The organism is Marinobacter sp. KMM 10035 (assembly GCF_046537445.1).
GTDB classification, from domain to species: Bacteria; Pseudomonadota; Gammaproteobacteria; order Pseudomonadales; family Oleiphilaceae; genus Marinobacter; species Marinobacter sediminicola.
In genome coordinates, this window is the sequence record NZ_JBBVMG010000001.1 from 749,607 (window position 1) to 1,210,979 (window position 461,373).

At 55.0% G+C, this 461,373-nt stretch carries 414 protein-coding genes, 1 tRNA gene and 2 other RNA genes (1 of these 417 cut by a window edge); 209 read left to right on the forward strand and 208 right to left on the reverse strand.

Translation table 11 applies throughout. From position 1 onward, the window contains the following. Positions 1-180 precede the first annotated feature (180 nt). A complete protein-coding gene (locus AADB16_RS03290) occupies positions 181-1,263 on the forward strand; it encodes a patatin-like phospholipase family protein (protein ID WP_410801371.1) in 1,083 nt (360 codons plus the stop codon). Positions 1,264-1,282: 19 nt separating this feature from the next. Here AADB16_RS03290 and AADB16_RS03295 read toward each other — a convergent pair whose 3' ends face one another. The 11 genes from AADB16_RS03295 to pilG all read right to left on the reverse strand — a co-directional run bounded on the left by AADB16_RS03295 (position 1,283) and on the right by pilG (position 16,901). Continuing rightward, a complete protein-coding gene (locus tag AADB16_RS03295) occupies positions 1,283-2,107 on the reverse strand; it encodes a metal ABC transporter permease (RefSeq protein ID WP_309045492.1) in 825 nt (274 codons plus the stop codon). Continuing rightward, the gene (gene znuC, locus AADB16_RS03300; protein ID WP_309045491.1) at positions 2,094-2,882 is read right to left on the reverse strand and encodes a zinc ABC transporter ATP-binding protein ZnuC; all 789 of its coding nucleotides are present in this window, start codon (positions 2,880-2,882) and stop codon (positions 2,094-2,096) included. Before znuC ends, AADB16_RS03295 begins: the two co-directional genes overlap by 14 nt. Further along, positions 2,875-3,366, reverse strand: coding sequence for a Fur family transcriptional regulator (locus AADB16_RS03305; protein ID WP_309045490.1), 492 nt, complete (start codon positions 3,364-3,366; stop codon positions 2,875-2,877). Before AADB16_RS03305 ends, znuC begins: the two co-directional genes overlap by 8 nt. Before the next feature lie 76 nt (positions 3,367-3,442). Next, complete coding sequence (locus AADB16_RS03310; protein WP_298451952.1) at positions 3,443-3,904, reverse strand: chemotaxis protein CheW; 462 nt, start codon at positions 3,902-3,904, stop codon at positions 3,443-3,445. Positions 3,905-3,915: 11 nt separating this feature from the next. Continuing rightward, positions 3,916-4,968, reverse strand: coding sequence for a chemotaxis protein CheB (locus AADB16_RS03315; RefSeq protein WP_410801373.1), 1,053 nt, complete (start codon positions 4,966-4,968; stop codon positions 3,916-3,918). Continuing rightward, entirely contained in the window at positions 4,968-12,440 is a 7,473-nt protein-coding gene (locus AADB16_RS03320) for an Hpt domain-containing protein (protein ID WP_410801375.1), read from the reverse strand. The genes AADB16_RS03315 and AADB16_RS03320 overlap by 1 nt, the downstream gene beginning before the upstream one ends. Positions 12,441-12,451: 11 nt before the next feature. Beyond that, positions 12,452-13,351: a CheR family methyltransferase gene (locus AADB16_RS03325; protein ID WP_309045487.1), complete on the reverse strand. Its 900-nt coding sequence runs from the start codon at positions 13,349-13,351 to the stop codon at positions 12,452-12,454. Between the two features lie 27 nt (positions 13,352-13,378). Next, positions 13,379-15,454 carry a methyl-accepting chemotaxis protein gene (locus AADB16_RS03330; protein WP_309045486.1) on the reverse strand — a complete coding sequence of 692 codons (2,076 nt, stop codon included), beginning with the start codon at positions 15,452-15,454 and terminating at the stop codon, positions 13,379-13,381. A 91-nt stretch (positions 15,455-15,545) separates the two neighbouring features. Next, positions 15,546-16,091, reverse strand: a complete 546-nt coding sequence (locus AADB16_RS03335) for a chemotaxis protein CheW (RefSeq protein WP_410801377.1) — start codon at positions 16,089-16,091, stop codon at positions 15,546-15,548. Between the two features lie 19 nt (positions 16,092-16,110). Continuing rightward, complete coding sequence (gene pilH / locus AADB16_RS03340) at positions 16,111-16,473, reverse strand: twitching motility response regulator PilH (RefSeq protein WP_298451969.1); 363 nt, start codon at positions 16,471-16,473, stop codon at positions 16,111-16,113. A 35-nt stretch (positions 16,474-16,508) separates the two neighbouring features. Continuing rightward, a complete protein-coding gene (gene pilG, locus AADB16_RS03345; RefSeq protein ID WP_100637866.1) occupies positions 16,509-16,901 on the reverse strand; it encodes a twitching motility response regulator PilG in 393 nt (130 codons plus the stop codon). Between the two features lie 299 nt (positions 16,902-17,200). Between pilG and gshB the strand changes: the two genes are divergently transcribed. From gshB to AADB16_RS03385, 8 genes are all read left to right on the forward strand, one after another. Beyond that, entirely contained in the window at positions 17,201-18,154 is a 954-nt protein-coding gene (gshB, locus tag AADB16_RS03350; RefSeq protein ID WP_410801379.1) for a glutathione synthase, read from the forward strand. Positions 18,155-18,193: 39 nt separating this feature from the next. After that, a complete protein-coding gene (locus AADB16_RS03355; RefSeq protein WP_309045484.1) occupies positions 18,194-19,060 on the forward strand; it encodes an energy transducer TonB in 867 nt (288 codons plus the stop codon). Next, positions 19,057-19,623, forward strand: coding sequence for a YqgE/AlgH family protein (locus AADB16_RS03360; RefSeq protein ID WP_309045483.1), 567 nt, complete (start codon positions 19,057-19,059; stop codon positions 19,621-19,623). Before AADB16_RS03355 ends, AADB16_RS03360 begins: the two co-directional genes overlap by 4 nt. Continuing rightward, entirely contained in the window at positions 19,616-20,047 is a 432-nt protein-coding gene (gene ruvX / locus AADB16_RS03365; RefSeq protein ID WP_309045482.1) for a Holliday junction resolvase RuvX, read from the forward strand. The genes AADB16_RS03360 and ruvX overlap by 8 nt, the downstream gene beginning before the upstream one ends. Positions 20,048-20,062: 15 nt before the next feature. After that, positions 20,063-20,572 carry a bifunctional pyr operon transcriptional regulator/uracil phosphoribosyltransferase PyrR gene (pyrR, locus tag AADB16_RS03370; RefSeq protein ID WP_309045481.1) on the forward strand — a complete coding sequence of 170 codons (510 nt, stop codon included), beginning with the start codon at positions 20,063-20,065 and terminating at the stop codon, positions 20,570-20,572. Positions 20,573-20,599: 27 nt separating this feature from the next. Then, positions 20,600-21,622: an aspartate carbamoyltransferase catalytic subunit gene (locus tag AADB16_RS03375; RefSeq protein ID WP_410801381.1), complete on the forward strand. Its 1,023-nt coding sequence runs from the start codon at positions 20,600-20,602 to the stop codon at positions 21,620-21,622. Beyond that, entirely contained in the window at positions 21,619-22,920 is a 1,302-nt protein-coding gene (locus tag AADB16_RS03380) for a dihydroorotase (RefSeq protein ID WP_410801382.1), read from the forward strand. Before AADB16_RS03375 ends, AADB16_RS03380 begins: the two co-directional genes overlap by 4 nt. Before the next feature lie 219 nt (positions 22,921-23,139). Continuing rightward, positions 23,140-24,177: a putative solute-binding protein gene (locus AADB16_RS03385; RefSeq protein ID WP_410801384.1), complete on the forward strand. Its 1,038-nt coding sequence runs from the start codon at positions 23,140-23,142 to the stop codon at positions 24,175-24,177. Between the two features lie 77 nt (positions 24,178-24,254). Here the strand turns inward: AADB16_RS03385 and AADB16_RS03390 are convergent, their stop codons facing one another. After that, positions 24,255-24,533 (reverse strand): HU family DNA-binding protein, encoded by a 279-nt coding sequence (locus AADB16_RS03390; RefSeq protein ID WP_410801386.1) that lies wholly within the window; start codon positions 24,531-24,533, stop codon positions 24,255-24,257. A 232-nt stretch (positions 24,534-24,765) separates the two neighbouring features. Between AADB16_RS03390 and AADB16_RS03395 the strand changes: the two genes are divergently transcribed. Then, positions 24,766-25,875 carry a hypothetical protein gene (locus AADB16_RS03395; protein ID WP_410801388.1) on the forward strand — a complete coding sequence of 370 codons (1,110 nt, stop codon included), beginning with the start codon at positions 24,766-24,768 and terminating at the stop codon, positions 25,873-25,875. 27 nt (positions 25,876-25,902) lie between these two features. Next, a complete protein-coding gene (locus AADB16_RS03400; RefSeq protein WP_410801390.1) occupies positions 25,903-27,966 on the forward strand; it encodes a TRAP transporter large permease subunit in 2,064 nt (687 codons plus the stop codon). Positions 27,967-28,065: 99 nt separating this feature from the next. Here AADB16_RS03400 and AADB16_RS03405 read toward each other — a convergent pair whose 3' ends face one another. The 5 genes from AADB16_RS03405 to mutM all read right to left on the reverse strand — a co-directional run bounded on the left by AADB16_RS03405 (position 28,066) and on the right by mutM (position 32,757). Further along, a complete protein-coding gene (locus tag AADB16_RS03405) occupies positions 28,066-29,598 on the reverse strand; it encodes a phosphoenolpyruvate carboxykinase (RefSeq protein ID WP_309045475.1) in 1,533 nt (510 codons plus the stop codon). A 175-nt stretch (positions 29,599-29,773) separates the two neighbouring features. Then, positions 29,774-30,628, reverse strand: a complete 855-nt coding sequence (gene hslO / locus AADB16_RS03410) for an Hsp33 family molecular chaperone HslO (protein ID WP_309045474.1) — start codon at positions 30,626-30,628, stop codon at positions 29,774-29,776. A 58-nt stretch (positions 30,629-30,686) separates the two neighbouring features. Beyond that, positions 30,687-31,094, reverse strand: coding sequence for a ribosome-associated heat shock protein Hsp15 (gene hslR / locus AADB16_RS03415; protein WP_410801392.1), 408 nt, complete (start codon positions 31,092-31,094; stop codon positions 30,687-30,689). 41 nt (positions 31,095-31,135) lie between these two features. Then, entirely contained in the window at positions 31,136-31,843 is a 708-nt protein-coding gene (gene yrfG, locus AADB16_RS03420) for a GMP/IMP nucleotidase (RefSeq protein WP_309045472.1), read from the reverse strand. Between the two features lie 101 nt (positions 31,844-31,944). Continuing rightward, positions 31,945-32,757 (reverse strand): bifunctional DNA-formamidopyrimidine glycosylase/DNA-(apurinic or apyrimidinic site) lyase, encoded by an 813-nt coding sequence (gene mutM, locus AADB16_RS03425; RefSeq protein ID WP_410801394.1) that lies wholly within the window; start codon positions 32,755-32,757, stop codon positions 31,945-31,947. Positions 32,758-32,917: 160 nt separating this feature from the next. Between mutM and AADB16_RS03430 the strand changes: the two genes are divergently transcribed. Beyond that, positions 32,918-34,096 (forward strand): fatty acid desaturase, encoded by a 1,179-nt coding sequence (locus AADB16_RS03430; RefSeq protein WP_410801396.1) that lies wholly within the window; start codon positions 32,918-32,920, stop codon positions 34,094-34,096. Here AADB16_RS03430 and rsmD read toward each other — a convergent pair. Next, positions 34,072-34,719, reverse strand: a complete 648-nt coding sequence (gene rsmD, locus AADB16_RS03435; protein WP_410801398.1) for a 16S rRNA (guanine(966)-N(2))-methyltransferase RsmD — start codon at positions 34,717-34,719, stop codon at positions 34,072-34,074. The genes AADB16_RS03430 and rsmD overlap by 25 nt on opposite strands. Positions 34,720-34,878: 159 nt before the next feature. Between rsmD and ftsY the strand changes: the two genes are divergently transcribed. The 8 genes from ftsY to AADB16_RS03475 all read left to right on the forward strand — a co-directional run bounded on the left by ftsY (position 34,879) and on the right by AADB16_RS03475 (position 43,060). Next, entirely contained in the window at positions 34,879-36,084 is a 1,206-nt protein-coding gene (gene ftsY, locus AADB16_RS03440; protein ID WP_410801399.1) for a signal recognition particle-docking protein FtsY, read from the forward strand. Between the two features lie 39 nt (positions 36,085-36,123). Beyond that, on the forward strand, positions 36,124-36,813 hold the full coding sequence (gene ftsE / locus AADB16_RS03445) for a cell division ATP-binding protein FtsE (RefSeq protein WP_309045467.1): 690 nt from the start codon (positions 36,124-36,126) through the stop codon (positions 36,811-36,813). Further along, complete coding sequence (ftsX, locus tag AADB16_RS03450) at positions 36,803-37,816, forward strand: permease-like cell division protein FtsX (RefSeq protein ID WP_309045466.1); 1,014 nt, start codon at positions 36,803-36,805, stop codon at positions 37,814-37,816. The genes ftsE and ftsX overlap by 11 nt, the downstream gene beginning before the upstream one ends. Positions 37,817-38,012: 196 nt before the next feature. Beyond that, positions 38,013-38,876 (forward strand): RNA polymerase sigma factor RpoH, encoded by an 864-nt coding sequence (rpoH, locus tag AADB16_RS03455; protein WP_298452034.1) that lies wholly within the window; start codon positions 38,013-38,015, stop codon positions 38,874-38,876. Positions 38,877-39,112: 236 nt separating this feature from the next. Then, positions 39,113-40,024 (forward strand): NAD(P)-dependent oxidoreductase, encoded by a 912-nt coding sequence (locus AADB16_RS03460; RefSeq protein ID WP_410801400.1) that lies wholly within the window; start codon positions 39,113-39,115, stop codon positions 40,022-40,024. Between the two features lie 5 nt (positions 40,025-40,029). Further along, a complete protein-coding gene (hyi, locus tag AADB16_RS03465) occupies positions 40,030-40,803 on the forward strand; it encodes a hydroxypyruvate isomerase (protein WP_410801402.1) in 774 nt (257 codons plus the stop codon). 108 nt (positions 40,804-40,911) lie between these two features. After that, positions 40,912-41,592 (forward strand): response regulator transcription factor, encoded by a 681-nt coding sequence (locus AADB16_RS03470; RefSeq protein WP_100637889.1) that lies wholly within the window; start codon positions 40,912-40,914, stop codon positions 41,590-41,592. After that, complete coding sequence (locus AADB16_RS03475; protein WP_309045463.1) at positions 41,579-43,060, forward strand: HAMP domain-containing sensor histidine kinase; 1,482 nt, start codon at positions 41,579-41,581, stop codon at positions 43,058-43,060. Before AADB16_RS03470 ends, AADB16_RS03475 begins: the two co-directional genes overlap by 14 nt. 3 nt (positions 43,061-43,063) lie before the next feature. Here the strand turns inward: AADB16_RS03475 and AADB16_RS03480 are convergent, their stop codons facing one another. Beyond that, a complete protein-coding gene (locus tag AADB16_RS03480) occupies positions 43,064-43,345 on the reverse strand; it encodes a hypothetical protein (RefSeq protein WP_309045462.1) in 282 nt (93 codons plus the stop codon). Between the two features lie 297 nt (positions 43,346-43,642). After that, positions 43,643-44,116: a transcription elongation factor GreB gene (gene greB, locus AADB16_RS03485; protein WP_309045461.1), complete on the reverse strand. Its 474-nt coding sequence runs from the start codon at positions 44,114-44,116 to the stop codon at positions 43,643-43,645. A gap of 167 nt (positions 44,117-44,283) precedes the next feature. Here greB and AADB16_RS03490 point away from each other — a divergent pair, with 167 nt between their 5' ends. Next, entirely contained in the window at positions 44,284-44,742 is a 459-nt protein-coding gene (locus AADB16_RS03490) for a hypothetical protein (protein ID WP_309045460.1), read from the forward strand. 86 nt (positions 44,743-44,828) lie between these two features. On the opposite strand, the gene AADB16_RS03495 is transcribed toward AADB16_RS03490, so the two are convergent. Then, positions 44,829-45,089 (reverse strand): acyl-CoA-binding protein, encoded by a 261-nt coding sequence (locus tag AADB16_RS03495; RefSeq protein ID WP_298452054.1) that lies wholly within the window; start codon positions 45,087-45,089, stop codon positions 44,829-44,831. 305 nt (positions 45,090-45,394) lie between these two features. On the opposite strand from AADB16_RS03495, the gene tssB reads away from it, so the two are divergent. The 19 genes from tssB (at position 45,395) to AADB16_RS03590 (ending at position 68,925) form a co-directional block, all read left to right on the forward strand. Continuing rightward, positions 45,395-45,889 (forward strand): type VI secretion system contractile sheath small subunit, encoded by a 495-nt coding sequence (gene tssB / locus AADB16_RS03500; protein WP_309045459.1) that lies wholly within the window; start codon positions 45,395-45,397, stop codon positions 45,887-45,889. A gap of 65 nt (positions 45,890-45,954) precedes the next feature. Continuing rightward, on the forward strand, positions 45,955-47,436 hold the full coding sequence (gene tssC / locus AADB16_RS03505) for a type VI secretion system contractile sheath large subunit (protein ID WP_309045458.1): 1,482 nt from the start codon (positions 45,955-45,957) through the stop codon (positions 47,434-47,436). Between the two features lie 27 nt (positions 47,437-47,463). After that, positions 47,464-47,868: a type VI secretion system baseplate subunit TssE gene (gene tssE / locus AADB16_RS03510; protein ID WP_410803569.1), complete on the forward strand. Its 405-nt coding sequence runs from the start codon at positions 47,464-47,466 to the stop codon at positions 47,866-47,868. 145 nt (positions 47,869-48,013) lie between these two features. Next, positions 48,014-49,786, forward strand: a complete 1,773-nt coding sequence (tssF, locus tag AADB16_RS03515; protein WP_410801404.1) for a type VI secretion system baseplate subunit TssF — start codon at positions 48,014-48,016, stop codon at positions 49,784-49,786. Then, positions 49,750-50,766 carry a type VI secretion system baseplate subunit TssG gene (gene tssG, locus AADB16_RS03520; RefSeq protein ID WP_410801406.1) on the forward strand — a complete coding sequence of 339 codons (1,017 nt, stop codon included), beginning with the start codon at positions 49,750-49,752 and terminating at the stop codon, positions 50,764-50,766. Before tssF ends, tssG begins: the two co-directional genes overlap by 37 nt. 19 nt (positions 50,767-50,785) lie before the next feature. Continuing rightward, positions 50,786-52,135, forward strand: a complete 1,350-nt coding sequence (tagH, locus tag AADB16_RS03525; protein ID WP_410801408.1) for a type VI secretion system-associated FHA domain protein TagH — start codon at positions 50,786-50,788, stop codon at positions 52,133-52,135. Then, positions 52,132-52,671 (forward strand): type VI secretion system lipoprotein TssJ, encoded by a 540-nt coding sequence (tssJ, locus tag AADB16_RS03530; RefSeq protein ID WP_309045454.1) that lies wholly within the window; start codon positions 52,132-52,134, stop codon positions 52,669-52,671. Before tagH ends, tssJ begins: the two co-directional genes overlap by 4 nt. Beyond that, positions 52,671-54,005 (forward strand): type VI secretion system baseplate subunit TssK, encoded by a 1,335-nt coding sequence (tssK, locus tag AADB16_RS03535; RefSeq protein ID WP_410801410.1) that lies wholly within the window; start codon positions 52,671-52,673, stop codon positions 54,003-54,005. The genes tssJ and tssK overlap by 1 nt, the downstream gene beginning before the upstream one ends. 3 nt (positions 54,006-54,008) lie before the next feature. Continuing rightward, on the forward strand, positions 54,009-54,836 hold the full coding sequence (icmH, locus tag AADB16_RS03540) for a type IVB secretion system protein IcmH/DotU (protein WP_309045452.1): 828 nt from the start codon (positions 54,009-54,011) through the stop codon (positions 54,834-54,836). Next, on the forward strand, positions 54,802-57,501 hold the full coding sequence (gene tssH, locus AADB16_RS03545) for a type VI secretion system ATPase TssH (RefSeq protein ID WP_410801412.1): 2,700 nt from the start codon (positions 54,802-54,804) through the stop codon (positions 57,499-57,501). Before icmH ends, tssH begins: the two co-directional genes overlap by 35 nt. 242 nt (positions 57,502-57,743) lie before the next feature. Further along, positions 57,744-59,315 carry a sigma 54-interacting transcriptional regulator gene (locus tag AADB16_RS03550; protein WP_410803571.1) on the forward strand — a complete coding sequence of 524 codons (1,572 nt, stop codon included), beginning with the start codon at positions 57,744-57,746 and terminating at the stop codon, positions 59,313-59,315. Beyond that, positions 59,312-60,025: a type VI secretion system-associated protein VasI gene (gene vasI / locus AADB16_RS03555; protein ID WP_410801414.1), complete on the forward strand. Its 714-nt coding sequence runs from the start codon at positions 59,312-59,314 to the stop codon at positions 60,023-60,025. The genes AADB16_RS03550 and vasI overlap by 4 nt, the downstream gene beginning before the upstream one ends. 45 nt (positions 60,026-60,070) lie before the next feature. Beyond that, a complete protein-coding gene (gene tssA / locus AADB16_RS03560) occupies positions 60,071-61,525 on the forward strand; it encodes a type VI secretion system protein TssA (RefSeq protein WP_410801416.1) in 1,455 nt (484 codons plus the stop codon). 47 nt (positions 61,526-61,572) lie between these two features. Next, positions 61,573-65,163 carry a type VI secretion system membrane subunit TssM gene (gene tssM, locus AADB16_RS03565; protein ID WP_410801418.1) on the forward strand — a complete coding sequence of 1,197 codons (3,591 nt, stop codon included), beginning with the start codon at positions 61,573-61,575 and terminating at the stop codon, positions 65,161-65,163. Between the two features lie 39 nt (positions 65,164-65,202). Then, positions 65,203-66,120: a DNA ligase gene (locus AADB16_RS03570; protein WP_410801420.1), complete on the forward strand. Its 918-nt coding sequence runs from the start codon at positions 65,203-65,205 to the stop codon at positions 66,118-66,120. Between the two features lie 149 nt (positions 66,121-66,269). Then, complete coding sequence (locus AADB16_RS03575; RefSeq protein ID WP_298452093.1) at positions 66,270-66,593, forward strand: YqjD family protein; 324 nt, start codon at positions 66,270-66,272, stop codon at positions 66,591-66,593. After that, complete coding sequence (locus AADB16_RS03580) at positions 66,593-67,105, forward strand: hypothetical protein (protein WP_309044588.1); 513 nt, start codon at positions 66,593-66,595, stop codon at positions 67,103-67,105. Before AADB16_RS03575 ends, AADB16_RS03580 begins: the two co-directional genes overlap by 1 nt. A gap of 290 nt (positions 67,106-67,395) precedes the next feature. After that, positions 67,396-67,974 (forward strand): porin family protein, encoded by a 579-nt coding sequence (locus tag AADB16_RS03585; RefSeq protein WP_298452100.1) that lies wholly within the window; start codon positions 67,396-67,398, stop codon positions 67,972-67,974. 168 nt (positions 67,975-68,142) lie between these two features. Further along, positions 68,143-68,925, forward strand: a complete 783-nt coding sequence (locus AADB16_RS03590) for an ATP-binding protein (protein ID WP_410801422.1) — start codon at positions 68,143-68,145, stop codon at positions 68,923-68,925. Positions 68,926-68,931: 6 nt separating this feature from the next. Here AADB16_RS03590 and AADB16_RS03595 read toward each other — a convergent pair whose 3' ends face one another. The 3 genes from AADB16_RS03595 to pdsR are packed head-to-tail and all read right to left on the reverse strand — an operon-like array spanning position 68,932 to position 73,028. Continuing rightward, on the reverse strand, positions 68,932-70,239 hold the full coding sequence (locus AADB16_RS03595) for a DUF3422 family protein (RefSeq protein WP_410801424.1): 1,308 nt from the start codon (positions 70,237-70,239) through the stop codon (positions 68,932-68,934). Then, on the reverse strand, positions 70,236-72,323 hold the full coding sequence (locus AADB16_RS03600) for an ATP-binding protein (RefSeq protein WP_410801426.1): 2,088 nt from the start codon (positions 72,321-72,323) through the stop codon (positions 70,236-70,238). Before AADB16_RS03600 ends, AADB16_RS03595 begins: the two co-directional genes overlap by 4 nt. A gap of 3 nt (positions 72,324-72,326) precedes the next feature. After that, positions 72,327-73,028: a proteobacterial dedicated sortase system response regulator gene (gene pdsR, locus AADB16_RS03605; protein ID WP_309044593.1), complete on the reverse strand. Its 702-nt coding sequence runs from the start codon at positions 73,026-73,028 to the stop codon at positions 72,327-72,329. 321 nt (positions 73,029-73,349) lie between these two features. Between pdsR and AADB16_RS03610 the strand changes: the two genes are divergently transcribed. Genes AADB16_RS03610 through AADB16_RS03630 form a run of 5 tightly spaced genes read left to right on the forward strand, consistent with a single transcriptional unit; the run spans position 73,350 to position 77,586 of the window. After that, the gene (locus AADB16_RS03610) at positions 73,350-75,491 is read left to right on the forward strand and encodes a marine proteobacterial sortase target protein (protein WP_410801428.1); all 2,142 of its coding nucleotides are present in this window, start codon (positions 73,350-73,352) and stop codon (positions 75,489-75,491) included. Further along, entirely contained in the window at positions 75,488-76,132 is a 645-nt protein-coding gene (locus AADB16_RS03615; protein WP_309044595.1) for a class GN sortase, read from the forward strand. Before AADB16_RS03610 ends, AADB16_RS03615 begins: the two co-directional genes overlap by 4 nt. A 47-nt stretch (positions 76,133-76,179) precedes the next feature. Beyond that, positions 76,180-76,887 (forward strand): lysophospholipid acyltransferase family protein, encoded by a 708-nt coding sequence (locus AADB16_RS03620; RefSeq protein ID WP_309044596.1) that lies wholly within the window; start codon positions 76,180-76,182, stop codon positions 76,885-76,887. A 52-nt stretch (positions 76,888-76,939) separates the two neighbouring features. Beyond that, the gene (locus AADB16_RS03625; RefSeq protein WP_309044597.1) at positions 76,940-77,182 is read left to right on the forward strand and encodes a GlsB/YeaQ/YmgE family stress response membrane protein; all 243 of its coding nucleotides are present in this window, start codon (positions 76,940-76,942) and stop codon (positions 77,180-77,182) included. Positions 77,183-77,184: 2 nt separating this feature from the next. Then, the gene (locus AADB16_RS03630) at positions 77,185-77,586 is read left to right on the forward strand and encodes an MAPEG family protein (protein ID WP_309044598.1); all 402 of its coding nucleotides are present in this window, start codon (positions 77,185-77,187) and stop codon (positions 77,584-77,586) included. 58 nt (positions 77,587-77,644) lie between these two features. Here AADB16_RS03630 and AADB16_RS03635 read toward each other — a convergent pair whose 3' ends face one another. Beyond that, a complete protein-coding gene (locus tag AADB16_RS03635) occupies positions 77,645-78,085 on the reverse strand; it encodes an OmpA family protein (protein WP_410801430.1) in 441 nt (146 codons plus the stop codon). Between the two features lie 193 nt (positions 78,086-78,278). Between AADB16_RS03635 and AADB16_RS03640 the strand changes: the two genes are divergently transcribed. Beyond that, positions 78,279-79,727 (forward strand): rhomboid family intramembrane serine protease, encoded by a 1,449-nt coding sequence (locus tag AADB16_RS03640; protein ID WP_410801432.1) that lies wholly within the window; start codon positions 78,279-78,281, stop codon positions 79,725-79,727. A gap of 124 nt (positions 79,728-79,851) precedes the next feature. Here AADB16_RS03640 and AADB16_RS03645 read toward each other — a convergent pair whose 3' ends face one another. The 3 genes from AADB16_RS03645 to AADB16_RS03655 are packed head-to-tail and all read right to left on the reverse strand — an operon-like array spanning position 79,852 to position 85,182. Continuing rightward, positions 79,852-81,306: a tetratricopeptide repeat protein gene (locus AADB16_RS03645; RefSeq protein ID WP_309044601.1), complete on the reverse strand. Its 1,455-nt coding sequence runs from the start codon at positions 81,304-81,306 to the stop codon at positions 79,852-79,854. Position 81,307: 1 nt separating this feature from the next. Beyond that, on the reverse strand, positions 81,308-82,294 hold the full coding sequence (locus AADB16_RS03650) for an HD domain-containing phosphohydrolase (RefSeq protein ID WP_410801434.1): 987 nt from the start codon (positions 82,292-82,294) through the stop codon (positions 81,308-81,310). Continuing rightward, on the reverse strand, positions 82,294-85,182 hold the full coding sequence (locus tag AADB16_RS03655; RefSeq protein WP_410801435.1) for an MHYT domain-containing protein: 2,889 nt from the start codon (positions 85,180-85,182) through the stop codon (positions 82,294-82,296). Before AADB16_RS03655 ends, AADB16_RS03650 begins: the two co-directional genes overlap by 1 nt. 271 nt (positions 85,183-85,453) lie before the next feature. On the opposite strand from AADB16_RS03655, the gene acnA reads away from it, so the two are divergent. Next, positions 85,454-88,222, forward strand: coding sequence for an aconitate hydratase AcnA (gene acnA / locus AADB16_RS03660; protein ID WP_410801437.1), 2,769 nt, complete (start codon positions 85,454-85,456; stop codon positions 88,220-88,222). 58 nt (positions 88,223-88,280) lie between these two features. Here the strand turns inward: acnA and AADB16_RS03665 are convergent, their stop codons facing one another. Together AADB16_RS03665 and AADB16_RS03670 are read right to left on the reverse strand one after the other, a co-directional pair. Then, positions 88,281-90,278, reverse strand: a complete 1,998-nt coding sequence (locus AADB16_RS03665) for an ATP-binding protein (protein ID WP_410801439.1) — start codon at positions 90,276-90,278, stop codon at positions 88,281-88,283. Continuing rightward, positions 90,275-92,062, reverse strand: a complete 1,788-nt coding sequence (locus AADB16_RS03670; RefSeq protein ID WP_410801441.1) for an ATP-binding protein — start codon at positions 92,060-92,062, stop codon at positions 90,275-90,277. Before AADB16_RS03670 ends, AADB16_RS03665 begins: the two co-directional genes overlap by 4 nt. A 102-nt stretch (positions 92,063-92,164) precedes the next feature. Here AADB16_RS03670 and AADB16_RS03675 point away from each other — a divergent pair, with 102 nt between their 5' ends. The 5 genes from AADB16_RS03675 to AADB16_RS03695 are packed head-to-tail and all read left to right on the forward strand — an operon-like array spanning position 92,165 to position 96,672. Beyond that, entirely contained in the window at positions 92,165-93,823 is a 1,659-nt protein-coding gene (locus tag AADB16_RS03675) for a diguanylate cyclase (protein WP_410801443.1), read from the forward strand. Continuing rightward, entirely contained in the window at positions 93,820-95,001 is a 1,182-nt protein-coding gene (locus AADB16_RS03680; RefSeq protein WP_410801444.1) for a response regulator, read from the forward strand. Before AADB16_RS03675 ends, AADB16_RS03680 begins: the two co-directional genes overlap by 4 nt. Further along, positions 94,991-95,389: a response regulator gene (locus AADB16_RS03685; RefSeq protein ID WP_309044609.1), complete on the forward strand. Its 399-nt coding sequence runs from the start codon at positions 94,991-94,993 to the stop codon at positions 95,387-95,389. The genes AADB16_RS03680 and AADB16_RS03685 overlap by 11 nt, the downstream gene beginning before the upstream one ends. Positions 95,390-95,431: 42 nt before the next feature. Then, positions 95,432-95,761 carry a DUF2288 domain-containing protein gene (locus AADB16_RS03690; protein ID WP_410801446.1) on the forward strand — a complete coding sequence of 110 codons (330 nt, stop codon included), beginning with the start codon at positions 95,432-95,434 and terminating at the stop codon, positions 95,759-95,761. Beyond that, entirely contained in the window at positions 95,761-96,672 is a 912-nt protein-coding gene (locus tag AADB16_RS03695; RefSeq protein WP_410801448.1) for a lysine exporter LysO family protein, read from the forward strand. The genes AADB16_RS03690 and AADB16_RS03695 overlap by 1 nt, the downstream gene beginning before the upstream one ends. Before the next feature lie 22 nt (positions 96,673-96,694). On the opposite strand, the gene AADB16_RS03700 is transcribed toward AADB16_RS03695, so the two are convergent. Together AADB16_RS03700 and AADB16_RS03705 are read right to left on the reverse strand one after the other, a co-directional pair. Continuing rightward, positions 96,695-97,903: an HD-GYP domain-containing protein gene (locus AADB16_RS03700; RefSeq protein WP_410801450.1), complete on the reverse strand. Its 1,209-nt coding sequence runs from the start codon at positions 97,901-97,903 to the stop codon at positions 96,695-96,697. Beyond that, a complete protein-coding gene (locus AADB16_RS03705; protein ID WP_410801452.1) occupies positions 97,900-98,709 on the reverse strand; it encodes a TatD family hydrolase in 810 nt (269 codons plus the stop codon). The genes AADB16_RS03700 and AADB16_RS03705 overlap by 4 nt, the downstream gene beginning before the upstream one ends. A 139-nt stretch (positions 98,710-98,848) precedes the next feature. Here AADB16_RS03705 and AADB16_RS03710 point away from each other — a divergent pair, with 139 nt between their 5' ends. Further along, positions 98,849-100,141, forward strand: coding sequence for a D-amino acid dehydrogenase (locus tag AADB16_RS03710; protein WP_410801453.1), 1,293 nt, complete (start codon positions 98,849-98,851; stop codon positions 100,139-100,141). Further along, complete coding sequence (locus AADB16_RS03715; protein WP_410801455.1) at positions 100,138-101,370, forward strand: methyltransferase; 1,233 nt, start codon at positions 100,138-100,140, stop codon at positions 101,368-101,370. The genes AADB16_RS03710 and AADB16_RS03715 overlap by 4 nt, the downstream gene beginning before the upstream one ends. Positions 101,371-101,416: 46 nt before the next feature. Here AADB16_RS03715 and AADB16_RS03720 read toward each other — a convergent pair whose 3' ends face one another. Together AADB16_RS03720 and AADB16_RS03725 are read right to left on the reverse strand one after the other, a co-directional pair. Further along, complete coding sequence (locus AADB16_RS03720) at positions 101,417-102,631, reverse strand: OmpA family protein (RefSeq protein WP_410801457.1); 1,215 nt, start codon at positions 102,629-102,631, stop codon at positions 101,417-101,419. 164 nt (positions 102,632-102,795) lie between these two features. After that, positions 102,796-105,075 (reverse strand): ATP-dependent helicase, encoded by a 2,280-nt coding sequence (locus tag AADB16_RS03725; RefSeq protein WP_410801459.1) that lies wholly within the window; start codon positions 105,073-105,075, stop codon positions 102,796-102,798. Positions 105,076-105,300: 225 nt separating this feature from the next. On the opposite strand from AADB16_RS03725, the gene AADB16_RS03730 reads away from it, so the two are divergent. The 3 genes from AADB16_RS03730 to AADB16_RS03740 all read left to right on the forward strand — a co-directional run bounded on the left by AADB16_RS03730 (position 105,301) and on the right by AADB16_RS03740 (position 108,612). Further along, on the forward strand, positions 105,301-105,678 hold the full coding sequence (locus tag AADB16_RS03730) for a DUF2237 family protein (protein WP_410801461.1): 378 nt from the start codon (positions 105,301-105,303) through the stop codon (positions 105,676-105,678). Then, positions 105,678-107,834: a tRNA(Met) cytidine acetyltransferase TmcA gene (locus tag AADB16_RS03735; RefSeq protein WP_410801463.1), complete on the forward strand. Its 2,157-nt coding sequence runs from the start codon at positions 105,678-105,680 to the stop codon at positions 107,832-107,834. Before AADB16_RS03730 ends, AADB16_RS03735 begins: the two co-directional genes overlap by 1 nt. Before the next feature lie 70 nt (positions 107,835-107,904). Then, complete coding sequence (locus AADB16_RS03740) at positions 107,905-108,612, forward strand: ankyrin repeat domain-containing protein (protein WP_410801465.1); 708 nt, start codon at positions 107,905-107,907, stop codon at positions 108,610-108,612. A 21-nt stretch (positions 108,613-108,633) separates the two neighbouring features. On the opposite strand, the gene AADB16_RS03745 is transcribed toward AADB16_RS03740, so the two are convergent. After that, on the reverse strand, positions 108,634-109,737 hold the full coding sequence (locus tag AADB16_RS03745) for an enoyl-CoA hydratase/isomerase family protein (protein ID WP_410801467.1): 1,104 nt from the start codon (positions 109,735-109,737) through the stop codon (positions 108,634-108,636). A gap of 220 nt (positions 109,738-109,957) precedes the next feature. Between AADB16_RS03745 and AADB16_RS03750 the strand changes: the two genes are divergently transcribed. Next, positions 109,958-110,293 (forward strand): c-type cytochrome, encoded by a 336-nt coding sequence (locus tag AADB16_RS03750; RefSeq protein WP_298452171.1) that lies wholly within the window; start codon positions 109,958-109,960, stop codon positions 110,291-110,293. 24 nt (positions 110,294-110,317) lie between these two features. On the opposite strand, the gene ppnN is transcribed toward AADB16_RS03750, so the two are convergent. Next, positions 110,318-111,700, reverse strand: coding sequence for a nucleotide 5'-monophosphate nucleosidase PpnN (ppnN, locus tag AADB16_RS03755; RefSeq protein ID WP_410801469.1), 1,383 nt, complete (start codon positions 111,698-111,700; stop codon positions 110,318-110,320). 110 nt (positions 111,701-111,810) lie between these two features. Between ppnN and thiI the strand changes: the two genes are divergently transcribed. Continuing rightward, positions 111,811-113,265 carry a tRNA uracil 4-sulfurtransferase ThiI gene (gene thiI, locus AADB16_RS03760; protein WP_410801471.1) on the forward strand — a complete coding sequence of 485 codons (1,455 nt, stop codon included), beginning with the start codon at positions 111,811-111,813 and terminating at the stop codon, positions 113,263-113,265. A gap of 4 nt (positions 113,266-113,269) precedes the next feature. Here thiI and AADB16_RS03765 read toward each other — a convergent pair whose 3' ends face one another. Further along, positions 113,270-114,283, reverse strand: coding sequence for a histone deacetylase family protein (locus AADB16_RS03765; RefSeq protein ID WP_309044624.1), 1,014 nt, complete (start codon positions 114,281-114,283; stop codon positions 113,270-113,272). Between the two features lie 224 nt (positions 114,284-114,507). On the opposite strand from AADB16_RS03765, the gene AADB16_RS03770 reads away from it, so the two are divergent. Beyond that, on the forward strand, positions 114,508-115,962 hold the full coding sequence (locus AADB16_RS03770) for an NAD-dependent succinate-semialdehyde dehydrogenase (protein ID WP_410801473.1): 1,455 nt from the start codon (positions 114,508-114,510) through the stop codon (positions 115,960-115,962). A gap of 68 nt (positions 115,963-116,030) precedes the next feature. Here AADB16_RS03770 and AADB16_RS03775 read toward each other — a convergent pair whose 3' ends face one another. The 3 genes from AADB16_RS03775 to AADB16_RS03785 are packed head-to-tail and all read right to left on the reverse strand — an operon-like array spanning position 116,031 to position 119,311. Continuing rightward, complete coding sequence (locus AADB16_RS03775) at positions 116,031-116,444, reverse strand: phosphate ABC transporter substrate-binding protein (RefSeq protein ID WP_410801475.1); 414 nt, start codon at positions 116,442-116,444, stop codon at positions 116,031-116,033. A gap of 11 nt (positions 116,445-116,455) precedes the next feature. Next, positions 116,456-117,664 (reverse strand): hypothetical protein, encoded by a 1,209-nt coding sequence (locus tag AADB16_RS03780; protein WP_410801477.1) that lies wholly within the window; start codon positions 117,662-117,664, stop codon positions 116,456-116,458. A 33-nt stretch (positions 117,665-117,697) separates the two neighbouring features. Next, positions 117,698-119,311, reverse strand: a complete 1,614-nt coding sequence (locus tag AADB16_RS03785; protein ID WP_410801479.1) for a methyl-accepting chemotaxis protein — start codon at positions 119,309-119,311, stop codon at positions 117,698-117,700. Positions 119,312-119,549: 238 nt separating this feature from the next. Between AADB16_RS03785 and uvrD the strand changes: the two genes are divergently transcribed. Continuing rightward, on the forward strand, positions 119,550-121,715 hold the full coding sequence (gene uvrD, locus AADB16_RS03790) for a DNA helicase II (protein WP_410801481.1): 2,166 nt from the start codon (positions 119,550-119,552) through the stop codon (positions 121,713-121,715). Between the two features lie 164 nt (positions 121,716-121,879). Here the strand turns inward: uvrD and AADB16_RS03795 are convergent, their stop codons facing one another. The 3 genes from AADB16_RS03795 to arsH all read right to left on the reverse strand — a co-directional run bounded on the left by AADB16_RS03795 (position 121,880) and on the right by arsH (position 124,622). Next, positions 121,880-122,677 carry an undecaprenyl-diphosphate phosphatase gene (locus AADB16_RS03795; RefSeq protein WP_298452194.1) on the reverse strand — a complete coding sequence of 266 codons (798 nt, stop codon included), beginning with the start codon at positions 122,675-122,677 and terminating at the stop codon, positions 121,880-121,882. 154 nt (positions 122,678-122,831) lie between these two features. Next, the gene (gene arsB / locus AADB16_RS03800; RefSeq protein ID WP_410801483.1) at positions 122,832-123,896 is read right to left on the reverse strand and encodes an ACR3 family arsenite efflux transporter; all 1,065 of its coding nucleotides are present in this window, start codon (positions 123,894-123,896) and stop codon (positions 122,832-122,834) included. A gap of 9 nt (positions 123,897-123,905) precedes the next feature. Continuing rightward, positions 123,906-124,622 carry an arsenical resistance protein ArsH gene (gene arsH, locus AADB16_RS03805; protein WP_410801485.1) on the reverse strand — a complete coding sequence of 239 codons (717 nt, stop codon included), beginning with the start codon at positions 124,620-124,622 and terminating at the stop codon, positions 123,906-123,908. Between the two features lie 120 nt (positions 124,623-124,742). Between arsH and AADB16_RS03810 the strand changes: the two genes are divergently transcribed. The 3 genes from AADB16_RS03810 to arsJ are packed head-to-tail and all read left to right on the forward strand — an operon-like array spanning position 124,743 to position 127,377. Then, positions 124,743-125,132, forward strand: coding sequence for an ArsR/SmtB family transcription factor (locus tag AADB16_RS03810; RefSeq protein ID WP_309044632.1), 390 nt, complete (start codon positions 124,743-124,745; stop codon positions 125,130-125,132). Positions 125,133-125,177: 45 nt separating this feature from the next. Next, on the forward strand, positions 125,178-126,182 hold the full coding sequence (locus AADB16_RS03815; RefSeq protein WP_410801487.1) for an ArsJ-associated glyceraldehyde-3-phosphate dehydrogenase: 1,005 nt from the start codon (positions 125,178-125,180) through the stop codon (positions 126,180-126,182). A gap of 1 nt (position 126,183) precedes the next feature. Next, positions 126,184-127,377, forward strand: a complete 1,194-nt coding sequence (gene arsJ, locus AADB16_RS03820) for an organoarsenical effux MFS transporter ArsJ (RefSeq protein ID WP_410801489.1) — start codon at positions 126,184-126,186, stop codon at positions 127,375-127,377. Between the two features lie 12 nt (positions 127,378-127,389). Here the strand turns inward: arsJ and AADB16_RS03825 are convergent, their stop codons facing one another. Both AADB16_RS03825 and AADB16_RS03830 read right to left on the reverse strand, forming a co-directional pair. Beyond that, positions 127,390-128,016 carry a hypothetical protein gene (locus AADB16_RS03825; protein ID WP_410801491.1) on the reverse strand — a complete coding sequence of 209 codons (627 nt, stop codon included), beginning with the start codon at positions 128,014-128,016 and terminating at the stop codon, positions 127,390-127,392. A gap of 113 nt (positions 128,017-128,129) precedes the next feature. Continuing rightward, a complete protein-coding gene (locus tag AADB16_RS03830; RefSeq protein ID WP_298452218.1) occupies positions 128,130-128,534 on the reverse strand; it encodes an acyl-CoA thioesterase in 405 nt (134 codons plus the stop codon). Positions 128,535-128,728: 194 nt separating this feature from the next. Here AADB16_RS03830 and AADB16_RS03835 point away from each other — a divergent pair, with 194 nt between their 5' ends. The 5 genes from AADB16_RS03835 to phoU are packed head-to-tail and all read left to right on the forward strand — an operon-like array spanning position 128,729 to position 134,052. Continuing rightward, entirely contained in the window at positions 128,729-129,778 is a 1,050-nt protein-coding gene (locus AADB16_RS03835; RefSeq protein WP_410801493.1) for a substrate-binding domain-containing protein, read from the forward strand. Continuing rightward, a complete protein-coding gene (gene pstC, locus AADB16_RS03840; RefSeq protein ID WP_309044635.1) occupies positions 129,778-131,166 on the forward strand; it encodes a phosphate ABC transporter permease subunit PstC in 1,389 nt (462 codons plus the stop codon). Before AADB16_RS03835 ends, pstC begins: the two co-directional genes overlap by 1 nt. Next, positions 131,159-132,457 carry a phosphate ABC transporter permease PstA gene (pstA, locus tag AADB16_RS03845; RefSeq protein ID WP_410801495.1) on the forward strand — a complete coding sequence of 433 codons (1,299 nt, stop codon included), beginning with the start codon at positions 131,159-131,161 and terminating at the stop codon, positions 132,455-132,457. The genes pstC and pstA overlap by 8 nt, the downstream gene beginning before the upstream one ends. A gap of 13 nt (positions 132,458-132,470) precedes the next feature. Then, positions 132,471-133,298: a phosphate ABC transporter ATP-binding protein PstB gene (pstB, locus tag AADB16_RS03850; RefSeq protein ID WP_200202302.1), complete on the forward strand. Its 828-nt coding sequence runs from the start codon at positions 132,471-132,473 to the stop codon at positions 133,296-133,298. Between the two features lie 31 nt (positions 133,299-133,329). Beyond that, complete coding sequence (gene phoU / locus AADB16_RS03855) at positions 133,330-134,052, forward strand: phosphate signaling complex protein PhoU (protein WP_309044638.1); 723 nt, start codon at positions 133,330-133,332, stop codon at positions 134,050-134,052. A 27-nt stretch (positions 134,053-134,079) separates the two neighbouring features. Here the strand turns inward: phoU and AADB16_RS03860 are convergent, their stop codons facing one another. The 6 genes from AADB16_RS03860 to AADB16_RS03885 all read right to left on the reverse strand — a co-directional run bounded on the left by AADB16_RS03860 (position 134,080) and on the right by AADB16_RS03885 (position 139,562). Next, the gene (locus AADB16_RS03860) at positions 134,080-134,445 is read right to left on the reverse strand and encodes a histidine triad nucleotide-binding protein (RefSeq protein WP_410801497.1); all 366 of its coding nucleotides are present in this window, start codon (positions 134,443-134,445) and stop codon (positions 134,080-134,082) included. Positions 134,446-134,500: 55 nt separating this feature from the next. Further along, positions 134,501-135,796 (reverse strand): FAD-dependent monooxygenase, encoded by a 1,296-nt coding sequence (locus AADB16_RS03865; RefSeq protein ID WP_410801499.1) that lies wholly within the window; start codon positions 135,794-135,796, stop codon positions 134,501-134,503. 86 nt (positions 135,797-135,882) lie between these two features. Further along, positions 135,883-136,437 (reverse strand): aminoacyl-tRNA deacylase, encoded by a 555-nt coding sequence (locus AADB16_RS03870; RefSeq protein ID WP_410801501.1) that lies wholly within the window; start codon positions 136,435-136,437, stop codon positions 135,883-135,885. Positions 136,438-136,605: 168 nt separating this feature from the next. Continuing rightward, entirely contained in the window at positions 136,606-137,439 is an 834-nt protein-coding gene (locus AADB16_RS03875; protein ID WP_410801503.1) for a mechanosensitive ion channel family protein, read from the reverse strand. Positions 137,440-137,580: 141 nt separating this feature from the next. Then, on the reverse strand, positions 137,581-138,684 hold the full coding sequence (gene mnmH, locus AADB16_RS03880; RefSeq protein ID WP_410801505.1) for a tRNA 2-selenouridine(34) synthase MnmH: 1,104 nt from the start codon (positions 138,682-138,684) through the stop codon (positions 137,581-137,583). A 473-nt stretch (positions 138,685-139,157) separates the two neighbouring features. Next, complete coding sequence (locus AADB16_RS03885) at positions 139,158-139,562, reverse strand: VanZ family protein (protein WP_410801507.1); 405 nt, start codon at positions 139,560-139,562, stop codon at positions 139,158-139,160. 97 nt (positions 139,563-139,659) lie between these two features. On the opposite strand from AADB16_RS03885, the gene cysZ reads away from it, so the two are divergent. From cysZ to AADB16_RS03920, 7 genes are all read left to right on the forward strand, one after another. Continuing rightward, a complete protein-coding gene (cysZ, locus tag AADB16_RS03890; protein ID WP_410801509.1) occupies positions 139,660-140,409 on the forward strand; it encodes a sulfate transporter CysZ in 750 nt (249 codons plus the stop codon). A 16-nt stretch (positions 140,410-140,425) separates the two neighbouring features. Beyond that, positions 140,426-143,311, forward strand: coding sequence for an RNA polymerase-associated protein RapA (rapA, locus tag AADB16_RS03895; RefSeq protein WP_410801511.1), 2,886 nt, complete (start codon positions 140,426-140,428; stop codon positions 143,309-143,311). A gap of 67 nt (positions 143,312-143,378) precedes the next feature. Then, positions 143,379-145,829 (forward strand): acyl-CoA dehydrogenase, encoded by a 2,451-nt coding sequence (locus tag AADB16_RS03900; protein WP_410801513.1) that lies wholly within the window; start codon positions 143,379-143,381, stop codon positions 145,827-145,829. A 17-nt stretch (positions 145,830-145,846) separates the two neighbouring features. Continuing rightward, complete coding sequence (gene crcB, locus AADB16_RS03905) at positions 145,847-146,227, forward strand: fluoride efflux transporter CrcB (RefSeq protein WP_309044646.1); 381 nt, start codon at positions 145,847-145,849, stop codon at positions 146,225-146,227. Between the two features lie 236 nt (positions 146,228-146,463). Continuing rightward, the gene (locus AADB16_RS03910; protein WP_200202291.1) at positions 146,464-146,670 is read left to right on the forward strand and encodes a cold-shock protein; all 207 of its coding nucleotides are present in this window, start codon (positions 146,464-146,466) and stop codon (positions 146,668-146,670) included. A 206-nt stretch (positions 146,671-146,876) separates the two neighbouring features. Then, positions 146,877-147,452 carry a glutathione S-transferase family protein gene (locus AADB16_RS03915; protein WP_309044647.1) on the forward strand — a complete coding sequence of 192 codons (576 nt, stop codon included), beginning with the start codon at positions 146,877-146,879 and terminating at the stop codon, positions 147,450-147,452. A gap of 260 nt (positions 147,453-147,712) precedes the next feature. Beyond that, positions 147,713-149,455 (forward strand): alkaline phosphatase D family protein, encoded by a 1,743-nt coding sequence (locus AADB16_RS03920; RefSeq protein ID WP_410801515.1) that lies wholly within the window; start codon positions 147,713-147,715, stop codon positions 149,453-149,455. A gap of 3 nt (positions 149,456-149,458) precedes the next feature. Here AADB16_RS03920 and AADB16_RS03925 read toward each other — a convergent pair whose 3' ends face one another. Next, positions 149,459-151,858 carry a xylulose 5-phosphate 3-epimerase gene (locus AADB16_RS03925; RefSeq protein WP_410801517.1) on the reverse strand — a complete coding sequence of 800 codons (2,400 nt, stop codon included), beginning with the start codon at positions 151,856-151,858 and terminating at the stop codon, positions 149,459-149,461. Between the two features lie 131 nt (positions 151,859-151,989). On the opposite strand from AADB16_RS03925, the gene ilvD reads away from it, so the two are divergent. From ilvD to AADB16_RS03940, 3 genes are read left to right on the forward strand one after another with little or no spacing between them, the layout of a single operon-like run. After that, positions 151,990-153,666, forward strand: a complete 1,677-nt coding sequence (gene ilvD / locus AADB16_RS03930; protein WP_410801519.1) for a dihydroxy-acid dehydratase — start codon at positions 151,990-151,992, stop codon at positions 153,664-153,666. A 30-nt stretch (positions 153,667-153,696) separates the two neighbouring features. Further along, positions 153,697-154,635 carry a D-alanyl-D-alanine endopeptidase gene (gene pbpG / locus AADB16_RS03935; protein WP_410801521.1) on the forward strand — a complete coding sequence of 313 codons (939 nt, stop codon included), beginning with the start codon at positions 153,697-153,699 and terminating at the stop codon, positions 154,633-154,635. Positions 154,636-154,680: 45 nt separating this feature from the next. Continuing rightward, complete coding sequence (locus tag AADB16_RS03940) at positions 154,681-155,160, forward strand: asparaginase domain-containing protein (protein WP_410801522.1); 480 nt, start codon at positions 154,681-154,683, stop codon at positions 155,158-155,160. Positions 155,161-155,162: 2 nt separating this feature from the next. On the opposite strand, the gene rsuA is transcribed toward AADB16_RS03940, so the two are convergent. From rsuA to AADB16_RS03960, 4 genes are all read right to left on the reverse strand, one after another. Then, on the reverse strand, positions 155,163-155,855 hold the full coding sequence (gene rsuA, locus AADB16_RS03945; RefSeq protein ID WP_410801524.1) for a 16S rRNA pseudouridine(516) synthase RsuA: 693 nt from the start codon (positions 155,853-155,855) through the stop codon (positions 155,163-155,165). Between the two features lie 5 nt (positions 155,856-155,860). Further along, positions 155,861-156,889 carry a metal-dependent hydrolase gene (locus tag AADB16_RS03950; RefSeq protein WP_410801526.1) on the reverse strand — a complete coding sequence of 343 codons (1,029 nt, stop codon included), beginning with the start codon at positions 156,887-156,889 and terminating at the stop codon, positions 155,861-155,863. Positions 156,890-157,080: 191 nt separating this feature from the next. Further along, on the reverse strand, positions 157,081-157,827 hold the full coding sequence (locus AADB16_RS03955; protein WP_309044655.1) for a THxN family PEP-CTERM protein: 747 nt from the start codon (positions 157,825-157,827) through the stop codon (positions 157,081-157,083). A 157-nt stretch (positions 157,828-157,984) separates the two neighbouring features. Beyond that, complete coding sequence (locus tag AADB16_RS03960) at positions 157,985-159,241, reverse strand: lytic murein transglycosylase (RefSeq protein WP_410801528.1); 1,257 nt, start codon at positions 159,239-159,241, stop codon at positions 157,985-157,987. A gap of 245 nt (positions 159,242-159,486) precedes the next feature. Here AADB16_RS03960 and AADB16_RS03965 point away from each other — a divergent pair, with 245 nt between their 5' ends. Then, positions 159,487-160,368: a response regulator gene (locus AADB16_RS03965; RefSeq protein ID WP_410801530.1), complete on the forward strand. Its 882-nt coding sequence runs from the start codon at positions 159,487-159,489 to the stop codon at positions 160,366-160,368. Between the two features lies 1 nt (position 160,369). Here AADB16_RS03965 and phoR read toward each other — a convergent pair whose 3' ends face one another. From phoR to AADB16_RS03990, 5 genes are all read right to left on the reverse strand, one after another. Beyond that, positions 160,370-161,677, reverse strand: coding sequence for a phosphate regulon sensor histidine kinase PhoR (phoR, locus tag AADB16_RS03970; protein ID WP_410801532.1), 1,308 nt, complete (start codon positions 161,675-161,677; stop codon positions 160,370-160,372). A 44-nt stretch (positions 161,678-161,721) separates the two neighbouring features. Next, positions 161,722-162,414, reverse strand: coding sequence for a phosphate regulon transcriptional regulator PhoB (gene phoB, locus AADB16_RS03975; RefSeq protein WP_410801534.1), 693 nt, complete (start codon positions 162,412-162,414; stop codon positions 161,722-161,724). Positions 162,415-162,533: 119 nt separating this feature from the next. Further along, complete coding sequence (gene ubiA, locus AADB16_RS03980) at positions 162,534-163,421, reverse strand: 4-hydroxybenzoate octaprenyltransferase (protein ID WP_410801536.1); 888 nt, start codon at positions 163,419-163,421, stop codon at positions 162,534-162,536. Positions 163,422-163,528: 107 nt separating this feature from the next. After that, the gene (locus AADB16_RS03985; RefSeq protein ID WP_410801538.1) at positions 163,529-164,122 is read right to left on the reverse strand and encodes a chorismate--pyruvate lyase family protein; all 594 of its coding nucleotides are present in this window, start codon (positions 164,120-164,122) and stop codon (positions 163,529-163,531) included. Beyond that, positions 164,103-164,660: a hypoxanthine-guanine phosphoribosyltransferase gene (locus AADB16_RS03990; RefSeq protein WP_309044661.1), complete on the reverse strand. Its 558-nt coding sequence runs from the start codon at positions 164,658-164,660 to the stop codon at positions 164,103-164,105. Before AADB16_RS03990 ends, AADB16_RS03985 begins: the two co-directional genes overlap by 20 nt. Before the next feature lie 183 nt (positions 164,661-164,843). Here AADB16_RS03990 and rd point away from each other — a divergent pair, with 183 nt between their 5' ends. The 3 genes from rd (at position 164,844) to tesB (ending at position 167,132) form a co-directional block, all read left to right on the forward strand. Next, complete coding sequence (gene rd / locus AADB16_RS03995) at positions 164,844-165,011, forward strand: rubredoxin (protein ID WP_072795848.1); 168 nt, start codon at positions 164,844-164,846, stop codon at positions 165,009-165,011. Positions 165,012-165,030: 19 nt separating this feature from the next. Further along, positions 165,031-166,185 (forward strand): NAD(P)/FAD-dependent oxidoreductase, encoded by a 1,155-nt coding sequence (locus tag AADB16_RS04000; protein ID WP_410801540.1) that lies wholly within the window; start codon positions 165,031-165,033, stop codon positions 166,183-166,185. A gap of 92 nt (positions 166,186-166,277) precedes the next feature. Continuing rightward, the gene (tesB, locus tag AADB16_RS04005; protein ID WP_309044663.1) at positions 166,278-167,132 is read left to right on the forward strand and encodes an acyl-CoA thioesterase II; all 855 of its coding nucleotides are present in this window, start codon (positions 166,278-166,280) and stop codon (positions 167,130-167,132) included. A 13-nt stretch (positions 167,133-167,145) separates the two neighbouring features. On the opposite strand, the gene AADB16_RS04010 is transcribed toward tesB, so the two are convergent. From AADB16_RS04010 to AADB16_RS04020, 3 genes are all read right to left on the reverse strand, one after another. Then, positions 167,146-169,707, reverse strand: a complete 2,562-nt coding sequence (locus tag AADB16_RS04010) for an EAL domain-containing protein (RefSeq protein ID WP_410801542.1) — start codon at positions 169,705-169,707, stop codon at positions 167,146-167,148. 69 nt (positions 169,708-169,776) lie between these two features. After that, complete coding sequence (locus tag AADB16_RS04015) at positions 169,777-170,229, reverse strand: flavodoxin (protein WP_410801544.1); 453 nt, start codon at positions 170,227-170,229, stop codon at positions 169,777-169,779. Between the two features lie 76 nt (positions 170,230-170,305). Beyond that, entirely contained in the window at positions 170,306-171,409 is a 1,104-nt protein-coding gene (locus tag AADB16_RS04020) for a GGDEF domain-containing protein (RefSeq protein ID WP_410801545.1), read from the reverse strand. Between the two features lie 214 nt (positions 171,410-171,623). Here AADB16_RS04020 and AADB16_RS04025 point away from each other — a divergent pair, with 214 nt between their 5' ends. Both AADB16_RS04025 and AADB16_RS04030 read left to right on the forward strand, forming a co-directional pair. Further along, positions 171,624-173,183: an inorganic phosphate transporter gene (locus tag AADB16_RS04025; RefSeq protein ID WP_309044667.1), complete on the forward strand. Its 1,560-nt coding sequence runs from the start codon at positions 171,624-171,626 to the stop codon at positions 173,181-173,183. 99 nt (positions 173,184-173,282) lie between these two features. Next, a complete protein-coding gene (locus AADB16_RS04030; RefSeq protein ID WP_298452326.1) occupies positions 173,283-173,552 on the forward strand; it encodes a hypothetical protein in 270 nt (89 codons plus the stop codon). Between the two features lie 177 nt (positions 173,553-173,729). On the opposite strand, the gene panP is transcribed toward AADB16_RS04030, so the two are convergent. The 4 genes from panP to AADB16_RS04050 form a co-directional block, all read right to left on the reverse strand. Beyond that, positions 173,730-175,406, reverse strand: coding sequence for a pyridoxal-dependent aspartate 1-decarboxylase PanP (panP, locus tag AADB16_RS04035; RefSeq protein WP_410801547.1), 1,677 nt, complete (start codon positions 175,404-175,406; stop codon positions 173,730-173,732). A 172-nt stretch (positions 175,407-175,578) separates the two neighbouring features. Next, positions 175,579-175,926: a DUF503 domain-containing protein gene (locus AADB16_RS04040; protein ID WP_410801549.1), complete on the reverse strand. Its 348-nt coding sequence runs from the start codon at positions 175,924-175,926 to the stop codon at positions 175,579-175,581. A 196-nt stretch (positions 175,927-176,122) separates the two neighbouring features. Next, a complete protein-coding gene (locus AADB16_RS04045; protein ID WP_410801551.1) occupies positions 176,123-177,823 on the reverse strand; it encodes an isovaleryl-CoA dehydrogenase in 1,701 nt (566 codons plus the stop codon). A 2-nt stretch (positions 177,824-177,825) separates the two neighbouring features. Then, positions 177,826-178,458, reverse strand: coding sequence for a TetR/AcrR family transcriptional regulator (locus tag AADB16_RS04050; RefSeq protein WP_410801553.1), 633 nt, complete (start codon positions 178,456-178,458; stop codon positions 177,826-177,828). A gap of 269 nt (positions 178,459-178,727) precedes the next feature. Between AADB16_RS04050 and AADB16_RS04055 the strand changes: the two genes are divergently transcribed. From AADB16_RS04055 to AADB16_RS04075, 5 genes are all read left to right on the forward strand, one after another. Next, entirely contained in the window at positions 178,728-178,958 is a 231-nt protein-coding gene (locus AADB16_RS04055) for a hypothetical protein (RefSeq protein WP_298452343.1), read from the forward strand. 157 nt (positions 178,959-179,115) lie between these two features. Next, positions 179,116-180,147 carry a lipase secretion chaperone gene (locus AADB16_RS04060; protein ID WP_410801555.1) on the forward strand — a complete coding sequence of 344 codons (1,032 nt, stop codon included), beginning with the start codon at positions 179,116-179,118 and terminating at the stop codon, positions 180,145-180,147. Positions 180,148-180,332: 185 nt separating this feature from the next. After that, positions 180,333-181,349 carry a porphobilinogen synthase gene (gene hemB / locus AADB16_RS04065; RefSeq protein WP_309044674.1) on the forward strand — a complete coding sequence of 339 codons (1,017 nt, stop codon included), beginning with the start codon at positions 180,333-180,335 and terminating at the stop codon, positions 181,347-181,349. Between the two features lie 66 nt (positions 181,350-181,415). Continuing rightward, positions 181,416-183,557: a polyphosphate kinase 1 gene (gene ppk1 / locus AADB16_RS04070; protein ID WP_309044675.1), complete on the forward strand. Its 2,142-nt coding sequence runs from the start codon at positions 181,416-181,418 to the stop codon at positions 183,555-183,557. Positions 183,558-183,580: 23 nt separating this feature from the next. Next, positions 183,581-184,867 (forward strand): DUF945 family protein, encoded by a 1,287-nt coding sequence (locus AADB16_RS04075; protein WP_410801557.1) that lies wholly within the window; start codon positions 183,581-183,583, stop codon positions 184,865-184,867. 61 nt (positions 184,868-184,928) lie between these two features. Here the strand turns inward: AADB16_RS04075 and coaD are convergent, their stop codons facing one another. The 4 genes from coaD to AADB16_RS04095 form a co-directional block, all read right to left on the reverse strand. Continuing rightward, entirely contained in the window at positions 184,929-185,411 is a 483-nt protein-coding gene (gene coaD / locus AADB16_RS04080; RefSeq protein WP_309044677.1) for a pantetheine-phosphate adenylyltransferase, read from the reverse strand. 99 nt (positions 185,412-185,510) lie between these two features. Then, complete coding sequence (locus AADB16_RS04085) at positions 185,511-187,103, reverse strand: GMC family oxidoreductase N-terminal domain-containing protein (RefSeq protein ID WP_410801559.1); 1,593 nt, start codon at positions 187,101-187,103, stop codon at positions 185,511-185,513. Between the two features lie 40 nt (positions 187,104-187,143). Then, on the reverse strand, positions 187,144-187,779 hold the full coding sequence (locus tag AADB16_RS04090; RefSeq protein ID WP_410801561.1) for a hypothetical protein: 636 nt from the start codon (positions 187,777-187,779) through the stop codon (positions 187,144-187,146). Positions 187,780-187,848: 69 nt separating this feature from the next. Next, on the reverse strand, positions 187,849-189,294 hold the full coding sequence (locus AADB16_RS04095) for a coniferyl aldehyde dehydrogenase (protein ID WP_309044680.1): 1,446 nt from the start codon (positions 189,292-189,294) through the stop codon (positions 187,849-187,851). 177 nt (positions 189,295-189,471) lie between these two features. On the opposite strand from AADB16_RS04095, the gene AADB16_RS04100 reads away from it, so the two are divergent. Continuing rightward, positions 189,472-190,152, forward strand: a complete 681-nt coding sequence (locus AADB16_RS04100; protein WP_309044681.1) for a TetR/AcrR family transcriptional regulator — start codon at positions 189,472-189,474, stop codon at positions 190,150-190,152. 165 nt (positions 190,153-190,317) lie between these two features. Here the strand turns inward: AADB16_RS04100 and yihA are convergent, their stop codons facing one another. Continuing rightward, positions 190,318-190,956, reverse strand: a complete 639-nt coding sequence (gene yihA, locus AADB16_RS04105) for a ribosome biogenesis GTP-binding protein YihA/YsxC (RefSeq protein ID WP_309044682.1) — start codon at positions 190,954-190,956, stop codon at positions 190,318-190,320. 173 nt (positions 190,957-191,129) lie between these two features. On the opposite strand from yihA, the gene AADB16_RS04110 reads away from it, so the two are divergent. From AADB16_RS04110 to AADB16_RS04120, 3 genes are all read left to right on the forward strand, one after another. Next, the gene (locus AADB16_RS04110; protein ID WP_298452370.1) at positions 191,130-191,738 is read left to right on the forward strand and encodes a c-type cytochrome; all 609 of its coding nucleotides are present in this window, start codon (positions 191,130-191,132) and stop codon (positions 191,736-191,738) included. Positions 191,739-191,884: 146 nt separating this feature from the next. Beyond that, complete coding sequence (locus tag AADB16_RS04115) at positions 191,885-192,520, forward strand: thiol:disulfide interchange protein DsbA/DsbL (protein ID WP_410801563.1); 636 nt, start codon at positions 191,885-191,887, stop codon at positions 192,518-192,520. 64 nt (positions 192,521-192,584) lie between these two features. Next, positions 192,585-193,445, forward strand: a complete 861-nt coding sequence (locus tag AADB16_RS04120) for an endonuclease/exonuclease/phosphatase family protein (protein WP_410801565.1) — start codon at positions 192,585-192,587, stop codon at positions 193,443-193,445. 74 nt (positions 193,446-193,519) lie between these two features. On the opposite strand, the gene rpmG is transcribed toward AADB16_RS04120, so the two are convergent. The 3 genes from rpmG to radC all read right to left on the reverse strand — a co-directional run bounded on the left by rpmG (position 193,520) and on the right by radC (position 194,816). After that, positions 193,520-193,675, reverse strand: a complete 156-nt coding sequence (gene rpmG / locus AADB16_RS04125; RefSeq protein WP_071263342.1) for a 50S ribosomal protein L33 — start codon at positions 193,673-193,675, stop codon at positions 193,520-193,522. A gap of 11 nt (positions 193,676-193,686) precedes the next feature. Beyond that, positions 193,687-193,923 carry a 50S ribosomal protein L28 gene (rpmB, locus tag AADB16_RS04130; RefSeq protein ID WP_200202252.1) on the reverse strand — a complete coding sequence of 79 codons (237 nt, stop codon included), beginning with the start codon at positions 193,921-193,923 and terminating at the stop codon, positions 193,687-193,689. 218 nt (positions 193,924-194,141) lie between these two features. Beyond that, on the reverse strand, positions 194,142-194,816 hold the full coding sequence (gene radC, locus AADB16_RS04135; RefSeq protein WP_410801567.1) for a RadC family protein: 675 nt from the start codon (positions 194,814-194,816) through the stop codon (positions 194,142-194,144). A 186-nt stretch (positions 194,817-195,002) separates the two neighbouring features. On the opposite strand from radC, the gene coaBC reads away from it, so the two are divergent. The 7 genes from coaBC to argA all read left to right on the forward strand — a co-directional run bounded on the left by coaBC (position 195,003) and on the right by argA (position 204,238). Next, the gene (gene coaBC, locus AADB16_RS04140) at positions 195,003-196,202 is read left to right on the forward strand and encodes a bifunctional phosphopantothenoylcysteine decarboxylase/phosphopantothenate--cysteine ligase CoaBC (RefSeq protein ID WP_410801569.1); all 1,200 of its coding nucleotides are present in this window, start codon (positions 195,003-195,005) and stop codon (positions 196,200-196,202) included. A 1-nt stretch (position 196,203) separates the two neighbouring features. Then, the gene (gene dut, locus AADB16_RS04145; protein WP_309044688.1) at positions 196,204-196,665 is read left to right on the forward strand and encodes a dUTP diphosphatase; all 462 of its coding nucleotides are present in this window, start codon (positions 196,204-196,206) and stop codon (positions 196,663-196,665) included. A gap of 85 nt (positions 196,666-196,750) precedes the next feature. Then, positions 196,751-199,405, forward strand: coding sequence for a phosphomannomutase/phosphoglucomutase (locus AADB16_RS04150; RefSeq protein ID WP_410801570.1), 2,655 nt, complete (start codon positions 196,751-196,753; stop codon positions 199,403-199,405). A gap of 51 nt (positions 199,406-199,456) precedes the next feature. Continuing rightward, entirely contained in the window at positions 199,457-200,353 is an 897-nt protein-coding gene (gene argB, locus AADB16_RS04155; protein WP_200202247.1) for an acetylglutamate kinase, read from the forward strand. A 40-nt stretch (positions 200,354-200,393) separates the two neighbouring features. Further along, positions 200,394-201,647, forward strand: a complete 1,254-nt coding sequence (locus AADB16_RS04160; RefSeq protein WP_410801572.1) for an acetylornithine deacetylase — start codon at positions 200,394-200,396, stop codon at positions 201,645-201,647. A gap of 26 nt (positions 201,648-201,673) precedes the next feature. Continuing rightward, positions 201,674-202,870: an acetylornithine deacetylase gene (gene argE, locus AADB16_RS04165; RefSeq protein WP_309044691.1), complete on the forward strand. Its 1,197-nt coding sequence runs from the start codon at positions 201,674-201,676 to the stop codon at positions 202,868-202,870. A 60-nt stretch (positions 202,871-202,930) separates the two neighbouring features. Then, a complete protein-coding gene (argA, locus tag AADB16_RS04170) occupies positions 202,931-204,238 on the forward strand; it encodes an amino-acid N-acetyltransferase (protein ID WP_410801574.1) in 1,308 nt (435 codons plus the stop codon). On the opposite strand, the gene AADB16_RS04175 is transcribed toward argA, so the two are convergent. Then, positions 204,212-205,285: an aminopeptidase gene (locus AADB16_RS04175; RefSeq protein ID WP_410801576.1), complete on the reverse strand. Its 1,074-nt coding sequence runs from the start codon at positions 205,283-205,285 to the stop codon at positions 204,212-204,214. The genes argA and AADB16_RS04175 overlap by 27 nt on opposite strands. A 187-nt stretch (positions 205,286-205,472) precedes the next feature. Here AADB16_RS04175 and AADB16_RS04180 point away from each other — a divergent pair, with 187 nt between their 5' ends. Next, a complete protein-coding gene (locus tag AADB16_RS04180) occupies positions 205,473-209,258 on the forward strand; it encodes a DUF1631 family protein (protein WP_410801577.1) in 3,786 nt (1,261 codons plus the stop codon). A 63-nt stretch (positions 209,259-209,321) separates the two neighbouring features. Beyond that, positions 209,322-210,188, forward strand: coding sequence for a phosphoribulokinase (locus tag AADB16_RS04185; protein ID WP_298452410.1), 867 nt, complete (start codon positions 209,322-209,324; stop codon positions 210,186-210,188). A gap of 42 nt (positions 210,189-210,230) precedes the next feature. Here the strand turns inward: AADB16_RS04185 and speD are convergent, their stop codons facing one another. Both speD and AADB16_RS04195 read right to left on the reverse strand, forming a co-directional pair. Continuing rightward, a complete protein-coding gene (gene speD, locus AADB16_RS04190) occupies positions 210,231-211,025 on the reverse strand; it encodes an adenosylmethionine decarboxylase (protein WP_298452412.1) in 795 nt (264 codons plus the stop codon). A 164-nt stretch (positions 211,026-211,189) separates the two neighbouring features. Then, on the reverse strand, positions 211,190-211,618 hold the full coding sequence (locus AADB16_RS04195; protein WP_410801579.1) for an OsmC family protein: 429 nt from the start codon (positions 211,616-211,618) through the stop codon (positions 211,190-211,192). A 263-nt stretch (positions 211,619-211,881) separates the two neighbouring features. On the opposite strand from AADB16_RS04195, the gene crp reads away from it, so the two are divergent. After that, positions 211,882-212,523, forward strand: coding sequence for a cAMP-activated global transcriptional regulator CRP (gene crp, locus AADB16_RS04200; protein ID WP_100638015.1), 642 nt, complete (start codon positions 211,882-211,884; stop codon positions 212,521-212,523). Here crp and AADB16_RS04205 read toward each other — a convergent pair. The 7 genes from AADB16_RS04205 to AADB16_RS04235 form a co-directional block, all read right to left on the reverse strand. Beyond that, complete coding sequence (locus AADB16_RS04205; RefSeq protein WP_410801581.1) at positions 212,520-213,392, reverse strand: alpha/beta fold hydrolase; 873 nt, start codon at positions 213,390-213,392, stop codon at positions 212,520-212,522. The genes crp and AADB16_RS04205 overlap by 4 nt on opposite strands. Before the next feature lie 101 nt (positions 213,393-213,493). Further along, on the reverse strand, positions 213,494-214,576 hold the full coding sequence (modC, locus tag AADB16_RS04210; protein WP_410801583.1) for a molybdenum ABC transporter ATP-binding protein: 1,083 nt from the start codon (positions 214,574-214,576) through the stop codon (positions 213,494-213,496). Then, positions 214,573-215,250, reverse strand: coding sequence for a molybdate ABC transporter permease subunit (gene modB / locus AADB16_RS04215; protein WP_410801585.1), 678 nt, complete (start codon positions 215,248-215,250; stop codon positions 214,573-214,575). Before modB ends, modC begins: the two co-directional genes overlap by 4 nt. A 20-nt stretch (positions 215,251-215,270) precedes the next feature. Then, positions 215,271-216,032: a molybdate ABC transporter substrate-binding protein gene (modA, locus tag AADB16_RS04220; RefSeq protein WP_410801587.1), complete on the reverse strand. Its 762-nt coding sequence runs from the start codon at positions 216,030-216,032 to the stop codon at positions 215,271-215,273. Positions 216,033-216,108: 76 nt separating this feature from the next. Next, positions 216,109-217,023, reverse strand: a complete 915-nt coding sequence (locus AADB16_RS04225) for an alpha/beta hydrolase (protein WP_410801589.1) — start codon at positions 217,021-217,023, stop codon at positions 216,109-216,111. Then, positions 216,986-217,963 carry a sterol desaturase family protein gene (locus AADB16_RS04230; protein ID WP_410801591.1) on the reverse strand — a complete coding sequence of 326 codons (978 nt, stop codon included), beginning with the start codon at positions 217,961-217,963 and terminating at the stop codon, positions 216,986-216,988. The genes AADB16_RS04225 and AADB16_RS04230 overlap by 38 nt, the downstream gene beginning before the upstream one ends. 100 nt (positions 217,964-218,063) lie before the next feature. After that, positions 218,064-218,804 (reverse strand): glutathione S-transferase family protein, encoded by a 741-nt coding sequence (locus tag AADB16_RS04235; RefSeq protein WP_410801592.1) that lies wholly within the window; start codon positions 218,802-218,804, stop codon positions 218,064-218,066. 176 nt (positions 218,805-218,980) lie between these two features. Here AADB16_RS04235 and AADB16_RS04240 point away from each other — a divergent pair, with 176 nt between their 5' ends. Continuing rightward, positions 218,981-219,958, forward strand: a complete 978-nt coding sequence (locus AADB16_RS04240) for an META domain-containing protein (protein WP_410801594.1) — start codon at positions 218,981-218,983, stop codon at positions 219,956-219,958. Here the strand turns inward: AADB16_RS04240 and AADB16_RS04245 are convergent. The 4 genes from AADB16_RS04245 to AADB16_RS04260 form a co-directional block, all read right to left on the reverse strand. Continuing rightward, entirely contained in the window at positions 219,928-220,767 is an 840-nt protein-coding gene (locus AADB16_RS04245) for a substrate-binding periplasmic protein (protein ID WP_410801596.1), read from the reverse strand. The genes AADB16_RS04240 and AADB16_RS04245 overlap by 31 nt on opposite strands. 106 nt (positions 220,768-220,873) lie before the next feature. Further along, positions 220,874-221,905 carry a betaine/proline/choline family ABC transporter ATP-binding protein gene (locus AADB16_RS04250; RefSeq protein ID WP_410801598.1) on the reverse strand — a complete coding sequence of 344 codons (1,032 nt, stop codon included), beginning with the start codon at positions 221,903-221,905 and terminating at the stop codon, positions 220,874-220,876. Between the two features lie 9 nt (positions 221,906-221,914). After that, on the reverse strand, positions 221,915-222,949 hold the full coding sequence (locus AADB16_RS04255; RefSeq protein WP_410801600.1) for an ABC transporter permease: 1,035 nt from the start codon (positions 222,947-222,949) through the stop codon (positions 221,915-221,917). A gap of 122 nt (positions 222,950-223,071) precedes the next feature. Further along, on the reverse strand, positions 223,072-224,040 hold the full coding sequence (locus AADB16_RS04260; protein ID WP_410801602.1) for an ABC transporter substrate-binding protein: 969 nt from the start codon (positions 224,038-224,040) through the stop codon (positions 223,072-223,074). 343 nt (positions 224,041-224,383) lie between these two features. Between AADB16_RS04260 and AADB16_RS04265 the strand changes: the two genes are divergently transcribed. After that, positions 224,384-225,001, forward strand: a complete 618-nt coding sequence (locus AADB16_RS04265; protein ID WP_309044707.1) for a glutathione S-transferase family protein — start codon at positions 224,384-224,386, stop codon at positions 224,999-225,001. Here the strand turns inward: AADB16_RS04265 and AADB16_RS04270 are convergent. Then, positions 224,973-226,208, reverse strand: a complete 1,236-nt coding sequence (locus tag AADB16_RS04270) for a GGDEF domain-containing protein (protein WP_410801604.1) — start codon at positions 226,206-226,208, stop codon at positions 224,973-224,975. The two genes, AADB16_RS04265 and AADB16_RS04270, sit on opposite strands and share 29 nt — an antisense overlap. Before the next feature lie 63 nt (positions 226,209-226,271). Between AADB16_RS04270 and AADB16_RS04275 the strand changes: the two genes are divergently transcribed. The 7 genes from AADB16_RS04275 (at position 226,272) to AADB16_RS04305 (ending at position 233,095) form a co-directional block, all read left to right on the forward strand. Continuing rightward, complete coding sequence (locus AADB16_RS04275) at positions 226,272-226,886, forward strand: DUF4202 domain-containing protein (RefSeq protein WP_410801606.1); 615 nt, start codon at positions 226,272-226,274, stop codon at positions 226,884-226,886. A gap of 70 nt (positions 226,887-226,956) precedes the next feature. Continuing rightward, positions 226,957-227,661: a response regulator transcription factor gene (locus AADB16_RS04280; protein WP_410801607.1), complete on the forward strand. Its 705-nt coding sequence runs from the start codon at positions 226,957-226,959 to the stop codon at positions 227,659-227,661. A 123-nt stretch (positions 227,662-227,784) separates the two neighbouring features. Continuing rightward, a complete protein-coding gene (locus AADB16_RS04285) occupies positions 227,785-229,758 on the forward strand; it encodes a TonB-dependent receptor domain-containing protein (RefSeq protein WP_410801609.1) in 1,974 nt (657 codons plus the stop codon). A gap of 8 nt (positions 229,759-229,766) precedes the next feature. Continuing rightward, complete coding sequence (locus tag AADB16_RS04290; RefSeq protein WP_410801611.1) at positions 229,767-230,915, forward strand: ABC transporter substrate-binding protein; 1,149 nt, start codon at positions 229,767-229,769, stop codon at positions 230,913-230,915. After that, entirely contained in the window at positions 230,912-232,006 is a 1,095-nt protein-coding gene (locus AADB16_RS04295; protein ID WP_410801613.1) for a FecCD family ABC transporter permease, read from the forward strand. The genes AADB16_RS04290 and AADB16_RS04295 overlap by 4 nt, the downstream gene beginning before the upstream one ends. Further along, positions 232,003-232,788 carry an ABC transporter ATP-binding protein gene (locus AADB16_RS04300; RefSeq protein ID WP_410801615.1) on the forward strand — a complete coding sequence of 262 codons (786 nt, stop codon included), beginning with the start codon at positions 232,003-232,005 and terminating at the stop codon, positions 232,786-232,788. The genes AADB16_RS04295 and AADB16_RS04300 overlap by 4 nt, the downstream gene beginning before the upstream one ends. A 16-nt stretch (positions 232,789-232,804) precedes the next feature. After that, the gene (locus AADB16_RS04305) at positions 232,805-233,095 is read left to right on the forward strand and encodes a DUF2218 domain-containing protein (RefSeq protein ID WP_410801617.1); all 291 of its coding nucleotides are present in this window, start codon (positions 232,805-232,807) and stop codon (positions 233,093-233,095) included. Here AADB16_RS04305 and AADB16_RS04310 read toward each other — a convergent pair. The 13 genes from AADB16_RS04310 to rpe all read right to left on the reverse strand — a co-directional run bounded on the left by AADB16_RS04310 (position 233,071) and on the right by rpe (position 247,205). After that, positions 233,071-233,937 (reverse strand): sugar phosphate isomerase/epimerase family protein, encoded by an 867-nt coding sequence (locus tag AADB16_RS04310; protein ID WP_410801619.1) that lies wholly within the window; start codon positions 233,935-233,937, stop codon positions 233,071-233,073. The genes AADB16_RS04305 and AADB16_RS04310 overlap by 25 nt on opposite strands. Beyond that, positions 233,937-234,950, reverse strand: coding sequence for a DUF6005 family protein (locus tag AADB16_RS04315; RefSeq protein ID WP_410801621.1), 1,014 nt, complete (start codon positions 234,948-234,950; stop codon positions 233,937-233,939). The genes AADB16_RS04310 and AADB16_RS04315 overlap by 1 nt, the downstream gene beginning before the upstream one ends. After that, the gene (locus AADB16_RS04320) at positions 234,947-235,210 is read right to left on the reverse strand and encodes a phosphopantetheine-binding protein (protein ID WP_309044717.1); all 264 of its coding nucleotides are present in this window, start codon (positions 235,208-235,210) and stop codon (positions 234,947-234,949) included. Before AADB16_RS04320 ends, AADB16_RS04315 begins: the two co-directional genes overlap by 4 nt. Beyond that, positions 235,207-236,514: an AMP-binding protein gene (locus AADB16_RS04325; RefSeq protein WP_410801623.1), complete on the reverse strand. Its 1,308-nt coding sequence runs from the start codon at positions 236,512-236,514 to the stop codon at positions 235,207-235,209. The genes AADB16_RS04320 and AADB16_RS04325 overlap by 4 nt, the downstream gene beginning before the upstream one ends. After that, positions 236,511-238,337: an IucA/IucC family protein gene (locus AADB16_RS04330; protein WP_410801625.1), complete on the reverse strand. Its 1,827-nt coding sequence runs from the start codon at positions 238,335-238,337 to the stop codon at positions 236,511-236,513. The genes AADB16_RS04325 and AADB16_RS04330 overlap by 4 nt, the downstream gene beginning before the upstream one ends. Beyond that, the gene (locus AADB16_RS04335) at positions 238,324-240,141 is read right to left on the reverse strand and encodes an IucA/IucC family protein (RefSeq protein ID WP_410801627.1); all 1,818 of its coding nucleotides are present in this window, start codon (positions 240,139-240,141) and stop codon (positions 238,324-238,326) included. The genes AADB16_RS04330 and AADB16_RS04335 overlap by 14 nt, the downstream gene beginning before the upstream one ends. Positions 240,142-240,227: 86 nt before the next feature. After that, positions 240,228-241,595: an MATE family efflux transporter gene (locus AADB16_RS04340; RefSeq protein WP_410801629.1), complete on the reverse strand. Its 1,368-nt coding sequence runs from the start codon at positions 241,593-241,595 to the stop codon at positions 240,228-240,230. A 22-nt stretch (positions 241,596-241,617) separates the two neighbouring features. After that, positions 241,618-242,427 (reverse strand): indole-3-glycerol phosphate synthase TrpC, encoded by an 810-nt coding sequence (gene trpC, locus AADB16_RS04345; RefSeq protein WP_410801631.1) that lies wholly within the window; start codon positions 242,425-242,427, stop codon positions 241,618-241,620. A 15-nt stretch (positions 242,428-242,442) separates the two neighbouring features. Continuing rightward, a complete protein-coding gene (gene trpD, locus AADB16_RS04350) occupies positions 242,443-243,471 on the reverse strand; it encodes an anthranilate phosphoribosyltransferase (protein ID WP_410801633.1) in 1,029 nt (342 codons plus the stop codon). A 14-nt stretch (positions 243,472-243,485) separates the two neighbouring features. Continuing rightward, a complete protein-coding gene (locus AADB16_RS04355) occupies positions 243,486-244,067 on the reverse strand; it encodes an anthranilate synthase component II (protein ID WP_410801635.1) in 582 nt (193 codons plus the stop codon). 15 nt (positions 244,068-244,082) lie between these two features. After that, entirely contained in the window at positions 244,083-245,570 is a 1,488-nt protein-coding gene (gene trpE, locus AADB16_RS04360; RefSeq protein WP_410801637.1) for an anthranilate synthase component I, read from the reverse strand. A gap of 247 nt (positions 245,571-245,817) precedes the next feature. After that, a complete protein-coding gene (locus tag AADB16_RS04365; RefSeq protein ID WP_410801639.1) occupies positions 245,818-246,507 on the reverse strand; it encodes a phosphoglycolate phosphatase in 690 nt (229 codons plus the stop codon). Further along, a complete protein-coding gene (gene rpe / locus AADB16_RS04370; protein WP_410801641.1) occupies positions 246,504-247,205 on the reverse strand; it encodes a ribulose-phosphate 3-epimerase in 702 nt (233 codons plus the stop codon). The genes AADB16_RS04365 and rpe overlap by 4 nt, the downstream gene beginning before the upstream one ends. A gap of 90 nt (positions 247,206-247,295) precedes the next feature. Between rpe and AADB16_RS04375 the strand changes: the two genes are divergently transcribed. Then, complete coding sequence (locus AADB16_RS04375; RefSeq protein WP_410801643.1) at positions 247,296-248,243, forward strand: DUF3530 family protein; 948 nt, start codon at positions 247,296-247,298, stop codon at positions 248,241-248,243. 14 nt (positions 248,244-248,257) lie between these two features. Here the strand turns inward: AADB16_RS04375 and AADB16_RS04380 are convergent, their stop codons facing one another. The 3 genes from AADB16_RS04380 to AADB16_RS04390 are packed head-to-tail and all read right to left on the reverse strand — an operon-like array spanning position 248,258 to position 250,759. Then, a complete protein-coding gene (locus tag AADB16_RS04380) occupies positions 248,258-249,007 on the reverse strand; it encodes a molecular chaperone DjlA (RefSeq protein ID WP_410801645.1) in 750 nt (249 codons plus the stop codon). Between the two features lie 4 nt (positions 249,008-249,011). Continuing rightward, positions 249,012-249,719, reverse strand: a complete 708-nt coding sequence (murU, locus tag AADB16_RS04385) for an N-acetylmuramate alpha-1-phosphate uridylyltransferase MurU (protein ID WP_410801647.1) — start codon at positions 249,717-249,719, stop codon at positions 249,012-249,014. Then, on the reverse strand, positions 249,716-250,759 hold the full coding sequence (locus AADB16_RS04390) for an aminoglycoside phosphotransferase family protein (RefSeq protein WP_410801649.1): 1,044 nt from the start codon (positions 250,757-250,759) through the stop codon (positions 249,716-249,718). Before AADB16_RS04390 ends, murU begins: the two co-directional genes overlap by 4 nt. A 353-nt stretch (positions 250,760-251,112) precedes the next feature. On the opposite strand from AADB16_RS04390, the gene AADB16_RS04395 reads away from it, so the two are divergent. From AADB16_RS04395 to slmA, 9 genes are all read left to right on the forward strand, one after another. Continuing rightward, entirely contained in the window at positions 251,113-253,413 is a 2,301-nt protein-coding gene (locus AADB16_RS04395; RefSeq protein ID WP_410803572.1) for an LPS-assembly protein LptD, read from the forward strand. A gap of 75 nt (positions 253,414-253,488) precedes the next feature. Continuing rightward, the gene (locus AADB16_RS04400) at positions 253,489-254,844 is read left to right on the forward strand and encodes a peptidylprolyl isomerase (protein WP_410801651.1); all 1,356 of its coding nucleotides are present in this window, start codon (positions 253,489-253,491) and stop codon (positions 254,842-254,844) included. Further along, complete coding sequence (pdxA, locus tag AADB16_RS04405) at positions 254,844-255,869, forward strand: 4-hydroxythreonine-4-phosphate dehydrogenase PdxA (RefSeq protein ID WP_410801653.1); 1,026 nt, start codon at positions 254,844-254,846, stop codon at positions 255,867-255,869. The genes AADB16_RS04400 and pdxA overlap by 1 nt, the downstream gene beginning before the upstream one ends. Then, positions 255,866-256,729 carry a 16S rRNA (adenine(1518)-N(6)/adenine(1519)-N(6))-dimethyltransferase RsmA gene (gene rsmA / locus AADB16_RS04410; protein WP_410801655.1) on the forward strand — a complete coding sequence of 288 codons (864 nt, stop codon included), beginning with the start codon at positions 255,866-255,868 and terminating at the stop codon, positions 256,727-256,729. The genes pdxA and rsmA overlap by 4 nt, the downstream gene beginning before the upstream one ends. Continuing rightward, a complete protein-coding gene (locus tag AADB16_RS04415) occupies positions 256,722-257,522 on the forward strand; it encodes a symmetrical bis(5'-nucleosyl)-tetraphosphatase (protein ID WP_410801657.1) in 801 nt (266 codons plus the stop codon). The genes rsmA and AADB16_RS04415 overlap by 8 nt, the downstream gene beginning before the upstream one ends. A 43-nt stretch (positions 257,523-257,565) precedes the next feature. After that, positions 257,566-257,940: a DUF423 domain-containing protein gene (locus AADB16_RS04420; protein WP_410803574.1), complete on the forward strand. Its 375-nt coding sequence runs from the start codon at positions 257,566-257,568 to the stop codon at positions 257,938-257,940. Between the two features lie 7 nt (positions 257,941-257,947). Next, the gene (gene thiS / locus AADB16_RS04425; RefSeq protein WP_309044740.1) at positions 257,948-258,148 is read left to right on the forward strand and encodes a sulfur carrier protein ThiS; all 201 of its coding nucleotides are present in this window, start codon (positions 257,948-257,950) and stop codon (positions 258,146-258,148) included. Positions 258,149-258,232: 84 nt separating this feature from the next. Beyond that, positions 258,233-259,042, forward strand: a complete 810-nt coding sequence (locus AADB16_RS04430; RefSeq protein ID WP_410801659.1) for a thiazole synthase — start codon at positions 258,233-258,235, stop codon at positions 259,040-259,042. 34 nt (positions 259,043-259,076) lie between these two features. Beyond that, positions 259,077-259,667 carry a nucleoid occlusion factor SlmA gene (gene slmA, locus AADB16_RS04435; protein WP_410803576.1) on the forward strand — a complete coding sequence of 197 codons (591 nt, stop codon included), beginning with the start codon at positions 259,077-259,079 and terminating at the stop codon, positions 259,665-259,667. A gap of 3 nt (positions 259,668-259,670) precedes the next feature. Here slmA and AADB16_RS04440 read toward each other — a convergent pair whose 3' ends face one another. From AADB16_RS04440 to AADB16_RS04455, 4 genes are all read right to left on the reverse strand, one after another. Next, the gene (locus AADB16_RS04440) at positions 259,671-260,495 is read right to left on the reverse strand and encodes an inositol monophosphatase family protein (protein ID WP_410801661.1); all 825 of its coding nucleotides are present in this window, start codon (positions 260,493-260,495) and stop codon (positions 259,671-259,673) included. 56 nt (positions 260,496-260,551) lie between these two features. Continuing rightward, a complete protein-coding gene (locus AADB16_RS04445; RefSeq protein WP_309044744.1) occupies positions 260,552-261,847 on the reverse strand; it encodes a pyridoxal phosphate-dependent aminotransferase in 1,296 nt (431 codons plus the stop codon). A gap of 100 nt (positions 261,848-261,947) precedes the next feature. Continuing rightward, positions 261,948-263,288 carry a substrate-binding domain-containing protein gene (locus tag AADB16_RS04450; protein WP_410801663.1) on the reverse strand — a complete coding sequence of 447 codons (1,341 nt, stop codon included), beginning with the start codon at positions 263,286-263,288 and terminating at the stop codon, positions 261,948-261,950. Positions 263,289-263,404: 116 nt separating this feature from the next. Further along, positions 263,405-263,719 (reverse strand): DUF3301 domain-containing protein, encoded by a 315-nt coding sequence (locus tag AADB16_RS04455; protein WP_298452559.1) that lies wholly within the window; start codon positions 263,717-263,719, stop codon positions 263,405-263,407. A 191-nt stretch (positions 263,720-263,910) separates the two neighbouring features. Here AADB16_RS04455 and AADB16_RS04460 point away from each other — a divergent pair, with 191 nt between their 5' ends. After that, on the forward strand, positions 263,911-265,599 hold the full coding sequence (locus AADB16_RS04460) for a putative bifunctional diguanylate cyclase/phosphodiesterase (RefSeq protein ID WP_410801665.1): 1,689 nt from the start codon (positions 263,911-263,913) through the stop codon (positions 265,597-265,599). 110 nt (positions 265,600-265,709) lie between these two features. Here AADB16_RS04460 and AADB16_RS04465 read toward each other — a convergent pair whose 3' ends face one another. Both AADB16_RS04465 and AADB16_RS04470 read right to left on the reverse strand, forming a co-directional pair. Next, positions 265,710-268,787: an efflux RND transporter permease subunit gene (locus tag AADB16_RS04465; protein WP_410801667.1), complete on the reverse strand. Its 3,078-nt coding sequence runs from the start codon at positions 268,785-268,787 to the stop codon at positions 265,710-265,712. After that, positions 268,787-269,902 (reverse strand): efflux RND transporter periplasmic adaptor subunit, encoded by a 1,116-nt coding sequence (locus tag AADB16_RS04470; RefSeq protein WP_410801669.1) that lies wholly within the window; start codon positions 269,900-269,902, stop codon positions 268,787-268,789. The genes AADB16_RS04465 and AADB16_RS04470 overlap by 1 nt, the downstream gene beginning before the upstream one ends. Before the next feature lie 172 nt (positions 269,903-270,074). Between AADB16_RS04470 and AADB16_RS04475 the strand changes: the two genes are divergently transcribed. After that, positions 270,075-270,578, forward strand: a complete 504-nt coding sequence (locus AADB16_RS04475) for a molecular chaperone DnaJ (protein WP_410801670.1) — start codon at positions 270,075-270,077, stop codon at positions 270,576-270,578. Positions 270,579-270,581: 3 nt separating this feature from the next. Here AADB16_RS04475 and AADB16_RS04480 read toward each other — a convergent pair whose 3' ends face one another. Next, the gene (locus AADB16_RS04480; protein ID WP_309044750.1) at positions 270,582-271,370 is read right to left on the reverse strand and encodes a secretin N-terminal domain-containing protein; all 789 of its coding nucleotides are present in this window, start codon (positions 271,368-271,370) and stop codon (positions 270,582-270,584) included. 361 nt (positions 271,371-271,731) lie between these two features. Here AADB16_RS04480 and AADB16_RS04485 point away from each other — a divergent pair, with 361 nt between their 5' ends. After that, entirely contained in the window at positions 271,732-272,793 is a 1,062-nt protein-coding gene (locus tag AADB16_RS04485; protein WP_309044751.1) for a 3-deoxy-7-phosphoheptulonate synthase, read from the forward strand. Here the strand turns inward: AADB16_RS04485 and AADB16_RS04490 are convergent. After that, on the reverse strand, positions 272,738-273,409 hold the full coding sequence (locus AADB16_RS04490; RefSeq protein WP_410801672.1) for a LysE family transporter: 672 nt from the start codon (positions 273,407-273,409) through the stop codon (positions 272,738-272,740). The two genes, AADB16_RS04485 and AADB16_RS04490, sit on opposite strands and share 56 nt — an antisense overlap. Positions 273,410-273,620: 211 nt before the next feature. Here AADB16_RS04490 and AADB16_RS04495 point away from each other — a divergent pair, with 211 nt between their 5' ends. Then, the gene (locus AADB16_RS04495) at positions 273,621-275,063 is read left to right on the forward strand and encodes a dihydrolipoyl dehydrogenase (RefSeq protein WP_410801674.1); all 1,443 of its coding nucleotides are present in this window, start codon (positions 273,621-273,623) and stop codon (positions 275,061-275,063) included. A gap of 123 nt (positions 275,064-275,186) precedes the next feature. Then, a complete protein-coding gene (locus AADB16_RS04500; protein ID WP_309044754.1) occupies positions 275,187-275,660 on the forward strand; it encodes a Dps family protein in 474 nt (157 codons plus the stop codon). An 80-nt stretch (positions 275,661-275,740) separates the two neighbouring features. Here AADB16_RS04500 and AADB16_RS04505 read toward each other — a convergent pair whose 3' ends face one another. The 7 genes from AADB16_RS04505 to AADB16_RS04535 all read right to left on the reverse strand — a co-directional run bounded on the left by AADB16_RS04505 (position 275,741) and on the right by AADB16_RS04535 (position 283,123). Then, positions 275,741-276,865 (reverse strand): NAD(P)/FAD-dependent oxidoreductase, encoded by a 1,125-nt coding sequence (locus AADB16_RS04505; RefSeq protein WP_410801675.1) that lies wholly within the window; start codon positions 276,863-276,865, stop codon positions 275,741-275,743. Between the two features lie 11 nt (positions 276,866-276,876). Then, positions 276,877-278,187 carry a class I SAM-dependent methyltransferase gene (locus AADB16_RS04510; protein ID WP_410803577.1) on the reverse strand — a complete coding sequence of 437 codons (1,311 nt, stop codon included), beginning with the start codon at positions 278,185-278,187 and terminating at the stop codon, positions 276,877-276,879. Positions 278,188-278,395: 208 nt separating this feature from the next. Beyond that, positions 278,396-279,691 (reverse strand): TRAP transporter large permease, encoded by a 1,296-nt coding sequence (locus AADB16_RS04515; protein WP_410801677.1) that lies wholly within the window; start codon positions 279,689-279,691, stop codon positions 278,396-278,398. After that, complete coding sequence (locus tag AADB16_RS04520; RefSeq protein ID WP_410801679.1) at positions 279,688-280,233, reverse strand: TRAP transporter small permease subunit; 546 nt, start codon at positions 280,231-280,233, stop codon at positions 279,688-279,690. The genes AADB16_RS04515 and AADB16_RS04520 overlap by 4 nt, the downstream gene beginning before the upstream one ends. Positions 280,234-280,333: 100 nt before the next feature. Then, the gene (locus tag AADB16_RS04525; protein WP_309044757.1) at positions 280,334-281,410 is read right to left on the reverse strand and encodes a TRAP transporter substrate-binding protein; all 1,077 of its coding nucleotides are present in this window, start codon (positions 281,408-281,410) and stop codon (positions 280,334-280,336) included. Positions 281,411-281,550: 140 nt separating this feature from the next. Further along, complete coding sequence (locus AADB16_RS04530; protein ID WP_309044758.1) at positions 281,551-282,009, reverse strand: ATPase; 459 nt, start codon at positions 282,007-282,009, stop codon at positions 281,551-281,553. A gap of 52 nt (positions 282,010-282,061) precedes the next feature. Then, positions 282,062-283,123, reverse strand: a complete 1,062-nt coding sequence (locus AADB16_RS04535; RefSeq protein WP_410801681.1) for an acyltransferase family protein — start codon at positions 283,121-283,123, stop codon at positions 282,062-282,064. 127 nt (positions 283,124-283,250) lie between these two features. Here AADB16_RS04535 and AADB16_RS04540 point away from each other — a divergent pair, with 127 nt between their 5' ends. Together AADB16_RS04540 and AADB16_RS04545 are read left to right on the forward strand one after the other, a co-directional pair. Continuing rightward, the gene (locus AADB16_RS04540; RefSeq protein WP_410801683.1) at positions 283,251-284,318 is read left to right on the forward strand and encodes a beta-N-acetylglucosaminidase domain-containing protein; all 1,068 of its coding nucleotides are present in this window, start codon (positions 283,251-283,253) and stop codon (positions 284,316-284,318) included. 153 nt (positions 284,319-284,471) lie between these two features. Next, a complete protein-coding gene (locus tag AADB16_RS04545; protein WP_410801685.1) occupies positions 284,472-285,278 on the forward strand; it encodes a hypothetical protein in 807 nt (268 codons plus the stop codon). Between the two features lie 72 nt (positions 285,279-285,350). Here the strand turns inward: AADB16_RS04545 and AADB16_RS04550 are convergent, their stop codons facing one another. The 6 genes from AADB16_RS04550 to AADB16_RS04575 form a co-directional block, all read right to left on the reverse strand. Then, positions 285,351-285,752 (reverse strand): GFA family protein, encoded by a 402-nt coding sequence (locus tag AADB16_RS04550; RefSeq protein ID WP_309044762.1) that lies wholly within the window; start codon positions 285,750-285,752, stop codon positions 285,351-285,353. Positions 285,753-285,829: 77 nt separating this feature from the next. After that, positions 285,830-286,381, reverse strand: coding sequence for a hypothetical protein (locus AADB16_RS04555; RefSeq protein WP_309044763.1), 552 nt, complete (start codon positions 286,379-286,381; stop codon positions 285,830-285,832). A gap of 93 nt (positions 286,382-286,474) precedes the next feature. Further along, on the reverse strand, positions 286,475-286,789 hold the full coding sequence (locus AADB16_RS04560) for a HigA family addiction module antitoxin (RefSeq protein WP_410801687.1): 315 nt from the start codon (positions 286,787-286,789) through the stop codon (positions 286,475-286,477). A 14-nt stretch (positions 286,790-286,803) separates the two neighbouring features. Then, the gene (locus AADB16_RS04565; protein ID WP_410801689.1) at positions 286,804-287,085 is read right to left on the reverse strand and encodes a type II toxin-antitoxin system RelE/ParE family toxin; all 282 of its coding nucleotides are present in this window, start codon (positions 287,083-287,085) and stop codon (positions 286,804-286,806) included. A 754-nt stretch (positions 287,086-287,839) separates the two neighbouring features. Then, positions 287,840-288,550, reverse strand: a complete 711-nt coding sequence (locus tag AADB16_RS04570; RefSeq protein WP_309043890.1) for an SIMPL domain-containing protein — start codon at positions 288,548-288,550, stop codon at positions 287,840-287,842. Next, entirely contained in the window at positions 288,547-289,566 is a 1,020-nt protein-coding gene (locus tag AADB16_RS04575; RefSeq protein WP_410801691.1) for a ChaN family lipoprotein, read from the reverse strand. The genes AADB16_RS04570 and AADB16_RS04575 overlap by 4 nt, the downstream gene beginning before the upstream one ends. A gap of 62 nt (positions 289,567-289,628) precedes the next feature. Here AADB16_RS04575 and dauA point away from each other — a divergent pair, with 62 nt between their 5' ends. The 5 genes from dauA to senA all read left to right on the forward strand — a co-directional run bounded on the left by dauA (position 289,629) and on the right by senA (position 298,517). Next, on the forward strand, positions 289,629-291,392 hold the full coding sequence (gene dauA / locus AADB16_RS04580) for a C4-dicarboxylic acid transporter DauA (protein ID WP_410801693.1): 1,764 nt from the start codon (positions 289,629-289,631) through the stop codon (positions 291,390-291,392). 11 nt (positions 291,393-291,403) lie between these two features. Beyond that, complete coding sequence (locus tag AADB16_RS04585; protein ID WP_410803578.1) at positions 291,404-293,350, forward strand: CASTOR/POLLUX-related putative ion channel; 1,947 nt, start codon at positions 291,404-291,406, stop codon at positions 293,348-293,350. Between the two features lie 181 nt (positions 293,351-293,531). After that, positions 293,532-295,124, forward strand: coding sequence for an isocitrate lyase (locus AADB16_RS04590; protein WP_410801694.1), 1,593 nt, complete (start codon positions 293,532-293,534; stop codon positions 295,122-295,124). A 142-nt stretch (positions 295,125-295,266) separates the two neighbouring features. After that, the gene (locus tag AADB16_RS04595; protein ID WP_309043886.1) at positions 295,267-297,132 is read left to right on the forward strand and encodes an SLC13 family permease; all 1,866 of its coding nucleotides are present in this window, start codon (positions 295,267-295,269) and stop codon (positions 297,130-297,132) included. A gap of 35 nt (positions 297,133-297,167) precedes the next feature. Beyond that, positions 297,168-298,517 carry a selenoneine synthase SenA gene (gene senA / locus AADB16_RS04600; RefSeq protein ID WP_309043885.1) on the forward strand — a complete coding sequence of 450 codons (1,350 nt, stop codon included), beginning with the start codon at positions 297,168-297,170 and terminating at the stop codon, positions 298,515-298,517. Positions 298,518-298,525: 8 nt separating this feature from the next. Here the strand turns inward: senA and AADB16_RS04605 are convergent, their stop codons facing one another. The 12 genes from AADB16_RS04605 to AADB16_RS04660 all read right to left on the reverse strand — a co-directional run bounded on the left by AADB16_RS04605 (position 298,526) and on the right by AADB16_RS04660 (position 312,199). Continuing rightward, on the reverse strand, positions 298,526-300,106 hold the full coding sequence (locus tag AADB16_RS04605) for a cation:proton antiporter (protein WP_309043884.1): 1,581 nt from the start codon (positions 300,104-300,106) through the stop codon (positions 298,526-298,528). Positions 300,107-300,203: 97 nt separating this feature from the next. Then, positions 300,204-301,151, reverse strand: a complete 948-nt coding sequence (locus AADB16_RS04610) for an alpha/beta fold hydrolase (protein ID WP_309043883.1) — start codon at positions 301,149-301,151, stop codon at positions 300,204-300,206. Between the two features lie 108 nt (positions 301,152-301,259). After that, positions 301,260-302,552, reverse strand: a complete 1,293-nt coding sequence (purD, locus tag AADB16_RS04615) for a phosphoribosylamine--glycine ligase (RefSeq protein ID WP_309043882.1) — start codon at positions 302,550-302,552, stop codon at positions 301,260-301,262. 48 nt (positions 302,553-302,600) lie between these two features. Beyond that, positions 302,601-304,181 (reverse strand): bifunctional phosphoribosylaminoimidazolecarboxamide formyltransferase/IMP cyclohydrolase, encoded by a 1,581-nt coding sequence (gene purH, locus AADB16_RS04620; RefSeq protein WP_309043881.1) that lies wholly within the window; start codon positions 304,179-304,181, stop codon positions 302,601-302,603. An 86-nt stretch (positions 304,182-304,267) separates the two neighbouring features. Beyond that, on the reverse strand, positions 304,268-304,585 hold the full coding sequence (gene fis, locus AADB16_RS04625; protein ID WP_410801697.1) for a DNA-binding transcriptional regulator Fis: 318 nt from the start codon (positions 304,583-304,585) through the stop codon (positions 304,268-304,270). Further along, the gene (gene dusB, locus AADB16_RS04630; RefSeq protein ID WP_309043910.1) at positions 304,582-305,577 is read right to left on the reverse strand and encodes a tRNA dihydrouridine synthase DusB; all 996 of its coding nucleotides are present in this window, start codon (positions 305,575-305,577) and stop codon (positions 304,582-304,584) included. The genes fis and dusB overlap by 4 nt, the downstream gene beginning before the upstream one ends. A gap of 227 nt (positions 305,578-305,804) precedes the next feature. Then, positions 305,805-307,025 (reverse strand): DUF3426 domain-containing protein, encoded by a 1,221-nt coding sequence (locus tag AADB16_RS04635; protein ID WP_410801699.1) that lies wholly within the window; start codon positions 307,023-307,025, stop codon positions 305,805-305,807. 73 nt (positions 307,026-307,098) lie between these two features. Continuing rightward, the gene (gene prmA, locus AADB16_RS04640) at positions 307,099-307,995 is read right to left on the reverse strand and encodes a 50S ribosomal protein L11 methyltransferase (protein WP_309043879.1); all 897 of its coding nucleotides are present in this window, start codon (positions 307,993-307,995) and stop codon (positions 307,099-307,101) included. Between the two features lie 28 nt (positions 307,996-308,023). Next, positions 308,024-309,370, reverse strand: coding sequence for an acetyl-CoA carboxylase biotin carboxylase subunit (accC, locus tag AADB16_RS04645; RefSeq protein ID WP_410801700.1), 1,347 nt, complete (start codon positions 309,368-309,370; stop codon positions 308,024-308,026). An 18-nt stretch (positions 309,371-309,388) separates the two neighbouring features. Further along, the gene (gene accB, locus AADB16_RS04650) at positions 309,389-309,850 is read right to left on the reverse strand and encodes an acetyl-CoA carboxylase biotin carboxyl carrier protein (RefSeq protein ID WP_298449413.1); all 462 of its coding nucleotides are present in this window, start codon (positions 309,848-309,850) and stop codon (positions 309,389-309,391) included. 21 nt (positions 309,851-309,871) lie between these two features. Next, on the reverse strand, positions 309,872-310,318 hold the full coding sequence (aroQ, locus tag AADB16_RS04655; protein WP_309043877.1) for a type II 3-dehydroquinate dehydratase: 447 nt from the start codon (positions 310,316-310,318) through the stop codon (positions 309,872-309,874). Positions 310,319-310,585: 267 nt separating this feature from the next. Next, the gene (locus AADB16_RS04660; protein WP_410801701.1) at positions 310,586-312,199 is read right to left on the reverse strand and encodes a diguanylate cyclase; all 1,614 of its coding nucleotides are present in this window, start codon (positions 312,197-312,199) and stop codon (positions 310,586-310,588) included. Positions 312,200-312,422: 223 nt separating this feature from the next. On the opposite strand from AADB16_RS04660, the gene AADB16_RS04665 reads away from it, so the two are divergent. Beyond that, on the forward strand, positions 312,423-313,475 hold the full coding sequence (locus AADB16_RS04665) for a DUF2333 family protein (protein WP_410801703.1): 1,053 nt from the start codon (positions 312,423-312,425) through the stop codon (positions 313,473-313,475). A gap of 63 nt (positions 313,476-313,538) precedes the next feature. On the opposite strand, the gene ppa is transcribed toward AADB16_RS04665, so the two are convergent. The 3 genes from ppa to rpiA form a co-directional block, all read right to left on the reverse strand. Further along, positions 313,539-314,066, reverse strand: coding sequence for an inorganic diphosphatase (ppa, locus tag AADB16_RS04670; protein WP_298449409.1), 528 nt, complete (start codon positions 314,064-314,066; stop codon positions 313,539-313,541). Between the two features lie 268 nt (positions 314,067-314,334). Beyond that, positions 314,335-315,474 (reverse strand): acyl-CoA dehydrogenase family protein, encoded by a 1,140-nt coding sequence (locus tag AADB16_RS04675; RefSeq protein WP_410801705.1) that lies wholly within the window; start codon positions 315,472-315,474, stop codon positions 314,335-314,337. Between the two features lie 147 nt (positions 315,475-315,621). Continuing rightward, entirely contained in the window at positions 315,622-316,302 is a 681-nt protein-coding gene (gene rpiA / locus AADB16_RS04680) for a ribose-5-phosphate isomerase RpiA (protein WP_298449407.1), read from the reverse strand. Positions 316,303-316,442: 140 nt separating this feature from the next. On the opposite strand from rpiA, the gene ilvA reads away from it, so the two are divergent. Both ilvA and AADB16_RS04690 read left to right on the forward strand, forming a co-directional pair. Further along, positions 316,443-317,978 (forward strand): threonine ammonia-lyase, biosynthetic, encoded by a 1,536-nt coding sequence (gene ilvA / locus AADB16_RS04685; RefSeq protein WP_410801707.1) that lies wholly within the window; start codon positions 316,443-316,445, stop codon positions 317,976-317,978. Positions 317,979-318,180: 202 nt separating this feature from the next. Continuing rightward, entirely contained in the window at positions 318,181-318,354 is a 174-nt protein-coding gene (locus tag AADB16_RS04690) for a hypothetical protein (RefSeq protein ID WP_309043871.1), read from the forward strand. A gap of 19 nt (positions 318,355-318,373) precedes the next feature. Here the strand turns inward: AADB16_RS04690 and AADB16_RS04695 are convergent, their stop codons facing one another. The 6 genes from AADB16_RS04695 to AADB16_RS04720 all read right to left on the reverse strand — a co-directional run bounded on the left by AADB16_RS04695 (position 318,374) and on the right by AADB16_RS04720 (position 321,872). Then, positions 318,374-319,015: a 5-formyltetrahydrofolate cyclo-ligase gene (locus tag AADB16_RS04695; protein WP_410803581.1), complete on the reverse strand. Its 642-nt coding sequence runs from the start codon at positions 319,013-319,015 to the stop codon at positions 318,374-318,376. 1 nt (position 319,016) lies between these two features. Continuing rightward, positions 319,017-319,196, reverse strand: a non-coding RNA gene (gene ssrS / locus AADB16_RS04700) — 6S RNA. Positions 319,197-319,257: 61 nt separating this feature from the next. Beyond that, a complete protein-coding gene (locus AADB16_RS04705) occupies positions 319,258-319,554 on the reverse strand; it encodes a cell division protein ZapA (protein ID WP_309043869.1) in 297 nt (98 codons plus the stop codon). Next, positions 319,554-319,760, reverse strand: a complete 207-nt coding sequence (locus AADB16_RS04710) for a TIGR02449 family protein (RefSeq protein WP_309043868.1) — start codon at positions 319,758-319,760, stop codon at positions 319,554-319,556. Before AADB16_RS04710 ends, AADB16_RS04705 begins: the two co-directional genes overlap by 1 nt. Positions 319,761-319,884: 124 nt before the next feature. After that, complete coding sequence (locus AADB16_RS04715; protein WP_410801709.1) at positions 319,885-321,159, reverse strand: ABC transporter permease; 1,275 nt, start codon at positions 321,157-321,159, stop codon at positions 319,885-319,887. After that, positions 321,156-321,872, reverse strand: coding sequence for an ABC transporter ATP-binding protein (locus AADB16_RS04720; protein ID WP_410801711.1), 717 nt, complete (start codon positions 321,870-321,872; stop codon positions 321,156-321,158). The genes AADB16_RS04715 and AADB16_RS04720 overlap by 4 nt, the downstream gene beginning before the upstream one ends. A 158-nt stretch (positions 321,873-322,030) precedes the next feature. Here AADB16_RS04720 and AADB16_RS04725 point away from each other — a divergent pair, with 158 nt between their 5' ends. Then, entirely contained in the window at positions 322,031-322,477 is a 447-nt protein-coding gene (locus AADB16_RS04725; RefSeq protein WP_410803583.1) for a DUF3299 domain-containing protein, read from the forward strand. 2 nt (positions 322,478-322,479) lie between these two features. Here the strand turns inward: AADB16_RS04725 and AADB16_RS04730 are convergent, their stop codons facing one another. Beyond that, on the reverse strand, positions 322,480-323,022 hold the full coding sequence (locus AADB16_RS04730) for a ZrgA family zinc uptake protein (protein WP_410801713.1): 543 nt from the start codon (positions 323,020-323,022) through the stop codon (positions 322,480-322,482). Between the two features lie 138 nt (positions 323,023-323,160). Here AADB16_RS04730 and AADB16_RS04735 point away from each other — a divergent pair, with 138 nt between their 5' ends. From AADB16_RS04735 to AADB16_RS04755, 5 genes are read left to right on the forward strand one after another with little or no spacing between them, the layout of a single operon-like run. Next, positions 323,161-323,760 carry a UPF0149 family protein gene (locus AADB16_RS04735; RefSeq protein WP_410801715.1) on the forward strand — a complete coding sequence of 200 codons (600 nt, stop codon included), beginning with the start codon at positions 323,161-323,163 and terminating at the stop codon, positions 323,758-323,760. A gap of 26 nt (positions 323,761-323,786) precedes the next feature. Next, positions 323,787-325,106 (forward strand): Xaa-Pro aminopeptidase, encoded by a 1,320-nt coding sequence (gene pepP, locus AADB16_RS04740; protein ID WP_410801717.1) that lies wholly within the window; start codon positions 323,787-323,789, stop codon positions 325,104-325,106. A 4-nt stretch (positions 325,107-325,110) separates the two neighbouring features. Next, positions 325,111-326,376: a 2-octaprenyl-6-methoxyphenyl hydroxylase gene (gene ubiH, locus AADB16_RS04745; RefSeq protein ID WP_410801718.1), complete on the forward strand. Its 1,266-nt coding sequence runs from the start codon at positions 325,111-325,113 to the stop codon at positions 326,374-326,376. A 10-nt stretch (positions 326,377-326,386) separates the two neighbouring features. Continuing rightward, complete coding sequence (locus tag AADB16_RS04750) at positions 326,387-327,610, forward strand: UbiH/UbiF/VisC/COQ6 family ubiquinone biosynthesis hydroxylase (protein WP_309043860.1); 1,224 nt, start codon at positions 326,387-326,389, stop codon at positions 327,608-327,610. A 29-nt stretch (positions 327,611-327,639) separates the two neighbouring features. Further along, positions 327,640-328,566, forward strand: coding sequence for a DUF808 domain-containing protein (locus AADB16_RS04755; RefSeq protein WP_410801719.1), 927 nt, complete (start codon positions 327,640-327,642; stop codon positions 328,564-328,566). Here the strand turns inward: AADB16_RS04755 and AADB16_RS04760 are convergent. The 8 genes from AADB16_RS04760 to AADB16_RS04795 all read right to left on the reverse strand — a co-directional run bounded on the left by AADB16_RS04760 (position 328,546) and on the right by AADB16_RS04795 (position 332,577). Further along, complete coding sequence (locus tag AADB16_RS04760) at positions 328,546-329,265, reverse strand: 16S rRNA (uracil(1498)-N(3))-methyltransferase (protein WP_410801721.1); 720 nt, start codon at positions 329,263-329,265, stop codon at positions 328,546-328,548. The two genes, AADB16_RS04755 and AADB16_RS04760, sit on opposite strands and share 21 nt — an antisense overlap. After that, complete coding sequence (gene tatC, locus AADB16_RS04765; RefSeq protein ID WP_298449378.1) at positions 329,262-330,056, reverse strand: twin-arginine translocase subunit TatC; 795 nt, start codon at positions 330,054-330,056, stop codon at positions 329,262-329,264. The genes AADB16_RS04760 and tatC overlap by 4 nt, the downstream gene beginning before the upstream one ends. After that, positions 330,053-330,424 carry a Sec-independent protein translocase protein TatB gene (gene tatB / locus AADB16_RS04770; RefSeq protein ID WP_309043857.1) on the reverse strand — a complete coding sequence of 124 codons (372 nt, stop codon included), beginning with the start codon at positions 330,422-330,424 and terminating at the stop codon, positions 330,053-330,055. Before tatB ends, tatC begins: the two co-directional genes overlap by 4 nt. Positions 330,425-330,435: 11 nt before the next feature. Then, complete coding sequence (tatA, locus tag AADB16_RS04775; RefSeq protein WP_309043856.1) at positions 330,436-330,669, reverse strand: Sec-independent protein translocase subunit TatA; 234 nt, start codon at positions 330,667-330,669, stop codon at positions 330,436-330,438. 91 nt (positions 330,670-330,760) lie between these two features. After that, positions 330,761-331,090, reverse strand: coding sequence for a phosphoribosyl-ATP diphosphatase (locus AADB16_RS04780; RefSeq protein ID WP_309043855.1), 330 nt, complete (start codon positions 331,088-331,090; stop codon positions 330,761-330,763). Between the two features lie 12 nt (positions 331,091-331,102). Further along, positions 331,103-331,519, reverse strand: a complete 417-nt coding sequence (hisI, locus tag AADB16_RS04785; RefSeq protein ID WP_309043854.1) for a phosphoribosyl-AMP cyclohydrolase — start codon at positions 331,517-331,519, stop codon at positions 331,103-331,105. A 2-nt stretch (positions 331,520-331,521) separates the two neighbouring features. Continuing rightward, a complete protein-coding gene (locus AADB16_RS04790; RefSeq protein WP_410801723.1) occupies positions 331,522-331,929 on the reverse strand; it encodes a DUF3592 domain-containing protein in 408 nt (135 codons plus the stop codon). A 21-nt stretch (positions 331,930-331,950) separates the two neighbouring features. Beyond that, positions 331,951-332,577 (reverse strand): LysE family translocator, encoded by a 627-nt coding sequence (locus AADB16_RS04795; protein ID WP_410801725.1) that lies wholly within the window; start codon positions 332,575-332,577, stop codon positions 331,951-331,953. Between the two features lie 200 nt (positions 332,578-332,777). On the opposite strand from AADB16_RS04795, the gene rlmF reads away from it, so the two are divergent. Then, entirely contained in the window at positions 332,778-333,737 is a 960-nt protein-coding gene (gene rlmF, locus AADB16_RS04800) for a 23S rRNA (adenine(1618)-N(6))-methyltransferase RlmF (protein WP_410801727.1), read from the forward strand. A gap of 1 nt (position 333,738) precedes the next feature. Here the strand turns inward: rlmF and AADB16_RS04805 are convergent, their stop codons facing one another. Both AADB16_RS04805 and AADB16_RS04810 read right to left on the reverse strand, forming a co-directional pair. After that, positions 333,739-334,095: a potassium channel family protein gene (locus AADB16_RS04805; RefSeq protein ID WP_309043850.1), complete on the reverse strand. Its 357-nt coding sequence runs from the start codon at positions 334,093-334,095 to the stop codon at positions 333,739-333,741. Between the two features lie 37 nt (positions 334,096-334,132). Then, on the reverse strand, positions 334,133-334,594 hold the full coding sequence (locus tag AADB16_RS04810; protein WP_309043849.1) for a methyltransferase family protein: 462 nt from the start codon (positions 334,592-334,594) through the stop codon (positions 334,133-334,135). An 87-nt stretch (positions 334,595-334,681) separates the two neighbouring features. Between AADB16_RS04810 and AADB16_RS04815 the strand changes: the two genes are divergently transcribed. Beyond that, positions 334,682-335,698 (forward strand): zinc-binding dehydrogenase, encoded by a 1,017-nt coding sequence (locus tag AADB16_RS04815; RefSeq protein ID WP_410801730.1) that lies wholly within the window; start codon positions 334,682-334,684, stop codon positions 335,696-335,698. A 52-nt stretch (positions 335,699-335,750) separates the two neighbouring features. Here the strand turns inward: AADB16_RS04815 and AADB16_RS04820 are convergent, their stop codons facing one another. From AADB16_RS04820 to ubiE, 5 genes are read right to left on the reverse strand one after another with little or no spacing between them, the layout of a single operon-like run. Beyond that, entirely contained in the window at positions 335,751-336,371 is a 621-nt protein-coding gene (locus tag AADB16_RS04820; protein WP_410801732.1) for a hypothetical protein, read from the reverse strand. A gap of 28 nt (positions 336,372-336,399) precedes the next feature. Then, positions 336,400-336,729, reverse strand: a complete 330-nt coding sequence (locus tag AADB16_RS04825) for a hypothetical protein (RefSeq protein WP_309043846.1) — start codon at positions 336,727-336,729, stop codon at positions 336,400-336,402. Between the two features lie 8 nt (positions 336,730-336,737). Beyond that, positions 336,738-338,381: a ubiquinone biosynthesis regulatory protein kinase UbiB gene (gene ubiB / locus AADB16_RS04830; RefSeq protein WP_309043845.1), complete on the reverse strand. Its 1,644-nt coding sequence runs from the start codon at positions 338,379-338,381 to the stop codon at positions 336,738-336,740. Then, entirely contained in the window at positions 338,378-339,019 is a 642-nt protein-coding gene (locus AADB16_RS04835) for an SCP2 domain-containing protein (RefSeq protein WP_410801734.1), read from the reverse strand. Before AADB16_RS04835 ends, ubiB begins: the two co-directional genes overlap by 4 nt. Next, on the reverse strand, positions 339,019-339,801 hold the full coding sequence (ubiE, locus tag AADB16_RS04840; RefSeq protein ID WP_309043843.1) for a bifunctional demethylmenaquinone methyltransferase/2-methoxy-6-polyprenyl-1,4-benzoquinol methylase UbiE: 783 nt from the start codon (positions 339,799-339,801) through the stop codon (positions 339,019-339,021). Before ubiE ends, AADB16_RS04835 begins: the two co-directional genes overlap by 1 nt. A gap of 126 nt (positions 339,802-339,927) precedes the next feature. On the opposite strand from ubiE, the gene AADB16_RS04845 reads away from it, so the two are divergent. Further along, positions 339,928-340,206 (forward strand): polyhydroxyalkanoic acid system family protein, encoded by a 279-nt coding sequence (locus AADB16_RS04845; RefSeq protein WP_298449351.1) that lies wholly within the window; start codon positions 339,928-339,930, stop codon positions 340,204-340,206. A gap of 4 nt (positions 340,207-340,210) precedes the next feature. On the opposite strand, the gene AADB16_RS04850 is transcribed toward AADB16_RS04845, so the two are convergent. Further along, the gene (locus AADB16_RS04850) at positions 340,211-340,960 is read right to left on the reverse strand and encodes an FFLEELY motif protein (protein WP_410801736.1); all 750 of its coding nucleotides are present in this window, start codon (positions 340,958-340,960) and stop codon (positions 340,211-340,213) included. A gap of 110 nt (positions 340,961-341,070) precedes the next feature. Further along, positions 341,071-341,994 carry an alpha/beta hydrolase gene (locus AADB16_RS04855; protein ID WP_410801738.1) on the reverse strand — a complete coding sequence of 308 codons (924 nt, stop codon included), beginning with the start codon at positions 341,992-341,994 and terminating at the stop codon, positions 341,071-341,073. 331 nt (positions 341,995-342,325) lie between these two features. Here AADB16_RS04855 and AADB16_RS04860 point away from each other — a divergent pair, with 331 nt between their 5' ends. The 6 genes from AADB16_RS04860 (at position 342,326) to AADB16_RS04885 (ending at position 349,724) form a co-directional block, all read left to right on the forward strand. Beyond that, complete coding sequence (locus AADB16_RS04860; RefSeq protein WP_410801740.1) at positions 342,326-343,741, forward strand: WS/DGAT domain-containing protein; 1,416 nt, start codon at positions 342,326-342,328, stop codon at positions 343,739-343,741. A 69-nt stretch (positions 343,742-343,810) separates the two neighbouring features. Then, on the forward strand, positions 343,811-345,331 hold the full coding sequence (locus AADB16_RS04865) for an aldehyde dehydrogenase family protein (protein ID WP_410801742.1): 1,521 nt from the start codon (positions 343,811-343,813) through the stop codon (positions 345,329-345,331). Positions 345,332-345,505: 174 nt separating this feature from the next. Continuing rightward, positions 345,506-347,287 carry a CotH kinase family protein gene (locus AADB16_RS04870; RefSeq protein ID WP_410801744.1) on the forward strand — a complete coding sequence of 594 codons (1,782 nt, stop codon included), beginning with the start codon at positions 345,506-345,508 and terminating at the stop codon, positions 347,285-347,287. A 2-nt stretch (positions 347,288-347,289) separates the two neighbouring features. Then, positions 347,290-348,042, forward strand: coding sequence for a polyphosphate polymerase domain-containing protein (locus tag AADB16_RS04875; RefSeq protein WP_410801746.1), 753 nt, complete (start codon positions 347,290-347,292; stop codon positions 348,040-348,042). Next, complete coding sequence (locus tag AADB16_RS04880; protein WP_410801748.1) at positions 348,026-348,610, forward strand: DUF4956 domain-containing protein; 585 nt, start codon at positions 348,026-348,028, stop codon at positions 348,608-348,610. The genes AADB16_RS04875 and AADB16_RS04880 overlap by 17 nt, the downstream gene beginning before the upstream one ends. Further along, a complete protein-coding gene (locus AADB16_RS04885; protein WP_410801750.1) occupies positions 348,600-349,724 on the forward strand; it encodes an OprO/OprP family phosphate-selective porin in 1,125 nt (374 codons plus the stop codon). Before AADB16_RS04880 ends, AADB16_RS04885 begins: the two co-directional genes overlap by 11 nt. Here the strand turns inward: AADB16_RS04885 and AADB16_RS04890 are convergent. The 3 genes from AADB16_RS04890 to AADB16_RS04900 are packed head-to-tail and all read right to left on the reverse strand — an operon-like array spanning position 349,721 to position 353,213. Next, positions 349,721-351,079, reverse strand: coding sequence for a sensor histidine kinase (locus AADB16_RS04890; RefSeq protein WP_410801752.1), 1,359 nt, complete (start codon positions 351,077-351,079; stop codon positions 349,721-349,723). The two genes, AADB16_RS04885 and AADB16_RS04890, sit on opposite strands and share 4 nt — an antisense overlap. Then, positions 351,076-351,723 carry a LuxR C-terminal-related transcriptional regulator gene (locus AADB16_RS04895; protein WP_410801754.1) on the reverse strand — a complete coding sequence of 216 codons (648 nt, stop codon included), beginning with the start codon at positions 351,721-351,723 and terminating at the stop codon, positions 351,076-351,078. Before AADB16_RS04895 ends, AADB16_RS04890 begins: the two co-directional genes overlap by 4 nt. Continuing rightward, complete coding sequence (locus AADB16_RS04900) at positions 351,723-353,213, reverse strand: response regulator (protein WP_410801756.1); 1,491 nt, start codon at positions 353,211-353,213, stop codon at positions 351,723-351,725. The genes AADB16_RS04895 and AADB16_RS04900 overlap by 1 nt, the downstream gene beginning before the upstream one ends. 229 nt (positions 353,214-353,442) lie before the next feature. Between AADB16_RS04900 and AADB16_RS04905 the strand changes: the two genes are divergently transcribed. The 3 genes from AADB16_RS04905 to msrB all read left to right on the forward strand — a co-directional run bounded on the left by AADB16_RS04905 (position 353,443) and on the right by msrB (position 355,991). Next, positions 353,443-354,822, forward strand: coding sequence for a class II fumarate hydratase (locus tag AADB16_RS04905; protein WP_410801758.1), 1,380 nt, complete (start codon positions 353,443-353,445; stop codon positions 354,820-354,822). An 81-nt stretch (positions 354,823-354,903) separates the two neighbouring features. Then, positions 354,904-355,554: a peptide-methionine (S)-S-oxide reductase MsrA gene (msrA, locus tag AADB16_RS04910; RefSeq protein WP_410801759.1), complete on the forward strand. Its 651-nt coding sequence runs from the start codon at positions 354,904-354,906 to the stop codon at positions 355,552-355,554. 11 nt (positions 355,555-355,565) lie between these two features. Continuing rightward, positions 355,566-355,991, forward strand: a complete 426-nt coding sequence (gene msrB, locus AADB16_RS04915; RefSeq protein WP_309043829.1) for a peptide-methionine (R)-S-oxide reductase MsrB — start codon at positions 355,566-355,568, stop codon at positions 355,989-355,991. A 35-nt stretch (positions 355,992-356,026) separates the two neighbouring features. On the opposite strand, the gene AADB16_RS04920 is transcribed toward msrB, so the two are convergent. The 3 genes from AADB16_RS04920 to AADB16_RS04930 all read right to left on the reverse strand — a co-directional run bounded on the left by AADB16_RS04920 (position 356,027) and on the right by AADB16_RS04930 (position 358,731). Continuing rightward, a complete protein-coding gene (locus AADB16_RS04920) occupies positions 356,027-356,347 on the reverse strand; it encodes a c-type cytochrome (protein WP_410801761.1) in 321 nt (106 codons plus the stop codon). Between the two features lie 66 nt (positions 356,348-356,413). Continuing rightward, on the reverse strand, positions 356,414-357,640 hold the full coding sequence (locus AADB16_RS04925; RefSeq protein ID WP_309043827.1) for a sulfite oxidase: 1,227 nt from the start codon (positions 357,638-357,640) through the stop codon (positions 356,414-356,416). A 107-nt stretch (positions 357,641-357,747) separates the two neighbouring features. Further along, the gene (locus tag AADB16_RS04930; RefSeq protein ID WP_410801763.1) at positions 357,748-358,731 is read right to left on the reverse strand and encodes a calcium/sodium antiporter; all 984 of its coding nucleotides are present in this window, start codon (positions 358,729-358,731) and stop codon (positions 357,748-357,750) included. A gap of 438 nt (positions 358,732-359,169) precedes the next feature. Here AADB16_RS04930 and mqo point away from each other — a divergent pair, with 438 nt between their 5' ends. Next, positions 359,170-360,654, forward strand: a complete 1,485-nt coding sequence (mqo, locus tag AADB16_RS04935; protein WP_410801765.1) for a malate dehydrogenase (quinone) — start codon at positions 359,170-359,172, stop codon at positions 360,652-360,654. A gap of 129 nt (positions 360,655-360,783) precedes the next feature. Further along, complete coding sequence (locus AADB16_RS04940; RefSeq protein ID WP_410803584.1) at positions 360,784-362,772, forward strand: hypothetical protein; 1,989 nt, start codon at positions 360,784-360,786, stop codon at positions 362,770-362,772. A gap of 13 nt (positions 362,773-362,785) precedes the next feature. Here the strand turns inward: AADB16_RS04940 and AADB16_RS04945 are convergent, their stop codons facing one another. The 7 genes from AADB16_RS04945 to AADB16_RS04975 form a co-directional block, all read right to left on the reverse strand. Next, positions 362,786-363,673, reverse strand: coding sequence for a chemotaxis protein (locus AADB16_RS04945; RefSeq protein WP_410801767.1), 888 nt, complete (start codon positions 363,671-363,673; stop codon positions 362,786-362,788). Between the two features lie 145 nt (positions 363,674-363,818). Beyond that, positions 363,819-364,196 (reverse strand): RidA family protein, encoded by a 378-nt coding sequence (locus tag AADB16_RS04950; RefSeq protein ID WP_410801769.1) that lies wholly within the window; start codon positions 364,194-364,196, stop codon positions 363,819-363,821. A gap of 10 nt (positions 364,197-364,206) precedes the next feature. Beyond that, positions 364,207-364,974: a DUF3726 domain-containing protein gene (locus AADB16_RS04955; protein ID WP_309043822.1), complete on the reverse strand. Its 768-nt coding sequence runs from the start codon at positions 364,972-364,974 to the stop codon at positions 364,207-364,209. Further along, positions 364,971-366,725 (reverse strand): hypothetical protein, encoded by a 1,755-nt coding sequence (locus AADB16_RS04960; protein WP_410801770.1) that lies wholly within the window; start codon positions 366,723-366,725, stop codon positions 364,971-364,973. The genes AADB16_RS04955 and AADB16_RS04960 overlap by 4 nt, the downstream gene beginning before the upstream one ends. Positions 366,726-366,776: 51 nt before the next feature. Continuing rightward, a complete protein-coding gene (locus AADB16_RS04965) occupies positions 366,777-368,333 on the reverse strand; it encodes a BCCT family transporter (protein ID WP_410801771.1) in 1,557 nt (518 codons plus the stop codon). 79 nt (positions 368,334-368,412) lie between these two features. After that, the gene (locus AADB16_RS04970) at positions 368,413-369,396 is read right to left on the reverse strand and encodes a dipeptidase (protein ID WP_227714709.1); all 984 of its coding nucleotides are present in this window, start codon (positions 369,394-369,396) and stop codon (positions 368,413-368,415) included. A gap of 7 nt (positions 369,397-369,403) precedes the next feature. Next, positions 369,404-370,843 carry an aldehyde dehydrogenase family protein gene (locus AADB16_RS04975; RefSeq protein ID WP_410801773.1) on the reverse strand — a complete coding sequence of 480 codons (1,440 nt, stop codon included), beginning with the start codon at positions 370,841-370,843 and terminating at the stop codon, positions 369,404-369,406. Between the two features lie 104 nt (positions 370,844-370,947). On the opposite strand from AADB16_RS04975, the gene AADB16_RS04980 reads away from it, so the two are divergent. Further along, entirely contained in the window at positions 370,948-371,832 is an 885-nt protein-coding gene (locus AADB16_RS04980) for a LysR family transcriptional regulator (RefSeq protein WP_410803586.1), read from the forward strand. Between the two features lie 115 nt (positions 371,833-371,947). Here AADB16_RS04980 and AADB16_RS04985 read toward each other — a convergent pair whose 3' ends face one another. From AADB16_RS04985 to AADB16_RS05000, 4 genes are all read right to left on the reverse strand, one after another. Next, on the reverse strand, positions 371,948-373,507 hold the full coding sequence (locus AADB16_RS04985; protein ID WP_410801775.1) for a BCCT family transporter: 1,560 nt from the start codon (positions 373,505-373,507) through the stop codon (positions 371,948-371,950). A gap of 100 nt (positions 373,508-373,607) precedes the next feature. Further along, positions 373,608-374,066, reverse strand: coding sequence for an SRPBCC family protein (locus AADB16_RS04990; protein WP_410801777.1), 459 nt, complete (start codon positions 374,064-374,066; stop codon positions 373,608-373,610). Positions 374,067-374,123: 57 nt separating this feature from the next. Further along, positions 374,124-375,197, reverse strand: coding sequence for a hypothetical protein (locus AADB16_RS04995; RefSeq protein WP_410801778.1), 1,074 nt, complete (start codon positions 375,195-375,197; stop codon positions 374,124-374,126). A gap of 19 nt (positions 375,198-375,216) precedes the next feature. Beyond that, entirely contained in the window at positions 375,217-376,014 is a 798-nt protein-coding gene (locus AADB16_RS05000; RefSeq protein WP_410801780.1) for an SDR family NAD(P)-dependent oxidoreductase, read from the reverse strand. A gap of 140 nt (positions 376,015-376,154) precedes the next feature. Between AADB16_RS05000 and AADB16_RS05005 the strand changes: the two genes are divergently transcribed. Beyond that, positions 376,155-377,207: an AraC family transcriptional regulator gene (locus AADB16_RS05005; RefSeq protein WP_410801782.1), complete on the forward strand. Its 1,053-nt coding sequence runs from the start codon at positions 376,155-376,157 to the stop codon at positions 377,205-377,207. Here the strand turns inward: AADB16_RS05005 and AADB16_RS05010 are convergent. Together AADB16_RS05010 and AADB16_RS05015 are read right to left on the reverse strand one after the other, a co-directional pair. After that, positions 377,157-378,491, reverse strand: a complete 1,335-nt coding sequence (locus AADB16_RS05010) for a sensor histidine kinase (RefSeq protein WP_410801783.1) — start codon at positions 378,489-378,491, stop codon at positions 377,157-377,159. The two genes, AADB16_RS05005 and AADB16_RS05010, sit on opposite strands and share 51 nt — an antisense overlap. Next, on the reverse strand, positions 378,478-379,143 hold the full coding sequence (locus tag AADB16_RS05015; RefSeq protein WP_410801785.1) for a response regulator transcription factor: 666 nt from the start codon (positions 379,141-379,143) through the stop codon (positions 378,478-378,480). The genes AADB16_RS05010 and AADB16_RS05015 overlap by 14 nt, the downstream gene beginning before the upstream one ends. A gap of 204 nt (positions 379,144-379,347) precedes the next feature. Here AADB16_RS05015 and AADB16_RS05020 point away from each other — a divergent pair, with 204 nt between their 5' ends. The 4 genes from AADB16_RS05020 to AADB16_RS05035 all read left to right on the forward strand — a co-directional run bounded on the left by AADB16_RS05020 (position 379,348) and on the right by AADB16_RS05035 (position 382,920). Then, positions 379,348-379,881 carry a cupredoxin domain-containing protein gene (locus tag AADB16_RS05020; protein WP_200203022.1) on the forward strand — a complete coding sequence of 178 codons (534 nt, stop codon included), beginning with the start codon at positions 379,348-379,350 and terminating at the stop codon, positions 379,879-379,881. 94 nt (positions 379,882-379,975) lie between these two features. Then, positions 379,976-381,691 carry a copper resistance system multicopper oxidase gene (locus AADB16_RS05025; protein WP_410801787.1) on the forward strand — a complete coding sequence of 572 codons (1,716 nt, stop codon included), beginning with the start codon at positions 379,976-379,978 and terminating at the stop codon, positions 381,689-381,691. Beyond that, complete coding sequence (locus tag AADB16_RS05030; RefSeq protein WP_410801789.1) at positions 381,688-382,437, forward strand: copper resistance protein B; 750 nt, start codon at positions 381,688-381,690, stop codon at positions 382,435-382,437. The genes AADB16_RS05025 and AADB16_RS05030 overlap by 4 nt, the downstream gene beginning before the upstream one ends. Positions 382,438-382,500: 63 nt before the next feature. Next, complete coding sequence (locus tag AADB16_RS05035; RefSeq protein WP_410801791.1) at positions 382,501-382,920, forward strand: c-type cytochrome; 420 nt, start codon at positions 382,501-382,503, stop codon at positions 382,918-382,920. A gap of 106 nt (positions 382,921-383,026) precedes the next feature. Here the strand turns inward: AADB16_RS05035 and ssrA are convergent. Both ssrA and smpB read right to left on the reverse strand, forming a co-directional pair. Beyond that, positions 383,027-383,389: a transfer-messenger RNA gene (ssrA, locus tag AADB16_RS05040) on the reverse strand. Positions 383,390-383,452: 63 nt separating this feature from the next. Then, the gene (smpB, locus tag AADB16_RS05045) at positions 383,453-383,932 is read right to left on the reverse strand and encodes an SsrA-binding protein SmpB (protein WP_298449287.1); all 480 of its coding nucleotides are present in this window, start codon (positions 383,930-383,932) and stop codon (positions 383,453-383,455) included. A 178-nt stretch (positions 383,933-384,110) separates the two neighbouring features. Here smpB and AADB16_RS05050 point away from each other — a divergent pair, with 178 nt between their 5' ends. The 3 genes from AADB16_RS05050 (at position 384,111) to AADB16_RS05060 (ending at position 386,532) form a co-directional block, all read left to right on the forward strand. After that, a complete protein-coding gene (locus AADB16_RS05050) occupies positions 384,111-385,724 on the forward strand; it encodes a sodium-dependent transporter (RefSeq protein WP_410801792.1) in 1,614 nt (537 codons plus the stop codon). A 74-nt stretch (positions 385,725-385,798) separates the two neighbouring features. Beyond that, the gene (locus AADB16_RS05055; protein WP_309043812.1) at positions 385,799-386,242 is read left to right on the forward strand and encodes a type II toxin-antitoxin system RatA family toxin; all 444 of its coding nucleotides are present in this window, start codon (positions 385,799-385,801) and stop codon (positions 386,240-386,242) included. Continuing rightward, the gene (locus AADB16_RS05060; protein ID WP_410801793.1) at positions 386,242-386,532 is read left to right on the forward strand and encodes an RnfH family protein; all 291 of its coding nucleotides are present in this window, start codon (positions 386,242-386,244) and stop codon (positions 386,530-386,532) included. Before AADB16_RS05055 ends, AADB16_RS05060 begins: the two co-directional genes overlap by 1 nt. Here the strand turns inward: AADB16_RS05060 and AADB16_RS05065 are convergent. Beyond that, on the reverse strand, positions 386,529-386,855 hold the full coding sequence (locus tag AADB16_RS05065; protein WP_298449280.1) for an outer membrane protein assembly factor BamE: 327 nt from the start codon (positions 386,853-386,855) through the stop codon (positions 386,529-386,531). The two genes, AADB16_RS05060 and AADB16_RS05065, sit on opposite strands and share 4 nt — an antisense overlap. A gap of 122 nt (positions 386,856-386,977) precedes the next feature. Between AADB16_RS05065 and fur the strand changes: the two genes are divergently transcribed. Further along, positions 386,978-387,385, forward strand: coding sequence for a ferric iron uptake transcriptional regulator (gene fur, locus AADB16_RS05070; protein ID WP_298449279.1), 408 nt, complete (start codon positions 386,978-386,980; stop codon positions 387,383-387,385). Between the two features lie 96 nt (positions 387,386-387,481). Here fur and recN read toward each other — a convergent pair whose 3' ends face one another. Further along, positions 387,482-389,161 carry a DNA repair protein RecN gene (gene recN, locus AADB16_RS05075; RefSeq protein WP_410801795.1) on the reverse strand — a complete coding sequence of 560 codons (1,680 nt, stop codon included), beginning with the start codon at positions 389,159-389,161 and terminating at the stop codon, positions 387,482-387,484. A 246-nt stretch (positions 389,162-389,407) separates the two neighbouring features. On the opposite strand from recN, the gene grpE reads away from it, so the two are divergent. The 7 genes from grpE (at position 389,408) to greA (ending at position 399,349) form a co-directional block, all read left to right on the forward strand. Beyond that, positions 389,408-390,010, forward strand: coding sequence for a nucleotide exchange factor GrpE (gene grpE / locus AADB16_RS05080; protein WP_298449275.1), 603 nt, complete (start codon positions 389,408-389,410; stop codon positions 390,008-390,010). Positions 390,011-390,113: 103 nt separating this feature from the next. Beyond that, a complete protein-coding gene (gene dnaK / locus AADB16_RS05085; protein WP_410801797.1) occupies positions 390,114-392,033 on the forward strand; it encodes a molecular chaperone DnaK in 1,920 nt (639 codons plus the stop codon). 81 nt (positions 392,034-392,114) lie between these two features. After that, the gene (gene dnaJ, locus AADB16_RS05090) at positions 392,115-393,242 is read left to right on the forward strand and encodes a molecular chaperone DnaJ (RefSeq protein WP_298449272.1); all 1,128 of its coding nucleotides are present in this window, start codon (positions 392,115-392,117) and stop codon (positions 393,240-393,242) included. A 24-nt stretch (positions 393,243-393,266) separates the two neighbouring features. Further along, positions 393,267-394,067: a 4-hydroxy-tetrahydrodipicolinate reductase gene (gene dapB / locus AADB16_RS05095; protein ID WP_309043805.1), complete on the forward strand. Its 801-nt coding sequence runs from the start codon at positions 393,267-393,269 to the stop codon at positions 394,065-394,067. 359 nt (positions 394,068-394,426) lie between these two features. Further along, positions 394,427-395,557: a glutamine-hydrolyzing carbamoyl-phosphate synthase small subunit gene (gene carA, locus AADB16_RS05100; protein WP_309043804.1), complete on the forward strand. Its 1,131-nt coding sequence runs from the start codon at positions 394,427-394,429 to the stop codon at positions 395,555-395,557. Positions 395,558-395,646: 89 nt separating this feature from the next. After that, complete coding sequence (gene carB / locus AADB16_RS05105; RefSeq protein ID WP_410801799.1) at positions 395,647-398,865, forward strand: carbamoyl-phosphate synthase large subunit; 3,219 nt, start codon at positions 395,647-395,649, stop codon at positions 398,863-398,865. 4 nt (positions 398,866-398,869) lie between these two features. After that, the gene (gene greA / locus AADB16_RS05110) at positions 398,870-399,349 is read left to right on the forward strand and encodes a transcription elongation factor GreA (RefSeq protein WP_298449264.1); all 480 of its coding nucleotides are present in this window, start codon (positions 398,870-398,872) and stop codon (positions 399,347-399,349) included. A gap of 85 nt (positions 399,350-399,434) precedes the next feature. On the opposite strand, the gene yhbY is transcribed toward greA, so the two are convergent. Further along, the gene (gene yhbY, locus AADB16_RS05115) at positions 399,435-399,746 is read right to left on the reverse strand and encodes a ribosome assembly RNA-binding protein YhbY (RefSeq protein WP_309043802.1); all 312 of its coding nucleotides are present in this window, start codon (positions 399,744-399,746) and stop codon (positions 399,435-399,437) included. A 321-nt stretch (positions 399,747-400,067) separates the two neighbouring features. Here yhbY and ftsH point away from each other — a divergent pair, with 321 nt between their 5' ends. The 13 genes from ftsH (at position 400,068) to pnp (ending at position 414,672) form a co-directional block, all read left to right on the forward strand. Then, complete coding sequence (gene ftsH / locus AADB16_RS05120) at positions 400,068-402,011, forward strand: ATP-dependent zinc metalloprotease FtsH (protein ID WP_309043801.1); 1,944 nt, start codon at positions 400,068-400,070, stop codon at positions 402,009-402,011. Positions 402,012-402,126: 115 nt separating this feature from the next. After that, entirely contained in the window at positions 402,127-402,957 is an 831-nt protein-coding gene (gene folP / locus AADB16_RS05125) for a dihydropteroate synthase (protein WP_410801801.1), read from the forward strand. Next, complete coding sequence (gene glmM, locus AADB16_RS05130) at positions 402,957-404,300, forward strand: phosphoglucosamine mutase (protein WP_410801803.1); 1,344 nt, start codon at positions 402,957-402,959, stop codon at positions 404,298-404,300. Before folP ends, glmM begins: the two co-directional genes overlap by 1 nt. A 76-nt stretch (positions 404,301-404,376) precedes the next feature. Further along, positions 404,377-405,147, forward strand: a complete 771-nt coding sequence (gene tpiA / locus AADB16_RS05135; RefSeq protein ID WP_410801805.1) for a triose-phosphate isomerase — start codon at positions 404,377-404,379, stop codon at positions 405,145-405,147. A 24-nt stretch (positions 405,148-405,171) separates the two neighbouring features. After that, positions 405,172-405,531: a preprotein translocase subunit SecG gene (secG, locus tag AADB16_RS05140; RefSeq protein WP_410801807.1), complete on the forward strand. Its 360-nt coding sequence runs from the start codon at positions 405,172-405,174 to the stop codon at positions 405,529-405,531. Positions 405,532-405,536: 5 nt separating this feature from the next. Beyond that, positions 405,537-405,621: transfer RNA gene (locus AADB16_RS05145), tRNA-Leu, on the forward strand. Between the two features lie 318 nt (positions 405,622-405,939). Then, positions 405,940-406,401, forward strand: a complete 462-nt coding sequence (rimP, locus tag AADB16_RS05150) for a ribosome maturation factor RimP (RefSeq protein WP_200202964.1) — start codon at positions 405,940-405,942, stop codon at positions 406,399-406,401. A 54-nt stretch (positions 406,402-406,455) separates the two neighbouring features. Continuing rightward, the gene (gene nusA / locus AADB16_RS05155; protein WP_298449248.1) at positions 406,456-407,949 is read left to right on the forward strand and encodes a transcription termination factor NusA; all 1,494 of its coding nucleotides are present in this window, start codon (positions 406,456-406,458) and stop codon (positions 407,947-407,949) included. Between the two features lie 17 nt (positions 407,950-407,966). Further along, positions 407,967-410,528 (forward strand): translation initiation factor IF-2, encoded by a 2,562-nt coding sequence (gene infB / locus AADB16_RS05160; RefSeq protein ID WP_410801809.1) that lies wholly within the window; start codon positions 407,967-407,969, stop codon positions 410,526-410,528. Continuing rightward, entirely contained in the window at positions 410,528-410,974 is a 447-nt protein-coding gene (rbfA, locus tag AADB16_RS05165) for a 30S ribosome-binding factor RbfA (RefSeq protein ID WP_298449244.1), read from the forward strand. Before infB ends, rbfA begins: the two co-directional genes overlap by 1 nt. Beyond that, on the forward strand, positions 410,971-411,900 hold the full coding sequence (gene truB, locus AADB16_RS05170) for a tRNA pseudouridine(55) synthase TruB (RefSeq protein WP_410801811.1): 930 nt from the start codon (positions 410,971-410,973) through the stop codon (positions 411,898-411,900). The genes rbfA and truB overlap by 4 nt, the downstream gene beginning before the upstream one ends. Before the next feature lie 78 nt (positions 411,901-411,978). After that, positions 411,979-412,248 carry a 30S ribosomal protein S15 gene (gene rpsO / locus AADB16_RS05175; RefSeq protein ID WP_298449240.1) on the forward strand — a complete coding sequence of 90 codons (270 nt, stop codon included), beginning with the start codon at positions 411,979-411,981 and terminating at the stop codon, positions 412,246-412,248. A 309-nt stretch (positions 412,249-412,557) separates the two neighbouring features. Further along, positions 412,558-414,672 carry a polyribonucleotide nucleotidyltransferase gene (gene pnp, locus AADB16_RS05180; protein ID WP_410803587.1) on the forward strand — a complete coding sequence of 705 codons (2,115 nt, stop codon included), beginning with the start codon at positions 412,558-412,560 and terminating at the stop codon, positions 414,670-414,672. A gap of 200 nt (positions 414,673-414,872) precedes the next feature. On the opposite strand, the gene AADB16_RS05185 is transcribed toward pnp, so the two are convergent. The 8 genes from AADB16_RS05185 to AADB16_RS05220 all read right to left on the reverse strand — a co-directional run bounded on the left by AADB16_RS05185 (position 414,873) and on the right by AADB16_RS05220 (position 423,344). Continuing rightward, complete coding sequence (locus AADB16_RS05185) at positions 414,873-415,751, reverse strand: alpha/beta hydrolase (protein WP_410801813.1); 879 nt, start codon at positions 415,749-415,751, stop codon at positions 414,873-414,875. Next, entirely contained in the window at positions 415,721-417,586 is a 1,866-nt protein-coding gene (locus AADB16_RS05190; RefSeq protein ID WP_410801815.1) for a DUF4105 domain-containing protein, read from the reverse strand. The genes AADB16_RS05185 and AADB16_RS05190 overlap by 31 nt, the downstream gene beginning before the upstream one ends. An 85-nt stretch (positions 417,587-417,671) precedes the next feature. After that, entirely contained in the window at positions 417,672-418,136 is a 465-nt protein-coding gene (locus tag AADB16_RS05195) for a DUF3015 domain-containing protein (RefSeq protein WP_410801817.1), read from the reverse strand. Positions 418,137-418,405: 269 nt separating this feature from the next. After that, complete coding sequence (locus AADB16_RS05200) at positions 418,406-419,107, reverse strand: ABC transporter ATP-binding protein (RefSeq protein WP_298449580.1); 702 nt, start codon at positions 419,105-419,107, stop codon at positions 418,406-418,408. An 8-nt stretch (positions 419,108-419,115) separates the two neighbouring features. Continuing rightward, positions 419,116-419,871 (reverse strand): high-affinity branched-chain amino acid ABC transporter ATP-binding protein LivG, encoded by a 756-nt coding sequence (gene livG / locus AADB16_RS05205; protein WP_298449228.1) that lies wholly within the window; start codon positions 419,869-419,871, stop codon positions 419,116-419,118. Positions 419,872-419,877: 6 nt separating this feature from the next. Continuing rightward, on the reverse strand, positions 419,878-421,149 hold the full coding sequence (livM, locus tag AADB16_RS05210; RefSeq protein ID WP_309043790.1) for a high-affinity branched-chain amino acid ABC transporter permease LivM: 1,272 nt from the start codon (positions 421,147-421,149) through the stop codon (positions 419,878-419,880). Further along, positions 421,149-422,072: a high-affinity branched-chain amino acid ABC transporter permease LivH gene (livH, locus tag AADB16_RS05215; protein ID WP_200202951.1), complete on the reverse strand. Its 924-nt coding sequence runs from the start codon at positions 422,070-422,072 to the stop codon at positions 421,149-421,151. Before livH ends, livM begins: the two co-directional genes overlap by 1 nt. A 159-nt stretch (positions 422,073-422,231) precedes the next feature. Further along, positions 422,232-423,344, reverse strand: coding sequence for a branched-chain amino acid ABC transporter substrate-binding protein (locus AADB16_RS05220; protein ID WP_410801818.1), 1,113 nt, complete (start codon positions 423,342-423,344; stop codon positions 422,232-422,234). A 334-nt stretch (positions 423,345-423,678) separates the two neighbouring features. On the opposite strand from AADB16_RS05220, the gene AADB16_RS05225 reads away from it, so the two are divergent. Then, positions 423,679-424,173, forward strand: a complete 495-nt coding sequence (locus AADB16_RS05225; protein WP_309043788.1) for a MarR family winged helix-turn-helix transcriptional regulator — start codon at positions 423,679-423,681, stop codon at positions 424,171-424,173. 19 nt (positions 424,174-424,192) lie between these two features. Here AADB16_RS05225 and lon read toward each other — a convergent pair whose 3' ends face one another. Continuing rightward, positions 424,193-426,643 (reverse strand): endopeptidase La, encoded by a 2,451-nt coding sequence (gene lon, locus AADB16_RS05230; RefSeq protein WP_410801820.1) that lies wholly within the window; start codon positions 426,641-426,643, stop codon positions 424,193-424,195. Between the two features lie 164 nt (positions 426,644-426,807). Between lon and trxA the strand changes: the two genes are divergently transcribed. The 3 genes from trxA (at position 426,808) to AADB16_RS05245 (ending at position 430,867) form a co-directional block, all read left to right on the forward strand. Continuing rightward, on the forward strand, positions 426,808-427,671 hold the full coding sequence (gene trxA / locus AADB16_RS05235) for a thioredoxin (RefSeq protein ID WP_410801822.1): 864 nt from the start codon (positions 426,808-426,810) through the stop codon (positions 427,669-427,671). 135 nt (positions 427,672-427,806) lie between these two features. After that, complete coding sequence (locus AADB16_RS05240) at positions 427,807-428,949, forward strand: helix-turn-helix transcriptional regulator (RefSeq protein ID WP_410801823.1); 1,143 nt, start codon at positions 427,807-427,809, stop codon at positions 428,947-428,949. Between the two features lie 190 nt (positions 428,950-429,139). Next, positions 429,140-430,867 carry a hypothetical protein gene (locus tag AADB16_RS05245; RefSeq protein ID WP_410801825.1) on the forward strand — a complete coding sequence of 576 codons (1,728 nt, stop codon included), beginning with the start codon at positions 429,140-429,142 and terminating at the stop codon, positions 430,865-430,867. Positions 430,868-430,912: 45 nt separating this feature from the next. Here AADB16_RS05245 and AADB16_RS05250 read toward each other — a convergent pair whose 3' ends face one another. Further along, positions 430,913-432,277 carry a KamA family radical SAM protein gene (locus AADB16_RS05250; RefSeq protein ID WP_410801827.1) on the reverse strand — a complete coding sequence of 455 codons (1,365 nt, stop codon included), beginning with the start codon at positions 432,275-432,277 and terminating at the stop codon, positions 430,913-430,915. A gap of 653 nt (positions 432,278-432,930) precedes the next feature. Here AADB16_RS05250 and aceE point away from each other — a divergent pair. The 8 genes from aceE (at position 432,931) to astB (ending at position 444,313) form a co-directional block, all read left to right on the forward strand. Then, positions 432,931-435,594: a pyruvate dehydrogenase (acetyl-transferring), homodimeric type gene (gene aceE / locus AADB16_RS05255; RefSeq protein WP_309043782.1), complete on the forward strand. Its 2,664-nt coding sequence runs from the start codon at positions 432,931-432,933 to the stop codon at positions 435,592-435,594. Positions 435,595-435,604: 10 nt separating this feature from the next. Then, positions 435,605-437,263, forward strand: coding sequence for a dihydrolipoyllysine-residue acetyltransferase (gene aceF / locus AADB16_RS05260; protein WP_410801829.1), 1,659 nt, complete (start codon positions 435,605-435,607; stop codon positions 437,261-437,263). A 177-nt stretch (positions 437,264-437,440) separates the two neighbouring features. Then, positions 437,441-437,962: a DUF2478 domain-containing protein gene (locus tag AADB16_RS05265; RefSeq protein ID WP_410801830.1), complete on the forward strand. Its 522-nt coding sequence runs from the start codon at positions 437,441-437,443 to the stop codon at positions 437,960-437,962. A gap of 122 nt (positions 437,963-438,084) precedes the next feature. Continuing rightward, on the forward strand, positions 438,085-439,299 hold the full coding sequence (locus tag AADB16_RS05270; protein WP_410801832.1) for an aspartate aminotransferase family protein: 1,215 nt from the start codon (positions 438,085-438,087) through the stop codon (positions 439,297-439,299). Between the two features lie 8 nt (positions 439,300-439,307). After that, positions 439,308-440,348 carry an arginine N-succinyltransferase gene (locus tag AADB16_RS05275; RefSeq protein WP_410801833.1) on the forward strand — a complete coding sequence of 347 codons (1,041 nt, stop codon included), beginning with the start codon at positions 439,308-439,310 and terminating at the stop codon, positions 440,346-440,348. Next, a complete protein-coding gene (astA, locus tag AADB16_RS05280) occupies positions 440,342-441,406 on the forward strand; it encodes an arginine N-succinyltransferase (protein ID WP_298449193.1) in 1,065 nt (354 codons plus the stop codon). The genes AADB16_RS05275 and astA overlap by 7 nt, the downstream gene beginning before the upstream one ends. A gap of 35 nt (positions 441,407-441,441) precedes the next feature. Next, entirely contained in the window at positions 441,442-442,920 is a 1,479-nt protein-coding gene (gene astD / locus AADB16_RS05285; protein ID WP_410801834.1) for a succinylglutamate-semialdehyde dehydrogenase, read from the forward strand. Between the two features lie 52 nt (positions 442,921-442,972). Continuing rightward, positions 442,973-444,313 (forward strand): N-succinylarginine dihydrolase, encoded by a 1,341-nt coding sequence (gene astB, locus AADB16_RS05290; protein WP_309043777.1) that lies wholly within the window; start codon positions 442,973-442,975, stop codon positions 444,311-444,313. A 30-nt stretch (positions 444,314-444,343) separates the two neighbouring features. Here astB and AADB16_RS05295 read toward each other — a convergent pair whose 3' ends face one another. Further along, on the reverse strand, positions 444,344-444,982 hold the full coding sequence (locus tag AADB16_RS05295) for a TetR/AcrR family transcriptional regulator (RefSeq protein WP_410801836.1): 639 nt from the start codon (positions 444,980-444,982) through the stop codon (positions 444,344-444,346). Between the two features lie 165 nt (positions 444,983-445,147). Here AADB16_RS05295 and AADB16_RS05300 point away from each other — a divergent pair, with 165 nt between their 5' ends. Together AADB16_RS05300 and AADB16_RS05305 are read left to right on the forward strand one after the other, a co-directional pair. Beyond that, positions 445,148-446,227, forward strand: a complete 1,080-nt coding sequence (locus AADB16_RS05300; RefSeq protein ID WP_298449185.1) for an efflux RND transporter periplasmic adaptor subunit — start codon at positions 445,148-445,150, stop codon at positions 446,225-446,227. Next, on the forward strand, positions 446,227-449,253 hold the full coding sequence (locus AADB16_RS05305) for an efflux RND transporter permease subunit (RefSeq protein WP_410801838.1): 3,027 nt from the start codon (positions 446,227-446,229) through the stop codon (positions 449,251-449,253). Before AADB16_RS05300 ends, AADB16_RS05305 begins: the two co-directional genes overlap by 1 nt. Before the next feature lie 17 nt (positions 449,254-449,270). Here the strand turns inward: AADB16_RS05305 and AADB16_RS05310 are convergent, their stop codons facing one another. From AADB16_RS05310 to AADB16_RS05335, 6 genes are all read right to left on the reverse strand, one after another. After that, positions 449,271-450,302, reverse strand: coding sequence for a succinylglutamate desuccinylase (locus AADB16_RS05310; protein ID WP_410801840.1), 1,032 nt, complete (start codon positions 450,300-450,302; stop codon positions 449,271-449,273). Between the two features lie 16 nt (positions 450,303-450,318). Continuing rightward, on the reverse strand, positions 450,319-451,044 hold the full coding sequence (locus tag AADB16_RS05315) for an ABC transporter permease (RefSeq protein WP_298449178.1): 726 nt from the start codon (positions 451,042-451,044) through the stop codon (positions 450,319-450,321). Positions 451,045-451,046: 2 nt separating this feature from the next. Further along, positions 451,047-451,751 (reverse strand): ABC transporter permease, encoded by a 705-nt coding sequence (locus AADB16_RS05320; protein WP_200202930.1) that lies wholly within the window; start codon positions 451,749-451,751, stop codon positions 451,047-451,049. Positions 451,752-451,820: 69 nt separating this feature from the next. Beyond that, positions 451,821-452,573: a transporter substrate-binding domain-containing protein gene (locus tag AADB16_RS05325; protein WP_309043775.1), complete on the reverse strand. Its 753-nt coding sequence runs from the start codon at positions 452,571-452,573 to the stop codon at positions 451,821-451,823. Positions 452,574-452,657: 84 nt separating this feature from the next. Then, a complete protein-coding gene (locus AADB16_RS05330) occupies positions 452,658-453,428 on the reverse strand; it encodes an ABC transporter ATP-binding protein (RefSeq protein WP_410801843.1) in 771 nt (256 codons plus the stop codon). A 158-nt stretch (positions 453,429-453,586) separates the two neighbouring features. Beyond that, positions 453,587-454,345 (reverse strand): FCD domain-containing protein, encoded by a 759-nt coding sequence (locus tag AADB16_RS05335; RefSeq protein WP_410803589.1) that lies wholly within the window; start codon positions 454,343-454,345, stop codon positions 453,587-453,589. Positions 454,346-454,616: 271 nt separating this feature from the next. Between AADB16_RS05335 and dctP the strand changes: the two genes are divergently transcribed. The 7 genes from dctP to glcF form a co-directional block, all read left to right on the forward strand. Further along, positions 454,617-455,753: a TRAP transporter substrate-binding protein DctP gene (dctP, locus tag AADB16_RS05340; protein WP_410801845.1), complete on the forward strand. Its 1,137-nt coding sequence runs from the start codon at positions 454,617-454,619 to the stop codon at positions 455,751-455,753. A 104-nt stretch (positions 455,754-455,857) separates the two neighbouring features. Further along, positions 455,858-456,562, forward strand: a complete 705-nt coding sequence (locus AADB16_RS05345; protein WP_309043773.1) for a TRAP transporter small permease subunit — start codon at positions 455,858-455,860, stop codon at positions 456,560-456,562. Beyond that, the gene (locus AADB16_RS05350) at positions 456,559-458,094 is read left to right on the forward strand and encodes a TRAP transporter large permease subunit (RefSeq protein ID WP_309043772.1); all 1,536 of its coding nucleotides are present in this window, start codon (positions 456,559-456,561) and stop codon (positions 458,092-458,094) included. Before AADB16_RS05345 ends, AADB16_RS05350 begins: the two co-directional genes overlap by 4 nt. A gap of 21 nt (positions 458,095-458,115) precedes the next feature. Next, positions 458,116-458,541: a GlcG/HbpS family heme-binding protein gene (locus tag AADB16_RS05355; RefSeq protein ID WP_410801847.1), complete on the forward strand. Its 426-nt coding sequence runs from the start codon at positions 458,116-458,118 to the stop codon at positions 458,539-458,541. Positions 458,542-458,565: 24 nt separating this feature from the next. Further along, positions 458,566-460,041 (forward strand): FAD-linked oxidase C-terminal domain-containing protein, encoded by a 1,476-nt coding sequence (locus AADB16_RS05360; RefSeq protein ID WP_410801848.1) that lies wholly within the window; start codon positions 458,566-458,568, stop codon positions 460,039-460,041. Further along, a complete protein-coding gene (glcE, locus tag AADB16_RS05365) occupies positions 460,034-461,101 on the forward strand; it encodes a glycolate oxidase subunit GlcE (protein ID WP_410801850.1) in 1,068 nt (355 codons plus the stop codon). Before AADB16_RS05360 ends, glcE begins: the two co-directional genes overlap by 8 nt. A gap of 161 nt (positions 461,102-461,262) precedes the next feature. Further along, on the forward strand, positions 461,263-461,373 hold the 5' portion of the coding sequence (gene glcF / locus AADB16_RS05370; RefSeq protein WP_410801852.1) for a glycolate oxidase subunit GlcF. 1,098 nt of this gene lie beyond the right edge of the window; 111 of the gene's 1,209 nt are visible here — the first part of the coding sequence; it begins with the start codon at positions 461,263-461,265; its stop codon lies beyond the right edge, outside the window.

Here is a 461,373-nt window from a genome sequence, read left to right on the forward strand (position 1 = left end):
CCAGCTGCTGAAAACGGGCGTGTGTTCAAGTCTAGCATGGGTGTTCTCCAGTGGAGCTGAAGTATCTGAGTATCGATAGTATTAGTTTTGTTATGTTGGCCCATAGTGACCACTTCGTTAAAATCCACACCTCGTCTGAACCTATTATTATTCATACTGAACGCTGACAGGAACGCCGCCATGATCGCCATCCATACCCGTGCCCCAGCACTGACTATCCGGGCAGGCCGTCGAACCCTGCAGCGGTTGCAGGAAAAACCCCTGACGCCGGATGATGTGCACGTTATTCCCGGTGCTGCCGGCGGCCCCAAAGCCCTTGGGCTCAGCGGTCTGGATAAAGCCATTTTTGGGGACTGGCTGCTCCGGGTTGAACAAGAGCGCTCCCTGATTGGCTCCTCCATCGGCAGCTGGCGGTTTGCTGCAATTGCTTCCTCGGACAACCCACGGGCACAGCTTACCCGGCTGGCGGAGCTATACACTGCCCAGCGCTTCGAAAAAGGGGTCAGTGCGGCTGAGGTTACGCGCCAAAGTGTTAAATTCCTCGAAGAACTGATTGGCGGACGTGAGGACTATATTCTTGAACACCCTTGGTATCGCCTGAATGTGATGGTGGTTCGCAGCTTGGGCATGCTCGAACCAGACACCAAAGCGCGCCTGAGCCTCGGGTTGATGAGCGCCATAAGTGCTAATGCCGTTGGCCGACGACACCTTGGGCGTTTCATGGAGCGGGGTATTCTTCACGATGCCAGATTGAAGGCGCCATTGTCGCCGTTGGCGGATTTTTCAAGCCATGAAGTGCCTTTGAGCCGCGACAACTTGCACTCTGCATTGTTAGCCTCTGCATCCATACCTATGGTGATGTCCGGTGTCCGGAATATTCCCGGCGCCCCGGAGGGTATCTACAGAGATGGTGGGCTTTTGGATTACCACCTCGATCTGCCCTATGAACAGCCGGGTGTGGTTTTGTATCCGCACTTCACCGATCGAATTGTGCCTGGCTGGTTTGACAAGACCCTGCCATGGCGTCGCGGCGACGGAACTCGTCTGCAGGATGTGCTCCTGGTGGCGCCCTCTAAGGATTTTCTGGAGCACTTACCGGATCGCAAGCTGCCAGACCGTAAGGATTTCGAAACCTATCTGGGCAATGACAAAGGCCGTGAGCGCTCATGGCAGAAAGCAGTTGCCGAAAGCGAACGCCTGGGAGACGAGTTTCTTGAGCTACTTGAAACCGGCCGTTTGATGGACGTTATCCAGCCTTTGTGATGCATGGCGACCTGCTTGCTCAGGCAGGACGGCTTGCAGAGAACCGGCCAGCGCCGCCGTAAACAACCAGAAATGTTGCAAAAGCCGTTACCACCACGGATGGGCCTGCGGGCGTGTCCAGGTGCCACGACATACTCAGGCCGCCCGCTACCGCAACAAACCCGAATCCAACCGCCAGCGCTGCCATCTGTTCCGGGGTGCTGGCCAGCCTGCGCGCGGTGGCGGCGGGAATGATCAACATAGCAGTAATAAGCAATACGCCCACCATCTTCATGGCAACGGCAATCACCAGCGCAAACATTAACATCAGCAGCAGGCGCAGGCGCTCAACCGGCACCCCTTCCACCCTCGCCAGCTCTTCGTGAATGGTGCTCATCAGCAAGCCGCGCCAAAGCACGGCTAAGAGTGTCAGGATCACAACAGCGCCGCCATAAATCCACAGCAGGTCGTGTCGGTTCATGGCTAGCAGATCGCCGAACAACAGGCCGGTCAGGTCAATCCGTACATCCGGCATAAAGCTTAGCGCGACCAGGCCAATGGCCAGGGCGCTGTGGGCAAGAATTCCCAGCAAAGTGTCTGTCGCCAAGGTTTTGTTGCGGGAAAACAGCAACAGCGCCATGGCGAGAACAACGCTGGTGATGAGGACGCCAAGGTTCAGTGGAAGACTGAACAGAAAGCTCAGCGCTATGCCCAGCAGCGCCGAATGCGCGAGCGTGTCGCCGAAATAAGCCATCCTCCGCCATACCACAAAACAGCCCAGCGGCCCGGCAATCAAGGCAACGCCCAAACCACCAATGAGGGCGCGCCAGAAGAAGTCGTTCAGCACTGTATCAATGATGCTCATGGTTGCACTCCCCATGTTCGTTCGCTGAACCCGAATGACCTGTGCCAACCACGTTGCCGCTCAGGTCGTGGCTGTGGTTATGGTTGTGGTGATACACCGCCAGAGACTCCGCAACCGGCCGGCCGAAGGTTTCAATAAACGCAGGGTCGTGTGAGATATCGGCAGGATGCCCGCTGCAGCACACGTGCTGGTTCAGGCAGATCACCTTGTCGGTTGCGGCCATAACCAAATGCAAATCGTGAGAAATCATGATGACGCCGCAGTTGAGTTCATCTCTAAGCTGACGAATCAGATCATAAAGCGCCGCCTGGCCATTGATATCGACACCTTGTGCCGGTTCATCAAGCACCAGGAGATCCGGTTTCCGGACCAGTGCCCTGGCCAGTAAAAGGCGTTGCTGCTCTCCACCTGACAAATGGTGGACAGATGCCTTCAGCAGATGGCTGACACCGGTTCGCTCCAGCGCAGCGACGCAGGCTGCAAGAGGTTGGCCGCTGAGCAACATGAAGCGCTCTACGCTCAGGGGAAGCGTTGATTCAAGGCTTAGATGTTGGGGCACATACCCGATCACCAAGCCCTTTGCGCGCAGGATACGGCCGCTTGTGGCGGCCTGTATGCCCAGAACCGCCTTGATCAGGGTGGTTTTGCCGGCGCCGTTTGGGCCAATGATGGTAATGATATCGCCCCGGTGCAGCGCCAGGCTGACCCGATCAACAACCGGGCGATCATCAAACCGGACGGTAAGGTTTTCGATGGCAACCAGCGGTTCATCCATTGGGTTGCTCTCCCTGACAGCTGGGGCACAGGCCTGCTATTTCAAGAGTTATGGCTTCGGTAACGAATGCTTCGGCGCCGGCCGCTTCGTGTATGGCTTTGGAGACGGTTGTGTCTGTTAGCTCCAGAGCATTGCCGCAAGAGCGGCAGATGAGAAACATCCCTGTGTGATGCTCGCCAGCATGGGCACAGCCGATAAAGGCATTCAGGGAGGCTATACGGTGCACCAACCCGTACTGTTGCAGGAAGTCGAGTGCCCGGTAGACCGTCGGAGGCGCAGCACTGTGGCCTTCTGATGCCAGTTTCGCCAGTACATCGTAGGCGCCGAGTGGTTTGTGGGATTCCCAGATAAGCTCAAGAACTCGCTCACGGGTGGGCGTCAGGCGGGCATGCTGCTCTTGGCAGATGGCTCTGGCTTCAGCCAAAGCCTGGCTGACACAGTCATCGTGGTTGTGAGGGCGGTAAGGTAGCGCGCGAGCGGACATGATCGGAATCCTGCAGAATTTGTAACATTATAACATCCGCAGGAGCCCGACTGCCAAGGGTAAGAATCGAGACGGCTTATACCAGGGAATCGCTGGCGAGAGATTCAAGGTAATCCAGGTTAGGAATCCAGGCCGTTTCGCCGTCAACGTCAACGAGCATAAGATCAGCAGGCCCGTTTTCTGCCTCCATTTTCTTGATCTGCTCTTCTGTAATGCGAACCTGGCTTGGAATGCCCTGAGTAATCAGTGCCAAGAAACGCAGCTTTTTGTTGTTGTCGGTGATGCTATTGAGCACCACGATTCGGCCCCGATTTTCACCAGGCACTGACAAGGTTCCGCCATTGGCTGCATCGTAGGAAATAACAGGCAGGTTAAGGCCTCGCCATTCCAGGCGGCCAGCAAGCCAGTCAGGTGCCCCGACACCGGCCTCACTGCTGGCGTAGTCCACCACTTCGGCAATGGATACGTTGGGCAGTAAAAGTTGCCGCCCGCTCACGGGAATCATGACGCAGGAGAGGGTTTGGCTGTTGTCATTCATTGCTTATGTCCTCAGGCGGAGCCCCGTTTCTGCCGGCCTTTCAGCAGGCAGGATTTTTCGATGGTTTTGACCAGTTCCCGGGCCAGTTGCTCTGGTGTGCCGGTAAAGCTGGAGCAGCCGGTGGCAGCCACGGAATCCGGCATTGAGCTATTGCCGCAGCTGGAGCTCTCCTGAACCCAGATTCGGCTACCATAGGCTTTGAGCAGAGGTGCTGCAATTGCGCCGTCATTGCCCATACCGGAAAACAGAACGGCATGGCAATGGGAGCCGTAGTGGTCTGCAGTATTGAGCAACACCTGGTCAATCGACGGGCTATAAGGCCCGGGCCAAGGTGTATCCAGCTCAGTCAGAGCGCCAGTGGCAGAGAATCTCCACTCATGCTCAACCGGCATCAGTACCACATCGCCGTTTTTAACCCGGTAATTCTCTTCGGCATGCTGCAGCTTGTAATGCGCATGGCGGCCAAGCACCCGTGTGAGCACTTCGGCGAAATTCCCGTCAATATGCTGGGCATAAACGAAGCCCACTGGCAGACCCGGTGGAAGGCAGTCCAGAAACGCTTTCACGGCCGCCGGACCACCCAGCGATGCGCACAACACCCAAATCTCTTCTGCTACGGAACCCGGTGCCGCAGGGGTTAGCCACTGCGGAAGCTCCGACGATTCCAGGCATAGTGGGGCTTCTGCTTCAAGCTCTTCGATACTGTCTTTGGAATCCAGCTGTGACAGGTCTCCCAGCTCTTGTTCCAGCTTGCCCAGCAATCGCCGTTCCCAGCGAAAATATTCTGTGCTCCCAGCCCCGGGTGCCTGATCCAACCCGAACAGAACCGGAGCCTCAGTGTTATCCAGAAGGTAATCAAACAAGGCAGGATGATCTGCCTCGTCTTCCAGTGTCACCAGCCAGAGCCCGGCTTCCGGGAACTCACGATGGCTCTGCAGGCGCTCCGGATCACCTGAGAAGCACACCTCAAGGCCGAATTTGGCGGCCGCCGCCTGCAGTCTGTGTCGCTGCAGGACAACGTCCGAAACGATGCCGACCTGAGCCCGACCGGTTTGGCCGGCCATCACTGCTTACCGGTTAGCCGTGCAATGGTCTTCAGGAGTTCCGTCTCCTGGAACGGCTTGCCCAGGTACTCGTTTACGCCGATGGCCAATGCCCGCTCACGGTGTTTTTCGCCGGTTCGGGATGTGATCATGCAGATCGGCATATCACGCAGGTTATCATCGTGCCTTACGAAGCTGGCTACCTCAAAGCCATCCATACGTGGCATTTCAATATCGAGCAGCATGATGTCCGGCTTATGATCCTGCAGCTGCGCTACCGCATCCAAGCCATCTTTTGCAGTGATGACCTCCATGCCATTACGCTCGAGTAGGCGCGAGGTAACCTTGCGCACGGTAACCGAGTCGTCCACCACCATGACAACCGTGGCGCGCTCTTCGTAGCGGGTAGACTCTCTTGTCTTGTCCAGGTTGGCCAGCCGCTGGCGTTCAGACAATATGTCGGAACGAATCATGGCGGGCAGGTCGAGAATCACCACCACGTTGCCATCACCAAGAATGGTGGCACCGGACACACCGCGAACGGTGCCGAATTGCGGCCCCAGCGACTTAACCACGATTTCACGGCTGCCCATCAGGTTATCTACCTGCAGAGCCATAGGTTGCTCGGCACCGCGTACCAGAATTACCGGAAGCGGCAGGGCCTGGCCCTGAAGTTTCGGATGGTGATCACTGTTCAGCAGGCTGCCAAGGTACTGCAGGCGGTATTCCTGGCCAGCATATTCGTACATGGGCGCATCCGGCTTGTAGTATTCCTCAAGCTCGTAAGTGCTGACCCGCACGATACCCTCAATGGTGTTGAGCGGGATGGCGTAGAAATCTTCGCCCGTGGATACCATGAGGGCCCTGTTTACCGAAACGGTAAAGGGTAACCTGACGGTGAACACGGTGCCGCGACCGACCTGCGATTCAATGTCCAGGCTGCCGCCCAGCTGTTTGATCTCACTGGCGACCACGTCCATACCAACGCCACGACCGGAAATCTGGGTAATGTTCTGTGCGGTTGAGAACCCGGGCTGCACGATAAACTGCAGAATCTCGCGTTCGGAGAGTTCTTCATCCTCCCGCAACAACCCTTGGCGAATGGCCTTTTCCCGGATGACATTTGAAGGGATACCAGCACCGTCGTCTACCATGCGCAGAACCACGTCGCCACCTTCGCGAGCCAGCGACAGGGTGACTGCACCTGCCTCCGCTTTGCCGCTCTTCTTCCGGTCAGCCGGCATTTCAATGCCGTGGTCAATGGCGTTACGCAGCATGTGTTCGAGCGGCGCAATCATTCGCTCGAGTATGGTGCGGTCCATTTCGCCTTCGGCGTTGCGTACATCAAACTCAACTTTCTTGCCCAGCTCACCGCTGATCTGGCGAACAATCCGGCGCAGGCGCGGCACCATGGAAGAGAACGGAATCATTCGGGTCTTCATCAGACCTTCCTGAAGTTCCGTGTTAATACGGGACTGCTGAACCAGCAGGGTTTCTGTATCCCGCACCCGGTCGGCAAGAGTTTCGCGAAGATCTGCGAGGTCTGAAGACGATTCCGTCAGAGCCCGCGACAACTGCTGAATGGAGGAATACCTGTCCATTTCCAACGGATCGAAATCGTCCCCGTAATCTGGACCATGCTCTTTCTCGGCACTGAACAGAATCTGTGCTTCGGTTTCGATTTCCATCCGGCGCAACTGTTCCCGCAGACGCTCGATGGTGGCAGCCATTTCATCCAGCGTATGGCTGAAGTCGCTGCTTTGCTGTTCCAGTCGACCACGGGTAATACTGGTTTCACCGGCCAGGTTAACCAGATCATCCAGCAAGGGAGCAGATACCCGAATGGTTTCCTGTGCTGCACGCTGTGCATCAACAACGCGCTTGGAGGTCTTGGCCCTGGCAGGCGCAGGCTTTGGTGTGGGCTCTGCTGGGGCCTCTGGCGCTTCGGGTACTTGTACCTCCGGTGCGGCTTCGGCCACAGGTGCGGCCGCCACTGCGCCAGACTCGTAGCGTTCGCGTATGTCAGCAACCAGGGCAATGATACCGTCGTGATCTTCGGTAATGGCTTGCCACTGGGTGTCATCAGGTGACTTGCCTGCCAGGTCAATCAAGCGTGTTTCAAAATTGTGGGCCTTATCACCCAGCAGCGTGAGCTGGGATAAACGGGCACCGCCCTTCAAGGTATGCAGTGCGCGCTGAGCTTCCTGATTGAAGTGTTTGCTGGCAGGATCCTTGCGCCAATCTGCAAGAAGGTGCTCCAGCTGGTCCATGATCTCGCCAGCCTCTTCCAGGAAGATCTCCAGAATCTCTGGATCAATCGCTTCCTGATCAGCGGTGGCCGTTTCTTCTGGTGACGCCTCAAAATTGCCTGACTCCAGAGTTTGGGCACTGCTGAAGGACATCAGAAGATCCGGGTCTGCCGCTGGCTCTGTACCAAACGCCAGCTCACCGAGCATGGACTTCAGGTTATCAAGTCCACGGGTGCTCAGGGCTAATAGCAGTCGCTGGTTCCCAGGGATCGATGTCACCGCTTCGAGGGCGCCAGCCCAAACTTCCGCCAGTTCAGCGATGGGGTCGACATCGGATAGTCGAGCGCCACCTTTGAGTGTGTGCAGCTCTTGCTGAAGCTGTGGAACGCCATGCATTGCCTGGGGGTCTTCACGCCATTGGTCGAGGCACTCGCTGATGGCGTCGTGGATCTCATGGCCTTCATCCAGGAAAATATTGGCAATGTCGTCGTCATGGCTTGTGTCAGCTTGCGTGATTTCCGAAAGTGGTGCCGGAGTATCAATGTCTGCTGACTCAACCTCAGTCTCAACAACTGTCTCTATGGGCGACGATTCGCCACGGAGAATCGCTTCAACCTGATCCACCAGATCGTTGGCGGGCGGGCAAGGCTTCTGGGTAGCAACCTGTTCAACCATCTGCGCCAGTCGGTCGTGGCATGCAAACAGCAGGCCGTTCATTGCACTGCTGGAAGCAAGCTGGCCTTCGGCTACCTTTTCAAACAGGTCTTCGAGCACGTGGGTCAGATCGCCAATGGCGTCAACCCCCGCCATGCGGGCGCCGCCTTTCAGCGTATGAACGTCGCGTTGCAGTTCTGCTGCCACGGACCGGTTCGACGGGTCTTCACTCCAGGCATGCAGGGCACTGCCTGTGGAGTTGATCAGGTCGTAAGCTTCCTCAAGGAAAATGCCGGTAAGTTCCGGGTCCATGTGCGAGAGATCGGTGCCGACGTCGGCAGCTTCCGGCTCATCAACACCCTCAAGCTCAGGCAACGGCGGCAGATCATCTGCGGAATCAGGGCTTTCCGGCTCAACCGGTGCTGCCACATCTGTAACCGGTCGTGAACGGGTCGTGTTGTCCATGTAGGCATGGATTTCGCTGATCAGATCAGGTGCCGGGCGAGGTGATTCCTTGGCTTCCAGGTTGTCCACCATGCCGGCGAGACGGTCATGGCAGCGGAACAAAAGGTCAGACAGCTCGTCGTTTACGGAGAGTTTCTTATCTGTCAGGCCCTCGAACAGGGTTTCTAGCTCATGGGCCAGATCACCTACAGCAACAATTTCGGCAAGGCGTGCACCACCCTTAAGGGTGTGAAGATCCCTTTGCAGCAGGCGCAAAATGTCGAGGTTGCCGGTGTCTTCGCTCCAGTTTTGCAGAGCCTCTGCGGTGCTGTCGATGAGCTCGCGAGCTTCTTCAAGGAAGATCTCCGCGAGTTCGTCATCCATGTCACTGTCGGATGCCTCAACGCCTTCATCAGTTTCAGGCAGTGGCAGGTCGCTGGTTGTAGTGGCTTCCAGCTCTTCCATATCGAAGCTGAGGTCTATTTCCTCCAGGTCTTCGGTGAATTCCTGGTCGAATGCACTTGTGGTCTCGGTTTCGGCACCGGGCAGGGACTGGGTGAGCGCTTCAAGCTCAGCCACCAGCTCGTCACCGGACTCAGTGGCCAACCCTGCGGCAATCTGATCCATCATGTTGATCAGGTGCTCGTGGGCATTGCGAACGGATAAGAAGAACCAATCCTCTGGTGCCTCACTCTGGTTTGCGGCGGCTACATAAACTTCGTGGAGAGCCTCTGACAAAGCGGCGACATCGGCCAGCCCGGCGTCGGATGCTGCATCGGTAAGCTGCGCCAATTCTGCAGTCAGGCGTTGGAGCGGGCCTCGGTCTTCAGGGGTTTCCGCCCACTGGGCAAGGATAAGGTCAGCATCCAGAACGACATCGAGCCCTTCACTGAGGAACAGTTGCACCAGCTGGGACGGCGCTGGTTGTGTGCCGTCGTGGCTGATCTCTTCGCTGTAGGTGCGAAGCCGGTCATTGGATATGCGTTCCAGCTTTTCCAGGAACGCTTCAGTGCTTGGCAACGACGCCTGAGGCTCATTGCGTATCTGCGCCAAACCCTGTGTCAGGAAGTCGCAGGCCGCCTCAATCAGTGACAGCACGTCGCGGTCTGCGCGCAGGTTCTGGGCGCGGGATTCTTTTATGAAACGTTCAAGCGGGGCAATGATTGCCGCAATCGGCGCGATACCTGCAGTGTGGGCACTGCCTTTGAGAGTGTGCAGAGCGCGTGACAGGTCGTCTGTATAAGATACGGTTACCTTGTCGCCTGCAGCAGCCAAAAATTCTCTGAGGGTTTGCAGATGGGTTTCTGTTTCACTCTCGAAGATATCCAGTAACACTGGATCAACGTCGCGATCATCATCCGTATCGTAATCGGATTCCGTTAGCTCTATAGCGGTACTGGCGAAGGCGCTGTCATCTTCAGCTGAGGGCATCGTACTTGCGTCAGGGATATCCCCATTCGCAAGAGCCTTGGCGCGGGCTTCCAGGTTGGAAGGGTCCATTGACGGCGGTTGTTTGTTCTCAAAATCACTGACCAGAGATGGTAGAACGCCCGTAGCCTCATCCAGCAGGCTGGCAATGTCGTCATTCATGAAGGTGCTGCCGTCGATTACGCGGTTCAGCATGTTTTCTATAGACCAGGCCAGCTCACCTACCACCATTGCACCAACCATGCGTCCACTGCCCTTGAGCGTGTGGAATGCACGGCGCACTTCGGAAAGCGCGCTGCGGTCATCGTGTTGACGCAACAGCATGGGGAGGTATTCCCGGATGGTTTCCAGAACCTCACCGGCTTCCTCGACAAAGATTTCGAGGATTTCGTCGTCTATCAGGTCGTCTTGCTGCTCGCTATCGCCAGTCAATTCCGGTGTAGGAGCACTTTCAACCACTGCTTCCGGCTCAGTGACTTCGGCAGTTTCCGCGGCGGCCACTTGTTCATTGTCGCTGCGACGGGTTGTTGCCATGGCTTCCCCGCGCGCAACCAAATCTGCGACATCGTCGGCGGCTTGGCCGTCACGGAATGCATGAATCAGGGCGGGAATGCGGGCATTTGCTTCATCAATAAACGAGAACAGTTCGTCGGTCGGTTTGATGCTCTGATCAATTACCCGGTTCAGTAGATTTTCCACTGACCAAGCCAGGTCTCCAAGGCTTCTGGCACCAACCAGTCGGCCGCTACCTTTAAGTGTGTGGTAAGCGCGGCGGACTTCGGTCAGTGCCGGGCGGTCGTCGTGGTTCTGGTGCAAGCGCGGGTAGAATTCGTGGATAGTTTCCAGAACCTCTTCCGCTTCTTCCACAAAGATGCCGAGGATCTCGTCGTCCAGAAGCTCCTCATCCGAAGCTTTGGAGGCGGTACTGCCGCTATGCGCCGCAGCATCTTCTGACGCCATGGGCTCTACAACGGGCACATCATCCTGTGCCAATTCAGTGCCCCAAGTGGGCTCTTCGCCTACCGGGAATCCGAGGCCTGCAAGGCTTTCTTCAGCAATCCGAAGAATGTCTGCATTGTCGCTTATGCCTTCAGCCAGTCGCTCAAGGTAATACTCAATACTGGTAATGGCATCTGCGAGGGTATCCAACTGCCTCCAATCGGGAACATGCTTGTCGCTGAGGAGAACATCAGAAATATAACGCTCGGCAGACGCCAGCATGCTGGCTACACGCTCTAGCGGCACCAGGCTCAGGCCGCCACGGATGCTGTGGAGCAGGCCGGGGACGTGTTCGATTTCACGGGTGTCCCACTGGGACGCAATAAAGTTGATAACCGCTGACTTTACTTGCTCCAGCGTATTGCGGGACTCTCTCAGAAGGGCACTGCTGGCTTCCCCAAGCTCGCGGGAACCCTGGTTGGCAGGAAGGCTGTCGACGTTTCTCGAGGAAGGCTCAGGCTGCCGTTCGCTATCCAGGCCTGCAAGGCTGGCTTCCACGTAAAGCAGAGCTCCGGCAATATCCATCAGAGTGCCGTCGTCAACCAGTTCGCTTTGGGCTCCCAGCTTTTCAATCAGCTCAACTTGTTCGGTAATAACTTTCCGAGGAATACCCAGGCCAAGCACCGCTAGCGTATTACCCACCTGCACCAGGCCCGGAAGAAGATCTTCAAGCTCGCTGTTTTTTCGCAGCTCTGAACGTACAAAAAGGTCCAGTTGGTCTTTCAGCTTGGCCAGTTCTTCATTCAGTGCACTGACAACGGAGTGGATGGCTTCACGGCCGGGGCCGGAGACGCGATTTCGGGCCGCATCCACATCGTCTTCTGAAGGCAGTGCCTCTGTAAGCTGGTAGCGGCTACGCAGATCCCTTACATTTTCGGAATCCAGATCCCGCGCCCGTGCTACGTAATAAAGCAGGTGCTTGAGCAGCGCATCGGGTGCTGGTTGAGCGAGGATATCTCCATGCTCGTCGGTGAGGCGGCGGATTTCGCTATCGAGCTCCCGAAGCAGGGACTTGACCGCTGCGTTGACCGGGTTCGCCTTTGCCTGAAGTGTTTCTACAAAGGCAGCCGCAGCTTTCCAGAGTTCGCCACGGGGCGTTTTCTGGCAAAGGCGGGTGAGCCGGTGAATAACCTTTTGCAGGTAGACGAACTGGGCATCGAGGTCTTCTTCGCGAATGATCCCGGCAAGGGCAAACTGGTACATCTGCCGCAGTTTGCGGATGTGGCCGAGTACTTTGGGATCTTGCAGGCGCTGCGACACATTGTCTGCAACCTGCATTCGTGATGGAGCGAGATCTGGCTTGAACAGAGAGGTGTCAGACAGCAGGGAGTCGCCCCGCGCAGCCCGCAGGTCGTTCAGCAGAGGCAGCAGTACCATGGGGAAATCATCCTGGCTGCTGGCCAGGTGTTCCAGATACTGAGGAAGCTGAAGTATGGCTTCCATCAGAACATTAACGGCTTCGTCCACACTGACGACGCTGTTATCCAACACCGCCTGGGTGAGCTTTTCCATTTCCTCGGTCAGCAGGGCTGCGCCGTATAGTTCAACCATCTGCAGGGTGCCATGCACCTGATGGAGATAATTCAGGCAGAAACGCAGGCGTGCTGTATCGTCACGATTTTCAACGTACGCTTCCAGCGCATGCTGACCTTGGGTCAGCGTGTCCTGTATCTCGCCCCGAACCCAGTCGAGGGCGATGTTGTCATGGTGGTTGCCCATAACCTCTCCGGTTATTCTTCGTCAGTCTGGCGCTTGATCCACGCCAGTACATGTTCCGAGGGTACTTTTTGTAGGCCTGGGGGCTGCCAGTCGGTCAGCTCTCCCTGGCCCAGAACCAGTAGTCCCCCGGGCGCCAGCCGCTCTGCAAGACGCCTGACAATGTCCCGTCTGCGCCAGCGACGGAAATAAATCAGCAAATTCTGGCAGAAGATAATATTCATTCCGTGCATGGGCGCTTTATCCAGATCCAACACATTCAGTCTGGTAAAGCAGACCCGCTCCCGGATGCTTTCGACAATTTCAACGGTGTTCCGCTCGGCCGGGCGGAAATACCGGGTTTTCATGTCTTCGTCCATGCCCAGCAATTTGCGGGCGTTGAACTGGCCTGTCCGGGCCTTCTCGATAACCGGTGTGCTGATGTCCGAACCAGTAACGCCATAGAGCGGCTGCAGTCCCAGCTGAGTCATACACTCGTTCAGCACCATGGCTAAGGTGTAAGGCTCTTCACCGGACGAGCAACCGACGCTCCATGCCTCAATTGGCCGTTTTCGGAACTGTTCCCTAGGTCGTGTGAGAACGTAATCGGCGACCAGTCGAAAGGCATCAGGGTCCCTGAAAAAACGGGTTTCCTGCACCGTAAGCCGGTCCACCAGCGTTGACCACTCCCGAATGGCATCCGGCCCCGAGATAATCGTTTCGTAGTAGGCCTGATAGCTACTGCAGCCTATTTCCCGCATCCGGATGGCCAGATTGGTTTCCAGAAACGAGCGGCGCTCTGCAGGCAGTGTCATGCCAGTACGGTGTTCCAGTAGGGTCTGCCACTGGCTGAACTGCGCCTCATCCATTTCCGGAAGACGGCGCAGACACCAGGAACTTTCGGCAGTTGACGGATTGTTATGAAATTCAGACATAAACCGCCATTAGCCCCGGGCTGTAAATCAGCCCACCACCGGAACGTTGCTGTCTTCCTCTTCGTCGTGGCCTGCCATATCTTCCTCGGGCAGCGTAAAGCCGGCAACGGAGGACCGCAGCTCGGAAGCCATTTCCGCCAGGTTCCCGATAGACTTCGCGGTCGCGTTGGTACCGGACGAGGTCTGGGAGGTGATTTCCTGGATAACGTTCATCGTGTTGGAAATGTGTGCCGCAGAAGACGACTGCTGGCGTGCCGCGTTGGAGATGTTCTGGATCAGTTCTGCAAGGCTCATGGATACGTTCTCGATTTCTTCGAGAGCAATACCCGCGTCCTGTGCCAGGCGTGCACCACGTACCACTTCGGCGGTGGTGTGTTCCATGGAAATAACGGCTTCGTTGGTGTCAGACTGGATTGTCTTAACCAGCGCTTCAATCTGCTTGGTTGCAGCAGAGGAACGTTCCGCAAGGCGCTGAACTTCGTCCGCAACTACCGCAAAGCCTCGACCCGCGTCACCGGCCATAGAGGCCTGGATAGCAGCGTTCAGAGACAGGATGTTGGTTTGGTCGGCAATGTCGTTGATCAGGGATACGATGTCACCGATTTCCTGGGAAGACTCACCCAGACGCTTGATCCGCTTGGAGGTTTCCTGGATCTGCTCACGGATGTTGTCCATGCCGCGAATGGTGTTCTGTACCACTTCTGCGCCTTTCTTGGCGATGGCAACCGAGCGCTCCGCAACCGCAGAAGATTCCGCCGCGTTGGAAGATACCTGGTCGATAGAGACAGCCATTTCGTTAACAGCAGCAGATGCACCGGCAATTTCCTGGGCCTGGTGCTCGGAAGCATCGGCCAGGTGCATGGCGGTAGACTGGGTTTCCTGGGCCGCTGAGGCCACTCGAACCGCAGTACCACGAATTGCTTGTACCAGTCCGCGCATCTGGTCGATCGCGTAGTTGATGGAGTCAGCGATGGCACCGGTGAAGTCCTCGGTTACCGTGGCCTCCGTGGTCAAGTCACCATCAGCCAGATCGGCCAGTTCGTCCAGCAGTCGCAGGATCGCATTCTGGTTTTGCTCGTTCTGCTCCTGGGTAGTGGATAGCCGCGTTTGGGCTTCCCGGTACAGGGCGAGGCCGATGAACACAACCATGGCGACCATGGCGGCCAGGATAATAAAGGCCAGAGTTGGGCTTACCAGCCGTGAGCCACTCTGGGCGCGGAAGCTTTCGGCAAGAACAGACAGTTCAGACAGCAGAATCTCGGAGTTCTGGAAGATGTCGCTGGCAGAGTTACGTACCTTGAAGAGGTCGGGAGAGGCTTCAAGGATAGCGTCTACGTTCTGGGCGACAAATTCGAACAGCTCATCAACTGCCTCAAGGCCGTAGATCGCGTCTTCATCATCAACCTTGGTAGTGCCCATCGCCGGGTTGCCGTTTAGCTGCCCGTCGAGTACGCGGCCAAACAGGCTCGCGTCGCGACCAAAGCGGTCAGCGGCAATGACGGCGTCTTCGTCACCGGAGAGTACGTTGTTTACCGAGCGCACAATACGCTCTGCAAGCAATGACTGGCGCTGAGCCAGTGCAATCTGTTCGGCTGGTGCACCGCTATCCAGCAAGATTTGTACGATATCGTCGTACTCCACCTGAAGCTGGGGGATGGTTTCGTTCAGGGTGCGTGCCACTTCGTGCAGACCAAGAACGGCGTCCCGGGTGGATAGAATGCTGTCTGCGTTCTCGCGTACCGAGTTCCAATGCTGCTGAACACCACTTTCGCGGGCCAATTCACTGGGAGGCAGGCCGGTTTCGGGGTTGCCTTCGGTCACGTTAGACCAGAGCTGCTGGAACTCATCGCGGGAACGGCGCAACTGGTTGAACGCCTCGGCGGTACCGCCGGCGGCTTCAGTCGCGTTTTTCGCGATTTCCTGCGACAACACCCTGAGTTCAGCTGCGTTGGCAATGTATTCCTGGTCGTTCTGGCTGTCCCTGTTGATGATAAACAGGACCACAACGAGCAGGACAGTGAGTGCGATCAGCGAGGTAATCAGGCCGGCAACAAGTTTGTTGCCCCCCTGACCCGTACCGATTCTTCCGGCTCTGTTTTTCATTTTCTGGCTCCCGGCCTCTTCTGGAATTTGGCAAGTTGTTTTAATGAGGTTTCAGGCAGTCAGGGTGTTTTTCCTGCCACTGTCATCACCCTTACCACTGCGCGACGTCAAGAAAGCGTTCGTCTTCGAGCAGGTCGACTGCGGAAAACACTTTCCAGACTTCTTCGTTTCGTTCATATCCGCCTGCGACAAACGGTTGAACGCTTTCAGGCACACCCGGGGGTGCTGCCTTGAAACTATCGGTTGCAAAGTACTGCATGCCCAACACGGAATCGACCACCAGGCCACTGAAGATGTCGCCTTGCTCAATCACAAGCACCCGCCGTTCTCGCTGACTGCGGGATGAGCGGGGGATGTCAAAGAAGCCGGCTAGATCAACCAGGGGGAGGAGGCGACCGCGCACGTTGGCAGCGCCCATCAGAAACGGCCGTACGCCCGGGATATGTGTAAACCGGGGAACGTGCAGTATTTCAGTGACCTCACCCATGGGAGCCACATAGCGCTCGCCTGCAAGAACAAAGCCGATGCCGTTCCAAAGTTCAACGGCTTCTTGCTGTTCGGGCAGACCGGCGGCCATGGATCGGCTGCGTCGGGCGATATCCGTCAGTACGGCAAAGGGGGCGGCCTGTGCGGACATGCTTTCTCCGAAGTTGGGATCAGCCAATCAAACTGTTGATTGTGTTGATCAGGTCGTCTTCGTTTACCGGCTTGACCAGGTAGCCTTTGGCGCCCTGACGGGTACCCCAAACACGGTCAGTTTCCTGATCCTTCGTGGTGACAATAATCACCGGAATGGAAGCCGTTTCGGGAGCCCGGGTAAGCTGGCGGGTTGCCTGAAAGCCATTGAGGCCAGGCATAACCACATCCATGAGTACCAGATCCGGGGTTTCGGCACGGGCCTTGGCAACACCATCTGCGCCGTTATCGGCAGTAAGCACTTCGTGCTTGTGCTTTTCCAGAATGGTGGAGATTTTTTTAACCTCGGTAGGAGAATCGTCAACAATCAGAATGCGAGCCATTGGTTCCTCGATGGTTCTTTATATGTCAGCAGGGTTTACTGTGGTGCCACAGGTACATAGTGGCGAATGGTATTGAGCAGCTCATCCTTGCTGAACGGTTTGGTCAGGTACTGGTCAGAGCCGACGATGCGACCCTTGGCCTTGTCAAAAAGCCCGTCTTTGCTTGATAGCATGATGACCGGCGTCTTCTTGAATGAGGAATTATTTTTGATGAGCGCGCAGGTCTGGTAGCCGTCCAGGCGGGGCATCATGATATCCACAAAGATGATATCGGGTTGTGAGTCGGCAATTTTAGCCAAAGCGTCAAAACCGTCTGTCGCGGTGATAACCTCACAGCCTACCTTCTTCAGGAGGGTTTCTGCGGTGCGACGGATGGTTTTGCTATCGTCGATCACCATGATCTTCAAGTTCTCGAAGTTGTCATCCATTGTCCAGGTGCCTTGCGCTCAGCGACTGTCATTGTTTTAAACGGGGGCTTTTTAGCATAAACCTTAAGGTTCTTCTATAAACCCTGTTCATTTATAGATTATCAGTGGCCTGATAAAAAGTATTACTTTGTGTCCAAATGTACTTTTGCCTGCAACATCACGTAATTTACCCAGGATTTCTCCGGATGCATTCAAGGCTCGGGTACAATACCATCTGATTTCTCAGCATAGCACTTATTACCCGGTTTACTCTGCATACCGGTTCGTGTTTTTCACCCCTCAGGAGCGCCAGAGACACTATGACCGTTCGACTTGGAATTGTGATGGATCCCATCGAGGATATCCATTTCAAAAAAGACAGTTCATTGGCGATGTTGCTGGCTGCGCAAAACCGCGGCTGGGAAATCGAATACATGGAGCTACCTGACCTTTATCTGGATGGTGGCAAGGCCATGGCCCAAATGCGCAGCCTGACGGTGCGCAAGGATCCCGAAGACTGGTTCAGCTATGGCCCTGCGCGGGATCTGCCCCTGGGGGATCTTGATGTGATCCTGATGCGCAAAGATCCGCCGGTCGATGATGAATTCCTGATGGCTACCTATATTCTTGGGTCCGCCGAGCAACAAGGCGCGCTGGTGGTTAATCCGGCTGCCACCTTGCGGGACTGCAATGAGAAGCTGTTTGCTACACAGTTTGAAGATCTTACGCCGCCTCTGCTGGTCAGCCGGTCGTCGAAGCGTTTCCGGGAATTTTATGCGCAGCACGGCGACATTATTATGAAGCCGGTGAACGGTATGGGTGGCCATTCCATTTTCCGCATTAAGGAAAACGACTTTAACCTGGGTGTGATTATTGAAACCCTGACCAATTATGGTGCGCGCCAGGCTATGGCCCAGAAGTTCATTCCTGAAATCAGCAACGGCGATAAGCGCATTCTGATGATTGAAGGTGAGGCGGTGCCATACTCCCTTGCACGAATTCCATCGCAAGGTGAAAATCGCGGAAATCTTGCGGCCGGTGGTCGGGGCGAGGGTCGTGAGCTAACGGACCGTGACCGTGAGATCTGTGCGCGGGTGGCGCCGGTAATCAAAGAAAAAGGTTTGATGTTTGTAGGCCTGGATGTGATCGGTGATTACCTTACCGAAATCAACGTCACCAGCCCCACCTGCATCCGGGAGCTGGATGACACCTTCGGGACAGATATTGGCGGAATGTTGATTGATGCCATTGCGAAGCGTCTTAACCGGGGCTGACGTGAGTATTATGGGTCAACTACGGGAACGGGTTTAGTCATGGCGGTGCAGGTAAGCGATTTTGACAGGTTTTCCTTCACGCTGTTTATGGCGCTGGTGGTGCATGCAGTTGTGGTGTTGGGAATTACCTTTGCCCCGGAGTCTCCGCGCTCTTCTGCCCAGACAATGGAAATCACCCTGTCGCAGTTTGATGATGAGCAGGCGCCGGAAAAGGCAGATTTTTTGGCGCAGACCAACCAGCAGGGCAGTGGCACGGAAGATGAGCCCAGGGAGATGACCTCGCCGCAACCTGCGGAAATCAGCCAGCCGGAAGTGGCTCAGGTGCAGCCGGAACCCCTGGCCCAGGTGGAGCCTGTTCGCCGACAGGAGCGCGCGGTAGTGCAAACGGAGGGGCGATCGACTCAGCAGGTTCAGCAGCCTGAGCAGCGCGCTGAGCCAGAAGACGAGCCGTTGCCGGTTAAAGAAAAGAAAAGCCTGATGGAGCGTAGTCTGGAGATTGCCAGTCTGGAAGCCCGCTTTGATGCCCAGCAGCAGGCCTATGCCCGCAAACCCAGAGTGATGCGGGTGACCGCAGCTTCTACTCTGAAGTCCAGCAACGCATGGTACGTGCAGAACTGGGTAAGCAAGGTTACGCGGGTTGGCAATATCAACTATCCCACCGAAGCCCGGCGCGCCGGCGTTTATGGCACCCTGCGAATGCTGGTATCCATGCAGAAAGATGGCACAATCAAGGAAGTGGCTATTCTGCAATCGTCGGGCAGTACACTGTTGGATGATGCAGCCATTCGTATCGTCAGGATGGCCGCGCCCTTCGCGCCTTTTCCTGACGATATGCGAAAAGACGTGGATGAACTGGAAATCATACGCACCTGGTCTTTCCAGCAAAGGGGGCTGACATCTGGATGACGGCATCTAAGCATTCTCCTCACAGCTTGCGACATCACTTTCTGGTGGCATCGCCCTATCTTGCGGATCCTCGCTTTCACGGCGCTGTTATCTACCTTTGCGAGCACTCCAGTGACGGCGCCTTGGGGTTGATGGTCAACCAGCCTCTGGATATTCATTTGGGGGAGATTCTCGAACAGCTTGATCTTCAGGGTGGCGAGCTTGATTTGCCTGTGTTCAGCGGGGGGCCGGTGGAGCAAGAGCGAGGATTCGTGCTGCACTCCCCCGGAGCAGACTGGCAGAGTACCGCCAAGGTCGCCGACGACGTGATGCTGACAACCTCCCGCGATATACTGGCCGGCATTGGACTCAACGAAGGTCCGGAAGAGTTTTTGATGGCTCTCGGTTACTCAGGATGGGGCGAAGGACAACTGGAGGAGGAGTTGGGCAGCAATTCCTGGCTAACCTGCCCTGCCACCACCGATATTCTGTTCAGGACACCGTGGGCTGACCGCTATAAGGCTGTTCTTGCCCTGATAGGGATAGATATTAATCAGCTCAGTGAGACGGTGGGGCATGCCTGAACGCGGACAGCGCAGTGTGATGGCATTCGATTTTGGTCTCCGCCGTATTGGCGTGGCTATGGGGCAGGAGATGATCGGTACAGGCCAGCCCCTGACCATGATCCCTGCCGACAACGGAACCCCGGATTGGGCTCAGCTCGAAAAGCTGTTGGTGGAGTGGCAGCCGGATCTGGTGCTGGTGGGCCTGCCCCTGAACATGGATGGCAGCGAAAATGACATGTGTGGCCGCGCCCGAAAGTTTGGTAAACGCCTGCACGGGCGCTTCCATGTTCCGATAGAAATGGTCGATGAACGCCTGACCAGTTACGAAGCGAAAGGTCAGGTAATGGCTGCCGGTGGTAGTCGGGATTATGGTCGTCACGGTGTAGACGATCGCGCAGCGGTGCTGATACTGGAAACCTGGTGTCGGCTGCAAACAGAATAATAAAGTGAGGATTTAATGAGCGCATTGCTTGATGTAGACCAGCTTCTGGACAAGTTGGAGGCGGGGCTGCGTAATCTGCTTGAAGAGCGAGGTATCAAGTCGCCAGTACTCATTGGCATCCGTACCGGCGGCGTATGGGTGGCCGATATCATTGGCAAGCGCCTGGGAATCGAAGAGCCGTTCGGTGAGCTGGATATTTCATTCTACCGGGATGACTTCAGCCGGATTGGGCTGAATCCCAAGGTCACACCCTCAAGCCTGCCGTTTGATACCGAAGATCGGGATATTATATTGATCGACGACGTTATTATGAGTGGCCGCACAATACGTGCGGCGATGAATGAACTGTTCGATTATGGCCGCCCAGCCAGTATCATACTCGCCACGCTGATTGATCTCGGTGCCCGTGAACTGCCCATCCAGCCCGATGTGGCCGGGCAATCGCTGACGCTGGATGCGACCCAGCGCATAAAACTTCGAGGCCCGGATCCACTCCGGATAGAAATTCAAGCAGCCGAACAGTAAACCCCCGAACCCGATAGCAGGCACTCCATGACCGCAAACGCAGCTTCCCCCAACCACTTGCAGCTCACCCGGGATGGCCAGTTGCGGCATTTTCTGACTCTGGACGGGCTGAACAGGGAGCTGCTGACCGATATTCTGGATACGGCAGATTCTTTTATCGAAGTGGGTGAGCGAAGCATCAAAAAAGTGCCTCTTCTGCGAGGCCGAACTGTGGTCAACCTGTTCTTTGAGGCTAGCACCCGCACTCGTAGTACCTTTGAGCTTGCTGCCAAACGGCTTTCTGCCGACGTACTCAACCTCGACATAAACACCTCCGCAACGTCCAAGGGCGAGTCGCTTTCAGACACGCTTCTCAACCTTGAGGCCATGGCCAGCGATATGTTTGTTGTGCGCCATGCCCAAAGCGGAGCGCCGCACTTTATTGCTGAAAGTGTGACTCCCGGCGTCGCCATCATCAACGCTGGCGACGGTCGCCACGCACACCCAACCCAAGCCATGCTCGATATGCTGACCATTCGTCAGCACAAAGGCCGTTTTGAGGGTCTTAAAGTGGCCATAGTGGGTGACATTCTGCACTCGCGGGTAGCGCGCTCCCAAATCCGTGCGCTGAACGAGCTGGGCGCCGAGCAGATACGGGTTATTGCCCCTGGAACCCTGTTGCCAAAAGATGTGGAAAGCCTCGGCTGCAAAGTGGAATACGACATGGCCAAGGGCATGAAGGATCTGGACGTGGTGATCATGCTGCGCCTTCAGAAAGAACGAATGGAAGGCGCTTTGCTGCCCAGCGAGCGTGAGTTTTACCGGCTCTACGGCTTGAGTCAGGAGAAGCTGGCGATGGCGCATCCCGAGTGCATTGTCATGCACCCAGGCCCGATTAATCGTGGCGTCGAAATTGAATCCTCGGTGGCGGATGGCCCGCAGTCGGTCATTCTTAACCAGGTTACCAATGGAATCGCCATCCGCATGGCTGTTATGTCCATGGCTATGGGTGGGCAGATGGCTGAACGACAGCAGAAACTGAACGAAATGAATGAGAGAGGCCTGGCATGAGCGGAAACGACCAACTCTCCGGTGCCAGCCTGAAAATTACTGGCGGCCGACTGCTGGATGGCCATGGCGGTGAAACACCAAATTCTGCCCTGTTGATCCGGAACGGGCGCATTGCGGCCATTGGCGAAGCGGCCGAAAAAGCCGACGCAGACCAATTATTTGATGCCAAAGGCTGCGTGATTTCACCGGGCTTTGTTGATCTGTACTGCAACCTGCGTGAGCCGGGCAATGGCCAGAAAGGCAACATGGTGTCCGAGACCCGTGCCGCGGCACGGGGCGGCTTCACCACCGTATACGTGTCTCCCGAAACGTCCCCGGTTAACGACTCCCGGGCCGTGACTCACCTGATTCGGGATGGCGCTTATGTCAGCTCGCCGATTCGGGTGTTGCCTGTGGGCGCTCTGACCCGTGGGCTTGATGGGGAAATGCTCAGCGATATGTCGGGCCTGACCGCCGCTGGCTGTATTGCGGTGGGTAACGGTTCCCGCGGTGTGCGCAATGCCCGGGTGCTGCGCCGCTGCATGGCCTATGCCCAGACTTTTGGTTTGATTGTGATGTTGCGCCCGGAGAATCAGTCCCTGGCCGCAGATGGCTACGCCCATGATGGTCTGGTGTCAGCTCGTTTGGGCTTGCTGGGTATTCCGGAAGTGGCTGAAACCGCATCCGTAATGGAAATGCTTTTATTGGCTGAAGAAACCGGCGTAAGGCTGCACTTGAGCCAGCTCTCATGCGGCCGCAGCGTTGAAATGGTTGCCGACGCACGCCGCCGGGGTATTGCCGTCACCGCTGATGTAGCCATGCATCAGCTTGTGTTTACGGAAGAGGCGCTGTCGAGCTTTGATAGCCGTTTCCATTTGCGCCCGCCGCTGCGTTCAGAAGCGGACCGAAAAGCGCTGGTTGCCGGCGTTCGCGAAGGCGTAATTGATGCCATCGTCAGTCAGCATCTGCCCCATGAAAGCGCTGCCAAGCAGGCGCCGCTGCCAGACACTGAGCCTGGTCTTTCCAGCATAGAAAGTCTGCTCTCCCTCGGGCTTGAACTGGTGCAGCGAGGTGAGTTAACCCTTACCGAGCTGATTCGTGGACTTACCTCGGGTCCGGCCTCGGTGGCCGGGCTCAATGCTACGATTGGCCAGGATGATGTAGCGGATCTGTGTGTATTTGATCCTGATGCGCATTGGACTCCGAGCAAGCAGACCCTGATTTCGGCCGGTCACCACGCGCCCGTGCTCGATCGGCCGTTGCCGGGCGTTGTTCGGTTTACGCTGGTAGAAGGGCGAGAGGCCTGGCGTAGCGCCTGAAGTCTCTGGATGGGTATGAAAAGAGTGCCCGGGTTTGCGCCAATCTTTGTCGACGCCATCACATAATCCAAAATGTTGCTTAAAAACCCTTGAGAAGGGGCGCCTGTGCCAACGTATTCTTATGCCTTTCGGCATAATGTCGACTTCAATAAAATGCGCAGCGTGTCAGTTCAGATAGCAAGCACTGCTGCCGGACAATAATGATTCAGGAGTCATCCCGTGACGTCAGTATTCTTCCCGCAAAAGGTGGCCTTGGCGGCTGCCCTGTGTGCCAGCTTTTTGCTCCCCTCAGTGGGTAATGCCCAAACCAGCCCGAAAGCAGCCGATGAAATCATTGAGCGAAGCTTTTGTGTATTTGATCCGGTTGGCGCCAACGGCCCACTTTTCACCATTACCAAAACCTTTCAGCCTATTGCTCTTCAGAACGGTATCAAGCTGAACCTGAGTGCTTACACCGACGAGAAAGTTGCTGCAGAAGATTTCAAGGCTGGTCAGTGTGATGCAGTGTTCCTTACCGGAACCCGCGCACGTGAGTTCAACAAATTCACTGGCAGCCTGGAGGCCATGGGTGCTGTGCCGGGCCAAGAAGAAATGCGCTTGTTGTACAACACGCTCAGTCAGCCCAACGCGCGCCCATTGCTGATAGATGGCCCCTATGAAGTGGCGGGAGTGTTCCCGGCTGGTGCGATTTACCTCCACACCCGTGATCGCAGCATTGATTCCGTAGAGAAACTTCAGGGCAAGCGTGTTGCAACGCTGGATTTCGATCAGGCGTCGGTTCGCATGGTTCGTCATGTGGGTGCGTCTGTTGTTGGCTCCAACTCCGCCAACTTTGCCGGCAAGTTCAATAATGGCAGTGTTGATATTGCATACGCCCCTGCTGTGGCATATCAGCCACTGGAATTGTACAAGGGCGTTGAGCCAAACGGCGGCGTGCTTAAGTACGCACTGGCCTATATGAACTTCCAGATTATCCTCCACCGCGATCGCTTCCCTGATAGCGCGGGCCAGATGGTGCGTGACGAGGCCGTCAAGCGCATGGGTGAGGCCTATGACATCATTTCCCAGGCAGAAGCCGAAATGCCGGAAAGTGTATGGATGACCTTGCCAAGGGAGGTGACAGCTGAGTACGACAAAATGCTGCGAAAAGTACGTTTGTCACTGGTCGACGATGGTGTGTACGACGAGCGTGCAATCAAGCTGATGAAGGCTATTCGGTGTCGTGTGGACGCCACACGTTCCGAGTGTGCTTCCTGATTTAACGTGCAACCTGAAACAGACCCGCATGATGAAATGCTGGCGGGTCGTTTCAGCTTTGGCAGTCGATATGGTTCTCAGTTTGAGCGAAGCGCATCTTTGAATGCTTTACCTGCTTTGAAACCAACGGTTTTGCTGGCAGGAATACGGATTGTTGCTCCAGTTTGAGGGTTTCTGCCATCCCGTGCCTCACGGGTGCGGATATTAAAGGTGCCAAATCCCGTAAGGGTGGTGTCTTCTCCGCGAGCAGCCGCCGCCGAGATCTGGTCTGTAATAGTGGTAACCACTTCGCCGGCTTTTTCTCGAGTGAGGCCAGTGCGTTCGGCGATAGCTGCAGCAAGTTCAGGTTTGCGCATCGGGAATTCCTTTTTGTTTTTATCTAACGGAGTCACAACTCAACGAGAGTGCGGCTGCCTGAATCTATAGCGGCTTGCGGCATTTTGTGCAAACCCGAGGGGCCATAAAATCTGTGTACATAGGCGTCATTTGCGGTGCCGGTCTCAAAATGAGTGGGCGCTGTGGGCCATAATGCCCGGCTAACGGCGCGTTCAGAATAATAATTTAAAACGTTAAGAAGGTTTAAAAACCATGAAGCAAACCGGGATTCCATTAGCAGCACCCTCCAACCCGAATCATTCCCGCTCGCTATCTGTCGGGCAGTCAATTCGGCATTCGTTCGCCCGCTGCAAGGGCATTGTTGTTGCATTGAGTCTCGGTACACTGCTGTCAGGCTGTGGCGTGATTAACAACATGATGTACAAAACCACTGGCGATGTAATGCAGGGCTTTTCCAGGGAGCACACGATTCCCTACTTGATGGAAAGCGGCGATCTAGCCATGGGTTGCGCCATGAGTGAGGCCACTGCTCCTCTACTGATGTCCTTCGGCCGAGTGACCGATGAGCCCGACCAACTGGCGGTAATGCTTTATCTCTCAGCGGGTGGCTGCGCAGAAGATCAAGGCCGTGAGCATGAACTGGCCGCACTGGCAGCCATGTACGAAAGAAAAGGCAATGCCGCGGAAGACGCTATGATTCGCCAGAAACGGGCCTACACTCTGGCATCCAAACGCTACTTCAAGGCGTGGCAGCATCACAACACCTATTACGGAGAACCCGGGACCGGTGAGTGCCCGGACTTTGACGACGATCTTGATGAGTTTATTTACCTTGCCGGGCTGTTGTCCGGCTTGCAGGCACTTAATGCTGAGATCCAGTCAACGTCTTCTATTGGTGTTCCCAAGAACATTGGGTCAATTGTAGCCAGAGCGTCCAGCTGTCTTGAGAATGATAAGTGGTGGGGTGCGCCAATGGCGCTGAAAGCAACGGTATGGGCCATGATACCGGGCGCACAGCCGGAAGGTGAAGATGCCTTCGAGCGGCTTGCCATAGCAGACCGCAAGGGTGAAGAGGCGGGTGTACGCCTCAGCCACGTTTTCCACGCAATTTCTGCCACCAACAAGGGTGACGAGGCAATGGTGAAGTCCGTGGTACGTCGGCACGCTGAGTCCCTCAAAGAGCAGCCTGCAAATGAAGAGTGGGCCTTCGTGGATGCCATGGCGACCAATATCATCGTCTCAATCTCCGACCGCCTTTGGGTAGAGAACACCGGCCACCGCACCCCCTTGGGCCAGCTTGGCACCTTCTGGGATGACCAGCAGAAAGAAGTTGAAACCATGAGCCTGGATGGCCTGCTGTAACCTGTTAATGTTCCAGAGTGTAGAGTTATGACCAAGGGTAGTTTTCGTCGGAGTGGTCTGGAGTGGTTTTCATCACTACCTGCCTGTCTGCTTTTGTTGTCTGTGGTGCTTTTTTCCACAAGCAGCGATATCCATAACCAGATGCTGCGCGGTGGTGAGCAGCTCTGGAGTGGCTATTACAAACTGCGGATGGACCCGGTTGCGCCAACCTGTAACGCGGATCGGGATATTGATGCGGCAGTGGCGCAAGAGCTTGCTCAAAAGCCAGCCGACGACGACCCCATGGCAATGTTGCTGGGCGCCCAGGAGAAAAACCCTGCGGACGTCCGGCTTGCGATTGAGCGCTCCGTTGCCGATTGCAAAGCTGCCTACCAAAGCTATGACAGTCTGCAGGATAAGCTTACCCCTGGCGTGAAGGCCTACCGGGCAGTGGAGCTGTTTGTTGCTGATTTGATTGCCTTTGGCCTTGAGTCGCAACGCTACATTCTGGTTTTGCTAGTGATGATGTGTGCTGCCACAGCTACACTTACGCGCCACCACATAGCCATGCGGGCTATGGAAACCCGTTTGGACTATACGGTTTCTCTGACGCTCCAAACGATTGCTAACGCTATGTTGCTGGGGTCCAGCCTGATTTTCCGCCAGTCCAGTTTGGGTACAGAAACGGCGGTTTCATCCGACGATCTGCTGCTCCATAACTTTTGGGTCGCAGGATTTGCGTGCCTTACCTTGGCCAGCCTTTACCGACTGGTTCGCGTGCCGGCAGGTCTGGCTCCCGGCGGGCAACCGAACAAAGCATTCCTGGCGGTGCCGCTTTATACGGTGATGTGTCTGATTTCGGGAAGCTACTTTGCGCTGATTGGACACACCTCAGGCATCGGTATCTATCTCGGCAAGATGGTCGAGCTAGCGGACATGTTCCTTAATGTGGGGTTGTATGTTTGGGTTGGCATGATGCTCAAACAAACGCGCCTGGCTACGCTGGTATTCAACTTGTTTCGGCCCTGGCGTATGCCTCCGGAAATGCTGGCGGTGGTTGCTGTTCTTGTCGCCGCTGTTCCTACTGCTTATACCGGTGCATCGGGGATTTTTGTTATTGCTGCGGGCGCGGTTATATACAGTGAGTTGCGAGCGGCCGGTGCCCGTAGGCAACTGGCTCTGGCAGCTACAGCCATGTCGGGCTCTCTGGGGGTTGTGTTGCGCCCCTGCCTGTTGGTTGTTGTGATTGCTTACCTGAACCGGGAAGTGACCACAGACGACCTGTTCGGCTGGGGTATCTGGGTGTTTGTGCTGACCGCTGCGATGTTCAGCGCGGTTGCGCTCACCGTAAACCGGCAGAGTAAATTTAACCTGGCACCTGTTTCCGAAGCCTTGCCAGCCACGCTTAAAGCGCTTCGCTCCTTGATTCCTTACGCACTGGTCATCGTGGGTGTTGTTCTGCTCTACCGTTTTGCACTGGATGTGCGTATGGATGAGTTTTCGGCGCCACGGTTGTTGCCGGTCATTATGCTGTCCATTCTGGTATACGAGCACGTAAGCTTCAAAAACAAGAAGGGCAGTGCGACGGGTGAGATCAACCACCAGGGGCTGGAGCGCAGTGTGCGCGGGGCCACGAATGATACAACGGCGGAAATTGGCGCGTTGCTGCTGTTGTTGGGCCTGTCGGTCAGTATTGGTGGCGTGATCGAGCGTTCTCAGATTATGGAGGCATTCCCTCAGGCGTTCGATAGTGCCTGGTCTGCCATGTTGTTAATGGTTGTGATCCTGGTCATTCTTGGAATGATTATGGATGCCTTTGGTGCGGTCATTCTGGTGACTGCCACCGTAGCGTCCATTGCCTATTCCAGCGGCATTCACCCCATTCACTTCTGGATGGTGACCCTTGTGGCTTTTGAGTTGGGTTACTTGAGCCCGCCGGTGGCGCTTAACCACCTGTTAACACGACAAGTGGTGGGAGAAGCCGAAGTGCTGGCTGCCCAGCAGGAAGGTGGCACCTTCTATCAGCGCCATGAGCGCATCATTATGCCGTTGATTGCTATGGGTATTTCGCTGGTGCTGGTGGCCTTTGTGCCTTTGATGTTCTACGCCTGAATCTAAACCTGAACAACGCAGGATGCAAAATGCTCCAGCCTTGAAACGAAAAAAGCGCCCTGCTTCTCAGTAGGGCGCTTTTTTTTGGGAGGGGCAGGCTTAGAGCTTCGGCCCTGCCTCCACAATGGAATCGGAAACATCAAATTTCTTGAAGTTTTCGACGAACTGACCAATCAGTTCCGCTGCCTTCTTGTCGTAGGCATCTGTACTGGCCCAAGTGTTGCGCGGGTTCAGTAATGCAGAGTCAACGCCGGGTACCTGCTTGGGTACGCTCAGGTTGAGGGTCGGCAGGTGCTCAGTTTCGACATTGTCCAGCTCGCCATTCTGAATACCGCTGATGATCGCGCGGGTGGTCGGTATGCTGAAACGTGTTCCTTCACCATAGGCACCGCCAGTCCAGCCAGTATTCACCAGGAAAACCTTGCTGCCGTACTCATCCATACGCTTCATCAGAAGCTCAGCGTACACGCCTGCCGGACGCGGGAAGAACGGAGCGCCAAAGCAGGTAGAGAAGGTGGATTTCAGTGCGGACGATGAGCCCATTTCGGTGGAGCCAACCAGTGCTGTATAGCCACTCAGGAAGTGATAAGCAGCACCTTCACGGCTCAGAATGGACACAGGTGGCAGTACGCCAGTCATGTCGCAGGTCAGGAACACGATGTGAGTCGGCTCACCGGCACGGTTTTCGAGTACGCGCTTTTCAATGTGCTCGAGCGGGTAGGCACACCGGGAGTTTTCAGTCAGGGAAACGTCGGTGTAGTCTGGCTCGCGGGTTTCCGGATCAATTGTTACGTTTTCAACAATAGCGCCGAAGCGGATCGCGTCCCAGATAATAGGCTCGTTCTTCTTGCTCAGATCGATGCACTTGGCATAGCAGCCGCCTTCAATATTGAAGACAGTGCCTGGGCCCCAGCCGTGCTCGTCGTCACCAATCAGGAAGCGGTGCGGGTCGGCAGAAAGGGTGGTTTTACCAGTGCCGGATAGGCCGAAAAACAAGCAGGTTTCGCCATCTTCGCCAACGTTGGCGGAGCAGTGCATTGGTAGCACGTCTTTTTCCGGCAGCAAGAAGTTCTGCACGGAGAACATCGCCTTTTTCATCTCACCGGCGTAGTGCATGCCTGCCAGAAGCACTCTGCGGCGGGCAAAGTTGATGATGACGCAGCCATCGCTGTTGGTGCCATCGCGCTCAGGTACGCATTCAAAATTGGCAGCGTTGAGAATCTGCCATTCCTGCTTGTCTGCCTGGTTGTAGTTTTCCGGGCGAATGAACAGGTTGCGGCCGAACAGGTTTTGCCAGGCGGTCTCGGTGGTCATTTTCACCGGAAGGTAGTGCTCAGGGTCGGAACCTACGTGCACCAGGGAAACAAAGCTGTCTTTTTCAGCAATGTAGGCCTCTACGCGTTCCCACAGGGCGTCGAATTTATCGGCGTCGAACGGGCGGTTGATCGGCCCCCAGTGGATGTCGTCAGAGGTACTTGGCTCTTCGACGATGTAACGATCCATGGGGGATCGACCGGTGCGATGACCAGTTTCTACGACCAGCGAACCGTTGGATGCCAGCTGGCCTTCATTACGCGCCAGTGCCTGTTCTACCAGTCGTGCTGTACTCAGATCATTATAAGTGTTGCTCACTTCGACCTCGCCCTCGGGATGTCTTAGTGACTGCTCAGGCCGTCTGCCCGGAAATTGACGGAATTCTGAACAATCGGATCAATTCAGGCGCGCTATTATGCCAGAGGCGCCGATAAAAAACGACTACGCCGGAAGTCGCGTTATTGCTGGCTTCCGGGTGATTTCGCAACCACGCCTAGTGTAGCGTATGGCCGGAAAAAAGCTGATCAATATCATTCCTGTCGAAGCGGTAGTGCGCATGGCAGAACTGGCAGTCCATATCTATGGTTCCCTGTTCGTCCAGTATGCTGTAACACTCGTCTTTGCCAATGGCTTCAAGGGCTACAAGGGTTCTGTCTTTGGAGCAGCTGCACTGGAATGCCACGGCTTCGGCGTCAAAGAGCCGCACTGTTTCTTCGTTAAAGAGGCGGTGGAGCAGGGCTTCGCTGTCCAGCTCCAATAATTCGTCAGCTTTAACCGTGCGCGCAAGATGGTTGACGCGCTCCCAGAGTTCGTCGTCCTCTTGCGTAGCGCCAGGCATGCGTTGAAGCATCAAGCCCGCGGCCCCACGGTCGCTGGAAAACAGGAACAAACTGGTGGGTATTTGTTCCGAGCGTTCAAAGTACTCTTCCAGGCATCCTGCAAGGCTGTCACGTTCACGGGGTACAACCCCCTGGTAGCGGTTACCCTGCTGCGGAGTGATGGTTATGGCCATGCGGCCATCACCCAGGAGGTTGTGGAAACTGTCCTCGCTTACCGCATGCTCATCAAATCGCGCCAGACCGCGAATTTTACGGTCATGACTGCACTCAGCCATTAACGTTCGCAGCGGGCCTTCGCCCTGTGCTTGAATCGACAAGGTGCCCTCAAATTTCAGGCTGCTACTCATAACAATGCTGGCTACAAGTGCTTCGCCCAGAAGGCCTCGAACGGATTCGGGGTAGGGTGCCTGGCCGGTGATTTCACGGAAGCTCTCGTCAAGCTGCACCCAGGCTCCGCGCACCTGGCTGTGTTCAAATATAAAACGCTGGAACTGGTCGCGGGATGCCATGCTGGTTCTCCTGGAAGCTGGATGCTTGAATCGGTAGGTGACAACAGAACTGACTGGCTCAGATGCTGTTCTGGTCACGGAATCGTTGAATGTCGCGGCGATCTTTCTTGGAAGGGCGCCTGGCCGGCGGCAACTGTGCTGCCTGCATGGTTTTGCGTTGCCACGAGAGGTCTTCCCGCTTTTTCACGCTGTCTTCGGTTTCGTGGTAAAGCTTTTGGGCTTCGGGTGCACCGCGCCTGCGCTCGCTCACTTCGTCGACAATGACCACTTTTTCCAGATAGCCAAGGCGCAGGGTAAGCGTGGCGCCGGGTTCAACCAGTCGGCCGGGCTTGCAGCGTTGACTGTTGTAGTGGACTTTGCCGCCTTCTACTGCTTCTTTTGCGAGAGCGCGTGTTTTGTAAAAGCGCGCAGCCCAGAGCCATTTGTCGAGTCTTACCTTTTGATCGTCCGAAGCGGATGCCGCCATATCTCCTCACCTGATGGGCGTATATCTGGATTATAGCGCCCTCAGTCACCAGATGGCAGAGCGCTTTTCTGATGAGGGGGTCGTTGTTGATGGATGGCAGTCAGAACTTCATCAAAGTGGTGCACGCAAGGTATTTCGGGATGGCTTTCACTGGCTGCCCGTTTGCTATCCGGGGCCAGAATTCCCAGGCATTGGGCAATTCCGGCGGACCGGGCGCTTTCGAGTACCGGGAAGCTGTCATCCACCATCAGTGTGGAGGCAGCCCGATAGGGCGCGAGTTGTTGCAAATCTCGCCAAAAAGCGGTGTCTTCCTTGGGCTTGCCTAACTGATGGCTGGAAACAATGCCATCCACATAGCGGTCGAGGCCTGTGCGTTGCAGTTTCAACTCCAAAGGATCGGGGTGGCAGTTGGTTACGATGACGGATTGCAGGCCAGCCTTCTTGAGAGATTGAAGAAAGTCCGCCACATGTGGGCGGTAGCCGATGCGATCACCGAGCTCGGATTTGAGCCCGGTGATGTCAAGGGCAAGCTGCTCGCTCCAGTAATCGGTGCAATAGAAGTTGAGCGTGCCTTTCTGGGCCATGATCATGCTGATGATTTTGTCTCTGGCTTTCTCGGGGTGCATGCCGTTAGTCTCAGCGTAACGCCGGGGCAGGTGTTCCAGCCAGAAATGATTGTCGAAGTGCAGATCAAGCAGTGTTCCGTCCATATCCAGGAATACGGTTTCGAGGGACGTCCAGTTGATCATATGCAAAGCCAGCCTTAAATGTTTTCCTCAGGCTGCCGTAGATCCCGGTTTGAGGCAAGCCGGGATATTACGGATGTTGGGCACAGGTCTGCGGCCCAGAGCTACCGCTGGCATCCTGTGCAGTACACGGTAGATCGCCCGTTCATGCGGATTTCCTTCAGCGGTGTTTCGCAGTTCGGGCAGGGCTCTCCGGCGCGGCCATAAACCAGTAATGATTGAGCGAAATAGCCTGGCTTGCCATCGCTGTTCACGAAATCTCGCAGAGTGGTGCCGCCCATCAGGATCGCGGCGCTGAGGATTTCCCGGATAGCTTCAACAAGGCGCTCGTAGCGATCGAGACTGATGCGCCCAGCCTTGCGTTTGGGGTGAATGCCCGCGTGGAACAGTGCTTCATTGGCGTATATGTTGCCGACGCCGACCACCACATGGCTGTCCATGATGAAGGATTTAACCGGGGTGTTTCTAGCGCGGGATAACTGGAACAGCATTCGGCCATTAAACTCTGGCGACAATGGTTCTGGCCCAAGGTTGGCTATCAGCGGGTGCGCCACTGCCGTGTCGGCCCACAACCAGCAGCCAAAGCGACGGGGGTCATTAAATCGCAGAATAACGCCGGAACGCAGCACAAGGTCAATGTGATCGTGTTTCTCTGCCGGTGCGCCATCGGTGATGATGCGAAGACTGCCAGACATTCCGAGATGAACGATCGCTGTGCCATGGTCGAGGTTAAGAAACAGGTATTTCGCTCGCCGCTCCACAGTGCGGATAACCTGGCCGTCCATTTGCGCGGCAATATCGCCGGGCACGGGCCAGCGCAGACGGCCATTTCGTACTTTGATCTGGTCAATGGTTTGACCTTCGCAGTGGGGTGCGATGCCGCGCCTTGTGGTTTCAACTTCGGGTAATTCGGGCATTCAACCAGTCTCCGGTCAAATTTTGAGGTGCAATGTAGTGCAAATGTGAACGGTAGCAAACTTGCCTTTAAAGCTTGTTGTTTTAGCTAACACCTGTACGCTAAACTGCTCCTGACAGGCGCCTGAAAGGTCGCTTCTGGTTTTGATTTGAGGATTAATTATGTGGTTTAACGGTCTCCTTGACCTGTCGGTGATGCAGTTGATTCTGGTTGTTCTGGGCATGACCCACGTCACGATTATCAGTGTAACGCTTTATTTGCATCGCCATTCGGCCCACAACTCGCTTGATCTGCATCCTGCACTGAAGCATTTTTTCCGCTTCTGGTTGTGGTTGACCACAGCGCAGAATACCAAAGAATGGACTGCGATCCATCGTAAGCATCACGCCAAGTGTGAAACCGCTGAAGATCCACATAGTCCGGTGGTACTTGGTATAAAGAAGGTGTTGTTTGAAGGCGCAGAGCTGTATGCCTCAGCAGCGACCGCAGAGAATCTTGAGCGCTATGGTCAGCGAACGCCGGATGATTGGGTAGAGCGCAATATATACAGTCGCCACAGGGCGCTGGGCATTATTCTGATGGCGGCCATTAACCTGGCGCTTTTCGGTGTTAACGGCATCTGGATTTGGGCTGTGCAAATGGTCTGGATACCCTTCTGGGCTGCGGGCGTGGTGAACGGAATCGGTCACTGGATGGGCTACCGGAATTTTGAGTGCGCTGATAACGCGCGCAACATTTCTCCTCTGGGAATTCTGATCGGTGGTGAAGAGTTGCACAATAATCATCACACTTACCCGAATTCTTCCAAGCTCTCACGCCGCTGGTACGAAGTGGATATTGGTTGGGGTTACATTCGCCTGTTCCAGGCGTTTGGTCTTGCTAAGCCCAAAGGCTACCGGCCAATTGCCCATTACGTTCCGGGCAAGCAGGATGTGGATGTAGAAACCGTGCAGGCTATTGCCAACAATCGTTTTGACATCATGCGCCAGTACCGTAAACGTGTGACAGAGCCAGTTTTACGTCAGCAAAAGAGCCTGATGGATGATGAAATCCGGCCCAGGTATCGTAAGCTCAAGCAGCTTCTGTCGCGGGAGGTAACGCTGATAAAACCGCGTGATAAAGAGACGCTGGAGTCGGTTCTCGAAAGCAACGCCGTGTTGCGTCAGATTTATGAAATGAGCAACGAGTTACAGGCACTCTGGCGCCAGCGCGGTCTTAAGCCGCAGGATAAACTGCAGGCGCTGATGGAATGGTGCAAAGATGCTGAGGCCAGCGGCATCCGCTATCTGGAAGAGTTTGCCGCCCATTTGCGGGCTTATTCGCTGCGCCCGGCGGCTTGAGCCACCCGATATAAGCAGTAAGTGACCTGACCTGCGGTTTTTTGCCGGTGCAGTTGCCAGTTGGCGGGTGCAGCCGGTGAAGGCAGGTCACTTTCATGTTCAACGTACACCCAGCCCCCAGGTTTCACCCAGCCCTGAGAATCCAGTAGTGGAATCAGCGTCGTCAGCCAGCCTTGGTGGAACGGCGGGTCCATGAACACAATGTCGAACGGCTGCCGATTGCGCTCGCCCAGGTAGGTGCTCACATCGTCACATACTGCAGTCCCGGATTCGGTGCCCAGCAGCCTCAGATTGCCTCGCAGCGCGGTTGCTAAAGCGGCGTTGTTATCAATCAGCGTGGCCTGGGCTGCACCCCTGGAAAGTGCTTCGAGTCCCAAGGCGCCGGAGCCGGCAAACAAATCCAGACAATCACTTCCCGCGATGTGAAATGATAGCCAGTTAAACAGGGTTTCCCGGGTGCGTGCGGGTGTTGGGCGAACCCCTCCGGCATCCGGGAAGCGTAATTTTCGGCTGCGCCAGTCGCCCCCGATAATGCGCAGCTCGCCCCCGGCACCCTTGCTCTTGGTGGCTCCTTTGGAGGGCTTGTTTGAAAAGCGCGGGCCTGAGGAATTTCTGCGGGTCATATGGTTGGCTCCGGAAGCGGGCTGCAATATTTGTGGCTGGCGTATATTAGCGGAAATCGTGCCTTTCATGATAATCCACAGCGGTCTCACTTCGCTGGGACAGTCTGCTAGAATATGCGCTTTATTTGTCCCGCCCAATCAGACTGATGGTATGACTTTATGATGGCAGAGTGGATTTCGGTCGGCCTACTGGCCCTTCTTGTATGTGTGTTTTTTCTGGACATCGCCAGCAATCGTCGCCGTGTGCCGCGGCCGAAACCCGTGCCCCAGCGCAAGCCCGAGGCGGTCAAAGGCCCTGAGCCGGAAAAGCCGGTTGAGAAGAAGGCTCCTGATGCTGCCCCTGAACCCCTGTCAGAAGAAACCGAGGTGGTACCTGCGGCTGTTGAGCCTGAGTTGGTGCCAGAGCCTATCCCAGAGAAGGTTCCTGAGCCGGAAGCTGCACCACAACTCAGTGTTTTTGAGCGCATCAAGCAAGGCTTGGGTAAAACCCGTGCAAGCCTGACTGGCGGCATGGCCGACCTGTTTTCGGTTGGCAAGAAGATTGATGAAGACCTGCTGGAAGAAATCGAAACCACACTGCTGATGGCGGATGTGGGCGTGACGGCCACCTCTGAAATTATTGAATCCCTTACGGACAAGCTCCAGCGTAACCAGCTTAAAGATGGCGAAGCGTTGCGCAAGGCGTTGCGTGATGAGTTGCATGGCCTGCTAAAAGACGTCACCAAACCGTTGACGATTGATGCAGGAACCAAGCCCTATGTGATCCTGATGGTCGGCGTGAATGGCGTAGGCAAGACCACCACCATTGGCAAACTCACTAAAAAGCTCCAGAGAGAAGGCAAGTCAGTGATGCTGGCGGCTGGTGATACCTTCCGTGCGGCCGCCGTTGAGCAGTTGCAGGTTTGGGGTGAGCGCAACAACGTTCCAGTGGTTGCTCAGCACACGGGTGCCGACAGTGCATCTGTTATTTTTGACGCGATCCAGTCGGGCCAATCACGGGGAGTGGATGTGGTGATCGCCGATACTGCAGGTCGATTGCAGAACAAAGATAACCTGATGGGTGAGTTGGAAAAGGTTGTCCGGGTTATGAAAAAGCTGGATGACACAGCACCCCACGAAGTCATGCTGGTGTTGGACGCTGGTACGGGGCAGAACGCCTTGAGTCAGGCGCAAGTGTTCCAGAAAGCGGTTGGCGTGAGTGGCATTACCCTAACGAAACTGGACGGCACGGCCAAAGGCGGTATCGTGTTCGCCATTGCCCGCCAGTTGCAGCTCCCTATCCGTTTTATCGGGGTTGGTGAGCAGGTTGATGACCTGCGCAGCTTCGATGCTGAAACCTTTGTGGACGCACTGTTTGCAGACTAGTTTGCTAAACAACCCGGATTTTTGGAGCAGTAGCCCGTTATGATTGAATTCCGCCAGGTTACCAAGCGGTATGACAGTGACCATACGGCGTTGCGGCAGGTGAATTTTCACCTGGATCGCGGTGAGTTGGCGTTTCTGACCGGACATTCAGGTGCGGGCAAAAGCACCCTGCTGAAACTGCTTATGGTTATGGAGCGCCCCACTGCCGGTGAAGTGGTGGTTGGTGGCCAAGTGCTTAACCGCCTCCCAAGAAGGCAGATTCCCTACATACGCCGGCACATCGGTGTGGTCTTTCAGAATCACCAGTTACTTTTTGACCGCACAGTGTTTGATAACGTGGCTATGCCCCTGGAAGTTATGGGCGCCTCTCCCCGCGATGTGGGCCGGCGTGTACGTGCAGCGCTGGATAAAGTGGGATTGCTCAGCAAGGAAAAAATGAACCCCCTGCAGTTATCGGGTGGTGAGCAGCAGCGCGTGGGTATCGCCCGGGCTGTGGTGAATAAGCCACCGCTCCTGCTGGCAGATGAGCCTACAGGTAACCTGGACCCTGAGCTGTCCGCAGACATCATGAATCTGTTTGCCCAATTCAGTCAGGTAGGTGTAACGGTGCTGATCGCCAGTCACGATCTTGCCCTGATAAATGAAATGGATAGGCGCACTCTGACTCTCGATCACGGCAACCTGATTGCGGGCGGTACCCCGCTACAAGGAGGTTTCCGTGGCCGTTGATCCTTCAACCAAACCCCGTAAACCGGATGTTGCCAGGGGCGCCAAAACCTCCCGCTCACCCTGGCGCGAGCAGGCGGAATCGTACTTCATTCATCATCGAAAAGTGGCCCGTGACAGTGCTTCGCGCCTCTGGCAAACCCCAGTGGCCAGCTTGATGACCTGGACGGTCATGGGCGTTGCCTTGGCGTTACCCGTTGCGCTCCTGCTTTTGTTGACCAGCCTTCAGGGGGTGAGCGCGGGTTGGGAGAGTGGTGCCCGGGTGACCGCTTATATGAGCCTGGACGCCAGTCTTGAGCAGACCCGCAAACTGGCCAAAGAAATTGGCGCAGATGGTCGTGTAGATGAGATTGAATTGATTGACCGTGATCGCGCACTGGCAGAATTTCGTGCATCGTCGGGGCTTGATGATGCGCTGGATTATCTGGAAGAAAACCCCTTGCCTCATACGCTGTTGATCACGCCTGAGGAGAGTGCGAGGACGGCAGATGGCGTAGCAAGCCTGCTGTTGTTTATTGAAAGCATGGAAGGTGTTGAGCGGGTTCAGGTCGATCTGGGCTGGTTGCAACGGCTCAATGCCATGACAGATCTGCTGGCGCGGGCCGTGTGGGCGCTGGCAATACTGCTGGCGGCAGCGGTGGTGCTGGTGATCGGCAATACGGTAAGGCTGTCCATTGAAAGTCGCCGCGATGAGATCCTGGTGGCTAAGCTTGTCGGGGGAACGGATGGCTTTGTGCGCAGACCCTTCCTCTACACGGGTGCATGGTTTGGTCTGGGCGGTGGTGTTGTTGCCTGGATACTGCTGCAACTCTCTCTTTGGTGGCTTAGTGGCCCCATTGAGCGCCTTGCTGGTTTATACAGTAGCGACTTCTCGCTGAGCGGCCTGAGTTTTGATGGTGCGTTTGCATTGATTATTGCAGCGATGCTGCTAGGCTGGCTGGGCGCCTGGATAGCGGTAAAGCGCCATCTGGACGATATTGAGCCAGGTGAAATTGCTGGCGGTTAGTGATCCGGATTGCGGTAAAAGCGTATTGAATACGGATCGGTTCCGGGGTAGTTTCTAAGTTAGCGAAAGTCAGGGCGAATTCTCCATTTTGTTGATTTAAAACGTTTTACTGGAGAGATTCGGGAACTTTTAAGGTTCTTGGCGGTCCAATCTTTATTCGCTATATTATGCGACCGTCAGGTTCGGAGGTTAAAGCATGGGTACGAGTTTACAGCTTATTGAAAGACTGGTTCCGGGCGCCAATCTCGAGGCATACATTCAGGCCGCGAGCCGCATTCCGGTGCTGACCGTGGATGAAGAGCGAGAGCTGGCCGAGCGCCTTCACTACGATGAAGACGTAGATGCAGCCCGCCAGATGGTTCTGTCGCACCTGCGCTTCGTTATTCACATTGCCCGCAGCTATTCCGGTTATGGTTTGGCGCAGGCTGATCTGATTCAGGAAGGCAACGTCGGCCTTATGAAGGCCGTCAAACGTTTCAACCCGGAGTACGGCGTTCGGCTTGTGTCCTTTGCCGTGCACTGGATCAAGGCTGAAATTCACGAGTTCATTCTGCGCAACTGGCGTATTGTGAAAGTGGCGACGACCAAGTCCCAGCGTAAGCTGTTTTTCAACTTGCGCAGCCAGAAGAAGAAGCTGGCTTGGCTAAGCCATGACGAGCTGCACGCGGTGGCAGACGACTTGGGTGTTGAGCCAAGGGTTGTGCGGGAAATGGAAGGTCGACTGGCCTCCCACGACACAGCCTTTGATGGCCCGATGGACGATGATGACGACAGTGCATACAAGGCGCCGGCGTATTATCTGGAAGACCATCGTAGCGATCCTGCCGTTCAGCTCGAAAAAGCGGATTGGACGGAGGATTCCAACGGTCGTCTGATGGAAGCTCTGGAAATGCTTGATGAACGCAGTCAGGATATTCTGCGGGAGCGCTGGTTGTCCGAGAGCAAGGCAACGCTACATCAGTTGGCAGACAAGTACGGTATTTCAGCTGAGCGTATTCGCCAGTTAGAGAAGAATGCCATGAAGAAAATCCGTACGCAGATGACTGAAGAAGCTGCCTGACCAGGCTGTTGATCTGAAAGTACTTTGAAAACGCCACCACCGGTTCCGGTTGGTGGCGTTTTTGTTTGTGTTCTTTGTGACTTATAGTTTGGTGCACGAAGTAATTGGGCAGGCCCTTCCAAAACACGCTGTGAATACATCCCTGTACGCTCGGCTCCGCCATCCATGGCTCCGCACGGTTTTGGAAGGGCCTGCCCAATTGCTTCTTCCCGATACTTGAAACCGAGACCTCTAAAATGACTGAGAAACTCCCCCGTATCGCATTTCTTGGCATCGGCCTCATGGGTACTCCCATGACCCGTAATCTGCTGGATGCAGGTTTCCCCATGACTTTATGGAATCGTACAGCCAGCAAGTGTGAGTCGTTTACCAGTGAGGCAAGGGTAGCTGAGAGCCCCGCTGATGCAGTGCGAACTGCCGATGTAGTGATCACTATGCTGGAAAACAGCGATGTGGTTGAGCAGGTGTTGGTTGCCAGTGGCGCCATGGCAGCTTTAAAGCCGGGTGCCCTGGTGATTGATATGAGTTCCATTCAGCCATCGGTCGCTCGTCGGCATGCTGCGCTTGCGATGGAGCAGAGCGCTGGCTATGTGGATGCGCCGGTTTCTGGTGGCACGCTGGGTGCTCAGGAAGCGCGGTTAAGTATTATGGCGGGCGGCTCAGAGGAAGATGTTTCCAGAGCTTTGCCCGTGTTTGAGGTGCTGGGTAAGTGCACGAGAATCGGGCCGGCTGGAGCCGGGCAGCTTGCCAAATTGGCTAATCAGGCGATTGTTGGAATTACTATTGGCGCGGTGTCTGAAGCTTTGTTGCTGGCTGCCCAGGGCGGGGCTGATCCGGCCGCGGTGCGGGAGGCACTGATGGGCGGCTTTGCTGGTAGCCGGATTCTGGAATTGCACGGTCAGCGTATGATCGATCGGGATTTTGCGCCCGGTGCGCCGGCACGGATACAGCTGAAGGACATGCGGATGATTCTGGACGAGGCTCGGGCAGAAGGATTAACGCTACCGCTGGCACAACAAGTGCACAACGAATACCTCTCGTTGGTCGCTAATGGCCACAGTGATGCAGACCACAGCGGCCTGCTGCTGGAGTTGGAGCATATTAACCGCACCCGTCTTGGTGCTGCCGGCTCAGGTTCGAAGGAGTAACTGCCATGCCGCGTTTTGCTGCAAACCTTTCGATGTTGTTTACAGAAGTGCCGTTTACCGAGCGTTTTGCCAAAGCGGCGGAGGCCGGGTTTGCGGGTGTGGAGTATCTCTTCCCCTATGAGTGGCCGAAAGAGGAGCTGAGTAAAGCGCTGCAAGATAATGGTTTGACTCAGGTTTTGTTCAATCTACCCCCGGGCGACTGGGCTGCAGGTGAGCGCGGTATTGCTTGCTTGCCAGACAGGGTCGATGAGTTCCGCGCCGGGGTGGACCAGGCCATCGAGTATGCCCTGGCGCTGGGGTGTAAGCAGCTGAACTGTCTGGCTGGGTTGAAGCCGGTGGAGCTGGATGACGGTACGGCCTGGCAAACGCTGGTGGCGAATGTGGCCTGGGCAGCGGATAAGCTGGAGGGCGAGGGTATTACGCTGTGCGTTGAGGCCATAAATTCACGGGTCGATATGCCCCGTTTCTTTCTTGATACGTCCGCCAGAGTCATGGCGCTGATTGAGGAAGTGGATGGCGATAACCTGCGCCTGCAATATGACATCTACCACATGCAAATCATGCAGGGTGACCTGGTGCGATCCATGGAGTGTTTGCTGCCGTGGATCGGGCACATCCAGTTTGCCGATAATCCGGGGCGACATGAGCCGGGAACCGGTGAGATTAACTTTTCGAATGTTTTTTCTGCCATCGATAAAATGGATTATGACGGCTGGGTAAGTGCAGAGTACCTGCCCTCCGGGGCTACGGCAGATAGCTTGCACTGGTTGCGGTCATAGAACCGACCGTCGCCATTGGCGACACCCTCTTACAAGATCGTAACTGGCCGGTGCTCCAAGTTATTCGTACTCTGTTGTTAATGTAATCCGCTATCAGGAGGGGATCCGGTGAAAGCGCTGGTAATCGAAGACGATCAGGACGTAGCAAATTATCTTGTTAAAGGGCTGAAAGAATCAGACTTCGTGGTTGATCATGCTGCCGATGGCAAAGACGGCATGATGATGGCCGCCAGTGAAGAGTACGACATCATGATTGTCGATCGCATGCTTCCAGGCATGGACGGGCTCTCTATTATCAAAACGGTTCGTGCAACTGGAAACCAGGTGCCGGTTCTTATCCTCAGCGCGCTGGGCGATGTAGACGATCGTGTTGAAGGTCTGCGGGGTGGCGGTGATGATTACCTTACCAAGCCTTTCTCTTTTACTGAGCTTCTTGCCCGGATTGAGTCGCTGGTTCGCCGGAACCGCCAGTCGGCGGAAACTGAAACCGTGCTGCGCGTAGCCGATCTGGAAATGGATCTGCTGGCCCGCACAGTGAAGCGCTCCGGTCAGAATATTGATGTGCAGCCCCGGGAATTCCGGTTGCTGGAGTATTTGATGCGCAACGCCGGCCAAGTAGTCACCCGGACCATGCTGCTGGAAAAAGTCTGGGATTATCACTTTGATCCCCAGACCAACGTGATCGACGTGCATATAAGCCGTCTCCGGGCAAAGATTGATAAGGAATTCGAAACACCCTTGCTGCAAACCGTCAGGGGTGCAGGGTACATGTTACGTGAAACTGCTTAGCCAGCTCAGGACATCGTCCTTCCAGCTTGCCCTGCTGTATATGGTGGTGTTTGCCACCTCGGTATTTTTATTACTGGCCTTTATTTACTGGCGTACAGCGGGTTTTATGACCGCTCAGACCGACGAAACCATTGAAGCGGAAATCGCCGGACTGGCGGAGCAATACAGAGGGCGCGGTGTAAACGGCCTGATCACGATTATTCGTGAGCGGGTTGCCCGCGATCCCAATGCAAAAACCATCTACTTGCTGACCACCGAAGACTTCCTCAAACTGGCCGGCAATCTGGAAACCTGGCCAGAGGGCAGTCCCTCAGAGGGTGGTTGGGTTAACTTTACGCTCAGCTCAGCTGTGGGCTGGAAAGGGCCAGAGCGCCTGGCCCGGGCCCGAATATTTGAAGTTCAGGGCGGCTTGCGGCTATTGGTGGGTCGGGATGTTGACGAACTCACCAGCCTCAAAAGAGTAATTGAGACGGCCATTAACTGGGGCATGGGGATCACCCTTGCGCTGGCACTACTCGGTGGCTATTTGATGAGCCGAAATACCATTCGCCGCATAGAGGTCATCAACAATACCTCCCGGCGAATAATGAACGGACACCTCTCCCTGCGTATACCTACCCGTGGCACTGAGGACGATTTCGATCAGCTGGCAGAAAACCTGAATCAGATGTTGGACAGGATTGTTTATCTGATGGAAGGTATCCGCCATGTGTCTGACAGCATTGCCCACGACCTTCGTACGCCTCTCACGCGATTGCGGAACCAGCTTGAAAACACCCTGATGTCCGTCGACAACGATGAGGCCCGTGAGCAGGCAGGCCGCGCTGTTGCAGAGGCAGATCAGCTTCTGGCAACGTTTAATGCACTGCTGCGCATCGCGCGTCTGGAGACGAAAGGTAACTCGTCTGATATGAAGCGTGTGGCTTTGGACGAATTGGTGTCTGATGCCTGTGAGCTCTATGAGGCGGTGGCAGAGGACAAAGATCAGGCATTTGAGCAGTCTCTTGAGCCAGGTGTGGTACTTGAAGGCGACCGGGACCTGTTATTTCAGATGATCAGTAACCTGATCGACAACGCAATAAAATACACGCCTGAGCACGGTGCCATTGGTGTGGCTGTGCGGAGAGAGGGCGATGATGCTGTTTTCGAAGTCAGCGATAGTGGTATCGGTATTCCGGACGATGAGAAAGATCAGGTATTCCAGCGATTTTATCGGGTTGGTAAAAGCCGTTCGCTACCCGGCAATGGCTTGGGGCTAAGCTTGGTAAGTGCCGTAGCGGAAATCCATAAGGGGCGGATTATACTTAGCGATACCGATGAAACTCAGCAACCGCCAGGGCTGACAGTTTCTGTGTACATGCCCGCGCTTACCCGTGTGCGCAAACGCATACGGGCTACTCAAGCGGAGCAGGCACTCGCGTCGACCACCGATGACGCAACGGGCGCCAAAGAGGCCGACCGCGCCTGAGCATCAGTGGCTTGGGCGGAACCGGTTCACTTGCGACATAACCGGTGCGATCAGCGCATCGGTGCGGGTCTCGAATTGCTGGGTGATGCGCTCAAACTGAGAACGGCGAAGGTTTAGGCGCACCTGAATGCTGTCCCACTCACCTTCCAAGTGTTTCTGCTCTGTCATCAGAAACGCCGCAATATTGTGACGGTTAATTTTTCCGGTAATGCCCATTTGGTCGAGGCGAAAGCCCAGTGCATCTACGCCTTCAAGAGCCATGTTCAGCAGCTTCTGTGTGTTCATTTGTGCTATCTCCATAACTGGAAGGGAATCTAAGGTTTGATGCCATAACGCTATCCCCGTCCCCTAGAGTGTACAACCTAATTTTCTGCGCAGAATTGCCGAGCTTACCCTGACCAAAAGGTAATTCATCGGCAAGGGCCAGGTAATACCGGGTGTGGAGAATGGGCATTGTAGATAGAAGCAAGCATTAATAGCCGCTTGCTTCTCCCTCCAGTACAGCGCTAGCCTTACCCCGTTTTTACGGGGTTTTTTTATGTCTGGCGATTAGCGTCAGGCGAGAATATCTACCCGGGCGCGCTACTTATCGTATGCAATAGAGTTGATATGCCAGGTGATTGTGCCGGCATCGGTTCGCACCTCGGCCTCGTCGCCCACTTCTTTTTTTAGCAGGGCCCTGGCCATCGGTGAGTCGATGGAAATGTAGTCATTGCGGTTGAATATCTCATCGTAGCCAACGATTCGGAACTTCAGGGTTTTGCTATCGTCGTTTTCAACTTCTACCCAGGCCCCGAAAAATACTTTTCCTTCCTGATCCGGGTGGTACTCCACTACTTTCAGATTGTCCAGGCAGCGTCTCAGGTAGCGTACTCGGCGATCAATCTCTCTGAGTCGTTTCTTGTTGTACTGATAGTCTGCGTTCTCACTGCGATCGCCAAGGCTGGCCGCCCAAGTAACTTTTTTGGTGACCTCCGGGCGCTCAAATCTCCAGAGTTCGTCGTGTTCTTTTTGCAGATCATCGTAGCCCTGCCGGGTGATAAGTGGCGTCTTCAAGGCTGCTCCTGTTGTTCAAAGAGGGTGCGTAACTGGCGGTCCTATTTAACAGGGCCAGTGAAAGTTGTCACAAAACGGTCAATTAACTGAGAAACACGCCCGGTTTGGCGATAGACTGATCGAAAATTGACACATTAATAAAAAGCGTGTCTTCGAGGGTGAATCTCATGAGTCTCTTGCATCGTTTTATCAGAGCGCCGGAATTGATGCGTTCCGGTTTGGTTTCTGCCGTTTTCCTGCTCATGGTAACAGGATTGGCCAGTGCGCAGACCAGTCCTGGCGAGAGCCAGCTGTTTGAGGTTGAACAACGGTCAACGCTGGAAACTATCCCTTTTCGCTCCATTGCTGAAGATGCGCTGTCGGACACGGTGATAGAGGGCGGTTTGGCTGCGCCAGCTGAGGGTGTCCCTGTGCAACAAGCGGGTGCTGATGACTTCTATCTCGACCCCTTGGCGATACAGCCTGGGGATGGCCGTACGGATCTCGGGCGTTCTCAGATACCGGTAGAGTTTCGCTTCAGCAATCCAAAATCTCTTCCCGGGCAGACACACAGTAATAACTATGTGATTCGTCCGCCAGAAAATCGCACCTACGAAGCCCTTAATGTGAATATGAACGGCCGCTGACAGGTCCGGAAAATATAGGGATGCGTTGAATAAAAGGTGTTGTGATCCCGGCAGTGTTTCTGCCGGGATCGAAAAGCAGCGACGGCTTACTTCAGGGCTTCGAGCTTGTCGATGTACTTCTGCATGGCGTCATCTTTCGACATGCCTTTGCACTTTTCCCAAGCGTCGTACTTGGCGCGGCCAACAAAATCCATCATGCCCGGGCGCTTGCCGGACACATCGCCTTCGGTGCCCTGCTTGTACAGTGCGTAGAACTCCAGCTTCATCTCGTTGGATGGTTTGAAATCGCCTTCGGCGTTTTGAATGTAGTTTACTGCTTCTTCGAAACGGGTTTTCACGTCGCTCATATCAATCTCTTCCTTGGTTATTGTGAAAGTACTTTGAAGCTTTAACTATGGGTTTCAGGAGTATAACTACGACGCCAGGTGCCGTCATTGACCAAGTTTACCAAGGCTATGGCCAGTAGGTCATAAGTACACACATGGGGACAAACACTTTGGCAAAAGTTTGCCCGCGCGCACAGTTTGCGGCATTGCTGGCCAATTTTTGCTTGAGAAACCTGATCCACGTGTGTACAGTTTTGCCGTTGCGTACCAGGATGGTGCGCACGAAGGACTGAACAACTGCAAATGATTTGCACAGGGAGCAAGCCATGTCGTCTAAAGACGGTTCTGTCGCGCCTAAAGAGCGCATCAATATCAAGTATGTCCCCGCCACCGGAGATCAGCAGGCTGAAACCGAACTGCCGCTGAAGATGTTCGTCGTTGGTGATTTTAAAGGACACGCCGAAGAAACCCCCATCGAAGAACGCAAAGCCATTTCCGTCGACAAGAACAACTTCCGTTCTGTCATGAAGGAAGCCGGCCTTACGTTATCCACTACTGTATCCAACCAGCTGGAAGATCAAGCCGACGAACTGCCGGTCAACCTCGAATTCCAGTCCCTGGATGACTTCTCGCCCGATAGCATTGCCCGCCAGGTTCCCGAGATGAAGAAACTCATCGAGCTGCGGGAAGCGCTGGTTGCCTTGAAAGGCCCGTTGGGTAATGTGCCTTCGTTCCGTTCCAAGCTGCAGGAATTGCTGGATAACGACGAAGCTCGTGAAACCCTGTTGTCTGAGCTGGAACTGGCGACAGACGGCGAGTAATCGATGCTGCCGCTTGTACGCGGTACACAACATCAAATATCAATCACGTACTGAAGGGATGTGGTATGTCTGATACTGCTGCGCAGCAATCCGCTGCCTCCGAATCTGTAATGGAAGGCTCGTTGCTCGACCAGGTAATGGCCAATAGCCGTATGGCGCCGGCTGACGAGGGCTATGATGTAGCCCGCAAAGGCGTCGCAACGTTTATTGCCAACCTGCTGAAAAGCGAAGAGAAAGGCCAGCCGGTCAACAAGGCACTGGTTGACCAGATGGTGGTAGAGCTGGATCGCAAGATCAGCGCCCAGATGGATGAAATTCTGCACGCGCCCAAGTTGCAGGAACTGGAGTCCTCCTGGCGCGGCCTCAAGCTGATGGTTGATCGCACTGACTTCCGCGAAAACATCAAAGTGGATATTTTGCACGCCACGAAAACCGAACTTCTCGAAGACTTCGAGTTTGCTCCCGATGTGACTCAGACCGGCTTCTACAAGCATATATATTCCACAGAATACGGCCAGTTCGGCGGCGAGCCTGTCGGTGCGGTTGTTGGTAATTATGCGTTCACACCGTCTACCCCGGATATGAAGCTGCTGCAGTATGTATCGTCTGTTGGTGCTATGGCCCATGCGCCTTTCCTGTCCTCGGTTGCGCCATCATTCTTTGGCGTAGACAGCTACCAGGAATTGCCGGCGATCAAAGAGCTGAAAGCCGTTTTTGAAGGCCCGAAATACGCCAAGTGGCGTTCCCTGCGTGAATCCGAAGACGCCCGCTACCTTGGCCTGGCTTCGCCACGTTTCCTGCTACGGGTGCCTTATGACCCAAGCGAAAACCCGGTACGCAGCTTCAACTACAAGGAAGATGTCTCCGGCGATCACGAGCATTACCTGTGGGGCAATACCGCCTACCTGCTGGCTACGCGATTGACTGAGAGCTTTGCCAAGTACCGTTGGTGCCCGAACATCATCGGCCCACAAAGCGGCGGTGCTGTGGAAGACCTGCCGGTTCACCTGTTCGAATCCTTCGGCCAGCTGGAAGCGAAGATCCCGACCGAAGTACTGATCACCGACCGCCGTGAATACGAAATGGCCGACGAAGGGTTTATCTCCCTCACCATGCGTAAGGGTAGCGATAACGCCGCATTTTTCTCAGCCAACTCCGTACAAAAGCCCAAGCAGTTCCCGAACACCAAGGAAGGCAAAGAAGCGGAAACCAACTACAAGTTGGGCACCCAGCTGCCTTATATGATGATCGTTAACCGCCTTGCTCATTACATCAAGGTGCTGCAGCGTGAGCAGATCGGTTCCTGGAAAGAGCGGCAGGATCTCGAGCGCGAACTGAACACATGGATTCGTCAGTACGTGGCTGACCAGGAAAACCCGCCGGCCGAAGTACGCAGCCGCCGCCCATTGCGCGCAGCTCAGGTAACGGTTTCCGATGTAGAGGGCGATCCGGGCTGGTACCAGGTGTCTCTGGCCGTGCGTCCGCACTTCAAGTATATGGGGGCCAACTTTGAGCTGTCGCTGGTAGGCCGTCTGGACAAGGATTAATCCGTGTTCAGTAGTGACGCGCAAACCATGGGAGGCAGCCTGTTCGAACGATTGGAGCAGGCTGGCTCTCCGGAAGGGCAGAGCATGGGCGAAGAAACCCACGTGGTGCGATCCATCAAGCGCCATCTGGTTCGCCTGCTCAATGCACACCCCGGCAATAGTGCCTGCGCGCCGGAACTGGGACTGCTGGACTTCAACGATGCGACACTGGGTACCCACGATCTGAGTATCCAGATCCGCAGCGCGATTCGGCAGTGTATTGAGAAGTACGAGCCCAGAGTAAAAAGGGTTGATGTGGTTGCTTTGCCTCAGGGGCCGGATCCTTTGCAGTTGCGGTTTCAGGTAACGGTCTACCTGAATGTCGGCTCCAAAGACGACAAGACAACTATAGATTTATTACTGGATGACAAACGTTACTACCGAGTGATGTAACGAAACGATCAGCAAACACCATGGATGGCAGGAGCCGGTGGGGATGCTTTTCTGCAGGGAAAAAAATGTCTGAGCGCAGCGAGTTGTTTTTTCCCGGAAGAAAAGTATACCGACCGGATCATACTCCCAAGGAAGCGGTAGTTGTATGAAGTTAAACCGATTTTACAGGGACGAACTGAGTTTTTTGAGGCTGCAGGGGCGGGAGTTTGCTGAGGCTCACCCGCAGCTTACCCGATTCTTGTCAGAACAAAGCACCGATCCAGATGTTGAGCGTTTATTGGAAGGCTTTGCGTTTCTCACCGGAAAGCTACGTGAAAAAGTCGAGGACGAATTTCCGGAGCTGACGCACTCGCTCTTGAACATGTTGTGGCCGAACTACCTGCGCCCGGTTCCCAGCTGCACGATTATGCGGTTTGATCCGCAGCTACATTCCATCAGTGAACGACAAAGGGTAGAACGGCACACCGAAATCAAGAGTCGTCCTTTGGGAGATTCTACGCGTCAGACTCAGTGCCGGTTTCGTACTTGTCGGGCGGTGGATGTGTTTCCCATCAGTGTTGCGGACGCTCATGCGGAGCATTCACGGGAAGTGTCGTCGATGACCGTGGATCTGGCGCTGCATACTGATCAACCGTTGAATGCCCTGGATCTTGATAGCCTGCGTTTCTATCTGGGTGGTGATAACCACACCGCTGAAACGCTTTATCTTTGGCTGAACCACTATCTCAGCCGCATGGATCTAGTGGTTGGAGATTCCGTTTTCAGTCTGCCGACGTCGTTGTTGAAGCCGGTTGGCTTCGCCAGTGATGAGGCGCTTTTGCCTTATCCGAAGAACGCCTATTCCGGCTACAGGATTCTGCAGGAATACCTGAGCTTTCCCGAGGCGTTCCGGTTTGTAGACATCACCGGTCTTAAAAATCGTTTGCCTGCAGTCCAGGCAGATGAAATTAGCTTACGTTTTCATTTCAGCCGGATCTTGCCGCCGGATGCCCGGGTTCGGGCGGAGAATATGCAACTTTACTGCACGCCGGCGGTGAATCTGTTTACCCATGAGGGTGAGCCGGTGGATCTTAATGGGCGTCAGACCGAGTACCGTATTCTGGCATCGAGTCGCTCGCCGGATCATTTTGAAGTGTTCAGCATTGAGCAGGTGGAAGGCTGGCTGGAAGGCCGTTCGGGGCGCGGTGAGCGTCGGCTTTATACGGCTTTCGAGAGTTTTCAGCACGAAGTTGAGCGGGATCGCGGTCGCACAGCCCTGTATTACCGGGTTCGGGCGAAGGACAGCGTGCGTGGTGATGGCTTTGATCACTATATGTCGTTCGTCCGCGGTGATGAATCCGAGTGTATGGATCGGCAGGAAGCGATTTCCCTGACTCTGACTTGCACCAACCGGCAACTGCCGCAACAGCTGGCGGTTGGGGAAGTTTGCATGGCTACCGAAACCACGCCGGCGTTTGCGTCCTTCAGCAATATCACCCGTCCCACCGCTACCTTGAGGCCGACTCTGGATGGCAGTCTTCTGTGGACGCTGATTTCCAATCTGTCGCTGAACTATCTTTCCATGCTGGATGTGGATGCCCTGCGCACCGTATTGCGTGTGTATGATTTCCGCGCACTGGTGGATCGCCAGGCGGAGCGGGTGTCCCAGAAGCGGTTGGCGGGTATCAGCGCCATTGAAACCAACCCGGTGGACAAGATGATCCGGGGGCTGCCGGTGCGCGGGATTCGTTCGGTAATGAAGCTGGATCAGCAGGCTTTTGCTTCAGAAGGCGATTTGTACCTGTTCGGCACCGTACTCAGCCAGTTCTTTGCACTTTATGCCAGTATCAACGCATTTCACCAACTGGAAGTGGTGAATACAGACAATCAGGAACGGTATACATGGACGTTACAGCAAGGTCAGCAGCCGCTGATGTAGCCGGCCTGCAACCCGTTCTGGGCAATGCGCGGCGCTACAGCTTTTTTCAGCTGGTGGATCTCATTCACCGGCACCACGGTGACGATCTGGAAGGCGGTCGCGACGAGCAACCGCAGCAGGAGCGTATCCGGTTTTCCGCCTCGGCGGGCCTCGGGTTTCCCGGTAGCGATGTGGTTTCCGCTTTGTCGCCGGAGCATGAGCACGGCCCCTACCAGATGGAAGTGAGTTTTCTGGGCCTGCACGGTTCACAGTCGCCGCTGCCGGGTTATTACCTTGAGGATCTGGCCTGGGAGGCGGGTCAGGATTTGGGTATTCGCCGGCATTTTCTGGATTTTTTCAATCACCGGCTGGTTACCCTGTTTCATCGGTCATGGCGCAAATACCGCTACTACGTGCGCTTTCGCCCCGGCGCGTCGGATGGATTTTCCAAACTGATTTATTCCCTGACCGGGCTTGGCGACAGCCGCCTGCGGGAAGCTACACCGGTTAACTGGTCAAAAATGCTGGCCTATTCCGGCCTGATGGCAGGTCGAAGCCGGTCTCCCGAGGTGGTCAGCGGCATCATTGGGCACTGTTTTGATCTGGACGATGTGAGCATCGAACAGTGGGTGTTGCGCAAGGTGGCCATTGGCGAGGATCAGCAAACGCAGCTTGGCAGAAGCAACGCCACCTTGGGGAATGACACCCTGGTGGGCTCTCAGGTTCGTGATCGCAGTGGCAAGTTCATTCTGCGGATTCGCAATCTCAGTCGTCAGCGTTTTGCCGACTTTTTGCCTAACGGGCAGGATCACCAGCGCCTGGTGAAGCTGGTTGAGTTTGCCACCCGCGAGCAACTGGCCTACGACCTGGAGCTGCAGATGCGTGGTCAGGATATCCGACCCATGCAGATGGGAGAGGACATACGGCTGGGCTGGAACTCGTTTGTGACACCTGAGAAATCCGAAACCCGGCCCGCCGTGCGGATTCAGATACGCCGTTAATATGAAAAGGAACGCAATCATGGAAGAGCGGCAGATAACCAGACTGAAGCTGACGGTCACCAACCCCGGTACAACACGAAGTGGGGCAGGCGTTGAGCACAGCTTTGGCCCCAAAGGTGGCTCCATTGGCACCGCCGAAAGTGATACCTGGCAACTGTCGGCGCACCGCACCGGCGCGGTTGCTGGCCATGCTGAGATTCGTCTCTTTGACGGTGGTTACTGTCTTATTGATCGCAGTGGCCGCACCTATATTAACAGTGCAACCCAGCCTGTTGGGCGTGGCCGCCGGGCGCGGTTGAATCAGGGCGACACGGTGAGTATTGGTCGCTACCGCATACGGGCAGAGTTAATAGCAGTGTCATCAGGTTCGTCCACCGAACAGGAACTGGTACTCCACGAGGCGGCGGAAGACAGAAAATTGGTGGATATAGCAGAAGGAGAGTTGGTACGTGGAGCTGGGCGCGATAATGATATACAGGTAGTTGAGCCGATGGAGGGGCTGGCGCCAACAGCTGCTGAAACCCCGAGCGCTGACCCCCTGCAGCACTGGCAGAACGAGCCAGCTCATGTGAATCAGGAAGAGCGCACCTTGATGGCAAGCGAGCGCGCCTGGTTTGCAACTGAAACCGACGTAACGGATGAATACCGGGAGAATCGCGACGTGGCGATGGGTCTTCCGGTAAGAAATGGAGAGAGAGACAGGATGTCAGAAACCCATAACGGCGCATCAAGCCAGAATACTGGTGAGAAAAATGACCGCCAAAGTGATCAGAGCCGCAAACATATCAGTGCCGCCCCGCTGATGCAGGGCATGGAAACGGGGCTCGACTTTGCTGATAGTGATGGGATGCAGTTGTTCCTCGAAGAAGCCGGGCAGACCCTGAAAGCGACCATTGATGGCTTGCTGGCTCTGCACCAGGGCGAAGACAGCCGCCATCAGGCTCTGCGCACGCGGCTGCAGCCCATTGAAGACAACCCCTTGCGCCTTGGCGGGGATTACGAAGAAACCGTACAAACCCTGTTTGCCAGCCAGCGCAGCCCGGTGCACTTGTCGGCGCCGGCCGCTGTACAGGAAAGCCTGCAAAGCCTTAATCACCATCAGCAGGCCACTGGCGCGGCCATCAGCGAAGCGCTGGAAGCCATTCTTCATGCGTTTTCACCAGAAGCTCTGCTGCGCCGCTTCCATGGCTACCGCCGCGGCTTGCAGAAGAACGAGGATGAAGGTCGCTGGGCATGGGATATGTACCAGCACTACTACAAAGAATTGAAATCGAGTCGTCAGCAGGGTTTTGAGCGCCTGTTTCAGGAAGTGTTCGATCAGGCTTACGACCAGCATTTGCGTCAACTACAAAGGGAGAACCTGGTGTGAAAACCTGCAAATGGAAGTTGCTGACGATGGCAGTAGTATTTGTGCTTGCAGGATGCAGCACACCCTATAACGCCGTCACCAAAACCGCGAAAGTACTCTGGGACCCCAGCATTCCTGTGGGCTATCCGGAAGATCTGCCCAGCCGGGTGGATCTGACCATGGTGGCTGAGCCGGGTGTGAACCCGAACGAGTCTCTGGCACCGACACCGATTGCCTTTCAGATCATTGAAATGCGCGACAGCTCCTTGTTGATGGCCGGTGATTTCGACCAGCTTCTGAACAACCTGAAAGACTCCCTTGGTCGGAACTACATCGAGCATAGTGACTACACACTGCTGCCCGGTCAGTTCAAGTTTGTTGAGCCGTTTGAAATCAGCAAAGACACCCGGTTTATCGGTGTGATTGCCTTTTACGCCTACCCGAACCTGTCCCAGTGGAAGAAGGTAGTCAGGGTGGATCCTGTCGGTGGCCGTTACCACCTGCTGGTGAATCTGCGTGACAGGGAAGTCAAACTCAAGCGGTCGGAAGAAACCTGATGGCAGTTACAAATCGAGTGGTCTGGAGTGATGGGCTGTTTATCAAACCCCAGCACTTTCAGCAGCAGCAACGGTATCTGGAACACCAGATCAACGAGCGGTCTCTGGCGGTTTCTGACTACCTGTACGGATTTAGCGATCTGGAGCTGAACGCGGAATACCTCAGTTTCGGGCGTGTAGGTCTGGTGCGGGCCAGCGGCCTGTTCCCTGATGGCACCCGCTTCAACCTGCCCCAGGACGATGTGATGCCAGAGCCTCTGGAAATCACCGATGCATCAGTGGCGAATCAGGTTGTGTACCTGGCTTTGCCTTTGGGCAACGACAGTCTGGCCGAAGTAGAGTGGCCAGATGCGCCTGCCGCCGGGCGATTCCGGGCCCAGAGCACCGAGATCCGCGACTTGCATTCGATCGACGGCGACGCCCACATCATCGACGTGGCTCGGGTCGCGCCGCGCCTGATGCTTGAGCGGGACGACCGCAGCGCATATGCGGCTGTGGCCATTGGCCGGATTCTGGAAAAACGTCCGGATGGCAGCCTGGTGATGGATCCGAATTTTATACCCACCATGCTAAGCGTTCGGTCAGCGCCCAAATTGCAGCGGTTTGTCGGCGAAATGGCAGGCTTGATGCGCGAACGTGCGCGTAACATTGCGGAACGTGTTGGTGCGCCAGGGCAGGGCGGTGTTGCCGATGTGGCGGATTTCATGCTGCTCCAGATGCTCAATCGGGCCCACCCGAGGTTGATGCATCTGGCTCGATTGCGCCAGCTGCACCCGGAGCGTCTGTACGAAGTTCTTCTGGAACTCTGCGGCGAGTTGGTGACATTCACCGACGAAAGCCGGCTGCCACGGGAATATCCCCCCTACGACCACGACCTTCCGGAAGACAGCTTTACGCCACTGATGCAGGTGTTGCGACAATCCCTGAGTACGGTGTTGGAGCCACGGGCTCTGGCTATTCAGCTGCAACAGCGCCAGTACGGCCTGACGGTCGCGCCGGTTCAGGACGGCCAGCTGATTAATGGTGCCGAATTTATTCTGGCGGTGAAAGCCGACATCCCACTGGACGATTTGCGCAAGCAATTCACCCAGCAGTGCAAGGTGGCCTCCGTGGAGAAAATTCGCGATCTCATCAGTCTGCAACTACCGGGCATTCCGCTATCCGCCTTGCCGGTGGCGCCGCGTCAGTTGCCCTATCACGCAGGGTTTGTGTACTTCCGGCTGGACGATCAAAGCCAGGCCTGGCAGATGCTCGACAACGCCAGTGGTTTTGCCTTCCACGTGGCGGGCAGCTTCCCGGGCCTGGAAATGCAGTTCTGGGCAATCAGGAGCTAAATTATGACCAATGCACAGGTAATGGATTTACCCAATGGCAGCAGGCAGTCCGGCGGCAGTGCATTCAGTGATCTGTTGTTTGCCGACGAGCAGCCACAAAACGGCGCTTCCGGCAGCGATTTTGGCAATGACCAGTTCCAGCTCAGAGGGCTGGAAGATAACCGTTTGACGGATGCCGCCACCCCCTTACTCGGGCTGGTTATCCGGATTCGCCGGCTGGCGGATTATCGCGCCGTTGAAAGCCTCTACCAGCAGGTAGTGGATGAAGTGGCCGCCATAGACCGCGAGCTGATCGAGCAGGGCTATGAACGCCCTACCGTGGTGGCCTATCGCTACGTACTTTGCGCCTTCATTGATGAAGCGGTGCTGGGTACGGACTGGGGTGCCCATAGTGTCTGGTCGCAACATTCGTTGCTGTCGCGCTTTCACAACGAAACCTGGGGTGGCGAGAAGGTATTCGCCATCCTTGCGCGCATGGAGCAGGAGCCGGCGCGCTACAAGGACATGCTCGGGTTTATCTACCTGTGTCTGTGCCTGGGTTTTGAAGGCCGGTACAAAGTGATGGAAAACGGCCGCGACGAATACGAACAGATCTTGAGAGGGCTTCATGAGCAGCTGCAATCGCTCCGCGAAAACTCTGACCCCGAGCCTCTGGCAGACGCGCAGATCAACGTAACACCGGCGCGCAACCGGTTACGCAGTGGCCTGCCGATCTGGGTAATTGCCGGGCTGTTCGCAGCAGCCATGGCGGGAATATATAGCTTATACAACATAGCGCTGGAAGAACGCATCAGGGATGTGCTCAGCGTATTGGAACAACTACCGAAATAAGGATATCACTGTGATTCGGGTAGAACTGCCAGCGCTCATCGGGCGCCTCAACGACATTTGCCGCAATGGCCTGGAAGCCTCAGCGGCCCTTTGCATCAGCCGCCAGGGCGCCGAAATAACCCCGGCCCATTTGCTGTTCAAACTGCTGGAAACGCCGTTTTCTGACGTGCGCCAGATTCTGGAGCAAGCCGGCATTAACCATCAGGAATTCCAGCCCATTGTGGGAGAAAGCCTGAACGGCGAGCTGCAAACCGCAGAGCCTTATCCGTCGTTTTCGCCATTGTTGATCGACTTGCTGCAGGACGCCTGGCTACTGGCCTCCACCGAGCTGGGTCATCGGGATTTGCGCTCCGGCGCCATCTTTCTGGCCTTGCTGATGAACGCCGACCGCTACCTCATGCCACAGGTTAGCCAGCACCTCCGGGACATTAACCGCGAACAGCTGCGCCGCCAGTTCGACACCATGACAACAGGCTCCGCCGAGCGCCCGGAAATAGCGCAAGGCGAAGCAGGCGGGGCTCAGGTTGAGGCGGATATGGACCCGCTCAAGCGCTACGCCACCGATTTTACTGCACTGGCCCGTGCCGGAAAGCTGGACCCGGTGGTGTGCCGCGACGCCGAAATCGATCAGATGATCGACATCCTCTGTCGCCGACGCAAGAACAACCCCATCGTAGTAGGGGATGCGGGAGTTGGTAAAAGTGCCATCGTGGAAGGCCTCGCCTTGCGCATCGTCAATGCCGAAGTACCTGAGCGCCTGCAAAAGGTAGAGCTGTGGACTCTCGACATGGGCGCCCTGCAGGCAGGAGCCTCGGTAAAAGGCGAGTTTGAAAAGCGCCTGAAAGGCGTGATTGAAGCGGTAAAAGCCTCAACCACCCCCATCATTCTGTTCATCGACGAAGCCCATACCTTGATTGGTGCTGGGAACAGCGAAGGCGGCTCTGACGCCGCCAACCTGCTCAAGCCTGCACTGGCTCGTGGTGAACTGCGCACCATCGCCGCAACCACTTGGCGCGAATACAAAAAGTACTTCGAAAAAGACCCGGCCCTCAGCCGCCGCTTCCAGCCGGTAGCATTGGACGAACCCAGCCCGGCGCAGGCTGTACACATTCTCCGTGGCCTGCGCACCGTGTATGAAAAAGCCCATCAGGTACTCATCGCCGACAGCGCCCTGAAAGCCGCCTCCGAAATGTCCGCCCGCTACCTGGCAGGCCGACAGCTCCCGGACAAAGCCATCGACGTATTGGACACTGCCTGCGCCCGGGTTAGTCTCAACCTGAGCACGCCACCGCGCAAACTCAGCCACGTGCGCAGCGAATTGCACCAGCTCTCCATGGAACTGGAATTGCTGAACCGTGAGCACACCCTCGGCCAGAGCGTCGACACAGACCGCGAAGCCGAGCTGGAGCAACGCATTGCCGAACTGAACGAGCAGTCCGCTGAACTGGAAGAAAGCTGGAACACCCAGCGCGACATGGTCGCCCGCCTGGTAGACATCCGCGAACAACTGCTCAACCCGGCGGACGTTCAGGAAGCCATTGCAGAAGACGAAGCGGAGACCGCAGTCAGGCCCGAACAGACTGGCCTGGAAGAACACCCCAGCCTGCAAAACGAAGCCGCTGCCCTAGAACAGGAACTGGCAGAACTGCAAGCCGACGAACCTCTGGTGCACGCCCGGGTAGACGCCCGCCAGATTGCCGAAGTCATCGCCGACTGGACCGGCATCCCCGTCAACAGCATGACCACCGACGAACTGGAAAAAATCACCCACTTGCCGACGTACCTGCAAGCCCACATCAAAGGCCAGGACACCGCCATTGATTGCCTGCACCAGCACCTGCTCACCGCCCGCGCCGATCTCCGCCGCCCCGGCCGCCCCATGGGTGCCTTCCTGTTGGTGGGCCCCAGCGGCGTGGGCAAAACCGAAACCGTGGTACAACTGGCCGAACTCCTCTACGGCGGCCGCCAGTTCCTCACCACCATCAACATGTCCGAGTACCAGGAGAAACACACCGTCTCCCGCCTCATCGGCTCACCCCCAGGCTACGTCGGCTATGGCGAAGGCGGCATCCTCACCGAAGCCATCCGCCAGAAACCCTATTCCGTGGTGCTGTTGGACGAAGTCGAAAAAGCCCACCCGGAAGTCCTCAACCTCTTCTACCAGGCCTTCGACAAAGGCGAACTGGCAGACGGCGAAGGCCGGTTGATCGACTGCAAAAACATCGTCTTCTTCCTCACCTCCAACCTCGGCTACCAGACCATCGTCAACCACGCCGAGGAGCCAGAGAAAATCGAAGAAGCCCTGTACCCGGAACTGGCCGACTTCTTCAAACCCGCGTTGCTGGCAAGAATGGAAGTCGTACCTTACCTGCCGCTGGGCGAAGACACCCTCAACCGCATCGTCGGCGACAAACTGGAACGCCTGGCCCAGCAAATCCGCGACCGTTACCACACCGAAGTGGTGATGGAAGAAGGCCTGGTAGAAGCCATCCGCAGCAGAGCAACCAGAAGCGAAAACGGTGCGCGCATGTTGGAGTCGATCATCGAAGGCGAGTTGCTGCCACCGATCTCACTGGCATTGCTGGAGAAGCTGGCGGCGAAAGAGCCGGTTAAGCAGGTAACACTGAGCGTTTCCGAAAACAGATTTTCAGGCACCGTAGCTTAGGCCAACCGAGATCTAGCGCAGCGTGGGGTTCTGCTTTCCGAAACCCTGCGTAGCCCATCGAGGTTGGTGCCGCGCCGAGCCCAAAGTAGTGAAGTAAGCCGTCTGGCTCCCGAAACTGTGCGGAGCCATGGATGGCGGAGCCAAGCGTACAGGGAAGTATTCACAGCGTGTTTCGGGAGCCAGACGGCTTGCTGAACGGTCGCAGGAAAAGAAAAACAGAACAGGGAACCAAAATGGGACGGATGCAGATGGAACTGCACACCGGCATAGAGCTGGCAGTCGCGCTGACACGCCAAGCCACATTGCCGGATTTGCTGAAAACCGCCACAACACAGCTGGAAAATGCCTTCGGCCTGAACCGCTGCTGGGCACTCGAACTCGACCTCAGCGGCCGCACACTGCACTGCAGCGACCTGGCTGAAACTGGCGAATTCGACTGTGGCGACTTCAGCCACCCCTTCGCCCACCTGCTGCAAACCGGCAAAGCCCGCGAACTCACCCGCGCCGCCAGCTACCGCCTCGATCACCCCGGCTTCCAGAGCCTCATCGAGGCCAGCGACCGCCCGAAATCCCTCTGGCTCGAACCCCTAAAAGGCGACGACGGCAGAACCCTGGGTATACTTGTGCTCTGTCGCGACGAAACTGACTGGAGCGGAATAAACGACCAGCCACTATACCGCGGCCTGCTGCAGCTGCTCGCTCACCAATGGATCGCCCAGCTGCAAAGCCGTGATCAGGTATGGCAACGCCGCCTGCTCAAACGCTCGCTGGACAACCTGCACGATGCAGAAACCGTGCGCAAACGCTGCGAAGCCCTGTCCCGCACCCTTGTTGGTCCCTCGGAATCCATGACAGGCCTGCGCGCGCAAATTGTTCGCGCCGCCAGTAGCCAGCTGTCTGTTCTGGTGCAGGGTGAAACCGGTTGCGGCAAAGACGTTGTGGCCAGAGGCATTCATGAGCTATCAGATCGTGCCGACGGTCCCATGGTGGTGGTCAATTGCGCCGCTATTCCGGACAGCCTGCTGGAGAGCGAACTCTTCGGCCACACCAAAGGCGCCTTCTCCGGCGCTGATCAGGCTAAAGAAGGGCTTTTGGCTCAAGCCAATGGCGGCACCCTGTTTCTGGACGAAATCGGCGACATGCCCATGGCGCTGCAATCCAAACTCTTGCGGGTGCTGGAAAGCCGCCAATTTCGCCCCCTTGGTGCGCAAACGGAACAGCACTCCGACTTCCGACTGGTCGCGGCTACCCATCAGCCTCTGCGCCAGAGTATCGAAGACGGTTACTTCCGCCGGGATCTGTTCTACCGCCTGAGCCAGTTCCCGCTGCAGATCATGCCACTGCGTGAACGCCTGGACGACCTTGAAGCGCTCAGCCGCCACTTTATTCGCCTGTATACAGAGCGCGAGGGCGTTGGGCCACTGGGCATCAGTAGCCACGCACTGCGCACTCTTGCAGCCTACGACTTTCCCGGTAATGCCCGGGAGCTACGCAATATTATCGAGCTAGCCTGCCTGCAGACTCCTGCAGGAGACGACATTCAACCGGAAATACTCCGGCTCACCGATATGTTCCCAGATCTGGCAGGCCCGAAAATGCCTGACTTGCTACCAAGCAGTTCCGATGAACACATTGCCTCTGGCACCGAAGATATCCGGGACCTCAAAGCCGCCGCCCAGGCATTTGAAGCTGCGGTTATCCGTGATCGCTTGCGCCAGTACGGCGGTAACCGCGCTCAAGCAGCGGAAAGCTTGGGCCTGCCCAAGCGCACGCTCGCTCACAAATGCCTGAAATATCAGGTTGCCGAATCATGATACACCCGACTGTTTCGGTGTACTCAAGTTTGCGTCCACTCACTGTCGGTGTTGTCGCACTTGGCCTTCTCTGTTTCTGTGCACCGGGTTTTGCGGATCAGAATACGCAAGCACAGGCTGACCTTTTGGAGGAGGCCCGCGGGTGCACCGGCGAAACCCAGCGGCTGAAACGGTTGGCGTGCTTTGACGAAGTTTTTCGCACCCCACTGACGGAAGCCGAACTGGTAACCGGGCCCGATGCCAGAGTGCGCCGTTTGGTCGGCTCCCTTCGCTGGCGAGAGGCTTATGCGCAGGACAGTGCCGAACCTTCTTCTGGCAACCTTAGCTACCGCAATACCGGGCAGGCCGCCGGCCTATTGGTGACCGTGCCCGCGCTGGGAGCAAAGCCGCCTCGCCCTTTGCTTGCCCTCCAGTGCCACAACAACATTACCGAGCTGACCCTGATGTTGCCTGAGCCGCTGGATGCAGAGCGTGTAAACCTTGGGTTTGGCACCACAGAGGCCGCCGGCCAGGGTGCCTGGCGAGTGCGCGATAACGGCTACGTGCTCAGCATTGGGCGCGGCCTGCCAGCTATCCGGGCGGTCAAGGCGATAGAGCAGAAAACTGATATCCGCGTTTATTCCGAAAACAGCCGTATAGACGGCCTGCTATTCGATCTGACCGGTTTTGAAAACGCCATTCGCCCGCTCCGTGAAAGCTGTGGTTGGTAGCCGAGTTGTGAGTGTAAAAATGCAAGGACGCGAGGAGCGCAGGTTATGCAGGTAATAGAGCAGCATCCCTACATTGAGCAGGTCGCCACCCTCCTGGAAGGCGAGCTGCCTGCCGGGCAAGGGCTGGGAGAGGATGCGGCGCTCGGGTTCCTTGAAGACGAAATCATGAAAATCGGCTCCCTTGCCCATACCGATATTGATTGGGGCAAGGTTGAGAGCGAATCCCTGAAAATACTTTCTGCTCGCAGTAAAGATCTTAAAGTTCTTGGTTATCTCCTGATTGCCTTGCAGCAAGGCGCTGATGGAGAGCGCTTTGCACTTTCGCTGTATCTGCTCCAGCGCGTACTGGACAGCTGGTGGGATGAAGGCTGGCCGTATCCGGGGGATAAGGGTAAGCGGGCGCGGAAAATGATGTTCACGCAGATGCTCCAGCGGGCAGCCAAAGCTGTGGCAGGAAGCGCCTTTGATGCCAGTGTGGGCGATGGCCGACTTTTTTGCCTTGAGGTGCTGGCAAAAATAGAGGTGCAGGCGCAACAAAAAGAGCTGCCTGACGATGCGCTGGTGGATCTCAAGCGAGCTGTTGAGAAGTTACCCCAGGCCCAGGAGGTTGGTGGTCCATCCGGGGCGAGCGCAGAGGCGACCTCTGAGCGCTCTAATGCGGCAAGTGATAATGCCAAATCGGGGCCAGCGCCTTCCGCTGCGCCAGCCAGCCCGGCACTTGGTGCCCTGACGCTGGACCCGGGTAATGAGCGGGCCACCCGCCAGAGTTTGCTGAAAGTGGCAGATTTACTGACCGGTACCGAACCCGAACGGCCCCTGGGCTACCAGATTCGCCGGTACGCTATCTGGCAGAGCATTACTGCGGTACCGCCAACCCGGGATGGCAAACGCTCTGACCTGGCCGCCGTGAGCGGGGATCGTGTTGCGGAATACCGTGAAGCCCTTGAAAAAGCCCCCGATCAGGCGCTTTGGCAGCGCATAGAACAAAGCCTGTCGGTCAGCCCCTTTTGGCTCGATGGCCACCGGCTCAGTGCTGGTGTGGCGACGGCCTTGGGATGCGATGCCTGCGCTGAGGCCATTCGTACAGCCGTTAACGAATTCGTGGAAAGACTGCCGCAGCTGGCGGAACTGACGTTTAACGATGGCACGCCGTTTCTATCCCCCGAAGCCCAGGAGTGGCTTTGGTCTGCGCCTACCCATACTCAAGGGCAGTCTGGTGGCAGTGCCAGCCCGTGGGAGCAAGCTTATGACACAGCGCGAGAGCTGATTGCCCAGAAAGGACTGGCGCCGGCGATGCAGCTACTTGAAGACGGGCTTGCGGGCGCCCGCGAGCCACGAGAGCAGTTCTACTGGCGCTTGGCATCGGCACGGCTGATGAAGGAAAGCGGCCTGGTGAGCCTGGCGTCACGGCAAATTCAGGACTTGCGACAACAGATAAGTGGTTTGGTTATCGAAGATTGGGAGCCTGCGCTCCTGAAGCAACTTGAACGGCTGGCCTGAGGGCGTAGTCGGAATACTGTCTAATTAATTACGAATACACAGCAGGAATGGACACCATGTGGAGAAAAGCTTTACTCATCGGGCGCTGGCTTCTGCCATACATTCGAAACGCGGCACCGGTCACCCTGGCCCTTGGCGTGATAGCACTATTGATCGCCACCTGGTGGCTGGGCCCGAAGTGGGAGGTGCGTGGTGAGTTCCCGCTGGCAGCCTGGCAAATGCGGTCGCTGGTTACCCTCGGTGTTGTGCTACTGGTTGTGCTGATCTGGGGCACGGTGCTAGCCCGTCGTCTTGGCAAGGTTAATGCCGCTAAAGCCGAGGAGGAGCAAGAGCAGGAAGATCCGATTCTGCCTATGGAACGCAGACAACAGCGTTTGTTGGATCGCCAGCTTGCCGCCCTGAAGAACAATCTGCCGGGTCGTCGGGGTGTTTATCGCTTGCCCTGGTATTTGGTTATGGGTCTGGAAGGGGCGGGGAAAACCAGCCTCATTCAGCGTTCCGGGCAGACATACACTCTCACCAACGTTACCCGCAATAATCGGGCAGATCGCAATCCGTTCGGATTCGACTGGTGGATTGGCGATAACGGCGTACTGATCGATCCCGATGGCGAGCTGTTGAGTCAGAACCAAAACCAGAGCGCAGCTGGGGAAATACAGCAGCGGCTTTGGACACATTTTATCCAGTGGCTAGAGCGTAATCGCCCGCAACGTCCACTCAACGGCGTGATCCTTGCGATTGATCTGGCGCAGTTGAGCACGGCCAGCGAGGGGCAGCGTGAAGCTCATGCTATTTTGCTACGCACCCGCCTGAGAGAGCTGATGGAGCAGATAGGTTCGCGCCTGCCGGTGTATGTTTCGTTTACCAAAATGGATTTGCTCTATGGTTTTGGGCCCTTTGTTCGCACGCTCGGCAAGCAGGAGAAAGAGCAGGCGCTGGGGTTCACTTTCCGGCTGGAAGGTCAGTTGGATAACGATGAGTGGCTGAATGAGTTTGCCGAGCGTTACAGCGAGATGGTCGCGGGATTGAACATGCGTTTGCCCGACGTACTAGCCAGCACCCGTGACTCTGAAGATCGCACAGCGGCATATTCGTTTACCCGTCAGCTGGCTGGCATGAAGCCCGCGCTTGAAAGCTTCCTCACCAGCCTTTTATCGGCAGATGCATTCTCCACACCCGCATTGGTGCGCGGTACCTACTTCACCTCGGTCGTGCAGGAAGGTGTTCCGGAAGATGCGTTTGTCTCAGCCGCCGCCAACCATTACCAGGTATCTGGCCCGATTCAACCAGCCCAGCGCACGGGCCAGTCTGCAAGCTTGTTCACCCAGACGCTCTTCCCGGGGATTATCTATCCTGAAGCGGGGCTTGCCGGAGATAACCGGCGGATTGTGCGTAGTCGCCAGCGCAGGGTGGCGGTTGCTGCTGTTGTTGCTGTGTGTGCCGGAGCGGGTATAACCGCAGGTTGGCAGCATTTCTTCATTAAGAATGCGGAAGCGGCTGCGTCGGTTGAAGCGCGGGTTAACGGATTCATCGATAACTGGCAACCCGTAGGCTTTGAGCCGGATACCACTGGCCGTAATCTGCTTGAACCCCTGGATCAGCTGCGCCAGGCAACACTGGCGTTTGGGGACCATCGTAAACAGTGGCCGCTCGTCAGCGAAATGGGCCTGTACCAAGGCCACAAGGTAGGCCCGGAAGTGGAAGCCTCTTACCTCGACATGCTGGCATACCAGTATTTGCCAGCGCTCATGTTCGGTGTCATGGGTGAGATGAGCCGCGCGCCAGACAACAGCCCGGAACGGCTTGAGCACCTGCGAGTGCTGCGAATGCTCTACGATGCCAGTGGCCGCCGGAGCGATATAGTCACCACCTACATGACCCAGTACTGGCAGAAAACCTTTCCGGGCCGTCGGGATGTTCAGCAGAGACTGATGGCACACCTCGACTATGCCATGACATACACCGATCTTGCTCAGCAGGCCGAGCACGGAGATGTAACGGCTGATATGGCTTTGGCGCCATTCAAAAGCAGCGTGCAGTGGTCGCAACACGAACTGGGGCGCATGCCGACGCCTGATCGTGTGTACCGGGATCTGGAAGTTGAGGCTGGCCGCGAGTTCAGCCAGCCAAACGATTTGGCCCGCACATCGGGGCCCGCGTTCAGTAATGTTTTTATGCGTGTGGACCAGTTTGGCGAGCCAGGACAACCGTCGGAAGTGACACAGGACCCCTTGAGCATTCCTGCCTTGCTGACCCGGGACGGTCTCGAAAAATGGTTCCTTAGAAAGTCTGCCACGGTAACTGACCTGGCTTTGGTTGACGCTTGGGTACTGGGCCGCAGGGACAATGTGGACTTCAGCAAAGCTGATGAGGCAGAACTATTAGCCAGCTTGCAAAACCTTTATGCGGAACACTATGCCAACGCATGGCGCACGGCCCTGAGCCGGGTCGACATTCAACAATTTGACGACCTCAACCACGGGGTGCGGATACTGGAAAGCCTTACCAGCGGCCACCAGCCCATGGCGCAGTTCCTTGGTCAGGTACGTCGGAACACGCAGCTGATCCCTCCGGCAGAGGGAGATGCCGCCGTGGCACGAGAACTGCTGGAGCAGTCGGCGCACTTCCGCATGTTGCAGAATATCGAACGCCAGTTCACTGATCTGAACCAGGTCACCCGTAAGAATGGAGATCAGCCGAGTGGGCTGGAGCAAATCATGCTTGTGGTTAACGATCTGCACGAATACATGCGCAATATCCAGGAGGCGCCAGATAAGGGCAGGGCAGCACTCAATGCGGCTCGGGCCAGAATGGGACTGCAGGGGGCAGACCCGATTTTCACGCTGCAACGAATGGCAGGGCATCAGCCAGAACCACTGAACAGGCTATTGAACCGGTTAGCCACGGAAAGCTGGCGTGTACTGCTCGACCAAGCAGTGGCGCAGCTGGAGCGGGAGTGGTATCGGGAAGTATACCAGCCCTTCCAGCAGAATCTCGCCAGGCACTACCCATTTAATGCCAGTGCCGGTCGCGATGTGGCCTTGCAGGATTTTGAGCGGTTTTTTGCGCCAGATGGCGTGCTGGACACCTTCTACAAGGACAACCTCAAGCTTTTCCTGGAGGATCATCCGGAGCAAGTAGGGGATGCACGCCGAGCCGGGCTGGTGCGCCGGGATGTACTGGCGTCCTTAGGCAATGCGGATAAAATCCGCAGCGCTTACTTCACACGCAGCGGCACGCTGGATGTGGAGTTTGCCCTTGAGCCCTTGAATCTATCCTCCAACAAGCGCCGCAGTGTTGTGAACCTTGACGGCCAGCTGGTGGAGTTTAGCCACGGCCCGCGCCAGAGCATTCCACTGGTTTGGCCCAACACCCTGAGAGAAGCAGTTGAAAGCAGAATTACACTGGTGCCAGTGCAGGTTAACCGTTCACCTCGCAGCATTTCGGAGAACGGCCCTTGGGCACTGTTCCGCTTGCTGGACAAGGCCGATATCACCGGCGTCAGCAGCAGTGCTGTGGATGTGCGTTTTCAGGTAGATGACGGCGAAATGCGTTACCGCCTGCATGCGGCAAGCAATATAAATCCGTTCACACAGCAGCTTTTATCGGGGTATCGGATACCGCGCAGCTTGTACTGATTCCCGGGCGTGTTTTAACGGGCAATGGAGGTGCCTATAATGAATTTGCGGGAGAAAGCGGGCTGGCAAGGGATGCAGGCCCGCCCAAAAGGGAGTATTTGCAGGCTTTTCCTGTGTGCTTCAGTGCTGGCTCTGGTGGTGTTTGTAAGGGTCAGTGAGGCCAGCCCGCCTCCAGTACCGCTTGCCACTACCTATCAGCAAGGGATTGCACTGGAGAATTACTGGATCAGCGAAAAGCTTGATGGTGTAAGAGCTTACTGGAATGGCCGGGAGTTCTTGTCTCGCAATGGTAACGTCTACAATGCGCCGGACTGGTTTATTGCAGGCTTCCCCAGTGTACCTCTGGACGGGGAGCTATGGATGGGGCGACAGCGCTTTGCAGAACTTTCCGGAGCCGTGCGCAAAGGTGTTCCGGTACCAGGTGAGTGGCGGGGCATCCAGTTTCATGTTTTTGACTTACCGGCCCCCGGGCCGTTTTATGAGCGATATGAACAGCTGGTAGCGCTAATCGGAAAAGCGGATACCCGTTACCTGGCGTTGGTAACGCAAACACCGGCCTCCACTCATGCTGCGCTGATGGCGGACCTGGATAAGATCGTTGCGGAAGGCGGCGAGGGCTTGATGCTGAAGCGTCGCGATAGTCTTTATGAAGCAGGCCGCTCGGATGACCTCATGAAGGTAAAAACCTTCGCGGACGCCGAGGCGGTGGTGGTCGGGCATATACCCGGCAAAGGCCGTCTGCAGAACATGATGGGGGCCTTACAGGTGGAGCTACCGAGCGGTCGTCGCTTCCGCATTGGAACCGGGTTCAGCGATGAGCTGCGCACCCGGCCGCCCGCACCGGGAACGCGCATAACCTTCAAATACTACGGTTTCACTGCTACCGGCTTGCCACGTTTTGCGAGTTTTCTGCGTGTGCGTGACGATGAGCCAAAGGTCACAGGGCTTGAACCCTGACAAGTTGTCTTCTGCGAAGTCTGTGTACAGTTACGAATTCCCGACCCTGTGCTAGAGTGATTTGTGAGCAGTCTTGCGGGCTGAAGGGCAAATAGGCCTGATCCAGCCCGTTGTCGAATGAAATCATGAATCGAATCAGGAGACAGCCCATGGAAAAGCAAACAACCAAAGATGATTACGCCCGCGTGAAAGACGATCTTCAGGTACTGCGTGATGACATTGCATCCCTGACCAAAGCGTTTGCGGACAACCAGAAGACCAGTGCCAATAACCTGAAGGATGAAATCAGCCGTGAGGCCCAATCGGTGTTTGAAAACCTGCGAAAACGCGGCGATGCAGCTCTTACTCGTGCAACAGAAGCGGGCTCACACACTGTAGAGAGTGTGGAGCATAAAATAGAGGAAAGGCCATTTCTCAGTATTATCCTCATGTTTCTGGCGGGTGTCATTGTGGGCAAAATGCTTGATCGCTGATGCTGCCTGATTCCGCAAGTATCCAGGGTATCCTTCGCAAAGCCGTCGCAGCTATTATCGGCATAGTGTTGACTCTGGTGCTACTCACTGCGCTGCTGGTGACCGGCTTTTACCTGCTGGTCAATGCAGCGACCCTGGCCCTGGCACCCCTGGTGGGTAAGCCGGGGGCCATGGCGATCACCGGGTTTGCATGCCTGTGTTTGCTTGCGCTGTTTTTCTATCGCATGACACGCACGCCCAAAACCCGCAGCGGGTCGGAAAGCAACCAGTCTGGCCTTAACTCAACTTCACCCATAGAGATACTGCGCTCGTTGATTGCTCGTAACCCTCTGGAGGCGGCAGCACTGGCTTTTGCCGTTGGCGTAGCCGAGCAGGGTGACCCGAGGCTGAAGAAACTGTTGCTCCAGGGCGGTATGGTTCTGATGCGTCAGTCTTCCGGTTCCGGCACCTCGGGAGCCAGTAACTCCGGAGATAGTGCCGCGCCTTCCGAAGATAACACTCCCACCGATTAATCCTCTGCGCCACGCAGAGCGTCTCGAAATTTACGTTCTTGAATACCTTTCATCTGTGCTTTTCAACAATGAGCATGCGTGGTTTCATATGAGGTAACGTATTGTTTTATTGGTGTTTTTAGTGGAAGTATTAAGAGAGTATGAAGAGATTTTAGTCTGGATGTAACCCAAATTGGCGATCAGGGGCGCTAGGGTAGTGTCACGTGTTTCGGGGGCGATGCATCAATCGACGCAGTCACCCGAGGAACGCTTTGACGAATGGATTTCTTAACTAGCGAGGAAAAAGCATTATGAACTCTAAAGCTCGTATTGCCTGTGCCACGATTTTGTCTGCCAGTGTATTTGCTGCTCCGGTAGCTTTCGCCCAAGGCACTTCTGATCGTGACGCCTCCGGCCCATACATCAAAGGCAGTTATGGTGGATATAAATCCCACGGTGGTGACTTTGACGACTCCAACGATCTTTACGGCGCGGGTCTCGGTTATCAGTTTAACCAGTTTTTTGCTCTGGAAGCGGCTTACATAGACTTTGGCAACTTCGGCAAAGACGATGTTGAGGGCAAACTCAAAGGTGGCTCACTGGTAGCGATTGGTCGTCTGCCTGTGACAAACAGTTTTGGTGTGTACGCCAAGGCAGGTGCTTTCGCAGCGGCACTTGATGTGGATGCGTTCGATGAAAACGAGACCTATGATGAGGTAAGCCCTGTTGTAGGTGCAGGTGTCGACTTCCGCATCACGGAGCACCTGACCACATTCCTGGAGTACAACCGTTACAACGTGGATGTGGATGAAAACGACTTCAATGGTCAGTTGAATAACGACGGCCCCGACTTTGATACCGCTCAGGTCGGCCTTAAGTTCCAGTTCTGATTATCTGTGGTATGCCCCCCAAAAAAGGTGCAGAGGCTTGGCTTCTGCACCTTTTTTCTTGTCTGCCCCTTAATAGCCTGTTTGCAGCTCATACCGATATACTGATACTGCGTTTCCCGGCGTGATCCGGAATGTAAAATGGTAAATAGCGGAACAGGAAAAGTGCTTATGTCTGATAACCAACCCTTCGACTGGTCATCAATACCGGCAGCGGTGTGGCGTCGCCATCGTGCAGGCTTGCGAGCGGTGCGGAGGCTGGACCCGATTCAGTGGGGTTCTCTGACGGGTATTGATCGTCAGCAACAGGCGCTTGCTCGCAATACAGAACGCTTCCTTGCCGGCGAGCCGTCCAACAATGTGCTGCTTTGGGGAGCGCGAGGTACGGGGAAGTCATCGCTGATCAAGGCGTTGCTGAACCGTTACCACGAGCAAGGCTTGAGAATCATTGAAGTGGACAAAGACGATTTGGTGAACCTGCCTGAGATCGTTGATGACATCTGCGATCTTCCATACCGCTTCATCATCTTCTGTGATGACCTGTCCTTTGACGTTGGCGAAACCGGTTACAAGGCTCTGAAAAGCGTGCTCGAAGGGTCACTGGAGCTGCCGCCTGAAAACGTTCGCGTATATGCCACGTCGAATCGCCGCCACCTGATGCCGGAGTTCATGTCTGATAACCTCAAAGGCCATACTCAGGATGGTGAAATTCACCCGGCTGAAGCTATAGAGGAGCAGGTGTCTCTGGCTGACCGTTTTGGCTTGCAGTTGTCCTTTTACGCGTTTCCCCAAGAAGTATATTTGCAGGCAGTGGATGCATTGTTCCCGGAAGTTGCGGATAGAGAGCAGTTGCACCGCGAAGCCATTCGCTTCGCCACCCAAAAAGGCGTGCGCAATGGCCGCACGGCGCAGCAGTTTTACCGCCAGTTTTCGGGTGATGAACACCTTGGTTGAAGCCTGTTACTGCCGTCTTGCCATGCGAATAAAGTGGTGGTGAACAACCCGGATGGATAGATACACCAAGGCAAGCGTGGCGGGAATAGCAATGCCCAGTGCCAGTGTTTTGTTGAAGATGATCCCCGCTTCGTAAACCGAGTCCAGAGCCAGTTTTAGTAAGCCAATCAGGTAGTAGGTAATCGCAACCACGGAAAAGCCTTCAACCGTGTGCTGCATCATCAACTGGATTTTTGAACGCCTGTCCATGGAGCTGAGCAGCTGCTGATTCTGGCTCTGGATAGCCAGCTCTACCCGAGTGCGCATCATGTCGGAGGTGCGATCTACCCGGCGGGAAAGGTCCTCCAGCCGCACACTGACAGCTTCACAGGTTTTGACGGCAGGGGTCAGCCGGCGGGTCATGAACTCAGAGATGGTGAGGTGGCCTGACACTTCGTCTTCTCGCAGTTCTTCAAGGCGTGTCAGCACCAACTGATGGTAGGCTTTGGTGGCGGAAAAACGGAAGGTGGAATGAGCACGAAAGGCTTCAATTTTGGCTGCAATGTGAGTCAGTTTGGCCAAAATGGTTTGCTCGTTCTGCGCTTCGTTATCAGCCAGCGCCTGAGTGATGACGGCCAGTTGCTGGTCCATATCATTGAGGACTGGTGTGATTTCGCGAGCCACGGGCAATGCCAGCAGAGACATCAAGCGATAGGTCTCGATTTCCATCAACCGCTGCACGAGCCGGCCTAGTTGGCTGTCAGACATGCTGTAGTTGAGCACCATGAAACGGCCGAAATTGTCTGAATGCAGCTGAAACGTACCCAGTACCCGCGCCGCCCCTTCCTGTGGGCTGCTGCCTATTAGCCGCATGCCCTCAAAATGTCGGCGCATGAACGCAGGTTCGTTGCGGGCATGTTCCACTGACGGGCTAACGTCAATATGAAAGGCGGCGACTACTATGCCTTCCAATTGTTCGAGCCAGCCATGAGGCAGGGCGCTGATGCCGGTTTCCTCAAACGGCTCAGCATCGGAAGGCGCCAGATTGGTAAAGGTGTAAGCGGTGAATTCCAGATGCACTTCACGGCGAATGCGCAGCTGATCAAAGGTTTGCTCGTAGCAAGTAACCTCTTCCTCTGGCCAGGGTTGCCCCAGCATCCGGTGTAGGCTTTGCAGATGTTTAAACTGGCTGTTGCGCTGCTCTGACGTGGTCAGAACGGCGATATGGCTTACCCTTGCCTGTGATGGTAATACCTGAAAAGGGCGCGAGTGCAGCTCCTGATACAGGTCAGGGCGCAGGGGGTGAAACTCCAGTGCGACGGTCTTGGCGGTCAAGAGTCTGTCCTTGGTTTATCCGTAAGCTTTGGGATGATAACGCGGAAGGATGCGCCGTCAATGCCATTAAAGTGCTGGTTTTGAGCGTCAACCCGGCCACCAAAGAAGTCGGCAATCAAACGCACGATCAACAGCCCCTGGCCCAGATGCCCCTCGGTTTTGCCTTCACGCTGGGACACAAACGCCTCGAAAATGTCCACGCCCGAGCTGGTTGGCAAGCTTGAACCTTCGTTGAACACTTCGATTTGGTAGTGGTCAGTGTGTTGGTCCAGACGTATTTCAATTCTGCCCTTTTGGGGTGTGAAGTCGCGGGCGTTGTCGACCAGTTTGTCCAGCATCTGTACCAGCAGTTCCGGGGAGCCGACAAGGTTGATGCCGGATTCCGGTCCGGTGTAGCTAAGGTGATGATGCGGATCCAGCGTTTGATAGGCCGCGCTTGCCTGGCTAACCACCTCGGCCAGATCGAAGGGTTCTTTGTCTGCATGATCGAAACTCTGTTCCAGCCTCGCGGCCTCGCTCATGCCATTGAGGATTTGCCGCAAACGTTCAGTACCTGCGGTCGCACGCCCGATGTATTGCGAACGTTCATCTTCAGTTTCGGCGTGAGAGAGGTTTTCAAGGGATGAGCGCACCACGGCCACCGGGGTTTTGAGTTCATGGGAAAGCCGCTTTGAAAAGCTTTCCAGATACCGGTTGTAGCCGTGTAGCCGGTCGGCCATTTGCGCGAAATGGTTCTGCAATTGGCCCAGTTCATCCTTGGCCCCTGAGCCGGGCAGGGTACCGATAATCCGCCCATCCTGATCTATGGTGGCGTTGACTGCGCGCTGTAAGCGGGCAATGCGCCAGGATAACCAGCTGGCATAACCCAGCAAAACCAGCGTCAGGCCAATAATAATCAGCGTGCTGCGGGCAATAACGGAACCTAGCGTGGAGCCCGCCAGCGTTAATAACTGGTCCAGGGATTGCTCAAGTATCAGGGTCCGGCCCCCAAAGACGGGTTTGGTTGTCATCAGCCAAACATGGTCGTCTTCATGCCGCACCAGCCCTTCTTCGGGAATGCTACTCACATCCAGTCGGTTGGTATGAATGGAGAGGCGTGCAGGTGAGGGCTGGTAAAACTGCACCAAGGCCCGTAGGGCGTTCAGGCTTATGTGCTCCACAATTTGCAGCGGGCTGAGTTCATCAAACTCCGGGGCTGCCTGCCGGGACGGTGTTGCCTGTTGGGCGATCACCCAGCCCGCCGGCTCGATCAGCCGCGCCATTTGGCCTTTGCTCATTCCGGGCACCAGTTGCCGCTCAAGTTCGGATTGGCGTTCCACCAGAACCGGCAGTGGGGCGGTAGACGTTCCGGCTTGCGCTAATCCGGAACTGTCCTGCCATTTCGCAGCAAAACCGAAATGGCTGCCTTGTGGCGGCTTGGGTAATTTCAGTTCCAGCTGCCAGCCGTTGCCTACACTGTTCCAATGCCCGCTCACCCGGTAATCGGGGTTGTTGCTACGTGCACTGTTTGTTGTATCAATTGTCGTCGCATACACCGTGCCTGGTGGTGAGGCGCGCATGAGCCAGGAGGTGGTTTGGGCATCGGGATTGAGTGCTTTGCTGCCTGCAGGTTCGAGCCATAATAAGAGCTGGTCGTGGGGCTGATTGGGTGCGCCGGGGTTGAAGAATTCGGGCTGGCGGTTGCTGAGACGTATCAGCAGGTACAGGTGGCGTTGATCGGTTGCGGCTTGCCAGTGCAGGGTGGGTTTGTCGGAGCTTTCTGTGGGTTGTTTTGAATAGGCAGAGGGCTGCCAAAGCCGGGATTGTTCGCCCTCATCGTAACCAGGCCAGTCATGGCCGTAGCCGTCGAGATTGATCGGGCTGGTGAGGCTTTCCATGTAAATGGCGGGTGTTTGGGGCTTAACAGCGGGAAGCCCCAGGCTGAGGTCGCCGGCGGTGTTTGCCAGCCGGTCAGCTTGATCTTGCAGTTGTTGCAGCGCCTGCTGCCGAAGTGCCTGATCCAGCTCCAGCACGAACTGCAAGCCGGCCCAGGGGATGAGTAGCATCAGCAAGCTGGCAATAAAGAGCTGGCGTTTGAGTGTCACGGTTTATAGCTCACGGGCGTTCCAGCGATAACCCATGCCGTAGGCGGTCTGGATACTGTCAAAGGCGCTGTCGATCTGCAGGAATTTGCTGCGGATGCGTTTGATGTGGGAGGTGACGGTGTTGTCATCCAGGTGCGTGTTGGCGGCTTCCATCAGTTGATCGCGGCTGCGCACGTGGCCGGGGTGCTGTACGAGTGAGTGCAGCATCCAGAATTCGGTCACGGTGAGGTCTATGGCGTTGTCATCCCAGGCTACGGTCATGCGATCCACGTTCAGGTCGAGGCGACCACGTTTCACGATTTCATCCGGTTTTTGCAGGGCTTCTGCCCAGGCGTCTGCCCGGCGCAGCAGGGCGGTCACTCTTGCCAGCAGGTGTTCTATGCTCATGTCTTTGGTGACGTAGTCGTCCGCGCCCAGGCGCAGGCCGTGTACTGAGTCTATGTCGCTGTCGCGGGCGGTGAGGAAGATGATGGGCAGGGTTGCGGATAGCGAGCGCAGGTCCTGGCACAGGGTGAAGCCGCCTTCGGGTTCGTTGCCCAGGCCTACGTCGATGATGGCGAGGTCCGGGAGGCTTTGGCGCAGGACCTGCCAGGCGGAGGAGCGATCACCGTAAGTGGATACGCGATAGCCGCGGCGTTCGAAGGCGGCGCGGTAGTTGTCGCGGATGGCGGGTTCGTCTTCTATCAGGACGAGGTGTTTTTTCATGATTTTGGCTGTTGTTTGTGGGCGTTGGGGTCTATTTAAACACGGGAGGCGTTTAGAACAAGGGTAGCTTGCGGTGTTGCCATAATTCATCATTTTTTGTTCGTGGAATGTTTGATTCTGCCATGGGGGTGCCTTTTTGGGTTGGTGAAATGGCTGTGTCTGATTTAGTCATGTAGCCAAAGGATTATTGCCATGATGTTTTCTTCTCTGTCCTCTCAGCATAGTGCCTTCCCGTTTTGCTCTAGTCCGCCCACCCGAGCGGCTGAAGCCCCTCCCGAAACACGCTGTGAATACGTCCGTGTACGCTCGGCTGCGCCATCCATGGCTCCGCACGGTTTCGGGAGGGGCTTCAGCCGCTCGCGCGGGCTCAGTGCAGGGCGCGCGATTCGTGTTCGGCGCTTTATGGAAGGGGTTAGTTTGTGGATGGCTATGTTGCTGGTTTTGTTTGTGCAGCCGATTTATGCAGAAGCCAACACCGGCAATGAAGATTCCGCAGGAACGCTGCACTTTGTGGACGGTAAAGGGCAGTGGCAGGAACCCGCTTTGGTGCTGGGGAGTGACTTTGATGTTCGGGTTAGTGGGCTGATTGCAGACAGCAAGCTGGTGCGAACGTTCAAGAACACCAGTGATGACTGGCGAGAAGGGGTGTTTGTTTTTCCGCTGCCGGAGAAGGCCAGTGTTTATGGGCTGACCATGAAGGTGGGGGAGCGCACGATTGTGGGGGAGGTTCAGCCCCGCGAAGAGGCGAAGAAGACTTATGAGGCGGCTCGGGATTCCGGGCGTCATGCGGCGACGGTTGAGCAGCAGCGGCCGAATTTGTTTACCACTCGGGTGGCGAATATTCCTCCGGGGGCTGAGGTGAGTGTGGAGCTCAGTTATCAGCAGTTGGTGAGTTATCGGGATGGGGTGTTTGAGTTGAGTGTGCCGACTACGCTGACGCCCCGGTATATGCCGGGTGAGCCTTTGGCGGTGGCGCCGCAGCAGTGGCAGGGTGGTTGGGCTGTGCCTACTACCGAGGTACTGGATGCGGATGCGATCAGTCCGTTTACGGTGGATGTGGCGGATGTTGCAGCGGACAGTCACAGAGCTTCAGTCAAGTTCACGATTGATGCCGGGCTGCCGTTGGCGCAGGTGTTCAGTCCCAGCCATCAGGTGGCGACTGAGCAGGATGGTCAGGTGGTGACGGTAGAGCCACAAGCCGGGGATATTGTGATGAATCAGGATTTTGTGATTCGTTGGCAGCCTTTTGCGGGGCAGGAGCCGGGCGCGGCTGTGTTCCATCAGCGGTGGGAAGGGGAAGATTATTTGTTGGCGATGCTTGTGCCGGGACGGGCGGGTAAAACCCGGTTGCCACGGGAGCTTACGTTTGTGATCGATACCTCGGGCTCCATGGCTGGGGAATCCATTCGGCAGGCGAGGGAAGCGCTGCAACTGGGGTTGGAGACGCTGGCGCCGGGTGATCGGTTCAATGTAATTCAGTTCAATTCACAGCCCCACGCCTTGTTTATGCAGCCGGAAATGGCCACAGCCAATAATCTGGCTCGAGCGCGGCAGTATGTGAGTGGGTTGAAAGCTGACGGTGGAACGGAAATGGCCTCAGCGCTTACGTTGGCTTTGCAGGGGCAAGGCAAGAGCACAGGTGAACGGCAGGAAGATGCAGTAAGAGTGCGTCAAGTTGTGTTTATGACGGACGGTGCGGTTGGCAATGAGTCGGCGCTGTTCAGCCAGATTCGTCGCCAGTTGGGTGATCACAGGCTGTTTACCGTGGCAATAGGGTCGGCGCCTAATATGCACTTTATGCGTGAGGCCGCGCGCTGGGGGCGTGGCAGTTATACCTCGGTGCAGGATCTGGCCGATATGAGCGGTCCTTTGGCCAGGTTGTTTGCAGCCATGGAAGCGCCGGTGATGACGGATATTCAGGTTACCTGGCCGGGGCAGTCTGCAGCGGCAATGGAAGACAGCTTTCCGCAGCGGCCCGGTGATTTGTTTCAAGGTGAACCCTTGTTGCAGGTTGTGCGTGGAGTAACACCTGCCGGTAAGCTGAGTGTGTCTGGTCGGTTGCCGGGTGGTGGAAGCTGGCAGCAAAGCCTGGAGTTGCAGCAGGCGGCTTCAGGTGCAGGGCTGAATCGTTACTGGGCGCGGGAGAAGATCGACAGCCTTCTGGACGATGCCCGGATAGAGGGGCAGGAGCCGGATAAAGAGAGAATCACCAAGCTGGCGGTTGCCCATAACCTGATGTCGCCCTATACGAGTTTCGTGGCGGTGGATAAAACACCGGTGCGGGCTGCTGAAAGCGCTTTGTTGAAAGATAATCTGCCTACGCTGCTACCTGCAGGAAGTCAGCCGGGCATGGCGCGCTACCCGCAAACCGCAACCTTTGCGCCTCTGATGATTGCCTTGGGTTTGCTTGGTTTGATGCTTTCGCTCGCAATTGCCATGCTTCAAAGACGGGTATACCCATGAGCCGTTCGCTGCTGTTGTTGATCACAAGCTCTGCCTTGTTGCTGGTATTCGGGCTTTGGGTACCGATCAAGGCTGTTGTGGCTCAGGAACTGCTGGAAATTGCCTGGGCTGAGAGCCAGGCCAGGCAAACTGAATCACGGCCCTGGCCCTGGGCAGATACCTGGCCGGTGGCAAAATTGTCGATGCCGGAGCTTGGTGATTCGATGATCGTGCTGGCGGGTGTTCATGGGGAGAGCCTGGCCTTCGGGCCGGGGCAAATGATGGGTGGCAGCGGCTCTGGGAGTGCGGTTGTTATTGCCGGCCACCGCGATACCCACTTTCGGCCTCTCAAACACCTGGAACCTGGCAATGAGCTTCGGTTGCAAGGCCGGGACGGGCGCTGGCAGGGCTACCGGGTGAGTGCAACAAGAATTGTGGATAGCCGTTCGGAATTCATCGATACTCATAAGTTACCTGCGGGCACTCTTTTGCTGGTTACCTGTTATCCCTTCGATAGCATGGATGCGGGCGGTCCCCTACGTTATGTGGTGGAGGCCCATGCAGACGATGCAGCCCGAGTAGCCGGTGTAGAAGGTGCTCATAGCCAAGTCCGGTATAGTCCGGCCGTATTGGATAAAATTGACACTGTTGCAGGCCTATAAACTTGGCGTACACTTGTGCGCCAAAATCCTGAGGCAGAGTTTTTCGTATGGGCTTTATCAGAAATTTTCTGGCTTGGCTGAGTGTTCCAGTGCTTTGCATACTCGCCCTGCCATTTTTTATTGTCCGGCCGTTCAATCCGGACAATAACCGGCTTCTGGCCATCGCATTGGCGCGAACCGGCCGCGCAATACTGGGCATGGAGCGACCGGTGGAAGGTGTGGAGAACATGCCTCAGGATCGCCCTGTGGTGGCAATTTGTAATCACCAATACAACGATGATCTTTTTGTGGTGGGAGACTTGGTGGCGCCGCGCACCGTAACGGTGGGCAAGTCATCACTGGTCTGGGTTCCATTTTTTGGCTGGGCATTTTGGCTGGGGGGGAATGTGATATTGAACCGTGCCCGTTCCCGCAAAGCTGTTGCAGTCATGCAAGCTACCAGCGAGGCAATCACCCGCGAGAATAAGAGCCTGTGGGTTTTCGTGGAAGGTACCCGCAGCAAGGGGCGTGGGCTGCAGAAGTTCAAAAAAGGTGCTTTCTATGCAGCGGTGACGGCCGGGGCGCCAATTGTTATGGTGTGTGCTGCTGAATATCGCAATAAAACGTTTGGTTGGCAGGGTAGGCGCGAGCCTGTGCCTATGCGGATTCTGCCTCCGGTAGAAACCACAGGGCTGACCACCGAGGATGTTCCAGCGCTGATTACACGTTGCCATAAAGAGATGGCAGAGGCGATTGCTGAACTGGGTCGGGCGTAATGGCTCTGATTAACGAACTCCTTAAACAACCCCCCTCAAGGAGGTGCGAACAATGAACCTGATTTTCTTTCTGATTATTGGTGGTTTAGCTGGCTGGCTTGCCGGTGTGATTATGAAAGGCCGCGGTTTTGGCGTATTGGCCAATGTGGGTATTGGTATTGTTGGCTCATTCCTTGGCGGTTTTGTGTTTCGCCTGCTTGGCCTGGCAGCCCAAGGCGCTATTGGAGAGCTGGTAACTGCGACAGTAGGTGCGGTATTACTATTGGCGATTGTCAGTCAAATAAGGAAGAGCTGAGCATGTTGTTACCAGTTACCGGAGTGTTTGCTGCTGTACTCGGTATATTGATGTTGGTGCTTTCAGGATACGTTGTGAAGTTTCGCCTGAAGTATAAAAAAGGCATAGGCGTTACTGATGACGCTGATTTTCAGGCGGCGGTTCGCGCCCACGGAAATCTGGTGGAGTACGCTCCCATCGGGCTGATTATGCTTGGTATTGCGGAAATGAACGGTGTGGCGAGCGGTCTTATTTACTGGACAGGCATGGCCTTGGTGGTAGGTCGTCTTCTTCATGCCTGGGGAATGATTAACGGCCATGGTGAGGAGCACAAAGCGCGGGCTCTTGGCATGGTTCTAACTTGGCTGTCCATGCTGGTTGCGGCAATTTTGTTGCTGTGGAACGTGTGGCAGGTACACGGCTAACTGATCCAGAGACACGGCCCGGGGCTGCTCAAATTGCTGGCCCCGGGCATCTCTCTTCCTAAAGCGCTTTCGCCATCTCTCTGGTCAGATACTCAATCTCAACCCGGCGGTTAGCGGCTCTATCTTCCTGTTTTGTAAAGGGTCGGGCTGATCCCCAGCTTGCAACCAGAATGCGGGGTTCAGCAATCCCCTCCTGTACAAGAAGCTTCACAACCGCATTTGTTCGCAGTCGGGACAGGAAGTGGTTGTAATCCTCGGCTCCAAAATTGTCAGAGTGACCATGAATCCGAACGCTCACCGACGGGTGCAGTCTCAGGTAGGCAGCGTGTTGCCTGATAATTTCGGTGTCTTGGCTATCCAGTGTGTGTTTGTTGAAACCGTAGTGAAACCTCATCCGGTGTGGGCGCTTGCCTTCGGCCATGAGGGTAGCTGCATTAAAGCCGGAAGCGACGGCAGCTTTGGCAATCAACTCTGGGTTGTCCAATACGAGTACAGTCATCTGCAGTATCCTTGGTTCAGACCTCTGGTTTTTCTTGTTATTCCCGCTCACTATTACCCGAGACAGAAATAACGGTAATTAGCGGATGGTGTAGTGTGCCATCTCGCTGAAAATCATTTAAGCGCGAAAACAAGACACTGGTATGATAGAAAACAGTTTTTCAGGGACAGATTATGATGAATTGTGACCGCCCATGTTGATTATTCCTGCTGAGAACGCCATTAACTGGAAGCGCCCGCCCTGGGTTACCCTCGGGTTGATGCTCACCTGCATGCTGGTTTTCCTGTTTTATCAGGGAGGGGACAGCCGCAAGCTTGAGCAAGCTGTGAGTGAGTATCTGGATGCAGGGCTGCACCAGCTGGAAGCACCGGCATATGAGGACTTCCTGCAGCGGGAAATTCGCTTTGAAGGCCAGGAAGACCGGGTTTTTGAACTGCAACAGTTTCAGAAGCTGAGGGAAGAGGGCGAAGACTTCTGGCTCTCCGCCAGCCTGTTGATGGATCGCGAGTTCTATCAGTATTTGCTTCAGAATAGTGATGTGATCTGGGCCCCCGCAGAGCGAAGGCACTGGTTCGAGCAGCGCGCCCTTATTGAAGAAACCTATATTCAGCGCCTGAGTGCCCAGCAGTTAGGCCTGATTCCCGCAAAATTGTCTTTGTACACGCTGATTACCTACCAGTTCCTGCACGGCGGCTGGGGGCATATTATCGGCAACCTGCTCTTCCTGTTCCTGCTTGGATTTACCGTAGAAAAGGCCCTCGGCCCTGGCCGCTTTCTATTGGCCTATCTGGCCTGTGGCGCATTGTCGGGGGTTGTTTTTACTGCCTTCTCGCTGGGGAGCTTTGTTCCCTTGGTGGGCGCCTCCGGCTCTATTTCCGGGCTGATGGGAATGTATGTGGCCATCTACGGCCTGCAGAAAATACGCTTTTTCTATTTCCTCGGCGTGTACTTCAACTACTTCCGGGCACCTGCCATAGCCATACTGCCGGTGTGGCTGGGCAAGGAAATCTACGACTACTGGTTTGCCGGCGCAACTGGCATTGCCTACATGGCCCACGCTGGCGGGTTGCTTGCAGGTGCAGGCCTGGTATGGCTGCTGGGTAAAAGCTGGTTGCAGGTACGCGAGGAATTTTTTGAGCCGGAAGAAGATGAGCAAGACGAGCGTTTCACTACCGGGTATGCCCAAGCCATGGCCAGCCTTGGCCGCATGGATTTCGACCTGGCTCGACGCCAGTTTGAGGCCCTGCGTGAAACCTACCCCGACAGGCCCATCTTGCTAGAGCACCTTTACAACCTCGCCAAACTGCGCCCGGATTTACTCGAGTACCAGGTCCGTACCCGCGATCTGATGAACGATTCGCTGAGCCGCCGTCAGCCAGAGCAGATGATAGCTGTGTGGCAGGAGTACCTGAGTAAAGGCGAAAGCCATAATCCCCTTGCGGCGGAAGATCATAACCGGGTGTTATTCGCCAGCCTCAAACAGCACGATCTGAAAGCCGCAGAGAAAGCCTTTGAGCGGCTGCGTGGAGCGGATGATCCATTATTGACAACTGAGGCGTGCAGATTGCTCGCCGAAGAGTTTGAAAAGCTCCAAATGGCACCGAAGGCTAGGCATTATCGCCAGTTGCTGCAGGCTGGCTAAATTCGGAGGTAGCCAGGAGGGTGAGGGGAGGCCCTTCCAAAACACGCTGTGAATACCTCCCTGTACGCTCGGCTCCGCCATCCATGGCTCCGCACGGTTTTGGAAGGGCCTCCCCTCACCCTCCCTAATCTGGCACTGCGAATGACGCCTTTGGGCCTTTAAGCAGTTCTTTCTTCTCAGCTTGCTCCAGAAACACCGGAACTTGCTCATGCAACGGGTGATTCACGCAACGCTTTTGGATAAACGTCAGAAAGGCCGTTGCCTTTTCCCACTGGCCCATTCCGTTGGCAAGAGTTTGAGCAACCAGCAAATAAGCAGGAGCCAGCTCGTCGCTTTCCGGAAAACGCTTGTGGAAGTCCTGTAGCAGTTTTAGAGCCAGCTTGTATTGCCCCCGCTGATACAGGCAGCGCGCGGAGCGAACGGCCAGTTCCGGCTCATCCAGTTTGAAACCAGGCTCAGCCTCTTCAAGCAGGCTCACAACAGACGCAATACCTTCGCCGTCGTTGCGGTCTGCCAGCCAGCCAAGAATCCGTGGGTGGTATTGGTAGAGCTCAGTGGCATCATTCCGGGCGACCAATAGCTGGTATAGCTGGCCAATACGCAGAGGGTCCTCACGGTTGCGCTTCAGTGCTTCCTTCAGCATGCCCTGTACCCGGTCGTAGTTGCCGTCCTTCAGGTTCATATCAATGTCGGCGTCAAAGCGCGCACCACGATCCCGCTGGTGCATATCCACATCGGTGGAATCATCCTGAATATCTGAGGCGAAACCCAGCTCTTCCTGGTACTGGAATAACAGGTAGCCAAGCATATTGAACAGAATCAGCGTGAAGGTACTGTTCAGAAAGCCGGATAACGGCTGTGAAAACCAGAAAGGAAAATGGTTGTAGGCAAAATCCTGAGCCACACCCGAGGCCAGGGTAAGCAAAATCAGGTAACCGTAGAGCAGGAAGTAGGGGGTGCCGATACGGGAAATAAGCACCGCCAGATTCATTGGGTTTACCGCCGCGCCCACAGAGCGCTCCATGGCCAGCACCATAATGCTCGCGGGCATGGCCAATACCACGAATGCGAGCGCCAGCAACATCAGCAAGGGGCCGCCCACCATAGCGGCTGCGCCTATCAGACCGCCCATTACAATGAAAACCAGCAGCTGGAGAATAACAATATTGAACCCACTGCCAGTAAAGGCGACTGACACGCTGGGTGGATTCAGATGGCCCTCGGCTGTGTGATTGATCACCGCATAGGTGTACTTGAAGAGTGCCAAGGCCAAAACCAGCCAGATCAGTATGCCGATCAGGTTGGCGGGAGCAACAAGGGGTACCAACGTGCAGATCGCAATGACGATCAGTGGATCTGTATGAAACGGGTAGCGGAAAAACGCGCCGATTCGGTTCCAGAAAGGCACCACTTCGGTGGCGGCTCCCATATAGCGCATGGCCTTACTACAAGTTGGGCAAAGTGCACGGCGCTGGCGTGTGTCGGCATCGGGCATGCAGCGGCTGCAATAATGCATCTGGCACTCGCTGCACTGCCATTTGGCAGGGTCGCCTGGGTGATAGTGACAATCGTGTTTCATGTTAGGCATCCTGCCATTGGGCGCGAATTTTCAATATGTCGGGCAGGCACTGGAAAAATGCCTCAACCAAATCCGGGTCAAAGTGCTTGCCGGCCTGCTCGCGGATTAGCCTGGTGGCTTTGTCTATGGGCCAGGCGCTTTTATACGGGCGCTCGCTGGTGAGCGCGTCGAATACGTCAGCCAGTGCAACAATCCGGGCTGATACGGGGATGTCTGTACCCTTGAGGCCTTTGGGATAACCGCTGCCATCCCATTTTTCATGGTGGTTCAATGCCACTTCCCGGGCCATATCGAGCAGGCTTGAGCCGTCATCGCCAATAATCTCGGCCCCTATTGTTGGGTGTGTCTGCATTACAGCCCACTCATCTGCGTCCAGTTTTCCCGGCTTTTGAAGAATGGCATCGGGTATACCGATTTTGCCCACATCATGCATGGGTGCCGCATTCAACAAGGTGTCAGACCAGGTTTCACCAAACCCTGCCTGCAGTGCGATCAGTCTGGAGAAGTGGCTCATGCGGATAACGTGCAGCCCCGTTTCGTTGTCTTTGTATTCAGCAGCGCGGCCCAGACGTTGCACTACGGCCAAGCGGGTCTTCACCAGTTCATCCATTCGCACCAGCGATAAGTGGGTTTTTACACGGGCCCTTACAATGGCTGCATTTACGGGTTTGGTAATGTAGTCCACAGCGCCAAGCTCAAACCCTCGGGTTTCGTCGTCAGAACCTGACAGAGCGGTGACAAAGATAATCGGGATGGTGCTGGTTCGGCTTTCGGCCTTGAGTGTTTCGCACACAGTGTAGCCGGACATACCCGGCATCATAACATCCAGAAGAATCAGGTTCGGCTTTTCACTCCGCGCTAGCTCCAGCGCGCGCTCACCGTCTTTTGCGAACAGCAAACGATACTGATCAGACAGTATGTTGCGGAGCACCTGGAGGTTTGCAGGCTCGTCGTCTACCAATAGAAGAGTCTTGGTGTCATTCAACATCAGGAGAATTCCAGGGTCTTTCGAAAGCTGATTAATATTTCCGCGGCTTTTTCCGGCTCGAACTCATCCAGCATCAGGTCCATGGCTTTCGAGCAGTCAGCTGGAAGCCCTGGCTTGAGGCTCTTGATATCTTCGTCGGGCAATTCGCCGTGGCTCAGGCGTTCGATCACATGGTTTAGCAAGCGTGTATCCAAGGCAGTCACCGGTGTTTCCGTCACTATTTCAGGCGGGGCGGGCTGTTGTTTGAGCCAGACAATGGCAGCGTCAAAGCGTAACTGCACGTTTTCCCATAAGGATTCAGGTGCAGGATTCCCGGTTTTGAGTACGGCTTCCAGCTCTGCCAACACGCTGGCGAGTTGGTTGAACCCAAGATTGCCGGCAATACCCCTGAGTCTGTGGGCGGCAGCAGCCTGATCACCTGCCTGGCTACGAAGTGCACGGGGTTGGTTGCCAGGCTCGTTCAGGAAGCGCGTAGCTGCGTTCTGATGCTTGGCAGCGTCCGGCCAGAGGTGGCGCACTGTGCCTTGGTCGATGACTGCACCCATATTTTGGCTTGTGATTTGTTCGGGGCCGGCGCTATCGATGCCTAACACGATCGCTATTTCGTGGGTCAGCTGCGGCATGTTTATGGGTTTGGTTGCAAAGCCGTCCATGCCTGCTTTTGCGGCTTCCCGGCGATCAGATTCCAATACGCTGGCAGTCAGGGCTATCACTGGTGTGTAGGCTCGGTGTTCGGTAGTTTCGATCTGACGAATGGCGCGGGTTGCATCATGGCCATTCATTTCGGGCATCTGCACATCCATCAAAACCAGATCAAAGGCTTCGCGGCGATAAAGATCCAGAGCCTGCTTGCCATTGTTGGCAGTGGTCACCTGGTGGTTTCGCTGGGTCAGCAGTGACGATAGAAGCTCAAGGTTTTGTGCTACGTCATCAGCCACCAGAATTCGCAACGGTGGCAGAATCACCTCTTGCTCGGAATGTTGATCGTCATCCACCGGCTCACCTTCGGAAATAGCCAGGGTTACCTGGAAAGTGGAGCCTTTGCCGGGGGTGCTGGTGACGGTAATCTCTCCGCCCATGAGTTCCGCCAATTGTCGGGCGATGGTGGTGCCAAGCCCGGTGCCCCCGAAACGGCGGGTCATACTGGAATCGGCCTGGGTGAAGGGCTCAAAGATTTTATCAAGGCGGTCGGCAGAGATGCCGATGCCGGTATCTTCCACCAGAATGAGCACTTTCTGTGGTTCTGGATGCTTGACCCGCAGGGTGACCCCTCCGGTTTGCGTGAATTTCACTGCGTTGCTTAGCAGATTCAGTATTACTTGCTGAATGCGTAGAGGGTCGCCCTTGAAATAATCCCCTGCCTCAAAATCCAGATTAAGGTAAAGACCCTTGCGGTTTGCAAGGAGCGACTGGGTGGCGATGACCTGTTCACAAAGGTGCCTGAAATTGAAACTTCGGGATTCAATCTCAATGTGACCACCATCCAGCTTGGCAGAGTCCAGAATGTCGTTAAGCAGGCTCAGTAGCGACCTGGCGGAAGCCTTAACTACGCCTAAATGCCGTGCCTGGCGCTCTTCCAGGGGCGTGTCCAGTACCAGATCGGTGAAGCCAATGATGGCGTTCATGGGCGTGCGAATCTCGTGGCTCATGTTGGCCAGAAAGGCGGTTTTAGCTGCAGCAGCTTCTTCCGCCAACTCTTTGGCTTGCCGCAGTTCGGTTTCCATCTTGTGACGTTCGGAAATGTCCGTTAAAAAGCCAACGAAGGTGCTTATGCCGCCCAGCCGGGATTCGCCAATGGCGAGGAGTACGGGAACCTGGTGGCCATTCTTGTGAAGGGCCCACACCTCCCGGTTGGAGCCGATGATCTTGGGCACACCGGTACGCAGGTAGTTTTTCAGATAGCTGTCATGGGCATCCCTATAGGGGTTGGGCAGCAGCATCATCACGTTTTTGCCGAGGACCTCTTCTGCCTGGTAACCCAAAATTCGCTCGGCAGATTCGCTGAACGACAGCACAATACCGCGGTCGGAAAATTTCACTATGCCATCTACCGCCGCATCCAGAATGGCCTGTATTTCACTCGTGGCTTCCTGGCTGCGCCTCATGAGTGCCCAGTAGCGCGCCACAGCGTTCACACTGGCGGCCAGTAAGCTGAGGCTCACCGTAATGAAAGCAATGGTGAAGGCAAGTGCAGTTTGGCGGTTGCTGCCGGGCAGGAACCCCGGCTCCGGCTCGCCGATAAAGCGAGCGGCTTCCATGGCCGTGTAGTGCATACCCGCGATGGCAAGACCCATTACGGCACCGGCCAGGAGCCGACGTTTGTATCCGCGCATGCGGGTTCTGCGCCGCAAACCGAAGCTGATCCACAGGGCTAAGGTGCCAAGTAGCACCGCAACCACAATAGAGAGCACGAACAGCAGAGGGTCGTATCTAAGCGCCGGCCCGATCTCCATCGCTGCCATACCCAGATAATGCATAGTGCCTATGCCGGCCCCAACGATCACGCCTCCACCAATCAAACGCGCAGGGTTAAGGTCATGTCGAGCGAGCAGGCTGAGGGCCACCCAGGATGCGAACAGGCTGGGTGCTGCCGATAGGGCGGTGATCCAGGGGTGATAGTGAACATGGGCAGGCATCTCGAAGGCCAACATGCCTATAAAGTGCATGGACCAGATACCGAAACCCAGGGAGGCTGAGCCGCTGATTAAATGCAGACGCTGCAGGTGCACAGTTGTGCTGCGCCGGGCCGCTGCCGCCAGGGTGAGCGCCAGATAGGAAGCACCTATGGCAATGGCCAGCGATAGCACTACCAGACCAGTCTCATATTGGCCCGACACCAGCTTGTCGGCTGCCGGATTGAGCACGAAAAAGTTATCAAGCGCCAGCAAGCGGGATACCTTCAGGGGGCTAAGTGTGTAGGAAAAGCCTACCTTAACTCTCAGTGGGGGGGCCGCAAATCGAATTTTGTATAAATTTTGTAGTTTGGCAATCATCCCCCTGAATACCGAACATTCATGGGCGTGACCTTGAACTATAATTATTCGATGCAATAGTTATACAAGACTTCACATTCCCTGACTTTTGCGCCAGCCTGCTTGTCTGATGTCGCAGTGTAGCTTGTAAAAGTGCTCGGATCATGGCGAACAATGGAGGCACAGTATGTCGAACAATAGCCTTGGAAAAGATAGCCTGAACACACTCAGCAGCTTGAGTGCAGGCGGTAAAACGTTTCACTATTACAGCCTGCCCAAAGCGGCAGAATCCCTCGGTGATCTAAACCGACTCCCCTTCTCATTGAAAGTGCTCCTCGAAAACCTGCTTCGCAACGAAGATGGCGTAACCGTGGATCAAAGCCACGTTGATGCCATGGTGCAGTGGCTGAAAGATAAGCGCTCAGACACCGAAATCCAGTTCCGCCCAGCGCGGGTGCTGATGCAGGACTTTACCGGCGTACCCGGTGTGGTGGATTTGGCAGCCATGCGCGAGGCTGTCAAAAAGGCCGGTGGAGATCCGGCCGTGATCAATCCCCTGTCCCCTGTGGACCTCGTGATTGACCACTCGGTGATGGTGGACGAGTTCGGCACGGCAAGCGCTTTCGGGCGGAACGTGGAAATCGAGATGGAGCGCAACCAGGAGCGCTACGAGTTCCTGCGCTGGGGCCAGCAGGCCTTTGATAACTTCCGTGTGGTTCCACCTGGAACCGGCATTTGCCATCAGGTAAACCTCGAGTACCTGGGCAAAACTGTTTGGCACAAGGAGCAGGGTGATAAAACCATTGCCTATCCGGATACGTTGGTAGGTACAGACTCCCACACCACCATGATTAACGGCCTGGGCATTCTTGGCTGGGGCGTTGGTGGTATCGAAGCAGAGGCCGCCATGCTTGGCCAGCCAGTATCCATGCTGATACCGGAAGTAGTGGGCTTCAAGGTTTCCGGCAAGCTGCGTGAAGGCATCACTGCTACGGATCTGGTTCTTACCGTGACCGAAATGCTGCGCAAAAAAGGCGTGGTTGGAAAGTTTGTGGAATTCTATGGTGACGGCCTGAAAGACATGCCCGTGGCAGACCGTGCCACCATTGCCAACATGTCTCCGGAATATGGCGCGACCTGTGGCTTCTTCCCAGTGGATGAGCAAACCCTGAAGTATTTGCGCTTGACCGGTCGTGACGACCAGCAAATCGAGTTGGTTGAGGCCTATGCCAAAGCCCAGGGGTTGTGGCGTGAGCCAGGCCACGAGCCGGTGTACACGGCGACGCTGGAACTCGACATGGGCGATGTAGAAGCCAGTATGGCCGGGCCGAAACGGCCGCAGGATCGGGTCGCACTGAAAAACATGAAAGCGGCGTTCGAACTGTTGATGGAAACATCTGAGGGTGGCCCGGATGCGCCCGATAAGCGTGAAATGGAGCTTAAATCGGAAGGCGGGCAAACCGCCGTGGGCGTTGATGACAGCTATCATCATCCCTGCAGTCGGGAAATCACTCTGAATGGGCAGGATACCCGCCTGGATCCGGGCGCAGTCGTGATTGCGGCTATCACCTCCTGTACCAACACGTCTAACCCCAGTGTGATGATGGCGGCTGGTTTGGTGGCCCGGAAAGCGGTGGAGAAGGGCTTGACCACCAAGCCTTGGGTGAAAACGTCACTGGCGCCGGGCTCCAAGGTGGTCACAGAATACCTGGCCGCAGGCGGATTTCAGGATGATCTGAACAAGCTGGGCTTTGACTTGGTAGGCTACGGCTGCACAACCTGCATCGGTAACTCTGGCCCGTTGCCGGATTCGGTTGAAAAAGCCATCACGGACGGTGATATCACAGTAGCCTCTGTGCTGTCTGGTAACCGTAACTTCGAAGGGCGCATACACCCGCTGGTAAAAACCAACTGGTTGGCGTCACCTCCTTTGGTTGTTGCCTATGCGTTGGCTGGTAACGTGCGATTGAACCTGCAGAAGGATCCTCTGGGTAAAGACCAGGATGGTAATCCGGTGTACCTGAAAGACCTGTGGCCAAGCCAGCAAGAAGTTGCTGAGGCTGTGGAGAAAGTCAAAACTGACATGTTCCGGACTGAGTACGCGGCGGTGTTCGATGGCGATGCTACCTGGCAGGCCATAGAGGTGCCTGAAACCAAGGTGTACAAGTGGTCAGAAGATTCTACCTACATCCAGCATCCGCCTTTCTTTGAAGGTATGGGCCCGGAGCCAGATCCGATTGAGGATATTTCCAACGCAAATATTTTGGCACTGCTGGGGGATTCCGTGACAACGGATCACATCTCGCCGGCCGGCTCATTCAGCGCCGATAGCCCCGCAGGCAGATATCTGCAGGAGCGCGGTGTTGAGCCGGGCAACTTCAACTCTTATGGTTCCCGCCGGGGTAACCATGAGGTGATGATGCGGGGCACCTTTGCCAACGTACGTATTCGTAACGAAATGCTGAATGGTGTTGAGGGCGGTTTCACCAAGTTCGTGCCCACCGGGGAGCAAATGGCGGTTTATGATGCGGCCATGAAGTACCAGGAGCAGGGCACACCGTTGGTTGTGATTGCTGGTAAGGAATACGGAACCGGCTCAAGCCGCGACTGGGCAGCCAAAGGCACTCGCCTGCTTGGAGTTCGTGCGGTGGTGGCAGAATCCTATGAGCGAATCCACCGCTCCAACCTCATTGGCATGGGTGTGATGCCCCTGCAGTTCCCGGAAGGTACGGATCGAAAGAGCCTGAAACTGACTGGAGAAGAAACCATCAGTATCAGTGGGTTGTCCGGAGATATAACACCGGGCCAAACGCTGACCATGACGATCACCTACAAGGACGGCTCAACCGCGACTTGCGATCTGAAATCGCGGATTGATACTGCAAATGAAGCTGTCTACTTCCATCACGGCGGCATCTTGCACTATGTGGTGCGTGAAATGCTCAAATCTGCCTGAACTAGCTGATTAACGGGTTCAGACTTGAAACCGGCAACCCATTCGGGTTGCCGGTTTTTTATGGTTCACCAATAACTGCCACAGGCAGGCGTATCCAGAAGGTTGCGCCCTGGCCCGGCAAAGACTCAAAGCCGACATCGCCACCCATGGCATTTATCAGTTCGCGAGTTATCGCAAGCCCAAGGCCTGTGCCACCCCGGCTACGGGTGTCGGAGCTGTCGGCCTGGGCAAAGCGCTGGAAAATTGCGCTTCTAAAGGCTTCCGGAACACCGTCTCCACTGTCTTGCACGGAAATAGTGACCGTTTGAGCCCCCTCCAGGATCTGCTGTTTCGCCGACACACCAATACGCCCACTATCGGGGGAGAATTTCATGGCATTGGATATCAGGTTGTTAAGGCTTTGCAGCAGGCGCTGGCCGTCTACAAATACGTCAACGGCGGGTATGTCTGAAGCAAGGTGAATGGTAACTTCCCGCTGCGCACCATAGGCCCGGTTTTCACTCACTGCCTGCTCGAGTAACGGCAGTAGAGGCTGGTATTGCATGCTGATGGTCAGCTTTCCGGTTACCAGCTTTTCGATATCAAGAAGGTCGTCGATCAACCTGGCCAGCTGCTTGGCATTGCGCTCGGCAATGGCCATCATATCTTGTGCTTTTTGAGGTATCGTGCCCGCCGCCCCCCCGGCCAGAAGCCCGATCGCTCCTGTAATTGAGGTGAGCGGCGTGCGGAGCTCATGGCTCACGGTCGATACAAACTGGTTCTTCATGCGCTCGATCTTTTTACGCTCCGAAATATCGTCCAGCAGAACCCAGAGCAGCTTTCGGCCAGCAGAATCGAGTATTAGCATGGCGTGAACGATGGCTGGGTAGCTGTTGCCGTAGCGGTCCACAATTTCTTGTTCGATGGGCCCGAAATAGCCTGAGTGCTGTAGCTGTTCCAGAACCTCTGCTTGCATGGATACATGGTTGGGGGAAAGCAGCTGGCGGTAACCAAGCTCCAGGAATTCTTCCTTGCGATAGCCGGTTGACTTGAGCATCGAAGCGTTCACATCGATGATTTCACCGGTGCGGTAGTCCGCCAGAATGATACCGCTGGGTGCCAGTTCAAACAGCCGCCGAAGCTGCTGCTCGCTTTCCTCGATCCCCAGAAGCGCCCGCTTTTTATCGTCTATGTCTTCCAGGTAGCCGTGCCAGATGATGCTGCCATCAGAGAGTTTTTGAGGTGTGGAGTGGCCTTCAATCCAGCGTACTTTGCCTTCTGGATGGCGAATGCGGAACTGGATAGACCATGTGCACAGGTGTTGCGATGACTCTTTGATACTGCCCACTACCGCTGGGTAATCCTCAGGATCTATCATCGTGAAAAGTGCCGCGGCATCATTCCGAGCCTGTGCCGGGGTGACGCCAAAGGTGCGCTCTATACCTTTGCTGCTGAAAGGAAAGGTCATGCGCCCATCCGGGAAGAGCCGGAACTGGTAGAGGCCGCCGGGCACCAGATCCGCAAGCTGTTTGAGCATGATCAGGGATTCATTCTGCTTTTGCAGTTCCTGTTCCCGATAGTGAATAGCCAGCTCCTGGGCGCTGATCTGCTCTTCTATGCAGTCGGCAATATCTCGTAGGCACTGGAGATCTTCTTCGTTCAGCTTTCTGGGCGCCCTGTCAATAACACACAGGGTTCCCAGGGCGTGGCCATCGGAGCTGCGCAGCGGCGTGCCGGCATAGAAACGAATGTTCGGCGCGCCGGTTACCAAAGGGTTATCGCGGAAACGTTCATCGGCACAGGCATCTTCTATCAGCAGCGGCCGATCGGTCAGAATGGCGTGTCCGCAAAAGGAAATGCATCGCGGGGTTTCGCTGACGTCTAGCCCGACAATGGATTTAAACCACTGCCGGTCTCGGTCGATCAGGGAAATCAGGGCAATGGGGGCATCCAAAAGCCTGGCGGCCATGCGGGTGAGGCGGTCAAACCGGGCTTCCGGAGGAGTGTCAAGAATCCGAAGTTGATCCAGTGCGGCTTGTCGGTTGCTCTCGTTGGCAGGCACCTCGGGCTCTTTCATGATGTCGTGCCCTCTGATAAGACGTTGCTGTCCAAGGGTAGTTCAACCCAAAAGTGTGCGCCATTGTTGTTGTAGAAGCCGACAGAGCCGTTCAGAAGGTCTGCAATCTGCTGGTTGATCGCCAGGCCCAGTCCAGTGCCATTCGTTGCGCGGGTTGTGCCAACCTCTGCCTGGGAAAAGCGACTGAATATCTGGGATTTAAATGTCTCAGGAACGCCTTTACCCTGGTCGCTCACAATAATTCGCAGTGTGTTCTGATCCGTTTTTTCGGCATGGAGCGTGACCAGGCCACCTTTTGGTGAAAACTTGATGGCATTGCTCACGAAGTTATCCAGAATCTGCCGCAATCTATGGCCGTCGGTGTGCAGGGGTATCTCGGGGACGTCTGGAGTGGCCAGGCTGACGCCGACCTCCCTGGCCATGGTTTCGTTCCCACAGACAGTTTCCGCCAGCAGCTTTGGCAGGTCCTCAGGCTGAAAACTCACCCGCATCTTGCCGCTGGACAGCTTGTTGAAATCGAGCATGTCGCCGATGAGTAATTGCAGGCGATCGCCGTTGCGCAGTGCCAGCGACACCATTTCTTTGGCGCGCACCGGTAATTCGCCTGCGGTGCCGGATTGGAGCAGTCGCATGGCACCATTTATTGAGGTCAAGGGTGTTCGCAGCTCATGGCTGACATTGGCAACAAAGTTGTCCTTGAGTCGGTTGTTGGCATCCCGCCCATCCATAAGCTGGTTAAATGCCTGCGCCAGATCCCGAACCTCTGGAGCGCCTTGTTCTGTGAGGCGGCGGGAAGATTCCGGTTTCTGGATCATCGAGCGGATACGACGGGTCATCTGAGTGAGAGAAGCGGTTGTTGAGCGAAGCGCCATGTAGGTCATCAGTAATATGCCGAAGGTGACACCGATGCTGATCATAAAGAACCGGCTGAAGGCTTGCTTTGCGGGAGCAGTCGCAAGGGACTTTGGAACCGCGCGTATAAACAGCCAGCCAAGTCGGTGCAGGTGGTTGGTTGCATAGATCAGCGTTTCGCCTGTGTTTGTTTCAACCTCGCCAAAACGGACACCTGAAAGGGCCGCATCTATCAGCAAGTTTTCCCCGGGGTCTGGAAGATCCTCAATGGCTTTACCGTTAGGGGCGCCCTCTATGAACAGGAAGTTATCAGAGTCTACCACCAGGAAAATTGCATCTTCACTGGCACTATCCCGCACGCTTCCGGGAATCAAAAGCGACTGGTGCATTCTTAAAGTGCCACTGAGGAAGCCCAGGAGCTCCCCGTTATCACCTTTAATGGGCGCAATAAATACCATTAAGGGCACACCTGTTGCCCGGCCGATCAGGGGGCGGCTGATAACGGGGCGTTGAGTGTTGATGGCCTCTTGCCAGTGGGGGCGGTCGGCGTAATGGGTGCCCAATCTGCCTGGAGAGAAGATGTTTTCAGCAATCAAGACGGCTTCTGGCGTCAAAACGCTCAGGCTGTGTGGGAACAACTCTTCCAGGTTTTTCTGTTTCTTCAGTAAATTCGTAAGCCTTTCCGGGGAAAACAATTGGCCCTCGGTGCTTAGAATCGATGCAAATTGCGACAGCACATTGGTGCGGAACTCCAGATCCTGGCTAACCAAACTGGAGATGTGAGCTGTTTCGTTCTCCTGTTGCACCAGCAGATTTGTTGAGAAGTCTTCGAGCAGTGCACTGTAGGCGGCATATATGACAGCGCCAACGGTGGTAAGGCAGCCCGTCAGGATGATGATGGCCAGGCGGGTGCCCAGAGATAAATGATTCAATGCATGCTCCTGTCTGGCAATTTGCGTTAAAACTTGCTTTGATTGAACCGTAATTCAAACCGAATTCACAGCGTTTACGCGCGTTAATTAGCAAGAGCCCTTATGCCCGAAAGCCCTTCCTCCGAGGTGCGGAAAAAACTGGAGACTCTTCGTAATCGTTTTCAGGATAAAACGATTGATGAAATCGAAGGTTTGGTTGCCAGCATCTTCAGTGCCTCCCAACGCCCCGAGGCCATTGGCGAGCTGGTGGCTGCCTATCAGTTGTTGCACAGACTTGCAGGATCAGCCGGCACTTTGGGTTTTACACAGCTGGGGGAGCAGGCCAGAAAACTTGAGCTGGCTATCAAGCCTTTGGCAGATCAGGTTACGGAAGGGGCTGAGAGAGAGCATGTCCGGCAGCAGTTAAGGCAGCTGCTGGCAGGCGGTTTTGAAAAGGATCTGGTGGGTCTTGGCAGCCTTTTGGGTGTGGCTGACCCGGTATCAACCGGTTGGCACAAGCCGGTGCCAGTGGAGTCTGATAACCAATTTGTATTGTTGATTCTGGATCCGGATCAACAGCATGGCGATTTGGTATCCCAGGGTTTGGCGCTCTATGGCTATGAGGTTCGTAGCCTCAGTAGCGCTGATCAGTGGCCAGACAGCATGGGTGATGTGGATCTGGTTATGATTCGGGATACCCTGTTGCAAGACGAGGGAGCCAGCTGGCTGTCCAGGCTGCACAAGCTACCGGTGATTTGCTTCAGTGAAGCCCATGACTTTGCCACCCGCTACAGGCTGGCGCGTTTGAATGTCGATGCCTGTGTTGATGCTACTCTGGACATTCCGGCCCTTGCAGATCAGGTAGAGCAGCTTTTGGCAGAAGGTCTGGCAACGCTCAGCGGCAAGGTTATGATTGTAGACGACGATAGAGAGCTGCTTGAACACTATCGCGTTGTACTGACCAGTGGCGGCATGCAAGTGCGCGCGTTTGATGACCCCTCACGGATGTTGTCTGAGTTGGCGGAGTTCCGGCCCGATATACTGCTCATGGATGTGCAGATGGGGCAGTACGAGGGCCCTGTTTTGGCCCGAATGCTCCGGTTTCAGGCTGAGTGGCTAAGCCTGCCCATTATTTTCTTTTCGTCTGAAGCAGATCGTGATCTTCAGCTGGACGTCCTGGCTCGTGGTGGTGATGATTTTGTTACCAAGCCTGTTTCTGATGAGTACTTGCTGCGCACCGTGAGAATACGCTGTTTCCGTGCCCGGCAGCTCGGCAAGCTTGTTTCGCTGGATAGCCTCACGGGCTTGTTGAAACATGCGCTGGCCAAAACAGAGCTTAATCGTGAGCATGCGCGTGCGGCGCGCAGCGGGCATAGTTCAGTTGTCGCCATGCTGGATCTGGATCACTTCAAGAGGGTGAACGATTCATACGGTCATGGTGTTGGCGATATGGTGATCAAGGCTTTATCCAACTTGTTGCGCCACCGCTTACGGGATACGGATATTATCGGTCGCTATGGTGGTGAGGAGTTTGTTGTCGTGTTGCCGGAGTGTTCCTTGGTCAAGGCGGTTGAGGTGCTGGAAGCACTGAACAAGGATTTTGCCCAACTGGCGTTTAAAGGCGGCAGCGAGGAGTTCTCAGTGACTTTCAGTGCTGGCGTTGCCGAACTTAACGCTTATGAGTCTGGTGAGCAGGCTATAGACGCCGCCGACCGGGCTCTTTATGAGCGCAAGCGAGCAGGGCGGAATGGCGTTACCGTGGCTTCAGAAAGCAACTCTTGAATCAAAGGGAAATTGAGATCGTCGCGATGGATGTATTGATACTTGAAGATGATGAACTGGTCGGCGCTCTTCTGGAAACTGTTGTGGCAGGCGCATATCCAGGAGCCGTAGTCCGGGTTCATGCGCTGGTAGCAGAAGCACTTGATAGCTGGCAGAAAAAACCTGCAGATCTGGTTATTACTGATTGGAACCTGCCAGATGGCTCCGGCCTTGAGGTGATTCGTGCCGTTCGAAAACTCAGCGGCCAAGTACCCGTAGTGATGATCAGTGGTCGCGCAGATCGTGATTCCATTCTTGCGGCGGCTCATCTGGGCATTAATGCCTACATCAGTAAGCCGTTTCAGGTAGAAGCACTACACCAAAAGCTCTTGGCATTAGCGCCCCTCTCAAGTGGTCAGGGTGAGAGCGCCAACAGCACCCTGGAAGAGAAAATGGAGGCTGCCTGTAACTCGCCGATACAGTTGCCTGGCCAGATTGACACGGGTGCTATCCTGGCGTTGATCGAGAAGCATGACGAGCTGGGTGCTATCGCGCTCGCAACCGAGTGGAAGGCCGAGCCAGCCTTGAGTGCAAAGATGCTCGACGTGGCGAACAGCGCGTCTTTTCGCCGCTCAGGAACATCAGTAAAGACCGTGCGCGAGGCCGTCAGCACTATCGGTATCGCAATGGCATTGAACCAGGCGCTGGCTTTGTCTCTGGATATTGCAGGGAAACTATCCTGCCCGCGCTTGGCAGAGAGGGCGCTGATAGAGCAGGAGCAAGCGTTGCGGGTTGCCGAGGTGGCCAGCACATTGGCGCGAAAAATTGGCGATAACCCTGCGCCCTATTACACAGCTGGATTGCTGAGCCGTGCAGGGGAGCTGGCAGCTCTGAAAGTGCTGCAAAATCAGTGCGATGATAGTGGAGAGATGCCGGAGATTGAGCTGGTTGATTCTGCCATTGCCTACTGGGCAGAAAAGCTTGGCAATCGAATCAAGGTACAGTGGCGCTTGCCGCTGGATCTCAGGGAGTTGATTGGAGCTGTCTATTTTGTAAGCAGGGGCAATGTCAGTCAATCAAAGCTGGTGATGCGAGCCGCGGCCCTGCTCGCGGCTGGTCAAGCAGATGATCCTGAGTGTCTCACGCTGTTGAGACGACTGGGGATTGAGCACAAGGAGGAAAGCCACGATGCCACCTGAGAATCTGAAACGAATCCTGATGGTTGAGGATGAACCGGATATTCGAACGGTTGCGGAGCTGGCTTTGGAGGCTATCGGCGGGTTTGAGCTCACTGCCTGTGAATCCGGGCAACAAGCGCTGGACAAGATCGAGGAGTGCAGGCCCCAGTTGATTGTTCTTGATGTGATGATGCCGGGGATGGATGGCCCGGCAACCTTGAAGGCTATACGCAGCCTGACAGGTTACGCCAACACGCCGGCGGTTTTTATGACGGCCAAGGTTCAGAGTGACGAGGTGCAAGGTTACCTGGAACTGGGTGCAGCCGGTGTTATTCCCAAACCATTCGATCCGCTTACGTTGGCAGATCAGATAAGGGATATCTGGAACGAGGCCCGTGCAATCGGTTAAGCTCGTTCCGGTTTTTTACTGTCGCTACTGCAAAAGGTTGTTATGTCGTCCTCCCGAAACAACGATGAAACCAAAGCCAAGCTCAATCTGGAAACCTCCCGTATCCGCTGGCACGAGCTGCAAACCTACTACGCCCGAGGGCAGGTTGTGCGTGTTGGCAAAGCGCTGGATTTGTTGGATGTGGCCTGTGAACTCACCGCGGATAACCGCGCTCTGTTCGAGCAATGGCTGGCAACAGGCGATGTAGGGGATGTGTCGCCCGATCTGGCTCGTGCCTGGTACGACCGTAATGCAGAGCTCTGGGCTGTGGTTGTGGCACCCTGGGTGCTGGTTCAGGATCGCGCTGAGCCCTCTGACGCTGCAGTGCATTAATGCTTACGGGTGCCCTGCTGATTCTTGCGCCATTGTTTTTTGGCTTTGCCCTGTCCCTCGAAAACCGCCGCCTGATGACCGTTATTCATTACACGGTAGAAGCTCTGGTGTACTTTATTCTGGCGCTGCTGGGGCTGGGGTTGGGTCAGATGGAAGGCCTGGCGAGCCAGCTCGGCGCTATGGCCAGCCAAACGTCCGTTCTGGTGGCCGTTCTGTTTATGGCGAATATGACTGGGCTTTGGCTGTTCCACCGCTGGCGGCCTATGGTGCCAGAGCATCGGGAGGAGCCTGCCGGTAGCGCGGGCTATGTGAGGCTGTTTATGGCCGCTCTCAAGCCATTGATGGCGGTTATGGTGGGGTTGTTGGCAGGCTATTTTCTTTTGCCACCACTGCCGCAAGCGGAGCAACTTGCTACCTGGTCGCTGATGCTCTTGCTGTTTTTAATTGGCCTTCAGCTGCGCAATGCCGGGCTCTCCTTGCGCAAGCTCCTTATGAACACCCAGGGGCTGGGGATCGCCCTGATGCTTGTGGTCAGTTCTCTGCTGGCGGGTGCCGTGTTGATACCCGTATTGGGACTGCCATGGCACGATGTGCTGGCATTGGCCTCGGGGTTTGGCTGGTATTCGCTCTCGGGCATTGTGATTGGTGACGCGCTAGGGCCGGCCTGGGGTGGTGTGGCCTTCATGAACGATGTGCTGCGGGAAATTATTGCCCTGGCGATTATCCCACTGGTGATTGGCAGCCGGCCTGCCATGGCTATTGGCTATGGCGGAGCCACTTCGATGGATTTCACCTTGCCGGTCATCCGCAGCAACGGTGGGCTGAGCTGTGTGCCTGTGGCCATTGCCTCAGGTTTTTTGCTGTCGTTTTTGTCGCCGGTTTTTATGGGTGTTTTTCTGTCTTTTGGCTAGACGGAAAAAAGGTTGTTATGGCTCAGCTGAGAAATTTCCGGACATCAATTTTGTACTGCTCAGGGTCAACGGCGCGCAGTATCCGGTCCTGATTTCCGGCTTTCGACAGGTCGATGGTGGTTACCGTAATCGGCATCCGGAACTTGGTGTGGTACATCACCCGGACCACCGGCAATCGTTGATCTTGTTCATTGATTTCGACCACAACGCCGAGCCGACCGCTGTCCAGCAGAACAAGGGATCCTACCGGGTACAAGCCAAGGCAGCGGATGAATTGTTTCACCAAGGTAGGGTCAAGATGGCTCCCGCTCCATTCCAGGAGCTTCTTCAGGCCCTGAGAGGGTGTCATTCCCTTGTGGTACACGCGGTCGGCTGTAATGGCATCATACACGTCTGCAATGGCGACCATGCGGCCGTAAACGGAAATCTCGTCGCCCTTCAGGCCTTCCGGATAACCGGAGCCGTCCATGCGCTCGTGGTGCTGGGCTGCAGTGATTACCGTGAGTTGGCCGATTCCTTCCGTTGCCGACAAAATGTCACGGGAGTGCCGCGCATGAAGCTTCATGATCTCAAATTCTTGCGGCGAGAGCCGGCCCGGCTTGTGGAGTACTTCATCGGGAGTGAGGACTTTGCCAAGATCGTGGAGCAGGGCGCCCATAACAATCTGATGCATCACATCGGCGGAGAGCTTTCGATATTGTCCGAATATGGTCATGAGTACGCTCAGATTAACTGAGTGCTCAAGCAGGTAGTTGTCTTTTTCGCGAATACGCCCCAGGCAGCCCAGTGCGTTTGCGTTTCGGGTTACAGAGTTTTGAAGTTCGCCAGCAAGCTTGTGGATTGGAGCGACATCGACAGGCGTGCCCAATTTTGCGTTTTTCATGAAGCTGTCGACCAACCCTTGGGCTTCAGTGTGAACGCCCAGAGCGTGTACCATTTCCTCAGAAAGCGGCACCCTGGGCTTTATGCCCGGTTTCTGCTCACCTGCCTTTTGCAGTGCTGCTTCATTGCGTGAATCTACTTCTGTCGCGGTTTCCGAGTCCTGGCTGTCCTTACCTTTTTGCACGTCGATATAAACAAACTGCACGCCCATCTTGCGGATTTTTTCGATGGTTTCATCGCGCTTGATAACACCCCGCCTGCGTTGCGTGTTGTGGGGAATCCAATCGTTGTTCAGGTCGGTAATGTACATGCCGACCTTCAACGCGGAGACGGGGATGCGCTTTATCATGGCTTCGGGAAAAACGTTCTCAGGCTGTTCTGGTAAGTCTGGATAATCACGTCGTCCAAAGGAAGGTCTTTCACTTCTGCTATTTTCTCAGCAACGAACGGCAGATAGTAAGGTGCATTCTCACGGCCACGGTAGGGCACCGGCGTGAGGAACGGCGCATCGGTTTCCAGCAGTATCTGGCTGATGGGCGTCATACGAACTATGTCCCGCACGTTTTCTGCCTTGTTGAATGTGGTGATTCCATTAAAGCCCAGATTCCAGCCCTGATCCAGCGCGTAGCGAGCAAGACCAGGGCCGGATGTGAAGCTGTGAATCACGCCTCGGCGCTTAAGGGTGTGCTCAAACTCTTTGAGTATAGTGATTGTATCTTCGTCTGCATCACGGCTATGGATAACCACCGGGCGGTCGCTGTCACAGGCAATCTGAAGCTGGCGCCGGAACACATCGCGCTGGATGCTGCGGTCTGCATTGTCATAAAAATAATCCAGCCCAATCTCGCCAACCGCAACAATCTTGTCGTCCTGGGCGTGGGTGCGGATTTCTTTTTCTACTGCATCGTCGTAGCTTTCCGCTTCATGGGGGTGGATGCCCTGTGTGCCATAAAGCCACGGCGCTATGGTGCTGAGCTCACGTACTGTCGACAGGTTACCCGGTGCCACAGCAATGGTAATCACCTTCTCGATGTTCACCCGGCGTGTTTCTTCCAGAATTTCCTCCAGGGGGCGATCCTTGAGGTAATCAAGATGACAGTGGGTTTCAATAATCGGATGGTCGAATACGGGAATCTCGCGACGTTTCTTACTCATGGGCTGATGCTAGGCTCCAATACAGGCAGTGGGTTCAACTGCTATTCTGGTGTTCGAAGCGTTCAAGTTTATCAGCTGCCCGTATATTGGCCTACATCGGCTCGTAGGGGCTTTCCTTGATGGATCTTATTGCTCGGGTTTGAAACAGGTGGAGATGCAGATGCACGTTGTTGTGATTGGTGGTGGCGTTGTGGGTGTAACCACAGCCTGGGAGCTTTGCCGTCGCGGACATCAGGTGACGGTACTTGAACGCCATGGCGTGGCTGGGGATGAGACCAGTAAGGGCAATGCGGCCCAGCGTTCTTATGGCGTGGTGTATCCCTGGGCCGACCCCAGCATGGTGTTCAAGGCGCTGCCCTGGCTTGTGAAGCAGGACGGCCCACTGAAGCTTAAGGTGCCACCGTCCTTAGCGGCTATACAGTTCATGTTTACAACGTTGCGCTACGCCTGGTCGCCCGGGCTGTTTGGTTTGAACAAGCGCGCCATGATGCGCCTTGGTGCTCACTCCCGTGAGCGATATCAGAAACTGGAAGATGAGCTGAACCTGAAGTTCGATGGTGCGCATAAGGGTTTGCTGCATCTGGCCAGTACTCCGGAGGATCTGGAAGTGCACCGCGGCACACATCGAATTCTGAATGAAATGGGCGTAGCGTCCCGTTTGCTGACACCGGAGCAGGTCTATGAAGCGGAGCCGGGAATGGCGAGAACCGGGCCATTGTATGGCGCGCTCAGCTACGACACCGATGGAACGGGCGATTGCCACTTGTTTACCAGGGCGCTTGCCAAGGCCTGTGAAGAAAAAGGCGTCAAGTTTCGCTACAACGTTCAGGTGGAGCAGCTAACCGCGAGCAGCCAGAATGTTGAAATGGTGGTTCTTCGTAACGAGCGTGGACAGACAGAGGCTTTGGCTGCGGATGCCTTCGTAATCAGCGCGGGTTGCTGGTCCCCTGAGCTGGTGCGACCTTTGGGCATGAAGCTGCCTATATACCCAATCAAAGGCTACAGCATTACGGTGCCCTTGAAAGACCCGGCCAAAGCGCCTGCTTCCACCATTCATGACGACAACTACAAAGTTGTCTCTACCCGCTTGGGCGATCGATTACGTGCAACGGGCTTCGTGGAACTGGCGGGCTTCAATCGCGACATCCCGGAAGCGCGAATAGCGACCATTCGAAAATCGGTTGAGTCCCGTTATCCCGGTTGTGCAGATCTGGACCTTGCAGAAACCTGGACAGGATTTCGCCCTATGACGCCCGATGGCCCAGCCATTATTGGTCGCGGCCCGCGCCGAAACCTGTACTTGAATACCGGGCACGGTACCTTCGGGTGGACGTTGGCAGCGGCCAGTGCGGATGTGATTGCACAGGTGATTGACGGCGAAGAACCGGCGGTTTGCCTGGATGCGTTCCGCCCGGGGCGTTATCAGGAGTGACTGCTCGACCGGCCACCGAGAGCTTTTTTTCTCGGTGGCAAACCCTCAATGATTGGTTGATAAAGCACCGCACCATTTGGCAGCCAGCCCCGTTTACGGAACTACAGCCGGCCTGGGTTGAAGAATATCCCGGGTTGGCTCAGATGATGGCTGGGTTCACCGATGACGAGTGCGCTGAGTTGGCTGAGGCACCTGAAAGGCTGGCAAAGATCGCTTCCCGGCATGTATCGGATCTGGCTCTGTATGGTCATCTGACAGATTTTCCAGACTTGGCGCCCGATCATTCGGATATTTTGGCGGCAACGCTGCCCGAAATCAGAGCAACCGATATGCCTGGGCGCAAACGGGAGCAGGCGGGTGCATTTGCCGCCGCGCTAAAGCCTCTGCAGCAACCGATTCTGGATTGGTGCTGTGGTAAGGGGCATCTTGCCCGAACCCTGGCTGCACAGAGCCAAGACGACGTTGCAGGCTTTGAATGGAACCCGAAGCTGGTAGCTGATGGTAACCGGCTCGCCAGACGTTTCGCAGATCCCGTTCAAATAGCCTGCCAGGATGTCATGGCGAAGGATGTGCCCGTTCCAACGAACGCTCACGGGGTCGCACTCCATGCCTGTGGTGACTTGCACCGGCAATTGCTGAAGGAGGGCGTTGCAGGTTCGCTTCCACGACTAAGTGTGTCACCTTGTTGCTATCACAAAACCGTTGAGGGCATTTACAGCGCTCTTTCAGAAGGCTCGGCTACCCATGAGCCAAAGCTTTTGCTGGATCGCAGTGACCTGCGCCTGGCAGTAAGAGAAACGGTAACAGCACCGGCCGGAGTCAGGGCACAAACGAAAACGTTAAGTCAGTGGCGCTTGGGCTTTGACGGGCTACAACGGACCCTGCGCGAGGTGAATCAGTATCTTTCCGCGCCTTCATACCCACCCAGGCTCATTAAAAATGGGTTCCCTGAGTTTTGCCATTGGGCTGCCAGTAAAAAACAGCTTTGTTTGCCAAAAGACACGGATTTCGAGTTCTGGCTTTCCTATGGCGTGCAACGCCACCGGGACGTTCATCGCTATGAGCTTATCCGACATCTTTTTCGCCGGCCTTTGGAGGTATGGATGGTTCTGGATTATGCGGTTTTTCTGGAGGAGCAGGGCTATCAGGTGCGGCTCGGTCATTTTTGTGAGCGATCTCTGACACCCAGAAATCTGCTGCTGGATGCCGTTAAAAAAAAGGCGCCCTAGGGCGCCTTTGCTGTCTTCACTTGCCTGTGTTCAGATTAGTGCCGAATTAACGACGAACCTGAATGCGCGCTTCAACCCGGCGGTTTTCCGCACGGCCTGCAGCGGTGGCGTTTGTGGCAACAGGTTCTTCTTCACCATAGCCCTTCGCACTCACTTTGGCCGGGTCAACTCCCAGAGGGCCAGTCAAGCGGCCTGCAACGGCTTCAGCGCGGCGCTGTGACAGGAACTGGTTGTAGCTTGCCTTACCGGTGTTATCGGAGTGGCCAGCGATTTCCACGAGAGTTTCCGGATTTTCCTTCAGGAAGTTTGCAACACGACGAATCTCATCATCGTAGGCATTGCCGATCACAGAACTGTTGGTCGGGAACTGAACCTCAATGGTAAAGGTCTCGATAGTTTCGGTTACGCCTTCACACCCGGTTGCGTCCACTGTAGCGCCGGCAGACGTGTTGGGGCAGAGATCCTGGCTGTCGACCACACCGTCGTTATCGCTATCCAGTTCGCAACCGCGGCTGTCTACCATGGCACCGCGTGGGGTGTCAGGGCAGGCATCCCGTGCGTCTGCTACGCCGTCGCCATCTGCATCCGGTTCACAGCCAGTGCTGTCAACGGTTGCACCCGCTGGCGTGTTGGGGCATTGATCACGGGAATCGGGTACGCCGTCACCGTCTGAATCAGTTGTACGCTGGGGCGCGGGAGCAGGCGTGCTACCAGTAGTGCGGTTAAACGCAAAGCTGACACCGAGAGAAACCTGGGTATCAAACGTGCTTTCGTCGATGCCGTGGAATTCACGCAGATCACCACGCACAGATATGGAATCTGATACGTTATAACGGAAACCAGTGCCCACGTTTACGCGGGTCTCATCATGGTCGGTGCCCGTTGTGCGATAGCTGATGGTATCACCCTTGCCAAACTCGGCGTGTCCGGCGCCCAGAGAAACGTACGGGTTCCAGGCTTCATTTTGAGGTGCGAAATAGTAGATGCCGTCGATGCGAAGCTCTTCAAAATCAGAGGAGCCGTCGACATATTTTCGGTCAGCATCCGCGCGCGAATAGATTGCTTCAACGGCCCAGTTCGGTCTGAACCGGTATTCCAGTCCCGCGCCAAATGTACCTGTCTCGCTCAGATCACGGTCATCGTCAAAAAGTTGAAAGGCGGCAAACGGGTTGATGTAAACCGTCTCTGTGCGCTCAGCCAAGGCTGGGGCGGCAAAACTACTGGCGATGGCCGCCATTGCTATCGGGCGCATGATGTTCATGCAGAACCTCCTGTTCGATTGTTATTAAACATGCTGAGTAATCAAGATGCTCACTTATCGAAACAATTTAGGCTAAAGAATTAGAAAAAACAAAGAATTGATGATTAAGATTACATTAGAAAACCCACGCGGGAATGTTTCGATGCACCGTGCTGTGCAGTCTTTCACGCGGGTGGAGCACTAAAGTAAAGATGCGCGCTTTTTTTACTGAAGTTCATCTTTTCACCGTCGCTAAAATGAACCTCAAAAGAACTTTCGTCTTCAGCAACGACGGTGCCTGTGCCGAAAATAGTATGAGTGAGACGCGACAGGTGCCATAGGGGAGCGTTGCTGACAGTGTTTGTATTCCCTTCGCCTTCAAGGGCGATGCCTTCCTGCAGCGCATAGCGCGAGCTGACTGGCGTAAGTGTCGTTTGCAGTGTCAGTGAGCGATCGGTATCTGGCGTCCGCTCATCCAGCCAGCCTCCGAACTCCCTCGCCAGATCAAAACAGAACTCTTCTACAAACCGACTGGGCCCTTGATCGCCATCCAGATGGGGCTGCTTGCTTACTGGCCGGGTGATCAGATGCAATGATTGCCGGGTGCGAGTCATGGCGACATACAGCAGGCGTCGCTCGCTTTCGAGAATGGACCTTGCGTCGTCCTGAGGGCGTGGGCTGTGTGGCAGGTACTTCTCCTGCAGCCCGGGTATGATCACCCTTTGCCATTCCAGCCCTTTGGTGCGATGGATGGTGGAGAGTAAAACACCCCCGCCGGCCTGCTTCTCGCTGGCCTGTTGGCGCAGTGCTTTGAGGTGTGCAAGAGCACCTTTTGCGTCTTCACCCAGGCCTTTCAGATACTCGCGGAAGCCGTGAATGGTATCAATGCGTTCCTCTGCGCTGTCATGGGTCAGCGCCAGGCTTCGAACGCCCTCATACAGATCTGTGTGCTCCGCATAAACGGTAATCAACCCCGCTGCCGGGCCTGCATAGCCACGCAATTGCGCCAGAACCTCACCCAGCTTTCGTAGTTTGCGTGCTGCCATGGGCGCCAGCGCGCCAAAATCCAGCGCCAGCAAGCGCTCGTGCCAGCCTCCGGCGAAGCCCGCGAGAAAGCGCGCTAACTGCTCCAGTTCCGGTTCTTTAAGACCAACATGGGGGAAGCGCAGAAGCAGGCGAGCCAGCTCCAGCCGGTCTTCTTCCGGTAGCTTTTCCAGTGTGCCGGAAACCACTTTCAGCAATGCTGTGATGGCCTGAACTTCACGGCTGAACAGCGCCCCTTTGCCCGCATCAATGCGATAGGGAATCTGCTTTGCCAGCAACTTGAGCTCAATAGGCACGCTCTGACTCCAGACCCGGAACAGAATCGCAGTATCGGCCAGTGCGCTCTCTGCTTCTTCGCCAAGTATCTGCAGTACGGCATCCGCGTCATTCTCCACCCGGTGCAGGGCAATTTCCGTAGCTGGCGTGGAAGGGTGGGAATGGCACAGTACATCCTTGCGCCCGGTGTTGTGGCAAATCAGATGGTTGGCCAGCAGAGCCACGCGATGGCCGTAGCGGAAGGTGTAGCTGAGGGTTTGTTCCAGAGGGCTCTCAAACTCGTCGCTGAAGCGCTTGAGAATGAATTCCGGCTTGGCACCGCGGAATTCGTAAATAGTCTGGTCCGGATCTCCCACCACGGTTACCCGGGCCCGATCACCTGCCACATAACGCAGCAGCAGGTGCTGAATTTCGTTGGTGTCCTGATACTCGTCCACCAGAATCAGATCCATCTTGTTGCCTACCAGTCGCTGTAAAGGCGGATTCTGGTGTATGGCCATCACTGGTTCGTACAGCATATCCGCAAAACTGATCCGGCTTTGCCCTTTGCGCCATTGTTCGAAGCTGTGGAACAGATCAATCAGGTATCGGTGTTTTTCTGAGTAGCCCAGCTCTTCAAACACTATTTCGGCGGGCGACAGTGTGGTTTTCACCATGTCGATAAACCCGGTGGCTGTCTCTACAAAATCTTTCTTGTTGCGCCTTATTTCATCCGCCAAATCTTCCGGCGCCAGCCTCCGTATTAAAAGCCAGGCCTGAAAGCTGATTTCCTGCTCGGTAAGTATTTTTTCAGAGAATCCCGGCAGGTAACCGTCCTGAACAAACCGCTTATACAGTCGCAGCCCCATGGCGTGATAAGTTCGTATTTCAGGCAGTACTAACCCACTTTGGTGACACACCTCTTGAAGCTTGCGCTCAAAATCCACCCGAGCGCTGCGGTTAAACATCAACACCAACATGCGCGCAGGGTCGTGCCCTTGCTGCAGCAAGTAGCGAATGCGCCAGGCCAGCGTGGAGGTTTTTCCACTGCCGGCGACAGCTGTGATTACCGAGTGCTCGTAGCCGGCGGTAATAATCGCCCGTTGTTCGTCGGTGAGAAAATCAGGCAGATCAAGGGCGGGGGATTCAAGGGTCTTTGTTGGCATAGGTGCTATTGTACTGGCCAACTGGTAGCGCGGGTACCTGTGCCGTTAACATGGCTGATCAACTCAGCGAATCCACCTCATTAGTTGGAGGGCAGCGAGGCAGACCCTTCTCCAAAATCGTGCGGAGCCATGGATGGCGGAGCCGAGCGTACATGGATGTATTCACAGCGTATTTTGGAGAAGGGTCTGCCTCGCTGCTAACCCCCAAAGTTAGAGAGAGTAGATATGCAAACTGAAAAATCGATAAACGTACTCGGTGAAAAGCTCGAAACCTGCAGCACTGATCCGGAAACCGGTTTTTACCGGGATGGCTGCTGCAATACAGGGCCGGATGATCACGGATCGCATACTGTATGTGTTGTGATGACCGCCGAGTTTTTGGAGTTCTCCAAGGCTCGCGGGAACGATTTGAGTACGCCGGTTCCTGCGTTCGGGTTCCCCGGCTTGAAAGCCGGAGACGGCTGGTGCCTGTGTGCGGCTCGCTGGCATGAAGCTTTTGAGGCGGGCAAGGCCCCTCGGGTGCGGTTGCGTGCAACGCATCAGGCGGCGTTAGCACACTGTGATCTTGGTGATCTGAAGTCTCATGGAATAGACCTCAGTTAATGAGTCCGGAAACGAAAACCTTTTCGCCAGACCTGGACGCATGGCGTTCTCTTCAAGCCGAACTTGCGGCTGCAGGGCAGCGGCGGCTGGTGTTGGTGGAAGGCGCCCGCGATCTTGCCATGCAGTGGTTGCAGGCATTGTTGCCTGCTTTGGAGCTGGAAGGCGGGCTTTGGGTTGGCGAGGCTGGTGATGTCCCGGACGACCGCCTGACCAGCATTCAGTCTGCCAAAGTACGCCAGTGGCTGGGTCGGGAAACGTCGGTCATTGTTTGGGATGGCTGGCGGGGCAATCCGCCGGATGGGTTTGCGGCGCTCTCGGGCACGCTGAAGGCGGGTGGTTTTTTGTTCTGGCTAATGCCTTCGCTGGAGGAGTGGGGGCAATTTGCTGATCCGGATTATTCCCGAACGGGTCTGGATCACGATCAGTCGCATCCTTTCGCTGAGCGGCTGGCGGGCATTCTGGCTGCAGATTCGTCGGTGATCCGGGTGCAGCTCGGTTCGCCGCTGGCATTGGTCCTGCCGGAGCTGCTCAGCGCAACCTCTGAATTTACTGTTACCACAACACCGGATCAGCAAGCGTTGATCGGTAAGCTGGTAGCCTTCGGGCTTGGGCGCAGGCGGCGACCAATAGTGGTGACAGCCGATCGGGGGCGAGGCAAATCTGCTGCCTTGGGAATGGCTGCGGCACAACTGCTGCAACAGGGGCGTCGGAACATTCTGGTAACTGCCCCTTCGAGAGATAATGTAAATACACTGTTTGAGCACGCTCGGGAAACCCTGGGCGCAGACGTGCTGGAAGCGGGTAACGATCTGATTGAAACCGTGACCGGCGCCCAGCTACGGTTTTTGCCGATCCGGGATTTGCTGCGGGAAAAGCCGGAGGCTGAGGTGGTTATGGTGGATGAAGCCGCCGCAATCCCCGTGCCCTTGTTAAAGCGTGTTCTTCTGGGTTGGCCGCGGGTGGCCTTTGCCTCCACCGTGCATGGCTACGAAGGCGCTGGGCGGGGATTTGCTATCCGCTTTCGCCTGATTCTTGATGAGAAGACGCCTCAGTGGCAGTCACAAGCGCTTTCTGAGCCGGTGCGCTGGGCAGATGGTGATCCATTGGAAACTCTTGTATCTGATCTTTTCTTGTTGGGCGCTGAGTACCAGCCGGTTGGGCTGCCAGACATAGCAGCGAGCGAAGTTGTGATTGAGCCCTGGCAACCAGCCCGGGCTTCAGAGGCCGAGCTGGCGGAGGCATTTGGCTTGCTGGTGGACGCCCATTACCGCACAACGCCCGCAGACCTTCGGCAGTGGTTGGATGATCCTGCAGCCAGAAGTTGGCGAGCTACCGTGAACGGTAAGACACTGGGCGTGCTTTGGGGTGCTGTGGAAGGTGGTTTAAGTGATGAACTGGCAGAGTTGGTCGCCAGCGGCAAGCGCAGGGTGCGAGGGCATCTTCTGCCCCAATCTCTGGCCAGCCACAGTGGGTTCCCTGAAGCCGCCAGCCAGCGAGGTTTGCGGATTATCCGCATAGCGGTATCTGCTCAGGCCCGGCGCTTAGGGCTTGGAAACCGGCTGGTTGCTGAAGCGGCCAAGAGTGCAGAACTGGAAGGTCTGGATTTTACGGGCACCAGTTTTGGTGGTAATTCCGATCTTTACACCTTTTGGGCTTCCTGCGGGCTGGAGTTTGTGCGCCTTGGGCTCCAGCAGGAGGCGACCAGCGGAGAGTATCCGGTGCAAATGCTTCAGGCTCACAGCGCAGGAGCTGTCACTTTGGTTTCGCAGGTGAGGGCTCGGCTGGCGCGACACTGGCTGACACTTGTGCCACTAAGCTGGAAAGATTTGGAGCCGGAGCTGCTGCTCGATGTAACGGCCGGCTTGCCATCAGAGTGCAGGCCAGATGCAGCAGATATACGGGACCTGCAAAATTTTTCTGAGGGTCACCGGGGCTTCCGGCTGATGCTTCCGGTATTGCGGGAATTGAGCATGGTTTCCGGTGTTTCAAGCAGGCTTCGAAGGCATGATGAGGCGAATTTGTGGTGTCGGGCAGTGCTTCAAGGCCTGGATTGGCCGGAGCTCCAACGTGAAGGGTTATGTTCGGGGCAGCGTGACGGTGAAGATCGTTTGCGTCAGGTTACCCGTGAACTTCTGCAGAAGGGGCCAGAGTTGTGACCCGCTCGATTTAATTGTCAGGGCCACCTGCGCAAAATAGGCCACACTTTCCTGATAGAGACTGCTCGTTATGGCCAAGGGAATCGGCTTCTCCCACCGCTCGCTCCTCCTATCTGTTCTTTTACTGGCGGCAGGCCTTCTGTCTGTGACGGGATGTGCTTCCCGAGAAACGCCTGCAAATCTGGATCAACAGGCGGAAAATGCTTTGGGGTCGGATCTTTATCAAGCAGCAGCGGAAGCAGATTTCGATGCAGTCAAAAAGCTGAAGGAGTCGGGTGCGCCGCTGAATACCTTGACCGGAAACGGCACACCGCTAATGGCGGCTGTGCGAGGGAAGGCGGATCGTGTTGTATGGTACCTGCTAAGCCAGGGCGCGAATCCCGATCTTGCCGAGAGCGATCAGGTTACGCCGTTAATGGTTGCTGCGGAACAAGGTGATCGCCGGCTTACGCGCTTGCTGCTGTCTGGTGGTGCAAAGGTCAACGCGACCGACATGAAGGGCTTTACACCGGTTATACGCGCTGCGGAGACGGGGCAGCTCTCGGTCGTGAAAATTCTGCTGACAGCTGGCGCAAACGTTAATGTCAGTCAGGATGGTGAATCACTGCTGATGAAGGTGGTTGCAACTGGCGACCTGCTGACCGCAGAAATGCTTCTTGCTGCAGGTGCTGATGTAAACTTTCGGGCAGAGAACGGCGAAACAGCGCTCGATGTGGCTCGCACAAATAACCACCAGGACCTGGAAATGTTGCTGGTACAGGCCGGCGCTAACTTATAAAGACTTCAGCAATGCCAAGGATCATTCCAGGTGCATGGGGTCGGTCTGATCATCCCATACGGGCAGGAAGTGCGCATCAATAACCGCATCGGGCACGTCACGGATGCGGGAGAATGACCATTGCGGGCTTTGGTCCCGATCAATCAGCCGGGCCCGAATACCTTCTGCCAGATCGGGCCTGCGCACGCACTCCCAAGCCATGGCCAGTTCCATCCGGAATACATCTTTCAATGACATCTGCTGAGCTTTTTGAAGCTGGTTCCAGATTAGCCAAGCCGAAACCGGGCAACCGCCTTTGAGAGTTTTGACGCTGGCTTGCCACCATTCAGAATCGTTACGGGCAGCCAGCAGTTGATCTACTATCTCGGGCAAACTGGAGCCCGCGCACAGCCTCGCAATATCACGTTCGTGCAACTCCAGTTGGCTGGCGGTCAGCGCCGGGTAATCCTGAGTTTCAGCCTGGCTTAACAAGCGAAACAGGCGGCTGTCATCGGCAGCTCTGTTGCCACTCCAGCGCTCCGCCTGCAAGCTTGATAGCAATCCCTGATGATTGGAGTCTGGTAATGCCATGTCTGCCAGCCCAACGCGCAGGGCGTCGCTCACATTCAGGTGGGCACCGGTCAGGCCCATAAATAACCCGAGACGGCCGGGCAAGCGATTGAGAAACCAGCTGGCACCCACGCCCGGAAACAGCCCAATAGACATGGCCGGCGTGGCGAGTGCAGCGTCTGGTGTAAGCAATCGGTACCGGCAAGCAGAATACAGGCCGAGCCCACTGCCCATAATGAGCCCATGCCCGAGCGCAACGACCGGCTTGGGGAATCTGCGCAAAGCATAAATCAGTTCGTATTCGTGCCTCACTATGCTGAAAGCAGCTTCGTTGTTTTTTGATTCCGTTATCGATTGATAAAGCCCGCGCAGGTCGCTGCCAGAGCAGAATCCGGTTTTGTCAGAGCCGCGTATCAATACAACACAGATGCGTTCATCATCAGCCCAGCGCGCAAGGCAATCCCTTAGTTGGGCGATCATTGCCTCGGATAAAGCATTCAGCGTTGTAGGGGAATTCAGGGTCAGTGAGCCGATAAGGCCCTCACGACAGGGAAGCTCTTGAACCTCTACAGACATTAGTGGTGTCTCCGGGCGGTAAAACGCATTCTGGTGCGGTTTTTTGTTTGCATGGCGCCTGTAACTGGATAAACGTCAAGGAAGGCGATTCTTGAAGGTATCGCATTGATCTATGGCATTTGCGCCATGTTACGTCTGTGCTATAACTTCTGGCCAGTTCTCCATTAGGTTTAGAATACCTAGAAGCAATACTTAAAACGATGATGAGAGGTTAACCATAATGAAACTTAAACACTATGCAGTTGCAGGTCTTTTCGCCCTGAGTGCTGCCGTTCCTGCAGTATCTTCCGCGGCCGGTGATGTGGCGGCAGGTAAGGCAAAAGCAGCAGTTTGTGCAGCTTGTCATGGCCAGAACGGAATCGCCCAGATTCCAATGTATCCGAACCTGGCGGGCCAGCACGAGCAGTATCTGGTCTCGTCGCTGAAAGCATACAAGGATAAGCAGCGCAACGGCGGAATGGCAGCCATCATGCAAGGCCAGGCAGCTGCCCTCAGTGACGCAGATATTGCTAACCTGGCAGCGTACTATGCAAGCCTGCCCGCTGGCGGCAAGTAAGCGTTATGATGTCAATACAGCAGTTCAGGCTGCTGTATTGACGATTCGGTAGCTTGGCCGATAAGCCGAAGACCCGGGCAGCTTCATGCGGTTATTCGCAACAAACTGTTCCAGCATAGCTTCAAGAGGCTCGATCAAAGACGGATCCCCAGTGATCTCAAAAGGCCCCTTCTCCTGCACCTTTCGTATACCCCCATCCTTTACGTTTCCGGCCACTATGCCACTGAATGCCTTTCTCAGATTGGCAGCGATCAGATGCACTGGCTGATCACGGTGTAGTTCCAAGGCCAGCATGTTTTCGTGATCTGGCTCGAATGGCAGCTGGAATACCGGATCGATCTTCAGCATCCAGTTGAAATAATATGCATCCTGCATGGCACGACGGAAGGTTTCGACGTCTTTTAGGCCCTTTTTCATGGTTTGCGCCACCCGCACGGGGTCATCGATAATAATTTCGTACTTGCTGGCGGCTTCATCCCCGAGCGCGGTGCGGATGAACTTGTCGATCATCTCGAAGTACTCAGCATTTTCCTTTCTGCCAGTAAAAATCACCGGGAAGGGCAGGTCAGCATTGTCCGGGTGCAGAAGGATACCCAGCAGGTAGAGAATTTCTTCAGCGGTACCAACACCCCCGGGGAAAACAATAACGCCATGCCCGCAGCGCACAAAAGCTTCCAGGCGCTTTTCGATATCCGGCATGATAATCAGTTCATTCACGATGGGGTTGGGCGCTTCTGCACCAATAATGCCTGGTTCGGTAATGCCAATATAACGACCGTTTTTAACCCGCTGTTTTGCGTGGCCAATGGTGGCCCCTTTCATGGGGCCCTTCATGGCACCCGGGCCGCATCCGGTGCATATGCTAAGCTCTCTCAGGCCAAGCTGGTGGCCCACTTCCTTGCTGTACTGGTATTCCTCATGGCTGATGGAGTGCCCGCCCCAGCATACAACCAGATCGGGCTGGCGGCCGGTTTGCAGAGCCCGGGCATTCCGCAATATATGAAAAACCATGTTGGTCAGGTCTTCAGGCCCATTACCTTTCAGAATCCCCGCAAACTTGGGTGTGGAATGGGTGTAAACAATATCTCGCAGAACCGAGAACAGGTGCTCCCGAATGGCCAGAAGCATTTCGTCATCCACAAACGCGTGCGCTGGGGCATTAATCAGCTCCAGCTTAAGGCCCCGGGGCTGTGGAATCAGTCGTATATCAAAATCCGCATAGGTCTCCATCAAGTCCAGACAGTCATCTGTAACCGCGCCCGTATTCAGCACGGCCAGAGCGCATTGTCTGAACAGCTGGTAAAGGCCGCCCACGCTTTTGTCTTTGAGCAGATTGACTTCGTGATTGGACAGTATTTCCAAGCTGCCCTCTGGGGATACGAGAGCATTGATGGTGGGTGCGGTCATGAATGGAAAAGCTCCTGAGTGTTGCGGTAATACCCGATTTTGAGGCATAACGCCAAAGCGTTACACTATGCGCTCTCCTGATCATACACCATTCGACAAAACGCCCATTTATGAAACTTCTTATCCGTCCTGCCTCTGAGATTGCTATCAAGAGCAAGCCTGTTCGTCGTCGCCAGATGCGTCAGCTGCGCCAGAACATCCGTAGAATTCTGACCCGGCTTGATGAGAGTATTTTAGTTGAAGGCAGCTGGGACCGAGTGGATGTTGATGTGCCCGATGGCCGAGGTCTGGAGGGTGTGGCTGTGGATGAGCTCATGCGCATCCCTGGTATTTCCACCATTCAGGAAATAGCCGCCTTCCCGCTTGTCAGCCTTGAGGACATTGCCGAAAAAGCAGTGGCAGCTTTTGCTGGCCGCCTCGACGGAAAAACGTTTGCGGTACGGGCGCGCCGCCATGGAAAGCATGATTTCCGCTCAATGGATCTCCAGCGCTTTGTGGGCAGCGAGCTGTATCTTTCTGCTTCCGGTGCCAGTGTGGATTTGCGTTCACCCGAGGTGGAGGTGCGCATCGAGGTGCGGGATGACGAATTCCACATTGCCAATCGCAAGCACCGTGGCCTGGGGGGGTATCCGCTGGGCAGTGTCGAGAATGTGTTGACGCTGGTCTCGGGCGGTTACGATTCATCGGTCGCCGCGTACCTGATGTTGCGCAGGGGTATGCGTAGTCACTTTTTGTTTTTCAATCTTGGTGGCATAGCTCACGAAGTGGGTGTGCGCCAAGTGGTTCACTATGTGTGGAGCCGTTACGGAGCTTCCCATGGGGCCAAGTTTATCTCCGTGCCTTTTGATGGCGTGGTGGAAGAAATCATGAAGTCGGTTAGTCACCGGCATTGGGGCGTGGTGCTCAAGCGGCAAATGTTGAAGGCCGCGAGTGAGCTTGCGCGCAGCAATAACGCCGCTGGGCTGGTGACGGGCGATGCGGTAGCCCAGGTATCGAGCCAGACTTTGACCAACCTGAATGTTGTTGACCGGGCCAGCGACGAAGTGGTTTTGCGTCCATTGATTGCGATGGACAAGGAAGCCATCATAAAGCTCGCGCGGGAAATTGGCACTGAGGCCTACGCGCGCAACATGCCTGAGTATTGTGGTGTTATCTCCCAGAAGCCGACTACCCGGGCCCGCTTGTACCGGGTCGAGGCCGATGAGGCCGAGATGGATCCGCTGGTTCTGGCGCAAGCTATTGAAGCCCGTGAAGAAACACTGGTAAGTGATTTGCTGGATACCACCACCACACCCGAAGATGTGGAGCTGGTAAAGACGCCCGCAGTAAGCGACGTGATAATTGATGTGCGCCATCCGTCTGAGGGGGAGCAGTCTCCTTTAATGCTCACCGGCAACGAGATTATGAAGATCCCGTTTTACGAGTTGAACCGCAGGATCCCTGAGCTTCCCATTAACCGCCAGTACCTGCTTTATTGTGACCGCGGCGCAATGAGCCGGATGCATGCGGTGCACCTGAAAGCAGAAGGGCACGAAAACGTTAAAGTTTACGCGCCCGCCTCATAGAGTTTCAGCAGCCCATACCTTTGAAGAACTGTTGTACGTTCTCGCTCAGGCTATCCAGATCATAGCCGCCTTCCTGCACGACCAGTGTAGGGAGGCCGAGCTGGTTCATATGTGTGCCGAGCCTGCAAAACCCTTCCGACGTTACTGACACTTTGGCCTGCGGATCATCTTTATAGATGTCAAAGCCGAGCGTCAGAATCAGTGCGTCTGGCTGGAACAGCTTGATAGCCGCCGCAGCCTCCTCGACTTTTACGAAAAAATCTTCCTCTGATGAACCGTGGGGCATGGGCAGGTTGATATTGTAACCGTAACCCTCGCCTTCGCCACGCTCATTCTCGAAACCAGATACCACCGGGTAAAAGTTAGTTGGGTCGCCGTGAATGGAGATGTAGAGCACATCATTGCGCTCGTAAAAGATTTCCTGAATGCCCTGGCCGTGGTGCATGTCGGGATCCAGAATAACCAGGCGAGGGAACCGGGATTTCATGTGCTCAGCGGCAATGGCGGCATTATTGAGGTAGCAGAAACCACCCGCGGAATCCTTGCGGGCATGGTGCCCGGGCGGGCGGCACACGGCGTAAGAGGTGCGATCCCCCGCCATCAGCGCGTCGGCTGCGGCCAGAGCAGTCTGAGCCGACCAGTAGGCCGCTTCCCAAGTGTGCTCTCCAATGGGGCTGCTGCCGTCGGCCTGATACCGTGCCGCTTCGGCAAGAATGCCTGTCAGGTGGTTCGGGGAGCGAACGAAGATGTTAGACATGACTTCCTCCCCCCAGTCGTCCATTTTCTTCCAGCGACGATGAGCAGATTCCAGAAAGCGCAGATACCCCAGGTCGTGCACCTTGGCAATCGGCCGGGCGCCCTGATCAGAAGGCTGTAATACCGGTATGCCTGCCGCTTTCAAACCCTCCAGCATTTGGTGGGTGCGATCCGGCACCTCCTGAGGCTGACGCATCTGACCCCGGGTGAAGTAGGATTGGGGGGCATGCTTGTCTTGAGCTGGATGGAAAAACGCTTTCATTATCCGACCTCCTGGTTTCCGGTGCTGCAGCGGCATGACTCAGTTGCTGTGAATGCAGACACTGTGAGTATAGGCACTTGGGAGTATAGGCACAGATTGGGAATGGTCAAAAGCCGAGCTGTCGACTTTACAGGTAGTGATTCAGCATCCAAGATGAAGGTCGGATTCAATTCATATAACCGTGCACCTTTGTGGGTGTCGTTACTGACTGAGCAGGAGCCGAAATGATCGAGTCACCAATGCTGGGAAAGATGACTGGCTACATCGGCGGTCGCTGGACTGACAATGAACAGGGCAACACCTTTGATGTATACAACCCGGCAACGGGCAAGGTGATTGCGCAGGTTGCTTCCATGCCTGAAAGTGAGGTGAAGGCGGCGATCGAAGCGGGCATGTCTGCACTGCAACTGACCAGCCCCTACAGCATCGACACCCGCAGGAAATGGCTGGAAGAGATCCGCGATGCGCTCAGGGTGAACAAGGAAGAGGTTGGGCGGATTCTGTGCCTGGAGCACGGTAAGCCGCTGAACGAGGCCCAGGGTGAAGTAGATTACGCCGCGGGTTTTTTTGACTACTGCTCCAAAAACATTCAAGCGTTGGATGCCCACGAACTCCCGGGGAAACCCCGTGACTGCACCTGGACAGTCCATTACCGCCCTGTTGGCGTTACCGCACTCATCACGCCCTGGAACTTTCCCATTGGCATGATTGCCAAGAAGCTCTCGGCTGCCCTGGCGGCAGGTTGCCCTTCCGTGATCAAGCCGGCGAGCGAAACACCGCTGACCATGATTGCGCTGTTCGATTTGATCGACAAGCATGTGAACCTGCCTGATGGCATGGTGAACCTGGTGATGGGCAAGGCCAGTGTGATTGGCAAGGTTCTATGCGAGAGCCCGGATGTGCCCATGTTGAGCTTTACCGGGTCCACAGAAGTGGGTCGTAAGTTGGTTGTGGATACCGCTGACCAAATTAAAAAGCTGGCTTTGGAGTTGGGTGGTAACGCGCCGTTTATCGTGTTCGACGATGCGGATCTGGACGCAGCTGCAGACAACCTGATTGCCAACAAATTCCGTGGTAGCGGGCAGACCTGTGTGTGCGCAAACCGAATCTTTGTTCACGAAAAGGTAATGGATGCCTTTGGTGAGAAGCTTGCGCAGCGCGTGAACAAGATGACGGTAGGCGATGGCATTGGAGGCGATGTTGATCTTGGCCCACTGATTAACAAAGCCGGCTTCGACAAGGTGAAGCGCCATCTGGAAGACGCCCTGAACAAAGGCGCCTCACTGGTTGCAGGCAAACAGCCCGGCGATCTGGGCGAGGGCCACCTGTTCTTCCCGGCCACGGTGATTTCTGGCGTAACGCCGGAGATGTGCTGCTCCCGGGAAGAGACCTTTGGGCCTTTGGTGCCTATAGCGAGCTTCCGCTCCGAGGACGAGGTGATCGCGGCAGGTAACGACACGGAATTTGGCCTGGCTTCCTATGTGTTCACAGCGGATGCAGAGCGTGCGCAGCGGGTTGCTGCCGGGCTGCGGTTTGGCCATGTGGGTTGGAATACCGGCACAGGGCCGACGCCTGAGGCACCTTTTGGTGGCATGAAAGCGTCAGGAACCGGGCGCGAAGGTGGGCTTGAAGGGTTGTTCGAGTTTGTTGAAGCGCAAACGGTGCCCAGAGGCTTCTGATCTGAAGGCTGAGGTTTAAACAAAGAAGGCGAGCCCGTGGGCTCGCCTTCTTTGTTTCTGACAGCTGTTTAAGGCGTAAGGATAACCTTCACAGAGCTATCTACGTCGGCTTCATCAATGTAGCCGATGCTGCCGGGTGTTGATGAGACCTGGGCTTTCATTGCCGCAGCGCTGCCCACTTCTGCGGGTGGCTGGCCGCGGCCAGTGAATACCTGTTTTGACCAGAAGGCTTTGAGCTGGGCATCGTTGCGCCCGGTTACCTTGTCGTGGAACTGGGCGCGAACCGGATCGCCTCCGGTCATTTCAAACGGGGTCGCTTTCTGTCCGTCGGGCAGTTGGTTGCTACGGTTGAGGTACAGATCACGGACCTGGTTTTCGGTGATGCTGTCCGGGCCAGCACTATGACCAATTACGACGACGTCGGCCATAGCAAGGGGGCTGACCAGCAAGCTGGCCGCAAATATCAGGCTAAGCTTTTTCATGGGTGCCTCCGTTAAAATGCCGAGTCAAGTTTAATGGTGTAGACGTTGGTGCTGTTAGTATCGTTCGAGAGCATATACTGGGTATTCAGATTGGCATAACCTTTATCAAGCCCACGAACGTGCGTTATGTCTGCCTTGATCGCAACCCCGGGGGTGATGTCCCAACGTGTGCCGACACTGTAATCCGTACGCTGATAGTTGAGGATTGATTCAGGAACCACAACACCCTGGCTCGGAATATTGATGAAGAGACCTTTGCGCTCGTCTTCATCCTTGCTTTCTGTCCAGCCAGTGGCGATGTAGGGCGTCCAGCTGCCAAAACGATGGCCAATCGACAGATACGCAGAATCGGTATCAGCGAACTTGCCGTCTAATTCTACTCGAGTGACTTCCGAGATGATCTGCCAGCTGCCGTCATCATAGCTTGCGCCAATGCCATAGAAGTTACCTCGTTCACCGTCGGCCAACACGCTGTTAACGGTGATGGTTGGTGGGACAAGCGCTTTTAAGCGGGTTGCATCAATATCTGCTTCAGCTGTCGCTGCAACAGCACGCAAAGTCCAGACATAATCAGTCCATGTCAGGTTTACACCCCCGATATTGCGAAGCTGAACTTCCCCGGTTGTGCCATCCTCATCAGTAAATCCGGTGAAAGCGTTTACTGTAAGAGATGAGTCATCAAAATTGAAGTTATATGTCGCATCAGCACCCACATAACTGGTGATTGCGATAGGGCCGTAAACGCTTTGTGGCGGGCGAGCCCAAGGCTGAGAGTAACCGACTTCCAATGAATCGGAGTACATAAAGAACGGAATGCGCATTTTACCTGCTCGCAACTGCAGATTGTTGGTGGGGCGATGGCTTAGATAGGCCCACTCTATTTGCGGCTCCCAGTCATCAGCGCCACGGCCAACGAGCTGTAGCACTGCCTGGCTCTTTTCAGTCACGTCAAAGGTGCCCTGCAGAGCTATCAAGCTGAGATCGTTCACGCTGGTCGTTTCCGTTATGCCAGCGTAACCGGCATCGTTGCTTGCGCGTGCTACGCCGGTGCTGAAGAAGCCGTTAAAACGAACACTGTCATTATTAGCCGAGTTAACCTGTTGCTGCATAGCGTTGAGCTGCTGTTGCATGCGGGCCAATGTGTCTTCTGTGCTTTGGGCAGAAGCGGAACCGGCCGCAACAGCGAGCGCCAGTGGTGCGAGTTGTAGCAATTTCTTCATAGGGGCTTTAATCCGTACATTATCGAGGTTAATTTACACGCGGAACTGGCTGGCAACGGTTTGCAGGCCGTTGCTGACGCTCTGGATATCGCGACTCACGTTATCCAGCTCATCGGTGCTTTCCATGACTGCCTCGGCATTCCGGTGCATGTCCGTCATGTAAGTGGTTACTTCATTAAATGTGGTGCTTTGTTCGTAGGTCGCGGCCGCAATCTGTTCGTTCAGTTCGCTTATCTGCTGCACGTTTTGCAGAATGCGGGACAGGATCTCGCCGGATTCAGTGGTCGCTTCCACGCCTTCATGGGCCTTGTTCACACTGGCTTTCATGGAGGTGACCGCGGAAGACGAAAGCTTGGAAAGTTCGGAAATTACGCCCTGAATCTCTTCCGTTGCTTTATGGGTGCGCACGGCAAGCCCGCGCACTTCATCAGCCACAACTGCGAAACCGCGGCCATGTTCGCCCGCGCGGGCGGCTTCAATGGCAGCGTTCAAAGCCAGCAGGTTGGTTTGTTCTGCAACGGTTTGAATAGTGTCCAGAAGGCCGCCAACCCGGGCGGAGAACTCATCAAACTGGTTCACCAGGCCCGCAGTTTTTTCAATGTCGCCGACCAGCTCGCGGATGGTCGCGACGTTATTCTGCACTTTCTCCTGGCCCGATTGGGCGAAGCGCGCAGCGTCCTGGGTTTGATCCGATGCACTTGAAGCAAAACCGGCAACTTCCTCAACACTTTTTACCAGCTCATCAACCGAGTTTCGGGTGGATGAAATGGCCTGGGCCTGGCTGCTGATGCGCTCAAGGTTTGCTCGGCTGGCATTGGTCAGATGGCCTGTGGCGGTGTTCAGTCCGTTCACGTCATCGCTGATAGTGGCAAACGATTTATGCAGCTTGGCAACGAACAGGTTGAATTGGTTCACTAGCTCCCGAAGCTCATCCCGGCCTTCGTAGTTCAGGCGCCGGGTCAGGTCACCTTCGCCGGAAGCCATGTTCTTCAGGGAGTCGATAATCTGGGTAAGGCTGGCGGATATGGAGCGGCCGATCACCAGGCTGATTGCAATCAGCACAACAACCGTAGAGACCAGGATAATCAGTGCCAGAGTCTGGGCGTTGCTTGAGGCTTCGGCGGTTTCCGAAATAGCGCTCTGGAACCGCGCCCGATTGTTTTCAAGCATGGTGTTCAGGCCGGCCTGTAGCTGCTCCAGGCGCGCTGCGTTGCGGGCCGCGTCGTCACCAATGCGAGTGAAGTCGGCGGTGCCGTCAATAATGGAGGTGGCAAGGCGCGACGCGTTGTCGTAGTAATTGTCGAGGTCTCGGCTCAGCTTTTGGATGTTGCTGGCTTGGGCGGGGCTCAGTTCCGCAATTTTTTCCAGGTTGGTCGCAATGGTGTCTCGATACGCCTGGGTTGCTTCCAGTTGCTGGTCGTCCCCCGTGGTAACTGCACCACTGATTTGTTGCTCCATCAACTTCAACTGGCCTTCGTTGATGGTGGTCAGCTCCAGCGTTGGATAAAGGCGATCTTTTACCTCGCTCAGGCGCTCAGAGTTGGAGCGTTCTGTTATAAATGCGAAGCCCTGACTGATCACGAATGCGAGGATGGCAATGCTGACCAGTAAGCCAAGTTTTTGTGAGATTTTAAGTGATGACAGCATAGTCTTTTCCTGACGGAACAACCCAGTGTGGCGGCACGATCATATAGGTTGCTATGGGTAGACGAAATGGTGATTGTGTTTCGTACTGTTATCTTCTGTTGTCGGCTGATTTTGCAGTAACTTTATAGTGAGGCGAGTCTAAACGATAAACCATCGAGCGGGAGCGGGGCAGGCTCGGCTTTGACTTGTTATAATCTTTTATCTGAATTCCCCATTCTCCGGACTATAGTGATTTTCCATGGATGTCTCCCACATTATCGATTCCCTGAATGATGCCCAGCGTGAGGCGGTTACGGCACAAAATGACCACCTGTTGGTGCTAGCCGGTGCCGGCAGTGGCAAAACCCGGGTGTTGGTGCACAGGATTGCGTGGTTGATGCAGGTGGATCGGGTTCCGCCTACGGGGATTCTGGCGGTGACCTTTACCAACAAGGCCGCCAAAGAGATGCGTTATCGCATTGAAGAGATGATGAACATTCCATCACGGGGGCTTTGGTTTGGTACCTTCCACGGTATCGCCCATCGTTTGCTAAGAGCGCACTCGAAGGATGCCGGGCTGCCGGAGAACTTTCAGGTGCTGGACAGCGATGATCAGCTGCGCATGGTCAAGCGGGTGATGCGGGAGGCCCAGATTGATGAGAGCCAGTTCCCGCCCAAGCAGGCTCAATGGTTTATCAGCAGCCAGAAAGACGAAGGGTTGCGGGCCGATCATATTCAGGAAAACCCGGGGGATCACTTCACTTCCACTATGGTGAAGGTGTACCGCCGATACGAAGAACTTTGCCAACAGAGTGGGCTGGTGGATTTTGGCGAGTTGCTGCTGCGTTCCCACGAACTCTGGCTGCACCGGCCGGAATTGCTGGCCCATTACCAACAGCGGTTTCAGCATATTCTGGTGGACGAGTTTCAGGACACCAACACAATTCAGTACGCCTGGCTGCAGGTTCTTGCGGGTAATCGTGTACCACTGACTGTGGTGGGCGATGACGACCAGTCCATTTACGGCTGGCGTGGCGCCAAAATAGAGAATATCCAGCAGTACCAACGGGATTTTCCGAACTCCCGGCTGGTGCGCCTGGAACAGAACTACCGCTCTACACAGCTGATTCTGAAAGCTGCTAATGCCGTAATTGCCAACAACCAGGGCAGGCTCGGTAAAGAGCTTTGGACAGATGGCGTGGAAGGTGAGCCCATCAGTCTGTACGCAGCATTCAACGAGCAGGACGAAGCCAACTATATCGCCGACAGCATCTCCAGCTGGGTCAATGAAGGCAACCTGCGTAGCGAATCCGCCATCTTGTACCGCTCCAACGCCCAATCCCGGGTGCTGGAAGAGTCCTTGATGCGCCAGGGCATCCCTTACCGGGTGTACGGCGGCCTGCGCTTTTACGACCGCCAGGAAATCCGCAACGCCTTGGCTTACTTGCGCTTGGTGCACTACCGGCGGGACGATGCAGCCTTCGAGCGAGTGGTGAACTTGCCCACCCGTGGCATAGGCGCAAAAAGCCTGGCGGAGCTGCGTGAATATGCAAGCAACCTGAGCATATCTCTATGGGAGTCGGCCGAGCGATTGCTGGCGGCCGGGCAGGTGAAAGGTCGTGCCAAAACCGGGCTGCAGGCGTTCCTCGATATTATAGAAGAGCTGTCTGCGATGGCTGAAGGCGCGTCGCTTCATGGGCTTATGAAGCAGACCATCGAAGCCAGCGGCCTGAAGGACTACCACGCCAGTGAAAAAGGCGAGAAGGCTCAGGCGCGGGTGGAGAACCTGGAAGAGCTGGTTAACGCCCTTGCAGATTTTGATGTGGAAGAGGGTGTGGACCCGCTCTCGGAGTTTATTGCTCAGGCAGCTCTGGATGCTGGCGAATCTCAGGCGGAAGATCACGAAGACAGTGTGCAGCTCATGACTTTGCACTCTGCAAAAGGCTTGGAATTCCCGTTGGTATTCCTTGCCGGTGTTGAAGAGGGTTTGTTCCCTCACAGCATGTCTCTGGAAGAGCCGGGGCGCATGGAGGAAGAGCGGCGGCTGGCCTATGTAGGCATCACCCGGGCCATGAAAAAGTTGGTGATTACCTACGCCGAATCCCGCCGTTTGTACGGTCAGGAGAAGTTCAACGCGCTTTCCCGATTCGTTCGGGAGATTCCCGGCGATTGCCTGCAGGAGGTGCGCCTACGTAATACGGTAACCCGCCCGGCCATGATGGATCGCCCTAACGAAGGCCTGTTCAGCCAGGACTCTGCCCAGCAGACCGGTTTCAGCCTGGGGCAGCGTGTTCGGCACCCCAAGTTCGGCGAAGGTGTTGTGATGAATGCTGAAGGCACCGGGCACCACACAAGGGTGCAGGTGAATTTTGATGAAGGTGCCAAGTGGTTGGTGCTGGCTTATGCGCCGTTGGAGGCCTGCTAGGCTTTGGTGTTTGCAGATAGCGGGCTGCGCCTCCCAAAAAACGCTCCTTCGGCACATCCATGTGGCGCTTGGGCTCCGCCATCCATGGCTCCGCACATTTTTGGGAGGCGCAGCCCGCTATCTGCTTCGGACACGGTGCTGGCCTCAGCAAGACCTCACAGTGCCTACATCAACACCGCGTAAATAACCCCAGCCAGAATGACTCTGTAGATAACATAAGGCCACATGCCCACCTTGTTCAGCCATTTCAGGAAGAAGTGGATAGCGGTAATGGCAATAACGAAGGATGTAACGCCCCCTACCAGAAATGCACTCCAGTCCACGGCAATATCCGAAGTCGCTACTTCCAGAAGCTTAACTGCAGATGCCAGAGCGGTAATGGGAATGGCCAGCAGGAACGAGAAGCGGGAGGCGGTTTCCCGGCTCATGCCCAGGAACAAACCAGCAGTTATGGTAATTCCAGAACGAGAAGTGCCCGGTACAAGGGCGATGGCCTGTGCGATACCTACCAGTAAAGCGTCTTTCCAGTTCAGAGAGTCTATCGAACGTTGGCGCTTTGGCATCCAGTCCGCAACGCCCAGCAGCAGACCGAAGAACAGGGTGGTGGCAAAGATGATTTCTACCGCACGCAGTTCGTTATCGATAATGTCCAGTAACGCCAATCCTGCAAGACCAGCCGGGATTGTGCCAATCACCATATATAACGCCAGAGCGCCCTGGCCGACTACGCGGCGCCGGCCTATGGACATGAGGCCGTCCCGCGCGATGCTGAACACGTCCGTGCGGAAGTAAATCACCACCGCCAGCAAGGTGCCCACATGAACCGCAAGGTCGAACGCAACGCCCTGATCCACCCAGTCAAAAAATGCGGGTACAAGGATCAGGTGGGCTGAGCTGGAAATAGGCAGAAATTCGGTCAGTCCCTGCATAAGGCCAAGGAAAAAAGCCTGGAGAAAATCCATTCTGTTGGTTCCGTTCGGGTCAGAGGTTTGCGGTTCAATGGTAAGAAAGATGGGCGGGATATTAGCAGGGTGGTGGTTAGCTGAACAGGTCGTGAGCCCCGGCACTGTGCTTTGTAAGCTAGCCCCGGCCAGTCACCGGGGGTCTGCGCGGGGGTCAAGCCGGGAATTTATCCCGGGTATTGTTGGCGATACGCACCAGAACCAGCATCAAAGGCACTTCCACCAGCACGCCAACCACTGTGGCCAATGCTGCCCCGGATTGCAGGCCAAACAGCGCAATGGCTGCGGCTACTGCCAGTTCAAAGAAATTACTGGCACCGATCATGGCGCCGGGTGCGGCGATGCAGTGGCGAACCTTCCACAGTCTGGCCCAGCCGTAGGCGATGAAGAAAATTAGCACCGTCTGGATGATCAGTGGTACGGCAATCAGCGCAATGTGCAGCGGGTTTTCCAGAATGACCTCGCCCTGAAAGGCGAACAGCAACACCAGAGTGACAATCAGCGCTGCGGGCGTAATAGGCCCCAGCCGCTTCATGAATACCTCGTCGTACCACTGCTCGCCACGGCGGGCGATCAATGTGCGGCGGGTGAGATAGCCGGCAGCCAGCGGGATCACGATGTACAGCACAACCGACAGAATCACTGTATCCCAGGGCACCTGAATGTCGGAAATGCCCAGCAGGAAAACCACAATAGGTGCGAAGGCAAACAGCATAATGATGTCGTTCAGGGATACCTGCACCAGTGTGTAGGCCGCATCGCCTTTGGTCAGGTAACTCCAGACGAACACCATGGCAGTGCAAGGTGCCGCACCCAGCAAAATGGCGCCCGCCAGGTATTCACTCGCCAATTGCGGAGCAATCCAGGGCTCGAACACCACCATCAGGAAGAACCAGGCAATGGCGAACATGGTGAAGGGTTTGATCAGCCAGTTCACGATGGTGGTAATCGCCAGTCCTTTAGGCTCCTTTCTTACACCAACAATCGCACCGAAATCGATCTGCGCCATCATTGGAAAGATCATTGCCCAGATCAGTATGGCGATAGGGATAGACACCTGGGCGTATTCGAAGCGGGACAGGGCTTCGGGTATTCCAGGCGCAAGCTGGCCCAAGGCTACGCCGGCAATAATTGCCAGAGCAACCCAGACCGACAGGTAGCGGCCGAACAGGTCCATGCCTTCTGAGGCAGTGCTTGCGGCTTCTGTATTTTGGCTCATGACTACCCCTCAGATGGACCGTTGGTTAACACGTTTTGATAACTCTTCAGCGCTTTCCTTGCGCTCGGAATAGCGGTTGGTCAGGTAGTCGCTGCGGTCGCGAGTCAGCAGGGTGAACTTCACCAGTTCTTCCATCACATCCACGATGCGATCGTAGTAGGAGGACGGCTTCATGCGGTCGTTGTCATCGAACTCCATAAAGGCTTTGGCTACGGACGACTGGTTAGGAATAGTCACCATTCGCATCCACCGGCCAAGCACCCGCAACTGATTCACCACATTGAACGACTGGGAGCCACCGCACACCTGCATCACCGCAAGGGTCTTGCCCTGAGTGGGACGAACGGCGCCCATAGACAGCGGAATCCAGTCGATCTGGGTTTTCATGATGCCGGTCATGGCGCCGTGGCGCTCCGGGGAGCACCACACCATGCCTTCAGCCCATTGCGCCAGCTCTCGCAGCTCCTGAACTTTGGGGTGCGAGTCATCTTCGGCATCGGCCAAAGGCAGGCCGCAAGGGTTAAAGATGCGGGTTTCCGCGCCCATGGCTTCCAGTAAACGGGCGGACTCTTCCACCACGAGCCGGCTGAATGAACGGTCTCGCAGAGAACCATAGAGCAGCAAGATGCGAGGTGCATGGTTTGAAGGCGCCGCTCCAAATACTTGCTCTGCAGTCGGTGGCTGGAACAGCTCAGAATCGATGTTGGGAGGTACGGTCGGCTTCATGGTGTAATTTATAATCTCGCTATCCGGGTGTCTTTACTTTGTCATCTTCGATAATTAGTATCGCAAAAAAAGCATATACGGAAAACCGAATATGCCAAAAATTCAGGATTGGAAAGCTTCATGAATAGAGACGTTGTTCCACATCAGGAAACTGCGCTGACGCACCAAGACTTCAGCCCGGTCACCGTATTCAAGGCCCTGAGCGACGAGTTGCGGCTGGCTGCTTTATTGCTTATTCGGGGGCAGAAAGAGTTGTGTGTGTGCGAACTGACGGAAGCCTTTGATGTGTCCCAGCCGAAGGTTAGTCGCCACCTTGCCGCATTACGGGAGGCCGGGCTGGTAGAAACAGAGCGTCGTGGGCAATGGATTTACTATTCAGTGAACCCACAGTTGCCGGACTGGGTAGCACGGGTTCTGGATGAAACGGCGGAAAATAATAAAGCCTTGATCGAAACGCCTATGGCGAAGTTGCAGGCAATGGCCGAGCGCCCGGCACCGCAGTGCCCCTGAACATTCATTGGATACATCACCTGCGAAACTCGCAAGGAGAACACCATGAGTAAAATCAAAGTAGGCATCAACGGGTTTGGCCGTATTGGTCGCTTGGCGTTAAGGGTCGCCTGGGAGTGGCCTGAACTGGAATTTGTGGCGATTAATGACCCGGGCGCAGACGCGCACACTTTGGCTCATCTGCTGAACTTCGACAGTATCCATGGCCGCTGGAGCCGTGAGGCAGCTGCTGATGGCGATGACATGGCGATTGATGGCCAGCGCATCCGTGTCACACGCAATAAAGCCATTGCGGATACCGACTGGTCTGGCTGCGACCTGGTGATTGAAGCCAGCGGTGCGCACAAAACAGTGGCAGCGCTGCAGGGCTATCTCGATCAAGGCGTAAAACGGGTGGTGGTCACCGCGCCGGTGAAAGAAGCGGGCGCGAAGAACATTGTACTGGGTGTGAATGAAGACATTTTTGACCCGGCCAAGGATCGAATTGTAACCGCGGCATCGTGCACCACTAATTGTTTGGCGCCAGTGGTTAAGGTGATTCATGAGAAACTGGGTATCAAACACGGCTCCATTACCACCATCCACAGCTTGACCAACACCCAGACAATCATTGATGCGCCCCACAAAGACCTGCGGCGGGCGCGGGCTTGCGGCAGCTCGCTGATTCCCACAAGCACTGGATCTGCCACGGCAATTATCGAAATATTCCCGGAACTGAAAGGGCGTTTGGATGGCCACGCAGTGCGTATTCCCCTCACCAACGCGTCCCTGACGGATTGTGTGTTTGAGGTGGAAACGCCTACAGATCGCGATGCGGTAAACCGGCTGCTCAAAGAAGCCTCAGAGGGGGAGTTGAAGGGGATTCTCGGGTACGAAGAACGCCCGCTGGTGTCTATCGATTACAAAACAGACCCGCGCTCATCCATTGTCGATGCCTTGTCCACGCTGGTGATCAACGGCACTCAGGTAAAAATCTACGCCTGGTATGACAACGAGTGGGGTTATGCCAATCGCACCGCGGAACTGGCGCGCAAGGTAGGCTTGGCTTGATATGAATGCTGCCATTCGTCAGTACCTGGTGATCACAGGTAATTATTGGGCCTTCACCCTGACGGATGGGGCGTTGCGCATGCTGGTGGTGCTGCATTTCCACCAGCTTGGTTACTCGCCGCTGCAAATCGCCCTGCTATTCGTTTTCTACGAGTTCTTCGGGGTGGTGACCAATCTGTTGGGCGGGTATCTGGGCGCTCGCATGGGTTTGAATCGCACCATGAATATCGGGCTGTTCCTGCAGATCGCGGCCTTGGCCATGCTGGCTGTTCCGGCGACCATGCTCTCAGTGCCCTGGGTGATGGCGGCGCAAGCTATGTCCGGTATTGCCAAAGACCTGAACAAAATGTCTGCCAAAAGTGGAATCAAATTGCTGGTGCCAGATGAGCAGCAGGGCACTTTGTATAAATGGGTCGCCATCCTGACGGGGTCCAAGAACACCCTGAAGGGCGTGGGTTTTTTTCTGGGTGGCGTGCTGCTGATGTCAGTGGGCTTCACCGGCGCGGTGCTTGCCATGGCCGTGGCGCTCGGGTTGGTTTGGCTCGCCAGTCTGTTTTTGCTTAAACAGGAGTTGGGCAAGAGCACCGCAAAACCAAAATTCCGGGAGATTCTTTCAAAAAGCCGTGCCATTAACGTGCTGTCTGCAGCCCGTATGTTTCTGTTTGGTGCCCGGGATGTGTGGTTTGTTGTGGCTCTGCCCGTTTATCTGCATGCGGTCTTTGGCTGGGACTTCTGGAAGGTTGGCGGTTTTATGGCCACCTGGGTCATCGGCTATGGCTTTATCCAGGCCATGGCACCCCGGATTACCGGAACAGGCGAAGGCAAGCAGCCTGTCGCATTCTGGGCCGCAGCACTGGCATTAGTTCCCGCAGCGATTGCCTTTGGTCTGATGGTCGGCTGGTCACCACAGTTTGTGGTCGTCGGTGGTTTGTTGCTGTTCGGAATCTTGTTTGCCATCAACTCCTCCCTGCATAGCTACCTGATTGTCAGCTATGCCAGAGGTGATGGTGTATCCCTGGATGTGGGTTTCTATTACATGTCCAATGCCGCAGGCCGGTTGCTGGGTACGATATTGTCTGGCTGGGTGTATCAGGTTTACGGGCTGGAGGCGTGCTTGTGGATATCATCGGGTCTGCTGGCAGCCGCCGCGTTGTTGTCATTGATGCTGCCCGAAAGGCGCGTGGCTAGAGCATGACAGCAGGTGGATTCAGAAGCGCAGGACCAAGCCTGCACCTGCCTCAAGTTGCAGGTAGCCACTGCTGCGGTAGGTGAGCTCGCAACCGCCGGAGCAGAGCACAGAACCACCGGAATCGAGGGCTGTATAGACACCACGAAGGTCAAGCCGCAGGCGCAAACTCTCGTTGAGTAGGAACTGGTAACCACCGCCAAGGGATAGGGCCAGGCGGTGTTCGGTATCGTAGGTTGAATTGTCTGGTTCCAGGCGGGTCAACCCCAGTACGCCAGATGCAAACCCGCCGTAGCTTTTGCCTCCCGGAAAGTAAAGGCCGCCGAATTGCAGTTGGTAGATGGTGACGTCGATTTCCTGTGTGCCGGGTGCAAAGACACCGTTATCCAGCTTTGCTGAGGTATCCTGCCGGCCAAAATAGAGTTCGCCCTGCGTACCGGCTTCTGGCAGGTCGAAGTTCAAAATCAACCCTTGGCTTGCAGAATCCTTGAACTTGATTTGATCTTGTGTGCTGGCCACGGAGGATTCAATATCGACAGAACTGCCCACGCGGTAGCCCATGAAAGGCGTGATGCCGATATCAGCGGCTACGGATGTCGACATCAGGGAAAGGGCTGTTGTAAATATGAATGGTTGCTTGAAGTTCATGGGTTGAGAATCCCTGATTTCCTGAGAATGCCGGGTCGGCCGTTATGGGATAATCATTACAGACTCTGGCTGTCTTGCCAATCGCGATGGCCCAGGGCACCTGAGTTTCCGGGTTAGCTGCGCTGTTCCGGAACTTCCCGTATACGACCTTGTTCATCAATCGCAACGTATACAAACCGACCTTCTGTCACCTTGCGAGGGTGTTTGGCCGCACGATCAAGGGTCCACACTTCCACGTGAATTTTCATGGAACTGCGGCCGATGTCTACCAGCTCGCAGTAGCAGCCTACCTGTGAACCCACTCGCAGAGGTGAAAGAAACTCCATTCCATCCATTGCCACAGTGGCATTGCGGCCCAGAGATATACGGCCAGCCATAGTCGCTGCAGCTATATCCATCTGCTTGACTAGCCAGCCTGCAAATACGTCGCCATTGGCGTTGGTATCTTGTGGTAGGGGAACAATCTGAAGGATCAAGTCGCCGCGGGGCTTGGGTTTATCGTCATCGTACGCCGTCATGAAGCCTGCCTTTTATTAGATTTCTGGAATTATTTTCTTAGCATGGTAACGACCTGCCGCACGGCTGCAAGCTTATTTGCAGCTTGGGTACAATATTTCAAAAGGTGTAACAAAGTTGTCACACACAAGCTCTAGTCTTTAGCCATCAGTAAACCGGTGCTGTACACAATTTTAGTGACTGATGGAGATTTAACGTGATTAAACCGAATACAGCTTTTGCTATCGTTGCACTGACTGGCGGGTTATCCATGCTTTCCGCTCCGGCATTGGCCCGTGACACCGTAAACGTTGTGGGTTCTTCAACGGTTTATCCTTTTGCCACGGTTGTAGCCGAGCGCTTTGGCCGCAATACCAGCTTCCCTACACCCAAGCTGGAATCAACCGGTTCTGGCGGCGGCTTCAAGCTGTTCTGTGCGGGTATTGGTACTCAGCACCCGGACATCACCAACGCCTCTCGCCGCATGAAAACCAGCGAATTCGAGATGTGTCAGCGCAATGGCGTGGAAGCCATTACCGAAGTGAAAATCGGCGCTGATGGCATTGTAATCGCAAACTCCAAGCAAGCTGACCAGATGGATCTAAGCCTGCAGCAGGTGTTCCTGGCGTTGGCCAAAGAAGTTCCCGATCCAAAAGGCGGTGACAAGCTGGTTGCCAACCCTTATGAGAAATGGAGCGATATCGATTCCAGCCTGCCGGGTAAAGCCATCCGTGTGATGGGACCGCCTCCTACTTCCGGCACCCGCGACGCCTTTGTAGAAATTGCGATGGAAGGTGGCTGTAAGACCTATGGCTTCATCAAGGCGATGGAAAAGAAGGAAATGCGCGGTGTCTGCCACAATATGCGTGAAGATGGCGCATTCGTAGAGGCCGGCGAAAACGATAACCTGATCGTACAGCGCCTGGTGCAGGACAAAGACACTCTTGGTATCTTCGGTTACAGCTTCCTGATGGAAAACAGCGGTGAAATTCAGGCAACAACCATCAACGGAGTGGCGCCTACACCAGACACCATTGCCGATGAGGAGTACCCGGTTGCCCGCTCTCTGTTCTTCTATATCAAAAATGCCCACGCAGGTGTGGTTCCAGGCATTGCGGAGTATGCGCAGGAATTCACCACTGAAGGCGCCTGGGGCGATAACGGTTACCTGGTGGATGTGGGGCTGATCCCTAACCCCCGCAACGTTCGCATGGAAACCGCGAAAGCCGTTCGGGAACTCAAACCAATGACAGGTGATGAGCTTTAATGCAGACGGCTGATTTATTGCCCCTGGTTCTGGTGCTTGCCGCAGTAGCTTACGGGTCCGCTTATATGCGTTCCCGGGCTGTGGCAGCGCCCCTGGGGGGCATACGTAACCTCAAGGCCCTGCCGGCATACTATGCCGCCAGGGCTGCGCTTTGGTGTGCGATACCAGCCCTGATCATCCTGGGTGCCTGGGCCGCTTTTGAAGGCAAGGTTATTCAGAACATCGTGATGGCTTCCCTGCCGGCAGAGTTGACGCCGCAATCTGCAGGGCACGCCAGCCTGACACTTTCCCAGATCAGTAACCTGGCGGCAGGTAAGCTGAATCCTGCTATGGTGCCCGATGGCATTTCCAGTGCGGCCGTGTTGCTGCAAGAGTTGCGAGAGCAAAGCAGTCGCTTCAAAAGTCTTTTGGTTGTTTTGATTGCGGTTCTTGGCGGCACCTTCGCCTGGACACGCGTAGCTCCGACTATTAATGCACGCAAGAGCGTGGAGCGCACGCTTCAGCGCCTGTTCTTTGTGTGTGCCGCTGTGGCGATTCTGACCACCATCGGCATTGTTTTTTCCGTTATTTTTGAAACTGTCCGCTTCTTTGGCAAGGTGCCGATGAGCGAGTTTTTGTTTGGCACCAACTGGAGCCCACAAACTGCGTTGCGGGCGGATCAGGTAGGTTCAGAGGGTGCCTTCGGCGTTATTCCGCTCTTCACCGGCACCCTGATGATTTCCGCCATTGCCATGCTGATCGCCGTGCCGGTGGGCCTGCTGTCTGCGGTTTATCTTTCAGAATACGCCAGCCCAAGGATGCGCTCGGTGGTAAAGCCATTGCTGGAAATGTTGGCGGGGGTGCCCACCGTCGTTTATGGCTTTTTTGCGGCGCTCACAGTAGCGCCTTTCATCCGTGATCTGGCCCTGATGCTTGGCCTTGAAGCCTCTTCCCAGAGCGCTTTGGCCGCGGGCTTGGTGATGGGCATTATGATCATCCCCTTTGTGTCTTCGCTATCTGATGACGTGATCAACGCAGTGCCGCGCAGCCTTCGCGATGGATCCCTGGCGCTGGGTGCCACTCAGTCCGAAACAATGAAAAACGTGATTTTCCCGGCGGCGCTGCCCGGCATTATGGGCGGCATATTGTTGGCCGCTTCCCGTGCCATTGGTGAAACCATGATTGTGGTGATGGCCGCTGGCCTGGCTGCAAATCTGACGGCCAACCCTCTGGATTCAGTGACTACGGTGACAGTTCAGATTGTCACCCTGCTGACCGGTGACCAGGAGTTCGATAGCGCCAAGACGCTGGCTGCCTTCGCACTGGGCATGATGCTCTTCATCGTAACGCTTCTGCTGAACGTGATCGCACTGAAAGTCGTGCGTAAATACAGGGAACAATATGACTAAGCCAGGTTCACACGCGGAGCGTGAAGGCTCGCAGGCGGAGCTGATTCGCCGTTCGCTCAAGCGCCGCTATCGCAAGGAGCGCCGGTTCCGCCTTTATGGCATCACGGCCATCTCCATTGCGCTCTTCTCGCTGGTGATTCTGTTTACCGACATTATCAGCAAGGGATACACAGGCTTCATCAAAACCACCGTGACCCTTGAGGTGCATCTGGATGGCGAACTGATGTACCTGAACGATGCCTCAGATCCGGAACAGATCGCCATGGCGGACTTTCAGGCGCCCATCATCAGGGCCATGCAGGCGTATTTCCCGGAGGCTTCCAGCCGGGCAGATATGCGTGAGCTCAGCCGCATGACCGGCAGCTATGCCAGTAACCAGGTTCGCGACTTGCTGAAGGAGAATCCGGATTGGCTGGGCACTACCCGAACCATTGAGTTCCCGGCCCACGATACGGTGTCCGTTTATGTGAAGCATGCCGGCGACGCCGGGTACTCCATACGCCTCACTGAGCAACAACAGCGCTGGACAGATGAACTACTCAGCAAAGGCGTGATCGATACCGGGTTTAACGATGTGTTTTTCACCAATGGCGATTCACGGGAACCCTCTAACGCCGGCATTCTCGGTGCTTTGATCGGTTCCTTGCTGACTATGGGTATCACCTTGGTCATTGCCTTCCCGGTGGGTGTGGCAGCGGCGATTTATCTGGAAGAGTTTGCACCCAGCAACCGCCTGACGGACTTTATTGAGGTCAACATCAATAACCTGGCAGCCGTGCCCTCCATCATCTTCGGGTTGCTGGGGCTGGCGGTATTCATCGGCCTGTTCGGTATGCCCCGCTCGGTGCCCGTGGTGGGTGGCTTGGTGCTGGCGCTGATGACCCTGCCCACCATCATTATTTCGAGCCGTGCGGCTATCAAGAGTGTGCCCCCGTCGATTCGGGAGGCGGCCGAAGGCATAGGTGCCTCGAAAATGCAGGTGGTGTTGCACCACGTTCTGCCCCTGGCCATGCCCGGCATGTTGACCGGCTCCATCATTGGTATGGCACAAGCCTTGGGTGAGACGGCACCTCTACTGCTGATTGGCATGGTGGCGTTTATTGTGGAGATACCGGATGGCTTCTTCAGTTCCGCCACCGTGTTGCCTGTACAGATTTTCATCTGGGCCGGCAGCGCAGAGCAGGGGTTCGTGGAGTTGGCGTCCGCCGGCATTATGGTTCTGCTCGCCTTCCTGATCACCATGAACGCGTTCGCCATCTGGCTGCGTAAACGCCTTGAGCGCCGTTGGTAAAGAGACAACACTTATGAGTATTAGTATGAGCCCAGCAGAAACCACGATTGAAGAAGGCAAAACCGTTGGCATTCCCTTCTCCGACGACCCCAAATTTCATCTGCGGAATGTGGAAGTGTTCTATGGCGAATCGCCGGCCATTAAAAACATCAGCCTGGATATCGCCCGCAACGAAGTTATTGCGTTTATCGGGCCTTCCGGCTGCGGTAAGTCCACCTTCTTGCGCTGCCTGAACCGGATGAACGACAGTATCGAGAGCTGCCAGATCAAGGGCTCTTTGCTCTTGGACGGCCAGGACATCTACGACCCCAAACGGGATGTGGTGGAGTTGCGTGCCCGGGTGGGTATGGTATTCCAGAAGCCCAACCCCTTCCCCAAGTCTATTTACGATAACGTCGCCTACGGGCCCCGCATTCATGGCCTGGCCAATCGCAAGTCTGACTTGGACGACATAGTGGAAAACAGCCTGCGTAAGGCTGGCTTGTGGAATGAGGTTAAAGACCGCCTTGATGCCATGGCAACCGGCATGTCCGGCGGACAGCAGCAGCGCCTGTGTATTGCCAGAGCCATAGCGGTCAGCCCGGAAGTGGTGTTGATGGATGAACCTTGTTCGGCGCTGGACCCGATTGCAACCGCGCGCATTGAAGAACTGATTGCCGAGTTGTCCGAAAGCTACACCATAGTGATCGTGACCCACTCCATGCAGCAGGCTGCGCGCGTTTCCAACCGTACCGCCTACTTCCATTTAGGCCACCTTGTGGAAGTAAACGACACCAGCAAGGTCTTTACCATGCCGGAACATGAGTTGACGGAATCCTACATCACTGGCCGGTTTGGCTGATCCAGAGTTTAAAGAACAAGGGAGAGTCACAATGCCTACGAAAAAAGATGACGTATACGGAGATCATATCTCCAATCGATTCAATGATGAGTTGCTGGCCCTGCAAACCCGATTCCTGAAAATGGGTGGTTTGGTGGAAACCCAGATCGACAGTGCTGTTAAGGCACTCATTGATGGCGATGGCCACACTGCGGAAGAGATACGGGCTAAAGACAAGTTGGTCGATCGCATGGAGATGGATATCGACGAAGAGGCGATGCTGATCATTGCCCGCCGCCAGCCGACAGCTCGCGATCTGAGGCTGGTGATTTCGGTGATCAGAATGGTTGCAGATCTGGAGCGGGTAGGAGATGAAGCCAAGAAAATCGCCAAATTTGCCATCAAACTCCTGGATGAAGGTCAGTCGCCACAGGGCTATGTGGAGGTGCGCCATATTAGTGCCCATGTAATTACCATGCTTCACGATTCACTGGATGCGTTTGCACGCCTGGATTCTGAGCAGGCACTGCGCGTCATGAAAGAAGACAAACGGGTGGACGAGGAATACCAGGCTGCGGCCCGCACCTTGCTGACCTTCATGATGGAAGACCCCCGTAACATCTCACGGTGCATGTCAGTGATGTGGGTACTTCGGTCGCTGGAGCGGGTGGGGGATCACGCCTGCAACATTGCCGAGAACGTGATTTTCATGGTCAAAGGCGAAGACGTGCGCCATTCACCCATGGAAGAGGCGGAGCGGGTAGTGGGGCGTTAAGCCCCACTTTAGCCAAGCCTGGACTGCTCAGGCCTGCTTCATTTTGTCGGTATAAGGCGGCCAGCCCAGAGGTTTTCCTGCCAGTAAGTGCAGGTGAATATGAAACACCGTCTGGCCGGAGTTTTCGCCGCAGTTCATCACGGTGCGATAGCCGTCTTCGGCAAAGCCCATCTCTTTTGCGAGCTTGGCAGCGACCCAGTACAGGTGGCCGACCAGCTCGCGATCTGTTTCTTCAATGTCATTGATGGTGGCGATCAGCTTTTTCGGGATGATCAGCAGGTGCACTGGCGCCTGCGGGTTGATATCACGAAATGCCAGGCTGATGTCGTCTTCATAAACGATATCCGCCGGGATTTCGCGATTGATGATTTTGGTGAAAAGGGTTTCAGACATTTTGGCTTCCTTTTATTGTCGTCACTCTATGTAGATCACGTTGTGATTTGAGCATTTAAAGCTGGTTCAGCCCAGGTAAGCGGGCTGTGAGTTGCCGAATAACCACCGGCAACCCATCGTCTATGCCCATGGCATAGCGCGCCACCTGATTACGGGCAAAGGGCAGGGCGCGGGCGGCGCCCAAGCCCAGATTGCGGAGCAGATGAACGGGCGGAATCTGGTTGCTGAACATATGATAGAAGGCATCCATGGCATACATCATGCGCCGGTTCGCCGGGCGCCGTTGTGCCTCGTAGTTGGCCAATACCGAGGCGTCGGCCAGATCCCTGCCAGCTCTCCGTGCTTCTTTCAGAATAGATTGCAGGCACTGGGCATCCTGAAATCCAAGATTCACGCCCTGTCCCGCCAAGGGGTTGATGGTATGAGCCGCATCCCCCACAAGCACAATGCGCCCCGCCGAGTAGTGCTTCGCGTGCTGGCGGGCGATGGGAAAGCTGGCGCGATCTTCAATATGAGTCAGCTGTGGCAGCTCTGCCGGGAAAGCCTGCTGTATTTCCGCCATCAGTGCCTCACTGCTGAGGCTTTTCAGCCGGACGATTTCCTCAGGGGAGTCGTACCATACCAGCGACGCACGGCTTTCACCCGGGTGATCAGAGCCGGCGGCGTAAAGTGGCAAGAAGGCTCTGGGCCCTGAGGGATGAAACCCCTGCCAGGTAATGTCTTGCACCGGCCCCTGATAGCGAACGGAAATGATCATGGCCTGCTGGCCATACTGATTCCGTGTAACGCCAATGCCTGCCATATCCCGCACCCGGGATTGTGCGCCATCTGCACCAATAACCAGTGGGGCACTCAGCTGCGCACCGTTCTCAAGCGCAACGATGGCCTGCTCGCCTGTTTTGGTAATGCCAGTAACGCCATTGCCGGCGAGTATGGTGACTGAGGATTCAGCTTCCGCAGCCTGCCAAAGGCCCTGCTGGGTAACTGAGTTTTCCACAATATGACCAAGGTGAGAGGTGTTCAACCTGTTCGCATCAAACTCCACCTGGTTGGATGTTCGCGGGAGAAGGTTGCTCAAAGGGTGTCGGGTTTCATCCCACACTGCGAGTCGGCGATAGGGGGTGGCGCGCATGCCGAGGATATGATTCCAGGCGCCCAGGCTTTGCAGATAACGCTCACTGCCTGCGCTGAGAGCTGACACGCGGATATCGGGGGCCGAATCAGGGTCGAAACCGGGGGCAGGGGCGCGATCAACCATCGCGACGCTAAAGCCCTCTCGCCCGAGGCCAGTGGCAAGTGCGGCGCCGACCATGCCGGCACCGACAATCACAATATCAAAAGCTTGAGTCATATCGGGTTCCTGTCTGATGTCCCACAGTTTACGCGATGGCAAAGATCAGACAAGCGACCGGGATCAAGCCGGTTACGAAAGCTCCATCAACCTATCATGCCCGAGACCAATTGCTCGGAGGTCTCTCCTGGCTGGCGCCGACCTTTTTTAAGCCAGGCAGGCTTCTGGGCGCCTGGCTTGATGAAGCCCCGGTTGAGCACGATGGGCTGTACCAGGTTCAGGAAATCCCGGGTTTTCATGTGCAGGGTTTCGGTATGGCTGCCTGCGGCAAAGGCGAGTTCCGGCTGTTCTGTCAGCGGCTCAGCACAATACACCGTCATCCCGAACAAACTGCCGAAGGGTGGCATGGCGCCAACTTCACAATCCGGGAAGCGATCCTGAAATTCCTGCTCGTCGGCAAGGTCTACAAAGTCCGTATCCAGAATGCGGGAAAGGCTTTCCCAGCGCACACGCCAGGTTGCCGGCATGACCAGCATGGCCATTTTTCCATCGAGTTCGATAATGACTGTTTTGACAACCTTGTCACCCGCAATTTTCACGTGGTGAGCTAGTTGCTGAGCGGTAAACGCAGGGGGGTGGGTGAGGCACATGTATTCAACATTTGCCCCATCCAGAAATTCTTTTAACTGCTGAATCGGCATAGTGACAGCCTCCTACCAGCATGGACAGCAACCCGGAATGGCTTGATATGAGCTCCACTCCGACGACGTTCTGGCGGGGCCACCAGGCCCCGTCATTAATCGTCAGCTTAGCTGAGGTTGTGCCGAATGCGAGTAACGGGTTGTATCTATGCGATACGAATTGCTACTTCACTCGGTCTTGTACAAATGCACGTCGCGCTGGGGGAAGGGGATGGAGATACCTTCTGCATCAAACGCTTTCTTCACAGCCTCTTGCATGGCCCAGTTGAATGGCCATAGGTCGCCGGCCTTGGTCCAGGCGCGCACGGTCAGATTGACTGAGCTGTCGCCCAGGCTGCCAACAACGATAAGCGGCGCCGGGTCTTTCAAGGCACGTTCGTCTTCAGAGATCAGTCGCAGAATAATGTCTTTTGCCTTGTCGATGTCATCGCTGTAACCGATGCCAAAGGACATATCGCAGCGACGTGTTTCATAGACGCTCATGTTGGTCAGGCTGGAGTTGGATAGCTGGCCGTTAGGGATCACTACACGGCGGTTATCGAAGGTATCGATAATCGTGTAAAGGATAGTGATTTCGCGCACTGAGCCGAGAAACCCTTGTGCTTCGATCGCGTCACCTACTTTGAAAGGCTTGAACAGCAGGATCAGCACGCCGCCCGCAAAGTTGCCCAGACTTCCTTGCAGCGCGAAGCCAACAGCCAAACCGGCAGCACCAATGATGGCAACGAAGGATGTGGTTGCAATGCCAACCATGGAGGCGACAGAGACGAGCAGGAGGATCTTCAGAATTGCGCTGATAAGACCGCACAGGAACTTGTTCAGGGTGGGGTCTTTTTTGCCAAGCTTCGCATCCAGTACGTTTACAAAGCGATTGATCAGCCACATACCGACAATCAGTGTGATAATGGCCAGCAGGACCTTCGGGGCATAGGTCATAACCAATGCGATGGCCTGATCCATGTATTCTGCGGCGCGTCCGTCCGCGCTGAATAGCTCTTCCATAGTGGTTCCTTATTGTTTCCTGATGATTAATGCTTACAGCTTTTTATAGTCAAAATCCGGCATGTCCGGATAGGTTAAAACCCTTATATAGCAGACAAAGCCACAGAGGTATATGTGGGTTGCAGGGCGCGCCCACATGATCTAGGCGGGGTTCGCTTTTCCAGCCCACTCGAGCAAGGTGCCGGAATTTCCACGAGCCAGGATTTTCCCCTGTTTCTGCCGGAGCTGATAATCGTACATAGGATCATAGTAATCCTGCAGCAGCGGCTGAATCCAGGCATCATGGCCTTCCAGGTCACCATTGCTTTCCTGCTGGGTTAGCGCGCGCTCCATAAGGTGCTGCAACTGGCGGTGACGTTCGCCCCCCAGCCGTTTACTGATACGTTCAAGAGCGCCCAGAAGGTAGTCACGAAAATTCAGCCAGCCGGCTTCATCGCCATCACGGCTCATGTAGTCAGCAGCCATATTTTCTACATAGTCTTCCCGAATAATGCGAGTGCGGTCTTCCAGCGATTCCTCGAGAACCAGAAGGGGTGTGCGGGCCATGCGCTCTTTCAGCGCATCGGGCAGTGCGCAGCGACCAACCAGGCGACTTTCGTCTTCGAGATAGATCGGGCCACCCTTCAAGTGGCGCGCTCTCAGCATGGCAACGGCCAGGCGATTTTCAAAGTCTATTTGGGATGGCTGCGGCGTTACTTGTCGCCCGAAGCTGGAGCCCCTGTGGTTTGCCAGGCCTTCCAGATCTACCGGGTTGGGAAGTTGATGCAGCACGCGGGTTTTGCCGGTCCCTGTGCGCCCACTGATGATGCGGAAATCCGCGGAATTGATGAGTTCGTCGAGGCTGTCGATGAGGAACCGACGTAGGGCTTTATAGCCGCCTTTCACGAGGGGGTAATCAATGCCGGCATCCCTGATCCACTGCTGGGTTAGCCTTGATCTCAAGCCGCCACGGAAGCAGAACAGATAACCTTCTGGATGGTTCGCTATAAATCGCTTCCAGGTTTCGATGCGCTGAGCTTGAACATCCCCGGAAACCAGTTGGTGGCCGAGCCGAATGGCTTCATCCTGTCCTTTTTCCTTGTAGCAGATGCCTACCCGGTGCCGCTCTTCATCATTCATCAGCGGTGCGTTTACAGCGCCAGGGAAGCTGCCCCTGGCAAACTCTACCGGTGCCCGGACATCCATCAGAGGCGTGTTGTTCAGGAACAGCGACAGGTAGTTTTCGGTATCGGGTCTGCTTGGCATTTCAGGGCTCAATTGCTTGCCAGAATGAGGCGGCAGTATAGCGGATGTGTAGAAAATCCGTGAAAAAAAAGGGCAGCCCTGAGGCTGCCCTTTACCGGAACAGGTCGGCGCATCCTTGCGCTGAGTGCAACAACCGTGTTGCGAATCCTTTTGCCACTCCGTGGTGCCGGCGTCCGAGCCAGCGATCCGAATAGTTATCCCTTAAGCCAGGTATCCCTGTATCCCTGCTTCTCCCTGCATTCCTTGCCGGGGTGCATCCAGTGCGTCGTCCTTATCCTTGTCATCCTTGACGAAGCCACTATACCAATGGATGAGTGTGGAAATGTGTGAGCTGTGCACGCTTGTGTTTGGAGTTTTCCCAAAGAGATTACTGAAGCGTAATCATATCAGTGTGTTAACTAATTCCCGGTGATGGCTGTAGTGGGTGCGCACGAGCAATTGCTGCAAGATCGCACACGTTTGTGCGATATATCTCACACTGACTTGGGCGAATTTCTCAAATCTCTTTTGTTGCTTGAGGGGAGTCCGGGCCAGGGTAGGAGGCCAATCAGTATTCCTGCGCCGTCAGCGGCCACGTCTGCCAGCGAGAAGTCCCGGTAGGGAAGAAGGGCTTGAACTGCTTCTATGGCCAGCCCAAAAGCCAGCAACGCCGGTGCGAACCAGATGGCGCGGAGCTCCGGCCAGGCTAACCGCGTAACCAGCGTGAGTTCAACAAATGCGATCAAGTGGTTCACTTTGTCGCTGGGGGCTGAGGGGATCGGGTAACTGTTGCTTGTGGTTGCCAGAAAGCCAATAGCAATGACCGACAGCAGCAAGGCAAAGCGCCACAGCGGCCGGAAGTTCAGCAGGCTTGTCAGTTGATGTTTCAGTGTTCCCATTGGTGAAATCCGTCAGAGTTCTCTGGCTGTGTGAAGGTTTTCAACATGATATGCTTTGCGCCCCGTCACTGTCATTGAAGCGGAGGGCCATTCGGCGATGCTCAGAGGTAATTTTTTTCGTGGACTGGGCTATCTGGGTGAGGGCTTTCACCTGATTCGCCAGCCTGGTTTGCGGCTATTTGTCGTCATTCCGCTTGTTATCAACATTTTTCTCTTCGGATTGTTGTTCTATTTTCTGGGCGAACTTTTCGGCGCTTTGATTGCGACTGCCATGGGCTGGCTGCCTGACTGGGCCTGGCTGCAGGCGCTCGACTGGCTGTTCTGGATTTTGTACGGCGCTGTGATCCTGCTCATGCTGGCATACGGCTTTGTGATAATCGCCAACCTGATTGGCTCGCCTTTCTACGGTTATCTGGCAGAACTCACGGAGAAGCACCTCACCGGCCAGGAAGTCAGCACTGATGATGGCTGGGCGGCCATCATAAAAGACATCCCGCGAGCGCTCTGGCGGGAAGTACAAAAAATTGTCTATTACCTGCCACGGGCTATTGGGCTGTTCATCATTGGCTTGATCCCGGTGGTCAATCTGGTTGCGGCGGTGCTCTGGTTTCTGTTCAACAGCTGGATGATGGCGTTGCAGTATGTGGATTACCCCGCAGACAACCACAAAGTGAGTTTCAAGGCCTTGCGCCAGCTGCTTGCCAATACCCGTTTGTCTGCCTTGGGTTTCGGGCTGCCCGTGGCTTTGGCCGCCATGGTGCCTGTTTTGAATCTTATTGTGGTTCCTGCCGCTGTTTGCGGGGCGACTGCTTATTGGGTGCGCGAAAACGGCGCAACACGACATTAAAGAGTTTGGAGGTTTTTTGGACGCATCGGAACTTGCTATTGGCCAGCGTTGGGTCAGCCACAGCGATACAGCGCTCGGGCTGGGAATAGTAACAGACATTTCTGGCCGTCGGATTACCCTGGGTTTTCCTGCGGCCGACGAAGAACGCACCTATGCAATTGATAACGCGCCGCTTTCCCGCATCGTGTATCAGCTTGGTGAGGAAATCGAGACCTTCGATGGCTCCAGGTATCTGGTGCGGGCGGTCGAGGATCTCGGTGGTGTGCTTTTGTACCACGGGGAGCCGTTGGCGGAGGGTGACGAGCAGCCTGAGGCAGATCTGGAACAGATCTCTGAGGTGAAACTTGCCGGCTCTGTCAATTTCTCTGCGCCCCATCAACGCCTGTTTGCGGGCCAATTTGACCGCAATGGCGCTTTCCGCCTGCGCTTCGCCACACTGCAGCACATGGACCGGTTGCGGGCGTCTCCCGCCCGGGGGCTGATTGGCGCTCGCACACAGCATTTGCAGCATCAGATCTATATCGCCCATGAGGTCGCAAAACGTCATGCACCGCGAGTACTTCTGGCAGACGAGGTTGGCCTTGGTAAAACCATCGAAGCCGGTCTTATTCTGCATTATCAATTGCAAACTGGCCGGGCCCGCCGGGCCCTGATCGTGGTACCGGATTCGTTGATTCATCAGTGGCTGGTGGAAATGCTCCGGCGCTTCAATCTGCGCTTCTCCATTGTTGACCAGAGCCGCTACGACGCCCTGAAAGACTCGGAAGATGATGTGGACGCCTTGATGGATCATATCTTTGGCGGCGACTCATCTGTTAACCCCTTTGAAAGTGACCAGTTGGTTCTGTGTAGCCTCGATTTTCTTGTGAACAGCGAGAAGGCTCGGGCAGATGTGCTGAAAGCAGACTGGGATCTAATGGTTGTGGACGAGGCCCACCATCTGGCGTGGAGCCCAGACGATGTTAGCCCGGAATACCAGTTGGTGGAGGAGCTTTCAGCAATCAGCGAAGGCCTTCTGTTGCTGACTGCGACGCCGGAACAGGTGGGAGTGGCCAGTCACTTTGCCCGGTTGAGGCTGCTCGACCCGGCACGTTTTCATGATTTGCAGGCGTTTCAGGACGAAGAGCTGCAGTACGAGGCGATTAACGGCGTAGTGCGGCGCTTGCAGGATGAGAGTTCAGACATTCATGAGGATGACCGCAAAGCATTGCAGGCCTGGCTAGGTGATGAGCTGGCGCAGCTGTTGGCGGGGGATTCACCACGGCAGGCTGTTATAGATGCGCTGCTGGATCGCCATGGCACCGGGCGGGTTCTTTTCCGTAATACTCGCGCAGCCATTCAGGGGTTTCCTGAGCGGCGGGCCAATGCAGTTCCTCTTGAGTGCCCCGAAATGTATCTGGGGCAAGAGTTCGGTTACCCCGGCCTGGCCCCGGAGCAATCCGTGCCAGAAGAGTTGTGGCTGGCGGATGATCCCAGGGTTGCCTGGCTGGAGAAAAAACTGGCGAGCTTACGGCCAGCCAAGGTTGTGGTTATCTGCGCTCTGGCCGAAACCGCTATGGCGCTGGAGCACTACCTTCAGCTTCGCGCCGGTATTCGCAGTGCGGCATTTCATGAGCATTTGAGCCTGGTGGAACGTGATCGTGCTGCTGCCTACTTTGCTGATAACGAACAAGGTGCCCAAGCGCTGATTTGTTCAGAGATTGGCAGCGAAGGCCGCAACTTCCAGTTTGCTCACCACCTTGTACTGTTTGATTTGCCAGCAAACCCGGACTTGCTCGAGCAACGCATCGGGCGCTTGGATCGTATTGGGCAAACCGAAACCATCGACATTCATATCCCTTACCTTCAGGGCACCTCGCAAGAGGTTCAGTACCGCTGGTTCCAGGAAGGCCTGAACGCGTTCTCTGAAAGCTGCGCCGTTGGTGTTGCGGTACAGGAGAAGGTTGGCGAGCAATGGACGAGTGCCATTGAAGGCGATCTGTCGGTGCTGGATGGCCTGGTTGAAGCCTCGGCTGCCGAGACTGGCCGTTTAAAAACACTGCTGCAAAATGGTCGCGATGCGCTGATCGAGCTTAACTCCTGCCGCCGTGATATCGCTGATGCTCTGATTGCGGGAATTGAGGAGGAAGAAGGTTCAGCCGAGGTGCGTGATTACATGATCGAAGCCTTCGATATTCTCGGGGTGGATATCGAAGATCATTCTGACCATGCGGATATTCTGCGCCCCGGGGAGCAGTATCAGGCCGGCCACGTTGCCGAGCTGCCGGACGACGGTGTAACGGTGACCTGGGATCGCCAGCATGCGCTGGAGCGCGAAGACATCGCCTTCATGAGCTGGGAGCACCCCATGGTGACCGGCGTGATGGACTCGGTGACCAGCTCCGGCTTGGGCAAGGCGGCCCTGGCCAGCCTGTCGGTGAAGGCGTTGCCACCGGGTACCCTGCTAATGGAAGCACTGTTTACCGTGCACTGCCCGGCGCCGGAAGCCCTGCAGTTGACCCGCTACCTCCCGGTTTCGCCATTGCGGCTGCTGGTGGACGTGAACGGAAAGGAGCTTTCCGCCGCGCTGCCCCATGATCGCCTGAACGATCTGTGCTCCAACATTCGCCGGCGCACCGCCCAGGCGATTGTGCCGCAGATCCGGCCCCAGGTAGAGACTATGGTGGATCACGTGGAGCGCCTGTCTGCTCCGCATCTGGAGCCAATGAAGCAAAAGGCGCTGGAACAGCTGGCTGCAAACTTTGAGCCGGAGATTCGCAGGCTGGAAGCATTGAAAAAAGTGAACCCGGCTATCCGGGACGAGGAAATTGATTATTTCCGCAACCAGCTGGGTGCTGCGCGAGAAGCCATTGGGCATGCCAGTCTGGCTCTGGAAGGGATCCGGGTTATCGTCACAGCGTGAGGCTGTTTTTTGCGATATCCTTGACGTAACATTTTGTAAGTTGACCCATGGATGACAGAGAGACCCTATGATGACTTTGATTCTGTTGATAGCAGCGCTGACAGGCCTGCTGATTGTCATGCGGCGTGAATCCGGTGCCAAGCCTGCCATTGGCGTAATGGTAATGGTTGGTGTTCTGTCGATGATCTTTGCATCTGGATGGCTGGCGCTGATTCTATTTATCGGTGCTGCAGTTACCGCAGCGGCGGGTCTGCCCGGTCTTCGTCAGGGCTGGCTCACACCACGCATTTTTGCCATTTTCAAGAAAGTTGCCCCCAAAGTATCTGATACCGAAAAAGTGGCGCTTGAAGCAGGTACGGTTGGTTGGGATGGTGAGCTGTTTACCGGGCGGCCGGATTGGCACAACCTGTTGATCAATCGCCACACTGGCCTGAGTGAAGAAGAGCAGGCGTTTGTGGATAACCAGTGCGTTCAGGCAGTGTCCATGTGTAATGCGTGGGACATTGCAGTAGAGCGAGCGGACCTTCCAAAAGAGTTGTGGGACTTTCTCAAGAAAGAGAAGTTCTTCGGAATGATCATCCCCAAAGAATATGGTGGACTCGGCTTTTCCGCGAAAGCCCAGACTGCCGTGCTGCAAAAAATTGCGGCCAATGAAATGCTCATGGTTACCGTCGGCGTGCCCAACTCTCTTGGGCCGGGCGAGTTGCTGCTCAAATACGGTACGGAAGAGCAGAAAGAACACTATTTGCCGCGTCTGGCGGATGGCCGGGAAATTCCCTGTTTTGGCCTTACCGGCACTCGTGCAGGCTCTGATGCCACCTCATTGCCGGATGTCGGCACCGTGTGTAAGCAGGAGATAGACGGCAAGGAAGTTATTGGCATAAGACTGAATTTTGAAAAGCGCTGGATCACACTTGCACCCATCGCAACGGTTGTGGGCTTGGCGTTCCGTATGTTTGACCCGGATGGGCTGGTGGGTGAGACCAAGGATTATGGCATTACCTGCGCGCTGATCCCCCGCGATACCAAAGGTATGGAGATTGGTCGTCGCCATTGCCCGATAGGAAGTCCTTTCCTGAACGGTCCAATCATTGGCAAGGATGTGTTCATACCCCTGGACTACATTATTGGTGGTCTGGATATGGCCGGCCAAGGTTGGCGCATGCTGGTTGAATGCCTCTCGGTTGGTCGTTGCATCACCTTGCCTTCCGGTGCTGCAGGCGCGGCGGCCTATGCTGTTGGTACTGCCGGTGGTTTCACCCGCATTCGCCGCCAGTTCAATACGCCAGTGGCCGATATGGAAGGCGTGCAGGAGCCTCTGGCTCGTATTGCTGCCAAAACCTATATTTCCCAGGCGGCGGTTAATCACACGGCCAACATGATCGACAAGGGCGAGAAGCCGGCCGTGCCCTCGGCGATTCTCAAGTATCACCTGACTGAATTCCAGCGCGGCATTCTGGCTGATGCCATGGATGTTCACGGTGGGAAAACGGTGACTCTGGGGCCCCGTAACTATCTGGGCATAGGCTATAGCGGTTCACCGGTTTCCATTACGGTGGAAGGCGCGAATATCATGACACGCAGCCTGATGATCTTTGGCCAGGGCGCTATCCGCTGCCATCCCTATGTACTTAAAGAATTGGCGGCCAAGGATAATGACGACATCAACGCATTTGACGACGCCTTCTTTGGCCACGCGGGCCTGATTTTTGGTAACGCCGCAAGAGCCTTTACCCAGGCACTGAGTATCGGCCGTGCAGACGTGCCTTTTGACAGCGCAAGCCGCAAATATGCGCAGGCAGTTGCCCGCTTCAGCGCAGCCTTTGGCCTGTGCTCGGACGCAGCCATGACCACCCTTGGCAGCGAGCTGAAAATGCGCGAGCTGATCTCAGCGCGCCTCGGTGACATGCTGTCGAATCTGTATCTCGCCTCCATGGTGCTCAAGAACTGGCATGAAACCCAGCCTGTAGAAGGTGAGAAAGAGGTCATGCAGTACAGCCTTGGCTTATTGCTACATCGCACAGAAGAAGCGTTGGACGGCTTCCTGCAAAACCTGCCAAATCGTGCAGTCGCTTTGGTTCTGCGAGGGGTCACTCTGCCCCTGGGCCGGCGCTGGGGTAACCCCCATGATGACCTTGCCCGCAAAATCGCGCGGTTTATATCCACCGATACGCCTATCCGCCACAAGCTGCTTGCGGGCACCTGGACCACAGATGGCGAAGGCTCAGTGGAGAATCCGGTGGCGCGCTACAACGGTTTGCTGAAAGATTATGACAAAGCTGAGCAGCTCTATCGCAAAGCCACCAAGGCATACGCTAAAGGCGAACTGCCAATGACGGCTTTGCATCCGGAGCAGCGTTTTGACGCTGCGTTAGAGGCAGGCATTTTCACCAAAGAAGAAGCCAGGTTCATGGATGAGTACGAAGCCGTGGTGTACGACATGCTCACCGTGGACGACTTCCCGTTTGATGAGTTTGCCCGCAACAAGGATACGGTGATTGATCACAACCCAGCGTAACGGGGCAGGCCGCTAATATGTGGCTGTCTTTTTTGGCCGTGAGTGTTGGCGCCGTTGTTGGCGCCAACCTGCGTTGGTTGCTGGGGCTGTGGTTGAACACCAGTTACCACGCGATTCCCTATGGCACCCTCGCAGCCAACCTCGGCGGCGGCTGGCTGGTTGGCTTGCTCATTGGCTATTTCAGTCATGCCAGCACACTGGCGCCTGAGTGGCGCCTGTTTGCTATCACCGGCTTGTGTGGCGCACTGACAACATTTTCTACCTTTTCACTGGAAATGGTTTCCGCTATCCAGGATGGCAAATGGGCAATGGCCATAACCGGGATTCTCGCCCATGTAATTGGCTCTATACTCATGACTGCATTGGGTATTTACACCTTTAGTCTAATGAAAGGCTAAATGGGTATGACTACCTAGTGGATTTATTTTAAATCTACTTGGCAAGTTGGTGATTCAGTAGTAGAGTGTTTTGGAAGGAAAGATTCAGCAAAGCATTTCATGAATAAGACGTACTCCGCAGTTAGTAGTGACCGTCCTGTTTTTGATTCCGCGAGTTCTGTATTTCCGTACAACGCTGACCAGCCACATTCAGTGAATGGCAGCAGTTAATATGATTGATTTCAGGAAGTTTAAGTATGTCTACTACTACCGGTACTGTTAAGTTCTTCAACGAAGCTAAAGGCTTTGGCTTTATCACTCGTGAAGGCGGCCCGGACGTTTTTGTTCACTACAGCGCAATTCAGGGCGGCGGTTTCAAGACTCTGGCTGAAGGCCAGCAAGTTGAGTTCACCGTTACCCAGGGCCAGAAAGGTCCTCAGGCGGAAAACGTTACTCCTCTCTAATCCCACTCGGATAGAGTAGTAACCGCCAAAAAGGCAGCTTCGGCTGCCTTTTTTTCGTTATAAGGGCTCGGTTCTTTTCCTGCACTGAAGCACTAATGTGGTACATTTTCAGCCAAGCACAGTAAGTTGTTTAAAGAGAATTGCTGGCGATCGTTACCCATGAGTGTCAACAAAGAGTATCACTGGGTTACACAACCGGAGAGCTTATGAAGCTGATTGGATCAACTACCTCGCCCTATGTTCGGCGCATCCGCATTCTGCTGGACGAGGAGCGCTACGACTTTGTGAATCTCGATATTTACGGCGCAGACCGTGACGAAATCAGAAGAGCCAATCCCGCACTGAAAATACCTGTGCTGGAAAGCGATGGTCAGGAAATTTATGACTCGCGGATTATTGCCCGCTATCTCAGCTCCAAACAGGGAAGAGACCCACTCACATGGGATCAGCAAAACCAGCTAACCCTGATTGATGGCGCTAATGACTCAGCAGTTACCCTGTTGCTAGCAAGACGGTCCGGCGTGGATGTAGATGCGCCCGGCGTACTGTTTTTTGATTTGCAGCGTGAGCGTATTATGACAACTCTGCGCACGCTTGCGGCGCAAGTGGAAGATGGCCAGTTTGAAGAATGGAACTACCCGGCCATCTGCCTCTATTGCCTGGTAGACTGGCTTGATTTTCGTGATCTTGTGGACTTCACCGGTATCGAAAGCTTGATTGCCTTCCGGGATAGCCATAACACCCTCCCATGGGTAGCCGAGACCGATCCACGGCAGTCTTAGGCACCGCACCATAGGTGCTCGCCCAGCCGGGCACCTGTTACCTCGCATATTCCCGTTAGTCCTGCCTGTTAACCTTTTTCATTGTGAATGCATTTTGGATGGCTGATTGCGTGTCGCAATTTGGCATCGCGTTGTCGCAATTTAGCAGTGCGTTTTGCATGCAAGCAGACTAGATTTCATTGTGACTCCTTCAGCGGCATAAGCTGTTGCGTATTGGGCGTCGGGCGCCCAGCCTCCAAGAATTCAAAGGAAATATAACAATGACAAAACTGACGAGACGGGATTTCCTGAAAGCCTCTGCTATGGGTATGGGCGCTGTAGTAGTGTCAACTGGCTTGGCCGGGTGCGTATTTGATAGCGACGATAAACGCACCACGGATTTCACTCACGGTGTGGCAAGTGGTGACCCGCTGGCAAACGGTGTGGTTCTATGGACCCGTGTAGTGCCAGACAGGGATTTTGAAAAGCCGGTAAGTGTGGCCTGGGAAGTGGCAACCGACCCCGGGTTTGAGCAACTGGTCCACTCTGGCACGGCCGACGCCAAAAACGCCCACGACTTTACCGTTAAAGTGGATGTGCGTGGGCTCGCCCCGGCACAAAAATATTATTATCGGTTCCGCACGGCGGATAGCCGGTCCCCTTCGGGCACAACGCTGACCTTGCCAGAGGGTGCTGTGGACTCCGTTCGGCTGGCTGTGGTGTCTTGTGCCAACTACCCTGCAGGCTATTTCAACGTTTATCGCGAACTCAGCAAGCGTGATGATCTGGATGCAGTTTTGCACCTGGGTGACTATATCTACGAGTACAGCAGTGAATCTGGCAGTTACGCTGCGTCTGATGCCGCTGCGCTGGGTCGCACCTTCCCGGCAGATAACAACCTGGAGTTAATAGAGCTGAAGGATTACCGTCGCCGGTATGGAATTTACCGTGGCGACGCAGATCTGCAGGCACTGCACCAGAAAGTGCCGTTTATCGTTGTTTGGGATGACCATGAAATCGCCAACGATGCCTGGGAAAACGGAGCCGAAAACCACAATGCCGGGGAAGGCGACTACGGCACCCGCAAGCTTGAAGCCTTGCAGGCGTACTTTGAGTGGATGCCCATCCGCCCAGTGATCGAAGGTAATGATGAGGCAATTTTCCGCACCTTCCGGTTCGGTAACCTGGTGGATCTGCACATGCTGGATACCCGTCACATGGGGCGGGATAAACAGTTGGACTACCAGGATTATTTCACTCAGACGGGGCTTGATGAGGCCAGCTTCAGAGCGGATGTGGGAAGCACCAACCGCACATTGTTGGGTGCCGAACAACTGCTCTGGCTGCAAGCTTCCATGGGCTACTCCACAGCGACCTGGCAGGTGCTGGGCCAGCAGATACTGATGGGGCGTATGAACCTGCCCGCAGAGCTGTTGATGGCTATAGCGACGGAGCAGTTTGACGGTTTGCCGCAGGCGCTTGGAGAATTAGCAGTACTCAAGGGGCGTAAGCTGGCAAACGACCTGTCGCTCACCCCTGAAGAGTTGGCACGGATTGAAACGGTAGCACCCTATAACCTGGACGCTTGGGACGGTTACCAGTATGAGCGGGAAGTGGTGCTGGGCACAGCCAAAGCGCTGGAGAGAAACCTGGTGGTACTGGCCGGCGATACCCACAACGCCTGGGCCAATAACCTGAAAGACATCTATGGGGATCAGGTTGGAGTGGAGTTTGCTGCGCCGTCGGTATCATCGCCGGGTCTGGAGGAATACCTTGAGCTTGACGAGGATCAGATTTCAGGCGCTGAGCAGGGTATTAGCCTGCTGGCGGATGATCTGGACTACCTGAACATCAACCAGCGCGGATTTATGATCGTGACCTTCACTGCCGAGGAAGCCCGGTCTGATTGGTACTTTGTCGATACCATCAAATCCCGTGACTACGCCATCGATACCGCCCGCAGCACAAGCCGGAGAGTTCGGCCCGGTGCGGGCAATCGTTACGTGGAATCTGTTCCCTCCTGATCATCAGCACAAGCCGCGGGTGATCAATGCAGGGTCACCGCGGCCTTCCACTGCCGCAAGTTCAGCACTGGATAGCCACTCCCCGGGTGGCTTGTCCAGAACACTGGCACAGGCTGCTAAAGCGTGGCCCCAGGAGCAGCCGTTGGCAAACACCATTCCAGCCTCATTCAGTGTGCCGCCCCGGTTAATGTAGCCCAGCACCCTGCTGTGGGCAGGATCGGGGAACAGCGGGTGCATGTGTCCGCGAAATACTTCGGGGCGCATGTGGGTGAGAGCAACTCTACGATGTAACCGGCCCGGAAACAGGCGTTCCCGTTCAAACTCTGAAGCACAATTCTCCGCCTCCAGGGTGTCTCTTGGCTCCCTGAACCGCCCGGGTTCCTGAATATAGACCAAACGAAACGAGGTGCTGGTATCGCGCAACCGCTCGCAAGCGCGGATTGCTTCCGAAAGCTGGTAGGCTCCGTTCGCAATCAGCAATATCGGCTCTCCCCCGGAGGTGTCTTCGTCTACCACCAGCGCCCCGCTCCTTGCGAGTGCTTCTGCTTCCTGCGCATCGAATACGCACGGCCGATTGCGTTTAGGAATAACCATGCAGCTGATACTGCCTCGCTTGGCAAATACTGAAGGAAGAACCGCCAGCGCACTGTTGTAATCGGCAGGAAAGAGCACCCGGGATACATCGTTCATTTCACCCAGCAGGCTCTCACAAAAAGTGGTGTCTTGGTGGGACTGTTCATTTTTGCCATTTTCCCAGGTGTGGGATGTGGCAATAACCGGCAGGCCAAGCCAGCGGGCCGGGCGGCCCAGGGCCTTTTGGTGGCGAGTAAAGATAAGTTCCTGGCGGATAGCGCCAAGCATTTTTACACAGAATGCTTCGTAGCTGGCCACCAGGTTTATCCCGGCTTTATTCGCCAGACAGGCAGATACAACCGCTTCCTCGTTCAGCGCCGTGATGATGTTGCCATGAACCGACTCAGAATCGTTCTCCGGCTCGTTCACCCGGTGTTTCAGGTTTTCCAGAACGCAGGTCAGGCGGTTACTGGCAAGTTCATCCGGGTTGCCTACACGGGCTCGAAGATTCGGGTTTTGCGCAACCAGAGCGCAGAAAAAATCATCCACGGCCTGCATGGGAGAAACCGAGTCAGCCCGGTCAGGGATGGCGGGAATAACAAGATCGGGCGGATCGCGCCTTGCCAGCGGGTGATCGCGCTCCAAGGGGCGGGATTGCTCGGTGTGTTCTTTTAGCCGCTGCACGCTTTGCGCAAGTTCTTCTGGCGCAACCCAAAGGCGGTGCGCGTGCGTCTGAAACAGCTCCCGGGCGCGAATATCCATGCGTGGATTGCCTGGTAGCGGCAGGTTGTGGGCAGGGTTCAGGCCGGCGCCATAAAAGCCAAAGCCTTTTACGGTTTCGGCAATACCGTAGGGCATTCGAACCGGATAGCCCAGCGCGCCTGCCAGTGCTTCCTCACTTCTTTGTTGCAGTGTATTTTCCATCTCTGCAAGGGCGCACACGAAGGCTGCCGGGTCGCGGCCGTCAAACCTGAATGGCTCGAAGCCAAGGGCCTCCAGTCTGGCCTCGAATCGCTCCAGCCCTTCGCGGGTGCCCAACTCAGTACGTTGCTCAATGCGGCGACCGTTGGCAATCATAACGGGGGTTACCAGACCACAATCGGCTGCCCGCCACCAACGGGGAATCCAGTCACTGCCGCGCTGTTCTTCGGCGGCACCATCGGATAGAAAGGCGACCAGAGACTCTCCGGGCAATGGCATGTGTGCGTACTGAAGCTCGGCAAAGCCCAGATAGCCACCCTCAATAATGCCTCCCGCTGTGTAGGGATTAACATGGCTACCCAGCGGCGCTGCCACGCTGCCGTCCGGTTTTTGTTGGTAACTGTAAAAATCCGCTACCATCCGTGACAGCCCCTCTGTTCCGGTGTAGCGTTTATGCTGCTCCGGAAGGAGATTGCCCGTTAGCACATTCAACGCATCAATGGCGGCTACGCAATGGCCCTGGCCCATAAGCCAGCTGCGGGTTTGGCCCGTCAGGTTGTTGAGTGCCATATAAGCTGCGTAAGCCGGCACCATATTCAACGCTCCGCCGGTGTGACCTTCCGGAGTGCTTTTGAAGTCCGTTGGGGCCAGTGGTGCACCGGAGGTGTCTACGCGATTTGCGTAGGTCATGTGTACTACCAGCCACATGCCAGCGCTGGTTAACCGGTCAAGATCCGCCAACTTGCGGTAGACTGTTGCTGAATCAGGTTGAAGACCTTTGGCAACAAGGTGTGCCGCCAGATGCTGAACACGCTCGCAAGTGGTCTCGGTATGTTGGATAACGCCATAGCCCTTGCGCCAGAGTTCATACTCGGAACAGGCCGTGGATGGCGAGATGTGTGATGGCATAATGTGCCTCCAATGCACAAAAATTGTGCAATTATTGTAGAGGGCGCCTGCAATCTGCTGTTTGATGCAGGTCAGGTGGGCTCGCTTCTGGCATTAATTTTGTTTGAGAACCATATTTTTGGGAGAGATCGATGACTGATGACAAACGCCGCCGTTATTCCGCCCCCGTGGTGGATGGAGTGGGCAAGTCTGCCAGCCGGGCAATGCTCCGAGCTGTCGGTTTTACCGATGAGGATTTCCGTAAGCCGCAGATTGGTATCGCCTCTACCTGGAGCAATCTGACGCCATGCAACATGCACATTCACGAATTGGCAGAAGCCTCTTCGACGGGTGCGGATGCAGCTGGTGGCAAGTCATTGATCTTCAATACCATTACAGTGTCTGACGGTATCGCCAATGGTACCTTGGGAATGAAGTATTCACTGGTGTCCCGGGAAGTCATTGCGGATTCCATTGAAACCGTCGCGGGCTGTGAAGGATTCGACGGACTGGTTGCAATCGGCGGTTGCGACAAAAATATGCCCGGTTGCATTATGGGGCTGGCGCGGCTCAACCGGCCATCGGTGTTTGTGTATGGCGGTACGATTCTACCCGGTGAAAATCACACCGATATTGTGTCGGTGTTCGAAGCAGTAGGCGCCCACGCCCGAGGCGATCTTGATTTAATCGAAGTAAAACAGATTGAAGAAACGGCCATTCCCGGCCCGGGTTCCTGTGGTGGCATGTACACCGCCAACACCATGGCATCGGCGATTGAAGCTATGGGCATGAGCCTTCCGGGCAGTTCTGCCCAGAATGCGGTATCCAATAACAAGCTGGATGACTGTCGCGCTGCTGGAGCGGCGGTTTTGAATCTTCTGGATAAAGACATCAAGCCTTCGGACATCATGACCCGCGAAGCATTTGAGAACGCGATTACCGTCGTGATCGCTTTGGGCGGCTCAACCAACGCGGTTCTTCACCTGTTGGCTATGGCCAGCACGGTCGATGTGGAGCTGAGCCTGGAAGACTTCGTAGAGATTGGTAAGCGCGTTCCTGTTCTTGCAGACCTGCGCCCCAGCGGCCACTACATGATGTCGGAATTGGTGACGATTGGTGGTATACAGCCGCTGATGAAGATGCTGTTGGAGCGGGGGCTTTTGCATGGTGACTGCCTGACGGTTACAGGACAATCGCTGGCGCAAAACCTGGCTGAAGTAGACCCTTACCCGGAAGGTCAGGACATTATCCGGGCATTCGATAACCCGGTGAAAGCAGATAGCCACTTGCGCATTCTTCACGGTAACCTGGCACCGGAAGGCGCTGTTGCCAAGATCACCGGTAAAGAGGGCACTCATTTTTCCGGACGAGCCCGGGTGTTTCATTCGGAAGAGGAAGCGCAAGAGCGGATTATCGATGGAACCGTGGTTGCTGGCGACGTACTGGTGATCCGTTACGAGGGTCCGAAGGGTGGGCCAGGAATGCGTGAAATGCTCACACCTACGTCGGCCATCATGGGCAAGGGTCTTGGTAACGACGTGGCCTTGATTACGGATGGACGTTTCTCCGGGGGCAGTCACGGTTTTGTGGTGGGGCATATCAGCCCGGAAGCGGCAGAAGGTGGTCCCATTGCGTTGGTTGAGGATGGCGATACAATCATCATCGATGCCGTCGCAAACACCATGGTATTGGATGTTCCTGACGAAGAGCTTGGGCGCCGGCGCAAAGCCTGGGTTGCTCCCGAACCACGATTTACCCGTGGTGTGCTTGCGAAATATGCTCGCACAGTAAGCTCTGCATCCACCGGCGCGGTTACCGACCTGCCATGATGCATCGATAACGCAAAAACAGAGTGCAACATGCATATAATGAACATCGTGCGGATGCTGCTGTGGCTGGTGTTATGCCTGCCACTTGCAGTAAATGCACAGCAGAAGAGCGCCAGCTTGGCTGGTGCTCAGAACCTGAATTTGGCATCGGTCAATGCGGCCGTGGCGATGGCTGGTAGCAATGAGCTGGTATTTGGCCGGAATGCAAACAGGCCTGTGCCCATCGCTTCCATAACCAAGGTGATGACAGCTCTAGTGGTGCTTGAATCTGGTGCTCCGCTGAATGAGTGGCTGGTGTTCGAGAAGCGCCACACAGCTGCTGCTGCCAATGCCTATACCCGCATCCGGATCGGCTCAACGATGCGTCGCGCCGATGTTCTACGCATTGCGCTTATGTCGTCTGAGAACTTTGCGGCCTACACCTTGGCCAGAAGCCACCCGGGTGGCTTCGATGCATTTATTGTTGCCATGAACGCCAAAGCGAAAGCCCTTGGCATGATGGGCACCCACTTTGTGGATCCAACTGGCCTCTCGGCAGAAAACCTTTCAACCGCAGGGGACCTGGTGAAGCTGGTCAATGCTGCTGCAAAGCATCCGGAAATTCGAGAATATTCCACAACAGGTTATTTTCGCGGCAACTTCCGTAACCCCCGTTACAGCTTGTCGTTTGGCAACACCAATACGCTGGTGCACCGTGAAAGCTGGGGCGTAGGGTTGAGCAAAACCGGCTATCTTTCGGAAGCAGGGCGCTGTCTTGTTATGATCTCTGAAATGAACGGTAAGCAGGTGGTCACGGTACTGCTCGACTCCCTGGGCACTCGATCCCCCATGGGCGATGCCGGCCGCATAAAGCGCTGGCTGGATACCGGTGCCAGTGGGCAGGTAGCTAAAGCCGCGCGGCAATACGCAGAGGAAAAGAACGCGGCCTACAACGCTTTGGCACAGAGCACTGCAACCGCTCTGAAATAGAACCCGAGCGACATTGCACAATGCGCTGAATAAGGCAGGAACCTCATGATCCGGATTTTCACTACTGGCGGCACCATCGATAAGGTGTACTTTGACGCAAACAGCGAGTTTGAAATCGGTGAGTCTCTGGTGCCGGAGCTGCTGGCGGAATCGAATATCCACAAAGGTTACAGCCTGCAGGGGTTATTGCGCAAAGACAGCCTGGAAATGACCGATGCAGATCGTGACAAGGTGTTTGCTGCAGTTAATGCCTGCGATAACAGCCGCATTCTGATTACCCACGGCACTGATACTATGGCGGAAACCGCTCAGGTGCTGTCATCTCTGAAAGACAAAACCATTGTGCTGACGGGAGCCATGCAGCCCGCACGGATGCGTCGTAGCGATGCGGTGTTCAACATAGGTTTTGCCTGGGCGGCGGTGCAGCTTTTGCCCCCCGGCGTCTATGTTGCCATGAATGGAGAAGTGTTCGAGGCCGGCGCTGTGCGTAAAAACCTGAAAGCCCAACGCTTCGAGCGTTCCTGAACTCAGCCAATCGAAGCGATTTCCTGCTCCGTCAGGTCCCGATACGCACCCGGCTCCAATGCCGGGTCGAGGGATATATCACCAATGCGCTGCCTGTGCAGGGCCTCCACATGATTCCCTACCGCCGCCAACATGCGCTTGACCTGGTGATAGCGCCCTTCTGAAATAGTCAGTTCAATCAACTGAGGCTCCACAACCTTCACCTGGGCAGGCTTTGTGGGCTTTGTGTCATTTTTAAGCAGGATGCCGGTTTCCAGTTCCTTGATGGCTGAATCTGTTATAGGTGTGTTCAGGCTTACCCGGTAAGTTTTCGGACAGTCTACTTTTGGGGAGGTGGCCCGGTGAGACCATTTTCCATCGGTTGTCAGTAGCAGCAAGCCCGTGGTGTCGGCGTCCAGTCGTCCCGCAATGTGCAGATCCTGGGTCAGCTCCGCGGAGATAAGGTCCAAAGCAGTGGGATGATCACTGTCGCGAGTAGCACTAACAACGCCAGCAGGCTTATTCAGCATGAGATAGCGTTCACCCTGAATCGTCAGATGCGCGCCATCCATAGATATCTCAGCATCCGCAGGGACGTGCTTTCCCGTGTCTTTCCAAACCTTGCCGTTAACCTCAATTCTCCCGGCATGTATGGCGCGCCTGGCCTCTTTGCGTGAAAGCGGTGAGCTTGTCGAAATGAACTGATCAAGACGCATGGTTGTTAACACTCCTGGCCAGGGGCTGGCGTTGCAAGATTGGCAAGACACAGCACAGGAATAGCGCCGGTGGAGCGGGCCCAGAGCAGAGGCAGTGCGCCGGTATTCATGATAGGCCGCGGGGCACGTTCACCATTGCCTGGCGTGAGCGCGCCATCTTGATCATCCGCCAGAATGAAGGTGAATGGGTGTGCCCCGGGGATGCCCAGGCGAACATCGGTTGCGGTGATTTCGCCATTGCGTGCCTGGTAGTCGAGAAAGCCATTCGTAAACCATTCCAGGCGACGGGCTTCGGGTAATTGCGCGACAGATTTGGCCAATTCTGGCTCACGGGGGAAATGCTCAAGGGTTAAAGGAGCGCCGCCATCCAGAAACCCGGTTACGATCTCGACTCGTTGATCATTCTTGATGGCCGTGGCACGCCATAACACCGTATTGAACGGCATGGGCTGTACCAGCAGTTCGGCCTTCTCAAAGCCCGCCTCTGCGAGAGCCGGTTGGACTCGTTCGGTAATGATCTGTTGGGCCGCGAAAGACCACCCGAGATACGCAGTGGACAGAACCAGTCCCGCCGCTATGGCACGCGCCGCTGGAGGGCGTATTAAAAAAGCAATGCAGCCTGCCAACAGCGGGAGTGTGTACAAAGGATCGATGATGAATATGCTGCTTATGGCAAGGGGTCGGCCAAACGGCCAGAAAAGTTGTGTGCCGTAAGTGGTAAAGGTGTCCAGAAGCGGGTGCGTCATCAACGCCAAAGCCGTTAGTAATAACCAGCGGGGAAACCCCGGTTCAGGCTTCCAGCGCCAGAGCAAAGCGGCAAGCAACAGTGACAAAGGCGCAAGCACAAACAGAGAGTGGCTAAAACCCCGGTGCTGGGTAAAGTTAGCCACCGCCGTTCCGTAATCAATCAGCACATCAAGATCGGGAAGCGTAGCCAGCAGCGCGCCGATGAGGAGAACCGGTCGCCCGAGGGTTTTGCCTGCCACAAGGCCAGCAATTGAGGCGCCAAGAGCCGCCTGAGTGATTGAGTCCATGAATTCCGCAAAAGTAGAGGGTGATGGTGGGTATTATGCTTGGAATGCGGGTTCAGATCACGGGAAGAAGGATGTGTTGAAAAAACGTGTGTTAAAAAAACCGACACCCCGGACTTGATGCAAGCGCGGGGTGTCGGTTTTGTACTATGTGCACAACAGGGCTATAGAGTTCCTGTTAGTGTACTAACCAATCAAGCGGCTTTGCGGCGACGTGCCATGCCTAGACCGGCCAGGCCAAGGCCGAGCAGTGCCAGAGTGCCTGGCTCGGGGACTGCTACAGAGCGTACATTTAGCTTCGCTAGAAGGTCGACGGAGGTTGCGTCGCCTTCAGGGGTGAATATCTCAGTGGCTCCACCGTCGAATCCCAGGAGGGATAGCGAGTAGATGTTGGAGCCAAACTGGAACTCTGAACTTTCGATCATGTTGTCCAAACGAACAACGTCATCCACGTCGCGACTTGAGCAGCCAAAAATAAACGCAAGTGGGCCGCAGTGAACGTTTGGCGTTTCAGTATGACTGAAATCAAACGTGTACGGACCGGTGATGTTGCCATTGCTTGGGTTTGTGGAGAACGAAGCGTACACGTCAAGCGCGGCGCCGGAGATGCTTTCTCCAGTGATGCGGTTGTTAAAATGGGTGAAGGTTCCCAACACGAACGGGTCGTTCGAAGTCAGTGTTTGCGGCAAATTGTTAGGACCTTCAAAGCTGAAACCACTTTGGGGCCCATTTGAGCACTCTCTCCACCAAAGGATCCCTGAGCACGACTCCTCGCCGGTACCCCAGCGAATGCTCTCTGATCCAACCCCTTGAATATTTGATCCGCCGACAGGCGATTGCCATTCGCCATTCACAGAGTCAAGATTTACTGGATAGGCAGCTACACTCATAGCCGCCGTCAAAAACAACGCACCAATGGATCCCTTCGCCAACATCTTCATGGCATAACTCCTAGCTTTAACAGTGAAATGACACAATTCATTTTATGTCGTCAGTTGCTACCATTGAGCTAGTTCCGTGCCAACTAGGTATCGCTATATATATCAGTGTGTTATGAGTTGCTTTCTTTTTGGTTGTAAAAAAAGCTGACAGCCTGTGCTAAATGCTAAGCCCGAGCCGGTCAAGCAATTCATGCCCCGGGAAGCCGTCGGCGATCAGCCCTTCAGCGTGCTGATATTTACGAATCGCAGAGCGGGTTGCTGGCCCGGTAATACCATCAGGCTTGCCCGCATCGTACCCACGCTCGTTGAGAGCTGCCTGAAGTGCAAGAACCGTATCTCGAGAAAGGGCCGGCGTATCCTCCGGTGGCGGATTCTGCAACATTCCCGCGCCCGCAATGCGGTCAGCCAGGTGGCCTACGGCTATGGCGTAGAACTCCGACCGGTTCCAGCCCATGATCACTTTGAAGTTGTGATAGGCAAGAAATGCCGGCCCGCTGTGGCCGGCTGGAACAATCAGTGCGGCGGTAATCTCTTCCCGGGCAAGAGGTTTGCCGAACGCATCGGTAATACCCAGTTCGCCCCATTTGCTCAACTCAAGGCGACGACCATCAGCCAATGAGTAGTCGAAGTTCTTGGGCAGCAGCACTTCACGGCCCCAACGGTAGTCGCCGTCCCAGTTCATGGACTGAAGGAACTTGCCTGCAGACATCATGGCGTCTGGCAGGCTGTTCCACAGGTCGCGGCGGCCGTCGCCATCGGCGTCTACCGCATGCTTCAGGAATACGGTGGGCATGAATTGTACGTGCCCCATTGCACCGGCCCAGGAACCTTCCATTTGCTCCACCGGGATTGCGCCTTCATCAATAATGCGCAACGCGGCAATCAGCTGTTCGGTAAAGAATTTGCTGCGTCGGGCATCACAGGCCAGAGTTGTCAGCGAGTCCGGCACGGACATTTTACCAAAGTAGCTGCCGAAGTTGGTTTCCAGTCCCCAGAAGGCGACGAGATAGGGCGCGGGCACGCCGGTCTCTTCAGTTACCCGAGCCAGAAGTTCGCTGTGTTCTTTGATCAGCACCCGGCCTTTGCTCACCCTGTCGTCGTTAACCCGACGGTTCAGGTAGTCGGCAAAGGTGGTGGTGAACTCGGGCTGCCTGCGGTCCAGCTCGATTACCCGGTCTAAATGCTTGACCCCGGTCATAACGTCTTGAGCGGTTTTTGCGCTCACCCCGGCTGCAATGGCTTTTTCCTGAAGTTGCAGTTTGCACTCCTCAAAGCCAACCGGCGCCGCCAGTACGGCCTCGTTGTCTGCCACTTTGGCCATTGCAGGCAGAGCGGAGATAGCCAGAAACGCGGATACAGAGACATGGCACGCTATACGCCGGTTGGGCAGAATCCTTGCAAGCTTGGTCAGCACGGAAAACCTCGGTAATAGAAGAAGGTGTGGACTGTAAAAGGTCATGGTAGCGTGTTTTTCAGTTGGTGAAACACTTTACAAGGCCCATGGGGGTGACAGTTCTTTAACATGCTGCTGCAAGGGGGGCGCAAATACCGCAGTTGGTGGCTTTCAGGTTGGAAGTTTGTGGTTTTTTGTAGCATGCGGGTTTCCCCTGCGGGCCTTTGTTCTATAGTTGGAGGCATACATTCATAAGAGTTCAAAACATGGCAATGCTGAAAGCGCTGGTGGTTGATGACGCCAGTTTTGTAAGGGATCTGGTCAAGCGTACAATACGCCAGCGTTTTCCCGTTATAGAAACCACCGACGCCCAGAATGGTCGCAGGGCGCAGTCCCTGATGTCTCGCGGCATGTTTGATCTGATTCTTTGTGACTGGGAAATGCCCGAGATGTCTGGCCTTGAGCTGCTGCAGTGGATGCGCCAACAGCCTCAGTACGAAAAAGTGCCTTTTATCATGATTACCAGCCGTGGCGACAAAGACCATGTCATTGAGGCTGTAAAGGAAGGTGTATCTGAATATCTTGGCAAGCCGTTCAGCCCGGAGGGCCTGAGCAAGAAGATCATCAAGGTAATGGGCAGCACGCTGACAACGGCTATGGGCCGCACGGGCAAATCCATGGAGGGGCCAGCAGATGCGTTCAAGGAGTCAGCGGCACTGCTGACACAAAAGAGGGAGCCAATACCCGCACCAGTAACTCAGCCCACCCCGGCAGCCGGTGCCTTCGCGCCGCCGGTTCAGCAGTCTTCCAAGCCCGCGGCCACCCGAAGCACTATGAGCCTTGCGTCAATCCGCTTTGCAGAGAGCACTCTGAAATCGGTCGTTAAAGACATTAACCTGACGGAAGTACGAGTCATTGCCCGGCGGGATCAAGAGTTTCCGGGCATTCTGGATCAGGCGGTGGTCGATATAGAAACCGGAGAGGGGCAGATGGCGCGACTGAATGGGTACGTGCATCAGCTGCAAGCGGTTGATAAGCGGCAGGATACCGATTTTGTGAGTGTGTCCATTCGGTTTGTGGACGAGGATCCAAAGAAAATGGAGGATCTTTCCCGGTTCATCGCCCGTTTCAGAGCAGGTAAGCGATAGTTTATTCAGTAATCGTCGACACTAGCCGTTCTGGGGGAAAGTGACACACAAACTCGCTGCCTTCACCAAGCCGGCTTTTTATCTCCAGATTCCCATCGTGGTTAATCAGTACATGTTTGACGATGGCCAGGCCTAGCCCGGTTCCGCCGGTGTCTTTGTGTCGGCTGGGATCTGCACGATAAAAGCGTTCCGTGAGCCGGGGAATGTGAACCTCATCAATGCCGGAGCCTGTGTCTTTAACTGACAGATGCCCCCCTTCATTGTCTGTGAACCAGAGCACCTTGATTTTGCCCCGAGCAGGCGTGTATTTAACCGCATTGAAGATAAGGTTGGAGAAAGCGCTTCGTAGCTGGTTTTCATCGCCGCTTATCAGTTGCTCGCTGGCTACTTCAAAGCGGATGTCATGCTGGCTTTCACCGCTGAGAGTTCTTGCATCCTGGCAGATTTGCCGCACTAACCGGTCAACGTTGGTTGGTACATCCTGCTCGGATTGCTTACCGGTTTCGATACGGGATAAAAGAATAAGATCGGCAATCAGTGTCTCCATTCGGAACGATTGGGTAGCCATTGTGTTGACCGCTCTCCGCCACTTGGCGGGCAGATCATCGGCGTTGTCCACAAGGGTTTCCAGATAACCGCTGATTACCGTTAGTGGTGTGCGCATTTCATGGGAAACATTGCTTACGAAATCCTGGCGCATCTGCTCTAACTGATGCAGGCGCGAGACATCCTTGGCCACAATTAGGCGGTCGTCTTCTCCGAACAGGCTGATCTGGATTTGCAGATGAATATGAGGTTTCGCGGGCGAGCTCAGCTCCAGGGGTTCCCGGTAGTTTTTTGCGTCAAAGTAGGCTTTGAAAGCCGGTGTTCGGATGAGATTGTAAATATACTGCCCTTGATCCGTAGAGCGTTGAAATCCCAATAGGTGCTCTGCAGAGCCATTCCACCATTCCATGGCGCCAAGAGCGTCGGTCATGATGACGCCGTCGCGCATGGCGTTTGTGGATTCCTGTATGCGATCTATGCGCGATCGCAGACTGCTCTGGGCTTGCAGAGAACTCTGGGTGAGCTTGTGCAGTTTTTCAAAAAAGCTGCCCCAGATGCCTATGCTTTGAGGCGCTTCACTGGCGCTATTCGGGTCTGACAGCCAATGCGCCAGGCTCCGGGTTTGGTAGAGCGTCCACAACAGATAGAGCGCAAGGCCGGCGGTCAAACCGTAAACCGGGTAACCCAAATACAGGCCAGCAAGCGTGCTGCCTGCAAGCCCGGCAAGTGTGAGACGCAGATGTCGCGACCAGATTTTCTGCATTTAAAGGCAGCCTTGTGGTGCTTTTGGTGAGCGGCAAGCGTAGATCAAGCGGGCTGGGTAGAGAACCGGTAGCCTGCGCCTCTCACAGTTTGAATCAGATAGTCGTGATGTTCACCCAGGGCTTTGCGCAGCCGCCGAATGTGCACATCAACCGTTCGCTCTTCAACGTATACATTGCCGCCCCATACCTGGTCCAGAAGCTGGGAGCGTGTGTAAACCCGCTCCTGGTGAGTCATGAAGAACTGCAGCAGGCGGTACTCCGTAGGCCCGATATTCAGGGGGCGCTCGTTTGAAGTGACGCGGTGGCTGGCTGGGTCCAGTGTCAGGCCGTCTACCTCAATGGGGTCGTCGATGCCAGGAGGCGTTGCCCGGCGCAGCACGGCTTTCAGGCGGGCGACCAGTTCTCTTGGGCTGAAAGGTTTGGTGATGTAGTCATCAGCCCCGATTTCCAGGCCGCGGATCTTGTTGTCTTCCTCAACCTTGGCGGTGAGCATGATGATGGGTATATCTGAGGTGGTTTCTTCTTTTTTCAGCCGTCTTGCCAGTTCTATGCCGCTGGTGCCGGGCAGCATCCAGTCCAGCAGAATAATGTCGGGTTGCCTGTCGACGATCAGGGCGTGGGCCTCGGGGGCATCGCTGGCCTCGAGGCATTCGTAATCAGCCATCTCCAGCGCCACAACGATCATTTCGCGGATAGCGGGCTCGTCATCGACAATCAGGACGGTTTTTCCAGACATATTCTCTAACCTGTTTCAGACCATGATGTGTTGCTGAACTATTACAACGCTAGAGTGTTACAGCTGTGTGACAGCCCGGCCCATTCCGCCGTTACCAGATTTCTTTGGTGATTCCTTTCCTACGACACAAACAGGTCGATAATCAGCCCGGTAAATACCGCGAACCCCGCCCAATTGTTGTTCAGGAAGGCTTTGAAGCAGCCGTCGCGCTCACGATCTTTGGCCAGATACTGCTGGTAGATAAACAGACAGGCCATGGCAACCAATCCAAGATAATAGAAGCTTCCCAGCTCACAGCGGTTGCCAACAATTATCAGGATGAGCACCACCATGGCCTGAAGTGCGCCGATGATTGCACGGTCGCCATCGCCGAACAGGATGGCTGTGGATTTAATGCCGACTTTCAGATCGTCGTCGCGATCCACCATGGCATAGAAGGTGTCGTAAGCTACTGTCCAGAGTACGTTGGCCGTGAACAGCAACCAGGTAACCTGGCTGAGCTCGCCAGCTTCTGCCGCCCATGCCATGGGGATGGCCCAGGAAAAAGCAGCACCGAGGAACAGCTGGGGTAAATGGGTGAAGCGCTTGGAGAAAGGGTAAATAAACGCCAGCAGGGCGCCGCCAAAGGAAAGGTAGAGCGTGAAGGTGTTGGTAATAAACACCACCATCAGGAAAGAGATAATACAGAGGCCGCCAAACAGGGCGACTGCTTCCCAGGCCTTTACTCGACCGGTGGTCAGCGGGCGGTCTTTGGTGCGCTCTACGTGTTTGTCCCAGTCCCGGTCGGCAAAATCATTAATGGCGCAGCCGGCGGCACGCATAAAGAAAACGCCCAGGGTGAACACGATGATATTGCCTATGCCGGGGTTGCCCTCACCGGCAAGCCAGAGTGCCCAGTATGTGGGCCAGAGCAGAAGGAGAGTGCCAATTGGGCGGTCGATGCGCAGAAGTTTTGCGTAATCGGTTAATCGGCTCCGTATGTGTTCTGGCACGGCGTCAGGCAGCATGGGTCTATCCGTTTGGGGCATGGAACAGAATGTGTGGAAAGCAAACGTGCAGGGATTATAGCCAGTGGGCGGGCAAGGGTGAAAGTCGGAGCTTCCTCCGCAGCCCGTCAGCTCCTGCGATAAAGCACTGGAAGCAGATATTCGCCTACCAGCAATGCGCTCTCTTTGTTGCTGAACAGGGAGCGGCGTGCAAGTTCAGGTTCAGGCAGTCCGGTTTTTGATGAGCTGCGGTTTGACGAGGTGCAAAGCCCGGTCTCAAGGGGCCCTCGCTGCCAGTCGCGGCTGCTGAACAGGAAAGCGCCCAGAGGTTTGCTGCCAAGATTAAGCAGTCGCCTGCCTTCACCTTTGAGGCAGGCAAGGGGGATAACGGTACGAGCTAGAACCAAGGGCTTGCCATCGCCGCACAGGCGCACTTCGCGAATCCAGGCAAGTTGGCGAAAAGGGATGCCCAGGCGCCGGGCTTCTTCTAGGGTGGGTGTGGCAAAGCCTTCGCGCTGCACTTCTACGTGAAACGAGCTTGCACATTGCTTTTGCAGCGCCCGTGTGAAGGAGCCTTCAACTTTCAGCCAGTAACTCGCCGGGCCATGCACCTCCGGGTTGCGCAGTCTGGCAGCGGCAAAAGAGCTATACCAATTGGTTGGTGGTATAGCCGTGCCCGGCTTGTCTATATGGGGCTCGATTTCAAAGGCCCTTAACGGCATAGATTCCAGGAGCGTTGCGCCAGTACCCTTTGTAATCCATGCCGTAGCCAAACAGGAAGCGGTCTTCAACATACAGGCCTGTGAAATCAGCCTTCAGATCCGGGCGGGCTTTGCGGTCGTGCTGTTTGTCCACCAGAACGGCCGTCAGAACCTCTTTTGCCCCTTGGCTCAAACAATAGTCAGCTATCGCGCAGAGGGTGGTGCCTTCGTCAAGGATGTCGTCAATAACCAGGACAGTGCGACCTTTCATGTCGGCCTTGGGCTGAAGTGTCCACTCCAGAATGCCGCCGGTGGTTTCCTGCCTGTAGCGTGTTGCATGCAGGTACTCCGCCTGAACCGGGAAGTTGAGGCGAGGCAACAGCTGACCGGTAAAGATCAGACCGCCGTTCATCACACAAAACAGCAGGGGATTACTGTCTTTGAGGCGGCCGGTAATGTCGTCGGCAAGATTGCGAATGGCAGTCTGTACTCGCTGCTCATCAACCAGGCAATCAGCTTCGGCCATAACCTGATTCATTTCGGCGACGGTATCGCTCATAACGGTCGGTCCTGTCGTAAAACGGGCGATTATACCGGAGAGGGACAGCGGAGGGGAGGGGGTATAATACGGACAATTGGCAGAAAAACTCGGTGTGAGCGTCTTTGTTGGCATTGGTCAATCATTACGCGCCGCGTATCATTGCGACGCATCCTATAAAAATGTGTGGTGGAGAGATTGTTTATGAAGAAGTGGCAGTGCGTAGTGTGTGGCCTGGTTTACGATGAAGCAGAAGGTTGGCCGGAAGATGGTATTGAGCCCGGGACTGCCTGGGATGATGTGCCCGAAGATTGGGTTTGCCCCGACTGCGGTGTGGGCAAGGAAGATTTTGAAATGATCGAGATCGGTTGAACCCGAACGGAGCATGGCTATGACAGAGCAGACACCCATCGTAATTGTCGGAACCGGTTTGGCAGGTTACTCCCTGGCCCGTGAAATCCGTAAGCAGGACAAAGACGTGCGGATAGTAATGGTGACCGCCGATGATGGCGTCAGCTACTCCAAGCCCATGCTCTCTACCGGGTTTTCCAAAGGTAAGGATGCAGACGGCCTGGCTCAGGCAGCCACTGCTGCAATGGCAGAACAGTTGGACCTGGAGCTACGTACCTTCACCACTGTGACCGGCATAGACACCAACGGCCACCGATTATTGCTGGGTGATGGTAGCCTGACATACAGCAAGCTGGTGTTGGCCTGGGGCGCAGATGTGATTCGGCTGACGATACCCGGTGAGGGTCAGGAGCGGGTATTTCCGATCAACGATCTGGAAGATTACCGGGTTTTCCGCAAGGCACTGATGCCGGGTGGTCGAGTGGCCATTATGGGTGCCGGGCTGATTGGCTGTGAGTTTGCCAACGACCTGCGTAATGGCGGCTACGAGGTGGATGTAATTGCGCCTTCCGATGCTGTTATGCCGAGCTTGCTGCCTCCAGTTGCCGCGAACGCGGTGCAGCAGGAACTGGAAGCCTTGGGGGTGCGGTTTCATCTGGAAACCGTGGTGGAGCGTTTAGAGCCAGATGGAGCGAGTGTAAAACTGTTCCTCGCTAATGATGAAACACTGCCCGCGGACATTGTCATTTCTGCAGTTGGCTTGCGGCCCCGCACGCAACTGGCAAGAGCGGCCGGGATCGACGTTGGCCGGGGGATTAAAGTAAACAGACTGCTGGAAACCTCGGCCAAGGATGTTTATGCCTTGGGGGACTGTGCTGAAGTAGATGGCCATGTGCTGCTCTACGTTCTGCCGTTGATGGCATGTGCCCGTGCCCTGGCAAAGACCCTGACGGGAGCGCCGACAGAGGTAATCTACGGCACCATGCCTGTGATGATCAAAACCCCGTGTTGCCCGACAGCAGTGTGCCCGCCGCCATCAGATGCCGAAGGCAGTTGGGAAACCGAGCAGGATGGCACTCATGTAAAATCCCTGTTCAAAAACCCGGAGGGAGATGTTCTGGGTTTTGCGGTTACCGGCCGGTTTGCATTGGAAAAGCAGGCGCTCTCCAAAGTGGTACCGCCCATTCATTCTTGAATGCGCTGCCCCCTGTTGGCGCTTTTCGTTGCGAAAGTTCCGCGCTTGCGGTAGAAAACCCTTCGTGAGCTAACGAATCAACAGGAGCAGGCATGCTTGACGTTACAAAAAAACTGGTAGAACTGCTGTATCTCGCCCCCACTGGCGATGATCACTATCGGGGCGAGAGCCAGGATCTGGGATTCCCCCGCGTGTTTGGAGGGCAGGTTCTCGGGCAGGCGCTGATGGCGGCTAGCCATACGGTCGAAGACCGCCTCTGCCATTCTCTGCATGCCTATTTCCTGCGGCCAGGCAACAAGGAAATGCCGATAGAATACGAGGTTCAGCGGGTGCGTGATGGCGGCAGTTTTTCTGTTCGCCGGGTTATTGCCCGCCAGGATGGCAAGGAAATACTGACAGGTTCCATGTCGTTTCATGCCGCTGAGGAAGGTTTTGAGCACCAGGCAGAGATGCCTGAAGCACCAGATCCCGACACCCTGCGCTCCGAGCAGGACTGGGGCAAGTTGATGGCACCGCAGGCGCCTGAAGCCATGCGGGAAGTTATGACCCGCGACCGGCCCATCGAAATCCGCCCGGTGGATCCCACAAATCCGTTTAAGCCTGAGAAGCGCCCACCCCATAAACAAAGCTGGATTCGTGCTCAGGGCCCTCTGCCTGACGATCCGGTTTTGCATCGTTGCCTGCTTGCCTACGCATCGGATTTTTCGTTTTTAGGTACGTCGCTGAACCCCCACGGCAAATCGTTTATAGATAAGAGTCTACAGGTCGCGAGTCTTGATCATGCCATGTGGTTCCATCGGGATTTTCGCATGGAGGATTGGTTGCTTTATGACAAAGACAGCCCGAGTGCTTCAGCAGGGCGAGGTTTCAATCGGGGCAACTTCTTTAATCAGAAGGGTGATCTGGTGGCATCGGCCACTCAGGAAGCACTGATTCGCAGGCGCTAATGTCGACTGAGTGTTATCCGGGGGAGTGCTTTCTGGTGACGGCTTCACGCCTTTGGGATAGCCAGCCCAGCATGCGTTCAAGTGGCAGCGGCCGGCTCAGGAAGTAGCCCTGAATCATGTCACAGCCCATCCCTTTCAGCAGATCTGCAGTGGCTTCTTCTTCCACGCCCTCGGCCACAACCAGGTAGCCGAGGCTGTGACACATATTGATGGTCGTTTGAACAATCACTCTGTCTTCTTCGCGGGTAGCCAGATCCGTTATAAGCGATCGGTCGATTTTGATTTCGCTGGCGGGCAGCTGCTTGATGTAGGAAAGCGAGGAGTAGCCAGAACCAAAGTCATCAATGGAAACCGGAATTCCGGCGCTGGCCAGTGAGTTAAGGGCTTTAAGAGCGTTAGCGGGGTCCTGCATCATCGATGTTTCTGTAACCTCAAAGATGATCGAGCCCCTGTGTTCCAAGTGTGCGCCCATCAAGCGTTTTACAAACATCGGGAAATCCGGCTCCCGGAGATTATTCGGTGAGATATTGACCGAGAGGTCCAGAAGGTGGCCGTTTTCGAGCAGGCGGCTCCGGAGTTCAAGTGATTGCTCCAGCACCCAGCGGGTGAGTGGTTTTATCAGCCCTGTCTGCTCAGCCAGCGTGATGATTTCATCCGCAGGCACGGGCTGTTCTCTTGCTGGCCAGCGAATGAGGGCCTCCATTCCACAGATCCGGCCGGTTCTTAAATTCAGCTTTGGCTGCAAATGGAGCGCCAGTTCATTATTCACAAGTGCTTTCTGTAATTCTGAAACCATCGTAAGCCGGCTGGCACTGTATGAGTCCAGGGATGGCCTGTAGTACGCAATTCCGCGCTCACGGGCGCGGTCTGAGCCCTCCGCTATAGAAGCTCTGCGAATCAAAGTGGATGCGTCAGTGCCATCAACCGGGGAAACCGCGATACCAATCTGGGCGTTCAGTGGAATCTTCATGCCAAGAAAATCGACCGGGGCACGGATAGCTTCCAGTGCACGGACAACCGCTCTGCGTGCCTGCTCAGTCGTGTCGGCATCCACTATGCAGACCAATGTCTCCAGGTCGAGAGAGGCTGTGTAAAAGCTGCGCCCGTTATGCTGACCAAGAGAAATAACGCCTGGAATCTGACGGGCGATAGCATTCGCGTTTTTCGCGGTTACCTCTGATATGAGGTCGCTGTTTCGGTGCCCAAGAGTCTTGGTCACAGACTGCAAGTTATTCAGGTGGATGATGACAATGCCGTGCCGGGTATTTGGAGTCCGGCGAATCAGGTCATTCACTTGCATCTCAAAATTGGTTCGGTTGGGAAGGCCTGTAAGCGAGTTGTGTAGCGCGTTTTCTATTAGCTTCAGCTCGGCTGAACGCCGGGCTGCCATGGCTTTCAGCTCCGCATCGCGGGCTTCTACCTTCCCTTGGCGTTCTTGGTAAAGCCGCGCGGCCAGCGCCAGTGCCAGCAAAACTGCCTGAAGTGCCGACCCGATCTCCATGCCGTAAGCTGTAATAAAGTTGTTGGGCATAAACCCTGCTTTGTTGGCACCGGTAATGGCGCTGCCAACGGATAAAGCGCACCAGGCTATTGTGTAATAGCCAGCTTGTGGGTTGCCGCGTATCCATTGTAATGGCCCCATGATGGTAAGAAGCAGCGTGCTTGGGATCGCGACAGCCACCGATAACCGTATGGAAGTGCCGAAATCAAGCAGGCCGGAGGCTGCGATCAGGAGTGCGTTTGCCGCAATAAAGCCAATGACGACCCGGTTCAGAGCCGGCCCGGAATGTTCAAGCTGGAGAAATGAACGCGAAAATAACAGGGTAAACATGACGGCAAAGGGGATGGAGAGCAACGTGACCCAGCTATGAAGCTCGGGGCTCCTTGGCCACAGTAGTTGGAAGGCCGTGCCATTCAAGCTGCTGATCAACAGGAGGTAGCTTAGCGTCGAGAGCACATAGAAAAGATAGACGTTCTCGCGCAGAGCAAAAAATACAAACAGGTTGAAAAAGATAACGCTGATCAGTACGCCGTAATAGATGGCATGGAGCTGCTCCTCAACGGAGGCGTGCTCGAAAAATGATTGAGCATTCCATAGAGCCAAGGGTACTTGCAAAGTACCTGTTGTTCTCACTTCGAGCAAAACTTGCCGATCAGTGCTTGTGTCCGCGCTGAATGGGAACAGGAAGTGTCGGTTGAGAATGGGGCGCTCTTTGAAGGGGTGATGGTCGCCAGTAACGGTCGCTTCAATAACCTGCCCGTTTTCCATCAGATAAAAGGCAACGTGATCCAAATGGGCGTACCCGATCTCAAGCAAATTAATCTGGCGGTTAACAGGAACATCAAAACGGAACCAAATGGTATCCCGGGTGTAGCCAAAATTTGCGCTGCTGTTTGCGAGAGGTTGCCAGTCACCAGAGGCTGATGCTTCGGCGGGCGACAGTTCAGCGTCGGGAGACAGGCGGAGAAACTCGACACTGGGAAAATGGAACGCCTCAGCGCCCTGGCAGCTAAACGCCAGGGATAAAAACAGCGCAACTGCTGTCAGAGTGCGAAACCATTTGAATCTTGTCACGATTCACCGAAAGTTGTGGTTGTTTTCAAAACCAGTGTGGACTGTAGCTAATAGCGGCCCAAAGTGCTCCTAGTTTAGTACAGCGGATACCCATTCACGTACCCAGGGCAAGGCTTCTTCTTCCGGCTCCTGGGTTTCCAGCGCATCAATGCGTAGAGTGTCGCCAACCTTTCGGGCAGCGGTTTCATAAAGTGCTTCTTCCATCAGCTCGCCGGCGCCACAATACGTATCACCGTAAGAGCTATCCCCCAGAACAATGATGCCAAAGGGGCGTCCTGGCTGTTGTGGTAACTGATCACGCAAATCCACATAAAAGGGTAGAAGGTTGCCGGGAACTTCTCCTTCGCCAGTGGTCGATGTGCAAACCAGCAAAGGGGCCGTATCAGAGGTCATATCCTCCAGTGTCGGGTTCTCCAGAACCTTAACGGTATAGCCTTCGGCATCCAGAGCCTGCTTGATGGCTTTGGCGGTCATCAGTGCCCCGCCATAGACGCTACCCACCAGAATTCGAATGTCTTTCATGTGATTTCCCGTTCAGTGCAAATCGATTTTCCAAGTGTTATTTAGCGCCGGATAGTAGCGGCCAGGCTATGCAGTCTCAAGCGCTTGGTGCATCCTGGGCATTTGCAGCCTGGCTGCGTACCCGAGGTGCAATCCGGTTGCGTCCGGATTCCTTGGCGCTGTATAGATGCAAGTCCGCCTGGCGAAGCATGTTGTCAATGGAGTCGGCCTGAGAAATAGAGCAGACGCCCGCACTCATGGTTATGGGTAAATCCTCGCCGTGGAAGCTAAAGCTTTCCCGCGCTACCTCGCTGCGTAAGCGTTCGGCCAACGTGAGAGCTGGAAGCAGGGATGTATCCGGCAGCAGCAGGAGAAACTCCTCGCCGCCCCAGCGGGCCGCCACGTCGGTTTGGCGGATGACGGACTGCACCGTTGTGGCAAACTGCTTCAGAGCTGCATCGCCAGCGCTATGGCCATAGTGGTCGTTGATATTCTTGAAAAGATCGAGGTCGATCAGAACAATGGAAAAGTGGTGCCCGGAACGCTGGTACCGTGAAAACTCTTCCGATAACCGATTCAGGATGTCTCGCCTATTAGACAGCCCGGTAAGCTCGTCGGTTTTGGCCGCATGTTCGTGAGTCAGGGCGAGATCCAGCAATTCGTTACGAGCCTTCAGTCTGCTGGCTTCGAGGACAAAACAGAAGATCGATTCAAAGGTCAGTGTTGCGAAAAAGCGGATCTTGAAGTCGCCGCTGTACTCCGCCTGCACAAAGGACAGGCCGGGAAACTGGAACACAATAAGGGCAACCAGATAGACCAGCAGAAGAATCATGGTGCCGGTTTTCAGGTTGGTCAGGAAAAACAGCAGAGGCGGAAACACGTAGAACCACAGAGGGCCGGTATTGCTCTCACCCCCGGAGGCTATGAGGTAAGTAAAAAGAAAGCTTACAATAACCAGAAGCCCGGTTTTTTGTATCTCGCGATTCCGGGAGAAGGCAAACCAGACCATGTTCGCGACCACGGGCAGGATAAATCCCCACAGGGCAAGAGCGTGGCTGTAGTGTGCTGAACTCCAGGCTTTTGCGCCAATGCCGAGCAGGGTCAAAATCGCCGCGAGTGACAGCCAGGTCAGCACCAGCGAAATCTGCGCGCTTTCGCGTTCCTGTGCAGCTTGATAGCCCAAGGATGAGTGTTTTGTCATAGCGGCCTTGTTGTTATGTACAACGCTGTTGTTTATTACTCTGGCTCTCTGCCCATTATGAATCAGGCAACGGTAGGTATGCATCTATTTCAAGTGTATTGTGTGACCGGTTCGCGCAGACGCACATTAGTTTCAATTTCAGGGTAAAAAATTTATAGTTGCGCGCTACACGGTGGATCCTTCCCCATTCAGACCAAATGAGACTTATTCTGTTATGGCCCGTTCAAGCGGATTTCTGGACACTCTTCTTACCAGCAACTCTACAGAGCGATACCGGGTCGGGCTCAGCCTGTTGTTCTTGCTCGGCGTCTGGCTGGCGGTAGGTTCCTTCAGTGAAGGGCTGCCCAATAGCACCTTGCTTATGGCTGCAGCGGTCATCGGCGGCTATATGGCTATCAATATAGGTGCTAACGACGTTGCAAACAACGTTGGTCCTGCGGTTGGTTCTGGTGCTCTCTCTCTGGGTGCTGCCGTTATTCTGGCAGGCATTTTTGAATCTGCTGGTGCGTTAATTGCGGGTGGCGATGTTGTCTCTACCATCAAGGGCGGCATTATTGATCCCACAAGTCTTGAAGATGGCCGCGCCTTTGTCTGGCTGATGACAGCAGCTCTGCTTGCAGGCGCCCTCTGGCTCAATCTGGCGACCTGGATGGGTGCGCCTGTATCCACCACCCACTCCATTGTCGGCGGCGTGCTCGGCGCCGGCATTGCTGCGGGCGGCTGGGGTATTGCAGATTGGGGTGTTATGGCCAAGATTGCCGCCAGCTGGGTTATTTCGCCAGTTCTTGGGGGGGCTTTGGCGGCCCTATTGCTATTTATTATCAACAAGACAGTGCTTTATCGGAAGAACGTAATACCTGCAGCGCGAACCTTTGTACCCTGGCTTGTCGCCATCATGGCATGGGCCTTCGGCACCTACTTGATGATCAAAGGCGTAAAGAAAATTGTTGAGGTCGACTTCCTTCAAGCTTCCCTGGTCGGTTTGGGTGCTGCGGTAGTCTCCTTTTTTATCGTGCGATCTCTGGCTTCCCGTCGCGCGGCCACTATGGAAAACAGTGCAGGGGGGGTGAATACCCTGTTCACCTGGCCACTGATATTTGCGGCTGCTCTGCTAAGCTTTGCCCATGGTGCAAACGACGTAGCGAATGCCATCGGCCCACTTGCGGCCATCAACGACGCGTTATCAAACGGTGCGATCGTGACAGCTTCAAGCATTCCTCTGTGGGTCATGATGATTGGTGCCCTGGGCTTAACCGTCGGTCTCATGCTCTTTGGTCCGCGTCTGATCAAAACCGTGGGCAGCGAAATTACCGAGCTGGATAAGACCCGTGCCTTCTGTATCGCACTGTCGGCGGCACTTACGGTTATTCTGGCATCGCAACTGGGCTTGCCAGTGAGCTCTACGCACATTGCCATTGGTGGCGTTTTTGGTGTTGGTTTCTTGCGTGAGTACCTGAAGTCCAATTATGCGACTCAATTGCACAAGATCATGGAAGAGCGCGATGAAGACGATCTTGAGCGCCTCAAGCCCTTCCTGGATGACTTCCGTAACGCCTCTGTTGAAGAAATGGAGAAGCTTCTCAAGCGCGCCAAGAAAAAGAAGCACGTGCCCCTGACCAAATCGGACCGCAAGCGGCTCAAGAAAATCTACAAAGAAGAAATGGTTAAACGCTCACACCTTGTGCGGATTGCGGCTGCGTGGATTATCACCGTGCCCGCCTCAGCCATTATGGCGGCTCTGTTGTTTTTCACCTTGCGTGGGCTGTTCGTCTGATTGTAGTGGCTGGTTGTAACGCTTAGGTTTGGCCATACTGTGTATATGTTACGGGAGCTGTGCGCTCCCTCAGAATTTATTTGCCCCGGAGGGTGAGGTATGAGTACACCGATTGAAAGCCGTCGCCAGGCCAAGGTGATTGATGAGCTTCGAGTGTTTATCAAGAAGGTGTTAAGTGATCCGACTATCGCGGTAAAGTCTATCGACATTGCCCGAAAGTATCGGTCTCAGCCCGGCTCCGACGAAGTAATCGCCCGGGAAATCAGCGCTAACACAACCATCCGTATCCCGGAAAAGTGGAGTGATGCGGATCGAATGTTTCTGGAAATTATTGATGAAGTATTGGATGACGAAGAGGCACTTTACTGAGTTAGTTGCCCCCGGAAATCCGGTATTAGAGGCTAGCACGGAGCGAGGGAGGGAATCAGGCTTCCAAAACCGTGCGGAGCCATGGATGGCGGAGCCGAGCGTACAGGGAGGTATTTACAGCGTGTTTTGGAAGCCTGATTCCCTCCCTTGCGGTTCCTGAAGGGTAATTCCACTACGTCAGGCTTGCTTCTGACCCTGCTCATGCTGTTTCAGCACCGCATTCGCCATCTGATGCAATATCCTGATTTCGTCCTGAATTCCCTCTTCTCCTGAAAGCTCACGCTGCTCTTCCAGAATGTCCGCCAAAATCTTCGGCGTGGTCAGAGGATTCGCCAGAACAACCCGGAATACGATGCACGGAAACTTGTAGTAACAGGCAGGCTCCAGCCGGGTTCTTGAAACAAACGCCTTGCCCCGTTCCCGTTGGGTTTTCTGGATAAATTTGGTGACGCTGTTCAGGCATGCATTAAGCTTTTCCGCCTGAAGCGGGTCCGCCAGAGCCAAGGCTTGCTGCACGTTTTCCGGGCAGTAGCGGTAGGTAAGAATGTTCAGCTCAGGCCGGGTCACCAGCTCAAAATCTGGTTGAGCATCAATCATTTCGGCAAAGCTTGCCGCCTTTTCAATGCCCTGATCAATCAGTATCTCGTAACCTTCCCGAGCCAATATTTTCAGGCCGGAATGGATCAGCATCGACATGCCGGGGCGTGAGCCTTCCAGTGTGGTAGAGCCCAGATCGCGAGAGCCTTTGCGGATGATGTATTGGGCATGGTGCTCAACTGCACTGGCGAGACTGGGGTCTTTGAACACCACCAATCCAACACCCATAGGAACATACAGTTGCTTGTGGGCATCGAAGGTGACTGAGTCTGCCTTTTCTATGCCGCGCAATAAATGACGGTAGGTTCGGGAGAACAGTGTTGGGCCGCCCCAGGCTGCATCTACGTGGAAATGGGCACCGAATTCCCGTGCGATGTCTGCCATAGCATCCAGAGGGTCAACGTTGCCGGTCTCGGTGGTGCCGGCGATGCCACAGATGGCCATAACCTTGATTTTCTGTTTCTGCAATTCCAGACACTTGTCGCGCAGGGCGTCTGTCTGGATTCGGTTGTCATCGTCTGTGTCTACTGCAACCAGAGATTCACGGCCAAGGCCTAGCACGTCGGCGGCTTTACCCAGAGAGTAATGCCCGCGGCGGGATACCACTATGGCAGCGCCTTCGTAGCCATAGTATTTCAATGCACGGAACAGGCCTTCCTGGTGCAGGCCGCGGAAGCTGCCTTCAGCCGGGAAAGCACGGTTGCGTGCAACCCAGAGTGCGGTGAGGTTGGCGACGGTGCCCCCGGAGCACATGGCTCCCAGGGAGTGGCGGGGGTCGTGCATCCATTTGCGATAAAAGGCGCCGTCTTCCTGATACACCAACCGGTGAATCATGCCCAGCACTTGCCGCTCCATAGGCGTGAAGGCCTTGGAGGTTTCAGTTTTTACCAGGTTCTGGTTCAAGGCAATCATGATCTTGGACAGCGGCAGCATGAAGTATGGCAGTGCTGAGGTCATGTGGCCGATAAAGGCGGGTGATGCAGTGTGAACGGAGTTAGCAACCAGTTTGTCGAGCAGGAATTGCGCCTGCTCTGAAACGAACACGGGCTTTTCCGGGATGGTGTAGTCGGAGAAGTTTTTCTCGACGTCTGCAAGATCCCGTTCAACCGCAACGATATGCTCCTGCAGGAAGCCTGCAAGGTTGCGGGAAATGTTCTGGTCAATACGGCTGAGCGTGGACTCCGGTGCCTCGGGCACGGTGAACACGCGATACATGGCTTCAACTGAGGCCTGAGCCGTTTTTTTCTTGCCGGTCATAGATACCACACACAATCAGTGGTCACCGCAGGGCCTGTTCCCGATGCCCAACGGATACAGCCGGGGTCTGTTTCCGGCATTGGTTACTTGTCACCTGTCGCTTCCAGGCACACTGGCATCCCTGAGGGGGCGTAGTATACGGGCTGCTTAAATGTTGTGCCACTGAGCTTTTTCAGAGAATTTCCCGGTGAATGTCGAGTATAGCGGCATCGACCTTTTCCTGTATGGCTTTCTCTACTTGGTCGAGGCGCTGGGTGATTTGCTGCGACGACATGCCGAGGGCAGCGATTGTCCAGGTGGCACAATCGAGGGCTTCCAGATCGGCGGTTTCTGCTACGGCCAGGTCGGGCTCTTTGCCCCAGATGGCACGAAGTGGGGTGAAGACTTTGCGTTTGGCCTTGAGGTCTTCGCAGCCGTAGAGCTGGAAGTGCAGGGTGAGCACGCCTACGTGGGGTGTGATCGCGGTGTTGTGTTGGGGCGCATTGCCCTCTTTCAGCAGTCTTCTGAGAGTTTCAGACATAGATTTTCCGACTTTGGTGCTGGAACCGACGAGGCAAGGCTTTCCAAAACACGCTCCTTGCGGCACATCCATGTGACGCTTGGGCTCCGCCATCCTTGGCTCCGCACAGTTTTGGAAAGCCTTGCCTCGCCGGTTCTCGAACAATTCAAGTGGAGTCCACCAAGCTCATATATTGATGTCTTGGTGAACACCAGCTCTAGCCTACTACAGGCGTTGCCCGCTTGATAATAGCTGCAGCATCAATGCCCGAGGGTAAGTTGCCGTAGTTCATGCCTCCATTGGACTGCAGCCGTGAAGCGCAGAAGGCGTCGGCCACGGTTTTGTCGCCGTTGCGTAATAGCAGGGAGGCTTGCATGACCAAGGCCAGCCGGTCTACCAGGTTGCGGGCGCGGTACTGGAAGTCGCTGATGTCGGCGAAGTCGTTTTGCAGCTGCGCAAGGAACTGGTCGAAACGGCGATCTGCACCTTTTGCCTTGGCGGCTTCGAGGAAGAAGGCGTTGAGGGTTTCGGGTTCTTTCTGAATGGCGCGCAGGGTGTCCAGGCACTGCACGTTGCCGCTGCCCTCCCAGATTGCGTTCACCGGGGATTCACGGAACAGGCGGGGCATGATGCAGTCTTCCATCACGCCGCTGCCACCGATGCATTCCATAGCTTCGTAGGCGTGGTTGGGTGCGCGTTTGCAGATCCAGTATTTGCCTACGGGTGTTGCCAGGCGGGCAAACAAGCGTTCGTGTTCCTGATCCTGGTTGTCGAGGGCGCGGGCGACTCGCATGGTGTAGGCAAGGGCGGCTTCATTTTCCAGAGCCAGGTCAGCCAGTACATTTTGCATTAATGGCTGGTCGTTCAGTCGGCTACCGAAGGCGCTGCGATGGCGGCAGTGGTGTGTGGCCTGAGCCACGGCCTGGCGCATGCCAGCAGAGCTACCGATCATGCAGTCGAAGCGGGTCATGGCAACCATTTCTATGATGGTGGGTATGCCTCGCCCTTCTTCGCCGATCATCCAGGCCAAGGCCCCGCGCAGCTCTACTTCGCTGGAGGCGTTGGCTACGTTGCCCATTTTGTTTTTAAGGCGCTGGATCTGCCAGGGGTTTTTGGTTCCGTCCGGGCGCCAGCGTGGCATCAGGAAGCAAGACAATCCGGCGGGCGCTTGGGCCAGGACCAGAAAGGCATCGCACATGGGAGCCGAGACAAACCACTTATGGCCTACCAGCTCATAAGCCTGTCCGGGGCCCTTGGCTCCTACCGGGTAAGCCAGGGTGCTGTTGGAGCGTACGTCGCTGCCACCCTGTTTTTCGGTCATCGCCATGCCGATGGATACCGAGCGTTTTTGACTGTCGGGCAGGTTGCGGGAGTCGTAGCTGTTGGCCAGTATGCGGGATTCCCAGAGCGCCGCCAGTTCCGGTTGTTTTCGGATGGAGGGTATTGCAGCGAAGGTCATGGTGACCGGGCAGCAGTGTGCAGCCTCTACCTGGGAGTGCATATAGTACTTTGCTGCGCGGGTTACATGAGCGCCTTTGCCGGGGTTTGTCCAGGGGCTGCTGTGAAGGCCGCTCTCGAAGGCAATGCTCATCAATTCGTGGTACGAGGGGTGGAAATCCACTTCGTCGATGCGGTGGCCAAAGCGGTCGTGGGTATTGAGTGCCGGTTTGTTGTTATTGGCCCGGAAACCGAGGTCGATCGTTGCAGCGCTGCCGGCAAGGGTGCCGAAAGCCTTCAGATCGCTTTCCGCTTTTCCGGCGCCTTCGCGATGAATCGCATTCTGCAGGGCAATATCCTGCTCATACAGGTTGTAGTTTTCCAGCGCTGGCGGCTGGTTGAGTACTTCGTGTGTGATCGCCAAATAGCGATCACTGGGTGCTTTTTCGGGTGTTCCGGACACGGGCTGTGGGGTATTCATAACTACCTCCTGATGCCGGTCAACCCCTGTAAGCAAAAGCAGATGATTGTGTTGACCAGCTGGTCGTTGTTTTCAGTTTCTGTCGCGGCTGCCAGGTTGGTTTGGGTTGGTGACAAAGGGCCAACCAGGCTTTCCGCAATAGCGCCAACCAGGCAAGTACTGCTTTGGCGGGCGTTTTGATCCGGAATACACCCTTCTTCGATGCCCTCCCGGATAGCTTGTTCAAACAGGCCGGCGTAGGCCTTTCTATAAGCCAACCGCTCTTCTTCAACCTTAGGGTCCACCGGCTCTGCAATGAGGGACCAAGCCATAACAGGTCCCTTCAGTGCGCGCTCGGCAAACTGCCGCAATGCTTTCTCCAGTCGCTCAGTAGCACTTCCCGACGTTGCCAGGGCCTTTGTTACCTTGGCTATTTCGCGCTGTGTGGCTTGCCTGAATATTTCAGCGAACAGGTCCTCCTTCGACTCGAAGTGCCGGTAAATCGTTCCTGTGGCAACATCAGCGAGCTGGGCAATGCGAGTAATTCGTGCATTGCGAAAGCCGCCCTCCGCAACGCATTTGTAGGTGCATTCAGCGATCCGCTGACGCGCGGCGGCTTTACGCAGTCGCATCTTCTCTGTTTCACGATAAGCCATTCCGGGCTCCCGCTATTAGTGAATATTGATTCATTCTTTTGTTTGGTGCAAACACTTATTTGTCACCTTTATTTTATCCATTAAATTCATGAGGATGCGGTTAGTTACAAAAAGTTACAAAAAACTTATTGGTGGTAATAGCTCTGCCATGAAAAGCAGATTATAAAGACGCCAAGACGGCGCCGCAGTAGCGGCTGGTCGAGACGGAGTGCGGCTGCTTAATTTGGGTTGCCGCGCTTGTAACACTGTTTTCGTTGATGGAGATAACCATGAGCGAGTTCGACGAAAGCAATCTGGAGCAATCCGGTAACTGGGCTAACTCAAACAGCGAAAGTGACGATACACATTCAATCGCTGGCAGGGCGCGGGTGCGGGCGCAACTACAGCAGGATATCGACGCTTTCCTGAGTCAGGGAGGCAGAATCCAGGAAGTTGAGACATCGTTTCGCGTTGACTCCCCTCGTAAGGTGGAGACGGGCTTTAATAACCGCGCACTTTGAGTGTTGTCTTTGCAGGCCGGGGTTTATGCTCCGGCCTGTTTTTGCGGTCTGTCTCGGTCAAACGTCCAGTTTCCGCCTATTATGGCCCGCATAGGCGCCTCGATCTTCGTTACCCAGGTCGTAGCCAAGCCACCCATGGCCGGAGCTGCTCATCATCATGAAATCTGTTTCCAAACTTTCGTTTGCCGTCCCTGTAATCATAGCAGTTGTAATTGCACTCTGGCTGCTTGCTGATAGCGCCCAGCATCAGCCCACCTCCGTTCGCACTGTTGAACGCCCAGACAATCTGAAAACGGATGACGCAGGTTTTTCTGCAGGCCGCCCGCAGTATCCTTCCAGGCTGGTTAATGACTCCGCTGAACTTACCGTGCCCGATCATCTACCGCCTTCGCTGGAAGGCACGACGGAGCCCGGCGGTTGGGCGATAACAGACCGTTTTGGCAACCTCATCCCTACAGGGGAATTGCGGCAGTTGTTTGAGTACTATCTATCGGCACTGGGCGAAGAAGAGTTGTCTCAACTGGTGGCAAGAGTTCGGCTTACCCTGTCTGTGCTGGAGGAGCCTGCGCGGGGCCAGGCGCTTGATATCCTTGGTCGCTACCTGGATTACAAACTCGCATTGTCTGATCTGGAAGCGGCATACGGTGAGGCAGGGGTGTCCGGTGCGGGTGAGATGGAGCGCCGGATGCTGGAGATTCAGGCTCTGCGCAGAACCTGGATGAATGCAGATACTGCGGAGGCTTTCTTTGCGGATGAGGAAGCTATAGATCGGTATCAACTCGAAAAGCGACGCATTGGAGGTGACGGCAGCCTGACGGCTGAACAGCGCGAGGCAGCCTTCGCTGAGGCCGAAATGGCCTTGCCAGAACCTCTGCGGCAGGCGCGGGAGAATACTCATAAATTCGCCCGTTACGAGCAGGCGCGCGAGACGATGGCAAACGATCCGGAGGCGCTGCGGGCCTGGCGTCGGCAAGAATTTGGCGATGAAGCAGCCCAAAGGCTGGAGGCCCTGGACGCAGAACAAAAGGATTGGAATCGTCGGTGGCGGTCATACGTTGAAGAGCGTGAAGCCCTAAAGACTTCAGGCCTGGCAGAGCCGGAAAAGGAGGAAAGCCTGAGCCAGTTACGCGAGAAATATTTCAGCGAAACTGAACGTATTCGGGCCAAGGCGCTGGATTCCATTCAGTAACAGGGCTTGTGCAAAAGGCGCCGTCCGGGACCTGCTTTAGATCGATTATCGCTTCAGACGCATTGCCTGCATACGTTGGTAGCCTGCAACCAGAGGCCCCGGAGGTGTATGATGGTGCAAACGGCGCCGCCAGGGTGTCAGGATTTTCAATCCTACTCATTGTTATGCCATTCAGGAGGTTTTCTGTGCCTTTATCAACGCCACGAGTCTTCCCAAGTACCCGTCTGCGTCGCAACCGCGCCAGCGACTTTACCCGTCGGCTGGTAAGGGAGAACCAACTGACGCCGGATAACCTGATTTACCCGGTTTTTGTATTAGAGGGCGAAGGCCAGCGCGAACAGGTGCCGTCCATGCCCGGGGTGGACCGCCTGAGTATTGATTTGTTGGTGGAGCAGGCCGCAGAACTGGTGGAGCTGGGTATCCCCGCGATAGCACTATTTCCTGTGGTTGCGGCGGACAGAAAGAATCTTTCTGGCTCCGGGGCCTGGGATTCAGACGGGCTGGCACAGCGAGCCGTCCGGGCGCTGAAGAAGGCGCATCCCGAACTGGGCGTTATCACGGATGTCGCATTGGACCCATTCACCACTCACGGGCAAGATGGCATCATCAATAATGAAGGTTATGTGCTGAACGACGTTACCGTCGAAGCCTTGGTGAATCAGGCGGTTTCTCACGCTGACGCCGGTGCCGACATCGTTGCGCCTTCAGACATGATGGACGGCCGAGTTGCTGCCATTCGTGAGGCGCTGGAGTCTGCGGGGCATATTAATACACGTATTCTGGCGTACTCTGCCAAGTACGCTTCCGGTTATTACGGCCCGTTCCGGGACGCTGTTGGTTCCGCCGCCAATTTGGGGAAAAGTGATAAAACCACTTATCAAATGGACCCAGCCAATAGTAACGAAGCGATTCAGGAAGTGATGATGGATCTTGCTGAAGGTGCGGACATGGTGATGATCAAGCCCGGCATGCCATACCTGGATATCGTGCATCGGGTAAAAACCGAATTGCAGGTGCCCACATTCGTGTACCAGGTCAGTGGCGAGTACGCTATGCATATGGCAGCAGAGCAGAATGGCTGGCTCGATGGTGACACCGTAATGATGGAGAGCTTGATGTCCATGCGTCGCGCGGGAGCAGACGGCATCCTGACCTATTTTGCAGTGCGCGCAGCCCGATTGATGCGGGCCAGGCAGCGCTGAAGCTGTTAACGGACTACCCCGGGCCGGGAAGCGGCAAGCGGATAATCAGATAGGAATTGAGAGGCCATGAGAGCGGAAATCGTCAGAAATCTCACAACGGGTGGTGGGCAAAGTGTACCTGCTCCCATAGATCTGCCATCCGAAGGAGAATTGGTCGATCTGGATGCCAGTGAAAACTACTTTAACCGTGAACTGAGCCAGCTTCAGTTCAATTACCGTGTGTTGAAGCAGGCGCTGGACACCACTCATCCGCTGATCAATCGGCTGATTTTTTGCTGCATTTTCAGCAGCAACATGGATGAATTCTTTGAAATTCGTGTGGCTGGCCTGCGCCAGCAGATCAAGTACGGCAGGGAAACTCTGGGTGCTGACGGCATCATGCCGGAACAGGCGCTGGGTGAGATCAGCCGTATTGCCCACGAGTACATTGATGAGCAGTATGACATTCTGAATCATGTGCTTATTCCGGAGATGGAAAAGCAAAACATCCATTTTGTGCGCCGCAGAGAATGGACGCCGGAGCAGGCCGAGTGGGTGCGCAATTATTTCGATGAAGAAATTCTCCCGGTAGTCAGCCCCATTGGATTGGATCCTTCGCATCCGTTCCCTCGGTTGGTTAATAAAAGCCTCAACTTTATTGTTGAGCTGGATGGCAAAGATGCCTTTGGGCGCGAGACGGGCATGGCCATAGTGCCTGCGCCGCGCTCTTTGCCACGGCTCGTGCGCTTACCGGACGAAGTCTGCACCGGTGGAGAGAATCTGGTTTTCCTGTCATCTGTAATCCACGCTCACGCCGATGAATTGTTCCCGGGGATGGAGGTCAAAGGGTGTTATCAGTTTCGGCTTACTCGCAACGCCGATCTGGAATTGGAAGACGACCTGGAAGATTTGGCATCTGCGCTACGTGGCGAGCTTCTCAGTCGCCGCTTTGGTGATGGGGTTCGGTTGGAGGTTGCGGACAACTGTCCTCAGGAACTCGTGCAGTTTTTGCTGACGGAATTCGGCCTTGGGCAGAGAGATTTGTACCAGGTCAACGGGCCGGTGAACCTCACGCGGTTGATGGCAGTTACTGGATTGGTGGATCGTCCTGATTTGCACTATTCCAGCTTCTCGCCTGCCATCCCCCGGCAAATCCGCAGCAAAGAAACCATCTTTGATGCCATCCGTAAGCGGCCAATATTGCTGCATCATCCATTTCAGAATTTCAGCCCTGTGGTGGATTTGCTGCGCCAGGCCGCGAAAGATCCGCAGGTTTTGGCTATCCGCCAGACGCTATACCGCACGGGTGCCAATTCAGAGGTTGTAGAAGCGCTGGCAGATGCGGCCCGGCGCGGTAAAGAAGTCACTGTAGTTGTTGAATTGCGGGCTCGATTCAGCGAGGCGGAGAACCTGGAGCTGGCCAGCCGGCTGCAGGAAGCCGGTGTGATCGTGGTCTATGGCGTTGTGGGCTATAAAACCCATGCCAAGATGATCCTCATTGTGCGTCGTGAGGAAGGGAGGCTGCTCCGTTATGTTCATTTGGGAACCGGAAACTACCATGCTGTGAATGCGCGGCTCTATACCGACTACAGCTTCATGACCTGTGACGAGTCCATTGGGGACGACGTCAATAAAATCTTTCAGCAGCTAACCGGTATGGGAAAGGCCCTGAAAATCAAAAAATTGTTCCATGCCCCGTTTACCCTCCATAAACGCTTGATCAGTCTGATTGAACGTGAAACGGCCTTGGGGGAGAGAGGGCAGATCATCATAAAGATCAACGCCTTAACAGAAGTGCAGCTTATCAAGGCGCTGTATCGAGCCTCCCAGGCGGGAGTGCAGGTTGATCTGATTGTGCGTGGTATCTGCAGCATCAGGCCCGGGGTTCCGGGTCTGTCAGATAACATTCGTGTGCGCTCCATTGTGGGGCGTTTTCTTGAGCACACGCGAGCCTACTATTTTGGTAATGACGGTAAGCCCGACGTGTTCTGCTCAAGTGCAGACTGTATGGAGCGCAACCTGCTAAGCCGGATTGAAATTGCGTTTCCAATTGAAGACCCGGAGCTGATAGCGCGAGTGCGCGAAGACCTGGATACGTACCTGGCGGATAACTGCCAGTCATGGATGTTGCAGCCCGATGGCAGTTACGTTCAGAATCAGCTGGCCGAAGGTGAGGAACGAGTGGCCTCGCAACTGGTTCTTCTGGATCGCCTGACAGGCAAATCCTGACATTTTCAGACGGAGAGCGTTTTTTGAAAGCAAAATGGATCATTGCCGGTGTAGGTGTATTGGTTGTCGCCGGCGCAATGCCTTGGGTCGTGGGGTATGTAACTGAACAGCAGTGGCAGCAAGCTACCCATGAGCTGAATCAGTCGCAGCCATTTATCCAGATGCAGACGGACGACTATCGCCGGGGCTATTTTGGCTCCGACTTGAGCGGTGCGGTCACGATGGTTGATCCGGAAAGTGGACAAACACACCGGATAGCCTACCGTGCCGGCGTGACCCATGGCATCACCGGGAGCTTTATGGATTTTGTGCCCGTTGAAGGCTGGGCGCCGAAGGGCACTGACTGGTTTCAGGAGCGGCCAAGGCTGACTCTGGAAACGCGTCTTTGGGGTACAGTTGTGCTTGAGCTGGAAGCGCCAGCCATGGCCATCAATAACCCGGAGACCGGTGAATCATTGAGAGCCAGTTCTGGTGTTGCTCGTATTGAAGTAAGTGACGCAGGCTCTCAGGCTGAAGCGTTGGTCGTTTGGCCACAAATCAGTCTCTCCGGGCCGGATATGAACATCCGGGTTAATAACTTCCGGATTGAGCAGAGTATGGCTCATCTGATTGGTGGCGTCTGGACAGGTACCATGGACGCGTCGATAGCCTCTGTTGAATTGACGCCTCCTGACGCCGCCCCTTTAACCATCGAAGGTTTGCTTGCCCGCAGTAGCGCTGAGGCGAAAGACAGGGCAGAGCGCCTGGATTCCCGGTTGTCGATCGAGGTGAAAAAGGTTCGGTTTGAAGATCAAACCTACGGCCCACATAAACTGGCGTTCGCACTGGAAAACCTCGATGTAGGGAGCTGGAACAGTTTGAGCACCAGCATGACCGAACTCCAAGGTATGGTCTTTGCGCCAGATGCCGGAGGCCGCGAAACGTTTGAGCGGCAGATGGAAGCCATGGGACAGGTGAATACGGCCATGAGGAACTTGGCGGCAGCAGGATTTTCGATAGGTGTTCCGGAAGTGTCTTTGGACACGCCAGAAGGCGCTGTAACCGGTAACCTGGTGCTCAGTCATCCGGAACTGACTGGCGAGCAGAAAGAGAACATGTTGATGGTGATGCAGCAACTCACCGGAGATATGAACTTGAGCGTACCTGCCGTGCTGGTGGATGAGTATCCGGCTGTGCGTATGCAGCTTGCGCCGCTTGTCAAACAAGGCCTGTTGGTGCCCGATGGTGACCGGTTGGTGTTGTCAGCGAAACTGGCCAACATGGTTGTTGAGGTTAATGGCCAGGAAATTCCTTTGCCTCCGGTGTTTTAACGGGACAAAGCCAACAAAAAAAGCCCCATAACGGGGCTTTTTTGTTGCTAAACACTGTGTGTTAGAGCTCGCTGAATTTCTTTTTCAGCGCTTTTGCCACAATCGGATCCACGAAATCCGATACATTTCCATCCAGAGAGGCTATTTCCCGGATCAGGCTTGAGGAAATATAAGACAGGTGGTTGGAGGGCGTTAGAAACACGCTTTCCAGTTCCGGAGCCAAACTGCGGTTCATGTCTGCAAGTTGAAACTCATACTCGAAATCGGAAACTGCCCGTAGGCCCCGGAGAATCACCGTGGCATTCTGGTCCCGGACAAAATCGGCGAGAAGATAGCTGAAACCGGTCACACTCACGTTCGGAATGCCGACGGTTGCCTGCCGCACCAGCTCACAGCGTTCTTCCAGATCAAATAATGGCTGCTTCTTGGAATTGTAGGCGACGGCAACTACTACCTCATCAAACAGATTGCTGGCCCGTCTGATCAGGTCAGTGTGGCCGTTGGTAATAGGGTCAAAGGTGCCCGGATAGATAACTTTAGGCATTCACAGCTCCTTTTTTAACAGGCGCCCAGAGTATCAGTATTCCAGGAGTTTCTGTAGACCGGGTTGCAAGCTCTTCACCAAAGCGAAGAGCCATGGTGATTATGCTTTCAGCCGTTGTGCCAATCGTGCGCTGTTTCTCGCGGCCAGGGCATAAACCGAGAGCTGAGGGTTTGCACCAATACTGGTGGGGAAAATCGAGGCGTCGTGAACGCTCAGATTGCTCACGTGATGATGCTCGCCAAAGCCGTTAACCACAGACTCTTCCGGATTGCTTCCCATAGCACAGCCGCCCATCTGATGGGCGGTGAACAAGCGAACCCGGTGAGGCTCCATGGAAAAGCGGTCAATGGCTGCCTTCGCGTCCGCCCAGTTGGAGTACCAATCAGAATCCAGGTGCATCAAACGCACTTTGTCCGCGCCGGCGGCAAACTGGATTTCTGCCATGGTGTAGAACGCGCTACGAAGGCCTTTCCAGAGATAGTCGCTGACAGGGTAATCCAGCATTGGGCTGCCATCGTCCCGGAGGGACACAGTACCGCCGGGGCTGTCCTCGTGAAAACCATCCCGAACTAAAGCAATAACCGATTGCATCCATGGCAGGCTGGCCAGGTTCTTAGCCTGCTCATCGCCGTGGCCGGGGACAACGCCTGCCGACATGGCCGGGTGCAGAGGGGGGACCTCCAGCTTATAACCTGCCTCGCCATCCACGCCGTTGCGGAAATTGAACTCATCGGAATAAATTGACTGCGGTGCGCCGTAAAATGGGTCGACCAGTTTGGGCATTTGCGCAACGCTGGCGTTAACGGGGTGAATAAATGACCGCTTGCCAACCCGTTCATAAGGATCGGGCAGCTTGGAGCGCAGCAGCAGGCCGGGCGAGCCTATGGCACTTGCAGCAACCACAAAGTGCCTGGCTTTGAGGGTTACCGTAACTCGGGTAGGCGTGATGCCATCGCTGGCCATCGCAGTGGTTTCGAGGGACTCGATTCGATCCTGATTCATCACCAGCCGTTCAGCGCGCAGCCCGTGGTACATGCTGGCGTTGTTATCCAGCGCACCGGGAATGGTGGTCATCAGCGCGCCCTGCTTGGCGTTGGTCGGGCAGCCTACGCCGCAGTATCCGAGGTTCCAGCAGCCTTTCACATTGCGCGGGATAATCTGCCAGCTAAAGCCGAGCTTTTCGCATCCCTGCCGCAATACGTCGTTATTGAGGTTGGGATCCATGTTCCAGGGCGACATGGAGTGGCGAGTTTCACGGCCGTCAAACCAGGGCGCCATAGCCGCCGGGCTCAGGGCATCCAAGCCAAATCGCTTGCCCCAGTAGTTAAGTGTTTCGTCGGGAGTGCGAAAACTGCTGGTCCAGTTGACTGTTGTTGAACCACCCACGCAGCGCCCCTGCAAAATAGCGATGGCACCATCTTTTGTGGTGCGGCTCATGCCTTCCTGATAGAGGTTTGCGTAGGACGTGAGTTCGTCCATTTTGAAATCTTTTTGATAGTACAGGCGGCCTTCCTCAACCAGGATAACTGAGAAGCCACTTTTGGCGAGTATCTCGGCGGTGGTGCCGCCACCCGCTCCAGTGCCCACAATAACCACATCCGCCTCAGCAGTATGATTTTCGGTAAGCGTGGCGCCGTCGATAACTTTCCAGCCGGATTCCAGGCCTTGGGCAATGCGATCGCTGAACGACATGGTTGGTGGTTCCCCTTTGGGTAAAATAGCAGGCTGAGTGTCAGGCTTTGCGGAATTGTGGCAGAGCTTTAACGGCCCAGTCGGGTGGTCCCGGATAGCCCGAAAGCTGCCAGTTCTCCTGGTAGCCATAGAATGCCACGTTGCTTATTTTGGTCAGCGCCATGTAGCCATTGTTGAAAAGGCCAATGCTGCTCGAGCGCCATCGCTGTAGAAACGCATCGGCTTGCTCTGTAGTGGCGTCGCGCCATGCTGGCCAGACCCGAGCAATGGTGACCCGTGTAAGACCAAAGTTGAGTAGGTCGAACAATTGCCTGAGCTCTTTCTGGTTCGCGGGGCCAAATTTGTGAATGCCCATATCAATGCGTTCGACCGTGCCCGCAATCGCGATGCGCCTGTTGTTAGCTTGTTCCGGAAGTGCGGAACCGAGGATGGCCGGGAGCAGAGCTTCTAATAGTTCTATGTCATCAGCGGATAGAAATTGGAATTGGTAGCGCGCATCCATGCGAGTGGCGACAGCGCCAAGGCGGCCGGCGGGCGCTGTTGCACAGCCACTGAGGCCAGCAGTGACACTAACGGAGCCCAGAAATAAAGCGCCCCCCAGCCCGGTGCGAAGAAAACTGCGTCGGTCCAGGGAGAGAGCATCCAGCCCTTCGGGTGGGGTGAGAGGGTCGGTCATAATCGGCTCGCTCTTGTTTTGGATTAGGCGATCGCCGGGGCGTAGGGCCCCGGTTGCTGTGCGAAGCGCTTAGCGGATGAACAGCTTGTAGATCATTTTGTGGGCAGATGTCCCGTAAGGGGGATATACAAATTTGCCGCTGTTAAACTTCTGTTTCGCGAAAATGGCGCGCTGGTGTGAGAAGGTCAAAAAGCCCTCCTTGCCGTGGTAATGGCCCATTCCGGAATCCCCCACGCCGCCAAATGGCAGGTCGTCCTGAGCAACGTGCATCAGTGAATCGTTGATACACATCCCACCAGACAGCGTTTTATTGGTCACTTGGCTCTGCTGTTCGCGGTCGTAACCGAAAAAGTACAAAGCCAGAGGGCGCGGGCGGTCATTGATGAATTGAATGGCTTCATCGAGATTGCCATAACTGACAACCGGGAGGATCGGGCCAAAAATTTCATCTTGCATGAGCTTCATGTCGGGCGTGGTTTTCAGTACCAGGGTCACCGGAATCTTGCGGCTGCTAACGCTCACATTCTCTTTTGCCGGGTTGATCTCGATCAGCTCAGCGCCTTTGGCTTTGGCATCTTCAAGGTAACCCTTTAGACGGTTGTACTGCCGTTCATTGATGATCGCGGTGTAATCGTCGTTGTCATTTATAGAAGGGTACATTTTAGAAAGCTGGGCCCTGAACTCGTCCACAAAGGCCTGGGTGCGGTCAGCCGGGCAGAGCACGTAATCCGGTGCTACACAGGTTTGACCAGCGTTGAACGCCTTGCCGAAGGCGATGCGTTGGGCAGCGTCTTCAAGTGGAACATCCGGGGAAACTATGGCCGGTGACTTGCCGCCCAACTCCAGGGTAACCGGCGTCAGGTTCTCGGACGCGGCGCGCATTACCAGCTTGCCTACGGAGGTGGAACCGGTGAACAGCATGTGGTCGAAAGGCCGCGCTGAAAAATCAGCTGCGACGTCGGCTTCGCCATTGATAACGGCAACCAGGTCTTCCGGGAACGTGGCTTCAATAAGCTCTTTGAACAAGGCCGAGGTATGAGGGGTGAACTCAGACATCTTGACCATGGTGCGGTTGCCAGCCGAAAGTGAGGCAACGAGAGGCCCGACTGCGAGATAAAGTGGGTAGTTCCAGGGCACGATTACCCCTACGACACCTTTAGGCTGGTAGCAGACTTTGTTGCTGGCAGGTTGAAACAGGATGGATACGTGCCGACGCGAAGGCTTCATCCAGCCTCCGAGATTTTTCTGAGTGTAATTGATTCCCTGAATGGAAGGCATGACCTCTGCAATCAGCGATTCATCCCGTGAGCGACAGGAAAAGTCCCGGTCAATGGCGTCCAGAATACGATCCTGATAGGACAACAGGGCCTGCTTAAGGCGTTCCAGGTTTTCCTGACGCTCCGCCAGCGTAGGCGCCGGGTGATCGTGAAACGCTTTTTTCTGAAGCTCAAACACCCTGTGGGTCTGTTGAATGTGACTTTTGCTCTCTGTGGGCTGAACAACGCTGGCACCCATGGTGTCCTCCTTTTGGCTTCGTCGCGTAACGGCGGCGGCCTGATGTTTTGTTGTGGCGAAAAAACGCTCAATTTGCACTGTAGGGTATTATTAGAGTATATACTCTAGGTAGTCAAGCGAGTCCAATGGCCAATGAGGCCATCTGAGAACCGCAAAACAACAAACGCCGATGAGCTTATGAAGACCAGAGACAAGATATTACTGTCGAGCCTTGAATTGTTTAACGAGCAGGGCGAGCGTAACGTAACAACCAATCATATTGCTGCGTACCTGGCGATTTCGCCGGGCAATCTCTATTACCATTTCCGCAACAAGTCCGACATCATTTACGAGATATTCCAGGAATACGAAAAGCTGGTGGATTATTACCTCGATATCCCCGAAAACCGGCCCCTGAACTTGGACGACATGACGTTCTATCTGGAGTCTGTTTTTGACGGGCTGTGGAGTTATCGGTTTCTCCACAGGGATCTTGAAAACCTGCTGGATAGAGATCAGCGTTTGCGCAATGACTATCGAGAGTTCACCGATCGTTGCTTGGCGGCCATAAGCAAAATATTCGAAAAGCTGGCCGAGGGTGGCATTCTGGAGCCTCAGCCCGATGCTCTCCGGGCCGCTATGTCGCTGAACGTCTGGTTGATTGTCACCAACTGGATGGCCTTTCTGAAAACCGCCCACGGTGAAAAAGCGTCCGCATGCCTGACGCTGCATGAGTTGAAGCAGGGTATTTATCAAGTGTTGACGCTGGAACTACCGTATGTGACGCCGGTTTATCGTGAGCAGGTTATGGAGCTTCGGGAGAGATACCGGCCAACCATGCCAGAGCAGGAAGATGGGCGTGAAGTTTCAGCAGGCTGAGCTCGGATTTCCTGCGCGGAACTTTTCCGGACAGGGTGTGTCTTAATTAGTGGCGCTGGCAATTCGGACATTTCTGGCGCCTCCCTGAGTGAGTTCTCAGGTTTTAACACGTCGCAAACCCTGACGTTTTTACCGGCCTGTTTTCACAGGCCGGTTTTTTCTGCGCTATTGGCTGCCTTCTGCCGAATCTTCCAACCAGTTTGTCAGTGCCGCCCGGCACTCATCAACCCCGCGCTTGGATGTTGACGAGAACATAATCAGGTGCTCAACACAGGTGAATGCCTTTAGCTTTTTGGCGATCTCCAGCATGGTAGTTTTGGCTTGCCCGAATTTCAGCTTGTCGGCCTTGGTTGCCAAAATCATCAGTGGCAACTTGTTATGTTCGCACCATTCCACCATCATCTGATCAAATTCGGTGAGCGGGTGGCGAATGTCCATCACCAGAACCAGGCCCTTTAGGCATTGGCGTTGGTTCAGATATTGTCCCAGGTGCTTTTGCCAGTCATCCTTCATATCCCGGGATACTTTCGCGTAGCCGTATCCGGGCAAATCCACCAGCCGAGCGTGCTCGCGGTTCAGGGAAAAAAAGTTGATCAGGCGCGTGCGGCCGGGGGTTTTACTGGTTCGGGCCAGCTTGCCGTTTGCAGTAATGGCGTTCATGGCGCTGGATTTCCCTGCGTTCGAACGTCCGGCAAAGGCGACTTCTGCGCCAATATCTGTTGGGCAGTCTTCCAGCCGGGGCGCGCTAATCAGGAAGCGAGCGCTGTTAAAAGAGATGCTTTTTTGAGTCAGGTCAGAGTCCACAGCGGTTGGCTTTCCTTTGGATTTCAGTTATTAGAGATTAATGTATAATGCTACACCAATTCCGGGCGGTACGCTTGGCGTAACCGCTGTCAGCCTTGGTCTTGAGCCTGACTGAACAGCGCCTGCCGGCTGTAAACCAAGAATATATTCGAGATGAGAGAAGCGGAGCGAGCATGAAGAAACTGATCGCAGGATTTGTTTTCGGCGTTGGCCTTACAGCAATGGCGCATGGGGCAGGTGATCCTGAAGCGGGAAAGCAGGCGGCGGCCGCGTGCCAGGCCTGTCATGGTGAGGGTGGAGCCAAGCCGATTATGGGGGCTTATCCGAAGCTATCCGGGCTGGGCGAAAGGTATCTGTTTGACCAGTTGGTGGCCATTCAGGAAGATTCGCGCTCAATTCCTGAGATGACAGGCCAGCTCACTGGCAAGTCCAAGCAGGACCTGCAAGATCTGGCAGCGTACTTTGCGCAGCAGGAGATGGTAGTCAGTCAGGCCGACCCGGAGTTGGTAGAGAAGGGCGCCGCGCTTTACCGTGGTGGCAATTTGGCTTCTGGTGTTCCCGCTTGCGCTGCTTGCCACAACCCGCAGGGTAAAGGTAATGAGCCAGCCGGGTATCCGCACATTGGTGGGCAGAATGCCGAGTACCTGGCTAAGCAGTTAGAAGCCTATCGCGATGGCACCCGTGCAAGCGGATCAAACGCGGCGATTATGATGGATGTTTCTGCCAGGCTGACCGATGCAGAAATCAAGGCTGTTTCCAGCTATATTTCTGGACTGAACTGATCCAATTGTTCGCAGCCTGATAAAAAGCCCCGCCTAGTGCGGGGTTTTTCGTCTGTCGAACCTGTAATCCACTAACGGTGGAACTTTTCAGGTTTGGCGGGTCATAATTCCCTTATAACGATATTTACAACATCTGGAGATATTTCATGTTTCGAGCACTCAGAACAGTCGGACTGCTGTTGGCGGCCTTGGCAGTTTTTGGCCAAGCCAATGCGGATGACTGGCAGGAAGGCGTACATTATAAAAAGCTGGACACTCCGGTACGTACAGACAGTGGCCCTGGTATCGAGGTAGGCGAAGTGTTCTGGTACGGCTGTCCGCACTGCTATAACTTCAAGCCCCTTGCCGAAGCCTGGGAAGCCAATGCTCCGGATTATGTAAATTACGTGCGTATCCCTGCTGCGCTGGGTCGTTCCTGGGTTCCCCACGCACAGGCATTTTATGCGCTAGAGGCCATGAATTCGCTGGATAAGGTGCACGACGCTCTCTTCGAGGCGTTGGCGGGCCAGCGTCGGCCGTTGAATGATGCTGAATCTTTGGCTGATTTTGTTGCAGGTTATGGCGTGGATCGTGATGAATTCCTGAATAATTTCAAAAGTTTTGGGGTTAATGCGCGTATGCAGCAGGCGCAGGCGAAAATCCGGGGCGCGCGGATTACGGGCACACCGTCTATGCTGGTAAATGGTAAGTACACAGTTAGTGCATCGATGGCGGGTAGCCTTGAAGCGATGCTGGCCGTTGTGGATTATCTGGTGGAGAAAGAGCAGGCTGCGAACCCTTAAGCGGTGCCTCGCCTGGCTTTCTTGCTTTTAGGGTTGGGAAACGGAGCTAAGCAGCAGAAGTATCATGTATAAACGCTTCAGAAAGCAGCTCGATGGCATTATCAGCGCCCGGAACGAGCCGAAAGGCTCTAACTCGGGGCTTGAGCATGTGCCCTTGTTCGAGCCCCAGCGCCACCTTCGGTTGCTCACGTTTAATATACAGGTGGGCATCAGCACATCGTCTTATCGCCACTACCTGACCAGAAGCTGGCAGCACTTTCTTCCCCATCGTAACCGTATCCAGAATCTGGATCGCATAGCGTCACTACTGAGAAACTACGATGTGGTGGCGCTGCAGGAGTGTGATGGTGGGAGCCTGCGCAGCGGGCATATCAATCAGGTTCAGTACCTCGCTGAAGCAGCGGGCATTCCCTACTGGCATCAGCAGCTCAACCGCAACCTGGGGCAGATTGCCCAGCACAGCAATGGTTTGCTGAGTCGGTTCCGCCCCCTGGACGTAAAAGAATACAAATTGCCTGGGCGGCTCCCCGGGCGAGGCGCCATTGTGGCCCGCTATGGCACCGAAGAGGACCCGCTGGTGTTGGTGATGATGCACCTTGCCCTTAGCAAGTCAGCGCAGCAACGACAGTTGGGCTTTATCAGTGAGTTGATATCAAAGTACCGACATGTGGTGCTGATGGGGGACATGAACGCCCATGCGGAGCAGTTATTGACCCAGACGCCCTTGAAAGACACAGATCTGATACCTCTACCGGACAGCGCCCACAGTTTTCCAAGCTGGCGGCCCGAGAAGGCTCTGGATCATATTCTGGTGAGCCCGAGTTTGCAGATACGGAATTCGGAAGTGGTGAGCTATCCCATGTCAGATCACTTGCCGATCGCCATGGACATAGCATTGCCCGATGGGTATCTGGAAAAGTTCTGACGCGTTTTTCTGAAAAGAGACCACAAAAAAACCCGACACATTGCCGGGTTTTTTTGTGGGTGCCGGATCAGGAATTACTTGATCTTGGCTTCCTTGTACGCAACGTGCTTACGGACAACCGGATCGTACTTTTTGATCTCGATTTTTTCCGGAGTGTTACGCTTGTTCTTCATGGTCGTGTAGAAGTGACCCGTGCCTGCTGATGAAACCAGCTTGATTTTTTCGCGCATGATGCAGCTCCTTATACTTTCTCGCCGCGGGCACGAAGATCGGCCAATACAGCGTCAATACCTTTTTTATCGATGATGCGCATGCCTTTGGTAGACGTGCGCAGCCGTACGAAACGCTTTTCAGACTCAACCCAAAAGCGCTTGCTTTGCAGGTTAGGCAGAAAACGACGACGGGTGTGGTTCATCGCGTGAGAAACATTGTTACCGGAAACCGGACGCTTACCGGTTACCTGACAAACTCTGGACATACTTGCCTCCGACCTGAGCAATGGTCTTGATAAATACGAATTCGATTTTAATTGCGTCTCTGGTTGCCGAGGAGTGATTAGACTCCTGTTTGCGCCCCTGAACTGAACGCTGCTCGCCAGACGCCGCCAGAAAGGGACGCTTTTATACCAGAACCAGCACCTCAACGCAAAAAATTGTTGGGATTTTGTCCAGTTTTCGCGCATTCGCCTGCGACGGCTTACATTAATCCACGTTCTGCGAGGGATATTACCTCACCGTGGCCAATCACCATATGGTCAAGAACCCTGATATCCACCAATCCGAGTGCTTCCTTCAAGCGCTTGGTCAGCGAGATGTCTGCCTGACTGGGTTCGGCGACCCCGGAGGGGTGATTATGGGCGAAAATAACGGCCGCCGCATTATCTTCCAGCGCTTGTCGCACTACTTCTCTTGGATACACGGCTGCGCCGTCAATAGTACCTCTGAACAGCTCGCGGTATTGAATGACCCGGTGCCGGTTGTCCAGAAAAAGACCCGCAAAAACTTCGTGAGGGTAGGTGCCCAGCCGGCTGGTGAGAAAGCGCCGGGTATCCTCCGGTGAGCGAAGTGGGTCGCCTTGGCGCAGAGGCTCGTCCATTACACGGCGGGCCATTTCCATGGCGGCTTGAACCTGTGCATATTTCGCGGTGCCCAGCCCTCTCACGCCACAGAATTGCCGACGGGAGGCTGTCAGCAATCCGCGCAGGCCAGAAAACTCCTGCAGAAGAAAGCGCGAGAGTTCCATAACCGGCATGCCGGTGGTGCCGGTGCGTAGAAAAATGGCCAGCAGTTCTGCGTCAGACAAGCTTTCGGGGCCGTGGGCGAGTAGTCGCTCGCGGGGGCGCTCATCCATAGGCCAGGCGGGGTCGGTCATGTCAGCTTCCTTGCGAATTGTTTTCGGGAATTTCCAGGGTTTTCGCGCTTCCTGCGCCTTTCAGTTACGAAGACTACTTCAAAAAGCAACAAATGGTAAACGAGGGAGCTACCTTGCAGGCTGTCGGTATCCGCTGGGCATGCTATCTTATAAGCCTTTCATATTAAGCGGATACGGAGCCTTATGATGGCCGTCAGAAAAATTCTGCTGGGTGTAACCGGTGGCATTGCAGCCTATAAAAGTGCCGAGCTTGTGCGCTTGCTGAAAAAGGCTGGCTATGAGGTAAGGGTTATCATGACGCAAGGCGCTGAAGCCTTCGTAACCCCTCTGACCTTCCAGGCGCTTAGTGGTGAGCCAGTGCGGACGTCTCTGCTGGATCCTGAAGCCGAAGCTGGCATGGGGCATATAGAGCTGGCCAAGTGGGCCGATCAGGTGGTTATTGCGCCTGCTTCTGCGGATTTTATCGCGCGGTTGGCACAGGGCATGGCTGATGACCTGCTGACCACTGTCTGTTGCGCAACTGAGGCGCCCATCGCGGTAGCCCCTGCCATGAACCAGGCTATGTGCGGCAATGAGCGTACCCAGCGCAACATACGTTTGCTGGAATGTGATCTGCAAATTTCGCTCTGGGGCCCGGCACAGGGTGAACAGGCCTGCGGTGACAATGGGCCTGGGCGAATGCTTGAGGCCGCGGAAATCGCTGCCTTGATCATGAATACGCATTCCGGGGCTGGAGAGCTTGCAGGCAGGCGTGTCGTAATTACCGCCGGCCCTACCCGTGAACCCATAGATCCTGTGCGCTATATCACTAACCACAGTTCTGGCAAGATGGGCTATGCGTTGGCGGTAGCGGCGCGGGATGCGGGTGCCAGCGTTGTGCTGGTGAGCGGCCCGGTCAACCTGCCTGCTCCTGTGGGAATTGAAATACGCCCGGTAGTTACAGCCGAAGACATGTTGAAGGCATCCATGGACGCAGTAGATGAAGGCTGCGACCTGTTTATCGCAACGGCAGCTGTTGCGGATTATCGGCCAGAAAGCCGTGCTGATGACAAGATCAAAAAGTCCAGTGAGTCCATGGCTCTGCCACTGGTGCGTAACCCTGACACGCTGGCAACCATTGCCGGGCGCGACGATGCGCCGTTTACTGTGGGCTTTGCAGCTGAAACTACTGACGTGGCCAGCTACGCCAAGGACAAAATGCAACGCAAGAAGTTGCGCATGATTGTCGCCAACGATGTCTCTGTTCCCGGCCTTGGCTTCAACAGCGACAATAACGCCGTCACGGTATTCTGGCCGGATGGGCAAGAGGCGATAGGACCAGACACCAAAAAAGCTATTGCATCGCGCCTCGTAGCGCTGATTGGCGAACATTTGAAGCAGGACTAATATGAGCAAAAAGAATTTACAGGTACGTATTCTTGATGATCGGATCGGCAACCAGATTGCGTTCCCCGAGTATGCCACTGAAGGATCGGCTGGGTTGGATCTGCGGGCTTGCCTTGATGAGCCCCTGACCCTGAATCCCGGGGATACCCAGCTCATAAGAACCGGGCTGTCCATTTATATTGCAGACCCGTCTCTGGCTGCCATGATCCTGCCCAGAAGCGGGCTGGGTCACAAACACGGCATCGTGCTGGGTAACCTGGTCGGATTGATCGATTCCGACTACCAGGGCGAATTGATGGTGTCCTGCTGGAACCGCGGCAGCACCGCCTTCACTGTGGAAGTAGGCGAGCGGATTGCTCAGCTGGTGCTGGTGCCGGTAATTCAGGCGGATTTTGAAGTGGTTTCCGAGTTTGATGCCAGCTCCCGGGGCGAAGGCGGCTTTGGCTCTACCGGAACCCGGTAGCCTTAGCGCAGAAAGCCGCTGTGGCGTCTATACTTTTCCGACAAGTGCTTGTCCAGGACAAAAAAGATAATTTGCAGGATGAACTATGAAACTGGGTAAGAAGAAAGTGTCTGAGGCGCCCGTTGATGAGCAATCGGCAGCTAAAGCAGAAAAAAAACTGAAACCCCGGGCTTCCGCAAGCTCTAAGATGACACATCTGGGACAGACGGCGATCAAGCAGGCGCTGGTTGTTTTGGTGGCTGCTATTGCTGCAGTGGTTCTCGTTTATTTTCTGGTATTGCTGCCGGCGGCCGAACAACGTTATAGCGCCTGGAAAGCCGCTGAAGCCGATGCCGCGGCTCAGCGCATAAGTCAGTACCTTGCCTTGATGCAGCAGAGCGTGAATGGTCTGGCTACCCAACCTCATGTTGTGGATGCGCTGATGGATCGCGCAGATCCCGCCATGGTCCAGCAAAGATTGGCGACCGCCTTACCCGGCGTGCAGGCAGCCTACCTGTTTCCATATCGCCAGATTCCCAGAACTGGTGACGCAAACGGCTTGCTTGGTTTTGCGGGTCTTGAGTTGGCTCGTCGCGCTGAGAACACTCAACTTCTGCACCCGGATGCGTTCCCGCGTGAAAATCGTTGGTATGTCCAGATGGCCGTTCCGGTTCGCAACCCATCCAGTAAGGCGGTCGTGGGCAGTCTTTTGCTGGTATTTGATGCCACTCAGTTGCAGCCGCTTCTCTCCGTTAACAACACACAACTTGGAGGCGAGTTAGCATTGGTGCAGACAGTCTCCGGAGCATCCCGCACGTTCGCGAGTAACGGCGGCAGTACTGGAGCAAATGCAAGTACAGCTGAAACCCGGACTCTAGCTAACCCTGACTGGGTTCTGCGCTATACACCGAATGCTGCACCAGAGCCTCCCATCAATATCATCTGGGTTGCGCTGTTGATGGGTGTGCCATCTGTCATAGCCGCCATACTGGTGTGGGTATTGCTGATTAGCGCCCAGAAGAATTTGCGCCAGGAAGTGACCAACTTGATTCAGTGGGCTCACAAGGTATTTGGTGGTGAGCGTCAAAAGTTGCCCAGCTTCCAGTGGGATATAGTCGCCTCCGCTGCCGAGGTGCTTTACAGGCTCTCCCAGGTTGTAGAAAAGCGCCTGACAAAAGCTGCAGAGACAGCGAAGCCGAAGCCCGCCAAAAAAAGTGGGGCGGCCGAGATTGGCGATGCTGAGCCGTTGTTTCAGGATAGCGACATACCTGATATTGATATGTTGGATGGCGATGAAGACGTTCTGGGCTTTGGCAGCGGCAATAATGACAGCTCATTCTTTACAGGCGGAGAAATGCCAGATGTAGAAGAGATGGATGAGCAAGTTGTTGAGATGTCGCCGGACATTTTCAGGGCCTACGACATTCGAGGCATTGTTGGTGAGACCTTATCTCCGTCTGTTGTGCTGCAGATAGGCACAGCCATAGGGTCAGAGGCTATCAGCCGAGGCCTGTCATCTTTGTGTATTGGCTACGATGGCCGCCATTCCAGCCCTGGGCTTGCAGATGCGCTGGCTCGTGGTGTTATGGCTTCCGGCTGTAATGTTATTCATGTGGGCGCAGTGCCAACGCCGGTGCTGTATTTTGCGACCCATCATCTTGAGAATGGGTCAGGCGTTATGGTGACAGGAAGCCATAACCCGGCTAATTACAACGGCCTCAAGATCATGCTGGGCGATGAAACCCTCTCTGGCGATGCCATCAAGGCGCTGTACAAGCGAGTGCAGACAGGTGATCTGGCGGCTGGCCGTGGTGAACAGTCTACTGAAGATGTTCGCAGGGCTTACCTTGATCGGATTGTGGGCGATATCGCCGTGGCCGCGCCGCTCAAGGTTGTTGTAGATGCCGGCAACGGCATTGCAGGCGAGCTGGGGCCGATGCTGATTGAAGAACTTGGCTGTGAAGTTATTCCGATGTACTGCGAGGTGGACGGGGACTTCCCGAATCACCATCCGGACCCTGGCAAACCAGCCAACCTTGCGGATCTGATCGAAAGGGTGAAGGCCGAAGGCGCAGATCTTGGTGTGGCGTTTGATGGCGATGGCGACCGGCTGGGCCTGGTGACGAATACCGGCAAGATCATCTGGCCAGATCGTTTATTGATGCTCTTTGCCCGTGATGTGGTGTCACGGAATCCCGGTGCCGACGTGATTTACGATGTGAAGTGCAGCCGTCGGCTTGCTGGCGTGATTTCGGAAGCGGGTGGGCGCCCCATCATGTGGAAAACTGGCCATTCGTTGATGAAAGCAAAAATGAAGGAAACTGGCGCTTTGCTGGCGGGAGAGATGAGCGGCCATATTTTCTTCGCCGAGCGCTGGTACGGTTTTGATGACGGGCTATATGCTGCGGCCAGGCTGCTGGAAATACTGGGCATAGAAGACCGGCACAGTAGTGAAGTGTTTGAAGACTTCCCCGAGGATATAAGCACGCCGGAGCTTAACGTTGAAGTCACTGAAAGCAGCAAGTTCACCATAATGGAGCAACTTGGTGCAGAGGGTGATTTTGGCGACGGTAATATCAGCAAGATTGATGGTATTCGTGTGGATTACACCGATGGTTGGGGTTTGTGCCGCGCCTCAAATACCACACCCATGCTGGTACTTCGCTTTGAAGCTGAAACGGAAGAGGCGTTGGAGCGGATAAAAGATGTTTTCCGGGCCCAGCTCCAGAAAGTAGCACCGGATCTTGTGGCTGACTTCTGATGACAGCCCAGTAGGAATCCTGTTTTTATTCTGATTTATTAAGGCAAAAAGATGACGCTGGATCGTGAAACAGCAATGCAAGTGGCTACTGTTCTAAGCCGTGGTTTACCGTATATTCAACGGTTTACCGGGAAAACAGTGGTTATTAAGTATGGCGGCAATGCCATGGAAAACGAGGAGCTGAAAAGCAGCTTCGCTCGTGATGTGGTGCTCATGAAGCTTGTGGGTATCAACCCGATTGTTGTTCATGGTGGTGGCCCGCAGATTGGCGAGCTGCTGCAGCGCCTCAATATTCAGTCCCGCTTTGTGAATGGCATGCGAGTGACCGATGCCGCCACCATGGATGTGGTGGAAATGGTGCTGGGCGGCCAGGTGAACAAGGAAATTGTGTCCTTGATCAACGCTCAGGGTGGTACCGCCATCGGCTTGACCGGAAAAGACGCCAACCTCATTCGCGCACGCAAGCTGGAAGTAGTGGATCGCTCACCGGAGTTGGAGCGCGCCGAGATTATCGATATCGGGCGTGTTGGCGAGGTGGCGAGTATCAATGTGGACGTGATTGATATGCTCACCCGCAGCAACGTGATTCCGGTCATTGCGCCCATTGGAGTGGGCCCGGATGGCACCTCCTACAACATCAACGCGGATCTGGTAGCCGGTAAAGTTGCAGAAGCTATGAAGGCTGAAAAGCTCATGCTTCTGACCAATGTGTCTGGCCTCAAGAGCAAGGAAGACAAAGTGCTTACCGGGTTAACGGCGCAACAGGTAAATGATCTGATTGAAGATGGCACCATTCACGGCGGCATGCTGCCGAAAATTCGCTGCGCACTGAGCGCCGTGGAGAACGGTGTGCGCACCTCTCATATCATTGATGGCCGCGTGGCCCATGCCTGCCTGCTGGAAATCTTCACCGATGAGGGTGTTGGCACCCTGATATCCCGTAACTGATGATTTTCTGTAACTGACGCGCTGCCTGAGGACTTTCCGGATGAAACGCCTGCTCACAACTCTGATACTGGCAGCTTTGATTGGTTTTGCTGTATTCAAGGCCGGGGTCTGGTGGCTGGCGGACCAGCGCATGGCAGAAGCGCGCCAGGCGCTTGGTGAAAGCGGCGTTCTGGAGCGGGGTAAAATTGGTTCCGGCGTGGAAGGGCGATTGGTATTCACTGAGGCATCTTGGCAGGGCTTCGAACTGACCCAGCCTCTGGTTATTGGCCGCGCTGAATTTGAGGCCGGGTCGCCTGTTGCTTTGCTTCAGGCTCTCGTCGATCCAGCCCAGCTGCCGGCCAGCTGGTCGTTGCAGGCCGAAGGGCTGGCGCTGGTGCTTGAGGCAACCATGTTCCGCAACTGGGTAACTGCAGACGGCGCCAGCGGTCGTGAACAGGCTGCACTATTTGCTCTTCCCTGTGCTCCGGACCCGCGCCAGCATCTTGGCAGTGGCGACCTGTTACGCATGGGAATTACCCGCTTATCCGGCGAATTGGTGCTGGAGCAGACACCTGAGCGGCTTCACCTTGAACTGAACTCGGCAAATACCGGCAGCCTTGAGCTCAACTGGCCGGGTGCCCGGATTAACCTGATCTCGCCAGAAACAACCTTGACGAGCTCATCTCAGCCTCTGGAGGTTACTGTCAGAGACGGAGGGCTCATGCGCCGGGTGGCGGCCTATTGTGCCCGAGAGTCCGGTTTGGGGACCTCGCAGTGGGCTGGGCGCGCACTGGAAACCTTCGAAACTGGCCTGAACGCTCGCGGCTGGCGCCCCAGTGAGCAGTTACTGGCGCTGTACCAGCAGTGGTTACTTGAGGGTGGAGAAATAACCGCGACTGTGCGGTTGGACGCCGAAGCCCTTGGTATTCCGGTGCACAAAGAGGATGAACGTTCGGATGGCTCCCTGGCCTGGGCCGTAGAATACAATGGCGCAAGGGTGCCGGATGTGTTTCTTCGCAAGGTCGAACCTGTTGTGCCAGAACTTCCCAAGGAAGCGCTTGAGCCGCTTGTGCCCCGTGAAAACCCAGCGGCAGTCAGCTGGCACGCGGAGGATCTTGAAACCGCACTTGAGTGGGTTGGTCGCAAGGTGAGGGTGACACTCTCGAATGGGAATATGGTGCAAGGTCGTCTGGCGAGCGTTAGCGAACAGGAATTGGAAGTTGCGCGTGAAGTCGCTGGAGGCGAGGTGTCCTATCCGATCGTGATGCGCGCGATTGCAGGGTTCGAGGTCTGGCGACGCGGCCAGGCACAATAGCGCTCCAGCAGGAGCGAGGAGACACAATGCCGCAGTTTGGCGACGATACCGACAGTCGTAAAACGTTCAACAGGGCCAACTCGGTTCCGGGCGTGCGTGACATGCTGACCACGCTGGTTTCGCTGCCGTCGATCAGCAGCGCTTCGGCGGAATGGGATCACAGCAACGAGCCAGTGGTGCGGCGGCTGGGGGAGTGGCTTGAGGCTCTGGGCTTTGCCGTTGAGCTTCTGGCGGTGCCTGACACGCCCGGCAAGTATAATCTGATTGCAACGCTGGGCAGCGGCTCCGGTGGATTGGTGCTTGCCGGTCACACGGATACCGTGCCGTTCGATGATCAGCGCTGGCAAAGCGACCCTTTCACCCTGACAGAAAGGGACAATCGCTGGTACGGCCTGGGCACTTGCGACATGAAGGGCTTTTTCCCTCTGGCTATTGAAGCCGCCAAAGCCTTTACGGCCGCGGACCTGAAACAGCCCCTGATTATCCTCGCGACAGCCGACGAGGAAACCTCCATGAATGGCGCCAGAGCGCTCGCTGAGGCCGGCAAGCCGAAAGCCCGTTATGCGGTTATCGGAGAGCCCACCAGCCTCAGGCCTGTGCGAATGCACAAAGGCATTATGATGGAGCGGCTGACGTTTGAGGGCCAGTCTGGCCATTCTTCTGACCCCAGCCTTGGCCGCAATGCGCTGGAAGGTATGCACGAAGCTCTTGGTGAGCTTCTGGCCCTGCGCACCGATTGGCAGGCGCAATACCGCAATCCGAATTTCGAGGTGCAGGTGCCAACCCTCAATCTCGGCTGCATCCACGGTGGCGATAACCCGAACCGTATTTGCGCCCGCTGCGAGTTGCATTTTGATCTGCGCCCACTGCCCGGTATGAGCATGGAAAACCTGCGTCAGGATATTCTGCACAGGCTTAGGCCAATGGCTGAGCGGCGCGAATTAACGATGGAATTTGAACCGCTGTTTGACGGCGTGCCACCGTTCGAGACGCCCGCAGATGCGGCTCTGGTGAAAGCCTGTGAGGCGTTAACCGGCCACACTGCCCATGCTGTCGCTTTTGCGACCGAAGCGCCCTGGCTGCAAAAGCTCGGTATGGAAACCCTGGTTCTTGGCCCGGGTTCTATCGACCAGGCGCATCAGCCCGATGAGTTTATAGAAATGTCTCAGTTGGAGCCCACTGTGAAAATCCTTCAGGGGCTCATCCGGCAGTTTTGCCTTTAAGTTTCTTCTAGTGTGCGGACGCGCGGAAAATCACGTAAAAATACGATTGGGGAATAACATTTGAAACCAAACGACTGGCTGCATTCTTTTCGCCATTCATCGCCTTATATAAACGCACACCGGGGCCGTACGGTAGTGCTGACCATTCCTGGCGATGCCTTTGAGCACGAAAATTTTATTAATATCATCCATGACATCACGCTGCTTGCCAGCTTGGGTGTGCGCTTGATTGTTGCTTATGGCGCCCGCTCGCAGATACAGAAACGCCTGGATGAAGCTGGTCTGGAGTCATCTTTCTCCCGCGGCCTTCGTATAACGCCCGAAATCCATTTGCCTCTGGTTATGGAGGCAACCGGTGGCCTCCGTGCTCACCTCGAAAGTCAGTTGTCCATGGGGCTGGTGAATTCACCCATGCACAATGCACGTATACGGGTAAGCAGTGGCAATTTTGTTACTGCGAAGCCGGTTGGGGTGTTGGATGGGATCGACTTCGGCTACACCGGCAAGGTGCGTCGTGTTGACGTAGCCGGTATTGAAAAGCAGTTGGAGCAGGGACACATCGTTTTGCTTCCGCCTATGGGTTATTCGCCCACCGGAGACGCCTTCAATCTTTCCTATGAAGATGTGGGTAGTCAGGTCGCCGCGGCTTTGCAGGTGGAGAAACTCATCGTATTCATTGATGACCAAGGCTTGCTTGAGCAGGATGGCTCCCTGATTCGCGAACTCTCGGCCCGCCAGGCGCCCGAGCGGTTGGCGGATGGCACGGTTACCGGGCATGACGCAGATCTGTTGCGCGCCGCCTGCGACGCATGTGTAAAGGGCGTCAGGAGGGCACATTTCATCAGTTATGTGAACGATGGTGCTTTGCTGGAGGAGCTGTTCACCCGGGATGGCACAGGCACGCTGGTCAGTGGCGACCACTATGAGCAAATCCGCCAGGCCCGAGCTGAAGACATTGGCGGCATTCTGGGGCTGATCGAGCCATTGGAAGAACAAGGCATTCTGGTGCGGCGTTCGCGGGAAATGCTGGAAACGGATATTGAGCACTATGTTGTTGCAGAGCGTGACGGCACCATTGTGGGCTGCGCTGCCCTGCACAATTACCCGGAAGAGGGGGCAGGTGAGCTCTCGTGCTTCGCGGTCGATTCCGCTTATCGGCGGGCTGGCAGGGGCGACGATATACTGCTGATGGTGGAAAAGCACGCCCGCAGCCAGGGCATCCAGAAGCTGTTTGTGCTCACCACACAAACCGAGCACTGGTTCCGTGAACGCGGCTTCCTGCCCAGCACGGTTCAGGCATTGCCTGGGCCAAAGCTTGCGACTTACAACACCCAGCGCAATTCAAAAGTGTTCTTCAAACCGCTCTGACAGTGTTTTCAGTGCATGCTGGCGCTGATCATCCGGTTTCCGGGAGAGGGTCTCTACGGCCCCGTAGAATTCCGGAAAATCGTAGCCGGATTGCTTTATTAGCTGTCGAAAGGCAGGTACGTGCTGGTTGTATTGGGCGAAAAGCGCAATCCTGGCGTTGTTGAAAGCCACCGGGGGAGGTCCGAACGGGCCAATATTGGTTGACCTGCTGGTTAGCAGTTGTTCATAGCGTTTATTGAGCTCATCAAACAGGCGTTGTTTTCGCTCACGTAGACTGCTCGGCGAAACTACAGCGTGTTGTTTATAGAGTTGTTCCAGCCTAGCACTTGTAGCAGCCACCAGGGCATGGGTTTCGTTGCGCAGTTCAAGCTGCGCCAAGGCCCGGTCGAACGCCTTTGAATCGCCTCTTTGATCCAGCCACAGCCTCAGGCCTTCCAGCTCAACCGCAGTGGCAAAGCTTTCATTGAAGGCAGTATCCCCTTTGATATAAATCACCTGGTGGGCTAACTCGTGGAACATCAGGGCCACCATGCGATCATCTGCAAGATTGGTAAAACCGGAGTGCAGTGGGTCGTCAAACCAGCCCAAAGTCGAATAGGCGGTGACCCCACCTATAAAGGTATCGTAGCCCTTGGCGCGGTAGTTTTGCTCTTCTTTGCGGGCATCCTCAAGGTGAAAGTAACCCCGGTAGGCTTGGCAACCCAGCACCGGATAACACCATTGGTGAGGTTGCAGGGAAAATTCAGGTGCCGCCACAAGATTGACCACAACCCAGGGCTGTTCAAGAACCACATAGTCAGTAAAGGCCGCTCCGGGCGTGAGCCGCAGGCGATCCTTTGCAAACAGCAGCGCCTCGCGGGATAGGGCAAGCTTGTCCCGGAGCTCTGGTGGCGTGTCTTCGCTGGCAATCAGGCTGTCGACCGGTTTACCCGCTATAGTTAGAGCCAGGTGGCCGCGAACGGCCTGAGTGTAGTAGCTGATTGTGGTGCAGCCATTCAGTAGTGTTATCAGTAGTAAAACTGTATATATCTGACTAAGCTGTTTCATAGACCAAGATGTTACGGTTAGGCGGTATATGTGTCCGTCACTGATCGCTATAGTACACTTATCGTATTGGTATTAAGCACCAGCATTAATTTATAGAAGCAGGTGGCAGCGGCCACTTTTCAGGGACGTTAGTCGCTGGCGAGCAGAATTTCCGGCCGCCCCGGCTTTGCGCAACATCAGGTAGTTCATGGATCCGAGAGAACGTCGAAGCAGCCCACGCAAACCTATCAAGCTTGCTGCCCAGATTGACCTGGGCACGGGTGAGACATGGCCGTGCCAGATTGCGGATTTTTGCCCTGAAGGGCTTTTTGTCCGCTACTCCGGTGAGACATCCCGTAAACTGGACCGGGCGTTTGCCACGGCAGGTCGACCTGAACTGACTGTGCGATTCCGCGGCCCCGATGGTAAGCAGCGACATGAGCTTCGCGTTAGTGTTGCCAGGCGTATTGATGGTGCTATGGGCGTCAGTTTCACCCGCAATAACCCGGAAGCCGTTGCGTCTATGCTGCAGCAATGTGGCGGGTCCGATAGCCAGGCACGGGCTTCATTACGCGCTCCGAGTGAGCGAGTCCAGTTTGTCCTGCACCAGTCGGCGAGGGCGGTTATCCAGCACATAGAACCGCTTATGGATGCCTGCTTTGTGCAAATGGCCGATACCCTGAAAGCAGCGGCGCAGAAAGCTACAAATGATCAGCAGGCGAACGAGTTAATGGATTTTTCGGGCCAGGTTAAGGCCCGGCAACGGGTTATCTGGCATCAGATGGCTCGTAGTCTCGAATCGCCGCTTAAACCTGCGCCTAAAGGCTTCCCGGGTTCCGAACTGTCTGTTGTGGACAAAGGAGAGTTTGAGGACTGGCTGACTATCCGGGTAATGGTGACAAAAGCCGACACCCAATATCGCAAGGACCTTCTTCAGCTCAAGCTTCGGTTGGACAAGCTGGGCATAGCCAACGCGACCGGGCACCACAATCCGCTAGGACCATCGCTCGTGTGTGAGTCCTTTCATGGGGGGCTTTCTCAGCTCAAGGCTTCCAGAGAAGTCGAGAAAATTTGCCTGAAGGTGTTTGAGCAGTCAGTCCTGCACCACCTTGGTCCACTTTATAAGGAACTGAACAATATTCTGATTCGCCATGGCGTACTGCCGGATCTCGATCTCAGTAAGTACCTGAGTGAGCAAACCGCCAGTAGTCCTGATGGTAAGTCAGCAGAGGAGCAAAGCCCGCCACAGCCTGTGTCTGCGCCGTTGGAATCAACGCGTAACACTGCGCGGCAAAATAATCAGGCTCAGCCCGGCACAGAACCGTCAGTGCCCCGTGACGCCGGCGCCGGAAAATCCCGGGTGGGTAGTGAGTTCCGAGGCTATGCCCAGGCGGCTCAAACAGCCTTTGCGACCGTGCGGAACCTGCTGGGAACACTCTCAGCTACCCGGGCCAAAGGCGATAGTGCTGCGCCAGCACCTTTTCCCGTTAACGCCCAGCCTATGTCCCCCGGTGAATTGCAGCGCGAACTCCAACAACTGCAGGCGGAGCCGGTTGAAGCGACAAATAATGTTGTCCCCCTGCGCGAGCGGGTGGTGGAAAAAGTCCGCGAGATGGGCGGCAAGAAACTGGATGATGAACAACAAAGTACACTGGATGTTGTAGACCGTTTTTTTCACTCGATTACTGAGAGCCCGAAGCTCAGCGAATACGCTCAAGAGCGAATGCGCCAGCTTCAGGTTCCGGTATTGAAAGTGGTGATGCGCGACCCCGCCTTTTTTGACGACAAAAACAGCCCGGTTAGAGGGGTTATGAACCGACTGGCCCAGTTGGGTGTCAAGGGTGGTCGTCTGAACCCGGTGGTGCAGCGTAAGGTTGATGAGCTTGTCCAGCGTATCACTACCGAGTTTGAGCAGGATACCGGCGTTTTTGAACACACTGTGCAAGAGTTGGATGGCTTGATTGACCGGCAGAACCTTGTTTATCGGCGCAACGTCGAACGGGTAACTGCCGCAGCCGAAGGCGCTCAAAAAGTAGCGGAATCGAAGGTTGCCGTAGCGGAGATGTTGAGCCAGAACCTGGCGGGCCGGAAGGTTCCGAAAGCGGTGCTCAGTCTGTTGGATGGCGGCTGGCGGGATTTGCTGTCACTGACCTGGATTCGCCAGGGCCCGGACAGCCAGATCTGGGACGACTACCTTGCGGTTGTCGATTCGCTGCTGACGTTTTCAGAAGATCGTGATTCCGCCATAAACCTGCCGGAATTGCTCCGGGTTATTCAGGATGGGCTAGCGTCTATTTCCAGTAACCACCTGCCATCATCCCAGATACGGGATGAGCTGAAACAGTTTCTGGTGCGCAGTCCTGAGAGCCCGCCGGAAATGGTGGAAGTGCCTAAAACACAACCTGTCAAAGATCTTAAGCAGTCGCTGTCTGAGCGCGAACAGCGCAGTCTGCAGCGCTGGATAAATCGCGCCCAGAGGCTGCGTACGGGTGATTGGCTTCGGGATCAGGAAAAGCCCGACGAGCCGCAGTATATCCGTCTGGTCTGGGTGGCTCGTGGATTCACCCGGTTCGTGTTTGTGAACCACCAGGGTATGCGGGTCGTGGAACTTGAGCTGGAAGCCCTGGCACGCCAGATGCGCAAAGGAATTATCGTGCCCGATGGCCAATACGAGCGGCCGTTGGTGGATGAGAGCATCGACCGAATGGTGCGCAAAGTTTATGACCAGTTATCCTGGGCCTCCACCCACGACGAGCTCACAGGGCTGCTCGGTCGCCGTGAATTTGAGCGAATGCTTGACCAGCAATTAGCAAGACGCGAAGACGAGCGCTCGCTGCTCAGGCTGGATCTGCGCAAGTTCCGGTTATTGAATGACACAGCGGGTTATCAGGCGGGTGACGATGCGCTCAAACGTGTGGCGGATTTGTTGCGAGAACATGTAGGGGACGGAATGCCTCTGGCAAGGCTCGCGGGGAACGAGTTTGGCATGCTGGTGCCAGCGGAAAACGCAGACGATGCAGCCCGCAATCTTATTCTGGCTGTCGAAGCGGCTGAGTTTGTTTATGGTGAGCGCAACTATCAGTTGTCTGCCTGTATAGGTGTTGTGCCGGAGTTGCCTGGTTTGGTTAGCGCCGAGCGCTGGCTGCGAGCGTCTGAACAGGCTTTAGGTAGCGCCAGAACGAAAGGTCTTGGCAAGGTGGTGGAGTATTCTCTGGATGCCGGCGATCAGGCGCGGCAGGAGCAGATAGCGGCGAAAGTCGCCAGCCTTGGTGATCTCGACGAAGAGCGCATGCTCTTGCGTTGCCAGAAAATTATTCCACTGCACAGCCGTACCAAAATGGCGGCACAGTACGAAGTGCTGATCAGCATGTACGATGACGCCGGGGTGCTGATTACCGGGCGTGATTTTGTGCGCATGGCAGAGCGGTATGATCGCATGCAAGCGGTAGATCGCTGGGTGGTTGGCCATATGCTGGATTGGCTGCGGGTGCAGGCGCCTGATCCCCGCCACCTTGGCGGAGTGTGTATTAATCTCTCAGGTTATTCTTTGAACGACCAGTCGCTGCTTGAGCATATCTATGAAAAGCTGAGTGAAAAAGACGCGCCCATCGAGCGTCTCTGGTTCGAAGTAACAGAAGCCTCAGCAATCAATGATGTACAGGCGGTGGCAGACTTTATTATCGAGATGAAGGAGCTTGGTTGCAGGTTCTGCCTCGGAAATTTCGGCAGTGGGCCCAGTTCGTTCGAGTTCATGCGCTCGCTCCCGGTGGATTTGATCAAGATAGACAGCGCCTTCACTGGCCAGCTCAGCACCAGCGAAACCGATCGTGCCATGGTGCAGTCCATGGTGGATATGGCGCATTACATGGACCGGGAAGTGATTGCCAGCCAGGTTGAATCCCGCGACGTTCTGGATACACTGAGGCAGTTGGGCGTGGATTACGCTCAGGGATTTGTGATTGAAAAGCCCCGCTCGCTCGACAGCCTTGCCTGACGTCTTCATGGCGAACATCCAACATTCACCAGAATTATATACAACCGACGGCGCACTTCAGCCATGTCAAAACGTCATCCCATTATTGCCGTAACCGGCTCGTCCGGTGCGGGCACCAGTACCACAGGCCAGATATTTCGGCGCATGTTTGCGAATGAGGGGCTAGCGGCGGCGATGGTCAGCGGCGACAGTTTTCACCGCTACAACCGTGAGCAGATGGCTCGGCTGGCTGCAAAGGGTCAGTTTGGTGAGCGCAACCACTTTGCCCTTGCCGCCAATCACATCGACAAGTTGGAAGCGCTGTTTTACGACTACAGCCACACAGGCAATGGCCGGTACCGGCAGTATGTGCACGATGAAGATCGCGACCTGCAGGCCGAAGGCCATAAGCCGGGCACCTTTACGGCTTGGGGATCTTTGCAGGCAGACACGGATTTGCTGTTTTACGAGGGCTTGCACGGGGCGGTAGTCAGTGAAGCCTACAATATTGCCCAGTACGTGGACTTGATGATTGGCGTGGTGCCTATCGTAAACCTGGAGTGGATTCAGAAAATACACCGGGACACCCATCAGCGCGGGTACAGTCAGGAAGCCGTGGTTACAACCATTATCAACCGTATGGATGACTACGTTCACGATATAGTGCCGCAGTTTTCACATACCCATATCAACTTCCAGCGCATCCCTCTGGTGGATACGTCCAACCCGTTCGTGGTCCGGGATGTGCCTACCGAAGACGAAAGCATGTTTGTTATCCGGTTCCGGGATGCTTCAGAAGTAGATTTTTCCTACCTGCTGCAAGCGATTCAGAACAGTACCCTATCACGCCACGACACTCTGGTTATTCCAGGCACAAAAATGGCGCTGGCCATGGATCTTATTGTAAGACCGATGGTGCAGCGCCTGATCGCACAGAAGTCCTTCGCCTGAATCTGCCAGAGCTTCGCCTGGCAGAGGCCTTGCCGGGTACTCTTACTCCATGTTGCGTGAGTAGAATATCTCCAGCTTTTCGCGGCGAAGTCGCTCTTCAATCGTGCGCGCAATCTCAGGGTCAAGATCTTCCGCATTTTCACCGAAAACGTGGTTGTCGAGGTTGAACTCTTTCACCATCATTTTGGTGTGGAAAAGGTTTTCCTGATACACGTTCACATCGATCATCTGATAAGCATTCTGCGTATCTTCGGTCAGGTAGTTCTGGATCGAGTTGATGTCGTGATCAATGTAATGCTTGGTGCCGTCTACATCGCGGGTAAAGCCACGTACACGGTAGTCAACGGTCACCACATCCGAATCGAAGCTGTGAATCAGATAGTTCAAAACCTTCAAGGGCGATATCAGGCCGCAGGTGGACACATCGATGTCTGCCCGGAAGGTACTGATTCCCTCGTGGGGGTGACTCTCGGGATAGGTGTGTACCGTCACGTGGCTCTTGTCCAGGTGAGCTACGATGGTGTCGGGTAGCGGGCCGGGTGACTCTTCGTTGTCGGGCTCTTCACCGTCGGTCAGTTCATGCTCGGCGATGAGCATGGTCACCGATGCCCCATGGGGCTCGTAATCCTGACGGGCGATGTTGAGCACATTTGCGCCAATGATCTTGACCACATCGGTCAGAATCTGGGTAAGGCGCTCTGCGTTATACATCTCATCGATGTAGTCAATATAGCCTTCGCGCTGCTCTTCAGTCTGCGCATAGCAGATGTCGTAGATATTGAAGCTCAGGGATTTCGTCAGGTTGTTGAAACCGTGCAACTGGAGTTTTGATTCCATGCTCAGGCCCTCCGATCTATGGAGATGAATGACGGCAGGGCGGTCGTTACACGCTCTGCGCAGGCCGCCACCGGCAAGGATTCAGGTTGTTCACCTTTTGTTCAAGCCGGCGGAGAAAGGGCGGTATTATGCACGCCCCGTTGAGTATTGAATAGTGCTGTGGGTCAGGCTTGGGCTGCGGCCCGGATTTCATGGCTGTGGCTGATTTCCACACCGGCTTTTTCAAGCATAATCGAAGCAGAACAATACTTCTCAGCAGACAAACTAACAGCACGTTTTACCTGGCTTTCTTTCAGGTTGTGGCCGGTCACCACAAAGTGCAGGTGAATCCTGGTGAACACTGAAGGCACAGCATCCGCGCGCTCGGCTTCCAGCTCGGCATGGCAGGCGGTAACATCCTGGCGGCTCTTTTTCAGAATGCTCATCACATCAAAAGATGAACAGCCACCAAGGCCCATCAGCAACAGCTCCATGGGGCGGGGGCCGAGGTTTTCGCCACCGTGATCGGGTGGGCCATCCATCTGCACAGAGTGGCCAGTGCCACTGGTAGCTCGGAAGCTGGCGTTGCCGGTCCAGTCGACGGTTGCTTTCATTAAGGGTGTGCTCCTTTAGCGCGGTGGCGGGCAAGGGCCCACCTGGATGGTATCGAATGGACAGGATGCTAGCATAACCGATAGCCTGTGGCAGTCGATGGCGAATGCTCTTGATACATTCGGTATACTGTTTCCAGTTGCCCGAAGCAGACCTTCTTGCTATAAGTTGTTATGTTATTTGGCAAAAAATAAACCCGCAGGGAAAGCCGGGTGAACAACAAACATCGGATCCCGCCAGTATTTGAGGAGGCACTACCCGCACTATGGCCACTATCATTAAGCCAGTTGAGCAGAAAACCAAACATCTCGACTATTTTCTTTCTCAGTGCCATCGCCGCCGCTACCCGGCCAAGAGCACCATTATTTACGCGGGCGACAAAAGCGACTCCCTCTTTTACATCGTTAAGGGTTCCGTCACGGTAATCATTGAAGATGATGATGGCCGCGAGATGATTATGGCCTACCTCAACGCCGGAGACTTTTTTGGCGAGATGGGGCTGTTCGATAATATGGATTCCCGCAGTGCTTGGGTGAAGGCGAAAACCGAGTGCGAGGTGGCGGAAATTAGTTACCCCAAGTTCCGGGAAATTGCCCAGCAGGATCTTGGGGTTCTCTACTTTATTGGCGAGCAAATGGCTTCGCGCCTGCGCCAGACTACCCGTAAAGTGGGCGATCTGGCATTCCTGGACGTAACGGGCCGGGTTGCCCGTACCTTGCTCGACCTGTGCAAGGAGCCAGACGCCATGACTCACCCGGATGGCATGCAGATCAAAATCACCCGTCAGGAAATTGGCCGCATTGTAGGCTGTTCCCGGGAAATGGTTGGCAGAGTGCTTAAAACCCTGGAAGATCAGGGGCTTGTGAGGGTGAAAGGCAAAACCATGGTGGTTTTCGGAACCCGCTAAGAGCGAATAAAGCTGCGTACTGCACTGGCAACGGCGTCTGGCTCTGTGAGCTGCGCCCAGTGCGGTGCGTTTAATTGCACTTGAGTAAGTTTGCCCGCCCATTGGTTTAGCTGCCCGAACAAGTCGGCACCCACATAACTGTCTTGCGTCAGAATAATCAGTTGCACCGGGCAGCTTGCGAACCTTGGTTGCGGCCTGAGCAGGCGGGACAAAAAGTTGGCCCGGTACAATTGCACTCCGTAACGCCCGTCCTCCTTCTGCGCGCCGCTGAAACATGCATCTGCCACCCCCTCCCGCTTCTGCAATATAACTGGCCACTTTCTATCAAGCCCCATACTCCAAATGGCTTCCGGTATAACGGGCAGCTGAAACAGAAAAATGTACCAGGATTTAAGCAACTGCTTGGCCACTCTCATTGGCCCACCACCAGTCAGGTTTGATGACTGTGTTCTTAGCCAGGCCCCGACATGATCGAGGCAGGGGCCAGAAATCGATGTGAAGGAAAGAATGCGATTCTGAAGTGGGCCTGAGCCCACAGACTCCCAGCTCTGTATGGAGCCCCAGTCGTGGGCGACTATATGAAACTGACGGTTGGGCAATAGCTGATCCACAACGGCCTCAAGATCCTTTGCCAGCAGCGATAAGCGATAGTCCCGCGTGCGAACCGGCTTGTCTGAAAGGCCAGCCCCTCGAACGTCGTAGCGCACGAGAAAGAAATCTGACGCCAGAGCGTCAACAACCTTGTCCCACACACGGTGGTTGTCCGGGTACCCGTGAACCAGAACCAGAGGTATGCCGTCTGGATTCCCTTCGGTCACGGCATGCAGTGAGATGTTGTTACTGGTGATACGGTGAGTGCTGTACATCATTGCAGGCCCGTTATCAGGAGTTGAACGGTGTGTGCAAAGAAGCTTACGTGTCTGAATCCGCAGAGGCTGTGGCCAAAAGGGCCATAACCCGGTCCGGTTGATCAATCAACAATGGCGACGGACTTGATCTGCAACCAGACGTGCTGCCCGGGCTCAATGGCCAGAGCGTGCACGGCCCGGCTGGTCAGGCGTGAAAGAAAAGGGGTTTTCCCAGCCAGTAAGCGCACAATGGATGTGCCCGGGCTGACCTCCAAGGCTACTTCATCAACGATCGCAGGCAGCAGATTCTGGATGCTCTGGTCGGTTTGCTCGCTCCGGGCCAGGCTGACATCCCTTGCGAGCACTTGTAGCCGAATTTTCTGCCCGATCATCAGGCGTTCATCTGCGCGCAGCCAGAGGTGGCCTCCCTCAAAATCCGCACGGCACAGATGCCACTGCTCATCCCTTTCCGACAGGGTGGCATCGAGAATTACCCCTGCATCGTCCTCAAGCCCAAAGGGCTGGTTCGTGCGAGCCATAATCTGCTGCAGTGGGCCTTCTGCAACAACCCGTCCGCCATTCATCATCACAATGTGGTCCGCCAGCCGTGCAACTTCGGCTGTGGAGTGGGACACATAGAGCATGGGGATGGCAAGGTTGTCCCGCAGGGCTTCCAGGTAGGGCATGATGTCCTGTTTGCTGGCCTGGTCGAGGGCAGACAGGGGTTCATCCATCAGCAGCAATTTGGGGCTTGTGAGCAGTGCGCGGGCAATGGCTACACGCTGGCGCTCCCCGCCAGAGAGTTTCTCCGGCATGCGGCCAAGCAGGCGCGAGAGCCCCAGCCATTCAACCGCCTGATCGAAGGATATTTGGCGGTCGCTTTGCGGAATGCGTTTGTACCCGTACATCAGGTTGCGCTTTACCGAGAGGTGAGGGAACAGACTGGTTTCCTGAAACACGTAGGCCAGCGGCCGTTGATGAACGGGGCGGCTACTGGTTTTGTTCTGCCATTCGTCACCGTTAACGCGCATGGTGCCTTCTGCCGCCTGCAGGCCTGCCATGCAGCGCAGCAAGGTTGTTTTGCCACAGCCTGAATGCCCGAACAGGGCGGTGAGCCCGCTACCCGGGAGGTTCAGATCAACGTCCAGTTCAAATGTCCCAACCTTGCAGGCGAAACGCGCCTGTATTCCTGAGGTGCCCATCATCTCACCAGCCCGGACTGCAGTCGGCCATTAAGTGAATACAGGGTTACTAGCACCACAAAGGAGAAGACAACCATGCCCGCAGCCAGCCAGTGGGCCTGGGTATACTCCAGGGATTCCACATGGTCGTAAATGGCCACCGAAAGCACCTTGGTTTCACCGGGTATGTTGCCGCCGATCATAAGTACAACGCCAAATTCGCCGATGGTATGGGCGAAGGTGAGCACGCTGGCGGTCAGAAACCCCGGCCTTGCCAAGGGAATCACGATAGAAAAAAAGCGATCCCGGGGCGACGCCCGAAGTGTGGATGCGACTTCAAGAAGCTGCTGGTTAATGGAGGCGAATGCGTTTTGCAGGGGCTGAACGGTAAATGGCAGGGAATAGATAACCGATGCAATGACCAGACCTTCAAAGGTGAAGGGCAATAAGCCAAGCCCCAACTGCTCGGTGATCTGGCCAACCATGCCTTTCGGACCCATCAGCACCAGCAGGTAGAACCCCAGAACCGTAGGCGGCAATACCAGGGGCAGGGCAACAATCGCTGCAATGGGTTGCCTTACCCAGTGATTACTACGAGCTAGCCACCAAGCGATGGGCGTTCCCACCACCAGAAGTATGGCGGTGGTAAAACCTGCAAGCTTCAAGGTGAGCCACACTGGCTCCCAGTATATGTCCATGGAGTTGGCCGGGTTACGTTTTAGTGGTCGGTCTCATACCCAAAACTTTCAATGATGCCTCGGGCTTTGTCGCCGCGCAGGAACTCAAGCCACTGCCGGGCTGCATGGTTCTTTTCGCTGCGAGTCAGAAGAATAGCTTGTTGGTTGATGGGGGAATAGTCGGCTTGTGGAATCATCCAGAGCGAACCGCCTTTGTTGTCCCAAGCGCGCACCTGTGAGAGAGCAACAAAGCCGGACTGGGCATTGGTGGTGGCGACAAACTGAAAGGTTTGAGCAATCGAGTCGCCGCGAACCAGGCGATCCTGCAAAGCGTCCCAAAGGCGCAGTTTGGTGAGAACTTCCTGGGCCGCGAAGCCGTAGGGTGCTGTTTTGGGGTTCGCAATCGCCAGGCGCGCAAACTCGCCAGACTCAAGCCAGACTTTGGGATCATCAAAAGTACCGGGTACCGGGCTCCAGAGCGCCAGCTTGCCGCGGGCATAGGTGAAGCGGGTGCCTGTTACACCCTGGCCATTTTTCTCAAGCAACTCCGGGCGAAGGCTGTCTGCTGCAAGAAACACATCGAACGGCGCGCCGTTATCAATTTGAGCGTAAAGCTTGCCGGTGGAGCCGTAGCTTGCAACTGCCTCCAGCCCGGTTGCTTCACCAAAGGCAGCAATGAGTTCACGTGTTGTGTCGGTAAAGTTGGCGGCCACGGCGATGCGCACATCGGCCGCATAGGCAGTGCCGCCGAATGCCAGCAAGAGGAACAGACATGCCAATGAACGATAAGGCTTTCGGGACATGGTTTATGGTCTTTTATTCGAAGTATGTAAAGAATGTTTCGCCTGACTGATTTTCTGACCCACGGCGGGTGGCATTTCAGGCTTCGGGTTCCCTGGGAGCAAGTAGCGATAGTATATGCTCCCGAACTTCATCGGTGTTGGTTTCGTTCAGCATCTCATGGCGGCCGCCTTCAAATAGCCGAAGGCTGGTATCTTTTACGCCGGCTTGGCGAATGGCTTCAAAGTGCCGGGCAATACCCTTGCCCATTTCCCCTACGGGGTCATCTGTACCGGAAAACAGGTGAACCGGAAGATCTTTGCGCCACGTGGAAGGCTTGATTGTTAGCATTCCTTGAATGAAATCATGCCACAGGCCTGTGGTGCACTCGAATCCGCAGAACGGGTCTGCAATGTATTTGTCTACCTCGGCAGTATCCCGGCTTAGCCAATCGCAGTCGGTCCGGTTGGGCTTGAACATGCGGTTAAATTTGCCGAAGGACATTTTTGCAATCGTTGGGCTTCGGTGATGTTTGCCGTGGAATCGCCGGATGCCGTTAATCAGGATTCCGGATACCCATAGCTGTGGTCGGTGAATGCGGTTGGTGGCGCTGAGTATCAACATATCCAGAGAGGCTGGATATTGCTGTGCGCAGCTTTGAGCGATGAACGACCCCATGCTGTGCCCAAGCAGGGCAAGACGGATTCCGGGGAAGCGCGCCCGGGTATCCAGTAATACGCGGTTCAGGTCGTCGACGACTTTTTCCCAGCCACCTGTATCACTGTAGTGCCCAAGCTGGTCAGCAGTGCAGGCCGGGCCATGCCCCCTGTGATTCATGGTCACAACAGCAATGTTCCGTTGGGTCAGCCATCGGGCGAAATCAGCATAACGGTCGGCGTGTTCCGCCATGCCATGGGCGATAACCAGAACGGACCGGGGCATGTTTGGGGAAAAAATCCTGCCCGTGATGGTGTGGTTATTTTGGCCGTTCAGGCTCAGAGATTGCTCTTGCATGGTGTGTTCCGGACGCTGTTGGAGTCGGGCGTTCCCACTCTGGTGGTTTCCAGAGATGGCTTATTCGAGAGGCTAGTTTACCCGGGCGGGCCATGTCACGGAACAGATCCACGTATTCATGTGTCCATAGCACAAGCAGATTGTTGGATGGCGCCGGGCGGGTAATACCATACTCCACCGGCATGTTGGCATCTTCTGCTGTAAAGGTTCCGAACAAACGGTCCCAGATGATCAGGGTGCCGCCGTAATTCTGGTCAATATATTCCGGGTTGCGGCCATGATGAACACGGTGATGGCTAGGGGTGTTGAATACCTGTTCGATCCAACGGGGCAACTGCCCGATCAGTGTGGTGTGAACGAAAAACTGATACACCAGAGACAGCGCGTAAACGATGCCAATCCAGACCGGATTGAACCCCAGTAGCGCCATGGGTAGGTAAAATGCCCAGCCGCCATTGAATATGTTGGTGGCGTTCTGGCGCATGGCGGTGGAGAAATTCATGCGCTCTGATGAATGGTGGACAACATGGGCGGCCCAAAACCAGCGCATGCGGTGGCTGGCGCGATGCATCCAGTAGAAACAGAAATCGACGCCCAGAAAGGTAAGGACGCCTGTGAGCCAATTCAGCTCCAGTTCAAACAGGCGGTAGTGGTAGCAGAGGGCGTAAACCGGAAAGGCGATAATGCCCGCGAACAATAACTCCGTTGCCTGGTAACCCGCCCCTAGCGTGAAGTTCCGGATGGCTTCGCGAGTATCCATCAGTGCCGGGTTGTGCCTTATTTTCGTGTACTCAAAGGCTGCTACCGCAATGAAAACCGGCGTCGCAATCATGAATATAAGTTGCCGTTCATCCAGCGCCAGCCAAGGGGATACGGCTTGCCAGATCGGCAGCATGCCACTTTCTTCAAGTACAGCGAACATCATTTCGATCAGTGACACAGCTCGTCCCTCCTTTTCGATTCCACAGCATTCTGGCATGAGCCTGTGGAATCGGGAGAGTCGTATCGCGCCACCGGGAGTAGCGGTTTACGCCAAAGGGTTACCGGTTATCGCTGTACACTTTGGCAAGCACCTGTAGTTGGGGCTGCCATTCTGTAAGCCAGCCCTTGATTTCCTTCGGAATTCGCGCAGGCTTTGGCCAGGGAACCGGGTAGGCCTCAGGCTGAAAAAGCGGCGCAAAAAGGGATGCGGCTGTGAGATCTGCTCGGGAGAATGAGTCACCCGCCAGAAACGGCTGCTGGCTGTAGATTTCTGCCAATTCAGTCAGTAACTCTTCCAGTACCTTCCTCGATTCTTCGGCAGTTTTCTCGTTGATCTTCATCCACTTCCGCATAATTTCGTTTACGCGGCTGAATGCCAGGCTAAGCAGAATGCGATTGTAGAAGGGTGTGCCTGCGGCCAGTAGCGGCACTACTATTTTCGGGCGCTGCAAAAAGTGGTGGTAGGAGTAGCAGCGCACGGCAGGACCCGCCAGATTATCCAGACGCTTTTCCCACGCCAGAGCCGCGGATTTTTCAGGCTCATCCATCGGAGTGAGAGGCTTTTCAGGATAGGTTTTTTCGAGGTAGTCGAGTATGTCAGAGGAACCCTGGATAACCTCGCCATCATGCACCAGCACCGGCACAGATGCGCCCGCGCCTTTGGTGAGCTTTTGCATGGTTTTTATGTGCTGTCCCGGCAACAGGTTTGTGGTTTCATAACTGAGATTCTTGTAATCCAGTGCCCAGCGGATTTTCTCGCAGTAGTGGGATATAGCAAATTGATAAAGCCTGAGAGCCATGGGCTGCCTCCTGAGTGAGAAGGCTTAGCATAGCGTCGCGTTGTGTAGATAAAAAGTAAAAGGGGCAGTCAGGGTGCGTGTTTTTAAAGGGTGCTGGGCCGCGGAAATTGGTTTTTAGGCATACGAGACATTAAGATGCCGGCATTCATTCACGAAATAACAGCAAAGGGCTTTCTATGCACTTGCAGCGCTTTTTGAAGGCATCTGCCGTCGCCGCGACGGGGCTTTTTATCTCCGCGTGTGCCTCGGGGCCAAAGACCTCGGGTGCTATTGGCAGCTACCAGTGTGGTCAGCTGGATGTCACGGTTGCCAGCGCGGGCGATGGCGATATACTGGGTGTTGATTACCAGGGCAAACGGCTACTCCTGAAACCAAAGCAAAGCGCGTCTGGTGAACTTTATGTGGCCACCGGAGATGATCAGACCCAGTTCTGGAGCAAAGGTGAGCGGGCCACCTTTACTGTAAAAGGTCAGACTTATCCCGAGTGTTTGCAGGCGGGTGCGCTGGAAATGCCGTTTGAAGCTACTGGAAATGAGCCTTTTTGGCACATTCGTGTAGAAGGCGCGGAGCTGGTGCTAAACCGCCCTTATGACACCGGAGAGCCCGAAAAAGTTGCTCTGGAAACAACCGTTGCCAACCGCCACGGTCGGGAGTTTCGTGGTGAACTGGAAGGCCAGGAACTCACCATGAAAGTAGCCCGCCAGCTGTGTGAAGACAATATGTCTGGTGCCCAGTTTCCGGCTCAGGTTCGTCTGGAGTTGGATGGAGAGGTATTTCAAGGTTGTGGTGGTGATCCGGACCGCCTGTTCCGCGGTGCTGAGTGGGTGGTTCAAGACCTTGCAGGCGCAGGCATTATTGATCGCTCCCGTATAACCGTCGAGTTTTCTGAGGACAACCGCGTTGCCGGCAGAGCTTCATGCAACCGTTACGGGGGGCAGTACGAACTCACAGCCGAAGGGGTGAGTTTTGACCACATGTTTGCAACGAAAATGGCTTGCGCGCCAGCACTTATGAACCAGGAAGATCGCTTTCTGGAGCTCCTGTCAAAGGTGAAGCTCGCAGCTATTGGGCGCAACGGTGAGTTGGTGCTGACAACGGACACGGGGGAGACAATCACGGCGTTTCAGTCAACCGAGAACAAAGGCACCCCGTAGCCTGCAAGAATGTCATTGAGCCGGCCTGACTGTCGCAGATTTTTAATGCCTCCCGACAGAATGCGGGCCAGCTCAGCAGCGTTCGGGTTTGCAGGTGAAAATGCTATAAAGAAGGGTGCCCGGTAAATTTCGCCGGCGTTGCGCGGCACCGGCAAATCAGCCTGGTTCTGCAGTGCCCAGTTCATGACTAGCTCATCTTCTACAAAAACGTCTGTCCGGTGTTGATCAAGCAGAATAATCGCGCGGGCCAAGGGATCGGGGCCGGACAATAGCCATACGCTGCCTTGGTTTTCGCGGTTGCGCTCAATGTAGCTATCCAGTTCAGGTGAGTAGGAATAGCCGTTAATTGCGAGCAGTGTGTGCCCTTTCAGAGAGGCTATACCCTTATAGACCCACTGGCTTTCAGCGTTAGTGTACAGGTGTGTGCGTGAAACGCCGCTGGGTTCCTGGGGGAATACGAAATTCGGCACATCCCCTCTAAATGCGCCTGCCACAGCATCGGCGTGGTTATCTTTGGCGAGTTGAATAGCTCTTGCCCAGCCTGTATTTATGTATTCGACGCGGTATCCAGCCTCAGCAAAGACCGCTCTTGCTATATCTATGGCGTAGCCCTCGCGGTCAGAGCCAGCGGTGCAGTTATGGGGGCACCAGGGATCTGCGGCAATAATAACGGTCAGCTTGTCGCGATCCGCAGCCAGGGAGTTATCAGGCTTGTCAGAGGTTTGAGGTACACCGCTGGCTGGCTTTTCATCCGGGGGAGAGCAGCCAGCCAGGCTGATGAGTAAGGCTGCAAGTATCGCTCGAAACATGTCAGTGGCCAGAGTGTTTTTGGGCAGGAGCATATTGAAATAATAGACTACGCACTCGCACTTCGTATCGGCCCCGAACAATGCGTCTAAGCTGCAGTGGCGTTGGTTAGCCGTTTGAGGGAACCAGCGCGCGTGTCAGTGCTTTCATACACAGGCTGCCCACTGCCTCGCCGTTGCGTACTACCCGGAATACCTTATCCGTATCGCCGCCAGATAGAGAAAGCACAGTTTCAAGATTGTCCTTCTCGGAAAGATCACCTGCATAATCTATATCCTTATCAACATCGCGGCTCATGATAGAGCGTACCCGAAGAACCCGTGCGCGATTGATATCGTTTATAAAGGCGACAATATAAGGGTCGTTGGGGTTGAGCAGAATGTCCTGGGGGTCACCTTGCTGAACCACTTCCCCGTCTTTGAGTATCACCAGGTGATCGGACAGTTTCAGTGCTTCGTCCAGATCGTGGGTGATGAAAATAATGGTTTTCTGAAGTTCGCTCTGAAGCTCCAGCAGCAAATCCTGCATGTCTGAACGGATCAGGGGGTCCAGTGCAGAAAAAGCTTCGTCCATCAACATCACGGGTGAGTTGGAAACCAGCGCCCGGGCTATGCCCACCCGTTGCTGCATGCCACCGGACAACTGATGGGGAAACTGGTTCTCGTTGCCCTCTAACCCAACCCTGGCCAGCCACTTAACCGCTTCACTTTCGAAGTCTGCGACTTTTGAACCACGAATGTTGAGCGCCATGCCAGCGTTTTCAAGCACCGTTTTGTGGGGCAGCAAGGCAAACTTCTGGAACACCATGGACATTTGTTCGCGCCTTAGTTGGCGCAGTTCTTCTTCGTTCAATTCGAGAACGTTCTTGCCATCAAGGCGAATTTCTCCAGCGGTAGGCTCAATAAGGCGGTTCAGATGGCGGATCAGCGTTGATTTACCGGAACCCGAGAGCCCCATGATCACGGTGATCTTGCCATCATAGATATCCACGTTGATGTCTCTCAGGCCCAGAACGTGGTTTTGCTGATCCAGAAGATCCGCCTTGTTCATGCCCCGTTTTACATATTCAAGCGCTACGTCTGGCGTAGGACCGAAGATCTTGTAGAGGTTTTTGATGGAAATCTTTATGTCATTTGCCACGTGCTGTCCTCACTGCTTTTGGGTGGCATTGATGCGTGCCAGAGATGCTTTGGTAACCCGGTCAAGAACCACGGCCAGGATAACGATGCCGAGGCCGGCAACCAGGCCGACACCGAGCTCCAGATTACGGATGCCGCGAAGTACCAGAACACCCAGGCCTGGTGCAGACACAAGCGAAGCGATAACAACCATGGCGAGGCTCATCATGATGGTCTGGTTTACGCCAGCCATGATGTTAGGCAGAGCCAAAGGAATCTGAACCTTGTACAGCTTTTGCCGTGGTGTCATGCCGAAGGCATCAGCTGCTTCGATCACATCCTTGTCGACCAGCCGAATACCAAGATTGGTTAGCCGCACCACCGGCACAATGGCGTAGAGGATAATTGCGATACCGTAGAGCTTGGATTCGGTCACGCTGAACAGGAAAATCAGTGGGATCAGATAGACGAACGGCGGCAAGGTTTGCAGCATATCCAGAACCGGAATCGTAAGTCGCTCCATGGTGTTACTTCTGGACATGGCTATGCCTATGGGCACTCCAAACAGCACGCAAAGAAAGGCGCAGACGAAAATGATGGCAAGGGTCTGCATAGCGTATTCGTAGTAATCGATGAACGCCAAAAGACAGATGCTGACGCCCACAAAAAGCACCAGTTTCCAGGATTTTGTGACCAGAAAAACGACCGCCAACATGATGGGAATAACGATCCACCAGGGGGTATTGAGCATGCCGTAGAGGGCGCCGTCAAGCGCCCAGCTCAGTGGCTGGGTTAGCGGGTCAAGCACCAGGCTAAGGTTGTCTTTTACTGCGAGAAACCCCTCCTCAAGGCCTTTTGTAAGCTCCCTCGATTGAGGGAATGCGGCGCAGGAGTCGTTGAGAGTATCCAACGATGGGAATGGTACGTCCCATAGCGATTCTGGCTCTGCATCTTTGCCCTTGGCCTTGGCGAGCAGATCAGCCATCGACATCGGGCCGTCTTCTTTACCTTTCGCGCACCAGTCTTTTAACCCAAGTGCTGAAAACAGGGAGTCGTAGGTTGCCATCTTCGTATAGCCTCTTCTGCGCATTGGGAGTTATGCGCTACAAAATTCAATTGCTCTTATTGGAATAAGTGCCCGGACGCGGCATCCTTGCGAATGCCGCGTCCGGGTCTCGGGCAGGCTACTCAGTTCGAAAGAATGCCCGCAAGCTTCTTGCGGGCTTCGTCGTTCAGCCAGGTGGACCACTCATCACGATTGTTACTAAGGAAGTACACGGCAGCTTCTTCTGCGGAAGCGTTATTGGTGTCCATCCAGGCAAGCAGTGAGCTCATGGTGTCCGTTTTGAACGTCATTTTACTCAACATCTCGGCTACTTCTGGCTCACGATCCCTGAAATCGGTGGTAACAGAGGTGTAAACAGGTGCTGCAGGGAACTCAGACACCTTGGGGTTGTTTGCATCGGCCGTCTGATTCTTTTGGTGCACGTCTTTATTGTATTCGCCGAGTTCTACTCGGGTCATATCGAGCTTGCCAAGCGGCACAGTTGGGCCCCAATAGTAGCCAAACCAGGGCTCGCCATCCTGAACGGCAGAGGCCATTGACGACGCCAGCGTTTCACCTGAACCGTGGTTGAACACTTTGATACCGGAATCTTCAAGGTCCAGAGCACGGATCAAGTTGTCGTTGACAATTCGACAGCCCCAGCCGTCGGTGCAGTTGTTGAAGCGTGAGCCGACCAGTTCAGGATTGGCCATAATGCCTTCGATGGTTTTCAGCTCAGGATGGGCATCGGCCAGGTATGTGGGAATCCACCAGCCTTCTACACCGCCGGGATCCAGTACTTTACCAAGCCGCTCGATCTTGCCTTCTTCCTCAAGGCGCAGGTAAGCCTCGCCTGCGGAGTTCAGCCACAGTTCAGTCACAATGTCCGGCTCGCCGTTTTCAGCAACCGATGTTACCGCCGGCACAGTGTCTGAAGGTACAACGGTTACATCGCAGCCATAACCCTGCTCCATGATGAACTTGGCTACGTTGGTGACCACTGTATTGGAGGCCCAGTTCATTTCGGTAATGGATACTTCGCCACAGTTGGCTTGTGCCATGGCAGGCACAGATAGTGCACATAGCAGTGCAGCAGACGTAAGCTTTCGCATAGTCACTTCTCCGTTTGAGGGTTGGTGAATTCTGGTATCAGTGGTTTTAATGGTTGTTCTATTACTGATATGGAGTAACCGGGAAAGGCTCTCTGGTTTGCAGTTTTCTGGCAGTGCTGGGAGTAAAACAAAGCGGCTCGTCTCGGTTATCACGTAGCTACAAGCATAAGGGTCCTGAGCTCAGTTACAAGGTTTTAACGAGAATATGGCACTTGTGAAGACGTATTTTGGTGGCGGGTGGAGTTTCTGTACAGTTGCTTGACGCAACCTTGTTTTCGGGCCAATCTCTCGATTGCTTATACCCATGACCTACACTGATTTTTATGGAACGGAGCTGATAATAATGAAGATTTTCGAAACAAAAACCGCCCCGAATCCCCGCCGCGTGCGTATGTTTATGGCAGAGAAAGGGCTGCTTGAGAAGGCCGAATTCATCGAGATTGATTTGTTGAAGGGTGAAAACCGAACGCCAGAATATGCCGCACGCAACCCTATGAAGAAAGTGCCGGTGATGGAGTTGGACGACGGCACCTGTATTGCCGAAACCATGGCCATTTGCCGTTATTTTGAAGAAAGTTACCCTGAGACTCCAACGCTTCTGGGGAACACTCCTCTCGAAAAGGCGCTCATAGAGCAGTGGGTAAGGTGGGTCGAGTTTTACTTCTTTATGCCAACAGGCATGTGCTTTCAACACACCAGTGGCTATTTCAAAGACAGGATGAACCCGATCAAGGAATGGGGTGAAGACTGCGGGAAGAGTGTTGGAAAGTTCATGGCATTTCTGAACAACCACCTCGCGGACAAGGAATACCTCTGCTGCGACCGGTTAACCGCCGCTGATATCAATGCCTTCACTACGGTAGCCTTTGCCCGGGTGGTGAATATCCGCATCCTGCCGGAACACACGCACCTTCAGGCATGGTATGACCGCGTCAAGGCTCGTCCGTCTGCGCAGGCTTGATATCGATTGCGGTTACAGCCGGGTCCAAGCTGGGCGCGGCTATCGCTTCAATGCGGTTGCGCCCATTTTCTTTGGCGAGGTACAAGGCATCATCGGCGCGCTTTATGGCGCTTTCGATGTCACCAACCCCGGAGCAGCTAGTCATTCCCAGGCTGATGGTTTGGGGAATGCTGTGTTCCCCGGTATCCATGGGCACGTCTGCAAGTGAAAGGCGGGCTTTCTCGGCTACATGCATGGCGCCATCCAGATTGGTCTGCGGCAGTAGTATAAGGAATTCCTCGCCACCCCAACGGCATAAAGCATCCTCCGCGCGTATGTGACGGCCGAGCCGGCGTGCGGATTCCTCAAGCACTATGTCGCCGATGTTGTGGCCGTAACGGTCGTTGACCCGTTTGAATCGGTCAAGATCCCCAAGAATCAGGCTGTATGTGGTGCCGTAGCGTTGGGCTCTGGCATGCTCCTGCTGCAGTAAATGGTGCATGGCTCTGCGATTCAGCAATCCGGTCAGCTGATCGGTGGTCGCCTGCTCCTGCAGCTGCTGCCTGGCCATAAACTCGCCCAGCCGCATTTGCCTCAAGGCTTCACTCATGACTAATCCGATAACCATCATCACCAGTGGATCGAACATGAAGGGAAGCAACTCTTCCATGGTCAGCCCCTTGGCCCATGCAGCAAGGCAAAAAAGCGCAAGAGGCAGGGCGAGCATCAGCAGCCATTCACCAATACCCCGTACCGAGAACGCAGAAACCACGAAAAAGCTGATGATCATCATGTTGCTGATCTGGTACATGTTGGTGATCTGGTTGATGTTGGACGTCTGTCCCTTATGGTGGAACAGGAACAGCGCAAGTATCATGGCCATGATCGAGAAGCCCATAAACCTGAGCAGCTGACGACTCTGGAGTCTGGGCTTTCTGGTGTAATGTGCGAACAGCGTGATTAACGCACTCAGCAACACGGGGATTCGGAACCCCAGTTCCGGTAGCCACAGATCGGGTTGGTGGGTAACGCGCAATTGGTGGGTTGACTGATAGAACATGACCGTTGCCAGAAGCGCCCAAGCAGCCACAACGGCTATCTTTCGTTCCACGCTCTGGATGTGCACTTCATAGGCGGGAAGCCATTTGGCCGGGACCTTTCTGGTGAGTACTTTCTGGTTTGGGGGGCTCATCACGCTTTTAATCCGGGTGCCAGTAGTTCTAATCATCAGCCAACCTGTGGCCTGAAGCAACCGCCCTTTGTGGGCAGACCTGTCGTTAAAGGAGACAATATGGAATCTGTAGCTCTTAAGTGCGCTCTGGATGCAATTGACGAAGCAAATCGCGCTGACCCCAATGAGGAGGTTGTGGCAGGTGAATCCGTGCCCAGAGAGTATGCCTACAGTTTGCATATGACTCGCTGGCTTTATGAGCTGGAGCCAGACCCTTCAGAACGAATGCAGATAGCCTGCCGTGCCCAGCATCTTGAACGCTGGAAGATGCCCCGCAGTGATTACCCGGAGGGCCGAAAGTCCTATTACGAGTGGCGTCTGGCCTGTGGGCGCATGCACGGGCGCAGGGCCGCTGAGATCATGGCAAAGTGTGGCTACCCCGAGAGCGAATGTGAGCGGGTTGAGGTGATTGTGACCAAGCGGGAGTTGCGTAAAGACGCAGACACACAACTGCTGGAAGACGTCGCCTGTATGGTGTTTCTCGAGAAGTATTTTGCCCAGTTCTATGCGGATAACGCGGAATATGATCGGGAAAAATGGCTCCGGATTGTGCGACGAACCTGGGGAAAAATGTCTCAACGCGCCCATGAGCGAGCGTTGGCGCTGGCGGTGAACCTGCCGAGCCATCTGCAGGCGTTGTTACAGGAAGCATTGACCCCTGAGACAGGTGATTAAACACGACACTTGAGGCACCTTCATCTGGTGCGTATGATACTCATTATCATTTGATATTCGGTATCATTAAATGGCTGTGCCTGCCAATAACAACCCAAAAATCCTGATTGCCGAAAGTAACCTGATCCTGAGGGACCAGCTGGCAAACGAGCTGTCCTCCCGCGGGTATCGAGTACTACAAAGCCATGAAGGTGATCAGGCGTTGGTTGCCGCTCTGGCTCAACGGTTCGACTTAATCCTTCTGGATGTTCTTTTACCAAAGATGACGGGTTTTGACGTGCTCAAAAGGCTTCGCAAAACCAGTCAAACCCCAGTCATGATGCTGACTGCGTGCGATGCCGAGGATGAGCGCATCATGGGCTATAGGGAAGGCGCCGATGACTGTTTGCCCAAGCCTTTCAGCTTTACCGAATTGTTTCTGAGAATTGAGGCGCTGCTTCGACGAACGCGAGGCGATACCGACCAAAGAGCTGAGCCATCAACATTGTTGATCGGTGAGCTGAAGCTGGATCGACAAAAACTACAGGTAAGCTTCCAGGGGAGGCTGGTGAGCCTCACCCCCATTCAGTTTCGCTTACTCTGGATTCTGGTTCTGCATCAACGAGAGTCTCTGAGCAAGCCCTACCTGTACCAAGTGGTGCTCGAAAAAGAGTTCAATCGGTACGACCGCAGCCTGGATATGCATCTTAGCCGCATCCGCCGCAAGCTGGTTGCGGCGGGGGTGGCCAGTGACCGCCTGCAAACCGTACACGGCAAAGGTTACTGCTTTCTGTAAAGCGATAGATACGTGACAGAGCGAGAGCAGATGTAACAAATGTAAAACCGGTTTCCTTAGCGACACAAGTTATCGAGAATGCATGCCAAATACGAATCATTATCATGATGGAGTTTGGTCGCTATGGCAGTTTTTTCCACAGTCGCACAACCGAAACACTTTCGCCGCAGTGCTCTTTGGTTGGCTCTTGTATCCAGCCCTGTTGTGTATGCTGAACCCGTTGCCCTGGATACGATTCAGGTAACAGCCGATCGCGAGGCAGAGTCCGACGCAGACTCAGTGGTGGACGCTAAAAGTATTGAGCGTTTTCTCTCCGCCGACCTGGAAGATATCTTTGCTGGCGAGCCGGAAGTGAGTGTAGGCAGCTCTGTAGGCGTCGCCCAGAAAGTCTACGTTCGTGGTTTGGAAGATCCACTACTGAACGTGAGTGTGGATGGTGCCACTCAAGCAGGCGTGCTGTTTCACCATACCGGCAGAATCGCGGTTGATCCGGACCTGCTGAAACGAGTGGAAGTGGATACCGGTGCCGGGAAAGCCACGGCGGGTGCCGGTGCTCTGGGTGGTGCGATCCGCTTTATTACCAAAGATCCGGAAGATCTCCTGCGTGAAGGTGAGACTGTCGGTGCTTTGGTCAAACTGGGTTCCTTCTCCAACACCAAAGGCTACAGCGCCAGCACCACAATATTTGGACGCCTTAACGATCAGTGGAGCACGCTGGTATCCGTAAATCAGAGCGATCATGAGCGTTATGAAGACGGTAACGGTGACGAGGTTCCCGGCACCGATGCCCGCCAACAAGTTGGTATGGCGAAACTGGTGGGGCACTTCGCCAATGGCCAGACACTGCGTCTGAGCCACGAAATTCGCAACGATGAGGGTGAGCGGCCGCAGCGCCCCCAGTGGGCGATCAGCAGCTTCAATAAACTCTACGACCTTGATGGCCGCCGGGATACGACCACTCTTAACTACGGTGTGGCGCCGGAAGGCAATCCCTGGCTGGACGCAGAATTCACTTTGTATCAGAGCAGCGCGGAGCTGGAGCAGAATGTGGCAGATCGCTGGGGCCGATACTTCGGTTTTACTCGCAGCATCGGTGGGGATCTCCGCAATACCAGCCAGTTGGGCGACCATAACTTGACCTACGGCGTCGACTACCGTGAAGACAAAGTCAATGCCGGTGGGGAAGCTGACAAGCGGGCTGAAGAAGAAACCGGTGATGTTCTGGGCGTATACCTGCAAGCGGACGTTTGGCTTACGCAGCAATTGTTGCTCAGCGCAGGCGCCCGTTATGACGAGTACAACTTGCAGGATAACAACGACCAGACATTCAGTGAGGATGCCGTTAGCCCGAATGCAAGTCTGGCTTGGCAAGTTCTGGATGGTTTGACGCTGAAAGCTGGCTACGCCGAAGCTTTCCGTGGGCCTATGCCGCGTGACGCCTTCAAGGTAGATCTTGCGCAGAACGACCCTGACCTGAAAGGTGAAAGGGCGAAGAATACCGAAGTGGGCTTTGACTATGTTTACCAGAACTTCACCCTGTCGGCGGAGGTTTACCGGTCTGAAATCAAGGATGCTATCGCCGATGTTCTGTTCGGGCCTGCCATTTACCAGAACATCGGCGACCTGGAATCTGATGGCTATCGCATTGCAACCGGCTACCAGTGGAATGCCTTGAGTGCCGGCTTGAGCTTTCACAGCAATGACGCCGAAGTCGACGGCCAGCCTTTGACCGTGTACGAGCATAACCTGCTGGGCAACACCATCGGTGATACCTGGGTCGCTGACCTGACCTACCTCTGGAGCCATAACCTGGAATTTGGGTGGCAGGGCCAATTTGTGCAGGGAATCGACGACCTTGAAACCACTGTGGGCACGATCGATAAGCCAGGTTACGGGGTGCACGACCTGTTCGTGAACTGGCTGCCAACGGGTAATGAAGATCTGCGTCTGACTCTGGCGGTGAAGAATGTTGGCGACAAGCAATACCTCGACCATGCCAGTAATGCCGATTATCAGGGCATAGCAGGATACGAAGGTGTTGTGGGTATGCCCGCACCCGGTCGGGATATTCGCCTTGGTTTGGCCATGCGCTTTTGAGGCCGATGATGTTACGCATTCGATGCATAGCCGCCCTGGTGGGCGGCCTTTTCTGTTTGTGGGCTGACCTCTCTCTGGCTGCCCGCACGGTCACTGATTTAGCAGGCCGTTCGGTTGAGTTGCCAAGTGAGGTGAACCGGATCGTGCTGGGTGAAAGCCGCTATATCCCGGCGCTTGCCATACTGGACGGAGACGCGCTACCCGACCGCTTGGCCGGCATGCTGCCGGATTTCGAGATGACCGATCCGGGCGGTTATGCCCAGTATCTGAAAGCCTTCCCCGAACTGGCGGATGTGCCCCGGGTAGGGCACGCCTCAGCCGACAGTTTCAGCCTGGAAAGCGTGCTTGGTCTGGGTGCCGATCTGGCTATCTTCAGCCTGGAGGGACACGGCCCTGGGGCTCGGAACAAGATGCTGATCGATCAGCTGCAGCGTGCCGGTGTTTCTGTGGTATTCATCGACTTTCGCCAGAACCCGCTGGTGAACACGCCAAAAAGCATGGCCCTTCTGGGTGAGGTGCTCGGGCGACAGGAAGAAGCGCAAACATTCAACCGGTTTTACCAGCGGGAACTGGCAAAGGTGACCGATGTGGTTGCGCAGATTCCTGAAACTGACTGGCCGAGGGTCTTCCTCCATAGCCGTTTGGGACTGCACGACAGCTGCTGTGAAACCATGGTGGAAGGCATGATGGGGCATTTTCTCAAGGCCGCGGGCGCGCGCAACGTGGCGGAAGGGAAGGTGCCGGGTGTGAGCGGGGTGCTGAACCTGGAATACCTGATCAGCAACCCGCCGGACTACTATGTGGCGACCGCTATCGGCTCCCGCAAATACACCACCTCGGAGTCCGACTATAGCTACGTGATGCTGGGCGCTGGTATCGATACGGCGACAGCCCGGGCTTCACTGGCACAAGCCACTGATCGACCCGGACTGCGAGCGGTAGAACCCATCCGCGAAGGCCGCGCGATGGCCATTTGGCACCACTTTTATAACACACCCATGAACGTCGTCGCAGTGCAGGCACTGGCCCGCTGGTTTCACCCGGAAGCCTTTTCGGAACTGGATCCGGAGGCCACACTGGCGGAATTCTACCAGCGCTTTCAGCCGATCGAACTGGATGGTATCTACTGGGTTCGCGCCCGGGAGCCAGCTGAATGAGTTCAGTGTCTCCGGCGCAAATGACTAAATTGGGCGACTCTGCCCCTCGCACAACACTGGCAAGCGAATACCGGCGTTTTGTCTTGCGCCGTGTTGTGTGTCTGGTGGCTTTGGCAGTGGTGGCGGTGGCGGCCTTGCTGGTGGACATAGCCAGTGGGCCCTCCATGCTGGGCTTGGCCGATGTGGTTCATGGTTTGTTGAACCCTGAAAGCATCGACGCCGGTACCCGCGTCATCATTGAGGACATTCGTTTGCCTTATGCCTTGATGGCCGTGGTGGTAGGGGCTTGTTTAGGCCTCGCGGGGGCAGAGATGCAAACGGTGTTGAACAACCCGCTTGCCAGCCCCTTTACCCTGGGTGTGGGGGCGGCGGCTACGCTTGGTGCGTCGCTGGTGATTGCCTTCAATATTTCCTTTCTTGGGCTGGCGGCCCATATTTTGTTGCCGTTGTCGGCATTTGTGTTTGCGGCCGTGGCATCGCTGTTGATTCTGATTCTGTCGCGCTCTCTGGGCGCCTCGGTGCATGCAGTAGTGTTGTTCGGCATTGCTCTGCTGTTTGGTATTAACGCCGTGGTGGGGTTGATCCAGTTTGTTGCAGATGCCGAATCAGTGCAGCAAATTGTGTTCTGGACCATGGGCAGTCTGGCCCGGGCGAGTCTGGATAAAGTACTGATTGTGGCGTTGGTGCTGGCAATCTGTTTGCCCTTTTCATTGCGTAATGCCTGGGCCATGACTTTGTTGCGCAGCGGTGAAGAACAGGCCCGGAGCCTGGGTATTCGCGTTGAGCGGCTGCGCCTGACGGTGTTGATGCGCGTCAGCCTGCTCACTGCCGCAGCCATGTGTTTTGTGGGGGAAATAGGGTTTATTGGCTTGGTGGCGCCCCATATTGCCCGCCTGATGCTGGGCGAAGACCATCGGTTTTTGCTCCCGGGCAGTGCCCTTGCCGGTGCGGTGCTGCTGTCGCTGTCATCCATTGCCAGTAAATTGCTGGTGCCGGGCGTAGTGTTGCCGGTGGGCATTGTCACCGCATTGGTGGGGATTCCGCTGTTCATCCTGCTGATCATTGGCCGCAGCCGGAGGGTCGCCTTGTGACCCTGAAGCTGAAGTCCGTTACCGCAGGCTATCGAAATCACGCTGTATTCAGCAACCTGTCACTGCCGGAAATACCTGCGGGTGCATTGGTGGCCGTGATTGGGCCGAATGCGGTGGGTAAGTCGACATTGCTGAAGTCCATCGCGGGTTTACTGCCCATCTCCGGCACCATGACCTTCGCCGGGGAAAATCTGGCGGGGCTCACATCCCATCAGCGTACCCGCCGTGTTGGCTATCTGCCTCAGCCGTTGCCGCAAGCTATCCCGCTGGTGGCCTACGAAACCGTGTTCAGTGCCTGCCGCTCGGCCCGGGGCGACTGGTCCCGCGAAGAGACCGAACAGGCCATCGAAGAGGTGTTCGACACACTGGGCATACGGCAACTGGCCCTGCGACGTCTGTCTGAAATGTCCGGTGGTCAGCGGCAAATGGTGGGTCTGGCCCAGGTGTTGGTACGCCAGACCCCGCTGATGCTGCTGGATGAACCCACCAGTGCGCTGGATTTGCACTGGCAATTGAATGTTCTGAACGCCGTGCGCGATGCCACAACCCATGCAAACACTATTGCTCTGGTGGCGTGCCACGACCTCAATCTGGCTCTGCGCTATTGCGATCAGGTTCTGGTGTTGTCGCCAGATGGACTGGCTGTCCTGGGCACTCCGGAACAGGTGTTAACGCCGGATCTGCTGGCCCGCACCTACGGCATTGAAGCCCGTATTGAACGCTGTTCGCAGGGCCAACCCATTGTGCTGGCGGACCGCCCGTTGCCCGCCAGTGTTCGCTGAACCCACGGAGATTGTTATGCCGTTTATGAACGCTCACGTATCCACCGATAACCCTGGCCGTTTGATCAACCGCTTGTGCAAACACTTCAGCCACAAGATCGAAGCGGAATGGAGCGAAACCAACGGGTTGCTCACCTTCTCCATCGGAGAATGCAGGTTGACTACCCTCGATGGAGCGCTGGCCCTGGAATGCCAGTCTCCGACTGCAGAAGAATTGGGAGAGCTTGGGCAGGTGGTGTCCTCCCACCTCATCCGCTTTGCCGGCGATGAGGTGGCCGAGGTTCAGTGGAACCCCGCGACCGCTTGAGGTTGAGTGCATTGCTCCGCCAGCACCCTGCGTAGCTGGCGGAGGTCGCTGTTCAGTACCCGGTAGCTGTCTGCACCGAACCATTCCAAAGACACGTCCATGGCGATGCCTTCCGATTGCCAAACTCCCAGTTCCGCCAGTATTGGCCGGTAATCGCAGGCACCTTCCAAAACCGGCACCATGCCCTCACGGGTACCCGCCGGTGAATACACATTGGCGGGGCCAAATACACCCAGCTGGCTGTGTTGTTGAATATTTTTGAAGTGACAATGGTGTACCCAAGGTGCCAGCTGCTTCAGGGCAACCAAAGGGTTCGCACCGGATTCCCAAACGTGCAGTACATCAAAATTAATCCCCAGGGCCGGGTGGTCAATGTCGCTCAGCAATTCGAGGGTAGAGCCCACGGTGTCTGCCAATGTGCCCGGGTGAGTTTCCAGCATCAGCGACAAGCCTTCATCAGCCACGCATTGGGTCAGTGTTTTTAACCGCCGGGTCATAGCCCGGCGCTGGCTGGGTGAAACCTCGTCGCTGCCCAATGGTCCCGCAAAGGTGCGCACCTTGTTTGCGTGCCAACGCTTTGCCAATCGACAGGCCTCGCGGGTTTTGCGAAGCGCTTCCGCCTCACTGCCATCCAGCGGCAGGTAATCGCTGACCATGGGAATGCGCAGCCCTTGGCGTTCTATCCAGTGGCCATCCAAGGCGGGCTGCCGGTCCAGATGGCGCGCGTGCACGGCCCAGAGTTCAATACCGTCGAAGTCGTTGCGTTTGGCCCAGTCGGCCAGCTCCGGTAACGACACCAGATGATGCCGGAACGAAATGGTACACAGGTGGAAACGGATCATCACAGTACCTCCAAAGGGGCTTGTTCGGTATTGGTTCGTGGCACACCGACGTTGCGGTAACGCTGCCAGCCATCGAACAATCCCAGCAGGCTGGCTTTGATGGCGAATTCACGCTCGTCTTGTTCATCCAACAGTTGCCCAACGCTGGCCAGCAGATCTTTATTGCCGGACATCACCAGCTTCAAGGCGCGGAACTGGATCTGAGTGTAGGTTTTCACCAAGCGTTGGATGTCTTCACACACCGCTTCAAACCAGGGCGCGCCTTCCGCTTGCTTACCCTGATCTTCGAGCAGCCAGGCGAAGGCGTGTTCATAGGCGTACTTGCGAATCGCCATCACCGGAATTTCCCGGAAGGCATGGGGCAGGTTTGCCAGTGTCTGGCTGGCGTCCGGCCCGGTGTGAGCGTGAAGGATGCGCCGCAGAGCATCGGTGAACGGGTTGTGGTTGGCCTTCATGCATTGCGCGAAGTAAGCGGCAACGGTTTCTGTTGGCGTGTGGCGTATGTTCAAACCATCAAAATAGAAGCCACCGGCGGCGGCCGGAGAACGCACTGATTCCAGAATTCGGGTTTTTGGCAATACCCCTTCCCAACGGAAATCCGGGTCAGACATGAACCATTCATCGGGGTTGTCGGTGGTTTCCAGCATCACGTAGTGCGGAAACGGATTCTGGTGAAACTTGTTTTCCCGTTCGGGCAGCCGGTACAAGTCGAGCATCACCATCACCTGCCGATCCGAGGGCCGGTTTTCCACCAGCGACACCAGCGTTTGAATGTTGGTTTCTTTGTCGGCCTCATGGTTGTACCAAGGCTCAATGCTGATGCCGTACAACAGCTTGTACCAATCTCGGAATTCGTTATGGCGGGTGTGGGGTGAGTGGTACGACAGCTCCATGGCATCATTCACCGAAAAATCGGCATCCCAAACGCCGAAGTAAAACGGGCGGTGGTCTACCCCGGGCGTGCGTTTGATGATTTCGCACACGCAACTGACAAAACAGTGCACCTTGATCACAGGGACGGCTCCTTGTGGTCGTTAGCAACCAGCAGTCCGGCCAGATCATCCACGCTTTCCAGTTGGTGGGTCAGTAAGGTTTCCTCCGGCAGGTTGAGGCCGTGTTCCAACTCAAGATGCACGATTAGCTGCAACAGCATGATGGAATCAATGGCCAAGTCGGCGTTTAGCCGGGCACTGCCCGTGAAGGCGGACAGTCGCGCGTTGGGCAGATGCTGCTGGAGAACGGCCTTGATGGCAGCGTGGCGGTTGGTACTCATGCGGGCACCTCCTCAGCAAGCGTATGGGCGGGCGCTTCGCTCAATAGCCGTCTGCTGACCTTGCCATTGGGCAGGCGTGGAATGGTTTCGACCTGCTCGATGAAGGCGGGCACCTGATGAGGCGACAGGTGTTCTCGGCTCCACTGTTTCAGCTGATCGATATCCAGTTCGGCATCGGCCACGAAACGCAGGCACACACGCTCACCGGCAAAGCTGTCGGCTTGCTTGTAAGCCACTGCTTCGCGAATACCCGGATAGCTAAGGTATACGTCTTCCACCGCGCCGGGGTATACGTTGATCCCCGCCACATTGATTGTGTCGTCGGTGCGCGCCAGAAAATGCAGTTGGCCGTGGGCATCGAAATAGCCCAGATCCCGGGTATTAATGTGCTGGCCGCTGCCTTTGATGGTAATCATTACGTCATCGGGTTGCGCTGCGGAGGTGCCCGCATCCAGCGATACGTGGGGCAGGGGGGTACCCAGCAAACCGGGCTCGGTCACGTTCGCGGTGAGGGCAACACAGCCGGCTTCTGAACAACCGTACTGTTGGCATAACCGTTGGCAGCGGTTCCGAAGCTGATTCAATACCGGGGCGGGCAAAGGCGCGCCGGACAGCATCACGGTATGCAGCGTCTCGCTTTGTGGCAGTATCCGGATCAACAGACTGACCAATGTGGGCGAAGCATAAAGCAGATGTTCCGGCACCGACCGCAGCCGGGACAATATGAACCTCGGGTTCAGGTTGGTCACCACATGCGGCGTGGCCCCCCGTTCCAGTGCCGCCAACACGCCGCAGATCAAACCGTAGGAATGGGTGACCGGGCAGGCCACCACCGGCGTGAGTGGCTGGGCTTCGGTGAAGTGGTCAACGTAGGCCGTGAGCTCCCGGTCAATATCCCGCCATGATCGGGTGATGGTCTTGGGCTTACCGGTGGTGCCAGAGCTGAGTTGAATCAACTCGCCACCCGCGGCCTGGCCCGGATTTTCGGGTGTTTCAAGAGCCTCCGGGGCCGCATCGCGCAGGTTGTCACCGAACAGCAAATGGCTGCAGCCGGTGTCGATGGCCAGCGTTTTTGCTGCCTGCCGGGGCGTGCCGGGATGAATGGGCAAGACAGTGGCTCCCAGCGGTTTCAGCCAAAGGCACAGGGCCAGCCAGTGTGCGGTATCTTGCAAGCACACCGCCAGGCGACAGGTGGCAGGGTTTTGGAACGGCCCGGAGTCGGCCAATGGCGCCACAATGCGGTCGCAATCGTCCTGGCTGTATGGGGTGTTATCAACGTAAAACAAAGGAAAAGCAGTGGTCACGATAACCTCGCTTGCTGGTGATCTGTGAATGGCACGGAGGAGCCGGTCGGGTTGATGGCCAGGGGGTTGGGTACCCAATGGCTGAGATTGCCGGGGTCCGGTTGCAGTTTTTGGGTCAGTAACGATTCGGTTTTCAGTCTTGGCTGGTTCCAGCCGAGCTGCGCCAGTCGGTGCTGAAGGTCCGGGTGTTGTTGGGTGTATTGGTCCAGCAGCTTGCGCACGCATGCCCAAAACCGGGTTTCAGAAAACCCGTAAGCGTCTTCAAGCAGCAGCGCCAGTTCGCTCAGGTTGTAGATGAACAGAGTATCTACGGCCAGCTCCCGCAGGGCTTCGGGGCCGGTCATGCGGTAATAGAGATCATCCGGTGCCTGGTCGTAACCGGCTTGGCGTTCGCCCAGATCCGGCTCTGGCGTGGTGGATGGTAGATAGTTGCGGGCGTACTCCACGCTGTCGTGAAAATCCCGAAGTAAGAGCGCGTTGGGCCAGCCGTCTCGCATCACCAGAAGGCTGTTTTGCGCGTGGGCCTCCAAGCCAGCGCCGTGGGCGACCAGCATGTGCCAGACCGGCAGAATCAGAGCCGAAAGCGTGGCGTTCAGCCAAGGTTCAAAGCCGTAACGTTCTACCCAAGGCTCAATGAACGGCTGGCCGTCTGGTTGCCATTGAAACAGCGCGTTCAGCGGCACCGCCTGTTCGCCCTCGTGCAACCGCGAACTGAGGCTGGTGCGCCAGATGGCGGCCAGCTCGCCTTCAAGCGGGTGCTGCCCGGGCAGAGTGCCGGGCTGCGCGCTAAAGCTCAGGCTGGCGTATTCCGGCAACAGCCGTAGCGGGTAGTCTCGCGATAGCCTTGGGTCTGATTCAATAATTGCCTCCAGCCAGCGGCTGATGGCGGGAGCCGACGGCACCGAATGCGGCTCTAGGTGCCGGCGCGACGAGGTGTTGTGAATGCCCAGAGGCAGCTTGAGGCAAGCCTTCTCGGGGCGATTCATATTGAACAGCGAGCGCAGGGACTGGCTGGGCTGGTAGCGATCGCCCAATGGCCCGAGATCGCGAATATCGAAATCCCCAAGCTGTTCGGCCAGCGGGCCGGTACTGAGGTGTTGCCATTGCCAGGGGTGCATCGGTACTGCGCCGTAGGCTTGCCAATCAATACCCACCCGATGAAACGCTGCGCGCAGCAAAAAAGCGGGTTCCTCGCCCAGCTCCGCTTGCCAGAATGCCAGATCTGGCGCGGGCAGCTGGCTGTCCAGATAGTGGCGGGGTACGGCCACCCAATACAGCCGGAAACCGGGGCTGGTTTCCGGGCTATAGCGCATCAAATCGTCGGCGCCAAACCCCAGCCGGCTTTTGAAACACGGGTGGTAGGGGTGCCCTTCATGAATGGCACGGTCCAGCGCTTCGCCATGCAGCGAGCGCCGACTGTGCAAGCTGCGGGTTTGATGGCTGTTGCGAAGCTGTTCTTCGTTCGCGAGGGTGGCGGCCAGTTCTTTCAACAGTATCTGGTGCTGTGAGCGGGAGCCGGGTAACTCGTGAATAAGCGCTGGCAGGTCCACCGTGACCGGCCGCTCATTGCGGTAAAAACTCAGGGTGTCGATGTCCAAACGTACGCGACTGAACCCTCGCACCCGGCCTCGGCAGCGGGCCTGAAAAGTGCCCACCGGAAAGTTCAGACACTGCCAGCCCTCGCTGCGGAAATCGGTGTTGCAGCAGGGAGTAATGCCTTCAAACAGCAAGGCTTCCAACAACTGCCGAAGCACCCGTTGCCTGGGTGATTCCGAACGCACAGGTGTCAGGGCCGCCTCGGCAACCGGGTTACGCAGCGCCATGGTGCACCTCAACAGATCGCTTGCGATGTTCGCTGGGCGATGCGGCTTGGGCGCGACGGCACAGCGGGTTGGGGATGCTGGTATACACTGCCATCTCCAGTTTGGCATTCAGCTCATCAACATCGTGCACGCGGGTCAGCAGGTTGCCTTTGTAGGGTAGGCAGCTGGCTTCGAGCAGCATGACCACCAAGGGGCGCGCCGGACCATCAAGCCGCAAAAGTTCCGACTGCAGGAAGCCGCGCAATTGCCGCAGCAGCGCCGCCTCAGAAACCAGCCCATCTACACCAAAGCGTGCGATCACTGAAAACAGCTGATTCACGATCAAGTAGTAGCAAAAGCGGTCGCGAATCATCGCGTCCCTATAGAAGAGTTCCGGGGTGTGGCCAACATCCGGGCAAAGATCGGTCAGTAATTCGCGACGGCTTTCCGACAAGTAGTAACCTTGGTTATCCCGGTAATAATAGGTGTCCGGGTAACCGCCCCGCAGGTCAAGAAGGCTGTTCTGTTGGTGGGCTTCCAGCGCGATACCGTGCTCGTCATAGAGCCGAAGAGCGGGTGCGATGGCGCAGGAGAAGTATTGCTGGAACCAGTCCTGACTGACCGACGCCAGGCTTCGGTTTTCATTCAGTGCCAGGCCTTCGATCAGGCTTAACAATCGGGAATTGCGCCCGGGGAGCGGGTCTTGCGTCAGGGCCGCAATGCTGATCACATCCTGGTTTTGCCCCTCAATGAACGGGTTTTCCCGAAAAATCACTTCAAATCCGCTTTCGGCCTGCCCGGGGAGGTTCACCGTTAAGTAGGCTGGGTCTTGCAGGATACGGAACCCAGGCTCGCTTTCGGCAAAGCCGGTTTGTGCCAGCAGCCGGGCCATCACTACGCCAGCGCGAAGTTCGGGCACCTTGTTCACCCGCAAGGAGTTGGTCACTTTGACCGGAATGGAGAACTTCAGCATCCAGTCCGTTTGCTCGCTGTACACCGTCCGCACGGAAGACGTTGCAGAGAATTCCGGCCCCAGCGCCCCTAGAGGGAAAATTACACCAGCTTGAATGGCGGCTTGGACAGCGGGCTGTAGCAATAACCACTGGGCTTGCAGCGGGTGGGCGGGTATCAGAATGTGGTTGTCGGGCAGGTTCAGTGTGGGGTGGCCACCGTTGATCAGCATCTCAGCCATCGCGCTAGCTGGCACAGCGGCTGCGGAATCTTCCACCACGCAGGATTTGTGAGCCATGAAGTAATGCAGCTGAAATTGGTCCGCCAATTCCGGGGCGTAAGCGTCTTGCTGCCATTCCGACATGCCTTGCCGGCTTTTTGGGGTGGGATGGCTGGCGTGGCCGAACAGCAGAGATTGTTCGGTCTCAAGAAAGCGGTTCAGGTAAAGGCGTGGGTCGTGCTGGCGTTTGGCAATGTAGCGGGTCATCACGCCGTAGCTGTCGGTCAGCCGGTGCAGTAGCTCCAGTTCCCGCAGTTTGCGGAGCTCTGGCACCATGCCCGCCGAACGAGCGTAGAGCTCCCGTACCAGCAGGCACATGGCCTGAAAAGGCTCAATCTCGGCCCAGCAATAACGGCCGTTCAGCCACTGGTGCACCTTGCCGTAGCGGTGGCGACCTAGGTCGGAATGATAAAGGATATCGATGCCGAGGCGGGAGCGCTGGGTTTCAAGCGACAGCTCGCAAGTCCATTGGCCAGACTGGCGAGTTGAAATGGTATTTTCCCGCCACTGGCCGGGGTCTATCTCTTGCAGATAGCCATGAAGAAAAGCCTGCAAGCTGGCTTGTTCGGCAATCGCGCGGGCGGACGGTCCCATGTCGACACTCCAAAGTCAGAATTTGGAGTAAATCTAAATGAGAACCATGCGCAATTGAAACTTATTTACATCTTTTACATTTGGTATCAGGCCGTGGGTGACATGATCAAGCGCTGGGGTCGAAAACGAACAAACAGCGCCAACGCCAGGCCAAAGGTCAGCCATTCCGCCATCGGCAGCGCCAACAGCAGTGGCCAGTCCGGCGCAAAGCGGGCGATGCCCACCAGTAACAAAGCCGGTAGAACCAGGCTGCGGGAGAAGGCCACCACCGCGGAGGGCAGGGGTTGGTGGGTGGCAGTGAGATACACTGATAGCAATACATTGATGCCGTTCACCAGGAACAGCGGCCAGAGGATGACCAGGTACTGATCGGCCAGCTGCGCCGTGGCCGGGTCTGCGGAGGTGTCGAGGAACAGGCGAACGACATCATTGCCGAATAGCCAGACAGTGCCCACCAATGCCAGGGCCAGAGTTATAATCACCGTGGCACCGCAGCCCATAAACCGGCGAATGCGCTCGGCGTTGCCGGCCCCCAGATTGTGGCTGATCAACACGTGCATGGCGTCTGAAATGCCGTAAAACACCATCAAGCTGAGGAATATCAGGTAATTCACCACGGTGAACGCGGCTACACCGGCCAGCCCCTGCGAACTCATCAGCAGCCAGTTTATCAACAACATCACCAGCCCGACCGACATCTCGTTGATCCACTCTGATACGCCATTGGCGAAGGCTTTGGTCACTTCGCGCCAGTTCTGTTGCCGCAACCGGAACGTCAGTTTGCGCGCGGGCTTGGCAAAGTAAAGCGCCAACACGGAGAGCTGCAGCACCTGGGCTATGCCGGTGGCGATGGCTGCGCCGCGCAGGCCGTAATCGAGATACCCCACCAGCAACGCATCCAGTGCGATGTTGGCCGCTGCACCCAGCACCAGTGCCGTGGTGGCCAGCCCTGGAAAACCGTCTACCCGCACAAAGTAATACAGCACCATGGTGAACAGCTGCAGCACCATCACCCAGATGATCACCAGATAGTACTCGGACATCAGCGAGAAGATGTTGGGAGAAGCCCCGAGCAATCGATAAATGGGTTCATGGAACAGCAGCCCGACGAGTGCGCCGGTTAAAGCCAGCGCCAGAGTTACCGTTATACATTTGCTGAAGATTGCAGACGCGGCAGCCCGGTTCCCTTCACCGAGATAACGACCGGCCCGCACAGTGCCGCCAATGGCCAGCGCCAACGCCAGCCCGAACATTAACGTAAACCAGGGAATCTGCAGGTTTAGCGCCGCGAGCGCGTCAGCACCGGCAAAGTTGCCGATGAAAATGCCATCCACGATGCTGGCGGTGGTCAGCGCAAGCAACCCGGCCACTGAGGGTAGGGCATAGCGGAAAAAGGCCGGCCAATAGGGGCCGGCCAGGATCGGATCGTTGGCTTGGTCGCCAGGGTGAGTCATGGGGTTGCCGTGGTTCGATGAATCAGCTGAACAGCTCTTGCAGCTTCTCGCCGGGTTCCGGCGCACGCATGAACGACTCGCCAATGAGGAATCCGTAAATACCGCGCTCGGTCATGGCCTGCACGTCTGCGCGGGTCATAATGCCGCTTTCGGTAATGGCCAAACGGTCAGGGCCAATGCGCTGATGCAGATCGAAGGTGGTGTTCAGCGACACGTCGAAGGTGTGCAAGTTGCGGTTGTTGATGCCCACCAGTGGGGTGCTGAGGGTGAGGGCGTCGTCCATTTCTTCGCTATTGTGCACTTCTACCAATACATCCATGCCAATTTCGTGGGCTATGCCTTCGAGTTCCTGCATCTGGTCTTTGGTGAGGCAGGCGGCAATCAGGAGTATGCAGTCGGCACCGATGGTGCGGGCTTCGTAGACTTGATAAGGCGCGACCATGAAGTCTTTGCGGATAACCGGCAGGCTGCAGGCGTTGCGGGCGGCTACCAGGTAATCTTCGTGGCCCTGGAAGAAGTCGTGGTCAGTGAGTACTGACAAGCAGGCGGCGCCGCCTTTTTCGTAGCTTTCGGCGATTTTGGCGGGCTCAAAGGGGTCGCGAAGTATGCCTTTGCTGGGTGAGGCTTTTTTGATTTCGGCAATGACGGCTGGTGTGCCGGCTTCGATGCGCCGGCGCAGGGCGTTGGCGAAGCCCCTTGTCGCAGGCTGGTCGCCAGACATGGCCTTGAGATCTTCCAGGCTCGTTTGCCGTTTGCGAAAGTCGATTTCTTCCCACTTTCTTTCTACGATTTTGCGCAGGATGGTGGGGGTTTTGTCGTTTTGCTTGTTCATTCGAGTTTTCCTGACTCAGAAGCAGTGTGAAAAATCTGCGAGTTCTGCGAGTTTTCCAGCTGCGAGGCCGGAGCCCATGGCATCCAGGGCCATTTCAACGCCCATCTTCGGGGTTGGTGTCAGGCCGGCAACATAGATTGCTGCGCCGGCGTTCAGGGCGATCATGTCTCGGGCTTTTTCGGCCATTTCGTCGTGGCCTCGGCCGAAGGCGGCTTTGATCAGGTTCAGGGACTCTTCTGCAGTATCCACGGACAGCCCCACCAGAGTCTGGCTCTTTATGCCGAGGTCTTCCGGGGTGATCTGGTATTCGGTGATCTCGCCATCTTTCAGTTCTGCCACATGGGTAACGCTGGCCAGGCTGATTTCATCCAGGCCGTCTTTGGAGGCCACCACCATAATGTGTTCGGAGCCCAGCTTGTGCAGTACTTCGGCCATGGGGCGGCAGAGGGCTCGGCTGAATACACCAACCAATTGCCGTTTAACGCCCGCCGGGTTGGTCATGGGGCCCAGTATGTTGAACAGGGTGCGGCAGCCCATTTCTTTGCGCGGGCCCACGGCGTGTTTCATGGCACCGTGATGGCTTGGGGCGAACATGAAGCCGACGCCGATTTGTTCTACGCAGCGGGCGACCTGTTCAGGCGTGAGGCTCAGGTTGATGCCTGCTTGTTCAATCAGGTCGGCACTGCCGCTCTTAGAGGACACCGCGCGGTTGCCATGTTTGGCAACAAAGCCGCCAGCGGCAGCAACAACGAAAGCGGAGGCAGAGGAAACGTTGAACAGGTTGGCGCCGTCACCGCCGGTGCCCACGATATCAACCAGTGGCTCGGCTTTGATGGTTACGCCGGAGACCAGCTCGCGCATGACTTCCACAGCGCCGGTGATTTCATCAACGGTTTCACTTTTTATCCGCAAACCCATGAGCAGGGCGCCGATCTGGGCGTCGGTGGCTTCGCCGTTCATCACGATGCGCATCACGCTTTTCATTTCTTCCCGGGACATGTCGAGATTTTCGGCAACCCGGTTCAGTGCGTCTTTCATGTTCATTAGCTGTTGCCTTCTTATTGGGTTCGCAGGAAGTTGCGCAGCAGTTCGTGGCCCTGTTCGCTCATGATCGATTCCGGGTGGAATTGTACCCCTTCGATGGCTAGGGTTTTGTGGCGCACGCCCATGATTTCTTCCACGGTGCCGTCGCTGTTGCGAGTCCATGCCGTCATTTCGAGACATTCCGGCAGGCTGGCCTGTTCAATCGCCAGACTGTGGTAGCGGGTGGCTTGCACAGGGTTGTTGAGGCCGCGGAATACACCGGAGTTGTTGTGAAAAACCGGGGAGACCTTGCCGTGCATCACGCGCCCGGCACGGATGATGTTGCCGCCAAACACCTGGCCGATGGCCTGATGGCCGAGGCAGATTCCGAGGATGGGGATTTTCCCGGCAAAGTGCCGGATCGCGTCCATGGACACTCCGGCCTCGTTGGGTGTGCAAGGGCCAGGGGAGATCACCAGCCGTTCCGGGTTCAGTGCCTCAATCTGCTCGACAGTGATTTCGTCGTTGCGGTGCACCTGAACGTCGGCGCCTAATTCGGCAAGATATTGCACCACGTTGTAGGTGAAGGAATCGTAGTTATCCAGCATTAATAGCATGATGTGTCCCTCGCCTCAGTGGTCAAAGTCGTTGTAGGTCATGGCCACCGCGCGGAAGATGGCGCGGCCCTTGTTCATGGTTTCTTTCCATTCAAGGCGAGGTACTGAGTCGGCGACTATGCCGGCGCCGGCCTGTATGTGCAGAATCTTGTCCTTGATGACGGCAGTACGGATGGCGATGGCCGTATCCATGTTGCCGTTGAACGAGAGGTAGCCCACTGCACCGCCGTATACACCGCGTTTGACCGGCTCCAGTTCGTCGATGATTTCCATGGCCCGGGTTTTTGGTGCACCGCTCAGGGTGCCGGCGGGTAGGGTAGCCTTGAGCACATCGAGGCAGCTGATGCCGTCTTTTACCTGACCGGTCACGTTGGACACTATGTGCATTACGTGGGAGTAGCGTTCCACGGCCATTTTTTCAGTGAGCTTTACGGTGCCAGTTTCTGACACGCGCCCGGCATCGTTCCGGCCCAGGTCAATCAGCATCAAGTGCTCAGCGATTTCTTTCGGGTCGGCCAACAGCTCTGCTTCCAGCGCACGGTCTTCGGCATCGGTAGCGCCGCGTTTGCGGGTGCCGGCGATGGGGCGAACGGTGACTTCCCGGTCTTCCATGCGCGCCAGGATTTCTGGCGACGAGCCGACGATGTGGAAGTCGTCCAGGTCCAGAAAATACATGTACGGCGAGGGATTCAATACCCGCAGCGAGCGGTAAAGGTTCAACGGTGGCGCTTCAAACGGAATCGACATGCGCTGGGAGATGACGGTTTGCATTACGTCGCCGTCCAGCACGTAGTCCTTGATGGTATCCACCGCCGCTTCGAACTTTTCCTGGCTGAAGCCAGATACGAACTCGCTTTCATCCACGGTTTTCCCGCGCAGGTGCGCTGGCGTTTGCGGGGCATTAGCCGTTTGCCGGTGCAGTTTCTGCTCCAGCTCGTCGAGCCTCTGCTGCGCCTGTTCGTAAGCGCCTTCTATAGCCGGGTCTACGTGTACAATCAGGTGCAGCTTTCCGCGCAGGTTATCGAACACCACCAGTTCGTTGGACACCATCAGCAGTATGTCCGGCGTGCCAATGCGATCCGGGGGGCAGCTGCTGGCAAGGCGCTTTTCGATGTAGCGCACTGTGTCGTAACCGAAATAGCCCACAAGGCCGCCATTGAAACGGGGCAGTTCTTCCAGATCCGGGGCGTGGAAACGTTCCTGGTAGCTGGCCACGAATGCCAATGGATCATCCACTTCCGCGCTTTCTATCACTTCGCCGTGCCGTCGAATCTCTACACGGTGGTCAAATACTTTGAGCACTTCCTGGCTGGGTAAGCCGATGATGGAGTAACGGCCCCATTTTTCGCCACCCTGAACGGATTCAAACAGGTAGGAGTAAGGCCCGCTGGCGAGCTTGAGGTAGGTGCTTAAGGGGGTGTCCATGTCCGCAAGTACTTCGCGATACACGGGGATACGATTGAAGCCGGCCTGTGCCAGCTTGTGGAATTGCTCGGAGTTCATGGTCGTGCTTCCTGGGATCTGATCTGCGTTCGAGCAGGCAAACAGTATTGTAGGTTTGGCCTGTCGGGTGGTGGCGTTGAGCGGGCAGGGGCGCGCTTTTCGCCGGGCTGAGTGTTTTCAGCCGGTACGCCATCGCCACCATCGTGTTGCGCGGGTAGTTAGGACGCCTCGCGCGGCAGTCAAATTCAGTCCCTGCACGGCAGGAATCTCCCGAATTGAAAAGAATTAAAGTCCAAGCCTTGAGAGGTTACAAAAGCTCGCTCAGGGAATCAACTACGGCGTCTGCACCCAGTGTCTGCACCGAACGGCCAAAGTTATAGCCATAGGTGACGGCAACGCAGGGAATGCCCGCAGCTTGAGCGGCACTGACGTCCGCTGCAGAGTCGCCAATCATAACGGTGGTCCCCCGGCTGCCGTTCAAGGCTTTCATGGCATGGAGCAAGGGGCCTGGGTCTGGCTTTCTTGTTTCCAGCGTGTCGCCACCGATCACCAGTTTGAAGTGGTGATCCAGCCCCAACTGCTTTAATAGCGGCCCAACAAACTGTTCTGGCTTGTTGGTCACCACGGCCATAGGGCAGTTGCGCTCGCTCAGGGATTCCAGACAGGCTTTCACACCGGGGTATACCGCAGCATGTTGGCCATTGAGCTCCCGGTAGTTGGCATAAAATAACGCCAGAGCATCGTCAAACAGGGCTTCATCTGCAGGGCGCGCAGGCTCCCAGTCGGCTTTGCCGGCCAGGGCACGCCGCATCAGAATGGGAGAGCCGTGGCCCACCCATTGGCGCACTTGTTCAAGCCCGGCGGGTTTGCGCCCAAGCTGTTCAAGGGTGCGATCAACCGCCGCGGCAAGGTCCGGCGCGCTGTCCACCAGGGTGCCGTCAAGATCAAACAGGGCAACCCCGGGCCAGCGGGCATTAAACAGGCCGGCCAGGCTCATTGGTTTGGCACCTGGTGGCCCAGTGTGTTGCGGGCCTGCTCCAGCTCCTGACGCATGGCGTCGATGGTGGCTTTGTAATCGTCGGTATTGAAGATGGCAGAGCCGGCAACAAAGGTATCTGCGCCGGCTTCGGCAATTTCACGGATATTGTCGACTTTTACGCCACCGTCGATTTCCAGCCGGATGTTGTAATTGCTGGCGTCGATGCGCTTGCGGGCATCCCGAAGTTTGTCGAGGGTGCCGGGAATGAACTTCTGACCGCCAAAGCCCGGGTTGACCGACATCATCAGCACCATGTCGAGCTTATCCATTACATGGTCCATGTAATGCAGTGGTGTGGCGGGGTTGAATACCAGGCCTGCTTTGCAGCCGCCCTCGCGAATCAGTTGCAGGGAGCGGTCAATGTGCTGGGACGCCTCCGGGTGGAAGGTGATATAGCTGGCACCGGCGTCTATAAACATGCGGATCAGATCATCCACCGGCGATACCATCAGGTGTACATCGATGGGTGCGGTAACACCATGTTTACGCAGGGCTTCGCATACCATCGGTCCAATGGTCAGGTTGGGCACATAGTGGTTGTCCATAACGTCGAAGTGCACCACGTCTGCGCCTGCGGCCAGTACGTTATCCACCTCTTCGCCTAAACGGGCAAAATCAGCAGACAAAATGGATGGGGCAATCAGATAAGGATTCATCACGGTTCTCGCAAACAATTGGCAGCCATTAATAATAATGACAGTCTAACAGTACCAGAGCGTGTTTTCGTAGCCAGAGGAGCTGGAACTGTGCGCCGAATCAGAACAATTAGTAAAAGCATGTATCGCTGGCGCATTTCCGGTTGCCTGTTGGTCGTTATGCTGGCAGTTGGCAGTGCTCCCGCAATTGCGCAGGATCAGGGCGCCGATGCTGAGCCCCCGTCATCTGCAGCAACCGAAGCACGGGGTGTTGTTTCTTCCGGATTGGGTGAATGGGGTCTGAGCCAGCGTTTTCCAGACTCTGCGCTCTGGCTTGAGCTTGAGGACGGAGCCCGCACACTGTCGCTGTTCTGGCCCGAGACGGAAACGCCGGCAAGAGGTGCCGTGATCATTCTGGCGGATGAAGGCGAGAACGCGGAATCCGGTCTTGCTGGGGCTTTGGCTCGGGAATTAGCCCATCGCAAACTGGCGGTGCTTAGCTTAGGTTTAGAAGCACCTCCAGCCGCCCTCGAAAAGATACTGGAGCGCCCGCAGCTTGCACCCGAGGCCAAACTTGAAGGGCAGGGCTCGGAGTCTGGTGTTCCTGCCACGATTGACGTTATGGCTGCGGAGGCCCCGGGGGATCAGGAGACTGCCTATCGGGAGCGTATTCGCGAGGAGCTTGCGGCCGGGACCGCGGAACTCAAAAAGCGTGAATATGAGCTGGTGGCCGTGGTCGGTATAGGGCGGGGCAGTAATCATGTGGTGACCTACGCAGCGGAGCTGGGAGCGCCCCCTGCGCTGATCTGGGCGGGGCCAAAATTTTACCCAAGCGATGCAGGGCGGCTGTCAGCCACACTGGAGAAAGCCGCTGTGCCGCGTATTCTGGAGTTATCTGCATCCGGTGAAAGCGGGGAGCGAAAGGTGAGCTTGGCTAGGGCTGGGGTACAAGGTTTTAGTCTGCAGGCTGTGGGTTCCGGCACGGAATTTTTGCCACGGGATGGAAAAGCGCTTGCGAGCAGGATAGCTGCCTGGTTAACACAGGATGCGCGACAATAGCGGATGCTGAGGTATCAGAGGCGGCGCCGAATCAAGTCCCAGGCCTGCTGGTAGGCTAGCAACCGCTCTTTGGCCAATGCCCGTTCGGTGGAGGTGAGTTGCTGTTGTGCCAGTTTGTCCGGATGGCACTCGGACACCTTTTTTCGGTATGCGCGCTTGATTATTGCCACAGGGTCTCGCTTTGTAACACCCAGCAGGGCGCAGGCCTCTTCAAGATTGACCGGCATGGAAGGCGCCTTGCCCATATCACCCCATACCCGGCTGGCGTAGCTGTCGAAAATGTCTTCGCTGATGCTGACCGGCATGCCAATGTGGTCAATCGTATCCTCGCAGCGGTAACGGCGGGGTTTGCCAGGTCGGCCTTTGAGTTGGGCGGCATGGCACAGGCATATCGCCATCTTCAGTGCAGGGGTGGGCCAGGCACGATGGCTGAGCCTGAGTGTCAGCCCGGTAAGTGGCGGCAGGCTTTCCGATGCTTTGCCGTGCTGAAAGCTGCTGATGGCCTTGTGTCTTTGGCGCTTTGACAGCCTTAGCGCTGTAATAAGGTTTTCTGCAAATTCTATGTCCAGCTCCGAAACCCGCCCCTCCGATTTCGCAATGTAACCCAGAAAGAAAAACAGAGGGCGTCGACACCAGCGCGGCAGGTTGGTTTTGCCAATCAGCGTGTGTGCCTGGTGGCTGGACGCTGAAAGCTTATGCAGCAGGGTGGAAAATTCGGCTTCCATTCGCGGCGGCAGGGCGGGTTGCGCTGAATGAGTCGCCATCGGGCTAAGGCTCCTGAGCCGCCAGTTGCTGATCCAGCGCCCGTAACCGCTCAGGCGTTCCGACATCAACCCAGCTGCCAAGATGGTGCAGGCCGGCTACCCGGCTTTTTGCCATGGCCGCTCGTAGAACGGGCCCAAGCTTGCCGGCTTGATCAGTCAGCCCCTCAAACAGCCGTCTGTGCAGGAGGCTGATGCCGGTAAAGGTCAGCGTCTCACCCTCCTTGCCGGCACACTCTTCGGAAAGCAGGCCGTTGTCGTTCAGACAAAAATCACCCTTTCGGTGATGCACCGGGTTGTCTGCCATCACCAGAATCGCGTCGAGAGAAGACTGATCGCCGGGTGCCGGCGGTTGTAACCGGGTCAGGTCAAAGTCGGCCCAGATGTCGCCATTGATAACCATAAACCACTGGGTGTCGTCGGATGCGAGTAGCGGCAAGGCGCGAACGATGCCGCCGGCGGTTTCCAGTGGCTCGCCTTCCCGTGAATAATGCAGCGATAAACCGAACCGTTCGCCGTTGCCCAAGGTGTACTCGATTTGCTCGCCGAGCCAGGCGTGGTTGATGACCACGTCGCGGAAGCCGGCACGGTTCAGATGCTCAAGGTGATGTTCAATGAGCGGTTTGCCGCCTGCGCTAAGTAAGGGCTTTGGGGTGGTCAGGGTGAGTGGTCGCATGCGCTCTCCCTTGCCGGCTGCTAGAATCATCGCTTTCACTGAATATGCTCCTGAGCCGGAATTGGGCCAATCAGCTGTTCAATTCGCGGTACGGCGATTGCAGCCAGCCAGTCATGGAAATGCCTCAATGCAGGTTGCTGCTTGCTGGCGGTGAGCAGGTAGCCGACAGTGCGGGGAATGTCCTCAAGATAGCGAGTCTTGCCGTCACGCATGGCCAGGCGGGCAAAAATGCCGGCGGCTTTCAGATGGCGCTGCATGCCCATCAACTCAAACCACTGGCGGAAGGTGTCCTGGTCTGCACGGTGCAGGCCTGCTTCAAGGGCCTGTTTGCGGAAGCTTTCCAACCACTCACAAATACGCTCTTCAGGCCACTGGATGTAGCAGTCCTTTAGTAGCGATACGGCGTCGTAAGTCACCGGTCCGGATACAGCATCCTGAAAATCAATCACACCGGGGCGAGTGCCCTGTTCCCGCACCAGCAGGTTTCGGGAATGGTAATCCCGGTGTACGGTGACCTCCGGCTGGGCCAGAGCACTCTCGCGGAGCAATGCGAAGGTGGTGTCGAGCATGGATTTCTCGATGTTGTCGAGCTCCAGTCCCAGGTAGCCTTCCAGCAACCAGTCCCGGAACAGTGCCATTTCACGGTTCAGCAGTGCTGCATCATAGGCTGGCAGAGGGTAGTCCGGTTGTGCGGGAATCTGCTGGATCAGCACAAGCTCGTCCAGCGCACCCTGGTAGAGGGAATCTGCGGTATCCGGGGTTAACTGGCCCAACATCAACTGGTCACCAAAGTCCTCCAGCAAGAGAAAACCGCGCACCGGGTCGGCTTCGAATATCCGGGGAACTGTAATTCCGGACTGTCGCCAGTGCCTGCCAATGTGAACGAAAGGCCCGCAGTCCTCCAGTTCAGGGGGCGAATCCATAACAATAAATGGGGTTTGGTTGCCGTTTACATCCGTTTTGCAGACCCGAAAGTAGCGCCGGAAACTGGCGTCGCCGGAAACGGGTTGGGCTTCGGCGTTCTCAAAGCCGGGGAACTGGCTGACCCAGGCGGTCAGCGTCTGCAGGCGGTTATCCATAGCTCGGGCTGTTATCCTGGAAAAGTGTGCATTGAAACATAGCGTCAGTTAGCCGGAGTTGCGCCGATAAAATGCGCTCTCTTGTCGGCTTCTTTGCAAGGAGTATAAAGAGGCTAAGCCGGATTTGCAGCGGAGTTTCGCTTATCCGGCCCCGTTTCCGTTAACAAGCCTCCGGGGCACGTGTAAACTAGGCCGCTGTTGTGTGTGTTTAGATGCCCTGTTGCGCTATTCACACGCCTTCACGCATCTGGAACAGGAACCTTGCTACCGTGCCAATGTCCGACAGCTATCTGCAGGCGCAGAAAGGCACATTGCAACGCCGGTGTGCGAGCCTGTTTGCGGGGCTTGCCCTGATGTCAGCAACCGGAGTGTCTGCTGAGGCGCTTGCTCCGTCTGCGGCAGAGCTGGATTGGCGCCCGAAAAGTCAGCTCCCGGATGCGGTCAGGAATTCATTGCCAACCTTTTGCTCAGGTGGGTATTTGCCATCGGGTGGCGACGAAAACGGTTCGGCCGTTTTTGGAGGAAGCGCGGATGAGGCTGAGGCCCTGCAAGCCAGCGGCCTGAATGCCCGCTACGAAATTGACAGCGAGCTGTATCTGCAAGGCGATGTAAAGGTGCGCCAAGGCAACTTCCGGGTGAACGGTTCTGAGGCGCGGTATAGCCAGAGTGCCGGCCAGCTTACGATTGAAGGCCCCTTGGTGAGCCGTGGCGAGGGCTTTTTATTGACCGGCGAGCGCGCCGAATACAGCGTGGATTCCGGGCGCTTCGATATCAATACGGCGACCTTTCTGCTGCATGGTCCGGAAATGCGGGGCAGTGCCGGAAGCCTTTCCCGGGTGGATGATTCCCGGGTAGAAATTCACGACGGCATGCTCACCACCTGTGGCCCGCAGCAAAACGACTGGGCGATTGTGGCCTCCGAAATCGAGCTGGATCAGACCGAAGGCTTTGGAACCGCCAAGCACGTTCGCCTGGAGGTTCTGGATGTTCCGGTGTTTTATTGGCCCTACGCCAGCTTCCCCATTGATGACCGACGCAAAACGGGTTTTCTGTACCCGCAGTTTGGTTCCTCCAGCGCGGGTAGTGGTGCATACATTGCCACGCCTTATTACCTGAATCTGGCACCCCATTACGATGCCACGTTCACGCCGCAGTACATCCATGGCCGCGGGTTGTTCAATGAGGTGGAAGGCCGATACCTCAGTGGGCTTGGCGAGACTACCTTGCAGGTGGGATATATAGATAATGATTCGGCCTATGCAGATGACAACCCTGACGAATCCGGCCAGCGCTGGGCTTTGGATGCGTCCACCCGGGCAGAGTTTGGGGGTGGCTGGAACGGCTATGGTGATTTTTCTGTGGTCAGTGATGAAGACTATCTGAGCGACCTGAACCGTAGTCTGGCAATAAATCAGGCCACGCACCTGCAGCGTATTGGAGGCGTGCGCTATCAGGGGCCAAACCAGTATTTTGATGTGTATCTCAATGACTATCAGACCGTCAGCGACCGAATTGCCCAAGCGGATAGGCCATACGCTCAGCTGCCGGATGTTGTGTATGCCGGAACCGCCAAAGCCGGCTTGTTTGAGGCCGGGCTGGAGAGCCAGTACACCTGGTTCTATCGCGACAACGATACGCTGACGGGGCTCGATAAAGCGAATGGTCAGCGCTTTCGTGCACGGCCAGAATTGGCATTACCAATGCGCGCCCTATGGGGTTATAGCCGCCCATCGGTGAGCCTGGACTACACCCGCTACGAGCTGGAAGATTATAGCGCCGGAACGGAAGGGTTCGACCGCACGGTGCCTGTGGTGGAGTGGGACAACGGCCTGTATTTTGATCGCCAGACTAATCTGTTTGATGTGCCCTACAACCAGACCCTTGAGCCCCGGCTGTATTACGCCTGGGCTGATGCAGAAGCAGATCAGAACTACATCCCGTCGTTTGATACCGCAGTGCAGACCTTTCGCTTTGAGCAACTGTTCCAGCCTGATCGTTTTGTGGGCGGCGACCGGGTAGGCGAAGCCAACCAGCTCACCGTGGCGTTGACCAGCCGGTTCAACGATTTGCTTACCGGCGCGGAACGGGCTCGCTTCAGCATTGGTCAGGTTCAGTACTTCGAGGATCGTGAGGTGACGCTGTTTGGTGAAGGCGGAAGTGATCGCAGCCGTTCGCCGCTTGCCGGAGAGGTGGTGTTGAATCCTTTGCAGAACTTGCAAATCCGGTCTTCGGGGCTCTGGGATCCTGAAACCGGTGATACGGAAGAGGGTCGCAGCCAGCTGATCTTCCATTCGCAGGACTATCGGTATCTGGCGAGTGTTGGCCATACTTACAGCAAAGGGGAGCTGGACCAGTCTGATATTGCGGCGGTTCTCCCGGCAACAGACCGTGTTAGTCTGATCGGCCGCTGGGTGTACGATTCGGATCTCGATCGTACCGTCGGCTCTTTGGCAGGGATCGAGTACAACAATTGCTGCTGGAGTGTTCAGGTGGTTCACCAGAATTACCTGACAGATGATCAGCAGCTGGACAGCCGTATACTGTTCCAGATTCAGCTAAAAGGCCTGGGTGGCAGTGGCGGGTCCTCTTCGTCGATCTCTGAAGCTATATATGGGTTCGATGAGCGCGAGCAGCGCCGTTTCGGAACCCGCTGATTCGTTTTGCCCTGACGGCAACTGTGCCATTCCGGTACCTTATCCGCAGGCTTATTTCTTCATTATGAGGTGATTATGAAGGCGACGATTCGCCAAGGTTTTCAGACACTGCTGATGCTGTTGGCAGTGGCGCTGTCTTTTTCGGTTCAGGCAGAGCGTAAGCTGCTCGACCAAGTGGTTGCTATCGTGGATGACGATGTGGTTCTTCAATCCGAGCTGGAGGCGCGAGTCAGCACCATTACTGGTCGCCTGGCGGCTCAAGGCACAGGCTTGCCTCCACGTCGCCTTCTTGAAGAACGGGTTCTTGAGCAGTTGATTACCGAGTCTGTTCAGTTGCAGATGGCCGACAAAATGGGCATGCGCATCAGTGATAACGAGCTGAACGAAACCCTGGCCAACATTGCCAAGAATAACGGTATGAGCCTGACCGAGTTTGAAGACCAGCTGGCAGCGGAAGGCGTAAGCTACCGCCAGGCACGGGAACAGATTCGTCAGGAAATGCTTTCAGGTCGCGTTCAGCAGCGGCAGGTTGGCAACCGTATTCGTGTAACAGACAGGGAGGTTGAGAACTATCTTCTGGCGCTGGAATCCGGCGGCGGGAACGACGCGGAATATCGACTGGCCTATATTTTTATCGAACTGGATAACCCCGCTGATGATGCCGCGGTAGATGCTACCCGCGAGAAAGCCGAAGCACTCCGCACTGCCATAGTGAACGGTCGCGATTTCCGTGAAGTGGCCGTTGCGGAATCCGATGCCAGCAACGCTCTTGAAGGCGGAGATATGGGTTGGCGTGCCGAGCGCCAGTTACCATCACTGGTTGCGCCGGTTGTGCCAGCGCTTGAAGTAGGCGTGCCCTCGGAGGTTCTCGAGAACAACAGCGGCTTCCACATGGTTATGGTGATGGACAAGCGCGGTGGTGCCCAGAAGCAGGTCATACAGCAGAACCTTGTGCGCCATATCCTGATTCGGCCTTCTGGAGCGGTAACGGATGCAGAGGCGGAAGCCACTATTCGGGATCTCTTTCAGCAGCTGCAGGACGGTGCTGATTTCGCCGCGTTGGCAAAGCAGTATTCAGACGACCCCGTGTCCGGTTCTGACGGCGGCAATCTTGACTGGGTAAGCCCCGGGCAAATGGTGCCAGCCTTTGAGCAAGCCATGCAGGAAGCCGAAGTTGGTGAGTTCAAAGGGCCGTTCCGCTCGCAGTTTGGTTGGCACATCCTTTTGGTTGAAGAGCGTCGCCAGAAAGACATCAGTGTTGAAGTGAAAGAGGCGGAGGCGCGCCAGACTATCTATCGCCGCAAATTCGACTCCGAGTTGCAAAACTGGCTCCGGGAAATCCGGGATGAAGCCTTTGTTGAGCTAAAAGGAGAGTATGCAACCGACACTACGGAAGAAGAGGCCGGTGAGTCTCAGGAAGCTGCGGAATAATGAGCGATGAGGTTGTACTGGCCCTCACGGCGGGTGAGCCTGCCGGCATAGGCCCCGAGCTATGCTTGCAACTGGCGGCAGCACCGTGTGATGCCGGTGTGGTGGTTGTCGCCAGCCTGCCACTGCTGGAGGCTCGGGCCCGGCTTATGGGCCTCAATGTTAATCTGCATCCTTGGCAGCCCGGCATGGCACCAAAAAAAGATGCGGGTGAGCTTTCGGTGTTGCATGTTGAGGGTTGTGCATCGTTTCATGCGGGCAAACTGGATGTTGCCAACAGTCACTATGTGCTGGAAACCCTCAAGGTTGCTGCTAAGGGCTGCCTTGCAGGTGATTTTGATGGCATGGTTACTGCGCCCGTTCACAAAGGCATCATCAACGAAGCCGGAATTGCATTCAGTGGCCATACCGAATTCCTGCAGGAGCTCTGCGAGGTTGAGCGAGTGGTCATGATGCTCGCCACAGAAGAGCTGCGAGTGGCGTTGGTAACAACTCACTTACCCCTGAAGGACGTATCCGCCGCGGTTACGCCGGAACGGATTACTCAAGTCGCGACCATTCTGAATGCCGACCTGAAAAAGTTTTTCGGCATTGAGAAACCAAGAATTCTCGTTGCCGGCCTGAACCCCCACGCCGGGGAAGGCGGCCATCTTGGCCGGGAAGAAATTGACGTTATCGAACCAACGCTTGAGAAGCTTCGCTCTGAAGGCATGCAGCTGATCGGTCCGCTACCGGCAGATACACTGTTCACACCGCATTGGCTTGATGATGCCGATGCAGCTCTGGCTATGTACCACGATCAGGGCCTGCCTGTGCTCAAGTTTCAGGGTTTTGGGCGTGCTGTAAACATTACTCTGGGTTTGCCCATTGTGCGCACATCGGTGGATCACGGCACTGCTCTGGATCTTGCCGGTACAGGCAAGGCAGATTCCGGCAGTCTGTACACGGCTATCCGGGTGGGCGGGCAAATGGCTCGCTCCCTCAAATCTGCGAATCGCAAAGCCCCCAACAAAGAGACATCTGAGTGAGTAAAAAAGCCGGACATCAGGCCAGAAAACGGTTTGGCCAGAACTTCCTTCACGATCCGGGCGTCATTGAACGCATTGTTCGCGCCATTCACCCAAAGCCGGACGATGCCATTGTTGAAATTGGCCCCGGCCTCGGAGCGATCACCGAGGAAATTCTGGCGGTTAATCCAAAACTGCAGGTTGTGGAGTTGGATCATGACCTGATCCCTGTGCTGCGCACCAAGTTTTTCAACTACCCGGAATTCCGCATTCACGAAGCTGACGCGCTCAAGTTCGATTTTAACCAGCTTGTGGATGAGAAGCCTCTGCGCATTATTGGCAACTTGCCCTACAACATCTCTACGCCGCTGATTTTCCATCTGCTGGCCCAGTCGGGTGTGGTGCAAGACATGCACTTCATGCTGCAGAAAGAAGTGGTGCAACGTATGGGCGCTGTACCCGGCGATAATAATTATGGCCGGCTGGGGATCATGACCCAGTATTTCTGCAAGGTTCAGCCTTTGTTTGAAGTGGGCCCCGGTGCATTTCGCCCTGCGCCAAAAGTGGATTCCGCCATTGTGCGGCTGGTTCCCCATAAGGAACTGCCGCATCCGGCCAAGGATCTCGTCACATTGCAGGCGGTGGTACGAACCGCATTTAATGCTCGCCGGAAAACCTTGCGTAAGGCCTTGGCTGGCATGGTAACGGTAGAGCAGTTGCAGGCTCTGGGGATCAATGACGGCCTTAGGCCCGAAAATCTCAGCCTGGCGGATTTTGTGAGCATTGCGGACTTACTGGTCACTGAAAAAGGCATTGATCCACCGGGTGTCCAGGTCGGCGAAAATGATGCGGGAGACTTAAGCGGAGATAGCCATGACTGATTACGCCATAGGCGATATTCAGGGCTGTTATGACCGTTTGCAGGACGTCTTGGCGAAGGTGGACTTTTCGCCTTCCCGTGATCGCCTATGGGTGGCAGGTGATCTGATTAATCGTGGCCCTTCCTCACTTAAAACGCTTCGTTACATCGAAAGCCTGGGCGATTCCGCAGTGGTGGTTCTCGGCAATCACGACCTGCACCTATTGGCTTTGGCCCTTGGTGGCCATGAGCCAAAGCGCAAGGATACACTCAAGGGTATATTGAAGGCCCCCGACCGCGACAAGCTGGTGGGTTGGCTGCGCCAGCAGCACTTGTGTGTACACGACCCTGAGCGGAACCTCATTATGTCCCACGCGGGGGTGCCCCACATCTGGAGCATTCAGCAGGCCCTGACCAGCGCACGGGAAGTGGAAGAGGTGATTCGCGGGGAGCAGGCCGGGGAATACTTTGCACTGATGTACGGAAACCAGCCGGAAGGCTGGAATGAAGACCTCACAGGCATGGATCGCTGGCGGGTGATCACCAACTACTTCACCCGAATGCGTTTTATTGCCCAGGATGGCAGACTTGAGCTCACTGCTAAAGAGTCTGTTGGCAGCGCGCCCGAGGGCTATGCCCCCTGGTTTGAATTCCCCCGCACGGATGACTTGCGCGTGATTTTCGGCCACTGGGCTGCGATTGAAGGTGAAACAGGCAAAGACCGCTTTATAGGTCTGGATACTGGCTGCGTTTGGGGCGGAGCGCTCACCATGATGAACCTGGATACTGGAGAGAAAATCCATTGTGATTGCTGAATCGGCCAAGCCACATACCTCCGGCCTTATGCGTTTGCCTATTATGATTGGTGCCTTCTTTGCGCTCACGGCTGTGATGGCCGGGGCGTTTGGTGCGCATGGCCTGCGTAACCTGGTGAGCGAGCGCAGCCTGGATGTTTTCCAGACGGCGGTTAGCTACCAGATGTATCACGCCATCGCGTTGGTGCTGGTTGCTTTGCTGGCAGGCTTTGGGCTTTCACGGCGGTTGCTCGGGCTGGCCGCAGGCTTTTTTGTGGCGGGCATTCTGTTGTTCAGCGGCAGCTTGTATACACTGGTGCTGACTGACATACGCTGGGTTGGCCCGGTTACGCCTATGGGCGGTGTCTGTTTTATGATCGGCTGGATATTGTTGCTGACCGCTGGCGTGGGCCAGCAAACGAATCAAGAGAGAGGTTAGGAGCGTTATGCAGGTTCAAGTAAATGGCGAAGCCAAGGTACTCACAAAAGGTGCCACCGTTTCCTCATTGTTAGAAGAAATGGCACTGACCGGCAAACGGCTGGCAGTGGAAGTAAATGAGGACATAGTGCCTCGCAGCCAGCACGTCGAGTTTACCCTTAACGACGGAGATCGCGTTGAGGTGGTACACGCCATCGGGGGCGGCTAATCCCCATCTGGCTAGGCTGGAGCCTGGCTGTGATATGCATTTTCAAAAGATTACATCCTTACGTTTTACCAACCCGGAAACACTATGACCGACACACCAGAAATCCTGCTGCCCGAAGATAAACCGCTTGAAATTGCTGGTCGCATTTACCAGTCGCGATTGCTGGTTGGCACCGGGAAATACCGCGACCTGGCAGAAACAGGCCGTGCTATTGAAGCGAGTGGTGCTGAAATTGTAACCGTGGCGGTTCGCCGTACGAACCTGGGCCAGAATCCGGATGAGCCCAATCTTCTGGATGTGATTTCCCCGGACCGCTACACCATCCTGCCCAACACGGCCGGTTGTTATACCGCCAAAGACGCAGTGCGCACCTGCAAACTGGCACGGGAACTTCTCGACGGTCGCGATCTGGTCAAACTGGAAGTGCTGGGTGAGCACAAAACCCTGTACCCGAACATGCCGGAAACCTTGGCGGCCGCGGAAGAGCTGATTAAAGACGGCTTCAAAGTGATGGTTTACTGCTCCGACGACCCCTTGCTGGCCACGATTCTTGAGGAAATGGGCTGTATTGCCGTAATGCCTCTGGGCGCACCTATTGGCTCCGGGTTGGGCATTCAGAACCGTTACAACATCCGGTTGATTGTCGAAAATGCCAAGGTTCCGGTGTTAGTAGATGCGGGTGTAGGTACAGCCTCCGACGCTACTATTGCCATGGAGTTGGGTTGCGACGGTGTTCTGATGAACACTGCCATTGCTCAAGCCAGAAACCCGATCAAGATGGCCAATGCCATGCGCCTGGCGATTGACGCTGGCCGAGAAGCTTATCTGGCAGGCCGGATGCCCAAAAAGCTCTACGCAAGTGCATCCTCGCCCCTTGATGGCACTTTCTTTTAATTTCTATTCTGATTAAGAGCGCTGCAGTATGGCCATAAACGATCAGAAGCCCAGTCGCCGGGAGGCAATCCTCCACGCCCTTTTGGAGCTCCTGGAAAAGGACCCCGGAGCCAGAATCACCACGTCTGTTCTCGCTAAATCCGTTGGTGTGACTGAGGCGGCGTTGTACCGCCATTTTCCCAGCAAGCGGAAGATGTTTGAAGCGCTTCTGGAGTTTGCGGAAGATGCGGTGTTTTCCCGCTGTCAGGTAATCCTGCAGGAGCAGGACGATGTGCGCGTGCGATTGCAGCAGTTGGCGCATCTGGTTTTGGTGTTTGCCGAACGTAATCCGGGTTTGTGTTGTGTTCTCACGGGCGATGCGCTGATCGGCGAAAACGAGGCATTGCGCAAGCGTGCCTCCCAGTTTTTCGAGCGCCTGGAAACCCAGGTACGGCAAACCCTGAAAGAAGGCGAGATTCGTCAGGGCTTGCGGCCACGCACCAGTGCTACCCGGGGTGCGGACTTTGTTCTGGTGTTCATGGAAGGCCGCATTCAGCGATTTGTACGCTCATCGTTCTCCCGATTGCCCACGGCTGATTTTGACGAAAGTTGGGACTTGGTTGCTGAGGCTATTTGGCCTGAATAAGCCTCATTCGTATCCAGAAGCAGAACGAAGAATCTGGCGTATGGGGTCCCAGATCGCAGGCGCTGATATCAGAATGTCGCGCCCCCAAAGGTCGGCCGGATAACCGTCGGGCACTTCGCTGAAGTGGCCGGCTGTGGCGCCGGCTTCCAGTGCAATCAGGCGTGCGGCGGCGAAATCCCAGGGGCTGACGTTTTCGTAGTAGATATCCAATCGGCCGCAGGCTACCCAGCAGATGTCCAGGGCAGCCGAACCAATGCGGCGCAGGTCGCGGCACTCATGGATCATCGCGTTCAGACGGTTAACCAGAGGAGCCAGGTTGTCTTTGGTGTAAGGAAACCCCGTCGCAAACAGAGAATCCCGTGGAACCGTCGCACCGCTGTGGGAAATCGGGTTACTGTTGAGCGTGGCACCGTCGCCGCGGGTTGCGCGGAAGGTTTCGCCGGGGAAAGGTGCATGTACCACGCCGGCCTGCACGCGGCCGTTTTCTGCGTAGGCAATGGACACAGCAACCTGCGGATGTCCGTAGGCGTAGTTTACGGTGCCATCAATCGGGTCAACAATCCAAAGAGGTGTTTCGAGGTTCTCGGCCTGGCTGAGGTCCGGAGTGTTTTCCTCTGACAGAATTCGATGATCCGGGAAGCGTTTCTGAATGGCGCTGGTGATGAACTCATCGGCCATGATGTCGGCGTGGGTCACTAACTCAGCCTGGTATTTGTATTCAGTACGGAGGGTGTTGTTGTCACGCTCCCGACGAATCAGCTCTCCGGCTTCAATAGCCAGATCTTCTGCGAAATCGGTAATGTCCCGCAGGGAAACAGAATCAGACATGGCGCCCCCTTTAAAACTTCTCTGAAGAGTGAGGGCGCCAGTCTACCACGGCTTGATCAGAGGCTGTTCAGCCAGGCTTCCATCTTGTCCATAGCCTTCACCAGGCGAGGGCAGGCTTTCTCGATGAAGTCATCCCCCAACTCTTGATCGGCCTGATCCTCACCGGCCAACTGCAGGGCGCCAGCACCGTCAAAGTCGACGAACGCCAGGCGCGCGCCCAAGTGATCGGGAGCAAACCCGAAGTCACTGGCTGGCAGAATGGCCACGCCGGTGCTCTCCAGCAAAGACTGGCAAAACGCCTGGCTGGTTTTGATGTCTTTTCTTGCAAGCTCGTCCCGGAAGTTGGAGAAATCCGGGAACACATAGAATGCACCTTCGGGCTTTTGCACAACCGCGCCCATGGCGCTCAGACGGGTGTGTATGTACTCACCCACCACTTTCAGCACGCGGCGGGACTGTTTGAGGTATTCCTCAATATCATCGCCACCGTCAAACGCGGTAATCGCAGCATATTGAGTGGGCGCGCTGGTGGACGTGTAGGTTTCGCTGGCGATGATGGCCATGGCGTCCTGCAGGGCGCGCAGCTCCTTCGGGAAGATGAAGGTGCCCAGTCGCCAGCCTCCGGCGCCCGCCCACTTGCTCAGACCAGTGCTGATAATGGTGCCCTCCGGGTAGTAGCGGGCGATGGATTTGTGCTTTCCTTCGAAGTGCACTTCGCCGTAGATCTCGTCGGAGAGGAGGATGAGCCGGTATTTTCTGGCCACATTAGCAATCGCCAGCAGCTGGTCGTCCGTGTAGGTACACCCGGTTGGGTTGGAGGGGTAGTTGAGGATCAGAATACGCGGGCGCGAAGCGTCGTCCCGACAAATGATGTCCAGCTCTTCAGCGGTCAGCTGCCAGTTGTTTTCTGCATGGGTGGGTAGCCAGTGCACGGAGCGGCCGATGATGCGTGCCTGAGGTGCGTAGGAAACCCAGCTTGGGCGTGGAATGAGCAGGTCGCCGTAGTAAGCCAGTTGCAATATGAACAACAGCTCCTTGGAGCCTGGGCCGATCAATACGTCTTCCCAGGTACATCGCATGCGCTCGCTGCGGTTGATATATCCGGCAATGGATTCACGCAGGCTTTTCAAGCCCTTGACCGGCAAATAGTCCTTTTCGTGGGCGTGCTCTTTCAGCGCATCCACTACGCGCTGGGGGACTGGAAAAGGGGATTGCCCGAGCCCGAGCTTGATGATGTCCTTGCCTTCGGATTTGAGCTGGTTGCTTAGCTCGTTGATCCGAAGCGTGGCGGAAGGCTGTATGCCTCGAACGTTCAGGTTAATCGCAAAGCGCTGGTCGTTATGGATGTCCATTGTCTCAGTCTGTTGGTTGGGGGTGGCCCCGACAGTATAGGAAACCCAAACATATCTGTGGGTGCTATAAGGATAGGTGATTGCCGAAGCATAGCGTCACTTAACGGTCGCGAACCCATACCTCTACTCGCCCGTTTCGCAGTTGGCCGCTTTCACCTCCTGAAGTGCCCACCGGCATGTAGTGCCCGTAGCCGGTGTAGCTGACATCAAGAACGTTTAAGTTGTGCAGAGCTTTGCGCACTGAAAGGGCTCGTAATTCCGAGATCATCTGTGCTCTCAGCTCGTTAGTTTGTTGGTCGGCGAAGCCGATCAGCATCAGGTCATCGGGGCTGCGGTTTTCCCTGATCAGGAATTCAGCCACTCGCCTTAAATCTCTTTGCGCCTTATTGTCCAGTTTGGTACGCCCTTCCGAGAACCGGAAATTGACGGTCAGCCGGCTGTAGTCTTGTGTCAGCAACTTGAATGTGGCTGGGGTGCTATTGTCCAAATCGGGTTTGATCGCGAGTGGATTCTGGGAGACAAACCCTGACCTGGAGACGATAGTCTGGCCTTCGGCACTCAATGCGAAATCCACGAAGTCTTTCGCTATGGCGGCTGTGTTATCACCAGATGTGTACATGAACAAACGCCTCGCAAGTGGGTAGTCTTCGCTGGCCACGGTCAGCCTTGAGGGCTTCAAAGCGGGTGCTTCACCCTCTGAGATTGCCAGCAGTTTGCTACTGCGTACCGAAGCCAGCCCGGAGAATCCAATGCCTCCCGGGTCGACACTCACATCGTCAGAAAGCTGGTCGTTCGATTCATAGCGTCTGGCCGATGCGTGGAGCGGGTATCGCTTGCCCAGAACCAGGCTCTTGAAGGTGTCCCAGGTTCCGGAGCGGTCATCCCGTGCGTACAGGCTAATGGGCAGGTCGGCGCCGCCGACCTCGGACCAGTTACTGATTTCACCCGAAAATACCCTGGCCAGAGTGTTGGTATCCAGCTGGTTAATCTGATTTGACGGGTGAACCAGCACCGCGAGGCCATCAATGGCAATTACATGCTCGCTTTCAATGCTCTTCAGGTTAGCGTGCCCCGCCATTTGCTGCACTTCTGCTGGTTTGACTGGGCGTGATGAGGCCCACACATCTGCAGATTGGGTTTGCAGCGCTTTGAATCCCGTACTGGAGCCGTGGGCGGCAACCAGAATTCGAAGTGCGGAGCCATCCTGATTGCCGATCAGAAGTTTCTCGTTATCCGTCCCGTTGCTAAAGGAGCCTACAGGGCCTTGACCACGGCTTTTCAGGAAACCTTCAACAAGCATGGGGGCGAGTTCTGCGCCAATGGTATTGGAGCCATGAATCTCCATATCTTCGGCGTGGCTGGCAGGTGCATTGACAATAGAAAGCAGGTAGAGCACTCCCAGAAGGGTGCGCTGCAGATGGCGTCGGCGGATTTGAATCATCGGAAAGCCTCATAGCAACAGATAGTTAGCGTTGCATGAAGAATGCTACAAAACTATTACAGGAATGTTTCAGTGGGAGTGGGTGATTGTAATAATAGGCGGGCAATTCAGGAGCGTCAGGAAAAGCGGTGAGGGTCCAGTTCCATTTGCAATATGCGCGGGCCAAGCATGATAATCCGTCCGCTATAGCGCTCTTCGCCCGTGGATGTGAAATCGAACATAAAGCGCCGCCAAACGCGGAGCTGGCCTTGGTCATCCCGTTTGAACCAGATGCCGCGCAGATAGATAGCATCGTCAAGCAGCATGACGTCCATGGTTTTGCAGTAGCGGTGAGCGGCTTGGAGCACCGAGTCCTTAATGGCCTTGGCTCGCCACCAGTACCAGATGGCAAAGCCAGCGGTAAAAAGCCAGAACAGTGTTCCTAGAGTCATGATAACAGCACGATAGTGACAGCTTTCCGAATTGTGTAACGGATTAGAGTTTAGCCTATCTTAATTGTGGGGGCATGGGGAATTACTATGGTTTTGATCGAACACGGGCCTGCAGCGGGCGGCGCCCCGCTGTACTGATTGGTGCGCAGATGAGACCATTGTGGACTAGAAGTACCAGGAGCATGTGATTTATGCCGATTGAGCAACCCCACGATTTTGAGGCTTTGGTGGCGCAGTATCCACGCGCAATCATGATTGCCACTAAAGAGCCCAGAATTACCTATGTAAACCACATGTTCCATACTATCACCGGCTATCAGTCTGACGAGGTGGTGGGGAAGACCCCTTCTGTTTTGAGTTCCGGGCTCCATACGCCTGAGTTCTACCGTGAGATGTGGCAGTCTCTGGCCAATGGTGAGCGCTGGGAAGGCTTGATCTGGAACCGGAAGAAAAGCGGTGAAGACTACCCGCAGTGGCTCAGCATTTACGCCATGGAAGACAGAGGCCAGCAGGTTTATGTCGGAATGTTTATGGATATGGGGGAGAGAAGCGGGGCAGATGAGCGCCTGGCGTCACTTGCTTATTATGATCCGCTTACGGAACTGCCCAACCGCTCGTTATTCAAGGAGTTTTTAAACGCTCGCGTCAGCCGGCGCTCGCGTGGTGATACCAGCTTCGCCGTTCTGTTTGTGAATCTGGATTTTTTCAAGATGATCAATAGCCTGCATGGGCATGAGCGTGGCGATGGGGTGTTAAAGCAGGCGGCAAGTTGTATTCAGAGCGTGGTGGGCAAGGATGACATAGTGGCCCGGCTTTCAGGTGACGAATTTGCCGTCATTGTGGAGCTTCAGGAATACGACATGTTGCATGAATTATGCGAGCGCTTGATCCAGGCATTCCGTGCACCTGTGATTGTTGGCGACCGCGAATGCTTCATTTCAGCATCTGCAGGGGCAGCGGTATATCCGGTACACGGGGAAATTGGTACAGAACTTTTGCAAAATGCAGATCGTGCCATGCATATGGCCAAGCTGGCAGGGCGTTCTTGTTATCGCATATACAGCGAGGCGGACGATGAGAAGGGCCGCCGTGAGCATGAGCTCTCCGAAGCTCTGACAGTCTCTCTTAAAACCGCATCGGATGAGTTCCATGTTGTGTACCAGCCGCAGTACGACCTCTGCTCAGGTCAGATTGTGGGCGTTGAGGCTTTGTTGCGCTGGCAACACCCTGAATTTGGTGCGGTGTCCCCTGGCGATTTTATTCCTTTGGCAGAACGCCGTGGCCAGATCCATGAGATCACCTATCAGTTGGTGCGAGGGATTATGGCGGATTTGCGCGAGGCACCCCCGCCCTCGCAGGGCCAGTATGGCCTGGCAATCAACATATCTGCCCGCCAGATTACGGATGCACGGCTGGGTGTAGCGATTGGTCCATTGTTTGATCGTATTCGTGAGCTCGGCTGGCGCCCGGAAATAGAGATCACAGAGACCCACGTAATGAACCTCTCTGAACAATGTCTGGAAATACTGAGAGCGTTTCGGGAGCAGGGCGTGGGGATAGCGATTGATGATTTTGGAACCGGTTACTCATCACTGGCTTATCTGCAAAACCTTCCAGTGCAAGTTCTGAAAATTGACCGTCAGTTTATTAGCCGTCTTGGTGGCCAAAGTGGTGGCTCGCAGATTGTAACTGCGATCCTCGGAATAGCCGAAGCCCTGGGTCTTGAGGTTGTCGCAGAAGGCGTCGAAACTCAGGCACAGTATCAGGAGCTATGCGAGTTGCGGTGTCAGCGCGGGCAGGGCTTTTTGATGGCTCGGCCCCAGCGCTGGCAGCAATTACAAGACATGATTTCTGATCCCTATCGTAATAGCACTGCTTGAGTTGTAGCTGCCACCGTCGGCATTGCCGCTTCCTCGTGATCAAATTTTGCTCATAAAAAAACCGGCTCACCATTCAGTGAGCCGGTTTTTTTAACCTTATCCGCTACCCGTTACGAATTCGCGGGTAACGGCTTTGGGCTAACGTCCTGCTCTTCTTTTCCTTCATTGTGATCACGGGCCAGCAAAATGTAGAAGGCTGGCAATACGAAGATCGTGAACAGCGTGCCTATACCAAGGCCAGCGGTGATCGTCAGACCAATAGCAAACCGGCTCTCGGCACCAGGACCCGCTGCAATGAGCAGTGGCACCATGGCAAAGATCAACGCCAATGACGTCATGATGATTGGTCGTAAGCGAATGGCGGCTGCTTCAATAACAGCTTCTACCTTGCTCAAGCCTTTGTCTCTCTGCAACAGGTTGGCAAACTCTACAATCAGTATGCCGTTTTTCGAGACCACCCCGATCAAGGTAATCAAGCCGACCTGCGTGTAGATGTTCATGGTTGCGAAACCAAGCACGATAAACGCCATGGCACCCGCTACGGACATAGGCACAGAGACCAGAATTATGATTGGATCTCTCCAGCTTTCGAACTGCGCGGCAAGGACCAGATAGATAACCAGCAGCGACAGGAAGAAGGTTACAATCAGAGCACTCCCCTGGTTTGCCAGCTGTCGGCTTTGGCCAGTGTAGTCGTAGGTGAAGCCTTGCGGGAATACTTCATCCGCAGTTGCTTCAATATAGTCCATGGCTGCACCCGCAGACACGCCCGGCATGACAACACCTTCCAGTGTCAGGGAATTCTGCTGGTTGAACTGGGTGCGGTCTGAGGGCTCTACACCGTGTTCAAAGCTTACAACGCTGCCCAGCGGCACAAGGTCGCCCTTGCCTGAACGGATGTAGTAATCATTGAGTGCTTGCTCATCCAGCCGGAACTCCTGGTCCACCTGTGGGATAACCTGATAAGACCGGCCTTCCATGCTGAAGCGGTTGATATAGCCACCGCCTAGCATGCTTGAAAGTGATTGCCCTACGTCTTGCATAGAGAGCCCGAGGTCGGCGACTCGATCGCGATCCACTTTGATGCGCGTAACCGGACGATCAAAGTTGATGGATTTTTTCAGGAACATGAAGTTACCGCTACCCATTGCCTTGCCTAGCAGCTCATCGGCCACCTGGTCGAGTTGCTCGTAGCTACTACCGGTAGTGACAACAAACTGGAAGGGCAACCCACCACCCGACCCTGGCAGTGCCGGCATTGCGAATGCCGCAGTTTGCAGGCCAGTTACATGTTTCAGTTCGGCATCCAATTGCGGCTGTACTTCAAACTGGGAGATATCCCGCTTGCTCCAAGGCTCCATTTTGAAACCGCCAAACACTGCGTTGGGGGCGGTGATGCCGATGATCATGAAGTCTTCCTGATAGCCAGGCACCGTCGCAATGCGGTTCTGCACTTCGCTACCGTGCTCTGTCAGATACTTCATGGTCGCCGTTTGGGGAGCTAGGCCCTGATAGAAAAGAATGCCTTGGTCTTCCGTTGGAGCGAGTTCGTTTTGGCTCATCATCACCATGAAGTAAATCGAGCCCAGAACCACCAATGCAAAGAACACGACCACTGATTTGGTTTGCATCAATGAGCCGAGAATGGCTTTGTAGCCGGAGGCAATGCTGTTGAACGTGTTTTCAACCAGAGTTTCAAACTTGCCGGGGCTGCCGTGGGGCTTGAGCACCATACCGGACAGCATGGGTGACAGTGTCAGTGCAATGATGCCCGAAATCACAACCGTGCCTGCCAAGGTGAACGCAAACTCGGTAAAGAGCGAGCCTACAAGACCGCCCATAAAACCGATTGGCGCATACACAGCAACCAGCGTGGTGGTCATGGCAATAATGGGCACCGCCATTTCCCGTGCGCCATGTAGCGCGGCGTCAAATCGTGACTCACCTTCCGCAATGTGCCTGTGGATGTTTTCCACCATGATAATGGCGTCGTCTACCACCAGACCGATGGCGAGAACCATGGACAACAAGGTGAGCAGGTTCAACGAGAACCCGAACATCAACATGATAAACGCACCACCGATCAGCGATAGTGGTACCGCAACCGAGGGCACAATGGATGCCCGAATGGAGCCCAGGCACAAGAATACGACCACGAGCACGATGCCCATGGCTTCAATCAGGGTGCGAATAACTTCGTTGATAGAGTCTTCAATAAAATCAGACGCGTCATATGCGAGCCGAACATTCATACCCGCAGGCAGCTGGCTTTCGATATCTGGCAGATCGTCTTTAACCAGTCCGGCTACCGTCAGAGGGTTTGCACCGGGTGCAAGATCAACTGCTACAAACGTGGCCTGCTTGCCTTTGTACAGTGCCAGCTTGTCGTAGGTTTGCGAGCCCAGCTCTACCCGTGCAATATCCTGAAGGCGAATCTGGGTGCCGCTTTTTTCCTTGACAACCAGATTCCGGAACTCGTTCGGGTCGGACACATCTGTGTCACTGGTCATACTGATTTCGGTATAGGTGCCCTTGGTATTACCGACGGCCGCCTGGTAGTTGTTAGCCCGCAGTTTTGCGACGACTTCCGTAGGCGTCATATCCACGGCGGCCAGGCGCTCTGGATCAAGCCAGATCCGCAGAGCAAAGGGGCTACCCAGTATGTTTGCTTTACCAACGCCGGCTAAAGCCTGGATTCTGGGCTGAACAACCCGTGTCAGGTAATCGGTAATCTGCGGAACATCGAGATCCTCACTGTAGAAGGCGATGTACATCAGTGCCGTTGAGTCACCTGTTGTGGAGGTGATAACCGGATCCTGAGCTTCCGCAGGTAAAACGTTACGCTGACTGGCCACTTTTGCCTGTATTTCTGCCAGTGCGGCGTTAGCGTCGTAGTTCAGGTTCATTTTGGCCTGGATGGTGGAAAGGCCCTGAGAACTGGTAGATGTCAGGTAGTCGATGCCACTGGCTTCAGCAATAGCCTGCTGCAAAGGCGTGGTGATAAAACCTTTGATCAGGTCTGAGCTGGCACCGGGATAGGCCGTCGTTACCGTAACGGTGGTGCTCTCAAGCTCCGGGTACTGCCGGATTTCCATTTCCATGGCTGCCCGAACGCCGAGCAGTAGAATAAGAAGGCTAACCACCGTCGCCAATACGGGACGATGGACGAAAATGTCAGTGAATCGCATTACTCAGATGCCTCCTGCGGCTGCTTCTGTTCGCCATTTCCGTCATCCTGAATGGTGACCCGTTGGCCGGCACGGAGTCTCAGCAATCCTTTGGAAACCACTTGCTCACCGGCTTCAAGGCCGGAAGTAATAGCAACCTGCGTATCCCTGGTTTCGCCGGTTTCGACAGAACGGCGATTAACGATCAAATTACCTTCGTCGTTTTCTTCAATAACAAATACGAAGTCGCCATAGGTGTTATAGGAGATCGCAGTGAGCGGTATGGTAACCACGTCTCTATCGTCTGGCTGAAGGGTTTGAATGGTTGCGAACATACCCGGGCGTAACAGTTTTTGTGGGTTGTCCAGAGTGGCGCGTACGCGCACAGTGCGTGTTTCCGGGTTGACGGACGTGTTGATGGCACTGACTTTGCCCTTGAACTCCTGTTGCGGCACAGCGGCAACCGTCGCGGAAACATCGTAACCCCGGGCAACGCTTTGCAGGTTCTTCTCAGAAAGCGTGAAATCCACGTAGATCGGATCAAGCATGTTGATTTCGACGATGGGCGTGCCCGTGGGAACGTATTGGCCCTGGTCTACCATGCGAATACCCAATGTGCCGTCGAAAGGTGCACGGATGACCTTTTTGCTCAGCTGTGCTTCAGTTTCATTAACGCGGGCCTGGGCCGCGTCAAAGTTTGCCTTGGACTCGTCATACTGGGCCTGGGAAACAGCGCGCTTTGGTAGCAGATCGGAAATGCGCTTGAATTCCTGCTCGGCCAATTGTGCTTCGGCTCGGCGGGTGCGCACGGAAGCTTCTATGATCGAGGCGTTCAGGCGAATAAGAATATCGCCTTGCTTGACAGTGTCGCCGGACTCAAAATTAATCTTCTCGATGACGCCGGGCACCTCGTTTGCCACTTCGATGCCGTTAACAGCCTTGATGCTGCCTACAGCCTTGATAGAGGGTGTCCATTGCTCAGTGCGAGCCTTGGTAGCGGATATCTCCGCGGGTGGTTGAGGCTGGGAGAGCATTTCACCCATTTGGCCAAATTGATAAAACTTGTAGCCGAAGATGCCACCAAGCACCACACCGAGGAAAATAATTGCAATCAGGAAGCGGGAAGCAGTGCGCATAAGTCTGGTCCTGGAAATCTCTGTTTGGATGCGGGAAGGATTGATTCGCGACAAAACATAGCATGCTACAAAATTCAGGGTGCTGTTGTCACCGGTTTGTAGGTACTTTTGGCGAACATTGTCGTTACACTAGGTGCCAGAACTACGTTCTTTCAGCAGTAAGGGATCATTCATGCATTGGATACTGGGAATTGCGCTGGCGGCGGCCGTCTTTGTAATTCTGAAACAGTGGGGCGGATTGTCGGCGGAAAAGAAGAAAGCTGCAACCTGGAAGCTCGTACTTATTGTTGGCGGGGTGTTTCTGCTGGTAATGGTTTTAACCGGCCGAGTGCACGTGCTGACTGCCGCCATTGCGGCGTTAATCCCGCTGTTGCGGAAGTTGCCCGAGCTCGTTCGTTTCTTTCCGGCGCTGAATCGGCTGTTTACCGGAAAAGATAATACTGGCGATGCTGGATCAAATGAAGGGCACGCCGGAGCTGGGCAAGCACCCTTTAATGGAATGACAGAGCGAGAGGCCTGCGAAATCCTCGGCGTTACAGCAGCGTGTTCGAAAGCAGACGTCGTGTTGGCGCACCGCCGCCTGATACAGAAGCTGCACCCGGATCGTGGCGGGAGTGATTATCTGGCCGCAAAAATTAACGAAGCCAAAAGTGTATTGCTGCGCACCAGGGAGTAAATGTTAGTGGATGACATCGACCTTGACCTCAAAACTTCGGTTATCCGACCGGCTGCTATTTACGCTGTAGGCAATGCCTGACTGCTTGCTGGTAGATTCCGTTGACGTGCTACCCAGGGAAATCCACTGTCCAGGTTCTACTCTGCGAATGGTGACAACCGCTTGGGTATCATAACCCTTCAGCTCAGCAGGGTCGGCTTCGAAAGATACGATGTTCAGTTCCACCGAGCGATCTGAAATCACCTGTGGGCTAACCACAAATCCGCTGCGCGTTTCGACTTGGGTCAAGATGGCGGCGGGGTTTCGGCCACCGCGCACTGCGAAGGGCAGAGTGCGTACCTGGCCCGAGCTGATATGAGCAGATTGCCCGTCCATAACTACAAGGCTGCGTTCCCGGGAGCCGCCGGTGCTGGTAACCCTGTGCTCTGCAGTTACGCCAATCTCGTTACGTGTTGAGGTGACACCGGCGCCGGAGCGCTTGCCACCAATATCTTCTGTAGACCGCACTGTGATCCGGAGTTGAGCCGGAGCCACGTCGAGGGTGTTTACCAGGGTAGCTATTTCATCCAGCAGATGTTGCTCGCCGCGAACGACCACTTTTTGCCCTTGGGCGGTAATGGAAACAGGTTCGCCCTGATAAAGCTCTCTGACCTGGTTGGCAACATCTGCTGCGGGCCGGTTGTTGAGCTGATACGCCCGGGATTCAGCGAGTGCCGAGCCTGCGCCCGAAAGAAGTGCCAGCGCAGATATAAAGAGGAACAGCACGCTGAGATTCCGCAAATTCAGTGTCATAGTTGGTTCCCATCTTTCTGATAAATCCGGTTTGTTTGTTAAATAATCCGGTTTACGGGTTGCCAAGTTGAAAACCCGGGGTATATATTGATAAGCATGAAGACGACACAAGCGATCTGTCAATTGAATGTTCTGCAAGCTTTCGGCCAAAAACCGTTGGCGACAGTCGCTGCTGTGTTTTTTTGGTGGTTTGGTTATGGCTATTTTAGCCAGAGCCAGGGCCGCCCATAACATCTTCACCAAACGAACAACGAGGATGGCAGCCCGGCGAAAAACCAGGCTGCCGTCGGAATCAAAAAGCCCCGACTGTAGCCCAGCCGGGGCTTTTTTGATTCTGAAGCAAGGAAACGGGAACACAGACATGAACATGCCTTTAAACACTGCCGGGGAACGCCAGATGGACCAGGCGCAGAGTGCCGCCGCAACACACCGACAGGAAACTGCATTGCCAACGCCGGCTGAGCTGCGCCAGCGCTTACCTGTGGATGAGCGACTTGCACGGCAGGTGGAAAGGCACCGCCAAGCTGTCCGGGACATTCTGCACGGCGTAGATGATCGTACGTTAATTGTGGTGGGGCCTTGCTCGGTTCACGACGAAGTGGCTGCGCTGGAGTATGGCGAAAAGCTTAAAGTTCTCGCTGACGCCGTCAGCGATCGGTTTTTGATTGTTATGCGGGCCTACCTGGAAAAACCAAGAACCACAGTGGGTTGGAAGGGGTTGCTGTACGATCCGGAGCGCACTGGGGCTGGCGACCTTAACGAAGGCTTGCTGCGCTCGCGCCGTCTGCTTCTGAACCTGGCGGAAATGGGATTACCGCTTGCCACTGAGGCTCTGAGCCCTTTCGCCATGGATTACCTGGGCGATCTGGTGAGCTGGACTGCCATCGGAGCCCGTACCACCGAATCCCAGATTCACCGCGAGATGGTTAGTGGTTTGCCCATGCCTGCCGGGTTCAAAAACGGGACCGACGGCGGAATCAATGTTGCGATTAATGCCATGCAGTCTGGGGCACACCCACACCATCATCTGGGAGTGTCCAGCCATGGCGCACCAGTAATGGTCAGCACCCGGGGTAATCCAGACACACACCTGGTGCTGCGTGGCGGCCGGGGTATTACCAATTACGACGAAGTGAGCATTCAACATGCCACGCAAAGCCTGGCTGATGCGGGTGTGTGTGCCGCAATCATGGTGGACTGTAGCCATGATAATGCCTGCAAACAGTCAGAACGACAGATCGACGTAGCCCGTGAAGTGATGCGACAGAAGCATGCTGGCAATACCGGAATTCGTGGGCTGATGCTGGAAAGCTTTCTGGAAGCAGGCCGGCAAAACGATGGCGACGACCTGCGTTACGGCTGTTCTATTACTGACCCATGCCTGAGCTGGGATCAGACGGAGGCTCTGCTCCGCTCACTGTAGAAAGCAAGAGCTGCCCCGCCAGTAGCAACAGAACACCGCCCATGAGCCGGTCGAGCCAATGGCCGAAGCGGTTAAAGTTTTTGCGTACGGCAGGCAGCGTGAAAAACACCGCAACCAGGGTGAACCAAAGTCCTGTTGCCAGTGCCATGTATGCGCCATAGCCGGCCTGGATGGCCACCGGCGTGCCAGGGCTGATGACAACCGAGAACAGCGAAACGAAAAAGAGCGTTGCCTTCGGATTCAGGGCATTGGTCAGAAAACCCAACCGGAGGGCAGCAAACCCTGTCTGTTGGGAGCTGCTTTTGGTGTCCACGTAGATTCCGCCTGCCTTGGCTCTCAGGCATTGTACGGCGATCCAGGTGAGGTAAAGTGCGCCCGCAATTTTGAGAACGGTAAACAGCAAAATCGACTGTTGGATGATCAAGCCAATACCCAACAGTGAATAGCTTACGTGCACCAGAATGCCGACCCCGATACCGGTTGCTGTAAGCAGAGCGTTTTTGCGACTTTGGCACAATGCCTGCCGGAGCATCACAGCAAAATCTGGCCCTGGGCTCGCTACAGCGAGCAGGTGGACGAGCGCCACAGTAAGGAATTCTGGCCAGTAACTGTTCATACGGAAATTTCTCTCTAGGTTGGGTATCTGGGCTAGGCTGTATTAGGCATCAGAGTTTGTCAGAACCTTTACCGGCCTGTCAGCATAAATCCAGTCGTCGGTTTTTTCACGTACCGAATTAAATGATCCCGGCTTCTATACTAGTGGAACTACTATTTAGAAATTCACCCCGGTTCCCGGCTTGCGGGAATTACGTTCTGGAGACTGTTTTATGGAAAAGCGAGAAGTTGACGTTGCCATTATCGGTGCAGGTACGGCGGGAATGGTTGCCTACAGTCGTGTTCGAAAGGTCACTGATAGCGTAGTGCTGATTGAAGGCGACCAATACGGCACTACCTGTGCGAGAGTGGGTTGTATGCCAAGTAAGCTCCTCCTTGCCGCTGCAGACAGCGCGTATCAAATGGCGCAGGCAGGTCAGTTCGGAGTGTCAGCGGGCAAAATTTCGGTGGATGGTAAACAGGTCATGGAGCGGGTGCGTTCAGAGCGCGACCGTTTTGTTGCTTCGGTTATCCGCACAGTGGAGGGGTTTCCCGAGGGACATAAGATTAAGGGTCATGCACGCTTCGCTGGGCCCAACCGCCTCATCGTCGATAACAAAATCGAAATCAGCGCACAGCGCATTATCATCGCAACCGGTTCCCGCCCGAATATCCCAGGTTTTCTGAAGGAAGCGAAAGATCGCCTGGTGGTTAACGATGATATTTTTGATTGGCAGGACTTGCCAGAGTCGGTGGTGGTGTTCGGGCCAGGGGTGATCGGACTTGAGTTGGGTCAGGCACTCAGTCGCCTGGGGGTTCGGGTGCGCATGTTCGGAGTGGGCGGTGCGGTAGGCCCAATCCAGGACGACAGTATTCGAGAGTATGCACTCCAACGCTTCAATGAAGAGTTTCCTCTGGACCCGAATGGAGACGTTAAGCGGGTCGAACGTGTGGATGGTGGAGTGGCTGTCACATATGTTGATGGTGATGCCGGCGAAAAAACTGAAACCTTTGAGTATCTGCTTGCTGCCACGGGCCGTAGACCTAACGTAGATAGCCTCGACATACAGAATGCAGATATAGAGTTGGATGACAAAGGAATGCCTTTTTTCGACGCGCACACGCTGCGCTGTGGCCAGAGTCACATCTTTATTGCCGGCGATGCCAATAACAATCTGCCACTGCTGCACGAAGCCGCCGACGAAGGGCGTATTGCCGGCAACAACGCAGCGTCTTATCCGGAGGTAAGGGCCGGTAAGCGAAGCACACCCCTTGCTGTTGTGTTTACTGACCCTCAGATAGCGAGTGTGGGTTTGACGATCGATGAGGTGGATAAACAGTGCGGTGGCTGCTTCGCCGTAGGTGAAGTGTCTTTCGAAAATCAGGGGCGTAGCCGGGTAATAGGCAAAAACAGCGGCTTACTTCGGGTCTATGCCGAACATGGCAGCGGGCTATTTATGGGGGCCGAGATGTTTGGCCCGGCTGCCGAGCACATAGCGCACCTTTTGGCCTGGTCGGCACAACGGCGGTTGACGGTCAGTGAAATGCTGGAAATGCCGTTTTACCACCCGGTGATTGAAGAGGGTGTGAGGACTGCATTGAGAGACCTCAACCGAAATCTCAATATTGGCCCGGCTCCAGAGGGCGACTGCACCGATTGCGGCCCTGGCGTTTAGGTTGTTGCTTTCTAAGATTGATTCCCGCTATGGCGTGTATGCGATAAGTTAACTTCACGCACACCTGAAGCCTTGGTTATATTGGTTTCAGGTTCGAATTAACAGCCACGAAGGAGATGTACGATGACTAAGAATTTTATTGGTCTGGATAAAGAAAAAACCGTAAAACTGGCCGACTCTCTTAACGATTTGCTGTCCAACTATCAGATTTTTTACATGAACGTGCGCGGCTATCACTGGAACATCAAAGGCGATAACTTTTTCGAGTTGCACGTGAAATTTGAGGAGTTGTACGACGACCTGTTGCTTAAGATTGATGAAATTGCAGAGCGCGTTCTTACGCTTGGGCACCGTCCTTCCCACGCTTACAGCACCTATATTGAGCGGTCCGAAATTCCGGAGCAGAAAGACGTTGCTGATGGCAAAACGGCCATGAACAATATCGTCGATAGCTTTGCCAAGCTGATTGGCAAGCAGCGGGATTTGCTGAATCTTGCAGGCGATGCTCAAGATGAAGGCACAGTGGCATTGATGAGCGATTACATATCCCAGCAGGAAAAAACGGTCTGGATGTATCGCAGTTACCTGGGGCACTAAGCTCAGGAAGCGATTGCGAGGCGGCCAATCGGCCGCCTTTTTTATGCCCGATATTTTTACAATCGCCTACAGTGGGTGTATCACGAATTTGCAGCCAGAGCTGGTACCTCCTGGTGCAGGAACCACTTTTCAGTCACCACCCTGCGCGTAAACCAGTGGGATCGCATCAAGGTGCCTGCAAGCGGCATTTTGATCCAGTCCGGCACCTGAAAACCCTCTTCGGTAACAGATCCGCGGTGGCCAAAGCGCGCTGCTATTGCATCGCCATAGGCCTGCAAGGAGGCGGCGGAGAAGTCCTGTGCATCCCGGATGACGTCGGCCGCCAGTAGTGCGGACTCAATCGCCGGACGAATTCCTTCGCCACTTTGGGTATAGGCAAGCCCCGCCGCATCGCCAATAAGCAGCAGGCCATCGTCTACCAGCGCTCGTGCTGCATGATCATAGAGTAAATACGCATGACCCTTGAAGCGCCCGGGCAGGTCGGAAGGAATCCTGCCTGCCGCTTTCATACTCTCTACAAAATCCTGTAGATGCTCCGTGAGTTTGTGGTTGTCTTCGCGGCCCAGGCCAATGTTCAGGAAGTTGCCTTTGCGAAATACCCATGCGTATCCTTTGAGGTCTTTGCAGAACCAGAGCTCGGGAGTGTCGCCTCGGGCTTTGCAGGCTTTGGCCTGCTCCGGAGTCATTTCGAATTCGATCTCCTTGGCGGCCACGACGGTTTCATGGCCTCCCGGGCCATCGCCAATCAGTCTCGCAACCGGACAGAAGTGCCCTCCTGCACCCACCAGCAATGGGGCGCTGAAAGTGTTGTTGATCAGCCAGTAATCGTCGTTTCGAACAATGCTTTTTACGGGCGTGCCAAGCTGTTTTGGCACGCTGGTTCTCTCCAAAAGGTAATCGTCAAACTCACAGCGCCGGATACCATAGCTGATGGTACTACCATGATCGTTTTCCACTGCAGGCTGCCCCATCATTCCAATTCGGAAGCGGCGTATAGGCTGAAGCGTTCGAGCATTTCCGTATTCAGTCAAATCAATGTCGAGGGCTTCAATAACGGCAGGAGTTACCCAGCCGGCGCAGGTTTTGTCCCGAGGGAAATCCTGCTTATCAACCAGCAGAATACGCTTGCCACTATTTTCCAGAGCTTTAGCCAGAGTCGACCCCGCCGGGCCGGCACCAACTATAATCAGGTCATAAGTCTCCATAGCCGGTAACCTCAAACGTTTTCGGGGGCCGCGGGGAAGTGGTACAGGTCCTGTCGGGTTGCTGGCAGTTGGTGGTTGTCGCCGTGGGTGAATACAACCTGGAAAAGCTGCAGTGAGCCAGCTCGAAAGGCGGCAATGGATCCGGCCAGATACATTCGCCAGGCACGGGTGAAATGCTCGTCGTACATATCAGCGATATCCGCCTCTGCCGCATTAAAGCGTTCCAGCCAAGCACTTAGGGTGTGGGCATAGTGGAGGCGGAGGTTTTCTACATCGAGCACGGAAAAACTGCTGTGTTCACACAGCGTCATGATTTCCCCAATACTTGGGGGGTAGGCCCCGGGGAAAATGCGCTTTTCAATCCAGGCGTTCATCAGCATGGGCGTGTTTCGACCAATGCTGTGAAGCAGCGCCATGCCGTTGGGACGGAGTGAACGCTTTATCAGTTCGGATAACGCGAGGTAGTTCTCCTTGCCTACATGTTCCAGCATGCCCACCGAAACGAATGCATCGTATTGTCCCCGGATGTTTCTGTAGTCGTCTTCGATGTACTCAATCTGGCTTTCTAATCCATGCTGGCGCGCTTGTTCGCGCGCATAGGCGATCTGTTCTCTGGAAATGTTGTAGGCGTGAACGGTTACCCCATAGTTCCGAGCCATGTAGCGTGCAAGCCCGCCCCAGCCACAGCCGGCCTCAACCACAGTCATGCCCGGCTTGAGCCTGAGCTTTCTGCACACATGCTCCATCTTTGCCAGTTGTGCCTGCTCCAAGCTCAGCTCGGGCCGCTCGTAGTAGGCGCAGGTGTACTGCATTTCGGCTTGATCCAGCCAGAGCCGATAGAAGTCGTTACCCAGATCATAGTGATGGTGAATATTGTCACGAGCTTCCATCAGGCCGGTTGAGCGGGGGTTGTGGTTTCGCCATAAGGCTTCAAGCCATCTAGGCCATTTTTGCCGGGCTTGATGGATAGACTGGTAGATCGCGACCATGAGTTCCGGCAGATCGCCCTCAACATCCAGGCGCCCGGCGCTGTACAGGTCTCCAAAAGCCAGGTTTGGATTGGTAACCAACGCATAGAGCGCCTTTGGGTCTGAAAGCGTTATGGTGAAACGGGCCGGTTGCTCCGGCGGTTCAATCACATCGCTGTTCCATAGCTGGAAGCGGACCGGGGGAGACCCAGCCATGCGCAACAGCTTGGCTATCAGCCAGCGCTCGTGGGTGTGGGGTGCGCGCTCTACATGAGTGTCCTGTAAAGGAAGGTTCAGGACATGACGCTGATTGGAATGTTCATTTGGCCCAGTGGATAGAGCGTTACGTTTAATGCTCTTTGGGACGCTGTTCTGGTTCACGGACTCTTCCTCTTTACCTTAACATTGCTGTTCAGGCCGGCAGCTCGCCGCCAAGGCTAATCCCGAATACTCATCTGAGAATGTTTGATCGTTTGTTCAGTATAGAAAATGTTTTGCGTTTGTCAGGTCGGTGCGGGGATAAGAGTAACAGCCGGGTCGGGCGACCCGGCTGCAGAAAGGCTCAGTAAGACGAACTCATGCCAAACCACTCCGGGAATATCACAATCATTGCCAGTACCAATACCTGCAGGAGGATGAACGGCAAGACCCCTTTGTAGATGTCGACGGTTCGCACTTCTGGCGGCGCAACCCCCTTGAGATAGAACAGGGAGAACCCGAAAGGCGGTGTGAGGAAGCTGGTTTGCAGGTTCATGGCGATGAGTATGGCAAACCAGAGCATATTGATACCCAGGGCTTCTGCTACCGGCGCCAGAATAGGCACGATGATGAAGGAGATTTCCACAAAGTCGATGAAGAAGCCCAGTATCATAATTACCAACATGGCGAGGATGATAAAGCCCCACTTCTCGCCCGGAAGTGCCAGCATCCATTCTTCCAGCAGGTAATCGCCGCCAGTGTAGCTGAACACCATGGAGAAGGCCGTGGCACCGATCAGGATGGCAAACACCATGGCCGTTACTTTGACCGTATCTTTCGATGCATCCCAAACCATCTGGAATGAGAACTGACGATAGATAATGGCCAGAACAATCGCGCCGACGCCGCCCAATGCGGAAGATTCTGTGGGTGTCGCAATGCCAGTAAAGATCGAACCAAGCACAATAACAATCAATGCCAGTGGCGGGATGATCGCCAGCAGGGCGTTCATGATTTCCTTTTTACGGGACACGCTGTTGTCTTTCGGCATGGCCGGGGCAGTCTCCGGCTTGAAGCGGGTCATGACCAGGATATAAACAATGTAGAGGCCGATAAGAACGACGCCCGGCCCGACAGCAGCTTTGAACAGATCGCCAACGGGAAGCCCAAGCACATCGCCCAGGATGATCAGGATGATCGACGGGGGAACTATTTGCCCCAAGGTTCCCGCCGCACAAATAGTGCCGGTTGCCAGGCGCTTGTCATACTTGTGAGCCAACATGACAGGCAGAGAGATCAATCCCATGGCAACCACACTGGCCCCTACAACACCCGTGGAGGCGGCAAGCAGCGCGCCCACTAGAATGGTCGATATGGCCAAACCGCCAGGCAGGCCACCAAACAAACGGCCCATGGACGTTAACAATTGCTCTGCCAGGCGTGTGCGCTGCAGAACAACGCCCATAAAGATAAACAGGGGCACGGCCATCAACACCGTGTTGTGCATAACGCTCATGATGCGATAGGGCATGAAGGCGAATAGCTCCATGCCTTCTGCAAACACACCAAAGAACAATGCTACGCCGCCAAATGTAAACGCAACAGGGAAGCCCAGCATCAGCATGAACAGGGCGACGAGGAACATAATCATGCCGATCATGCGAGGCCACCTCCGCTGTTTTCAACATCGTACAGTTTGTCGCCCGCCATCACGCGCAAGGCAAAAGTGGCCATGTTAAGGCCGGCAATAGCGATAAAAAACGCCGATAGCGGGATCACAGATTTGATGATCCACCGATGGGGCAATCCCCCCGGATCGCCACTGCCTTCGCCCATGGCGTAGGCGTCCAACGCAAAATCATACCCGTAAATCCCTATCAACCAGGCAAATGGCACAACGAATAGAAGGGCGCCTATCAGGTTCACCCAGGCTTTGGCCTTGCCACTCCAGCGTGTGTAAAACACGTCAACTCTTACGTGGCCGTCAGTGCGTAATGCGTAAGGGATGCCGAGCAGAAATACCACTGAGTAAAGGTGCCATTCCATTTCTTGCATGCCGATGGATACTTCATTGAACGCGTATCGAGCGACAACATCGTAAAACACGTTGCCCGTCATCAGTAGCATTGCGCCGCAGGCAATCCAGCCGCAAAAAATGGACACACGGGCGAGGCCCTCATCCAGCTTTATAATCCACTGCATTCACTATCCTCCGCCTGGGGGCTGGCGATTTTGCTGTTGCTATAAACAATAAAACCGGGATCACCTTCAGAGCGATCCCGGCTCCTTTTCAGACGCTATCTTACTGCACTGTGCCCATAGTGTTCAGGTAGGCGCGTTCAGAAATATCAGTATAAGCGCGGCTCTGTTCCAAATAGTCCTGCTGGGATTTTACAATTCTGGCTGCCTGCTCGTTGCTTTCAGATGCTTCTTTCAGGAGCTTCTTGTTGGCATCGTACATAGCCTGGAAAATGTCCTGCGGGAACTGTTTGATTTGCACGTTCGGGTAGTCTTTCTTGATGTTGGCCCAGGCTTCCGCGTTGGCGTGCTGAGAAAGCACCAGCATGTCGTAGGACGCGGTGCGCATGGCGACACGCAGGATTTCCTTAAGATCAGCCGGTAGCTTTTCCCAAACTTTCTTGTTGATCAGGAACTGCAGCTCGGTGGAGGGCTCGTGCCAGCCGGTGTAGTAGTAATCGGCAATCTGCTGGAAGCCAAGGCGCAAATCCAGGGCTGGACCTACCCACTCAACCGCATCAATGGTGTTACGCTCAAGTGCGGTGTACAGCTCGCCCGGTGCGATGTTGGTAGGGTTAACGCCCACTTCGGCAAAGACTTCGCCCGCGAAGCCCGGGATGCGCATTTTCAGACCTTTCAGGTCATCCAGTGATTTGATTTCCTCGCGAAACCAGCCGCCCATTTGAACGCCAGTGTTACCGCCGGGGAAGGAGAGCATGTTGTGAGGGCTGTACACTTCCTGCATAAGCTCCATGCCACCGCCATGATAAAACCAGGCATACTGTTCCATGGCATTCATGCCAAAGGGCATGCTGGTGAAGAACAGAGTTTCGGGAACCTTGCCTTTCCAGTAATAAGAGGCGGAGTGACCCATGTCGTACTGGCCAGCCTTCACCATATCAAATACGCCCAGAGGCGCTTTATGTTTGTTGGCAGAATCTATGCGAATCTTCAGGCGGCCGTTAGACATGGCCTCAACGGACTTGGCGAAGTTTTTGGTGGTGTCACCAAAAATCGGGAAGTTAGGGCCCCAGGTTTCTGCCATTTTCAGGGTGAAAGTGTCTTGTGCAAATGCTTGTGCTGAGGTGAGCGTAGCAGCTACGGCGAGTACGGCTGCCGATAGAACAGAACGAATTTTCATTGCTCTTGTGTCCTTTTGTCATTGTTATGGATCGAGCCGGACCTTCTTTGGAGAGGTCTTTCAACTAGTTTACATTATCAAGTAACTCACCACAGTAAAATGAAAAACAAACCCGGTACGACATAGGTCGTAGGGCGGCTTCAAAGGTCGGCCATTCGCCCGATCTGGCTGGAAAGCTGCATGGCTTCGTGTTGCTCAAGGGCGAGTAAGTCCTCAAGTAGTGTTTTTGCGCCTTCGATTTCCGCCTTGCCAATGAGTGTTTTGTACAGTTCCATAACCTCATCGTGGAAGGCAAAGACTTCTCTGGCTATGTCATCAAAGCTCATGGTGGTGAGCCGAGGGTCGCAGGCCGCTCCAGGGGTAAACGGTGTGTGCTTCTGATAATCATAAAGGCGCGTTTGCATCACGTTGGGGTCGGCCTGCTTTTCGAATTCTACAACCGCATTTGCCAACCGGGTTTCATGGCTGGCAACGTAATCCATCAGCGCACTTGCGCGCTCATTGCTGTGCTTTTCCGCTGCATCGTGCAGGCACTTTGCCAAGTGGGAGTGCAGTTGGCGAGTCCAGTCAATCAGGTCTTCAAAGGTTTTTATTTCCATGGTCGAACTCCGTTAATCGGGTGGTTGTTCAAGCCAGTGATCACAGATTAGCCTATTCGGCTACTTTTGCTGCGGTGCCGATTGTCTGCGCTGTGCTATTGCGGTTGCGCCAGCTTCTGAACCGACGCTGCGCGGGTTTCTCAACGGTGTAATGAATCAGTGAGGCGAGCGCGATTGCTGTGCAGAGCGCAAGAGCTACGCCCAACCATCCCGGCAGGCCTGCGCTGTAGCTCCAGCTAATCACCCCATATCCAATGTTCTGGTGCACCAGATACAGGCTGTACGAGAGACCGCCCAGCCACAGTAAAGGCCGGTTGGCCAGCCAGTTCAGCTGCCCGGCAACGGCCAGAGCAAACACCGCGAAGCAGCCCACAACAAACAGACTGTAAGGCATTTTGTAGGCAAGTAGCCCGTGGCAAACCGCCAGTGCCAGCAATACGGCATCTCCCACCACCGGGCGGCCGTAGCGGTATAGGCGGTAAATCAGCATGCCACCGATAAACAGTGGGGCGTATTTCACAAACATCAGGTCTTTGACCAGGAACTCCACACTCTCGGGTATCTGTTTCCACCAGATCACGCCCACGTAGCTCACCAGCATCCACACCCAGAAGGCCAGGCGCAGCCGTGACCAGTCTCGCAAGGTATAAAACAACAACGCCATCCAGCTGTAGAACGTCACCTCTATTACAAGGCTCCAGTAAGCGCCGTCCACATGCTCAGCGCCAAAATATTCATGAAGTAAGGTTGCGTTGAGCAAGGCCGTTTCAAAACTGACCGCGCGGCTTTCGGGGCCCAGAAAATGCACAGATGTGAACGTAAGAATAATGCCGGCCCACAGTGCTGGCAGCAGCCGCACCGCCCTAGCCAAACCAAACCAGGCGGCATTACGGGTGCGCTCAAGGGTCATGAAGATAACGAAACCGCTGAGAATGAAAAACAGATGCACGCCGTAACGGCCAAAGAGCAGTGTGTCTGTCAGCAGCTGTGGCAACTCGAAGGAATGGCCAAAGAGTTTGTCGTAATAGGGCAGGTAATGAAAAAGCACCACCCCCAGAGCTGCGAGGCCGCGCAATGCATCAAGACTGCCCAGCCTTGCCTGAGATGGGTTCATAGCCGGTTCCGTCGGGATTTCGCTTTATAGTAGCTTGCTTTTGCGCCCGACAATACGGATGAGATATACCATTCGCTTGCGGTAGGTATACCATGTGTTAACACACCGAGCTGATAGGGAGAGCGCCATGGGTACAACACTTGGCATTATCGAAGGCTTTTACGGGCCAGTATGGAACTGGCAGGAGCGACAGCAGCTGGTTCGCGCGCTGGCGCCCCATGGATACGGCTTTTATCTGTATGCACCCAAGGCCGACGCTTTTCTGCGCCGCCGCTGGCAAGAGCCTCACCCGCCGGAAATGGTGTCAGAGTTGGCGGAGTTTGGTCGGTTTTGTCGCAAACAAGGCCTGCGGTTTGGTGTTGGCCTGAGCCCCTTTGAAGTCTTCAATAAATTTGATGATGCCGCCCGTAGTGCGCTGGCCACAAAACTCGAACAGCTTGATCGTATCGGGATTGATGAGCTGGCCATACTGTTTGATGACATGCGCGCCGACACCCCGGGGCTTGCTGAAACCCAGGTAGAGATCATGCATTGGATTCGGGAGCGCACTCAGGCTCGGGTTCTCTCAATATGCCCCAGTTACTATTCGGATGATCCGGTGCTGGACCGTGTGTTCGGTGAACGCCCACCGGGTTATCTGGAAACCCTTGGCCGCCTGCTGGATCATGACATCCAGGTTTTCTGGACCGGAGAGGAGGTCTGTTCCCGAGAGATTTCTCCGGGGCACCTCAAACGGGTGAATGAGCAGCTTGGGCGCAAACCTGTGCTCTGGGACAACTACCCGGTGAACGATGGCGACCGCATGTCGCAGCACCTCCACCTGCGAGGGTTTACAGGCCGGCCGGCGGCTAACGGGGCTTATATTTCTGGCCATGGCATCAACCCGGCGCTTCAGCCTACGTTAACCAGGATACCTGCCATAACTCTGGCGGAATCCTATCGCCAGGGTTCTGAATACCAGTACGGACATGCGTTTTTCAATGCTGCCAAGGAAGTGCTGGGAAGGGAGTTGGCAGAGCAGCTTCACAGTGATTTGCTGGTACTTCAGGACGCAGGGCTTGGGCGAATCAGCGAGGAAAAGCGGCAAAGCTTAATGCGCACATACGATGCCTATGATCACCCGGCAGCCACTGAAATTCTGCGGTGGCTAGTGGGTGAGTACAAGGTGACGGATGAGATGGTTCAGACACAGTGAGGTGCGTTTCACGAGCCCGATACTAACCCCCACGCAGACTCTTTGTTTTGCTGGCCACTTCCACATTAACTAAGGTTCAGGTGGTACCATTGCGCCCTGCTTTTTCAAAAAACGCAAAGGAGTGCTCTGAGTTAATCAGTGCTTGCGGTCGTTATGAAGTACCTTGTTGTGCTGTTGTTACTGGTCACCATGCCATTGGCCAGAGCAGAAGTCTCACCGGATGACGTAAAAAAGCTCGTAGAAGCCAGTCGACTTGACCTGCAAGTATTATCTTTCCGCCTGAGCGTTTCTGAGGCCAACAACCGGACTGCCCGGGGAGTGCCCACCGAAAAGCTTGCACGGATTCTCCGCGACTTCGCCGGTAAGCTCGATATCCAGGCGATTTATAGCTATTCGGTGCAGGAGTTCACCAAATCCCTGGAACAAAAGCATCTGGCGGGCCTAATGGAATGCTTCACCAGTGATTCCATGAAAAAATACCAATTCGCTCAATACCAGCGACTGACCAGGCAGGGCGCACAGGCCTTTCGCGATAAACTGGTGCCCCTCGACCTGGGCATTACCGAGCCAGACCCTGATCGAATGGAAAAAATGAAACCTCTGCAGAGCCAATATCGCAACCCGGAAATCTGGCTGAAGGCCACGAAGCAGATGTTCTGGCTGATGAATCTGGATATGAAGGAAAAGTACCCGATGTTAGGGCGAACCCGGGAAATGATGGACTCATACTATAATGAGGCCGAGTTCGAAGAGATGTCCCGTGAAACGACAAAATATAGCCAATTAGTCAGTTACGTTATGCTGGAACAACTGAGTGATGCAGAACTGGCTGAACTCAAGGAGTGCCATTCAACACCGGAAATGAGGATGTTCGATGAGAGCACAATCCGGGGGCTCTATAAATACCTTGTAGACGCAGAGGCATCTTGGGTTACTTTGGCCGCGAGGGGTGAGCGTTAGCGCTGAGCTTGGCGGCGCCACGTCAGTGGCGTCCGGTGGAGGCCGCAGGCCGGAACGAACTTGATTGACTGGTTAAATGTCGTCACGCCATTCTCGGTGTTTGCGCACACCCTCGTACTCAAGCCATGGAGCGCCATGTGAAACCCAAATATGAGCCTCTGGCCTCAATTCAGGGTCAATGTCCAAAGTAGCTACCCGAACGATTACATGTGGCTGCGCCGGCCTCTCTGCCACCAACTGAGACCCACAGCATTTGCAAAAATGACGCAATTTCCCTGGCGAGGACTCGAACGTTGAAATGGAACTTGTACCCTTCAGCCAGCGGAAATTCTCGCGCTTTACGCCAGCCGTAGAGGCAAATGGAGCAGCGTGGGCTTTACGACAAGTTTGGCAGTGGCAATGCACAATGGGCATATCCACAGAGTCTATTTCGTAACTTATCTCACCGCACAAACAGCTTCCCTTCAGCCCCATGAGGGGATCTCCTTCTGTACATTTATTAACGCCAGAGCGCACCGGCGCACTTTAGTGCGTCCGGGTGCCGCGAATTGTTATTCATTCCCGGCAGACTCGACGCTATGATGCCAGAGAACTTTGCCAGATTTAGACACAGCTACACTCTCAATCATGCCTCCATCTTGGAAGCTAAAAACCATGTCTTCGAATCCTTGGAGGCTCGGATTGTCTGTTGGGATCTTATTGGCGCCCAAGAACATCAATTCAGAAGCCTCGCATTCCTCATCCAATCTGGATAATGCCTCTAGAAAGAGGTACTCATCGGGTAGCATCACTGGTTTTTTAATAGAGAGCCATTCAAGCAATCGTTTGAACTCATTGAAGATCCTGTCCCATTCTTCCAGTGTTTCTCTGACTTTCTTATGAGCTGCGGGAATGGCAAAAAATAGGCCGGTTGCACCAGACAGAATCGTCACGGAGACAACGAGCCAGTCTGCTCCTTTGCCGATGTTCTTGGTGCCTACCTCAGCAGGAACATAGCCCCCCGGATAGCTTTCAAATTTCTGAAGAAGGCTCTCAACTTCCTCCTTCTCTCGCTCAACTTTGTGCTGCGATGGGTCACCAAAAGGATTAATTATAATTTCCATTAGTCGACCGTTACTCCTTTTGCATAACGCCTGCCATCACCGGTGACAAAGCCGGCGCGAAGCAGAGGTTTTGGCATCCGGTGCATGGCTTGGTTATGCAGCATGTAGCGGCTTGATCCGGTCCACTTCTACCTTGACAGACTGAGCCGCCACCCAAAGGTCAACAGACCGCTGCGCGTTCAACCAGAATTCTGGAGAGTTTCCAAACAAACGGGCAAGCCTGAGCGCCATTTCAGGACTGACAGCGCGGCGCTCACGTAGTAATTCATTAACAGACTGGCGAGAAACACCCAGAAGTTCAGCCAACCTCGCAACAGTCAAACCATAGTCCGGCAAGAAATCCTCTCTCAGCATTTCACCAGGATGAGTCGGCTTGCGCTGCATGCCGGTAGTATTAAGAATAGCCATAGTCATCACCTCACTCAGTGGTAGTCACACACTTCGACTTCATACGCATCGCCATCCTCAAAACGAAAACAGATACGCCACTGATCATTTATTGAAATCGAGTGCTGTCCCTGCCTGTTTCCCGAAAGTGGATGAAGGCGATTGCCGGGCGGCACTTTTAAGTCCTCCAACTGTTCTGCCAGATTCACATATTCAAGTTTTCTGGCAGCTCTTGATGTGACATCCGCGGGAAACTTCTTTGACTTGCCCTTGGAGTACAGTTCTTGAGTTCGTTTGTCGGCGAAGGATTTAATCATGACCTAAAATGTATCGCGTCACGTGACGGCTGTCAACAGCGCCTGGGGATGACTGCATAACGCTTGCAGCATGCGCGCCCACGAAATGGAGCCGAAGGCGCAATGTAGTGGGCGTCGCCGTGCCTGCACTGGTTAACTGTTTGGTTACAGGCTATTGCTGCGCCTGCCCGATGAATCAACACAACTCTCGACGATTTTATTCTGATCTGTAACGACTCTCACGATACTACCCGACGGCCAACGACCTTTTTGGAAGAAAAAAATGATTTCGGCTGATTTAAGTGCAGATTCATCGATTTTCTCCGATCCCAGCACGTCTCTAAAAAACTCTCTCAATGCGTCGGTCGAACGCTCAAGCTCTCGAGTGATGTTTACTAACCCCGGTTCAAAGCCTGGACGAAGAAGATCGATTAATATTTCTCTATAGCCAAGCTCCTTACAGATAGCACCAAGATGAGGGTGCACGTAGCAGAGCCCACTAACACTGTGGTGTGCTGTACTATGAACGACGCTTCTCAACCTTTTGGTGCTCGGCATGCTTCTCCAGACAGTTAACAGTGGTTAGGTGGAAGTAACTTTCACGGCACAAACGTGACTTCCACAATTCATTCAGCCCCTTTCTGGCCGCTGCAAAAATAACATCTAATAACAATACCTTATGCGTGCTCAGGCTTTCAGGCTATGTAATCGCGTGACCTCTTCATTATTGCAATAACACCGAACCATGCGATCTTCCAGCTGGTCCGTGTGTAAGCTACCGCAAATAATACTCAACGGTAGAAACCACCCGCACGGTCTTTACCGGGTGCTGTTGCTCAGACACCCCTGGCGCTTGATCCCTGGCCAGTATCTGGAATACGCCCTGATTGGCCCTGCGAAGATCGCCCAGCTCGGTCTTTGCATCCTCGGCAAACTGGCTGGCGGCTTCGCGTGCGGAGGCCGTGGCTTCGGCAATCATGGCGGGTTTGATGTCGTTCAGGCCGTTGAACAGATAGGTTGGGCCACTTGGGCCGTAGTCTGAAGACAACACCACGCCGGAATCCACCAGCTCGCTTACGCCCTGTGCGGCCTGGCGAATCTTTTGAATGTCGTCGCTGCGCACCATCAGGGTTTGGCTGACGATGAATTTCTGTTCGTTATTGTTGTCCTGGTATGGGTTGGCGCGGGTGTCGGTTACATCAAGGCGCTGCAGCTCCACTGAGTTGTCACCGATGGCCTGCAGTTTCAGAAATGCCATGATGGCGTTGCGGCTGTTACGGGCTTTGTCCTGGGCCTCACTTAGGCTGGCGCCAGTCGCTACGAACCGAATTGGCCATAAGGCCAGATCGGCGTTCACTTCCCGTTCCGCCACGCCTTTCACGGTTACATAGCGATCACCGGTGCGCAGGTCTGTGAGGCCATCGCTGATGAGTGAGGCTGAAATAATGGCGCTAACACCCAAAATCAGGGCAACTAGAACTTTCATGGGGAATCTTCCTGACACGTTTCGTTGTTGGGGCGCTGGAACCTTGCGGACATCGCTTTGCGTTCGCGATCTTCATCAAGAAACTCCTGCGGCAAAGGCTGGATGAAGTAGAGGAAGTCGCCTTTATTCCTGAATTTTTCCACTGGCGCCTTTTCTGCATCCGCTGGCCATACTACCGGTGAAATCACTGCAACTGAAGCATCCGGTGCCCGCTGGCGGAGAAGTGCAACGGTTCCCAGATGCTCTTCGCTATGGAAGGTGCCGGTCGTGTGAATAATCTGTGCGTTGGGGTGCTCCTTGTGGGCACTTAATATGCGGCTGGCCATGGTGTTGTCGCGCAGTAACTGGGCCTTATAGGTGTTGAGCATACGCTCGCTCATGGCCTCGCCTGCAGCGCTGTGGCTGTTAGCAATAGCGGCGCTGAATTTGTCCAGGTAGGCAGGGGTGTCCATAAATGCATTGCCGGGCAACTGTGCGCGTTCGTTGGCTGGCAGCTTGTTCAGGTAGTCCGGCCCTTTGCGGCCGACGCAGCGCACGATGGCTGCAGGCGCGTTGGCAGCCACTATGGGCAGGCCATGCTGCCGTGCAAACTCCACCAGCGGCCGATAGGAGGCTCGGTAATTATCCCAGGCACCGCTGTCTTCAATGAATTCAGTTTCGCCGGTTTTACCATCGAGGTAGGCATCAACCGCGGTCTGGTTGTCCAGATTAAACTGTTCCATGGAGAGCACTTGTAGAGGTTGTTGGCGATAGAGGGCAGCCTGAATCCGCGATTGCAGAAAATGGGCTGCCTGATGGCCATGGTATTCGCCAATGATAATTACATCGGTATGGGCAAGCTTTTGAGCGAGGGCTTCAACGCTCAGCTGCATGCCGCTATTGGCATCTACCAAGCGAGTCTCGTAAAGAGTCTCTGGCCTCGTCTCTGTGCTGCTTTTGCTGGAATGGAATGTGGCTGCACACCCAGCCAGGGTGCCCGTTAGTAGTGCCAGTGCGGTGATGAACAAACTTTTCATGAAAAAATTATATATGATGTAAGGCCTCGCTACTTGTATGTATTTCCAGACTCGAGGCCAGTATGCCCCATCGCGCCCATCTTTTTTCTCTCCGGCTTGCCCATGCTTTCCGGGAGGCCTGCATTGACCAGCCTTACAACAGTCGCAGGTTCCTGCGTGATCTCATGGCTGGCGTTACCGTGGGGATTATTGCCATACCCCTGGCCATGGCCTTGGCGATCGCCAGTGGCGTTGCGCCTCAGTACGGTCTTTATACGGCGTTCATTGCCGGTTTTATCATTGCCCTGACGGGTGGTAGCCGCTTCAGTGTCTCGGGCCCGACGGCGGCGTTTGTGGTTATTCTTTACCCCATTGCCCAAACCTATGGTCTTGGGGGACTTTTGCTCGCCACGCTGATGTCGGGTGTGCTGTTGGTGATCATGGCACTCATGCGGCTGGGTCGCTTCATAGAATACATTCCTGAATCCGTCACTCTTGGATTTACCAGCGGCATTGCCGTGGTGATTGCAACTCTGCAGGTGAGTGATTTTTTGGGCTTGCCTGTTGAGAGTATGCCGGAACATTATTGGGACAAGCTGGCGGTGCTGGCGCAGAGCTTTCCTGCTCTGGATAGCATGAGCGCTTTGGTGGCCTTGGTTACGCTTGCGATCATGCTGATCTGGCCACGGCTCAGAACCCCGGTTCCGCCGCACCTGCCAGCTGTGATTGTGGGTAGTCTCCTTGCCATATGGTTAAACGCCAATGGTGCCTCAGTGGATACGATTGGGTCGCGCTTCAGCTATTTATTGCCTGGTGGCGGCACGGGCGCGGGCATCCCGCCGTTTTTGCCGGAATTCGCCTGGCCCTGGCAGCAGGCAGATGCCAGTGGTAACGCCCTCGGCTTTTCCTGGGGCATGGTGAGGGAGCTCTTACCGGCTGCTTTCGCCATAGCCATGCTTGGCGCGATCGAATCCCTGCTCTGTGCTGTGGTGCTCGATGGCATGACCGGTAAGCGCCACAGCGCCAACAGCGAACTGATGGGGCAGGGGTTGGGTAATATTATTGTGCCGTTTTTCGGGGGTATAACTGCAACAGCTGCCATTGCACGCTCTGCCGCCAATTACCGTGCTGGTGCTGAATCACCGGTCGCCGCCATGATCCATGCCATTGTGGTACTACTGGCCCTGGTGTCGCTGGCGGGTATTTTGGCTTACCTACCTATGCCCGCCATGGCAGCTTTGTTGATTATGGTGGCCTGGAATATGAGCGAAGCACCCAAGGCGGTGCGCCTGCTGAAAACCGCGCCGCGCAGCGATGTGTGGGTATTCCTCACCTGTTTTACCCTCACTGTGGCACTGGACATGGTTATTGCCATTACCACCGGCGTTCTGCTGGCGGCGGTGCTATTCATGCGTGAAATGGCAGAAATGACCAAGGTTACAGACATCACTACCGGTAAGCGGGTCTGTGATGAAAACCTGCCGGCAGGCTGGCGGGTGTTTAAAATCAATGGTCCGCTGTTTTTCGCAGCGGCGGACCGTATTTTTGGAGAGCTTGCTGAGCTGTCCCGCAATGTTGAGGGCATTATTCTGTACATGGATGGCGTTACGGTTCTGGATGCGGGTGGCCTGTCGGCCCTCAACAAACTGGTTGGCACCTGCAGGAGTGACGGCACCCGTATTGTGATTGCTGATTTGCAGTCCCAGCCCCAGCGCGCGCTCGCACGCAGCGGCCTTGGGCCGGTGGAGGGCGTTTTGCAGTTTACGCCCACTCTGCGGGAAGCCCTTGAGCTGCCTTTGCTACCCATGGCTAAGCAGAACCCAACGCTCACCGGAGCCCAAACATGAAAAAAACCGCCATATTGCCGTTTCGCGTAGTTGATCGAGTAAAATTTATTGTTGAGCGGCAGTTGGTGAAGGGTGCAGGCTTCCAGCTGTTGGTGGTGGGTATTTTTATCGGTTTGATCTCGTTGATTGGTGGGCTTCTGGTGGTCCCTCAAGGCGGTGACTTCGATGATCCGGGATCGGCCGTCTGGTGGGCGTTCCTGCGCCTGACGGACCCGGGATATCTGGGTGATGATGTGGGCACCTGGCAGCGTTTTGTTTCAACACTTCTAACCATCAGCGGATACGTGGTGTTCATGGGCACCTTGGTGGCTATTTTGACCCGCTGGCTGATTGCCAAAATGGCAGAGCTTGAGCGCGGTCTTACGCCAGTTACCCTGAAGGCGCACGTGGTTGTGCTGGGCTGGACCAGCCAAACCTTGCCTTTGCTCTCAGAGCTGCTGGGCTCATCCGGGCGTATGCGCCGGTTTCTCGAGAAGCATGACACCCAAAAATTGAATCTGGTGGTGCTATCGGAAGAAGCCTCTGCGGAACAGGTCCATGAACTGCGCAATGAACCCGGCATCGGGCGCCGTGCCCGGCAGGTTATCCTGCGCTCCGGTTCTGCCATTCAACCGGATGCCTTGCACCGGGTCGCCTGCCTTGATGCAGCGGCAGTGATAGTGCCCAGCGCGGTTTACGAAGCGGGAAGCTTGATCACCTCGGATGTGGAAACCGTTAAGGCCCTGCTGTCGATTGCCGCTCAGGCAAGGCAGTACCAGGCGCCCCTGCCTTTTGTAGTCGCAGAGATTCAGGATGTCCGCAAGCTTCCCGTGGTTGAGCGCGCCTATCCCGGCCCCATCGAAGTGGTCGCAGGTAATGCGACGATCAGCCGCCTGATGGTGCAAAACGTAATGCATCCGGGGTTGTCTGAAATATACAACGAGTTGCTCACGGCGGGCGAAGGTAACGAAATCTACGTTCGGGGTGGCGAAACAGTGGCGGGCCTGTCCCTCGGAGAGCTGGCAGCTGAGCGCCCGAATGTGATCATTCTTGGATTGCTTCGAAGCAGTGAGCAGGGTTGGGATATCCGTTTGGCAGCGCCGTCTGATACCCGAATAGAGGCTGAGGATAGGGTTGTCATGATGGCCCGGGATTATTCTGAAACGGATGCGAATCCGAAAGCCCAGGCATTACCCCGGATAAATCGTGGGGAAGCGAAACGCTCTGTGCGCGGCGAAGGTTTGGAGGGGCATCGTGTTCTGTTGCTTGGCTGGAATCGCAGGGTGCCCAGTCTGATGGCTGAGTTTGCCAGTTATGGCCCCGGGCAACCCGTGCTGGATATTGTTTCCGCTGTGCCAGTGTCTGAGCGGGAGCAGGCGCTCAGCCGTTATGCCAAAGGCAAACTTCTGGATGCGTACAGTCATATCGAAGCGGACTACATGGTTGAGGATGAATTGCGCCTGATCAACCCCGCCAGCTACGACACGATTATACTGCTTAGTAGTGATCGGTTGGCTTCTGGAGAAGAGGCAGATGCACGGACCATGGTTGGCTATCTTCAGCTAGAAGACATACTGGCAGAGTCGCCCGGGCGCCCTCAGTTGATTATGGAACTGAGTGATCCGGACAACCGCCAACTGCTTTATGGCCATCAGAGTGAAGTGCTCATCAGCCCGATGATACTCAGCCATATACTGGCGCAGGTAGCACTGCGTCGGGAACTCAGAGCGGTACTGGACGAGCTGTTTACGGTAGGTGGCGGTGAGATCCGGTTCAGCAATCCAGACGATTACCCGCTGCCAGCGAGTGCCGACTTCCACGTGCTGGAAAAGGTGCTGGCTGCTGAGGGTGAAGTGGCCCTTGGCGTATTCCGCGCCACTGCAGATGCTCGTGGCAGGCATCTACTGCTGAATCCTCCACGCAGGCAGTATCTTGAGTTGCAGCCTGGGGATCGGCTGGTTGTGCTGTGCCAGTCCTGACCGCTTGTTTGGAAAAATGATCGCATCAGTCATTCATGGGGTGAATGCTGAAAATAGATCATATAAATTTCAATTATAAGATCTGAGGCATTAAAGTACTGCCAACACTGATATCCAGCCTGGTGATCTGCCCGGGCTAAAGTCATCAACCCCATTCATCAACACACCAAGGATCGAGACCATGCCATACGCAAAAGACGTCGATACTATCGCTTCAGTACTGAAGCAAAACCCGACCTGGCACGCGATTAACCCTAAGCACGCTGCTCGCATGCGTGCCCAGAACAAATTCAAGACTGGTCTGGACATCGCCAAGTACACTGCGAAGGTCATGCGTGAAGATATGGCTGCTTATGACGCCGACTCTTCCAAGTACACCCAGTCTCTGGGTTGCTGGCACGGTTTTATCGGCCAGCAGAAGCTGATCGCTATCAAGAAGCACTTCGGTACCACCAAGCGTCGTTACCTGTACCTGTCTGGTTGGATGGTTGCTGCTCTGCGTTCTGAGTTCGGGCCTCTGCCTGACCAGTCCATGCATGAGAAAACGGCTGTTTCCAGCCTGATCGAAGAGCTGTACACCTTCCTGCGTCAGGCTGATGCATGGGAACTGAACCACCTGTTCCGTGATCTGGAAGCTGCTGAAAATGCAGGCGACACTGCCAAGGCAGAAGAGCTGATCAAGCAGATCGACAATCACGAAACTCACGTTGTGCCGATCATTGCCGACATCGATGCCGGTTTCGGTAACGACGAAGCGACTTACCTGCTGGCCAAGCAGATGATCGAAGCGGGTGCTTGCGCAATCCAGATCGAAAACCAGGTATCTGACGAGAAGCAGTGTGGCCACCAGGACGGTAAAGTAACCGTTCCTCACGCCGACTTCCTGTCCAAGATCAACGCTGTACGTCTGGCGTTCCTTGAGCTGGGTGTTGACGACGGTGTTATCGTTGCACGTACTGACTCACTGGGTGCTGGCCTGACCAAGCAGATCGCTGTAACCAACGAGCCAGGCGACCTGGGTGACCAGTACAACAGCTTCATCGATGGCGACATTATCGAGAAGGCTGAAGACATCAACAACGGCGACGTTGTGATCAAGCAGAACGGCAAGCTGGTTAAGCCCAAGCGTCTGGCATCTGGCCTGTTCCAGTTCAAGGAAGGCTCTGGTGAAGACCGCGTTGTTATGGACTGTATCGCCAGCCTGCAGAACGGCGCCGACATGCTGTGGATCGAGACTGAGAAGCCTCACGTTGGTCAGATCGCTGCCATGGTAAACCGCATCAAGGAAGTTGTTCCCGATGCCAAGCTGGTTTACAACAACAGCCCGTCCTTCAACTGGACTCTGAACTTCCGTCAGCAGGTATTCGACGCAATGAAGGAAGAAGGCAAGGATGTATCTGCCTACGACCGCGCCAAGCTGATGAGCGTAGAGTACGACAACACTGAACTGGGCAAGCAGGCTGACGAGTGGACTGCTAACTTCCAGCGCGACGCAGCCCGTGAAGCTGGTGTATTCCACCACCTGATCACTCTGCCGACTTACCACACTGCGGCCCTGTCTACCGACAACCTGGCCAAAGGCTACTTCGGTGCTGAAGGCATGCTGGCTTACGTTAAAGGCGTACAGCGTGAAGAAATCCGTCAGGGCATCGCGACTGTTAAGCACCAGGATATGGCTGGTTCTAACATTGGTGATGACCACAAGGAATTCTTCGCAGGTGATGCTGCGCTGAAAGCCGGTGGTTCTGACAACACGATGAACCAGTTCGGTTAATCGAACGGTTTACGGCTTGAGATAGCCCGCTCCCGGACTTGTTCCGGGGGCATGAAAACCCCGCAACTGGAGACAGTTTGCGGGGTTTTTGTTTTTGGGCTTTGCTATATTCTGGTACCAGCCCAGTAATAGGAGAGCGCCCTTGAGTATCGAGCAAGGCATTGTGTTTGCGGTGCTCGGAATCACCCTTGCCATGTTTGTTTGGAACCGCATCCGTTTTGATGTGGTGGCTATGCTTGCCTTGCTGGCGGTTGCCATATCCGGGCTGGTCCCAACTGAAGAGTTGTTTGCGGGGTTTGGTCATCCGGCGGTGATCACTGTGGCTGCTGTTCTCGTGATCAGCCAGGGGCTCGTGAATGGCGGTGTGGTGGATAATATCGCTCGGCTTCTGGGAAAGATCGGCCATCGGCCTACACTTCAGGTGTTCACGTTGACCAGTGTAGTCGCGCTATGCTCCGGCTTTATTAACAACGTGGGCGCGTTGGCGTTACTGATGCCGGTGGCTATCTGGATGTCCCGGGAGGCAGGGCGCTCGCCCTCACTGCTGCTAATGCCCCTGGCCTTCGGGTCCTTGCTGGGCGGCACCATGACCCTAATCGGCACGCCGCCCAACATCATCATTGCCTCCTACCGTGAAGGCGGTACCTTCGGATTGTTTGACTTTGCTCCGGTTGGCGTGGCGATTACGTTGGCGGGGATCGCCTTTATTACTCTGGTAGGTTGGCGTCTCACACCTCGTCGGGAAGAAAACTCTGCGAATGCCAAACTGTTCAGCGTTGGCGAATATCTGACTGAGCTTCGTCTGCCGAAAGACTCAAACCACGCGGGTTCGACGTTGCACAGTCTGCTGGAAACCGCAGGAGACGAAGTGGATATTGTTGTTCTCGCCCTGATTCGTGATGAGAACTTACACGCGGTTCCGTCCACCTATAAAATTCTGCGTGAGGGGGATGTGCTGTTGGTTGAAGCCGACACCTCCAGCTTGCAGGTGTTTCTGGACAAAACGAAGCTTGAGCTGGCGAATCAGGCTGTCGAAGATGAAGAAATAAACGACGATAAAAACAGCGAAGAACAAAGCGTTAGCGATGTGAGCGATAGCGCTGGCAAGAGCAACGGGAAGGACGACAAAAATGCGGCAGCACGGATAGAGAAAGGCGAGCTGTATCTGGTGGAAGCCGTTATTGCTCCGGAGTCGTCGTTGGTAGGGCAGACCGCCAACCGGCTGAGATTGCGGGAGCGCAATCAGCTCAACATCGTTGCCGTAGCACGATTGGGCCAACGGCTTAAGCGTCGCATTGGCGATATAAGGTTCAATGCGGGTGATATATTGCTGGTGCAGGGCTTTGAGGATTCTCTGAGCGGCACGTTGGCAGAACTCGGGTGCCTGCCACTGGCGGAGCGAGGGTTAAAACTGGGTTCTCCTCGCAACACGGTGATGGCTTCTGGCATCTTTCTCGTCAGTATTGCGGTTATTGTCTCAGGCCTTCTCTCTGCTCCCGTTGCACTGGTGGCAGCCGCCGTGGCAATGGTGCTGGTGAAGCTGATGTCTGCTTCTGAAGCTTACAAGGCGATTGACTGGTCGGTGATCGTTTTGCTGGCGGCCATGATACCTGTCGGCCAGGCGATGGAATCGACGGGTGGCGCAGCGCTGATAGCGTCACAAATGCTGGTATTAGGTGAACATCTCTCGATTGCTTCTGTCCTGGTAATGATACTGGTGGGCACTTCGCTGTTATCCAACGTAGTAAACAACGCGGCGGCTGCGATTGTGGTTGCACCGATTGCTTTGAGCCTTGCCAGTGAATTGCAGATGCCCTCTGATGCGGTGTTGATGGCGGTTGCTGTCGGTGCCTCCTGTGCCTTTATGACGCCGATAGGGCACCAGTCCAACGCGCTGGTTATGGAGCCGGGGGGCTACGAATTTGGTGATTACTGGCGCCTGGGCTTGCCCCTGACGATCATCGTAACCATCGTTGCCGTGCCAATGATTATGCTGGTCTGGACCTGACCCTACGAAAACGAATCAAGATGGAGGCAAAGCCGATGCACAAAGCTGAATTGCTGACAGAGCTTGAGAACACGCGAAAGCGAACGCGGGACCTCATTACATCGTTAGGTGAACACCAGCTTGACGTGCCTTACCATCCTGGTGTGAATCCACCGCTTTGGGAAATGGGCCACGCTGCTTTTTTCTATGAAGTGTTTGTGTTCAGTCTTTTGGACGGCGATGCCAGCTTTGATCCTTCCATGGACGATCTGTGGGATTCGTTCCATATTGATCATCAGGATCGCTGGCGCCGGGACATGTTTCCCGGCCTCGAAAAAACGTTAAATTACTTCGATCACGTCTACGAAAAAATGGCGCATCGTATTAAAAGCTCTCAACTGAGCGATCAGGAACTCTACCTCTTCCGCTACGCCATCTATCACCAGAATATGCACATAGAGTCGTTGGTTTGGTGCCGTCAGACAGTTGGGTACGGGCCACCACCCGGAACAAAGTTCGAGCGTCCTGCGCCAGGTAACAAACCAGACGACTCATTAGGGGGTGATGCCAGGATTCCTGCGGGTGACTGGTTGATCGGCATGCCGGGCGATTCCGAACAGTATGCCGCTGAGGATTTTGCTTTCGATGCTGAAAAACCCCGCCATGCGGTGACACTGAGCGAGTTTTCGATGTCCAGATACCTGGTCAGTAACCGTGAGTTCGCGGAGTTTGTTGATGATGGCGGCTATGAAGCGCCGGATCTATGGTCCTTCGGGGGGCAGAAATGGCTGCGAACCGAAGCTGATATTGCGCTGGCTCAAGGTAGGTCGGAACCCATGCTGCAAACACCAAAGCACCCCGTGTATTGGCGACGGCATGAAGGCCAGTGGCAGGAGCGCGTGTTCGATCAGTGGCAATCACTGAGCCTCGACGCACCCGTTACCCATGTGAGCTACTGGGAAGCCGAAGCCTATTGCCGTTGGGCAGGACGGCGTTTGCCTACCGAGCAGGAGTGGGAGGTGGCTGCGCTTGGCAACCGCAAAAATGAGCCATTCCGTAAATTCCCATGGGGTAACGGACTGCCGGATACCATGCGCGCCGATATGAATGCCAGTGCCATGGCCCAGAACCCGGTGACCGATTACCAGGAGGGAGCCAGTCCGTTTGGTTGTCGGCAGATGATCGGTACCGTATGGGAATGGACCAGCAGCCAGTTTCTGCCCTATGATGGCTTCCGCACCGACATGTACCCGTTCATGTCTACGCTCCAGTTCGGAGATCACAAGGTCAGCCGTGGAGGCAGTTGCGCCACCTCATCCTGCTTGATTCGAGGAACCTATCGTCAGGCGTATCTGCCACAGAGGAACGATGTGTATACAGGCTTTCGGACCTGTGCACTGGCCTGACGTTGCGCTCAGCCTGCCTTCTCTGGCGGCAGCTGGGCCGGGCCCGGGCATTTGTCCAGAAGGTGACTGGCCAGGGCAACACCCGTTTCGCTCATGGTGAGATAGGCTTCGTCGGCACCGGCTTCGCAAATGCTCTTGGCTTCATCTGCGAACATAGTGTGTGCAACAATATAGCCTGTGAAACCATATTTCCGTAACTTTTGTGCCGCGATGAGTTTCGCCTCTATGTCGCTCATTGCCAGAATGACAGCATCCAGCGTTGGCATATGGAGCGCTTCCCAAAAGGTTTTGTCTTCGGCGTCGGCATAAACTACGTTTCGCCCCTCCTTCTGGTGCCGCATGACTTTCGCAAGGTCAGAATCCAGCCCCATCAGCCTTGCCTCTTTAACTTTTAGCCAGTCATAGGAGGCTGTGCCTGTGCGGCCCATGCCCATTACCAGAACCCGGGTGTCACCCAGAGAAATTGGTAACTCATCGGGGTGTCGTTGCTTGCTCTCGAAGGGGACAAGTCGATTGCTCAAGCGATCATACAGTGGGTGCGCAAGCCGGTTCAGTGGAGCAGAGATAAGGAAAGAGAGGGCAACTGTAATGGCCAGAGGCACCAGCCACTCCGGCAGCGCAATACTGGCTACGATCAGCCCGAATTCACTGTAGTTGGTGAGTGCCAGTGCGGTCAGAAAACCACTGCGGGCGCGCAGGCGGAACAGCAACATCAGGAAGAAGAACAAAATGCCCTTTATGGGCAGCACCAAAGCGGCCACCACGGCAAAAATAATCGCATTGGTATCCGGCAGGCCGCCTATGCCGATTTGCAGAAAGAAGCCGACCAGGAATATTTCCTTCACGCTCCACAGAGACTTCGCCAACTCCTGGCTGCGGGGGTGATTTGCAAGAATGGCGCCGAATACCAGGGCGCCCAGTTCCGAGCTAAGCCCGACCGACTGAAAGCCCAAGCCACCGATAACCAGAGCCAGCAGTAATCCCAGAAGCACCAACAATTCATCGTGCCCACTGGCGTCCAGCAATTTGTATAACAACGGCCGCAGCAGCGGTAAGCCAAAGACGATCAATGCCCACTCTGAAGGTGTCTGGCCTGCTGCCAGGCTCATCACCAGCAGTGCGATCAAATCCTGCATGATCAGAATGCCGATGGCTACCCGGCCGTGAAAGGCTCTGAGCTCGCGCTTGTTTTCCAACACCTTGGCGGCCAGTACAGTCGATGAGAAAGACAGGGCAACAGCCAGCATAAATGCTACGTACCAGCTTATGTCCATCAGCAAATAAAGGCCCGGGGTAAACACGAAACAGGTGATGGCAAAGTGCAGAAGACTGCCGCCGATGACTTCGGGGCTGATAACCGACTTGAGTTTAAGCTTGAGGCCCACAGTGAACAGCATGAGCAATACGCCCAGGTGAGCGATATGTGCCAGTACCGCTGTGGGTTCTGCAGAAATACCAATAGAAGGGCTGGCGGCGAGACCACTGAGCACAAAGCCTGCCGCCAGATACCCAACCAGTGGTGGCAGACCGATGGATTTGATCAGGAGGCCAAGGCCGAATGCAAAAGAAATCCAGATAGCTTCAGGCATGGGAGGTTCTTTAAGGGGAAAATTAGCTTCCGTGTAAGCTACCTTGTTTTCCCTGACCGTTGAAGACAATAACGGTGGAACCTCCTGCCCAATTGACTTAGTCGACTTTTGATAGGAAGGGTTCGGCAAATTCAAGGAATAGGCGAGCAGATTCTTCTGGTGCCTCAATCATCGGTGCGTGGCCGATGCCGTCCAGTATCTCCAGCTGTGAACCGGGGATGGTCTTTTGAAAGATGGCACCGTTACGGTAGTCCAGTATGCGGTCTTCTTTGCCCCAGACGATAAGAACAGGATCTTCGATCCGTTTGATGGCGTCGCGAAAGTCCGTTGTAAAGCCAACCTCTTTAATGGCTTCAAAGATCACGTTGTTCACTTCCTGATTGGCGATGGCTTTTTCTTCCATAACCCCCAGAATCGGCCAGGGAACAAAGGGCCGTTCTTCCAGGGCAAAATCCATCAGGCGTTCGAAATCTCCGGGCTTGCTGGGGATGAGAGGGTTGTCACCTGCCAGCACCATGTCGACCATGTCGTTTTCAAAATCCAGGATGCCGGCTGGGTCGAACAGCACCGCGGTTTTAATTTGTTCTGGATGGGTAGCCGTGTAAAGGGCGGTAATGCCGCCGCCCATGGAGTTGCCCATCATATGCATCTCGCTGATCCCCAAGGCTTCAATAATGCCGGCAAGGTGGGCGACCTGCTCTTCAAAACGGTATCCAAGATCCAGTGGTTTGCTGCTTTCGCCGTGGCCTGGAAGGTCTATGGCGTAGACATTGAAATCATCTGTGAGCTCTCGGGCAATGCGTGTCCAGTTGTCTTTGTTGGCCCCAAAACCGTGTACCAGAACAATGGTGTCGCCGTTGTTTGCTTCGGTATTTCGCAGGTACGCGATTTCGAGATTACCCACGGTGATATTGTCTGCTTCGAGGCCGGCAGAGGAGCGTTCATAACCAATGGCGGTTTCATATATGCCTTGGCGGGAGCAGGCACTTAGCAACAGAACAGTAAATAGTAAAAAAACGGCAGTAAACGGGGGCGTTCTCAACATTTGGGGCGAATCCTGATTGTTTGTGTTTCTTGCCCGCTGGGCGAGTGCGTTTACACTACCCTATAAAAAAGCCCGGGCATTGGCCGGGCTTTCATCTTCAGTGTGTCGTCACGATCCTTCACGCGCGATCGCACGGTAGGCAATGTCCTTGCGATAAAAAACACCGTCCCAGCGTATTCTTTCCGCGAGAGCATAAGCCCTCTGTTGAGCTTCAGTAACGCTATGGCCCAGCGCGGTTGCGCAGAGTACCCGGCCGCCATTGGTAACGACATCGTCACCATCCTGGCTCAAGCTGGTACCGGCATGGAATGCTTTCTCACCGTCGGTATCCGTTTCCGGCAGGCCGGAAATAACATCGCCTTTGTTGTAGCTGCCAGGGTAGCCCCCCGCTGCAAGCACAATGCCCACGGCTGCGCGCTCGTCCCAGTCAGAGCTGCACTCATCCAGTTTGCCATCAATCGCCGCCTGGCAGAGCGCAACAATGTCTGACTTCATGCGCAGCAGGATTGGCTGGGTTTCCGGATCGCCAAAACGGCAGTTGAATTCGATAACCTTCGGGGCACCGCTGGTGTCTATCATCAGGCCGGCGTACAGGAAGCCTTTGTAAGGAAGGCCTTCAGAGGCCATGCCGCGCACCGTTGGGTAGATAACCTCGTCCATAATGCGTTTGTGCACCTCAGCGGTGACCACGGGGGCCGGGGAGTAGGCTCCCATGCCGCCGGTGTTGGGGCCGGTGTCGCCGTCACCTACGCGCTTGTGGTCTTGTGAGGTGGCCATGGGCAGAACATTCTCGCCATCCACCATAACAATAAAACTGGCTTCCTCGCCTTCCAGGAATTCCTCAACTACCACACGGCTGCCAGCCTCACCAAAGGCATTGCCTGCGAGCATGTCGCGGATGGCGTTTTCAGCTTCTTCCAGAGTCATGGCCACAATAACGCCTTTGCCAGCGGCAAGGCCGTCAGCTTTTACGACAATGGGCGCACCCTGCTTGCGAACATAGGCCAAGGCTTCATCTACATCGGTGAAGTTTCCGTAGGCGGCGGAAGGGATGTTCTGGCGAGCCAGGAAATCCTTGGTGAAGGCTTTGGAGCCTTCCAGTTGTGCGGCGCTGGCGCTGGGGCCGAATACGCGCAGGCCACGCTCTTCAAACAAATCTACTATGCCGGCTACCAACGGTGCTTCCGGGCCAACTATGGTGAGGCCAACGTTGTTGTCGGAGGCAAATTTGGCCAAGCGCTCAATATCCAGAGCATCAATCTTGACGTTTTCAACGCCCGGCTCGCGAGCAGTGCCCGCATTGCCAGGCGCTACAAAAACAGTGCCCACACCCGGAGACTGAGCTGCTTTCCATGCCAGGGCGTGTTCACGACCGCCGCTGCCAATTACCAGAATATTCATATCTTATTGCCCCGTATGTTTAAAAAGAGCTGTCATAAAGAATTGTAATCAGTGCCGGAAATGGCGCATGCCGGTGAAGACCATGGCAATGCCGTGTTCGTTGGCGGCGTCGATGACTTCCTGGTCCCGCATGGAGCCGCCGGGCTGAATGACCGCAGTAATGCCTGCTTCAGCGGCGGCATCAATGCCATCCCGGAACGGGAAGAATGCATCAGAAGCCATAACCGAACCCTTTACTTCCAGGTTCTCATCGGCGGCTTTGATGCCGGCAATCCGGGCGCTGTATACGCGGCTCATCTGGCCTGCACCCACGCCGATCGTGCGGCCTGAGCGGGCATAAACAATGGCATTGGACTTCACGTACTTCGCTACTTCCCAGGCAAACAGCAGGTCGTTCAGTTCGTGTTCTGTTGGCTGGCGGGTGGTGACGACTTTTACATCGGCCATGGCCACCATACCCAGGTCACGATCCTGTACCAGAAGGCCGCCAGTTACGCGCTTGTAGTCCATGGATTGGGCGCGCTCACCATCCAGATCACCACAGGCCAGTAGCCGGACGTTCTTTTTGGTTGCAACCAGCTCTACCGCTTCCGGAGCGATGGTGGGGGCAATGATGACCTCAACAAACTGGCGATCAATAATTGCCTTGGCGGTTTCTGCATCCAGTTCCCGGTTAAAGGCAATAATGCCGCCGAATGCGGAGGTGGGGTCTGTTGCAAAGGCCAGATCATAGGCCTGGAGAATATCCGCACCGATCGCCACGCCGCAGGGATTGGCGTGTTTGACGATTACACAGGCCGGATCTGCGAACGGCTTGACGCATTCCAGGGCCGCGTCAGTATCCGCCACGTTGTTGTAGGAAAGCTCTTTACCCTGAAGCTGTTTTGCGGTGGCAACACTGGCTTCCTTCGGGTTGCGCTCGGCATAGAAGGCCGCGCGCTGGTGCGGGTTTTCGCCGTAGCGCATGTCCTGCACTTTCACGTACTGGGCATTAAACGTGCGGGGGAAATCGGCGTTGTCGTTATCAGCGGTGCGGCCACCGAGGTAATTGGCAATGGCGCCGTCGTAACCTGCGGTGTGTTCGAAGGCTTTAACCGCCAGATCAAAGCGTGTGGCATGGCTGAGTTGACCATCGTTGTTATCCAGCTCTTGCAGAACGCGGCTGTAATCCGATGCATTGACCACAATGGCGACATCGTTGTGGTTCTTGGCAGCGGCGCGAACCATGGTTGGGCCGCCGATGTCGATGTTCTCAATGGCGGTAGCAAGGTCGCAATCCGGATCGGCAACGGTGGATTCGAACGGGTAGAGGTTCACCACAACCATGTCAATCGGGTGTATGCCATGCTCACCCATGATGGCGTCGTCGGTGCCTCTGCGGCCTAAAATGCCACCGTGGATTTTCGGATGCAGGGTTTTTACCCGGCCGTCCATCATCTCCGGGAACCCGGTGTAGTCGGAGACTTCAGTAACGGGAACACTGTTGTCTTTCAGGAGGCGGAAAGTCCCTCCGGTGGAGAGCAGTTCGATGCCGCGGTCGGTGAGGGCACGGCCGAATTCGACGATGCCGGATTTATCACTAACGCTGATTAGTGCGCGACGGACGGGGGTATTAGCCTGGTTTGCCATGGGGTCACATTCTTCACTTGGGGTGAACGAACAAGGGCCTCGCGAAGGGTGTCCGGGAGGCCCTCTTTCAAGTCAGGGTGTCTCGATTATAGCAGTCCGTACTGCTTGAGCTTCTTGCGCAGGGTTCCGCGGTTCAGACCGAGCATGGTGGATGCCTTGGTCTGGTTGTTGCGGGTGTATTTCATTACCTGCTCCAGCAGCGGCGCTTCCACTTCCGAGAGTACCAGCTGGTAAACCTCTGTAACGGGGGCGCCATCTAGTTGGGCGAAGTAGTTCTTCAGAGCCACTTCAACGTTGTCGCGCAGGGTAACGGTGTTGCCGCTGCTATTCACCGTTTGCAATTGGTGAAGATCATCGTTGGCTGGGGTGTTCAAGGTGTTATTTACCAAAGTCTCAGCGGTCATGCTGCGAATTCCTCTCCGTTTCGTAAGCCTGAAAAATACTGTTGGATACTGTCTTTCTGCTCCAGCGCGGTGTCGAACGCGTTGAAGCGACTGCGGAACTGTTTGTCCGGGTCGTGGGACTGCAGGTACCAGCCCACGTGTTTTCTGGCAATACGCACGCCCATGAGTTCGCCGTAAAAGCTGTGCAGGGCAACCAGGTGTTCGCTTAAAATCTTTTCCACTTCATTTAGCGGGGGTGCTGGCAAGTGTTGTCCGGTTTCAAGGAAATGCAGTATTTCCCTGAAAATCCAGGGGCTACCTTGAGCCGCGCGCCCAATAAGCAGGCCATCGGCACCGGTATATGCCAAAACTTCACGAGCCTTTTCCGGTGACGTGATGTCACCATTGGCGAAAACCGGAATGCCAACACTGGCTTTAACTTCAGCGATGGTGTCGTATTCGGCGTCACCGTTGTACTTGTCGGCTCGGGTGCGGCCATGAACGGCCAGCGCCTGAATGCCGATATCTTCTGCCATGCGCGCTATTGCTGGTGCGTTACGGTAGCTTTGGTCCCACCCGGTACGCATTTTCAGGGTAACGGGTATGTCCACTGCACTGACCACCGCTTCCAGAATATCTCTAACCAGGCGCTCATCTTTCATCAACGCGGAGCCGGCGGCTTTGTTGCACACCTTTTTAGCCGGGCAGCCCATGTTGATGTCGATTATCTGGGCACCGGATTCGGCATTAAGCCGCGCCGCATTGGCCAGCATTTCCGGGTCGCCACCCGCGATCTGCACAGACCTAGGTTCGGGTTCCCCTGCATGATCCATGCGGGTTCTGGATTTGCGCGTATGCCATAGCTTGCTGTCTGCTATCACCATTTCCGATACCGCCAGACCCGCGCCCATCTTTCGGCAAAGCAGCCGGAATGGACGATCTGTTACACCGGCCATGGGCGCAACAATCAGCGGATTGGGCAGCGTGTACGGCCCGATTTTTGCCGTCGGCAACATGGTTTGAACCCGTATCACAGCAGAGAATGCAAAAGTCGGAGTGGTGCGGTTGTTTAATAAATAACCGATGCCAGTTCCGAAGGGCGCTAATGATACCGCTGGGGGCACTTTGATTGAAGGGGCAAGGGAGCGAAAAAACTGATTATTTTTCGCTCTTTTTGGTTGACTTTTGTTCTACGGGGTGACGAGTGGAGTACCTGCCGGGTGGTCTACGGCAGGTTCGCTCAGGGGGTGTAGGGGCGGAAAATTATGTTGTAATTGACCGCGTCCCGGCCCGGATCACGGATGCTGATAGCAATGCGCACGGGGGTTTCCACGGGCATTATGTCGAGTCCTTCTGCTTCGCCAGCAAGATAGTCCGAGGGGGCGAAAATACTCTGGGCAACGACATCTCCGTTCAGGTTGGAGAATGTCAGGGCAATGGCTGGGAAGGGTTGCTGAAATACTGCCCGGTTGATGATAACTGCGTCTACCACCAGCTGGTTTCGGTTGTCCGGATCGGTGCGAACGACCAACTTGCGGCTCTGAATAGCCTCAACGTCGATCAAAGGCTTCAGCTCACAACCTGCCAGCTCGCAGCCCTTTTCATAAAACGGCCGTAGTTCCGGTATTGCCGACAGCCGGTCAAACTGAAACCAGGTGACTTGCGCAACCAGTACGCCGATAAGGCCCAGCACAACCACAGTCCAAGTCAGGGTGCGTAGCCAGCTTCTATTGCTGCCACCCATGGATATCGGCTCGTATCTGAGGTCGCCAAAGGGGGCACCCGCTTCAAAGGGTTGTTTTTCAGGCTGGTGTTCGAGTTCGGGTTCGGGCTCAGGCTCAGCGTCTGCCTTATGCTCGTTGGCAAAGGATTCGAATGCCGGGTCAGCCTGCTCATCGACGAAAAAGCCCGGTGTTTCGTCCTGTTGCGATTCCGGAGGGCTTTCAGTTGGGGTTGCGCTGGCGTCTTCTGCCTCTGGAGTGCTCTCGGCGGTATCGGCCGGCGCGTCGTCTTCCCAAAGAATCGCTTCGGCCCAGCTTTCATCAACGTCCTCAGTCAGGTCGTCGGCGTTGGATTCATCCAGAGCTGAGGGATTTCGGTCGTCGAAACTGCGGAAGCTGTCACTCAGTTCGTCATCCGAGAACGTCAGTTTTGTTCCGGCATAGCGGCCTTCTTGAGCATCTTCCTCGGGGTTATCCGCGAAGACGAAATCGTCTCCCGATGCATCGCTTTCGAAACCGCTGGCGGACTGTTCAGTTGAAGCGCCCTCTGAGGGCATTTTGCTGCCCTTGTCAGAGGGGACTTTCTGAGCAACGCTTGCTATCTCGTGTTCAATTGCGTTGAAAACAGCCATGCAATGACCACAGCGCACCTTTCCCTTGGCAAGGCCAAGTTGCTCATCGGTCACCCGAAAGCGGGTATGACATTTTGGGCATTCGGTTTGCAGACTACTCTGGGTCATGCTTTGTTCCTGAAAGCGACGGAGCTATGAACTGAAATACGAGTTGGGAGTTTAGTCTTTAAGACAGCCTCCGTCATCTGTCGTTGCGTCGTCCTGTGAGGCGTACCCACTCTTCACGCTGTGCCGGCTCATCCATAATAAACCAGGGCTCATAGGCAGCCATTACCGAACGGGCCTGGTAAGAAAGAATGCCCGAAAGCACCAGGTCACCCCCAGGGTTTGTAAGCTTTGCCAGATGAGGCGCGAGGCCTATTAGCGGCTGTGCGAGAATGTTTGCCAACATTACATCGGCTTTGCCGTCTGGCTCATTTTCCGGAAGGTACAGATCCAGCCTGGCCTCATCCACACCGTTGCGACGGGCGTTCTCACGACTTGCTTCCAGAGCCTGAGGATCGGTGTCTACGCCGGTAACATGGTCGGCGCCAAGAAGCAGGGCTGCCAAACCGAGTATGCCGGAGCCGCAGCCATAGTCGATTACCTGCTTGTCTGTAACATCCGCGCCATCCAGCCATTCCAGGCAAAGAGCTGTGGTGGGATGTGTGCCTGTGCCAAAGGCCAAACCTGGGTCCAGCATCAGGTTAGCGGCATCCGGATCCGGTGCTTCATGCCAGCTTGGCACTATCCATAAGCGCTCGCCGAATTGCAGCGGATGAAAATCGTCCATCCAGGCTCGCTCCCAGTCTTTGTCTTCTACCAGGGTGACGTCTATATCAGTCAGCGATTGCTGGGTTTGCTGGTGCCATGCATTGCGTATGTCTGAGCACAGCTGATCTATATCGCGGTCGGCCTGAAAAAGCCCGGTTACGGTGGTCTGGCTCCACAAAGGCGTGGTGCCATGGTCTGGTTCGTAGAGGGGTTGATCGGCTGCGTCTTCCATGGAGACGGCATCAGCGCCTATCTCCATAAGCAGATCTTCAAGCTGATCCGCGGTATCGGGATCAGCCGGGATCTGAAGTTGTATCCAGGGCATAGCTCTTCCTGCATTGTGATGCAGGAGGTTAGTCCCGCATCAGTTTTTCAAGGTAATGGATAGTGAAGTCTACCGTTTTAAAGCCGCCATCGCGCACCAGTTTCCGATGCAGAGGCTGATTGGTTTTAATGCCCTCAATCAGTAACTCGTCCAGAGCGATTTTCATGCGCCGGCGTGCCACCTGTCTATCGTCACCCCAGGTAATCAGTTTAGCAATCAGGGAGTCGTAAAACGGTGGAACGGTATAGCCACTATACAGGTGAGAATCCACCCGCACACCGTATCCTCCAGGGGCGTGAAAATACTTCACTTTGCCGGGGCTTGGCACGAAGGTATCCGGGTCTTCTGCGTTGATGCGGCATTCCATCGCATGGCCCCGGATCTGGATATCTTCCTGTTTGTACGCGAGGGGTAAGCCGCTGGCAATGCGCAGCTGTTCACGAACAATATCGACACCTGTCACCATTTCTGTGATTGGGTGTTCCACCTGAACCCGGGTATTCATTTCAATGAAGAAGAATTCGCCGTCCTGATACAGAAACTCGAAGGTGCCGGCACCCACGTAACCGATCTCTTTACAGGCATCCACGCAGGCTTTCAGGGTGCGTTCGCGAGCTTCCGGATTGATATTGGGCGCAGGTGCCTCTTCAATTACCTTCTGGTTTCGACGCTGCAGGGAGCAGTCTCGGTCGCCCAGGTGAATGCAGTTTCCGTGCATATCGGCGAGAATCTGAACTTCAACGTGGCGCGGCGTTTCAAGGAACTTTTCCAGATAAACCGTGGGGTCGCCAAAGGCATTTTTAGCCTCGGTCTGGGTGATCTGCACAGCCTTGAGCAGCGCTGCTTCAGAATGAACCACCTGCATGCCCCGGCCACCGCCGCCTGAAGCCGCCTTGATCATTACCGGGTATCCGATTTTGCGCGCTACTTGCAGGGTGCGCTCGTCGTCTTCGGTCAGCGGGCCGTCTGAGCCCGGCACGGTGGGAACGCCGGCACGAATCATCGCGTTAATTGCAGAAACCTTGTTGCCCATCAGGCGGATAGTTTCTGCACTGGGCCCGATAAAACGGAAACCGCTTTTTTCGACCTGCTCGGCAAAATCAGCGTTTTCAGCAAGAAAGCCGTAACCAGGGTGTATGCCTACGGAGTCTGTGACTTCAGCAGCACTGATAATGGTTGGAATGTTGAGGTAACTTTCCAAAGGGCTGTTGGGGCCGATACAGACAGATTCATCGGCGAGGCGCACGTGCATCAAGTCGCGGTCAACCTGTGAGTGAACCGCTACAGTCTTGATGCCGAGCTCTTTGCAGGCACGCAAAATCCGGAGGGCTATTTCACCCCGGTTTGCGATCAGAACTTTTTCTAACATGGCCATGAGTAGCTATCACCGAGTTCAGGAAATGATTAACAGCGGCTGGTCAAACTCTACGGGCTGACCGTTTTCAACCAGAATTTCAGTAATCGTACCGCTCTTGTCGGCTTCGATCTGGTTCATCATCTTCATGGCTTCTACAATGCAAACAATATCGCCCGCTTTTACCTGCTGGCCGATTTCGGCGAACGAATCGGCAGTGGGCGATGGCGCACGGTAGAAGGTTCCAACCATCGGAGAACGCAGCGCGTGCCCGTTGTGGACCGGTTGCTGCGGGCTATCGTCCTGCACGGGCCCAGGTGTTTCTGGTGCCGGCGCATATTGCGGTGCGGGTGGCGCGTATTGGCTAATGTATTGGGTGCCGGAGGCTTGTTCACGACGTCTGGAGATGCGAACAGAGTCATCTCCCTCATGAATCTCAATCTCTTCGACGTCAGATTCTTCAATCAGTTCGATCAACTTCTTGATTTTGCGAATATCCATGGTCAGTCCAATCCCGTTGTGTCAGGTCTGTCGGTGAATTCGTTGCATGGCGGCCTGAAGGGCGAGTTCATACCCCTGGCTGCCTAATCCGCAGATAACGCCCACGGCGATATCAGAAAAGTACGAATGATGGCGGAAGGCTTCCCGCGCATGCACGTTGGAAAGATGTACTTCAATAAACGGAATGCCTGAAGCTAATAGGGCATCCCGCAGAGCAACACTGGTGTGCGTGAAAGCTGCCGGATTAATAATAATAAAATCTACGCCCTCTGCTCGAGCTTCATGGATTCTATCAATCAATTCGTATTCAGCGTTTGACTGTAGGTGTAACAAGTGATGACCGCGTTCTTCTGCTTGTTCCCTTAATCGCGCATCAATGTCCGCTAATGTCTCGTGGCCATAGACTTCAGGCTCGCGGGTGCCGAGCATGTTCAGGTTGGGGCCATGGAGCACAAGAATTGTAGACATGGTTGCGTCTGCCTTTGTCACTTTAGAAACAGGATCGCCGAATATATCGGCATTTTCCACCCATGGTGTGTGCTTTTATTCTTCAGATCAACACTTATTGACAATGTTGCATGCCAGCTGCTGGCTGCAACCAGAGAAGCCAGAAGCGCCAGCAAGATCTTTTTGCTGATACTAATCATTGTCGTTAACAGGGAGAGGGACTTCTATACGACGATGGTTTCATACGGGCAGCTCTGCGGGAGCTGCCCGGTTAGTTGCCCGGGTGGATCAGCTGTCTGCCAGAGTGACGCAATTGCGCCCGTGATCCTTGGAGGCATAGAGTGCGCGGTCGGCGCGTTCGCACAGGGTATGGGAGGGTTCATTAACCCAGGAAGCCACGCCGCAACTGAAGGTTACATTAAACTCCCGGTCACCGGCAGGCTGCTGGAGTTCGCCGAAACGCTCCCGAATTTCATTCAGAACATTGCGGGCATCGCTTGGCCGTGTATTGGGAAGAATGATTGCGAACTCTTCGCCACCGAAACGGCCAATGTGATCGGTTTTGCGTAGGCGCTGCTTGAGAAACATAGAAAGACTGCGAATAACACGATCGCCGATCGGGTGCCCGTAGGTGTCGTTCACCTTCTTGAAGTAGTCAATATCAATCATCGCAAAGCACAGTGGCTGGTTTTTCTGCCGTGCACGCACGATTTCCTGGTCCAGCAAGTATAGCGTATGAGTGTGGTTGTAGAGCCCGGTGAGGCTGTCGCGGATCATCAGTGCCAGGAGTGAGCGTGCGCGCCGGCCACGGTTATGGAGTGTGGCAATCAGGTGCTTGGGGTCTACAGGCTTGGTCAGGAAGTCGTCGCCGCCCAGGCTCATGGCGTGCAATTGTTTGGTGACATCCTCCTCACCTGAAAGATAGATAATCGGCACGCTGTGAAACCGGTCCTGCTGCCGAATTACTCGCGCAATCTCCATGCCTGTGCAACCCGGCATGTACATGTCGAGGATGATGATCTCTGGTGAGAAGGTGTCCAGCGCGTGAATGATTTCCATGGGGTCGGTGATGATGTGGGCAGTCATACCCGCTTTCTTGAGAACCGTTTCCATGAACTTGGCCTGCGCTCTGGAATCGTCCAGTACAAGCACCCGGTATGGCTCCACAGTATTGCCGTGGGTGTAGGTTTCAATTTTTTCGATGAGCTGGCCGGGATCAACCGCAGGGTAAAAAAATTCTTCGCCGCCGCAGCGGGAAGCGCGGAGGCGGGTTTCAATAGTGCCGTCTTCGTCGCTCATGAAAATAATTGGAACGGGCGTGTCGTGCCTTTCTTGCAGCTGCTCAATGGTGGCTATGCCGGTGTTTGGGCCGCCGCCAAAGTTCACATCCATAAGGATTGTTTCGGGCTTATGCAGGGCGCAGGCCTCCGACAGTTCCTGTGCAGAATCAAATGCGGCAGCACGGAAGCCGAAAAATTCAAGCTGGCGGATTAGCCGGTTCGCCATCTCGGAGTTGGTGAGTGCGATATACACCGGGGTGCGCCGGAACTGGTGGGGTGTTTCTGTGTCGCTCTGGTCGGTTCGTCTCTGGGTGCTTCGTGCAAGTGCGTCGATGGCATCCTGAAGCTGCAGTTCGGTAGTGTCGTTTGGAGCGGCGTCGGCTGACCAGTTGTTTACAGCAGTGAGGATCTTGTTGCCCGCCTCGGCATGGTCTGCCATCTCGAATCTTTGTGCGTACCGCACCAGCTTTTCGGAAGCTCCGAGGAGTTCCTCCCGGAGCGCGGGAAACGACCCGCTGTTGGAATTAATTTTCTGCCAAGTGTCCAGTACAACCCGTGCCTGAGTTGTCACGCGGCGTGCAAAATGCTGCCTGAGTTTTTCTTTCTGGCTTGCGTCGCTCATTATTCTCCGGGCTGCCTCTTTTCATTATGGGCCGTCCTTAGGGGCGAGGACGTTTTTCCCAACTTTAGTCTGTTTCTGGAGTCTATAGTGTTTAGAGTTGTCGGCGTAGGTTGCACCGTGTAATTGTTTGTGAATTCTGAGGTGTGTATATAGAAAGCGCCATGGGTTAGGATCCATACAGACGGTAATGCAGTCAATTAACAGATAAGGGGCTTAACGTAATATGCCAGGCAAAATCAGACAGTATTTCAGAGACAAGAAAGAAGACGCCCAGGATTATGCCGGCAACAACGGCGTGATAGGCAAGTTTGTAGCTGTTGTCTTGCTGGTGTATTTGCTGGTGGCGATTGTGCTGGGGATCTATTGGAGCAGTGAACCCGAGGCTTTTTCAGTGCGCGAGCACACGCGGGCCGTTGCCAATGAGATGCAGCGGGAGCCAATCACCGGCTTCGCCACAACGGTAACCATGATCCGCATAGCCGAAACGCTTTTGGATAAGCCCGGAGGCTATCTGTCCAATGATATTTTCCCTCCCGGGCTTTGGCTGGATAACCAGCCAAACTGGGAATACGGCGTACTGGTGCAGCTTCGTGACCTTTCAAGGGCCATGCGTAAGGATATAAGCCGCTCCCAGAGCCAATCTGCGGAAGATCCCGATTTGATCATAGCGGAGCCGCAGTTTCACTTTGATAGCGGAAGCTGGGCTATTCCGTCCACCGAGGCAGAGTATCGTCGTGGTATTGCAGCGCTGAAGCGTTACCTTAATCGTCTGTCCAGCCCCGAGCAGGCAAACGCCCAGTTCTTTGCCAGAGCTGATAACCTGAGCAACTGGCTTGGTGATCTGGAAACCCGCCTGGGCAGCCTTTCGCGTACCCTTGGCGAGAGCGTTGGTAAGGCATCGGTTTCGGAAGCTGTGGCCAATGTGGATGCCGACAATCCGCTAAATGAAGAAACCGGTGGCGGTGATATTAAAACCGACTGGACCAAGATTGACGATGTGTTTTACGAGGCTCGGGGCAGTTCGTGGGCCTTGCTGCATATCTTCCGCGCTATTGAAGTGGATTTCCGTAAGGTGCTACAGGACAAGAATGCTATTTCCAGCGTGAAGCAGGTAATCATTGAACTGGAAGGTGCTCAGGGTGAAATGTGGAGCCCGGTTATCCTTAATGGTAGCGGGTTTGGCGTTCTGGCTAACCACTCGCTGACGATGGCGGCCTATCTCTCGCGGGCCAATGCGGCCATTAGCGACATGCGGGATCTTCTGTCCCGGGGTTGAGGGCTTCATTCAGACATAAAAAAACCGGGCATGGCCCGGTTTTTTTATGTTCAATCAGGCAGATTAGTTGGAATAAGCCTTGATCGAATCAACAATGGCTTGCTTGGCTTCGGCAGCGCTGCCCCAGCCTTGTACTTTGACCCACTTGCCTTTCTCGAGAGTCTTGTAGTTTTCGAAAAAGTGCTTGATCTGCGCACGCAGCAATTCCGGCAGGTCTTCGAGCTCTTTTACGTGGTCGTATACAGAGGTCAGTTTGCTGTGGGGGACAGCAAGCAGCTTAACGTCACCGCCAGCTTCGTCTTCCATATTCAACACGCCGACAGGCCGGCAGCGGATAATAGAGCCTGGCTCCACCGGGTGCGGGGTAACAACGAGCACGTCGATCGGGTCGCCATCGTCAGCCAACGTGTGCGGAATAAACCCGTAGTTTGCGGGGTAGAACATGGGGGTGGCCATGAAGCGGTCTACCAGCAGGGCACCCATGTCTTTGTCCAGTTCATACTTGACCGGGGAGCTGAAGGCCGGAATTTCAATGGCAACGTAAATGTCTTCCGGCGGGTTTTTGCCAGCGGGGATGTTGTCGAATTGCATGAGACGTCCTTCCTGATCTGTGGGATTCGTTAACTGCGCTTAAAAAGTGAGCGCGATTATACGGGACTCTGTCGCTATTCGAAACTAAACCTTGGTGGGTGGGCCTGGCTTTCGTGCAAGCGACCCTCTGGGCGCACTGCCTGAAAAGCGCCCGTAAATACTTCCCTGTAGGGCTCGGTCGCGCCATCCCTGGCGCTCCACGTTTTCAGGCAGTGCGCCCAGAGGGCCGCCCAAGCATCTGTATACGCCTGATGCCGATGAACGAAACTTATAACTTGATCTGCTTTGCAATCAGTTCCTTCATGATTTCCGTAGTACCCCCGCCAATCGACAGGATTTTCGTATCTCGATAAAGCCGGTCCACCACGGATTCCCGCATGAAGCCCATGCCGCCAAAAAGCTGCACCGCTTCCCGCGTGACTTTTTCGCAGATGTCCACTGAGAAGTTTTTCGCCATGGCCACTTGTTTGATGGGGTTTTTGCCAGCCTGCATCAATGCTGCACAGCGGTAGGTGTATTCACGAGCCACGTCGATTTGGGTAGCCATGTCGACCAGCTTGTGGCGAGTCACCTGGAAACCGGAAACCGGTCGGCCAAATGCCTGGCGCTGTTTTGCGTACTCTATGGCAGCTTCGTACGCGAGTTGTGCGGTCATGTAAGCCATGATGGACAGGCTGAGGCGCTCCGCCAGGAAGTTGCTCATGATGGCGATAAAGCCGGCGTTCTCTGCGCCGATCAGGCGGTCTGCAGGTACCCGGCAGTCTTCAAAGAACAGCTCGGCTGTATCGCTGGCCCACCAGCCCATTTTTTTAAGCTTGTTGCCATTGGAGAAGCCGGGCATGTCGCGGTCGATGAGTAGCAAGCTGATGCCAGCATGGCCTTCGCCCCCGGTTCTTACGGCTACGGTGAAGTGGTCGGCCCGTGTGCCGCTGGTGATGAAGGTTTTGCTGCCGTTCACGATGTAGTGATCGCCGTCTTTTACGGCGCGGGTTTTGAGGTTGGCTACGTCGGAACCGCCGCCCGGCTCAGTGATCGCCAGCGCAGAAATTTTATCACCACTCAGAACCGAGGGCACAATGTGCTCCCGGATCTCTTTCTTGGCCCACTTGGCAACGGGTGGCAAGCCAATGTCGAGAGAGCCAATGCTGGCAACAAAACCGCCGGATGTGGAACGCATCAGTTCTTCAGAAACCGCTACTTTCAGGAAAATGTCGCCTTCACCCACTCCGCCCAAAGCCTCAGGGAAACCAATGCCCAGCAGGCCGGCGTCCCCGGCTTTTTTGTAGATTTCCCGGGGAAACTCACCGTCTTCTTCCCATTCGTCGATGTATGGGCGCACGTGGGTTTCAATGAATTTGCGGGCGGTCAAGCGGGCCTGTTCATGGGTATCGTTGAAGTAATCAGACACTGAAAGCACCTCTACATTGGCTATATAAATTGTTGATGCCGTCAGTGTTACTGATTTTCATACCCCAAGCAAGCGCTTGGTTTGGTGTGCGCCACAATAAAAACCGGCAGAAGTTGCCGGCTTTTATCGTGGGTTGGTGCTTGGGTTTCATGTACCTGCGCGGGCGATGCTTTGCACTCCGGAGTCGGTGCCCAGAAGTAATAAGTCTGCAGGGCGCCGGGCAAACAGGCCGTTGGTCACAACGCCGACAATGTTATTCAAGCGCTCTTCCACCTGAATGGGGCGAGACAGATCCATGTTGTAGATATCGAGAATGATATTGCCATTGTCGGTTGTAAAACCGTCGCGATAGACCGGGTCGCCCCCCAGCTTGACGATTTCCCGGCCGACCAGACTGCGTGCCATTGGCAGTACTTCTACCGGGAGGGGAAAGTCTCCCAGAATGTCTACTTTTTTCGAGCCGTCGGCGATGCAAATGAAGGTTTTGGCCACCTCGGCCACAATTTTTTCACGGGTCAACGCGCCGCCGCCGCCTTTAATCAGCTCAAGCTGTCCATTGGTTTCGTCTGCGCCATCTACATAAAACTCCAGCTCACCGGCGCTGTTCAGGTCGTATACAGGAATGCCGTGGCTTTTCAGGCGCTCTGCCGTTGCTTCCGAGCTCGCTACAGCACCGTCAAAATCGTTTTTCAGATCTGCGAGCATGTCGATAAAGAAGTTGGCGGTGCTTCCTGTGCCTACGCCAATAATACTGTCACGCTCCAGGCGCGGCGCGATGTAATCCACAGCCGCTTTGGCAACGGCTTTCTTGAGTTCGTCCTGGGTCATTAGGCGCTCCGGGTGCAAATCGTGTGAGTTCGGGGCCATTATAGCGCTTAAGAGGCGCCTGCTTATAGACGACCGTGGTGCAAACTTCCTACACTGTGGGTTTTCCTCGACCATTCATCCCATCAGCAACCGGAACCAACATGCCGCAACGCTACATCAAGAAGATTCTCGATGCGCGCGTCTATGACGTGGCCATCGAAACACCCCTAACTGAAGCCCGCAGCCTGTCCAAGCGCTTTGGCAACAATATTATGCTCAAGCGGGAAGACCTTCAGCCGGTGTTTTCTTTCAAGATTCGCGGCGCGTATAACCGGCTTGTTCAGTTGTCGGAAGAGCAGAAGTCCAAAGGGGTTATCTGTGCTTCCGCGGGCAATCATGCGCAGGGTGTAGCGCTTGCTGCCAAAGAGCTGGGTATCAAAGCCGTTATCGTGATGCCCCAGACTACACCGGAAATCAAAGTGCGTTCAGTGCGGGACCATGGCGCGCGGGTCGTGTTGAGGGGAGATGCCTTTGATGAGGCTGCTACCCATGCCCGGGAGCTGGTAGAAAAACATGGTTACACTTATATACCGCCCTATGATGATCCCGATGTTATTGCCGGGCAGGGCACGGTTGCCATGGAGTTGCTTTGGCAGTTCAGCAAGCCAATTCATGCGGTGTTTATCTGTGTGGGCGGTGGCGGCTTGATTGCCGGCATGGCGGCTTATATCAAATACCTGCGCCCTGAAATCAAAGTGATTGGTGTAGAGCCGGAAGACTCCAATTGCCTGCAGGCCGCCATGAAGGCTGGCAAGCGCGTGGTTCTGGACGAGGTGGGCATCTTTGCTGACGGTGTGGCAGTAAAGCAGATTGGCAAGTATCCATGGGAAATCTGCAAGGATAATGTGGATGAGGTCATTACAGTTTCCACCGATGAGATCTGCGCAGCCATCAAGGATATTTTTGAAGATACCCGCTCGATCGCCGAACCCGCGGGTGCGTTGGGCGTTGCCGGTATCAAGAAGTACATCGAGCGGGAAAAGATCGAGAATGAAAACCTGGTTGCCACCTTGAGCGGCGCCAACATGAACTTCGATCGCCTGCGGTACGTTTCAGAGCGCACGGAAATCGGGGAGAAGCGCGAGGCCATCCTTGCGGTGACCATTCCGGAGAAGCCGGGGGCTTTCAAAACATTCATTAACGCCTTGCACAAGCGCAGCATTACCGAGTTTAACTATCGCTACGCTGATGCAGGCAAGGCAACGATTTTTGTGGGTGTTCAGGTTCAGGCCGGCGGCCTGGGCAGAGACGAGTTGGTGCAGGATCTTCGCGAAAACGGCTATTCCGTTCTCGACCTCACAGACAGTGACATGGCCAAGCAGCATATTCGCCATATGGTGGGTGGCCACGCGCCCACCATCACCAATGAGAAGGTGTTCCAGTTCGAATTCCCGGAGCGCCCGGGGGCGCTTTTGAAACTCCTGATGTCGCTGGGAACGCGCTGGAATATTTCGATGTTCCATTACCGCAACCACGGCGCCGCATATAGCCGTGTGCTGTTGGGTGCGCAAGTAGAGGATGATGAGGTAAAAGACTTTGAAGCTATGCTGGGCAAAGTAGGTTTCCGTTATGAAAACATGACGGACAACGAGGCTTACCAGTTGTTTTTGGGTGCCGGCAACGGAAAGGCATCCTGACTCTATTGATTAGCTGGTCCGGGCGATAGCTCCCGGGCTGGCTCCTCTTTATCCGCACGCCCCTGTTTTTCTTACTGAACTTTAACCTGTCAAAAATTGTAAAACTCAGAATGCGTGTTAGTCTTTCGAGCAATTCTTGGAAACAAGAATAGAGGGCTGATTTCTCGCAGATTTAACATTATTTGGAACAGGAATAAGTGTCATGGGTGGCAAGCCTGATATTATCCGGGCCATTGTGCTGATCTTTGCTGTCGGCCTTGTAATTACAGGGTTTACGTCGCTACAGGCATCGGAAGGCAGGCCCGCGACTGCAACGAAAAATTCTGTTGAGCCAGTTTCCGCGTATTCGGCCACTACCCGGTCAGAGTTCCGCTGACCCCTTAACGCACTCCGCATTACTTTACCCGATACACCTGCGAGTCCGTCACCACGCTATGCAGTGGTACGTCCCAGGGCTCAATGGGTAGCTTGTTTACCTTCTGAAAGTTGTGAGCCAAGCCTATGAGCTTCGGTGCCAGCCGCGGGCGCAGGCGGGTGAACGCGAACGTGCGATCGTAAAATCCGCCTCCCATTCCCAGTCGTCCGCCGTTTGCATCAAATCCCACCAATGGAAACATCACCGCGTCTAGCGCCCATGCTGGTCGTCTGAGCCCTTTGCTGAAAGCTGGTTCGGGGATGCCAAAGCGATTGGCCCTCAGTTCGATGCCATCGTAGTAGGGGCTGAAAACCAGCCTGCCAGGATGGATCGGGTGCAGTACCGGCAGGTAAAAGTGAACTTCTTTGCTACGGGCCCTAGCCATGGCCATGTAAGGATGTGGGTCAATCTCGCCATCGTTGGGCAGATAGATGGCAATGTGCTTGGCTCTGTATAGGTCCGGATTTTTCAGCAGATTCAGAGCAAGAGAAGCCGAGGCCTGTTCCTGATCCCGTGCTGACAGTGCACACCTGAGTTGGCGCAAATGCTTTCGTAATGCGTTGCGGGACGAGGGGGGTAAATCGAATTCGGAGGGGTGTGAGTCGGTAGTCTGGCTCAAAATAAAGCTTCCCGAGCTGCCGTTATCGAACGTGGCCCTTGAACCCAAAGTTCAAGGTCGGCGGCCGCTGTGACATATTAGGCTTTCCCCCTGCGGGGACATGCTCACAATGCCCTAGAGTAGCCACCTGGGTAAAGCGCATCGGCTCGAGGACGAGTTCGACCAGCGAACAGCCCAGGAAGTGAATCCATTATAGGGCCAGATCCGGGTGCGATTGCAACACCTATCGGGGAAACAACCATAAATCAGTGGTTTGAAGGCTCGCCGAGGGCGTTTTCCAGCTTGCTGTCCATGGCTTTCAGGAGCGTGCTGGTGGCTTCTGACATGGTGTCCCGTTCTAGCAAATCGTGGGTCATGTTCAGTGCGGCCATCACGGCGATGCGCTCGGTGCCGAATACCTTGCCGCCGGTACGAATTTCCCGCATCTTGCTGTCGAGGTGTCTGGCTGCCCGAATCAGTGCCTCCTGTGCTTCAGGAGGGCAGGCGACCAGATATTCCTTGTCGAGAATTTTCACCTCAACGGTAGTAGGTTGCTTGGACATCAATGGTGCTCCAGTGCCCGAAGGCGACCGATCATGGCTTCGATCTTGTTTTTGGCAAGATCATTTTTTTGCATAAGCTGGGCCCGTTCCCGGTTCCAGTCATCCTGCAACTGCCTCAGAGCAGCGTTATTCTGCTCCAGTTTTTGGCAGTGTTCGATCAGCTTGTCCAGCTTGTCCGCTAATGCTTGTACTTCGGACTGTTCCATGACGTGCCCAGCATAGGTTGAAGTTATTGCGACTAACTATAAGTGCGCGCGCCATAGCGGTCAATTTACACGCGTGTCATAAGTAGAAGCCTTCCGTTCTTTGACGCTTCTGCGCACGATTTTGTCACGTCTCACCGGGGCTTCCAAAGCCCTGAGAACGGCTTTGCCGCCAAGCGCTGAAGGCCGGAATAAGCGCTACTAACAGGGCGGCCAGCGGCACGGATATCAGTAGAGACCATTCTTCGAAGGTTAATGGGCGTAATTGAAGCTGAATTCCATAATTTGTCAGCAGCCAGGGGCCAAACATTGAAATCGCCAAAGCACCCAATGCCAGCGAAATTACACAGGCTCCAAGGGCAAGTGCCAGGCACTCCATAAGGTAGAGGCATGCAATCAGGCCGGGAGAGGCACCTGTAGCACGCAAAATTGCGATTTCGTGGGCGCGTTGGGTTTGCAGTGTGAGCAGTACCGCAATCAGACCGATCAGGCTAGTCACCACTACGAATCCGGTGATGCCAAGCAGTGCCTGCTCAAACTGGCTCATCAGTCGCCAAAGTTCACTCAAGGCCACGCCGGGCAAAATGGCCGAGAGTGGTTCGCCCGCGTACTGGTTTAGATCACGCTGCACGCGAAACGTGAGGATCTTGCGATCCAGACCGGCAAAAACAGCGGTAATAGTTTTGGGTGTTAAGTCCCGGTTTTGTGCCTTCTCCGGGGTGAGCGTGCGACCGGGAATGGCGATACCCGATTCCCAGCCAACGTGTATAGCCTCCATGCCTTGCAGGCTGATATAGACCGCCTGATCAACCGGTGTGCCCGTGGCCTCAAGAATGCCGGTCACGGTGAAGGGGGTGTCTTTGTGATTCGAGAAGCTTGTGCGCCCGCCGCCATGGGACAGTATGATTTTATCTCCGAGGCCATGGGTCAGGGTTCTGGCAACGCCGGCACCCAGTACCACATCGAAAATTCCGTCAAACCAATGGCCGGCAGCAAGGTTCAGAGGCTGGCCCCTGCCAAACCGGAAATACTCGGCAAAACCTTTGTCTGTGCCGACAACCCGAAAGCCCTTGTAGCTGTCGCCCAGAGAAATGGGGATCAGCCAGTCAATGCGCGTGTCCTGCTTGAGATCCTGAAATGTGGACCAGCGGATGTTGTTGGTGGCATCGCCGATATGGAACACCGTGTACATCAGCAGGTTAAGCTGGCCACTGCGGGCGCCGATAATCAGATCGGTATCGCTGATGGTGCTGGTAAAGGACTGCTTCACTTCCGTGCGCAGATACTGGATTCCGAGCAGAAGGGTGACGCTCAAGGTGAGGGTGAGGCACACCAGGGCCAGCACTTTGCGCCGGTGCCACAGGCTGGCACTTGCCAGTGATAATGCGAGACGAGCCTTCATGCGGTTACCTGCCCGAGTTCTAGCTGGTGATGAAAGTGCTGGGCCAGCGAGCGATCATGGCTGACGAACAGCACGGACGTGTTGCGTTGTTCAGCCATGGTTAGCAATAGCTGAATAAAGCGGTCGCGATTATCACTGTCCAACGCGGATGTGGGCTCATCCGCCAGAATAATCTCCGGCGCACCGATCAGCGCCCGTGCAGCGGCAATGCGCTGCTGCTGACCAATGCTGAGCTGAGTAACCTTGCGTTGCCAGTGGCTCTGTGGAATGGCCAGAGCCGCCAGTAACCTCTGAGCGGCGGCAGCTGGCGCCTCGCCGGTGGCAGCCTTGCGCCGATGTGACAGCCTGCAGGGCAGGGTCACATTGGCCTCGGCTGTGAGGTAGGGCACCAGGTTGAACTGCTGGAATATAACGCCCATGTGGTCTGCCCGGAAGCGGTCACGCTTGCCCGCACCCAGTTGGTGGATGTCATTGCCCAGCAGTTTGATGGCGCCCGCAGCTGGTGCGAGCATGCCGGCAAGAAGGCTCAGAAACGTACTTTTCCCCGTGCCGCTCGGGCCATGAAGAAAGAGGTGTTCGCCCTGAGGTAGTGTGAGATCAGGGAACAGCAGTGTCGGCTGTTGGTTACCCCAGCAAAAGCTAAGATTTTTGACGTCGATCGCCGCTGGCGCATGTTCTCGAAGGTGCGCGTTGGTTTCTGACTGGTTGTTCATGTTGATTGCTATCTGCCCCGTGTATTATGTCAGGCTACTATTCATGTGCACTGAAATGGCTGTTGGTTTTCCGGAGAGCTTTGTTAATGATCTCTACTTCACGTTCCTCTGCCTGGGCTCCGGTTTCGGCGGTGTTGATTCTCTTGCTGAGCTTTCCCATGCCAGCATACTCAGAACTCCGGGAAATCGACTGGCTGGAGCTCATGCCAGCAGAAGATCTGGCCCTGCTGGAAAATATGCCCGAACTGGAGCATGAGGGCGACGGCCCCGCCTTGCTGCCAGACGAAATCATGACCGGCAGGGTTGTCCCCGAGATGGCCAGTGTTAAAGGCCGTATACCGGGTTTTGTGGTGCCCCTAAAAACCACCAACGATATGCGCATTCTGGAGTTCTTTCTTGTGCCCTATTACGGTGCCTGCATCCACGTGCCGCCTCCGCCGCCCAATCAGATCATCCATATTAAATACAAACAGGGGTTCAAGCTCGAGGCTCTCTACGATCCTGTCTGGATTGAAGGCACGCTGGTTATCGACCGAACAGAAACAGGTGTTGGTACGTCATCCTATTCAATGGTGGCGGAGGCGGTTGAGCCCTATGAGGAATAGGGTCAGCGCCCGACCCTGAAAGAACTCTCACCTTGCCCTAAGCGAGCTGCACCCTGGCCATCCGGGCCGGCCCAGGCAATATCAAGATGCTCCAGAGCCGGGAAGTGGGCGATGAGTGGTGTGGTCAGAGAAGTTGAATTATCCAGCCCGGTGCAGTTCAGAATCTGGGTGACAGTGATATCAGCGTGCTGGCTCTCGTCCCCGTGGCTGTGCCCCCCATGATCGTGACCGCCTGCAACCTCATGCTGAACCGTGGTGGCCTGTATCTGGCAGGTTGACTCCGGAGTATTAACTAGCGGATTTTCGCCTAACCAATGAGTAACACGCTCTTCAGTCTGGTGCTGCTCAGGTGTGCGAGGGTGGTGCTCGAACCCCAGCATGTTGCCAGCTGGGGATGTGAGTAGTATTTCAACCTGGTTATCCGCGAATGCGAGTTGCATTTCCGCATGGCCGTGTTGGTGTGAGCCTGGGTTGTCTGCGGCCATCAATGGCGCGCTGGACAGTAACAAGGTGAAGGAAAGTGCGTGGTATTTTTTTGAGAACATGCCCATGTCCATTAGTGGTTAGTGTTATGTTATAACATGGTGATCTGTTGCTTCGCGAAAATCAACCAGTCAGTGCCTTGAAGACGCCTGAATGCTAGGATAGTGCCCTAACTTCTCAATACAGGATGGTTCAGGTCCATGTCAGAAACCGACACTGCGGGCGCGCCCCACGCTGCTGAATTCGAACGCTGGGCGAACGTTTTTACCGCTCACAAAGCGTTCAGTCATCCCTCCGAGCTTCATGGCGCCCTTTGTGGGCGGCTGGCTGCCGGTTCCCGCATTGAGGAAGATGAGTGGCTAGCCATGGTTTGCGAACACATGGGGTTGCCTGAAAGTGCAGCCGCGGAGGCTGATGATCTGTCCGTGTTCATGAATCAAGCCTACGAACAGACCTTGGCGTTTTTAAAGTCGGCGGATATGAGCTTTCATCCTTTGCTGCCTGATGATGATTATGCAATCGATCAGCGTCTTGAAGCCCTTGTAGCTTGGGTGCGTGGCTTTCTGGAGGGCATGGCCTTGTCTGCCGGAGAGTCTCTGGGTGAAGCGCCGGAGGAAATCCGCGAGCTTATCGAGGACATGGTGGCCATCAGCCAGGTGTCTGAAGATCAGGAATCGGATCAGGAAAGCGAACAGCAGCTGGTGGAAATAACCGAATACATCCGGCTTGGAGCTCTAGCCGTGTTTACCGAGTTCAATCCGCCGGAACGGCCGGCGCCACAAGCATCAACGCTGCATTGATCATGTCTCACACTGCGGGAGAACCTATGTCGTCCATTATACCCGTCAAGGAATTTGCCGAGCGCCGACGCAAACTGATGGAGCGCATGGCGCCAGACAGTATTGCCATTATTCCAGCTGCGCCGGAACGAGTTCGTAACCGCGACGTATTGCACCCGTTTCGGCAGGATAGTGATTTCCAGTACCTGACCGGCTTCGGGGAGCCCGAGGCTGTTCTGGCGCTGATTCCCGGCCGAGAACACGGCGAGTCAGTGCTGTTCTGCAAAGAGAAAAATCCCGAAAAAGAATTGTGGGATGGATTTCTTGTGGGGCCTGAGGGCGCGATAGAGCGTTACGGGCTGGACGATGCGTTCCCGATTGCCGATATCGACGACATTCTGCCCGGCATGATTGAAGGCCGCAGCCGGGTGTATTACCCGCTGGGCAAAGATCAGGGATTCGATACCCGGGTAATGGACTGGGTGAAGGTTATCCGCAGCAAGGTCAAAAGCGGTGCGCACCCGCCCGGTGAGTTTGTGTCGCTGGAGCACCTGTTGCATGACCTTCGGCTTTTCAAAAGCGCAAACGAAATCAAAGCTATGGCCAAGGCGGGTCAGATCAGTTCAGACGCCCATTGCCGTGCCATGAAGCGCGCCCGTAAGGGCGGTTACGAATACAACCTTGAAGCCGAGCTGATTCATACGTTTATGGATCATGGTGCCCGTTCCACGGCTTATCCGTCTATCGTCGGTGGCGGTGCGAATGGCTGTATTTTGCACTACATTGAGAACACAGCGCCGTTGAAAGATGGTGACCTGGTGCTGATTGATGCGGGCTGTGAAGTGGAATGCTACGCCTCTGATATAACTCGCACTTTTCCGGTCAGTGGCAAGTTCAGCCCTGAGCAGCGGGCAGTCTACGAAGTAGTGCTGGAAGCCCAGTACGCGGCCATTGATGCGGTTCGCCCGGGCAATCACTGGAATCACCCCCACGAAGCCGCATTGAGAGTGCTGACCGGCGGCTTGATTGATCTAGGGCTCTTGTCTGGCACTGTTGACGATGCCATTGCAAACGAAGCCTTCAAGCCCTTCTTCATGCACCGCACCGGCCACTGGTTAGGCCTTGATGTGCACGATGTAGGCGACTACAAAATTGGCGACGCATGGCGGTTGCTCGAGCCGGGGATGGCGCTGACGGTTGAGCCTGGCTTGTATATCTCGCCGAGCAATACCGATGTGGATGAAAAGTGGCGTGGTATCGGCATTCGTATCGAAGATGACGTAGTGGTGACCAAGGATGGCTGCCGGGTGCTGACAAACGGCGTACCCAAAACCATTGACGAGATCGAAGCCCTGATGGCGGAATGAGCCTGTGAAACACTCTGATACCGATGTGATCATTGCGGGCGGCGGGCTGGCTGGCGCAACGCTCGCCCTGGCACTGGCCAAGGTTGCTCCCACGTTGAGGGTAACCGTGGTTGAGGCGTTTCCGTTGTCTGCGGATGCCTTGCCGGATGCGTATCAGCCCAGCTACGACGCGCGCTCCACAGCGTTGGCTTGGGGTTCCCGGCTAATCTTTGACGAGCTTGGGCTGTGGCCGCGGATATCGGAGCATGCGACGCCCATCCAGCACATTCATGTGTCTGACAGGGGCCGGTTCGGTGCGACCCGTCTGAATGCCAGCGAGTTCCAGCAGCAAGCCTTGGGCTATGTGGTCGATAACCGCTGGATGGGGCTCTGCTTGATGCGGGAGCTGCTTGAAACCAATATCCAGTGGCAGGCGCCCGCTGAAGTGATTGATATGGTGCCTTCCGAGCAGGGCGTAAGCGTTGAGATAAAAGCTGGCAACGAGACCAGCACCCTGAAGGCGAAATGCCTGATTGTCGCAGACGGTGGCCGCTCCGGGCTGAGAGAAAAACTCGGCTTCCAGACAAATCACCACGGTTATGATCAGAATGCCCTGATCGCAAACGTTTCCACCAGCGACAGCCACGAATTCACTGCTTTCGAGCGTTTTACCGATGCCGGCCCTATGGCATTGTTGCCCCATGGTTCACCTTCCCGCGCAGGCCATCAGTCTGCACTGGTTTGGACTCTGAACGATAAGGGGCTTGAAGAGGTTCTGGGCATGCCCGATAGCGATAAGTGCCAGCGGCTTCAGGAGCGCTTTGGTTGGCGCCTGGGGCGGTTTACCCGCATAGGTGAGTGCAACCACTACCCGCTGACACTGACCACTGTAAATGAGCCAATAAGGCCGGGCGTTGCACTCGTAGGCAATGCTGCCCATGCCTTGCACCCGGTGGCGGGGCAGGGCTTCAACCTGGCGCTGCGGGGTTTGATGACTCTGGTAGAACAGTTCCGGTGGGCTATTGAGCAAGGGCGGTCGCCGGGCGACTTCCAGATTTTGCGCCGCTATCACGAGTTGCATAAGCCGGATTGGCAGCAAACCGTGCAGTTCTCGGATTCATTGATCCGCATTTTTGGTCACTCACTGGCACCCGTTGCCGCAGCGCGGGATGCCGGGCTGGTCGGGCTGGATTTGCTCCCCGGTGCAAAGCGTTTGTTTGCCCGAAAAGCGATGGGAACCGCCGGTCGCCGTGCTGTCATCCATGGGTCTGTAGCGAGCGATAAGCAATGAGCGATAAGCAATGAGCGATACCAGGGTGTTCGATATTCTTGTGGTTGGCGGCGGCATGACCGGCACAGCTCTGGCGCTTGGCCTGTCACAGCAGGGTTGGCATGTGGGCTTGGTAGAGGCCGGTGAACGCGCTGCTTTGTTGCAGGCCCCGGTGACGGTCAAAAGCGTGGCAGATTTTGAACCACGCGTCAGTGCTATCTCCATGGCCAGCCAGCAGTTGCTCGAGTCACTAGGCGCCTGGCAAGGTGTTGTAGCCGGCCGCCATTGCCCTTATCAGGGCATGACTGTGTGGGACGGCGATGGCACTGGCCGTATTCACTTCGATGCTGCCGAACTACAAGTCCGCGCTCTGGGCACGATCGTCGAAAACCGCAGCCTGGTTCGGGCGCTGTTCGAGGTTGTGGAAACCAGTGGCGTTGAGCTGATTGATGGTGTGCAGGTTGCCGGCTGCTCCCAGGATGGCGACCAGCGCAGCATTGAGCTTGCCGATGGTCGCACACTCGGGGCTCGTCTGGTTATTGCGGCCGATGGCGCCAACTCCCGGTTACGCCAGTGGGTAGGCTTGCCAACCCGTGAATGGGATTACGATCAGCAGGCCATCGTATGTACCGTGCGTACGGCTCAAAGCCATGGATACACAGCCTGGCAGAGATTTTCCCAAACCGGGCCCTTGGCGTTTTTGCCACTGGCAACGGAAAGCAATGATGAGCACTTCTGTTCTATTGTTTGGTCGCAGGACACCGAAGAAGCCCGCCGCCTGATGGCTCTGGATGATGCAGCCTTTACTGCGGAACTGGAACGGGCAATCGAAAGAGAACTGGGTGTTCTTGGGGCAGTGTCCAAACGCTTTGCCTTTCCTCTGCGGCAACGCCATGCCAAAGATTATATTGCGCCCGGTTTTGCATTGGTGGGCGATGCGGCCCACACCATTCATCCGCTTGCGGGGCAGGGTGCCAACCTCGGGTATGGGGATGTTCGGGTGTTGCTGGAGGAGCTATCCAAGGCTAAGCGCACGGGTTTGAATCCAGCTCATGAGCTGGTTCTTGCGCGCTATCAGCGCCGCCGCAAAGGCGAAAACCTGGCCATGATGGTTGCCATGGAAGGCTTCAAGCAGCTGTTTGGTCGTGATGAGTTGCCACTGAGATGGCTGAGAAACACTGGAATGCGCTGGCTTGACGGCCGGGGCCCGGTAAAGAACCGTATTGCTGCGGAGGCCATGGGCCTTGATATTTAAACGATCAACACACTAAAGGATTTACACTTATGGCAGGAACCAGTCTTCTCGCACTCTTCGACGACATTGCCACGATCCTCGACGACATCTCCATGATGACCAAAGCGGCGGCCAAAAAAACTGCCGGGGTATTAGGAGATGATCTGGCACTGAATGCCCAACAGGTAACTGGCGTGCGAGCGGCGAGAGAATTGCCTGTAGTCTGGTCTGTTGCCAAAGGCTCATTCGCGAACAAAGCCATACTGGTGCCGGCTGCTGTCGCAATCAGTTTTTTTGTGCCTTGGTTGGTTACGCCCCTGTTGATGCTTGGCGGTGCGTTTTTGTGTTTTGAGGGTGCTGAAAAAATCATTCACAAATTCTTCCACTCAGAGGAAGAAGCGCAACGGAAGGACGAACTTCTCAAGGCATTAAAGCAGCCTGATGTGGACTTGAGAGTTGTAGAAAGGCGAAAGATCAAAGGCGCTATACGCACCGATTTCATCTTGTCGGCAGAAATAATTGCCATCACTCTCGGGGTGGTGACCGCAGAAACTATCGGGATACAGTTTGCTGTTCTGGCGGTGGTCGCAGTGCTGATCACAGTCGGTGTTTACGGCTTGGTAGCCGGCATAGTAAAGCTGGATGACGGCGGGCTTTACCTTACCCAACAAGAGAGTGCGGTGGCTCAGAAGATAGGCCACGGCATACTCTGGTTTGCGCCTTACCTTATGAAAACCCTGTCCATTGTCGGCACCATTGCCATGTTTTTGGTGGGCGGCGGCATTCTGGTTCACGGGGTAGCTCCACTTTATACCGCTATCGAAAACTTCGCCGCAGGATTTGGTGGCGTTCCCGCTGTGCTGTTCACTACGGTTGCTAATGGGCTGGTTGGTTTGCTGGCGGGGGCATTGTTGGTGGCCGTACTTACTCCACTGATTCGGATGTGGGCATCCAGATCAGAGACAAGCGTCGAATAAACGGCTTACGAGAACGGGAACGGCTGTTTCCACCCGAAGAATGCGAGGCCCAAGGTGAACGCTTTGGCAGCCTGCCTCTTCAAGTTTACCTACTTCGTAGGGTGTGAATCCGCCCTCAGGGCCTATGCACAGCGCTGTTGGCCTGTTCAGGTGGGTAGGGCAAGGGGTGGCCGTGCCAGGGTGCGCAACCAGGGCCACCTTGCCTTGCAGCAAGGCAGGCAGTTCATCTTCCGCGAAGGGTTTGAACAACTTGCGGATATGCACCTTCGGCATCGTTGTGTCTTTTGCCTGTTCCAGGCCGAGAGTAAGGTTTTCCCGCAGATTCTCATCTGACAGCCAAGGCGTTTGCCAGAAGCTTTTTTCCACCTTATAGCTGTTGATCAGCCAGATATCCTTGACCCCCAGTGTGGCGCTGGTTTGCAGAACCCGGCGGAACATTTTTGGTCGTGGCATGGCCAGAATGAGTGTAAAGGGGAGTGGTGAGGGTGGTGCCTGATCCAGAGTGACAAGCAACTCAGCTTCCGAATCAGTGAGCGTTACAACGACTCCCTGCCCCATCAGACCGTTTACACGGCCAACTGGCAGTTGGTCACCTTGGGTAGCGCCTAGCACAGATCGGATGTGCTCGAGCCTGCGGCCCCGCAGCACAACACGGTTGGGCGCAATAAAATCCTCATCAAACAATAAGGCGAGATTCATTGAGAGGAAGACTCGTCCGTCTCTACTACTTCGCGCACCGCCAGCCTGCCAAACAAAATGCCCAGCTCGAACAGTATCCACATAGGAACCGCGAGAAGTGTCTGGGAAATGATATCCGGGGGTGTCAGCATCATGCCGATTACAAAACAGCCCACCACTACGTAGGGGCGTTTTGCAGCAAGGTCTGACGGCGTAGTCACGCCACTGAGAATCAGCAAAATCGTCGCGATGGGGATTTCAAAAGCAATCCCGAATGCAAAGAACATTTTCAGCACGAAGTTCAGGTAACTGCTGATGTCTGGCAGCTCAACGATGCCCTCCGGGCCGATCGCTGTAAAAAAGCCGAACACCAGCGGGAATACCACGTAATACGCAAACGCCGCACCGAGATAGAACAGGATTACTGAAGTAAACAGCAGTGGAAACGCCAGGCGCTTCTCATGGGCATAGAGCCCGGGCGCAACGAAACTCCACAGCTGATAAAGAATCACAGGGATAGCGGCGAATACCGATAAAAACAGGGCCAGCTTCAGGGGCGCGAAAAACGGTGAGGTGATATCCGTTGCGATCATGGTCTGGCCTACGGGCAACAGTGATCGGATAGGCTCGGATAACCAGAGATATAGCTCATTGGCGAACGGATAAATGACGGCAAAACAGATCACTACCGCCAAAACCATCTTCAGTAATCGGTCGCGAAGTTCCAACAGGTGCGCAACCAGAGGCATCTCCGGTTGTTCAGGTGTGGTGTTCTGATGACCCGGCTGTTCTCCATCTGTTTTTGAATTCATGAAGGCTTATCCGACGGTTTTGGTGCGGCGTCTGGCTGATCTGGCACGCTCTTTTGCTCACCCGCTGATTTGCCGGCAGGTTTATCCGAGAGGATCATGTGCTCGTACTTTTTGGCTTCGTCCAGAGCGCCGCGCACGGTCTTCTTTACGTCATCAAGGCCCACATCACCAGCTTCGCTCAGTTCTTTTCTCAGCTCTTCGGCTTTCAGTTGGCGGTCCAGCTCAGAGGTAAACTGGGTGACCATACGGCGTGCACCGCCAACCCAGCGCCCAGCCGCTCTTGCAGCCGTGGGGAGCCGTTCGGGGCCAAGCACCAGTAGAGCTATAACGCCGCAAATCAGCAGCTCAAGAAAGCCGATATCAAACATGGTGTCTGGTCTCAGCTTTTGGTTTTTTCCCTGGGCTTATCTTCAGTCGCCTGACGCGCCTGTTCTTCCTGAGTACCTTCCAGCGAATCCGGGTCGCCTGGTTTGCTGTCTTCGTCATTCATGGATTTTTTGAAGCCACGAATGGCTCCACCAAGATCGGTGCCAATGTTGCGAAGCTTCTTGGTTCCGAACAGCAGAATCACAATGCCCAGAACAATAAGAAGTTGCCAGATGCTGATGCCCATTACGGGATCCTCGTTTCGATGTTTTCGTAGATTAACATTATACGTTACCAGAGCAGGGTGGCGGAAACCCCCCGTTAGGGGTATTACCTGCTCACTTGCTCCTGGACGCCTTTTCTTCCAGCCCGGAAAGGTCGAACCGGCTGCTCAACTCATCCAGTATATCCTTGGAGCTCAGGCCCAGGTTGGAGAGCATAACCATGCAGTGAAACCAGAGATCCGCTGTTTCGCTGATGACTGCGCGAGTTTCCCCCGAGTGTTCCGCATCCTTGGCTGCCAGCAGTGTTTCTGTACACTCTTCGCCGACCTTTTCCAGAATCTTGTTCAGACCTTTGGAGTGGAGGCTGGCGACGTAGGATTTCTCAGGGTCGGCTGATTTACGGGCTTCGAGAACCCGTGTCAGATTTTCCAGAACATCACTCAATACATCCACTCCTCAGTTGCTGCCATAAATGGCATCCGGATCTTTAATGACGGGTTCAACGCCCACCCACTGGTCGCCCTTCAATGAGCGGTAAAAACAGCTACGCCGGCCAGTGTGGCATGCAATGCCGCCTTTTTGCTCTACTTTTAGCAGGATAACGTCCTCATCACAGTCGAGGCGGATATCCTTGACCACTTGTTGGTGTCCGGAAGTTTCGCCCTTGCGCCAGAGTTTACCCCGTGAACGTGACCAGTAAACCGCTTGACCCTCTTCGGCCGTGAGGCGAAGGGATTCCCGGTTCATCCAGGCCATCATCAGGATATCGCCCGTGGCTGCATCCTGTGCAATCGCAGGAACCAGACCGTCCGCAGTCCAGCGAATGGTATCGAGCCAATCGAGGGTGCCTAGATTATCAGATAAGTCTTTCATTTTTATGAATCCTGAGCATTTTGTCGCCGCAAACCCGACACCATGGCCGTCGCAGCGAACACGAGCGTGAGCGCGACAAAGGTAATGGTAATTTGATACCGGCCATTCAGAGTGTCGATCACGGCCTCGTAGGGGGGCTTCGGGTTGACCAACAACGGCACCTCGTCTCCTGTTTGTAGTGATTTAAGGCGCCCGAGAAAGTCCAGAATCCCTCGTCTTGTCGCAAACTGATGGGTCTGGCCCTGAACACTATAACTGATAGTGTAATCCCTGTACTGATGGGCGGTTACATGGCCAATAGTCGGCTGCGATTCAAAATGCTTTGAGGTTTCCCACACAAAAGACAGGGTACAGACAAACAGTAGAAGGACGAATATCCGGGTCAGCGCAGCTCGTGGGGATGCGTTCATGGAGTTTTGGCCTTGTATGATTTATAGCTTTGCACGAAGCAGGTTCAAACCAAGCCCGATGTACACAAGCCCAGTGACTTTGCTTATCACTTCAGACAGACGCGAGTCCGACCTGGCTGCGTTTAAAAAGCTGGCAGTAAACGCGACGAGAAAAAGACACCACAAAGTGCCGCCCAGCACAAAAACACCGCCTAAAAACAGAAATACAGTGGTGCTGTTGTTGGCCCCGGACGCCACAAACTGCGGCAGGAACGCGAGAAAGAAGATAGCGATCTTCGGGTTCAACAGGTTGGTCAAAAAGCCTTGGTAAAAAAGCTGTGAACGCTTCTGGGTAGCTGTTTCAGAGGATGGTGCCAGCTCGTTCTGACGGCGGCAGGCCTGGGCGCCAAGATAGATCAGGTACCCGGCACCGATAACTTTAACTGCTGTAAATGCCAGTGCAGAAGTTGCCAACAGCGCGGAAAGCCCGATTGCCGCAAACAGGGTGTGCGCCAGTATGCCAGTGCTTACACCGAATACCGATAACAGCCCGGCAACGCGCCCTTGGGATAGGGTTCTGGCTAAAATGTACACGGTGTCTGGCCCTGGCGTTATCCAGAGCAAAAAGCTCGCGCTAAAAAACAACCAGAACTCATGGGCCTGCAACATCCAGGGCTCCTGCCGGAATCTGTGACTTTACCGCCAATATACCCGCTAAAACGACAATCTATCCAGAGCGGAGCGTATTCATTGAAAGAGTGGAGGAAACTCACTCATTCCTGAGCATCCTCAGCTGTTATAATCTCCGAAGCCGGTACCTGCATAGACACAGGCACCGGCTTTGATTTACACACCCCGGAAAAAAAACTGTGAGCAGTTCCCAGCGAAGTAACAGGCATCAGGCTAAGCCTGGTGGAAAAGGTTTACACCCCAGAAATCTGCACAAGCAAGGCTACGATTTTCCATCCCTCATAAAAAGTCACCCGGCAATAGCGCCCTACGTTAAAGCAAACGCCTACGGTAACCTCTCCATAGAGTTCGCAGATCCACAGGCAGTAAAATTGCTGAACGCAGCCCTGTTGAAGCACTACTACGGCATTGTTGATTGGGATATCCCGGAAGGGGCACTTTGCCCACCCATTCCGGGGCGAGCAGACTACATCCATCACGTAGCTGAGCTCCTGGGAGAGTTCGAGCCTTTTGCGAAACGGGTCAGCACCCAGCCGGAAATCACCTTGCTCGATATAGGCACCGGGGCCAATGGTGTATATCCGATACTGGCATGCCAAATGTACCGATGGCATTGCGTTGGCAGTGATATAAACGCCCGGTCGCTTGAAAACGTGGCCGGGGTTATCGCCAAGAACCCTACGCTAAAAGACCGCTTCACCCTGCGCATGCAAAACGACAGACATAAAATCTTCGACGGGGTTATTCGAAAAGGGGAGCTTTTTGATGTCAGTGTGTGCAATCCCCCCTTCCATGCTTCACAAGATGAGGCGCTCAAGAGTAGTCAGTTAAAGTTGCAAAACCTTGCCCGTAATCGCGGTGAAAAAAGGCCCGTGGCTGCCTCACAAACTCTGAACTTTGGGGGGCAGGAAGCGGAGCTCTGGTGCAAAGGTGGCGAACAGATGTTCCTCAAAAAGCTCATAAAGGAAAGCCGGGTATTTGCAACTCAATGCCGCTGGTTTACCAGCCTGGTGTCGAAAGCTGATAACGTAAAGCCTTCCACGAAATTGATTCGTAAACTCGGGGCGACCGATGTGCGAGAAATAGAAATGAAACAGGGGAACAAGGTCACGAGGGTGTTGGCCTGGACATACACCTAGATTATCCGGCAAACCCTTGGCCGACACTTCTCAAAACTTCAGGGTCAATATGGATCTCAAATGCAGTAGAGGCTGTCTTTACCGCAATCGCCACAAATAGACCTGTGAGCATAATTCCGCACCAGGCAATGACTATCGAGAGGATTTTCGACGATTTTCGTAATGGGCGAATGTCCCCGTAGCCTACGGTAAACGCTGTTATAAACGCCCAATAAAGCGCATCGAACCTCCCCCATGATTCCAGGCGGCCTACAACCAACCCGAAACCAACGATAAATACGCAGATCGAAAGTAAAATCGGGAGTGAAAAGTACATTCCCCAAAGAAACAACTTAAAAAATGTGATCGAAAAATCCATAGTTTATCTGCTTTGATTAAAGTCATTGGGCTGCAAATCAAATCCAGCGCCGAACACGCGCTTTGTAGGAAGTATATTCGGATCCGAAGATCGCATCGAGGGCGCGTTCTTCCGGAATGATTTGAAATCGGGTTATATAAAGCGTAAATGCGATAGGACCGAGTAAGGCCCAAGGAGAAGAAAGAAATATTGCCCACCCAAACAGCACCAGCACCATGCCCACGTACATGGGGTTGCGCGTAACCTTGAATACTCCGGATGCTACCAGGAGAGACGCCTTTTCGGGTCTGGTTGGGTTGATGGTGGTTTTCATTCTGCGAAAAGAGATTACGCCAACCAAGCTGATGCAGCCGCCGAGTAATGCGACTGAGATGGCTGCGACTACTCGAGTAGTGTCGTGAAATTGAAGTGACGGCGTCACCACGTTTATGCCCCACATGATAAACGCCACAATGGCGGTAACTGCGGGAGGGGGGATTCTCAGCTCTAATGACGACATGCTTGTGATATAACTCCTAGCGTTTGCTCGAACTATGTCATATCCGATGAACAAAGATAATACTTGGAATACGATACCGGAGCCTCTATGAAGCGCGTGATCATACCTAAAGCTGGAAACAGCAGCGTACTGGCACTCAAGGAGTTTCCAAGCCTGGCGGTTGGCCCAGGTGAGGTGCGAATTTCGGTTAAAGCCTCGGGGCTGAATTTTGCCGATATTATGGCGCGCCAAGGTTTGTATCAGGATGCCCCAAGCTTTCCCTTTACGGCCGGGTATGAAGTGTCAGGTGTGATCGACTCCGTTGGCGACGGTGTCGAAGAAAAGTGGATGGGTAAGCCTGTAATGGCTTTGACCCGGTTTGGCGGTCATGCCTCTCAGGTAGTTGTTTCGCTCAACCAGATCTTCGAGAAACCAGGCCGGCTCTCCTACGCGCAAGCGGCAGCTATCCCCGTGAACTATCTGACCGCCTGGCAAGCGCTTGTTATTTGTGGCGCGCTGCAACCGGAAGACACAGTTTTGATTCACAACGTTGGGGGCGGGGTAGGCCTTGCTGCCCTGGATATTGCGCAACACATTGGTGCCACTACCATTGGGACAGCGAGCCCTGGAAAGCATGAATACTTACTGTCTCGCGGGCTTAACCACGCCATAGATTACCGAAATAGCGACTGGTACACAGAGCTGATGCACCTGACCGATGGGAAAGGCGCTGAGCTGATTCTCGACCCGTTGGGTGGAGAGAGCTGGCGTAAGAGTTACAAGGCTTTGCGCGCGTCCGGGCGCTTGGCGATGTTCGGAATTTCGGCTGCATCTGGCAATGGCATTGGCAGCAAATTGGCGCTGGCGAAAACCGCAGTGATGATGCCCATATTCCACCCCATCAGTTTGATGAACGAAAACAGGTCTGTGTTCGGTATCAATATGGGGCGGCTTTGGCATGAGCCTGAAAAAATCCGCGTGTGGATGAATAAAATCATTGCCGGTGTGGAGGAGGGTTGGATCAATCCCACCGTCGCCGAGTCCTTCAGCTTTGAGGATGCCGCATTGGCCCACGACTATATCGAAAACCGTGCCAATATCGGCAAGGTGGTGTTAACACCCTAGTTTTGGAGGCAGGATTGAAGCGTGCCTTTGATCACCAGAGGGAATGCCGGGACTATGCGCGCCCTTCCAGCTTGGACACCGCATTTGAAAGGTTCTCTCTGGCTTGGCGCTCACTCGCTTCCGGGAATATCCCCGACGTGTAAATCTGCGGGCGCTCTATAAATCCCCGGAGCACAGCGGCACGCTTCTTTCGGTAGATGAACGCCGGGACGAGCCTGTATTCCTTGCGTACCCCTTGCTCGAAAATCTCGTAGCGTTCCGGAGCGGCCCCCAGAATTGACAGGTCTATATCCACAAGAATCGATTCGTCACGGGATTGGGTAGGAACATCATGCTCCGTGACCATAATGAGCCTGTGAACACGATCGATTTCTTCAGCGCTTGCGCCGGACTCTGCCAAAAACGAAGCTGCCCAATCGGCGCTTTCCAGTTCATTTTTGCTGGATAAAGGCTTGTAAATGGCATCATGGAACCAAAGTGCAAGCTCTACCTCCCGCGGATGCTCAATCTTGGCCGAGCAGTTATCCAAATGCCGAAGGCACGCAGAAACATGCTCCAGCGTGTGGTAGTGCCGGCCCTTCTCAGAATAGGCGTTGATCAGGGAGTCGTAGGTTTCCTGATGCGAAGAAAACCCCCAAGCAGCCATCAGTTGCGTCCACCGATCAGTATTCATTGTTGCTCCTCGGAGAAAAAGCTCGTGGCTATTGGGCACAGGGCTGCAAAGAAAACAGGAAAAGCCCGAACCAGACATTCGCGAGCAAGATCAAAACTTTTATCGCATCTCTGGCGAATGACGGGATGTCGCTGGATTGATAAAGATAGCCGATGACGACCCACTGAATAAACAGCCACACATATGTGAGGTAGAGAAAACCCGTGTGGCATGCTGCATTAGGCGATGTGTAATAGGTGTAAATCCAGGCAGCCGCTGTTCCTGTGACCATAATCAGGAAAGCCGCGGTAGAGAGCAGGTTTCGCCATTGTGGATAGTCGGTGCTTAATAGCTTCTCTTTGACCTGCTTGAGTCCCATGGTCGCTCTCAGCGGCTACCACGCCAAACCAACGCCCCGGCTGCTGCAAGCAACACCCAAGACCACACTGGCGCGTGTTCTGCCCACTCACGGGCTTCTGGCTGGGTTCCGATAACAGCTGCGGCAACCAGTGCTATCGCTGCAATCCCGCGGCGCCAGCGGCGGTCGCTTCTGAGCTGTTGTTCGCGGAGCAGTGCCAGGGTGTCCTGGTTCTGTTTCTCGGTGGGGCCGGCGCTGCGGAGTTGTAGTAACGCGTCGTGAACCAGTTGGGGCATTTCAGGGGACTGTTCCAGCCACGAGGGCAGGTGGGTTTGCAGGGATTTTATCAGGCCGCTTGGCCCTATCCGCTTGCGCATCCAGCCTTCCAGATAAGGTTGGGCCGTGCTCCAAAGATCCAGTTCCGGGTACAACTGGCGGCCAAGGCCCTCTACGTTCAGCAGGGTTTTTTGTAATAGAACCAGCTGCGGCTGTACTTCCATGTTGAACCGGCGCGCAGTCTGGAACAGGCGTAGCAGGAAGTGACCGAAGGAAATGTCTTTCAGGGGCTTCTCAAAAATCGGTTCGCATACGGTACGGATAGCCGCCTCGAATTCATTTACCCGTGTATCGGGTGGTACCCAGCCAGATTGGATGTGAAGCTGCGCCACTTGCCTGTAATCCCGGCGGAAGAAGGCCAACAGGTTGCGCGCGAGATAGCTTTGATCGTCTGGCGCGAGGGTGCCCACAATGCCAAAGTCGATGGCGATGTATTTCGGGTCTGCGGGGTTGGAAACGTCTACAAAAATGTTTCCCGGGTGCATATCGGCGTGGAAGAAGCTGTCCCGGAATACCTGGGTAAAGAAGATCTCGACACCTTTTTCAGCCAGCACTTTCAGGTTTACGCCCGCCGCTTCCAGTGCAGGAACGTCTGCAATGGGGATGCCGTAGATGCGTTCCATTACCATGACGTTCTTGCGGGTGTAGTCCCAGTCGATAAAGGGAATGTAGATCAGCGAGGAGCCTTCAAAATTACGGCGTAGCTGGCTCGCGTTGGCGGCTTCCCGCTGCAAATCCAGCTCGTCGTGGATGGTTGAGTCGTAATCTGCAACGACTTCTACCGGGTGCAGTCGCTTGCCTTCGGTCCAGTATTTCTCAAGGAGGTTGGCCATAAAGTACATCAGGGCAAGGTCTTGCCGGATTACTTTGTTGATGCCTGGGCGCAGTACTTTGACCACCACATCTTGGCCGTTCAACAGTGTCGCGGCATGAACTTGTGCGACGGAGGCCGAGGCTAGAGGCTCTGCACTGAATTCCTTGAATAGCTCCGCTACTGGTGCTCCAAGGGAGGACTCAATAATGTTGCGGGCCACGTCGCTGGAGAAGGGCGGAACGCGATCCTGGAGATGTTTGAGGGATTCCGCCATGTCGTCTGGCAGTAGGTCGCGGCGGGTAGAGAGTATCTGGCCGAACTTGACGAAAACCGGGCCAAGTTCTTCCAGAGCCAAGCGCAGGCGATCACCGCGGCTGAGCTTTGGTTGCGGAAAAAGATGCCAGGGCGCCAGCAGAAAAAACACCTTCAAAGGTGCGGGAAGCTCCGCGATTGGCAAAAATGTGTCCAGCCGGTAGCGGCAGAATACCCAGGAAATGCGAATCAGGCGTTGCAGGCGGGTCACGGAGTCTCCGGTTTGTCAGTAGTGCCGCGGCTTTCGATCTGGCATATGCGTGCTGCCAGGCGTTCAGTGCGAAGGTTCAAGGCATCTACGTCCTCGAACGTGGCTTCCAGTTCGCGGCGGCCGGGCAGGGCGCGGCTTTCCTCGTGCACATACTCTTCAATGTTGGCGTTCAGGGAGGTGAAGGCCTGGCGGCTCCAGCTCACTGAGCTGCGAATACGCTTGCCGATGAAGTGGGCTGGCACATCGCCTATGTGCCTTGCCATGGCAGCTTCCCAGTCCGGGTTTAGCTTATCCAATGCTCGTTGGAATTGGTGTGCCAAAGCAGTGTCACCGTTAACGCTCAACCGGTTGTCGGTGAATACACGGTCATCGCCTGTGGCCAGTGCAGCAAACGCCAGGGGCTTGCCGCTGATTTCCAGTGCGGGGTCTTCGACTGGCTGGCTGCGTACCTGCACTTGATTGCCCATTCTGTGCAGTGAGCAGGTAAGGGAAATCGGGTGGGTGATGCGGAACTGTACCGGCCCTTCAAGAGCGCCCAGCAGCGCCTGCTGACCAGCAGGATCCAGTTCAAGCGCCTGGTTCAGTGCCCGCTCGATTATGGCGGTGAGCGCCGTAAGCAGGGTCGGGCCGGGAAACATCAGGGTTTGGTTCCCACGTGCAGGGCAACAATACCGCCAGTCATGTTGTAGTACTTGCAGTTCACCATGCCTGCGCTTTCCATCATGCCCTTGAGCGTGTCCTGGTCCGGATGCATACGGATGGATTCAGCCAGATACTTGTAGCTCTCGCTGTCGCCGGCAATGAGCTGGCCCATCAGGGGCAGAGCTGTAAACGAGTAGGTGTCGTAGGCTTTACTGAGCAGCGGGTTGGTGGGCTTGGAGAACTCCAGCACCATCAGCTTGCCGCCGGGTTTGAGGACTCGCATCATGTCCCGCAGAGCCTGATCCTTGTCGGTTACGTTGCGCAGACCAAAGGCGATGGATACGGCGTTGAAACTGTTATCCGGGAAGGGCAAGTGTTCCGCATCGGCTTGCACGTACTCAATGTTGCCGGCGTAACCACGGTCGGTCAGGCGGCTGCGCCCAACCTGCAGCATGGAGGCGTTGATGTCGGCTAGAACCACCTTGCCGTCGCGCCCAACCAGGTCAGAAAACTTCATGGTGAGATCACCGGTGCCACCGGCAATGTCCAGAACCTGATGCCCCGGGCGAACACCGGAAAGCTCAATGGTAAAGCGCTTCCACAACCGATGAACGCCCATGGACATTAGGTCGTTCATAAGGTCGTATTTTCCCGCCACGCTGTGAAACACTTCAGCTACCTGGCTGGCTTTCTGGCTCTTGGCCACATTGCTGAAGCCAAAATGGGTAACCTCGTCCTGGCCGTTGCCGGCGGTGGCTGGCGTTTGTTGCTCACTCATGGGGCATGTCCTGTCAGAATCTGAACTCCGTATTCTAACGCTTGACGGAGTTGCTACAAGGGTAGCTACACGTTTAATACCGCCTTACACTGTAAAACCGTTCAATTTTGAAGAGAAAACTGATTCATGTCTGTAATTGATGTACATCGCGCTCACACTCTTGATAAAGAACATGCTCGTGAAGCTGCAGAAGCGCTTGCCAAGGATCTATCCAGCAAGTTCGAACTTGATTACCAGTGGGAAGGTGATCAGCTCAAGTTCAAGCGTTCGGGCGTTAAAGGGCATCTGAACATTACCAATGACGACCTCAACGTGCGTTTGGAGCTGGGCATGTTGCTGCGGCCATTCAAATCAAGGATTGAGCAGGAGATTCACAGCCAGCTGGATCAAATTCTGAAGGCCTGATGCTTCAAAGGTCACCCGGGAGTATAAAGGGTTCGGGGTGGCCGTTGAGAATGTTGTCCATCACCCGCTGCTCACGGGTTACCAGCCGCTCAATCAGCACATCCACCTTATCCATTTTCCGGAATGCAGAGTAGCCCCGGTGGAGGAAATTGTGCAGATCACTCAGATCGGCCATCTCCGCGGGCGCCCGGCTCATTGAAAGCAACCAGCCTAAGGTTCGGTTGCGCACATAGCGATCCAGCTGCTGCCCGACGTCGGCGACTAACATAACCTGTCTTCTGCGCTGCTCCAGCTTTTGGCTGGCGCGATAAACGTCGCAGTATTGCTCAGCGGTGATCATGTGTGCAGGTATCTGGCGTTCATCAAGCAGCTCAGCCAGCTCAAGATCCAGCTGCTGGGTAATCAGATTCAGTTCGACCAGCCCGGCAAGTACTTCAAGTTGCTGGTCTGGCAGCCACTTAACCATCTTCGGGAATACCCGATCAATGTTGTCGTCCCGGCGGGTCATGCCGGTGGGTGCGTAAAGGTCGGTGAGCAGAAATTCCAGGCCGTCGTGATAGCCAGGGTGCTGGTACAAGTCCTGATGGGTTGCCTTCAGGCGCTCTGCCTGCCAGTCGGCGACAACGAAGGTGTTATCGAACAGCCGATGGCCTGCCTTATGGTGGCGAAAGTCGTGATATTCCAGCAAAAGCTGTTGCAGGCGGCGGGCGCTTTCTGAGCGCGCGTCTGTGCCAACAAGGCGCTCACGATACATGGTGCCAACTCCGGTGGATCTGCGTAAAGACGATTAGTTTACCGGAGGGGGTGCCCAAGTGCAGCAAGCCCGACCGGTTGCCGGGCGCCAGTTCATGGGGTTGTCTGGTGTTAGCCTTGGGCGGCTGAAGGCAGAGACTCAAAGCCCGGTAGCCATTCCTTGCTGTCGAGAGTGACGAAGTGGCTGGGTGCCTCGGTTTCAATGATGCGCATGGTGGTTGGGCTACGCCGCGCGCTGGCAAGCATGGCCTGCCGATCCAGAATGCGATCCACTCCTGGTATCAGGAAGGTTCCGTGGCGTACATGCTTGTACACATCGGTGTCGGTGCGCTGCATCCAGTCAAATATGTTCTCTATGTTGCGCACAATGGTCAGGTGGTCGCGGGTTGAGTAAAACAGCTTGCTTAGCAGCTGCTTTTTGCGCGGATTCATTTTTCCGAAGAAGGTTTGGCCGTAAGCAGATGAAGGCGCACTGTTAATCAGGCGGATCAGCCAAGGCCACATGCCGTGGCTGACGGGCTCAAGAAGGGTGGTTACCAGAGGGTGAATTTTGCCCTGCGGCAGCGCTGGAGCTTCAAGCACGACTTCAACGTCTTCGTATAGCTCGGGGCGTTGTTTTATTGCCTCAAGCGTGACTGCTCCTCCCCGGGAATGGCCGTGAATACGTACATTTCGGGTGCTGGGCAGGTTCGAAAGTGCCTGGTTCAAGATGCAGGCATCGTATTCAATGGTGCCTTCCAGGTGCTTGATCGGCACTTCCCATTCCGGGGTTTCCGGTGTTACGCCGTTTACCGGAATGTGGTAGTTACTGCAGGTAAGCAGAATCAATTCTGTTGTTGGTGCGTCGTAGGTCTGGGTGAAATAGCAATGATTTTCCAGAAAGCCATGCACGCCGATAACGGTGTGCTCTGCTTCGCCACTGTGATTGCGAACAGAAACCGCCCCTTCGCCAACGCGGTATACGCGCCCTGAGAACATCTCTGAATAGGCGCTGTCGATTGGCCTTATGAGCTTGCGAATGTGGCTTGCTTTCATACTGCATCTCCTCCCAGCACGGCGGTTGCCTGTTTTTAGAGCTTGGTCATTGGACCTAGGTTGCGCTGGTAACCTTGTTGTACATGGGTTCGCTTTGATCTTTATTGGCACTGGTAACGCAGTTTTTGCATGTTCGCGGCCAATAGACAGTCGAAACCTAATGCTAATAACTATTACATCAAGCCTTATAACCAGTATAGGGTGAAGGTATGTATCTGTGTAATATTTTGTAATCTTGGGCGGTGTGCAGCTTTGTGGAGCCAGTAGTGTATGTCTGGCACAATGCCTGACTCTGTGTTTTTCACTTCACCACTTCCGGGGATGTTCGGGTTTGAGTCACGAGCAAACGCACCTCATGCTGCCTGCGGATTCCGCCTGGCTGGCCTTGGAGTCCCCCAAAAACCCCATGACCATCACCGTCATGTTTCGGGCCGATGGCCTGACAGCACCCCGGCTACGGGAGTTTCTGCAGGTTTACTGGATGGCTTGGGAGCGCTTTCGGTACATGCCGGTTAAGCGCACAGCGGCTTGGTACTGGGAGCCCGACCCTGTGTTTGACCTTCAGCACCATCTGGATGTGGTACTTGATCGCTTCACGGAATCGGATCTTCAGGAGTGGGTTTCCGAGCGTCTTAATCAGCCTCTTCCTGCCTATCGCCCCATCTGGAAATTCTGGTTGGTACCGAATGCCGAAGGTGGCGCTGCATTACTTCTTCGAATACACCACTGCTATGCCGATGGGGTTTCGCTCACGGGCATTTTCGACCACCTGTGTTCGGCCTCGCCACAGCAATACCCTGCAATATACGGAGCCCGGCACACGGAAGGTTTTTCCCCCTGGGTATCGGCCGCCAAAAGCCGGCTTGAACAGTTAGTTGGCGGGGGCAGGGCGCCCGAGGCGGACATGGAAAACCAGAGCCCTGAGCTTGGCAGCAATGAGGCCGGCTACGGGGACTTATTGGAGAAACTGGCGCACAACGGGCTGAAACTGATTAACGAACTGAGTGATTTTCTGGCGGAGCCGGAGGATACACCATCGGATCTGAAACGCCCGCTGCTGGGCCAGCGCCATTGCCGGTGGTCCGTGCCGGTACCTCTCGACCAGTTCCGGTCAATCGCCAAGGCGACGAACGTCACCATTAACGATGTTCTGCTTAGTTGCGTAGCAGCTGCGGTTCGCCCCCGTCTTGGGCTTGTGGGGCCGGCGCTGGAAGACGCCATATTGCACGTAGCTGTTCCCGTGGATATTCGTAATCGCCTGCCGGACGATTTACAGCCAGAGCAGGGTGCCCTTGGCAATTATTTCGGCACGGTGTTTGTGCCTCTGCCCATTGATGGCGAGAGTGCACTGGAGCGGCTTTATCGCATCAAACAGGAAACCCGTCGCCTTAAAAAGAGTTGGCAGCCCGGCATAGCCTGGGGATTGTCTTCCTGCGCCCCTCTTATACCAGACGTATTGCGACAGCCACTGTCAGATATGTTCTATCGCAAGGCCAGCGCCGTGGTATCCAATGTTCCCGGCACCCCCGAGGCGCGCTACATTGCCGGTTGCCGCATTAAAGAACAGATGTTCTGGGTGCCCCAGGCCGGGGATATCGGGCTGGGAGTCAGCATTGTCAGCTATGCCGGGCAGGTTCAGTTCGGGGTAGTTGCAGATGAAGCGGTGTTGTCAGACCCCCAGGGGTTTCTTGACGACTGTGTGCAGGAGCTGTCGGAATTCCCCGGAGGTTCACCTATTGTTGTTTGAGGTCTACAGTGAATGAGTAAACGCGCATGACCGCGTTGTCATTCACAACCACAACAAAAGGTGACGACCATGATTTATGCACAACCAGGAAAAGACGGTTCCGTCGTTTCATTCAAATCCCGTTACGGAAACTACATTGGTGGTGAGTGGGTTGCTCCGGTTAAAGGGGGGTATTTTGAAAACATAACCCCCGTGACTGGCGCGACTATCTGCGAAATTCCCCGCTCTACCGCTGAAGATATTGATCTGGCTCTCGATGCGGCGCACAAGGCTGCACCGGCCTGGGGCAAAACGTCTCCGGCAGAGCGCTCCAATATCATGCTCAAGATAGCCGATCGCATTGAAGCCAATCTGGAGACCTTGGCGGTTGCAGAAACCTGGGATAACGGCAAGGCCATTCGCGAAACCCTGAATGCTGATATCCCTCTGGCCGCAGATCACTTCCGCTATTTTGCTGGCTGCATCCGTGCCCAGGAAGGGCATATGAGCCAGATTGACCAACATACAGTGGCCTATCATTTTAACGAGCCCCTCGGGGTGGTTGGCCAGATCATTCCCTGGAACTTCCCGATACTGATGGCAGCCTGGAAGCTTGGCCCTTGCCTTGCTGCCGGCAACTGCACCGTACTCAAACCGGCAGAACAAACACCGGCCAGTATTCTGGTGCTGATGGAAATCATTGGGGACCTGCTACCGCCTGGCGTGATCAATATTGTGAATGGTTACGGCATTGAAGCAGGTGAGGCGTTGGCCACCAGCAAGCGCATCGCCAAAATCGCGTTTACAGGCTCTACACCGGTGGGCTCGCACATTCTCAAGTGCGCAGCTGAGAATATCATTCCGTCAACGGTGGAGCTGGGTGGCAAGTCCCCCAACCTCTATTTCTCGGATGTTATGCAAGCCGAGCCCGAGTTCATCGACAAATGCGTGGAAGGCCTGGTGCTGGGCTTCTTCAACCAGGGCGAAGTATGCACCTGCCCATCCCGGGCCTTGGTGCAGGAGGATATGTTCGACGAATTTATGCAGAAGGTGGTTGAGCGCACCAAGGCCATCAAACGGGGCAACCCGCTGGATACCGATGTGCAGGTAGGTGCACAAGCCAGCAAGGAGCAGTACGACAAGATCATGTCCTACCTGGATATAGGTAAGCAGGAGGGCGCGACGGTGCTCACCGGGGGCTTCAAGGAAGAAATGGAAGGCGAATTCAAAGACGGCTTCTACATTCAGCCCACCCTGTTCAAGGGTGACAACGACATGCGGGTATTCCAGGAAGAAATCTTCGGCCCGGTTGTGGGTGTAACCACATTTAAAACCGAAGAAGAAGCCGTGGCGATAGCCAATGATACCGAATTCGGGCTGGGGGCTGGTGTGTGGACCCGCGACACCAATCGCGCCTTCCGTGTGGGGCGTAACATTCAGGCTGGTCGGGTCTGGATGAACTGCTACCACGCCTACCCGGCACACGCTGCCTTTGGCGGTTACAAGAAATCCGGGGTTGGCCGTGAAACCCACAAAATGGCGCTGGAGCACTATCAGCAGACCAAGTGTATGCTGACCAGTTACGACATCAACCCGCTTGGCTTTTTCTGAGCCAGCAATAGCAAACAGGCCCATACACAGGTGTGGGCCTCGGTTGCGCTGACCATCCTGCCCTGAAACGCCCCACGTAAGACATTCTTACAGACACCTGCACTCCCGCCGGGGAATACTTCTCCTAACCGGCCCTGATACCGGATTGATTACAAACATCTGAGGGAGAAGCAGATGAAAACAAGAACGAGTATGCGCGGCAATGGCTGTAAACCGACCCGGCACCTGGTGGTGGCCATGTTCGCGTTGTTTTTTGCCGGATGCGGGGGTGACACTGAGGTGTCCAGCCCATCCGGTTTCGAGGCACCGAGAGAGCCAGTAAACCTGGGCGGCGATGGGGATCTTTACGCGCCGAACCGGTTACTGGAAGTGAATATATCCATGGCCGCCAGCGAGTTTGAACAGCTCCGTGCGGAAGGCCGCACACTGGCCAGTACAGCACGGGAATGCCTGAGCGATTACGAATACACCGAGTTTGCAGCCAGCGTCACCATCGATGGTGTTGCTATGAAGGATGTGGTGGTTCGCAAGAAAGGCTATATAGGCTCGCTGAGCCCAAGCATTCCCTCCCTCAAGCTGGATTTCAATGATCTTTGGGATGGAAGGACGTATCAGAACAGCTCCCGGATGACCCTTAACAACAATCGCCAGGATCCATCCAATGCCCGGCAATGCCTGGCTTATGAGCAGTTTCACCAGGCTGGCATTGCTGCCCCTCGGTGTAATTACGCCCGGGTTCGGGTAAATGGCGAGGATCTGGGCATCTTCACCAACGTAGAGCCCATCAAAAAGCCATTTCTTGCGCGCGCCTTTGGTAACGATGAAGGTAATCAGTATGAAGCACAGACGTCGGATTTTGGTACCTGGCTGAGCCAGAGGTTCGAGAAGAAGACCAACAAGACAGAAAACGACCGCAGTGATTTGCAATCGGTTACCGATGCACTGGCGCTACCAGACGACCAACTGATGAATGTGCTGCCGCAACTGGTGGACGTGGATGAGTTTATCCGTTTCTGGGCAGTGGAAACCCTCATCGGCGCCTGGGACTCTGCTACAGGCAATGCCAATAACTTTCATATCTATCGATCCCCGGCTGACGGACGCTTCCATTTCATTCCCTGGGGTGCAGATACCGCCTTTCGTGGAGAGCACCCGCTGAAACCGGGCACCGGGGTGCTGTACAGAAACTTTTCTCTGGCCGACCGCCTGTTTAATCTTCCGCAATACCGGGCTCAATACGAAGCTGAATTGGAGGATTTGCTTGCCAACCAATGGAACGAGAGTCAATTGCTGCAGGATCTGGAGCAGATCCGGGCCCTGACGGGTACCTCTGAGGCCAGTGTGGCCAGCCTCAAAGCATTTATAGCGGGCAAGGGTGAGCCTGCCGATGACAGTTATCGCATGCCACGCAGAGTTGCACTGGAGCAGGCGCTGGCGGAAGACCCACCTTCTGGCACGGTATACCGGCTTGCGGATACCCGGCCCGATTGCAGTGCGCCGGGTACCACACCTTTAACCGGCAGAGTGGCTGCGTTGAACGGCACGGATAGCGGAGCTTTCCAGTTCAATCTGCCGAGCGGGCAACCTGTAACGGCCAGCCTGACCTTTGCGTCCTTCGGTGTGGATAGTCTGGTTTACTCCGTGGACGCTGAGTCCTCACCGGAAGTTGTTAGCTTGTTGCTGATTGGTGTGGATGCAAGCAATGCCTATAAGCCATACGTGCTGCAACTGTTTATCGAAGCATCAGACTATGAGCCAGGCTCCCATGAATTTCATGGTTTTGCCACCAATGCCTTGCTGTTCGAAGTGGATGAGAGTCTGCCTGGCGATGTGCGCACCCTGGCTCTTGGGGCAACGGGCAAGGTTACTTTCATCAAGGTTGGTACAGGTGCCAGCGCAGGCGATGTTGAGTTGACGCTGGATGCCACACTTGAGTTTGGGTCTGATGCGCAATGAATATGGCTGTTCTCAATCCCCTGGCAGGTTTTTGTGGCCACGGACTGGCCGACCAGATGCGGGTTGCGTTGATGGACCGGGTCGATGCCAAGTTTGTGGTGCGGCCTGGGGTTTTGGAGCAGAGTCTGCAGGGCCTGCGAGGTGCCTACACGATACTGGATATGGATGGGTGCCGGCGCTTTGGCTACGACACCTTGTATTTTGATAGCCCGGACCGGCGTCTGTTTCTCGACCACCACAACGGCAAGCTCAATCGGCTCAAGGTTCGGCTAAGGCACTATTGCCATGGCAAGATCATGTTTCTGGAAGTGAAAATGAAAACCAATCGCCAGCGCACGGTAAAAACACGGGTGCCGGTTACGTTTGAATCCTTCGTGGATGGTTCAGCCACGAGGTTTCTGAAGGAGCAGTCAGGCCTGCCGGCCGCAGGGATGCAGCCGGCTCTTTTTGTTTCCTATCAGCGCACTACTCTTATTAGCGCCCAGAACACTGAGCGGATCACGATAGACACTCAGCTTGCCTTCCACTCCCCCGACCGAACCCTGTCTGTCGACCTGCCTGGCGTGGCCATTGTGGAAGTAAAGCATGATCGTCACTCAGGGTGCTCCCCCATGCTGCAAAGCCTGGCCAGGCAGGGCTGCCGCCCGGTGGCATTCAGCAAATACTGCGTGGGCACCAGCCTGCTCTATGGGTCTCAATTGAAAACCAATCGTTTCAAACCGTTGCTAAGGAGTCTTTATGGAATCTGCAGTTGATCTCCATTTTGTGATCCGGCTTATCATCAACACGGTTTCAGTATTTGTTCTGATTCGGTGCTATTACGCCTTTTCTCGTCACAGGGAGAACGCGGCCTCTTTCATTCTGTTTGGGGTGGGTGTTTTCCTTGTTACCTCGCTACTGCACTCGGTTACGGTGACCATGGGTTTTGCGTTCGGTCTGTTCGCAGTGTTTTCAATGCTGCGCTATCGAACGGAAGCGCTGGGCATCAAGGAAATGACCTATCTCTTTCTGGTGATTGCCATGGCGCTGCTGGCAGCCGTAGGCAGTATGCAGCACTACGAACTGGCGGGGCTGAACCTGCTGATTATTCTTTTGGCACGGCTGCTTGAAACCCGGGTGTTACTGCCCAGGCACGGCGAGAAGGAGGTTGAGTACGAAAAAATTGAGAATGTGCACGCCAGACAGCAGGCAGTGTTGATTGCAGATTTGCGCGAGCGCACCGGGCTGGATGTGTTTCGGGTAGATGTGGTGTCCATTAGCTATCTGCGGGATACCGCTATGCTCCGGATGCATTTTCGTCTGGAAGGGCACAATGCTTGCTGACCTCCGCCGGACCTGGCTGATAGCAGGGTTGACGTTGGTTGTTTTGCTTCCGCCACCAACGTTGAGGGCTGACCCGCTGGAACTGGATCTTGGTGGGTATATCGCCGCCGGAGTTGACCGGTTTGGGCCTTTTTATAATGAGGAGGGTGACCCTGACACCACCAGGGGCATCGTGCGAAACGCCAAACTGGAACTCGAAATGGAGTGGGGGAGCAATTGGGCAGCAGAAATAGACGGAAGCTATAAGGCTCGGGGTGATCGCGAGGAAACCGAGCTGGGTGATGCCTATGTGCAATACCAGGGCGCAAATGGGTTTGAGGCAACGCTGGGCCGCTTCAAAGAGCCGTTCGGGCTTGAGCGTCTTGCTGGTTATACAAACATCAGCACCAGTGAGCGCTCGATGGTGACATCGGCCTTTGCGCCAGGCCGTTCGCAAGGCCTGGCGATTGGGCAATTGAATAAAGCCAACACCTGGGTCTTCGGCGTGTTCACCAAAGAGCCGGAAGGGGAGCAGACCCATGCAGTGACGGGCCGCTACACCGTTGCTCCCGTTCAGAATCATCGGCGCACACTGCATTTCGGCATCGCCGCATCCTGGCGCGATTTGAATGGCGCTCGGTTTCAGGTCAAGGATAGAGGCGAGGTGTTCAGTGCTGACAATATCCTGCGCAGTCCGCGCTTTGATGCCCGGCACACTGCCGTGGGAGGGCTGGAAGCAGCCTGGTCGTCAGGGCGGTTAACTGTGGTGAGTGAGGCGATGGCGCAGCAGGTTGAACGTGAGAACGGAGAGCGCTGGCGGTTTAGCGGTGCTTACCTGCAAGCAGGTTTTTTCCTCACCAATGACCACCGCCGATACAAACACGGTGAGTTCAAGGGCCCCGATTCGCCAGGGCCGGCGGGGGCCGTTGAATTGGTGGCTCGCTATAGTGCGGTCGACTTGCAGGACCGGGATTTAGGCGCGCGAGCGGCGATTGCGCTGGTCGGGGCAAACTATTATCTGGGTAACCAGTTTCAGCTTCGGCTGAACTGGCTGGTACCAAAGGTGGAGGGCACTATCCTCGCACCAGACCCGACAGGCAATGCGTTCACGCTGAGAGTGCTTTTCCGGTATTAGTGTGGTGACTGAGGCAGAGTAAGGATAACTTCCGTCCACTCACCTGGCTCGCTGCAAATCTCCATCTGGCCGTTATGATGGCGCATGATGGTCTGGCAGATACTTAGCCCGAGGCCAAGATTGTCCGGTGTCCTGTTGGTGGAGTAGAAGGGGTCTGTCAGCCGTTTGATGTCTTCGGGTGCTATGCCATGGCCATTGTCCCGTATGCCTATAGTCAGGTTCTCACCCTTTGTCGTAGCTGTTATGTCGATGCGCCGCGACGCCCGCCCCTTTTCCAATGCGGATGCCGAATTCAGCAACAGGTTTACAAAAACCTGGGTCAGCGCCGACGGATAACAGGCTATGGGCATATTTTCCGGAATGCCAAGGCGCACCTCCGTGCCCCTGAGTTGGTGTTTGCATAAGCGCAGAGCCGTTTCAAAGAGAGCGCCCAAACCGGCTGTCTCTATACTGTGATCCGGCTCAGGCCGCGAGAAATCGATCAAATCAGACACTATGTCAGCGATGCGTTTCTGGTGCAGCGCTGCGTCGTCCAGTGCTTCTGACAAGTCGCTGTCTCGGTTGATGGCACTGGCGTAGTCCACGGCCTGGCTGGCGCAGTTCAACGGGTTCATGATTTCATGCAGAAGGCCTTTTGCCATATGGCTCAGGGCTTGATGTTTCTGTTCCTGGGCCAGCCGGTCTTCGGTTATCTCCAGTGCATGCAAGGTGCGAGATAGTGTGCGGTTGCGATCTTTGAGCAGGAATTGCAGGGCTAAAAGATTGCGCAAGAACATGCGAAAAAAGTGAGCCGATACAGGGGCAATGAGTAGGCACATCAACACCAGCCAGTTGGTGAGTATTGCTGTTAGCGCGCTGCCAAACTCACTGGCCGGCACAGCCAGTGCGGTAGCCGCCGTCAACAGGCCCAGGTTAGCCACCAGTATGATGATGGTATGGACCATGGACAGGGTGATGATCCCTACGGAGCTTATGAACAGAAGCAGGCCTACGATAGGGGGCAGCGAAGCACCGGTTACGATGTAGCCCAGATAGCTAAATAGTGCCATGTGGAAAAACACCAGATAGACAATCAGAGGCGAGGTTCGCCTTAGCCGTGTAAAACGGTGGACGGCTATCAGCCCCGCAAGCACCGCGGTGTAAAACAGGTGGGTACCGTTAATGCCCGGCGCTGTGGGCGATAGGGCAAGCCCAGACAGGAATATGAGAGTCCCGATGAAGGTGATGCCCAGAGACACATCCGCAAAAAGTGGCAGCACCCGGAACCTGGACTGGCTGCGATAGAAGCGCTCGTAACGTCGCTGTTGGTGTGCTGGCAACTGTCGAACCTGATCCATGCCGGAGAGCAATGTCATGCCGCGGTTCCATTGTGGTGGCGTTTCATGAACAGGATCAGTTCTGGCAGGCGCTCGAACCCGAGCTTGACGAAAATTCTGTCCTTGTAGGAGTGCACCGTCTTACAGGACACCCCTAACTGTTCGGCGATATCCTTGATGGGAATCCGGCTGGCTATCAACCGGGCGACATCTCGTTCACGGCCTGACAACGCATTGTAGGCATTCAGCATACCTTGCGATGGCGCGTCCGGCTTTTGCCAGGCCCCCACATATACTTGCCCGTTGCGGATGTAGAACAGGGTTTTAACCAGATCCTGAATGGGCTGATGTTTCGATACAACCGCCTTGATGCCAGCTTCGAGATAAATTGCCAGCCGGTTGGCGCTGACCGGGGTATCTGAAATCAGCAACACCGCAAGGGCGGGGTGCTCGCTCAGTGCATGTTCCGCAATGGTCAGGCCATCGTTGTCTGGCAAATTCTCTTCAATAATCAAGACGCCAGGTCGGGCAGATTCCAGGCTTTTCAAGGTGTCGATTCCGGTTTCGGATTCACCCACCAGATCAATTTCGTTGTGCAACAGGAGCTGGAACAGCAGGCTGTCCCGAAACAATCGCTGGCCAATGGTTACGTAGAGTCTTAGCTTGCGGTTACCCTGCGACATCAGGCCACCGTTGCTTTAGCCAGCGGCAAGGAAAGCACAAGCTCGTAGGACTGGGCAGCGCCGCTGATTTGTAGCTCACCGCCCAGCTGGTGCGTGGTTACGAAAAGCAGGAGAAGCGCCACCTGTTGCTCCAGTAATGGTCGGGATAGCCTGGTCAGTGGTGCTAGCAGGTGTGCATAGAGCTTCAGCGGAGCTGTGCTGGCCAGTACCAGTTGATTGTCCGAGGGCTGGCTCAATTGCAGATTGCGCCAGTCCTGCCCGGAAGCAGCTAAAAGCGTTGTGAGCGTCTGGCAGAGCACCGACAGTGTTGACGTTGCGTTGTGGCGTTCATCTTTGGCCAGCCCGGCGCTTTGCAGTGCCGCGAGAACAGACGCTTCGTCAAGCTTCGTGCTGGCAGAGGCTGTTACTTGCAATCGTGTTAGCTGCTGCTGTACCTGTTCAGCAAATTGCTGAACCAGGTCCTTCTCAAGGCTGGTTTCCAGGCTAGCTCTCAGGTGTGATGAGTTGGCCGCCAGGCAAGGGATGGCATCCACCGCCTGTAAAAAAAGCGACATGGCCGGTGCGCCAGCGGCGGAATTTACAGGGCCTGAAAGATTTTCCAGAAGCCGTGCACGGCGCTGTCTGCGTAGCTCCGAAAATTGGCGTTCCAGTTGAGAGAGTGTGTTTTCCCTCGCCGACGCCAAGGTCAGGTGTCGCGATACGGCCTCTTGAAAAAGGGGTAGCAATTCCGTCGCGCGCCAGGGTTTTTTCTGGTAGCGGAAAATCTCCCCCTCGTTCACAGCATCAAGCGCCACGTGTACTTCGCCGTAGGCCGAGGTGAGGATGCGGATCGTTGCCGGGTGTGATTGTTTGAGTTCATCAATGAGTTCCTTGCCCTGCATGCCCGGCATTCGCTGGTCTGTCATTACGACAGCCACTGTTGCGCTGTGTGAGCGGATGGTTTCCAGGGCCTGCTCGGCACTGTCGGCGCACAGCACGCGAAAATCGTTCTGCATGCGCTCCAACTGGCGGGCAAGGTACTTTGTGGCCGTCGATTCATCATCCACGATCAGGACGATCGGTGCTTCGGCAGCAGGCACTGAAACCACGCCCTGCAAACTGGGTTTACTGGCCAGCGCAGAGGTCAGAACGTGGGAACGTATGAGGTCCGGGTCCACCGGCTGTTCAAAGCAGCGATCTACCAGCCGCTGTTCCAGCAAAGAAACCAGCATATCCAGCGGAACAGTGTCGCTGATCAGGATTTTCAACAGGTCGGGGTGTGTATCTCGCGCATGCACCAGCAGCGGGGGGCTGGCTTGGATCGGCGACTGGCTTGCTAAAACGAACAATGCGTTTGGTGGCGTGGGGCAGTGTTCCAGGGCCGAGATAGCGGCTTGATCCGTTGGAAATGCATCAATGCGCAGGTCGTTGCCGAGTTCGTCTTCAAACGTTCTGCGCGCATTTTCGCAGTCGTAACGAAGGAAAATGTGTGGTTCTTCCGTAATGGCCATCGTGGGTACTGTCCTGAGATCTCACCTGACAAGAAGATTAGCAATCTCAGCAGGCTTTGCTGTAGGAAATTCCTACAAACGTGCAGGGAGTCCGCTGGTCGTCGGGGTTATGTGACCGCATCGGCGTTTTTATCGTGAGAAAATATGCCGAGCTTTAGTTGATACACTGACCCGGTCGTGCCATACAGATGCATAACCTGATGCGTAAACGGATGGATAGGAGGGAGTGATGAGCGAGTACAGAACAGAAACCGACAGCTTGGGCGATGTCCACGTGCCGGCAGACGCTCTTTGGGGCGCCCAGACTCAGCGTGCCGTTGATAACTTCCCGGTTAGTGGCCAGCCCATGCCACCGGCTTTTATTGCGGCGGTCGCCCGCGTTAAACAGGCCGCCGCAGAAGCCAATGCCAGCCTGGGGCTTCTCGACAATAGCCCTTGCGATGCGATTACCGACGCATGCCAAGCGCTCATTCGTGGAGAATTTGCCGACCAGTTCCCGATTGACCGTTACCAAACTGGCTCGGGTACCAGTACCAATATGAATGTGAATGAGGTGATTGCGGCTATCGCCGGCAGAAATGGCGTGGAGGTGCACCCTAACGATCATGTGAACATGAGCCAGAGCTCTAATGATGTGATCCCGACGGCTATTCACGTGAGTTCAGTGATAGGGATTCGTGAGCGGCTCATTCCCGCACTCACGCACATGTGCGGCGTTATCTACGAACGGGAAGCCCAGTTCTGTGAACAGGTGAAAACAGGCCGTACCCACCTGATGGATGCCATGCCGATTACACTCGGGCAGGAGTTGCGCACGTGGCGCGAGCAGCTACTGGCGGTGGAAAAGCGCCTGAATGGCGCAGCAAATGAACTGCTTGCGGTACCTCAGGGCGGCACTGCCGTAGGTACCGGCGTGAATGCCTTGTCGGAGTTTTCGGGGCAGTTTGTGAAGTTCCTCAAGGCCAACACCGGATACTCGTTCCGCTCTATGGAACACAAGTTTGTAGGTATAAGCGCCGTGGATGGTCCGGTTGCGCTGTCCGCCCAATTGCGCGGGCTGGGCATTGTGCTCACCAAGATTGCCAATGATTTACGCTGGATGAATAGCGGCCCGATTCATGGGTTGGCGGAAATCAGCCTTCCAGCCCTGCAGCCGGGTAGCAGTATTATGCCAGGCAAGGTAAACCCGGTGGTGCCCGAATCAGTAGCCATGGTTGGCGCGCAGGTGATCGGGCTCGACAGCGCCAATGCGATTGCAGGGCAGTCTGGCAACTTTCAGCTCAACGTTATGCTGCCACTTATTGGCGCCAACTTGCTGGATATGATCGGCTTGCTCACAAATGCAATGAACATGCTGGCGGACAAAAGCATCCGGGGCTTTACTGCTAACGCCGGCACGCTCGACGCCAGCGTTGGCCGCAACCCGGTGCTGGTAACAGCACTGAATCCGGAGATTGGTTATAGCCTGGCGTCGGAGATTGCCAAAGAAGCCTACAAAACAGGCCGCCCGGTTATTGATGTAGCCGAGGAGAGAAGTGGTCTTGATCGAAAGCACCTGGAAGAGCTTATGGACCCACTTAAACTGACGCGCGGCGGAGGCGATGATTGATGGTAAAATCATTGATAAACTGATCCATTTGCGTCCACAATCGGTACACTAAAGACATGTACACTCCTAGCAGAGGTCCTTATGACATCATCTTGCAGCATTCCAGGCCTGACGGTACCCCGTAGCCGTTTTCCTGAGCCGGAGCAGGATCTGCCAGCTGGAGACAGTGAGCAACGAGTGGTTCTTGCCGGTGGCTGCTTCTGGTGTGTGGAAGCTGTGGTTCTGGCACTGGATGGCGTTACGCGGGTTGAGTCCGGCTATGCTGGCGGATCGGCAGGTACAGCTAACTACGACGCCGTGTGCTCTGGCACCACTGGGCACGCAGAAGTTGTGAGCGTGCACTACGACCCCAGCCGGATCAGCTTCGGAGAGATACTCAGAGTGTTTTTCTCGGTGGCTCATGATCCAACCCAGCTGAATCGACAGGGTAACGACCGAGGTACGCAATACCGCTCTGCAGTTTTTTATGAAACACCGGAGCAAAGGCGAGTAGTGGAAGCCTACATTCGCCAGCTTGATGAAGCCGGGGTGTATCCTGATCCTGTTGTAACGACCCTGGAGCCTCTGGAGGCATTTTATCCGGCTGAGGCACATCATCAGAATTTTGCGGCGAGGAATCCGTACCAGCCTTACATCATGGCTGTAGCCGCCCCTAAACTGGAAAAGCTGGTTGATGGTTTCAGTGATCGACTAAAACCGGAGTACACCGATTCCAACGACAACCTGGCTTGAGGAGATAGGTAATGAGCAGTTCTGCTGCAGGTTATGACCTGACACCTCTCACAGAGGCACAGATTCAAGAGAAAGCCGCGAGCCTGACACCGGAAGAGCGTCAAGTATTGCTGGATCATGGAACAGAACACCCGTTTTGTGGCACCTTGCTGGATAACAAATTGGTGGGGGTTTATCACTGCCGGCTGTGTGATCTTCCGCTGTTCAGTTCAAACGCGAAGTTTGATTCCGGAACCGGCTGGCCCAGCTTTTTTCAGCCATTCGATAAGGAACACATCCGCTACATTGAGGATACAAGTCTGGGAATGTCTCGCACGGAAGTGCGCTGCCCCCGTTGCGACAGCCACCTTGGGCACGTATTCCCGGATGGTCCACCTCCAACCGGGCAACGCTATTGCCTGAACTCCATTGCCATGGTGTTCCAAGAAAACGCCTGAGTACTAAGAGGCAGGGGTAATCCCTGCCTCGGATTCTATTTTCCCCCGCCTGTTACGGTGGATACATAGTGTGCCACCGCTTTTATCTGTTCTGTCGATAATGACTCATTGAAGGCTGGCATAACGCCAACACCACTGGTAACCGCATTGATAACCTGCTCCCGCGACGGTTTCAGGTCGTCCAGATCTGGCCCGATAGCACCTGCTGAACCCGCGTCTGCCAAGGTGTGGCAAATAGTGCAGGACGGCTGCGCCACCCGAGTAAATATCTCCTTTCCTCTTTTAGTCTCGTCGGCGTACGCCAACGATGCAAAGCCCATAAATGCCAGGGCCAATAATACGGCAGGTTCTCTCATATATTGAATCCCGTAGAAACCGGGCTACCGTTTATCCCGGGCAGCCCGTATGCAATTAGCTGCGAACTAACTGAGAGTGACGGTAACCCCGTGGTCGCTCCAACCATTGTGGCCATAGCCACGTTCGTTTTCGGTACGGCCCTCAGGTTGTGTGTTGCCATCTACATCACTAGCCTTGCTGACAACACGGTGTTTGCCGGCTGGCAGATCAGCTGCAATTACGAAGGGGCGCCAGGCATAGGGGCCAAGATCTGGGCCCAGGAAGCGTGCTTGCTTCCAGGTTTTGCCACCATCTACGGACACATCCACTTTTTTCAATGACACGGTGCCGCCAAAAGCTACACCATAGATCATGGTCCGCCCGCTGCGCCCATCTTCCAGAGGTGAAGTTACCCAGGATTTGACGTTCATCTCCCACATGGAAGGCTGATCGGCTGCGCCTTTTACACCTACATCCCGAATGCGGTAGCCAGAGGCTTGAATCTTGGCATCGGTTTGGTTTTCGCTAAGGGCGACATTTTTCACATACTTGACGTTATTCACACCGTAGTAGCCCGGTACCACCATTCGCAGTGGGCCGCCGTGGGTGTGGGTCAGCGGTTCGTCGTTCATTTCCCATGCTAAAAGCGCACTGTTCATTGCTTTGGTGGGCACCGAACGCTCAACAATGATGGTTTTAGGATCCAGGCCGTCCGGCAGGGATTCCCCGCCGCTGCTGGTGATGTATTTTGCGCCATCTGCAGGGCCGCCCAAAGCTTCTACCACATCCTTCAGAGGCACTCCCGTCCACATTACGCAACCTGCAGCACCGACAGACCATTGAGTGCCGCTGGCACCGTGAGGGAAGAAGGCGCGGCCGTTACCGGAACACTGAAGCACTGACGCGACAGTGGTAACACCCATTTTTTTCAGCTCACCCACCGTTAAGGTGCGAGGGTTTTTGACACCCTCGATGTGCACCTCCCAGGCATCCGGGTCGTCAGTGATTGAGGCGGGAGGGGCGGGAAGGTTGTTGCGAACAAACAGGCGGTCGCTAGGTGTAATCACTCCATTACCAATAGCGCCACGCTCGGTCTCCATAGTGTTGGCGCTATGTACTATCAGTGCATTGCGCTCTTTCCAGGCTGCGTAATCTGGCAGTGATTTCGGTTCGTCTGCCTTGGCGAGGGGGGAGAAACCAAGCAGGCTTACGGCGGCCATGGCGCCGGCGCTCCCGAGTAGAAGCGTTCTGCGGGTTGGGTTTTCAAGACCTGATTTGGTGAGGGGAGGTTGTAGAGCTGCTTCCTGTTTCATGGTCCGTCTCCGATTAGGGATTGTTGTTGGACGGTGGGGACTGCTCTTGTGAGGGGGCATCACCTATAAGTTATAGGTGATGGCTAATAAATGAGCAAATGTTGCAGTCAGCTTGTACTGGCAGCAACCACTGTAGAGAGCAGGTAGCCGGTATAGGCAACGTAAACCAGCAGAAGAATGGAACCATCGAAGCGGCTGATAAGCTTACGCCAGCCTGTCATACCGAAGCCCATAAGCAGCAAGCCAACCGTTAGGGCCAACATCAGAGTCCAATCCCGATAAAGCACTTCGGGGGCTACTGACAGCGGCTGAATGACCGCAGCCAACCCGACAACGGCAAGCGTATTGAAGATGCCAGAGCCTAGAATGTTTCCCAAAATCAGATCGTGTTCGTTCTTTCGCACGGCGGCCAGGGCCGAGGCCAATTCCGGCAAAGATGTGCCAATTGCTACGATGGTCAGGCCGATCACCAGATCGCTGACCCCGAGACTTTGAGCAATAGTAACAGCGCCCCAAACCAGCAGGCGCGAACTGACAACAAGAAGGATGAGGCCAACGATTAACCAGATGATGGCTGATTTCATCGCCATCAGATCATCGGTCAGTTGAGCGTCGGTTTCGCCAGCCAGAGTGTCGCCTTTGCCTCGTAAGCCCTGAAAGATCGACCAGCCCATTACTACCGCAAATACACCTAACAACACCCAGCCATCAAACCGTGAGAGTTCGCCATCCAGTAGTTGCGCACCGGCGATCAGAGTGAGAACCACCAACAGGGGAAGTTCTTTGCGGATAACCTGGGAGTGTACAGCGATGGGAGCAATCACGGCCGTAAGGCCAACAATTAATGCAATATTGGTGATATTGGAGCCGTAACCATTACCCAGAGCGAGTCCTGGGTTGCCATCAGCCGCAGCCATGGCGGATACGGCCAGCTCGGGTGCCGAGGTACCAAACCCTATGATTACCATACCAATAAGCAGCGCGGGCATGCCCAGATGCTTGGCAACTGCTGCAGCCCCTTCAACAAACTTGTCTGCACTCCAGACCAGTAACACAAGGCCGGCGATAATAGCGCCAATAGCCATAACCATAGATAAGCCCCAGTCATGTTGCATCTGAAAAAAGCAGGCACTTGAGCCCTCCATGGAACAGGAGACACAAGCACCAGAACGGTGTGCAAGATACCGCATATAGGCAGTTGAGGTCAGCCCCTTTCTGATGGAGTAGCGTGATCAAAGGTGCACAGCGGCATGCTGCGAGCTGCATCAGGATTATTACCTATGATTCAGCGCAAGCCACCGTTCGTATGCAGGGCAAACAACCGTTAAACTAATGTGCAGTTTACGCACAGGTCCGGGTTCCTTAATAATCGCAATTTATATTTTTGCGAAAACCCGGATAATTACGCGCTCATTCAAAACGGACGCACAAGGCAGCGCCATATACCTCGCGACTTGCCTGCGCCTGTTAGATCCCTTCTTTGATCTTGAAGGGGTGAAAAGCTCAATACTAGCTAGGATGAAAAGCCAATGGCCGCTAAACAGGCAGACGTAGTGCTGGTCGGGGGTGGCGTCATGAGCGCCACTCTCGGCGTAATGCTCAGGCAGCTGGATCCGTCCCTGAAAATTATCATGTTGGAGCGTTTAGACCACGTTGCCCATGAAAGCACAGACGGGTGGAACAACGCAGGAACCGGGCACGCAGGATACTGCGAGCTGAACTACACGCCCGAGACCGAAGATGGCGATGTAACGATCGAACGTGCGCTTCAGATCAATGCGCAATACGAGGTTTCTCTTCAGCTTTGGTCGCATCTCGTAGAGCAGGGCCTGTTGCCCGAGCCCTCAAAGTTCATAAACCGCACGCCGCACCAGAGTTTCGTTTGGGGCGGAAAAGATGTCGCTTTCCTTAAGCGCCGTTATGAGCTTCTGAGCGGTCACCACCTGTTCCGCGAAATGGAATACACAGAGTCCCCGCGCGAGCTGGAAAACTGGATGCCTCTGGTTGTTGAAGGTAGAGACCCAATGCAGCGGGTTGCCGCAACGCGTATCCGCCATGGCTCTGATGTGGATTTTGGCTCGCTTACCCGCAGCATGGTTGAGTACCTGCAAAGCCAGCCTAACTTCGAACTGATGCTTGGTTGTCCTGTGCATTACATAGACCAGCGCGACAATGGCCGTTGGAAAGTTCGAGTTAAAAACCAGCACACCGGTGAGCTGACCAAACTGGAAACCGGGTTTGTATTCCTGGGTGCCGGCGGTGGCGCACTGCCGCTGCTGCAGAAATCCGGAATTGCAGAAGCCCGAGGCTATGGTGGTTTCCCGGTTAGTGGCCAGTGGTTGGTATGCCGCAAGCCTGATGTTGTAAAACAGCACCATGCCAAGGTGTACGGTAAGGCACCCATTGGTGCGCCGCCCATGTCGGTACCGCATCTGGATACTCGTATTATCAATGGCGAACCAGCGCTGCTGTTTGGCCCGTTTGCCGGCTTTACTACCCGTTTCCTCAAACAGGGCTCTATCTTCGATCTGTTTGGCTCGGTGCGCACCAGCAACCTCAAACCCATGTTGTCGGTGAGTAAGAGCAACATGGATCTGACCCGTTATTTGATTGGTGAGGTGTTTCAGTCTCACAGCGATCGGGTAGAAGCGCTCCGTAACTTCTTCCCCGAAGCTGAGGAAGAAAACTGGGAGTTGCGCAATGCTGGACAGCGCGTGCAGATAATCAAGCAGGCGGAAGGCGGCGGCGGAAAACTGGAGTTCGGGACTGAAATCGTGGCCTCGAAAGACGGTACCCTGGCGGCCCTTCTTGGAGCATCTCCGGGTGCGTCTACAGCCGCAAACGCAATGATCAGCGTTATTGAGCGCTGCTTCCCGAAGAGCATTCAGACGCCTGAATGGCAGGAGCGTATGAAGGTGATGGTGCCTTCCTACGGTCAGTCGTTGGTGAATGATGGGGCGTTGCTGGCGAAGGTGCGAGAAAGAACACTCTCTACCTTGAAGCTGAACGGATAATCGCTGAAACATCCGGACGATCGGGATATCTATGTATAATCGGGCGATGCACTAATATCTAAGAGGTTTGGTGCAAACCTCGAGGAACATCGTTTGAACGATCACCCATCGAACCATGCAGCCCCCGCAATGGATCTGCATGATTTGGCGCACAAGCTGGATGACGCTGTCCGTGCCATGGACGAAAGCGAGGGTTTAGCCAAATTTGGCGAGCTCCCGCTTGTGTTCGACCTTGTACGCCAGATACTCGTGCAGCCGGAAGGCTGCGCGTTCGTTGAAGCGCGTGCGGAACGCCTGGAAAAAGCCGGTGTATTTACAGGCTCGGACTGGGCAGAGCCCGCCACCTTGCTCCCCTCATTAACCACCCATTCGTTACAAAGTCCGAACGCAGATACGGTGATTATCGAAGCGCTTAGTGAACTTCGTTTGCTGGCGGTAGTTCGTGGCGCGTATGTGCACCCCCTGGTGTCTGCTGAGCAGGCACACCATTATTTGACGCAAGTTCTGGCAATCAACCTTGGCCTGCTGTTCGGTATGGCCGGCGAGGCAGAGCGCGAGCAAGGCAAACTGGCACTTATCAGTCAGCACGTTGTGCAGCACGTAGCCGAGCATCTTGGCTACGAGCACGTTATAGACAGTCTGATTGAAGAGATTTGGCGCATTCTGCAGCAGCGCCCGATTCAGGTGGGTGAAGTGCGCAAGATGATCACCCAGATTGCCATTTGCCGGGCTGAGCCGAATGTTGATCTTGGCAGTGCGGGGCGTGGTGCGGACCGGTTGATTTCCAGCTTGTATGGGCCAACCCGGGCGTGCAGCGAAGACCCGGGTATTGTGGTGTACCAGCAGCGGCTGGAATCCATGGATGGCCCAACGTTACAGAACGAAGCCACCGGGTTTGCCCGCTCTATGCACGATACCGGCCTGGTATCGCCCTACCATGCCTGCTTTGTGCGCTACATACTGGAGGGGCAGGATTACCTGCTCAGCGAAGCTCTGGGGCTCTCAAGTACCGGCCGCGATTGCCTGATGTGCTATCGGGAACTGGTGTGCGCCCTTATCACCGAGGGTGTTTTCCCCGAGACAGCGCAGGGCTTGTATGGCCTTGCACTGATGCTGGAGCGGGGCATTCTTTACCAGCCACCAGTGGCGCCCGCACTCTGGCGTCAAGCTCGATTGAACCTCTGCCCGCATGCCCGTGAACGCTTGCAGCTTGCATACGGCTATCAACCCCAGGCAGGTGCCTGGTTGATCCAGGGTGTGCTTAATATGCTGGGGCAACCTTTGGGCGTAGGGCAGGGGAATAACCCAACCTGTCAGTCTGCCCGGGCTCTCTCCATGTGGGCCTACAACGACCCTGACTATCTCTTGCAGATGGTTGCCTGGGCGGCCAGAGACAACGAAGTGGTCATGCATTTTGAAGGACAACCGGTTTCTTCAGCACAGAGTCTTGGCGGTGTCGCTTCGGAAGTCACTCTGGACCTGGATCCAGTCTCATTGGTAGTGGTGCCGCATCTTGACCGGATATACGGTGAAATGGGCCGCATGTGCTTAGGGCGCGAAGGCGACCCGCACCGCTGGGTGAACCCGGAATTCCACGGCTGGTCTGCCGGGCGAGGGTTTGCCATCAATGTGGATGTGGCGACCGGTAACCTTCACGATCTTGAGGGGTTTATCCGGCACTTTTATGCCAGTTACCACCCCTACTACAACGGCAACCAGCCCCTGATACACCCGCAACCTGTAGGAATTGCAGTAACCGACAGGGCCGCGCGTTTCATCGGCTGGCACGCGATCACGATTCTGAGGGTAGCGCTGGATCCGGAAGGCGAGATGCGGGTGTATTTTTATAACCCCAATAACGACAGTGGCCAGAGCTGGGGGGATGATGTACACGTGAGCACAGAAGGCATGGGGGAGCGGTTTGGTGAGGCGTCTCTGCCCTTCGAACAGTTTACCTCCCGGCTATACATATTTCACTTTGATCCGCTTGAGCGGGGCGAGCCGGCGGATGTCGGTGAAGAAGAACTGCAGCGGGTAATGGCGCGGGTCTATCGCAGTTGGGGTGAAGGCCGGGTGCCGGTCAATTATCTTCAGGCTGAACCACCTCAAACGGAATAGACCGGCTTTTTTGCTATTGCCGAGGCTGGCAACCCCGGAGCATGGCGTGTAGCAATTCGTCTGCATCAAACTTGGTTAAGGCCTCGTTAGCGCCTACCTGGTTGGCGTAGCTCAGGCTCATTTCACTGTTCAGCGATGTGTGCAGAATGATGAACGGCTGTTTCAGAGTTGCCCTGTCCCGCACGTTAAATGTCAGCTCGTAGCCGTCAAGACCGGGCATCTCGATGTCACTCACCAGAATGTCGATAGGTCGCCCGAGCTCGTTGTCGCTCAGCAGGATTTGCAACGCATCGTCACCGTTGGTGGTTACTTGATAGGAGATGCCCTTGGCGTCCAGCACATCAGACAGCTGCTTGCGAGCAACCCTGGAGTCGTCCACCAAAAGAATGTTCAGGGCTTTAAGGGCTTCGCTTTGTACGTCAGTGAGCGCAACATCGCGGGTTTCCAGTGATTCCGGGTATACGTTCGCCAGCAGCAACTCGACATCCAACAGCTGAATGATATCGCCTTCCACATCCAGCAGTCCGGTTATAAATGCCCTGTCGCCCAGTATGGACGGTGGCGATTTTACTTTTTTCCAGTCCGTTTCGATGATTTTCTGCACACCACGCACCAGAAAGCCTGTTTCCTGCCGCTGAACGTCCGTGATAATGATGGTCGCCGTTTTTTGCTCGTCTGCAGTTAACGCCGGATAGCCAATTGCCGCCGCCATATCAATTACCGGTACGGTCGCGCCTCGGAAACTGGTGGCCCCAACAACAGCAGGGTGGCTGTGAGGCATTCGGGTGAGCGGTTTGAAGGGCAGTATTTCGCGGATTTTCAATGTGCCAATCCCGAATAGCCGCGTGCCGGATAGACTGAATAACAGCAACTTCTGGGATTGTTTGGCTTTACTGGACATAACACCCGGATCCTTGAAAATAGCCCTCTCATATAGCTAAAGTGATATCGAGGGCAGATCAAATTCGATACGGGTAACGATAGCAAGCTTACAAGCTGTTATCACCTGAAAAGTCAGGGCTTTGATGGCCCTGAGCGTTCGCGGCTTAAGGTACAACCGCATATGCGAGAATTTCTACAAGCATTTCTTCCCGTGCAAAGCCCGACACAATAATAGCCGCCCGATTTGGGTAGGGCTCAGATACGAAGTCGGCGTACACCCGGTTCACGGTGGCAAGGTGTTCCCTGTCTGTTACGTATATAACAACCTGGGTCAGGTCGGATACACGGCTCCCCGCGCTTTCCAGTGTGTGCTTCAGATTGGCCAGGGTCTGGATAATCTGAGGCTCGATACCGCCATCCACAACCTTTCCTTCTGCATCAATGGGAATCTGTGCCGTAAACAGCATGCCATTGCCCACGGTTGCCCAAGCCAGAGGGGACGTGGAAGCAGGTAAGTCTGTTTTAACCGGATATGGGTTCATCAGTGACTCCTTAGTCGTTATCGGTTGTTCCGGCGCCTGCGCCCTGACGTGAATCGTCGGAAGCTTCCACCAGCATGTTCGTTGCCAGTACTTTGAGTCGCTCCCAAAGCGCAGTGTCTACTTCGATGCCATCAACGAGTGATCGTTCATGCCAGTCCAGCATCGCAGCGCGATTTTGCAAAATCAGATCATTTGCCGGCGCTTCTGGCTTAAGGTTTGGCAGAAGGTCTACGTGGTTCACCATCACCAGTGTTATGCCATCGTTGGGCTCGGTATCGTCTGGCGTGGCGGGCAAGCCGTACATGCATATCTCCGGCTCTGCCTCGCCTGATTTAAAGCTCACGAGAATTTCCGTCAACGGCTCGTGAGAGTTGCGCCAGAATGCGGTAACACTCATGTCACGGCGGGCGATGCGGGAAAGGTATCCCACAATCAGCATTCGGTTATGGCAGTGGCGAATTTTCGTAACCGAGAGGCCTCTGGCTCGGCATTTTGCATAGCCCAGTTCAATTGCCAGGCTGGCGTGGCCCAGAATCGTCTTGTTCTGGGCATCTACAACGCATAAATCCGCATCCTGATAAATCAATTTGGGTGGCTGGGATTTATCTTCGTTAAGCAGAAAATCCAGCCCTTTCCCCAGAGCCGCCAAGCCATTAAGGCCATGGGCTTCCATCCAGGCCACCATGTCAGCCGCATCGCTGGCGTCGCCGTCGTCAAAGCCAATGCCAATGAACGCTTTTCGGGAGAGCCCATGGAGCTCGTTGTATGACACTTTCATAGTTTGTCACCTCGGGCTTTCTGGCCGTTCTCTATACCTTCGAGGCCAGGTTCCAGAGGAAAACCCCAGTCATCCAGTTGGTGCAACGAAAGATTCGGATCGTTCAGTTCACGGGGCAGTGGCGCTCCCTGAAACAATGTAATGCGTACCCAGCGGTCAGACTTTGGATCAAACCGGCTGGCGCCAAAAAACGACAGTTTAGTTCTTAACAGGTGCATGGGTTTCATGCCTCTGTGCCAGAGGTTTGCCCGAATCTCACCGTAAGGTGTATCTCCGATGGTCTGAATGCGGCGCACGCATTCCTTCTGCCCCGGATTGGCCATAAGGAACTCCACCACAATGGCATTCGGATTGTTCTCCAGAAACTCATCGAGCTTTGTAAGGCAGCGGCTAATCCGTGGGCCAACCGCGAGGGCCAGTTCCTTCTCGGCGCCAGACTCCGTTCCGCGAATGCCTAACCTGGGTTCTTCTTTTTCGACGGAGCGATACCAGAACCAGTAGTTATCATCAGGGCAGTCCTCGCGGTAACTCAGAGCCCAATCAAATTTCTCGTGAATCAGATCGCGCAGCTTCCTGGCTTTCATGTCTGGCTTCAGATCCATGGATTCCTGGCATCCCAGTTCGTCATCAATGGGCTCAACCAATTCCGGGTACAGCTCTATCAGCATGGTGTTGATGAGTTCCTGAGCCTCAAGTGAGCAGTGTTTCCCTGCCCAACTTATAAGCTCTTCATAAAGCCCTTCGTGCGCTTGGGTACGGTCGAGCCACTCAATGACTTCGATGACTGACTTGGCTGTTTCCCGATTGCGCAGGGTCTGTTCTTCATCTTCAGTGATGGTCTGCTGCAAGTGTTTCAGAGCGCGAGCCATCAAGGAACGAAGCGCTTTGTGGGTTTGTTCATTTGCAGGCTCTGCGCGGGCAAAAGCCAAGGCGCGCTCCCTACCGTAAACCCACTGTTGAATCAGTTGCGGGTGATTGATAAGAAACGGAGCCATACCAAGCCCCGTGGAGTTGCCAATGCCCAAATAGCGTTGCAGCGCCGGGTGCAAAGGCACGGCCTGATCGGGTGACTGTACCTTTGCCAGATGATTCAGCTGCTCGATTGAGAACTGCCGAAGTACGTAAACGGCCAGCATCTGGGCCGCAAATGGACGATTGAAATCCGGATTGCGTTCAAGCCGCGCAAAGTCGGCAATGCCAAATTTACCGTTGCCATAAACCGCTGTGGTTCTGTAGAGGTAACCCACAGCTGTTAGCCAGGCGGGATCGGGTTGTTTGCCCGCCGCAAGAGCCGCTAAAAACTGGCTGAAATTGCGCAGGCTTTTGTTGGCCCGTGAGAGCACGAGTACCCTCGGGTGCTGGCGGCCGGCTTCCTGCAAGGGCACGTTGGCCGCCATTTGTTCCAGCAGCGAGCTTTCTGCTTCGCCTTCAACCAGGGCAAAGGTGACATCCCATGCTTCCGCTATTACCCGGTCGGACCGTTGTTCTGGCTCCAGATCCCTGGAAAAAATCACACACTCGTAGTAGTTACCCGGTGTTGTGATGCGGTAGATCGCCAGGCCGTGGCCCTTTGAGTCCAGGTCAAACACCGTATTGGTAATCTGCCAACTTTCAGCGATCATTTTTCGCATCAGTGATCGTACAAAGCTGAGCCTGCTGGCAAACATGCTGCCTAGACGCTCCAGCTTCATAACCTCGCTTGCAGGGCGTAGGTTGTCTTGTGGTGCTGATGCTGAGGTTGCTGAAATCATGATCTCACCCTTGCCCTTACAGGCATATCTACAGGCTAGTGTTCAAAGTTATCAGGATATGAGTTTCTGCTCTCGTGCCATGGCATAGGCTGCCTTCGGCCCAAGCCACAGCGATGGGAGGAGTACCAGTGACACGGGAATGGCCGTGATCACAATAAACTGCTGAAGCACACTAATCTGCCCGGCGCCCATGTACAGCAGGATGGCGGCCATGCCTGCCATCGCCAAGCCCCAGAAGGCCCGTACAAAGGTATTTGGCTGATCGTGACCGGAGCTCACCACGGCAATGGAGTAGCTCATGGAGTCACCGGTGGTTGCGACAAAAATGGTGGTCAGTACCAGTATAGCCAGCGCCATGAATGCGCCGCCCGGTAAGGATTGGGCTACCGTCAGGGTGGCTACATCAAAGCGGAAGTTGTTCAGTGCTTCGGCAAGGTCAATCACGCCGGTCATCTGGTAGTAAATGCCTGAGCCGCCCAGCAAGGTAAACCAGATAGTGGTGGCAATAGGCGCCATCACGGCAACCGCCAGGATCATGTCGCGGATGGTTCTGCCGCGAGAGATGCGGGCCACGAAGATTGCCATCAGCGGTGCATAACCAATAAACCAGGCGAAGAAGAATACGGTCCACCACTGCATCCACCAGCCGGGCGCCGTTTCAGCGGTCATGGTGGCCATTTCCATGAATGAAGACACGTACTGCCCCATGCTCTGGAAATAGGTGTTGGTGAGGAACAGTGTTGGCCCAAATACGAAAATGATCGCGGCAACAGCCAGCGCCAGAAACACGTTTAGCCGACTCAGGAACTGTATGCCGCGGTGAATACCCGTTACCGCGGAGGTCACGTAGATAATTGCGAGAACCACCAGAATGGCCATTTGTGTGGCGAGGCCGTCTGTCATGCCGAACAACTCACTGAGCCCAAAGCTCATCTGGGTGGCCAGAAAGCCGATGGGGCCCACGGTTCCGGCAACCACCGCGATCACGCAGCAGGCATCTACTACACTGCCCAGCCAACCGCTCATAACACGCTCACCAAATACCGGGTATAGCAGTGTTCTTGGCTGCAGCGGCTTGCCCTTCACATAGTGAGCATTGGCGAGAACAATCGCTGCGAGAGTACCCAGAACCGCCCAGGCCAGAAAGCCCCAGTGCATGAAGGACTGTGCCATGGCATTGGACACCGCCGCTGCGGTACCAGGTTCTGTTGTATACGCAGGAGGTGTCACAACAAAGTGATAGATGGGCTCACCGGCCGCAAAGAACACGCCGCCGCCGGCCAGCAAGGTGCACATAATGATCGAGAGCCAGCGGAAGGTGCTCATCTCCGGCCGGTCGAGGTTGCCGATCTTGGCTCTGGCAGCCGGTGTGCAAGCTAGGCCCATGGCGATAAAGAAGGTTGCCAGCAGTAACATCTGGAAGTAAGTGCCAAACACTTTGGCAGTCCACGCAAAGCCGCCGCCAATCAGATCGGCCACGCCTTTGAGATCAAACAGCGAGAACCCGACAAACAGAACGATAAAACCCACGCTTAGCGTAAGGACAATGGGGTCGCCAAGTTGAGCTATGGAGTAGTCTCCACCGGCCTTGATGTTGTTGTTTTTCATGATGCCTACCTTTGTTGTTTTTGCACCTTGCTCTATCTGTGCTGTTTGGCCATCTGTGCATGCTGGTATTTCAGGATCATTACAAAGGCTTGGTACCAATTTTCAGTTGGTTCAGCCAGTTAAGACCCATGATTTTCTCTATCTCTGTCTCGTTAAATCCTTTTTGTCGCAAGCCCTCGATAATGGCGGGGAAATCGCGGTTGTCCTTGAACCACGACAGAGGCCTGGGCCATCCAGCGTTGTTCTTGTTGCCTTCACCAAAGTCCATTTCTTTCGACCAGCGGCCGTTCCGCATCCAGTCCAGAACCGACTGCGGCTGCCCTTGGCACAAATCCGTGCCAATGCCGATGTGGTCTATGCCCATCAAATCCGCGGTATCGGCCACCATGTTGCAGAAGCTTTCGAGGGTGCAGTCCGGCCCGTCTTTCAGGTGAAAGGGGTATACGGAGAAACCAAGTAACCCGCCGCTTTCCGAAATGGCCTTCAGTACCCTGTCTGATTTGTTACGCTTCGCCGGATGAAACGAAGCCGGGTTAGCGTGGGAAATAATTACCGGCCGGCTGGATAGCTCAATAGCATCCAGCGTGGATCGCTCCGAACTGTGGGACATATCGATGATCATGCCCACACGGTTCATTTCCGCGATGGCCTGTCGACCAAACCGGCTCACGCCACTGTCTTCAGCTTCATAACAACCGGCAGCCAGCAGGCTTTGGTTGTTGTAGGTGAGCTGCATAATCATCAGGCCAAGGCGGCGCATCACGGCAATCATGTCGATGTCATCTTCGATGGGCGAGCAGTTCTGGGCGCCAAAAAAGATGCCGATTCGGCCAGCTTCCTGTGCTACCTGGATATCCTCGGCTTCATAGACCGGCATGATCAGGTCGCTATGTTGTTCGAAGCGCCGGTTCCAGTCACCAAACCGTGAGAGAGTCTCCCGCGTGTTCTCGTGGTAAACCAGAGTGGCGTGCACAGCGGAAACACCGCCGGCACGCATCTGCTCGAATATCTCCCGGGACCAGTTGGAGTACTGAAGTCCATCAATGGTGAGCATGGAGTTCATCCTCTTATCAGGCCCGCACGTAGCAGGTTTTCACAACGGTGTAGAATTCGCGGGCATACTGACCCTGCTCACGGGGGCCGAAACTGGAGTTTTTGCGGCCTCCAAACGGAACGTGGTAATCCGTACCTGCGGTTGGCAGATTCACCATCACGCAGCCGGTTTGTGCCCGGGCTTTGAAGTCTGAAGCAATTTTTAATGAGTTGGTGATGATGCCGGCTGTCAGCCCATATTGGGTGTCGTTCAGGGTGGACAGCGCGGTTTCGTAGTCGGGTACCTTGATGACGCACGCAATGGGGCCGAATACCTCATCCCGGTTGATTTCCATATCATTAGTGGTGTCGGTGAAGAGCGTAGGCTGCATGTAGTAGCCATCGGTTTTGGTGTCTACTCTGGAGCCACCAAACGCGAGTGTTGCGCCGTCGGCCTTGGCGCGCTCAATCCACGCCATGTTGGATTCCAGCTGACGCTTGTCTGCGATGGGGCCAATCTGTACACCTTCTTCAAGCGCGTGACCGACCTTGGCCTGCTCAAGCCGTGCCTTCAGTTTTGATACAAACTCATCATGAACAGCTTCTGTCACGATCAAGCGCGAGGATGCGGTGCACTTTTGCCCACTACCTGAATAGGCACCGTTGAATGCGGCTTCTACTGCAAGGTCGAGGTCTGCATCATCAAGCACGATCAGGGCGTTCTTTGAGCCCATTTCGAGCTGGCACTTAACCAGATTGCCTACGGTAGCTGCTGCAACTCTGCGGCCTACCTCGAGGGAACCGGTAAAGGTAATGGCTTGTACATCCGGGCTGTTGATCAGTGTTTCGCCGGTTTCGCCACCGGAGCCCATCACCAGGTTAAAGGTGCCAGCAGGCAGGTTTTGCCTGCTGATAATTTCTGTCAGGGCCCAGGCGCTGGCAGGAACCAGGTTGGCGGGCTTGAATACCACCGCGTTGCCAAAGGCCAATGCCGGGGCAATTTTCCAAACGGCGGTTGCCATCGGGAAGTTCCATGGGCTGATGATGCCAACCACGCCCAAGGGCTCGCGGCGAACATCGATTTCCACGCCAGGGCGAACAGAATCTGCACGCTCGTCAATCTGGCGCAGTACTTCGGCGGCGTAGTAATGGAAAAACTGGCCAGAGCGATAAACCTCGCCTTTGCCTTCTGGTAAAGGCTTGCCTTCCTCTCTGGAAAGCAACTCGCCCAGTTCATCCTGACGGGCAATCAGCTCGTTACCAATAGCCATCAAAATGTTATAGCGCTGCTCAAGGCCGCTTTGGCTCCACTGGGCAAAACCGCTTTGAGCGGCACTGATGGCCTCTTTGGTTTGCTCGTTGGTAGCCTGATCATACTCGCCGATAACATCGCTGAGATCAGACGGGCTGGTGTTGGTGATGCTGCTAGCCCCGGTTACCCATTGGCCATTGATATAAAGCGGATGCGAAGTGGACATGACGACCTCCTTATTTACGATGCATGCATACTAGTCAAGATGTAATAATAAGAATAATCAATTATAAAGATTGAGCGATAAGGAGTGCTTATCAGGTGAGTGCAATATTGCCAGAGCTGAAAATTCAGCAGTTACGCTATGTGATCACGGTTGTGGAAGAGGGTAGTTTTCACGGGGCATCCCGGCGATTGCACCGTACCCAGCCAGCCATCTCAATGGCCGTGCGTGAGCTGGAAAACCGCCTTGGGCAGAACCTGTTTGAGCGTGGCGCACAAAACAAGTTAACGCCGTTTGGTGAGTACTGCCTGCCAAGGTTCCGTGATCTGGTAGGCCAGCATGACCGCACTGCAAAAGATGTGGTGAGCCAGGCTGGTGGGCAGCAGGGCCACATACACATTGCCACCGTGCCCTCGGTGGCCAGCCGGATTATGCCGTCGTTCCTGGCGGAGTTTATTGAGCAGTTTCCCGGTCTCAATATCAGTTTGCATGATGAAAACGCCCACTATGTTTGCCAGATGGTGGCCCATGGTGAAGTTGACCTGGGAATAACCAGTCTTTGGCAAAATACGGACGATTTGGAATACACCCACCTCTTTGAGGACAAGGTTGGGGTGGTGTGTCGTAAGGAACATGCCTTTGCTGCGGCAACGTCGCTGGATTGGCGCAGCTTGCAGGGTGAAAAGTTGATTCGGAACGGAACATCCCGGCTATTAATGGGCACAGCCGCAACTGAGCTGGTGGAGAACAGCGCCTTTTACATCTCCAATATGATTTCACTGATTGCCATGCTGGAAGCAGGTGCGGGTATAACAACCCTGCCAAGATTAGCCTTCCCGGAACACAGCACTAACCTGTGCTTTATCCCGTTAAGTGATCCGGATGTTGTGCGCAGAATTGGATTGGTGCAGGCAGCAAACCGCACGCTCAGCCCGGCAGCTCAAGCTATGCACTCTTTTGTTCTGGAGAAGTTGCAGTATGACGTGGTGTGACGGGGCAGGGTGCTGATGTGCTTGCCCCTCCCGCAAAGCAAAGCGCTTGTCGGGAGGAGCAAGAATTTTTCACAGCCCGAGAGCGACGCTCCCGAGACTGCTGATTAGTATTTGTTTATTCAGGAATCAGCTTCTGTTCCCGCGCCATGGCATAAGCAGCCTTGGGGCCGAGCCACAGAGAAGGCAGCAAGATCAGAGATACCGGAATGGCCGTGATCACAATGAACTGCTGAAGCACACTGATCTGCCCCGCACCCATGTACAGCAGAATGCCTGCCATGCCTGCCATTGCCAAACCCCAGAATGCGCGCACAAAAGTATTCGGCTGATCGTGGCCAGTGCTCACTACCGCAATGGAGTAACTCATGGAGTCACCGGTGGTGGCAACAAAAACCGTGGTCAGTACCAGAATAGCCAGAGCCATAAAGCCGCCGCCTGGCAGAGCCTGGGCAACCGTAAGAGTTGCTATATCAAAGCGGAAGCTGTTCAGAGCCTCAGTCAGATCTATCACGCCGGTCATCTGGTAGTAGATGCCTGAGCCGCCCAGCAGGGTAAACCAGATGGTAGTGGCAACAGGTGCCATAACCGCAACCGCCAGAATCATTTCACGAATAGTTCTGCCGCGAGAGATACGGGCAACAAAAATGGCCATCAGCGGAGCATAGCCAATAAACCATGCGAAGAAGAACACAGTCCACCACTGCATCCACCAGCCCGGGGCGGTATCGGCCGTCATGGTTGCCATAGCCATGAAGGAAGAAACGTATTGGCCCATGCTCTGAAAGTAGGTGTTGGTGAGGAACAAAGTAGGGCCGAAGACAAAAATAATGGCTCCGATGGCCAATGCCAAAAACACGTTCATCCGGCTCAAAAACTGAATGCCACGGTGAACGCCGGTTGCCGCTGAGGTCACGTAGATCATAGCCAAGGCAATCAGGATGGCCATTTGTGTTACCAGGCCATCAGTCAGGCCAAACAGTTCGCTGAGCCCAAAGCTCATCTGGGTCGCGAGGAAACCGATGGGGCCAACCGTGCCGGCCACAATGGCAATTACGCAGCAGGCATCCACAACACTGCCCAGCCAGCCGCTCATAACGCGCTCACCGAATACCGGGTAAAGCAGTGTGCGTGGCTGCAGAGGCTTGCCCTGTACATAGTGTGCGTGTGCCAGAATGATTGCGGCCAAGGTGCCCAGCACAGCCCAGGCCAGAAACCCCCAGTGCATAAAGGACTGAGCCAGTGCATTGGAAACTGCTGCAGCAGTGCCCGGCTCTGACGTGTAGGCTGGCGGTGTTACTACAAAGTGATAGATGGGCTCGCCAGCCGCAAAAAAAACGCCACCACCGGCCAACAGCGTACACATAATGATAGAGAGCCAGCGGAAGGTGCTCATCTCTGGCCTGTCGAGGTTACCAATTTTAGCTTTCGCCGCCGGTGTGCAAGCCAGACCAATAGCGATAAAGAATGTGGCCAACAACAACATCTGGAAGTAAGTGCCAAACACTTTGGCAGTCCAGGCAAAACCGTTACCAATCAGCTCAGCTACGCCTTTGAGATCGAACAGAGAAAAGCCAACAAACAGCGCAATAAAACCAACGCTGAGCGTGAGTACTACCGGGTCGCCAAGCTGAGCTATTGAATAGTCTCCGCCTGATTTGTCGTTACCCTTAATCATAAACTAAACCTTTTTTAATAAATTCCGGCGCGGGACATTGCCACAAATGGCCTGTTATTACCAATGCATAGCTGGACATACGGTCTGCATCCCGTCTCGGTTAATGCCCGGCGAACCGGTTTCGAATGATTCGAATGGTGTCTATGTCTGCGGCAATGTACGCCTGCTGTACGAACAGGTCGTAAGGGAATTCTCCCCCAATATCGTTGAGATACCGGGCGCAATACCTGAAGCGCACGAACAGCGACCGCGGCTCTGGCTCTTCGATGGTCATAGTGAGACTACCCCCGGGAACCGAGGCTGTGGGCACAATCTCATAATGTACGCTTTGGTCTTCATCGAAGGTGACCAGGTCTTCGACCGCTATGCCTGGCAGCTCCAGGCTGCGTTTCAGGTTTTTATCGTCCTGCCAGTCCAATTCGTACTCTTCAAGCCCGATCACAAAATGATGAGGGGCCTCGGCCCGCAACACCAAACCATCCCACAGTTGTTTCCGGGTAAGATCCGGAATGGAGGAATCTTTCAGATCGTTGACTTGCACTACATGCTCAAACTCCATGCGGTTTCCTCTCGTTGCTTGATTTGAAAGCTAGTAGATGGTTGCTGTTAGCGCCACTCAGGAGTCTTCCCCGGTGCAGCCGGGGACGTGTAATTTTCCATGCTGTGCCTCACCTACATAAAATGCAGGAGAGGTTCCGGGGAAGGCCCAGAAAGGCGTCATCTCGGAGGAGGGGAATACGTTGGGAAAGCGCGGGTCCCGTTGGGATGGCCCAGCGATGGTTTTTTCCTGAACCATGGAAATGTATTGATCTACGGAGTTTTCCAGCGTGTTGCCGTTAATGATGACTTCAGTGCCGATGGTTTCTGCATAGGCAGCCACGCCACTGGCGGTGGAGAGATGAGGTGCATAAGAATCCACGCTAACGCCGTTCTCGCTGGTTACCCACAGGCCTTCATCTGTGTGTACCACGATGGAGTGATTGCCTTCAGTGTGGCCAGGGGTGTGTACCAGCGCCACGCCATCACCCAGCATGATCGAGCCGTCAAACTTGATGATCTTGTCGTCGGCAATTCCGGCAATGCCGCTGGGGCAATACCAGTCCGCTTGATACGGGTTCAGATCCTGAGCAGATTCCCATTCGCGCCAATGCACCAGTAGTTTGGCATTGGGGAAGATCGCCTGCTCCGTATCCGTGCCGAGCCAGCGGCGCACATCCTGAGTGTGTAGATGGTCGTAGGTAATGTAATCGATGTCTTCTGGCTTAAGGCCGAGGCTGGCGACAATATCCGGCGCCGTACTCTGCCGATCAACAATCATGTTCGTGAAAAAGCTCGGGGTGTTGTCCTGCAGGCGGCGGAAGAAAGGCGTCTCACCGTTGCGCTCATAGTCTGATGGCGACACCAACATGGTTTTTACGCCGTCCTCGGTATCAAACTGCACCACGAACACACGGTTCTGTATGTGAACGTACTCTACAAAGCGTTCCCGTGAAAACGCATTCCGTAGCCCGTAGCGGGCAGGGTAAGGCACTTTGATCAGATCAAACGAGCGGAAATAACGCGCCTTTGGTCCCGCCAACATGGTTTTACGAAAGCCCTCGGCAGCTGCGCGGGTGTCCTCAACTCTGGCCTGCTGGCCGTATGCGCTGCGTGATCCGTCAAAATCCTTGATCTGTTTGAAAAGTGTCATCGGGTTCCCCTTCTTGTTATCAACGGAAGTTGTCGGATTCAAAGTTCTTGCGACCGCGCTCCATGGCGCGGCGGGCCATGCTCAAGAAAAAGGCGGGCACGGTATTGGACAGCCTGCCGAGAATCTCGTCTTGCCAGGGCAGATAGTACTCCAGAGGTTGCTTACGCAGGACTGGCCCCAACACAGCTCTGGCAACTTCATCTGCAGACAATGCGCGGCTGCTGGCAAAGGTCATGGCTGAATTCTCGTCGCCCCGCTGCTGATCCAGCATCGCCGTTTTAACCGGGCCGGGCCCGACAAGCGACACTGCAATGCCGCGGGGGCGAAGGTCACCTGCGGCAGCGATACTGAAGCCCCGAACCGCAAATTTGCTGGTAGCGTAAACGGCGTTACCCGGCAACGGGCACAAGGAGGCCAGAGAGCCAATGTTGATGATGTGTCCACGGTGGCCGCTGGCCAGCATGTGGGCTGCGGCTGCATTGGTGCCAAAAATCACGCCTTTTACATTCACATCGATAGTCAAGTCAACATCGTCGCTGGATAGCTCTCCAGTGCGACCACTGCGAAGCACGCCTGCCACGTTAATCAGCACGTCTACTTTCACTTTGTCATCGGCAAGGTGCTGGAACATGGACTGCCACTGTGCGTCTTTACGAACGTCGAGGGTTTCGCAGCGTACTTTTTCATGATTCGCCCAGCGCCTGGCAAGGCCATCGGCGTCCATATCGGCTGCGATGACACTGTGGCCACCCTGAATGGCCTGTTCAACTATGCAAGCGCCTATGCCACAGGCTGCGCCCGTTACCAATAACAACATCGAAGTTACTCCGTGACCGGAATGGTCGTAAGTGTTCGGCAGTTTTTGAGGATAAGGGTGACAAAGTGCCTGGTCACATGCTTGACACAGACTGCCACGTTTTTAACACTTTACGCCAGCCTACCGATGTTGAGAGTGATATGACCCTTCGCCGCCGATCCATTCCGGCCAGCTTTGCCCTGGCGCTCTACGAGTATCTGGATCGCAAAGGTATCCACAGCGACCAGCTACTGCAGTTGCCCAGGCCGCCTCAGGACACCTTGTTAAATGCCGAGATGCCCATCGACGTTTGGCGTCAGCTACTTGAGCGTGCAGCTGTTTATTTGGACGACCCGCGATTGGGGTTGCACCTGGGGCAAACCATCATCCCGCGCCATGCCGGTGTGCTGGGCTATGTGATCATGGCGTCGAAAACTCTTGGCGAGGCCATCGCCCGCTTCCATCAATACCAGCGACTGATCTATGACGTTACGCCACTGATTGTGAGAGAAGAGGGCGGCGCGATGGAGTTGGTATGGGATGCGCAGCATGGTCGCCCGGGCCCGCTGGTAGACGAAACAGCCGTGACGGCCCTCGTCAACTTTCTCCGCCGCCTGACTTCGCCTGATCTCCCGCCGCAGCGGGTGGACTTCATCAACCCCACGCCAGAGAGCAGCGCGGCCTATATGGACTATTTTGGCTGCCCCGTGCGGTTCGAGCAGCCTGAAACAGTGATCCGAATTCCCGCGAGCGCCTTGGCGCACCCCCTAACAACCTCAGACCCGGCCATGTTAACCATGCTGGAGGCACAAGCCGATTCGTTGCTGGCACGCCTGCCACGAGAATCCCCGTTGGTTGACGATGTGCGCCGGCGAATAAGCAGACTGTTATCTGATCAGCATTTGGATATTGCGGCTGTTGCTGAATGTATGGGTGTCTCTACCCGCACTCTGCAACGCCAACTGGCGGCAGAAGGCACCAGCTTTCTGAAAGAGGTAGGAGCAGTGAGGCGTGAAATCGCAGAGCGCTATTTGCGAGAGACAAATCTTGGGTTAGTCGATATTGCGCTGATACTGGGCTATTCGGAGCACAGTGCCTTCACACGCAGCTTTATTCGGTGGACGGGGATGTCGCCGAATAAGTATAGGCGGCAGGGGGTGAGCCTAATTGGGGATTTCGACGGCCACTCTCAACCCCCCTTTCGAAGTGGTTGAGAAGGTAACATTCCCGCCGTAACGATTAACGATTTCTCTCACGATGGCGAGCCCAAGACCGTGTCCGGGTGTTTGCTCGTCCAGACGCAACCCACGCTGACCAAGACTGGACATTTCATCTGCTTTAACTCCCTGGCCATCGTCAGACACAGACATACGAGCAACCCCATTGCTCTGCGTCAGGAAAAGCTCAACGAAAGAGGTCGACCATTTCCCGGCATTATCGAGAAGGTTGCCCAATATCTCGTTCAAGTCTTGTTCCTCAATGGGCCAGCGAGACTCGTCGGTGAGCGACGTTGATAGCTCAAATGACTTTTCTGGATAGAGCCGGCCCAGCATCCACAGGAGATCGCGGGCTTGCTGAACGGGATAGGCGCTTTTACCCACCTGTGGACCCGCAAACCGGCTGCGCCGCATTTCCGCTTCCAACTGCCGGTCAATATCACTCAGGCGCGATCCCATCTCGTGCCTCAGATCATTTTCCAGCGGGCGGCTGGTATCTTCGAGAACCTGCCTGACTGCAGCGATGGGCGTTTTAACGCTGTGAGACAGGTTTGCGAGCGCTTCCCGGGAGCGCTCAAGCCGTTGGTCCAGGGAGTCCAGAAGTTGGTTGAGTTGTTGCACCAGTGGCCGGAATTCTTCCGGAGCCTCCACGTTTATCCGGGAAATTTCACCGCTCTGTAGGCGCTTGAGAGCAGCTTGGAGCGAGACCACGGGGCGCATCGACAGATTGATGCCGAACCAGATAATCCCCACAAGCAACAAGATCAGCAAAATCGATACGATTGCTGTCCAGGCATGCAGTTCGGCTTGGCTGTTTTGCAGCGCGCCCATATCTTCTGAAACGATCACGGTGAAAGGTATATCGTTTACCAAAAATGATTTTCGATAGGCGAGAATGTCGGAGGGCGCATTCGGAATCTCTGCACCGTGTACCCTGATGCTGTTCTGGTCATTCGATAACAGCATGGGGATCAGCAACGGTTGCCAGGATTGTGGAGATATGACTGTTTGAGTCGGAGACTGGATAGCAAAAGCATGATGGAATACTTTCTCAAAATAATCCCCAGTCTTGAGCATGTCTGTCTGGCCATCAGCCTGGCGAATATGATGCTCCAGAAAAGCCACTTCATCCTTTAGGCGGCTCTCGACAAATTCCCGGGACATTCGTTCCAGAAGCAATCCATGCACAAACCATGCGATGGCCATCAAGCCTATGCCTGCGGGTAATAGCAGGAGCAGAAGTGCCCCCTTTATGGAAACAGGCTTTCTAAACAGAGTCATTAAACAGATATCCCTGCCCGCGCCGGGTTGCGATGGTTTCTGCGCCAACCAGCTTTCGCAGGCGCCGGATGTAAGCTTCGATGATATTTTCGTTGGGGCTTTCGTTTAGATTGTAGAGCTGCTCCATGAGCTGCTCTTTGGAAAAAATGTGACCAGGCCGGCCCATCAGGCATCTCAGTAACCGGAATTCCGTACCGGTCAGGCTGTGTTCGATGCCATTTTCGATTTGCAGGCATTGCCGGTTCTCGTCGAGTTCAAACCGCCCCACTTTTACTGTTGAGTGAACCCTGCCTTCGCTTCTGCGCATGATGGCATTCAAACGGGCAATCAGCTCTTCCGTTTGAAAGGGTTTGGCCAGGTAGTCATCCGCGCCTGCTTTGAGGCCGTTTACCTTATCTTGCCAGTCCCCCCTTGCGGTCAGGATCAGTACCGGAAAGGCAACTTTGTTTGCGCGCCACCGTCTCAGCACATCCAGGCCATTTCCGTCTGGCAGCCCGAGATCCAGCACGCCTGCCTTGTAGTCTTCCTGCTCACCTAAAACCACCGCTTCTTTGGCTGTGTGGGCGATATCCACACTGAATCCAGCCTTCTCAAGTTGGCTAGAAAGCCCCTCCGCAAGCAGTCGATCATCCTCTACCAGCAGTAGTCTCATGTGTCGCTTCCTTCTTACGTCAAAACAGTCGGCAGCAGTGTCGCTTATCAAACTGAACTGAGCCTGAACTGCAAATAAATCCGGATTTTCAGAAAGAGTTCAGGTTCGTGCGCGATGGTATCAAGCGTTTTAGCACAACATTCACGTTGCGGGGCAAACACAGGTTTTTAACGCACGTTACGCCGTACCACAGGAGAAGATTTGATGAGTCTAGCAAAGTTCGCAGTTGCAGCAGTTGCCATTTCAATGCCCTTGGCAGCACTTGGAGCAGGTACCCACGGAGGTGGGCATGGTCACAGCGCCAAGAGCGGCGAACCGGGTAAAGCCTCTGACGCCAGCCGCAGCATCACCGTGGAGATGTATGACAACTACTACGAGCCTGAAAAAATCGAGGTAAAGCCAGGAGAAACGGTGCGCTTTGTCGTTCAGAACAAAGGGCAGTTGGTGCACGAATTCAATATTGGCACCCCCGATATGCACGAAGCACATCAAAAAGAAATGATGATGATGGTTGAGCACGGCGCTATTCAGGGCGGTAAGCTCAATCACGACATGATGGAAATGGATATGGGGCACGGCAAGTCCATGAAGCACGACGACCCGAACAGCGTGCTTTTAGAGCCGGGAGAGAGCCAGGAAATTATCTGGACGTTTTCCGAAAAGGGCAATATCGAATTTGCCTGCAACGTTCCAGGGCACTATCAGGCAGGCATGTACGGCGAAGTGAATTTCAACTGAATCCTTTTGAACAAGTAAGAGTTTATCGCGCCCGCTCAATAGCCGGCGCGTCGGGATCTTTGAATACGACGAAGTAGTTCGGGAGCAGTTGATCATGAAGATGACCCTTGTCGCAGGCGCATTGAGCCTGCTTTTGCCCGCTATTGGCTTAGCGGGTGAGTACAACCTGACCGTGGACCGAGTGACAATCGATACCGGGGAATTTGTGAAAGAGGGGGTTGGTTACAACGGCACATCTCCTGGCCCCACTTTACGCTTCAAAGAGGGAGAAGAGGTTTCTATCAACGTCACCAACAACCTTGACGAGATGACCTCTATTCACTGGCACGGTTTGATTCTTCCCTTTGAGCAGGATGGTGTTCCAGGGATCAGCTTTCCTGGCATCAAACCCGGAGAGACGTTCACCTACAGGTTCCCCATTACACAATCGGGAACCTACTGGTTCCACAGCCACTCGGGCTTTCAGGAGCCGGAGGGGGCCTTTGGTTCCATTATCATCGAACCAGAAGGGCGAGAGCCGTTTCGCTACGATCGCGAATACGTGGTTCAGTTGACGGATAAACACCCGCACGCCAGCGAACGGGTTATGCGCAACCTCAAGATAACGCCGGATTACTACAACCGTAAACAGCAAACCGTGGGGGAGTTCTTTTCGGACGCTTCGGAAAACGGCTTTCTGAGCACGGTGAAAGAACGCCTGGCATGGGGCGACATGCGCATGATGCAGGCCGATGTTGAGGATCTGCAGGGTTTTACCGGCATGATTAATGGCAAAGGTCCGGAACAGAACTGGACAGGTCTCTTTGAGCCCGGCGAGCGAATTCGGCTGCGTTTTATAAACTCATCCGCAATGACCTATTTCGACATCCGGATTCCGGGCCTGAAAATGACCGTTGTGCAGGCCGATGGCAATAACGTACAGCCGGTCAATGTGGATGAATTTCGTATTGGTGTTGCGGAAACCTACGACGTGATCGTTCGGCCCAAGGACGAGCAAGCCTATACGATTTTTGCCGAGTCTATGGGGCGTTCTGGCTATGCGCGAGCAACGCTGGCGCCAGAGGAAGGAATGGAAGCGCCTGTTCCCGGGTTACGTGAGCCCGCACGATTGACCATGGCGGACATGGGTGGCATGCCGGGAATGGATCACGGGGATATGCCCGGAATGGATCACGGTGACATGGGCAGTGCAAACAAAATGGCTGAGATGCCTGATATGGACAATTCCAATATGGAGGGTATGGATCATAGCTCAATGATGATGCCCGAAGGTGGTGCAAGTGATCCGTTCTACGCCAAAGGCAGTGGGCTGGTTCCAACCGCAGCCAATGGCGGCAAGTTCCTCTCTTATGCCGATCTGAAAGCACAGAAACCGCTTTATAAAGAACGGGAGCCCGCACGAGAAATCGAGTTGCGGCTTACCGGCAACATGGAACGCTACACCTGGAGTATCAATGGCGTTAAATACGAGGACGCTGAGCCCATACGCCTGAAATATGGCGAACGAGTTCGCTTCAAATTTGTAAACGAAACCATGATGACGCACCCCATGCACCTGCACGGTATGTGGTCGATTCTCGATGTTGGCGCGGGCCAATGGAATCCGATCAAACACACAGTCAGTGTGCAGCCTGGTACCACGGTTTACATGGAAACCGAAGTGGATGCGCCTGGGCAGTGGGCCTTCCATTGCCACCTGACTTACCACATGGCGGCTGGCATGTTCCGAAAAGTGATTGTTGAAGGTGGGCCGGAATCTACACAGGCCGCATTCAGTGAGCAGCCGAGCGAAGTTGGGGGTGACGTATGAAGCTTTGGATGCCGTTGATTGCAAGTGCGGTTGTTAGCTTGAGTGTCATACCGGCGCTGGCGTCTGCTCAAGAGCGGATGCCGGATACCACCCAGCGCAAGCAGCCGCTGAAGGTGTGGGGCGCGCAGTTCGAAGAACTTGAATACCGTTACAGTGACAGTGATGAAGAAATAGGTGTTTGGGACGCGGATTTCTTTTATGGCACTGACAATTTCAAAGCTCGCTGGCTTACCAGTGGGGAGTATTCCTTCGAAGAGCAAGCTTACGAAAAACTCGAAAACCAGTTGGTGGGGCAAATCCCGATATCAACATTATTCGATGCAAAGGCCGGGGTACGATTCGACACTCCGGAAGGCCCGGATCGAACCTATGCAGTTCTCGGTGTGGCAGGCCTGGCGCCGCAGTGGTTTGAAATCGATGCGAACCTTTACGTGAGCAAGGACGGCGACACCTCTGCTGATCTGGATGCGGAGTATGAATTGCTGCTCACCAATTACTGGATACTCACGGCGACGCTGGAAGCAACGGTTGCGTTCAGTGAGGACCGTGAAGTTGGGGTAGGGAAGGGCCTGGTATCAACGGAATCCGGGTTACGACTGAGCTACGACGTGATTGACCGCGCTTTCTCGCCCTACGTTGGTGTTGTTCACGAACGCAAATACGGTGATACAGCGGATTTTGCCAGGGCAGATGGCGGTAGCACGGAGGACTGGTTTGTAGTCGTTGGGGCGAGGCTCTCCTTTTAAGAGAAGAAGCATAAAGGAAGATAGATGAACACCACCACTGAATAACTTAGGTGCACGAATTGAATGCGTAAGGTAAAAATTTCATTTGGAATTCTTTTAGTAGGATTGATCAGTGGTTGCAGTGACGGGACGGTAGATGGCCGCTGGTACACCCAGGCCCAGGTCGAGCGTGGCGCGATCGTATTCGACGACAGCTGCGCGAGTTGCCACGGATCCAGCGCACAAGGTGCCTTTAATTGGAGAAAGCGGCTTGAGGATGGCTCCTTCCCGCCGCCACCGCTTAACGGAACGGGGCACGCCTGGCACCATCCATTCGACATGCTGATAGGCACGATCAATCAAGGTGGCGCTCCCATGGGTGGCCAAATGCCCGCCTTTGGAGATGTACTCTCCAAGGAGGATCAAAAAGCCGCGATCGCATTCTTCCAGAGTAAATGGGATAAGCGGATCTATGATGCATGGTTTGAACGGAGTGGGATGTAATTTGGCTTTTGGATCAATATGAATGTGATAGACATAAAAAAAGCCCCGTTTCCGGGGCTTTAGGGCGTTTCAGTGGATCTTGGTGGACCCCCCTAAAACTCTTGGTTGGTGGAGACGGCGGGAATTGAACCCGCGTCCGCCAGCACTGTGCCTTGAGATCTACATGTTTATGTCCTTCTATTGATTTAACCTCGAACGACCCGAAGGCCAGGGTGTAAGAGGCGAGTTCTTTAAATCTTAGCCGTTAGCCAGTGAACTCTGGATAACGGAGCATCCCGTAAGCGATGACGTCCTGAGATGTAGCTCTGGGCTACGGGCGACCCAGTCAGGACGACTAGCAGCTTACGCTGCTAGTGAGTAGTTTTCGTCGTTTGCGACTATTGCGTTGCAGCTTTGGATTAACGAGATTCGCTGCCATCTCGACATGCACCCAAGGGTTCGCCACCAGCGTCGAAGCCATGTCGTCCCCTTACTCACAGTATATGTGGGCTAATCCCACAACTTCAAGGTTTGTTTGTTGCGGCTTGTACCGTCAAGTGGTGTTTTCTCGCATAATGCGCTGTTTTTGGCGGTCCCAGTCACGCTCTTTCTCGGTAGCGCGCTTGTCGAACAGCTTCTTGCCCTTTACCAGGGCAATCTCGCACTTCACTTTGTTCTTCTTCCAATACAGCGCCAAAGGCACGCAAGTCTGGCCTGCCTGGCTTGTTTCCCCGATCAGTTTGGCCAGCTCCTTGGCGTGCAGCAGCAGTTTGCGGGTGCGAGTAGGATCGGCAATAACATGGGTAGAGGCTTCGGTCAGGGGCTGAAAGTGCCCACCCAGCAGGAAAGCTTCGCCGTCCTTCAACAATACATAGGCGTCGGTTATCTGGGCCTTGCCGGCTCGCAATGATTTCACTTCCCAGCCGAGTAAAACCATACCCGCTTCGAAGCGTTCTTCTATGTGGTATTCGTGTTTCGCCTTTTTGTTAAGGGCGATGGTACTGCTCGGCGTACCGGGTTTTTTCTTGCTCATGAATCAATTATCCGGATGCGGACGAATGAACGGGCCGGCCAATCGCAGGTCGGCAAAAAGCGCATTGTAGCTCAGGAGTGCCAGACTGGTCACGAAATCGCCCTCGAAGGCATGCATGGTTCGTGCGCGGAGGAGTCCTTCGGCTACAATACTGGACCAGACACTTTCCGAGGCGAAAATGCCTACGCCATACCAAACACATATCGGGTCGTTTACCCGAAAATCAACCTTCTTCTGGGCTGCAGTGGGCGCAACTGTCGGCTTGGCAAACCTGTGGCAATTCCCGTATCTGGCGAGCCTGCATGGTGGCGGTCTGTTTATTCTTCTATATCTCGGTTGCCTGTTGCTGGTCACACTGCCTTTGATGATTACTGAGGCGGCCATCGGCCGAAACGCCCGTCACGGAATTGTGCTGGCGATGGATGGATTGATACGCAGTGCGAAACGTTCCAGAGCCTGGATGGCTGTAGGTCGGCTCAGTGTATTGAGCGCATTTCTGGTTCTGTCGTTTACGGCGGTTTTCGGGTCGATCGCCTTGGCTTACGTGTTTTATGGCGCCGTGGGTCGGTTTTCCGGAGCAGGGCAGGCGGAGGCGACAGGCGTGCTTGCCGCATTGGTTTCTGATCCTCGTGAGTTTCGTGTATTCATGGGGTGGCACGGGTTTTTTCTGGTGATGGTTTTATGGGTGTCTGGGCAGGGCGTGGTTGGGGGGCTTGAGCGCGCGTTCAGAATTGTTGTGCCTGGTACGTTGATACTCATGCTGGCGCTATTTGGGCTTGCCACCTGGTACGGCCGGATTGACGGCGCCATGACCCAAATACTCGAGATGCATCCGCAGGATCTCACATGGACAAGCCTCAGTGCGGCGTTGTTTCATGCCTTTTATACCTTGGGCTTGGGAATGGGTGTGTGGGCGGTTCTGGGTGCTTACACCACTCCGAACACGCAGCTCAAACGATCCATTCTGGCTGTTGTATTGATGGATACCCTGGTTGCGATTCTGGCAGGGTTAATGATTTTCGCCATGGCTACGCAAAGCAGCGTTTTTGATGGGGAGCGCGGTTTTAGCCTGTTGTTTGTGTCGCTTCCGGTATCGCTTGCCGAGCTGCCGGCAAGTCAGTTTGTTATCGCAACTGTTTTTCTGATGGTTGTGATGATTGTCTGGTCAACGGCTCTCGCATTGCTGGAACCGGTCGTTGGATGGTTCCGTGAGTGGACGGGTGCGCCTCGCGGGTTGTCTGTGTTATTGGTGGGGTTGTCCGTTTGGCTTGCCGGGCTCGCCTCGCTGTTTTCGTTCAATTTATGGTCGCAATACCGGCTCGGTGGCGCCACGGTATTCCGCTGGCTTGAGTTGTTAACCGGCGGGTTGATGATTCCGTTAGTCGCGATTCTTATTGCGCTCTTTACCGGCTGGTGCCTGACACGCAACCTTTCAAAAAGCATGCTTGGAAAAGCGCCGGGGCTGTTTGGCACAATCTGGTTCTGGGTTATGCGCCTGGTCCTGCCTCTTGTCGTTGCGTACATAGGTATTCACTACACTGCAAACTCACTGGTAAACATGTGCAATACCGGTAGCGAGGCGCTTTGGTGTGAGCCCGGGCCGGGGCTGGTGCTGCAAGAGCAACATGGCACATCACCACAGCCAATTGAAAAGAGTGGCGTGGGTGCTGTCGATGATGAAGCAGGTGAGTTGGTGCCCGCAGAGCAAACGACTGACAACAAGTCCGACCTGCCGCAGTCCCTCCCGGAAAATGCCCCCAAAGACGGTGATATCCTTTATCATAGCGTTTGATTACAGGTGTGTTTGCGGCCGCAGGGCCTGTAATCAGCCTTAAAGTGTATTCGTAAGCAGGACAACCGGTTCCGATGGCTCATCAGATTGATAAAACAGCTCTGGTTATGCACTCTGCGGAGCGCATGTTTCACTTGGTCAATGATATTGCCCGCTACCCCGAGTTTCTCCCCTGGTGCGCAGGCGCCGAGATTCATCAGCAAGATCCTGAGCAGATTATGGCGTCGCTGGAAATTGCAAAGGGAGGCGTTCGCCACAAGCTCACCACCCGCAATCAGTTGCTGATGCCCGAAGCCATTGAAATGAGTCTGGTGGATGGTCCGTTTCGTAACCTGAAGGGGCGCTGGCACTTTAAAGCGCTGGATGATAATGCCTGCAAGGTGATTCTGACGTTGGAGTTTGAGTTCTCAGGCTCGCTTTCGCGTATGACCTTCGGGCCGGTTTTCAATCAGGCGGCGACAACCATGGTGGATGCATTCTGTCGTCGTGCCGACGTTATATACAAGGGAGGCGTGTGATGCTTCGAGTTGAGGTAGCTTACGCACGGCCCGACAAGCAGGAAATAATATCGGTACAAGTGCCTGATGGCGCGACGGCTGTGGAAGCGGCTCGGCTGTCAGGAATAACCACTATTTTCCCGGAGATTGATGTTGATTCCATCAATATGGGGATATTTGGCAAGGTAATTAAAAAGCCTGCGGATCACGAACTGCGAGACGGGGATAGAGTCGAATTATATCGCCCGCTCCAGATTGATCCGAAGCAGGCACGGTTAAACCGGGCTAAAAAGAAATCTGTGGCAGATTAATAAGCCGGGGTTTCGTTCAGGAGTTCTGCTTCATAGTGGGTGTAACGGTCAGCGTCGTAATAGACGATGATGCGCTGCTCTTCGATAGGGCCCCCTCTGCGTTGGAATGTGTATACATAGTATTCCCGGGAGCTATCAACCGGGTTGAGCATCAAAGGGCTCCCCAGCAACGCCTGAACCTGGCTGCGGGGCATGCCTTCGTTAAGTTTGGACAGCTCTTCATCGGTAACAATGTTGCCTTGCTGAACATTGATCTTGTATACGCCCGGGAAAGCGCAACCGGAGAGAATGATAGTGAGAATGAGAGCTGTGAGCTTTTGCATCGCCGGAGGAAATCCTCTATCTTGAAATCGCCTGCCAAGGGCAGGTGTGGCACGGGTTAACCGTTAAATGGCGGCTTCATCATACCGGAAGCCGTGAGGCACACCAAAGAGTGAATAGTAACATGTCATCTGAAAACGCCGAACTACGAAAAGTCGGTCTCAAGGTAACTCTGCCAAGAGTGAAAATTTTCAACATCCTGGAAAACGCCAAGGACCATCATCTCAGCGCAGAAGATGTGTACAAACGGCTTCTGGATCAGGGTGATGATGTGGGCTTGGCCACCGTATACCGCGTGCTTACTCAGTTTGAGACGGCGGGGCTGGTGTTGCGTCACAACTTTGAAGGCGGCCATGCCGTATTCGAAATGGCCGGCGAAGATCATCATGATCATATGGTTTGCACGCAGACAGGGCAGGTGGTTGAGTTTGTCGATGAGATCATCGAAGAGCGTCAAAAAATAATTGCGAAAGAGCACGGCTATGAAATTGTAGAGCACAGCCTGATTCTTTACGTTAAGCCCCTCAAGTAATTACCTAAGCGTCAACAACTCAAAAAAAGGGGCAGGCCGATAAGCCTGCCCCAATAGCTCTCAGGGTCGAGAGGGGAAGGGATTGGTGCCACTCGTTCAGTGGTGGGTAGCCTGTCCTTTAGAAAACATTTCCGTTGCGTGGGCCAGTGTGTGCTCTGTCATATCAACACCCCCAAGCATTCTTGCCACTTCACTGATTCTTCCCTGGTCATCCAGAGATTCGATTTTTGAGAAAGTCGCGTCTTGCTGGGTAAATTTGCTTACAAACAAGTGTTGATGACACTGCGCTGCAACCTGCGGCAAGTGCGTGACGCAGATAACCTGTCCATTAGCACCCAACGAACGTAGCAGTTTGCCGACCACCTCTGCGGTACCGCCGCCAATGCCCACGTCAACTTCGTCAAAGATCAGGGTTGGTGTGGTGGATGTTTGCGCAACCACCACTTGAATTGCCAAGCTGATTCGTGAAAGTTCGCCGCCGGAAGCAACTTTTGCCAAAGGCCTTGCCGGTTGCCCTGGGTTGGCGCTTACCAAAAATTCTACTTCTTCCAGCCCGTGAGGTGCTGGCTCGTTCTGATTGTTATTGCTCAGGTGAGTAACAAACTGAACCGACGGCATGCTTAGCTGGGCAAGCTCACTTGCGATGCGTTGATCCAGCTCCCCTGCTGCTTTGGAACGAATGCCAGAAAGCTTGCCGGCCAGTTCATTGAACGCCGTGCGGTGGCTTTCAAGATCCATTCCCAGTTGTTCCAGACTGCCTTCGCCGCCGTCCAGTTCCGCCAGTTCTGCACTTTGCCGCAAGTGAAATTCCGGGAGTTCCTCGGGGTTGATGCGGTGTTTGCGGGCCATCTGGTAGATCGCGCTCAGCCTGTCCTCTACTTCGGTCAGTCGGGCTGGGTCTGCTTCATAGTCATCCACAAAGTGGCGGAGGTTGTCGCCGGCTTCGCTGATCTGAATTTGTGCTTCGTTGAGCATTTGAATTGTGTCGGCCAGCGCAGGTATTTCGACCGGCAACTGTTCTAGTTGCTGCAGCGCTTGGCGCAATAAACCTGCGGCGCTGGTTTCATCTTCTGTGCACAGCAAAGCTGCCTGGTGGCTATTATGAAGAATGGCATCGGCCTGGCTCAGTTGTGCCTGCTCTTGCTCAAGTTCCTCCTGCTCTCCTTCATTCAGTGCAAGGCGATCGAGCTCCTCCACTTGGTAGCGCAGCAGTTGTAGTCGGGCTTCCGACTCCTCCGCATTTTGCTGGCGTTCGATCAGTTTTGTGCGAATCTGGTTCCAGCTTTTCCATGCTTCACGGGTCTGATTGGCAAGATCTTCAGCGCCTGCGTATTCATCGATCAGCTTGCGGTGGGTTTCTTTTCGTAGGAGTGATTGGTGCTGATGCTGGCTATGGATATCCATCAGCAGTCCGCCCAGGTCTTTCAGGTGCGCCAAAGGGCAAGGTTGGCCGTTAATATACGCGCGTGACCGTCCGTCCTTGCTGATGACCCGGCGCAGAATGCAATCGCTGTCGTCATCCAGTTCATGGCTTTCCAGCCACCGCAGAGCGTCCGGGATGCTCGAAACATCGAAGGTGGCCGTAATGTCTGCACGCTTGGCGCCATGGCGCACAGCGCCGGCATCGGCGCGCCCACCCATGGCTAACCCCAGTGCATCCAGCACAATGGATTTGCCCGCTCCTGTTTCACCAGTGAGGGCCGTCATGCCCTTGCTGATTTGCAGTTCTACTCTTTCGGCGATCGCGTAGTTGGAAACAGTGAGCTGTGTGAGCATGCAGAAAACCTCCGCTCTTGAAAATGTACTGTTCGTTCATACAGTGACTGTGAATATATACAGGGGTTTTCGGGTTTGCAATCATTTGGCTGATTTTTTCTTCAGGAATGGGGGATTTAATGGTTGAAACCTGAGCGGTGAGCCCCATATCGGTTCGCAATAGCATTCTTCTGGCTCCGTCGAGTCAGAGCCTATGTTCAATTGGCCGCGTTTAGGCCGGCCGCCGAAGATCTGGCAGGAGTATCCATGAGCACCGAAGAAAACCGCAACGAACAGTTGGATGAGTTGAATGAAGCCGCCAATGCCGCTGCTGAAGATGCGCAGTCTGGCGAGCAGGGAGTGGAGCAGGAAGAGGTTTCCGAGCTGGATTCCCTGAAAGAGCAGCTGCAGGATTCACAAGAGCAAATGCTGCGCTTGCATGCGGAAATGCAGAACGTGCGTCGCCGTGCGGAGATGGATGTTGAGAAGGCGCACAAGTTTGCGTTGGAGAAGTTCGTTAAAGAGCTGCTACCTGTAGCAGACAGTCTTGAGAAGGCGGTTGAGAGCACGGAAGGCCAGGAAGGTGCTGGTGAGTTGGTGGCTTCTATCCGTCAGGGCGTTGAAATGACGCTCAATCTGTTTGTTTCGAGCTTGAAGAAGTTCAATGTTGAGCCCCTGAACCCGGTGGGTGAGCCATTTGATCCCCAGCAGCACGAAGCCATGTCGATGGTGCCTGCACCAAATGCTGAGCCAAACAGCGTGGTAGCGGTAATCCAGAAAGGCTATCTGCTGAACGGGCGCGTAGTGCGTCCTGCAATGGTGATGGTGGCCAAGGCTCAGGATGCACCAAAAATTGACGAGCAGGCTTGAAAAGCTACCCAAAGCGCCAATATAGCCATTAAGCAAAACTAACCGGATTCATGTTTTCCGGGCAACCATTAAGTACCGCATTCAGAAGAACTGGAGTGATTAAATGAGCAGGATTATCGGAATTGACCTTGGAACCACCAACTCGTGTGTTGCCATCATGGATGGCGACAAGGTCCGGGTTATCGAAAACGCCGAGGGTGATCGCACTACCCCGTCAATCATTGCCTACACCGATGACAATGAAATTCTGGTGGGTCAGTCAGCCAAGCGCCAAGCGGTCACTAACCCACAGAACACCATTTATGCCATCAAGCGACTGATTGGTCGTCGATTCAAAGATGACGTTGTTCAGAAAGACATCAAGATGGTGCCCTACAAAGTTGCCGAAGCAGATAACGGCGATGCGTGGGTAGAAGTTAAAGGTCAGAAAATGGCGCCTCCCCAGGTGTCTGCAGAAATTCTGAAGAAGATGAAGAAGACTGCAGAAGACTATCTGGGCGAGAAGGTAACGGAAGCGGTAATCACCGTTCCGGCTTACTTTAATGACAGTCAGCGTCAGGCCACTAAAGATGCTGGCCGAATTGCAGGTCTGGAAGTAAAGCGCATCATCAACGAGCCGACCGCTGCTGCCCTGGCTTATGGTCTGGACAAGAAGACCGGCGACCGCACGGTTGCAGTTTATGACTTGGGTGGTGGTACCTTCGACCTCTCCATTATCGAAATTGCTGATGTTGATGGCGAGCACCAGTTTGAAGTTCTGGCTACCAACGGTGACACCTTCCTGGGTGGTGAAGATTTCGATATGAAAATCATCGAATTCCTGGCTGACCAGTTCAAGAAAGACAGTGGTATTGATCTGCGCGGCGACTCGTTGGCCATGCAGCGCCTGAAAGAAGCGGGCGAGAAAGCGAAGATTGAGCTTTCCAGCAGCCAACAGACCGACGTTAACCTGCCGTACATCACTGCAGATGCCAGCGGTCCCAAGCACATGAACGTAAAGTTGACCCGTTCCAAGCTTGAGTCGTTGGTAGAAGATCTGGTTGAGCGTAGCCTCGAGCCTTGTAAGGTTGCCCTGAAAGACTCGGGTTTGAGCGTTGGTGAGATCGACGAAGTTATCCTGGTTGGTGGTCAGACACGTATGCCACTGGTTCAGGAAAAAGTTAAGGCGTTCTTTGGTAAAGAAGCTCGTAAAGATGTAAACCCGGACGAAGCTGTTGCAATGGGTGCAGCGATTCAGGCGGCCGTACTGTCTGGCGATGTGAAAGACGTTCTGCTTCTGGACGTAACTCCGCTGACCCTGGGTATTGAGACCATGGGTGGCGTGGCTACACCGGTAATCGACAAGAACACCACGATTCCGACCAAGAAGTCGCAGACCTTCTCTACGGCAGAAGATAACCAGACAGCGGTTACCATTCACGTTGTTCAGGGTGAGCGTAAGCAGGCAGCACAGAACAAGTCTCTGGGTCGCTTCGATCTGGCCGACATTCCACCGGCTTCCCGCGGTGTGCCGCAGATTGAAGTAACTTTCGATATCGATGCCAACGGTATTCTGAACGTGTCTGCGAAAGACAAGGCTACCGGCAAAGAGCAGTCCATCGTAATCAAGGCTTCTTCTGGCTTGAACGATGACGAGATCGAGAAAATGGTGCAGGACGCCGAAGCGAACGCTGAGGAAGATCGCAAGTTTGAAGAGCTGGTTCAGGCTCGTAACCAGGGTGACGGCATGGTTCACGCTGTGCGTAAGACTCTGGCAGACGCCGCTGACAAAGTTAGCGACAGCGAGAAAGAGTCTATCGAAGCTGCCATCAAGGATCTGGAAGAGGCACTGGCCGGTTCCGACAAAGATGACATCGAAGCTAAAACCCAGAAGCTGACAGAAGTGTCGGGTGAGTTGGCTCAGAAGATGTACGCAGACCAGGATGGGCAGGCACAGCAAGCTGGTGGGCAGGAAGAAGCTCAGTCCGCCGACGATGCAGTGGATGCCGAGTTTGAAGAAGTTAAAGACGACGAAAAGAAGTAATTCGGACGTTTATCAAGTAGTTGGTTGGAAAACGCGGAGCTGATCCGCGTTTTCCGCGTTTAAAAAACAGGGTTTTGAAGCATGGCCAAACGCGATTATTACGACATTCTCGGAGTTTCCCGGGACGCGGACGAAAAAGAAGTTAAGCGGGCTTACCGAAAGCTTGCGATGAAGTACCACCCCGACCGCAACCCGGAAGACAAAGACGCCGAGAACAAGTTCAAAGAGGCCAGCGAAGCCTACGAAATACTGGCAGACCAGTCCAAACGTGCGGCATACGACCAGTATGGTCATGCGGGAGTAGATGGGCAGGCCGGCGGTGGATTCGGCGGTGGTGGTAACTTCTCCGATATCTTCGGCGATGTGTTTGGCGACATCTTTGGTGGCGGTGGCAGAGGCGGCCGCAATACCCGTGGTTCGGACCTGCGTTACACTCTGGAGCTGGATCTTGAAGAAGCGGTAAAAGGTAAAACAGTCAAGATAACCATTCCCGGTCACCGGGAGTGCGATACTTGTGATGGCAGTGGCGCGGAAAAAGGCTCCCGCCCAGAAACCTGCGGTACCTGTAAAGGCATGGGTCAGGTTCGCATGCAGCAGGGTTTCTTTGCTGTGCAGCAAGCGTGTCCCACATGTCGTGGTTCAGGCCAGATTATTAAAAACCCCTGTAAGTCATGCCATGGTCAGGGGAGGGTGCAGGAAGAGAAAACCCTATCCGTTAAAGTGCCGCCCGGAGTTGATACCGGTGACCGTATACGGCTCTCCGGTGAAGGCGAGATGGGTATAGATGGTGGCCCGTCTGGCGACCTGTACGTGCAGATGTCGGTTCGTGAGCACTCAATCTTTACCCGCGACGGCCGCAACCTCTATTGTGAAGTGCCTATCAGCATTATTGATGCCACGCTGGGTGGTGAGCTTGAGGTGCCAACGCTGGATGGTCGCGTGAAACTGAAAATTCCGCCCGAAACCCAGACAGGCAAACTGTTCCGGTTGCGCAACAAAGGCGTTAGCCCGGTGCGCGGAGGCCCATCGGGTGATCTTTTGTGTCGGGTGATTATCGAGACACCGGTTAATCTGACCAAGCGCCAGAAGGAACTGCTCCAGGAGTTCCAGGTAACTCTCGATGGCAGCAATAACGGCACCAACCATGCCCCGAAGAAAACGTCCTGGTTTGAGGGTGTTAAGAGCTTCTTCGACGAAATGAAATTCTGATCAGCTTCATATAAGGAAAAGGCCATGAGGGTAGCAATCATCGGCGCCGCCGGGCGCATGGGTAAAGTGCTGATTGAAGCAGTTGACGGCACAGAAGGGCTTGAACTGGGCGCGGCTATCGTCGAGCCAGGTAGCAGCCTCATCGGAGCCGATGCCGGCGAAATGAGCAGCATCGGCAAAACCGGCGTCAAGATGGCAGGTACCCTGGCCGACGTAAGAGACGATTTCGACGTGCTGGTGGACTTCACCTTCCCGGATCTCACCCTGGAAAACGCCGAATTCTGCGCAGCCAACGGTAAAATGCTGATTATCGGAACCACTGGTCTGACTGATGCCGAAAAGCAGCAGCTGGCCTTGGCGGCAGAATCTACCCAGGTAGTGTTTGCGCCCAACATGAGCGTAGGCGTTAACGTGGTGCTGAACCTCCTGCGCACTGCTGCAGCAACGCTGGGCGACGACTACGACGTCGAAATTATCGAAGCCCATCACCGCCACAAAAAAGACGCGCCCTCTGGTACCGCTTTGCGCATGGGCGAAGTGGTTGCTGATGCACTGGGTCGCGATCTTAAAGAGTGTGCAGTCTATGGCCGTGAAGGTTTCACTGGCGAGCGCACCCGCAAGGAAATCGGTTTCGAAACCATCCGCGCCGGTGACGTAGTGGGCGATCACACAGTCCTGTTCGCCACCGAAGGTGAGCGCATTGAAATTACTCACAAGGCAAGCAGCCGGATGACCTTCGCAAAAGGCGCCATGCGTGCCGCTCTGTGGCTGAAAGACAAGCCTGCTGGCTTGTACGACATGCAGGATGTTTTGAGCTTGAAGTGAGTTTCAGGTAACTCTGAGGTGGCGGGCTGGGCTCGTCGTCCGGGAATGTCGGAGGCCATGGACGGCCGGAGACAAGCGCACAGGGAAGTGCTTGTAGCGTTTCCCGGACGACGAGCCCAGCTCGCCACCGGTGCAAGAGCCATGTGACATTTTACATGGACACAAAACCGCAAATTTCATACAATAAGGCGGTTTAACTGCACCAAGCGTAGGCTTCGAAAAGCCCAAGGGACCAAAAGTCCCCGGATAACAATAAGCGGGACGGAGTTTTTACTCCCTCTCGCTTTTTTGCGACCTGAATTTGCGCTTGCGTTCCTGCACGTGACGAAACGAAACGCCACTCGATGAGGATACAAGCCTTGAGCACACCCGCAATCCTTGCACTCGCAGACGGAAGCCTGTTTTACGGCACCGCCATTGGCGCTGACGGCGAAACCAGCGGCGAAGTGGTGTTCAACACCGCGATGACCGGCTACCAGGAAATACTGACAGATCCGTCCTACGCCCGCCAACTCGTTACCCTGACATACCCGCACATCGGAAACACAGGTGTAAACGAAGAAGACGTAGAATCAGACCGTATACAGGCTGCCGGCCTGATTATCCGCGACCTGCCACTGGTTGCCAGCAACTGGCGCAGCACCGGATCGCTCGACGAATACCTGCGAAGCAACAACATTGTCGGAATAGCCGATATAGACACCCGTCGCCTAACGCGCATCCTCCGCGACAAAGGCTCACAGAGCGGCGCCATTGTGGCTGGTGCTGATGCCACTGCCGAACGCGCACTGGAACTTGCCAAAGCGTTTCCCGGGCTCGAAGGCATGGATTTGGCAAAAGTGGTTACCTGCGAAAAGCCTTACAAGTGGACCCAGGGAGACTGGACGCTAGGTAAAGGATACGCAGAAGGTGGCGAGACCAAGTTTAAAGTAGTGGCCTGGGATTACGGCGTTAAGTTCAACATCTTGCGCATGCTTGCCTCCCGCGGCTGCGAAGTCACTGTTGTGCCTGCCCAAACCCCTGCTTCAGAAGTGCTGGCCATGAGTCCGGATGGCATCTTCCTGTCTAACGGCCCGGGCGATCCAGAACCCTGCGATTATGCAATCAAGGCAATTCAGGAAGTGCTCGAAACCGAAATCCCAGTGTTTGGTATCTGCTTGGGTCATCAGCTACTGGCCATTGCCAGCGGTGCGAAAAGCATGAAAATGAAACATGGCCACCACGGTGCAAACCATCCGGTTCAGCGGATGCCCAATGGCACCGTCATGATTACCAGCCAAAACCACGGCTTTGCAGTGGATGAAGCATCCTTGCCTGATGTGCTGGAAGTTACCCACAAGTCGCTGTTTGATGGCACTTTGCAGGGCGTTCGTCGTACTGACAAACCAGCATTCAGTTTTCAGGGGCATCCCGAAGCAAGCCCGGGTCCCGGTGATGTGGCGTCATTGTTTGATGAGTTTGTCCAGCTGATGGAAGCCAGAACGGCCTAAAGCCGATTCATGGCAAAAGCGCCACACCAGACACGCGCCGCGTTTATGCGCTGCAAGAATTTAAATGTTGCTGACAGGTTTACCTAGACATGCCAAAACGGACCGATATTAAAAGCATCCTGATTCTGGGCGCAGGCCCGATTGTAATCGGGCAGGCGTGCGAATTTGACTACTCCGGAGCCCAGGCCTGTAAAGCCCTGCGTGAGGAAGGTTACCGCGTCATCCTGGTTAACTCGAACCCGGCCACCATTATGACCGACCCGGTGATGGCGGATGCCACCTACATCGAGCCGATTACATGGCAAACCGTTGCCAAGATTATTGAAAAAGAAAAGCCTGATGCCGTGCTGCCAACCATGGGCGGCCAGACAGCACTGAACTGTGCGCTGGAATTGGAAAAGCACGGCGTGCTGGCCCAGCACGGTGTGGAAATGATTGGCGCTAACGCCGACACCATCGACAAGGCAGAAGATCGCAGCCGTTTCGACAAGGCCATGAAGGCAATTGGCCTTGAGTGTCCCCGCGCGTCTATCGCGCATTCCATGGAAGAGGCCTGGAAGGTTGCTGACGACATCGGCTTCCCATGCATCATTCGCCCCTCGTTCACCATGGGTGGTTCTGGTGGCGGTATTGCGTACAACCGGGACGAGTTTGAAGAGATCTGTACCCGCGGGCTGGATCTCTCGCCAACCAAAGAGCTGCTTATCGATGAGTCGCTGATTGGCTGGAAAGAGTATGAGATGGAAGTGGTTCGCGACAAGGCAGACAACTGTATTATCGTGTGCTCCATCGAGAACTTCGATGCCATGGGCGTCCACACCGGCGACTCCATCACCGTCGCGCCAGCGCAGACGCTGACCGACAAGGAATATCAAATCATGCGGGACGCCTCCCTGGCTGTTTTGCGTGAAATCGGCGTGGAAACCGGTGGTTCCAACGTGCAGTTTGGTATCCATCCGGACACCGGTCGCATGGTTGTTATTGAAATGAACCCAAGGGTTTCCAGGTCATCGGCGCTGGCCTCCAAAGCAACGGGTTTCCCGATTGCCAAGGTCGCTGCCAAGCTAGCCGTTGGTTACACCCTGGACGAGCTGCGCAATGAAATTACCGGTGGTGTCACGCCGGCATCTTTCGAGCCCAGCATCGACTACGTCGTTACGAAAATTCCCCGCTTTACCTTTGAGAAGTTCCCTCAGGCTGACGCACGCCTTACCACTCAGATGAAATCTGTGGGCGAGGTTATGGCCATCGGTCGTACCTTCCAGGAATCCCTGCAGAAAGCCCTTCGCGGGCTGGAAGTGGGTTCAGATGGTTTTGATGAGCAGCTCGAAGAGTTCACCTCAGAGAATTCCCGTGAAACCCTTACCCGCGAGCTTAGCGTTCCCGGTGCCGAGCGTATTTGGTACATCGGTGATGCTTTCCGTGCCGGGCTTACCGTGGACGATGTATTTGAGTACACCCATGTAGATCCCTGGTACCTGGTGCAGATCGAAGATCTGATTCGGGAAGAGCAGGCTCTGAAATCTGCCGGTAAAGCCGATATTGATCACACCACCTTGTTCCGTCTGAAGCGCAAAGGCTTCTCGGATGCTCGCCTGGCGAAATTGCTGGGCATTACGGACGTGAGCATGCGTAAGCTGCGGCACGATCTGGATATCCGGCCTGTATACAAGCGCGTGGATAGCTGCGCGGCAGAGTTTGCCTCCGATACCGCCTACATGTACTCCACCTACGAGGAAGAGTGCGAAGCTGAGCCGACCGATCGCGAGAAAATCGTGGTTATTGGTGGCGGGCCTAACCGGATTGGCCAAGGCATCGAATTCGATTACTGCTGTGTTCACGCGGCATTGGCCATGCGTGAAGATGGCTACGAAACCATCATGATCAACTGCAACCCGGAGACGGTATCCACCGATTACGATACCTCTGACCGCTTGTACTTTGAGTCGATTACGCTGGAAGACGTGCTGGAAATTATCCACATAGAAAAGCCCAAGGGTGTGATTGTCCAGTATGGCGGGCAGACACCTCTGAAGCTGGCCCGTGGCCTGGAGGCAGCCGGTGTGCCCATTATTGGTACCAGCCCGGATGCGATAGACCGCGCGGAAGATCGTGAGCGGTTCCAGCAGATGATTCAGCGTCTTGGGCTCAAGCAGCCTGAAAATGCCACCGTACGCAGCCTCGAAGAAGGAATTGTTGCGGCCAGTAAAATCGGCTATCCGCTAGTGGTTCGCCCTTCCTACGTGTTGGGTGGTCGGGCAATGGAGATTGTGTTCGGTGAGGATGAGTTGGTGCGTTACATGCGCAGCGCTGTGCTGGTCTCTAACGACAGCCCGGTTTTGCTGGATCACTTCCTGAATGCTGCCATTGAAGTAGATATCGATGCCATCTGCGACGGTACAGATGTCGTCATTGGTGGCATCATGCAGCATATTGAGCAGGCAGGTATTCACTCTGGTGATTCCGCGTGCTCCTTGCCACCTTATACGCTGCCACCGGAAGTTCAGGATGCCATGCGTGATGCGGTCAGGAAGATGGCTCTCGAGCTTGAGGTTGTTGGCCTGATGAACGTTCAGTTGGCGTGGCAGGATGACGAGATCTATGTGATCGAGGTTAACCCGCGCGCTTCAAGAACGGTACCTTTTGTATCCAAGGCTATCGGCGTGTCTCTGGCCAAGGTCGCGGCGCGTGTGATGGCGGGCACCTCACTTGCCGAGCAGGGCTTCACGAAAGAAGTGGTACCCAGCTACTATGCAGTAAAGGAATCCGTATTCCCGTTCAACAAGTTCCCGTCGGTTGACCCGATTCTTGGGCCCGAAATGAAGTCCACGGGTGAAGTGATGGGGCTTGGTGATAGCTTCGATGAGGCCTTTGCCAAGGCGTCACTGGCGATTGGCGAGCGTTTGCCGTCCAGCGGAACCGTGTTTATGTCGGTTCGTGATGTAGATAAGGCTGGTGCAATTCAGGTCGCTCGTGATCTGGTGGCTATTGGCTTTGAACTTGTTGCTACCACTGGAACTGCGAAAGCGCTCCGTGCTGAGGGTATCGAAGTGGAGCGGGTGAACAAGGTTGGCGAAGGGCGCCCGCATATTGTGGACGCCATCAAGAATGGCCAGGTTCAGCTCATTATTAATACTACCGAAGGTCGCAAGGCTGTGTCTGATTCGGCGCAAATTCGCCAGTCGGCCCTGCAGACCAAAGTAGCTTATACAACAACACTGGCGGGCGGCGAAGCCTTCTGTCGGGCCATCAAGTTTGGCCCGGAGCGTACAGTACGCCGCCTGCAAGACCTCCACGCAGGGAAGTAAGATTATGAGTGATAGAGTGCCTATGACCAAAGTGGGCGAAGCCCGCTTACGTGAGGAGCTCCAGCAGCTGAAATCCAAGGATCGTCCGCGGGTTATCGCGGCGATTTCGGATGCTCGTGAGCACGGCGATCTCAAAGAGAACGCCGAGTACCACGCAGCTCGTGAGCAGCAGAGCTTTATTGAAGGCCGGATTCAGGAGATTGAAGGCAAGCTTTCTGCAGCGCAGGTGATCGACGTAACAGAAATGGAAAATACCGGCAGAGTGATCTTTGGTACCACGGTTCATCTGTTGAATGTGGATACCGATGAAGAGGTGGTCTACAAGATCGTCGGTGAGGATGAGGCGGATATCAAGGAAGGTAAGCTCTCGATATCTTCACCCATCGCTCGAGCGTTGGTAGGCAAGAGCGAAGATGATGTTGTTGCCATCCGTGTTCCGTCCGGCACTGTGGAGTACGAAATCGGAAAGGTTGAATACATCTGATGTTGCAGCGCTGGTAAATCCAGGGCACAAAAAAGCCGGCTGTGTATTGCACAGTCGGCTTTCTGCTTTTTGGCTTACAAGAGCGTCAGTTCTTGAGGCGCAAGAGGTTCGATAGCTTCGGATTTGGCTTCTTGGCTCTACGCAGAAGAACCGCAATCTTGCCGATGGTTTGCACTAGCTCGGCGCCACTGGCTTCGCACAGGGCGGTGATTGCTTCCTGGCGGGCTTCCCGATCCTGGCTTGCCACTTTAATCTTGATAAGCTCGTGGTCGTTCAGGGCGCGCTCCAGTTCTTCCTGGAGGTTTTCCGTAAGGCCCTTGTCGCCCACGATGATGACAGGTTTCAGGTTGTGGGCGATGGCCCGGTATTCCCGGCGCTGTTCCGCTGAAAGGCTCATGATTTAATCTCTTTATCGGTGCAATTAACAAAAGGTCAGCGGCATAATCGCTGGCAACGTCGTATAATCGGCGGATTGTAGCAGACAACCTTGTATACAGATCACCCTGCAGGCGTTGTAATTTCCGAGATAAGGCCCACATACAAGGAACATGGGGATTTATCCGGCGTTCAGGAACGTTTTCAGGTTGATCCGCAGCTACGTTTTTCTGTGGCCGTTACGGATGGGCCGTTTCTGGTGGATAGACGTATAATTGGTGTAAGGTGTCAGAAAAGAGTAGTTCCTTCGATGGTCTGCTCTTCAATTCACAGGTGATGATCCTTGAACGATATGGCAAAAAATCTGGTTCTCTGGCTGATAATAGCCGCGGTACTGTTGATGGTGTTTCAGAATTTCTCTCCCACCACCACCGGTCAGCAAGTCAATTACTCCCAATTCGTTGAAATGGTCCAGCAGGGTCAGGTCAACAAAGTCACTATTGATGGTCTGGAAATCCAGGGCACCCGTGGCGATGGTTCCCAGTTTCAGACAATTCGCCCCCAGGTGGCGGATAACAAGCTGATGGACGATCTGCTGGCGAACAAGGTGGAGGTCATCGGCAAAGAGCCCGAGCGCCAGAGCCTGTGGACGCAGTTGCTGGTCGCGGCTTTCCCGATTCTGATCATTATAGCGCTGTTTGTGTTCTTCATGCGGCAGATGCAGGGCGGCGGTGGCGGCAAAGGCCCCATGTCGTTCGGCAAGAGCAAGGCGCGTCTGATGAGCGAAGATCAAATCAAAACCACCTTCGCTGATGTCGCCGGTGTGGATGAGGCCAAAGAGGATGTTAAGGAGCTGGTGGACTTCCTTCGGGATCCCAGCAAGTTCCAGCGTCTGGGTGGCAGTATTCCCAAAGGCGTATTGATGGTGGGGCAACCAGGTACAGGTAAAACCCTATTGGCCAAGGCTATTGCTGGCGAAGCCAAGGTTCCTTTCTTCTCGATTTCCGGTTCGGACTTCGTTGAGATGTTCGTGGGTGTTGGTGCATCGCGCGTACGGGACATGTTTGAGCAGGCGAAGAAGCAGAGCCCTTGCATCATCTTTATTGATGAAATTGATGCGGTCGGTCGTCATCGTGGCGCGGGTATGGGGGGTGGTCACGACGAGCGTGAACAGACCCTGAACCAGTTGCTGGTTGAAATGGACGGCTTTGAGGGTAACGAAGGCGTTATCGTTATTGCGGCTACTAACCGCCCAGACGTTCTGGACCCTGCGCTTCTGCGCCCGGGTCGTTTCGATCGCCAAGTGGTTGTTGGGTTGCCAGATATCATTGGTCGAGAGCAAATCCTCAAGGTGCACATGAAAAAAGTGCCCCTGGACGAGGGCGTTGAACCTGCGCTGATTGCGCGCGGTACTCCAGGCTTTTCCGGTGCCGACCTTGCGAACCTGGTTAACGAGGCAGCGCTCTTTGCGGCTCGTCGGAACATGCGCCTGGTTTCCATGGAAGAGTTTGAGCTCGCGAAAGACAAAATCATGATGGGCGCCGAGCGCAAGTCCATGGTGATGAGCGAAAAGGAAAAGCTGAATACGGCATTCCACGAGGCGGGTCACGCGATTGTTGGCCGGTTGATGCCCGAGCATGATCCGGTTTACAAGGTGAGCATCATTCCTCGTGGCCGCGCTCTGGGTGTAACCATGTTCCTGCCTGAAGAGGACAGGTACAGCCACAGTAAGCGCTTCTTGATCAGCTCCATTTGCAGCCTGTTTGGCGGTCGTATCGCGGAAGAGTTGACCCTGGGCTTTGACGGCGTTACCACCGGTGCTTCGAATGACATCGAACGTGCCACCAGTCTGGCCCGTAATATGGTCACTCGCTGGGGCTTGTCCGAGAAGCTTGGGCCTTTGCAGTACGATACCGATAGCGAGGAGCCGTTCCTTGGTCGTTCTGCAGGTCAGGCGCAAACCGTCTACTCTCCTGAAACGGCGCAGCGTATTGATGAGGAAGTAAGAAACATCATTGATACCTGCTATGAGAAGGCAACAGAAATTCTGGTCGCAAACCGGGATAAGCTGGATGCCATGGCTGAGGCTTTGATGAAGTACGAGACCATTGATCGTCATCAGATCGATGACATCATGGAAGGTCGTACCCCGCGCCCGCCCAAAGGCTGGGATGACAGGGGGTCTGCAGGGGGCGCCAAAGCTGGTGGGTCTGGCACAGCTTCTGAATCCAATCCGGCTGATGATGGTAAAAGGCCAGATGTTGGTCGTCCGGCGGGAGAGCATTAAGCTTCCTGGCTTCAAAGTGCTCTAGCTGATTAACGCCGCCCTGCTTACGGGCGGCGTTTGTTTTTGCAAGTTGCTGTTTCCCCGGTTCAGGTATGCCAGTCCAGAAAGGTTTTTTATGGAAATGAAGTTTGCCGGACGAACGTTGGATATGTCCCGTTGCCATGTGATGGGTATCCTCAATGTGACGCCAGATTCATTCTCCGATGGCGGTCGGTTCAATCAGCTTGATGTGGCGCTTCTGAAGGCCCGGCAGATGGTTGCTGATGGCGCCACGTTTATTGACGTTGGTGGTGAGTCAACCCGGCCTGGCGCAGCAGTTGTGTCGGTTCAGGAGGAGCTTGATCGGGTTTGCCCTGTAGTTGAGGCGATTTCGCGTGAGCTCGATGTGGTCGTTTCTGTGGATACCAGTACTCCGGCAGTGATGGCGCAGGTGGTAGAGCTGGGAGCCGGGCTTATTAACGATGTGCGCGCACTGCAAAGAGAGGGGGCGCTGGCTGCGGCAGCAGCTGCCGCTGTGCCTGTTTGTATTATGCACATTCAGGGCGAGCCGCAAACCATGCAGGAGCGCCCCGAATATCAGAATGTAATGCGAGAGGTCGGGGAGTTTTTAACCCGGCGTGTTCGCCTTGCTGCGCAGGCCGGAATTTCCGCTGAGAATATTATTCTGGACCCGGGCTTTGGGTTCGGGAAAGATCTTGAGCATAATTTACGTTTGCTTGCGAATCTGGAGCAGCTGCGGGCTTTGGGGCATCCCTTGCTGGTCGGCATGTCCCGAAAGTCCATGCTTGGGCATATTACGGGCCGAGATGTTGATGAAAGGTTGCCGGCGAGCCTCGCGGCCGCGACAATATCTGTAATGAAAGGTGCCAGTATTATTCGTGTGCACGACGTCAGGGAAACTATGGATGCCGTCAAGATTGCGACGGCCGTAAAGGGGGCAGGTTAATGGCCGGAAGAAAGTATTTTGGAACGGACGGCATACGCGGCAGGGTTGGTGAGCACCCGATTACGCCGGAGTTTATGTTGCATCTGGGCTGGGCAGCTGGGCAGGCTTTCAAAAAAACCGGTCAGCGCAACAGCGTGCTGATTGGCAAGGATACCCGCTTGTCAGGTTATATGTTCGAGTCTGCGCTTGAGGCGGGCTTATCGGCGGCGGGCGTGGATGTAAAGCTGCTGGGCCCTATGCCTACGCCAGCGATTGCTTACTTGACGCGAACATTTCGGGCGTCAGCAGGTATTGTGATCAGTGCTTCCCATAATCCCCATCACGATAACGGCATTAAGTTCTTCTCCGCTGAGGGTGCCAAGCTCGACGATGCTTTGGAGGCGGAAATTGAGCGCTGGCTAGAGACGCCTATTGAGGTCTGTGGCCCGGGAGAGCTGGGTAAGGCCTCGAGAGTAGAGGATGCGCCAGGGCGTTACGTTGAATTTTGTAAGAGCACCGTTCCAAACGAGTTCACTCTTGAGAACATGAAGATCGTTCTTGATTGTGCGCACGGCGCGACTTACCACGTAGCGCCAAAAGTGTTTCGCGAGCTGGGTGCCAAGGTGTTTGTTATTGGCGCTGAGCCAGACGGACTGAACATTAATTTGAATGTCGGGTCTACGCATCTTAATGCCCTGAAGCAGACAGTTATCGACAAAGACGCGGATTTGGGCATCGCCTTCGATGGCGATGGCGACCGGGTGTTGATGGTTGATCGCGACGGTTCCGAAGTCGACGGCGATGAGCTGCTGTATGTAATGGCAGCGCAAAGGTTTGAAGAGGGTCGCCTGAAGGGTGGCGTGGTCGGCACGCTGATGACCAATCTTGGGGTTGAGTTGGCCCTGACAGAAATGGGGATATCGTTCGAGCGTGCCAATGTTGGTGACCGCTATGTCATGGAGCGGCTGATCGCAAATGATTGGGTGCTTGGTGGCGAGGGCTCCGGGCATATGGTCATACGGGATTGCACTAGCACCGGCGATGGTATCGTTTCGGCGCTTCAGGTTCTTTTGTCGATCTGGAAATCTGGAAAAACCCTTGCTGAAATGCGCAAAGGCATGAGTAAGTTGCCCCAGACCATGATTAACGTGCGTGTAGAGCAGCGTTTTGATCCATTCAGTCGTGCGGATATTGTCGAGGCCGTGAAGAGCGCAGAGTTGGAGCTTGGTGATGCAGGCAGGATTTTGCTGCGGGCATCGGGAACTGAGCCCTTGATTCGCGTGATGGCGGAAGGCCGGAGTGCCGACGATATACGTCGCGTTGCGGAAAAACTGGTGAAAGTTGTAGAAAACTCAACGCCCTGATTTTGTTGATTTCAGGCGGTTGTCTGTTATGAGGGACTGCTGTATAGTGCGCCCTCCCTTACATTCGGGAACTGTTATGCGTCGCAGGATTGTAGCCGGTAACTGGAAAATGAACGGGTCGAAAGACCTTTCGGAAAAACTGGTTGGCTATGTCCGGTCTGAGACCGGATCTCTTGATAATGGCGTGGAGGTTGTTATTATTCCTCCCGCACTTTATGTCGGGGATGTGTTGAGACTGGCTCAGGATGCAGTTTCAGTTGGCGTCCAGAATGTAGGGCGGTGGCAGTCAGGCGCCTATACCGGAGAGATTTCTGCGGAAATGGCAAAAGATGCCGGCTGTCGCTATGTGCTGGTTGGGCACTCAGAGCGTCGTCAGCTTTTCGGTGAAACCGACGAGCAAGTCGCCGAAAAGGTGTCACTTGTACTCGCCAGTGGTTTGGCGGCTATTGTGTGCGTTGGCGAGTCGCTTGAAGAGCGTGAGTCCGGGCAAGCAGAAGCGGTCGTTGCCGGCCAGGTGCGTGCTGGGTTGGCATCAGTTGTTCGCGCAGCAGATGGTAGGGCTTGGCAGAATATCGTAGTCGCCTACGAGCCGGTTTGGGCAATTGGTACCGGTAAAACGGCGACCGCAGATGACGCTCAGGCAATGCACGCATCAATACGCGGTGTCCTTGAAGATATGGGCGCCCCGGCCGAGAAGATTTCATTGCTTTACGGCGGCAGTGTAAAAGCGGATAATGCAGCGGCGCTTTTTTCTGAGCCCGATATAGACGGCGGTTTAATCGGTGGCGCATCGCTGGTCGCGGAAGATTTTGTTAGTATTTGCCGGTATTTCCCGGCGGGTGCATAAAGTTAAAGGTTTGCGAGAATCGATATGGATTGGATGGAGGCGCTGGTAGTCGTTGTGCACGTGGTTATCGCGGTGGCACTGGTGGGTCTTGTTCTGATCCAGCAAGGCAAAGGTGCGGACGCAGGTGCGGCCTTCGGTGGCGGCGCGTCGCAAACGGTATTCGGTAGTCAGGGTAGTGGCAGTTTCCTGACCCGCATGACAACCTTGCTTGCAATCGTGTTTTTTGTAACAAGTTTTTCGTTGGCAGTATTTGCCAAGCAGCGCGCTGAGGTGGCTGGAGAAGCCGGTATTCCAACTGTTAAGGAATCCCGCCAGGCTCCGGTTCAGGATGCGGCTGGAAGCGAAACCGGGAGCGGGGAGTCTGATCTTCCCGAGCTCGAGTGAGGTTTGCCCAAGTGGTGGAACTGGTAGACACGCTATCTTGAGGGGGTAGTGGCGAAAGCTGTGCCGGTTCGAGTCCGGCCTTGGGCACCAATTGAATGAGAAAACGGCTTGGATTATCCAGGCCGTTTTTTTGAGCAGTCCTTGACCAGTCCGTTCGGCGTCTCTATACTCCGGCGGATATTGGAGTCTGACATCTTTTGTTGTTGGGCTTCTGGCAGGCCAGGTGTCTGTCAGCAGGAAGCGGTTTACCGGTTTGCTTCCTGCGAGTTCTTGCAACAAAAGGCCCCGGTTATCGGGGCTTTTTGATTAAGGGGCCTGGCGCAACAGGCCCTGGTGCGTAAAAAGGGCTGATCAACAGCCCTTTTTTTGTTTTTTGGGCCGGTAAATTTCATACGGAGACCGCCTAACTTGTCAGGCAAGCTTAAACAACTGGAAGACATTCTTCGCCCTGTGGTCGAAGGCATGGGTTACGAGTATTGGGGCATTGAGTATCGCTCCAAGGGCTATCAGTCCATGCTTCGGGTATTTATAGACGATGCCGAGAAAGGCATTGGTATCGACGATTGCGAGAAAGTCAGCCGTCAGATTAGTGGTGTTATGGATGTAGAAGACCCCATCCAGACCGAGTACACGCTTGAGGTTTCATCACCGGGAATGGATCGACCGCTGTTCCGGCCTGAGCAATATCAGGCGTTTGTGGGGCATCAAGTACAAATTCGCTTGCGCATGGCGTTTGAAGGTCGACGCAAGTTTCAAGGGCTTATAAAGGGTGTGGAAGACGACGAAGTTGTGATTGTTGTAGACGATCATGAGTATTTGTTGCCTTTTGACAGCATTGAAAAAGCCCAAATCATTCCGGTATTCGAGTGAGCTATTTGAACAACTCAGTAGATGCACAGTTTATTTTCAGGGCAGGGCAATCCAATGAGTAAAGAGATCTTGCTGGTAGTTGAGGCCGTCTCGAACGAAAAAGGCGTCGAGAAGGAAGTGATTTTCGAGGCAATCGAACTGGCACTCGCCACCGCGGCAAAAAAACGCTATGAAGACGAAGAGTCAGATGTGCGTGTTTCTATCGACCGTCGCACGGGAGAGTATGAAACTTTCCGTCGCTGGCTGATTGTTGATAACGATGCGGTTCCCGCTCTGGGCACTGAACTGACACTTCAGGAAGCCGAAGAAATTGATTCCGAGCTGAAGCCGGGCGATACCTACGAAGAAAAGGCAGAGTCGGTTGCCTTCGGTCGCATCGGGGCTCAGGCTGCAAAGCAGATTATATTCCAGAAGGTTCGTGAAGCTGAGCGCAGCAAGATTGTCGACAGTTATCGCGACCGCGTTGGTGAGCTGGTTTCAGGTACCGTCAAAAAAGTTACGCGCGATAACGTCATTGTGGATCTTGGCGCTAATGCGGAAGCCTTGCTGCCCAGAGAGCACCTGATCCCGCGCGAAACCTTCCGTATGGGCGACCGGGTTCGCTCGCTTTTGCTGGAAATCCGTACGGATCACCGTGGCCCGCAGCTGATTCTTAGCCGTTCGGCTCCGCAGATGTTGGTTGAGCTGTTCCGTATTGAAGTTCCAGAGATAGCCGAAGATTTGATCGAGATCCGTGGCGCTGCCCGTGACCCTGGCTCCCGTGCCAAGATTGCAGTGAAAACCAACGACCGCCGTATTGACCCGGTTGGTGCTTGTGTAGGTATGCGTGGCTCCCGTGTTCAGGCTGTTTCCAATGAGCTGGGCGGTGAGCGTGTCGATATCGTGCTGTGGGACGATAACCCTGCACAGTTGGTTATTAACGCGATGTCCCCGGCCGAAGTAGCCTCGATCGTGATGGATGAAGATCGCCACACCATGGAAGTAGCCGTAGCGGCAGATAACCTGGCGCAGGCTATAGGCCGTAATGGGCAGAACGTACGCCTGGCGACCGAGCTTACAGGCTGGACTCTGAATGTTATGACGGAAGAAGAGGCCGGTGAGCGTCAGGAGCAGGAGTACAATACTCTGGTTGGCACCTTTACCGAGCACCTTGACGTGGATGAAGAGTTTGCCGGTGTGCTGATTGACGAAGGTTTTACCTCGATTGAAGAGGTTGCCTACGTACCTATGGAAGAAATGCTGGCAATTGAAGGTTTCGATGAAGACACAGTTACCGAGCTGCGCCGCCGGGCCAAAGATGTCCTGTTGAACCAGGCACTGGCTAGTGAAGAGGCTCTCGACGGTGCAGAACCGGCAGAAGATCTTCTGGGCATGGACGGAATGGATCGTGGCCTGGCGTTTAAACTCGCCGGTATGGGTGTACGTACCATGGAAGATCTGGCTGAGCAGTCGGTTGATGATTTGCTCGATATCGAAGGTATGGATGAAGAGCGTGCAGGCCAATTGATTATGGCAGCACGCGCCCCCTGGTTTGAAGACCAGGCTTAATTCGGGAGGAGACCAGTATGGCTGAAGTAACGGTAAAACAACTGGCCGAAGATGTAGGCGCTCCCGTGGATCGTTTGCTGAAACAGATCGTGGAAGCTGGCCTGAAGGCCCGCTCGGAAAACGACGCTGTATCCAGTGATGAGAGGCAGCAGCTGCTGACCTATCTGAGAAAGACCCACGGTGAAGCAGGCGCTGAGCCGAACAAGATTACTCTTAAGCGTAAGACCACAACAACGCTCAAGGCTGGTAAGGCCAAGACTGTCAATGTGGAAGTACGCAAGCGCCGCACTTATGTTAAGCGTGCGGAGCTGCAGCCGGAGCCAGAAGTGGCGACGCCTGCACCAGTAGCAGAAGAGTTGCCGGAAGAGCAGAAGTTGGAACAGCCTGAGGCAGAGCAAGCGCCAAAAGTGACTGCTCCGCAGGCTGATGCAGAGGCTCCTTCCGAGGCAGCGAAGGCAGAAGTGCCGGTTGCAGAAGAGCAGGTTGCCGCTGAAAAGGCTGAGCCCAAGAAGGCGGCAGAGCCTGAGCCTGTGGTCGCTCCGGAAGATATTCCGATGCCACCGCCCGAGGGCGAAGGTAAAGACCGCAAGCCCAAGAAAAAGAAAGAAAAAGTTCGCGAACGTGGCGACGATGCCGAAGATGGCAAGCCCAAGAAGAAACAGGCTGGACATCGTGGTCCACGCAGTCGTCCTGCAGATGCACCGCTGGTAGTCTCTGATGACGATGATGACACCACGCTGCGCAAACCGCTGCGGGCGAAAAAGAAACCCAAAGAGAAGCGTCATGGCTTCGAGAGGCCGACCAAACCAATGGTCAGAGAAGTAGAAGTTCCTGAAGTGATTACCGTTGGCGATCTTGCCCAGCGGATGGCCGTTAAATCCGGTGATGTCATCAAAGCATTGATGGGCATGGGCGTGATGGCAACCATTAACCAACCTCTGGACCAGGAAACATCGACACTGGTTGTTGAGGAGCTGGGCCACAAGGCCAAGCCGATCAGTGATGACGCCTTTGAGCACGACGTGCTCAGCGAATTCAAAGTGGAAGGCCAGGAAAAGGCCAAACGTGCCCCTGTTGTGAGTGTGATGGGCCACGTTGACCATGGTAAGACATCGCTGTTGGATTACATTCGGCGTACCAAGGTTGCCTCAGGTGAGTCCGGTGGTATTACGCAGCACATTGGTGCATACCATGTTGAAACCGACCACGGTATGATTTCGTTTCTGGATACCCCGGGCCACGCGGCTTTCACCGCGATGCGTGCTCGCGGAGCCCAGTGTACGGATATCGTTATCCTGGTAGTTGCATCTGATGATGGCGTAATGCCGCAGACCAAAGAAGCGGTGCAGCACGCCCGCTCTGCCGGTGTGCCTATTGTTGTGGCTATCACCAAGATGGACAAGGAGCAGGCAGATCCGGATCGGGTGAAGAACGAACTGGCTGCCATCGAAGTTATCCCTGAAGACTGGGGCGGTGATGTGCAGTTTGTGCCCATCTCTGCAAAGTCTGGCGAAGGCGTAGATACTCTGCTGGAAGCGGTTCTGCTGCAGGCCGAGATTCTTGAGCTGCAAGCGTCTCCTGATGCGCCGGCTAACGGTGTCGTTGTTGAGTCCAGTCTCGAGCGTGGCCGTGGTTCTGTAGCTACCGTACTGGTTCAGAACGGTACCCTGCGCCAGGGCGATATGGTTGTTGCTGGCTCTTTCTTCGGTAAGGTTCGTGCAATGACCGATGAAGCCGGTAAGCAAGTCAAGGAAGCTGGCCCCTCAATTCCGGTCGAGATTCTGGGTCTGAACGGCACGCCGAACGCCGGCGATGAATTCTTTGCCGTAGCCGATGAGCGCAAAGCGAAAGAGCTGGCTGAATTCCGCCACATTCGTGAGCGCGAGCAGCGTTTACGGCGGGCGCAAGCAGCCAAGCTGGAGAACCTGTTCGAGAACATGGGCAAGGACGAGGTTAAAACCCTCAACGTTGTTCTGAAGACAGACGTTCGCGGTTCGCTCGAAGCGATCACCAAGTCGTTGCAGGATCTGGGTAACGAAGAAGTACAGGTGAAGATCGTATCTTCCGGCGTTGGTGGTATTGCCGAGACAGATGTGAGCCTTGCGATGGCGACCGGCGCTGTTATCTTCGGTTTCAACGTTCGTGCTGATACAGCATCCAAGCGGTTGGTTGAACAGGAAGGTCTGGATCTGCGTTACTACAGCATCATCTACAACCTTCTGGACGATGTGACGGGCGCCTTGACCGGCATGCTGGCACCGGAGTTCCGCGAAGACATCGTCGGTATTGCTGACGTTCGTGACGTGTTCCGTTCACCAAAGTTTGGCCAGGTAGCTGGCTGCATGGTGACCGAGGGCAACGTATACCGGAACAAGCCGATTCGTGTACTGCGGGATAACGTGGTTATCTTTGAAGGCGAGCTGGAATCCCTGCGTCGCTTCAAGGATGACGTGCCTGAAGTCCGTAACGGCATGGAGTGTGGTATCGGTGTTAAGGGCTACGATGTGAAGGTCGGTGACCAGATCGAAGTCTTTGACCGTGTCAGGGTCGAGCGTAAGCTCGAATCCACGGGGGCCTAATGCCTAGAGAGTTCAGTCGTATTGATCGCATCGGCGATCAGATGCAGCGTGAGCTTGCCCTGCTGATTCAGCGTGAGGTCAAGGATCCGCGGTTAGGCATGGTAACGGTTAATGCAGTCAAGGTCAGTCGTGACCTTGGCTACGCCGACATCTATGTCTCGCTGCTGACTACCGAGGAGCTCACTGCTGAGTCTCCTGAAGTCGTGGACTCGATTTCTGTGCTGAACAGAGCAGCAGGGTTCCTGCGGGGGCAAGTGGGAAGGGCTATGAAACTGCGGGTTATACCGCAGCTTCGGTTTCACTTCGACGCACTCCAGGGCTACAGCCGCCGAATGGACAATCTCATTCGCGAAGCGGTCGGTGATAAGTCGGCCGTTGAGCGGAATGATGCCAGCCAGGGTGGCAATGAGGGTGATAACGAGAGTAATCCGGAGTCAAACGCTTGAGCCGCAGACGCAAAGGCCGTGAAGTTAATGGCATTCTGGTAATCGATAAGCCGTTGGGTATCACCTCCAACGGCATTTTGCAGCAGGTTAAGCGTCTCTATGGTGCTGCCAAGGCTGGCCATACCGGCGCTCTCGATCCGCTTGCAACTGGCGTGCTTCCCTTGTGTTTCGGTGAAGCAACAAAATTCTCCCAGATGATGCTGGATAGCGATAAAGCCTATATCGCCACTGCGCGCCTCGGTGAGCGTACCGAGACCGGTGACAGTGAAGGCGCCGTGATCGCTACAAAACCAGTACCAGAAAATCTTTCACCGGAAGTGCTTGAGCCTGTGCTTGAGCAGTTTCGTGGTGATATCCAGCAAGTCCCTTCCATGTATTCCGCGCTCAAGCACAATGGACGTCCGCTCTATGAATATGCCCGTGAAGGCATTGAAATTGAGCGCCCGGCACGTCCGGTAACCATTTATGAGCTTGAGCTTTTGGCTGTCCGTGAAAATGAACTGGATATTGCAGTTAAGTGCACCAAAGGTACGTACATTCGCTCACTCGTCGAAGATATCGGCGAGGTCTTGGGGTGCGGTGCTCATGTAATTGAGCTCAGGCGCACGCTGGCGGCCGGGTTCACCCTGGAGGATGTGCACGCAGTGCCTGATCTTGAGGCTATGCGAGAGCGTGATGAAAGTCTGGATGGCTTATTGGTCGCTCCGGATGCAGCGCTCTCCATGTTCCCGGAGCACCGTCTGTCGGGGCAGCCGTTGGTGTCGATATTGAATGGACAACCGGTTAGAATACCGGGTCAGGCTTATGATGGCTTCGTTCGTATTTATGGCAACGAAGGTTTTGTAGGGCTGGCAGAAGCATTGCCGGAAGGCGAGGAAACCAAACTGGTACCACGTCGATTGGTGAGTGACAGCGGAAAGCGTTAGGTTTACCGCTGTTTAGCCGGGCTGTAGAGGTGCGCGGTTCGGCCGGATTTGACAGCATCGCAAACATTGAGGTGATTTATGGCATTGTCTGCCAGCGAAAAAGCACAGATCGTTCAAGATTATAAGCAAGCTGAAGGTGATACAGGCTCCCCGGAAGTGCAGGTTGCACTGCTGAGCGCCAACATCAACAAGCTGCAAGGCCACTTCAAGATCAACAAGCAGGATCACCATTCCCGCCGTGGTCTTATTCGGATGGTAAACCAGCGTCGTAAGCTGCTGGACTACCTCCGTAAGAAGAACGGCGACCGTTACCTGGAGCTGATCAAGCGCCTGGGTCTGCGTCGCTAAATCTGGTCTTACGACCTGACGGCTGCTCCGGTATTGCTCCGGAAGTAGTCACCAGCCGGCGGGTTCCTCAGGGGGCCTGCCGGTTGTGCTTTTCATCACTGCATTGAGTACTTTTGTGACACTGGGCTTTTCTGTCGTATTGGAAAGCTGAATTAGATAGCAGGTTGTTGAAAGCCCGGGCGGTACGCGCTGTCAGCGTACCGATAATCCAGCCGGGGTTTTACAACAGCCTGTTAGCTTTCAGGCAGAGTGTCTTCAGAATCACACTTCAATCATTCTGAACAGATAACGCAGGAGTTCGTTGTGGATCTGCAACCGCGTAAGAAATCATTTGAACTGGGTGGCGAAACCGTCACTCTGGAAACGGGCCGTATTGCTCGTCAGGCTACAGGTTCCGTTCTGGTCACCGTGGGTGACATTTCGGTTCTCGGTACTGTTGTTGGCGCCAAAGAAGCCAAGCCGGGTCAGCCATTCTTCCCGCTGACCGTTAACTATTTTGAAAAGACCTACGCCGTGGGCAAAATCCCCGGTGGTTTCTTCAAGCGTGAAGGGCGTCCTTCCGAGAAAGAAACTCTGACATCCCGTTTGATCGACCGTCCGATTCGTCCACTGTTCCCGAACGGTTACATGAACGAGACTCAGGTTATCTGTACGGTTATGTCTTCCAGTAAGCAACAGGATCCGGATATCGCTGCTATGTTGGCCGCTTCGGCTGCCCTGGCAATCTCTGGTATTCCGTTCGCTGGTCCTATTGGTGCGAGCCGTGTTGGCTACACCAATGAGCGCGGTTACTTCCTGAACCCGAGTTTTGAAGATCTGAAAACCTCCCTGCTGGACATGGTGGTTGCGGGTACTGAAGACGCGGTTCTGATGGTTGAATCCGAAGCCAAAGGTCTGAGCGAAGATCAGATGCTGGGTGGCGTTCTGTTTGCGCATCAGGAAATGCAGACTGCTGTAACAGCGATCAAAGAATTCGCCGCTGAACATGGCAAGCCTCGTTGGGATTGGCAGCCAGCTGCTGAAAACACCGAACTGCTGGGCGCGATCAAGTCTGAGTTTGCCGGTGCTATTGAAGAGGCCTATGGCATTCACGACAAGATGGCTCGTTACGCGCGTCTTGGTGAAATCAAAACGGCTGCAGTTGAGAAACTTGCAGGCGAAGAGGAAGGCCAGCCTTCCGCCGACGAAGTTAAAAAGAACTTCGGAAAAGTTGAGAAGACCGTTGTTCGCCAGCAGGTAATCGATGGTAAGCCACGTATCGACGGCCGTGACAACAAAACCGTTCGTCCGATCGAAATCGAAGTGGGCATTCTGCCAAGCGTACACGGTTCTGCACTGTTTACCCGTGGTGAAACTCAGGCAATCGTTACGACGACTCTGGGTACTTCTCGCGACGTGCAAACCATCGACGCACTGGAAGGTGAGCGTAAGGATCCGTTCCTGTTCCATTACAACTTCCCTCCGTACTCGGTAGGTGAAGCGGGCCGTGTTGGCACCCCTGGTCGTCGTGAAGTTGGCCACGGTCGTCTTGCCAAACGCGGTGTGATGGCGGTTATGCCGACCTTGGAAGAATTCCCGTATGCCGTTCGCTCTGTGTCCGAGATTACTGAGTCCAACGGCTCCAGCTCTATGGCCTCTGTTTGTGGCTCAAGCTTGGCGTTGATGGATGCTGGTGTTCCGCTGAAGGCAGCAGTTGCCGGTATCGCCATGGGTCTGGTCAAGGAAGGCGACAAGTTTGCCATCCTGACCGACATTCTGGGTGATGAGGATCACCTGGGCGATATGGACTTCAAGGTTGCCGGTACCAAAGACGGTATTACTGCTCTGCAGATGGACATCAAGATCCAGGGTATTACTGACGAGATCATGGAGCTTGCGCTCGAGCAGGCCTATGCAGCGCGTCAGCACATTCTGGTTGAGATGAACAAGGTTATCTCTGAGTCGCGCACCGAGTTGTCTCCGCGCGCTCCGAGCATCACCGCAATCAAGATCAACCCCGAGAAGATCCGCGACGTTATCGGTAAGGGCGGCTCCATGATCCGTTCTATCTGTGACGAGACTGGCGCTTCCATTGATCTGGATGACGACGGTAATGTGAAGATCTACGCAGATAACCAGGAAGCGGCTCAGGCTGCGGTTAACCGTGTTAAGGAAATCACTGCTGAGATTGAGGTTGGTGCTATCTACAAGGGTCGCGTCGAGCGCATTGTGGACTTTGGTGCCTTTGTTAACATTCTGCCTGGCAAGGATGGTCTGGTGCATATTTCCCAGATCTCTGAGCGCCGGATTGAGAACGTGACTGACGAGCTAAGTGAAGGTCAGGAAGTTCTGGTCAAGGTTCTGGATGTTGATAACCGTGGCCGTGTGAAGCTGTCCATGAAGGAAGTTAAGGAAGGCGAGCAGCCGACTGACTTTTCTGACTGATAGTTAGCAGCTAATAAAAACCCGCCTTTCCTATGGATTGGCGGGTTTTTTTTGTCTCCCTACTTGGGTGGTGGCCTCAGTCGAAAGAACCTTTTCAAAACACGCTACGAGCACATCCATGTGCGCTTGTTTCGGGCCGTCCTTGGCCCTCTACAGTTTTGAAAAGGTTCTTCCGACTGAGGCTTATGTATCTAAGTTGCCTATTTGCCTTCTAAAAACTCTAACACGGCGTCCTTATAAGCAGGAATGATGAACGTTGCCGAATGTGGTGTATCTGTCGGCAGGAATTGCTTTGGCTCTCTAGCCGCTTCATAAAGCGCCTGGCCGTGATGAAAAGGGATGATGCCGTCACGCACGCTGTGGATGATCATAATGGGGGTGGGACTAATGTTGGCAATAAGATCTAAGCCTTCGTAATCGTCCGGTATGGTCCAGCTCAGGGGGACCTGGAAGGCCCAGGTTAGCCAGAACTCGGAGAGCTTTTCTCTCGCAATGCCGCGGAAGCCGGAAAAGGTGCCGTCGAGGATGACGCCGCTGAGTTCCGGGGTTTCGTTTCTTTGTACCCATTCGCTGGCGAGGGTAAGCCCCAATGCACCACCGAGGCTTTGGCCGAGGAGGAAGATGGGGGTATTTCGGGTTTCTGCCTTTGTGGCTAGCCAGCGTAAACCGGTTTCGGAATCATGCAGCGCACCTTCTATGTCGGGTGCGCCTGTTGATTTACCGTAGCCACGGTAGTCGATGGTGAAGACGTTATAGCCTTCAGCGGGCAGCCAGGCGATGTTTAGCAGGTGGCTGCTGATGTTCTGGGCGTTGCCGTGGAGGAAGTAGACGGTGCCTTGTGCTTCGCCTTTGGCGGGTAGCCACCAACCGTGGAGGGTTTCGCCGTCGGCTGTGTCCAGGTGGACGTTTTCGTAGCTAAGGTTGAGGCGGTCAGGGGTTATGTAGGTGTTCCTGTCCGGAAAGAAAAACAGGCTGCTGCAGCCGCTTTGCATTAATGCTGCGGCTGTGACCAAAAGCGCCAGCAGGGGCGCTTTTAGCGAGTGTGGTTTCAGAAGTAAGCGTGGAGTCCGGCGTGCCATGTGCTCTGGTACCTGTCGTAGTGTTCTTCTCGGGTGAATTCAGCGAAGAGGCTGAATTCGCGACCGAAGTGCCAGTCACCCTTGGCGTAAATTTGATCTTGCCGGTGTTGGCTGCTGACGATCCAGGCTTTGGTTTTTGCGCCGGCCAGCAGGCTGAACTGGTTGTTCTGGTGCAGCAGGCCGATGTCAGCACCGGGTGCCGCGTCGTAGCCGCGACGAAGGTCATCATCGATTTCCACATCTGCAGTGAAGACGGCGAAGGTCTGTATATGCTGGCCCATGCGCCAGCTTCCACCCGCACCACCTTCGAGATAGGGCGCCAGAACCCGTTTGGTACCGGTATCGGTACGGCGTCCACCGAAGCCCACCTGCCAGGATAAAGGTGAGAAAAACGCATCTCTCGGGCTCAGGGAGCGGATTTCAACACCCGTAAGCTGTTCCAGTTGCAGTTCGTCATTGTTGGTGTAATAACGAGCATCCAGCCGCAGGAATTGTAACTGGGCCCCGCTGCGATAGCCGGCCGGAGGATCAAGAACGTCGTGATAGGCTGGCCGGAACGTGAGTTGGGTAAACTCGCGGTGGTCCAGTTGCCCGGCTCCCAAGCTGATGCGGAAGGTGTCATGCCCCTGATCGTCACGAATTTTCGGCTCTGGTGGTTGATCAAGGGAAGCTACGCCGTCAATTTTGCTGCGCTCGCGCAGCAGGCTATGGGATAAAGGCGCTGCGACCTCTCTTGGCCAACTGTCTGCTTCGCTTTGATAGCGTACGTAATCGTAAGTGGCGTCAAGCAGGTGGGCTCGTTCTTGAGGTGGTAGGGCAAGTACTTCGTCGCTGTTCGGAGCCACGTAGCCATTTGCGATTGCAGCGGCAAGAGTCTGTTGTGGCTTGGGAAGCGCAGACAAACTGTGGGCCACAGCCGTGGCTGCTGATGCGCGGTAGTACACCTCGTCAACCAGGTCTTTATCGACTACCCAGCGAACGGTGTCAGATGGTATGGCATGAGTGCTGACTTCGCCCAGTAGGTTGGTGCCCGGGCGCGCTATGTCGATGAGTGCCAGTAAGCGGTAGGCGCAGTTTTCATCGAAAAAGTAGTAGTCAAAATTACGGTCCCGGATTTCCCAGGCATGAGCCAGCATGAAGTCTACTTCCTGCTGATTCAGGTTCAGTTTGTATTCCCAAAGATCCCGGTGCTCTATATCCGAGTAGAGCCGGATTTTTTCGTAATAGGGCTGAATAGTTGTAATGCCGGGGTAACCGCCGAAAATTCCACGATAGGCAAACAGCAGTTCGCTGTCGTGGGCAGCGGCATCAGCCGCGTAGGAAATTGTATTGGCGAGCAGCAGATTGGTTTGATCGTCTTCCTGGGGCGGATCCAGTCGCAGGAATGTGTGCCCGAACATTGACGATGGGCTGTTCAGATAAGACGCCGCAAAAACCAGAGTAACGCTTTCAGTATTTAGCGTTTCGGTCCATTTTTCATAACCGGGGCATTCTATTTCTGTTGTTGGTAGATCAAGGTGCTCGCGAAGCCAGGAATCCCGTGCGGGGAAACGGCATCGGGCATGGCTGTCGCCACCGCCAGTTTGCTGTATCGCTTCCAGAGTCGCTTCCAACTCGGCCTTGGGAGAGGTTTTGCCTTCTTTGCTCAGAAAAAAGTCCGGGTCGTCGGCTTGGCTGGTGTGGCCCTTACCGAGCAGGTCGGGTTGGTAGTGAATGAGCGTGAGCCAGGCCGGATCCAGGTGGAGCGGAAGGTCACTGGCTTGAGTTTGAGCCTGTAGAGGTAAACTGACGGTGAGCCAGAGCACCACTGGCCCAATGCGAAGCGTGTTGCCCATGGGTAAATACGAGTTCCGGTCGGGTGTTGTCAAGCGAGGGGAGCGCGCCATCCTTGGCGCTTGGTGCATCCCTGCAGCATAGCTATTAGGCCGCTACGTACTTGCTCAGCGACTCATTCTTCTCCAGCAGAGCGACGATTGCGTCTACTGCTTCACCAGAAGTGGTGTCGGAGTTTGGGAAGATAGCAGCGAAGTTGTCCTGCAGAACCTGACGGAAATCGCCACGGTCTGCTGCTTCAACGCCCAGAAGAACGGCCAGAGTTTCCAGGTTCTCGCCGTTGCCGCGCGACATATCGCGAGCTACTTTATCGATGTTGCTGTCCATGTACATGGCCATTGACTGAACAGACTCGTTGGTCGTGCAGCCCAATGTGCCGGAGGTCATGCCGAAGGTCTGGTTGCCAAATGTGCCGTTAGTCGTAGCAGCCAGTACGTGGGGAGCAATACCTGATTGGCCTTTCCAGATCATGGCGCCAACGCCACAGCCAGGTTGGGCGAAAGCCATGGAAGAGGCACCCAGAAGAATTGCACCTGCGATCAATTTTTTCATTATCCACTCCTTTGTATTTTATACAGTCGTCGCAAAATCCACATGGCCAGCTTGGTTGCTGGCAGTGGGGAACGGCCCTGACGGGCTCCCGTGGAGACAGGCATTAAGACCGTTGCCTTGAGTATAGTGCAGATTTGACAAAGGCAAGTCTATACCTCTGCGACTATTTGATTTCACCAGACTATTTCTATTTTTTATGTTGCTGGAATAAAAAGGAGGTATAAAAAAACCGGAGCAGGCTCCGGTTTTTATGTTACGGGAATGGTCGCTTAGCCTCCAAGATAGGCATTTTGCACGTCCGGGTTTTCAAGCAAATTTTTGCCCGTATCGTGCAACCGTATTTTTCCCGTTTCCAGCACGTATCCTCGATCTGCGAGATGCAGTGCCTGGTGCGCGTTCTGCTCCACCAGGAACACGGTAATACCTTCATCACGAAGGTGTCCGATGATCTCGAAGATCTGCTTGATGATCAGCGGCGCCAGTCCAAGGGAAGGCTCATCCAGGATGATCATGTGGGGGTTGCTCATCAGCGCCCGGCCTATGGCCAGCATCTGTTGTTCACCTCCCGACATGGTGCCAGCGCGTTGATGCTCACGCTCTTTGAGGCGAGGGAAAAGCTCGTATACATGAGCCTGGTTTTTGCGGATCTCGGATTTGCTGGTGAAGAATCCGCCCATGTGCAGGTTCTCTTCAACCGTCAGGCCGGAGAATATGCGCCGACCTTCGGGCACTATCGCTAAACCTGAGCGCATGATCTGCGCAGTAGGTTCATTGGTGATATCCCGACCCTCAAGAATGATGCGCCCGGAACTGGCTTGAGGCATTCCGCACACTGTCATCAGCAGGGTGGTTTTCCCCGCCCCGTTGGCTCCGATCAAGGAGACAATCTCACCTTTGTTAACCTCAACAGAAACCCCGTGCAGGGCCTCGATCTTGCCGTAGTGGGTGTGGACATCTTCTAGTACTAGCATGCTCATGGTCAGGCCTCGCCCAGGTAAGCTTTGATCACGTCGTCGTTGTGGCGGATTTCTTCCGGTGTGCCGCTAGCCAGGGGCTTGCCCTGGTTGATGACGTTAATCCGGTCTGAAATATCCATTACCAGGCTCATGTCGTGCTCAATCAGCACTACGGAAACGTTGTAGTCCTCCTTCAGGCTCACAATCAGCTGATTGAGTTCTTTGGTTTCCGCCGGGTTCAGGCCAGCCGCGGGCTCGTCGAGCATGAGCAGTTTGGGCTCGGTGACCATGCAACGTGCAATTTCAAGCCGCCGCTGCTGGCCGTAAGCCAGGTTGCCTGCATCCCGGTTGGCGAGATCCAGAAGACCAACACGCTCCAGCCAATAGGCGGCTCGGTCCAGTGCTTTTTGTTCCCGTTCCTTGTAGCTGGGGGTGCCCAGCAGGCCAGCAAGCATGTTGGTGTTGAGGTGGCGGTGCTGGGCTACAAGCAGGTTCTCCACAACGGTCATCTGCGTAAACAGGCGCACGTGTTGAAAGGTTCGCACCATGCCCAAGCGGGAAATTTTGTAGTCTGGAGTGCCCTGTATTTCCCTGCCTTCAAAAATCACCTTGCCGCCCGTGGGCTTGTAGAACCCGCTCAGGCAGTTGAATACGGTGGTTTTTCCGGCGCCGTTAGGGCCGATGATAGAGACGATTTCCCGTTCCTGCACGTCCAGTGAAACGCCGTCAACTGCCAGCAGGCCGCCAAAACGCATGGACAGATTTTTTACTTCAAGCATTGTCTGTCACCCCTGCTTGTTCAGTGTGATTTGGATACGGCGCACAGGCAGTAAACCTTGTGGACGCCATACCATCATCAGCACCATGGCAGCGCCGAAAATAAGCATGCGGTATTCGGAAAACTCCCGGGCCAGTTCCGGCAGGATTGTTACCGCAATAGCCGCCAATATGACGCCAAGCTGCGACCCCATGCCGCCCAGAACCACGATGGCCAGAATGATGGCGGATTCAAGGAACACGAAAGATTCGGGGCTGATAAAGCCCTGCTTGGAAGCAAATACAGTGCCCGCGAACCCGGCAAAGAAAGCGCCGATGGTGAAGGCTGACAGCTTGACCGCCGTGCGGCTGAGGCCGAGGGAGCGAGCTGCGATTTCGTCTTCCCGCAAGGCTTCCCACGCTCGGCCAACTGGCATCCGCATAAAGCGTCGGATGATCAGCGCAGTAATCACTGCAAGCACCAGCGCAATCAGATACAGGAATATGACCTTGTGTTCGCCGCTGTATGCAATGCCAAAGGTTTCGTGGAAGGAGGTGTTGCCTTCTTCCTTCACGCGCCGGCCAAACTCCATGCCAAACAGGGTAGGCTCAGGAATGCCGCCAATGCCGTTGGGGCCGCCAGTCAGGGTTGTCCAGTTATTCAGCAGGATGCGGATGATCTCGCCAAAGCCCAGGGTGACGATCGCGAGATAGTCCCCCCTGAGACGCAAAACCGGAAAACCCAGAATCATCCCGGTCAGCCCGGCCAGCAACGCACCAATGGGCAAAGCCATCCAGAATGAAATGCCGGTGTATTGGGACAGCAAGGCGAAGGTGTAAGCGCCAACTGCATAGAATGCCACGTACCCGAGATCCAGCAGGCCCGCGAGGCCTACGACCACGTTAAGGCCTAGTGCCAGCATGATATAGATCAGTACCAGCGTCGCCAGATCCACCGAGCCCCGTGACACAAGGAATGGCCAGAACAGTGCAAACACCACAATGCCGGTCAGTAACCAGGATTCCAGCTTTACCCGCTTTGTTTGCTCCATCGGCTCCCTGCCGGCTAACGGGTTGAAGTTGGGTAGTTTGCCCAGTGCGCCCATGAATGTGTCACGGAAGGTTTGGAACACAAACACGGCAACCGCAGCCAACACAATGGCGACGTAGGTTGAGGTTTTCGCGCCGGAGAGCGTGATGTTGACGCCCTTGGCTTCGAGGCTAAGACCCAGAATGGGGAAGGAAATAATGAGTGTGACAATCGCGCAGAACAGGGCGTGTCTCATGTTGTTAGCAGCCATCAGATCTTCTCAACCTCCGGTTTGCCAAGCAGGCCCGTGGGTTTGAACAGCAGTATGAGGATTAGCAGGCCGAATGAGACCACGTCTTTGTATTCGCCGCTGAGATAACCAGAGGTCATACTTTCCGACACACCGAGGATCAGGCCGCCAAGCATGGCGCCAGGTATACTACCGATGCCTCCCAGTACGGCTGCGGTAAACGCTTTTAGCCCTGCAATGAAGCCAAATAGCGGGTCAACCGACCCGTAATACATGCCAAGGAGCAGGCCGGCGACGGCGGCCAGTGCTGCACCGATTATAAACGTGGCAGAAATGATGCGGTTGGTATCTATGCCCAGCAGGCTGGCCATGCCGATATCCTGAGAAACTGCCCGGCAGGCACGGCCTGTACGGGAGCGGGAGATGAACAGCGACAGGGCTGTCATGCAAATCAGGGTGGTTATGAATATGGTGATTTGCATGTAGGAGAGGGACATCTCGAACGCACCATCGGCACTGAAGTTGAAGCCGCCTTCAATGAGCGCAGGAAAGCCAATGTTGCGAGAACCTTGAGCCAGGTGAACATAGTTCTGCAGGAAGATGGACATGCCGATTGCAGAGATCAATGGGATCAGGCGATGACGGCCCCGTACTGGCCGGTAGGCGACTCGTTCCACTGCCCAGCCCATGGAGCTGGAAACCAGCATGGCGCACAGAAGCGCAACGATAAGAATCAGTGGAAGCCAGGCAAGGCCGAGCGCTGTCAGGCCGGTAATGGCGATGAGCGCGGTGTAGGCGCCGATCATGTAGATCTCACCATGGGCGAAGTTAATCATGCCGATGATGCCGTAAACCATCGTATAGCCGATGGCGATCAGGGCATAGGCACTCCCGATCGTAAGCCCGTTAATGAGCTGCTGAGAGAAATAAAGGAGATCTTGCATTATTGTTTGACTCCGGAGGCCCGCTCCCTCCGCTGTATCAGCCTGGCGCAGGATAACCACGCCAGAAGTGAGACAGAATTAACGGGAGCCTAGAAAAACACCTTCTCCCGGATCGCGGTGAGAAGGTGCTCTTTGATTACCGTTTAGTAACGATCTGGCTTAGTTTACCGGAGTTTTGCTGCCATCTGAATGCCATTCGTACACAACAAACTCGAATGACTTCATATCGCCGGCTTTGTCGTACTGCACAGTGCCGATTGGCGTTTCAAAGCTGCCACTGCGAAGTGCGGCTGCAACGTCGAATGCATCCTTGGATTTCGCAGCTTCAATGCCTTGGGCGACCAGCTGAACAGCGGCGTAGGATGTCAGTACGAACGGGCCTGAAGGGTCTTCACCTTTGGCTTCGAATGCCTTAACCAGTTCCTTGTTCTCGGCCTTTTCGTCAAAGCTGGGCGGCAGAGTGACCAGTAGCCCTTCTGCGGCTTCGCCGGCAATGGTGTTGATGTCTTTGTTACCAACGCCCTCAGGGCCCATAAACTTGGCTTTCAGGTCTGCCTGACGTGCCTGGCGCAGGATCAGGCCCAGCTCAGGGTGGTAGCCGCCAAAGTACACATAGTCCACGTCGGCTTGCTTGAGTTTGGTCACCAGAGAGGAGAAGTCTTTGTCGCCAGCTGTAACACCTTCAAACATGGCAACTTCGATGCCTTTGTCTTTAAGGGTGTCACGTACTGCGGTAGCAATACCTTCACCGTACTGTTGTTTATCGTGAATAACTGCAACCCGTTTCGGGTTCTGGCTGGCGATGTAGTTGCCGGCAACCGGGCCTTGCATGCTATCGAGGCCGATGGTGCGGAATACCAGCTCATAACCGCGCTCGGTGATTTCCGGGCTGGTTGATGCAGGCGTGATCATCAGGATGCCTTCGTCCTCATAAATGTCAGACGCAGGCTGGGTTGAACTTGAGCAAAGGTGGCCGATGACATATTTAACGCCATCATTTACCAGCCGGTTAGCAACAGTAACGGCTTGCTTGGGGTCACACACGTCGTCGTATTCTACTGCGACGAGCTTCTCGCCCATTACGCCACCAGCGGCGTTGATTTGTGCAATCGCCATGCGGGCACCGGAGAACTGCATATCGCCATACTGGGCAACGGGGCCGGTTACGGGGCCGGCGATACCAATCTGGATGTCTGCAGCTGCGTAGCCTGCGCCCATAAGTGCAACGGAAGTGCTAACGGCGGTTGCAAGTTTTTTTAGTGAAGTTGTCATTGAGTCTGTCCTGTTAGGTTCAGGGTTATTCTTATGTTCTCAGAAAGCTAAACAAACACTACACATCCTGCCTTGTCAAGCTAGCCCGAGGCTTCGGTGATCATTTAACATTTCCCGGTCAACATTCCGGTAATGTAGAGATGATCTGTGAGTGCCAGTGTGCGGAAGCTTTCGTCGTCACGCAACTGTTCAAGGCTCACATCAAAAAAGTATTGCGCGGAGCGGGGCTAAAAGGAAGCAGGTGTATGTATTTACTTGCATTCAGGAGTGCGAAGACCTCTAATAGTTAGTGGTGTAAACAGTGGCCGGCAGGCCTAATTGGAGCAGTAATACAGTGCAGAATTATGAGCATGTTCTGGTCGCACTCCGGCGAGTTATCCGGGCAACAGATCTTCATTCCAAACGACTCAGCAAAAATGCCGGGCTTACAGGGCCGCAACTCCTGATTATGCGGACCATCCGCGATCTGGGTGAGGTCACGATTGGCACCATTGCCGACAAGGTAAGTCTGAGCCAGGCAACAGTCACCACCATTCTTGATCGTCTTGAGCACCGGCAGTTGGTGTATCGCGTTCGCAGTACGCAAGACAAGCGCAAAGTTCATGCGCATCTGACAGAAAGCGGTGCAGACTTGCTTTCTCGCGCCCCCAACCCCCTGCAAGAAGACTTTATTCAGAGATTCCAGAGCCTTCATGAATGGGAACAGAATATGATTCTGGCCTCTATTCAGCGGGTCGCCAACATGATGGATGCGGACGACATTGACGCCTCACCCGTACTGGACGTAGGCCCCGTGCTGAAGGACGATGGTTGGAAAGAAAAGGCCTGAGCCTTTTCTTTCCTTGGGCTCAATGCACCACTGAGCCGGTTTTGGGTTTGTTTCCAAAGCACACCTGGAACACATCGTTATAGTGGCGAGCAAAGTTAACGGTGAGGCCCTCTTTCAGGTAATCCGGTAGTTCCTCATAATCGCCGCGGTTTGCTTCCGGTAGAATCAGGTTGCTGATCTTCTGGCGGCGAGCCGCAATGACTTTCTCGCGAATACCTCCCACGGGGAGCACCTGCCCCGTTAGTGTCAGCTCTCCCGTCATCGCTGTGTTTTGCTGAGGTGCTTCCCGGCGGGCGATGGAAAGCAGGGCGGTTGCCATGGTGACGCCGGCACTGGGGCCGTCTTTAGGTGTTGCGCCCTCTGGCACATGGAGGTGCACGAAAGATTTGTCGAAAAATGCAGGGTCGCCCTTAAACCGCTTCAGATTCGAGGCAACGTAACTGTAGGCAATCTCAGCGGATTCCTTCATGACATCACCAAGTTGGCCTGTCAGCTTGAAGCCACGCTGGCTGCTATGAATTCGTGACGCCTCAATGCTCAACGTTGCGCCGCCCATGGATGTCCAGGCCAATCCTGTGACCACTCCAATCCCTTTCAGGGCTTTTTCTTTCCGGAACGCAGGCTGGCCCAAATACTCTTGCAAGTCCGATATGCCTACCTTTATTGGTTCGTCCGGGGATTCGAGCAGTTTTACTATGCCTTTGCGCATGACTTTGTGAAGCATTTTTTCCAGGTTCCGCACGCCTGCTTCCCGGGCATAGCCTTCGATAATTTGGCGGATGGCGGCATCAGTAAGGTTGAACTGCTTTTTGAGCAGTTTGGCTCGCTTCAGCAAGCGCGGCAGCAGGTGATGTTTGGCAATTGCCAGCTTTTCCTCGGTGATGTATCCGGACAGGCGAATAACATCCATCCGGTCCAGCAGCGGCCGGGGAATGGTGTCGAGCTGGTTGGCTGTGCAAATGAACAGAACCTTGGACAAGTCCATGCGCACATCCAGATAGTGATCCAGAAACTCCTTATTCTGTTCCGGGTCCAGGGTTTCCAGCAGCGCCGAAGCCGGGTCGCCCTGGTAGGACGCGCCAATCTTGTCGATCTCGTCGAGCATGATGACCGGGTTGGCGACTTCGGTATCTTTCAATGCTTGCACGAACTTGCCCGGCATGGCGCCAATGTAGGTGCGCCTGTGGCCTTTGATCTCGGCTTCATCGCGCATGCCGCCAACACTGAACCGATAGAACTTGCGCCCAAGCGCATCGGCCACTGAATGGCCGATGGATGTCTTACCTACGCCCGGTGGGCCAACAAGCAGCAGGATAGAACCGCTGACTTCACCCTTGAAAGTGCCCTCGGCCAGAAACTCGATGATCCGGTTTTTTACATCATCAAGGCCATCGTGGTCCCGGTTCAGAATGCCGCGGGCTTTCGCCAGGTCAAACTGATCCTCGGAATGCTGGCCCCAGGGAACCTGGGTCAGCCAGTCCAGATAGTTGCGGGTAACGCCATACTCCGGCGAACCCTGTTCCAGTATTTGCAGCTTTTGCAGTTCTTCGTCAAAGCGTTCTTGAACAGCCTCAGGTGGATCAAGTTCTGCCATGCGGGCTTCGAAGCGTTCCGCATCTGCTGTCTTGTCGTCTTTCGACACGCCCAGTTCGCGCTGGATCACTTTGAGCTGTTCTTTCAGGAAGAAGTCCCGCTGGTGCTTCTGCACTTTCTCGTTCACTTCTTCGCTGATTTCGGTCTGGAGGCGTGCAACCTCAAGCTCCTTACGCATCAACAACAGTACTTTTTCCATACGCCGGAGCAAGGGAACCGTGTCCAGAATGCCCTGTAGCTCCAAGCCGGGTGCGCTGGTCATGGATGCGCCGAAGTCGGTCAGTGGCGAGCTGTCTTCCGGGCCAAAACGGGAGAGGTACTGTTTTACTTCCTCGCCGTATAACGGGTTGGTTCGTAGCAGTTCTTTGATGGCGCTGATGATGGCGAGGGTGTAGGCCTTGGTTTCACCCGCATCTTCCTCGGGCTCCTGAGGGTATTCAACCTCCACCAGATACGGTGGTTTGCGCCGCAGCCACTGCACTATCCGGAACCGTTGCAGGCCTTGGGCGATAAACTGCACATTCCCGTCTTTGTTTTGTGCATGATGAACTCGCACGGCGCAGCCAATCGTGGCTAACTCGCTGCTCTCGGGTATGCTCTGTCCGGGCTGGTGATCATCGACGTAACAGATGCCGAGCATTTTGTGGTCGGTTTCGGCTACGCGCTTGAGGGTCTCCTGCCATGGAGTTTGATTGACCACGACAGGTTGTACCTGGGCCGGGAAGAATGGCCTGTTTGATACCGGCAGCACATACATCCGTTTGGGTAAAGATTGCTCCGGTAGTGCCAGCTCTTTGCTGTGCTCGTTTTTGCCAATGTACTCGGTGATGTCTTCCTCGAAATCTTCCAGAGAGTCTTTGTCATTATCGTGATTCATGCTGCTAGTGCTTCCTGATATGAGGAGTGTCTAGTCACTAACTAGAGTCTAAAGTTGTATTTTCAAGCTCAGGGGCACTCAAGCCTTGGTCTGCCACTCTTGAATTCCGGCCCTATAGCCCCATCTACGCTTTAACCAATATACGAACATTTCAGGTGCCCTACATGAGCAGCTCTCCCCATATTTTTGAAGCCACCATGGAAAACTTTCAGCAGGAGGTTATGGAGGCTTCCTCAACCACACCTGTGCTTGTAGATGTGTGGGCCGAATGGTGTGCGCCCTGTAAGCAGCTAATGCCCTTGCTGGAAAAACTGGCTATTGAATACCAGGGCGCTTTTCGGCTTGCGAAAGTGAACGCGGACCAACAGGAGCAGCTCACCTCCAGCCTGGGTGTGCGCAGCTTGCCAACGATTATTCTGGTCAAAGATGGGCAGGCAGTTGACGGGTTTAACGGGGCTTTGCCCGAGAGTGAAATCCGTAAGGTGCTTGAAAAGCACATTGAACTTCCCGATGAGGACCCATACGAAAAAGCCCATCGCCTATGGGGCGAAGGCGATGTCGACGGCGCCATGGAAATCCTTTCTGAAATGAACCAGAAAGACCCCGAAAACCTGAAAGTGCTGATCGACCTTGCCCAGCTGAAAGCCGAAAGCGGTGATATCGATACCGCTGAGCAGGTACTCGAAAGCCTTCCGCCTGAAGAAAAACTTCAGCACCAGGCAAAGCAGCTGGCGGCCAGAATAAAGTTTCTGAAACAGTCTGCGGAGCTACCGCCAGTGAAGGATTTGGAAATGGCGCTGGAGCAGGATCCGAAAGATCCTAATGCGTTGCACCTGTTGGCGCTTCACCATGTACTGCAGGAAAAAAATGCGGAAGCGATGGAACTGCTCATCAAGCTTATGCAGGTGGATAGTAAATACAAAGACGAGGTGGCCAAAACAACCCTGGTTGAGCTGTTTGAGAAGCTCGGAAATGGCAACCCGGATGTGCGGACCTACCGGCGTAAGCTTTATACACTGATGCACTGATTCCATCCTTTAGCGGGCTATCCATCCTGGGGATGGCCCGTTTTCCTCTACATATTGTTGAGTTTCTTCTATAGTTTGGTTTCTGGAAGCAGGTAATGTGCTCCAATAAAAAAAACCAAACAAATGGGAGAGCCGGTGGAGGATCAATCACTTCATAGGGCATTAAAACCTCAAGATATCCTGCCAGATGAATCCGGGCTAATTCGCTGCCTGTATGAGTCGTTACAGCACCAAGCCGGCTTCCATGATTTTTTAGCAAAACTGACTTCTGCTGTTAACGGGTGCGCAGCCCAGCTTTCCTTTATAAGAAAAAGCCCCAGAGCCATAGAGCACATATGGCAAGCTGGTTTATCCGATGAGTTTTTGGGCTGGTACCTGGACAACAACATGATTGCCCACGATGCGGTTACTAATCATGCTATTACACAGCAACCAGGGCTCTTCAGCGCAGCTTTACCTCTATTGGCAAACGGACCGCCTGGTGATGATTACGATCGGTGGGAATCCGACCAGAGCATGCTCGATTCTGCGTGGCTGGTGATTGATGTTTCCGACACGCACATCGTCCTTCTGACCGTGCAGCGCACTATTGCTCAGGGTGCCTATATGCCTGCAGAGCTTGCGGCTATGGATCGACTTGTGCCATTCATACGGCAAACGGTGGGCTTGGCTAAAACGTTTCACCAACACCCCAGCACCGTGCAGTCGCTTTCTGCAATTGCCGAGCTAATTCCTGAAGCCGCTTTTGTACTGAATAATCGTGGGTTATTAGTGATTACCAATCAGCGTGGCGAGCAGCTCCTAACGAGAAACGCGGGGCTTTCGGTTCGGCATCAGCGCTTTTCTTTCCCATCTGAAAGCACACAAAAAACGTTCCTGCGCAGCATTACGCGGGCCTCATCTGCAACTGCTGAGAACGGTATTACCTGCCAGGAAACGCTGGTCATTAACCATGGTTCAGCTTCCCCTTTGGTGATGACTATACGGCCGCTTGAGCACAGTGATCTTCTCACGGGTGGGGTGTTAGTGACGGTGGTTGATGCTGACACAAGAGCGTTTCCTGATGCTGCAGCAATTGCCGAATATTTTTCCCTGTCACCGGCAGAAGCCCAGGTTTGCGAGGATCTTGTTAAGGGGTGGAGTCTGAAAAAAATTGCCGAGCAGAGGCACAAAAGCGAGGCAACAGTTCGTAGTTATTTGAAACAGATCTTTCATAAAACCGGTTGGGCGCGACAAGGCCAGCTGATCAGTACAATTCTTTCGGCGTTGTTGCGTTAAAACGTCCCCAATTACCCTTATATGAGGGTAGTGGGCTGTTCCGAGCATTGCGTAAGCTGGTGACGCTGTTTCCCTTATTACTGCACCGGCACGCAGAGTTGTTTGGAAACAAAGCTGCCTTTAGCTTTTGTTTCGAAGGGTAGTCCTGCGCACCTTTGAAGTTGCTGTTGCCTATTCGGAGTTATGACTAGTGACCAACTTCCCTCTTACGACTAAATCACGCTCTTTTATCCCTATTGTATTGTGCAGTTTGACACTAGCCGCCTGTGGCGGTGGTGGTGACGGCGATAGCGCAGGTGGGGGCGGTTCAAGCTCTGCCGGCTACGCTTGGCCAGCGTCCCCTAAAAATCTGCAGATTGAGATGACTGTTCAGTCTGCGTCCGGCTCGGGAACCGACGTCGGAAAAATCATTCTGTTTATGAAGCCGTCATCCGCCGACCCATCAGGTTATGCTCCGGCGGGCTTTAACACTCGTGACATGCGAGTATTCGATGCGTCCGATTTTGACAGCTATAACTGGCAGCGCTCGGGCAGCTCAAACTATAAAATTGTTCTGGATTATGCAGGCAGCCAGGTGGTAGATACCTTCGTGTTGACACCAAAAAGTGCAGGTGCTGGCACCTACACTGCATCGAATTATAGTGGAGGTAGTTCGGGTACCTACAAAATAATCGGCATGCCGTTGAGCGATGGCCCACGGATTACTCCTGGCTCTGACAATCAGGTTGCCGCATTCCCGGATAAGCTGGATAAAAATCAGATTTTGAATAATCAGTTCGCTGAGGGCACCACCATTGAGTGGCTGTTTGATAAGCAGGCTGGAGACCCTCAGTTTTACATGTTCAGCGCAAGCGGTGCTGCTGCCAATGAAAACGGCCTCTATTTGGGTCGTGTGGATGCTGCTGGTGTGAGTGTGGGTCAGGTAAGGATTTCAGATAGCGATCTATCAAGTGCCAGCGCAAATAGAAGCATTTGGAGCAGTGCCGCTCAGAAGCCCTATAGCGGCGTCGAGGGAGCACAGCGCATTCGATACGACGAGGTTGATAGCACGTATACACTCACAATTGGCGGCACCAAGGTTTATACCGCTGACTCATCCGGGTTTCGGTTGGCATCGTCCAGTTATGACAACGGAGCAATAGGACGGAAATCAGTCAGTCACTTGACGGCAGGCCTTATATTTAATGCTGCAAAAGGCAAGCTTACATTAAAGAATGGAGCTGGCTCTGAGATCTGCTCTGCCTCTTTGGGTAATTCGAACAATATGCGCTATATGCCATTGAACTACTTCGGCTCTGGGTTTTGGGAGAGAACCGCTTCAGCAAAGGAGGATGGCACGGTTATTCTGGGGGATGATGGCTATATCTATGCCTTTAGCTTCAGTAGTGACGGTAAAGGGCTGGTCAGTAAAATGAGCCAAGCTTGCAGTCTAGAGTGGTCGAAGCAGATTGATGTGCTGCGTGACAGCAATGAAATTGTCGCCTCCAGTCTGTTCCGAAAAGTAGATGACCAGCTCTATTTCAGTGTGCACGACAATATAGTGACAAATGGTGATCGTATGTCCCGTTACAGCGTTTATCGCGTGGACACGGATAGTGGCAATCTAACTGCGTTGATCGATAAGCGCTGGCGCTATGCGAATGATGTAAGAGCTGATATTTACGATGTTGCTACGGATGCAGAAGGCCGCTTACTGGTGGTTACCGCATCTGCATTACAGCGCCGTGATCCGGATACGTTTGAGATACTGTGGTCGGTTGATGTGGAGGGTCCCGGAGGCTTCCCGGATAGCATTGAGGCAGGGCAGGTATCGTTGGCGCCTTTGACTGCTCTGACTGATGGCTCAGTTGAGGTCGCGTCTATGTATGTATTCAGCGCGGCCAAGTTGGCGAGTCTGGATAAGAAAATCGGGCGTTGATTAAGGGCGGAGGCAGGTTTTAGCCTGCCTCCGCTTTGCCAAGCCTCAGCCATTCCCCTTCTTCATCGCCTCAAACTCATCCTCAAAGAAAAACTTCTCCTCACCAAACGCAGGCTCAAGTTCATGCAGCCAGGTGGCCGTTTCGCTGTACTTGGCGAAGAACGGGCGCTGTACCCAGTCCGGGTTGCGGCCTTGCAGGAAGCGCAATACAAAGACTTTCTCGCCAGCAACTTCTGCTATGCCCTGAACTTCTACTTTTCCAGGGCCGGCGCTCATGCTGGGGCCGCGGGCGGTGCGGGCCAGGCCGCTGACTTTTTTCATGGCTTCGCGGTAAATCTGGAAGGCTTCGGCTAGCGGCACTTCAAAGTAGTTCTTGGCGCCAGTGTCCCTCTCTACAAACATGTAGTAGGGGATGATGCCCAGCTGCACTTCTTTCTTCCAGAGCTTGGCCCAGTCATCTGCATTGTCGTTAACGTGCTTGATCAGCGGGCCTTGTGCGCGGATTTCAGCACCGGTGGCTCGAATGCGGCGAATGGCCTCTTCGGCTATGTCAGTGGTGATTTCCTGCCAGTGATTGTAGTGGGCCATGATCGCAATGTGCTTGCCTGCATCCACAAGCTTGGCGAACAAATCGATCAGCTCATCTGCATCTTTGTCCGTCACAAAACGGTAGGGCCAGAAGGTTAAAGCCTTGGTGCCGATGCGGATTGTCTGGATGTGGTCAAATTCTGGCCGCAGTAAAGGCTCAAGGTATTGGGCCAAGCTCTTGGTTTTCATCACCATGGGGTCGCCACCGGTAACCAGAAGGTCCGATACTTCGGTGTGCTCTTGCAGGTAGCCGTGCAGCTTGTCTGCCTCGGTGCTGGACATCTTCAGGTCTTTGTCGCCCACAAACTGCGCCCAACGGAAGCAGAAGGTGCAATAAGAGTGGCAGGTCTGGCCCTGGGCCGGGAAGAAGAGCACGGTTTCACGGTATTTGTGCTGCACGCCGTCGAGCACTTCGCCTTCCAGCTCCGGCATGTTCATTTCCATCTGGCCAGCCGGGTGCGGGTTCAGGTCGTCGCGGATCTCTTTGGCTACCGCTTGAATCTCTTTCTTCTCCGCACCTTCCTGGTGCAGCTTGGCCATGCGGTCAAAGTGCTCGTCTTTCAGCATGCCCTTCTGCGGGAACACCAACTGATAAATGGGGTCGTTGGGTACCTTGTTCCAGTCAATCAGCTCGTTGATCACGTACTCGTTCACACGGAAGGGCAGCACGCTGGCTACTACCTTCATTTCAAACAGGGTCTCTTCCGGAAGATTCTGGATGATCTCGATTTTGTCTAGCTGGCGGTCTGTATAAACCTTGAAGCGTCGTTCCTCGAATTCTGTTGTAGGAATCCGGTTTGGAAAAGTGACGATTGAGTTCATGGTTCGCCCTCAGTAATTAAAGGTATGAATTGTCAGGAGGGCAAAATAAACGCCGCTCCGGTGGTCAAAAAATGGGCAGGCGAGTATACATAAATTATTGTTTAGTTTCAGGTCTAATTAAAAGTGCGTAGAAGAAAATTCGGTTATTTTGTTTTTGTGATTCTAACTATCTGAAATATAAGCATATAAATATTATTTCGTGACAGGTTTGAATGTCCATATCGTTTAGCGTGGTAATGAAAGCTTGGGTGTTATCGCGACTAAGACGTTGGTCTGAGTCTGGTTGTTTGGTGCTCTTAAAAAAGGCATTATTGCGTAACTAATCGTAATTGTGATTGTGTTTGGCGTGTAGATTTCGCCTTTTTGTTGATGTTTACAGTAAATACGTAGTAAAAATACTACGAATTTTGCATGCTGACCGAATAATACCTGGCTGGTTTTGCGCCACAGTCTGATCATCCAACAGGGGCGGGCAGTAAAAACAGAAAAGCTGTTCTATGCTTGATGGATGCAGTTAGTAACCTTGACCGGTGTGTCTACCGGCAAAAAATACATAACGAAGACGTTGCCGTTGTTGCAGTTAACTTGATACCGCATGCGCGGGTGCCGCGATTGGCACTTGCAGCACTTTTGGATGCGAAGGGGGAGGTTTGATGTACCAGGATGATGATCCCATAGAGACGAGCGAATGGCTTGATGCACTTGAGTCGCTCATGGAGAACGAAGGCATAGAGCGGGTTAAGTACATTCTGGAGCGCCTTTCTGAGCGTGCCAGTCGTGATGGCACCGAGCTACCGTATTCAATTACTACACCGTTCCGAAATACTATTCCGGCAACCCAGGAAGCGCGGATGCCGGGCGACCTGTTTATGGAGCGCCGGATTCGGTCACTGATCCGCTGGAACGCTATGGCCATGGTTGTGCGTGCCAACAAGCGACCGGGCGATCTGGGCGGCCATATATCGACCTTCTCATCTGCAGCCACGCTCTACGACGTTGGCTTTAACTACTTTTTCCATGGTGGTGATGAAAAGCGCGAGTCCGACTTGATCTATTTTCAGGGTCACGCCTCGCCGGGCAACTACGCGCGGTCTTTTCTGGAAGGACGGTTTACAGAAGCGCAGCTTGATAAATATCGCGAGGAAGTGGACGGAGACGGCCTCTCCTCGTATCCGCACCCCTGGCTAATGCCGGATTACTGGCAGTTCCCCACCGTATCTATGGGGCTTGGGCCGATTCAGGCCATTTATCAGGCCCACGTGATGAAGTACCTGGATAGCCGCGAACTCGTGGAAATGGGTAATCGCAAGGTTTGGTGCTTTGTGGGTGATGGTGAGACTGACGAGCCGGAAACCCTGGGGTGTATCTCAAAAGCCGGTCGGGAAAATCTCGACAACCTGGTGTTCGTGGTGAACTGTAACCTGCAGCGCCTGGACGGTCCGGTACGTGGTAACGGTAAGATTATTCAAGAGCTTGAAGGCACTTTCCGGGGAGCTGGCTGGAACGTGATCAAGGTGGTTTGGGGTCGGGTTTGGGACACGCTGTTCGACCTCGACGAGCACGGCATTATGCAGCGAGCCATGGACGAGATTTGCGATGGTGACCTGCAGAACTTTACCCATAACGGTCCATCCCATACCCGCAAACACTTCTTCGGCAAGTACCCGCAATTGGCCAAGCTGGTAGAAGACTGGACGGACGAAGATATCAACAAGCTCAACCGGGGTGGTCACGACCCCTACAAAGTGTACGCCGCTTATCAGAAGGCGATGACCGAGGCGAACGGCAAGCCTACGGTTATTCTTGCGCACACGATTAAAGGTTATGGTTTTGGTGCGGCGGGCGAGTCTCAGAACACGGCTCACTCACTGAAGAAGCTGGATATTGAAACCCTCAAGTCATTCCGCGATCGCTTTGCAATTCCGCTGAAAGATGAAGAGCTGGAAGACGTACCCTATTACCGCCCAGCGCCAGACAGCCCCGAGCTGGTGTACATGAATAAGCGCAGGCAGGAACTGGGTGGCTTTTATCCCCGGCGCCGCAAGGATTGCCAGCCTCTTCAAATTCCTGATCTGGATATTTTCAAACAGGTTCTGGAAGGTTCGAGTGGCCGTGAAATCTCCACAACCATGGCGTTTGTGCGCCTGCTGGGAGCGCTCGTTAAAGATAAGCGTATTGGCAAGCGGATAGTGCCAATCGTGCCGGATGAGGCTCGTACCTTCGGTATGGAAGGTATGTTCCGTCAGCTGGGGATCTACACGTCTGAGGGGCAGAAGTATGTACCCCAGGACCGTGAACAGATCATGTATTACCGGGAGGACAAGAAAGGACAGATTCTGCAGGAAGGTATTAACGAAGGTGGTGCTATGGCCGCGTGGATGGCGGCTGCGACATCTTATAGCAACAACAACTTCCCGCTGATTCCGTTCTACGCGTTCTACTCCATGTTTGGTTTCCAGCGCGTGGGCGATCTGGCTTGGGCATCAGGCGACATGCAGGCGCGTGGTTTCCTTATTGGAGGCACCGCCGGGCGCACTACGCTGAATGGCGAAGGCTTGCAGCACCAGGATGGTCACAGCCATGTGCTGGCGAACACCATCCCCAACTGTAAAGCGTACGATCCGGCATTCGGGTATGAGATGGCCGTAGTGATTCACCACGGCATGAAGGAAATGTTTGAAGAGAATAAAAACGTTTTCTACTACATCACCATGGAAAACGAGAATTATGAGCAGCCGGCCATGCCCAAGGGCGTGGAAGACGACATTATCAAAGGTATGTACAAATTCGAATCCGTCGAGGTAAAAGGCGGCAAGAAAAAGCTGCGTGTACAGCTGCTGGGCGCCGGAGCCATTCTCAACGAAGTGCGAGCAGCTGCTCAGATGCTAAAAGACGATTGGGGTGTAGCCTCCGATGTCTGGAGCGTCACCAGCTTTAACGAACTTGCCCGAGACGGTCAGCACGTTGAACGTTGGAACCTGCTGCATCCGGATGACAAGGTCCGTAAGGCTCACGTCACTCAGTGCCTGGAGAAACAGACAGGCCCTGTCGTATCGTCGACAGATTACGTCAAGCTGCACTCCGAGCAACTGAGGGCGTTCATCCCCAAAACATTCCTGACACTGGGTACAGATGGTTTTGGTCGCAGTGACACTCGCGAGAAGCTGAGAAGCTTCTTCGAGGTGGATCGTTATTACGTAACGGTAGCTGCTCTGTCGGCCTTGGCCAAAGATGGCGAGGTGAAGCAGGAGCAGGTTCTTGAAGCCATGCGCAAGTACGGTATCGATCGTAATAAAACGAACCCGGCGCACTGCTAAGGAGACCGTCATGAGCGAACAGGAAATCAAGGTTCCCGATCTTGGCGGGGCAGATGAAGTTGAGATAATCGAGATTCTGGTCAGTGTTGGCGATTCGGTGGAGGCGGAGGATTCGATACTGACCGTTGAAACCGATAAGGCCTCTGTAGATTTGCCATCCCCTGGTGCCGGTAAAATCACCAAGCTTTCCGTGAAGGTTGGGGACAAGGTGAAAGAAGGCGACGTGGTGGCAATGATGGACGCTGGCGGAGCTGCGGGTGGAGCTGACGATGAGCCGGAAGCGAAATCAGAGAGTGAGTCCAGTGCTGATTCTGATGAAAAGCCCGAACCTGAAAAGCCCAAGCCAGAACCGAAGAAAAAGTCTGGCGGCTCCCGCACGGAAACGGTGTTGGTTCCGCCTCTGGATGGCATGGAAGACGTGCCGGTTATCGAGGTCAACATATCCGAAGGCGACACCATTGAGGTAGATGCGTCTTTGGTAACGGTTGAGTCCGATAAGGCATCCATGGATATACCATCTCCATACGCCGGCAAGGTAGTGAAGGTTCTGGTGAATGAAGGAGACAAGTTGTCTGAGGGCGACAAGCTCCTGGAAATGACGGTCGCCGACGACAGCGACGAGGACGATGAGGGTCAGAGCGAGACGGCTGCCGACTCTGGCCAGGAAGCAAAGCCTGAACCTGAAGCCGATGATAAGCCGTCGAAGGAGCCCGAGGCACAGCCCCAGAGCTCAACCTACGAGCCGCCTGCGCCGGGTTCCAGAGTTCATGCTGGCCCGGCCGTGCGCAAACTGGCTCGAGAGCTGGGTGCCGATATGGCTCGCATCAAAGGGTCTGGCCCCAAAAGCCGGATTCTGAAAGACGATGTGAACGACTATGTTAAAAGCCAGCTGCAACAAACTCAGCAAGGGAGTTCAGGCGCTGGTACGGGGTCTGGAATACCGGGCGTGAAACTGCCAGATTTCAGCCAGTTTGGCGACATTGAGCGTGAGCCTATGTCGCGAATGATGGCAGTTACCGCGAGCAACATGCAGCGAAGCTGGCTGAACGTGCCCCACGTTACCCAGTTTGAGGATGCGGATATCTCCGATATGGAGGCATTCCGAAAAGCCCAGAAAGCGGCTGGTGAAAAGAGGGGCGTGAAGATGACGCCTTTGCCTTTTATTCTTAAGGCCTGTGCAACGGCATTGGCAGAGCTACCGCAATTCAACGTGTCTCTGGATTTGGAGCGCAAAGAGGTGGTTCGCAAGCAATACATTCATATTGGTATTGCTGTGGATACGCCCAACGGGCTGATGGTTCCGGTGATTCGCGATGTGGATCAGAAAGGCCTTTGGGAGTTGGCGGCGGAAAGTGCCGAGCTTGCCCAGAAAGCCCGTGACAGGAAGTTAAAGCCTGCAGAGATGCAGGGCGCTTGTTTCACCATTACAAGCTTGGGTGGAATCGGTGGTACGGCTTTCACGCCAATTGTGAATACGCCAGAGGTGGCGATTCTTGGGGTGTCCCGGGCTGCGATGAAGCCTGTATGGGATGGAAGCGAGTTTCAGCCGAGGCTGATGCTACCGCTGTCGTTGTCTTACGATCACCGTGCGGTGAACGGGGCTGATGCAGCACGCTTTACCTCATTGCTTAGTCAGCTGCTTGGGGATATTCGTTCCCTTTTGCTGTGAAGCTGGCCAGACAGGCTTCCAGGCTATGAAATTTGGGGGCAGCAAAAGGCGGGCGTAACAAGCCCGCCTTTTGCGTTTTGGTATGGAGCAAGGCAGTCCAGAGTTACTGATCCAGAGCAACGAGCGTATTTTCAAACCCGCTAGACTTGTCATATTTAGTCAGCAGGTAACAAACGTATGAGCGCACAGCTGAATTTCGCGGCAATAATCTACGACAGCGATGAGCAGGCAGTGGATAAATTGCTGCACAAGGTGGCAGCAACCCTGAGTCGGCGAGGCGATCGAGTTGCTGGTTTATCCATGGCATTGAATGAGCATGGGTTACGGCGAGAACCCATGGCGCTACAGGATCTGGAAACGGGTCAGGAGTATTCCATTGCCCAGAACCTTGGAAAAGAATCGCAATCCTGTTGCCTCGATCCCCGCGGGTTGGCAGATGCAACGAGCGTGATACGCGGATTGCTAGAGCAGCCACCCAAGCTGGCGGTTGTTAACCGGTTCGGCCAGCAGGAAATCGGCGGCAATGGGTTCCGCGCGGAATTTGTTCAGCTACTTGCTGCCGGCATTCCGGTTTTAACGGTGGTGAAGCGGAAGTTCCTTTCTCAGTGGCATGATTTTGGTGGTGAAACCGCGGTTGACTTGCCGTTCTCCGAGGCAGCAGTGCTGCATTGGTGTGACGGAGTTTTAAGGGGGCAATAGCACCAGATGTGCTGAAGCATTAAGTGGCGTAGTATAAGTGACTGATCCGCACACCTACTTACTTGCCTACGCCGGCAACTCTACTATTTTTATAGGCTTAACTGCTTTTCCGAGAGAGATCTATGAACAAAGAACCTGTCAGCCGCGAACTGTTTGATGAAGTTATGGTACCCAACTACGCACCGGGCTCTATTATTCCCGTGCGAGGCGAGGGTTCTCGAATTTGGGATCAGGATGGCCGCGAGTTTATAGATCTTCAGGGTGGTATTGCCGTGAGTTGTCTCGGGCATTCGCACCCAGGGCTGGTGGGTGCCCTGGTGGAGCAGGCGGAGAAAATCTGGCACCTCTCTAACGTGATGACCAACGAGCCTGCTTTGCGTTTGGCTAAAACTCTGTGCGATCTCACATTTGCTGAGCGGGTGTTCTTTGCCAACTCCGGTGGTGAAGCCAACGAGGCGGCGTTCAAGCTGGCACGTCGTTATGGCTGGGAGCACACAGGCCCGGAGAAACACGAAATTATCTCTTTCAAGAACGCCTTCCACGGCCGTACCTTATTCACCGTGAGTGTGGGCGGGCAGGCAAAGTATCTGGAGGGATTTGAGCCTGCGCCGGGCGGCATCCACCACGCAGACTTTAACGATCTGGAATCCGTCAAGAAACTGATCTCCAAGGCAAAGACCTGTGCGGTGGTTGTGGAACCAATTCAGGGTGAGAGCGGAGTGGTTCCAGCCGACCCTGAATTCCTGGAAGGCCTGCGCAAGCTCTGTGATGACAACAGCGCTTTGCTGATTTTTGATGAGGTGCAGTCCGGGGTGGGCCGTACAGGTCATCTGTATGCATACGAGATGTATGGTGTGGTACCAGACATTCTTACCAGCGCCAAAGGCTTGGGCGGTGGTTTCCCGGTAGCCGCCATGCTGACCACTGCAAAAGTTGCAGCCAGTCTTGGCGTAGGCACCCATGGCAGCACCTATGGTGGCAATGCCCTGGCTTGCGCGGTTGCCCAAAAGGTTATCGATACCGTAAGCCAGCCCGAGATCCTCAAGGGTGTGAAGGCCCGTTCTGACCACCTGCGTAAAGGTATGATGGATATTGGTGAGCGTTATGAACTCTTCAGTGAGGTTCGCGGGGCCGGGCTTTTGCTGGGTTGTGTGCTGACCGAAAAATGGAAAGGAAAGGCGAAGGACTTTCTCAACGCCGGCCTGGATGAAGGTGTGATGGTGTTGATTGCTGGCGCCGATGTTATTCGATTGGCACCTTCGCTGATCATTCCGGATACCGATATTGATGAAGCGCTTGAGCGCTTTGAAGCAGCGGTGAAGAAACTGACTGCCTAGGAGCTTTTATGTGGTTGGTACGTCCGGCACTACCCGATGACGTGAACCAGATACTGGAGATAGCCGGCGCGGCGGGTTCAGAAACCGCCCGTCTCTCATCCACGCTGCCCCGGCAGCGTGATGCGCTTGCAGAAAAAATAAAACACTCGCTCACCTCTCTCGCCGGTAAAACAATTGTCGGCAGCCAGTTGCCACGATTTCTGTTTGTTCTGGAAGATACCGACACAGGCAGGGTTCATGGTGTAGCAGGTCTAGATGCCCGTGCGGGCAATGGCCAACCGTTTTATAACTACCGCCGGGATGCATTGATTCATGCCTCCCACGAGCTAGGCATATCAAGCCGCGTAGACGTACTCTACCCGAGCCACGGTCTGACCGATCACACATTGCTTTGCTCGTTTTCCATTACGCCTGAGTTGCGCAACACGGAAGCCTTTGAGCTCTTGTCCCGAGCCCGAATCCTGTTCATCGCCGAGCATCGCGACTGGTTTACCCAGCGGGTTGCTGTGGAAATTCAGGGCGTGCAGCACGAGGATGGCAGTGTGCCCTTCTGGGACAGTTTGGGGCGTCACTTTTTTAATATGGATTTTGAAACAGCTGACCAGCACTCGGGCGCGCTCAGTAAAACCTTTATTGCGGAGCTTATGCCGCCGCACCCTGTGTACGTCACTTTGCTTTCCGAAGCGGCGCAGGAGGCGTTAGGGCAGCCTCACGAACTGACTGTGCCAAACCTTGAGTTGTTGCAGAGAGAAGGTTTTCAGGCGGGTTGCTATCTGGACATTTTCGATGGTGGGCCGGTGCTGGAAGCGCGCACCGACGCCCTGCACACATTGGTAACCAGTCAGCGCAAAGCCCTCCATGGCTCTGTGAATGATGCTGGCGATGGGAGCGGAGATCTTTGCCTTATTGCCGCGGGTGGTGGCGCTGGGTTCCGTTGTACGCTTGCTCGTGCTGCCGGCACGCTTGAAGGTACCCTCAAGGTACCTGTGAAGGTCTGGGGTTTACTCGACAAGACTGCAGGTGATGAAGTGAGGGTAGCGCCATGCTAGTCATTCGACCACTTCAGCAAACTGATCTTGAAGATCTTTACGCCATGGCTCAGAAAGCGGGCAAGGGACTGACCTCGTTGCCGGCCGACCGGGACATGTTGCAGCGTAAAATCAACCAGGCACAGGAAACCTTCAATCAGCGTTGTGCACCGGAAGCGGGCCTGTACCTGTTTGCCCTGGAAGATACGGATACTGGCAAAGCGGTAGGGATCAGCGGTATTCAGGCCCGGGTGGGTCTGGATGAGGTGTTTTATAACTATCGGCTCAGCGTTACCGTAAACGCCTCCAAAGAGCTGGGTGTGCATGTGCGAACGCCAACACTGCACCTGTCAAACGACATGACAGACACCAGTGAGATCTGTTCCTTGCTGCTATCCAGCGATTACCACGGTGGCGGCAATGGTCTGCTTTTGTCCCGCTGTCGCTTCATGTTTCTTGATGAGTTTAGAAAGCACTTCTCTGAAAAAGTATTTGCGGAAATGCGCGGTGTGTCTGATGAGCAGGGAATGAGCCCGCTTTGGGACGCGCTGGGTAGCAAGTTCTTTGATATGGAATTCATAGAAGCCGACATGCTGTCCGGGCTTGGCAATAAGGCGTTTATTGCTGAGCTGATGCCCAAATACCCTATATACCTGCCTATGCTGCCGGATTCGGCACGGGCGGTTGTCGGCATGGTTCATGGTAATACGGCTCCGGCGCTTACCATGCTGAAAGCCGAAGGGTTTAACTTTAATGGCATGGTCGACATCTTTGATGGTGGCCCGGTGGTTGAGGCATTCGTGCACACCATTCGCACAGTTCGGGACAGTTTCAACCGCTATGCCTCTGTGACCCGAAAAGCCATAGATCTCGATGTGCCGGCGGATAAGCGGGTGATGATTTCCAATCGCTCGTTCCGTAACTTTCGGGTAACTACGGTGCCCGCCAGTTGCGTGGGTATAGACACAATCAGCCTTCCACCGGAAGTGGCAGAGGCCTTGCAGATAGAGTCGGGCGACCCGGTTCGGCTGGCCCCCCTTAAGGAAAGGACTCAGGCACCGGCCAAAGCCGCGAGCTAAAAACGTACAATTCCAGTAGCAGGAGAGTGAGTGATATGGCAAACCTGACCGGCGAACTGTTTATTGGCGGGCTTTGGCTTCAGGGCCATGGGGCCGCATTCGAGTCTGTTCAGCCCGTTACCGGCAAGGCCGTATGGGAAGGTACTGGTGCCAGCCTGGCTGATGTGGATGCAGCCGTGCGCAGCGCGCGGGATGCCTTCCTGAAATGGCGGCGCAAGAGCTTTGCCGAGCGCCTTTCGGTTGTTGAGGCTTTTGCTGAATTGCTGGAAGCAAACAAGGAGGAGCTGGCCCACCAGATTGGCCTGGAAACCGGTAAACCCCTTTGGGAGTCCCGTACGGAAGTGGCTGCCATGGCCGGCAAGATCGGCATTTCGGTGAAAGCCTATAATGAACGCACCGGGCACACCGAATCGGATGTTGCGGGTGGCCATGCGGTGCTTCGTCATAAGCCCCATGGGGTGGTTGCGGTGTTTGGCCCTTACAACTTTCCCGGCCACCTTCCTAATGGCCATATTGTGCCCGCGCTATTGGCGGGCAATACGGTGGTATTCAAACCCAGTGAGTTGACGCCCGGCGTGGCGGAGTTGACGGTGAAACTGTGGGAGAAAGCTGGCTTGCCCGATGGTGTAATCAACCTGGTTCAGGGTGCTGCGGATACAGGCAAGTCGCTTGCGGGCCACCCTGCAATTGACGGCTTGTTCTTTACCGGTAGCTCAACGGTGGGGCATAAGCTGCATGAGCAACTTGGAGGCCAGCCGGAGAAGATTCTTGCCCTGGAAATGGGTGGTAACAACGCGCTGATTGTACAGGATATTTCGGACATCGATGGCGCGGTCCATCACGCTCTGCAGTCGGCGTTTTTGTCTGCTGGGCAGCGCTGCACTTGCGCCCGCAGACTGCTGGTTCCAAAGGGCACGAAGGGCGATGAGTTTCTCGATCGCCTTGTGGCGGTGTCTGCACGTATTCAGGTTGGAGAGTTTGATGATAAACCCCAACCGTTTATGGGCTCGGTGATTTCTGCACAGGCGGCAGAAAAACTTTTGGCTGCTCAGGCCAGCATGCTCGAAAAAGGCGGAATATCCCTGCTGGAGATGAAACAACTCAAACCAAACACCGGCCTTCTTTCTCCAGGGATTGTGGATGTAACCGGGTTGGAGCTGCCGGATGAGGAGTTCTTCGGGCCGCTATTAACCGTCTATCGGTACAAGGGTTTCGATGATGCCCTGGAGCTGGCTAACAACACCCGTTATGGGCTTTCTGCCGGCTTGCTTTCGGACGACAGAAAGCTCTACGAGCGGTTGCTGGAAGAGGCAAGGGCGGGCATTGTTAACTGGAATCGCCCTTTGACCGGCGCCAGCAGTGCCGCACCTTTTGGTGGCGTAGGCGCCAGCGGAAATCATCGGGCCAGCGCCTATTACGCTGCAGATTACTGCGCTTGGCCTATGGCCTCTCTTGAAGCGGGCAAAAGCGAGGTGCCGGAAAGCTTGTCGCCGGGCCTTAACTTCGATTCCTGATTGGCAACGTTGAGCTTTATTCCCTGAATCCGGATGGACGGAATTCCCAGACATGGCAAAACATGCGGTAGAAGCAAACTTTGATGGCCTGGTTGGCCCAACCCACAATTATGCGGGCCTGTCTTGGGGCAACGTGGCATCGAAGTCCAATGTGAATGCGGTATCCAACCCCCGGGAGGCTGCGCTTCAGGGGTTGGCAAAAATGAAGCGCCTGTCGGATCGAGGCTACGTACAGGGTGTATTGCCACCCCATGAGCGTCCTCATGTTCCCTCTCTCAAAGCGCTCGGGTTCAGCGGCACGGATGCGCAAATTCTGGCGCAGGCAGCCAAGTCCAGCCCGTCGATTATGGCGGCTGTGGCGTCAGCTTCGTCCATGTGGACAGCCAATGCAGCGACGGTTTCTCCCAGTGCCGATACAGACGACCACAGGGTGCACTTCACCCCCGCCAATTTGAGCGCCAAGTTCCATCGCTCCATTGAGCACAGGGTAACTGGCCGCATGCTCAAATCTATCTTTGCGGACGAGGGGTACTTTGCCCATCATCCGGCGCTGCCATCAGTCAGCCACTTTGGCGATGAAGGCGCAGCCAACCACACCCGGCTTTGCGGCGGGTATGGTGAACCGGGGGTGGAGCTGTTTGTGTATGGCCAGATTGCATTTAACGAGCAAGCACCGGCTCCGAAAAAATACCCGGCCCGGCAGACTCTTGAAGCCTCACAGGCAATCGCCCGTCTGCACGGCCTCAAAGATGGCCATCTGGTATTTGCCCAACAAAACCCTGCAGCCATTGATGCGGGTGTCTTTCATAACGATGTTATTGCGGTAGGTAATGGTAATACGCTCTTCTACCACGAGATGGCGTTTCTTGATGAACAGCGGGTGCTGTCAGATATTCGTGCCAGGTTGACTGGCGCTGAACTGGAGGCCGTTCGCGTAAGCAGCGGGGAAGTGCCGATTGCGGATGCAGTCGCGTCTTATCTTTTCAACAGCCAGTTGCTGAATACGCCCGATGGTATGTTGCTGGCGGTTCCGGGTGAGTGCAGGGAAGTGCCCTCTGTGAGCAAGTACCTGGATAAGCTGCTGGCCTCTGGCGGGCCGATTACCGCGGTGGAAGTGTTTGATGTGAAGCAGTCCATGCGCAATGGCGGTGGCCCTGCTTGCCTGCGTTTGCGAGTGGTTCTGAATGACGACGAACTAAAAGCCATGCATCGGGGTGTGATTCTGACGGATGCGCTGTATGAGCGCCTGACAACCTGGGTTGAAGCCCACTACCGTAGTGAACTAAGCAGGGATGACCTGGCGGATCCCATGCTGCTGGAAGAAGTACGCAAAGCGCTGGATGAGCTGACCGGAATTCTGGGGCTGGGTTCTATTTACGATTTCCAGATGTAGCAGCTTCCCCCACTGGTCATAAAAGCATGGTCAGGGTGCGGCAATCGAAGCAGCCAGCATGTCCATAGTGTGCCGGATAAGGCTTTCGGCCGGGAAGTTATCGCCACTTTCGCTGGCTTCGGATTGGCATAGCAAAAGCGCACCGTGCAGTGCCCCGCGCAGATAGAGCGCGGTCTGCTCCGGGCTGTGGATACGTTGACGGCTCATGGTGCCATCTTTCAGCCCCAGTTCTATGGCCTCAGTCATAAGCGTCATCAGCTCTGTCTTTGAGCAAAGCATTTCTTTGGCTTGAGTTTCATCTGCCTCAGCCATGGCGGTGGAGGCTTTGGTAAGGGCAGAGAAATAATCTGGCTCATCCAGATAGAAGCGATAATAGGATTCCCCCATAGCGCGAATTTGCGCCAGCCCCGTATCGGCAGTCAGCCGTGCCTTTCTGAAGCGTTCATACAAACTATGCCCTGCACGCAGCATGATGCCCCGTTGAATTGCCGCCTTATCCTTGAAGTAAACATACAGTAAAGCCCGGCTCAGGCTTGCCGTGCGTGCAATGTCATCCATGGAGGTACGTTCGTAGCCCTTCTCTGAAAAGACCCGTTCAGCGGCGTCCAGAATCGTGTCGTAGCGGGCCTGTTTCTCCCGTTCACGGCGTGTTTTCAGCGGTTCAGTCATCTGGCTCTCTCGTCAGGCTCTTTCAACGGTTAATTTTTCAATTGGAGAATGAAAGCTGATTATTGACATAATGTCAAAGAATGACATTATGTCGTGCTCAACGCCCCCGGATTTCCGCAGGAAGCGGTATCAACACCAACTTGAGCACGGACGAAAGGATACTTTATGACACCATCGCGCACCCCTGTTGCCCTTTTATTTCTTGCTGCCTGCGGCCTGTTCCTATCCGGTTGCATGGCCGATGATGCCCCTGCTGCCTCGGGTGAACATGCAGTTTCGGTGCGTGTTTCAGAGGTTACGGGGGGCGAAGCCCAGGAAATAACCCTGCGTTTTTCCGGCATTGTACGGTCAACCCAGCGCGCAACGCTTACCTTTCAAGTTAGCGGAACGCTTCGGGAGCGGGCCGTGGAATTGGGCCAGACAGTTGCCGCCGGCGACTTGCTGGCACGGGTGTACAATCCGGCTCTGGAACCTGCACGGGATTCGGCAAAAGCCAAGCTTGACGAGTTGCACACCCGTCACGAACAGGCCAAACGTGAGTGGGAGCGCTCAAGCCGGCTGCACGAACGAGGCGTGGTATCCGAGCAAAACCTTGAACAGATTGCGGCTCGTCGGGATTCCCTGAAGGCCAGCGTGGCAACAGCTCAAGCGGCATTGGCTGAGGCTACCCAGTTGCTGGAAGAAAGCGCCTTGCGAGCGCCATTTGGCGGTCGTGTGGAAGCGCTATTGGTAGAACGGGATGAGTTTGTGGCGGCGGGCCAGCCGGTAATGCGCTTGTCTTCACCTGAAGGTAAAGAAGTGGAAGTGCGGGTGCCGGCTTACCTGTTGGCCCACGTGGCAGTGGATGAAGAATTGCCAGTGTGGTCTGTGCAGAATCGAATCGAGGCTCCGGTACTTGGCTCTGTTGTTGAAATTGCTCAGGCGGGCGCTATCCGGGGTGAGTTGCATCCGGTTCTGGTTAGCTTGCCGATCAATACTCTGGATACCGGTGAGCCAGTTGAAGTAGGTATAACACCCACCCGGGAATCAGCCATGACTGTGCCGCTTTTGTCCGTGCTCCGCAGCGCGGATGGCATGACGGTATTCCGCGTGCGTGAAGGTATTGCGCGGCGAGTACCCATACAGGTTGAGCGTGTTGTGGGTGAGCGTGTGGTGGTGCGCACAGGTGAGCTGGAACCCGGCGATCAAGTGGTTTACGCAGGTATGACGCGCCTTGCAGACGGTGATGCCGTGGAGGTGCGCTGATGACGCGCCGGCTACTCAATTATCAGCGATTGTTGGGCATGGTGGTTACCATGCTGTGTTTGCTGGGTATTGCGGCATACAGCACTATGCCGCGCCAGGAAGACCCCTCATTTCCGTACCGGGCCGGGTTGGTGTCGGTGAGCTATCCGGGTGCCAGTGCCGATGCTGTAGAGCGATTGGTGCTCCGGCCGCTAACGGATGAACTGCGGCAGGTCGAGGAAATAGACTTTTCCCAAGGTACAGCCCGGACCGGTGTGGCGCTTGTCAGGTTGCGCTTGAACGACGATATTTACGATACAGATCCCGCGTGGGACCGCGTTCGCCAAGCGATGGAGCGTGCAAAGCAAGACTTCCCCGACGACATTGGCCAGATGGCTTTGGATGACCGCTTGATTGACAACCCGGCGATTGTTCTTGCCATAGGCGGCGCGTCTTCAGTGAGTGAGCTGACGGATGTGGCGGAACGGCTCAAAGAAAACCTGTCCGATCTGGGTGGCGTCTCCCGTATTGAACTGGAAGGGGATGCCGATGAGCAGATCACCCTGGCTCTGGATGATGCGGCGCTTTACCGCCTTGGCATCTCGCCGGCTCGAATTCTGCAAACCCTTGCTCAACGTAACCAGACCACCCCCGGCGGTTTTGTGGTTGTGGACGGTCGCCGTTTGTCTGTGCTTCCTAATACGGAGTTCGCGGATATTGATGCCATCCGGGCCACGCCCATAGAGCTTCCGGACGGTTCTCAGGTGCCACTGGCGGCGGCTGCAGACGTGTGGCGTGGCCCAGCAGAGCCACGCCAGCCAGAAACCTGGTTTGATGGTGAGCGGGTTGTATTACTCTCGTTGATTATGGAAGAGGGCACCACCGACGCGATCCGTTTTGGTGAGCGAGTGCGGGAGCGGGTTGAACAGATACGCGGGGACTTCGAGCCCTACGAAATCCGCGAGATGTTCTTTCAGCCGGATAAAGTCTCGGAGCGTTTGGATAATCTGGCCTGGAGTCTGGTGCTTTCGGTACTGATCATCGTAGCGGTGGTGTTCACCGGCATGGGCATCCGAATGGGCCTGCTGGTGGCTTCCATTCTGCCGATGGTGGCTCTGATCAGCGTTGGGCTTTACGATCTTGGCGGTGGCGTGCTGCACCAGATAGCAGTTATCGGCATGGTGATCTCTCTGGGCATTCTGATCGACAACGCCATTGTGATTGTTGAGAACATTCAGGGGCACCTTGATGTGGGCGTGCGCCGTTTGGACGCTCTGCGCAAAGCGGTTGGTGAGCTTGCGGGCCCATTGGGAGCCTCCACTGGCACCACACTTGCTGCCTTTGCTCCGCTATTACTTGCCAAGGGCGGTGCGGCAGATTTCACCCGGGGCGTGCCGGTGATGATTATGCTCACGCTGTCTGTAAGTTACCTGTTGGCGATCTCAGTGGTTCCCCTGCTGGCAGCACGCTTCCTCAAGCCTCGCCGCAATGCCGAGGCTGACCGCCTGCTTGGATTGGCGCGTTTTCTTGGTGGCATGGTGTACCGCCATCCAAAGCGCCTGATTGCTGCTGGCGCTTTTCTGGTTGTGATCAGTTTGTCCATGACGACATTTATGGCGCAACAGTTCTTCCCCAATGCCGACCGGCCTCAGGTGATTGTTGAGCTCTTTATGCCGGAAGGCACAGACCAACAGCGCACCGCTGAAGCCGCTGCCAATCTGGAGCACGCCATACGCACTCAGCCCAATGCGCTTCAGATTCATCGGTTTGTGGGCTTTACCGGCCCCGCTTTTTATTACAATCTCCAGCGGGCCCCCCAAGCGCCGAACAGAGGCCGGCTTGTGATAGCCACGCCGACGCTGGAAGACACAACCGGCATGATTCACTGGATTCGTGCCCACGTGGATGAACAGATGCCCGAGCTGGACGTAAGCGTGGGTGTTCTGGGGCAGGGGCCGCCGAGCATTGCTCCGGTGGAAGTGCGTGTGTACCACGCCGACGACAAGACACGCACCCATGCAGTAGAGCAGTTGTTCAGTGCATTGCGTCAGGTGGAGGGCACAGTGGATGTGCGGCACGATCTGGACATTGGCGTACCCAGCATCGCCATAAACGTAGACGACGCCACCGCTGCACGATACGGGCTTACCCGTGCGGATGTGGCTCAAAGCCTGTATGGCCAGAGTTTTGGTGTGGTTGCCGAGCGCTACCGCCAGGAAAAAGACCCGATACCACTGGTGCTGAGATCCCAGGAAGGCACCTCGCTGCCACTGGAACGATTGCTTTCAGTGAATATCTATAACGAGCGAGGGCAAGCGGTACCGCTGTCTGCTGTGGCCAGCGTGGAGACAACTTGGGAGCCAGCTGCACGCTACCTGCGTAACGGAACCCGGCTGAACACCGTGACCGCAAATCTGCTGACGGGCTACAGCTTCAGCCAGGCGCTGGATGGGCTGCAACGAGCGCTGGAAGATAACCCTCTGCCTGAAGGTACCCGTATGGAAATGGGCGGCGATGCCGAAGGCTCAGGCGACGCTAACGGTGCTCTGCTAACAGCCGCGCCCATTGGCATACTCTTGCTGCTCTTCTTTTTGCTGTTGCAGTTCAACTCCTTCCGCCGGGTTGGCATTATCCTGCTGACCGTACCCCTGGCCACCGTGGGTATATTCCCCGGCTTGGTACTATCTGGTTCGCCCTTCGGATTTCAGTCGATGTTGGGCGTGATCGCACTGGTGGGCATTGTGGTCAACAACGCCATAGTGCTGCTGGATGTGATGGACAGAGAGTTGGAAAACGGCGAGAACATCCACGAAGCCATGCGCAAAGCCGTAATACAGCGAACCCGGCCCATCCTGCTGACCACAGCCACCACCGTAGCCGGCTTGTTGCCGCTTGCCTTCTCGAGCTCCACACTTTGGCCGCCCATGGCTTGGGCGATTATCTCAGGGCTACTGGCTTCAACTGTGCTGACCCTGCTGGTGATCCCCGCGGTGTGTACGCAGCTGATCAAGGTGAAAGTGGCTGAACCCGAAAACGCGGCGGCGTAGCTCTGTGCCGGCGGAGCTTAACGGGGCCTGATCAGTAGACCCACCCGCTGGCCAACCGGCACGTCCCGGTTCGGGAACACAATCGCCTCTGGAATCTCGCCAACCTTGTAACAGGTATCGTCATCCTCCCAGATGACGGTACCCGGGGCGTACTCGGTAAAGTTGGCCACATCATCTGGAATGTGAAACTGAAAGTTTTTCCCTGTATTCAGAATCTCGTACACCACCTCAAACACCGTGAGATGGTCAAAGGGTGGTTGTGTGGCAGGAGCGGGTTCACCACAAAACCGCCGCCGAAGTGCATTTTTAATACCCTCGAATCGAGTGAGATCATTCATACCGAACGGATGAACCTTGCCCAGCTCCACCGTAAAACTTTCAGCGTTCAGCACGAATGAAGAAAACGATGAAAACGTAGTGCCTGCCTTATGCTGCAGCAACAAAGTTCCCACCTCGGCCTCCAGCAAAAAATCACACTGCGCCTCAGGCACCTGCCGGCCCTCTACAAACGGATAAAGCGCAAACTTCTCCCGCTGGGAAGGCCTTATGGCGGTATGTAAATCATAGTGAGAAAGGGCCTGTGGGTGCTCCATGGCAAACTGCCGACACACCTCCTCAAGAAACCGCGCCCGATCCGCTTCCGGCAGACCGTCATACTCCGGCTTGCCATGAGTCCCATTAAATAGCCGGTTAAGATTTACATCTAAAAACCGCTCCCCGGCCACCATGGCTGGCGGGTTTCCCAGAATCAGCAGCAGCGGAACAGCCAACTGCCACTCTTCGTTCAACAGCTCGCTGAGAAGCGTGTTAAGAACCTCTATGGGGGCGGTTTCATTGCCGTGAATTCCGGCTGAGACAATCAGCGCCTCTTGATTCGGATTGGCACGATCAGGTGGCGGCGTAAGCTGTAAAACACCAACCGCTTTGCGGATTATGTGGGTGCCATCGGGGAGGGTGGCAGAGACTTTCGGAAGATCGGCTGTGGCATTGGCAAGCGTGTGAGCTAGCCAGTCAGGGCTGGATTCAAAAAGTTCCCGACTAGGAATCATGGAACTCCCTTTATGTTCAGGACCCAACAGGCCGCTGATGCCGCAACAAATGATTCTCAAGTTTGCGGAACGCAAACACCAGAATAAAGGTCAGCACCATGTAGCAAAGCGCCACAAAAATAAACGCATCAAACGGCGCATAAAACCGCGAATAAATATTCCGCGCAGCCCCCGTAAGATCCACAATCGTTACCACACTCGCAATCGCACTCGAGTGCAGCATGAAAATAACCTCATTGGAATACGCCTGCACCGCCCGCCGCGCCGCACTTGGCAACACAATGCGCCGCATCCGCATAAACCAATTCATACCGTAAGCCTTCGCCGCCTCAATTTCACCATGGGGCGTAGAAATGATCGCTCCACGGATAATCTCAGTGGTGTAGGCGCAGGTGTTCAATGTGAAGGCCAGCAGGGCAGGGTAAAACGGCTCCCGGAAAATCTCCCACCAGAAGGTTTCCTGAATGCCGGGAATCTGGGCGACGCCATAGTAAATAATATACAGTTGAATCAGCAGCGGCGTGCCACGGAAAAGATAGGTGTAAAGCCACACAGGGCCAGACACAAACGGGTTTTTAACCGTGCGAAGAATCGCCAGAGGAACCGCAAACACAAGCCCGATAATCAGGCACAGAAATACCAGTTGAACGGTCGTGACCATCCCATCCCAGTACTCCATGATGGTCATGGCCGTAAAAATGTCGTTCTTGTTAAGCCAGGCAGCAATAAAGTCGGGTGGCATTATCAAGTCTCCTGAATCACGCCGACATTGGCTCGTTTATCGAGCCACTTAATGAAAAGCTCGGAGCCTGCCGTAAGGGCGAGATACACAAACGCCACCGGAATGAAAAAGTGAAAGGGCATGCGCTCCGCCTTGGCTGCTTCCTCTGCTACACGCACCATATCCGTGAGGCCGATAATAGAAACCAGAGCTGTGGTTTTGAGCAAAACTTGCCAGTTATTGCCAATGCCGGGTAGGGCATGGCGCAACATTTGTGGAACCATCACTCTGCGGAAGGTGTGCCATTTGCTAAAGCCGTAGGCTCGCGCCGCCTCAATCTGTCCGGTTTCAACTGCCAGAAAGGCACCTCGAAAGGTTTCTGTCATGTAGGCCCCGAAAATCAGCCCGATGGTTATCACGCCAGAAATGAATGGATTGAACTGGAAGAAAAAGTCGACTTCATAGGTTTCCCAAATATAGTCGGAGAGCATATTCACGCCCACCTGGCCGCCATAATAGAACAGCAGCATCATCACCAGATCAGGAACACCACGAATCAGGGTGGTGTAAGTGGTCGCAATGCCCACAGCGACACGGCTGTTTGACAGCTTTGCAGCCGCGCCAATAAGCCCGAGAATCAATGCCAGAGCAAGAGACAGGAAAGCGAGTTCTACGGTAACAACTGCCCCGTTCAAAAGGGCCGGACCATAGCCTTTCAGATCAAACATGGGAGTGTCCGGTAGTCAGGGGTAGCCACTACGGCTACCCCTGGGGCTGGAAGTATCAGATCTTAACGGTCAGACTTTTACGTCGTAAGCGAAATACTTTTTCATGATGGCATCGTAGGTGCCGTCTTCTTTCAGCTTACGCAGGGCCGCGTTCACCTCTTCGGCAACGTCTTTGTCGCGCTTGCGCATGGCAACGCCCACGCCTTCACCCAGCTTTACGGGCTCGCCGACTTCCTTGAAGCCTTTCTTGGTCAGAACGGTCTGTTCGCCTACCGGGTAATCAACAAATACGACATCCAGGCGCTGGCCTTCGAGGTCCAGAACCATGTCATCTGCGGTGGTGTAACGCTTGATGGTTACTACGCCGCTCATTTCTTCGGTAACAAAGGTGTCCATAGTGGTGCCGCGCTGAACGCCTACAGTTTTACCTTTCATGGCGCCCATATCGGTAACGTCTGCATTGAAGCTGTCCGGGCCAAACCAGCCGCCTGGCGTGTTGTAGTACGGCTCAGAGAAAAGAACCCGCTCCGCACGCTCCTCCGTGATCGACATGGAAGACATGATCAGATCGAATTTACGGGCCAAGAGGCCAGGAATCATGCCGTCCCAAGCCTGAATGACGAACTCGCAGTCGGCCTTCATTTCTTCACACATGGCAGCGGCCAGATCAACTTCGAAGCCTGTCAGCTCACCATTTTCATCTTTGTATTCGAACGGCTCATAAGGTACGTCGAAAGCAATGCGCAAATTACGCTCGTCTGCCTGTGTACCTGCAGCAAACATGGCGAGGGCGCAGCTTGCTGCAATCATCAGTTTTTTCATGTGTCACTTCTCCAGTGTATCGCCTCTAGGGCGTTATTTTTTTGGAAACTATATGTCCAACAGCGATAAAGATAGCACCGCCTGTCAGAACTTGGGAGCCAGGAACTGTTTCATGCGCTCCGAGTCAGGGTTATCAAACACCTTTTGAGGTGTGCCCTGCTCCTCGATAACGCCCTGGTGTAAAAACAGCACCTGAGTCGACACATCCTTTGCAAATGCCATTTCGTGAGTTACTACGATCATGGTGCGGCCTTCCTCGGCCAAACTTTGCATAACTTTCAATACTTCCCCAACCAACTCCGGGTCCAGTGCTGAGGTTGGCTCGTCAAACAGCATCACTTCCGGTTCCATGGCCAATGCTCGGGCTATGGCTGCCCGCTGCTGCTGGCCCCCCGACATCTGAGCCGGGTAGTAATCCTTGCGCTCGTATATGCCCACCTTGTTCAGGTAAGCCTCTGCCCGTTCAATGGCTTCCTTTTTAGGAACTTTAAGTACGTTGATTGGCGCTTCAATAATGTTTTCCAGCACCGTCATGTGAGACCAGAGATTGAAACACTGGAAGACCATGGAAAGCTTGGCGCGAATCAGTTCGACCTGTTTGTTATCCGCCGGAATACGCTCGCCCTTGCGGTTATTGGTAAACCTTATGGGGTCGCCGTGAACAATGATGTCACCGGAGGTGGGTGTTTCCAGCAGGTTGATGCAACGCAGAAAGGTACTTTTACCAGAGCCGGAACTGCCGATCAGAGAAACCACATCGCCTTTGCGGGTTTCGAGTGAAATACCTTTGAGCACTTCAAGCTCGGCAAAGGTCTTATGTATGTCCTTGCAGATCAAAGGCGCTTGGTCCGCCATGGATGGCTCCTGAAACTGGAAATCAAGGGCGCTTGTTTTACGGACTGTGGTTGAAGAAATCAATGCCTTACGCACACAGTATTGTTATTTTTCAGCGCCTGTAATTGAGACCACGTATTGTGGCGCAATGAGTGCTCAATGCAAGCATTTTGCTGGTTTCAGCCGCTGATGTGGTGTGGATTCCCCGCTGTTTCCGGCAAAACTGGAATGCGTATAAGCTCGCTGCCTTCGCTTTCCATGTCGCGCATGGATTCACTTACAAAGCGTACATGGGCCATGGCCACTTTCTGCGCGCTTGCGGGTCGGCCAGCCATAATGGCTTCATAGAGTTGGCGATGCTGCTGCACAATTTTCTTGCGCTTTTCGGCCCTGGGGTTGAGATTGGCGACAGATGCCTGCACCGTCATCAGCATCATGTTTTTGAGGCTGTTGAGTACATGAACCAGAATCGGATTATGCGAAGCCTCAACAATTGCCTGATGGAAGCCGTGATCTGGCCGGGCATTGCTAAGCGGGTCTGTTTCTTCCAACGCCCTGTAGGCTTTAGTGATCCGATGATGATCCAGGCTGGTTGCACGCTTGGCTGCCAGGAAAGCAGCTTGCCCCTCCAGTTGTTCCCGAACTTCCAGCAAATCGTAGAGGGTTCGTGGATGCCCTTCAAAAAGATGCATTAGAGGGCCTTGCTCACGGAGATCGTCAGACCCGGGCACCATTGTGGAAACGAAGGAGCCCTTGCCGTGGCGGGTTTCTATAACACCGCGCCCCTGAAGCTCATGAAGCGCTTCGCGAATCACCGACCGCGAAACCCGAAGGCGCGCTGCAAGTTGCCGTTCTGAAGGTATTTTTTGTTCTGGCGCCAAGCCTCCATCAAGGATAAGCCTTTCCAGTCGGTACGAGACTTCACGTGAAATAGCCATTTTCTTGCCTGCGGGGTCACTGGTCTGACCAGTGCTGGTTGTCATTGTTGTTATCTGGTTAACGCTGCCCGCAATACGACAGCCCTTTGAATATGGCTGATTGGGCCGCATTCGTCCATTTTGCCAGTTACAGAAACTGGTCTGACCAGTGGTCTCTTTACTGGACTAAACAGGTACCGCCAAGGAATATCGTTTCTGATACCGGGAATGAAGCCGGTGTTGCTCAGAGCTCTACAAAAAATATAACAACAATTTTAGCGGAGATGTCTCGATGAAACCGAGCAAGATCGATACAAATAATTGCGGAGCCGGCGCAGTTTCGCAGCGCAGGAGTTTTCTGAAAACCGCAGCCCTTGGCACCGCTCTGGCTGGTGCGCTGATGATGGGGGCAGGCCAGGCTCACGCTGCAACAACCTGGAAAATACAGTCTGTTTGGGATGCAGGCACTGTCGGTTACGACCTGTTTGAAGAATGGTGCGAGAGCATCAAGGAAAAAAGCGGCGGCGAGCTGATTTTCAAGCCGTTTCCAGCCAAGGCGGTTGCTGCCGATAACAACGCCCTGTTCGAAGCCGTGCGTAATGGCGTGCTGCAAGGGATGAACCCGTTCACCTTGTACTGGTCTGGCAAGATACCGGCATCGGTATTTCTGTCTTCCTATCCTGCTGGCCCGGATCAGCCGCACCAGTGGGACACCATGTTCTACTCCATGGGCATGTTGGAAAAGACTCGGGAAATCTATAAAAAGTATGGTCTATTTTACGTAGGCCCCATTCAGCACGATGCCAACATCATCCACTCCAAAAAGCCGGTTAACAGCTTGAGCGATTTGAAGGGCATGAAGATTCGCGTGCCCGGCGGAATGGTCGCCGAAGTGTTCCAGCAGTTTGGTGTCTCGACTGTGAGCTTACCCGGCTCTGATATTTTTCCTGCACTGGAAAAAGGCACCATTGATGCAGCGGACTACGTTGGCCCTGCGGTGAACTACGAACTGGGCTTCTCCCAGGTGACGGACTACATCATGTTCGGCCCTCCAGGTGTGATGTCTATCTACCAGCCAGTGGACTTGATGGACCTCACCGTCAACTTGCGAAACTGGAACAACCTTGATCCGAAACTGCAAAAGCTGGTGGAAGATGAAGTCCGCAATTATTCCCAGATTCACTACCTCACCATTCAGAAGCGCAACATCGAAGCCATGAAGAAGTTTCGGGCCGACGGCGATACAGTGACCCGCCTCAGCCAGGACGATCTTGCCGAGTTCCGCCGTGCCGCGATTCCTATCTGGTACAAGTGGGCAAACAAGGATGAGGATGCACGCGCCATCTTCGATATGCAGCTTGAGTACATGATGAACGACACCGTTGGTTATGTGAGCGAGTCTGATCTGGAAGGCGTCAAAGGCAAGTAAGCCTGCGTTACCTGAAAACAATAAAAGCACAGTGGGGAAGGCTTGGGACTGCTTCTGAAAGCGGAGCACCTCCTTCCCCGTTTTATGGCTGAGGTAGTAAGCGTATGTCTGATCTGGAAGGCTTCGGATTTGTAATGCCGCACTGGATGTACTGGGGCTGGCTGGCGGTGATGCCGCTCATCATGATGGGGTGGCACAAGTGGGCTTGCGCTCGGGGCGGCGAACCCGCAGAGCCGGGCATGACGCCGGGTGAGTTGCAGGCAATGGAAGATGACCCTTTGGTTTACCTGAAGTTCGAAGGTAACTGGTTTACCCGCATTATTGACTGGATCAGTGAGAAATCTGGCGAGTTTGTCGCCTTTTGGACGGTCAACGCAGTGGTTTTCTATTTTTTCGAAGTCGTCATGCGGTACATGTTCAACCAGCCCACGGTGTGGGTGCATGAAGCCAGCTTCCTGTTGCTGGGCATGCAGTACCTGCTGGCCGGCGCCTTTGCCATGCTCCATGGCGCCCATGTGCGTGTAGATGTGGTTTACAACCTCTTGCCGGTGCGGGGCAGGATCGGCATGGATATTTTTACCTCAATGTTTTTCTTCGTGTTTGCCTTGGTACTCATGGTTACCTCCTGGACCTTTTTCGAGAACTCATACTCCATGAATGAAACCACTGTTGAGACCTGGGGCATTCAGTACTGGCCGGTTAAAGGCATGATGATGCTTGGCTCTACTTTGTTGTTGCTCGCGGGCATATCCAAGCTCATTAAGGATATTGTTCTATTTGTTCGCCTTGGACAGGAGCGTGCCGCATGACTACCAGTACACCGACTGCTTCAGGGCCTACTCTGTCGGGTAAGCTCGGCACCTGGCTGATGATTCTGGCCACCATAGGCTTCGGGTTTGTCATCTGTGTCGAGATGATCAACATCCTGTTCTACGATCCATTCAGCGACGACAAATTCCTTTTCAAGTTTGCTGGCAGTCTTGCCAGTGTTGAAATCGGCCCGCTTACCTATCTGATGTTTGGCTCGCTTTTCGTTGCCCTGATGATGGGCTTGCCACTGGCCTTCGTTACGGGTGGCCTCGGGGTGCTGTTCGTGTATCTGGTAGGGGATGCGATGATGCTCAACATCGTGCCCAGCCGGATATTCCCGATGATGACCAACTCCGATCTGGCTGCGATTCCGCTATTTATTTTCATGGCGTCCATGCTGGAGCGTGCGGGGCTGATCGAGGAAATGTTCAGTGTGGTCTACAAATGGATGGGCGGCCTAAGTGGTGGTCTTGCAACAGCAACCATACTGGCCTCCACGCTTTTGGCTGCTATGGTGGGGGTAATCGGTGCTGCGGTTGTAACCATGGGCATCATCGCTCTGCCTGCCATGCTGAAACGTGGCTACGACCACAAGATCGCCATTGGCTCCATTATGGCGGGCGGCACCTTGGGTATTCTTATCCCACCCTCCATTCTTGCCATTCTCTATGCAGTGGTGGCGCAGCAGTCGGTTGGCGAGCTTTACCTGGGCTCCGTTATTCCCGGGCTGATGCTCTCGAGCCTTTATATTGCGTATGTTCTGATTCGCAGTTGGCTTAACCCAAGCCTTGGGCCGCCTGTTCCGGTTGATGAGCGTATTTCCCTGCGGGAAAAGCTGCTTCTGCTGAAAGGCCTGATTGCTCCCCTGATTTTGGTGGCATTGGTACTTGGCCTGCTGTTCGGTGGCATAGCCACGCCGGTTGAAGCCGCGGGTATCGGATCGTTCGGTGCCATCGTGGTCGCCATTATGCACGGCAAGTTCAACATTAGTGGACTGCGTGAAGCCTCCATAACCACGGCTAAAGCCTCTGCCATGGTGTTGTGGATCATGTTCGGGGCGTCGGTGTTTGTTGGCTTCTACATTCTCCAGGGTGGTCAGCAATTTGTAACTGACTCCATTCTGAGTACCGGCATGTCGTCCTACGGCATTTTGTTCCTCTTGATGGGATTGCTGATCGTGCTGGGCATGTTCCTGGATTGGGTTGGCATTCTTCTTTTGGCTGTCCCTATCTTCATCCCAATCGTGAAAGCGCTGACGTTTGAAGGCCTTTTCGGATTGCCGCCAGTAGATGGCGATGACGTCGTGCTCTGGTTCGGGGTGCTGTATCTCGTGAACATGCAGATGTCTTTCCTTAGCCCGCCTTTTGGCTATGCACTGTTTTACATACGTGGCGTGTGCCCTCCGGAAATATCCATGGGCACTATCTTCAAATCCTCCCTGGTGTTCCTTGCCATTCAAGCCTTTGGTTTGATGGTGTGCATCGCTATTCCGGGTGTTGTCACCTGGTTGCCAGGGCTGGTTTACGGCTGATCCATTCTGGAGGTAAGTAACATGTTAATGATCAAAAGACTTGATCTGGCCGAGGCTCGGCAGCTGATTGCCGGAGCGGCTGAAAAGGCCCGGGAAATCGGAGTGCCCATGTGCATTGCTGTTGTCGATGAGTCTGGCAATGTGATTGCCTTCGAGCGTATGGATGGAGGAAAAATCACAAGCGTTACCATTGCCCAGGATAAAGCGTTCACGGCGGCGGCGGCCAAGAAAGCTACTCACGAATATAATGCCGTTAACGTGCCTGGCAGCCTGGCTTTCGGTATCCATACAGAAGTGGGCGGGCGCGTAAGTTCTGTGGGCGGAGGTTTGCCCGTGATTGTCGATGGCGAGGTTGTGGGTGGTATCGGATTAAGTTCCGGCACGCCACAGCAGGACATGGATTGCGCCCAGGCGGGAATTGATTACTTTGCAGCCCAGAGAGGCTGAAACAGGCGGTTTGAGGAAGGCCTTATGAAAACCAAGCCAACCATCAGCAAAGCGGAGCTGGCTGAACAGCTCCGGGCCTTTGTTGATGCAGATTTCGTTATCACTGATGACGAAACCATGAAGCCCTACGAATGCGACGGCATGTCCATGTACTGCGAAATGCCGTTGCTGGTAGTGCTGCCGGAAACCGTAACCCAAGTGCAGCGGATTATGCGAATCTGCCATAAGCATGGGGTTCCGGTTGTTGCCCGCGGAGCGGGTACGGGGCTCAGTGCAGGTGCCATGCCGAACAAAGAAGGCGTGGTGCTGTCGCTTGCCAAGTTTAATCGCATTCTGAACATCGACCCGCTGGCACGAACGGCCAGCCTGCAACCTGGGGTTCGCAACCTTGCGATCAGCGAAGAGGCGGCTCAATACGGCCTTTACTACGGCCCAGACCCTTCATCACAAATTGCCTGCACCATTGGTGGCAACGTGGCGGAGAACTCGGGTGGTGTGCACTGCCTTAAGTACGGGCTGACAGTACACAATCTCCTCAGTGTGGAAATAGTCACCGCTGAAGGTGATGTGGTAACTGTGGGGAGCGACGGGCTGGATAGCTGCGGCATGGATCTACTCGCCTTGCTAACCGGATCTGAAGGGCTGCTGGGCGTGGTAACAGAAGTGAAGGTAAAACTTCTGCCCAAGCCTGAAGTGGCACAGGTGGTGATGGCCGGTTTCGACAGCGTACAAAAAGCGGGTGATGCAGTTGGCGGCATTATCTCCCACGGCATTATCCCAGGTGGCCTGGAGATGATGGACGGCTACGCCATTGTGGCGGCCGACGACTTTGCCGGTGCCGGCTACCCCCGAGACGCAAAAGCACTGCTTCTTTGTGAAGTGGATGGCACCGAAGAAGAAGTACACGAGCACATTGCCGAGGCGGAAGAGGTTTTTCGCAAACTTGGCGCCACCTCGGTTCGCACCTCCCAAAGCGAAGAGGAGAGGGCGCTGTTATGGCTGGGGCGGAAATCTGCGTTCCCGGCCGTCGGTCGAATATCCCCTGATTACTACTGCATGGATGGCACAATTCCTCGTCGACATATTGCTTATGTGCTGTCCGAGATGGAAAAAATGTCTGCAGAGTTCGGCTTGCGCGTCGCCAACGTATTCCATGCCGGTGATGGCAATTTGCACCCGTTGATCCTGTTTGATGCAAACGTGCCGGGAGAGTTCGAGCGTACCGAAGCCTTTGGTGCGGCAATACTGAAAATGTGTGTGGATGTTGGTGGTTGTATTACCGGCGAGCATGGCGTGGGCGTGGAGAAGATCCGCCAGATGGCGATTCAATTCAACGATGAAGAACTTCAGCAATTTCACGATGTGAAAGCCGCGTTTGATCCAACAGGCATTCTCAATCCGGGCAAAGCTGTGCCTGCGCTGAAGTACTGCCAGGAATATCGGTCACTCGAATACAAACAACACAAGCACGAACATACGGAAGCCGCACAACATGGCTGATATCTCTCAACAACTGCAGGAGCAAGTGCTCCAGGCCCGCGCTGGCGGGGAGAAGCTCAACATAGTGGGCGGCAACACCAAAGCCTTCATCGGCCGGGAGCCCAGTGCAGATGCCGGCACCCTCAACGTGAGCGAGCACACAGGCATAGTGGATTACCATCCCGTAGAGTTGGTAATGACCGTACGTGCAGGCACGCCCCTGGCTGACATTGAAACGGTGCTAGCTGAGCAAGGCCAAGCGCTGCACTTTGAGCCTCCCCACTTTGGCCCCGAATCCACCATTGGCGGCACGCTCGCCTGCAACCTGTCTGGCCCAGCCAGACCCTGGACTGGATCGGTGCGAGATCAAGTTCTGGGCATTCGCCTGATTAACGGCAAAGGCGAGCATTTACGATTTGGCGGCGAAGTGATGAAAAACGTCGCCGGCTATGATGTCTCCCGCCTCCAGGCCGGCGCTTTAGGCACCTTGGGGCTCATCACTGAAATCAGCCTGAAAGTAATGCCCAGCCCGGCAGCCAGCCTGACGTTAGTTCAGAGCATGGGCATAGACGAAGTCCTCCACTACATGAACAGCCGCTCAGCCGAACCCAAACCCATCACAGCCGCCTGCTGGGTAGACGGCAAAGTCTATCTGCGCCTCTCCGGAGCCAAATCAGCTGTAGAAGCCACCGCAGAAAAGTGGAGTGGTGAGGTAATGGAAGCAGGCGCAGAATTCTGGCGCTCAGTACAAGACATGCAGCACGACTTCTTCACCGGAAGCGACGAAGCACTGTGGCGATTCTCCGTTAACTCCACTGCTGCGAACCCCGCCATCGAAGGCGACTGGTTCATCGACTGGGCAGGCTCCCAGCGCTGGTTCCGGGGTGCGGGACAGCTGAGCGACATGGAACCATTGGCTCGCGCCGCTGGCGGACAGGTCAGCCTGTTCCGGGGTGGTGACAGAAGTGGCGAGGTGATGCACAGCCAACCGAATGCGCTTAAAACAATCCAGCAGCGGGTGAAAAACTCGTTCGACCCCGACGGAATATTTAACCCGGGCAGGTTATATAGCTGGATGTAGATTCGCCAAGGTCAGAACAGCGATGGGGCGGATAACTCTCTGAAACTGTGCGAAGCCATGGATGGCGTAGCCAAGCGTACAGGGAAGTATTCACAGCGTGTTTCAGAGAGTTATCCGCCTCATCGCGACACCACCGATTTTGAAGCTTTAGCAGGCACGATATGCAAACAAATTTAGTCCAGCAGTTCGCTAATACAACAGAAGGGCAGGAAGCAGAAGCCATACTGCGGGCTTGCGTCCACTGCGGATTCTGCACCGCAACCTGCCCAACC

Coding starts and splice junctions, on each gene's coding strand:
- AADB16_RS04790 (WP_410801723.1), bottom strand. CDS start 331,929: ATGAACGCATCCCCACGAGCTGCGCTGACCCGGATATTCGTCCTTCTA.
- AADB16_RS04255 (WP_410801600.1), bottom strand. CDS start 222,949: ATGGCAACCTACGACTCCCTGTTTTCAGCACTTGGGTTAAAAGACTGG.
- arsJ (WP_410801489.1), top strand. CDS start 126,184: ATGAATGCTGCCATTCGTCAGTACCTGGTGATCACAGGTAATTATTGG.
- thiI (WP_410801471.1), top strand. CDS start 111,811: ATGAAACTTCTTATCCGTCCTGCCTCTGAGATTGCTATCAAGAGCAAG.
- tssC (WP_309045458.1), top strand. CDS start 45,955: ATGTCTGATACTGCTGCGCAGCAATCCGCTGCCTCCGAATCTGTAATG.
- AADB16_RS03315 (WP_410801373.1), bottom strand. CDS start 4,968: ATGGCCGGCCAAACCGGTCGGGCTCAGGTCGGCATCGTTTCGGACGTT.
- AADB16_RS04665 (WP_410801703.1), top strand. CDS start 312,423: ATGCCAGGCAAAATCAGACAGTATTTCAGAGACAAGAAAGAAGACGCC.
- trxA (WP_410801822.1), top strand. CDS start 426,808: ATGAGCAGCTCTCCCCATATTTTTGAAGCCACCATGGAAAACTTTCAG.
- AADB16_RS03920 (WP_410801515.1), top strand. CDS start 147,713: ATGACAAAACTGACGAGACGGGATTTCCTGAAAGCCTCTGCTATGGGT.
- AADB16_RS04480 (WP_309044750.1), bottom strand. CDS start 271,370: ATGACACTGAATTTGCGGAATCTCAGCGTGCTGTTCCTCTTTATATCT.
- AADB16_RS04225 (WP_410801589.1), bottom strand. CDS start 217,023: ATGCAAGAGCAATCTCTGAGCCTGAACGGCCAAAATAACCACACCATC.
- AADB16_RS05295 (WP_410801836.1), bottom strand. CDS start 444,982: ATGACTGAACCGCTGAAAACACGCCGTGAACGGGAGAAACAGGCCCGC.
- thiS (WP_309044740.1), top strand. CDS start 257,948: ATGCAGGTTCAAGTAAATGGCGAAGCCAAGGTACTCACAAAAGGTGCC.
- AADB16_RS04095 (WP_309044680.1), bottom strand. CDS start 189,294: ATGGGTGCCAGCGTTGTTCAGCCCACAGAGAGCAAAAGTCACATTCAA.
- AADB16_RS03395 (WP_410801388.1), top strand. CDS start 24,766: ATGAAGCAAACCGGGATTCCATTAGCAGCACCCTCCAACCCGAATCAT.
- AADB16_RS03650 (WP_410801434.1), bottom strand. CDS start 82,294: ATGTTGAATGACACCAAGACTCTTCTATTGGTAGACGACGAGCCTGCA.
- AADB16_RS04180 (WP_410801577.1), top strand. CDS start 205,473: ATGGATCCGAGAGAACGTCGAAGCAGCCCACGCAAACCTATCAAGCTT.
- AADB16_RS04290 (WP_410801611.1), top strand. CDS start 229,767: ATGTTACGCATTCGATGCATAGCCGCCCTGGTGGGCGGCCTTTTCTGT.
- pstA (WP_410801495.1), top strand. CDS start 131,159: ATGACTAAGCCAGGTTCACACGCGGAGCGTGAAGGCTCGCAGGCGGAG.
- fis (WP_410801697.1), bottom strand. CDS start 304,585: ATGACCGCTGAGACTTTGGTAAATAACACCTTGAACACCCCAGCCAAC.
- AADB16_RS05250 (WP_410801827.1), bottom strand. CDS start 432,277: ATGAACTCAATCGTCACTTTTCCAAACCGGATTCCTACAACAGAATTC.
- AADB16_RS03665 (WP_410801439.1), bottom strand. CDS start 90,278: ATGAAAGAGCCCGAGGTGCCTGCCAACGAGAGCAACCGACAAGCCGCA.
- AADB16_RS03635 (WP_410801430.1), bottom strand. CDS start 78,085: ATGACTGTACTCGTATTGGACAACCCAGAGTTGATTGCCAAAGCTGCC.
- pdxA (WP_410801653.1), top strand. CDS start 254,844: ATGAGCGATGAGGTTGTACTGGCCCTCACGGCGGGTGAGCCTGCCGGC.
- AADB16_RS04120 (WP_410801565.1), top strand. CDS start 192,585: ATGTATAAACGCTTCAGAAAGCAGCTCGATGGCATTATCAGCGCCCGG.
- AADB16_RS03795 (WP_298452194.1), bottom strand. CDS start 122,677: ATGGATTTTCTCCAGGCTTTTTTCCTTGGCCTTATGCAGGGACTGACC.
- AADB16_RS04535 (WP_410801681.1), bottom strand. CDS start 283,123: ATGAACCCATCTCAGGCAAGGCTGGGCAGTCTTGATGCATTGCGCGGC.
- pilH (WP_298451969.1), bottom strand. CDS start 16,473: ATGGCTCGCATTCTGATTGTTGACGATTCTCCTACCGAGGTTAAAAAA.
- AADB16_RS03940 (WP_410801522.1), top strand. CDS start 154,681: ATGATCCGGATTTTCACTACTGGCGGCACCATCGATAAGGTGTACTTT.
- AADB16_RS03745 (WP_410801467.1), bottom strand. CDS start 109,737: ATGTCTGTAGAGGTTCAAGAGCTTCCCTGTCGTGAGGGCCTTATCGGC.
- AADB16_RS03610 (WP_410801428.1), top strand. CDS start 73,350: ATGGCTCCGCACGGTTTCGGGAGGGGCTTCAGCCGCTCGCGCGGGCTC.
- AADB16_RS04715 (WP_410801709.1), bottom strand. CDS start 321,159: ATGAAGGCTCGTCTCGCATTATCACTGGCAAGTGCCAGCCTGTGGCAC.
- AADB16_RS04960 (WP_410801770.1), bottom strand. CDS start 366,725: ATGATTTCAGCAACCTCAGCATCAGCACCACAAGACAACCTACGCCCT.
- panP (WP_410801547.1), bottom strand. CDS start 175,406: ATGACCGGCAAGAAAAAAACGGCTCAGGCCTCAGTTGAAGCCATGTAT.
- AADB16_RS04635 (WP_410801699.1), bottom strand. CDS start 307,025: ATGACCCAGAGTAGTCTGCAAACCGAATGCCCAAAATGTCATACCCGC.
- greA (WP_298449264.1), top strand. CDS start 398,870: ATGAGTGATAGAGTGCCTATGACCAAAGTGGGCGAAGCCCGCTTACGT.
- AADB16_RS04335 (WP_410801627.1), bottom strand. CDS start 240,141: ATGGGACCGTCCGCCCGCGCGATTGCCGAACAAGCCAGCTTGCAGGCT.
- AADB16_RS03575 (WP_298452093.1), top strand. CDS start 66,270: ATGGAAAAGCAAACAACCAAAGATGATTACGCCCGCGTGAAAGACGAT.
- smpB (WP_298449287.1), bottom strand. CDS start 383,932: ATGAGCAAGAAAAAACCCGGTACGCCGAGCAGTACCATCGCCCTTAAC.
- uvrD (WP_410801481.1), top strand. CDS start 119,550: ATGGATGTCTCCCACATTATCGATTCCCTGAATGATGCCCAGCGTGAG.
- AADB16_RS05190 (WP_410801815.1), bottom strand. CDS start 417,586: ATGGGCAACACGCTTCGCATTGGGCCAGTGGTGCTCTGGCTCACCGTC.
- AADB16_RS04450 (WP_410801663.1), bottom strand. CDS start 263,288: ATGATTCAAATCCGCCGACGCCATCTGCAGCGCACCCTTCTGGGAGTG.
- AADB16_RS04995 (WP_410801778.1), bottom strand. CDS start 375,197: ATGACACTTTTCAAACAGATCAAGGATTTTGACGGATCACGCAGCGCA.
- AADB16_RS03390 (WP_410801386.1), bottom strand. CDS start 24,533: ATGCGCAAACCTGAACTTGCTGCAGCTATCGCCGAACGCACTGGCCTC.
- AADB16_RS04090 (WP_410801561.1), bottom strand. CDS start 187,779: ATGACCGACCCTCTCACCCCACCCGAAGGGCTGGATGCTCTCTCCCTG.
- AADB16_RS03615 (WP_309044595.1), top strand. CDS start 75,488: ATGAGCCGTTCGCTGCTGTTGTTGATCACAAGCTCTGCCTTGTTGCTG.
- AADB16_RS05030 (WP_410801789.1), top strand. CDS start 381,688: ATGAAGCTTTGGATGCCGTTGATTGCAAGTGCGGTTGTTAGCTTGAGT.
- AADB16_RS03990 (WP_309044661.1), bottom strand. CDS start 164,660: ATGAGCGATACCGTCGCCGAAATGAATCAGGTTATGGCCGAAGCTGAT.
- tatB (WP_309043857.1), bottom strand. CDS start 330,424: ATGTTTGATATCGGCTTTCTTGAGCTGCTGATTTGCGGCGTTATAGCT.
- AADB16_RS04310 (WP_410801619.1), bottom strand. CDS start 233,937: ATGATCCGTTTCCACCTGTGTACCATTTCGTTCCGGCATCATCTGGTG.
- ruvX (WP_309045482.1), top strand. CDS start 19,616: ATGCCTGAACGCGGACAGCGCAGTGTGATGGCATTCGATTTTGGTCTC.
- AADB16_RS04975 (WP_410801773.1), bottom strand. CDS start 370,843: ATGTCCACTTCGCATCCGCTTTATATCAATGGCCAATGGGTAACCGGG.
- AADB16_RS04245 (WP_410801596.1), bottom strand. CDS start 220,767: ATGTTTCGAGCGATACTTGCAGCCTTACTCATCAGCCTGGCTGGCTGC.
- AADB16_RS04275 (WP_410801606.1), top strand. CDS start 226,272: ATGGAATCTGTAGCTCTTAAGTGCGCTCTGGATGCAATTGACGAAGCA.
- AADB16_RS04755 (WP_410801719.1), top strand. CDS start 327,640: ATGGCAGGAACCAGTCTTCTCGCACTCTTCGACGACATTGCCACGATC.
- AADB16_RS04530 (WP_309044758.1), bottom strand. CDS start 282,009: ATGGAAATAAAAACCTTTGAAGACCTGATTGACTGGACTCGCCAACTG.
- AADB16_RS03965 (WP_410801530.1), top strand. CDS start 159,487: ATGGCAATGCTGAAAGCGCTGGTGGTTGATGACGCCAGTTTTGTAAGG.
- AADB16_RS05010 (WP_410801783.1), bottom strand. CDS start 378,491: ATGACTCTGTTTAGAAAGCCTGTTTCCATAAAGGGGGCACTTCTGCTC.
- livH (WP_200202951.1), bottom strand. CDS start 422,072: ATGCAAGATCTCCTTTATTTCTCTCAGCAGCTCATTAACGGGCTTACG.
- pstC (WP_309044635.1), top strand. CDS start 129,778: ATGCAGACGGCTGATTTATTGCCCCTGGTTCTGGTGCTTGCCGCAGTA.
- acnA (WP_410801437.1), top strand. CDS start 85,454: ATGTCGAACAATAGCCTTGGAAAAGATAGCCTGAACACACTCAGCAGC.
- hisI (WP_309043854.1), bottom strand. CDS start 331,519: ATGAAAGACTTATCTGATAATCTAGGCACCCTCGATTGGCTCGATACC.
- senA (WP_309043885.1), top strand. CDS start 297,168: ATGCACAAAGCTGAATTGCTGACAGAGCTTGAGAACACGCGAAAGCGA.
- trpC (WP_410801631.1), bottom strand. CDS start 242,427: ATGAACAAGCAAAACGACAAAACCCCCACCATCCTGCGCAAAATCGTA.
- AADB16_RS04415 (WP_410801657.1), top strand. CDS start 256,722: ATGACTGATTACGCCATAGGCGATATTCAGGGCTGTTATGACCGTTTG.
- AADB16_RS03380 (WP_410801382.1), top strand. CDS start 21,619: ATGAGCGGAAACGACCAACTCTCCGGTGCCAGCCTGAAAATTACTGGC.
- AADB16_RS03690 (WP_410801446.1), top strand. CDS start 95,432: ATGTCGTCCTCCCGAAACAACGATGAAACCAAAGCCAAGCTCAATCTG.
- rbfA (WP_298449244.1), top strand. CDS start 410,528: ATGCCTAGAGAGTTCAGTCGTATTGATCGCATCGGCGATCAGATGCAG.
- AADB16_RS04820 (WP_410801732.1), bottom strand. CDS start 336,371: ATGAATACTGATCGGTGGACGCAACTGATGGCTGCTTGGGGGTTTTCT.
- AADB16_RS04050 (WP_410801553.1), bottom strand. CDS start 178,458: ATGGCTTATCGTGAAACAGAGAAGATGCGACTGCGTAAAGCCGCCGCG.
- AADB16_RS04575 (WP_410801691.1), bottom strand. CDS start 289,566: ATGAAAAGTTTGTTCATCACCGCACTGGCACTACTAACGGGCACCCTG.
- AADB16_RS03825 (WP_410801491.1), bottom strand. CDS start 128,016: ATGAACTTCAAGCAACCATTCATATTTACAACAGCCCTTTCCCTGATG.
- phoB (WP_410801534.1), bottom strand. CDS start 162,414: ATGTCTGGAAAAACCGTCCTGATTGTCGATGACGAGCCCGCTATCCGC.
- tatC (WP_298449378.1), bottom strand. CDS start 330,056: ATGAATTCAAAAACAGATGGAGAACAGCCGGGTCATCAGAACACCACA.
- AADB16_RS04690 (WP_309043871.1), top strand. CDS start 318,181: ATGGGTGGCAAGCCTGATATTATCCGGGCCATTGTGCTGATCTTTGCT.
- AADB16_RS04445 (WP_309044744.1), bottom strand. CDS start 261,847: ATGGACATCCATAACGACCAGCGCTTTGCGATTAACCTGAACGTTCGA.
- ppa (WP_298449409.1), bottom strand. CDS start 314,066: ATGCAATTCGACAACATCCCCGCTGGCAAAAACCCGCCGGAAGACATT.
- AADB16_RS04420 (WP_410803574.1), top strand. CDS start 257,566: ATGATTGGTGCCTTCTTTGCGCTCACGGCTGTGATGGCCGGGGCGTTT.
- tssA (WP_410801416.1), top strand. CDS start 60,071: ATGCAGGTAATAGAGCAGCATCCCTACATTGAGCAGGTCGCCACCCTC.
- AADB16_RS03460 (WP_410801400.1), top strand. CDS start 39,113: ATGACTGAGAAACTCCCCCGTATCGCATTTCTTGGCATCGGCCTCATG.
- AADB16_RS04195 (WP_410801579.1), bottom strand. CDS start 211,618: ATGAAAGCAACCGTCGACTGGACCGGCAACGCCAGCTTCCGAGCTACC.
- AADB16_RS04870 (WP_410801744.1), top strand. CDS start 345,506: ATGAAAACAAGAACGAGTATGCGCGGCAATGGCTGTAAACCGACCCGG.
- AADB16_RS04750 (WP_309043860.1), top strand. CDS start 326,387: ATGAGCGATACCAGGGTGTTCGATATTCTTGTGGTTGGCGGCGGCATG.
- msrA (WP_410801759.1), top strand. CDS start 354,904: ATGACATCATCTTGCAGCATTCCAGGCCTGACGGTACCCCGTAGCCGT.
- AADB16_RS04735 (WP_410801715.1), top strand. CDS start 323,161: ATGTCAGAAACCGACACTGCGGGCGCGCCCCACGCTGCTGAATTCGAA.
- AADB16_RS04795 (WP_410801725.1), bottom strand. CDS start 332,577: ATGTTGCAGGCCCATGAGTTCTGGTTGTTTTTTAGCGCGAGCTTTTTG.
- argE (WP_309044691.1), top strand. CDS start 201,674: ATGCCGCAGTTTGGCGACGATACCGACAGTCGTAAAACGTTCAACAGG.
- dauA (WP_410801693.1), top strand. CDS start 289,629: ATGCCCCATCGCGCCCATCTTTTTTCTCTCCGGCTTGCCCATGCTTTC.
- AADB16_RS04990 (WP_410801777.1), bottom strand. CDS start 374,066: ATGGAGTTTGAGCATGTAGTGCAAGTCAACGATCTGAAAGATTCCTCC.
- AADB16_RS03870 (WP_410801501.1), bottom strand. CDS start 136,437: ATGCCGATTCAGCAGTTAAAAGAATTTCTGGATGGGGCAAATGTTGAA.
- AADB16_RS04175 (WP_410801576.1), bottom strand. CDS start 205,285: ATGAAACAGCTTAGTCAGATATATACAGTTTTACTACTGATAACACTA.
- AADB16_RS04660 (WP_410801701.1), bottom strand. CDS start 312,199: ATGAGCGACGCAAGCCAGAAAGAAAAACTCAGGCAGCATTTTGCACGC.
- AADB16_RS04205 (WP_410801581.1), bottom strand. CDS start 213,392: ATGATGTACAGCACTCACCGTATCACCAGTAACAACATCTCACTGCAT.
- AADB16_RS03810 (WP_309044632.1), top strand. CDS start 124,743: ATGAATAGAGACGTTGTTCCACATCAGGAAACTGCGCTGACGCACCAA.
- lon (WP_410801820.1), bottom strand. CDS start 426,643: ATGAATCACGATAATGACAAAGACTCTCTGGAAGATTTCGAGGAAGAC.
- yrfG (WP_309045472.1), bottom strand. CDS start 31,843: ATGATCAACTGGACGTCCCTCGAAACCGTATTCCTGGATATGGACGGA.
- AADB16_RS04835 (WP_410801734.1), bottom strand. CDS start 339,019: ATGTTTCCCGGCCCGACCCTGCTTACGGCGCTCACCGCCATAATCGAG.
- prmA (WP_309043879.1), bottom strand. CDS start 307,995: ATGCCCTGGATACAACTTCAGATCCCGGCTGATCCCGATACCGCGGAT.
- AADB16_RS03625 (WP_309044597.1), top strand. CDS start 76,940: ATGAACCTGATTTTCTTTCTGATTATTGGTGGTTTAGCTGGCTGGCTT.
- AADB16_RS03430 (WP_410801396.1), top strand. CDS start 32,918: ATGTGGTTTAACGGTCTCCTTGACCTGTCGGTGATGCAGTTGATTCTG.
- AADB16_RS04875 (WP_410801746.1), top strand. CDS start 347,290: ATGGCTGTTCTCAATCCCCTGGCAGGTTTTTGTGGCCACGGACTGGCC.
- AADB16_RS04485 (WP_309044751.1), top strand. CDS start 271,732: ATGAACATGCCTTTAAACACTGCCGGGGAACGCCAGATGGACCAGGCG.
- AADB16_RS03725 (WP_410801459.1), bottom strand. CDS start 105,075: ATGCCAACAAAGACCCTTGAATCCCCCGCCCTTGATCTGCCTGATTTT.
- AADB16_RS05350 (WP_309043772.1), top strand. CDS start 456,559: ATGACTACCAGTACACCGACTGCTTCAGGGCCTACTCTGTCGGGTAAG.
- AADB16_RS04115 (WP_410801563.1), top strand. CDS start 191,885: ATGTTTCGAGCACTCAGAACAGTCGGACTGCTGTTGGCGGCCTTGGCA.
- AADB16_RS03675 (WP_410801443.1), top strand. CDS start 92,165: ATGCCCGAAAGCCCTTCCTCCGAGGTGCGGAAAAAACTGGAGACTCTT.
- AADB16_RS04475 (WP_410801670.1), top strand. CDS start 270,075: ATGCATTGGATACTGGGAATTGCGCTGGCGGCGGCCGTCTTTGTAATT.
- AADB16_RS04495 (WP_410801674.1), top strand. CDS start 273,621: ATGGAAAAGCGAGAAGTTGACGTTGCCATTATCGGTGCAGGTACGGCG.
- tssK (WP_410801410.1), top strand. CDS start 52,671: ATGGCAGTTACAAATCGAGTGGTCTGGAGTGATGGGCTGTTTATCAAA.
- ftsE (WP_309045467.1), top strand. CDS start 36,124: ATGATTGAATTCCGCCAGGTTACCAAGCGGTATGACAGTGACCATACG.
- AADB16_RS03570 (WP_410801420.1), top strand. CDS start 65,203: ATGAATTTGCGGGAGAAAGCGGGCTGGCAAGGGATGCAGGCCCGCCCA.
- AADB16_RS04610 (WP_309043883.1), bottom strand. CDS start 301,151: ATGTTGAGAACGCCCCCGTTTACTGCCGTTTTTTTACTATTTACTGTT.
- vasI (WP_410801414.1), top strand. CDS start 59,312: ATGATACACCCGACTGTTTCGGTGTACTCAAGTTTGCGTCCACTCACT.
- nusA (WP_298449248.1), top strand. CDS start 406,456: ATGAGTAAAGAGATCTTGCTGGTAGTTGAGGCCGTCTCGAACGAAAAA.
- pdsR (WP_309044593.1), bottom strand. CDS start 73,028: ATGAAAAAACACCTCGTCCTGATAGAAGACGAACCCGCCATCCGCGAC.
- ilvD (WP_410801519.1), top strand. CDS start 151,990: ATGACTGATGACAAACGCCGCCGTTATTCCGCCCCCGTGGTGGATGGA.
- tssG (WP_410801406.1), top strand. CDS start 49,750: ATGGACGTTACAGCAAGGTCAGCAGCCGCTGATGTAGCCGGCCTGCAA.
- AADB16_RS05320 (WP_200202930.1), bottom strand. CDS start 451,751: ATGTTTGATCTGAAAGGCTATGGTCCGGCCCTTTTGAACGGGGCAGTT.
- mutM (WP_410801394.1), bottom strand. CDS start 32,757: ATGCCCGAATTACCCGAAGTTGAAACCACAAGGCGCGGCATCGCACCC.
- AADB16_RS03730 (WP_410801461.1), top strand. CDS start 105,301: ATGCAAACTGAAAAATCGATAAACGTACTCGGTGAAAAGCTCGAAACC.
- AADB16_RS05050 (WP_410801792.1), top strand. CDS start 384,111: ATGCCTACGCCATACCAAACACATATCGGGTCGTTTACCCGAAAATCA.
- AADB16_RS03750 (WP_298452171.1), top strand. CDS start 109,958: ATGAAACTTAAACACTATGCAGTTGCAGGTCTTTTCGCCCTGAGTGCT.
- AADB16_RS04295 (WP_410801613.1), top strand. CDS start 230,912: ATGAGTTCAGTGTCTCCGGCGCAAATGACTAAATTGGGCGACTCTGCC.
- AADB16_RS04705 (WP_309043869.1), bottom strand. CDS start 319,554: ATGTCCAAGCAACCTACTACCGTTGAGGTGAAAATTCTCGACAAGGAA.
- AADB16_RS04940 (WP_410803584.1), top strand. CDS start 360,784: ATGGATCTGCATGATTTGGCGCACAAGCTGGATGACGCTGTCCGTGCC.
- AADB16_RS03900 (WP_410801513.1), top strand. CDS start 143,379: ATGATGACTTTGATTCTGTTGATAGCAGCGCTGACAGGCCTGCTGATT.
- AADB16_RS04055 (WP_298452343.1), top strand. CDS start 178,728: ATGAGCGAGTTCGACGAAAGCAATCTGGAGCAATCCGGTAACTGGGCT.
- accC (WP_410801700.1), bottom strand. CDS start 309,370: ATGGCCATGTTAGAAAAAGTTCTGATCGCAAACCGGGGTGAAATAGCC.
- ubiE (WP_309043843.1), bottom strand. CDS start 339,801: ATGAGTGAGCAACAAACGCCAGCCACCGCCGGCAACGGCCAGGACGAG.
- AADB16_RS04260 (WP_410801602.1), bottom strand. CDS start 224,040: ATGCGAAAGCTTACGTCTGCTGCACTGCTATGTGCACTATCTGTGCCT.
- AADB16_RS04540 (WP_410801683.1), top strand. CDS start 283,251: ATGGGTACAACACTTGGCATTATCGAAGGCTTTTACGGGCCAGTATGG.
- AADB16_RS04720 (WP_410801711.1), bottom strand. CDS start 321,872: ATGAACAACCAGTCAGAAACCAACGCGCACCTTCGAGAACATGCGCCA.
- tssH (WP_410801412.1), top strand. CDS start 54,802: ATGTGCTCAGCGTATTGGAACAACTACCGAAATAAGGATATCACTGTG.
- AADB16_RS04490 (WP_410801672.1), bottom strand. CDS start 273,409: ATGAACAGTTACTGGCCAGAATTCCTTACTGTGGCGCTCGTCCACCTG.
- AADB16_RS04545 (WP_410801685.1), top strand. CDS start 284,472: ATGAAGTACCTTGTTGTGCTGTTGTTACTGGTCACCATGCCATTGGCC.
- AADB16_RS04030 (WP_298452326.1), top strand. CDS start 173,283: ATGAGTACACCGATTGAAAGCCGTCGCCAGGCCAAGGTGATTGATGAG.
- secG (WP_410801807.1), top strand. CDS start 405,172: ATGGATTGGATGGAGGCGCTGGTAGTCGTTGTGCACGTGGTTATCGCG.
- argB (WP_200202247.1), top strand. CDS start 199,457: ATGACGCTGGATCGTGAAACAGCAATGCAAGTGGCTACTGTTCTAAGC.
- AADB16_RS03775 (WP_410801475.1), bottom strand. CDS start 116,444: ATGAAAAAGCTTAGCCTGATATTTGCGGCCAGCTTGCTGGTCAGCCCC.
- glcE (WP_410801850.1), top strand. CDS start 460,034: ATGGCTGATATCTCTCAACAACTGCAGGAGCAAGTGCTCCAGGCCCGC.
- glmM (WP_410801803.1), top strand. CDS start 402,957: ATGGCCGGAAGAAAGTATTTTGGAACGGACGGCATACGCGGCAGGGTT.
- AADB16_RS04235 (WP_410801592.1), bottom strand. CDS start 218,804: ATGGCTCTCAGGCTTTATCAATTTGCTATATCCCACTACTGCGAGAAA.
- astA (WP_298449193.1), top strand. CDS start 440,342: ATGCTAGTCATTCGACCACTTCAGCAAACTGATCTTGAAGATCTTTAC.
- AADB16_RS04355 (WP_410801635.1), bottom strand. CDS start 244,067: ATGCTATTAATGCTGGATAACTACGATTCCTTCACCTACAACGTGGTG.
- AADB16_RS04760 (WP_410801721.1), bottom strand. CDS start 329,265: ATGAATCTCGCCTTATTGTTTGATGAGGATTTTATTGCGCCCAACCGT.
- AADB16_RS05025 (WP_410801787.1), top strand. CDS start 379,976: ATGAAGATGACCCTTGTCGCAGGCGCATTGAGCCTGCTTTTGCCCGCT.
- AADB16_RS04400 (WP_410801651.1), top strand. CDS start 253,489: ATGAAGGCGACGATTCGCCAAGGTTTTCAGACACTGCTGATGCTGTTG.
- AADB16_RS04815 (WP_410801730.1), top strand. CDS start 334,682: ATGAAGCGCGTGATCATACCTAAAGCTGGAAACAGCAGCGTACTGGCA.
- AADB16_RS04590 (WP_410801694.1), top strand. CDS start 293,532: ATGCCATACGCAAAAGACGTCGATACTATCGCTTCAGTACTGAAGCAA.
- ppk1 (WP_309044675.1), top strand. CDS start 181,416: ATGAGAGCGGAAATCGTCAGAAATCTCACAACGGGTGGTGGGCAAAGT.
- AADB16_RS04185 (WP_298452410.1), top strand. CDS start 209,322: ATGTCAAAACGTCATCCCATTATTGCCGTAACCGGCTCGTCCGGTGCG.
- AADB16_RS05035 (WP_410801791.1), top strand. CDS start 382,501: ATGCGTAAGGTAAAAATTTCATTTGGAATTCTTTTAGTAGGATTGATC.
- purD (WP_309043882.1), bottom strand. CDS start 302,552: ATGAATATTCTGGTAATTGGCAGCGGCGGTCGTGAACACGCCCTGGCA.
- AADB16_RS05065 (WP_298449280.1), bottom strand. CDS start 386,855: ATGCAAAAGCTCACAGCTCTCATTCTCACTATCATTCTCTCCGGTTGC.
- AADB16_RS03580 (WP_309044588.1), top strand. CDS start 66,593: ATGCTGCCTGATTCCGCAAGTATCCAGGGTATCCTTCGCAAAGCCGTC.
- rpmG (WP_071263342.1), bottom strand. CDS start 193,675: ATGCGCGAAAAAATCAAGCTGGTTTCATCAGCAGGCACGGGTCACTTC.
- AADB16_RS04945 (WP_410801767.1), bottom strand. CDS start 363,673: ATGTCCAGTAAAGCCAAACAATCCCAGAAGTTGCTGTTATTCAGTCTA.
- AADB16_RS04885 (WP_410801750.1), top strand. CDS start 348,600: ATGCTTGCTGACCTCCGCCGGACCTGGCTGATAGCAGGGTTGACGTTG.
- rpe (WP_410801641.1), bottom strand. CDS start 247,205: ATGAATCCTTATCTGATTGCCCCATCCATTTTGTCTGCTGATTTTGCC.
- AADB16_RS04280 (WP_410801607.1), top strand. CDS start 226,957: ATGGCTGTGCCTGCCAATAACAACCCAAAAATCCTGATTGCCGAAAGT.
- AADB16_RS04605 (WP_309043884.1), bottom strand. CDS start 300,106: ATGCCTGAAGCTATCTGGATTTCTTTTGCATTCGGCCTTGGCCTCCTG.
- AADB16_RS05335 (WP_410803589.1), bottom strand. CDS start 454,345: ATGGCTATTTCACGTGAAGTCTCGTACCGACTGGAAAGGCTTATCCTT.
- recN (WP_410801795.1), bottom strand. CDS start 389,161: ATGCTCACACAGCTCACTGTTTCCAACTACGCGATCGCCGAAAGAGTA.
- livG (WP_298449228.1), bottom strand. CDS start 419,871: ATGCTTGAAGTAAAAAATCTGTCCATGCGTTTTGGCGGCCTGCTGGCA.
- rpoH (WP_298452034.1), top strand. CDS start 38,013: ATGGGTACGAGTTTACAGCTTATTGAAAGACTGGTTCCGGGCGCCAAT.
- AADB16_RS03480 (WP_309045462.1), bottom strand. CDS start 43,345: ATGAACACACAGAAGCTGCTGAACATGGCTCTTGAAGGCGTAGATGCA.
- folP (WP_410801801.1), top strand. CDS start 402,127: ATGGAAATGAAGTTTGCCGGACGAACGTTGGATATGTCCCGTTGCCAT.
- tssB (WP_309045459.1), top strand. CDS start 45,395: ATGTCGTCTAAAGACGGTTCTGTCGCGCCTAAAGAGCGCATCAATATC.
- rsmD (WP_410801398.1), bottom strand. CDS start 34,719: ATGACCCGCAGAAATTCCTCAGGCCCGCGCTTTTCAAACAAGCCCTCC.
- AADB16_RS03355 (WP_309045484.1), top strand. CDS start 18,194: ATGGCGGTGCAGGTAAGCGATTTTGACAGGTTTTCCTTCACGCTGTTT.
- AADB16_RS03700 (WP_410801450.1), bottom strand. CDS start 97,903: ATGATAAAGCGCATCCCCGTCTCCGCGTTGAAGGTCGGCATGTACATT.
- msrB (WP_309043829.1), top strand. CDS start 355,566: ATGAGCAGTTCTGCTGCAGGTTATGACCTGACACCTCTCACAGAGGCA.
- AADB16_RS05185 (WP_410801813.1), bottom strand. CDS start 415,751: ATGGCACGCCGGACTCCACGCTTACTTCTGAAACCACACTCGCTAAAA.
- purH (WP_309043881.1), bottom strand. CDS start 304,181: ATGGCAAACCAGGCTAATACCCCCGTCCGTCGCGCACTAATCAGCGTT.
- hslR (WP_410801392.1), bottom strand. CDS start 31,094: ATGGCGGCATCCGCTTCGGACGATCAAAAGGTAAGACTCGACAAATGG.
- AADB16_RS04880 (WP_410801748.1), top strand. CDS start 348,026: ATGGAATCTGCAGTTGATCTCCATTTTGTGATCCGGCTTATCATCAAC.
- mqo (WP_410801765.1), top strand. CDS start 359,170: ATGGCCGCTAAACAGGCAGACGTAGTGCTGGTCGGGGGTGGCGTCATG.
- AADB16_RS04085 (WP_410801559.1), bottom strand. CDS start 187,103: ATGTCGTTCAGCGATCGCATTGCCCAAGGCCTGGAATCCGGCTGGAAA.
- ppnN (WP_410801469.1), bottom strand. CDS start 111,700: ATGACCGCACCCACCATCAATGCTCTCGTATCCCCAGAGGGCAGCTTG.
- AADB16_RS04040 (WP_410801549.1), bottom strand. CDS start 175,926: ATGTCTGAAACTCTCAGAAGACTGCTGAAAGAGGGCAATGCGCCCCAA.
- AADB16_RS03770 (WP_410801473.1), top strand. CDS start 114,508: ATGATCGAGTCACCAATGCTGGGAAAGATGACTGGCTACATCGGCGGT.
- tatA (WP_309043856.1), bottom strand. CDS start 330,669: ATGGGCATCAGCATCTGGCAACTTCTTATTGTTCTGGGCATTGTGATT.
- AADB16_RS03325 (WP_309045487.1), bottom strand. CDS start 13,351: ATGTCTGAATTTCATAACAATCCGTCAACTGCCGAAAGTTCCTGGTGT.
- AADB16_RS05265 (WP_410801830.1), top strand. CDS start 437,441: ATGAGCGCACAGCTGAATTTCGCGGCAATAATCTACGACAGCGATGAG.
- tssE (WP_410803569.1), top strand. CDS start 47,464: ATGGGAGGCAGCCTGTTCGAACGATTGGAGCAGGCTGGCTCTCCGGAA.
- speD (WP_298452412.1), bottom strand. CDS start 211,025: ATGGAATCAAAACTCCAGTTGCACGGTTTCAACAACCTGACGAAATCC.
- AADB16_RS04045 (WP_410801551.1), bottom strand. CDS start 177,823: ATGAATACCCCACAGCCCGTGTCCGGAACACCCGAAAAAGCACCCAGT.
- AADB16_RS03685 (WP_309044609.1), top strand. CDS start 94,991: ATGCCACCTGAGAATCTGAAACGAATCCTGATGGTTGAGGATGAACCG.
- AADB16_RS04810 (WP_309043849.1), bottom strand. CDS start 334,594: ATGTCGTCATTAGAGCTGAGAATCCCCCCTCCCGCAGTTACCGCCATT.
- AADB16_RS04110 (WP_298452370.1), top strand. CDS start 191,130: ATGAAGAAACTGATCGCAGGATTTGTTTTCGGCGTTGGCCTTACAGCA.
- icmH (WP_309045452.1), top strand. CDS start 54,009: ATGACCAATGCACAGGTAATGGATTTACCCAATGGCAGCAGGCAGTCC.
- AADB16_RS05195 (WP_410801817.1), bottom strand. CDS start 418,136: ATGAAAAAATTGATCGCAGGTGCAATTCTTCTGGGTGCCTCTTCCATG.
- rpmB (WP_200202252.1), bottom strand. CDS start 193,923: ATGTCCAGAGTTTGTCAGGTAACCGGTAAGCGTCCGGTTTCCGGTAAC.
- rpiA (WP_298449407.1), bottom strand. CDS start 316,302: ATGACCCAGGACGAACTCAAGAAAGCCGTTGCCAAAGCGGCTGTGGAT.
- AADB16_RS03630 (WP_309044598.1), top strand. CDS start 77,185: ATGTTGTTACCAGTTACCGGAGTGTTTGCTGCTGTACTCGGTATATTG.
- dapB (WP_309043805.1), top strand. CDS start 393,267: ATGAGGGTAGCAATCATCGGCGCCGCCGGGCGCATGGGTAAAGTGCTG.
- hslO (WP_309045474.1), bottom strand. CDS start 30,628: ATGGCATCCCGCGACCAGTTCCAGCGTTTTATATTTGAACACAGCCAG.
- AADB16_RS04000 (WP_410801540.1), top strand. CDS start 165,031: ATGACAGAGCAGACACCCATCGTAATTGTCGGAACCGGTTTGGCAGGT.
- arsB (WP_410801483.1), bottom strand. CDS start 123,896: ATGAGCCAAAATACAGAAGCCGCAAGCACTGCCTCAGAAGGCATGGAC.
- AADB16_RS05000 (WP_410801780.1), bottom strand. CDS start 376,014: ATGTTGTTATTGGTAACGGGCGCAGCCTGTGGCATAGGCGCTTGCATA.
- AADB16_RS04970 (WP_227714709.1), bottom strand. CDS start 369,396: ATGAACTCCATGCTCACCATTGATGGACTTCAGTACTCCAACTGGTCC.
- AADB16_RS04855 (WP_410801738.1), bottom strand. CDS start 341,994: ATGAAAGCAAGCCACATTCGCAAGCTCATAAGGCCAATCGACAGCGCC.
- AADB16_RS04505 (WP_410801675.1), bottom strand. CDS start 276,865: ATGGAGACTTATGACCTGATTATAGTTGGTGCCGGCCCGGCGGGGTCG.
- AADB16_RS05020 (WP_200203022.1), top strand. CDS start 379,348: ATGAGTCTAGCAAAGTTCGCAGTTGCAGCAGTTGCCATTTCAATGCCC.
- AADB16_RS04920 (WP_410801761.1), bottom strand. CDS start 356,347: ATGAGAGAACCTGCCGTATTATTGGCCCTGGCATTTATGGGCTTTGCA.
- AADB16_RS05275 (WP_410801833.1), top strand. CDS start 439,308: ATGTGGTTGGTACGTCCGGCACTACCCGATGACGTGAACCAGATACTG.
- AADB16_RS03950 (WP_410801526.1), bottom strand. CDS start 156,889: ATGGACTCAATCACTCAGGCGGCTCTTGGCGCCTCAATTGCTGGCCTT.
- AADB16_RS04440 (WP_410801661.1), bottom strand. CDS start 260,495: ATGTCTGATTCTGTTTCCCTGCGGGACATTACCGATTTCGCAGAAGAT.
- AADB16_RS04465 (WP_410801667.1), bottom strand. CDS start 268,787: ATGCGATTCACTGACATTTTCGTCCATCGTCCCGTATTGGCGACGGTG.
- modA (WP_410801587.1), bottom strand. CDS start 216,032: ATGTCCCGAAAGCCTTATCGTTCATTGGCATGTCTGTTCCTCTTGCTG.
- pstB (WP_200202302.1), top strand. CDS start 132,471: ATGAGTATTAGTATGAGCCCAGCAGAAACCACGATTGAAGAAGGCAAA.
- rd (WP_072795848.1), top strand. CDS start 164,844: ATGAAGAAGTGGCAGTGCGTAGTGTGTGGCCTGGTTTACGATGAAGCA.
- crcB (WP_309044646.1), top strand. CDS start 145,847: ATGTGGCTGTCTTTTTTGGCCGTGAGTGTTGGCGCCGTTGTTGGCGCC.
- AADB16_RS04100 (WP_309044681.1), top strand. CDS start 189,472: ATGAAGACCAGAGACAAGATATTACTGTCGAGCCTTGAATTGTTTAAC.
- dctP (WP_410801845.1), top strand. CDS start 454,617: ATGAAACCGAGCAAGATCGATACAAATAATTGCGGAGCCGGCGCAGTT.
- AADB16_RS03865 (WP_410801499.1), bottom strand. CDS start 135,796: ATGACTCAAGCTTTTGATATTGTGATTGTCGGTGCCGGCATGGTCGGC.
- radC (WP_410801567.1), bottom strand. CDS start 194,816: ATGACCGACCCCGCCTGGCCTATGGATGAGCGCCCCCGCGAGCGACTA.
- AADB16_RS04895 (WP_410801754.1), bottom strand. CDS start 351,723: ATGTCGCAGGGTAACCGCAAGCTAAGACTCTACGTAACCATTGGCCAG.
- AADB16_RS04270 (WP_410801604.1), bottom strand. CDS start 226,208: ATGATTAGAACTACTGGCACCCGGATTAAAAGCGTGATGAGCCCCCCA.
- livM (WP_309043790.1), bottom strand. CDS start 421,149: ATGGCTGCTAACAACATGAGACACGCCCTGTTCTGCGCGATTGTCACA.
- AADB16_RS04395 (WP_410803572.1), top strand. CDS start 251,113: ATGTCAGCAACCGGAGTGTCTGCTGAGGCGCTTGCTCCGTCTGCGGCA.
- AADB16_RS03360 (WP_309045483.1), top strand. CDS start 19,057: ATGACGGCATCTAAGCATTCTCCTCACAGCTTGCGACATCACTTTCTG.
- AADB16_RS04805 (WP_309043850.1), bottom strand. CDS start 334,095: ATGGATTTTTCGATCACATTTTTTAAGTTGTTTCTTTGGGGAATGTAC.
- modB (WP_410801585.1), bottom strand. CDS start 215,250: ATGGACATATACTGGGAGCCAGTGTGGCTCACCTTGAAGCTTGCAGGT.
- AADB16_RS04150 (WP_410801570.1), top strand. CDS start 196,751: ATGAAACTGGGTAAGAAGAAAGTGTCTGAGGCGCCCGTTGATGAGCAA.
- carB (WP_410801799.1), top strand. CDS start 395,647: ATGCCAAAACGGACCGATATTAAAAGCATCCTGATTCTGGGCGCAGGC.
- AADB16_RS04825 (WP_309043846.1), bottom strand. CDS start 336,729: ATGGGACTCAAGCAGGTCAAAGAGAAGCTATTAAGCACCGACTATCCA.
- cysZ (WP_410801509.1), top strand. CDS start 139,660: ATGCTCAGAGGTAATTTTTTTCGTGGACTGGGCTATCTGGGTGAGGGC.
- coaD (WP_309044677.1), bottom strand. CDS start 185,411: ATGCCTAAAGTTATCTATCCGGGCACCTTTGACCCTATTACCAACGGC.
- AADB16_RS04520 (WP_410801679.1), bottom strand. CDS start 280,233: ATGCAGTGGATTATAAAGCTGGATGAGGGCCTCGCCCGTGTGTCCATT.
- AADB16_RS03335 (WP_410801377.1), bottom strand. CDS start 16,091: ATGTCCGCACAGGCCGCCCCCTTTGCCGTACTGACGGATATCGCCCGA.
- dnaJ (WP_298449272.1), top strand. CDS start 392,115: ATGGCCAAACGCGATTATTACGACATTCTCGGAGTTTCCCGGGACGCG.
- ilvA (WP_410801707.1), top strand. CDS start 316,443: ATGCCGCAACGCTACATCAAGAAGATTCTCGATGCGCGCGTCTATGAC.
- AADB16_RS04725 (WP_410803583.1), top strand. CDS start 322,031: ATGCCAGCATACTCAGAACTCCGGGAAATCGACTGGCTGGAGCTCATG.
- AADB16_RS04900 (WP_410801756.1), bottom strand. CDS start 353,213: ATGGCCATTACGGAAGAACCACACATTTTCCTTCGTTACGACTGCGAA.
- AADB16_RS04950 (WP_410801769.1), bottom strand. CDS start 364,196: ATGAACCCATATCCGGTTAAAACAGACTTACCTGCTTCCACGTCCCCT.
- AADB16_RS03740 (WP_410801465.1), top strand. CDS start 107,905: ATGGCCAAGGGAATCGGCTTCTCCCACCGCTCGCTCCTCCTATCTGTT.
- AADB16_RS03915 (WP_309044647.1), top strand. CDS start 146,877: ATGAAGCTGATTGGATCAACTACCTCGCCCTATGTTCGGCGCATCCGC.
- AADB16_RS05330 (WP_410801843.1), bottom strand. CDS start 453,428: ATGGCGGACCAAGCGCCTTTGATCTGCAAGGACATACATAAGACCTTT.
- AADB16_RS04985 (WP_410801775.1), bottom strand. CDS start 373,507: ATGATTAAGGGTAACGACAAATCAGGCGGAGACTATTCAATAGCTCAG.
- ftsY (WP_410801399.1), top strand. CDS start 34,879: ATGATGGCAGAGTGGATTTCGGTCGGCCTACTGGCCCTTCTTGTATGT.
- modC (WP_410801583.1), bottom strand. CDS start 214,576: ATGATGGGCACCTCAGGAATACAGGCGCGTTTCGCCTGCAAGGTTGGG.
- AADB16_RS05345 (WP_309043773.1), top strand. CDS start 455,858: ATGTCTGATCTGGAAGGCTTCGGATTTGTAATGCCGCACTGGATGTAC.
- AADB16_RS04430 (WP_410801659.1), top strand. CDS start 258,233: ATGACCGACACACCAGAAATCCTGCTGCCCGAAGATAAACCGCTTGAA.
- AADB16_RS04285 (WP_410801609.1), top strand. CDS start 227,785: ATGGCAGTTTTTTCCACAGTCGCACAACCGAAACACTTTCGCCGCAGT.
- AADB16_RS03830 (WP_298452218.1), bottom strand. CDS start 128,534: ATGACGGCGTACGATGACGATAAACCCAAGCCCCGCGGCGACTTGATC.
- AADB16_RS03590 (WP_410801422.1), top strand. CDS start 68,143: ATGTCTGATAACCAACCCTTCGACTGGTCATCAATACCGGCAGCGGTG.
- dut (WP_309044688.1), top strand. CDS start 196,204: ATGAGCAAAAAGAATTTACAGGTACGTATTCTTGATGATCGGATCGGC.
- AADB16_RS03305 (WP_309045490.1), bottom strand. CDS start 3,366: ATGTCCGCTCGCGCGCTACCTTACCGCCCTCACAACCACGATGACTGT.
- AADB16_RS05310 (WP_410801840.1), bottom strand. CDS start 450,302: ATGATTCCTAGTCGGGAACTTTTTGAATCCAGCCCTGACTGGCTAGCT.
- AADB16_RS04930 (WP_410801763.1), bottom strand. CDS start 358,731: ATGGTTATGGCTATTGGCGCTATTATCGCCGGCCTTGTGTTACTGGTC.
- AADB16_RS03875 (WP_410801503.1), bottom strand. CDS start 137,439: ATGGAAGAGCTATTCAGCGCGGACGGACGCGCCGCAGAATACATGGAT.
- AADB16_RS05005 (WP_410801782.1), top strand. CDS start 376,155: ATGACCCTTCGCCGCCGATCCATTCCGGCCAGCTTTGCCCTGGCGCTC.
- AADB16_RS04160 (WP_410801572.1), top strand. CDS start 200,394: ATGAAACGCCTGCTCACAACTCTGATACTGGCAGCTTTGATTGGTTTT.
- coaBC (WP_410801569.1), top strand. CDS start 195,003: ATGGCCGTCAGAAAAATTCTGCTGGGTGTAACCGGTGGCATTGCAGCC.
- infB (WP_410801809.1), top strand. CDS start 407,967: ATGGCTGAAGTAACGGTAAAACAACTGGCCGAAGATGTAGGCGCTCCC.
- dnaK (WP_410801797.1), top strand. CDS start 390,114: ATGAGCAGGATTATCGGAATTGACCTTGGAACCACCAACTCGTGTGTT.
- AADB16_RS04460 (WP_410801665.1), top strand. CDS start 263,911: ATGCCGATTGAGCAACCCCACGATTTTGAGGCTTTGGTGGCGCAGTAT.
- AADB16_RS04020 (WP_410801545.1), bottom strand. CDS start 171,409: ATGACAAAACACTCATCCTTGGGCTATCAAGCTGCACAGGAACGCGAA.
- tagH (WP_410801408.1), top strand. CDS start 50,786: ATGGAAGAGCGGCAGATAACCAGACTGAAGCTGACGGTCACCAACCCC.
- pepP (WP_410801717.1), top strand. CDS start 323,787: ATGTCGTCCATTATACCCGTCAAGGAATTTGCCGAGCGCCGACGCAAA.
- AADB16_RS03310 (WP_298451952.1), bottom strand. CDS start 3,904: ATGAATGACAACAGCCAAACCCTCTCCTGCGTCATGATTCCCGTGAGC.
- rsuA (WP_410801524.1), bottom strand. CDS start 155,855: ATGCGTCTTGATCAGTTCATTTCGACAAGCTCACCGCTTTCACGCAAA.
- AADB16_RS05200 (WP_298449580.1), bottom strand. CDS start 419,107: ATGCTAGTACTAGAAGATGTCCACACCCACTACGGCAAGATCGAGGCC.
- AADB16_RS03290 (WP_410801371.1), top strand. CDS start 181: ATGATCGCCATCCATACCCGTGCCCCAGCACTGACTATCCGGGCAGGC.
- AADB16_RS04470 (WP_410801669.1), bottom strand. CDS start 269,902: ATGCGCACTGCTTCCCGCTTCCTGATTGCAATTATTTTCCTCGGTGTG.
- tpiA (WP_410801805.1), top strand. CDS start 404,377: ATGCGTCGCAGGATTGTAGCCGGTAACTGGAAAATGAACGGGTCGAAA.
- AADB16_RS03910 (WP_200202291.1), top strand. CDS start 146,464: ATGTCTACTACTACCGGTACTGTTAAGTTCTTCAACGAAGCTAAAGGC.
- yhbY (WP_309043802.1), bottom strand. CDS start 399,746: ATGAGCCTTTCAGCGGAACAGCGCCGGGAATACCGGGCCATCGCCCAC.
- AADB16_RS04565 (WP_410801689.1), bottom strand. CDS start 287,085: ATGATTAAATCCTTCGCCGACAAACGAACTCAAGAACTGTACTCCAAG.
- AADB16_RS05055 (WP_309043812.1), top strand. CDS start 385,799: ATGGCTCATCAGATTGATAAAACAGCTCTGGTTATGCACTCTGCGGAG.
- aceF (WP_410801829.1), top strand. CDS start 435,605: ATGAGCGAACAGGAAATCAAGGTTCCCGATCTTGGCGGGGCAGATGAA.
- trpD (WP_410801633.1), bottom strand. CDS start 243,471: ATGAACATGAAAGACGCACTGAACCGGGTTGCCGAAAATCTCGACATG.
- AADB16_RS04525 (WP_309044757.1), bottom strand. CDS start 281,410: ATGAAAATTCGTTCTGTTCTATCGGCAGCCGTACTCGCCGTAGCTGCT.
- phoR (WP_410801532.1), bottom strand. CDS start 161,677: ATGCAGAAAATCTGGTCGCGACATCTGCGTCTCACACTTGCCGGGCTT.
- AADB16_RS04730 (WP_410801713.1), bottom strand. CDS start 323,022: ATGTTCTCAAAAAAATACCACGCACTTTCCTTCACCTTGTTACTGTCC.
- AADB16_RS04320 (WP_309044717.1), bottom strand. CDS start 235,210: ATGAGTACCAACCGCCACGCTGCCATCAAGGCCGTTCTCCAGCAGCAT.
- AADB16_RS03400 (WP_410801390.1), top strand. CDS start 25,903: ATGACCAAGGGTAGTTTTCGTCGGAGTGGTCTGGAGTGGTTTTCATCA.
- arsH (WP_410801485.1), bottom strand. CDS start 124,622: ATGAAGCCGACCGTACCTCCCAACATCGATTCTGAGCTGTTCCAGCCA.
- AADB16_RS04850 (WP_410801736.1), bottom strand. CDS start 340,960: ATGTATCGTGAGCGCCTTGTTGGCACAGACGCGCGCTCAGAAAGCGCC.
- crp (WP_100638015.1), top strand. CDS start 211,882: ATGGCCACTATCATTAAGCCAGTTGAGCAGAAAACCAAACATCTCGAC.
- AADB16_RS03585 (WP_298452100.1), top strand. CDS start 67,396: ATGAACTCTAAAGCTCGTATTGCCTGTGCCACGATTTTGTCTGCCAGT.
- AADB16_RS03815 (WP_410801487.1), top strand. CDS start 125,178: ATGAGTAAAATCAAAGTAGGCATCAACGGGTTTGGCCGTATTGGTCGC.
- AADB16_RS04240 (WP_410801594.1), top strand. CDS start 218,981: ATGCACTTGCAGCGCTTTTTGAAGGCATCTGCCGTCGCCGCGACGGGG.
- AADB16_RS04365 (WP_410801639.1), bottom strand. CDS start 246,507: ATGAGCCTGGCCGGCCTGTTTAATGCCCGCTGGCCCGGGGTTGCCCTG.
- AADB16_RS03985 (WP_410801538.1), bottom strand. CDS start 164,122: ATGCCGTTAAGGGCCTTTGAAATCGAGCCCCATATAGACAAGCCGGGC.
- AADB16_RS03495 (WP_298452054.1), bottom strand. CDS start 45,089: ATGAGCGACGTGAAAACCCGTTTCGAAGAAGCAGTAAACTACATTCAA.
- mnmH (WP_410801505.1), bottom strand. CDS start 138,684: ATGCCAAGCAGACCCGATACCGAAAACTACCTGTCGCTGTTCCTGAAC.
- AADB16_RS04845 (WP_298449351.1), top strand. CDS start 339,928: ATGTCTGTAATTGATGTACATCGCGCTCACACTCTTGATAAAGAACAT.
- AADB16_RS04305 (WP_410801617.1), top strand. CDS start 232,805: ATGCCGTTTATGAACGCTCACGTATCCACCGATAACCCTGGCCGTTTG.
- pbpG (WP_410801521.1), top strand. CDS start 153,697: ATGCATATAATGAACATCGTGCGGATGCTGCTGTGGCTGGTGTTATGC.
- AADB16_RS03295 (WP_309045492.1), bottom strand. CDS start 2,107: ATGAGCATCATTGATACAGTGCTGAACGACTTCTTCTGGCGCGCCCTC.
- pyrR (WP_309045481.1), top strand. CDS start 20,063: ATGAGCGCATTGCTTGATGTAGACCAGCTTCTGGACAAGTTGGAGGCG.
- AADB16_RS04380 (WP_410801645.1), bottom strand. CDS start 249,007: ATGGCGACTCATTCAGCGCAACCCGCCCTGCCGCCGCGAATGGAAGCC.
- AADB16_RS04555 (WP_309044763.1), bottom strand. CDS start 286,381: ATGGAAATTATAATTAATCCTTTTGGTGACCCATCGCAGCACAAAGTT.
- AADB16_RS04955 (WP_309043822.1), bottom strand. CDS start 364,974: ATGAAAGTGTCATACAACGAGCTCCATGGGCTCTCCCGAAAAGCGTTC.
- AADB16_RS04340 (WP_410801629.1), bottom strand. CDS start 241,595: ATGACTCACCCTGGCGACCAAGCCAACGATCCGATCCTGGCCGGCCCC.
- AADB16_RS03955 (WP_309044655.1), bottom strand. CDS start 157,827: ATGAAGATGTTGGCGAAGGGATCCATTGGTGCGTTGTTTTTGACGGCG.
- aceE (WP_309043782.1), top strand. CDS start 432,931: ATGTACCAGGATGATGATCCCATAGAGACGAGCGAATGGCTTGATGCA.
- AADB16_RS05355 (WP_410801847.1), top strand. CDS start 458,116: ATGTTAATGATCAAAAGACTTGATCTGGCCGAGGCTCGGCAGCTGATT.
- AADB16_RS03375 (WP_410801381.1), top strand. CDS start 20,600: ATGACCGCAAACGCAGCTTCCCCCAACCACTTGCAGCTCACCCGGGAT.
- AADB16_RS03925 (WP_410801517.1), bottom strand. CDS start 151,858: ATGCCATCACACATCTCGCCATCCACGGCCTGTTCCGAGTATGAACTC.
- AADB16_RS03885 (WP_410801507.1), bottom strand. CDS start 139,562: ATGGGAACACTGAAACATCAACTGACAAGCCTGCTGAACTTCCGGCCG.
- AADB16_RS03645 (WP_309044601.1), bottom strand. CDS start 81,306: ATGAAACACGATTGTCACTATCACCCAGGCGACCCTGCCAAATGGCAG.
- AADB16_RS05270 (WP_410801832.1), top strand. CDS start 438,085: ATGAACAAAGAACCTGTCAGCCGCGAACTGTTTGATGAAGTTATGGTA.
- fur (WP_298449279.1), top strand. CDS start 386,978: ATGTCATCTGAAAACGCCGAACTACGAAAAGTCGGTCTCAAGGTAACT.
- AADB16_RS03720 (WP_410801457.1), bottom strand. CDS start 102,631: ATGAACATCATGCGCCCGATAGCAATGGCGGCCATCGCCAGTAGTTTT.
- AADB16_RS03860 (WP_410801497.1), bottom strand. CDS start 134,445: ATGTCTGAAACCCTTTTCACCAAAATCATCAATCGCGAAATCCCGGCG.
- AADB16_RS04265 (WP_309044707.1), top strand. CDS start 224,384: ATGAAGATTTTCGAAACAAAAACCGCCCCGAATCCCCGCCGCGTGCGT.
- hyi (WP_410801402.1), top strand. CDS start 40,030: ATGCCGCGTTTTGCTGCAAACCTTTCGATGTTGTTTACAGAAGTGCCG.
- AADB16_RS04890 (WP_410801752.1), bottom strand. CDS start 351,079: ATGACATTGCTCTCCGGCATGGATCAGGTTCGACAGTTGCCAGCACAC.
- AADB16_RS03640 (WP_410801432.1), top strand. CDS start 78,279: ATGTTGATTATTCCTGCTGAGAACGCCATTAACTGGAAGCGCCCGCCC.
- gshB (WP_410801379.1), top strand. CDS start 17,201: ATGACCGTTCGACTTGGAATTGTGATGGATCCCATCGAGGATATCCAT.
- AADB16_RS04015 (WP_410801544.1), bottom strand. CDS start 170,229: ATGAAAGACATTCGAATTCTGGTGGGTAGCGTCTATGGCGGGGCACTG.
- AADB16_RS05360 (WP_410801848.1), top strand. CDS start 458,566: ATGAAAACCAAGCCAACCATCAGCAAAGCGGAGCTGGCTGAACAGCTC.
- AADB16_RS04560 (WP_410801687.1), bottom strand. CDS start 286,789: ATGGCTATTCTTAATACTACCGGCATGCAGCGCAAGCCGACTCATCCT.
- AADB16_RS04060 (WP_410801555.1), top strand. CDS start 179,116: ATGAAATCTGTTTCCAAACTTTCGTTTGCCGTCCCTGTAATCATAGCA.
- accB (WP_298449413.1), bottom strand. CDS start 309,850: ATGGATATTCGCAAAATCAAGAAGTTGATCGAACTGATTGAAGAATCT.
- znuC (WP_309045491.1), bottom strand. CDS start 2,882: ATGGATGAACCGCTGGTTGCCATCGAAAACCTTACCGTCCGGTTTGAT.
- rpsO (WP_298449240.1), top strand. CDS start 411,979: ATGGCATTGTCTGCCAGCGAAAAAGCACAGATCGTTCAAGATTATAAG.
- AADB16_RS03620 (WP_309044596.1), top strand. CDS start 76,180: ATGGGCTTTATCAGAAATTTTCTGGCTTGGCTGAGTGTTCCAGTGCTT.
- AADB16_RS04965 (WP_410801771.1), bottom strand. CDS start 368,333: ATGAAAAACAACAACATCAAGGCCGGTGGAGACTACTCCATAGCTCAA.
- AADB16_RS05305 (WP_410801838.1), top strand. CDS start 446,227: ATGACGCGCCGGCTACTCAATTATCAGCGATTGTTGGGCATGGTGGTT.
- AADB16_RS04570 (WP_309043890.1), bottom strand. CDS start 288,550: ATGAAAGTTCTAGTTGCCCTGATTTTGGGTGTTAGCGCCATTATTTCA.
- pilG (WP_100637866.1), bottom strand. CDS start 16,901: ATGGATGACAACTTCGAGAACTTGAAGATCATGGTGATCGACGATAGC.
- AADB16_RS05060 (WP_410801793.1), top strand. CDS start 386,242: ATGCTTCGAGTTGAGGTAGCTTACGCACGGCCCGACAAGCAGGAAATA.
- AADB16_RS03490 (WP_309045460.1), top strand. CDS start 44,284: ATGAGTCTCTTGCATCGTTTTATCAGAGCGCCGGAATTGATGCGTTCC.
- grpE (WP_298449275.1), top strand. CDS start 389,408: ATGAGCACCGAAGAAAACCGCAACGAACAGTTGGATGAGTTGAATGAA.
- AADB16_RS04905 (WP_410801758.1), top strand. CDS start 353,443: ATGAGCGAGTACAGAACAGAAACCGACAGCTTGGGCGATGTCCACGTG.
- AADB16_RS04710 (WP_309043868.1), bottom strand. CDS start 319,760: ATGGAACAGTCCGAAGTACAAGCATTAGCGGACAAGCTGGACAAGCTG.
- AADB16_RS05300 (WP_298449185.1), top strand. CDS start 445,148: ATGACACCATCGCGCACCCCTGTTGCCCTTTTATTTCTTGCTGCCTGC.
- tesB (WP_309044663.1), top strand. CDS start 166,278: ATGCTTGACGTTACAAAAAAACTGGTAGAACTGCTGTATCTCGCCCCC.
- AADB16_RS05220 (WP_410801818.1), bottom strand. CDS start 423,344: ATGACAACTTCACTAAAAAAACTTGCAACCGCCGTTAGCACTTCCGTT.
- AADB16_RS04500 (WP_309044754.1), top strand. CDS start 275,187: ATGACTAAGAATTTTATTGGTCTGGATAAAGAAAAAACCGTAAAACTG.
- AADB16_RS04390 (WP_410801649.1), bottom strand. CDS start 250,759: ATGGATAACCGCCTGCAGACGCTGACCGCCTGGGTCAGCCAGTTCCCC.
- tssM (WP_410801418.1), top strand. CDS start 61,573: ATGGACACCATGTGGAGAAAAGCTTTACTCATCGGGCGCTGGCTTCTG.
- AADB16_RS03695 (WP_410801448.1), top strand. CDS start 95,761: ATGCTTACGGGTGCCCTGCTGATTCTTGCGCCATTGTTTTTTGGCTTT.
- tssF (WP_410801404.1), top strand. CDS start 48,014: ATGAAGTTAAACCGATTTTACAGGGACGAACTGAGTTTTTTGAGGCTG.
- phoU (WP_309044638.1), top strand. CDS start 133,330: ATGCCTACGAAAAAAGATGACGTATACGGAGATCATATCTCCAATCGA.
- trpE (WP_410801637.1), bottom strand. CDS start 245,570: ATGAACTCCGAGCAATTCCACAAGCTGGCACAGGCCGGCTTCAATCGT.
- AADB16_RS03780 (WP_410801477.1), bottom strand. CDS start 117,664: ATGAAGAAATTGCTACAACTCGCACCACTGGCGCTCGCTGTTGCGGCC.
- AADB16_RS04865 (WP_410801742.1), top strand. CDS start 343,811: ATGATTTATGCACAACCAGGAAAAGACGGTTCCGTCGTTTCATTCAAA.
- AADB16_RS04330 (WP_410801625.1), bottom strand. CDS start 238,337: ATGGCGCTGCGTAACCCGGTTGCCGAGGCGGCCCTGACACCTGTGCGT.
- aroQ (WP_309043877.1), bottom strand. CDS start 310,318: ATGTCTACAATTCTTGTGCTCCATGGCCCCAACCTGAACATGCTCGGC.
- astB (WP_309043777.1), top strand. CDS start 442,973: ATGGCAAAACATGCGGTAGAAGCAAACTTTGATGGCCTGGTTGGCCCA.
- AADB16_RS05015 (WP_410801785.1), bottom strand. CDS start 379,143: ATGAGACTACTGCTGGTAGAGGATGATCGACTGCTTGCGGAGGGGCTT.
- AADB16_RS04455 (WP_298452559.1), bottom strand. CDS start 263,719: ATGACTCTAGGAACACTGTTCTGGCTTTTTACCGCTGGCTTTGCCATC.
- AADB16_RS03705 (WP_410801452.1), bottom strand. CDS start 98,709: ATGAGTAAGAAACGTCGCGAGATTCCCGTATTCGACCATCCGATTATT.
- astD (WP_410801834.1), top strand. CDS start 441,442: ATGGCAAACCTGACCGGCGAACTGTTTATTGGCGGGCTTTGGCTTCAG.
- ubiA (WP_410801536.1), bottom strand. CDS start 163,421: ATGCTGCCTGACGCCGTGCCAGAACACATACGGAGCCGATTAACCGAT.
- AADB16_RS03785 (WP_410801479.1), bottom strand. CDS start 119,311: ATGCTGTCATCACTTAAAATCTCACAAAAACTTGGCTTACTGGTCAGC.
- AADB16_RS03765 (WP_309044624.1), bottom strand. CDS start 114,283: ATGAAAGCGTTTTTCCATCCAGCTCAAGACAAGCATGCCCCCCAATCC.
- AADB16_RS03330 (WP_309045486.1), bottom strand. CDS start 15,454: ATGAAAAACAGAGCCGGAAGAATCGGTACGGGTCAGGGGGGCAACAAA.
- AADB16_RS05315 (WP_298449178.1), bottom strand. CDS start 451,044: ATGCCACCCGACTTTATTGCTGCCTGGCTTAACAAGAACGACATTTTT.
- AADB16_RS04925 (WP_309043827.1), bottom strand. CDS start 357,640: ATGAAACAGGAAGCAGCTCTACAACCTCCCCTCACCAAATCAGGTCTT.
- AADB16_RS03735 (WP_410801463.1), top strand. CDS start 105,678: ATGAGTCCGGAAACGAAAACCTTTTCGCCAGACCTGGACGCATGGCGT.
- AADB16_RS05325 (WP_309043775.1), bottom strand. CDS start 452,573: ATGAAAAAACTGATGATTGCAGCAAGCTGCGCCCTCGCCATGTTTGCT.
- AADB16_RS03550 (WP_410803571.1), top strand. CDS start 57,744: ATGCAGATGGAACTGCACACCGGCATAGAGCTGGCAGTCGCGCTGACA.
- AADB16_RS04550 (WP_309044762.1), bottom strand. CDS start 285,752: ATGGGGCTGAAGGGAAGCTGTTTGTGCGGTGAGATAAGTTACGAAATA.
- AADB16_RS04515 (WP_410801677.1), bottom strand. CDS start 279,691: ATGATCGGCATGATTATGTTCCTCGTCGCCCTGTTCATGCTGATGCTG.
- AADB16_RS04025 (WP_309044667.1), top strand. CDS start 171,624: ATGGCCCGTTCAAGCGGATTTCTGGACACTCTTCTTACCAGCAACTCT.
- AADB16_RS03320 (WP_410801375.1), bottom strand. CDS start 12,440: ATGGGCAACCACCATGACAACATCGCCCTCGACTGGGTTCGGGGCGAG.